Source organism: Halodesulfovibrio oceani subsp. galateae (assembly GCF_055397225.1).
This window is the reverse complement of record NZ_AP042453.1, coordinates 2,766,831-3,228,203: the sequence shown is the minus strand read 5'-3', so window position 1 is coordinate 3,228,203 and position 461,373 is coordinate 2,766,831. Positions and strand designations below refer to the sequence as shown.

Genomic DNA, 461,373 nt, shown 5'->3' with positions numbered 1-461,373 from the left:
AGCACCAGACGCAAGGCGCAGAGTTTGATCTCATCGTGCTTGGCAGTAAAGAGTTGCTGGATATGACAGGGGGGCTTGTGAACTACCTGTGCCAGCATCCGGAATTAAAAATTCTTCTGGCTGCAAGGCTCGGAGATGAAACACTACCTGAGCGTGAGTGTGATTTTACACTGACCGCATTTTTACGACGTCCGGTAACGTTTGCGCAGCTCAAGCTAAATATTTTACGTGCGCTTGATTCAGACAAGAGTGTTCAGTCTGAACTGGCTTCAGAAGCAGGAAGTCTTGAAGGGCTGGCTGTTCTGGTTGTTGAAGATAACCCCATTAACCAGCAGGTGATGCGGGAAATTTTAGAATACCTTGGTGTGAAGGTCACAATTGCTAAGGATGGCAATTCAGCCATAGAGCTACTTTCTATTTGTACATACGACTTGGTACTGATGGATATTCAGTTGCCGGGCATGGATGGATTCACAACAACTATCCGGCTGCGTGAAGAGCTGGAGTTGTCAGATTTACCTGTGATCGCCATGACAGCGCATACGTTGCAGGAAGACAGGGACAGAGCGGCACGGGCAGGTATGAACGGCTATTTAACAAAGCCTGTTGAGCTCGATGCCTTGGTGAAGTTGTTGAAAGAATATGACCAGAGAGAGCAAAGGACCGTATTTTCGACTGAAACAGAATCTTCCGAATGCGTTCCGCCGAAGAATACGTTGTCCAAGGCTCCGCACGTTGATTCAGAAGAGAATCCGGCGCCTTTAGAAAATTTACCGGGCTTGGTCGTGTCGGAAGGCGTGGAAAGATTAAGCGGGAAAAGCCAAATATATATATTAGTGGTGAAGACGTTCTACGAAACATACGCGGATGTAGGCAAAGATATTCGTGCACTGTTTGATGCACAGGACTTGGTCGGGCTGGCAGGCAAGGCACATACACTTGCAGGAGCCAGTGGGAATATTTCTGCAAAAGATGTTTTTGCGTGTGCGGAGAAGATAGAAAAAAAAGCTAGAGCCGGGCATGTAGATGTTGCGGACATTGACGCATTTGAGGAAGCATTGAAGACAGCCTGCCTGTCGATGGAGCGTTTGCTAGGCTTGTAGGCTGGAAAGTAAAGACAAGATAAAGAAAAAGCCCCGTACAGAGTACGGGGCATTCTTACTTGGATGGGGCGAATGAAGAGGATTGAACTCTCGACAACACGGGCCACAACCGTGTGCTCTACCAACTGAGCTACATCCGCCACAAGCAGGAATGTGTACTATAGACTTCGGTCTTTTGGGTCAAGCATAAAATTCATTTTTTTTAAATTTATTGCTTCCTGATCTAAGTCAGCTTATACGACTTTACATGAGAGGGACTGATATTCGCTGTATAACCTAGCATGCCCTTCTAAATTCTAATCCTGTGCGTACGATTGGTCAACCAAGATACCACGTTGTAGCAATGCCTGAGATAATCATACACGTATTTGTATGCTTCTCATGTCCTGTTTCTGCCATGTGTCTTACAATGGACGGTCTACACACTGTAACTTTAATTTAGGAACACATGCTTCGATATTCGAGACCCATTCAAGGGAGACATATGGAAAAATTAGTTATTCAAGGTGGCGTTCCGTTAAACGGAACAATTCGTGTCAGCGGCGCAAAAAATGCTGCTTTACCGATTCTGATGGGCTCAATTCTACTTGCAGAGCCTGCACGTTTTACTAACGTGCCTAACTTGCGAGACATTCGCACAATCATCAGTCTTCTGGACATTCTTGGATGCCCGGGCCGGTTTGCTGACGGGGTTGTTGAAACAGAAGGTTGTGATCCGAAACCAGAAGCACCGTATGATCTTGTAAAAACCATGCGCGCCTCTGTGTTATGTCTTGGCCCTCTGCTTGCCCGCCTTGGCGAAGCTAAAGTTGCATATCCGGGTGGCTGCGCAATTGGCGCACGACCTGTTGATTTGCACCTCTCTGCACTTGAAAAAATGGGCGCAGTCTTTGAAGTAGACTCCGGTTACATCATGGGGAGATGTGACGGACGATTGAAAGGCGCGCATATTGTTTTTGAAAAAGTAACCGTAGGCGGAACAGAAAACCTGCTTATGGCAGCCAGCCTTGCAGAAGGCGAAACTATTCTTGAAAACGCAGCCCGCGAGCCGGAAATTGTAGATCTTGCAAACTTCCTTATCGCGTGTGGTGCTAAGATTGAAGGGCACGGCTCAGGTGTTATTCGCATTCAGGGTGTTGAACACCTTAAAGGGTGTGAATACTCCATTATGCCAGACCGCATTGAAGCAGGTACCTTTATGATTGCAGCTGCAATTACCAAAGGTGATCTGTTCCTTGAAGATTGCCCGAACGATGCACTTGATGCTGTAATCAGTAAAATTGAAGAAATGGGCGTACGTGTGACCCCAGAAGAAAACGGAACTCGCGTAACATACGTAGAGCCTCTTTCTCCTGTGGAAATCACTACTCAGCCATACCCCGGCTTCCCTACAGATATGCAGGCGCAGTTTATGGCGCTTATGTGTTATGTGGACGGTACCTCAATGGTGGAAGAAACCATTTTTGAGAACCGTTTTATGCATGCACCGGAACTTGCACGCATGGGAGCGGATATCCGCCCTGTGGGCAGAACAGCCCGTATTAAAGGCGGTTCTGTTTTGCGCGGCGCGCCAGTTATGGCGTCCGACCTTCGCGCAAGTGCATCCCTTGTTCTTGCAGGGCTTGCAGCAGAAGGGGAAACTCATGTGCAGCGTATTTACCATTTAGATCGTGGATACGAACACATTGAAGAAAAGCTTATCCCTGTGGGTGCGCGGATTCAACGCGTAAACGAAGATTAAGTAGCTAAGGCCTGCAGTCGTAATGGACTGCAGGCTTTTTTTTTGAAAAAAAGTGAACACTGTTCACTCTCAAGTGGAATAAATTACATTTTCCTGTGATCGCTTGAGCTTTAACGCTGTTTTCGGCGCAGGGTACATATTCACATATTTTTATCAGGAATACCCCAAGAGTATGTCTTGGCACTTTGCGTTGTGAGTGTTATGCCTTGCGGCGATGTTTCTTATCGTCTTGCTTTTTTAGAAAGCTGAGTAGCAGTGTTCTTAAAAATCAGCGTGTTACAGTAGACGTGCTGTGCGTTGAATAGAAAATTGCGAAAGGTGATAGACTGTAGGATAGATTTTTTCCGGAAACATTAGGGCATAAACCATATACCTTAGTGTTTCTGTCCTCCTTGTATGCTTTGCAATGGAGGACTGAATGGAAAAGGGGGAACCTGGCCGGCTCCCCCTTCTTCTCAGAGTAAGGCAAATCCGTACATGGCATTTGCACTGCACGAATTTGCCTTACTCTGAGCGCCACATTCCCGATATCGAGTCAGCGCGCTGTATATTTTCTGTCACAGAAGTATGCGGCGTTTTTTAGTATCTACGCCTTTTTTCTGTCTTCAAGCCCTCGTTGAACTGCCTCTGCAAACTTGGTACGCAGTTGCTCAACGGCCTCGTCTTCCAACGTTAAATCATGTTGCCTAAGGGTAGATGTCACGTGGGAGACCATATTCTCCTGTTCCTTTTTCGCATCAAAATCCGGTAGAAAACGTGCCTTGTCATACATCGATCCGATGAAGGTGGTCATGATGTCGTTGGCAAGTTGTTGCGAGTGCGGTGGAAGGGGAGATGTTGTTGTCAGTGGCTTACTGAGCAGTACCGTTTCTTCTTTCTGTTTGCGCATTCGCAAGAGTCCCCATATTGCTGTAAGCAAAAACACCAATACCGCAAAGTAGCTGGAAATACTTCCACGCAGCATATACGCAATGTACGGAAGCGCCAGAATCAACAGGCAGCAGGTGTATAAAAGAATCTTGGTTATGGGCACAGTGTTACCAGCTTTGTTTGTACAGCTCCATGTATGATGTTGCCATCTTCATGTCGGTAAATTTCTGAACGCGTCTGTTACCGCCTTCTACAAGGCGAGCACGCAGTTGTTCATCCAGCATGAGGGTGCGAAGAAGCTTCGCGAGCTTTTCATGATCGTGGTTGGGGAATGTCAGTCCATTTTTCTGGTCTTCTACCAGCTCTAAGTTCGATGGAAGGTCAGACGCCATGACAGGAAGCTGGCCAACCCAGCCTTCTTTGATCACACCGGAAGAGCCCTCACCGTTAACAGACGGCACAGCCAGCAAATCAAAATACGGGAGCTGATCACGGGCGTCCTGACGTCCGAGCAAGGCGAGGTGGCTGCTGATTTCAAGCTCTTCTGCCAAGTCTTTAATTTCACCGAATAACGGCCCGTCGCCCACAAAGCGTGCTTCCCATGTGGGAAGACCTTTGTACTTAGCAAGCTCTCCAAGTGCATTAACAAGGACTACGTGCCCTTTTTGTTCTGTTAATGCGCCGATCATACCGATGACGATACGATTATCGTTACGATCTTTTTTAGGCTTGTAACGGGAGGCATCAATTCCTGAATGAATGGTGGAAACTTTGCTGCGATCAAGCAGCGGGGCAGACTCCATCATGATGTCAGAAATTTCCTGACTGACACCGACAACGGCATCTGCGAGTAAATATTTTTTGCCGCTCCATCCTTTTTTAAGAGGATAGGACACACGGCGGGTGTGAATGAGACGGAAGGCCTTGCCACACATCTTTTTGATAATACCGCCAAGCGATGCGCTTTTTGCACAGTTGGTGTGAATCACCTGTGCGCCATGTTTTGTGACGGCGCGACGAAGTTTGTAGATGTTGCATATACCCCAGTCTCGGGCACCGGAAAGGGGCAGAAGGGTAATTCCTTCTACTTCTGCTGCGTGTGTGAGTAATGGAGTGTTGGCAGGTGCTGCCAGCGTGACTGTGAACTCCTGAGAGCGGGCTAATGCACGCGCCAGGTAGAACACTTGCCATTGTCCACCACGCATTTCTTTTCCGAGATCAAGCAACAAAATGTGCATACATATTTTCCTGAATATCCAGCGCGACCTCCGTTCCCCCATGAGTCCGCACTGTGATGTTGATAATTCTAGTGAGATAAGAAGACTGCTAAAAATCTTCTTTAGTATAGCGAGGTAGCTATGCGCCGTACAATTTTTGAGCCGTTCGCGAGTGTTAGAACGTTATGGATTACTAAAGGTACCAGCGCGAGAAGAAGTTTAGTTCAAAACATATGTGAAAGTATGTGAGAACCTGCATTTTTCGAGTCTGCGCCAGTTAACCATCGCGGAACATTGTGCCTTGCGGTATTGTACTCTTCGGCATAGTTTTCAAACTGTTAAAAAGCCGGTGCCGTCAAAAACAGCACCGGCTCTATTGTATCAAACATGTAAACAGAGCCTGCGCCGATAACGATTGTTGTTCGTATCCCGATGGCGGGAGTATCGGCGGTAGTCACAGAAGGCTGACTAAAGTGGCAGTCCGTTTATTTCAAGGTCTTCTTTGAGAACACGTCTAATTTCTTTGGCAACAGGTCCCGGACGAACATCATTGATTGGCTGACCTTCAAAGCGAACAATGGAGATACAGTCGGATGTTGTGCCGAAAATTAAGACTTCTTTTGCTCGGAAAAGGTCGTCTTCACGCACTGCGCCAAATTCAATTTTGATCTTGTCTTTCATCAGTTCAACAGCGCGCATAATGGTTGTTCCCACCAGTGCGTTGGAGAATTCAGGCACAAGAAGCGTTCCCTGCTGATTAACAAGAGCAACGTTTTCTGTTGCACCTTCAGCGATAAAGTCATCGGCATCAAAGCTGAACGGGAAATCGTAGCCGCGTTCATCCGCTTCGCGCTTCATAAGCACGTTAGGGATGTAGTTCGCACTCTTAACCCGCGCCATGTGCGGAGGCTTCGCCGGAATGGAGGAACGGAAGGCTGTTGCGCCTTTGTCGAACCATTCTTCCGGTTTTTGTTTGAACGTATATGCGACAATGTACAGGCTGCTTACCGGACATTCTTTCGGGTCGATGCCGAAGCCGCCCGGGCCGCGACCAATAATGATGCGCAGCAGTCCGTTTTGTGTTTCCGCAGCTTTTGCTACATCAACAGCAAGCTCTGCAAGCTTTTCCCAGGTGCAGGGCGGCGACAGATGGAGTCCTTTTACGGAATTCTTCATACGCTCTATGTGCGCATCAAGCTGATACAGTTTTCCGTTTACCCATTTAATGCTTTCAAAAACGCCATCACCCCTGTGGGCGAGATGGTCGTCCATAGGCAGCAGCATCAGTTTCGGGTTTTTACAAATACATCCGATACGGTGCTCGTAAAAGGCAAGCACGTCGCGCTCGCCGGCTCGACGGCTATTCAGAATCTTGGAAATGTATTCCTCTGTATCACATACTGTCGCCACGGTTGCTTTCTCCTAGTCGAATACGGTTGTGTCTTTCACACCAAGAAGGTCGCGTTTAATCAACTCTTCCGCAATCTGTACTGTGTTAAGAGCAGCACCTTTACGGATGTTGTCAGAAACGATCCACATGTTGAGACCATTTTCAATGGTTTCGTCTTCGCGGATACGTCCAACGTAGGTGTCATCCTGACCTGCGGCATCAATTGCCATCGGGTAGATTTTTTCACCTGGGTTATCAAGCACGGTAACACCCGGTGCCTGAGTAAGAATAACGCGTGCTTCTGCCGGAGTAATTTTCTGTTCAGTCTCAATGTTCACAGATTCGCTGTGACCATAGAAAACAGGAATGCGTACACATGTAGCAGTTACTTTAACAGAAGGATCGTTGAAGATTTTAACGGTTTCGTGAACCATCTTCATTTCTTCTTTGGTGTAGTCATTGTCCATGAAAACATCGATCTGCGGAAGAGCGTTGAACGCAATCTGGTGCGGGTACACTTCTGCATCCGGTGTCTGCATGTTGAAAAGTTGACGAATCTGTGTTTCGAGCTCGGTAATTGCTTTCTGACCGGAACCGGACACTGCCTGATAGGTGGAAACAACGATACGCTTGATCTGAGCGTTGTCGTGCAGCGGTTTAAGCGCAACCATCATCTGGATAGTGGAACAGTTAGGGTTAGCAATAATGCCGTTGTGCTCTTCCAGTGCATCCGGGTTAACTTCCGGAACAACCAATGGGCAGCGGTCATCCATACGCCATGCGCTGGAGTTATCTACAACAACACAGCCAGCTTTAGCTGCGATTGGTGCAAATTTTTCAGACGTGGAGCCACCGGCGGAAAAGAGCGCAATATCAACGTCTTCAAAAGAGTCTTCAGTCAGTTCTTTGACTGTAAGTTCACCACCCGCATACGGTACTGTGGTGCCTGCGGATCGTGAAGATGCGAGGGCAATTACCTCGGTAGCTGGAAAATCACGGCCTTCCAATACGGAAAGCATTTCCCGCCCTACAGCACCTGTGGCACCGACAACGGCAACCACTAAACGATCTTTACTCATTTCAACTCTCCTTGAGCACATAGAAATTTGATAACAGTCGGCGTACTATATAACAGAAACCGCCATTTCTGTTTATGCAGCGCCTTTATTTATTAAAAACTCAGCCATCTTCCGATCTATTCCGTTGATATGATTAAACCACCAGTCAGTCAGGTAGTCTAAGAGCTCAGGAGTAATGTCTGCTTTGTTATTAAGATAATCCAGCAGGAATCCAATTGCATTGGAAAAAAATTCTCTATGTTGCTCCATGTGCGATTCAAAGTCAGGAATTTCATCTCTGTACGCACTCATCAAATCTACCTCTGTAGCAAAATGCATGTGAGCATAGTCATTCACTTTATGAATGAGCGGGCTTAAAACAGAGTCTTCTTCTCCGTTCATATATGCATAGTACAGGGTGTTAATAATTTGCGTCAGTTCGGCGTGTTGCTTGTCAATTTCAGCAATGCCGGTATTCATTGAAGAGTTCCATTCGAATGTCGCCATGCATATCTCCTGAATAGCATCCCTTGTGGAAAGGGCTAGGTGTTCCTTATCAATATACTTTCACGGCGAGACAATAGGACAACAATGCTAGTAATTCAATCAGTAATATATAGTGATGGTATTAATAGCGATTTACAAGGTATGCGCCACTAATAAGCAGTACTACTCCGCATACACGCATGAGTGTAACGGGTCGAAGCGGGTACCCGAGGATCCCGAAGTGGTCAAAGACTATTGAACTGATAAATTGTCCGCAGATGAGAAGCGAGAGCATTGCAATGGCACCAATGCGTGGTGCGAGATAGGTGAGAGTTGTAACACCGACAGCACCGAGAATACCGCCGAACCATGCGTACCATGGAACGGTGGATGTTGAGAGCGTAGGAATGGGGATTCGTGTTGCGACGACAAATAGCGTCAAAGAGATGGTGCCGACGAAGAAAGAAACAAGTGAGGCAATGGGCGCACTTTGGCTCCATTGTTGGGTGATGATGGCATTAAGACCCATTTGCAGGGGCATAAAGGTACCAACAATGAGTGCGAGAAAGAGTAGTGTGATATGCATAGATTCACCCCTTCAGCGCAACATTTGAATCGTGTCAGCTTCGCAGACGAGAGGCGCACCTCCTACCGTATACGAAGTTTCGACTGTTCTGGTCGCGCTATGCTAGCGTAGTTAACGCCTGCACTATGGGGATGTCTGCTTTAAGAAAATCAAGCTCACAGGCTTCATGAGGCATAACCCACTGTACAGTATGTCCTTCTTGAGGAATCAGTGTACCTTCAAATGCGGTTATGTGGAAGAAGAGAAGCGTAACAATAAGCTCCTCGTATTCATGGGTGAGTGTTTGCCAGTACTTCCATTCCGTCGGCGTAATATCCAGTTCTTCCTGAAATTCACGCACAAGTGCGGCTTCAGGCGTTTCCCCCGGCTCAATTTTGCCGCCGGGGAACTCCCAAAAACCGCCGAATGGCGCGTTAGCCGGACGTCGGGCGGCGAGATAGCGCTCACCGTCCCATACTATACCGGCAACAACTGTAATGGCTTTTTTCATGCCTAGCCTGCCAGCGACTCGCGCTGTTCTTTTAATTCGTTAATTTCCATTTCCAGCGCCCCCATTTTTTCCATGAGAACTTCGCTGTCATTTTGGAGTTGTCCGAATTGCTTAAGCGCTTCCTGCATTTTTTTGGAATTAGCAAAGAATTCTGAATCCGCCATTTTGGTTTCCAGTTCGCTTTGTTCTTCCAGCAGGATCATGAGATTTTCTTCCATCTTCTCATACGTCTTCTGCTTCGGCTTCAGCTCTTTGTAGATGCGGTTACGCAGTTCTGCCTGTTCACGCTTAAGGCGCTTTTGCTCTTCACGGCTAAGACCGCCACCAGTGGTGGTTTCTTTAACTTTGCCGCTGGCAAGGACGTTCTGCGCTCTGCGGTACTTGTCGTACTCTTCAAAGCCGCTTTCGTGCACGATAAGACCTTCCGGAGAAAGACTCCAAAGCTGGTCTGCCACTTCTTTTAACAGATAGCGGTCATGCGCTACCATCAAAATGGTTCCTTCAAACGATGCGAGTGCTTCAATGAGAGCTTCGCGTGATTCAAGGTCGAGATGGTTAGTCGGTTCATCAAGCACGAGGAAGTTACAGCGTGAAAGGAAAAGAATCGCCATCATCAGGCGGCTTTTTTCACCACCGGACAATTCACCGACAATGCGGTCAAAATAGCGTTGCCCGAGCATGAAAAGACCAAGAACTGACATAAGCTCTTCTTCAGTGGTCTTTGGGTCAGACAGGCGACGGATTTCACTGATAACAGTGTTCTGTGCATTGAGAGTATCAAGCTGATGCTGAGAGAAGTAACCCATTTTAGCTTTAGACGCAGTGGTAATAGAACCGTTGTTCTTTTCCAGACGTCCGGCAATAAGCTTGAGCAGAGTGGATTTACCGCAGCCGTTAGGGCCTACAAGGGCAATCTTTTGACCACGGAAAAGTTGAAATTCTAAATCTGACCAGAGAGTGACACCGTCAGGGTAGGTGAATCGTAATTCAGATACGCTGAGGATGACTTTTTCCGCAGGAGCAGGTTGCGGCCATGCAAACGAAAGGTTTTTGCGCTTGGTTTCAAACTTGATGGTCTCAAGCTCTTTTTGCATGCGCTCAGCCATTTTCTGCTTGGAGTTGGCCTGCTTTGCTTTGGACGCTTTTGCTTTAAAGCGGCGAACAAAGTCCATGTTGCGGGCTATATCTTCCTGTAGCTTTACTGCTTCACGGCCTTTCTGTGTTTCAATTTCGTCCTGAATCACAAGGAACTGTGAAAAGTTACCTTTACGGAATGTCGGCTTGTTGCCGGCAAGGTAGAGCACGTGGCTGCCGACCTTATCCATAAAGATTCTATCGTGCGCAACGAAGATGAGAACGCCCTGATAATCGAGCAGGAAGTTTTCAAGCCATTCAACAGCGTCAAGATCAAGGTGGTTAGTCGGTTCATCAAGAAGAAGAACGTCTGCACCAGCGGTAAGTACCCGGGCAAGCTTTGCGCGTTCACGCCAGCCACCGGAAAGTTCACGCATGGTTTTTAGCCACTTGTCTTCACTGAAGCCAAGACCGGTCAATACAGTCTTTGCTCTGTGTTCTGGGTTGTGTCCGTAAATTTGTTCAAGCTCTGCCTGACGAATGCCGAGGCGCTTGATGGCTTGCTCGTCCTGTGCTTGACTTGCTGCTTCCCATTCTGCCCAGAAATCATTCCAGTCAGGGAGAACTTCCAGCACCCAGCTAAGCAGGGGCATATCAAGAAGTGACTCGTCCAGCTCCTGCTGAACAAAGCCAAGGCGACAGCCTTTAGGCAGCAGCACACGTCCCGAATCAACGGATACAATACCGGCTACCATTTTAAGAAGTGTTGATTTACCGCACCCGTTAGCGCCGCAGACGCACAGGCGGGTACCATCCGCAATGTCCAATGAGAACTGAGGGATGATTTCGGTGCCACCGTAAAATTTGGATATGTTGTCTAATGTAATGCTCATAGTTTTCTCGAGAAGCCTCGAATACCAGATGCTGTATGGAAACACCAGTACAGTGATTTACTATGATTGTAATTTGCTATTCACTTAGTATAGTATGGCTTGAAACAGAGAAAACGTGATTCCGTGTATACGTTTTGGACTGTTGATAAATCCATAATTGAGATGTCATGTAATTTTGCATACTGTCGTCCTATAACGCCGGGAGTTATTCATGATCTTGGGAGTAGAGGGAAGTCCGCGCAGAGGTGGTAATTCGCAGGCAATGCTGAATATGTTTTCAACTGTTTGTTCTCAGGAATCAATGGATTTTTTTGGAGCAAGTCTGCGAGATTATCGATATGAGCCGTGTGTGGGATGCGAACGATGCAGAAAAGATAAAATCTGTACAAAGTTTCATGACGGCATGTCGCTTCTGTATCCTCGAATTCAGGAATCCCAAGGACTGGTACTTATTTCACCGGTTCATAACTACAATGTGACAGCTTGGATGAAGAGTTTTATCGACCGACTCTACTGTTTTTATGATTTTACGAACACCCGTCCCCGTGGCTGGTCCAGCAGATTAGCAGGGCAGGGGAAAAAAGCAGTTATCGGTGCCATCGCAGAACAGGAAACCATTGCGGACATGGGCATTACTCTGCAGGCTATGCGAATGCCTTTAGAGGCGCTTGGTTTCGAAATTGTTGAAGAAGTCGCTGTTCTGAATATATTTGATGCTGGTAAGGTTAAAAAAGATGACGCTTCAGTTCGTAAAATAGAAAGCGCAGCCAAAAAGTTGGTCACCTCACTTCGTGCATAGAGCTTGTTTACTGTTTTTGTATCTATAGATTTCTTCTAGTTACCCCTCCTACATAAAAAAAGAGGAGAACACTTCCGCTTCCAGAACCTCTGGGAGTGGCGGTGTTCTCCTCTTTTTCGTTATTTTACTGTTTGTTGCTGTGATTCTTGTTATTTTTTGGCGCACGTTTTGCAATTGTCATCCTGACAGAAATTCCACTTGGGAGGAACAGTCATGCAAAGCAGTGTGTATAGTGCCCTATTTGGTGCTCTTACAAATGAACACCGTCTTAACAATATCAGTAACAATTTGGCTAACATAAATACAACAGGCTACAAGCGTGACGCCCTTGCTTTTAAGGATACCTTTGTCAAGTTTGCCCATGATCAGATCATGGAACCTGTAGCAAATGTTCGTTCAGAAAAGCTCTTTCCAGATCCAAAACTCATGGCGAAACCACGTATTGCGGTCGCTCAGACAGATTTCACTGCGGGGGCTGTAAAGCTCACGGGAGACCCGTTGGACGTGGCTATCCACGGGGAGGGCTTCTTTAAAGTCCAAACTCCTGACGGTGACTTTGTGACACGTAACGGAAAATTCCGTCAAAGCACTGACGGAACGCTGGTTACAGACAGAGGCTACCCCGTACTGGGAGAAGGCGGTCCGATTACGCTTCCACGCAATTCAAATATTGTGATTGGAGATCAGGGAGAGTTAATCGCAAACAACGTGCAGGTAGCAAAGCTTCAGGTGGTTACGTTTGACGATCTGCGCGGGCTGGAGAAGCTCGGCCAGAACATGTTCAGAGTCCGTGAGGGTTCCGACATCGCAGAACAACCCGCAGCTCAGGCAACTGTCCAGCAGGGTGCACTGGAATCTGCAAACGTAGAGGTTGTTTCAGAAATGGTGAACATGATTGAAGCACACCGCCAGTTTGAAGCCTACACCAAGATAATGAAAACCAGTAGTGAACTGGATAAAAACTCAACGCAACGCCTGGGTAAAGCCAGCGCTTAGTCCTGTGGAGGATAGTAATTATGATGCGTTCCCTTTGGACTTCTGCATCCGGCATGTACGCCCAGCAGCTCAATATTGATACCATTTCCAACAACCTTGCAAACGTAAACACCATTGGCTTTAAGAAAAGCCGCGCAGAGTTTGAAGACCTTATGTACCAGTCCATGAAAATCGCTGGTTCTCCTACCTCTGATGGTGGACAGGTTCCGACCCCTGTTCAGGTTGGTATGGGTGTTCGCCCTGCCAGTGCACACAAGTTTTTCTCTCAGGGTGATTTTCAGAACACTACCAACCCGCTTGATTTCGCCATCGAAGGTGACGGTTTCTTTCAGGTAGAAGTGAACGGCGAGCTTCGCTACACCCGCGCAGGTGCTTTCAAGCTCGATAAAGACGGAACTGTTGTTACCTCAAACGGGTACAAGCTTCAGCCGGAGTTTGTTGTTCCGCAGAATACAAAAAGCATCACACTTTCCGCTAACGGTCGTCTTGCAGCAATAGATGCGCAGGGTAACGAATTAGCAGGTGCAGATGTTCCTTTGTACACATTCATCAACCCGGCGGGTCTCGATCCACTCGGTCGTAACATCTACTCCACAACAGAAGCTTCAGGCGAAGCAGTAGAAGGTGTTCCGGGCGAAGATGGTACCGGTACTCTTGCTCAGGGTTTCCTTGAGATGTCTAACGTTGAGATCGTAGACGAGATGGTAAACATGATTGTTGGCCAGCGTGCTTACGAAATGAACTCAAAAGCAATTCAGACTTCTGACTCTATGTTGCAACTCGCAGCACAGCTCAAAAGCTAACGTATAACCTTCGGAATATGCGTATGCGTAATTTATTCGTTATCTCCATGCAGCGGGCAGCAATATGCTGCGTGACAGTGTTTCTGCTCGCAGTAGCAAGCAATGCTGTTGCCGCAGAAGCAGAGTGGCATTTTACGGTTCTTCCTGCCGCTGTAGTGACAGGCGATATAGTTTTGCTGGGCGAGATTGCAACGCCTGCAGGAGATATCCCGTCACAGTCGTGGGACAAGTTTGCCAAAGTTAAACTGTGGCCTTCCCCTCGTAAATACGGGCGTCCGATGGCTATCACCCGAGCTAAGCTTCGCAATGCGTTGCAGCGGTATTTGGGAAGCATGGCAAGCAAGGCAATTCTTCCAGGCTCTATCGCGATTCAGCGCGGCGGCAAGGTTGTGCAGAAAAATACGCTCTCGCAAATGGTAACGCGCACTATCAGTAACGCAACGCAGCAACTGGATGGTGAAGCCATTCTGCGCGATACAACAATTCCGAATTTTATCTTTCTTCGTGATGCAAAAAACAGAATTGATATTGAACCGCTAACGACTGTGCAGGCAGGACGTATCGGGATTCGTTTCAGAGAACTTGATCCTAACGGGCAAGTTGTTCGCCGTGTGACCGGCGGTGCGTTTCTGGATTTATGGGTAACAGTGCCGTGCGCTGCCACCCCTGTGAACAGAAACGAGCTTTTGACACCGGATAAGATTACCTACGAACGCAAAAATTTGGCGTATCTGCGCGGCGAAGCGTGGGACGGCAGAGGCGGTCCATACCGTGCAATGCGAACCCTTGGCGCCGGAACACCAATTTTTGAAGGCGACATTGAAGCCGTTCCTGTGGTGGCAAAAGGCTCCCGTATTGATCTTATATACAGGGGAACCGCGATTCGTTTGTCCGTAGTTGCTAAGGCAATGGAGGATGGACGCATCGGAGAAGTGATTCCGGTTCGCAATTTGCAAAGTAAAAGACAAGTTTACGCAACTGTGCTGGATGACAGCACGGTGATTATAGAAAGAAATCGCTAAGACCCTTGATGTTAGCCGATATAACAAAGTTTTTGAGTACGAGGTATTCCATGAATGTTCGTTTTTACACTGTCATCATTCTGGCAGCACTTATGCTGACAGGGTGTCAGGCTGCACACGAAAAGCCGGTTCCATCTATGCCGGTTGCGATACCGCCGGAAATGCTTACGCCTGAAATGGCTCGGGCTAACCCCGGTTCACTCTTTCAGCCTACCAATGCAGACTTTTTGTTTGCAGACAACCGCGCCCGTCGTGTTGGTGACATCGTTATGGTGAACATTGTGGAAAATGCCAGTGCTAAAAACAAGGCAGACACCACAAGCGACAAGGATTCTTCAATCAACCTTGGTGTAGATGCCTTCTTTGGCCAGTCATCAATTCCTTTGTTGGGCTCAGTAGCCAACCCTATGTTGAAGGCAAGCGGGACGACTAAGTTTTCGGGTGAAGGCGAAACAACGCGTGAGAACAAGTTTACCGCAACTGTTGCTTGCCGTGTGTTGAAAGTGAGCCACGGCGGTCTGCTTCAGATCGAAGGTGTACGCGAAACACAGGTAAACGACGAAACGCAGTACTTGATGATCACCGGTCTTATCCGTGCCCGTGACATTGCAGATAACAACAGCATTATCTCAAGTCAGGTTGCGAATGCCCGTATTAAATATTTCGGCGAAGGCGTTATTGCTGACAAGCAGAAGCCAGGCTGGGTTACACGCCTTATGGATACCGTGTGGCCGTTCTAGGATAGGAAGAAAATAGTATGAAACGTATTCAACACATCACAGCATTTTTGATCTTCGCATTCGTAGTGGCTGTTGCTCTTCCGCAGTCTGCCAGTGCAGCGCGTATCAAAGACATAGCTGACTTTGGCGGCGTTCGGGATAACCAACTTGTAGGCTATGGCCTTATTTCCGGTTTGGGCGGTACTGGTGACAGCACCTCCTCAACATTCACGGTACGTGCAGTTGTGAACATGTTGGAAAAAATGGGCGTAAGCGTTAGCCCGCGCGACATTAAATCCAAGAACGTTGCAGCGGTAATGGTAACAGCAAAACTTCCTGTTTCCTCAAAGCCGGGTTCAAGAATCGACGTAACTGTTTCCAGTCTCGGCGATGCAAAAAGCCTGCTTGGCGGCGTGCTCCTTATGACACCTCTTAAAGGTATCGACGGGCAGGTATACGGCCTTGCACAGGGTGCAGTTGCCATCGGCGGTTATTCCGCAGAGGGCAAAGCAGCCAAGGTACAGAAAAACATTACCACCGTCGGACGTATTCCAAACGGTATGAACGTGGAACGTGCAGTACCGTTTGAGTTCAATAGTCAGGATACTTTGACGCTGAACATGCACAATGGTGATTTTTCCACAACAAATGAAGTTGTACAAAGTTTGAATAGAGCAATTGGCGGAAACTTCGCCTTTGCCAGAGATATTTCCACTATCTCTCTGGATGTCCCTCCACAGTACAGAAATAACATCGTACCGTTGATGGCAGCTATTGAGAACATTGAAGTGACACCTGATCAGAAAGCACGCGTTGTTGTTGATGAGAATACAGGTACCGTTGTTGTCGGTAGTAATGTTCGTCTCTCACCAGTGGCGATTGCGCACGGTTCTTTGCAGATTGTTATTAAAGAAGACGAAAAGGTTTCACAGCCTAATCCGTTCTCTGAAGGTGAAACTGTAACAACACCGCAGACCGATGTGAAAGTGAAAGAAGAAAACAAACGTCTGGTACTGATTGAAGGCGCGACCTTGCAGGAACTGACTGAAGGTCTGAACGCCATAGGCGCAACACCGCGTGACCTCATCTCTATCCTCAATGCTCTGAAAGCAGCCGGTGCGCTGCATGCGGAACTGGAGGTAATCTAAGATGGTAGCTCCTGTAGATTCTGAATTGCTGAATGCCTCACTTGGGGCGCAAAAGCTTAAAGCAAAAACTAACCAGCTTACCGCCCTGCAAAAGGGCGGCGAAGCTGGTGATGCAAAGCTGCGTGAAGCTGTGGAAGGATTTGAAGCCATTTTTATTCAAAAAATGTGGCAGCAGATGCGAAACACGATTCCGAAAAGCGGTATGTTCAAGAGTCGTGAGGAGAAGGTGTGGCAGGGGATGTTTGATCAGGAATTATCTGTGAAGATGTCCAAATCCGGCGGCATTGGGTTGTCTGACATGCTCTATAAGCAGCTTTCAGACAAGCTTGGCGACGCCAGCCGCGACACCAACAGCAAGGGCGGCAGTGTTGCTGCGGTCCGTGATCTATCTTCAACAGATGTGTTCACTAAAGTAAAAGACCTTTCTTCCACCGCTAAACTGGCAGCCGTTCAAACTCCAGAAGATCTGTATTCCCCGATGGAAGAACAGGACATGGAAACGGACACCACGGTTACCCGCGTAATCAACACGAATTTGCAGGCTATGACTGACAAGGATGTTGTGGAGAACGTGGATGAGCTGGAACGTCAGCTTGTGATGGATTACATCGCTGATCCGGATCGGATTCTGGCAGATCCTCCGGAAACTGACCCTGTAAATCAGGCAATGGCAGCGCCAGCGGCACAACAGCTTGCCGTTGAAGAAGAATTAACAAACCCGACGACTCTTGATGCTTCAAACGCAGTATCACAAGTTATGGGAATGGGTGGGCCGCTTGAGCCTTCCCCGGATATGGCGACAATTAATTGGCCGCTTCCCGGACCTATTTCTTCCAACTTTGGATGGAGAAAAGATCCGTTTACCGGAAAAAAAGCATGGCACAGCGGCGTTGATATTGCCGGTAAAACTGGTGATTCCGTTGCCGCAGCATGGGATGGCAAAGTTATCTATTCCGGTGAAAAGAAAGGATACGGCAAATTGGTAGTTCTGGAACACCCTAACGGATGGCGAAGCTACTACGGTCACAACAGTAATTTGAACGTTGAAGTTGGCGAAAATATCGCGGCTGGCAGGAAAATTGCTGAAGTAGGTAGTACAGGGCGCTCCACAGGGCCGCATTTGCACTTTGAAGTGCGACAAGGCGAACTTGCATGGAACCCTCAACAGATCAGATCTCGCCTAATGGCGGGGCTTCCCATCGGTCGGGTAACGTAAAGGACATACCATGTATACAGAAACTTACCAGAATTTACATCGTCAGGAAAAAGCACTTGAGGTGCTTGAGACATTACTTGCGGAAGAGTTTGCCGAGTTACGCGAGCGCAAACCGGAATCAATTACCGGAATAGAGTTCTCAATTCACGAACTCATGCGCCAAATTGCAAATGAACGGACAGAGTTGAAAGCTTCTCTGGGCGGACAACGTCTTGCAGACGTTCTCCAGATGCTCGCAGAAGAAGAACAGGCAGAACTCACTGGCTTGCTTGAACGCATAGATGTTTTAGAAAAACGTTGTTCCCGTCAGGCTTCTATGAACGCAGAACTGGCACTTGCGCTGCATGATCAGAGTCAGGCTCTGCTCAATCATTTGCAAAGTCAAATTCAACCTCGCAACAACGCTACCTACGGAAGAACCGGTGCATACACGCAAAGTCGTCCGGAGGCCGTACTGATACACGGGAGACTGTAAATGGCTATAACCTCGTTACTCAATTTAGGCGGTAATTCCGTCTATACTCCTCCTAAGGAACTTAACACTACTGATAGCAACATTCCTGTACGCAATACGGGAACAGTTGTGCCTCCAGAACAGTCTGGTCAGACTTCCGGTATTTATTACTTACCGGGTCTTATGAATATCAGTACGACTGGTAACGAGGTAGTATCCCGGTTTGTGGAACAGGTAGAGCAGCAAACCGTTGCCCGTACCTCAGATTTTGCACGCTGGGACAGTCAGCGGGATATGTTGCTTACTATTGATTCTATGTTTGCCACAGAAGATGCGCTTGGGTCTCAGGACAATATCAGCCGCTTCTTTGATAACTGGAAAACATTAAGCCAGAACCCGCAGGACGAAGCAGCCAGACAGGAAGTTCTCGCCAGTGCAGACTCTATGTCTCAGATGCTTCGTGAACAGCGCAATATGCTTGATTCTACATCAAAAGCGCTTTCAGAAGCTGTTCATGAGTCTTTGGTTGAACTGAACGATAAATTACAAGCGTTAGTGGATGTGAATGCACGCCTCGCCGCACCGGAAGGTGTTGGTGCCCGTAGTGATTTGATTCATGAACGCAATGCAATTGTACATGCCATTTCTGAAAAACTGGATATTGAAACCAGCGTAAACACCCGTGAGCAGATGCAGGTTTCTACCCGCTCCGGCTTCACATTGGTGGACTCTACTTCAGCATATACATTGCAGCTGAGCGAACCTTCTTTGACGCCGCGTCTTACTCCGGCTTCCACCTTTGACGGTACCGTTAGTTTTTCCGGAAATTCCTCACGCGAGGTTATTCTGGAAGTAACTCAAGGCGGCGCTGTAGGGACAGGCGAAGTGCGCTTCAGAGCCTCTCTAGACGGCAAACGCTCATGGCTTTCCGATGCGGAAGGAAACGATATTCAATTCGCGGTAGCGTCCAATGGAACAGCGCCTTCCGTACAGAATCTGGATGTTAGTTTTAACTCTAATTCAGGGATGCTTGCATCAGGAGACACTTTCTCCATTATTCCTAAGCAGCATGTCACAGGTTTCACACCGCAGGGTCGTGTAAACCTTACACCGCAGAGCTTCTTTGACGGTAGTGACAACGAATTACGCATTACCGGCGGTCAGATTGCCGGTCTCATGCAGCTGCGTGACAATAAATTAGGAAATTACACAGAGAAGCTTGATGGTCTTGCCTCTACCATCATTACTGAAGTGAACAAATTGCACGCGCAGGGCGCGTCTGTTGTTCCTCAGACAGAAATTTCTGCCACAAACACAGTGGTAAATCCGGATGCTCCGCTCTCAAGCAATGGCTCCGGTCTCGCTACAGGCGACACAATATCTACCGGTAAAATGACGCTGTTTGCTTCTAATGCAGAGACAGGCAAGCCTGCGCCTACTACAGCCTACGGTATTGTCGATTTTTCCGGCGTTGCGCCGTACGTTCGTGATTTTAATCCGGCAGTTCATTCTTTGAACAACGTGCGTGATGCGATCAATAGTTCCCTTGGACAGTTTGGTACTGCAAGCATTGAAAACAATGCACTGCAAATAACAGCTGCCGAGGACCATACACTTTCTTTTGGTGAAGATAGTTCCGGTTTGTTTTCTGCGTTAGGTATGAACACATTTTTTGCTGGAACCTCAGCAAACGATATGAACGTGCACGAACGCGTCAGTGAAAACGCCGCCGCTATTAACGCAGGGGTAGTAAACAATGCTGGCTCTGTTGCAACTGAAAGTAGCGATACTGCAAAATCTATTGCTGCATTGAAAGACACATCGTTTTCTTTCAATACTCCGGGTGAAGCAACTAAAACCGTGAGCGTACGGGATTATTACTCCACTTTGAGTGCACAGGCAAAAGATGATGCAACGAAAGCATTATACAAAACGCAATTTAATGAAGCACTGCTACTTGACCTTTCTCGTCAGAATGCCACAATACATGGCAACAACTTGGATGCTGATATTTCCGAAATGACGAAATTCCAGCATTCATACAAGGCGGCAGCGAAGCTTATTACATCTGCGGAAGATATGATGCAGGTTATCGCGGGTATGCCGAATTAACAGAAAAACACTGTGAAATGGCGGATGCCGCTTGTCGCAGTTGTTCCTGCGACAGCAGGTTTTTGTCATAAACCTCAGCAAGAGTAGTGACGCCTATGCTTATCCTGACCCGACGCGCGGGGGAGAGCTTGTGCATAGGGGACAACATAAAGGTCACAGTCCTCAGTGTACAAGGAAAGCAGGTAAAAATTGGGTTGGATATACCGGATGGGATGCCAGTATACCGCGAAGAAGTTTACCTGCGAATTAAAGAACAGAACCGTCAGGCAAGTGAAACGCTCGACACAGACTTTTTAATGGCTACAGAATTATGGAAAAGCAAAAAGAAATAGTAATCGAAACCCGAATAGGTACACAGAGTGTCTCAATAGATAAAGTCATTGAGTTCCCGCGTGGACTTTTGGGTTTCGAGGATCAACACAACTTTACGTTGCTTCAGCTTCGCGATGCCTCTCCATTTCTTGTTCTGCAAAGTATGGATGCTCCGAGTCTGGGTTTTCTTGTGGCGGACCCATACAGCTTTATTGATGACTACCCTGTCATCATTAACTCGGTGGATGAAGAAACCTTACAGGTTGAAGATCCCTCCGATGTCGCCGTGTTGGTAACAGTGACCATTCCGCATGGAAGACCAGAAAATACAGCTTTAAACCTTACAGGCCCGATTCTGGTAAACAGAAAAAGTCGTCGTGGTGTGCAGACGCCGTTGACTGATAAAAACGTGCCTACCCAGCTCTATTTGAATATAGAGAGCAAATAATTTTCGCTGTTGCGAAAGTAGGATGCAAATAAAAAAGGGTGAGTTGATTGTAATCAACTCACCCTTTTTGCGTGCTCTTCTAATTCTTCAGGTTGAGACAGCGCCAGTCAGGATTCAAAGAAAGTCGTTCGTAGTACCAGACTATCTGATCGGAAACCAAATTGCCTGCCATAGACGAAATACTTCAGCCTGAGGCCAGTCAGCTCAACAAAAATTAGATAACTTTGTTCAGTGCGTATTCGATGATACCTTCTGCGCCTTCTGCTTTCAGACGCGGAATAAGGTCACGAACAATGCTCTGGTCTACTATGATTTCCACTGCATGCCATGTCGAGTCTGTAAGTGGTGCAATGGTTGGAGAGTTCAACGATGGAATTTCGTTGAGAATCTCAGGAAGATTATCGCTCGGCACGTTCATTTTGAGACCAACGAGGGACTCTGCACGAAGTGCACCCTGAAGCAACAGATCAATCTGTTCGATTTTACGACGTTTTTCAGGATCAGCCCATGCAGCTTCACTTGTAACAAGCTGAGTGTTGGTTACGAGAACTTCTGCGATAATACGCAGGCCGTGAGCGCGAATAGTAGTACCTGTTTCGGTTACTTCTACAATCGCATCAGCAAGTCCTTCAACAACTTTAGCTTCTGTTGCACCCCATGAGTACTGAACATCAACGTCGATGTTAGCATCTTCAAAATATTTCTTAGTCACGCCAAGCAGTTCGGTTGCAATGCGTTTGCCAGCAAGGTCTTCCGGACGTTTGTACGGAGAGTCGCCAGCAACAGCCAGAACCCAACGGGCAGGACGGTTGGAAACTTTGGAATAGATAAGGTCTGATACAACTTTTACTTCAGCACCAGTTTCCAGCAGCCAATCTTTACCTGTAAGGCCGACATCAAGGATGCCGTCTTCAATGTATGAAGGGATTTCCTGTACACGGCAAAGGCGCGCGGTGATTTCCGGATCATTGATCTCTGGAAAGTAGTTTCTGTGGTGCTGGTGAATTTTCCAACCGGAACGCTCGAAGAGGCTGAGGGTTGGTTTTTCAAGAGAGCCTTTAGGCAGACCAAGTTTGATAATCGGATTGGTAGAAGACATTATGAGTAGACCTCCTTAGGGTCGAAAACTAACGGCGAGCAGATTGTAATGTCGCCTTCTTTGTTACGTTCACGATAAAAACAGCTTTTATACCCTTTATGGCAGGCCGCGCCGCCTTTTTGCTCTACGATCAGCAGAATTGTGTCGCTGTCGCAGTCAAGGCGCACGGCCTTGATATGCTGGGTATGTCCTGACGTTTTGCCTTTATGCCAAAGCGCACTGCGGCTTCGGCTAAAGTAATGGGCTTCGCCCGTCTCAAGAGTCTTGTTCCAAGCTTCTTCATTCATATAGGCCATCATGAGCACTTCGCCAGTCGCTGAGTCTTGAGCGATAGCGGGAACAAGACCACCTGTTTTCGCAAAGTCAGGGGTAAAGTCTGTCATTTAAATCCCTTTGGTAGTCTTAGTTATAATGTTTCGGGAAAGATTTCCAAATTTGTAAATTGTATGCCTAACTAATAATTTAACGGGTGGCAACACCCAGAGGGTACAAAACATGCGGGCTGCACCGCTTTTTTTATGTTTTGAACCAGCGTTACGCTTGGATGAGCCTCCGGCGGCACTTATCAGTGGGATGCCGTTGGCGAGTCTGCGACGCTTTTCTAAATTTTTGCCTCCGGCGGGTCTCCGACGGGCAAGGGCTCTGCCCTGCACCCGCAAGGGGGTCGCCCCCTTGACCCTTTTAATAGGGTGTTTTTTGGGCGGTTAAATATAATTTTTAGGCGTTATGTTTATTTAGGGTGATAACTAAGCTTTTTTGAAACATTCAGTGTGTGAATGTCTCTGCAAACGGGCTAGTTAATCAAGAAAATTTATATGTAGTTAGCGGACTACGTCTACGTGGATAGAGGCAAGGTGTTCCAGCTCTTCACTGAGGGAAAGAGCATGGCTCAGTGTGTCTGCCCAGCAAACAAGTCCGTGTTTTTCCATGTACACAGCATCGTGTGTCATGGCGGCTTTTCCGGTTGCTTTTGCAAGCTCTACGGTACCTGGTTCAAAAGCAGGTGCCGTTGTCATACGGGAGCCGATTAAGTCTGTTTCAAAAATCGGAAGCTTCAGCATTTTAGCGGGTTCAACAAGCACACCCAGTCCAAGTATTTTGGGAGGATGCGTATGAAGAATTGCGCGCGCCTTAGGCTGATTGCGATAAATCTCAAGATGCATTTCGCCTTCGGATGAAGGTTTGCTGCCCGCCAGAATGTTGCCGCTGGAAATTTCTACAAGAACAAAATCTTTTGGTTCAAGGCATCCTTTGGCGGAGCCTGTTGCTGTCATTAGACAAGCATCACCAAGGCGGATTGACGCATTACCGTTGAATCCTGAAAAAAGCCGACGAGTCCATGCACTGTGGCAAACTTTTGTGATTTCGGTGATGTCTGCGTATCGAATGCCTACAGGTGTAATTAAATTATCGGGCGTAGGTGTCTTTTTGATGTCGATAAGCGGAGTTTTGTCCAACGCTTCAAGCGGCTCAACCCGTAATTTATTCTCTGCAATTTCAAGAATTGTTACGGTATGAACGCCGATAGGATTCGGGCGGGAAGGTGAGCGCGTTGCAAAGACACCATTTTTTGGACGAGACCTATCCCCACGCGGATGAACCGCCATGGTATCTCTTTTCGCCTTATGAAACCATGTGAGCAGATCAATGCTTTGCCCGACATAGAGATTGGCTAAGCCTTCGGTAAATTCCGGCGATACTTCAACCCACGCCTCTTTACCGCCTTCATTGCCCTGCTTCGGACATTCTTTCAGATCATCAAATTGAGTACGAACTCTACCGATAAATTGAATTTCAGCTGTCATGGTAATTTCCTATCAAACGAACAATTAGGCATTCAGTCACAGATTTCGCGCTACCTTAAATGGTAATCGTTTACGGACAACACCTCTTCTGCACACAAACGCAGTCAAGAGGTCGTACCTCTTGTGGGGTGGAGGGGCAAAGCCCTCCCCGCCGGAGGCATAAACACTCAATAAAAAAGCGTCGCAGACCTGCCGGAGGCACAAAACGTCAAAATAAAATCGCTACGCGAAATGGTCAAACCCGTGCTCAGTAACGGTTTGTCCATTCAGAACAATCTTTCCATTGCTGGTTACGGCACCGAGTTTTTGTATTTGAGGAAGTTTTACACCTAGTTCCGCAAATATGGAAGCGGGGCATGTTCCAAGCAGTGCATAATCTTCGCCACCTTTAAATGCTTCGAAGATTGGATTGATATCTTTTTCCAGCGCGTAGGATATTTGTTCTGCGTGCAGCATGTCGGTTGTAATGTTGATGCTGGCACCTTTCGCAGACGGCTTATCTGCTGATGCTTTAGTTTTTTCACCAAGCAGCCGCGGAATATCGCGCGCAAGCCCGTCGGATAAATCCATGAGCGTCACGCCGCTGTAGGCAGACAAAATTTGTCCGGCTTCAATTTGGGGTATTGGTCGCAGATGTGCGTTGGTAGCTGCGGGGTATTCATCCACGGCATTACGGCCGATGGCTTCGAGCGCGGATAGCCCTGTTCGAGCAAGCCCGAGTGGCCCGATGAGAAAAATGATGTCCCCTTCGGAGCAGCCTGTGCGGTTGAGGAATACCGGAGTTCCACCTGCGGTGCGGGTTGGCGCGCCCCAGATGGTTACGGATGTTCCTAAAATAGGCGATTTTGAAAGATCGCCACCCGCGAGGGGCACATTGTGCTGTTTTGCAAGGCTTGCCATACCGCCGAAAAATTCATCCCAGTAAATCTGATTCCGGCCTTCGGGAATCATAAGATCGAGAGAGAACCCAAGCGGTGTTGCGCCGGATGCTGCGATATCACTAAGGCTGACCGCGAGCGCTTTGTAGCCGATGTCGGCGGGGGAAAAATATTGCTCACGGAAATGAATATCTTCAAGAAACAGGTCTGAAGATAAACAAATGCGTTCAGGGCATGAAAGAACAGCGCAGTCGTCACCGCGTCCTATGATGAGGTGCGCATGGCTGTTCGGAAAATGTCGATCAATGCAATCTAAAAAAGCAACTTCGGAAGATAGTTTTTTATGCGTCATGGGAAAGCTCCTGAGTGTTGGCGCCTGACAAAGTTTCGCAGACCGTAAAGATAGCGTGTTTGTCAGATTTCGTCATGGATATTGGATTAGTCTTCCATAACTAAATAAGCTTCCATAATGACTTTAAGTCCAAAGCCGGGGAAGTTTACACGGAACTTGTCCGGTGGCACATGCTGAATAATTTTTCCACGACCGAAGATTTTGTGTGCGCAGTACCCTAATTTAACGCCGCCGAGTCCGCTGCTTGATGCGGTGCTAGCCGATGGCTTTGGTGCATTGGAGCCGCTTTTTTGTGGAGAACGGTGAGGCGCAGCACTTGTTGGGCGTGCTGTTTGCGTTACGGTACCTGCATAGTTTTCGCGCCATTCTTCGTAGAGGGAAGCCGGGATGTCACGTACAAACGGGCTTGGGATTGCTGGCTCGTTACCACCTGTTCCGCGTGCGTAGAGTGAAGAAGGAACAAACAGCCCGAGGTATTTACGTGCACGGGTACATGCAACGTACATGAGGCGGCGTTCTTCTTCGAATTCGTCGGCTTTTTGTACCGCATGACGAGATGGGAAGCGATCTTCTACCAAATCGATAATAAGTACTGCGTCCCATTCCAAACCTTTTGCTGAATGGATTGTGGACAGGGTGATGATATCTTGATCCTCGTCTTCTTTCTTCTGTGTCGGATCTTCCAGAGACATATCAGATAAGAAGAGGTCGATGTCTGAATAGCCGGACGCAATCTGCACAAGCTGTTCAAGACCATGTTCACGACGTGGATAGTCATCCGGATAGATAAGCTTGAGCTTCGGCTTGTAATGTTCAAGGACTTCTTCAAGCAGCTCAACAGGTTCAAGGCGCTGACGGCGTAAGGAATCGATCAGGTCGAGGTCTTCGCGCAGATCAGGGTAGCGTACGAGCGCTTTTTTCAGCTTGCTCGGGTCTTCAGCCTGTGTAGCTTCATAAATTCGAATAGAAGTCTTTGGGCCTACACCTTTGATGTTGGCAGTAAGACGCTGGAATGCTGGTAAGTCGAGGGGGTTCAGGAGCAGGCGTACGTAGCTCATGACATCCTTAACGTGTGCGGCATCTGAGTATTTTAATCCACCGAATTTACGGAATTTCAAGCCAAGTTTATTGAGCTGAACTTCAACATGGTAGGATTGGTAGCCAGCGCGGAACAAGACTGCAATTTCTTTGTTCTGGTACTTCTTGCGAAGTTTGCCGATTTTATCCACAACCATTTTAGCCTGTGTCAGGTCAGAAAGGGGAATAAGCACTTCCGGCTTTCTTCCATCCTTCTTGTTTGAGAACAGATTTTTTTGGAATGCCTGCGGCGCATCTGCAAGAATGGCGTTGGTTAAATCGAGAATAGGCTGGATGGAACGGTAGTTTTCTTCCAGCTTAACCATGTTGCAGCCTTTGAACAGCTTTGGAAAATCAAGGATGTTCTGAACGTTTGCACCACGGAATGCATAAATAGACTGCGCATCATCGCCAACAGCCATAATGTTACCGTGACCGCCTGCGAGGAGGCGAACAATGCGTGCCTGAACGAGGTTGGTATCCTGATATTCGTCTACCATGACGTACTTGAATCGCTTCTGGTAGTATTCGCGAACATCTTTGTTCACGGTAAGAAGCTGCTCAAGTTTGAAAAGCAGGTCATCATAATCGAGTAAACCATGCTGTGACTTGTACTGTTCGTACTCTGAGCCAATGTTGGCAATGTCGTCACGGTATGCAGCAAGGTGGAACGCTTCACGGCGCAGGATGTCGTGTAGTTCAATTTCCTTGTTACGGCTCTTGGAGAGCATTCCCATAACAGTCTTGATCTTAGGGAATGATTTGTCACCTTTGCCTACTGCGAGCATATCTTTGCAGTATTTGAGTGCACCACTAGCGTCCGCAGAATCCATAATGGAAAGCGAACCCTGATATTCTGCCGGAGGATTCTGACGCAGAACAGAGTACGCGAAAGCATGGAAGGTGCCGCCGGTAATGTTGCCGACAGAGTGTCCAAGCAATTCTGTGGCGCGATGCAGCATCTCTTGCGAGGCTTTGCGGGTAAAGGTGAGTAGCAAGATCTCGTGAGGCGATACGCCTTGTTCGATCATATTTGCAAGACGGTACACAAGCGTACGGGTTTTGCCGGAACCGGCGCCCGCAATAACAAGCATAGGGCCTTCAAGTGTGGTTGCCGCATCGTACTGGGCAGGGTTCAATTCATTTTTGTAATCGATCATGATGGTGTTTTTTTTATGCCTCCGGCGGGCAGAGGGGGAACCCCGTTTTTTTCAAAAAAACGAGGTTCCCCCTCTGCACTCCCCCTCCTGAAAAAAGGTAAGGGCACCGAGAGCGTATGAAAGTTTTTTCGGCTTTGCCGATTAGGATACTTCGTTGTTCAATCGCCTTTGCACGCTACTTGTATTGTTCAAGAACGGCAGAAGTGTTGTAACGGGAAGCTCCCCCAGACCCCTTTCCTAAAAATCTTATTAGTAGGCTAAAGGACTGACGGTTTGGTAACAATATATTTTGGTTAACTAAAAGGTAGTGGTGCAAAAGCCGCGCGGCTGCATAAAAAACGGGCGAGCCTCGCAGTTAAAAGTCTTTGGAGATTCCTAAGAACCTTTCTACAGAAAGGTTCTTAGGCCGCCGGAGGCAAAATAAAATTAAGCGCCGCCGGAGGCTCTGCACTACCTTTCAGTAAGTTGAAAATGTCGTAAAATTTCAGTGCCAACATCTCGCACACGTTGAGGCTGTGCGTTTTGGCTATCATAAAAGAATGTGTCTTGCACTGTGTGCGTTCCGGTACGTCCAAAAAATCCAAATGGTTCGCGTCGGTTGAATTTGGCTTTGAGATCAAACCCAGCGACGGACTCGCAGACGAGGTTGGGCGCAAACTGTGCCATTTTACCGGTATAGAGCTCTCGCCCTTTGTGGATTTTTTTGAACACGGGTTGACCGTTGTAGGTCACGGACATGAGACGTTCTATGATGTGTTGTTCTAGCGCAAAAACGTCTGAATCCGCAACACTGCCGTTCGCAAATCGACTGGCAGCGTGGATGTAAATACGCCCCGGGTCAAGCGCAAAAGCTTTGCAGTGCGCAGATATCTGTTGAGGATCAAGCTCGCTACATGCCTCTGGTGGCAAATGCGTTTTGAACAGCTCCATTTGGCGCAGTAAGGCGTTTACGTCAACTTCTGTAATGAGTCGCGTAAATCCGTGGTCTGCTAAGGACATAAGTCGCTTTGGCTCTGGCAGTGTGTCGTAGGCATCGAGAAATTCACCAATCAGAGCATCCCATTCTTCCAGCAAGCTGAGGCACTCTTTGTGCCATGGGTGATCTGTTTCTTCCACTGCATCGTAAAGAAAATGGAAGAGGCGGTCTGTTTCTGTGAGCACAAAGATGAAAAGATCCCATGCGCCGTCTTTCCATAATAGAGAGAAGGCGCGTTTTCTTGCTGCGAGCGTTTTGCGTAGTTGTTCAAGCAGGAACGCTGGGTCTGTAGCGCCTGTTGTTGTGTCTGCTTCGAGCAAAAAATCTGAGCCGAGCAGGTTAATCAAGAATTTTGGGTAGACCGCCTGTGACAATTCATCTGCCACAAAACCGGAAATAAGCATCCCTTTGATTGGGCGCGCCGGATATGTGTTCGGTAGGTTAATACTACGCGTGCGGAGTCCTTTTTCAGCAAGCCTATCAAAGATAGTCGGATGCTGTGGTTGCTCAAAGTTGCAGAGCCCCATGGAGTAGTCTCGGCTGTGGATTCTGGTAAACCCATAGACTCCGTGTTCTCCGGGGTCTGCTGCTGTGTAGAAACTTGTCCAGTTTACGGGTGAGAGTTCCGGTAGTTCGGCTTGCATTTCTGTTGCGCTTGCGGTGATTCGTGCAAGGGCAGGGAATCGACCTGAAGCAGCAAGGCGTTTAGCTAGAGACAGTGGAAGACCGTCTAACCCGAGAACAACGAGCTTTCCGTTGGCGTTGGTATTTTTTTCTATCGATGACATGTGCAGGTGTTTACCAGATGGCTATGCACAGGGCTAGAAGATAAAGATTGCAGAGCAGCATTTGTAGAAGCTGTTTGTGAGAAGAGGGTGTTGGGAGGTTTTGCTCATAGTCGAGGAGAAATATCGAAAAATAAATATAGATTCAGTATCGGCTGTGCAGAATCGCACGTTGCTTTTAAATTAAAAAGTAATGTATTCGTGTATTTCTGTATCAATAAGTAAAAGGTTAATTTTACAATTATTACGCCGATACAACTATTACGCTTTTTGACACATTTTTTTACAGAACCTCGGGGGTGACATGAAACTATTGTCTAATATTTCAATGAAACCAAAATTAATTGGTTATTTCCTTGCAGTGGGTCTTCTTCCACTCGTTGTTATAGGGTGGATATCTAGTAACAGTGCGTCTGATGCATTAATGCAACAGGCGTATGCACAGCTTGAAACGGTTAAAGAATCAAAAAAGCTAGACGTTCTCGAAATTCAAGAAGATTGGAAAAGTGCATTACGCGGTCTTGTAGGCACTGTTGGCCATTTAGAAGATTCTGCATCTGATAAGATGCATATTATTGAAAGCCAGAGAGCCAAAGAAATAGAAAGATACTTTATAGAACAGTTCTCTAAGATTACAATGCTTGGTCGTGATTCTGATTTGAACAGACTTGCATACTCGTTTACTCAGCTTTCTAATACTGGTTCCAGAGATTCTCAGGACTGGAGCAAGCTGGACATGTCATCAGGTTGGCGGATGCGCAACTTGTGTAGAAAGAATGGCTGGGAAGATGTTCTGTTGATCAGTGAAACTGGAGAGATTGTTTATTCTTCTAAGAAGAGGAGTGATCTCGGTGAAAGTCTTGCTACAGGTAAGCTGAAAAGCACAGCACTTGGCAAGGCGTTTCAGGATATCAGCACACAGTCTCATCGTAGTAAGCTGGCAGATTTTGAAGCATATGCTCCTGCCGATGGCGCACCGATGGCGTTCGTTATTACTCGTCTTATTGATGCCCGAAGTAACCTGAGTGGTTATATTGCGGCAGCTATCCCCGATTCTGCAATGAACCATATCGCACAGGACAGAACAGGTCTTGGTGAGACTGGTGAAGCGTACTTTATTTCCCTTGAAGGTGAGACTCCTACCTTACGTAGCACTCTTTTTACTATCGGCGATGGCAAGTTTGGTATTGGAAAGGAGGTTTCTACAGATTATCTCAACACGGTAAAAAGAACAGGCGAGCCCCTAGAAGGCTTGTATGTGGATAGTGTTGGCACTCTTTGCATGGTGCTTGTAAAGCCGCTGCTGATAACCGGTGTGAAGTGGGCGCTTGTTATCAAAACGAGTCTTGAAGAAGTGTTGGCAAACGAAGGGGCTGATGGCTCCAGTTTGTTAAAAGATTTTGCAGCTGAAAGTGGCTTTGCAGATTTGTTTCTTGTTCAGAAAGACGGATATATTTTCTATAGCGTCTTACGCGAAGCAGATTACCACACCAATATTAAAACCGGTGAATTCTCCAACAGTAAGTTTGGTGAAGTGTTCAGGAAAGTGCTGGAAACCGGTAAAACAGCCATCAGTGACTTTGCCCCGTATGGACCGAGTAATGGATTACCGTATGCGTTCCTTGCGCAGCCTGTCGTGAAAGACGGTGAAGTACAGTTCATTGTCGGACTTCAGATGTCTCTTGATTCCATCAATAAAATTATGAAGCAACGCGCTGGCATGGGGAAAACCGGCCAGTGTTATATTGTGGGTAGCGATAACAAAATGCGCTCCCGGACTTTCCTTGATCCTGATACGCGAAACGTAGCGGCTTCTTTTGCTGGATCTGTAAAAAACAACGGCGTGGATACTGAAGCGACTAAGCTCGCTTTGTCCGGTAAGAGTGGTACGAAAGAGATTGTTGGCTACAAAGGGTCAACAGTGCTTTCTGCGTTTACTCCTGTTGAGTTCGGTTCTTCTACATGGGCACTTGTTGCTGAGATTGATCAAGCGGAAGTCACCACGCCTGTTGCACTACTGAAGAAAAATGTTTGGATTGTTTCGTTAGTAATCGGTTTGATTGTTGCTGTGTTTGCATATTTGATTGCGATCAGCATTACTCGACCGTTAGGACGTGTTGTTGAATTTTCAAAACAGATTGCCCGTGGCAACTTTGATGCATCATTGAGTATTAATCAAAATGATGAACTCGGGCAGCTTGCTGCGGCAGCACAGGCAATTCCTCATACGTTACGTGAAGTAACCGGAACAGTGGAAGCTGTGAGTGCGGCAATCAGTCATGGTAATCTACGGGAACGTGGAGACGCCACACAGTTTAAAGGCGGGTATGAAGAGCTTATTCATAACACCAACGCCTTGTGTGATGTATTTGTAGAATTCCTTGATGTTATGCCGATGGTATTGATGTCCGTTGATACAAACTCGAATATATTGTTCATGAACAAGTTTGGTACGCATGTAGGGGCAGGAGTTGTCCCAGAACGTGTTGCAGGGAACAAGTGTTTCGATACGCTTAATTCCACTGATTGTCGTACAGATCGCTGTGTTTGTGACCGAACCATTGAGAGTGGGGTTGAAGAAGCATCTGAAGCGGATCTTTTGATCAACGGTGAAGGTTCTCACGCAAGTTTCTCTGCTATTCCTATCCGTGTTGAAAGCGAAGTCGTCGGTGCACTCAAGATTATTGTGGATCAGACTGATATTACAAAAGCGCAGCGCAAAATGCGTGATCTCGCAGAGAACGCAGTAGATATCAGCAGCCAGCTTTCTTCCGCGGCGGAGGAGCTGTCTGCACAGATTGAACAGTCCAGCAAAGGGGCGGACATCCAGCGCGAACGCGCATCTGAAACCGCCACTTCTATGGAAGAAATGAATGCAACAGTGCTTGAAGTAGCTCAAAATGCATCTCATGCTGCGGAAAACTCTGAGCAGACCCGTGCGACAGCGCAGGATGGTGCAGAAGCAGTGCAGGAAGTTCTTGAGACTATCGGTGCTGTGGATGCAATCTCTCATCAATTAACTGTAAGTATGGAAGAACTGACAGGGCAGGTTGCTTCTATTGGTGAAGTAATGAATGTCATTAATGACATTGCGGATCAGACCAACCTGCTTGCACTCAACGCAGCAATTGAAGCTGCCCGTGCAGGTGATGCAGGACGTGGTTTTGCCGTGGTTGCGGATGAAGTGAGAAAGCTTGCTGAAAACACCATGAATGCGACGGATCAGGTTGGCGCGGCGATTACGTCGATCCAGCAGGTTACACAGCAGAATATGGAAGAGGCACAGCGTACGGTAGAAGCTGTTGAAAGAAGTACCGCGCAGGCTCATCGTTCAGGCGAGTTGCTTGGCAGTATTCTTTCCTACGCGAACGACTCTGCTGATCAGGTTCGCGTTATTGCAACAGCTGCAGAAGAACAGTCTGCAGCGGCTGAAGAGGTTTCTCGTGCAACTGAAGAGATAAATAAAATCTCATTTGAAACATCTCAGGCAATGGTGCAGTCAACAAGTGCAGTCACAGAGCTTGCCAGCCTTGCAGAACGGTTGAATAGTTTGATTAGTGAAATGCGTTAATTAGTATATGAATAAAAACGCCCTGTTCTTATTGAGAGAGCAGGGCGTTTTTATGTGCAACCAGCAATGTTTAGTATTCAAAAAAGTGTACGTTGTTGTGTAAACGTTATATATGCTGTTGACATAACGTTCATGTGATGGCTTGTATGGTCTTGATATTTCATAAAGCAGGAGTCATTGATGGCAACATTTGATTGCGAAGTTTTAGGCTATGTTCAATACAATCCAGATCTGAGTTATGCTGAACTTATAAAGTGTGAGGATGAGCTTAAAGAAAAGCTCTCGGACACTCTGCACGTATGCGGAGCAGATCATATAGACTTTTTTGGTCTTGATGATGGGTTGCGGATTCAATTTGTTCTAACTGACTATGATGAAGGCGTGTTGCATACTATCTGCGATGCTGTTGTTCCATTTTTCCCTGTTCAGACATTAGCTCGTTTGTTTGCCATCCAGAAGAATCTTGAAATATCCCATCTCTACCAGTTTGAAAAAGGGACATGGAAAGAGTCCGGAATTGATATTTCATCTGGAACATGCGCATAGCTTACGAAAAAAAATAAAAAAGTGCAGAAATGAGGTTGACGATATCGCCTTTAGCGGTATAGAAGTGCTCACCTTTTCTGTGCCCGGGTGGTGGAATAGGTAGACACAAGAGACTTAAAATCTCTCGGCCTCACGGCCGTGCCGGTTCAATTCCGGCCCCGGGTACCATGAAATAAAAAAAGCCGTTATCATACGATAACGGCTTTTTTTATAGCCAATTTTTATCTCTATCGTCATTTTTTGAACACAGAAAAAAGCCCCTGTACGCAGGATGGGACTATCGTTGTGTCGTACAGAGGCATTATGAGGCTACGTAGCAAGTCGTAGCTGATGAAATTTAGTTCTTATGTGGTTGGATTAAAGAAACGGTTAGTGATGTATCCTGCGAGCAGCCCCCATACTGGTGCGTTGATGCCGATGAATGTGATTCCTGAGGCAGTGATTAACAACGTAATGAGCGCTCCTTCCCGTGTTTTCTCGTCATCCATGGCAAGGTAAAGACTTCTCTGGATAATTCCCAGCAGGGCGAAACCTGCCAGCATTTGTGTAAGCTCTTTAGGCATAGCAACAAAGAGTGCGACAAGGCTGGTACTGAAGAGACCCGCAAGAATATAGAAAACCCCCGCACTTGTTGATGCCAGATATCTTTTCTTTGGATCGGGATCAGCTTCCTCACCCATGCAAATCCCAGCAGAAATAGCCGCAAGGTTACAAGTAAATCCACCAAACGGCGCTGTCAGCAGGTTCATAAATCCTGTGCCCAGCAAAATTTTTGGGAACGGAACGGAATAGTTATGACTTTGGATCATGACGATCCCTGGAATATTCTGGGATACCATGGTTACGAGAAAAAGTGGAAGACTTAAACTTACAACAGAAGCAACGCTCCATGTCGGACTCATGAATACAGGGCCGGTGATGGAAAGTGGACTGTCTCCTAATGGAAGAGAGCCTTGGACGTACGCAACAAAGCCGCCTACGAGAATGAGAAGCAGCATGGTGTATCGAGGATAGAATCGTTTGCCTATAAGGTATGCCGCAAGCATGCAGCCAAAGAGAACAGGTGTGCTCTGCCAAGGGGTGAACGTTTTGATGCCGAACGGGATAAGAATTCCTGCAAGCATGGCAGTCGTAAGCGATGTAGGAATTTTTTGAATAAATGTGGAGATGGACTTTGTGGCACCTGTAAGAATGATGAGCAGGGCCGTGACGATACATGCGCCAATGGTTTCAGATAATGAGAATCCGGCAACACTACTTGCAAGCAATGCCGCGCCGGGGGTAGACCACGCCGTGAGCACAGGTACTTTGTAGCGGAGTGAAAATATGATGGTGGTAAGTCCAGAGGCAATACCTATTGCAAAAAGCCAGCTACCAACCTGAACAGGGGTTGCTCCTGCTCCCATGGCCGCCTCAATTACAAGTACAACTGAACAGGTATATCCTACAAGGATAGCCGCTAATCCTGATGATACGTGGCTAATTGACAATTTATTTAGCATGCGTTTTCCTTTCGTTTGATGTACATGTTTTGTGCGTTATAACGTACTTGATTGGCTTGATGTATCATTGTGCGTTATAACGCACAATATTTTTCTGGGAGAAAGGAATGAATTCCAAGGCGTTTGTTGCACAAATTTCTCAACGATTAAGAGAATTACGAATAGCGCGTGGCTGGAGTCTTGATGCGGCAGCAAAAAAGACAGGCGTTTCCAAGGCAATGCTTGGCCAGATAGAGCGTGGAGAATCCAGCCCTACGATTGGAACCTTGTGGAAAATAGCCAGCGGGTTTGAAAGTTCGTTTTCTTCTTTTTTTTCAGAGCAATCAGAAAAAAAAGAACCGTCAGTGATGTTCCCCAATGATCCGGCAATGCAAATTCATACAATTTTTCCTTATTCGTCAGAAACGAGAATGGAAGTTTTTGAAATAACGTTATGCGACAACCATGAGCAACAATCTTCTCCACATCAATTGGGAGTTATTGAACATGCAATTGTGGTAGAGGGGACGTTGGAACTTTATTTTGATGGAACATGGCATACGTTAGTGGTTGGTGAAAAAACACGTTTCTATGCAGATCAACCTCACGCATATCGAGTTGTAGGCGAGAGAGCTGTTTTCCATAATATTATTAATTATCCGCATACTGACAGCAGCATCCAGCTATAGGCTACTACTGTACGAAGTGCAGATTTTTGTCGTCATGCTTGCTAGATGCTGACGGATTTTTAACTCCAACTATGCACTTCAGCACCTCTGAAGTGTTGGTACGATTGGAAATGTGCCGTGTGCTGTAATAATCAAAACAATATTCGTATAATACAGGAACTAACTGCGTAGTATTTGCAACATATTAGTCATGTGATATTCGCATTGGTTTTATTATAAGGGGTCTATAATAATGCATATTATTTTCGCAACAGAAATATGGGGAAAAACACCCCATGTGGATTTGATGACGTCAAAGTTTGAAGATATTGCGAGCAATATTACAATCGTTGATCCGTACGACGGGACTGATCCTGATTTTGGCAGTGAAGAAGACGCGTATGCTCGATATACTGCGGATTGTGGGCATAGTCTGTATGGACAACGTGTTTTGGATGCATTGCAGTTGGCGACTGAGCCGACATGTCTTGTGGGTTTTAGTGCTGGTGCCGGTGCTGTATGGTCTGCTGTTTGTGCAGAAAATGTAGGTGCGGCTAAGGGCGCGGTTTGTTTCTACGGATCGCCTATCCGCAATATGATGGATTACTCTCCTAAGGTTCCTGTGGATCTGGTTTTTTCAGAGAATGAACCTCATTTTGATGTAGAATCAGTTGCCCGCACTCTTCAGGATATTCCGTTAGCCCAGAGTTACATAACGCCTTTTGAGCATGGCTTCATGAATCCGCTATCGAAGAATTACCATGAAGAAGCTTACCATTTTTGGTTGCAATGGATTAAAGATCAGGTTGTATCTCATTGTGCTACTCAAAAATAGAATGGAATTCCTACCATGTTAGGAATGAAAATATATAGTTGAAAAAAAAGATGCCCAGCAAGTTTTCTTGCTGGGCATCTTTTTATAGCGATATCTGTTGGTACTTTTGCTGAGCGATGACCTAAGGCACCATAGCAATTGCGCGAATAGGAGAGCCGTCACTTTCTAGAATTTTGAGTGGTAATGCAATAAATGTGAATATTGGATCAGTAATTGTGTCCAAATTTTTTAGATTTTCGATAAGCACAAGTCCACTTCCTAGAAGGATTTCGTGGATGAAAAGTCTCGTTACGTCCATGGTGTCGAAAGAGATGGCATCAATTCCCAGACCTTTAAGGTGCTGAGTTGTAAGCCATGTGGCGGCTTCTTCATTCAATGTCGGAAATGGAGAGAAGTAGGCGTCGGTTCCCCAGAGTTTTTCGTGGCCTGAGGAGAAGATAACAAAATCACATTGCGCAATTCGATCTTCGTACTGCTTGAGTACATCTAGCGTGATGAGCGTAAGGCCTGAGACATCTACAATACAAGCGGGGCCGGTGAATGTAGATGCAGGCAGGGCATCCAATGTCTTTTTGCCTTCAAAAATATGTGCAGGGGCATCCATGTGTGTCCCCACATGGGAGAAGAAGGTCAGTTTTTTTTCAGCAAATCCTTCTTTTGCGACGGTGGTGCCCTGTTCAATTATCGGAGCATCTGTGCCGGGGTATACTGGCATGTCTTCGGTAATTGTGTGTGTAAGATCAACTACGTTGGCATGAGAGTGCAGGGTGCTCATGTGTGCTCCAATATATATAGGTTAAGTATACGTCTGAAGCGTTTTGTAGCGTTACGTACAGCTGAAGGAAAGATAAAAAAAGAGGCAGAAGATACAAATATCCTCTGCCTCAACCATTAGGAAGATTTATCCTGTCGCTGTTTGGCGTAGCAGTCAGGACAGAAGTCACCACTAAAGGTAACTACAATATCCTGCGCCACAACGTCTCTTCCGCATTTGTCGCACTGGTAAATCGGCTTACCATCAGGTGCTTGAGTTGTTGTCAGCATAAGACTCCTCAATTTTCAAACAGCGCTTCCGTTGTACTCATTAGAAGCCTGCACAAGAGTGCACCACCATAGCTTCACGAAATGGAGCAACTGTTTGAGCATACAATTAAATCAAAACGGGCTACTGTACTGCCAAAATATATTTTTTGGCAACCGAATGATAACGCACTAAAAAATAAAGGTAACACCATCTTTGAGCGCTTACTCACAGTGAAAATCGTGTTGTCGAAGAGCAATTCTGCCTGTTGATAGAGCATAGCGATTGTGTGTACTGTGTTTTCACCAACCAGAACTGTGCCGGACATTTCGAGCCGGTTTATAATATTTTGGAGAGACTATGGACCTTTCAATCGCAAAAATGGCTAAAAGCTCGTTCCGTTGTGCAACGTACGGGGCGGATATTGAAGCATTTACAGCGGCGCACAACGGCTCCCTTGCGGGTACCATGCATTGTGCCCGTTACCTTGGTAGCCGTGTGTTTATTGATGGCGTAACAAAAGAAGTTATTGATTCTGAAGGCGTAGTGCTCTCTGGAATGGAGCATCTTGTTGAAGAGTTCGATAAACTTATTGAGCTGCTCGGCGAAAAAATGCAGGGCCCTTTTTACGCAGATGGTGTTCTTCTTCCTGTGCAGAAAGGGAAGCCGCATTTTCGTATCTACGATATGTATGCACCGGAGGCTGAAAACCCGTTCACATTGTGGACGCAGATAAACATATTGGCAGATGCATTTATGGTTTTGGATAAGCAAACAATGTATATGCGCCCAGTTCAGTATTTTCACTCTCGTTCGTTCTCAACACAAAAAGCGTACGATCGCTGGATTAAGGCGTGGACAAAACGTGCAGGGTGCGGCGGTGTTATCTTTAAGGGTGCTGAAATGGTCTACGAGCCGAATGTCCTTCTGGACGACGTGTGCGAGATCAAAGCGCAATAAAAATTTTGCCTCCGGCGGATTAGATTCTCCGGAGGCTTTTTTTAAGCTCTGCCTACAAAACTCTGTACATTCCATCCACAGGCCGCAGCTTTTTCTTTTTCACGCGGGCTGTCTTCAAATGCCGTTTTCCATACTGTGACTGTCTCCAGAAACATTTCTAGTGTCTCTTCAAATATAGTCATATCTAGCTTTTCAATGGAAAGCCTGCGCATTAACGCCAGCACATCGGCACTGCGGAGCAGGATGAATCTGCAACCGTGGAGTTGCCCCCAAAAGAGGTTCAGCTCTAATGCGTCTGCAAAAAGTTCTTCGTCTGCTTTTACCACAGGGCTTATGAGTAAAAGGCTGTCAGTCACATCATCCAGTTCCAGATTTACTTCGAGTTGATTATCGAAAATTATCCTACAGCTTCCGTCTTCATTCAATTCTAGCGTTTCAAGAGCAATGCGTTCTCCGAACTGTTTTAGAATTTGCTGTATCTTTTTGTGATTATTCATAGATTTCACCATTTTGTAAAAACACTTAAATTAAGAAATCTGATACCTGTACCTATTGTACCATCAGCACAAGTGCTGTACCAGTCATGAACAATATGTGTGTGCAGTCTTTTTTTCAGGCTTTAACTTTCTTATATAGTAGAATGTTAGTTGCGAATTGCTTGAACGCTATAAAGACTTCGATAGGATGTTGGTGTCTGTCTGTACTCTACAGCTTCGACAGAATTAAAAGCATCCTGCATACAATGGCAGTGGTGTAGAATGGGGTGATACAAGATCGCTTTGTGTTCAGAATGAGGGCTTGTGAAACCTTCTTGACGGACGTGCGGATTTCTTCCTACTGAGTCGCTACAATTTTATTGAGCGTTACATAAATTGCTTGAAGTGATCTTTCAGCTTACTATACATAATGAATGTTATTCCAATTAAATAGATTTAGGTGAGACACAATGACAATTAAGAAAGAATGGGTTGAATTTATAACTATTTTGAACCGGGAAGTAGTTCCGGCATTAGGTTGTACTGAGCCAATAACTGCGGCTTTGGCAGCAGCGCGTGCGGTAGAAGCGCTGGGTGTTAAGCCGGAGAGTATTCTTGTTCAGGTTAGTGGCAACCTGCTTAAAAATGGTATGGGAGTGGGCGTTCCGGGCACCGGAATGACAGGACTTCATATCGCTGCTGCTGTTGGTGCTCTCGGCGGCAAGTCTGAATTACAGCTTGAAGTGCTGCGTGATTTGACTCCAGAGGTTGTTGAAGCAGCTAAACAGCTTATTGTGGATGGCAAGGTACGAGTCGAACTAGCAGAAACAGAAGAAGTGCTGTTCGCTAAAGCTACTGTTGCAGCAGAAGGCCATACCGCAACCTGTACCATCGCCCGTACCCATGCAGGAATCATCGAAGTTACTAAAAATGATGTAGTCATCGAAAGTACTCCGTTAGAGAATGAAGAAGTTTCAGATGATTCTTGGCCACTTTCTGTGTCAGCTATTTATGACTTTGCTCTCGGAGCAGAGTTTGAAGATATTTCGTTTATTCTTGAAGCAGCTCGTCTTAACGATTCCATTGCTGCGGAAGGTCTTGAGCATGACTTCGGTCTCAAAGTCGGTCGCTCCATGGATGAAGATATAGCATTAGGCTTGCGTTCTGATGATATCACATCTTTTGCAACCCGTCTCGCAGCAGCTGCATCAGATGCCCGCATGGACGGCATTATGCAGCCTGTAATGAGTAACTCAGGTAGCGGAAACCAAGGTATTACTGCGACTATCCCAGTAACTGCTTTTGCTCGCAGATTGGGCAAATCTGAAGAAGAGATGACTCGTGCACTTATTTTAAGTCACCTGATGGCAATTCACTTAAAGCATCATCTCGGTAGACTCTCAGCATTATGCGGTGCAATTCTCGCTGCTACCGGTTCCGGTTGCGGTATTGTTATGCTGCTTGGTGGCGGGCTCGTTGAAATTGAACGAACCATTAAGAACATGGTTGGTACTATCGCCGGTATGATCTGCGACGGAGCAAAAACATCATGCGCACTAAAAGTTGCTTCCAGCGTAGAAGCTGCAATTAACTCTGCGTTACTCGCTATGAAAGGTACTTCCGTACCGGGTGGTGATGGTATTGTGGATGACGATATTGAAATTTGTATCAAGAACCTTGGTCGTCTCGGAAGCGCAGGCATGTGTGAGACCGACAAAATTATCTTGGATATTATGGTGAATAAGTAGATTCGCCTCCGGCGGCTCTCCGAGGGCGCTTCTCAGCGGGAGCAAGAGGGGCGCCCTCTTGACTGCGAAGTATGGATACGCAGTGCTTCTGACGCTGAGAACGTATACTTGGTCTATATAATATGAGAAATGAAAAAAGGGTGGCTAATGGCCACCCTTTTTAGTTGGTATTGATTGGGGTAACCACTCTAAGTTATTCTTTGTCTTTCCCGAGATCACTCAAAACAACAGATCGGACATTAGAAATAGCTACAGAGTATCTAGTTGGCCCATACGTTAGCGTAGAAATTGGGATTCCCCATGAACCATGTTGGTCCCCAATAATGTTTACTTCGTTCTGCCTGCATGTAAAAAAACGTGGAACAATACCTATGAAGTACACTATATTATCTTCTATTGCCACTGCATGGAAAAAACTACTGATAAATATAAGCAGCGGTGTGATGTACAAAAAACATGTGATGGAAATTATCACAATACTCATCATGCCATATAGTTGGAGAGGAAGCTGCAAGAACCAATACGCTGGGTAGGCAAAAAAAAGCCCCATGAGAAGAAACGGAAACCTTGTTCTGTTTGTTACAATGCTTATGTCATTTTTAAGGCCTTGAAATCCAGCCTTGCGGAAAAAATAATAAGGAACAGCACGTCGTAAATCAAAACAGAAAATCAAACACGCTATATTTGCAAGTAAAAGAACGAACGCTAAGTAAACTGGATAAATTCGGAAACAATCTATAAGAAATTGCACCATTCCCCCTTTATGAACAACACATCTTGTTATTGTTGTTCAAACTTAATTCCGATATTTATTGTTTAATGACAGAATGTTGTCAACATTGCTTTTCAGGTTGCTACACAATGCAAAGGCTGTTTGCCCTCTCTATGTACTATTTTTTCTTATCTGAAGAGGAATTGTCATTAGCCCCTTTATTTATCCCGTTAATTATATCAGCTAATCCTTCTGCAGCTTTCTGCCTAGGGTCTGGAATTATCCCAAGCAACTTCCAAAACTTTAAGGTAACATCGCTAAATTCTTTTCCAAATCTTCTAGCATTCTCTATTGCAGGTTCTATATCGACTTTTGTCGATCTTTTTTCAGTCTCACGCTTACAATTAGGGTGCGGACGTTCTGGTTTTTCCCAGTGAATTCCCTCGCCCATGGCTTGGCATAAGTCACAAGGTCCTGCTTTGGGCAGTACTTTCCAATATTCAGTTTATGAATCATCTTTGCGTGTTCTGGTGTCTGCCCCAGAGGAATCATGTGATTTAAAAACTTCTTTGCTGACAAATTCTTCAGTGGTCATGGCTTGATGGGACTTGGGCATGGATTCTCCTAGCTTTATAGCATGTTATGTTTTTATTTTGTTGATACTATTTCTTACTTTACTTGTTCTCAGGGCACGTTTTGCACCAGAAATGCTATCATTAAGGATTTTCTTAAATCGATGGTAGATGGGTGTTGGCTAGGTGTCGCTATGGTCTTAAGGTCGCGTTAGACAACTTGACGACATTGGGGCAGTTGGTCGTACCAAGAAATACCAACTTCTATTCAATAAAAAAATTTCGGGTAGGTAGTTGAGTCTTGTTACCGCACTTTCAAATTAGACATCGGTGTAAAAAAGGGTGGCACATGTGCCACCCTTTTTTTAGTTGATATGGATATAAAGTTGATTCTTATAGAATGCCATAGAGTGATTAATATGAGTAGCTTATTGATGTAGTAACAGCCTGTTTTGAATGTTTGATATGAGCTGTTGCAGTCTCTAGGTAGGGAGTTGAGGCGTGAAAAATTCTATAAAAAAAGCATGAGAGTAGTAAGAAAACACTTTTCATCTTATAACGAACTTTTTAAAATATTATTCTTTTTGTAAAAGGGAAAAGCTAATAGGTGGTTAACCTATAACGTATTTTTTTTGGGTAAAATTTTGGTTATAGAATGTTTTTGTGTTCTCGATCAAAGGACATGATGCCCTTATAGGAGGATTCTATGTCTACAGAATTGGAACGGTTAGGAAAAAGAGTACGTACATTACGTAAAGCTAAGAAGATGACTCAGGAACAGCTAGCGACTGCAGCTGACTCTGGGGCAAAGTACATTAGCGAGCTTGAGCGTGGTGAAGCAAACGTGACTATTACTTTAGTCAGTAAACTAGCCGAGGGACTTGGGGTGGCAACTAGCGAACTTTTTGAGAACGCTCACGAAGAAGATTGTCTGGAATTACGAAAAGAAGTTAGCCGAATGGTCAGCGAAGCAGATGATGAGAGAATAAGATTGCTATACAGGGTTATGAAAGCTGTTGTTCAATAGCTGAAATGAGATGCTTTAGTGTTTTATGGCCTGATCGTGTTGATTCTTATATCGTGGATGATGATATTGAAATTTGCATCAAGAACCTTGCTCGCCTCGGAAGCACAAGCATGTGTGAGACTGACAAGATGATCTTGGATATTATGGTGGGTAAGTAGAGCTGCCTCCGGCGGCTCTCCGAGGGCGCTTCTCAGCGGGAGCAAGAGGGACGCCCTCTTGACTGCGAATTATGTATGCGCAGTGCTTCTGGTGCTGAAAACGTGTGTACGATGTATCTATTCTAAGAAATGGAAAAAGGGTGGCTCTAGACCATCCTTTTTTGTTTTTATGTCCGCTAACTGTTCAGGCTATGAGTATAGAAAAGACTTTTGCATAATTATTCCCACTTTCCGCATTCTTTGAATAACCGATAGATGGAAAGCTTACCTGTCCATTAATTCAGCTTTTTCTCTTAAGTGCTGCTTTAGGAGGTAGTCATACACAAAAAATGCTTTTGGTTTTATCTTTGGACATACCTTCCGTGCTGCATCAAATGCTTCTTCCTTGGTTTTAAAATAGGTATGAATCTGTCGGGAGTTGACACATGTCGGGTATGGGGTGCCCCCAAAAACAATTTCTGTAGGGGTTGATAGAAGGAAAGGCCTGTATTCAATTCTTGTCCCGTCAGGATAGATAGTTGCGATTTTGTTTGGGTCAGCAAATTCTTGATATTTTGAAGCGTATTCGGGCTTAAGCCAGAATGCGGTGGGGTATACGTATGGATATTCTTCTGTGAGGACAGGTGGGTCTGATGTCCTTGCTTGGACAATGGTAATTCTAGCAATCTCATCGCATGAAATAGGAATGATACTTTCTGCATATGCCAGAGAAGCTGATAGCGTTAATAGCAGCAGTGGGATGAAAAGTTTCATTTTTTAATTCCAAATTTGATAACAGAAGTACATTCATCAGCACCAGCAAGCACTAATTCTACTCACCATGTAAGAGGCATTCATTACACCATCAGTGGTAAGCCTCGTGTTAGTTCTAGTTATTTAGACTATTTAATTCAGCTTTTTCTCTTAAGCGCTGTTTTTCTAGATAATCATACAGAAAGAAAACTTCCGGTTTTATCTGCGGGCATATCTTCTGTGCTGCTTCCAAAGCTTTTTCTCTTGTTTTAAAAATAAGAAGAAGGCTTTTGCCACTTACGTGCATTCTGTACGGACTGTCTACAGCAACGATTCCTGTGGATGTGGATAAGCGAATGGGGTTTAGTTCGCTTTTTGTTCCGTCAGGGTGGGTAATTTCAATTATGTTTGGATTATAAAACTGGTGAAATTTGTCATAAGCTTCGGGTTTTAAAGATACACCGGTGAGATATATATATGGGTATTCTTTCACATGGATTGGTGCGTCTGATGACAGAGTTTGATTTACAGAAGTTCTGGCAACATCATCGCATGAAATGGGGATGATGCTTTCCGCGTGCGCTAAGGGAACTGAAATAGCGAACAATAGTAGCCAGATGATAAGTTTCATTCTTTAATTCGTAATATGATATTTAAACATACAGTTATCGCCAACGTCAGTCATTAATTCTACTCGCCATGTAAGAGGGATTTCACCAAATTTTGAAAAGTTATAAGTTTCCGATGCCCCTGGTGTCATGTGGCCCGTACATCTCTTTATTAAACCATCTACAGTGACCCGAACGCCACTAAGACTTAGCCCCATGCTAAAAATAGTCACATTAATACTCTGACCAGCAGTGAATTGCTCTGATGCTGTGTTACGCCATCCTTTCAGTGTATTGAATACATTAACTTGTATTGAGTCTGGCTTGATTTCACACTTGCAATTAGGATGTGGTCGCTCTGGTTTTTCCCAATGAACTCCTTCGCCCATAGCTTGGCATGCTTCACAAGCTCCCATGTTTGGAATAACTTTCCAATATTCAGTTTGCAAATCATTTCTGCGAGTTCTGGTGTCCCTTTGAGGAGAGTTATGTGATTTGAAAACTTCTTTGCTCACAAATTCTTTAGTGGTCATGGCTTGATGTGAATTAGGCATCGCCCCTCCTAGCTTTATAGCAGTCATGTTCTTTCTTCTATGGCTGCTATTTTGTATTTAACTTATTCTCACGACACGTTTTAGCGTTTGAAATGCTATCATTACGAATTCTGCTAAATCGATAGTAGATGGGTGTTAGCTCGGTGTAACGATGGTCTGAAGGTAACGTTATACCTCTTGACGGCATTGGGGCTGTTAATCGTAACAAGAGATATCAACTCCTATCCAATAGAGAAAAAAAGTTGGGTAGTGAGTAAAGAAACGGATAGTTTTTTGAGTTTATGTTTTGAATATAAAAAAAGAGCAAGCATTGTCTAACTGTCTTTATTTACTCCTATTTTAATGTTAAATCAGGCGTTCAGGTGATGTGCATGTACGGAATAAGTTGTCCCTTCAATGTTTATGGAAATAGGTGTTGACATGTCTGCATGGGCAAGGTAGTTTTACAAGATTAATTTATACAAAGTGTTTCTGTTTTAGGATAGATGCACGACGCTTCCCTGCTTTTTTTGGGGATATTTTTTTTTTGGAGTTTATTTTGAATAAGAATATTTATGTTGGTAACTTGTCTTGGGAATGTAACGATCAGGATCTTCGTAACCTTTTTGCTGATTTCGGCGAAGTTTCTTCTGCTCGCGTAATCGAAGATCGTGAAACCGGTCGTTCCCGTGGCTTCGGCTTTGTTGAAATGGAAGCTGCTGGTGCAGCACAGGCTATTGAATCCCTCAATGGTTCTGAGTTCCAGGGTCGTAACCTCAAGGTTAACGAAGCTCAGCCTCGCGAATCTCGCCCTCGTTACTAATCAATCGAAATTTATTTTGATGATTAAAAGCCCACCATTAGGTGGGCTTTTTTTTTGTTTAATTGTTTTGAATTACAAAAAACAGCTTGTTCAAATCGACCATACATAGCTCCATGATATTATTTTAGAAATATCATCACTTCTGCCTACTTCCCACCATTGTCGAATCTCATTATGTCAGCGTTATACCCTGCAAGCCTCTTGGTAGAGATAAGTAATGGTGAATAGCCATTGCTCATTTATTAACTATAGAATTTCTATAAGTTACTAGACGCTTCGATTTTACACACAGGGTTTTTTAAAATTAAAAAGGGTGGCATTATGCCACCCTTTCTTATGTTCAAACTATAATTTTTATTTCGTTGCTTTTCAAAAAATAGCATCGGGAGTTGTGCTGCTGGGGGGGAACGTTTCGATAGAAATTGTGAAGCGTACACTACATAAGCAGTTTTGCCATTTCAACTTTGATGAAATCAATAAAGAGACTTTTTGCGGGATTCATGTCGTTATCATCAGCAAAAAGTACAAGTTTGTGTTGGGGAAGATCCGGTAAGTTGTACGACGCTGGGGCTTTTCGCAATTTTTCTGTCAGCGCCCATATCGGCAAAGCAGAAATTCCTAAACCAGCTTCGACGGCAGCCTGTATGCTTACAACAGAATTTCCGGTAAATTTTACGACCCACTCTTTGCCTGCTCTGTTTAACGCTTCTGTGCTTTGGGTTCTAAAACAGCAGGGTGCAGAAAAAACGGCTAAGGGGATGCAAGGTGTGTCTGGTAACTCGTAATCTTGACCAAAAATCCAGACGAGCGGAGCTTTCAGTAAGGTTTGTTTTGTGAGGGTCGTGCTACAGTCTCCAGTGACTACAAGATCAAGCGCGCCTTCTTTATATAACGGAATAAGGGTTATTCCGTTTCCCATAGTCACTTCGAGATGAATATTGGGGTGATGTAGGCGGAATTGGCTGAGAAGAGGGGAAAGTAAGCTTGGAACGAAGTAGTCTTCAATGCCTATTCGTAGTGTTCCGGATGCCATTGGGGTGACAAAGCGTTGTAGGGCTTCGTTATGCAGGTTGATGATACGTTGTGCATACCCCTTTAACAGTTCCCCTTCAGGTGTGAGGGCAAGGCTTTTGCTCGTACGGGTGAATAATTTTGTATCCAGTCGTCCCTCAAGTCGCTTGATTTTAATGCTCACGCCAGATTGGGTAAGACCTATTTTGTCACCAGCTTTGGTGAATCCTCCTGTTTGGACGACAGCGAGAAAACACTGAAGCAGGTCAATTTCTAGTATGGTTGAGTTCATAGTCCATTGTGTATTGCAATTGATAGTATGACAACTATTAATTTGCATAATGATTTGGTTGTGCCTATATAGAATGTTCTTGCAACTTTTTTGAAGTGAAACCAAATAATTAAGACAAATAGGATAGAATCATGAACGAAGTAATGACAGCAATGTATGAGAGAAGAACAATCCGTAAATATACAGATCAGGAAGTTTCAGAAGAGACTCTTAGGGAGCTGTTCAAAATTATTGAGAGCACACAGTCATGGGCGAACTCGCAATGCTGGGAAGTCGTAGAGGTGCGAGACCCAGAACTCCGTAAGGCGTTGCAGAGCACTGTTCCTACTAAAAACCCTGCGTATACAGCCATTGTAAATGCACCAGTTCTTCTGGCTCTGTGCGCTCGAAGAGGACAGTCCGGAACTCTTGGGACGCCTGAAATGGCTACCAAACATGGCGACTGGTACATGTATGACCTTGGCCTTGCCACTCAGAACTTGTGTCTGGCAGCCCATTCTCTTGGACTTGGTACTGTTGTCGTTGGCTGGTTTGATCCTGACAAGGCAGAAGAGATTGTGAATGCTCCGGAAGGTGTGGAAGTAGTGTCTTTAATTCCGCTTGGATATCGCAATCAGAAGGGTGCCGCTCCGAAGCACAAACTTGTAGAAAATTTTGTGCACGTAGATACATTTTAAACCATTCCACTCAGTACTGACGTGGGAAAAATTTGGAGAGAATAGTATGCAAAAACCGTTGACCATTCTTGCTCAGATTGAAGCAAATCCAGAAAGTGTTGATTTGATGAAAGCAGAATTAACAAAGCTTATTGAGCCCACCCGTAAAGAAAATGGGTGCTTGCAATATGTTTTGCATCAGGACAATGAACAGCCTGAGTTCTTTGTTTTTTATGAAACTTGGGAGAAACGGGAGTTGTGGCAGGTTCACATGAAGAATGAAAATCTTGCTGCGTTCATGAAGAATACAGAGGGTGCAATAAAAACGTTTACCCTAAATGAAATGACGCAAGTAGATTAGTCAGTAGCTAGCTCAGTGACTAAAAGGACCACTCATGATGTTTATGGGTGGTTTTTTTGTATCTATTGAGTTTTAAATACCTGCTGGCAAACTGTGCATGCGTATGAATCGCGGGGAGTGCAATATTCTCCTCGAACTTTGAAACACTCTTCTGCCTGCATCAGGGCAGCGGCTTTTCCTGCTGCTTTGTTTTTTTGTGAAGTGGTGCCGTTAATTCTGTCGATATTGCCTTTAATCCAACGCTTCAGATAAAAGCGCTTGCCGCCTCGTGTCATATGCACGGCGCGCTGCTCTGCAACGCGGAGCTCGGAAACAAAGTCACTGGTGAGATTGCGGGTCTCCATTTGTACGGCATACTCAAGAGCTTCGAGAGAGTTAAAGTTTGCAAGGCGTACTAGGTTGCCCGCAAGTTGTTTCGGGCAGTCTTCGTGCCGCTCTTTTTCTATAACAAGAAACGCAACTTCGTCTGGAAGTACGTCTTCTTCGTCTCTTGCTTTGTCACGTTCTTCAGAATGGTTGAAGACATGCGTGATTTCAACGTGGAATACGCTGTTCGCATTGATGTCCTGTAAGGCGATTTCGAGAAATTCGTCGATAATATCGTATTCAACGATTCGGCTGGACATGCCAAGTAGATATGCAAGCTGAGTTGTTTTGAAAATGCCGTAATCGCGCCCGACAAGGTTGGCAAAAATACGGAGTGCTTGCACAGAGCGGAGATTTGAGAACACAAGGTACGGCTTTAGTAATTCCTGTGCTTGCTGCAAATGAGGCATAGGGCGTCCCGTCACGCGGGTAAGGTCATCCTTGGATGGGCGCTTAAGCGGATTGGCTCCGTAATACAGGCTTTTTGATGTCGGGCTGCTCATATCTACCTCCTGAAACTGTGCGAAAAACGCAGGTGCTGTGCTTGTGTAACAGCTTTTTAGTAAGCCTGCTACAGTGCACGTAGTACTGCCATTATTCAGGCAAATTGATGAATGTTGCAGTTTGTCATCATTTTAACTAGCTGAAAATACATGGCTAAAATGAACACTCTCGTGATGTGCGGTGAAAAGATGCAGAAAACGTCAGCTGCTCATTATTTGAAAATAGTCAATTGCAAACAAAAAGCACGACTAAAGCCCGTGAGAGTGGCATTCTCGAGATAAAATTTTACATAAATTTGTTTGTGTACACAATCACATATGATAGTACGGCTTAGTCATTCTGGAGAAGAGATTAGAAATTGCTTGCTGCCTCTTCTTATGGCATTGCGGATTGACTATTCAATCCGCAATTTTACTTGATGATTTATTCAATTATTTTGGGTGTTTCTTTTTCCAATTATGGCAAAAAAACATAAAAAAGTAGTGAGCAACATGAAGTAATGACTAACTTTAGTGTTATAAATAAGTAATACAGAAGGTTGGAATAAAAGGCTTGTGAAAAAAAGTACGTTCGGTTATCTATACCTCAACTGATTAACAAGTCAGGTCTGTGCGCCAACACAGAGAAACAATTAACATAGTAGTGAGTGAACAGTATGATGCAGCAAGCAACACTGATGAAATCATCTGTTTGGTCCCAAAATAGAACACAACCTAGCGTGCTCATTGGGGTCGGAAACGACCATACCAAACAATACGGCATTCGTTTTGTACGTGATTTTTTCTGCCAGGATGAACTAGCAAAATTTACACTTTTTCATCTGCAAAACGCTAAAACACTTCAGTTACCCGGCACGGATGAACGGTCTGCCAGCGCCAAAGAGACCGTTGCTGAAGAGTTCTTAGCACGAACAGGTGAACAGCTGTCATGCTTGGTCACTGCTCAGGCTAGCCTGAAGCAGGTAGGGATTTCAAGCAACCGCTTAGCACTTCTTTCTAGACTGCAGACCCATTCTAAGGCTTGGGATCTGATGGATGAAGCAGCTAACGGTAACCATGACGCTCTCGTTCTAGGCAAACGTGGTAAATCATGGTTTGAGAGCATGATTAACGGCTCCACCGATATTACAAAAGAAGTTATCGAGCAGTCCTGTGCAAGACCGATTTGGCTTGCCCCTTCATCGATTCATGGCCGCAGGAATGTGCTGTTGTGTGTGGACGGTTCTCGTTCCTCCAGAAACATCACTGAACATGTAGCGCAGGTGGTTGCGAGCAACCCAATGCACACAATTACCGTACTACATGTGGCTCCCGGTAAAAAATATACTACCGCTTCTCCGAGTGTTGCGTTTCTGAATAAACAGTCTCGCAATCAGCGCAAAGCGCAGTGTTTCATTTCAAAAACCAGCCACCAGGTTGTAGCCGATGCAGTTGCCCTGCTCGTTGCAAACGGTGTGGAAGAAAGTGTCATCAGAACCCAGTTGACGCATTCTAACGACCCAGCTTCTGTGATCATGGAAACCTCCGATCAAGGTAACTTTGCAGTAGTAGCTATGGGACGTTCCGGTACAGGAAACAGTTTCATGCGCCACATGCTTATGGGCTCTTCTGTAGCTCACGTGTGGAAAAAACTTGATAACGCTTGCTTGTGGTTATCGTGTTAGGAACCCGTTAGTGGTAACTTCGCAACACCTCAAGGTAACTCCTCAGTCTTAGACACCCCCGGCCGTGCAGTGAAGGCCCATCTTCCTGCATGGTCGGGCTCCATACAAAAAAGGGCTTCGTAATTTTTTACGAAGCCTTTTTTTGTATGTATTTTCCGCTGCCGTTTAGCTGGCAACATGTATCAATAGCTTTTTATGCAAATAAAAATCTCAGCACACCAAGGCATACCATTGCGTAGAGCCCTGCCAGAACATCATCAATCATAACGCCCCAACCGCCTTCAAACCATGTTTCGGAATCCTTAACAGGGAAGGGTTTTGCAATGTCAAAAATCCGGAACAAGATGAATGCGATCACCATCCACCAGAATGATAATGCTGCGAACGGCAGGATTGTTATCCACTGACCCACCAGTTCATCCAGAACAATTTCTCCCGGATCTTTACTGCCTAAAACTTCTTCCGCCCGGGTGATTTGTAAGCTTCCCCAGCAAAAAAGGGCGACAATAACAACAATACGCATCCACATTGGAAGCGGCATAAAAAAGATTGGCGCAAGTAGGATAGCGACAGCAGAACCTACTGTGCCCGGAGCATACGGCGAAAGACCGGAAGGCCCCAGACGTGAAGCGTGAACTGCAATTTTGTCGCATAATGAAAGTTCTGTGTTCATAAAACAGCCCCTAGATTGGTAGCCCTGAGACTACTATTATACTGATGGAGTGACGACTCCGGCAGTGTGTAATTTTTCCAGCAACTCGGTTACTGGCAGCCCTACAACATTAGACCACGAGCCGCAGATCAATTCCACAAGAAACGATCCAATTCCTTGAATCGCATAGGCTCCTGCTTTGTCTGCCGGTTCTCCGGTGCGGATATATGCCTTTAACGCATCTTCTGCATACTGCTTCATAGTCACTGCAGTTTCAACGGCATAGGTGTCTGTAGTGCCGTCAGGGTATACAAGGGCAGTTGCAGTGATTACTTTGTGGGTATTGCCGGAAAGTCTGCTTAGCATGTCCAGCGCGTGGGCATCATTGGCAGGTTTCCCCATAATTTCGTCACCGAGCACTACAATGGTATCTGCACCGATAAAGCAGGCAGTGCCGCTCTGCTTAGAGATTCCACGTACAGACATTGTTTTGGCAAGAGCACAACGGCAGGCAAACGCAGCCGGTGCTTCTCCTGCCTCTGGCAGTGGTTCGTCTCCGGCGTGAGTTTCAACTGTGAAGGCTATGCCGAGTTCGGAAAGAAACTGGCTACGACGCGGAGATCCGGAAGCCAGAACAATTGGCTTCATTGTAGAGTAAACGGGGGTATTCATATACTGATAGTAGTTCCGGTTATAATGTAGTGATTGTTTGCCGCACTGTGCTGTATGTGTCGAGTATTTGTCAATAAATTGAATTGAGATGTGGTGCAGCAGGGTTGTGACGTTATAATTACAGACATTAGAGTAACTGTAACGTGTCTTTTGTCTATCAAATACAAATTTTTTTGCAGTTAAATAGCGTTTACTCAGATTCTAATGAGTATCAGTCTAAAGTTTATCTTTAGAAGGTCGATACCGACTATTAAGAGTATAGCGTCATGACAATAAAATCATTTTATGTGCAAAATATGCTTCGTAAATATAAGAAGCAAATTACATCTGCCCAGCATATTGCCCGGGCGACTGATTCGGCACGTAATCTGCATCTCAATTATCAGGACGATAACGCTCAATTATCTGACATGGACCAGCGCGTTGTGGATTCACGGCGGCAGGGACTTGTGGAGCGAGTTGCCAGAGAAGTCTACGAAAACTTACTTTTCTCCGGCAGCACTAACCCAATAGTGGAAGAAATAAAGGCGCAACTTGAAATTGATATAGGGTTTGCCGTGCTTTTTCGAAATCCTTTTCCAAATCTTTCTCTACAAATATATAAAGAAACTGATTTGGGGCCGATAAAGGTTACAAGGGATGAAAAAGAAGACATTATGAACAAGCTCTGGGCAATCTCTTTAGACAAAGTCAATGCGACCATGTTATAAGCGTGCCGTTGACCGGGAGGTAGGGAATGAAAGTATATGATTACAACGCAAAGCTGGATTACGGCTCGACGCTGAACAAAGGGAAGCGCGCCGATCAGGCTGGACGTGAAAAGGTTGGTCGCGAGCAAACTTCTGTAGATGTTGAACCCCAAGGCGATAGGGTCAGCTTCTCTGATGAAGGACGCTTGCGCACTGAAGCGTATAAAGAAGCGATGAACGCACCGGAAGTTCGTAAAGACAAAGTAGCTGAGATTAAAGCTCAGATTGCTTCCGGAGAATATGAGATCGACAGTAAAAAGATTGCCGAAGGGCTTCTTCGCGACGATCTCGATCTCTTCATCTAATCTTTGTAACAGTTACAAGTAAAATAAGCCGCTCTCAAATGAGAGCGGCTTTTATGCGTTGTTGCAGCGTGCAGTTTGATCACAGGATCAGCTGCGAAGAGCTTCTATCGTCATTTCCTTGAAATCGTCAGTATTAAGCGCGATGCGTTCGTTTGTGACCCGTCGTTCTACTTGTTTACGAACTTTAGTGGCGATCATTCGTGCGCGGAGTTTGCGTACTTGCATGCCAAGCTCTCGTCCTACGTCCTGTACGTATTCAGGGTTGAGAGTAGCGTTGGCATTTGCTGTGACGGAATCTTTGAGCACTGCAAAATCCAGAACAAATTTACTCGGCTTATCCATCCGTTTATTTGCTTCCATTTTTATGACTTGCATCCGGCACCATGAGGCATTGTGTTGCAAAGACTCATACAGTGCCCGTTCTGCCATGCGCACAATCTGATTGCGGGAGAATACTCCCTCGCGCTTTGCCGAACCTACTTCGTTAAGCAGGCGAGTTGTGATGTATTCAATGCGGGATCGTTTAAGGCGCGCAGGGTCTTCATTCATTTCAGTTAATAAGAAATGCAGGTTGGCTTTGTTACCGACAAAATCGATGACACGCTGGTGGTTCTGGATTGCATCGCTCAGCTCGGCTGTATGCGGATGCTCTGGTTCATAGAACAAGGCTTCGTGTTCTGTCATTGGAACATTATGATGCAGTTGCTGTATCTGCTGTTCACGCATGCGGGAAATGTTTTTTGTCTTATTCATTAGAGAAGATATTTCGCCGCAAGTAAGTGTGCCGGAATTTCCCACAGTTGCACGACCGAGAAGACCTTGCCGTACTTTTATGCCGTCCATGCCGTGCATGGAAGGATTAGTGGTAGAGAGCGCTTCCCGAGCGTTATCAATGCCGTATTTTTTGACCAAACTGCTCCAGAGCGTCCACGCGGCAAGGCGGTTTTCCTCTACTATTTCCAGTTTAGTTTTTTCACAGTATCCTTTGAAAAGGCCAAACGGCTCCAGCATTGAAACAAGGCGTCCCTTCCATGTGTTCCCCGCTTTAAGCGTTCCGTCTTTTGTCAGACCTACCTTTTTCGGACTGCGGCCGATGTTCTCAAAACCTTTGAGTCCGGTGGTAGTTACATTTTTGCTTACTATTCGCATACGCTCCCCCGTGAGTCTCAGCTATTCGACTAATGGATAGTGTTGTCATTTGTGTATTGAGCAAAATAACGGACTATACCAGCTATAGAATAGATAAAAATAAAAGAAGTAGTTCTTCTTTTTTCTGTCTTAGGAAATATTTGGTATGTACCATTCTACAACGTTTCGCTCTAAAATCGCAAAAAGTGTTTCATGATATTATGCATCTTTTTTGTATATATTAAACAACGCTCTAAAATTATTACGTAATAGTTTGTTATAGTGTAATTGTGCGATGATACATACTTTGATGCATAGAAGCGGTTTGAAAAACGCTGTATGGTAGTCTTTCTGTGTCTATTTGTACCATAACTCCTTATAGACACAGTGTTGTCTTGCGTTGTCGCGCAGGTTGTTTGGATGAAGGCACTCATACGTCATGCCGATACAATTGGCAGAGTGCCTTCAAAGCAATTATGAGCTCGGATGCGTTTTGATTATCGTTTGAACGTAAAAATACGAGTTGAGTTTGCAAGCGCGAGCAAGGATGTACCTACATCTGCGAAAACGGCTTCCCACATGGTTGCAATGCCAAATATGCCGAGGGTTATGAAAATGCCCTTAACGACAAAGGCGAAAATAATATTCTGCCAGACGATTGTCCGGGTCTGCCGTGCGATGGCTATGGCTTGCGGCACCTTGGACGGTGCATCAGTCATAAGCACTACATCCGCGGTTTCAATGGCGGCATCGCTTCCTAATCCACCCATTGCAATTCCCACATCTGCGCGAGCGATAACTGGCGCATCATTAATGCCGTCGCCTACAAACGCTATGCGACCTTTTTGGTCCTGCTTTTCTTGTAGTTCTTCAAAGAACGCTACTTTTTCTTCCGGCAACAATCCTGCGTGGAATGTGTCCAGATTGAGTTCTTCTGCAAAGGCGCTGGCAGCTTTTTCATTGTCACCCGTGAGCATGGTTGTTTCTATTCCTTGCTCATTAAGCTGAAGGATGGCTTCAACCGAATCATCGCGCAATGCGTCACCTATGCTGATAGCGCCGGCGAAAACACGATCAACCGCAACGTAGACAATTGTTCCTTCCAGCCGTGATTGTGAGAAGTTAATGCGCTGCTGTGTAAGTAACGAGGCGTTTCCTGCCAGAATATATTTCCCGAAATAATGAACACTGGTACCTCTGCCGGAAATAGTTTTGGCTTCTTCCAGTCCGGTTTCATCCAGTTTCCCATCGTGCGCCTTGTAGTATTCAAGAATTGAACGCGCTATGGGGTGGGTGGAGTTGAACTCAGCTGCCGCTGCGCTTTCAATAAGTTGTTCTTTTGTAAACCCGTTTGCCGGATCGATATGATTAACAACAAATATGCCGTGGGTGAGTGTTCCTGTTTTGTCGAATGCAACGGCTGTAACGTCTGCAAGAGCATCGATGAAGTTAGATCCCTTAATAAGGATTCCTGAGCTTGAGGCACGTCCTATGCCCCCAAAATAGCCTAGCGGGATACTGATTACTAACGCACACGGGCAAGAGATAACCAGCAGAACAAGGGCTCTGTAGACCCACTTGGTCAAATCTTCTCCCATAACAAGTGACGGGATGAATGCCACAGCCAAGGCGATAAGCACCACATACGGGGTGTAGTATTTGGCAAATGTCGTAATGAACTTTTCTGTTTTTGCTTTACGCGCTGTAGCGTTTTCGACGAGGTCCATAATTTTTGCGATGGATGATTCTTTGAACAGGCGGGTAACCCGAAGTGTAATTGCGCCGTCTATGCAAATTTGCCCTGCCATCACCTCATCACCTTTATGCGCGGAAATCGGCACAGATTCGCCTGTGATCGCGGCTGTGTTTATCTGTGAGTTACCTTCCAGCACAACACCATCCAGAGGAATTTTTTCTCCCGGGCGGACTGTTACTTTTTCTCCGATGACGACCTCTTCCGGTACCCGTTCAACCACTCCTGAATTTGTGTGAACTCTTGCAATTTCAGGTTTTGATGCCAGCAACGCTGTGATTGAGTGGCGTGATCGGGCAACCGCTAGCGACTGCATCAATTCGCCTATCTTAAAGAAAATCATAATGCCGATGGCTTCAGAATACGCATGGATAGCAAGAGCACCCGCAGTGGCAATGACCATAAGGACGTTTTCATCAAAGAAGTCACCACGCAGAACCGTTTTGACCGCATTGGTCAGGACTGTGCCGCCCGCAAGCAGGTACGCAACGAGGACAAAGGCAAACTCCCATGATTGTAAGTTGTGTTCATGGAAGAGGTTTTCGAAAAACAACTCACATATAAAAAGCACAATTGCGACATAGAGCATGATTGCATCAGTATTAAGAAACAGGCTGTTGCGTTGTTGGCGTGCGCGCGCAGAGCATACTTCGCAGTTTGCTGCGTCTTCAAAAGTAGAGTGGCGATGCGTGATGGGTTCCATGACGTTGTCCTGTTTAGAATATGGCGGAAGAGGGCATCCAACTAGAGTTGCTTCTCCACCTGTAGCAAACCTATGGACATGTTACGATGCTAAACTTTGATAATATAATGCTGCGCTGTATTAAGACACTGTCCCAGTGTGTTGTATGGGGTGTAATGTGATGGAGTAGGAAAAAGATGTGTAGTTAACTTAGTGATATATTTCAAACAATTGTCGCACGAGGTCTGTGTTTGTTGTACTGTTGTGTATTCCCATGTGTCAGATGGAATTGCACAGGAGTTAAGTATGTTACGCAGGCTTTTTATTACATGGTGCAGTCTTCTGTTATGGACTGGTGCGGCTTGGAGTGCGGTTCCGGCAGACATGTCTCCAGCAGGGTATCCGGCAATAGGTTCGGGATGTCTTGCCGGCCACTGTCACAGCGATATTGCGCCTATTCGTTCGCATAATTCAGACATGGCAAAGCAGATTTATTTACTCGGCGCATCGCAGGGTGATCCCAATGGCTGCGTTGTCTGTCATGGTGGTGATCCTGTTGCGCTATGGGAACGTCGTCTGCATCATGGAGCACCAAAAGAGAGTCTGCTTACTGAATTTACCACAAGTCCGGCTGCCATGTCGGTTGTCGATAAAACCTGCGGTCAGTGCCATACAGGTCGTGTGTACAGCCTGCGACGTTCCGGTATGGCTACCGGAACAGGTCATATGTCCGCTGCCCTGCAGGCTTGGGGTATCAAGCCTAAACAGCCTGTCGGTATCAAAACAATCACAGATTTAGATGGTATTCTTCCTTCTGTCGGGACACCGGAATATCAGGCATATATGGTTCGTTTGAATCATAAACAGGATGGGATTTTTGCGGAACGCGTTGTCGCTGTTCCTGAAAAAAAATGGAATGAGATAGAAGCGCGCCCAGAGCTTGCAGGGTATAAATACGTTCGCTCAAAATGTACGTCATGTCATATCGGCACCATACACAGCGGTGGCAAAGATTCCGGCTGTGCCGTCTGCCATTTACGATATGGAAAAGACAATAAATTGCTGACGCATTCCCTTCAGGGAACAGCTAAAAGTAAGGTCGTAGTTAACGGGAAAGCCACAAGTGGTATTGCTTTTGAGAACTGTGCACAGTGTCATTCAGAAGGCAAAAAGATAGCAACCTCCTACGCTGGGCTTTTGCGTGTGGCAGGAGCACAGACGTATCGCGCCATGCGCGACGATGTGCATCATAACGGGATGAATCGGTACGGAAACCCTACAGGCGGCTTGCTTTGTCAAGATTGTCATTCCACACGGGCAATGCATGGAACAGGAAATATTGCTGTTTCCGGTCGGGTAAATGTTGAAGTTGAATGCGCAGATTGCCATGGCACAACAGAATTTTTCCCGTGGGAACTTCCGCTAGGCTGGCAGGATGAGTTTGAGTCAACGGCAGCACAAGGCGATCCACGTGGCACTGCGGAGATTCTTCCGTTCGAGCAACAGGTGGGCACTGTGTATGTTCCGGAGGATGGGTATCTTCTGACAGCGCGCGGAAATCCTTTCGGCAATGTCATCCGGAGAGGTCAGGCTGTTGTAGTACATTCTGCGTCAGGTATTTCATACGAGGTGCCTGTGCTTAAAAAAATTGCACAGCGGCGTGCTTGGAAGAACCCAGCGCGGGCAATGGCTGCAAAGCTACAGCACCCCAAACATTTTGAATCCCTTGAATGCTACAGTTGTCATAGTGCATGGGTACCACAAGAGTACGGCACGCATTTGCTGGTAGATTTCAATACGCCAGATACGTTCTATACAGCGCAGCGTACAGAGCAACTGCAATGGCGTAGTCCTGTCCTTGGTGTAAATGGAGAAGGACGCATCAGTCCGTTGACCCCGCTAGTACAACAAGACGTAACTCTTGTTGCGCCGGATGATGCTATTATTCTGCGAAGACATATTTTCACCGCTCATACCGCTCAAAAGAATTCTTCAACAATCTATAATGCTCTGCACAAAACTATCGAAGACCTACTCGTTAATCGTGTGGATACTAGTAGAGAAGAAACAGTGCTTTCCGTGTACGATTCAGCAGGTGCATATGCGGCGCAAAACGTTCCATTGGATGATCTACTCTCCGCCTCGTTCACTATGGCACCGCTTGCACCGCATACGGTAACGCGGAATGCAAGGCCATGTGAGTCATGCCATGCTAACCCGAAGGCTTTGGGCTATGGTGATGATTCCGGTTTTGGCGTTGCAGCTGCGCCGCTAAAAGAATCGTGGCTACAGGCCGCGCTACGCAGCGGGAGCCAGACGGAGATATTGGAACGGGACAGGGCAAGGCGTATGTCTTCGCGAAGAAATGGTAATATCTCCGCACAACAGGTTCCGTATACACAGGTTGTGACCAGAAGTGGAAAGGCATTACAACAGGTAGGATTTCATTGGGCGTTGAGTTCACCGCTTTCGGATCTACAGCGGGACATAATGGAAAAACAGAATCCATTTGCCCGTATGCGAACCGAATACAGCGTTACGGAGGGCATGATTATGGTTATTGGTAAATATGAAATTGATGCTATTACAGCCTCGGCAGTGATTTTGGCGATTATCTTTTTTGTAATCGTCGCAGCGTTTATGCATACCCGCAGGTGTAAGCGTAAAGATGGACCTAAGTGCTGACAAGTTAATACTTTTTTGTCTTTTCGATGGCGATTGCAGCGATATTTTGCACTGCTATCGCAGACTGAAGAGTATGAAAACTTGTTACCGGCTAAAATTTGCAGAGGTTCATAGGAATCTTTCTAAATTATTAGTAGCGAGGCCAGCACGTTGCTCTAGCATCGTTGCGGTTTATGCATCATTACTTTTCGTGGAATGAAAAAGGGCTGTTCAGCAATACTGTTGGGTAGCCCTTATTTTTGGGCAAGAGGATGGGAAAAATTACGCAGTGGAGTATGAAAAAAACAGCATGGGATATTCAAACGGGAGTAAATCCATCGGGAGGGCAGTAAGAATAGGGATATGACCTGTTGCGCAGTATTTTTTGGGTATGAAAAAGTCTTCGAGGCTTATGAAATAAGTGTCGTGGGTTAGTGGCAAAATGGGGGTAGGAGTTTTCTGTGAAACGGTGTCCGGTGATCACCCCAGTATTTTGATGAAAAAAGCAGCTCGATAACAAAATTATCTTTCGAGATATGAAATAGCTTCCTTAATCGCCAAAAGAGCAGAAGGAGTATCCACAAGCACATTTGGATTTTGCGGCATCAGTAAGTGCAGCAGCTCCTCTGGCGTGGTTGCTTTGGTGTTCGGGTCTTTTTCATGAGCAAGGGTTTGCAGCTCTGAAAGGATCTCCGGCGGGATTTGAATTTCTGATGATGACATAAGGCTCTCCGGCGTTTGAATTGTAAAAGCAGTGGATTACGAAAGCTTTACAGAAAAGAACGTGTTTGACAATAAGTTGGTGTCGAAACGTGCGGGAGAACTTTTTTTAGGACACAGGCAATACTTTCGCTTATATGAATGGCGTTGCTTGTTTTTAAGACATTCCCAATGCTAGCCATACCCAAAAATACTTCGAGCTCCTTATGATGCAACCGCTCTTGGGCAGTAGTTGCAGCCTTCCAGACAAGGCAAAGAGAATTTTTTTAGGTCACGGTTCCTGATGCCCCCATGTATCGGACGTGAATATGGCTCACCGCATGGAATTCTTAAACATCAAGGTTCGCTTTGCGAACTATTGCATGGTTGCTACCTGTTTTTGGTGAACAGATTAATACTATGTACGTTTTTTAGGAGTTCTGCTTTTTTTTGCAGGACAGACTGTCCAGAGTAAGCCGCTTCAGTGCCGGAAGCGGTGTGCGGAAAGATAGTTTTTGGCTAAGATCCCCTCTGTTGGCGCTAAGGGGATCTTTTCTTTTGCGGCGTGCTACGCAACAATCCGCGTTTCTAGCCCGAACACGCATGTCGCAAAAAGGAGTCCGCCCCTGTCTGAGGAACGACAAGGGCGGACTTATATTTTTTTAGTAGCTGGGGACTTGCGTCTTTAGCAATCTGATCGAATCTTCTCTATGAGTGAAGTGGTAGAAAAGCCCTGCAACAGCGGAAGGCTAAGCACTTCGCCACCATCGTTTTCTACAATATCTTTCCCCACAATAGAATCAATCCCCCAGTCTCCACCCTTGATGAGCACGTTTGGACGTACCGCGTCGATAAGCTCGAATGGTGTAGGTTCATCGAATTCTACAACATAGTCCACACTTGTAAGGTGAGCCAGCACATATGCACGAACTGCAAATGTATTTACCGGTCTATCATCACCCTTGCCCAACGAGCGTACAGAAGCATCACTGTTTAATCCAAGCACAAGAATATCACCCTCTGCTTTGCAGCGGGCAAGAATATCCACGTGTCCAGGGTGCAGGATGTCGTAACAGCCGTTAGTGAAAACAATACGCTTGTCGCGTTTGTCTGCAAGTGCGGTAAGCAGGTCGTCCCACTGGTCTGCACGGAAAATTGCCGGATGGGCTGGTATACCGTTGTTCATGCTCATATCAGTACGTTATTACGCAGGGTGTGAAAGGGTTGTGCTGGTGCCAAAGAGGATGAGTTCCATCCATTCCATGGCAAAAAGAAGGCGTTCCTTCTCGTCAGTCATAATTTTTTCGCGGCGTTCTTCCGGCACGTTCACTCTATCCATAAGATTCATGTCTTCCATAAATCCTTTGAAGTGATCAAGCTGGTAGAAAGCGAGCAGTGCCATCTGAACACGTTTTTGCGTTAGTTCAAGGTCTGTGTCGATAAAGCGGGAGATTATGCTCATGTAGCGGTCTGCGAAGTAGTTGTACTCTTCCAGTCCCTGATCTTTGAGCCATTCCTTTGCTGTCCATTCTTTGGACTCGGCAAAGCCTTTACAGTGATCTTCCTGAACAACAACGAACTGTTCTACAATTGCGCCGCTTTCATCAAGATGTGTTGCGCGGCCTAGTGGATAAGCGCGGCACGCTGCGGAGCGATCTTCATAAACAGTGCAGCCTTTTTCGCAAAGAAACGGGCATTCCTGTTCGATATTATCCGTCATTTTAAGGAACAGTACGGGAAAACCGGAGTTAGGGTACTGCTCAATGACTGCGTATTCTTTAATAAAAGTTGTGCTGTCCAAGCCAAGTCCCTGACGTAAGCGCAATACGTCGTATGGGGAGAGGGGCATGCTTAAGTCGCGACAGCAGGCGTTAAAGCAGGATACTTTGGGATGACATGCAAAAGAAAAGGTGTCGCTGTCTGCCAACTGCGGCAACGATTCAAGATATTCTAAAGTGTCTTGCACCGCGGAATCGTCATCAGGACCTGCATCATGTGGATCTACAAACATAAAACTTCCCTTGAATTGTGACAGACCCGCACATTGCTGCAAAAAAGCGAACGACTAATGTAGGCTCTAACACCCCACAAATTTGTCGTAATCTATGCAACGCGGAGTCGTCATAGAACGAACAAGTTGACAACATCAAATTCCTCCGGAAGGCTGAGTTTTCCCTTCTTGCCAGAAGCAGAGGCACAACCCCGCCCGCCGGAGGCATAAAGTCATCAAAAGTCTTTGGTGCTAAAAATCAAAGTTAATAGCGCTACGAACTTTTTCCATGGTTTCGCGAGCCATTTTAGTGGCGCGTTCGTTACCATGTGCCAGTACTTCCTGAACGAGCTTTGGATTTGTATCAATAACTCTGCGACGTTCCTGAAGAGGAGCAAGGAATTCTTCCATGGATTCAAGGAGAATTTTCTTACAATCAGTACAGCCAATCGCAGCAGAGGTACATCCCTTGCGAACTTCAGCCTGTTTCTCTTCAGAAGTCATGAGTACATGGTACGGGAAGAGGTTACAGATATCAGGATCGCCTGGATCTTTACGACGCACGCGGTTTTTATCAGTAAGCATGCCGCGAACTTTAGGCTGGATGTCGTCCATGCTTTCACGAAGGAAGATGCCGTTGTTGTAGCTTTTTGACATCTTACGGCCATCAAGACCCGGAAGTTTTGCTTCAGGAGTCAGTTTACCTTCAGGTTCAGGGAAGATGTCACAGTCGTACATATGGTTGAAACGACGTGCGATTTCGCGTGTCATTTCGATATGCGGCAGCTGATCCTGACCAACAGGCACGTAACTTGGGCGGTACATAAGAATATCAGTAGCCATGAGCACAGGGTAGCCAAGGAAACCGTAGTTGCCGAGGTCCTTATTGCTGATCTGGTCACGCTGCTCTTTGTATGTAGGGCAACGTTCGAGCCAGCCAAGCGGGGTGATCATGGAAAGCAGCAGGTGCAGTTCTGCATGTTCTTTCACTGCGGATTGCTGGAAAATTGTACATTTTTCAGGATCAAGACCGGAGGCAAGCCAATCTTTAACCATTTCCGTAACGTGAGTTTTTATGCCACTTGTGTTTGCAAAATCACTGGTGAGCGCGTGCCAGTCTGCTACGAAGAAGTAGCAATCCATTTCGTGCTGCATTTCAACCCAGTTCTTAAGAACGCCAAAGTAGTGGCCAAGGTGTAGGGCGCCAGTAGGGCGCATACCGGAAACGGTACGTATACGAGTCATTTCATTCCTCCGGATATAATGTCAGGCTTAAAAAAAAGTAATCATTTGAATGATTAAATCTGCGGACCCGAAGATGAGGGGGCCGATGATTTTTCCCAGAAAGCCTGTTGCCAACAATAAAACTATAAGAATAAATCCATAACGGGAAATTCCCTGAAATTTATATGCAAGACGCGGCGGGAGTAATCCTGCCACGATATGACTACCATCCAGCGGTGGGAACGGCATCAGGTTAAACCAGCCGAGAGCTAGGTTAATGATGACGCCTGCGCTCAACATACTGCGTAAGAATTCGTACACAGATGCGTAAATTGAGCCGGGTACTGGTTGGTTATGTGCCACAATGACAAGGAAGACACCAAAGAGAACCGCAAGAAGAAAGTTAGTAAGAGGTCCCGCTATTGAAACAAGGATCATACCCTTTCTTGGGTTTTTGAACCAGCGGCTATCTACAGGCACAGGTTTCGCCCAGCCAATAACAAATGGGGCTGTGAGCGCTGTGAGTACAAACATTGCTGTACCCATAGGGTCAATATGCGGAAGAGGATTTAGCGTAAGACGGCCCTGTGCTTTTGCAGTAGGGTCACCAAGTTTGTACGCTACCCAGCCATGCGCAACTTCGTGGCATACCATGCCAAGAAGAATGGGAATAAACGCAATGGCGATCTTTGTCACACTTGTTGCTATATCGATAGTAGGCATAACTTTTGCGGCTACCACGAACCCCTTTGTGAAGCAAGTAAATTCGCGGTTCCGAAGGTCTTACGCTAGTGAACTAGCTGTTTTCTAGAAGTGGTTTTAAACGCATGTCGTTCTGCAGATGATCAAGAAGTTTACGGTGTCCTGCCGGTAGGGTGACAGTGTCCAGCTCGTCCATGTTTACCCATTGGTATGCTGTGGCGGCATGGAGCACAGGCTCTGGAGTATGCTCCCCCGTAAATGTAAGAAAGTAGCAGTGCATGGTCACACGGTAGGTTGTGTAGCCATGTTTTACTACAATAATTTTATCTTCAATTTTTACGGGGAATTCTGTTTCTTCCATGAATTCACGAACAACTGCTTCTTCCGGTGCTTCTCCTTCTTCAACGGAGCCACCGGGGAGTTCCCAGAAACCAGCCCATACGCCGAAATCTGGGCGTTTCTGGATATAAATTTTCCCTCTATGCATTAAAAAACCAGTCGCAACATCAATGTGTTGAATACCCTTTTTAGCAGTCGGAACAGGGCGTTCATGCGGAATTCCAAGGTGGTATGCTTCGCAGTACTTTTGCAGTGGACAGCGGTTGCAATGGGGCTTTTTGCTGCATACTAATGCGCCCAATTCCATAATGGCCTGATTAAATTCTCGTGCATGACCGGAAGGGAGTATGGCTGCGACAGTTTCACGAATGAACGCCATGTTGTGCTTTTGCTTAACGGGCGTATCGATATCAAAAATTCGAGAGAAAACACGCTCAACATTTGCATCAACGCAGATAACGTCCTGATTGAATGCAATGGAGGCAATGGCACCGGCTGTATAATCTCCAATACCGGGGAGAGCGCGGATGTCCGCATGATCTTCTGGAAAAACACCGTCATGTTCTGCCACAATAATTTTTGCAGCCTTATGCAGATTGCGTACTCGGGAATAATAGCCCAGACCTTCCCATAACTTCAGCAGAGTATCTTCATGTGCTTCTGCAACTGCGGTGACATCGGGCAATGCCTGCATCCAGCGATGAAAATAGGCAACACCACGTTCCATTTGAGTTTGCTGCAACATGATTTCGGACACCCATACGCGGTACGGTGCATAATCCTCACGCCACGGCAGGGCACGTTTGTTGCTCGAAAACCAGGAAAGAAGGTCGTTAGCGAATGCGGGGTATTGGTCTGGTGAAATCATTTTTTACTCGTTATCTGCTTACTTGGTGTCGGGGATGCATTTGTGGTAGCGTTTGCTCTACATAGAGTAAAGAGTAGAGTTGCACAAAAAAACATGTGAGAAGGTGTAACTTCTTTTAGACATTAGATATCGTACATTGTATAATAATTAGCACTATCATTAAGTACGTAAATCGTGTTGGGGGGACTGAGGATGTTGATTCCTAAAATTTGTCCAAACTGCAATGGGAGCAGGACGCTTCTCTATTTTGACGCCATCTACTATTACGTAGTTTGTGACCAGTGCGGTATGACCGGTGCGCGAGCCTTGAGCGAAGATGAAGCGCTGGTTTTGTGGAATGAACGCGGAAGCACGACTTTTACTTATGAGATTGTGCAGGACAGCAATAAACTTGTGCGTGTGATGTCGTGTGATACGCAGCGCATAAGCACACGGTATCCGATCAATTTGCCTGTAGTGCTCACGCTTTCTCAACCTAATGGGAAAAAGATTACGGGTGTAATGCGTAATGTTTCTCATTACGGTGCTTTTTTGCAGCTCAAAGGGGGAAATTTGAGCGCAATTCCAAGTTCCGCAGAAGAACTGGCAGAACAGAGGATGTATTTGTATTACAAAAATCCTATTCCTAAGCCTACGGATGAGAATGAAGAAGCTGTTGCGCCACCTGAATCTAATCCGATTCAACAAATTGAGCTTATTCCTAAACACATGTTGCAGACGAGTCAGGTTGTTGGCGTTGGCGGCAGTTTCAGGAGCCCGAATGCTGACCAGCTTAAATCTGTTCAACATTTGGTGGATTTTGCCCGCGGGCAATAGAGTTCTCAGACAATTTAGCTCGGTTGATTAAAACAATAAATAAGGTCGATACATCGTTGGATGTATCGACCTTATGTTTTTTGTGCTTATGAATACGCTACTTGTTCGATTCGCTTGCGCCCGCAGAACCATTTGAGACGATGTTAGGAATCCAGCGCTATGTAGTTTTCAGATGTTGTTCTTTTTATAAAATTTCAAGAAAACTTGTTACTGCGTATTTTTTTCAGAAGCCCAGTATGGATGCTGCAAGTCTTCAAAAGCAGACATGGCAGCAACTGCCCCGTCGCTGACTGCGGTAACAATTTGCCGGACACCGCCGTTAACGTCGCCTGCTGCATAAATTCGGGGGATGCTGGTACGCATGGCGTTATCCACATGAATCGTTTTGTCCGGATTCAACTGTGCACCGATCTTTTCTGCAAGTGCAGAATTTGGGTCCATGCCAATGGCAATGAATACGCCGTTGCAGTGATGTTCGGAAATTTCTCCAGTCTTATTATTTTTGAAGGTTACGCCTTCAACCTCTGTGTCATTGCCATATATCTTTTCAATGACGGTATTGTAGATAACAGGAATTTCTTCGCGTTTAAGAGCGTCCTGCAATGCTTTTTCTGCGCGCAGGCTCTCACGTCGGTGAACAACGGTGACGTCGATGCCTAAATTTTTAAGATGGAGTGCGTCAGTGAGGGCACTGTTGCCGCCGCCGACCATGAGGACATGTTTACCGCGGAACATATAGCCATCGCAGGAGGCACAATGGGTAACACCAGTGCCGAAATATTTCTTTTCACCTTCCACATCAAGAGACCGCCATTCTGTACCTGTAGCGAAAATGAGTGCTTTTGCGGCATACTTTCGTCCTGCGGTATGCACTTCGATAACATCTCCAATAGTGACATCATCAATAAGCTGATTCTCGCGGATATTTGAATATTCTCGGGTGTGCGCGGTGAGTATCTCCACAAGTGCTGTGCCGCCTACACTTTGGAATCCCGGGTAGTTTTCAACAGTAGGTGTTGCTATCACCTGCCCGCCAATAACTGAATTGTCGAGCACTATGGAATCGAGACCTGAGCGTTTTGCATAAATGGCTGCTGTAAGTCCGGCTGGGCCAGCGCCGAGAATGAGCAAGTCGTATATTTTTCCTTCTTCTTCAGGTTCCGCTTCCTGCATTTGTTCCCGAAGTACGGCTTCTGCATCACGCAGCATGAGTAGTTCAAGGCAAAAGCGTTCTTCCGGAAGCAGGCCGATGCGGTGATATTTTTCACTGAACGCTGTGTGCGGCACTGATCCGACTCTGAACTGTTTTGAGAGTTCGGGAAATTCGTCAGAATCAACGCAGTCAGCGCGAATCAGTTTGGGTCTTTCAATGGCGCTCTTAACAGCGTTCATGAACTGTCCCGGACAATATGGACATCCGGGGGAGGAGAATATTCGAACATGGCGTGGTTCTATAAGCTCTGCAAGAATGGCTTTGGATGTTTCAGAGAGTGCGCTTGCGCCGAAAGAAATGTGGAGAACGGTTTCTACAAAGGCTTTTCCTTCTTCTCCCAATGGAGCGCCTGTGAACCGGATGTCGTATTCATCAGGATTGAACAGGAGAGACGGGGAAAACTCTACTTCGTGCTTTTCCGAAAATTTGTCACCGAGAGTGTGCTTCACAAGAGTAATATGTTCGGAGAGTCTAGACATGTCATACGCAAATTGTAGCGTAACACCGTTGAACATGTTCAGCGGGTCATTGTCCGTCACGACGTGCAGCTCAACGGTTTTTTGGAGCTGCTTGAACACTTCGGTGAGTGTTGCACGTGCTTCTTCCGGCAGAATCCAGAGTTCTTCATCATTTTGTGATGACGCGTTTGAAGCTTCGTGTGTGGTTGAAGAGTCTTTGGGTTTGGTCGGCGGTACCATACGTCCTCCACGAACAATCGTTTCGATATGACAGGATTAGGGAATGGTTCAGAATACCACGCTTGAGAAGTTCTGCAATATGGGGATAGGCGAAAAAATAGACGCGGCAGAAGGCAAAGTGCGGTATGTTTTGTTTTGAGAAAATTTAGGCATACTGTACCGGAGAAATATATGCATGATAAACCCATTCTAGTTACCGGAGCCACAGGCTACATAGGCGGAAGACTTGTTCCTTTGTTATTGGCGCAAGGGAAGAAGGTTCGTGTACTTGTGCGTTCCAGACGTAAACTGGATAGCAGGCCTTGGGCTTCAGATGAAAATCTGGAAGTCGTTGAAGGAGACATGGTTTCAGGAAAGGGCACCATGGACGTTGCGCGTGGCTGCGGGGTTGCCTATTATCTTATTCATTCCATGAATCCATCCCAAAAAGATTTTCGTGATGCAGACCGTAAGGCCGCGTACAATATGGTTCAGGCGTGCCGCATCAACAAGGTTGAGCGGATTGTATATCTTTCAGGCGTCGTGCCCGATGATCCAAAGCTCAGCAAACACCTTGTATCCCGAGCAGAGGTCGCACAAATTTTGTCGCTATCAGAAGTGCCTGTTACGGTGCTGCGTGCTGCGCAGATAATCGGTGCAGGCAGTGCCTCGTTTGAGTTGCTTCGATATTTGGTGGATCGTTTGCCGGTGATGGTTACGCCGCGCTGGGTAAACAGTAAGTGCCAGCCAATTGCCGTATCTAACGTGCTGACGTATCTGACAGGTGTGTTGGATGTGCCGGAAACTGCGGGTAAAACATACGACATTGGCGGGCCGGATATTGTTACGTATCGAGAGCTATTCGAAATTTACCGAAAAGAAGCAGGGTTGCGAAAGCGCTTAATCTTCCCTGTGCCTGTTCTTACTCCGCGTTTGAGTTCTTTGTGGATTAATCTTGTTACGCCGGTGCCAACAAGTCTTGCGCGTCCTTTGGTAGAGGGGCTGCGAAACAATGTTGTGTGTGCAGAAAACTCCATTCGTGAGATAATTCCGCAAGAGCTAATTACTGTAAAAGAATCTGTAACACGGGCGTTGGCACGGGTGCGGCAACATACTGTGGATACAAGTTGGACAGACGCTGGAGAGCCGGAAATTCCAGAATGGGTAACATGCGGGGACAGTACTTATGCAGGCGGTACAACGTTGTATTCAGCAAATGCCGTGCATATTCGTGATACAATGGAGAATGTCTGGGGTGTCGTTAAACGTATTGGCGGAACAAACGGATGGTATAAAGATGACTATCTGTGGCGCATTCGAGGATTTATCGACAAAATGGTTGGCGGGCCGGGCTTACGGCGTGGGCGGCGCGACCCAGAAGAGTTGTTTATCGGTGATGCACTGGATTTTTGGCGTGTGCTGGATATTCAAAAAAATAGACGTCTTTTATTACTGGCAGAAATGAAATTACCCGGCGAAGCCTTGCTAGAGTTTACGTTAATGCCAGTAACCACTGGAACAGAGCATGTTACTGAATTACGAATGATCGCTTATTTCCATCCTAAGGGACTGTGGGGCATGGCGTATTGGTATTCGCTAATCCCAATGCATCTGTTTATTTTTGGCGGAATGCTGAAGGCTATTGCTAAAGCGGCAGATGGCGAAATAGTAAAGGGGCCGTGGCAAATTAAACATATTGCCCTGCAACGGTGCTCCCTTGATACCATGCAGAAAATTACTATGGCGGAAGCCATGAAGCGGAGCGACCATACGCCTGAAGAGCCGTAATGCGCTATGAAGAATGTCAATTGACACTCACACATGGCACCCGTACCATGCGGCGCTAATGTAAGGAGTAAACATGTCTAAAGAAGCACCTAACTTTGTTGTACGCGGAATTTTAATCGGGGCGTCAGTCGGTGTCCTCGGGTACCTTGTTGGCTTTTTGCCAAACCTTCCTCGTGCTATTGCTCTAGGCATGGTTCCTGGCTTTGTTGCCGGAATAACCCTTGCCCGAGCACATAAAGCAAAACACAATGACGACGACGAATAGAGTAAAAACATAAATAGTCAGATGGCTAACTGGTAGCGCGGGCGGATAGTTTATTTAGCTCATCCGTGTTTATGCTGACGTTTCGTTTTTACCTGCCTAATTAGCTATTAGGTAGATTTTCAGCTTTTAGGTAAACGGCCAGCTGAGATCAGATAGTTTTGAACGACATGTACTCGTTCAAATGATGCGAAATACGAATACAAAGAAAGGCTACCCCGTGAAAACGGAGTAGCCTTTTTTCTATTTTTTGGGTGGTTGTCAGAGAGTTTGAATTCTCTTTAATCAACCGATTCTGTAATGTTTAGGATTTCAGCTCAATAACAAGATGCTGAAGCTTCTGAGTCATTTCAGCAAGCTCGTTTACAGCTATCGCGGACTCGCGCATTCCTGCTGCGGTATCCATTGCAATACGGTTGATCTCTTCTGAGCTTCGACCAATTTGTTCAGAGGTTGCAGACTGCTCTTCACTCGCTGATGCAATGGAGCGAACCTGATCGGCGTTTGCAATGGCAACTTCAACAATGGATTTGAGAGAGTCGCCAGCTTCGCTTGCGAGCCCTGTTGAGTGTACAACTACGTTGGATGTTGCCTGCATTCCCTGAATGTTTTCTTTTGAGGCTACCTGAATGGCCTGAATAGCTTCATCAACTTCACGGGTTGCCTGCATTGTTTTTTCTGCAAGTTTACGAACTTCATCCGCAACAACGGCGAATCCGCGTCCTGCTTCACCTGCACGTGCTGCTTCAATAGCGGCGTTCAATGCCAGCAAGTTTGTCTGGTCTGCGATGTCAGTAATAACCGTCATAACACTACCAATGTCTTCAGCACGGCTTCCAAGTGCACCGAGGCTTTCTGTCAGGTTGGTAGAACGATCACTTACTTCATCGATAGACTGAACAACAGAGGAAACAACATGCTGTCCTTCTTCTGCTTTCTGTTTGGTATCTTCAGCATGAGAGGCTGCGGATGTTGCATTGCGTGCAACTTCGAGCACCGTAGCATTCATTTCTTCAATGGCTGTTGCTGTTTCGCCGGTACGTTCGAGCTGTAACTCTGCACCACGACTGGATTCATCAATCTGCGCAGCAAGCTCGGTTGCGGTTGTTGTAATATGTTCAACAATCGTTTCCAGCTGTGCAGCAGCCTGAAGCATGCCTTCGCGTTTTGCTTTTTCAGCTTCGCTTCGAGCTTCGTCTGCTTCCTGCATTGCAACATGCGCGCGCTGTGATTCCTGTTCTGCTTCTTCAGTTTTCTGTTCAGCAGTTTTAATCATCTGGCGCAGGTTGGTAGTCATTTCTCTAAGCGCAGTTGCAAGGGTTCCAATTTCGTCCGTACGGTCGATATCGAGTTCTTTATCTAAAACGCCCTTAGCAACATCTTCTGCAAAATTAACGCTTTTGGTGATTGCTGCGACAATTTTATGAACAATCAAGAAAATTACAATACCGGTGAGAAGTACAACAATTGTTGCTGTAATGAGGTTGGAATTACGGATTGAAGCGATTGATGAAAAAATGTCGTCAACGCTGGTGGCAATACCAATAGACCAACCTGTGACCGGCTCTTTGCGGTAGGTAACAACTTTCTCTACACCACGCCATTCGTAGGTAATGGTGCCGGAATCTTGGGAAGCTATTGTTTTGCCCCAGTCAAAATCTGTGAGCTTTGTTTTTAAAATTGTAGAATCATCTGGGTGGGCGCAAAGATAACCGGATTTTGCTAACAGAAAGGCATAACCGGTTTTACCCATTTTGATAGGCTTAATATATTTTTCAGAGAATACGCTTAATTGTACAACCCCGATAACAGCACCGACAGCGCTGCCTCTGTCCATAATCGGAGTAGCAACAACTAGAACTGGTTTCCCTGAAACTTTACTTTTTATGGCATCAGAAATGGCAGGTGCACCCTGCATTACTTCTTTGAAGTATTTTCGGCTACTGATATCCAGCTTACCAACCATATCAATGTTTGAGTAGGCTGTGGCGATGCCTTCTTTATTTATGATTCCCACACCTTCGTAGTACGAATACTCTTTTTCCATATTCTGAAGGTAGGAGGTGGCACGAATGTATGCTGTCTGATTCAACCCGTCGCTAAGAAGGGCACGTTTGATGGATCCATTACCCGCTGCAATAGTCAAATCCTGCCGGATGTCTTCTACCCATGCTGAAATCTGAGTTTGCAGACCTTCAGCGACCTGTTCAGATTGGTCGATCATTGTTTTTTTCAAGATGGACTCTGCTTCTCTGAATGATAAAAAAGAAGCTGTGCCCATTCCGACAATGATGATCAACAATGTCGGTACTAATAGTTGTGCTTTGAGGTTGAACTTCATCGCATCCCTCCCGCGTGATGGTATTTTGTGGCAGCAAGTTGCTAATCATAAGTAAAAGCTAGTTATGATTATTGTGTCCCCGTTCTATTAGTATCGGATGGATGCGGAAAAAAGTTATGTTTCTTTTAGCGAAAATTCTGATAAATCGGTAATTTGATACTGATAATTTGATAATCGAATAATAAAAAAGGGCAGCCTGAGAGGCTGCCCTTCTATTTATCGTAAAATGACGAGTGGTTAGTCTTCTATGCCGAAACGACGGGCAATTTCCTGTGCTGCCTTACGGCCTGCACCCATTGCAAGAATAACTGTTGCTGCACCGGTAACGATGTCACCACCTGCATATACATCAGGAATGGAGGTTTCGTTAGTCTGTTCGTCGGCTTCGATGTAGCCCCATTTGTTTAACTTCAGATCAGGCTCGTTTTCGAGCAGAACCGGGTTAGGACGGGTGCCTACAGCGATAACTGCGAGGTCTGTTTCCAGCTCGTATGTTTCGCCTTCGATAGGGAGAGGACGACAGCGACCGGAATCATCCGGTTCACCCATCTTCATTTTCTGCAATGTTACAGAAGCAAGGTTACCATTTCCGTCGCTTTTGAACTCAATAGGGTTCGCAAGTACTTCAAGGATAATGCCTTCTTCTACAGCATGTTCAACTTCTTCAAGTCGTGCAGGCATGGCGTCAGCTGTACGTCTGTACACAATGTGTACAGTTTCAGCACCAAGGCGCTGTGCAGTACGGGCAGCATCCATTGCTACGTTACCACCACCATATACAGTAACCTTGCGGCCTTTGATGATAGGAGTGTCGTAGTTAGGGAAGTCGTATGCACGTCCTAAGTTGACGCGTGTGAGATATTCGTTTGCGGAGAAAACACCGCAAAGGTTTTCGCCGGAAATATTCAAGAAGCGTGGCAGGCCTGCGCCAACACCAACGAATACAGCTTTGTAACCCTGCTCTTTTAAGTCTTCAATGGAGAATGTTTTGCCGCCAACGTAGTTGGTTACAAAATCAACCTGAAGGTCTTTAAGGGCACCAACTTCTTTAGCAACAACATCTTCTTTAGGCAGGCGGAACTCAGGAATACCGTAAACGAGTACGCCACCTACTTCGTGCAGTGCTTCAAAAATAGTTACTTTGCAACCGCGGCTGGCAAGATAGCCTGCAACGGTAAGGCTGGATGGGCCGGAGCCGATACAAGCAACCTTTCTCTCTTCATCAATAAATGGACACTCAGGCTTAGCGCTGATGAGGTCACACGCATCCATGTACATGTATTCGTCTGCTACGTAGCGTTCAAGACGACCGATAGCGATTGGCTGATCTTTCGCATTGAGAATACATGCGCCTTCACACTGAATTTCCTGCGGACAAACACGTCCACAAATAGCAGGGAGGCTGTTGGTGCTTTTGATTACGGAGTAGGCTTTTTCAATATCGCCTTTGGCTACTTCAGCAATGAAATCTGCAATCGGTACCTGTACTGGACAGCCCTGAACACATTTAGGCTTTTTACAGTTCAGACAACGTGCAGCTTCCTGCATTGCCATTTCTTTGGTGTAACCCAGTGCCACTTCTTTAAAATTGCGGGCGCGTTCTTCAGCCGGTTGGTTAGGCATTGGAACACGAGGGGCAATCTGTTTTTTAGTCTTTTTAGCTGTTGTCATTGCACTTGCACCTGCAGTGATGGTCGAAAGATTTTTTTTCAAGGCTGGAAAATGCAGCCAGTCTCTGTCGTAATTCACCAAAATCTACTTTGTGACCGTCAAATTCAGGACCGTCTACACAAGCAAATTTAGTTTCTCCGCCAACTGTTACACGGCAAGCGCCGCACATGCCAACGCCATCAACCATAATGGAGTTAAGGCTTACAGTGGTTGGAGTACCGAATGGTTCGGTGGTTTTTGAAACAGCAGCCATCATCGGCACAGGGCCGACAGCTACTACTTCAATAACAGAGTCATCTTTTTCAAGACGATCTTTCAGCAGTTCAGTTACAAGACCGTGGTGACCGTAAGATCCGTCATCTGTAGAGATGAGAACTTCCGGGCAGAACTCTTTGAGTTCTTTTTCAAACAGCAAGAGGTCTTTGTTACGGGCACCGATGATAGCAACAACGTGGTTGCCAGCTTCGTGATTACCCTTAGCAATGTGATGCATAGCAGCAATACCGGTACCGCCGCCAACACAGATAACTGTGCCGCCGGAGTGGAGGTCGGTTGCTTTTCCGAGCGGGCCACAAAGGTCAAGAATGTCGTCGCCTTCGTTAAGCTGTTCAAGTAACGCTGTTGACTTGCCGAGTACCAGATACACGATAGTGATGGTACCGCTTTCAGGATCAGTGTCAGCGATAGTAAGCGGAATACGCTCGCCTCGCTCCGTTACACGTAAGATAACAAAGTTGCCGGGCTTGGCTTTTGCCGCAATATGCGGCGCATCAATAACCAGCTTGCTGGTTTGTCCTGGGATTAACTGTTCTTTTTTAAGAATTTTATTAGCCATAATCATACCTGTTCCGCCGTGTGAGAAAAAACAGCGACAGCGGAAATGTTTGTGCGTTGGAAGCGCATGTCAGCCTTAAAAAAAGGCCGAGCAGATTGCAGCCGAGTACAGTACGTATCGGGGCCTAGAACAATAGTCGTTCGTTAGATGTCATCTGTGAAGATGGCTGTGAGCAAGGACACGGTAAAACCCCTGACAAGTTTTAACGTCTCCTGATGTCGCGGCAAAGTGCGGCCTGAAAAGCGAGGGAGTCCCTCGAGCGCACCGGACTAACGATACGACGTGCAGCAAGATAATTATTCTCCTAACACGTCACTCCGTAACTAGTGAAGCACTAACATGCAGCCAAGAAAGTTGAACAGCGTTACTTTGCCTCATTTAGAAGGGTGTGTCGTGTATGTGGGAATGCAGTTTCGCCCGCACAAATTGTACTGTATGGCTGTTTCGCTTTGCAACGAACCGGACATTATTCCCAGTTATGGTTTGAAATGTGCTGCTCCAGATTTCTCCAGAGCAGCACTGTTGTGGTTTACATAAACATCATAAGAATGCTTTTCCCATTCTGCGTTATGTATGCTCTAAGGCACAACACATATCGGGGGAGTTCACAATTGAGGGGCTCTTGTGCGCGTTTCAGCACAAAGTAGTCTATTTTTTGCTGAATTGCACTTTAAGATGTGACAACTATCTTTAATTACAAATCATAATTCGGCTTGGCGTATTGCTCGTTGCCATATGAATCGTTTACCACGAGCAGCGGGAATTTGGTCACAGTGAGTTTTCTGATTGCTTCAGGACCCAGTTCATCAAAAGCGATGATTTCAGCCTTATCAATACACTGCGACAACAGCGCACCTGCGCCGCCTGTTGCTCCAAAGTATACGCCTGTATGGTCTTCAAGCGCTTTGCGTACTTCTGCGCTGCGTTTGCCTTTGCCTATGGTGGCTTTTACGCCAAGACTATGCAGACGCGGGGCATAGGAGTCCATGCGGTAACTGGTGGTAGGTCCTGCGGAGCCGATAGGACGTCCTTCCGGTGCAGGACTCGGCCCTACATAATAGATGACAGCACCTTTCAGATCGAATGGCAGTTCTTCACCCTTATCGAGCATGTCGCATAACCGTTTGTGTGCTGCATCGCGGGCTGTGTAGATAATGCCCGTAAGCTTTACTACATCACCGGCTTTGAGTTTTTTCACATCTTCATCACACAACGGGGCGGTCAGTTCATACGTAGCCATTAGATTTCGACCTCCTTGATGCGTGAAGAGTGACACTGCACATTCACAGCAAGCGGTAAGCTTGCGATGTGACACGGACGCATTTCTATTTTTACACCGAGACTTGTGGTTTTACCGCCAAGCCCCATAGGACCGATGCCGAGCTTGTTGATTTCTGCAAGCAGCTCTTCTTCCATTTTCGCCAGTTCCGGATCGGGGTTCGGTTCGCTGAGCGGACGGAATAGTGCTTTCTTCGCTAATGCCGGAGCCAGATCGAAGGTTCCGCCGATGCCTACACCTACAATGGTAGGCGGGCACGGATTCGGACCTGCTTCTGCCATACGGCGTACGACAAATTCTTTAATGCCTTCCCAGCCCTGAGCCGGAGTAAGCATGGTGCAGCGGGACATATTTTCTGATCCGCCGCCTTTTGCCATATGCTTGATGTTGATTTTATCACCGGGAACAATGTCTACATGTACAACTGCCGGAGAGTTATCACCGGTATTGGCGCGTGTAAGCGGATGGCACAAGGATTTGCGGAGCAAGCCTTTTTCGTACCCTTCGATCATTGCTTTGTTGATGACTTCAATAAGGTTTCCTTCAACATGTACTTGGTCACCAAGTTCAACAAAGAAAATGCCTACGCCTGTATCCTGACACAACGGAAGTCCGGAGCTTGCGGCGAGTTCTGCGTTTTCAAGCAACTGACCGAGTATTTCCCGCGCAGATGCGGAGTCTTCATTTTCTCTCGCGTCTGCAATTGCCTGTTTTACGTCTTCGGGCAGGTAACGAGCAGCGGTAAGAACAAGGTCTACTACCGCGTTATGAATTGTTTCAGCTTTGATGGTTCTCATGGCAACATCCCTTATGCGAGAGTTTGTTAATCAGCGATTTAGGCACAATTCCTTTTACGGAATGCAGAGCCAGCATACGACGCATAATGCCGAGCTGATCCTGCAAAGGAATATGTTTAGGACAGACATCTTCACAGGCGAGTAGTCCCATGCAGCCGAATACGCCTTGATCGTTGCCGATTACTTCGTAGTAGTTTTCCACGTTTCTTTCGTCACGAGGGTCTAGGTAGAAGCGGGCAACACGGGCTATGGCGGCTGCACCAAGGAAGTCTGGACGCATACGGGCTGTACCGCATGCTGATATGCAACAACCGCATTCCACGCATCGATCAAGCTCGAAGATTTCGTTCGCAAGGGAATTTTCCATGCGAGCTTCTTCCTGCGTAGGGTCAAGCGCTTCATGATCGTTGTGTACCCACGCTTCAATGCGTGTTCCTGCATCACGGAACCACACTCCCGTATCAACAGAAAGGTCGCCGATAAGTTTGAATACCGGCAATGGGTGCAGAACAATATGAGTCGGCAGGTCTTTTGTCTGTGTATGACAGGCAAGGCCGGGGCGACCGTTGATGACCATGCCGCAGGAACCGCAGATACCTGCGCGGCAGCAGAAATCAAACTGCAATGTCGCGTCGTGCTGATCGCGGATAATGTTCAGCGCGATAAACAGGGTCATGGAGTCATACTCATCAATATAGAATGACTGCATTTGCGGCTCGGAATTTGGATCAAGCGGATTATAACGGAATACTTCGATATGGAGACGACGGCTCATAATTTACTCCCTTACTCTTTGTCTTCCGCAGGTGCGGCAGTTTCGGATGATTTCTTCTCAGGAACGCGCAGCTTGTCAGCCGGAATATCCGCATAGAGGATTTTCCCGCCGCCGTATCCGCGTTCTCCCGGAGGAATTTCAAAGTAAGGTGAGGCTTCTTCGTACTTGAGAGTCGGCAAAGAATCGCCTTCTCTCCAGTACGCCAGCGTGCGGTTGAGCCACTCTTTATCGTTACGTTCGGGGTGATCTTCGCGAGTGTGCGCGCCGCGGGATTCTGTGCGCTTAAGCGCGCCGAATGCGGTGCACTGTGCAAGTTTGATCATTCCCGGGATGCGTAAGGCTAACGAAATTTCCGGATTAAACCCGATGGCGTTACCTTGCAGACCGATGTTCATGGAGCGTGCGTGCAGTTCTTCCAATTTGTCTACTGCTGTCTGCAGGTCCTTACCATTACGGAAGATTCCTACGTAGTCCATCATTATATCCTGCATTTCATCGCGCAGAACAATGGCACTTTCTTTTCCTGAGTTGCCTGCAAGAAACTTGATGCGTTCATCTATTTTCATGTGGGCATCACGCAATGCACTTTGTTTAAAATCAACAGAATTGCCTTGCAGAAATTCTACAACTTTCTGCCCGACATAGCGACCCGCAACAACGGTTTCAGCAAGGGAGTTACCGCCAAGGCGGTTGAATCCATGCATGTCCCAACAAGCTGCTTCGCCAGCGGAGAACAGACCTTTAAGGCCGTATGCTGCACCGTCTTTGTTCGTGCGCAAACCACCCATTGAGTAATGCTGGGTAGGGCGAACAGGAATGAGTCCGGTAATTGGATTAACACCAAGGAAACTGGTGCAGATGTCGTATACTTCGCGAAGTTTAGTTGTGATGTGCTTTTCGCCGAGGTGGCGAATGTCGAGCCATAAATGGTCACCGTATGGAGATTTTACGCCAAATCCTTTTGCCATGTGCTCCTGCATTCGGCGGGAAACAACGTCTCGGGAAGCAAGTTCAGCTTTTTCCGGTTCGTAATCCGGCATAAAGCGGTATTCATTCACGTCCAGAAGTGTACCGCCATCACCGCGGCAGCCCTCTGTTACCAGAATATCTGTAGGAACGGTTCCTGTCGGGTGGAACTGAATCGCCTCCATGTTGCCCAAAGGCACGAGACCAGTATCAAGTGCTGCAATCTGCCCGCCACCGTCGCAGATAACCGCGTTGGTAGTGGCTTTGTAGATTCGTCCGTAGCCGCCAGTCGCAATGAGGGTTGCTGTTGCATAGTACGCCATAAGCTCGCCTGTACGCAGGCAGCGGACAATAGCGCCGATACAATTTTCACCGTCATGAATAAGGGCTTCTGCCTGAGTGCGGTCATGAATATTTACATCATAGCGCAGGCACATGGAATCCAGAGTGTTAAGAACAGAACGACCTGTGCCGTCTGCTGTGTAGCATGTACGCCATTTAGCGGTGCCACCAAAAGCACGGGCGTGAATGAGGCCGTGCTTTTCTTTACTTTCCACGGCGTCAAAAGGTTTGCCGCCTTTGTAATAGGTGGCCGGTCCTTGTTCAACACGATTCCACGGTACGCCCCAATGCGCGACTTCACGCATTACAATCGGAGCTGTGTCCGCAAAAATTCGGGCAACTTCCTGATCACAACCCCAATCTGAGCCTTTTACGGTATCTGCAAAATGAATGTCCGGCGAGTCGCCTTCACCCATAACACAGTTACCGAGTGCAGCCTGCATTCCGCCCTGAGCCGCGGATGAATGAGAACGGCGTGGGGGAACAATGGAAAGGCATGTTGCGTTAAATCCGGCTTTGGCAGCTTCAACGGCTACGCGCTCTCCGGCAAGTCCTGCGCCAATGCATAATAAGTCGGTGTAGAAAATTTGCATACGTACGTTCCTTCTAGCTTACATGCCACTGTGCAGAGGCAGATACATAAAGCGCACAAGCGTGATCAGACCGATAAAGATGAAACCGCCCATGAGTGCGTATTCTTTTCTTTTATACCAAGTGCGGTTTTCCTTAGTGATGACCCCGTATTTTACGCCGATGCGGTAAAAGCCGATGCCGACGTGGGTTTCTGCAATCGGAAGAAGGATCAGATAGAAGAGCAGCCAGCCACCGTGCTGAATACGCGCCGCACTTTTAACGGCAGTAATTGGCAGGTCTGTAAGTACAACCCACATGTGGATGCTGGCCATAATGAGGATGATAAGAGCGGTGGCAACCTGTGCAAGCCACATCCAAGTGTCGCGGTGCTTCATCATTATACTGTGTTTGATGAATGCGTCTGACTCTGAAACTTTCCAAGGCATTTTGCGTGCAGCAAGCAAAAAATGCGCGAAAATAAGGATGCCGATTAATGGGCCGCCAACTTGTGCCATGTACGTAGCTTCAAAGAACCACGCGATAGCGTTCATGAGGCTGGGACTGATGATGACGCTGGAAACAAGAAGCATGTGTGCCCATAAAAAAAGGATAAGCAGGACGCCGGAAATCATTTGGAAAAAATCCAAACGTCCCTGTGTCTTGCTTTTTGCGGGGGCGTGCAGAGTAATGGTGCTAGAGTTCATTATTCATCCTCCATACAAGTTCCATAAATAAATTATTAGTTGCGAGATAATAGGCAAAAAAAACAAACAAATCCACACAGTATACCAATTATATTGGTATATTATATGGACAAACAAAAAGTGCATGATTGAGCGCACAGATGAAATGCAAAAAAGTCTCGTAAAGTAAGTGTATTGTATTTTGTAAGAGTAGATTGGGCAAGGAAACAGGGTGGCTATATCAAAGTGTGATGTGGCACACAATGCATAGCAAGTGACGCGGTTACGGGTGCAGGTGCGTATTTGTCCTGACCGTGCAGATAGGGAAGCTTGGGATGAGGATTATGCCGGACGGCATTATGGGGCTATCGGATTCCCGGGTCTTTTGAAGTGCAAAAGCAAACCTTACTCAGAGATAACAATGGCCAACTGCGTGGAACAACAGTTCCTGTGCAGGCGTTATCAAGCCTATAGTTATCAATGTGCGATGTATGGTATACTTAGTATGAGTACATAAACATCTTCTTGCTTGTAAGTCCGGGCACGCATGGGTGCATTGTCTCCAGACTCAAAAGCTGGTGCGCATAGGGTAAAAAGAAGTTGTTTAGTAAAACTTAAAAGACCCGGGAAATTCCAACAAACACTATGAGGGGCAGCTCATAGTGCACATGGCTGATTACGCGTGCTACCTGCTTCGGTTCGTAAATAACTTGTTAGAAAGAATACAGTATGTATTCTATATAAAAGTTATGTGACCGGGCACTGCACTAGCTTGTCTCAGCCAGAAGAACGAAAACCCAAGGAGCAACGCTTTTCTAGTGTGTGCACCAGAAAAGCGCACTCCTTTGAATACCTCTGACATATGATCTTTTGGAATATGCTAGTAATTCCAAACAGTTCTGTTGTTAGAGATACGCCTGCAAAAACAAAAAATCTCCCGTTCGTGGTACAGGAGATTTTTCACAAAAAGGAGGAAGTAGGTCATATATATTCGTCTATCGTACCAAATATGGCAGTACTAGTATGATAGTAGAATTCGTCTGTGAGGAGACAATAACCGTAGTAGATTTAATTTCAAGTTTATAATATTGAAAGATTCATTCATTTTTTTTGAAAGAGGATCCTATGAATATTACCATCAGGCAAATCGAATTATTCCTTTCGCTTATGCGTAATCCACATATCGGGGCAGTAGCGCAGGAGCATTTTTTGACTCATTCTGCTGTCTCAATGGCGATTAAAGCACTAGAGCAGACTGTGGGTGAACGATTGTTCGACCGAATCAGCAATAGACTCGTACCCAACGAGAATGGTAAAATTCTTATGGAGTGTCTCGAGCCTGCGTTTGAGCAGATACGTGATGTAGAAACGTTGTTCAAACGTGACCGAATGGCCGGCGTACTTCGCGTTGGCGCGAGCTCTACCTTTGCGGATTACATCCTGCCGCAAGTTCTCTATACGTTCAAAACCAAATATCCTCAGAGCCAGATTGAAGTTATTAACTACAACTCAGAGCAGGTTGTTGAGCACGTTGAGAGCGGTGAAATTAACTTAGGCTTTATCGAAGGTGATTATGAATCACATTCCGCAGAGTTTGAGGAAATTTTTAAAGAAGAGCTCGTTGTTGTAACCGCAGATAGATATATGGCCGGCTTACAAGAGTACCAATTGTCTGAACTGTTAGATCTTGACTGGATTCTGCGTGAGCAGGGCTCCGGTACCCGCCAGACAATGTGGAACCACTTGGGACAGTCCAAAAAAGATTTGAACATCTTTATGGAACTTGAACATATGGAAGCAATTAAGTCCGTGTTGAAAAACCCGGGAACGCTTAGTTGCATGTCTCCGTTCTGCTTCCAGCGTGAGTTAGCAAAAGGGGAATTATTTCCAGTGCAGCTCGAAGGGATACGCCTTAAGCGCAGCCTTTATGCCGTTATGAACCGGCAGAAATATCGTTCCAATCTTCTGAACCAGTTTGTATTTGATGTAAGGGATCACCTTATGCAAATGCTGCCGCAGGTTCTAACGGAAGAATAGTAATGCATCAGGGAGCGGCACTGCTGCCTTGTGTATAAGAGCGAACATTTTTCCATTGGTGGGGAAGACTTGAAGATTCAAGTTTTCCCCATTTTTGTGCCCAAAATCCACAGTTCGATTGTAAAAAAAATCCTCAATTACAAATAGATAGGGATGATTATACTAGCTATAATGCCCGATCTTATTCACCGTACACCTACTCCCATACGTTTATGAAAAAAAGCAAATCAAGGAGAAGGGTATGGTATATTTCTTTTTGGCAGTAGCTGCGCTCATTGCGGGTTATCTTTTTTACAGTAAGGTGGTTGAAGCTAATTTTGGTATTGATACATGTAAGGCCACTCCAGCATGTAGACTGGAAGACGGTGTAGACTTTGTTAAGATGAATAAGAAGCAGGCATACCTTATCCAGCTCTTAAACATCGCAGGTCTAGGACCAATTTTTGGTCCTATCCTTGGCGCTCTCTATGGCCCGACAGCCCTCGTATGGATTGTCATAGGCAGTATTTTTGCTGGCGGGGTACACGATTATTTCTCCGGTATGATGTCCGTTCGATACGATGGTAAATCAATTCCGGATGCCGTAGGCTACAACCTTGGTGCGTTCGCCAAGCAGTTCATGAATGTTTTTTCCATCATTCTCCTGCTTCTCGTAGGTGTTGTTTTCGTTCTCGGACCTGCAGAGCTCCTAGCCAAAAAAATAGGCTTTGGTTTTGAAGATCTGACATATGCAAAGTACACATGGACAGCACTCATTTTCGGTTACTACTTCATTGCAACAATTCTTCCTGTGGATAAAATTATTGGCCGCCTCTATCCACTTTTTGCCGTAACTCTCATCATTATGGCAGTTGGTTTAACCTTCATGCTCATCTGGGATGGTTACGATTTCTATCCAAACGGTCTCTCCCTTGCCAACACCAACCCGCAAGGATTACCGCTTTGGCCGCTTATCTTTATTACCATCGCCTGTGGTGCTATCTCCGGCTTCCACGCCACACAGTCGCCGCTTATGTCCCGTTGTATTCCGGACGAAAAATGCGGACGTCCTGTATTCTACGGCGCAATGATCGGTGAAGGACTTATCGCACTCGTATGGGCAACCTTGGGTATGACGTTCTACAAAACTCCGGAAGCACTCCAAGCCGTTATTTCAAATGGTGGTCCAGCAGCCGTTGTTGATCAAATATCCATGACTCTCATGGGGCCAATCGGTGGGTTCCTTGCAATTATCGGTGTAATCGTATTGCCGATCACTTCCGGTGACACCGCCTTCCGCTCAGCACGGCTTATTATTGCAGATTTCTTTAAGATGCCTCAAAAACAAAGCATTAAGCGTCTCATTATTGCTGTGCCTTTGTTTGCAATAGGTTTCCTCATCACAAGAACTGAATTCTCCGTTATCTGGCGCTACTTCGGTTTTGCAAACTCAACACTCGCAACCGTCGTTCTCTGGACAGCAGCAGTTTATCTCGTCAGGCATGTTAAAAACTACTGGATCGCCGTTATTCCTGCCGTGTTCATGACAGGCGTAGTCAGCACCTATCTCGCAAACGCAAAAATCGGTTTCAACCTGCCGTATGACGTTTCCTGCTGGTTCGGTATCGCCGCCAGTATCGGTTGCTTCGTCTGGTTTATGGTTAAAAAAGGTTCATTGCCGCTGAGCATGAACGATGAAGATGATCCTGGCTATATTGAATAGGGCAGGAATTTGTCTCCGACGGGCAGGCAGGGTTCCACCCTCCTGCACCTCCCGCAAGGGGCTCGCCCCTTGACCCCGATTATACGCGGTGGTCATCACGTCTCAGATTTTGTTGGCAGTCGCGATGGTCGCTAACTTTCCATAACAAAAAAAAGGGCTGTCCTATTGAAGTAGGGCAGCCCTTTTATATTCAACGAAAGGTAATGGAGCATAAGCCGCGAGGTGATCTTAAGAAAAGAAAGACCTCGTAAATAAAAAGTTTGAAAGGGGGTCTGGGGGAAAACTTTTCAAAGTTTTCAGCCCAGCCGCCGGAGGCACGTCGAAGACATTATTTGAATAAAACAAAAGAAGGCTGTTCTACATGTGTAGAACAGCCTTCTTTAATTAGTTACTTTTTCAGTCCGCAGGTGTCTTTAAACTCTTTGGCGTATCGTTCGCCTTCGGAGTAGAGGCAGCCGCAGTACTGCTGGCGATAAACGCCCCAGTCTTTGGAGGTTTCGATACCTTCCTTCCAGCCGGTGCGGAAATCGCGATAGAGGAACTTGGCGCTGCCGCCTTGTGCCATATCTTCCCCGAGCTTTTTGATATCCTCATGCTTTTGCATTTTGGAATAGAGCAGGGTTGTGGTCACGTAGTCGAAGTTGCCGTTGCGTCCTATTGAGAACGCGCGTTCCATGCGCATGGCGTAGCAGTGGAAGCAGCGGTTTTCTTCTCGGTAGCACATGGTACGGAACCATGTTTGCGGATCATAATCTTGGTCACGCATAATGACTTTGATGTTGAATCGCTTGGCTACTTCGAGAGCCCCTTCACGACGACGCAGATATTCTTTTGTCGGGTGAATGTTGGGGTTGTAGAAGAATCCGGTAACTTCGAGTCCTTCGCTTTGCAGTTCCTTGATCGTTGTAATGGAGCAAGGGCCGCAGCACATGTGCAAAAGTACACGAGCCATTGTTATGCCTTAGCGATCTTAATCTCGATGGAAACTTTGTATGTGGTTTCCAGTTCGAGAAGACGTTCGCGTTTTTGGTTAAGCAGGTACATGGCAAGTTCGCGTTCAGCTTCAATTTCAAATTTAGCGAATGCATCTTTGTTGTGACGCAGGCGGCGCAGCAGGTCTTTGAGAGACTGCAATGACTGCCATTCCATGTTCCGGCGTGAGCCGGAGCCGTTACAGCATGGACAGACTTCTGTACTGATGGACAGTGCAGAAGAACCGAGGCGCTGACGGACAATCTGGAGCAGACCGAAGCGGCTCATTTTGCCAACATCGTGTCGAGCACGGTCGAATTTCATAGCGTTGCGAAGAGTTTTTTCTACTTCGCGCCAGTGGTTGCGATCGCGCATTTCAATAAAGTCGATAACAACCTGACCACCGATGTCACGCAGTTTAAGCTGCTGTGCGATGTCTTCGGCTGCTTCCATGTTGGTTTTAAGCGCCATGGATTCGAAGTTTGTTTTACCGGCAATTTTACCGGAGTTGATGTCGATTGCCATGAGTGCTTCTGTCTGGTCAAAAACAAGACGTCCGCCGGAAGGCAATACAACTTCGCGGGAGTAAATTTGTTCAAGCTGCTTCTGCAGGTTGAAGCGTTCCCACATGGAGAGTTCCGGCTGGTTGTGGATTCGAACCTGAAGTCCGCGACGTGGGAATACAAGTCCTGCGAACTCTTCCACTGCCTCTGCGGTGCCTTCGTCATCAATCCATACTTCGCCTACTTCGTCTGTGAGATAATCGCGTACTGCGCGGGTAGCGAGATCGCGTTCACGATAGAGAAGGGAGGGAGACTCTTCTGTGGTGGCTTTTTTACGTACGTCTTTCCACATTCTTTTGAGGAATCGTAAGTCGCGCAGCAGGGAAGTTTTAGGCTGAGCCATGCTGACGGTACGAACGATTACGCCGAGATCATCACCCGGTTTCTGTTCATCAAAGATTGCTTTTAAGCGTGCGCGTTCTTTTTCGTCGTCCACTTTACGGGAAACGCCAATTTGTTCGCGACCCGGTGTAAGAACGAGAAAACGGCCGGGAATGGAGAGGTACGAAGTAAGAAACGCACCTTTGGTTCCGGTAGGTTCTTTAACAACCTGTACTAGAATTTCTTGTCCGGCTTTCAGAACTTTCTGAATTGGAGGGTATTTTTTACCCCGATTTGGATCATGCGGCGAAAGGAAATATTCCGGATGCACTTCATCAATCTGAAGAAACCCGTTCTTTTCTGCGCCGTATGAGATAAATGCGGCTTGAAGGTTTGTGTCTATGTTGTTGATAACACCTTTGTAGATGTTACCTTTGGTTTTCTGCTGATGAACCATTTCAACATAATACTCTTGTACTACGCCTTCTTCGGCTAGTAATACTTCAACCTGTTCGCCCGGCAAGGTGCTGATAAACATCTTACGCTTGCCTTTGCGTGGTCTGACCATTGTGAGTCCTTTAAAAAATCATTTCCGAGTGCTGTCGGGGCAATCGGACTACTGGCAGGAGTAGAAAGGCTCATCTGTGTTGAGTGTTGCAGTGCGGTCTTGCTCTGACTTGTAAATAGCACCTTCATTCTCCAGTATGTTCAGTGCTCCTTGAACGTTGGATAGAGGAAGGGTGAGAGCAATTGCAAGCTGCGAAGGTGTCTGGGGTCTGCGTGTAAGCGACTCCAGGACACGTTGTTTTGCAGCTGACCGGTCTTGTTCCGGCAAGTCCGCAAAGTTTCCAGTGGCAGTCTGCGTTGCAGCTGCTGGGGGTGCGTTTTCTTGTGTAGCGTGTTGTTGGCTAGCTGAGCCATTGGCATCAAATCTAGTAATGCATTCAGAGAGTGCGGTTTGCCATACTTTACGTACGGCAGGGTCAACAGCTTTTGCCAAAGAAAAGGCACCGGGTCTGGATAAGGTTGTTACGTCAACACGATGAGGCTGTAACGAAGTTACATACTCCTTGAGCAGGGTAAGATTCTCTTGTGAATCGTTAACGCCCTGCGACAGTAATATTTCTAGAAAAATTTTGCCGTTGTATGTGTCACTGAATTTTACGAGGCATTCAGCAACGTGTGCGGCTTTGACCCCCCCGCAGGGGCGATTCAATTTTGCAAATTCTTTATCTACAAGTGAGTCCAAAGAAGGAAGTACGGCATCTACTTCCATGAGTGCCTCTTGCACCTCGGGATCACATAAGAGTGTACTATTAGTGAGAACAGCTACAGGGACAGAAGGAAGAATCTGTTTACAGCCTTTTATTATAGTGTCTAAATCACTATTGAGACACGGTTCCCCTGAGCCTCCCAGAGTTACGTAATCGGGTAGATTATCGCTATGTTCGTCACGCCAGTGGCGTAATTCGTCCAGCAATTTTTCGGCTGGAACATACGGCTTTCGTGTCAGGGTCAATTCATTAGTTCTGCCTACTTCGCAGTAAAGACAGTCCATAGAGCAGATCCTCTCTCCGAGGAGATCTAGACCGAGGGAATGACCGAGTCTTCCTGAATAAACCGGACCAAAAATATATGTAAACTTCATGGCAATTATGTTCCGCACTCTGGTAGGATTAGTTACTATACGTACAGGTGGCACAAAAAGACAGCTATTATTTCAATCAAAAAAGAGCCGATTCTCGGCCTGAATTGTATAAAAATCTCGAATTTTCAAGAACAGGCTGTCTCTTGACAGGCTCCATATATAAAAGTAGGGCGTTGCTCCAACCACGGAGGAAAAAAATATGATTAAGCAAGGCGAATTGGTTCTGCTTGTCGGCGCGCGCGGAAAACGCGTTATGCGTCGTGTAGAACTTGGTAATGATATACATGGCAATGACGGCATTCTTAAAATGGAAGACATCATGGCTGCCGGTTACGGTAGCGTTGTTCTTTCTCATAAAGGAAAGCCATTCCGCGTGCAACGCCCTTCGTTGCATGATCTTGTGAAAGGCGTCAAGCGTCAGACACAGGTTATCTATCCAAAAGATATCGGCTACATCTGCATGAAGCTTGGTGTGGGTAACGGTTCTAAAATTATCGAAGCTGGTTCCGGCTCCGGTAGCCTTACTCTCGCTATGAGTTGGTTTGCAGGCGAAAAGGGTGAAATTCACACCCACGAAGCCCGTGAAGAATTTATGAACCTTGCTCGTCGTAACCTTGACTGGGCAGGCGTTGGCAAAAACGTAACCTTATACAACCACAACATCGAAAACGGCTTCCTCGTTGATAATGCCGATGCACTTTTCCTCGATGTTCGTGACCCTTGGGATTACGTAAAATTTATTCCAGGTGCGGTTAAGCCCGGCGCAATGATCGGCTTCCTCGTGCCTACAGTAGATCAGGTTTCCAGCCTTCTTACAGAATTGGAGAAAGGTCCATTTGACGAAGTTGAAGTTTCCGAGCTTCTCGTTCGTAACTGGAAAGCAGTACCGGACCGTCTGCGTCCAAGTGACCGTATGGTAGCTCACACAGGCTTCCTTATCTTCGCTCGTCATCAGGAAGGCCTTGATGCGCTTGAAGGTCACAAATACGTTGGCACTCGCGAACGTAAGCAGGAAGCAGCACGTAAAGAACGTCTTGCTGCTGCTCAGGAAGAATCAGCAGAATAGCTTTCTTCCGGCGCAATGCGCCATGTAAAATAGATTCAAAATCCCGACTTGTTATGAGTCGGGATTTTTTTGCATCCCGCAAAAACGAAAAAAACTTGCGCCTCTTAGGTTCTGTGGTATATATCTGAAATATCAGTAAAAAATAGAAAAAACTTGATCTTCGATTAAATATGCTGTAAGGTCGGGGTTTAGTTCCGCATAAAAATTTCTTGTATGGAGTACCCACATGACCCGTAAAGACCGTACAGAAGGCATATATAGCCGACGTGAAGTGCTCGACGAAAGCGAACGTCGTCAGTTTTACCTTATCCAGCTTAAAGACCTTCTTACTTACGCATACCGCTACTCAGAAGATGTAAAGAAGCGTTTTGACCGTGCTCAGTTTCAGGTAGAAAAGTTTAAAACTCTTTCTGACCTCAAACACATTCCTATTCTTAAGAAGAAAGAACTTATCTTCTTACAGTCTATGGGCCCGCGTCTTGGTGGTCTTCTTACTAAAGACCTTGGTGAATTGAAGCGTGTATTCCTTTCTCCTGGACCAATTTTTGACCCAGAAGATCGCACAGACGATTACTGGGGTTACACCGAAGGTTTTTACTCTGCTGGTTTCCGTCCAGGCGACGTAGCGCAGATTACCTTCAACTACCATCTTGCGCCTGCTGGCCTCATGTTTGAAGAGCCGCTGCGTAATCTTGGCTGTGCAACAGTTCCTGCTGGTCCCGGCAATGCTGCGACTCAGTTGGAAATCATGCAAAAATTACGTGTAAGCGGGTATGTTGGAACTCCAAGCTACCTGATGCACCTTGCCCAGAAAGCAGAAGAAAAAGGTTTGAACCTGCGTAAAGATCTCTACCTCGAAGTTGCTTTTGTAACTGGCGAGCGTATCTCTGAGAAAATGCGTGCTTCCCTTGAGAAGAAGTTCGACCTCATCATGCGTCAGGGCTACGGCACCGCAGACGTTGGTTGTATTGGTTACGAATGTTACCACAAAACCGGTCTGCACATTGCCAACAGAACTTTTGTTGAAATCTGTCATCCTGACACTGGTATTCCTCTTAAAGACGGCGAAGTTGGTGAAATTGTTGTTACCGCATTCAACAAAACCTACCCGCTTATTCGTCTTGCTACCGGTGACCTCGGTTACATCGACAGATCTCCTTGCCCATGTGGTCGTACCTCTCCGCGTCTCGGCTCCATTGTTGGCCGCGTAGATACCACCGCTCGTATTAAAGGTATGTTCGTTTACCCACATCAGGTTGAACAGGTTATGGCACGCTTTGAAGAAATCAAGCGTTGGCAGATCGAAGTTACCAACCCGGGTGGCATTGACGAAATGACCCTGTACGTTGAAGCAAGTAACTTCAAACGTGGGGATGAACTGCTGCACCAGTTCCGTGAAAAAATTAAACTTCGTCCGGAGCTCAAGGTGCTTACTCCTGGCTCACTGCCTCCGCAGATTCGTCCTATCGAGGACAAAAGGATATGGGATTAGCCCACAGAATTCTTTTTTCTGTAGTAGTAATAATGGGTGGTTGCGCTTTGGCGCAACCGCCTCTTTCCCGCGCCGCCCCTGCGCAATCCGTATCTAAAGCGACTAACACCAAGCTAGTTGTTACCCCGCAAGCCAGTCCCCAACTGGTTGAAGGCGAATTCTTTAACGCCAACGGAACCAAAGCCTCTCTTTCAGACCTCCTCGTTACCGCAAAATCATACGACTACATCCTCATTGGCGAAACTCATAACGTCGCCTGCGATCATATTGTTCAAGCAAAAATTATTGCTGCATTAGCAGAATCCGGAATGCGCTTTACTGTGGGCATGGAAATGTTCGCACAAGAAAAACAACCGCAGCTTGATGCCGTAAATAACGGCACAGTTACCCTTGCTGAATTTCCAACCAAAGTTGATTGGAAAGATGCATGGGGTTTTTCCTATTCGCTTTATGAACCCATCATCGAAGAACTCTATGCACACAAAATAAAGCTTTATGCGCTCAATTTTCCCTTTGAGATAGCTAAAAAAATTGGCGATGAGGGACTGGATAGTCTTACGCCTGAAGAGCGCAAGTATCTGCCTAAAAAGAATATTCCAAGCATGGAAGCGCAAGAAGAGGATTTAACTCGAATCCACGATAAGCATGTGGAGCTGATGACAGAGGGAAAAGATGATCCCAAAGCGGCAGAGGTCGCAAAAAAATCACTCGCTCATTACCGCAAGCGCTTTTTCCTGATTCAATCCATGTGGGATACCGGAATGGCAGAGCAGGCGATGGCCATTCGCAAGAAAACAAATTTACCAATAGTCATTCTTACCGGCACTGGGCACGTAGAGCACGGCTGGGGCATTTCATATCGCCTATCCAAGCTTGATCCAGATGCCAAAGTGTTACTTATCGTTCCATGGCGAAACAGAGAGCCGATTGTTGTAGAGAGAGGGCATATACAGTTTTATTGTCCGCTTACAAAACAGAGCAGACTTGGCTTTACCTTGCGTATGGAAGGCGATGGTGCAACAATCTTAGAAGTAAAAGATAAATCTGCTGCGCACACAGCAGGGGTTCTTGCTGGCGATAAAATCGTCAAAGTAAGTGGAATGGACGTTGACTCCATGATGACCCTTCATAGAGCAGGCGTAAAAGCCGCCAAAGAGGGAAAAGACATGGTCTTTACAGTAATCAGGGACGGCAAAGAGTGCACAATCTCAATGCCCGTACCGGAACACCCACACAGAAAATAATGCCAGAATTACCAGAAGTTGAAACCATTGCCGCAGGTCTATGGCCGATGCTGGCAGAGCAGACAATAGAAGAAGTTACCATCCTTAACGACAGCAGTGTAGAAGGAAGGCGCGATGCGCTGGAAGGTCTTATCACTGGGCGTGAGATCACGCACGTGCATAGGCGGGGCAAGCTGTTGCTTATGGATCTTTCGATCCCGCAAATTTATGAAAATGAACTTCCCGTGCCGCGCTCGGAATATCCTCTGCAACTTGCCTTTCATCTAAAAATGTCCGGCAGGTTGTTTGTTTATCCGCCAAATACTCCGCCAGCACGGCATACTCGAATAATTTTTGATTTGAGCAACGGCAACCGCTTGTTCTTCGACGACATGCGCAAATTCGGTTTCTGCCGTGCTCTAGCGCCATGCGATTATTTGAACTGGCAGTTCTGGCAGCAGCTAGGCCCAGAGCCGCTCGTCATTAAGACTGACGCGTTCGTAGCCCTTTTTCAGTCACGCAGAACCCGCATAAAAGCAGCGTTACTCGATCAAAAAGTAATCGCCGGAATTGGCAATATTTACGCAGATGAGTCACTTTTTCGAGCAGGTATTCGTCCCGACACGCCTTCGAATGAGATCCCTAAGAAGAAGCTCGGGCTGTTGCATATAAAGCTCAAGGAAGTGCTTAAGCAAGCCATCCGTGAGTGTGGTTCATCCATCCGTGATTATCGCGATGCGCACGGTGATGCCGGATCGTTCCAGAACAATTTTCTCGTCTACGGGCGCACGGGGCAGGATTGCCGCGTCTGCGGTGAGCCGCTCAAAACCGAAAAAGTTGCTGGGCGCACAACTGTCTTCTGCGAAACTTGTCAGAAGTAGGCTAGCGTCAGCGCGTTGTTTTTAGGTTGTCTTCGACGAGCCTCCGGCGGGTCTCCGACGGGCAAGGGCTCTGCCTCCACAAGGGACTGGTATCCGTACCACTCGTCCCTCGTGAACGCCTACTGGCGCAAGCACCCGCAAGGGGCTTGCCCTTTGACCCAATTATACGCGAGTAATTTCATAAAGCTATTACGTTGGAAGCCGCGATACCAACTAACTTTCCATAACGAAGTAGCTTCAATGAAAGGTCGTGGTGGTTACGCCGCGTGAAGGCATAAACAGCAGGATGATGTCGCAATAAACCGCGGTTAAGGGGGCGTCCCCCTTACGGGTGCAGGGCAGAGCCCTTGCCTCTCAGAGAGCCGTCGGAGACACAAAAGGATAGTCACCAATACATTACTCAGTGTAAGGCTTGCCATGCATGTCTTCCTTGGCGGTTTTGTCTTCCTTGGTATCCTTATCATCGGTGCGTAGCGGAAGCCCTGAATAGTCTTCTTCGGCTTCTGGCGGATATTTGAGCTTGTTGCTTATTTGGTCGATCCGGTCAGCTGGGAAATCAGGGAATGGGAACTGAGTTTCGTTCGAGAACTCTTCTAACTCGTTTGCGAGATTGGATGGCTCTGTGAGGTCCTCATCAACGGTGTGGAGATAGGTTGAACTTGTTGGATAGGCAAAGGCTGCGCCACCTTCTTCGATAATTTCACCAATACGAAATAGGACATCTTCTTGAATTCTGTAGAAATGACTGAGCCTTGTTGTGTTGATGTAGGCGCGAATATTTATGTCTTTTGAGTAAGAATTGAAGTTAACAAAACGTACCCAGAGGAGTGGTTTTCTACTGATTTCCGGGTGTGCATAAAGCATCTCGTATAACTTCGTTATGATCCACCGTAACTGAGTCGAAGTCGTTACGTAGCTAAGACCGATGTCGAGATCGAGCTTGAATTTGTCGCGGTGCGTGAGGTTGATGAGCTGAAGATGCGAGAACTCAGCATTTGGAATGGACATGATTGTCCGGTCACTGGCGCGGATTCTGGTTGAACGCAGCCCGATGTGTAGAACTTTGCCGCGTGTTTTACCGAACATGCAGAAATCGCCAATGCGTACGGGTTTGTCTGCAAAAAGAGTGAGCCCGCCGATGACGTTTTCGATTGTCGGACGTGCGGCGAGAGAGATGGCAAGACCGATGACACCAAAACCTGTGACTACAGGAATAAGTGGGATGCCGAGTTTTGTGCCACCGTAAAAGAGAACGCACACTGCGAGGAATATGCAGGTAAGATTGGTGACGGTATTGACGAGACTTGCATCAATTCCGCGTGGATCTATACTCGGTGTTGCTAAAATGGACTCTGCAACGACGCGCCCGAGAATGAGTATACCCCATGCGGCTGAGAGCCATTGTACGATTTGCAAGATTCCTACAGAGAGCACGAGGAAACGGCCTGTAAGGTTTATGATATCGTCAAAAATGTATGCAAGTAAAAGGCATGAAATAACGAGCTGTAGAGGAAGAACAAGGTGCAGGAGTTCGTTGGTAATGGGATATTTTTTAAGACTTCTTCTACGTGTTAGTTTGAAAGAGATGACGCTCAGGAATATGAAAAATAAAATGCTGAGAAAGAATACGACCCATTGAAAGATTGTTTGTTCGCGATAGAGTTCAGTCGAAAGAGATTTTGGAACGTAAGAAAACCACTTGGGTGGCACGAGTCTGCCGGGGGTGGAGCTGTAGAATCGGTAAAAACCTTCCGTAGTTTTTTTTATGTACGGGAGATATTTGGCGCGATTGTAGAGTGCTTCTATATTGCGAACGCTTTCTGGATTAAAAAGGTATTCTCCGGAACGGTCACCTTCTTTTACGTATTGAATTTCGAATGATGTTCCCGGAACGCGCCAGTAGTCGTGTTCCATCATGTCGTCACTATCTGGCACTGCCCCCATGCGAGGCAGTTTTATTCTATCTATTACTTCTTTAAGCTGTATGACGGCTTCGTATGAAAATTCTGCACGATAACTTGCTGGAATTTCACTGAAGTTTACACATTTGATAGCTTTTTCAAAATAAAGCATTGCTTGATCTGACAGCGCTGTTACCTGCGGAGTGTGCGTGAATATATTGTCAGATTCCATATCCAGCGCATGAGCCTGCTTCATAAGCTGGTACGCGCGGGTTGTATTGAGCATGAAACTGCGAAGCGTAGCCTGCGGACTGGTTGTGTCTGGTGGTGACAAGGGGCCTGAAGTCTTAGCAGCAATGGTATTACGCGACTTTTGAAACGCGTTCGATTCTGCAACCGCTGTCGTGGTGAGCTGAACCGTTAACAAAGCGACAAGTAAACCGAAATATAAAAGTGTACGAGGCATATGGCTCCTTCCTTGCTCATCTTCGAGTGTTCTGTGCAATATCTAAAAATACACTACATCGAAAAGAGAGCCACAGTATATCCTGCGGAAAGGATGAAGTTTATATACATACAAAGAAAGGGCAGCTTTGTAGTGTTCCTACAAAACTGCCCTGACTTATGAGGTGCGAGTATGCGTTTTCCAGCTGCCACTGGAAGAAAGCGCTATGGGTGATCTTTAAATTTATTTTCTGTGGCTTCTGAACCGGAGTGACAAGGAGTACAATCCTGCTTGCCTTTGGCAATTGGGGATTCTTTGCCTTTACCGTGACAGGATTCACAGTATTCAACGGATTCTTGTTTGCCGTAAAGACCTTCGAATTTGCCGTCGATTTTTGCGTTCAGAATTTCAATAGCTTTTTTAGCAACGTCGGCAGTAAGGCGACCGCAACGTTCGGAACGGACTTTTGACTTAGCCGGAATGCCGGTTGTGTAAGACCAACGTGAAACAGACACGTGACAGAGAACAGAGTTACTTACACTTGTCGGAATTTCCTTATCTACATAAATATCGCTCGCAGGCTTGTAGAGAGGGAAAGCGGTTTGTTCGTACCAGCGGAAGAGTTCATCAACCATGGCTTTACGTTCTTTACGACCGTAGAACAGCGCAAAAGCGGAAGCTGCGCCGAGCAGGGCGCCACAGATGGTTGCCCAGTTTGAAATACCGGATTTACCAACTTCCATCATATGGAATGGGAAATCTTTATATGGAGCGCCGTGCTGTTCAGCCATCTGGCCTACGATAGCGTAGAATGCGCCGTAACAGCAGCCGTAGCCTTTATTGTAGTATCCGTCGTAACCGAAGCGTTCGCCGATTGCAGGATCAACTTTATGCGGAATCCACTCTGCTGTAGTTGCAAAGTTAGACGGAGCTGCCATAGCAGGAAGAGCTGTGGCAACTGCGCCACCCACGATTACTCCCCCAACACCTGCTATCACCTGACGACGTGAAATTGTAGACATACTTTGTATCCTCCTCAAGATAACTCAGAACCTATTTTCTAGAGCACTTCAAATAATACAAAATGCATGCCTATTGAGATAAATTTCACAAGACGTTGAATTATCATGATTCTATGGTGTTGTGAGTATTTTTTGCTGCAAACTGCTGTTAACAGTTTGCAGGGGGGCACGTAACTCAAGGTTGCACATTGGAAAAATTGTAATTGAAAAATAGGTCGAATTTGTTGTTACTCATATCAATGGTTATAAAGAACAATGGGTACTGATAAGAAATCGTTTTTTCTATGATTCGTTATTGATTGTTGTTGATTTCTGCTCTTTTTCTAACAAAAAACTCCCGTGTGTTTTAGAAACACACGGGAGTTTGAAATGCTACTACTTGGCTACAGGCTTAGTTGCGTAGTGTTGCTTTGAGTCGTGATGAGTTCACAAGCGACTCAAGAGCATTGACGATATCAGGCATGAGTACATCTGCTACAGCTAATGCTTTGGGGCTGAGCCCTTCAGGTCCCAAAATGGCTATGCCGAGTTCAGCCCTTTTCAGCATGTCGGTATCGACGTTGCCGTTGCCAATGGCACATACGGTTTCTGGACCGAGTTTTTCAATATATTCCAATTTTTCCTGCTGCTGATAGGCACTGTTCACAACTCGTGTTGTTACAGGAAGGTGCGCTACTTCGCGTACGACATTCTGGTTCGTGTCAGCGGAAACGATATGTACTGTAAGAAGCTGAGAAAGCATTGCGATTGCAGGTTCGACACCATCAATAATATTGCCGTCAAAGGCAATGGTGCCGTTAAAATCTAAAACAAGATGATCAAATTCCATCGGCGCAAAACCGGGGATTGCAACTTTCAGCATAGGGGCTCCAAGTTTTTCAAATCATGCGGATCAAATTATACGATTGGGTCATGTTGTTGCGCATACATCACGAACAGAGAAGTGAATGTAAGTTACTTTTGAGCGTAATAATGGGAGGCGGCAAGGTTTGACATAGAGCCGTAACCTGTTGTCTCGTGCAATGATCACCAGCAAAAAAATGCTTGGTAAATACAACACGTGCACCTCTCGCAAAGCACAACACAGTATAGTCTAAAAAGTACTAGTGCCCAGTGATATTGTATTTTTTAAGTTTGTATTGCAGCAGGCTTTTTGAAATGCCGAGAGATTCAGCGGCCTTTACTTGTACGAAGTTTCCGCGAGCTAACGCTCTGCGGATAAGGGCAGCTTCGATTTTTTCCAGTGTGTCACTGAGGTCGAGCTGAACAGGTAACAAGTCTACCGCACTTTTTAACTGGCTTTCTTCATCGCGTACTTCTGGAGGCAGGTCATCAACACTGATATCAGTGCCGGTACCAAGAACGAGGCAACGTTCGATGACGTTCTCTAACTGACGAATGTTGCCCGGCCATTCATAGCCGGAAAGGTAGTCAAGAGCCTCAACTGTGAAGGTTCGCTCCGTTACTTCCTGCTGTTCTGAAATTTTTTCAATAAAGTGAGCTACCAGAAGCGGGATGTCCTCACGGCGTTCACGTAATGGCGGGATCTGCATGTGAACAACATTGAGGCGATAGTAAAGATCCTCGCGGAAGTTGCCTTTTTTTACTTCTTCCAGAAGGTCTTTGTTTGTAGCGGCAACGATACGGATATCTACTTCAATTTCTTCTGTACCACCCACGCGTTCAACACGGCGTTCCTGCAAAACACGCAAGAGTTTAACCTGCATGTCGTGTGAGAGTTCACCTATTTCATCAAGGAAGAGTGTTCCTGTGTCAGCGAGCTCAAAGCGGCCTCGTTTTAAAGCGATTGCACCAGTGAAGGAGCCTTTTTCGTGCCCGAAAAGTTCGCTTTCCAGCAAGCTAGGGTTGAGCGCCATGCAGTTCACGCTGATAAACGGTGCACTCTTACGTGGCGAAGAAAAGTGAATGGCGCGAGCGACAAGCTCTTTACCTGTACCGGATTCACCACTGATGAGAACTGTGGATTTACTTGGGGCTGCGCGGTCAACGAGGGAAAGAACAGAGCGAATAGCGCTGCTTTTACCGATGATGTTGTTACGACCGTATCGGGTTTGAAAATTTTCTGTGAGTAACTGGTAATTCTGGCGTGCCTGAGAAAGCTCAACAGCATTCTGCACAGAAAGCAGCAACTCATCATTTGAAAACGGCTTGGCGATATAATCGAATGCACCGGTACGCATAACTTCAACAGCGCTCTGGATGGTGCCAAAGGCGGTCATAATAAGAACCGGAAGACCGGGATAGTTTTTGCGTACGTGTTCAAGAACTTCTGCGCCGGAAATTTTCGGCATCTTCATATCGGTGAGTACAACATCAACATCAGATTCTTCAAGGAATGTGAGTGCTGTTTCTGGATCATTCAGTGCTGTAACTTTGTACCCAGTGTCCGTGAGAAGTGCTTCGAGAACAAGCAGATAGTTTTTTTCGTCATCTATAACGAGTAAGTGCTTTTTCTTTTTCATATCTGATTACCTGCCCGGTGTTTTCAGTGGAAATTCCATAGTAACGAGTGCGCCGCCAAGGGGAGATTTGCCTAGTGTCAGTGTGCCGTGATGGCTTTTAACAATGCTGTTTACGATAGGCAGCCCAAGTCCGGTTCCGTTGTCGCGTGTAGTAAAGAACGGGTCGAGCATCTTGCTCAAATGCGCTTCATCAAATCCGCTGCCGGAATCATGGAATTGCAATATTGCAGTTTTTCCTTGAGTACCGCAGATTCGAATTTCCCCATCGCCGTCCATCGCTTGAATGCTGTTAGAAACAACATTGTATACAGCACGATAGAGCAAGTCGCTATCACCCTCTATAAAGAATTTTAAATTATAATCCCGTGCGACGGTGATGCCTTTGGATTCGAGCTCATTTTCAAGGAAGCCAAGCGCCTGATTGATGATAAGCGCAAGATCTACCTTGTCATGGCGAGTCGGCTTAGGCTTTGCGTAGTCGAGGAAGTCTGTAACGGTCTGGGCAAGCCGTTTTGATTCTTCAAAAATGACGGTAAGCATTTTTTTGGTGAAATCGTCTGTACTGTCACGTTTGATCATCATTTCCGCGCTGGAAGATATAATGCCTAGCGGGTTGCGGATTTCATGTGCAATCGATGAAACCATTCGTCCCATGCCTGCCAGTTTTTCGTTCTGATGCAGGTCGTGTTCAAGCTTCTCTTTTTCTTCAAGACGGTTTGTCAGAACTCGTTCTGCCCGCTTGATGATGAACACAAGAATCATGAACATGAACATGGACGAGCAGAAAATAGATATAAAGATAAGACGCTGGAAGCTGAGTACGCTCATGTAGTCCTGCGTAATATCCTGCGTAATTTCCAGTACGCCCATGATAGGAAGCTCTTTAGGCTCCTCACCGAGTTTTCCTTCAAGGCGTAGCGGATAGGTTGTACGCAACGTAAAGGTGTCATCAGGAAGGTTGGGCAAGAACAGTGCTTTTATGGGAGAAATTTTTGATTCGATTTCAAAAGTGTAGGTATTCTGCTCTACAGCTTTTTGCGCAGCAATTCCGGCAATACTTGTTTTACCGAGGTCATCTTTATTGGTGGAATATGAAGTGATCTGCTTGTTGTCGTATATGCGCAGGCCCTTAACATGCAGGCCGTGAATGGTGTTTTGAACTACCTGTTCAAGGCGTTGGTACTGGGTCGGGTTTCGCAGCGCAATGCGCCCGTAACCGATGATGGTAGGAAGTGTAAAACGACGGAAAATCTGATGGTTCAGATTTTCCGCCAGTAATAGTGCAAAGTTTTTCTGTTTTTCAATTAAGGTCTTCCGAGCTTGATCCGCAATAAATGTGGACATGAGCAGGCTTGAGATAATGATAACTATGAGCATTGCCCATGAGAGGACTCGTACGAAGCCAAATGGCTTTTCGTCCTTGAAGAACCTTAAAATCAAACTAGAACTCCTGAATGTCGGGCTCCCTGCCTAAGAAGTGTTCAAGCTGTTTGCTTTCTTCATCGTAGCCAGTGGCACCGAGCCGTGCATTAGCCAATCGCTTGCCGAGTTCGACATGCGGCTGGTTAAGCGGATTTATTTCAAGCAGCCAGCCTGTAAGTACTGTGGCAATTTCCAACAGCGCAATAAGGCGTCCGGCTTCAGTTTCTGTTGCTTCACCCACTCTAATTTCTACAAGTGGTGTCTCGGTTTGACCGAGAGCCATGCGGGAACCAAGTGTTTCTGCCTGTAGTAAGGTGCCAAACTTTTCACCGCGAAGGTAGTCCCATCTTTCAGGCAGGTCATTAGCAAAAGTAATGCCTTCCGGCTGAGTTGGACAAGTAAGGTACAAACAACCTTTGTCGCGTGGTCCACCAAGGTAGAGTTGCTGCGTTGAATGCTGGTCTGTAACGCCTTTGGCAGGAAGCGGTGTAGAACCTTTTCCATCTTTGCCAAGGCTTTCAGCCCAAAGTTGTGCAAACCAGTCGCCAAAGGAAGCCCACTTAGGAATATAGGTAAAGAACAATAGAATGTTGTAATCTTCTTCCATAAGTGTTTTTGCCCACGATGCAATTTTCCATGCAGGGTGGGTCAACATAGTGCGCTCACCGCATCCATGTTTACAAAGGCTGTCACCGACTGACATAGCACCATCAAGCAAAGCTTTCCAGTCAATACCAAGGAACGCTGCCGGAACAAGCCCAACCGCGCTGAGCACGGAGTAGCGACCGCCAAGGTTCTCAGGCACAGGCATAGAACGCACGCCAAGTCTGTTCACTTCATCTCGCAGATAACCGTTTTGGGCATCTGTAATGAGCATAATGTGATCAGTCCATGCGTCGCCAAGGTGCTGCTTAAGCCATTCACGTACAACAAAGTACTGTGCAATGGTCTCAATTGTGCCACCGGATTTAGAAATAACAATAACGACTGTTTTTTCTGCAGGTAAACGTGTCAGCCATTCTTCTGTTGTTCCGGCATCAACGTTGTCTGAAATCCACAGGCGTTTACCGGTATGGTTCGGCATATCCTGTTCAGGAAAAAATGCACGCTGGAGTGCTCTTGTTCCTAACGCGCTGCCACCAATGCCCAGGAGCAGCATATGGTCAAAAGACTGCAACCACGGAGAGTGTTCTATGAGATTTTTCTCAAGTTCTTCTCGATAGGGCAAGTTGATAAACGGCAGTCTGTCATTGTCAATTTCTTCATACAGGTGCGTGGCGAGCTTCTCACAGCGGGCAGCATGACGCTGCTCGTCTTTTTCGGAAAGGCGTCCGTTCCATGCTCCCGTCCAATCAAGTGTATTTATTGTCATAAAGTATTACCCCGCTTCTTTGTATAAAAGTAGAGCCGCCCGAGTATAAAAAGGGCAGTAGTTCATTTGATGAAGCGTAGGGAAAAAGTGTAAAGCCCAATATTATAATTCTCTTATCTGAAAAGGATACGAGCAATTTTATGCAAAGATTCTTCGAGAGTTTTCTCGTCCACTGCGTATGAAATACGAATGCAGTTGTCATCACCGAAAGCAGCACCAGGAACTAACGCAACGCCTGCTTCTTCAAGCAGGTATGTGCACATTGCAGCAGAGTCTGGGTATGTTTCGTTGTACAGGCGATGGACATCAGGGAAAAGGTAGAACGCACCCTGTGGCACAGGACATACAACATTAGGCCATTTGCCGATGATGCTCATGGCAAGGTCACGGCGATTGCGGAAAGAAGATCGCATGGATTCAACAATTTCAAAGCCACCAGTGAGCGCTGCAACTGCACCTTTTTGTGCGAAAGAGCAGACGTTTGATGTGGATTGACCTTGAATCTTGCTCATTGCTTTGATGAGATCAACATGCGCAAGAACGTAGCCGATGCGCCAACCAGTCATGGCAAAGCTTTTTGCCAGACCGTTTACGATACAGACCTGTTCAGGGTATTTTTCCCACCATGGAGCAAGTGAAGCGTGCTCTGCTGGTGCATATACGAGTTGGTCGTAAATTTCGTCGGAAATAATAAAGATGTTGTGGCTGATGGCCCATTCCGCGATGGCGTTAATTTCATCTCGGGAGTACGCAGCGCCAGTCGGGTTGGATGGAGAGTTAAGCAGCAGCACAGCTGTTTTTTCAGTACGAGCGGCTTCAAGCTGTTCAACGGTAACTTTAAACCCTGCTTCAGCAGAGGCTGCAACCGCTACAGGTACTCCTTCAGCGAGTTGTACCATTGGCGGATAGCTTACCCAGTATGGTGCTGGTATGATGACTTCATCACCAGGATTAATGAGACTCTGGAACAGGTTGAAGAGCGCCTGCTTGCCGCCGTTTGTAATCATTGTGTGTTCAGCACGTGCGGTCGTGCCATACATAACGTTGAAGTAGTTGGCTACAGCAGTACGAAGTTCAGGAAGTCCCGGTACGGCACCATATCTGGTAAAACCGTCGTCCAGCGCGCGTTTGCACGCGTCACGTACATAGTCAGGCGTTGGAAAATCAGGTTCCCCAACAGCAAGGCTAATAATTTCTTTACCCTGTGCTTTGAGCTCAAGAGCTTTTGCGTTAACAGCCAAGGTAGCAGACGGTTTTAGTTGTGCGATACGGCTTGAAGTCTTCATTCGTTGCCTCTCTCTAAAATAAAATTTATGCGTACATGGTGGGCGTATCAAAAAGCCAAAAGTATACCGAAAGCAAATAATGGGCACAGTCAGAATTCTACTGTTGTGCAGCCCTCCGCAATAATTGCTGTTAACTTAGCGCATTAATATGCAACGTGTTTAAACAATAATTATGATGCCTTCTAGCTTTCTGCCGAGTACCAGTTAACAACACACATGTAAACTTTTAGAACCGGTTTCCTTACCAACTTTTTTGGTAATCAAACATACATAGTTAGGAAATTTTATGTCTACACACGAGCCTCTTATTTCATACCCAGAGGGATGCATCGCCGGGTCCTTTGTTCGTCGCGTAAAACGTTTCAGCGTAGAAATTCTTGTAGATGGAGAGTCCGTTTGGATACATTCCAATAATACCGGCTCCATGATGGGCCTGTTACGTCAGGGTTCTCCTATTTTAGCTTCGCCTGCTGCAAATCCTAATAGGAAATTGAAATGGACACAGGAAGCGGTTGGTCTGAACATGGTATCCGGAGTTAAATGGGTCGGAGTGAACACTCAGACGCCGAACAAAATGCTTAAAACTGCTTTTGAAGCGGGTAGATTGCATTGGGCAGAGGGCTACACTGTCTTTAAAAGTGAAGCAAAGGTTGGCGATAGCCGTGCGGACGGTGTGTTGCGGACAGCAGATGATTCATTACCACCGCTATGGATTGAATGTAAGAACGTAACCATGGTTGAAGACGAAGTTGCTTGCTTTCCAGACGCCGTCACAGAGCGAGGACGAAAACATCTTAACAATATGATCAGCCTTGTGAAACAAGGACAGCGCGCAGCATTTTTCTATCTTATTCAACGTCCGGACGGACATTGTTTTGCTCCGGCAGATGTGATTGATCCTGCATACGCAGATCTTTTTTATGAAGCGCTGGAACTTGGTGTGGAGGTATATCCGTACAGAGCGACGGTTACAGAAGCTGGGATTGAGCTTGGAGAGTTGCTTCCGGTTAATCCCAAAGCATTTTAATAGTTTTTGAGTAAATTACTGTTTTCTCAATAAACGTTAATTATACTAAAAGATACCTGTAGGCGCAGCTGCCTATCTTGCTATTGCTGACCTATCTGGATCCCAACGGTATCGCCTTCTGCAAATTGTGCTGTGAAGCCATAGGCGGTCAGTTCTGTATTCTGCACTTGTAACAAATATTTAATGTAGTGTCCGCCAAATTGCACACGGTTGATACGTGCCTCTGCCCCTTGTGTCAGGGTTAGCTGTTCCGGCCTGATGATGGCGTAGTTACGCCCCTTGGGGATGGTCGCTGCGGGAATGTTTAGATGAGTACACAATTCAGGTGTCAAAATATTTACAGGTCCTAGAAAACGTGCGACGTCAATGGATTCTGGGGAATTGTATAGTGCGGATGGCGTGTCGAACTGTTCCAGTCTTCCGTTAAGCATGATGCCGATTTTGTCGGACATGGCAAAGGCTTCTTCAAGGTCGTGTGTTACGCTGACTGTTGTAATACCAAATTCTTTTTGTGTATCGCGGATAAATTCAGCGGTTTCCAGCTTTAGATTTCGATCCAGATTTGCAAATGGTTCGTCGAGTAGAAGCACTGCGGGATTTACCACCATGGCACGAGCAATGGCGACACGTTGCTTTTGTCCGGCCGATAGCTGCGCAGGATACTGGTTTCGTTTGTCAGAAAGATGAAAGAATTCAAGAATGGTGTTTACGCGCGTTGCGATTTCTGACGCGGGGAGCTTTCGTGCTTTTAAAGCAAATGCTGTATTTTCGAATACGGTGAGACTTGGGAACAGCAGATAATCTTGAAACACCATGATGACAGGATTGTCCTTGGATGGTGATGTTTCAAATGAAATTGAACCGCTGTCTTGCTCTTCCAGTCCGGCAAGAATACGCAACAGTGTTGTTTTCCCCACGCCTGAAGGGCCAATCAGGGAAACGATGTCTCCTTTATCTACAGAGAATGAGACATTGGAAAGCACTGCTTTTCCGCTATATTCCTTACACAGAGAATTTATTGTAAAAACCATTCAAGATTGTCCAGATAGCGTTCAATTGTTTCAAATGTATCGTTGTTTTTAAGAGCACGGTCTTGTTGAGTGTACTCGTACCATGCCATATAGCACCACGATAACCCTCTAAGGATGATTGTTTTTTCTAGTATTCCGGTAAGAATGGCAAGCTCTTCTATCGATTGATGTAATCCTGCATACTCTTTGTACCGTGAAAGGAAGTGGTGTCTGTGGTCCGGCGTTGCGATAAAGTCCGTTTTCCATAATGTGGTTGTGGGGACGATAAAATGTCCGAGATCTTGATAACGGCTTGAGACAACGGCTTTTTCCCAGTCCACAAGGTGTGCGCTGTTACGCTCTCTATTGATGATGAAGTTACTGGAATTTACTTCTGTATTTACAATGAGCTGGGGTTCAGCAACAAAGGCTGACGCGTACTGCTCCCCAAGGCTGGTAATTCTTTTGCTGTATGTTTCCAGCTTTCGTCGTGCATCAATTTTGGGATGATCTTCAAAACGTGCGAGTAGCCCGAGAGATTCTGTCACAATGTCTGCAACAGGATTTTTTTGATGGATAAAACTATTCTGTTCAGGAACTGGTTGTGTATGCACAGCTGCAAAAATTTTCGCAGCATGATCTAAATCCTGTGTGTAATCCAACGGTGTTCCCACAATATATTCCATGAGCAACACACCGTGATCAAAAGCAGGGTCAAAGTTTCCGGCTTGTGCATCTTCAAAATATGGAATTGGGGTGACTGCTGAATTTTTGAGGGCGGAAAGTACTTCAAATTCATATCGAATTTGTTTTTTATCCAACCCGAGCTGACTTCCGTGATTAATGCGGAAGACAAAATGCTTCTGGTGGAAAATTTGATATTGCGAGGTGGCACTGATTATCCAGTTTTCATTGTACTCACCCGCTGCAAGGAATGAGACATCGGATAAGCTTCGGCATTGTAGTTCTTCGAGCCAACCGGAAGCGAGCAGGTAACGTGTGATTGTATTCTTTTTATCCATATGTATTGTTCTTGTATTGTAGCGTGTTATGATATGTAAAAGTATAGCAGAAAAAATAGCCATGCGTGAAAAATACATTTATCATGGAAAAGTAGTTGGTTACATTGTGTACTTAAGTCAGAAGTTTTTCCTAAGACTTAGGCTTATATATTCCATCCTTTCTGCAATTTATTTCCAACATTAGAGCAAAGATATGCAAGATATTCAAAAAGAAGCACTCGTGCAGAAAATGTACGAGGAAGTTGGTCGTTTGAAAATGGAAGTTGGCCGGTTGAAAGAAGTCACAAAGCCAGTTGCGCCGGATGACTCTATCGGCAGGCTTTCACGTATGGATAATATAGTAAACAATAGTGTGAACACAGCAGCTCTGACAAAAGCGGAATCGCGCCTTGCAGGGCTGGAGTTTGTACTGCGCAATATTGATGACCCAGATTTCGGGTACTGCATGGAATGTGGTGCCCCTATCCCGCATGCTCGCTTAATGGCAATGCCGGGGGCTACTTTGTGTGTTAAGTGCGCAGAATAGAAAAGATACAAAATTACTATAGCCGCGCATCAGACCCCTCTGATGCGCGGCTATTTATCTGCTGCGGGGACAACAGACACCGTAGCCAGTGGCATAAGCCAAAAGCATTTTGAACCGAGTTCATGGTTACAGCATATTTTCATTACGTTTATACTCCTTTTCCATGAGTGGAATAGTAGGCACTGTGAACGGTTTATTGCTAGATCAGGTGCTGATGTAATCTTTCCCCCATACGTGGTTCTTCTCCTTGCCATATCTCCTCTGCTACACTTCACTATTTGTCGATGACCCTTTGCTCATGGGCTTTTCTACGGATTAATCGTAATTGGAAAATTCTTTTAGTTGCAATATAGGCATATTAGAATTCAGGCGTGATAATTTGTAGATTCCGGTGTGTATCATACGTTTGTTTATGGTAATTTTATGGTCAGAATACAACACATAAAGCTCTTTCGGGGGGAAGTCGTATATGCTTTATTCTGTTGAAGAAATTGATAAAGAGTCTGACCTGTATGAACCGACCGTGGCAATGCGGCGGGTGGATTTGTTTCCAGTTGGACGGGTAACCCGTTCTTACATTCAAGATGATCTGGAAGATAAAAGTACACTGCTGGTTGCCTTAAAAAATAGAAACCTTTTAGGGTGTGGAAGACTGACATTGCAGGGTGAAACTGCGGAGCTTTCACATATCGTTGTCGGGGAAGGCCACCGTTTTACAGGTGTCGGCTCCTCGCTCATTCAAAAATGTATCGAAATTTCAAAACGGATGGGTGCAAAAAGAATTCATCTTGAATCAACACCTGAAGCCGTACCGTTTTTTGAGAAGTTTGGTTTTGTAGTGGTTGGAGAAGAGAAGATTCTTGATCTGCTTGATCTTCCTGCTCTTGATATGGAGCGCGAATTGTAATCAACCTTCACGTCGATTCATATATTGTTCAAAAAAACTCCCTTTCTAAATTTAGAAAGGGAGTTTTTTTAGTATTGAGCCTTTTTTATCTTCAAAAAGGAACAAGCATGGATATCTGCTTTGCAGCATATCCATGCTTGTGTTGTCCCTTCAAAGATCCAAGTTGTGGGAAGGATCAATAAAGTTCCGTTAGGCGATTTAGTTGTGTGTTGGTTTGTGAGACCGCGTTCTTCATACCACGATCACATACTTCACCCAAGCAATATTGGTGGATTTGGGTGGTTCTAGTAAAAGTTATAATGAGAATAACGGGCGCTAACGATATTTTGGCCTTTTTTTGGCATAGCTCACCTTTTTAATCCATCATGCTTACGCCTGCTTATGTTCTGACAAGTTGAGTTCTGCTGAAATGGTCTCAATAAACTCTGTTGGCGAAAATGGTTTGGGAATAAAACGGACGATTCCACTGCGAAGTGTGTTCATAATGTATTGAAGCGAGATCACATCTCCCATTACAAGAACCGGAGTTGATGAATTTAGCGCTGTTTCCTTTATGAGTGATACAAGCTCTACGGCCGTCATTTTTTGTGGCGGAGCATCCAGTATGACAGGATCGGTGATGATCGCATCAAATGGTGAGGATTCTAGCGCTGTAAGTGCAGACGGCAGACTTTCACAGCAGGTGGGAGTATATCCTGCGGCAGTGAGGAGCAGTAACAGTCGAACTTGTTCTGCAAGAGAGCTAGTGATGACAAGTAAATTTTTCGTCATATGCTTTTCCTTCAAAAATAGAGAGGACAAGTATATGGCGTTTTTAGCAATAGGTAGAAGAGTATAGTGTAGATAATCAACTTCTCATGTGAAATAAAAGGAACTTATCCTTCAGATGAGTTGAAGCCGAAAACAGATTCAATCGCAAAATTTAGTCGCAAAATGGGTCAAGGGGGATTCCCCCTTGCGGGTGGAGGAGGGCGCCTCCCCGTCGGAGACTCGCCGAAGGCAACCCCTAGATATGAATGAAAATGCCGTGGGCGCAAAAAAAGCCCCAAGTGTTGTAGACACCTGAGGCAAAAAAAGTAGGCAAAAAATATTACAACCCAAAAAAGCGGATTGCGTTGTTGCCGCAGGTTGTCCAAAGCTCTTCGATTTCGATACCGAGTTCTTTTGCAATACATTCTGCTGTGAATACGGTGTACGCCGGTTCGTTGCGCTTACCTCGGTACGGCACAGGCGTAAGATACGGGCAGTCTGTTTCCACAAGCATACGATCCAATGGAATTACTTTGAGCGCTTCGCGTGCTTCTTCGTTTTTCGGATATGTTACGGTACCCGGAATTGAAAGATACCAGCCGTTCTTAACGATGCGTTCGGCTAACTCAGTGTTGCCGCCGAAACAATGCCAGAGCACAGGGTAATCTACAAAACCTTCTTCTTCTAATACGTCAATGGTGTCTTCTGCTGCGTCTCTTGAATGAATGATGACGCGGGTATCCAGCTCTTTTGCAAGATGGAGTTGTTTAATGAAAATTTCTTTCTGCGCTTCGCGCGGGAAATGATCCCAATAATAGTCCAGACCAATTTCACCGATTCCGCGAATTCTGCTGTCTTCGGCAAAAGCTGTACGCATGGCATCAAGCTCTTCTTCAGTGCACTGGTCGATGTGACTTGGATGTGTGCCGAGGATAAAGAAGACTTCCTCGTGCTTTTCAAAAAGCTGACGGTTGTTTTTCCATGCTTTATGTCCGAGAAATACGTTGCAGATGTAGCGTACGCCGGACTCTTTTGCGCGTTCCAGCACCTCTTCAATATCAGAAGAGAATGGTGGTAAATCGAGATGCGCGTGTGACTCTACACCGGTGAATGGTAACGCAAGGCTTTGCGGTAGCGGTGCCGGTTTTGAATTTTTCTTTTTAGCCATTGAAATACATCCTGCTGCAAACTGGCGGTTGCCAGCCTTAATGTTCTTTGAGTTGCCGATTATGATAGCGTTGGTGCGCTCTGTCCATAAAAATAAGAAATGGCACAATAAGAAAAGGGTAGAGCCGGAGCTCTACCCTTTTGATAACAAAGAAAAATAAAATTATGCTGTTTTCTGGCGGCGTTCATCGATTAATTCGACAGCGCGCTGTGCAAGCAAGGTTACTTCCGGCTTGGATACCTGCATATCTGCCCCTACGGAGTCGCCTTTGTGGCGCAGTTTGTCCGTAATGAGTGAAGAGAACAGGATAACCGGCAGCTGCCCAAGAACGGAATCGTCCTTGATTGCTTTACAGAGGGAATGACCATCCATTGCAGGCATTTCAATATCAGACACGACTACCTGAACGTAGTCAGTGAGCGGCCTATTGTTCTCTGCTGCTATGGATTTGAGCTGATTCAGCCTATCCCACGCCTCTTTGCCGTTGTTGTGTGCTTCAACCTGGAAGTTTGCTTTTTCCAGCAGATCAGTGAGCATTTCGCGGATAAGACCGGAATCATCAGTGATCAGTGCACGGCGGCTTTCGTTACTTTCCCAGTCGATTGCGTCATCAAGTTTGAGCGCAAGGTCCGGATTAAGGTTCGCAACAATTCTCTCGAGATCGAGCAGGAAGATGATGCGGTCGTTAATTTTAACGACACCGGTGATGGACTGGTTGCTTAAATTTGCTACGTAGCCGCTTGGCGGTTCAACCTCTTCCCAACTGATGCGGTGAATACGGTTGACGCCGGATACCTGGAATGCGGTACATACGTTGTTGAATTCTGTCACAATGACTTTTGGTGGTTCCGTTTCTTCACGGGTTTTACCAAGCCACATGGACAGGTCGACAAGCGGGATAACCTGTGACCGCAGGTTAAAAGCACCCAAAATACAGGTGTGACCACTTTCAGGAAGTGCAGTCACGGTAGGCATTCTGATAATTTCGAGTACCTTAGCTACGTTTACTCCGTAGTAACCGCGATAGACTTGTCCGTCTATCTCGAGTTCATCTAGGAAAAATTCAACAATTTCCAGCTCGTTAGTGCCGGATTCTAAAAGTATGTTCGTCTGCATGGCGTTCTCCGGTGCGTAGTTCTAGTTCACGCAGACTAATCAAAAGATTGTACTTCTACAACTTGTTAAGGAATTCTTCCGTAGAGTCAATAATCGAACGTGGGGTTGAAGCACCGGCGGTGAGGCCAACTACCTTCATGCCTTTAAAATCAGAGGCTGAAAGCTCTTCCGGTTGTTCAACATGGAAGGTGAGGCACCCTTGAGCACGGGATACATCCGCAAGTCTGCGAGTGTTTCCGCTGCTATAGCCCCCCACAACAACCATTGCATCTACTTCTTTAGCAAGCGCAATGGCTTCTTGTTGTCGTTCTCTTGTTGCATTACAAATAGTATTAAGTACCTGTAGTCGTTCAAACAACTGTCCCTGAAGGTACTCATCTATCCGGTCAAATTCCTCTCTGTCCTGTGTAGTCTGCGCAGCGAGGCAATATTCTATATCGGCAGAAAGTGGAAAATTCTTGAGCTCTTCAAGTGAATTAAACAAAAATGCTCTGTCACCGGCGTAACTCATAAGGCCACGCACTTCCGGATGGTCTTTTTCTCCGTACAAAAGAAGAAAACGATCCTTGCGGATCATGTTGCGGATGCCAATCTGAGCACGTTTAACTTTTGGACAGGTTGCATCAACAACTTCTTTGCATGCATCGTTCAATGTTGCTTCTGTTTCTCTTGGCACACCATGCGCCCGGATAACAACCCGTTCATTTACATCAGCTTCTTCTGCGCGTTTAAGGCAACGCACGTCGAGATTCTCATACCGTTCAAGAACTTGCGGGTTATGAATGATAGGTCCAAGAGTCGCAATCTTTGCATCATGCTTTTCAACTTCTGCATCAAGCTTTTGGAGTGCCAGAGAAACCCCGAAACAAAAGCCGGATGTTGTAGCTCTACGTACTTCCATACTTACTCCGATGTATTCTGCATGCTGATGGTTTCTGAGGTGTCGTCCAGATCAATTGCTTCGCAGCGAGCAAAAAATTCTTCGATGACTGCATCAATCTCTTTCAACCCTGCACAAGTAGCAAGCTGCTGACGAAGTAACTTAGATCCTTTGAACAACCGCACGTAGCGGGGAACAAAGGTTCGCATCTTAAAGAGGGCGGTGCGCTCATCGGCGTATTCAAGTGCAATTTCTTTGTGGCGCTGAATAAGATGCATGGTCTTGAGTGGATCAGGACGCTTGAGTGTTTCGCCTTTATAGAGCGTGGTGTACTCGCCAAAAATAGCAGGGTTGCTGATAGCACCTCGTGCAAACATAACAGAAGCTGCACCAGTTTCTTTGATGCACCTCACACCATCTTCAGGTTCCAGCAGGTCGCCACTGGCGATAACCGGGATAGAAACAGCGTCTACTACTTCCTTAATGGCAGACCAGCGCGCAGTGCCGGAAAAGCCTTGCGCAGCAGTACGCGGATGCAGAGTAATCCAGCCTGCACCGGCATCTTCAAGTCGCAGAGCCAGTTCTTTGTACACTTCCTGTTCAGAATCAACGCCAAGGCGGAACTTGAAGCCTACTTTGCCTTTGCCGCCAATGCTGATCATAGCTTTCGCAACTTTAAGTGAATTATCAAGATCAGCCATCATGGAAGAGCCACAGCCCTGTTTGAATACTTTGCGCACAGAGCAACCCATATTCAAATCAAACCATGTGTAGCCACCTTTTACCAGATAATCCATTGCGTACGACATGATGTCCACGTCGTTGCCAAAAAGCTGGAAGATAGCAGGGGCTTCTTTTTCTGTTGTTTCAAGCAGCTTACGCGTGCTGTTGCCATTGTAATAGAGTCCCTTAGAACTAACCATTTCAGAGCAAACAACAGCTGCACCGAACTCTTTACACAAGAGTCTGAAGCAAAGGTCAGAGTATCCGGCAAGCGGAGCCAGCCAAGGGCGATCAGGGCTTATGTTTAAGCCTGTATTGTCAGTATACTGCATGTATGTAGTACCGTTTTGAAATTTTTTATTTTGAGCATTGTACTGCTGCACGGCAAGGTGCAGCGTAATCCGGATTATGCGCGTAGATCTAGTCCACTACGTTGTGTAGGCATCTCTTTGAAGATTAAGGACAGAATATCGTGCGCTCCTGCGGGCAACTCAGCGGTGCCGAGGCAGGTACAGTTGGTAGATGCGGAGTTTGCTCGAGAGGTGTTGTTACCTGCTTTACAGTTTTTATCAAGCAGGAGTCGATAGGCGAAAGAGACAGGATCGGCAGACAGGTTCATTTGACCCACTGTGAGTACATGCTGTGCCCCATGTAATATTACACCTGCCGTAACGGTGCAAATATTGTTTTCCGGTGTGGAAATGAGTAGCTCTACACCTTTTGCAGAAGGCATAAGCCATGGCATGTAGTGGAAAGTTCCGTGTTTTGACGACGTAACCATCTTTTGCACGCTGGAATGGAGCCGCATGACACGTGTGAATTGATCAAGGGCAGTGGGAGATTGTGTCAAAAAATTGATAAGTGCTGTGCGGTTTGCTGTGAAAGGCTCACCATCCGCGATGTTGAGGGAATCCCACAGGGAATAGGCCAGCATAGTATCAAGCTTATCTCTCTCGGTCAGATAGGAGCGGATGTAGTCTCTGAGAAAAATTGAACTTCGCGGGTCAGCTCCTTGTTGAAGCTGGCGCAGCAGAATAGACGGCTCAAGCGAGAGTACGAGAAACTCCAGCCACTGGCCCGTTTCCGGCATGGTTTCAACCTGAGCCAGTAGTTCCATATCCCCAATAAGTACCCATGCAAAGCCTTCCTGCTCGACGCGGAGCATTCTGCCTTTAAGGAGCTGGCCTACCTTAACCTTGCGCTTAAAAATAGCACCGCGATTGGTTGTAGAGGAGGGCTGGCCGCCGCCATATGGATTACTGTTGTTGGAAATACGCATGGAACACCTGTGGTGGATAAGGTCTGTATCGTGGTTGCCAGCGCGAACAAGGGGCGTGCAGACATTGCATCCGCCAACACACGTAACATTATACTCGGTATAAGAACCGGCAGTACGCTGGTATTACGACCAACATGGACGAGCATTGCTCTTGGCAAAGTGCCAAGCTGACGCTGGGCTTACTCAGCTTTCATAAGAATGAGTTCAACTTCATCAATGGAAAGGTTGGTTGCCTTTGCCAGTTGAGGAATTGTTTGTCCTTTCTTACGACCAGTAAAAATGAGTTCCCGTAAGAACTGAGGGGAGCGACTGATAGCTTCTGCCTGCTCAAGAAGTGAACGCAATTCATTTGAACGTGCTTCCAGCTGCACTTCAAGTCCCTGAAGCTCCTGCTGGCGTCGTGCGAAAGATTCGACGATTTCCTGCTCAAGCTCAGCATTGAAATGCATTTTGGCAACTAATGATTCCTGCCCTGCTTGCATGGCTGTAAGAAGCGCTTCGCTTTTACGTAAGCGTAAGTAAAACACAATAAGAAGAACAAGTAACAGCAGCTCGGAACCGCTGATAAAAAGCAAGATAAGCTGGGAAAATGTCATTATTATACTTTGGTATCTATAATTTTGCCTTGCCAGGCGCTTTCAGACGTAGGGTTGGTTTCAACATCCTGTTCGGGTGTTGCTCCCTGTCTGGAATCGGACGGAAGGTGCTGGTTTTGTCCTCCGTGAGCATCCTCATCGATATCAAAATGAGTCTGCTCAGCGGATTGTGTTTCAGCCACGTGGTCACGGGCGAGTTCGCCACCCTTGCGTGCGGCATCGCGGGCTGTTGCCTGCTGCCGTTCAGGGCGTGACTTTTCTTGCTCTGCAATCTTTTGCACACGCCCCATCTGCTGGATGACTAATGGGATATCCATTTCATTGGACATATCTATTTCACCAAGTAGTTTTCAATAAAAACGTCCTTGAACTGGCCATTACCCATGTATTGGTTAACAACAGTCAGCAAGTCAGATTTGAGCAGCTGCACATTGTCTTTATCAGAAAGAAATTTGAGATCCTTGTTCCGCAGATAGTAGAAAATTGCGTCGCGAAGCGTCACTTTTTTGTTCTTCGCTTCCCATGAGAGTTTTTCGTTATCAGTGAACACTGCAAACTTACAAACAAGGAATCGAATTTCCTTTTTGCTGTCGCGCTGTTCCACCCAGAACGGCTCCCATGTGACGTCGAACTTATCTTTTTGAACGATAGGCGGAGTGTCGTACTTGCCTTTTTCTTTCTTAACAATGCGTTTAACAGGTATAGGTGCGTCTTTCGATGGAAGCATTTTCCATCCTAAAACGACGAGAGCGATAACAAGCAGACCGATGCCGCCAAACATAATTTTGCGTTTACGTTTGCGAGCAGCTTCAGGGTCCATTTCCAGTTCAGCAGCAGAGAAAGAGTCAGCATTAGCAGACGTGGAGTTGTCAAAAACCTGTTCTTCTTCCTCTTCCTCGTCTTCCATTAAAAACGGCGCGTCATCAAGATCAAGTTCTACCTTGTCGTCTTTTTTCTGCGGTATGGAGTCTGGTGTAGAAAGGGTATCCACGTCTAGTTGAGCCTTTTTCGTACCGGCGTTGCCGGGTCTGTTGGTTGGAGCATTTGCCATCTATTACCTAACCTGCGGTTTTCTTTTCAGTATCACTAAAACAAGGCAATCCGGCAGAGGAAGACGACAAGCGTTTATACGACATGTAGTGGTTTCCTAAACCGGAATGCATTATTTCTATGAGCAATAAGAGCAGTTAAGGGAAAATCTTATCGATTTTCTGCTTCATAATTTCTGCTGTAAATGGCTTTACCACATAGTTGGAAACTTTTGCCTGAACGGCTTCAATGATGTTTTCCTGCTGTGCTTCAGCGGTAACCATCAAGAAAGGCATGTCAGCAAACTCTTCGCTACTGCGAACTTTTCTAAGAAGTTCGATACCAGTCATCTGTGGCATATTCCAGTCAGAAATAACAAATTCGATGCGGTCTTTATTAAGAACTTCCCATGCGGTAGTTCCATCATCTGCTTCTACAATGTTAGTGAAGCCAATCTGACGAAGAATGTTTTTAACAATTCGTCTCATAGTAGAGAAATCGTCCACAACAAGAACACGCATATTAGGATCAAAGCCCATCATAGACTCCTTAAGTCTTTATAATCCGCTGTCTTTTCCATGCACTGCATAAAAGTTATTACGCAGCTTAAGTAACGCCTGAGAGTGCAACTGTGAAATGCGACCCTCAGTCACCCCCATAACCTCTGCTGCTTCACGCATATTCAAATCATCACTATAATAGAGGGACAATACCAACTTTTCTCTAGGTGTCAATTGTTCAACTAGCTGTGAAATCTGATATAATGTTTCTTTTGAAGCAGTTTTTTTAAAGGGCTGACTATCTGCATCACTTAACTCATCGGCAGATACGGTGTCTTGTATTAGATCTAAATTGAGACATAACTGGCTTTGCAGTGCAACAAGCCCTTCGCGGACTCCAGCTCTATCAAGACCAGTTGCATGTTGCAGTTCTTCTTCTGTGGCGGAACGTCCTTTGTCGTTTTCCACCTGCTGCATGGCTTCTTCGATTTGTCTTACGCGTTGGCGTAAGCTTCTAGGGAACCAGTCAAGGCGTCGTAATTCGTCAAGCATTGCGCCGCGGATGCGGTTTTCTGCGTAGGTATCGAATTTGATGCCCATTTCCGGTTTAAACTTGCCCAGCGATTCCATAAGCCCAAGCGTACCCGCGCTGATAAGTTCTCCAAGCTCCACATTTTTAGGGAGCTTAACTTTCAAACGGGATGCAAGATACCGAACCTTGGGCGCATAGTGACGAACCACGTTTTCTTGTTCGTGGTCAGACATGACGACCCAGGCCTTCTCGCCGGACTCCAATAGCTCCCAGGCATTACTGCTGGAAGAGGAGTTTTTTCCAGAAAAACTTGATATTTCCATCAAGGTTCGCAGCTATTTCCCAATTTTGAATCTTGTCTGCGAGTTTACCAATAGACTGGCAAACCGGTGCGACCGGATTCTGTTGACAGACAGGACGTTGAGCCACAATAGCTTTACGTACAGCAGGATCGCGCGGCAGGCAGCCAGCGTAATCCAAAGAAACTCCGGACAGGAAATGATCACAGGCAGAGTAAAGGCGGACGAACATTTCTTTAGCCATCTTTTCAGATTCAGCCATGTTCACAACTACTTTAAAGTGCTCAACGCCGTGGTTCAACTTCATTACTTTAATGAGGGAGTACGCATCGGTCAGTGAGGTCGGTTCTGCTGTAAGCACTACGATGCGCTCTTGTACTGCAAGGTTGAAGTACAGAACGTTATCGTTAATACCTGCACCGGTATCCACAATGAGAAAATCTACCTTGTCTTCCAGACTGTCCATTGACTCGAGCAGGTCAAGTTTTTGGCCGGTGGAGAGCGTAAGCATTTCACCTATGCCGGAAGAGGCGGGGAGAATATCAAACCCGTAAGGGGTGGAATACAGAATATCGGAAAGGGCAACCCCTTCGCTGAACAGGTGAAAGAGGTTTTGTTCAGGCGTAAGGCCTAACAAAACATCTACGTTTGCAAGTCCCAGATCTGCATCCAGCAAAACAACACGTTTTCCTTTTTGCGCTAATGAATACGCAAGGTTAACGGATAGGTTTGTTTTGCCTACGCCTCCTTTACCGGAGGTTACAGACAGGACAAGAGGAAGGTTGCCACTCATGGTTCTATTATCTCCAATATGCCCTTAGGCATTCTGGTGAATTGTATATTCGCCGGGAAGCTGGTTTTTAAAAATAAGTCTCCACAGCATTACGTCTTTTGCCGGAGCAAGTGTGCTTTTAAGTCCGGAGCCGTATGAAAAAGCTGAAATAGGAAGTCCCGTGGAAACAGCTGTATTGATTATCGTACCGAATGTACAAGCTTCGTCGATCTTAGTCCAGACAATGCTACCACCCTTTACTGCACGATACTTTTCCAGCGTTGCAGTGAGTTGTTTACTATTCGCTGTTGGTGAAAGCACCCTGTGGAATGAGTTTTCACGGATAGCGTGTAGCCCGAAATGTTCAACTTGCTCTTTGAAAGAGTCACGCAGACCCAGTCCCGGCATGTCAATAATGATGCGGTCATAACTTTTTGCAGCGTCGCGTATTGTATTTGCGAAGGTAATACTATCACGAATTTCATAGTACCCCATGTCACAAAGCTGTGCATAGTGGCGTAACAGTAGTCTACCGTTGCCTCGTGCGCAGTCTGCATTGATAAAGCAGATACGCATAGATGGATTCTGCCTGCGCAGCTCCAATGCCATACGTACAGCTGCACTGGTTTTACCTACACCGAACGGACCTACAAAAGTATGTACACGGCTTTTCCATTCGTTACCCCAAGGCTTGAATTTGATCAGATCACCCAGCGGGGCAAGGATAGACATGCTTGCGTCGCTTTTAAGCGGGCGAAGCAGACGAAGAATTACGGTGTCGTCGACATCATGGCGCTGAAGATGTTCAAGCGCGAGACGCTGACGCGGAGAAAGCTTATGCAGTTGAAGGCGTGGCTTAACGAGTTCCGCAATGTACTCTTTAATTTCTGACCATTCTTCATGCCAGCGGCTCCAGCCTGCGGGCGCTGCGTATTCTTGAGTCTCAGCTTCTTGAATTTCATCTACCGCACGTTCAACACCGGCAGTAATCTGGCACCAGCGGTTTTCCGCATCTTTGCCTTCCTGTTTAGAAAGGATAACTGCCTCTTCGCCCATTTCCTGTTTGATCTGAGCGAGTACGGAACGTGTTGTCTGTCCTGAAAAAGTTTTTACCTGCATATTAGATTCCTACATTACCAACAGTGTTCAAACGAATGTCTGCAGGTATTTCTGCTTGAGATATAACCGGAATGTTTGGAATGAATCGCATAATCAGCTGAGAAAGATGCGGTCGTACCATCGGGGAAGTCAGAATTACTGGCTGACCATCGGTAACGACTGCGTTTTCTACAGATGAGTTAACGGCCTGAATAACTTGCTGTGCTGTGGCAGGGTCGAGCGCAAGATATGCTCCGCCTTCTGTCTGTCGGATGGCTTCCTGAACAGTTTTTTCCACATTCGGGTCCAGCATAATGATCGGGAGTGTGTTCTCCTGATCCATATACGGTCTAACAATTGTACGTGCTAAGCGTTCGCGGACATACTCTGTGAGTACATCTGGATTCTTAACGCTTGTTCCGTAGTCCGCGAGAGTTTCAACAATAGTGAGCAGATCGCGGATCGAAATATTTTCTCGTACGAGGTTCTGCAGAACTTTCTGTACTGCGCCCAGTGTAAGTACGTTTGGTACCAGTTCTTCCACAGCTTTTGGAGCATGCTTGGCAAGGTTATCCAGAAGAGACTGAATTTCCTGACGGCCAAGGAAGTCTGCGAGGCTGCGTTTGAATACTTCGGTAAGGTGCGTTGCAATAACCGTGGATGGGTCAACAACGGTGTACCCTGCGAGTATGGCTTCTTCTTTTTGCGCTTCCGGTACCCAGAGAGCTGGCAAGTTAAATGCCGGTTCGCGGGTTTCGATACCTTTAATGGAATGACGTGCATCGCCCGGGTCCATTGCAAGGAAATGGTCGATGAGGATTTCTGCCCCTGCCATTTCATTGCCCTTAATAAGTACTGTGTACTGCCCCGGTTTGAGTTGCAGGTTGTCACGCAGATGCAGGGACGGAATAATGACACCCATGTCCAATGCAAACTGTCGGCGGATTGTTCTGATACGTGAGAGCAGGTTGCCGTCCTGTGCTTCATCAACAAGCGGGATAAGGCCGTAACCAACTTCCAGCTCCAGAGCATCCAGAGGAAGGAGTGACTGTACAGCTTCCGGAGTATCCAGCGCTTCCTGAGCATTCTCTCCGCTCCCCTGTTCGGTCGTTCCACTGGCACCGGTACGCTGTGCAACGTCGTCGCTGGCGTTGGATGTAAGCTTTGCGATAACAAACATGCAGATTGCGAAGAATGAGAATGCGATGAAAGGCATACCCGGAACCAAAGCGAAGACGAGAAGTACGCAACCGACAAGGTTGAGTGCTTTTGAGTTAGATGTAAGCTGGCCGATGAACTCTTCGCCCATTTTCGCTTCAGCTGCAGCACGGGATACGATGATACCGGCAGCGGTAGAGATAATGATGGAAGGGATTGTAGATACAAGGCCGTCACCAACTGTGAGCAGAGTATATGTAGAAAGTGCGTCATTCCATGACATGCCGTTCTGGAAAACAGCAATCATGATACCCGCGGTGATGTTAACTATAGTAATGAGCAGACCCGCCATTACGTCACCCTGAACAAACTTACCGGCACCGTCCATCGCACCGTAGAAGTCAGCTTCTCGACGGATGGTTTCGCGGCGCAGTGTAGCAGTTTTTTCATCAAGGAGACCTGCGTTTAAGTCTGCCTCAATTGCCATCTGCTTACCCGGCATAGCATCAAGAGTGAATCGGGCTGCAACCTCTGCGATACGTGTTGTACCGGAGGTAATAACCATTTTGTTCAGAATAAAAAGAATCGCGAAAATTACGATACCGATAACGTAGTTACCACCGACAACGAACTGCCCGAAGGACTGGATTACGTCACCGGCAGCGTCTGGGCCTTCACTGCCGTGCAGCAGGATAAGGCGGGTTGTTGCCACGTTAAGAGCAAGGCGGAACAGAGTGGTTACCAGCAGCAGGGTCGGAAAAATTGAAAATTCCAGCGGCGACTTGATAAACATAGATGTAACAAGCACCAGCAGCGACAACGAAATGGACATGCTGAGCATGACGTCCATAAGCAGAGTCGGGATAGGAATGAGCATTACAAAAAGAATGAGCACTACACCGCCAGCGAGGAGTAAATCTCCGTGCTGTGAGAAGCGTTCGTAATTCATTGTAGAGGTATTTGCGCTGGCAGCCATATTTCCGACACCTTTTTCGAAGAGTTTAATAACGCCTGAGTAAAAGCAGTTGGTATTTGTAACTTACTGTTTTTGCTTAAACTTGTTGAGTGATGCAAGGATGGAAGCTACTGCTTTGTAGAGGTCTTCCGGAATTTGATCACCCACCTGTACTGACTTATACAAAGCGCGTGCCAGAGGGACGTTTTCTCGCAGAGGAATGTCGTTTTCTCTTGCAATTTCTCTAATTCGCTTCGCCATAAGGTCAGCACCCATCGCAACAACAATCGGTGCTGGTGCTTCCATGGCGTTGTAGCGCAAGGCTACGGAAATATGAGTAGGGTTTGTAACAACAACGTCTGCCTTTGGAACATCCTGCATCATGCGCTGCTGGGACATTTCGGCCATTTTTTGGCGCTGCTGCTGACGAATCTTCGGGTCACCTTCTGACTGTTTGTGTTCATCTTTTACTTCGTCTTTGGACATCTTAATGTTCTCGTCATAATCCCAACGAGTGTAAAAGTAGTCAGCAAGAGCAATAGCGAGCATGGCAATGGTGGCGTACAGAGATACCTTATAGATAAGGCTGAGCATGTATTCTGCGATACCTTCAGGTGTGGCGTTATAGAGCTGAATGAAGTTGTCCATCTCATCCGTAATAACAATGTACGGTGCAATACCGATAACGGCTGCAAACGCGATGCTTTTAATGAGTCGCACCAGTGTCTGCATAGACAGGAACATGTTCTTCATCCCTTTAATCGGGTTGAATTTACTCCATTTCGGTTTAAAGACCTTCATTGTCCATAGGTGCCCAACCTGAACACGCATAGATAATCCCGCAAAAAGAAACAGGAAGAGGAAAACTGGAAGGAGCATTACCGCAAGATCGTATGCCATTTCATTAATAAAGTTGATGGCAGACTTGGTTGTCATGTTGAGCGTAGCGTCAAATGTATAACAGGTACGCATAATATGCTGCACCTGCTCATTAATGGTACCAATCCATGCATAAACAATAATGATGCCTGCAAGGGTTGTTGCGGCTTTAGGAACTTCTTGCGACTTGGCGACGTCACCATCTTCGCGGGTCTTTTCCCGCTTTTTGGGCGTCGCTTGTTCTGTCTTACTCGGATCACTTTGTGGCATGTCTGTGTATCCTGTTTATTGCTGTAGCAGCGGAGAGCCAGCTTTAATGAGATGAGAGAACATTGGCCCAAGACTCAAGATAAGTCCTTCCATTCGTTGTCCCATAAGGGTGAACAACATACCGATAAAGACAAGACCTACAGCGATTTTTACTGGGAAACCGAGCATGAGAAGGTTCATCTGTGGTGCCGCTCGCCCCATAAGACCAAGGGTCAATTCAACCAGCATAAGTGAGATCATAACTGGAGCGGCAACCTTAATTGCCAAAACGAACATGGTCATCGACAGAGTAAGAATTTGTTGACCTAGCATGGCAGAGAGAACGAGTCCTCCCGGCGGAATAAGGTCAAAGGAATCTGTTAGCGCTTTAATGAGATATAAGTGACCGTTTGCAACAATGAAAACGGTAAAGCTCAATTGGTATAGCAGGATAGACGTGATACCTTCTTGCTCACCTGATGATGGGTTAGCAAGGGTAAGCATGGAAAAACCCATCTGGAAGCCGATAACCATACCGCCGGTTCTAATTCCTGCAAAAATGAATTTAACAGCAAGTCCTAGCAGAACTCCGAGTAGAATTTCGCTAAGCATAATTAATGCAATTTCAAATGGATGTGCTGGAAAATCTGTTGCTTCGAACGATATCGACGGGAATATGGCAAGGGTGAGCATGAGGCACACAGATGCTTTAACCACACGGGGGATGGTTTTTCCCTCGAAGAATGGCAGTAGAAAGACGACAAGGCTGAGTCGCATAAGTGTGAGCAGAAAGCTTAGAAATTCTGCCATATCAAAATTAAAGATGTCCATATATAAAGAATAGCAAGAGTTGCGCCAGTCCTTGAAAAATAAGGCTTTTCGCGCCGTGGGACATCTCAACCTGTCTCAACCTGTCAGACTGATGACGCCCTTGCAAAGTGGGTATGATTCTGGCACTCCACGCAGATTGAGACAGTAAAGTATGTTTATTTGCAGCAAACTGTCTTAATGTACGAAAAGGATTTTTGTTAATAGACTGGAATTCACAAACTTTGGAGAAGTAATGGACCTTTTGCCTATTAAGCGAGCACTGTTGAGTGCCACAGATAAGACTGGTTTGGTCGAATTTGCGACGTTTTTGAGCGAGAATGGTGTAGAGTTGGTTTCTACCGGCGGTACAGCACGTATGCTTAAAGAAGCCGGGCTGAAGGTTACACCTGTAAGTGATGTTACAGGATTCCCTGAAATCCTTGGCGGCAGGGTAAAGACTCTTAACCCGTTTATTCATGGTGGTATCCTTGCAGACAAGGACAACCCTGAACACCTTGCTACCCTTAAAGAACACGAGATTGCAGCGTTCGATTTGATTGTAGTAAATCTCTACAATTTCGAAAATGCAGCAGCGCGTGGTCTTGATTTACGTGGTGCGGTTGAAGAAATCGACATCGGCGGCCCTTGTATGCTTCGTGCCGCAGCTAAAAACTTCCATTCTATTCTCGTTCTTCCTGATCCTTCCGAGTACAACGCTGTACAGAAGGAACTGCTCGAAAATGAAATGCGAGTAGGGCTTGCGCTTCGTCGTGATATGGCGGTAAAAACATTCGCACGTACTTCTCAGTACGATGGAATGATTACGGAGTATCTTGCTAGCAAAGATATTTAAATAACATATATTGAAATGCCTCCGGCGGCTGAGGGGGAACCCCGTTTTTGAGTCAAAAACGAGGTTCCCCCTCAGACTCCCCCTCCTGAAAAACCGTTAGGGTTTGGATGAAGTATATTTACTTTATGGGAGTTGAAGAGAGCAGGAATAAGCTGACCAACGTTTTAAACAATGGTTAGACCTCGCGGATAAAAGTTTTTGGAGAGTCCAGAGAAGCCTTTTTTCAAAAAGGTTCTCTGGCCGCCGGAGGCAATATTTGTAAGGTAGCCAAAGGCATCCCGCTGACAAGCGCCGCCGGAGGCAACTCCCGCTAATAAGCGCTGCCGGAGGCAATAGAAACAACAGGAGTTCGTCATAGCCTCTAAGGTTCTCGGCAACACACAGGGACTCAAACCGAGTCAGTTAAAATCTCTCCAGCGGCTATTTGCCCGCCGTTATCCAGTAAAAGAGGGATACACTACAGATCAGGCGCACGAGCTTGCGGCACTTTCCCGCATCGTCGGCAGACAGATCGCATTACTTATAGACCGCCAAGGCAAGCCTCAAATGGTGCTGGTGGGCGATACTGGTGCTATCTACATTCCGGAACTTCCTCGCGCCCGTTCCAGTAGCGACCGTTTACGCGGTCTGCGTCTTGTTCATACTCATTTGAACGAATCTCTTCTTTCGCAGGAAGACTTAATGGATATGCTCTTCTTGCGTTTGGATTCTATATCTGTGCTCACCGTTGATGGCATGGGTGCTCCTGGAACTTTTCAGTCTGCTCATATTCTTCCTGTTCCTTCAGAGGATGGCACTGCGTACAATGTGCATGATGCTACTTCATGGGAAAATGTTGATATTGATTTCGAAGCGCAGACAGACGCTCTTGAAGAAGAACTCGCACGAACAGCCGACAGCGCTCGTAAACAGGGCGGTACTGAACATGCGGTTTTGGTAAGTGTAAGCACGTTGCCAAAGGATGTTCAGGAATCACACTTGAACGAGTTGGCAGAGCTTGCTGATACTGCCGGTGTTTCGGTTGCAGGAAGACTTGTGCAGCGGGTGCGTCAGGTAAATCACAAATTTATTATGGGCAGAGGTAAGCTTTCAGAGCTTGAAATCCTTTGCCTGCAGGGCAATGCTTCCATGATCATTTTTGATGGTGAGCTTTCCCCTGCCCAGTTACGTAACCTTACGGAAGTAACAGAACGAAAGGTTATCGATAGAACACAGCTTATTCTTGATATTTTTGCTCAGCACGCAACAACACGCGCTGGTAAATTGCAGGTTGAGATGGCGCAGTTGCAGTATGCTTTACCGCGTCTGGTTGGTAAAAACCGCGCAATGGACAGATTGATGGGTGGTATCGGCGGACGTGGTCCGGGTGAAACCAAGCTTGAGACTGACCGACGTAAAGTACGCGATCGTATTTCCCGCTTTAAGAAAGAGTTGGATTCACTGCGTAAGCAACGTTCCTTTGCGCGAGACCGTCGTAACAAGGCACGTGTGCCTGTTGCTGCGCTTGTTGGCTATACCAACGCAGGTAAATCAACGACTCTGAATGCGTTAACTAACTCGACAGTGCTTGCTGAAAACAAGTTGTTCGCAACGCTTGATCCTACAACTCGTAGATTGCGTTTTCCAGAAGACCGCGAACTTATTTTGACAGATACCGTAGGATTTATCCGAAATCTGCCGAAAGAGCTGCGCGAAGCATTCCGTGCAACGCTTGAAGAGCTTGAAGCTGCCGATTTGCTTTTGCATGTGGCAGACGCTGGGCATCCAGAGCTTGAAAAGCAAATTGCCGCTGTTGACAAAATTTTGGAAGATATGGATCTGCATGAGATTCCGACAACGCTGATCTTAAACAAGTGGGACGCACTTGATAATGAACAGAAGGAAGCTTTGATGCATTTGTATCCGCATGCAATTCATGCTGCTGCAAAGAACAGAATGGGGCTTGATGAGATCTCACAGGAGATTATTGACCGCATTGACTGGGAACGCGACATGGTAAATTAGTCCTATTTATTTGAGACATAAAAAAAGGCCCTTACGGATATTCCGTAAGGGCCTTTTCGTTTTTTCAAAAGAAGATGTTCTGAGGTTGTATTCGACCACGCTGGCCTGAAAATTTACCCTCAGAAAAGACAAAGGCTTGAGGAGCCACCTCAAGCCGAAAATATGTCTTTAGTGAATTTAAGAAGTACTTTTTATATAGCAGGATGTGTGCCAAAAATTGAATAGTGGCAAACTTTGTACTATGTTCTTTAAAAACAGGGTGTTGCGTTTTTTCAGTGATTTGCTTGTGAAATATAACTGTAGAAAAAATTGTACTAAGGGGGGTGAAGTCCAATAAAAGCAGTATAAATTTTTGCACGATTTGGCTGTTGTTAGATTTTATGTGTCAAATTTTGCGGTGTACGAAGGAGATAACTATACAAAAAATAATACCAGAACTGCTTTCTAATCACGTTCTAATACGGCAAGAAATATTGGATGAAATTTGTGTAGATCAAAAATCAGATTCAATCTGCAATCTAATTGGGTCGGGGTAGGATTTTGAATCAGGTGAAGAGGATATTTCGATAAAAAATAGTCGAATCAAGAATCCAATTGGCTATTACCAATGGTTTGTGGGTAACTGGGCGCAGTAATTAGTGTGATGATAAAGTAGTCAAAAAATTTTTACTTTTCGAGCAGGCTTATATTCGACATTTCTGAATATAAATTTGTTTTAGCAAAATCCATTAGTTACAATATGTTATTGTAGTGTTGTTGTTTTGAAGAATGCCCGTTAGCCTGATTCTACGGTTGTATTGCATGGAAATGATGCGACGAATGGGCTTATTGTTATAGATGCAATGAGTGATTCTGCTACTACTGGACAGTTTCAGATCGTGTGTTATTCTCTAATTAGGTAAAGAGAACTGTGAAGCGTCCCTAGATGAGTTTGGATAGGGGCTATCGCAGGAGTCTCGGTGAAGTGAAGATTGATGCATGCATCCTGTTGAACCTGTAAGGCGCATCGCACTGTGGTGGGTTAGAAGCACAGGCGATTAGACTGACCAATAGTCTGCGCGAGTTGAGAGAAGAGAGTAGAGACGAGTTGAGTTGAGAGAAGAGACGAGTTGAGAAGAGTTGAGAGAAGCTAGAGCGTTATAGGCGGCTTACAAGAACAACCCCAACGGGAGGTTCAGACTTACGGAAAATCGGTACAACCATAATGGCAAATAGAGTTGCCCACAACGCAGGGTTGGATCGTCGCCCGAAGTTCGTGCACAAAAAAGGTTCTTGAATTTATTCATGAACTTACCGGTCACCGGAAAATGTGCACTTTTTTATTGTCTATTACAGGCGGTTGTCGGCTTTCAATTCAACATTCTGAACAGGGTAGTTTTTCTGCTCTGCCATTGTCTTTATCTAATTCTTGCTACCAAAGCTTATCCAGCTTACATTGCATGAGGTAGGTATACATTAAATGTAGAACCTTGATCCTGTGCTGCTGTAACTGAAATTGTTCCACTGTGGTTGTTGGTAATAATAAAATAGGAAACAGAAAGCCCAAGGCCAGTACCATCGCCCACGGGCTTTGTCGTATAAAACGGTTCAAACACGCGTTTGCGCACGTCCTCATTCATGCCGGGGCCGTTGTCTGCCACGGTAATCATAACGCCCGATGCAGATTGCTGAGTCGTAATGACTATCGTAGGTTTTTCGATGGCAGGAACCGTCATTGAAAAAGCCTGTGCCGCATTCTTTAACAGATTAAGAAGTACCTGTTCTATTTCCTGCGGAGCACAGGATATCTGGGAAACTGCCTCATCATATTCTCGAATGATTTTAATTTGATCAAATTTCTGCTGTGTCTTCAGCAAGTAATCATTAGCTGCAAGTTCAATGGATTTATCAATGATGCTATGCACACAGCTAGGGATCCGTTTTATATTCGAGCTTCTGCTAAATTCAAGCATGTTGGCAACAATGGAAGCTGCGCGCTTTCCGCATTCTGCAACGCCATCCAGTAGACCGAAAATTTCGCGTGCTTCCATGTAATTTTTCATTTTCTTTAGCGAAACATCAAGCTCATCAGCAACTCGAATATTCGGCGCAAGATCGGTGCTGAACCTGCGTTGGACGTTCTGTATTCCTTGCAGAATCCCACCAAGCGGGTTGTTGATTTCGTGCGCCATGCCTGCTGCCAACCCGCTGATAGATGCCATTTTTTCTGTCTGAATAATCCGTTCTTCCATACGCAACCGTTCTGAAATGTCATCAATACGTAATACCGCAACGTGTTTTTTGCTGATAGTAACAGGGAAGATGACGATGTCGTAGGTAACGGGCACGCCATTTCGAATAGATGTAACTTTAGGCACAGTTACCGACGTGACAGCTTTGAATGATTTTTGAATATGCCGCTCAATAAACGAAAGCTCAGGTAACAATTCTCTAAAGCGTTGCCCTTCAGCATCTTTTGCTAAAATTCCTGTGCTGCCTTCCACCATGTCATTCCATAACGTCACAGTCATTTGCTCTGTAACGCCTACAATTAGTGATGGCATGCAGTTAATAATATTTTGCAGCATTTCTTTTGTGGAAATGAGACGCTGCTCGGCTCGTTTTTTAGGCGTGATGTCTGAATGAGTCCCGATAAGTCTGTACGGAGTACCATTTTGATTTTTCAAGACTTGTTCACGGCCAAGGAACCAACGATAATCCCCGTCTTTGTGTTTAATGCGGTATTCCATTTCCGCTCGGCCTGCCGGATCATACAAGTTTCCGTTTGTCAGAGAATCTACAAGTGCACGGTCGTCCGGGTGAACTCGCTCAAGCCAGACTGAAACTGAATTTGTCAATTCAGCATCCGTATATCCTAAAAGATCTTTCCAACGCGGCGTGTACAAAAGAAAGTCCTGATCAAAATTACGGTCTACAATACCGTCCATAGTGGTCGTGGCAATAAGGCTGAATTGCTCCTGACTTGTTCGCAGCTGGTATTCAATATTCTTTCTTTCTTCAATGTTTTCATACAGCTGTGTATTTATTTTTGTCAGCTCTGTTTCACGCAATGCAACTTGTTTCGCCATTTCTTTAAAATTGATGGCGATGTGTTGTAATTCGCGTGTGCGGAGTGTGGGGTAGTGCTCTGGATATGTCCCTGTGCGCAACTGATCGATCATTTTGCTCAGTTGTATAAGGGGCTTTTTTAGATATATTTCTAGAATTCTATGAGTAAGAATTAGCAGGGCAATAAGTAGAAAGCCGATCGTCAAGAGGTAGTTTATTAATTCTTGATGTTGACTCTTTTTAAACGCAGCAAAAGAAAGATGTGTGGTCAGTCGACCGATATGTTGATCATTATAATAAATATCTCTGGAGATAATTCTGTCTGCAGGAACGGATGAATCACTTATCTTATCAGCAATAATCTTCCCGCTCGGTTCTTCAACTTGAATCCTAAGTACATTGATAGATTCAGAAAAAACAGCGATGACCCTGTCTACAGTGTCATATTCAATATTCCAGATAGGTATGGAGAGGATTTCAGAAAGGCGCTGGGTGCGACTTGTTGCATCTTTTTCAACTTGTTCGAGTGCACTGCTGTATAGTTGTGAGTAATGAAAGACTCCAAGTAGCATGATCATCCCACATACTGTGACTGTAATGCCAAGTAATAAACTGTGAGAGAGCGAATTGCCGCAGAAGAATCGTACGAAAGTGCGAGAGTTGGGGCCTTGCATGTACACTCCTGTAATCTCGAATCAAAAATAAGGTCACTGTTAAAGCGAGCCATAATACTATAGACTTAGTACAGATAGTCAATAAACATACGCAGATATGCTTTAAGGGTCGTAGTGCGTATAATTGGGGATGAGAATAGTGTGAAAATGTTTAAAAAAGGTATAAAAAAATCCCCGAGACCTTTGGCGACTTGACTCTAACGCAGTAATGAGCAAAGTATTCCGATTCGTATATAAGATAAAAACAACAGAGAATTTTATCTCTGGTATGTAAAGGATGGACTATGGGGTTCTTTTCTAAACTGAAACGACTTTGGACAACTGACGATTCTACTAAGCCAGCAGAACAGGAAGCACCGGACAGTGCTGTAGAAGCTGTTGCGGAAGAATCAGAGAGTACTGAACCGATAGCTGAGGAGCCTGCGTCACAAGAACTGCACGTAGAAGAAGTGCAGCCTGAAGCAGCGCCTGTTGTCGAAGTGCCAGAACCTGCTGTGGAAGAAGTGGTTTCAGAGTCAGAAGAACCTGTTCAGGAAGCGCCTGTTGAAGCTCCAGCAAGCGTAGAGGCAGAAATTGTTCTTGAGCCTGAGTTTATCCATAAAGAAGCTGAACCAGCTGTAGAAGTAGCCGAAGCTGTAGAGGCTCAGGTTGAACCTGAAGTGACAGCCGCGCCTGCTCCAGAAGTAGCACCGGAACCGACTCCTGAACCTGTTGCGCCGGTCGCACCAGTTACCACTCCTGTTTCAGCACCAGTTGCTGCGCCTATGGAGCCAACACAGACAGAAGCCGCAACAGTAATTACAGACGATCAGCCTCAATGGCAGAAAGATCTTACTGTTTCTCTTCGCGGTGCAGAGCCAAAGCTTTCCATCTGGCTTGAGCTTGTTCTCGACGGTATCGAAGAAGTTGGCGACCCGCTTTGGGATCGCTTACGTTTCTTCTTTGACGCACTCGATGCTCCGAAAAATGAAGCTGAAGAATTTATTAGCAAGTTTGCAGATTGGCTTGATGACATGGAATATGACTATGTCAGCGATTTCCGGTCTGAACTTCAGTATAGATTAGCACTCGCTCTTGATCTTGAAGATGAAGACGATGAACGCTCCCGACTGTTCCTGAAGCTTTCCGAAGGTCTTTCCAAGACTCGAGAGCAGATTACAAAACAGATTGACGGATTGCTTGCAACACACTCAGAAATTGATGAATCTTTCTGGGAAGAGTTTGAAGAAATTCTCATCATGTCTGATGTTGGTTTTGAACCGACAATGAAGCTTGTTGGGCGTCTTCGTGAGCGTGTGCGTAAGGCAGACACAAAAGATCCTGCCAAATTTAAAGAATTTATGCGCGAAGAACTGGAAGAAATCTTCAAAACAGGTCCTCGCATTACTGCTGTTAATATGCCGGAGGTTATCCTCATGGTTGGTGTTAACGGCGTGGGTAAAACCACAACCATTGCCAAGCTTGCATACCGTGCACAGCTTCAGGGCAAAAAAGTACTTATTGCCGCAGGCGATACCTTCCGTGCAGCCGCAATCGAGCAGATGCAAGTATGGGCAGACCGCATCGGCGCTGATCTTCATGCAAAAGCTGCAAACTCTGATCCGGCAGCAGTAGCGTACGAAGCCGTAGAAAGAGCTGTTGAAGGTGGTTACGACCTGCTGTTTATTGATACCGCAGGACGTCTTCAGACCAAAGTTGGTTTGATGGACGAGTTGCAGAAAATCCGCAACGTACTCGGTAAAAAACACGAAGGTGCGCCGCATCGTACAATTCTCACCATCGACGCAACAACCGGTCAGAACGCATTGTCACAGACAAAGTTGTTTAACGAAGTTGCGAAGCTTGATGAAATCATTCTCACCAAGCTTGATGGCACCGCAAAAGGTGGCATCGTTGTAGCAATCGCAATGGAATTTAATATTCCGATTACCTACATCGGTCTTGGTGAAAAAATGGAAGATCTCAGGCCGTTCAATGGTGCCGATTTCGCTACCGCGTTACTCGGTCTTGAGGATGCGCCTGAAGCGTAGCTTGTCTGCGACGCTTTTGTCTCCGACGGGTAGGCGGGCTCTGCCCCCTACACCCCCGCAAGGGGGGATTCCCCCCTTAACCCCGATTAAGGGAATGCTTGTTACGGTGGGATATAAAGTTAGTCGCGTGCAAGGTGCTGATATTTAGTATAAAGAATGAGACGGATGGGGAGACCTGTCCGTCTTTTTTATAGCAAGAGAGGAGAAAGTCATGATTCCGCAAGATTGGTGTGAAGCTGTGCCGTATTTTAAAGAGGGCAGGCATGAACGTATTTTGCAAAAAGTGGCAGCGTTAAGAGAAACGACCACAGTGTTTCCCGCAGAAGAGAATGTCTTTTCCGCGCTACAAGCTGTGCCGTTTGAAGATGTGCGTGTGGTAATCCTTGGACAGGATCCATATCACGGTGCAGGCCAAGCGCATGGTTTGTCTTTCTCCGTACCCGAAGGTGCCAAGTTTCCACCGTCGCTTCGCAATATCTTTAAAGAGATTGATGCAGAATTTCACGGCGGAACAAAACGTGACGTTTCTACAAACCTCACACGCTGGGCAGAGCAAGGCGTTCTTCTTTTAAACGCGACCCTGACAGTTCAGGAAGGCCAAGCCGCATCACACGCAAAGCTTGGTTGGAGCGCTGTGACAGACGATATTATCAAGGCCATAAGTCGCAAACGCAAAAATCTAGTGTTCCTCCTTTGGGGGAAACATGCACAAGACAAAAGGCCTCTCATTGCAAACAACAACCACTGCGTCCTCGAAGCCGTGCACCCGTCACCGCTTTCAGCATCACGTGGGTTTTTTGGCTGCAATCATTTTATTCTTACAAACAATTGGCTTCGTGAGCACAGTCAGCCTGAAATTGACTGGTAATTTTACTTTTGAGTTGGGTAGCCTTCGGCGAGTCTAGGACGTTTTGCCTTCGGCGACTCTCCGAGGGGCAAGGGCTCTGCCCTGCACCCGCAAGGGGGACGCCCCCTTGACCGCGAAGTTATTGCGAGTTCCGTTTGTTGTTTATTCTTTCACGCGGCTTAATTTTCATTACCTTTCCCTAGCATAGTAAAAAGGCTGTCCTAATTAATTAGGACAGCCTTTTTTTGTTACAGAAAGGTGGTGGAGCATAAGCCGCGAGGTAATGTGAAAAACGGGCTAAGCTCGTAAATAAAAGTTTTTGGAGAGTCCAGAGAAGCCTTTTTTCAAAAAGGTTCTCTGGCCGTCGGAGACAAAAGCACCGCAGGTTCGCCGAAGGCATCCTGCTGATAAGCATCGCCGACGGCTAGTTACAATTAGCAAATACGCGGAAGTTGTTCACCTTCGAGCATGTTGAGTAATCGGTGTCCACCGAGAGGTGTTTCGAGAACGACCTGTCCGGGCTTGCCTGGTGCATTTTCTGGATCAAGCACAGTGCCTACTTGCACGGCTTCTTCACCATATTTCAATGATCGCATGAGGGTTAACGCTGCTTCTGCTTTTTCTTGAGGAAGAATGCAGATGAGCTTGCCTTCGTTTGCGAGATAGAACGGATCGAGACCGAGGAAGGAGCAACCGTTGCGAACGGATTCACGAACGGGCACTTGGCTTTCAACGACGTTGATGGTGACGTTTGACTGCCCTGCGATTTCGTTGAGGGTAGTTGCCAGTCCACCACGAGTCGGGTCACGGAGAACATGGATGTCACCAATTTCATTGATGAGCGCTGCGACGATGTGGTTGAGCGGCGCGGAGTCACTCTTTACATCGGTGGCAAAGTTCAGTCCTTCTCGGTTGGAGAGGACGGTGAGACCGTGGTCACCCATGGTTCCTGAAACAAGGATGGCGTCGCCTGGTTTGGCGTGTGCGCCGGAGGTTGCTTCTGGAAGAATGAGTTCACCGATGCCGGTGGTGTTGATGAAAATTTTGTCGACGCAGCCACGCGGTACAACTTTTGTGTCGCCGGTGACGATGAGTACATCGGCTTCTTTAGCGGCTTCTGCCATTTCGATAACGATTTTTTCCAGCGTGCTCATGTCGAGCCCTTCTTCAAGGATGAAGCCGCAGGAAAGGTACCGTGGTTTAGCGCCGAGCATTGCTACGTCGTTAACGGTGCCATGCACTGCGAGGGTGCCGATGTTACCGCCGGGGAAAAAAATCGGATCGACAGTGTAGCTGTCGGTACTCATGGTGATGGGGCCGGTGATGTTCAGCAGGGCAGCGTCGTTCATCTCATTAAGAATCGGGTTGCCAAAATGCTTGAAAAAAAGGTCGCCAATGAGGCGGTTGGAGGCCATGCCCCCGCTTCCGTGATCGAGAAGAAGTGTAGATTCGCTCATGATTATGCTGTCACCTGATATTTGAAGTAAGCTGCACAGCTGCCTTCTGTGGAAACCATGCAAGGGCCTACCGGTTTTGCAGGGGTGCATGCCTTTGCGAATAATGGACATTCGTTTGGCTGCATTTTCCCTTTAAGCACCTCACCACATTTACACCCGGGAGTTTGTGGAACGTCTCTCAGTGTAATATCGAGCGCTTTCAGCGCGTCAAATTCTTCGTACTCGTCTTTAAAGATAAGGCCACTGTCTGGGATTGTGCCAACGCCGCGCCATTGTGCTTCTGCTACTTTAAATACTGAGAACATAATTTCGCGTGCTTTGGCGTTGCCGGAATCTGATACTGCGCGTTTGTATTGGTTAACAATAGATGCTTTACCAGTTTTGCGCTGTTCTACCATAATGAGTAGAGATTGAAGAATATCTACAGGATCAAATCCGGTGATGACACCCGGTGTATTGTAGGTCTCAGCTACAAAGTGGTATGGTTCCATGCCAAGAATTGTTGATACATGTCCCGGTAAGAGGAATGCATCGACTGCACATTCTGGATCTTCGAGCAGAACCTTGAGTGCTGGCGGAACCATTTTATGGAATGAGAGTACCTTGAAATTTTTAATATTTTGCTGTTTTGCCATCATGATGGAAGCAGCAATAGTAGGTGCTGTGGTCTCAAATCCAACTCCGAGGAATACGACGGTGTCGTTCGGGTTGTTTTGAGCAAGTTTGAGCGCGTCCAGCGGAGAGTAGACGATTTCGATTCGTGCGCCCTCTGCTTGTGCAAGCTTCAGGTTACGTCCTTTTGGACCTGGTACACGCATGAGATCGCCGAAGGTGGCTAGAATAACACCATCTTTTCCAGCAAGATCGAGGAATGCCGCAACTTCACTTTCGTGTGTTACACATACAGGACAGCCGGGGCCGGAAAGGTGGACGATTTCTTTAGGCAGTAAAGGTCGCAGTCCGCTTTGAAAAATAGCTACAGTATGCGTGCCGCAGACTTCCATAAAACGAAGAGGAGCATCAAGCTCATTATGAAGCTGCTCCAGAAGTTTTTTACATAATTCTGGATCTTTAAAGGAATCAGATACATTCATGGTGTACATCCTTAACATGGTTGGAGCATAGGGATAGACGCGGCAGGGTATCCGCACACTGAATACTGCTACGCTTTCAGTTAAATGGTGTCAACGGGGTGGAAAAAGTAGCCTATGCAAGCTGCCTTTGCTTTTTTTGCACCCACTTGCTACAAAAAGTTGAAAGCCGGTCTTTTTTTGAAATTATCTCGCCGGATACATAGAGGTTTTTATGCGGTCACCGTCAGATTCTCAACATAAGCAGTGCGCTTTTCGTGCAGCTCTTCCTTTTCATCGTTTTCCTGTGAATCCGAAGTGGCATATTCCAACTAATGCAGAGTGCACGGCACTGTGGGATAAATATAAGATGCCCGAGCATATTCGGGCGCACAGTGAACAAGTGGCGAATGTGGCGACCACCTTGGCAGAACTGGGCGTGAAACGTGGACTGGATGTTTCTGTAGAAAGCATCACGTCGAGCGCGCTTTTGCATGACATCGCAAAAGTGTACACCATAGAATTTGGTGGCGATCATGCCTGGATTGGTGGTTCAATAGTTTTGTCTGAAACGGGAAACCCTTACGTTGCTCAAGGCGTTTTACATCACGTGCATTGGGATTGGCCTGTTGATTCTGAATTGTGTTTTTTGCCTTTGGCGATTATCTACGCAGATAAACGGGTGATGCACGATAGCGTGGTATCGCTTGATGAACGCTTTGACGATCTTGTTGTTCGATATGGAAAAACAGACAGGATTATTGCAAATATAATGAAGGCAAAGGTGCTTGCACAACAAATTGAGCAGGCCTTTTCCGAACAGTTAGGAATTTCGTTACATGAACATTCTTTTAATAGCGGGCGGTTGGTCTAGCGAACGAGAAGTTTCGCTGAACGGTGCAAAAGGCATCCATGAGGCGCTGTTGCGTCTTGGGCATACCGTTACATTTTTTGATCCTCAGCTATCTCTAGACGGCTTACTTACTGCCGCACGGGGACATGACTTTGCTTTTATCAACCTGCATGGTTCTCCAGGTGAGGACGGCATGGTACAGGCGCTGTTGGAATCCGTTGCTTGTCCGTTTCAGGGCAGCCGCGCCACAGGGTCTTTTATTGCACTGAACAAGTCAGTTTCCAAACAGGTTTTTCTTGATAACGGTCTGCCGACTCCTGAATGGGAATTTCTGGCGAAGCGTCCTTCGAAAGATTGGCGCCCTAAATTCTCGTATCCGTTATTTATCAAGTCAAACACCGGTGGTTCCAGTTTAGGGCTTTCCCGTGTTGCAAATGCAGAAGAGCTTCCAGATTCTTTGGACTCCCTGTTTGCGACTGAAAGTCAGGTAATTGTTGAACCATTGATTGAAGGTGTTGAAGTTACCTGCGGCGTACTGGGTGACTCTGCGCTTCCGCCAGTTCTTATAGAACCGGCTGACGGATCAGTATTTTTTGACTACGAAGCAAAATACCGCCCGGGCGGAGCTCGTGAAATTTGTCCGGCTCCATTGCCGGATACCATTACCGCACAGGTTAAACATTTTGCGCTTAAAGCTCACAAGGTTCTTGGCCTGTGTGGGTATAGCCGCGCCGACTTTATTTACTCACCAGACGGCAGCTTGCATTTGCTGGAAGTGAACACCCTGCCGGGTATGACTTCTACAAGTCTTCTTCCTCAGGAAGCAGCTGCAGTCGGGCTTTCTTTTGACGACCTTATCGCAAGGTTGATTGAACTGGGCCTCGACGAAGGTAAATAGTTTAAATATGCACTGCATTGCCTTTGAAACTGTGTACCCATTATAATGATACACAGCTTCGGGGTGTTGCAGTGCATCTGTATATTTTCTTTGCTTGAAGGATTTGCTAGCGGACTCACTCTCAAACTTAGGATGCTTCTATGAGCCTTGGATTCTCGCACAACATGATGCTTGCAGTCTATGGAACTGCATGGCGTATTGCCCGCCCCGTTCTTGATCGCAATAAACGTTTGAAAAATGGACTGGCTCAGCGACTTGTACCGTATGGCTGGTCAAAGCGAGCACATGTTTGGGTTCAGGCAGCCTCTGGTGGCGAGGCGTATCTTGCATGGCAAATGCTACGCGAGATGCCGGATGATCAGCAGATGACCATCTTACTTACTTCCTGCACTAAGCAGGGCATAGAAGTATTGGAAAAAGCTAGAGAGTGGGCAGCGAAAGAAAAAAGCTATCTCGATGTCATTGTAAACTATTTCCCGTACGATCAGCCTCATATAATGGAGCGTGCTGTGGAAATGGTGGCACCGAAGGCAATGGTTTTGCTCGAAACAGAACTGTGGCCGGGACTTCTGACAGCCTGCGCTGTACGTGATATTCCAGTGGCGGTCTTTAATGGCCGTATGAATCCGCGCTCTTTGGCTGGATACCTTGCTACTGCCGGATTCTGGCAGCGTATTCGACCGACAATGATCCACGCCATTTCCGATAAGGATGCTCGCAGATATGCAGCACTTTTTGGAGAACAGGGCGTGTACACTATGAATAACATTAAGTTTGATAGTGTTTCTGTTGAGAAAGCGACAGGCAAAAACCCGCTTGTAGGCAAAGTTATTAAGAAGAATACTCCGCTTGTCGTTCTCGGTTCTGTTCGCGAAGAAGAAGAGGCAGACATCCTTGATTTGGTAATTCGCCTTAAAAAAGCCCGACCAAAAACAAGCATTGCTTTGTTTCCAAGGCATATGGAACGGGTTGGATTGTGGGAGATGATGTTGAACGGGGCAGAGCTGCCTATAGTTCTTCGATCACAGATCACAGAACCACCAGCACCGGGGACTGTTATTTTATGGGACACCTTTGGTGAGCTTGGTTTTGCATACCAGCTTGCCCGCGCAGTATTTGTCGGCGGCAGCCTTGCTCCTTTGGGTGGTCAGAATTTTCTTGAGCCGCTTGCGTTTGGTAAAATGCCGGTTATCGGCTCCAGCTATCACAACTTCCAATGGACAGAAGGCATTATCGACGAAAAGTTGGTGTATTCTGTGGATGATGTCGATGGTGTATTTGACCAGATCATGCGTATTCTTAAACGAACCGCAAAGCCTGAAACCGTGCAGAAACGTTTTTCTACATGGTTGAAAGACCATCAGGGTGGTACAAAGCAGGCGCTTAATGCACTTTGGCTGCTAATGAAACGTGCTGGTTAGATTTGTTCTTTTCAAAACAAAAATTGTTGACACAATAAAGGTTCTGGCTTTAAAGTTTGTTTATGCAGAAAACTAACAATTCCTCAATTCTTTCTCTTCGCAATTGGTGGTGGCGCTTGTAATAGGCGCCGTGGATTGTTGTTGCCTGCGTAAAAATTTACGTAGAACTTACTAAAACCGCGGTAGTGCAAACTGACCGCGGTTTTTTATGGTCTAAGCACTGCCGTAACATATCAAGGAGACTTATTATGTCTACAGCAGTGAACAATGAAGTTACAGCAGCGGGTTTTTTTGGAGAATACGGCGGACAGTATGTTCCGGAACCATTAAAGCCTGTACTCACAGAGCTTGCTGAAGCTTTTGAAAAATATCGTGACGATCCTGAGTTCATCAAAGAGTACAACTACTACTTAACTCACTTCTCTGGTCGTGAAACACCTCTCTACCTTTGTTCCAACCTTACCGAAAAACTTGGTGGCGCAAAAATCTATCTCAAACGAGAAGATTTGAACCACCTTGGCGCACACAAAGTTAACAACACCATTGGTCAGATTCTGCTTGCAAAGCGTATGGGTAAAAAGCGCATTATCGCTGAGACCGGTGCTGGACAGCACGGTGTAGCAACTGCTGCAACTGCTGCTCTCATGGGTATGGAATGTACCATCTATATGGGTGAAGTAGACATCGAACGTCAGAAGCTCAACGTATTCCGTATGCAGATGATGGGCGCTAAGGTTGTAGCAGCAACTAGCGGTCAGAAAACTTTGAAAGAAGCTGTTGATGAAGCATTGGCAGAACTGGTGCAGTCTTCAGAAGATACCTTCTATCTTCTTGGTTCAGCAGTAGGTCCACATCCGTATCCGACAATCGTTCGCGAATTCCAGCACATCATAAGTAAAGAAGCAAAGCGTCAGGTTCTTGATCAGGAAGGCCGTCTTCCGGATTGCTGTATTGCTTGTGTTGGTGGCGGCTCAAACGCAATCGGCATGTTCGCAGATTTCATCGAAGACAAAGACGTACGCCTTATCGGTGTAGAACCAGCAGGCCGTGGTCTTGAATATGGTGAACATGCAGCTTCATTAAGTCTCGGCGAGCCGGGCATTATGCACGGGTTCAACTCTTACATGCTTAAAGACGAAAATGGCGAAGCCGCAGAAGTATACTCAATCTCCGCTGGGCTTGATTACCCAAGCGTAGGACCAGAGCATGCATTCCTTAAAGATGCAGGTCGCGCTGAGTACGCATATATAAGTGATAAGGAAGCAATGGACGCATTCTTTGCACTTTCCCGTACAGAAGGCATCATTCCGGCAATCGAATCTTCTCATGCACTTGCACACGCTATGAAGATTGCACCGCAGATGGAAAAAGACCAGATCATGATAGTATGTCTGTCCGGTCGTGGTGACAAAGACGTCGCACAGATTGAAGAGATGGTTTCAGCTGGTGAAGTAATGGTTCCAGAGCTGTAATAAGCGCTAAAATTACAGAAAAAAGCGGAATGCCAGTACTGGCGTTCCGCTTTTTCTATTTTGGGAAGAGAAGTGATGAAAAAGATTGGAGATAGTTTTCCATTTAAAACAGCATGTTAATTTCAATGCGATAAAAAGAACTCAAAAAATCTCAAAAACATGTTGACGAAGAGGACTGGTTTACATAGAACCTCTCTCGCTGCAACGAAGCGGCCCGCACGGGTCGGAACGAAGCAGATTGTTCATTTTCAATTAACGACGCAAAATCGAAAGACAACTTCTTCGAATTTAAATTCAAAAAGAGGTTGACTCCCGAAGTGAGATAAGGCAAAACGCTTTTCGCACCTCGGAAGACAACTGGTCTTTTGTCGTCGCTTTGAAACTCTTTGACAATTAAATAGCGAATCGGATTGATTTAGAGATCAGCTAGCGTTGTTCGTTGCTTCGGTAACGGACAATTCAATACAGAATTATTAAACTGGAGAGTTTGATTCTGGCTCAGATTGAACGCTGGCGGCGTGCCTAACACATGCAAGTCGAACGCGAAAGTCTCTTCGGAGACGAGTAGAGTGGCGCACGGGTGAGTAACGCGTGGATAATCTACCTATTGGTACGGGACAACAGTTGGAAACGACTGCTAATACCGTATACGCTGGAAACGGGAAAGGGGGCCTCTTCTTGAAAGCTCTCGCCAGTAGATGAGTCCGCGTTTCATTAGCTAGACGGTGGGGTAACGGCCTACCGTGGCAACGATGAATAGCAGGCCTGAGAGGGTGGCCTGCCACACTGGGACTGGAACACGGCCCAGACTCCTACGGGAGGCAGCAGTGGGGAATATTGCGCAATGGACGAAAGTCTGACGCAGCGACGCCGCGTGGAGGATGAAGGTTTTCGGATCGTAAACTCCTGTCAAGAGGGAAGAAACCTATTAGGAATAATACTCTTAGTAATTGACGGTACCTCTAGAGGAAGCACCGGCTAATTCAGTGCCAGCAGCCGCGGTAATACTGAAGGTGCAAGCGTTAATCGGAATCACTGGGCGTAAAGCGCTCGTAGGTGGCTTTGTAAGTCAGATGTGAAAGCCCACGGCTCAACCGTGGAATTGCATTTGATACTGCATCGCTAGAGTATAGGAGAGGGAAGTGGAATTTCTGGTGTAGGAGTGAAATCCGTAGAGATCAGAAGGAACACCGGTGGCGAAGGCGACTTCCTGGACTATTACTGACACTGAGGAGCGAAAGCGTGGGGAGCAAACAGGATTAGATACCCTGGTAGTCCACGCCGTAAACGATGGGTACTAAGTGTCGGAGGCTTGACCTTCGGTGCTGTAGTTAACGCGTTAAGTACCCCGCCTGGGGAGTACGGTCGCAAGGCTGAAACTCAAAGAAATTGACGGGGGCCCGCACAAGCGGTGGAGTATGTGGTTTAATTCGATGCAACGCGAAGAACCTTACCCAGGCTTGACATCCTGCGAATGTCCTAGAAATTAGACAGTGCCCTTCGGGGAATGCAGTGACAGGTGCTGCATGGCTGTCGTCAGCTCGTGCCGTGAGGTGTTGGGTTAAGTCCCGCAACGAGCGCAACCCCTATCCTTAGTTGCCATCAAGTAATGTTGGGCACTCTAGGGAGACTGCCCGGGTTAACCGGGAGGAAGGTGGGGACGACGTCAAGTCATCATGGCCCTTACGCCTGGGGCTACACACGTACTACAATGGTGCATACAAAGGGTTGCGATACCGTGAGGTGGAGCTAATCCCATAAAGTGCATCCCAGTCCGGATAGGAGTCTGCAACTCGACTCCTTGAAGTCGGAATCGCTAGTAATCCTGGATCAGCATGCCAGGGTGAATGCGTTCCCGGGCCTTGTACACACCGCCCGTCACACCACGAAAGTTGGTTCTACCCGAAACCAGTGAGCTAACCAGCAATGGAGGCAGCTGTCTACGGTGGGGCTGATGATTGGGGTGAAGTCGTAACAAGGTAGCCGTAGGGGAACCTGCGGCTGGATCACCTCCTTTAAAGAAAAAAAATCCGATTCGCTATTTAATTGCAAAGAGTTTTGCGTTGACCAACTTATGGTCGCATGCTCTTTACAACTAAATGACACAGCAACTTCCTAATGAGGAAGACTGCTGTAACTAAAGTACCGCCGGCAGGCGATTCTTTTGTCATTAGGCTGAATGGGCCTGTAGCTCAGTTGGTTAGAGCGCACGCCTGATAAGCGTGAGGTCGGAAGTTCAAATCTTCCCAGGCCCACCATCTACCCAAGTGGGGGCGTAGCTCAGCTGGGAGAGCACCTGCCTTGCACGCAGGGGGTCAACGGTTCAATCCCGTTCGCCTCCACCATTTTGGTGGAACAGCTTACAGTTCTTTTACAAGTAAATTTTTGGTAGTGGTCATTACTTAAATGATAAGTAGTGGTAACAATCCAAGTATTATACTTGGCTGAAACCTTCGGGTTTCTGCTCTTTTACAATCGATAGGGACGGAAAAGAATGTCCGTAGAAAAATAAGTTATTAAGGGCAACTGGCGGATGCCTTGGCACTAGAAGGCGATGAAAGACGTGGTAGGCTGCGATATGCTATGGTGAGGAGCCAAACATCCTTTGACCCATAGATTTCTGAATGGGGAAACCCAGCGGGAGTTATGTCCCGTTATCTCTTTACTGAATACATAGGTTTAGAGAGGCTAACCGGGGGAAGTGAAACATCTCAGTACCCCGAGGAAAGGAAATCAAACGAGACTCTCTTAGTAGCGGCGAGCGAACGGGGAATAGCCCAAACCGTCATGTTTCGACATGGCGGGGTTGTAGGGCAGTCATCAAGTGATTCATTATTAGATAGGGGAACAAGCTGGGAAGCTTGACCGTAGAGGGTGAAAGTCCCGTACCTGAAGTCGAACATGACACTGACTGTTCCTGAGTACCGCGGAACACGAGAAACTCCGTGGGAATCTGGGAGGACCATCTTCCAAGGCTAAGTACTAACTAGTGACCGATAGTGAACCAGTACCGTGAGGGAAAGGTGAAAAGAACCCCTGTTAGGGGAGTGAAATAGAACCTGAAACCAGTTGCCTACAAGCTGTGGGAGCATCCTTGAGATGTGACCGCGTGCCTTTTGCATAATGAGTCAGCGAGTTAATCTACTGTGCAAGGTTAAGCGAAAGTGGAGCCGTAGCGAAAGCGAGTCTGATAAGGGCGACAAGTACAGTGGATTAGACCCGAAACCAGGTGATCTATCCATGAGCAGGTTGAAGCTCAGGTAAAACTGAGTGGAGGACCGAACCAGTATCGGTTGAAAACGATTTGGATGACTTGTGGATAGGGGTGAAAGGCCAATCAAACCTGGTGATAGCTGGTTCTCTCCGAAATATATTGAGGTATAGCCTCGAGGTAGTTTAACGGGGGTAGAGCACTGACAGGGCTAGGGGGCTCACCAGCTTACCAAACCCTATCAAACTCCGAATACCGTATAAATGATCCTCGGGAGTCAGACTGCGACTGAGAAGGGCCGTAGTCGAAAGGGAAACAGCCCAGACCGACAGCTAAGGCCTCCAAATCCATACTCAGTGGAAAAGGCGGTGGAATTTCCTAGACAGCCAGGAGGTTGGCTTAGAAGCAGCCATCCTTTAAAGAAAGCGTAATAGCTCACTGGTCTAGAGATTCTGCGCCGAAAATGTAACGGGGCTAAGTATGGTGCCGAAGCTTCGGATCAGCACTTTGTGCTGGTGGTAGGAGAGCGTTCTCTACTGGTTGAAGGTGTGCTGTGAAGCATGCTGGACGGTAGAGAAGTGATTATGCTGACATGAGTAACGATAAGATGGGTGAGAAACCCATCCGCCGTAAGCCCAAGGTTTCCGGGGTAAAGGTAATCTGCCCCGGGTTAGTCGGCCCCTAAGGCGAGGCTGAAAAGCGTAGTCGATGGGAAACAGGTTAATATTCCTGTACTTGTATAGATGTGCGATGGAGGGACGGAGTAGGATAGACACGCTGGCTGTTGGAATAGCCAGTGCAAGTGCGTAGGGTTGAGGTATAGGCAAATCCGTACCTCTACATGCCTGAGACACGATGCGGAGTTCGCAAGAACGTAAGGTGTTGAGTCCATGCTTCCAAGAAAAGCTTCTAAGTTTAGTCTATGCAAACCGTACCGCAAACCGACTCAGGTGGGCGGGATGAGTAATCCAAGGCGCTCGAGAGAACTGTAGTTAAGGAATTCGGCAAAATGACCCCGTAACTTCGGGATAAGGGGTGCTCCTTGTTGTTAGTTTCCTCGCGAAACAAAGCAACGGAGAGCCGCAGAGAAATGGCGGTGGCGACTGTTTACTAAAAACATAGGTCTATGCAAAGTCGTAAGACGACGTATATGGACTGACGCCTGCCCGGTGCCGGAAGGTTAAGGGGAGTTGTTAGCTTCGGCGAAGCAGCGAACCGAAGCCCCGGTAAACGGCGGCCGTAACTATAACGGTCCTAAGGTAGCGAAATTCCTTGTCGGGTAAGTTCCGACCTGCACGAATGGCGTAACGATCTCCGCACTGTCTCAACTACAGACTCGGTGAAATTGAATTCGCGGTGAAAATGCCGTGTACCCGCAGCAAGACGGAAAGACCCTGTGCACCTTTACTATAGCTTGACATTGGGTTTTGGGCTAGCATGTGTAGGATAGGTGGGAGGCTTTGAAGCAGGCACGCCAGTGTTTGTGGAGCCAACCTTGAAATACCACCCTTGCTAGTCTAAGGCTCTAATCCTCTACCGTTATCCGGTTAGGAAACAGTGTCTGGTGGGTAGTTTGACTGGGGCGGTCGCCTCCTAAAGAGTAACGGAGGCATACAAAGGTTCGCTCAGACTGATTGGAAACCAGTCGTTGAGTGCAAACGCATAAGCGAGCTTGACTGTAAGAGAGACATCTCGAGCAGGAACGAAAGTTGGTGTTAGTGATCCGGTGGTTCCGCATGGAAGGGCCATCGCTCATTGGATAAAAGGTACGCCGGGGATAACAGGCTGATCGCGCCCAAGAGTTCACATCGACGGCGCGGTTTGGCACCTCGATGTCGGCTCATCACATCCTGGGGCTGAAGCAGGTCCCAAGGGTACGGCTGTTCGCCGTTTAAAGTGGTACGCGAGCTGGGTTTAAAACGTCGTGAGACAGTTTGGTCCCTATCTGCTGTGGGCGTAGGAGATTTGAAAGGAGTTGCCCCTAGTACGAGAGGACCGGGGTGAACGAACCTCTGGTGGGTCAGTTGTCGTGCCAACGGCATAGCTGAGTAGCTACGTTCGGAAGGGATAACCGCTGAAAGCATCTAAGCGGGAAGCCTCACTTAAGATAAGATCTCCCTCTCATTTATGAGCTAAAGGACCCTGGTAGACCACCAGGTTGATAGGCTGGGTGTGTAAGGGCAGTGATGCCTTCAGCTAACCAGTACTAATAGTCCGTGAGCCTTATTTTTCTACACTAAATCATTCTTTTCCTCCCTATTAGATTAATATTTTAGGGTTCGTCCTTTGACGTGGCAGTAAGGTAAATATTACCGCCTTTCCAAAGCGCTGACCCGACATATTTTTCTTGGTGGCCATGGAGGTTGGGGTATACCCGATCCCATTCCGAACTCGGAAGTCAAGCCAACCATCGCCGATGATACTGCAGGGGAGCCTGTGGGAAAGTAGGTCGCTGCCAAGATTTATTTCAAAAAGCCCGTTAGCTTTATAGCTAACGGGCTTTTTCTGTTTGTATAACTAAACCTGCTTTCCCGCAGGCGATAAGAGCCGCGGCGAAGCCGTGAGCTCCCGTAGGGGGCGAGGTTTGGTCCAAGGCGGTACGCCGCAAGCCAAACTATTCTATGAAGTCAAAAAGTGTTGATGCCTGTAGAGTGGAGCTTGGTTGGCTCTTCCTTTTTTCTTGATTCACATTTACTTCTTCGCCTCCCGCCTTTCTCTCTACCTTTATTTCCATTTCTATTTTCTGTTCTTGTATTTCCTCTTTCCACTGCTTTCGTTTTCCTTTCCGTATGCTTTCTATGAATAAGTATGAGTAGTTGAGTCTAAGCATTCATTTCTCTACCCCTTCGCTTTGTTTTCAGCTTTTCTTGTCTGAGTAGGCTGTAGGTTTCTGATAATTGCATTCCCAGTTTACTGAATTAAGAAGAAGCAGCCTTACGTTGAATTGTGCAAAAGCCGTCTATCCTAAGATAGACGGCTTTTGTTGTTTTCATCTGGCTAATAATTTTTGCTATTCTTTCTGCTTTAGATATTCCAGTTGCTTTGACTGATACCAGGTCCCAAGCTTTCTCTTTCCACGCTCCCGCGGGGGGACGGGAGATGCTAGCTATGGTGTAGTCAATTGTTTTCTTTAATTGAAAAAGACTTTCAAAATATCTTATATGCAATAGGACGATATTGATTTCATATTTATTTTTACCTCTAAATTATCCATGGATGGTTCCAAGATAGTTTGCTGTCACTTCGCTACGATTGTGTCCTAGCTCATGGGCAAGTATGTTGACGGCTCGATCATGTGTGCTCCGCCAGTCTTCACCGTATTTTTCATATGCCGCTTTTCGATAGTCTGCAGGGGTTGAATAAAGGCAAGGAGCTTTAAGATTTGTTAGTTCCTAATAGCGGCTTTGGGCGTATCATGGCGTAGGCCGTGTAGTGAAGCACCACATGCTCTAATACATAGCCCCATTCGGCTGATGATCTTATACACATATTTTTCCCATGACGCCTCGGATACATTGTCTGGCCAGTTGTTGCCGTTTTTTCCGATGAACGGCGTCAACGCTTTAACTGCATTGATTTGTTCTTGAGAAGGTTCGTGCAAGATACGATCCCGGCCGCCTTTGGTGCCTGCAGATATATAGATGCGACCATCAGGAAGAAGTGCGTTTCTTGGATTCATTTTTCGCGCTTCTTCAGGACGCAAACCCAGTTCGCGCATTACTTTCATTTGGTGTCCAATTCGTAGGAACCGTTCTGACCCAGAAAGCAGTTGATCCAGCACAGCACGATAGACGATTTCAGGCGCAGCTTTTGACTGTTTTGGAATATAACTGCGTTTTCCTACACCAAACTCACTATTATTTTTATGTATCTTGTCGTTTCCATATGCACGACAAACTTGTCTCACACTTGATAGATATGCCTTGATTGTGGATACTGCGAGTCCTTGTTGTTGCCAGTCAGCAACGACGGCGCCAACGTGCCGATTGGTAATGTTTTTCCAGTGCCTTGCTCGATACTCTAATTGATGAAGTCGGCGAGCAAGTTGCATCGCTTGCCCTTTATTGTTGTATTTTGTTTTTCCCGACCCAGTCAGATGTGCTTTTTGGGCGTCGTATAATAATTGGTTTTTACTCATTAAAAAATTCTTTTTTATTTTCCTATACTGCACAAAAAAGATGAATGTTAGGCCTTTGACTTTAATTTTTAGTAAAAACGCAAAAAGACCATGCAATGTTATTGCATGGTCTTTTTTATTGTTCTGACATTGAATTTAAAAATTGATAATACGCTGCCCGCACTTATCCTGTTGGACTAAACAATTAATTTTAGAAAGAAAGTAAATAAAATAAAACTTCCCTGTATATGTCACCGTATCATATTTATTACTATTGCGTGCTGTGTGGCAGCTACTACACAGCTATTAATGTTCAATCCGATAGCCGCAATGGTGTTTGCACCATGCATATAGTGGCCAAAAAACGCAATTTTATATGAACGTACGTATTCTAATTACGAACGGGCAAGTGGGAATGAAATGGGTGGCGAAAAGCCGTAAGTCGAGCGATATATTCACCGCTAAAGAAGAAAAATAAGAATTCATCAGTGTTCAACTGGAATATTGCCATCTGTCTGTTTCACTTTGAAACAGACAGATGAAAAATGTGCCTTTCGAAGAAGGTGCCCCCTGAATTTAGAAAAGATTTTTTGCAGGCAACAACTGTTACGCTACATGGAACCCTGAAATCAGCCGCTAAAAAGCACGTGTAAACAGGAACCGTTATTACTGCTTCTATACAACTTCGCTGGCGCAATTGTAAGGTCTGCAGAAAATATTTGCGTTTCAATACAGGTATTAGAAATTTAGTCCCTGAAGAAATGAGCGCGTAAAAAGCGAACATTTCCGCTGGGACTTTCTTTATGAGAATAAGTGAATGAATTTTATGTTGACTGAAGACTGCAATATCGAGCTACAACAGTAAAAGTTTGTAGTGATAATATGACATAAACACCTTAAGGAAAAGAAATTGACAGAACCTCATCTGTTATTAGATTTTTCCGCTGTAAGAAAAATATGAGTTCTTCTGTTGTAAAAATGTTGCAGTATGTTCCTAATTACATGAATTTGTTCAGAAAAACGAGATAGAAATTGTTTATCAGTTGTTAGGTCACGGAATGGTTTCACCAAACAAGTTTTTGTCCGACGATTGTATGTCACCGTTAGCACTTGCGTGTGAAAAAGGTCATCCGCAGATGGCAAAGTTGATAGAGATATTTGTTGACATGTGTATTCAAAGAATGAATTAGATATATCTAACTAGCATTATTTGAATATCAAATTACGCCAAAGGGGGAGGGGGATGAAAAAGCCTCGTTTTGGCATCAATTATGACGTGATATTAATCAGCTTGCTGATTAATATCCTCAGTCTTGCGGTGCCTATCGTTCTTTTGCAAATATATGACAGAATTTTGCCCAATGAGGCATTCAGTACGGCTACACTGCTTTTCTTGGGAGCTATTGTGGCGCTTGTACTGGAAGCCATTTTGCGTTTTTTTCGAACCTATTTGCTTTCTTTGCATGTGGAAGCGTTTGAGTACGTTGCGGCCATTCAGGCTTGGAAAAAATTATTCAATTCAGATATTGCTGCTGCCATGAACCTTGGTAGTGGCGCACTGAAGCAGCGGCTAAGTGATCTTGCGAGTTTGCGAGAACACTACTCCGGTCAGACGTTGCTTGTGTTGTTTGATTTGCCTTTCTCTTTCCTTTTTCTTGCGGCGATTTGGTATATTAACAATACCATCGTTTACATCCCATTGTCACTTTTTGCAGTTGCAATCTTATGTAATATGGTTGCGGGGCGTGCGCTAAAGTCTGCGTTTCAACGTACCAGTGCAACTGAGGATGATCGCATGAACTATGTGACGAATATCCTCAACACGTTATCATCCGTAAAAAGTCATGGGGGCGAACAGCTCGCCTTACGCATTTTTAGAGACAAATCGCAAAAACTTATTGTTGAGCGCACCCGTCTGGATAGGTTGAGTAACCTTGTCGCAGATTTTGTTGCACTATTGGGTAGCCTTACAACTATCGCCACTGTGGTTTTTGGAGCGTTACTCGTTATGAACGGGGAACTTACTACTGGCGGTCTAGCTGCGTGCACTATTCTTGCTGGACGAAGTCTTGGGCCAATTGTTTCTATGATGATGCTTTGGACACAATTGCAACGAACCCGTGTAGCTCAGGGACGTATTGAAGAGTTATGGGCATTGCCGGAAGATCAGGTTTTTGAACGCCAGTCGCGGGAAGAATTGCAGGATGGTTCCATCGTCATGAATGATGTTACTGTTGTCCGTCGTGGTAAACGCTTCGTTTTTAATATGTCTATTGTTAACGGGGAGAAGTTAAAGGTTGTTGATGAAGTCGGAGGGCTGATTCCGCTTTTTCTGGGGCTGATGATTGGCAGTATCAAGCCGGAAAGCGGCGAAATGCTTGTCGGTGGCTTACCTGTTTCAAGCTATTCACGAAATACATATCGAAAATTCGTTGCCTTTGTGCCAAGACGTAGCCAGATTTTTCGTGGAACCATTCTTGAAAATTTAACGCTTTTTGAGCCAGCATACGAAAAGCGAGCTCTCGAATTGTCAAACCTTGTAGGATTGACCCCATTCATTCATAGGCTTCCCAACGGATTCCGGACTAAAATTGGTGATATGATAGGAGGCCCATTGGAAATCGGTGCTGTACAAAGGATAGCTATTGTACGGGCACTTATTAACTCTCCTCGTATTCTGGTGCTTAATGAAGCTGATGAAGGTATTGATATCGCAGGTAAAAAACTTCTTGCTGATCTTGTTCTTAAGGTGGAAGGCGTTACTGTACTGTTGTTGCCTACTGATTCCCTTCTTCAAGACGTTGATATCGATTTGCTGCCATTGCATGGCGTTTGCGCCATCAGTATCCCTGAAAATAAAGACGGAGATAACGGGCGCGTGCATTCTCTGAAGCAAGCTCCTGCTTCCCAAACAACAGAGGCGGCATAATGATAGAAGATACCTTTACTCCGCCGCTGTATGCTCAAGGTGAAGAGAGCACTGTAAGAAATAATCTTGAAACAGTGTTGACGAACGCAAAGCTGCTTGAAAATTCCTTTCAGGAAGCTCTTCTTGAACTGCTTTGCGCGTTGCTCTGGAACGGCACTGCGAAAGAACTTATCGCAGCGTTGCCCTCAACTATAAAACTTGATCTTGAGGCAACTCGGGATGTTCTGGCTAGAATTGGTTATGAAACTGAGGTAACAAAAGCCAGCGCAACTCCGGCAATTTCTGCACCTGTCATTCATATATCTAAAGACCAGAAAGTTACATGTTTGCATCCCTACGATTCGTTGCCGAATAGCGGATTGCTTTTGCACGTCTTCGAGCCGGTAAATCCGGTTGCACCGCCACCTCAAAGTTCATGGACTTCGTGGACCATTTCCAGCATGTGGCCTCAGCTTATGGGGGCACTTTTTGCCAGCCTCATGATTAACCTTGCAGGCTTGGCCCTCCCGTTTTTTACACGCTACGTCTATGACAGGGCTATTCCGGCTCAATCTCATGAAGTATTGTTTTATTTAGGCGGTGGTGTGCTCATCGTTGTTCTGTTCGGTATTCTTTTCCGGAATCTGCGGTCACGACTGTTAACATACGCTGGTGGACGTATTGCTTATCTGGCAGGCGTCGAATCTCTGGATAAAATTCTTAGTTTGCCGTTGCCTGTGCTTGTAAAAAGCAGCACAGATGCACATATTTTACGCTTGCGGGATCTGGAACGCATTCGCGAACTTGTGTCTGGTCGTTTTGCCATGACCATACTTGATGCTCCTTTCATTATTATTTTTTTGATTGCTATTGGCTACTTGGGTGGTTTTCTCGTGGTTGTGCCAATTGTTTCTCTTACTATTTATATGCTGTTTATTCCTCTCATGAGTATGGCTGAGGATAGAGCTATGCGCAGTGCGTCTCGGCTGAATGCTGAACGCAGCGCCATGCAGCAGGATATGGTAGATAAGCTTAAGGACTTGATTGGTGTAGGGCTTGAGGAACGATGGATAGAAAAATATTCCCGTGTAATGCTGCAATCGGCTGCTGCAAACCGCAAGTTCGCACTGGTTTCATCCGCATTACGCGCTTTCTCCCGTTTTGGTTCATCTCTCACAGCTTTGGCCGTGCTTGGCACTGGGATATGGCTTATTTTTCAGGGTACCATTACCCCCGGAGCTTTGATTGCATCCATGATGCTCATCTGGAAAGTTATAACTCCGGCACAGAGCTTTGCCACATCCCTTGGTCGGTATTTTCAGCTGAAACATTCCTGTGAGCAGTTACAACGTCTGATGGATTTACAGGGCGAAAGCTATGAGGCTTCCTTGGTATCTCCACTTCATGGGTTGGCTCCTACTGTGGCGGTTAGCAGAGTTGTGTTCAGGCACTCTGCCAATCGGGAACCTTCTCTTGCGGGTGTTTCTTTTCAAGTAAACGAAGGGGAAATTATTGGCATTACCGGTCCGAACGGTGCGGGAAAGACAACCCTGTTACATGTGATAGCAGGTCTCATTCAGCCGCAGGGCGGAAGTGTACTCATCGGTGGCAGGGATATTCGTCAATTTAGGACAGAAGATCTTCGTTCGTGGCTCGGCCTTATGCCGGAACATGATAAACCGTTTAGAGGGACGCTGCGAAGTAATTTGCTTATGGGCCGTAGCGATGCAACGGATGAAGAGTTACAGCAGGCGCTGGAAGAGGCAGGGCTCGCCAACCTCGTAAATGAACTTCCATATGGATTTGAATCTTTTATGTACCGTGAAAATGGTTTATGCGTAGGGCACGACCAGCAACAATCCATCTGTATAGCCCGTGCACTGCTTAAGCAACCTTCATTGTTGCTATTTGATGATCCGACATTCCATTCTGAAAAATTCAGAGAACATTTCCTTTGTTTTCTGAACAAATCGCGTGGGAAGCGAACTATTTTGTTCACTTCGCATGAGAAAAGGCTTCTGGAGCAGTGCGATAAAGTTCTTGTGATGGATCAAGGTATGCCTATTGGTTTTGACAAAATAGCTGTCCCTTCAGCCTCATAGGTTGCTCGGGTTGTTGAGCTTTGCTCTATATATCTTTTGCAGACGTAATATTTATATCAAAATGTCACCAGCACCTATTACCAACGAAGTATAATGAATAAAAATACAATTACGCATAAAAGCATGTTTCGAGAAAGATCTGTTTTGCCATACCACCGGCCGTCACCGCTCAGAGGAATAGTCTGGCTGGTAGTGATTCTTGCTTTTAGCTTGTTGGGCTGGGCCGCTTTCGCCAAGGTACCTGAGGTTGCAAAAACACGCGGGCAGATAAAACCGACAGGCGATGTTATTCTGGTGCAAAGCCTTGAGGGTGGACAGATTGTGGAGATTTTGGCTCAGAAAGGGCAGGAGGTTCAAAAGGGGCAGCCACTCATTCGTTTTGAGCCGTTGAAAACCGAAACGGATGTAAATCAACTTCGTGTTCGAACGACATTTTTGAAATTCGAAGCAGAGAGGCTCCGGGCATTTGTTGAGCAACGCGAACCTGATTTTTCTACATACAATGAACAGTATCAAAAAGTTGTAGAACAGCAGGTGCTCTTGTTGACTGCTCAAAATGCTGAAATGCATGCCCAGCTGCAAGCTCTTCAGGAGCAACAACTTCAAAAAGAAAGCTCTATCCGTTCGCTAACTAACGAACAGGTAGTACTGGATAAACAAATAGAATCTGCAACGTCTGCAACCCGTATTTACAGGAAGCTTTCTAAAAAGAAGGTTGTTTCTAAGTTGGATCTTATTAATGCGGAGCAGAAAGAAGCTGAATTTATTAAAGAGCTGGAAGGACTCAAGAGAAGTCGAAAAGTTCTTGAGAAGGAAGTTCAGGAACTTATTGAAAAGAAAAAGGGTGTTAAACAGACCCTGTTTGCAGTTGCACAAAAAAGGCGTGCAGAAATTTTGTCAGAACTTGCTGAAGTTCATCAACGCCTTAATGAACGTCAGACAACATTGGATCGCCTTCTCATAACTTCTCCTGCAAGGGGAATTATCAAATCCTTGAATTTCCCTAAGTCAGGTGCAGTGGTAAATCCGAGTGAGGTTGTGGCAGAAATTGTACCGTTGGATGTGGATTTGGTGGTGGAAGTGCAAGTTTCCCCGCGTGATATTGGTTTCGTTTATGTCGGTCAGCCCGTTATTGTACGTGTAGATACTTATGATTACGCTCGATATGGTGTTCTTGAAGGGACTTTGACAAAGTTAAGTCCGACAACATTTACTGGGCCGAAGGGCGAGCTTTATTATGTGGGGGAAGTGACTCTTGCCCAGCAATATCTGGGCAAAGATCCGAAAAAAGGCATCCTGCTTCCTGGTATGACGACGGAAGTTGATATTATTACTGGCGAGAAAACTATTTTTCAATATTTGCTGAAGCCCGTGTTCACATTGGCAAACGACAGCTTTAAAGAACGATAAATTTCAAGAGAACTCACCATGGATAAAACACAAAATTCCGATGTAACTGATGTTGCGAATGAATCTGAAGAAGCTCGTAGACAGCAGGACGACTCAGAAGCCACGAAGTTAGCAGAACAGGATGCGGCTTCAGCAGAGCAACTAAAGTCTGAAGAGTCTATGGGGAATACGCCTGAAACCATAAAAGGTGAACAGCCATTTGGTGGCCCTAAGGACGATACAGCGTTACTTGTAGAGCCTGTAGGCACCACCTTGGTGGAAGACGATAATGCTGTTTCTCTGAAAGGCAGTTCTTCTGCACTTACTGAATTGGATGCAGGGCAAGACGACTCTTCTTCTGAGGCGGTAGAGCGGCTTCAGCCGTCTGCTGAAGTGAGCGACGCAGCGGGGCAAGCAACTGTCAGTGACGCACCTGAGCAGCCGGAAGGAAACACTTTGGTAAGCTTGGACGAGGCTTTTGCAAGTGCGGAAATTACTTCGGACTCGGATTCTGATGTTGCTTACACTTCTGTGCGGGTAGCAAGTGAAGAAGCCGCTATCGTTGAAGACGATGTCCAACCTCCAGCGCCTCCTCAGGCTCAGACGCCATCTTTGTCAGTTTCTCCTGTTAGCGGTTACGAAGATTCACCGATTGTGTTGGATATTCAGTCCGTTTTATTAGACTCTGACGGGGGTGATGAAACGCTTGTCATCACCATTTCTGGTGTCCCTGATGGTGTGACTCTTTCCGCAGGAATAGATAATGGTGGCGGAACATGGACACTTTCTCCTGACGACCTACCTGGTTTGACATTGTCGTTACCGGAAAACTCTAATGAAGATTTTTCTCTTTCTGTTACAGCAACTAGCATTGAAGCCAACGGTGACACTGCGTCTACATCCCTGACCGTTGATGTGGATGTTATTGGTGTAGCCGATACTCCCGAACTTACAGCTTCGCTCGCTTCTGGTGCTGAAGATGGCCCAGTGGCCTTCAGTATCTCCGGTGCACTTACGGATACAGACGGTTCAGAGAGTCTCTCCTTTGTAGTGGCTGGTGTGCCGGACGGCGCAAGCTTGTCAGCAGGAACAGACAACGGCGATGGCACATGGAATTTGAGTGTTGGTGACCTAACGGGGCTCCAGTTCAATCCGCCGGAAAACTATTCCGGTGAGATCAATTTGGGGGTAACAGCGTTTGCCACGGAAAATGATGGTGATATAGCTACAAGCACAACTTCAGTAAGCGCCACCATTACTCCTGTGGCGGATTCTGCAAACATTACAGTGGAAGACTCTTCCGGTTATGAAGATGGTTCCATCGGCTTAGCTGTTTCGGCTTCACTCGTGGATACTTCCGAGGTGCTGAGTGTTTCCATTAGTGGCATTCCAGATGGCGCATCCCTTAATCATGGAACACCAAATGGTGACGGTTCATGGACTGTTGACTCTGCAGATTTGAACGGCCTTTCTATTACACCGCCTGAGAATTTTTCCGGAGATATGGTACTGACTCTTACAGCCATTTCTACAGAATCTGACGGCTCTATAGCCACTAATTCTGCTAATTTTACTGTTCATGTTATAGGCGTTGCAGATACACCGACTCTTTCTTCCGGACCTATAATAGGCAATGAAGATACTGCAATAGCACTGAATATTTCCTCTGCTTTGAACGATCTTGACGAGTCGGAAACTTTGGCTGTGACCGTGGCAGATGTTCCAGAGCACTTCACGTTGTCCGCAGGTATAGATAACGGCGATGGTACGTGGACTTTGACACAAGGCCAACTTACTGGGCTGACTATTTCTGCGCCTGAAAATTACAGCGGTTCGTTCTCCTTGAATGTTACAGCACTTTCCACAGAATCAGACGGTGATACGGCTTCTGCCGTAACCGTGATTCCAGTCACCTTTACTGCTGTTGCGGATGCGCCTGACTTGTCAGCGGACGCAGCTTCCACGCTGGAAGATACAACCGTTGCCCTTAATATCGAAACTGCCGTGACTGATTCTTCTGAAACGATCACCAGTGTCGTTATTTCCGGTGTGCCGGACGGTGCAAGCCTGTCTGCTGGAGTCGACAACGGTGATGGAACTTGGAATTTGACCACCGATCAGCTTGATGGCCTGACTCTGACTCCGCCTGCGGACAGCAACGTGGACTTTGCCCTCACCGTCACCAGCACCGTCACGGAACTCAACGGCAGCACAGCCACCTCTGTGACAACCTTGCCTGTGAGCATTGCAGGTGTAGCTGATGCTCCTGATTTGAGCGCGCTTCCTGCCGAAGGTGATGAAGATAGCTGGATAGATCTGGAACTGGACAGCAGTCTTGTAGATACAGACAACTCTGAATCGCTGGCGATAACTCTTGATGGTTTGCCCGTTGGAACCCGTTTAAACGCAGGGACACAGCAGCCAGATGGTTCATGGCAGATAACCCCGGCTGATATGAACGGTCTGCAATTTCTGCCACCGGAAAATTACAGCGGTGATTTTGATATTACTGTCACCGCCGTTTCAACGGAAAACGACGGTGATTCCGCCTCCACTGTGGCGACACTGCCCGTCCATGTTACGGGTGTAGCCGATACCCCCGAACTTACAGCTTCGCTCGCTTCTGGTGCTGAAGATGGCCCAGTGGCCTTCAGTATTTCCGGTGCACTTACGGATACAGATGGTTCAGAGAGTCTCTCCTTTGTAGTGGCTGGTGTGCCGGACGGCGCAAGCTTGTCAGCAGGAACAGACAACGGCGATGGCACATGGAATTTGAGTGTTGGTGACCTAACGGGGCTCCAGTTCAATCCGCCGGAAAACTATTCCGGTGAGATCAATTTGGGGGTAACAGCGTTTGCCACGGAAAATGATGGTGATATAGCTACAAGCACAACTTCTGTAAGCGCCACCATTACTCCTGTGGCGGATTCTGCAAACATTACAGTGGAAGACTTTTCCGGTTATGAAGATGGTTCCATCGGCTTAGCTGTTTCGGCTTCACTCGTGGATACTTCCGAGGTGCTGAGTGTTTCCATTAGTGGCATTCCAGATGGCGCATCGCTTAATCATGGAACACCAAATGGTGACGGTTCATGGACTGTTGACTCTGCAGATTTGAACGGCCTTTCTATTACACCGCCTGAGAATTTTTCCGGAGATATGGCACTGACTCTTACAGCCATTTCTACAGAATCTGACGGCTCTATAGCCACTAATTCCGCCAATTTTAATGTTCATGTTACAGGTGTTGCAGATACACCGGATCTTTCTGCCGGAACGGCGAATGGTTCGGCGTCAGGGAATGAAGATACTGCAGTTGCCTTGAATATTTCTTCTGCATTGAACGATCTTGACGAGTCGGAAACTTTGGCTGTGACCGTGGCAGATGTTCCAGAGCACTTCACGTTGTCCGCAGGTATAGATAACGGCGATGGTACGTGGACTTTGACACAAGGCCAACTTACTGGGCTGACTATTTCTGCGCCTGAAAATTACAGCGGTTCGTTCTCCTTGAATGTTACAGCACTTTCCACAGAATCAGACGGTGATACGGCTTCTGCCGTAACCGTGATTCCAGTCACCTTTACTGCTGTTGCGGATGCGCCTGACTTGTCAGCGGACGCAGCTTCCACGCTGGAAGATACAACCGTTGCCCTTAATATCGAAACTGCCGTGACTGATTCTTCTGAAACGATCACCAGTGTCGTTATTTCCGGTGTGCCGGACGGTGCAAGCCTGTCTGCTGGAGTCGACAACGGTGATGGAACTTGGAATTTGACCACCGATCAGCTTGATGGCCTGACTCTGACTCCGCCTGCGGACAGCAACGTGGACTTTGCCCTCACCGTCACCAGCACCGCCACGGAACCCAACGGCAGCACAGCCACCTCTGTGACAATCTTGCCTGTGAGCATTGCAGGTGTAGCTGATGCACCGAATTTAAGTACAGAGGATGTTGCGGGGCGTGAAGATAGTTGGATTAGACTGGATGTAGACAGCAGCTTGAATGATGTTGATTCTTCAGAGTCTTTGCACCTTGTCATTGATGGCCTACCTTCTGGAGCGTGGTTGAACGTGGGGGCACGACAGTCTGACGGTTCATGGGAGGTGGATGCTACAGATATTTCGAAATTGCATGTAAGACCGCCACGAAATTATAGCGGGAGCTTTGATCTCTCAGTAATCGCAGTTTCTACGGAAAATGATGGTGATACCGAATCGGTTTCTTCTTCGTTTACTGTTGGTGTTGATGCTGTAGCTGACGTCGCAGGTATACGTGTTCAGGATGTTACGACTGTTGAGGATAATGCCCTTGGCTTGACGTTAGATACGTGGGTGCGGGATGCCTCTGAAAACATTCAGAGCACAACTATTTCTGGTGTTCCTGAAGGATTCACCATTATTGGCGGGACTGATCAAGGGAGTGGAGTGTGGAGTGTTCCTGCCGATAGCCTTGATAGTCTATCGCTTCAAGCGCCGGAAAACTATTCCGGCATAGTCAGTCTGAATTTTACGGTGACGACCGTGGAACCGGAAAACAACAGTACGGCTACGCGTACTCGAGGATTTAAAGCTACATTCACTGCTGACGCCGATGAACCTGTGATTTCCGGAAACGATGTAGCGACTAATGAAGATACTCCTGTTCAGCTAGACTTCAGTGCTGTACTTACTGATTTGGACGGCTCGGAATCTTTAAGTGTGCAGATTTCTGGCGTACCTAAAGGGGCTACCTTGTCCGAAGGCACAGACAACGGGGATGGTACATGGTCTGTGGCACCGGAAGATCTTGCTACGCTAGAATTGACGCCACCGGAGAACTTTTCAGGTGACATTGCACTGAGTATGACTGCTACTAGTACAGAGGCTTCTAATGACGATAAGGCGTCTGTCAGTGTTGACGTCAATGTACATGTCACAGGTGTGGCAGATGCCACCAATCTTGCGACAATGGACACCATCGGAAGTGAAGATATAGGCGTGCCGCTGACGGTTCGTGCTTCTTTGAATGATACGGACGGCTCGGAATCTCTCTTTGTGGAATTTGCCGGTGTTCCGGAGGGGGCCAGTCTCACCGCTGGGATGGAGATTGCTGAAGGAAAGTGGAGGGTTGCCGCAGGTGCTCTCGAAGACTTGAACATTATACCTCCTAAAGACTCCAGTGATGACTTTACCCTGACAGTCCGTTCTCTTTCTATTGAGGAAGACGGTGATCAGGCCTATTCAGATCCTCAGACAATAGAGGTTTCTTTGCGTGGCGTAGCTGATACGCCTGAAGTGCATGTGGGAACAGCACAAGGTAGTGAAGACTCGGCTATTGCTTTGAATTTTAATGCAAAATCTGTAGATGTGGATGGGTCAGAAAGTCTTAGTTATGTCATTACAGGTGTACCGCCAGGTGCCGAACTGAGTGATGGTGTGTATATCGGAAACGGCCGTTGGTCTGTGGGAGAGGATGATATGTCAGACCTCACCATCACACCACCGGAAGATTTCTCAGGTTCCTTCAACTTGGACATAACGGTTGTAGTGCAAGAGGCTGATGGGCATCAGACCAGTGTGGACTATACTTTGCCAATTGTCGTGGATAGCGTTGTAGATGCACCGGATCGCGGCAGTTTTGATGGTACTGGCTCCTATGGTAGTGCATCCGGTAATGAGGATTCTGCTATCAGTTTGCATGTTGATCCAGGTCTTAACGATGCTGACCTTTCAGAAAGCACCAAGTGGGTGGAGGTTTCTGGCCTTCCTGAAGGAGCATCGCTTTCTGCTGGGATAGAAGGTCCGGACGGGGTTTTCCGTCTTACACCTGAGCAATTTGACGGATTGACAGTAACACCACCGGAGAATTCAGATACTGATTTTAGCCTTACAGTTAGGGCAATGATTGAAGACACTGGCGGAAATACAGAAATTACGGAAGGATTATTGCGCGTGCACGTGCACGCGGACGCGGATACGCCTTCGGTTGCTGCTGAAAATATTTCAGGAGTAGAGGGTAATGATATTATGTCTGCCATTACTGCCGAACTCACAGACACTGATGGCTCTGAAAGTTTGAATTTTATTATTTCCGGTTTTAATGGCACCAATGTAACCCCTTCTGCGGGAATCAATCTTGGAGATGGTTCTTTCCTTGTTTCTGGCGATCAGCTTGGCAGCCTTACCTTTTCTTCAGGTAACATAAGTGAAACACTCTCTCTTGATGTGACAGTAAATGCTATTGCCACTGAAGGGGAAAACAACGATTCCGCCTTTAGTAACGCGACGTTTACCCTTACCATTGAGCCTGACGCTAGTGGTGGTGACGGAGGTAATACCGGAGGCGATGGTAGCAGCGTGGTGCCAATTGTTTCCGTAACCCCTCCGGACGGTACAGAAGATACATCCTTTGCTGTGACTATTGATGCTGATTTCGCTGACAATGCATCACAGACCGGAATTATCATCAGTGACTTGCCTGAAGGCACGGTAGTAAATGGTGGATTTTATAATCCAGTCAATCAAACCTGGGTTATTGCCGGGGGCGATTCTGAAACTCTGGAAAATCTTACTATTACCCCACCTGATGATTTCTCTGGAACATTAAATTTTACAGTAGCTGTTGCGCAAACCACACCAGCAGGGACATCGCAAACAAGCGACACTAATGTTGTCGCGACAATAGACCCAGTGGTGGATGCACCGCGTGTGAGTCTTGGTAATACCAATGGGATAGAGGATACGCCACTAGACATTAACTTGAATGTGCAGCCCACTGATGCTGACGGCTCAGAGAGTATTGTCTCTGTGATTATTAGTGGGGTACCCGCAGGAGCTTCTATTGTTGGAGCTTTAGATCTTGGTGGCGGACGGTATGAAGTTGATCCCGCTAATGTAGGCAGTGTGCAGTTTGTCCCCCCTGCCAATGCACACGGCAATTTCTCCTTCAATGTTGAAACGGTGGTAGAGGAGGTTGATGGCTCACAGGCAACCTTTATTAATGGTGCTGGTGTTCACATCGATTCTATGATTGATCCAGGTGCACTTAGTACTGGGAATGTTGTAGGATTCGAAGATGCTGCAGTTTCACTGGATTTGAACGCAGCCCTCATAGATTCGGATGGTTCTGAAGTCATCGCTGTTACCATTTCCAATGTTCCGAAAGATGCACTTTTTTCAGCAGGCAGTAACAATGGTGACGGTTCGTGGACCTTCACTGCGGGGCAATTAAATAATTTGACGTTCACAGCCCCTCCTGATGCATCTGGTCAATTTGGTATGACACTCAATGCCCATACCCTTGATCTGTCTTCTGGGCAGACCATGACAACCTCGCAAGGATTTACTGTTACGGTACAGGGAGTGGCAGATGCCGCCCCTGTGGATGGACAGGACTCAACAGGGGATGAAGATACGGCTATTGCAATAAAACTTGATTACGTACTTGTTGATACAGACGGTTCTGAAAGTGTTACTGCTATTTTGACCGGAATTCCTGAAGGTTCGCAGCTTTCCGCTGGTGCTCTACAGACGGATGGTTCTTGGGCTGTGCCCGGAGACGCACTGGATACTTTACATATTACTCCACCTGAGCATTATTCTGACGATATCGATATTCATGCCGAAATTATGACCGTAGAGGCAGACGGTGATACTTCGTCTAGAGGTATCGACGTGACGGTCACGGTAAATGCTGTTGCGGATGCCCCTGTGCTTTCTGTGCATGATGTAACTGGTAGTGAAGATTCTGCTATTGCTTTGGATATTGATGCCTCCCTCACTGACAACTCGGAAGTACTTACCGTGGTCGTCGAAGGCGTACCGGACGGTGCAATACTCTCCGCAGGTACGAACAACGGCGATGGCTTGTGGACTCTTTTACCCGCACAGCTTGCTGATTTGACAATCACTCCTGCTGGAAACATGAGTGGTGATATTACACTTACTGTGACCGCCACCAGTGTGGATGGGATAAGTGAGGATAATATTACCGAGGCGAGCGTTACCCAGACTCTAAATGTTTCTGTGGCTGGAGTTGCGGACGCACCAACGCTGGCGGTGCAAGATGCTTCTGGAAATGAGGATTCAGCAATTGCATTGGATATTGATGCAGCCCTTACTGACAACTCGGAAGTACTTACTGTGGTTATCGAAGGCGTACCGGATGGTGCAATGCTCTCCGCAGGAACCTACAATGGTGACCACTCGTGGACATTATCCTCTGACCAGCTTGCAGATCTGACTATCACTCCTGCTAAAGATATGAGTGGCAATATTGCGCTTACGGTCACAGCCATCAGTGTGGATGGCACTAGCGATGCGAGCATTAGCCAGACCTTGAATGTTTTTGTAGCTGGAGTTGCGGACGCGCCAACACTTACCGTGCAACATGCTGCTGGTAATGAGGATTCTGCAATTGCCTTGGCTATTGATGCAGCCCTCACAGATAGCTCAGAAATACTTTCTGTGGTTATCGAAGGCGTGCCGGAAGGTGCAGAACTCTCCGCAGGAACCTACAATGGTAATCACTCGTGGACATTGTCCTCCGACCAGCTTGCAGGTCTGACTATCACTCCTGCTAAAGAGATGAGTGGCGATATTGCGCTTACGGTCATAGCCATCAGTGTGGATGGCACTAGCGATACGAGCATTAGCCAGACCTTGAATGTTTCTGTAGCTGGAGTTGCGGACGCGCCATCACTTACCGTGCAAAATGCTGTTGGTAATGAAGAGTCTGCAATTGTTTTGGATATTGACGCAGCCCTTACTGACAACTCGGAAGTACTTACTGTGGTTATCGAAGGCGTACCGGATGGTGCAATGCTCTCCGCAGGAACCTACAATGGTGACCACTCGTGGACATTATCCTCTGACCAGCTTGCAGATCTGACTATCACTCCTGCTAAAGATATGAGTGGCAATATTGCGCTTACGGTCACAGCCATCAGTGTGGATGGCACTAGCGATGCGAGCATTAGCCAGACCTTGAATGTTTCTGTAGCTGGAGTTGCGGACGCGCCAACACTTACCGTGCAACATGCTGCTGGTAATGAGGATTCTGCAATTGCCTTGGCTATTGATGCAGCCCTCACAGATAGCTCAGAAATACTTTCTGTGGTTATCGAAGGCGTGCCGGAAGGTGCAGAACTCTCCGCAGGAATAGATAATGATGATGGCTCATGGACTTTGAGCGCGGATCAATTACAAGATCTCACTATTACCCCAGCAGAGAATGATGCCAACGATTTTGAACTGGTAGTTAAGGCAGTCAGCATTGATGGGGAAAGTACTACAGAGACCACGGACACATTGACTGTGACTGTACAAGGGGTGCCAGATACGCCGATCTTTGATGTAGAGGATCTTGCAGGGATTCAAGGGCTGCCTTTGGATTTAAATATAGATGTGGAGGCCGGAGCTTCTGGAGAAAGTCTTAGCGTCAACATTGAAGATGTACCAGATGGTGCTATGCTCTCAACAGGAGTTAAAAATGCGGACGACTCATGGACACTCTCAGAAGATCAGGCCAATGATGTGCAGATTACTTTGGATGATGAATACAGCGGTTCGTTTACCCTCGATGTGACCGTGGATGTTACTCAGGAGGGTAATACTGCTTCGTTTAGTGAGGCTATGGGTATTACGATTGCACCGTCTGTTGTGTTAGCAACAGCGGCAAGTGCAGATTATGCGAGTATGCTTGCCGGGACTGGTGAGTCTGGAGGACTCGATTTAGGTGTTTCTGATCAGGCTATGGGGTATGTGGAGTCCCTTGGAATTCAAGCTCAAAGCATATCGCAGGACGAATTCGCTGCTGCACAGATCATTGACCAAGCATTGTTGTTCTCTGAAGCGAGCAACGATGTAGACATGTTGGACTCTCATGAGTTGGAAGATTCAATGGACAGTTTGTCTGGAGGTCATGAGCTACTAGAGCCTTCAGCTGACACTCCTGTTGAAGAAACAGACCATGACGGTGGTCTGGATGTTGCCATCTCAGTTCAAGATTTCTAGTCGATAGACTTTGGCAGTTGTACCAGAAGAATATGCGTAAAGGACGTACTGTAGGGGGGCATTACCCTAATAACGTATGCATGCAACATAAGCATTCTTCCGTATTTTTATTTTTGATATTGATCCTTAGGGCGGAAGTCCCGGAGAATTTTATATCTGTGCGGGTAATAATCGGGTAAATAGAACTAAATACAATAGCTGTAAAAACAATCTAATTACACTTTTTTGTTGAAAATATTGATATAAGCGTCCGGTTGGTTGCGTTGTTATCTGCCTTTCACGCAGGTGTAAAAAATGCTTTTGTAGGAGCTACAAAAGCATTTTTTTAATTCACTTAAAGATATAAACCCCTTCCATTAAATGCCCTCTTTGATATTTGAAGAGAATGTAAGCGGTGTCTGAAATATAAGCCCTAACATTACGACTTGGATAAAACACAATTTTCTTAATTGATTGATGTAACTGCTGGTTAATAGAGGCACGAATAGCATATGTCTCAGTTTTATCATCTTTTACGGCTTCAAGTTTTTTTGACAATTCTTGCGTAACATTAAAGGCTTCAAGCGGAGATCGATCACTTTTTTGAAGATCCTTTTTAGCTTCCACTAATTCGATTTTCATCCTTTGTATGTCATCATTCAAAGACTGAATTTTTGCCTTTACTGTTTCTACTTGAGATAAGTTTAATTCTAAAATTTCATCAATTTTATGTTCATTAGTTTTAATCGCATGTTCAAGTCTATCACGCTTACCTTGAGCTAATTCTTTGCGAGAGGGCTTGTCGTCAAAAAAGTCGTAGTTAATAGGAATACTGGCGTTAAAAAATTTTCTTTCTATAAAAGCTGCTTTGTGACGTACCCGGTGGTCACATTCTTTCCCCATATGGACAGAAGAGCATAAGTATACTTTTGCCTTATGGTGCCCTTTACTAAGCATTCGCATTGGTGCGCCACATTCAGAACAAAATGCTAGCCCTTGAAATAGGTTTGCAAAATATTTTCCTTTATTGCCCGCCTTTCTTCCTCTTCCTTTGACCGATGCTTGAGCTTGATAAAAAATGTCTTCAGCTATTATCTGCGGATAATAACCTTTAGTACTTTCATCTGGAATTCCACCTACCAACCTGTTGCCCCCTACAGGGTAGTACCCCATCACAGCTATATTATGCCGGATTTTTTGGACAGTCGCACCGTACCAACCTTTTCCGCGTTTAGAAAAAGTTGGTACATCTTCTTCGTTCAAGGTACGAGCTATTACATTTCTACCCATACCTTTTAGGGTCATTTCAAAGATCCGACGCACAACTTCAACACGTTCAGCAATTGGTTCGAACTGGTTCTTTTTTTTATTTAATTGAAGCCAACCAGGACAAGTTGCTGTCATTGGCTTTTTAAGCATATTGGTACGCTTATTTTTCCATGCTTCTCGAACTCGAAAGCTCTTCATTTCGCTTTCTTCATGAGCACGCATCATGATTATCAAGCTGTACATTAAATCCATTGGTTCAACTTCATCATGGTATTTCTTACCATCAGATAAAGTGACAACAGTGATCTCATTACTGATTAGCTGTAAGAGAAGCCCTAAAGGCTCTGTAACACGTTCACGAGAAAGACGATCAAGGCTTTCGACGAGTAGAAATGATCCGCTAGGAATCTTTCCTTCTTCAACTAGATCCAAAAATACTTTTAATGCACCAGATTTCCGATTTTTGCCTTTGAAAGCTGAAACGCCTATATCTTCTAGCGAATCAACCAGCTCCAAATTATGCTCTTCTGCATAGGCTGCTGATGCTGTTTTCTGACGTCGTAAACTATCGCCTTTCAGTTGCTCTTCTGTGGACATTCTAAGATATGAAAAAGCTTTTGGTCGCATGCATTCCTCCCTGTCTTTGTTGTTAACATGCTAATATTATTTATGTCCACAATTGACTACATTATAGCGCAGATCTCCCTTTCCATTCCCTCTGCGCTTTGCCTATGATCCCATGCATCTTCTTTCTGAAATCATTCACGGAATGATCATGGTGGCACAGCATTTTCCTCAGTGATGTACTGAATACTAAAAACAATGCCGTGAATAACCTCAGAAACGCAATATTCGGGAGAGTAATAGCGGTGGGTTTCATCAGGAATGGTAGGATGTTTCTTTTAACTAGGGATCTGAACCTCCAGATAGAATAAGCCATTTTTAGCTCTTTTTAGTTAACGCCTACTGGTACCTCTCTATTTCCCGAATGCATCACTTGATGCTTCCACCGGTACCTTTTTCCGTCATGACTCTTGGAATACCCGCGGTGACACAAAAGAAGCTCGCTTTGCTTGATTAGGTACGAAAAACAATGCCGAGAATAATGACTCCAACCCAAAGGTATAAATGAGAGGGAGTTCGTCCAATTATGAAGATCTGTTGTGAATGATTACGATGGGGCAGCATTTTTTTCAGAGGTGTACTGCGCACTAAAAACAATGCCGTGAAGAATCTCGGAAACGAAAAGTAAGGAGGAGTGGTAGAAGTAAGTTTGCGGTCAGTGATGGTCGCTTTATTCCTCGTTGTTGTCGGGAGGGGAGAGGTTGTGTGATGGTCATTTTTCTTTTTTCCGCTTGGCTGAAGGAGCAGAAATCTTTTGTATAAGACATCCTTGATATCACTACCGCGCTCGACAGGCGGTTTTGCTGTTTTCACATAGCAAGATTGTTTCTTGTTTTGGCACTACTGATTTTTAACTTTCCATACTTATAGTTAGAAACGAAAATGAAAAACTCACGATCTCATAACCCGTCAGTTAATTTTTGAGCTTAAATTCTCCTAAAAGTAGAAGCAAGTTCTTCTCAATGGAATTTAAAAAATCGATTGAAAATAGTAATGGTTATAGAAAGAGATTGACTCAATTAGACCGCCCTCGTAAGCAAATGCGCAGTATGTACTTACTACTGTGTTGGAGATAGGCCATTGCGTTGCTGTTTGAACATACGTTGCGAATGTTCTTGAGGTGTGATTGTTGATTTCGCTGTTGTAACGAACCAATCTTTTCCTCGTGCTTTGGCCTCATGTTGAATTAATCCCCATTAGCTCACTGGAGGAGTGATCATGTCGTTCTTTAAACGATTTGGAGAATTTGGCTTAATCTTGCAATTGTTGCTCGGTATTGCAGTTGGTGTTGTTGTTGGTCTTACTGCAGGCACTGGTGTGATGGAAGTGGTTGTAAGTTTGAAGTATGTGCTTGGGCAGTTTATTTTCTACTCTGTTCCGCTTGTTATTATCGCATTTATTGCACCAGCGATTGTTCGTCTTGGTAAAAATGCTAGTTCTATGTTGTTCACAGGTGTAGGCTTTGCGTACCTGTCTGCTGCTGGTGCTGCTACAATGGCTGCTGCTGCTGGCTACATTATTATTCCGCATCTTTCTATTGCAACTAAAGTTGATGCACTTCACGAACTGCCGGAAGTTCTTTTTCAGCTGAATATTCCGCCAGTGATGTCAGTAATGACTGCTCTCATTACTGCTCTTGTTTTTGGTCTAGCGACTGTTTGGACTAAAGCTGAATCTTTTGAGCGTATCTTCAGTGATTTTGAAAGAATCATGATGCAGGTCGTTAGCCGCATTATCATTCCGATTCTTCCTTTCTTTATTGCTACTACCTTCGCAGGTCTTGCATACGAAGGTACACTCACGAAACAGCTGCCTGTATTCTTGAAAGTTGTTGTGATTGTAATTCTTGGTCACTTCATTTGGCTGACTGTGCTTTATACAATTGCTGCGGTTATCTCTAAGCGTAACCCGATTGAAGTAATCCGCCATTATCCTTCAGCGTACTTAACTGCTGTTGGTACCATGTCCAGTGCTGCTACTTTGCCTGTTTCCTTGGAATGTGCTGCAAAGTCAAAAGTGCTTTCCAAAAGTGTTGTAGAATTCATGGTTCCACTCGGCGCAACTGTTCACTTGTGTGGTTCTGTTTTGACAGAAACTTTCTTTGCTATGACAATTTCCATGATGCTCTACGGAACTCTACCTTCTGTAGCTACAATGGCATTGTTTATCGCATTGTTCGGAATTTTTGCGATTGGTGCACCGGGTGTTCCTGGCGGTACAGTAATGGCGTCTCTGGGTATTGTTGTGGGTGTTCTGCATTTCGATCCTGCAGGCGTTGCGTTACTGCTGGCAATCTTTGCGTTGCAGGATAGTTTTGGTACTGCATGTAACGTAACGGGTGACGGCGCACTTGCGCTGATGCTGGAAGGTATCTTTAATAAAGATAAAAAATTGAATTAGCTATTTTTGACGTAAAAAAGGTGGAGTGAGCAACTCCACCTTTTTTTTGTTTTTAATTATCGTTCTCGTGTTCTTTTATTTTATCTATTGCTTGTTGTGCGAGCTGGGAGACTGTGGTGCAATGGATTCTGCGGTCACAGTAAAGGTCTACGGGGCAAGCATCATTAAGAAGACTTTCAAGTGCTGGAATATTTGCTTCTGTGCCTATGAAACCAAGAGCCCACGCTGAAAGTCCCCGTCCTTCGTTGTCCTCGTCCTGTAAGCCCCATGATAACGCTCTGACGGACGGTAGCATGAGTTCTGGATATTTCTTCGCCATTCTTCCAAGTCCCCAGTAAACCCCTCTACGGAGCGGTGGGTGATCGAGATAATTGTCATCGTCAGATGTTTCTCGAACATATGAATGCAACATTCGATTGTACTCATTTGCCAGAATTTTACTGTTGATCATCGACTCTGCCATCGCTTCGGGAATACCCCAACCCACATTTCCTGACTCTTCGTTCATATGCCAGAGTAGTCGACGCATTGTAATGCGCGCCTGTTCAATATCCTCTGTTGCAAGTTTTCCCATCACCAACCCAAATGTGGTAATTGCTCGCCATTTCATTTCTCCACCAAAAAGGAAGAATGACATGAGCGGACCCACAGTTTGTGTGGAAGGTATGGATATTATGTGCTGCAGGGAGTCTTCCCATGCTGGTTGTTCAAGCATCGAACGTAGTTCTGTTTTTAAAGCACGAAATCTTGGCATATGCGCCTCCGAATCATTTGTTAACTTAACAGTAGGTATTACTGATAAGAAATCAAGCTTTTTATGTACCTTATAGTTTATTTACTCTGTTTACTTCTAATTAAGATATAGGATTTGCAGCGGAAAAACAGGATAAGTGCACCAGTGCATGCTCGACTCTCTAAAATGTTAGTGGTATACGGCTTATTGAGAAAAAGGGAGTGGCTTAACATGTTTCTTCCTTTTTGACCCCGCCCGGTTTTTATCTATGTAGGTTGAAACCATTCCCCCACGGGCGGGGGTTTTTCATCACATATACGTTGCGGGCGCGTCCTGCAGTGCCTAGAGGTGGAATATGGATAAGGCAAAAAAAGAAGCAATACAGGTTACTAAAGAAATTGTGGTAAAGTTTATTGAGACAGGCCGCGTTTCACCTTCTAATATCAGCGAAGTGTTTCCTGCGGTATTTGAAGTTGTTTCTTCTACTGTTTGTGAAGACGAATCGGAAACCGAAGAGTAGGCTTTGTAGTACATGCAATGTTCACCAAATGAACATGCCAATGAAGTTTCTGGCATGTTTAGCCGTATTGCCCGCTGGTACGACTTCTTAAATCATCTGCTTAGTGGCGGAATGGATTATTACTGGCGACAGCAGCTTGTGAAAGCAACAGTGCCGGGAAAAACCGGTCTGATGCTTGACCTTGCCGCTGGTACTATGGACGTATCTTTAGAAATAGTCCGTCAGCATCCGCAGACAAAAGTTGCTGCATTGGATTATTGCCGTCCGATGCTGACCACTGGTCGCAAGAAGCTTACTAAGGGACGTAACAGACGTATCTTCCCTGTGCATGCCGATGGCAGAACCCTGCCTTTACCGGACCACAGTGTAGATTGCGCAACAATTTCTTTCGGAATTCGCAATATCATTCCACGCGAACAAGCATTTAAGGAACTTAATCGAGTACTTGTGCCTGGTGGGAGATTGTGTATTCTTGAATTTGGTACTGGGAAGAACCCTGTTTGGAAGGGCTTTTATAATTTGTACCTGAAAAAAATTCTTCCTATGATCGGTAAAGTTTTTTCTGGTGATGCCAGTGCATACCAGTATCTTGCTGATACCATCATGGCGTTTCCGACTGCTGCTGAACTGAGCACGGAAATGGTGGAAGCCGGTTTTGACCGTGTGTACTACAAGCCGATGACATCGGGCATTGTGTACTTGCACGTTGCACAAAAGAAAGCCGAGTAGAAACCCGAGGATGTGAGAGAGCCTGTCGCAATTTGTTTGCAACAGGAAATGCCCCGTTATCGAATGACGGGGGAGGCGTAGCGTAGAAATACGGTGCGTTTAATGGCGCATAAGCCAAACGAGCAGAACACCGGCAGACATTGCGGTTAAGCCCATGTAACGCAATGCGTTAGGGCCTCGTTCTGCTATTTCACGCAAGTATTTAGGGAGTTTGTCCGCAAAAAGGACGTATGGAAGACCTTCGAGAACGAATGCAAGCCCCAGCGCTGTAAGTAGTAAATTCCAATCTATCTGCATGGAGCCTGTTTTTTCATACACAGGCCATTAAGTCCAGCAGGTAACGAGGAGAAGACATGGTATCTTTTGAACGAATTGTGTCTGGAGATGTCCCTATTGCCGTTATCGGTCTTGGATATGTCGGTTTACCGCTTGCTATTTCTTTGGCGAAACATTTTTCTGTTATCGGGTACGATCAGCATGCGCAGCGAATAGATGAGCTGCGCCGTGGTAAAGATCGAACCGGTGAGGTCTCCCAAGAAGCTCTCAGTAATAGTACTGCGTATTTTACTGCTGATCCGCAGCTTTTAGAAAAAGCTGGTGTGCACATAATAGCGGTACCGACGCCTATCGATGCACATCACACACCGGACTTAATTCCGTTACTTATGGCTACTCGAACCGTTGCTTCCTTCATGCAGCGCGATTCTGTTGTAGTCTATGAGTCAACGGTATGGCCGGGAGCCACTGAAGAGAAGTGTGTTCCTGTGCTCGAAAATGTATCCGGAATGCGGTTTGGCAGAGACTTTACAGTCGGTTATTCGCCGGAGCGCATTAATCCCGGAGATAAAGTGCATACCATTGAAAATGTCGTCAAAATTATTGCTGGTTCTGACGACATGACAACAGCTTTGTTGGCAGGGCTGTATGGCAGGATTATTCCTGCAGGGGTGCATGCTACCAGTTCTATAATGGTTGCCGAAGCTGCAAAAGTTATTGAAAACACACAACGTGATTTGAACATAGCTTTAATGAACGAACTGGCGATTATCTTTAACTCACTTGGGATTGATACAGGCGAAGTGCTTGAAGCAGCTGGAACAAAATGGAATTTTCTGCCATTTACGCCGGGGCTTGTTGGCGGGCACTGCATAGGGGTAGACCCGTATTATCTGACTTTTAAGGCAGAATCGTTAGGATATCATCCGCAGGTTATTCTTGCCGGTAGACGAATTAACGATTCGATGGGCAAATTTGTTGCTGAGTCCTGCGTTAAGGAACTTATCCGTCGAGGTGTTTCAGTTCGTGATGCAAAAGTCGGGATTTTAGGGTTTACGTACAAAGAGAATGTGCCGGATATCCGCAACACCCGCGTAATTGATATTATCAGAGAATTAAAAGAGTACGGCATTGAAGCACTCGTGCATGATCCTATTGCTGACAATGAACAGGCTATTCGTGAATATGAAATTTCGCTGAACTACCTGAAAGATTTTCAGCAGTTGGATGCTATAGTTTTAGCAGTACCGCACGAAGAGTATTCTTTTATTCAGCCAAAACAGTTGCTCAAGTGGTTCCGAGATACCGGAAATACTTTAGTGTTAGATGTGAAAGGCTTTTTCGAGCCTGCTGTGATGGAGGCAGCAGGATTAGAACTTTGGAGAATGTGACGATGGCTGGACCTTTGCGCGTAGATTGTAGAAAAGATTGTTGAACTGGGTATTTCGAAGCGAGTTCGCTTCTGAAAAAAATGGAAAAAGGAACACAGCTTATAGTTGCCGCCGCAGAAGAAGATCGCAGACGTCTTGAACGTATCGCGAGACTGCGCGATGCCAGCATAGTTGCTGAGCTTTCGTTGGGCGGAACGCTTGTTAACTTTACTTTGGAAAAAATTAAATGACACTGGTTATCGCAACAGCAACTCAGACTGAAATGAAAGCTGTTCTGCTAGGGTTTAACAGGCGAGGACGGATTGGATGCAAGCTCCCCGGTATGGGGGGATGTTGTGAATCGCCTGTTAATAATCACCATTGTCTACTTGCTATCACGGGAGTCGGGCCTGTTAATGCTGCACTGAGCATTGGCAGAATTCTCGGTGAGTGCAAGGGTATTTCTGGTGTCCTAAACCTCGGGGTTGCAGGAAGTTTTGATTTAGAGCAAGCTCCGTTAGGCAGCATAGTCGCTGCCGATTCGGAAGTTTGGCCGGAATACGGTCTGCGTACAGCAGACGGTGTTGATCCGGAGGGCATTAAATTTCCTGTATGGGAATATAGTGGAGTAGATGGCCGGTATTCGGTGTGGGATAGAATAGAGCTTGATTCGGAAAAAGGTTTCCGGATGCTCAATTTATCGCCTCCTAAGGATTTACTCTCAGGCACAAGCATGACAGTATCCGGCGTTACCGGAACAGAAGAACGCGCCCGTATGCTTATGGAGCGGTATAAACCGCTTACAGAAAATATGGAAGGGTTCTCCCTTGCGCTCGCTTGTCTTCAGGCCGGAATCCCTTTTCTTGAACTTCGCACCGTTTCTAATCTGGTCGGGTCTCGCAAACCGGAGCACTGGAAGCTGGACGATGCGCTTCAAGCTCTTGGTAGACACGCCAGAGAGCTTTTTGTTTAGAAGGTATTGAAAAACTGAGTGCCTAAGTACGGGCACTTTTTTTACAATGACTTCTAAGATGTTGGATTCACGTTTTTTCGATGGAAGCTTTTCTATGCAAGAACTCTTAGAGTACCTTACGTTAAAACAACCGCAAATTAATGCGACGTTGGCGGCAGAAACTGCTCAGCTTAACGCATTAGTTCAGCCTGTTGTTTCCCATGTGCTTACTGCCGGTGGAAAAAGGCTGCGCCCTTTGCTTACTCTGCTTACTGCTGCAACTCTCGGGTATACTGATGATGACATCTACCCGCTTGCCTGTTCTGTAGAGCTGCTTCATTCTGCAACATTAATGCACGACGATATTATCGACGATGCTGAACTGCGCCGTGGAAAACCTGCTGCGCATACGCAATTTGGTAATACCAAAACCGTGCTTGCAGGCGACGTACTTCTTGCGCAAGCAAACCTTGTGGTTGCGCGTTATAACGACTCGCGCCTCACACAGTGCATTGCAGAAGCAATCGTAGAAACTGCGACAGGTGAGATTGAAGAGATTGAATATCTTCATTCTACTAACCATTCGCAGCAAACCTACATCGATATTATCAAAGGGAAAACTGCATTCCTGCTACAGGCATCATGTATTATGGGTGCTATTAAAGCAGGCGGTTCTGATGAGCAGATAGCTGCGGCATCTGATTTTGGTATGAACCTCGGCATTGCGTTCCAGATTGTTGATGACGCTCTGGACTTTGCTGTTTCTACTAAATCAATCGGTAAACCGGTGGCGGGCGACCTTCGTGAAGGTAAGCTAACCCCACCGTTGCTTATGTACCTTAATACCCTTGAAGGTGCAGAACGAAGCGATTTTGTAACCAAGTTTGAAGCTGGAACTTTCTCTGAAGAAGAAATTTGCTTTGTTGCAAAACAAATTCGCGAGCTCGGCTTAGATGACGCCACACGCGAACTTGCAGATTCTTATTTAGACAAGGCACAGCAGGCATTGGAAATTTTGCCAGCGTGTCCGGAACGAAAGATACTGCTGCAAACTTTGGATTACGTTAAATCACGTAGTGCATAATTATTAAGGCCGCGGGGGAGACTCTGCGGCTTTTTAATTTTATGATAAAATAATTTTTCTTTTGCCTTCGGCGAGTAGGCGAGTCCCGCCCCCTACACCCCCGCAAGGGGACGTGTCCCCTTGACCCCTGTTAGGCTGACTTTTAGTAACGGGTACGCATGATTTGTTGGACTAAAAAGTTTAAGTTTAAAATGTTGCTGAAAGGTAGTGAGACATAAGCCGCGAGGTGGTGTTTAAAAACACGTAGACTTCGCAGATAAAATTTTTTGGAGATTTTTAAGAACCTTTTTTAAAAAAAGGTTCTTAAAGTCCCGCTGACAAGCGCCGCCGGAGGCACATCCACGATTCGCTGCGCGCAGCTATCAAAGATCTGTCAAAGGTACGTAGAAACTGTCTTGGGTTGTACCGAGTTGTCTCAACCGGACAGTATTGGGCTTTGTGTTTAAATGAGGTATATACCCCGCCATCACAGCCGGAATAAAACTGTGTTGGTGTGTTTATTCTTTCCAAATACAGCGGGAAGACTATGGAGTCTGCCCGTTAATTTCAGCAAGCATCAGGAGAAAATACATGCTGCGGCGCATTGAAGCTGGTCTTAGAGAAGGTGTTGTTGATACTCAGGGTATCAAAACTGCTAACAAGATCAGGGAAGCTCTCGGATTTGACGCAAAAGACGTTCGTCAGGTCAAGGTGTTTACTGTAGATGGTCTGACAGAAGAACAGCTTAATACAGTTGTAAGTGAGGCTGCTCTGCATGATCCCGTACTTCAGGACGCGGCGCTTTCTCCGGTAGCCAGTCAGGCAGACTGGGTACTCGAAGTTGGGTTCCGTCCGGGTGTAACAGATAACGAAGGCCGCACAGCGCGGGAAACAATTGCCATTGTTCTGGAACTTGCAGATCGCGAAGCGGTTTCTGTATATGTTGCTGACCAGTTCCATATTTATGGTGACTTTACGGAAGAGCAGATCGCATCTATCGGCCGTGATGTTTTAGCAAACGAACTGATTCAGCGTTTTGAATACAAATGCAAAGCAGACTGGCAGAAAGAGCCTGGTTTTGCTGCTGTAGCTGCCCGGGTTTCCGGTCAGGCTAATGATGAAGTAATGGCTCTGCCATTTTCCACCATGACAGACGATGAGTTGATGGCGTTTTCTCGCGCAAATACTCTGGCTCTTTCTTTGGAAGAACTGCATACCATCCGCGATTACTACACCAGCTCTGAAGTAGTGACTGAGCGTATTAAAGCAGGATTAAGTGCAGAACCAAGCGATGCAGAAGTAGAAGTACTAGCACAGACATGGTCTGAGCACTGCAAACACAAAATTTTCGCTTCTAAAATTGAGTACACCGATACAGAAACCGGTGCTCAGGAGACTATTGATAGTCTCTACAAAACATACGTAATGGGTTCCACCAAGACTATCCGCAAAAACAAAGGCGAAGACGACTTCTGCCGCTCTGTTTTTAAGGATAACGCTGGTGTTATCGACTTCAACGAAACTCATGATGTGTGTATTAAGGTAGAAACCCATAACTCACCTTCCGCGCTTGACCCATATGGTGGAGCACTGACCGGTATTGTGGGCGTAAACCGCGACCCTATGGGAACCGGCATTGGCGCAGATCTCGTTTGTAATACAAACGTATTCTGTTTCGCTTCTCCGTTCCACGAAGGTGAACTGCCTCCGCGTCTTCTCCATCCTCGTCGTGTGCTTGAAGGCGTGCGCGAAGGTGTTGAACATGGCGGTAACAAATCCGGTGTTCCTACTGTAAACGGCTCAATTGTTTTTGAAGAACGTTACCTTGGTAAACCGCTTGTTCATTGCGGCACTGTAGGTATGATTCCTAAAATTGTTGCCGGTAAACCGGGTTACGAAAAAGCTGCTAAAGTCGGCGATACCATTGTTATGGTCGGCGGTCGCATCGGTAAAGACGGCATTCACGGCGCAACCTTCTCTTCTGAAGAATTGCACGAAGAATCACCAGCCACAGCGGTACAGATTGGTGACCCTATTACCCAGCGTAAAGCATACGACTTTATTATGCGCGCTCGTAACATGGGTTTATACAACGCTATCACTGATAACGGTGCAGGCGGTCTGTCTTCCTCTGTTGGCGAAATGGCAGAAGATACCAACGGTTGTCGCTTGGATCTTTCCAAAGCACCGTTGAAGTACGATGGTCTGCGTCCGTGGGAGATTCTTCTCTCCGAAGCGCAGGAACGTATGACACTTGCTGTCCCTTCTGAACATATCGATGAGTTCATGGCGCTTGCTGTACGTATGGATGTTGAAGCTTCTGCAATGGGTGAATTCACCGATAGTGGCTACTTCCACGTAACATACGGTGATAAGCCGGTTGCATTCCTTGAAATGGAATTTCTGCATGACGGTGTTCCACAGATGCAGCTTAAAGCTGTGTGGGAACGCCCTGAACATAAAGATGAAGACGTGAACGTAGCGGATGCAGAGCAGGGTAACTTGCTTAAATCCATGCTGGCACGCTTGAATATTTGTTCTAAAGAATATGTTGTTCGCCAGTACGACCACGAGGTTAAAGGCGGCAGCGTTATTAAGCCTATGGTTGGCGTTAAGTGTGATGGTCCTTCCGATGCCGGTGTTGTGCGTCCTATCCTCGACTCCGAAAGCGGCCTTGTTCTTTCACACGGTATTAACCCTACCTTAAGCGATTACGACAGCTACTGGATGATGGCTAACGTTGTTGACGAAGCAGTGCGTAACGCAGTTGCAGTCGGCGGTGACGTAGACTTTATGTCCGGTATCGATAACTTCTGCTGGTGCGATCCTGTACAGTCTGAAAAGACTCCGGATGGCCACTACAAGCTTGCACAGCTTGTTCGTGCTAACAAAGCACTTGCAGACTTCTGTATCGCATACGGCGTACCTTGCATCTCCGGTAAAGACTCAATGAAGAACGATTACACTGGCGGCGGTGTAAAGATTTCCATTCCGCCGACTGTACTCTTCTCTGTCATGGGCGTTATTAAAGATGTGAATAAAACAACCACGTCTGACTTTAAAAATGACGGTGACAAAATCTATGTTCTCGGCGCAACTGCACGCGAATTAGCCGGTTCTGAAATTGCTGAAGAGCTTGGCATCAGCGCTGCTGCATGTCCGAAAGTAGATGCTGAATCCGCACTGGCACGTTACCGTGCTGTACATACAGCAATCGGTGAAGGCGTTATTAACGCGTGTCACGATTGTTCTGACGGTGGTCTTGGAGTGTCTCTCGCTGAGATGGCACTTGCAGGCCGCACTGGCGCACTCATCAACCTTGATGCTGTGCCGGTAACTGAAGAAATGAATACAACAGAAGTTCTTTACTCTGAGTCAGCTTCCCGTCTGGTAGTATCAGTACCGGAAGACAAAGTAGAAGCTTTTGAAAACATCTTTGCTGGACAGGCCTATGGTTGTCTGGGTGAAGTTACAGGTGATGAGCAGTTTATTATCGCTTCCGGCGCAACTGTTTTGGTAGCTGATAATTGCGAATCACTTGCTACGTCCTTTAAGGGCACACTTAAGTTTTAAGGTTATGAGGCTCATGGGAGCTTCATAGTTGCAGCTTAGGTTCTGTCGCTACAAGATTATTCGGGACTTGTAGCATGCAGATGGTTTTGGTGAAAAGAGCGGGAGAACATGTGTTCACCCGCTCTTTTTCGTTTTGTAAGACATTTTGAAAGAAAAATTTATACTAATTCATTATATGTTGGGTAGGTATCACTGAAGAGTAGGGTTGCACTGCAATATTTTACAATGCAGAACTGACACTATTCTGCATACTCATGTTCTTACTCTTATTTATCAGAGAACCATGAGGAGAATCCTACATGACTACATATAATACTGCCTTTACCAGCGATAATATTGCCGGTGTATCCCCACAAGTTTTAGAGGCGATGGCGCGCTGCAATGTGGGACAGGCAGATCCGTACGGACGGGACGAGTGCTCAAATAAAGCAGAAAAAATGTTGTCCGACGTTTTCGAAAGAGACTTACGCGTCTTTTTTGTAACAACAGGCACAGCGGCAAACTGCTTATCGTTGAGTGCATTAACCCCGCCGTGGGGCGCAGTATTGTGTCACAATGAAGGACATATCAACCACGACGAGTGCGGAGCACCGGAATTCTTTAACTCCGGAGCACGAGTACTCACTCTTGATGGTGCAGATTCAAAGATTGATCCTGAGGCGCTGAAGTGGGGCGTAAAGCATCGACTTGGCGACATGCATTCCTCACAGCCTACAACCGTAAGTCTTACACAGGCAACGGAATCAGGAACCATCTACACACTTGATGACATATGCAGACTGGGTGCAATTACTAAAAACTCCGGATTGCGTATGCACATGGACGGTGCGCGTTTTGCCAATGCATTGGTAGCGCTTAATTGTTCTCCTGCTGAAATGACATGGAAATGCGGCGTCGATATTCTGTCATTCGGTGCAACCAAAAACGGCACAATGTCAGCAGAAGCGATTGTTGTTTTCGACAAAACAATCGCACAGGAAATGTCTTTCCGTAGAAAAAGATCCGGTCACCTTGGTTCAAAAATGCGTTTTATGGCTGCACAGATGCTGGGATACCTTGAAGATGATCTCTGGTTGAAGAATGCACGTCAGGCCAACGCTATGGCAGCAATGCTTAAAAATGGACTGGAAAGATTACCCCAAATTTCTTTGATAGGTTCGCCTCAGGCAAATATTATTTTCTGTAAAATGCCTAAGTCCTGTATTGATAGATTGTTGGCGCAGGGGTTCCGCTTCTACCATGATAGATGGGAACCAAACGTAGTGCGCTTTGTTACTTCGTTTGCTACAACAGAACAGGATATTCAGCATTTCTTATCCTCAGTATATCAAGCTGTTGGATATGATAAAGCCGTATAGCGAGCGTTTTCCTACCGGAAAAATTCTTTTTTGACAGTGGCACTTTGTTGTGAGTAGGTAAGCAAACATGATGCAGAATACTGTTCAATATTTTCGCGCTCCCGATGTGCCCGGACTCGTATTAAGCGATGGGCATTTTTCTACGTTCAGCTTTGATCGTCATTTTCACTTAGACTATCATATCGGGCTGGTTGTAGACGGAGTGCAGCAGCAGAGTGCTTTTGGTAAAACGTCTCTCATTGGGCCGGGGCTTTTGTCTATACTTTCGCCTGACGAAATGCACGATGGTTCCGGATATGAAAACAGTGAGTACACGCTAAAGACTTTCCGAATTCCGCCCAATATCTTTACCGAAGAAATGGCGGATGCCATGGATTCTGCACACCGCATAGAGTTTGGCAGTACCGTTCTTGACGATAAGTCATTATGGCTCCGAGCCCATTCTCTGCACACGATCCTGCAACGAGGTGATGCAACCTCCCTATTCGTGGAAGAGCAGTGGCTCGACCTAGTGAAGCGTCTATTACGTCACGTTACCGTGCATTCAGCAGATGAGCCGGAAGGTGTCCTAGCGAAGCCTCACTGGAAAGAAGTTCGCGAGTATTGTCACGACAATTTATCCGAAAAAATTACTCTAGAGCAGCTTGCATCATTATGTAATTTGAATCGCTATCAATTCCTGCGTCGGTTTAAATCTACCATAGGCGTGACGCCTTACAACTGGTTAAAGCAGTTACGGCTTGAATATGCCTGCGCTTTATTGCGAAAAGGTGAGCGCGTTTCATGCGTTGCCGCAAACGTAGGCTTCTACGATCAGAGCCATTTTGTTCATGCCTTCCGCAAAGCCTATGGGGTACCGCCGTCTAAGTATTAAACGGGTGTTTGCCTTTGGTGAGTTTGCGACGCTTTTTATTTTGTCTACGTTTGTTGCCTCCGGCGGCTGGGCTGAAACTTTTAAAAAAGTTTTCCCCAGACCCCCATCAAAATTTTTTATTATGCGATGAATTTTCGTAAATAATTTTCTCACGCGGCTTGATTTTACTGACTTGAATAATAAACAAAAGGGCAGTCCTACATAAGTAGGACTGCCCTTTTGTCATTTCAGGAAAGGTAATGGAGCATAAGCCGCAAGGTTATGGAAGCAACTGGCTAACCTCGCAGATAAAAGTCTTTGGAAAGGGGTCTGGGGAAGAACCTTTCTCCAGAGCCTTAGCCGTTCTCGAAGAATGAGAGATTACGGATGCGGACAGTGCAACAAGGTTTTCCCCAGCCGTCGGAGACAAAAAAGGTCACAGCAAAAAGCGTCGCAGACCTGCCGGAGGCAAAAGCTTTACCTACTTCGACCCAGACGGTGCAGCTTCTAGCTTCATGTCGGTAAGTAGACTGTCGAGTTGCGCGGTGAGCGCGGAGATTTCTGCGAGTTCACCTGATGCGCGCGCCATACCGTCTGCTGTTTCTTCTGCAACACCTGTTACGGCATTCACGGCGTATTCGATTTGCTCTGATACGGTTGCTTGTTCTTCAGATGCAGTGGCGATGGACGTGATCTGCTGCGCTGTATCATATGTCATGGATACAATTTTCGCCATAGACTGACCGGCAGCATTGGCGGCTTCTGTAGACGCAGTGATCTCGCTTGCAGTGCTTTCAACGGCTTCAATGTTGGTGTGCGCCTGTGCTTGAATCTGCGTCACTGCCTGACCTACGTCGCGAGTGGCGAGCATGGTTTTTTCAGCCAGCTTGCGTACTTCATCAGCCACAACGGCAAAACCTTTACCGGCTTCACCGGCACGTGCTGCTTCGATGGCAGCGTTTAATGCCAGAAGGTTTGTCTGGTCTGCAATGTCGTTAATAACTTCCATGACGCGGGAAATTGAATCTGTCTGATTTCCAAGCAGTAGCATGGATTCTTTTAATTCAAGAATGCTGTTCTGAATGATCTCGATTGAGCCAACAGCCTGACGAACACCCACGGCACCTTCTTCAGCACGCTCTTTGGAGTCGTTTGCTAATTCGGCTGCGTTGGATGCGTTGTGCGCAACGTCTACAACGGTAGAGTTCATTTGCGTGATGGCTGTGGCGGTTTCGATCATACGTTCACGCTGCACATCTACCCCACCGTTTACGGTATCTACTTGTGACGTAAGATTCCCGATGGAGTCGTATACGCGTGTTGAAATATCTTTTGCTTTTTCTGCAACGGTACGGATGGTCTTGATAATAGCAGCAATGCGGTGTTCTTTTTCCTGCGCTACTGCAAGAGCTTCTTCCGTACGCTGAGCGTTGCGTCTGGCTTCTGCACTGGCATCATCTGCCTGCTTCATAAGCGTGTTCAGCGTGGCTACCATCGCTACCGTGTCGTTTTTGAGATTCTCAAACTCATGCAGGTATGTTGCGTTGATCTTTGCATGTAAATCTCCCCCCGAGACTTTATTTGCAAAGGTTCGCATATCATCCAGCGGTGTGAAGAGATGTCTGCGTAAATTTATGATGACGAAGCAAAGCAGAGCCGCACCTAAGAGCATAGCCATTGTCTGAAGTGTAAGCAGCGTACTTACGCGCTGATCAGCTTCTTTTTGCAGCATACCGACGGCTTTGTTCATGGCTGCCAGCACTTTTATGCTTTTGGATGAGATGGAATGCAGGGCGTTTTCGTTGCCTTTTTGGGCAGAGTTTACGAGCTCTCTATATTCAGTCCAAAGGGTTTGTACTGTGAGAAGCTGTTCGCGAACAACGCCTGTAGCACCGGGAAGATACGCCTTGGCCCCGGATGGATTGAGCGTGGTTGGAGCGTTGCCGGAGTTTATGAGCGCACGCAGAGTGTTATCAAAAACTTTTTCTGTGTTTTTCAATTGCTTGATGGCTGCGGCTTTATCTTTAGTAAAGGAAAGTACGAGCGTTTCTTTAGCAATTTTTTGGCTCAACATGCGCTGTCTTCCAGAAAGGTTGATAACGAGGCCATCACTCTTTTGCTGGTTTGTCACGTAGTATGTGCTTGAAAACATGGCGACAATAACCATGAAAATGGAGATGAATGACAAAAGCATGCGTGCTTTAAGATTCATTAGGAAGTCCCCCCTAATAGGATACAACATGGAGTGGATGATTATGGCTGTGTGGTTGATAACGTTTACACTTAAGTCATATCGGTCTGAACAGCGATAACATTACAGAATAGTGCTCGGATGACGGGGCTTTTGAAGAAAATACGAAAAAAGCTCCCGCAGTATATACGAGAGCTTAATAGTAACTATTGTATTTTACAAGTCTATTTCCAGCGTTCCATAAACGGAACAGCAGTACCTTTTTCTTCAATATCTTTGATCAAAGCACTACCGAAAACAACTGCATCAATTGCATCACCGAATGGCTCAAGCTGCTGCGGTTCTTTGATACCAAAGCCAAGGGCAAGAGGAATATCAAATACTTCGCGTGCATCGCTGAGTGTTTTTTTCAATTCTGGTGGGAATGCAACGGCTGCACCTGTGGTTCCCATGTAGGAAACAACATATACGTAGCCTTCTGCTTCCTGTGCATACATTTGCATACGCGCTTTAGGCGTGTTCAGACCGATAAGAGAAATAAGCGCAATTCCCTCTTCTTTGAGGATTGTTTTGAATTCAGAATCTTCATCGAATGGGAGATCCGGAACAATTAAGCCTGATACGCCTGCTTTTGCTGCATCCGCTGCAAATTCTTTAAAGCCGTATTTAAAGAATGGGTTAATGTATCCCATAAGCACAAGTTCTGCCTGATATTGGCCTTTGCGCTCGATGAGTTCATTCATAATCCAACGTAAGGTTACGCCTTGCTCTAATGCTCTGATGGATGCTGCTTCAACTACAGGACCATCAGCCGCAGGGTCGGAGAACGGAATGCCTATTTCGATAATATCTGCACCGTTGGAATCAAGTTCTTTCAAGTGCGTGAAGAAATCTTTTTTTGTTGGAAATCCGGCTGTGAGAAACGGAATGATTGCCTTACGGCCTGCCTTAGTCGCAGCATTGATGCGTTGTGTAAGTGATGTCATGACTGCCCCCTTAATCAAACAGCTCGGTGCATTGTTCTACGATATCCATGTCTTTGTCGCCACGTCCTGAAAGGTTCACAATAACATTGCAGCCTTTCGGGAACTTCTCTTTGTTCTCAAGCACATATGCAACTGCATGTGAACTTTCCAGCGCAGGAATAATACCTTCAGCACGGGTAAGCGTTTTGAATGCATTAAGTGCTTCATGGTCGCAAACCTTAGCGTAGATTGCACGTCCGCAGTCTTGCAGATGCGCGTGTTCTGGTCCTACACCCGGATAGTCGAGGCCACCGGCAATGGAATGTGAAGGGAGAATCTGGCCGTCATCGTCCTGCAAAAGCATGGTTCGTTGACCGTGCAAAATGCCATCGGTCCCAAGACAAAGCGGAGCTGAGTTTGTACAGCCTTCTTCGCCAGTTCCCGCAGCTTCTGCACCGATAAGCTGAACGTCCGTATCATCTACGAACCCTGAAAAGATGCCGATAGCATTCGAGCCACCGCCAACGCAGGCGATAACGGAATGTGGCAGTTCGCCAGTGCGTTCAAGAATCTGTTTGCGGGCTTCTTTACCTACAACTGACTGGAATTCGCGCACCAGTGTTGGGAACGGATGTGGTCCCGCAGCTGTACCGAAGCAGTAATGGTAGGTTTCCTGTTCTTTGATCCAGAAACGAAGCGCCTCGTTAATGGCGTCTTTCAATGTTTTTGAACCTGCTTCAACAGGGACAACTTTAGCGCCGAGCAACTGCATGCGGCGCACGTTATGGAATTGTCTTTCCACATCAACAGCGCCCATAAAGACAATGCAATCCATACCAAGAGCGCGGGCTGCGGTTGCAGTTGCAACACCATTCATACCTGCTCCGGTTTCGGTAAGGAGAGCTTTTTTGCCCATATGCTTTGCAAGCAGTGCCTGACCAAGCACGTTGTTGATTTTGTGTGAGCCTGTATGGTTTAAGTCTTCACGCTTAAGATACAGGTTGAAGCCAAGGTCTTTTGAAATGGTAGGACAATGCGTTAGGGGGCTTTCGCGTCCTACATAGTTTTTGAGATAATCTGAAAATTCTTTCTGAAACGCTTCGGAAGGCACAATGTGCTCCAATGCGTGTTCCAGTTCTTTAAGGGGCGGAATGAGAAGTTCCGCTACAAATTGACCACCGAACTTGCCGAAGTATCCTCTAGTCATGATATTCTCTCTTTATGCAGCCTTACGCCAAAGGCTGCTAAAATTTATGGTAAAATGGGGGCGATGAGCGCCTCCATAACGATTCGCAGTTTTTCCGGATCTTTTTTGCCCGGTTCAGATTCTACACCTGAATTTAGATCGATGCCACAGGGGGCGCACCCTGTGATCACTTCTCTTACGTTGTCGGGGCCAATACCGCCTGCGACAAACCATGATTTGTAACCGCGTAATCCGTTAAGGAAACTCCAGTCTTGTGTTTTGCCGTGTCCGCCACCGGATGTACCGGCGTCCATAAGGAAAAAGCGGGAGCAACCCATAAACTGTTTCATATCTGCCTCAAGATCTTCCCGCGTTTCGTAGCGGGCAGGCCAAAACACTTTCATCACTTTTTGCTTGCCGACTCTGGCTGCAAACTCTGTGTCTTGATCATTATGAAGCTGAGCAAGGTGCAGTTTAGCGCGCTGCATTATCAGGCGCACTTCGTCTGCTGTCTGGTGCGTAAACACACCAACACGCATGACGTTTTCTGTCTCAATGGCTTTGACTTTTTCCACTGTCATAGCTCTGGGGCTCTTTTTATCGAAAATAAATCCGATTAAATCTGCACCCAGTTCGATGCATAAATCAGCATCTTGCTGTGTGGTAATGCCACATACTTTCACAAAGGATTCTTTGTGCGCCATTAATGCTCTCCTTGAGGTTATTCTAATAGCCGGTTAAGCGCCTTCTGAGGGTCTCCACCCTGCATAAGCGCTGTGCCGACCAGCATCGCATCGTATCCCGCCGTTTCAACTTGGCGTCGTTGTTCGGGTGACGAAATACCGCTGGCCGCGATCCATACTTCGGCAGTTCTGCGGTGAGGAATCATTCTCTCGCATATTGCAAGGTCAGTTTCCAATGTAGCTAGGTTTCTATTGTTTACCTGAATTATTGTAGCATTAGCAAGCCTTGCAAGAACAAGATCCGCATGATTAAACACCTCTACAACACTTTCAATTCCAAATGATTCGCCAAGTTCAATCAATTCAATAAGTTCTGATGGTGAATTGAACATGCGTGCAATGAGTAATTGAGCGGATGCAGGAGTGGAAGCAGTCTCAATTACCTGCAAGGGGTGTACAATAAAATCTTTGCGCAACATTGGTAAACCTACAAACTGCATTCGCTCTAAGAATTCAAGTTTACCCTTAAAGTATTTTTCTTCAGTTAGCACGGAAAGAGCTGTTGCTCCTGCTTTTGCATATTGCTCCGCTACATCTTCAGGAGAAAGATGTGGTGCAATATCGCCACGCGATGGTGACGCACGTTTGTATTCTGCAATGCACGCCATTTTGTTTGCACACAATGTTGCAGCAAACGGAATACGTTCACCTTTGTAGGCTGTTGGCAGCGTGTCGTTCTTTTTTTGTTGAACAAGTCGCGCAATTTCATCATGTTTCGCTGCAAGAAACTTATTAAGCATGGAGGACTTTCCTTCCGACTCCTGCTGCAACGGCTTCACTTGCGCGTTCCATACAGGTCTTAAGTGGTTCATTAGTAATAAGGTGCAATGCCATGCCCGTATTCAATGCCAGCATATCAAGCATAGCTTTTGGGCCTTTTCCTTCTAGTAAGTCGCGCAGAACAGCCAAGCCTTCCTCTTTGCCCTGAACAGCCAGATCTTCTTCTGCACACGGTTCAAAGCCAAATTCGGCAGGATCAAGTTCCGTCTGACGAGTGGTGCCGTTTTCAACAAAAATTACTTTTGCAACGCCGCTTGTGGTCAATTCATCATATCCACCCGCGCCATGCACAACCGCAGCACGTTCAACTCCCGCCTGTGATAATACTTCCGCCATAATTTCCATAAACTCAGGCTTAGCAACGCCAAGAAGCATATGTGTTGGACGGGCAGGGTTAAGCAATGGCCCCAAAAGATTAAAGAGCGTGCGGTATCCAAGTTCCTGACGAACCGGCATCACGTGCTTGAACGCAGGATGATAATCCGGTGCAAACAAAAATGCGAAGCTGCGCTTTTCAAGTTCAGCCGGAATTTCTTCTGGAAGCAATCGAAGTGGCAAGCCCAGCCCTTCAACAGCATCAGCGCTGCCACAAGAAGAAGAAACAGCGCGGTTGCCGTGCTTAGTAACTGTGAAGCCCATTCCCGCAAGGGTAAGAGCGGTAGCAGTAGAGCAGTTAAATGAATTTTTACCGTCGCCGCCTGTACCAACCAAGTCGATAGTTGCACCTTCAATAGGCTCGACCGGCTTAGCGCGTTCTAAACAGACACGCACAGCGGCGTGAATTTCTTCTGCTGTTTCGCCTTTCTGACGCAGTCCCATCAACAAAGAACCAGCCTGACCGGACGTCATGTTGCCGTCCATCAGTTTGGTAAAGACGCAGTGCGCCACCTCTTCGGTTAAGTGCTGGCCTTCCGCAAGGCGTTCTAAAATATCTGCCGTATTCATCTCATTGTTCCTTTTCGTCATTGTGTTGTGCCTCCAGTGTGTCTGCGACGCTTTTTGCTTTTGGTGACCATGGTTGTCTCCGACGGCGCTTGCCAGCGGGCTGCCTTTGGCGAGTCTACGACGTTTGCCTCCGGCGGCTTAAGAACCTCGCTCTGCTGTCTTTATCCGTAGAACTTGAAGACTCGTTAACGGCTAAAACTTGCAAGAGGTTCTTAAGAATCTCTAGAAACCTTTATTAGGCGAGGAGCGTACGTTATATTTGCTCTCTCGCGGCTTAAAAGTTGCTGACTTGGAGTGTCAGGGAAGAGCGTCCGCTGGGTGGCTACTTCCTGTTGTATGAGGAATTCTTGTGTTGGAAAGAATCCCTCAGCGTTACAGACCGGTTTGTGCGAGGAGATTATGAGTTTTTAGCTGTGATTTTGTCGGGAAAATTTTCCAGCATAGCCTCGCCTTGTGGTGTCAGGATCGATTCGGGATGAAACTGAACACCAACCCAAGGGCGGTCGGCATATTTAATGCTCATAATCTCCTCTTCTCCGTCCGGTGTATGTGTGGAGGACGTTGGAACAAGTAAGTTATCTTTGTTTTTTGTAATAATTAAAGAGTGGTAGCGCGCCACCTGCATAGGGGATTCAAGCCCTTCAAAAAGTCCTTCCCCGTTATGCTCAATGTTTGAATGTTTGCCGTGCATAATGCGTGGAGCAATATCCACTGTGGCACCTGCAAAATGAGCTAGTACCTGATGCCCTAAACAAACACCCAGAACAGGAATTTCCTTTGGAAGCAGAGCCAAAAACTCTAAGCATAATCCTGCATTCTCCGGTTTACCCGGGCCAGGAGAGATGCACACCATCTCTAGTTTTCCGCTTGCTGCTAGTTCTAATAATTCTGGATCATCATTCCGAACTACATGCGGATATCGTCCAGTCTTTTGAAATGCCTGCACCAGATTAAAGGTAAAGGAATCGTAGTTATCGATAAGAAGAAACATGCTATCTCCATTGCCAGTCCGTTCTGTATCCACATGTCGAGCAAGCCGTAATGCTGTATGTGGATGAAACGTCCTCGCAAATAAAAGTTGTATTAACGTCCTATGCCCAAAGGGCAAATAAACTCGCGGTCAAGGGGGCGTCACCCTTGCGGGAGGTGCAGGAGGGTGGAACCCTGCCTGCCCGTCGGAGACCCGCCGGAGGCATTTTAGCGCCCAGCAAATACATCCGCTTGCCCCGTGGCTTTGAGGGTCACTTTGAGCACACGGGCTTTGTTGTGGCATTCTTCCCATTCTTTTTCAGGAACGGAATCATGCACGATGCCCGCGCCGCACTGCCATTGGACAGTGTTGTCTTTGACCCACATGGTACGGATAAGAATACCGGTATCGAGGTTCACGGATTCTTTATCCAGTCCGAGCCAGCCGATGGTACCAGCGTATGCGCCTCTGGCGACTGCTTCTGTTTCTTCAATAATTTCGATAGCGCGAATTTTCGGTGCGCCGCTTACGGTTCCAGCTGGGAATGTTGCACCGAGTACATCGAGTGCGTCGTATCCCTTTTTAAGTTGAGCTTTCACGTATGAGGTCATGTGCATTACGTGGCTGAACCGTTCAACCTGCATAAATTTTTCTACGGACACGGTGCCTGCTTCGGCGATGCGTCCCACGTCGTTTCTTCCAAGATCTACAAGCATGACATGTTCTGCGCGTTCTTTTGGATCAGCGAGCAGGTCTTCTGCCAGTGCTGCATCTTCTGCGTCGGTTGCGCCACGTGGACGAGTTCCGGCGATTGGGCAAACTTCCACGATGTTATCCTGACAACGCACCATGGTTTCCGGTGAAGCACCGATTAGCGTGATGTGTGAAAGACGCATGAAGAACATGTACGGTGACGGGTTAATCTGTCGCAGTCTGCGATAAAGAATAAACGGATCACCTTCGAATGAAGCCTGAAAACGGGTAGAAACTACTACCTGAATGGCTTCGCCTTGCCTGAGTTGTTCCTGCACTTTTTGAACGTTTCGCAGGTATGAAGCTTTGTCCGGTATGGTTGTTACTTCGCCAATGTTCGGTGCTTCCGGTGTGCGTTCAACTGCTGTTCTGTCCATTTTAACGGGCAGATTGTCCGCTAAATTGAGCATGCAGAGTTTGTTGTACAGGTGATCGAAGAGAACAATTGTACCGGGTAGCATGAGGCATGCATCGCTATTTTCCGGCGGTAGAACTTCTTCTAATTTTTTTTCGAACATGCCGATTGTTGTGTATCCGAAGTAGCCAAAGAGACCGCGGGCGATGGCTGGGAGCTCTTTCATATCGCCTTGCGGCTCAATGTGAATGGCTTCCATTACCTTGCGGGCACCCTCGATAAAATCCATTCCTTCGAATTCTTTAAGCTTGTTGAGCCTGCTATCGCGGGAAGCAACTTCGAGTTTGCCGTTTTTGCAGCCAAGGCGAAGGAGCAGGTTAAAGCCGATAACGCTGTATCTGCCGCGTCTTCCATCTACCTCTGCACTTTCAAGAAGGAATCCCTGACTTTTCCCGACGAGTCCTAAGAAGAGGCTTATGGGGGTCTGAATGTCTGCTGCCAACCATTGGCCTGTCTGCTGTAACGTGATTTTCATGGCATTCGTTCTCTCGTTTAGTGTGTTGATAGGGTCATAAAAAAAGCCGCACCTCTAATAAGAAGTGCGGCTTGGTACTTGCGTAAGTACGAAGGGTACAATACGGGGCTATTGATGCACTTCTCCTGAGGAATCCTTAAATCGCCACCAAAGTAGAGCGCGTTCAACAATAACGTTGATGTCGCCACCAGCAGCAATATTCAGGATGGAACGATAGGAGCGCACAGCGTCCTGAGAGCTTGGGTTTGCTTCAAATAAACCTTCAAAGAGTTCTGCATCTTCTGTGATCATTTTTTCGGCAGCTTTCATTCGGCGTTCAAAAGACGGCGTAAGGTACGGCATCACATTGTCCTTACCGGCCAAAAGGGCGAGGTAAGAAACTGATGTGACAAAATTTAAACCTTGGATGAGTGCGGTTGCTTGGTCGTGTTCTTCTGCTGTGGAGCAGAACGGCTCGCAACCTATGCGGGTGAAGAGTTCTTCCACCATGCGTGCAGAGTTTGCATCACAGCCTTCAGACGGCGTGATTGTTACACGCACGTCATCAGCCTTCGGCTCGGGGCCGAAGAGAGGATGTGTCCCCACTACGGGACCGGAGTACGCTTTCTGCATTTGCATCATGGGTTGAACCTTTACGGAAGTAATGTCCGCCAAAATCTGCGGCGGCTTCATGTGCTTGGTAGCACATTTTACAACTTTGTAAAATACCGCTGCTGGGACACAAATTAATACAATTTGTGCATCTGTAATTCCTGCCTGCAACACTTCATCGGTCAAAGGCTGATCTATTTCGGCTACTTCGAGACCAGCCTTGGAAAAACGGGAGCACAACATGGCGCCCATTTTCCCTGTAGCGCCTACAACGGCAATTTTTTTGAGTCTAAAGTCTATCTCCTGCATGGTGATACTTTCTCCCACTCTTCCCAGAAGGTTGGGAAGGATTTAGCAACGCATGCTTTGTTATCAAACTCAATATCACCGAGTGCAAACTGAAGTAGCGCAAGGCTCATAGCCATTCGGTGGTCGTTGTAGGTCGAAAATACAGTACCCGCAGGCGCTGCAATATTTTTTCTATTAGGACGAATGGTGATTCCGTCTTCTGTGACTTCTGTTTCGATACCGGCTTTGCCTAATTCAGCTGCCGGTCCCGCGAGTCTGTCACACTCTTTAATTCGCAAATGCGCTACGTTGCGGATGGTGGTTTCACCTTCTGCATATGCGGCAAGTGCAGCAACTGTAGGCACGAGATCTGGACAGTTGCCCATATCGACATCAACGCCTTTCAGTTTGGATGGATGTACGGTCACGCCGTTATCTTTCCATTCGAGCTTAGCACCCATTTGTTGCAGTATTGTGAACATTGCCTTGTCACCTTGCAAAGAATCTTTACGAAGGTTGGCAATGTGCACAGGTTCTGTTCCAAGGGTACCGGCTGCGAGGAAGTATGATGCGTTAGACCAGTCACCCTCTACAGTGTAGTCGCCGTTGCGGTACATACCCGGCTTAACAATGAAGCGTGTTTTGTTAGGGACGGCGGTTTCAAATGAGCGCCAGTTTTTCTCAATCCACTCGGAGCCTTCCAGTGTTTCTACACGGAAGGTGATGCCGAATAGCTCCATAGCGTCCAAAGTAAGTCCTACGTAAGGCCAGCTCACTGCTTTGTTGCCGACAAGGTTAATTGTCAGGCCACGGGTAGAAGGTGCTGCCAATAGCAGACCGGAAAGGTACTGACTGGATTCTTCCAAAGATATGGAAACTTCGCTTCCTTTCAGTCCATCTGTATCTAAAACAACCGGTGGACAACCTTCTACGCCTTCGTACGTAACTTCTACTTTAAGGCTTGAGAGTGCATTTGCAAGCTCTTTTATAGGTCTTTCATGCATCCGCGGAGCACCGTGAATGCGGAATTTTCCCAAACCTGCTGCAAGTACACCAGTTAGGAGACGGCAGGTTGTTCCGGATTCATGCACATCACAAGAGACAGGTTCAGCCATGCCGCCTGCCGGAGTGCCGCAGCAACCGGTGACGGTATAAACGCCAGCTTCCCGCCGATAGATTTTTGCGCCGCAGTCGTTAAAAATACCGATGGTGCGTGCTAAATCGTCGCTTTCAAGTACGCCGGATACTGTAGAGTCACCTGCTGCCATAGCGGCGCCGATGATCATACGATGGGATACTGATTTAGAAGCTGGGGCGGTGATGGCGATCATGGGTCTGTCTCCAATTGACTAATAATTATTTTTTTTGCTCGTCCGTTGCTGTGGCAATGTCACTGGCTTTAGTGAAGTCCGTGTATTGTCCGGCGGGGTAACTGCCTAGAATACGCAGGGACTGACATTCAGCATGTAACTCTGCAATAAGCTGCTCGTATTCTTCCGTAGAAAGGTCACTTTCGATGTCGACAAAGAAGACGTAACGCCATTTTTCGCCGCGCATCGGACGCGATTCGAGCTTTTTCATGTTCAGCCCTTCACGTGCCATGATGTTGAGCACGTTTGCGAGGGCACCGGGTTTATCCGGTACGGTAAAGAGCAAGGATGTTTTATCCTGTCCTTCTCCGTCGCTCGGCTTGGAGCCGATGATAACGAAGCGAGTCCAGTTGTCCTGCATGTCTTCAATGTGTTCAGCCAAAATGTTCAGCTTCAGCAAATCTGCAAGGCTGCCGTGCCCGATGGCTGCTGCGCCTTCTTCTTCCTGAACTCTACGTGCAGCCGCTGCGGTGCTCTCTGTCGGGATGATGCGCGCATTTGGTAATGTTGAGCGCAGCCAGTGTGAGCATTGTCCCAGCGGTTGTGGGTGCGAGTACACGGTGTGAATATCTGCGAGCAGTTTTTCACGGGTAAGCAAGCTATGGCTGATGCGGCAGAAAAGCTCTGCCTCTATATAAAGGTTATGCTCCATAAAAAGATCAAGACTTTGTCCCACTGAGCCGTGCAAAGAATTTTCAAGCGGGATAACTCCCAGCTCACATTCATTGTTAGCTACAGCGCGGAATACAGCATTAAGGTCTTTTTGTGGTGTATAATCTACAGAACGACCCAGAAATTCAATTCCGGCAAAATAGGAAAAGGTACCTTCCGGCCCGAGGTAAGCAACTCGCTGAGGACGCTGCAAAGCACGGGAGGAGGAGAAAATTTCGCGGTAGATAAAGCGTAGATGCTCAATAGGAATGGGCCCGTCGTTGTTTGAACGAAGATTGTCGAGCACTTCCTTTTCGCGAAACGGCTTAAATACTACATCTTGTTTGCCGCGTTTCAGCTTACCCACTTCGAGGGAAAGAGAAGCACGGCGATTGAGTAAATCAAGGAGCTCAATGTCTGTAGCGTCGATTTCACTGCGAACCTCTTTGAGACGCGGCAGATTGTCTACGCTGGTATCAGTATCGGCACCTGTATTGTCAGGTGTGTCTGCTTTCTTTTGTTCAGACATGCTAGCCTTCCTTGATCTCTTCTTCGATACGCATGCCGAAATGACGGCCTGCAATGTCGGTACGAACGAGAATTTCGTCACCTTTCTTCAAATTAACAACACTGATCGGGGTACCTTTTGTGTCGACCACGCGGATAGTTTCTGCATTTTGCAGGAACACTGCGCCTTCGACACCATTTACTTCAGCTTTAATCAGCAGCATAGGACGAACTTCTGTTTTGCAACGTCCTACGATTGCGATGGAAGTGGAACCGTCGTGGTTAACGATGAGCACTTCGTCGCCGGAAGAAAGTTCTTCAAGGTATGTTGTTTTATCGTGCGGCAACTGTGTATATGCGTGCACAGCTCCTGCATTAATACGAAACGGGCGGGCAGCCACGTATTCGTTATTCTCGGTTTCAGCATGGACGAGGAAGGTAAAGGCAGAAGAATTCCCGACGAGCATACCCTGACCTCTTTTGAGGACGGAGAGTGTATCAACACAAACTCGGTGGCCTAAGCCGGATGAGCGAACTTCTGTGACAGTTGCCGGAACAAGATCCAGCGTTCCCATGGAGAGTTTGCACTGCGCTACAATCTGCTTCAATTGAGTAACTCCATCTGCAGTGACAACCACGCCTTCTACGCCTCTTTCAAGGATGCCGAAAGCAAGGTGCGCTTCTTCTGTTGTGTTGGCTTCAACCAGCACGTTATCAGACTGCGCTAATAAATTTTCAATCGGGATAATTTCCCATCCGTGACCGATAATGACTTGCTCGCCTTTTTTCAGACGGTCTGCTGCCTCTTCTTCAACACTTTTTTCAGTAAGCGTAATGACAGGCATAGACTCAGCTGCGAGCACGGTGCAGCGGGATAGACTGGCTACTCCGGCCATATGTTTTTCCGGTACGATAACGCCGTCGACGCCTGATTCCAGAGCGAGGGTGACGTGATCTTTATTGAACGGTACGCTTGCGAAGAGAACTTTTTTCATTTTACTAAGTCCGGATAAATTCGGGTTAATCGTTTCCTACGAGTTCCATTGCCTGCTCAACATCCCAGTCTTCATGCACTACGCCGCGAAGCGCTTTAACGAGCATTGCACTGTTTTTGTGCTGGAAGACGTTACGACCAACTGAAAGACCGGCACCGCCAGCGCGAACAGAGTCGTGAACCATGGTGATGAATTCGCGAGTGGAGTTCATTTTTTCGCCACCGGCAATAACAACCGGAACACAACATGCGTCTACAACCTGTGAGAAAGAATCGATATCGCCAGGGTAGGAAACTTTTACGAGATCTGCGCCTAATTCTACAGCAACACGGGCACAGTGGGCTACGTTTTTAACGTCGAATGGATTATGAATATGCTGGCCTCGTGCGTACATCATTGCGAGAAGCGGGATGCCCCAATCGTTAGCAATGGCGGACACTCTGCCGAGGTCTGACAGCATTTGACTTTCTGTTTCGTCACCGAGGTTAACGTGAACAGATACACCGTCTGCACCGTGCTTGATAGCATCTTCAACGGTTGCAGTGAGTGTTTTAGCGTTTGGTGAGGGAGCAAGTGAAGTTGAACTTGAGAGGTGGACGATAAGTCCAACGTCACGTCCGCCTGCGCGGTGACCACAACGAACAAGACCTTTGTGCATCAGTACGGCATCTGCGCCACCTTCTGCAATGTTGCTGACTGCTTTTCGCATGTCTACAAGTCCGTCGATCGGGCCAACAGAAACACCGTGGTCCATAGGAACAATAATTGTTCGACCGGTGACTCTGTTAATAATGCGCTCCATGCGGATCTTCTTGCCAATTTCCATCGTATTCTCCTTAGCGTGTACTTTGAAAGCAATCACCCTGTAAGTACGAATGCATTGTTGTTAGCATTATGCAGCAAAAAACTATTTTTGTTTTGCTTGCCCGATCTTTTATCAATCTTTGGGCGTTTGGCATAGTTGCTAAATGTGCATTTTCTTAACAAGTTGCTTCAGTTGTTCCGGATTAGTCCGCTACAGCTTGCGCATAAAAAAAAGAGCCGCAGGCTGTATGCCCGCGGCTCTAAGTTTTCTAGTTGGTGTCGAATCGTTCGTTTACACGAAGGCACCAGAAAACCGGCCACGGGCTTTGCCATAGCTAAAGAAGAACCAAAAATAAAAATTGGTTTCAATATGAGCTGGGTTGGCAAAGATTGCGTTCATGGCGTTTCTGATTCCTTTACAAGTTTGTTAAATTCGATGCTGAAGGATAGATACGAGAGGCGTTTTCTGTCAATACGAAATTTAAATTTTGTGGTATATAAGTCAAAAGTCGTATGTAATTGTCTAGAATTACATGATATAAAATCGCCTAAGTAATAAGCGATGTGTTTTTTTCCTCTTTTTAGAGGAATCTGTGCGGGTTGCCTCCGGCGGACAGGGGTGCGACCCCTTGCATCCTCGCAAGGGAGCACTGCCCCCCTTGACCCCGATTAGGCCATGTATTTTTGATCAGACCACAAAATTTTTCCCAAAGATTATTGTTCATAAGATCATAAACCGCGATGTGGTGTTTGTAACATCACTCCGCCAACAAAAATCTTATGAATAAAGGGCTTGGGATAATTTTTTCCTCAAGTAGTAGAAGATTGAAGCTAGAAATAAAAAGGCTGTCCTGATATCCAGAACAGCCTCTAATGGTAGGAATGCATAAGCCGCGAGGTGTGTTCGTATAAAGAACGACCTCGCGAATAAAAGTTTTTGAAGGGGGTCTGGGGGAAACTTTTTTCAAAAAGTTTCAGCCCAGCCGCCGGAGGCACATTTCTTTGCTTCCTGTGCTACCAACCGTTTTTATGAACACGAGAAGCGTCGAATCTGTCTTGAGGCTTGAGATTCTGGTCAGGATGCCCAAGCACGATGACAGCAAGAGGTACTGCGTTTTCCGGTGCTTTTACTAGTACACGTGCTGCATCTACACGATCTTCTTCTGGCCATAGCCCGCACCATACTGCGCCGAGTCCTTCGCTGTGTGCTGCAAGAAGCAGGTTTTGGATAGCTGCGGAACAATCGAGCATCCAGTTGCCTGGATATTTTTCCAAATTCCGGTCGCCGAGTACCATAATGGCCAACGGAGCTTTTGCAGCCATACCGATGTACGGGCTGAGTTTGGCGGTTTTTTCAAGCTGTGCTTTGTCGTCTATTACAATGAACTGCCAAGGCTGTTCGTTACCGGCGCTTGGAGCTGCCATGGCGGCTTTAAGCATGGTATCAATTTTTTCTTCGCTGACTGGCTCAGCTGTGAATTTGCGAATAGAGCGACGGTTGGCAATGGCTTCAAGTACGTTCATGTTCTCTCCTGAAGATTCTGTTGTGTTAGTTTTGAGGGAGGATTGTGCCACAGGTTTGCTACAGTTTGTCCTGATATGCACCTGCGGAATAAGTAAGCTCGTAACTGTGGCTGTAAATTTCTACCAAGTTGCCGAACGGATCTTCGCAGTACACCATGCGGTACGGTTTTTCACCCGGGTAGTATTCGCGTACAGGCATGCGTTGTTTCCCGCCGTGCTCTACAATTTTTTCGGCAAGCCCTTCAACATCAGGGTCTTGAACGCAGTAATGGAAAATGCCTGATTTCCAGTACTCAAAATTATTTTCGCGGCGTTCTGCATTCGGGAATTCAAAAATTTCCACACCAATTTTGTCACCTGTGGAAAGATGGGCAATTTTAAAGCTGCCCCAGCCTTTGCCGAAAACATCGTTACACATGATCCCGATGGCGGATTCATCCTGTTTAATTTCGGTTGGCGGCATAATAAGGTACCAACCCATAACTTTTGTATAAAATTCAACTGCCTTTTCAAGGTCTGTTACGCTAAGCCCTATATGCGAAAAATTTCTTGGATATGTCATGAGTGATCTCCTCGTGCTTTCATTTTGCTTCACGCATGAAATATAACCTGTTATTTTTTCGGTACAAGAAGGCACTTTTTTCTCTTATGCATACCTTTTGGTAAGTTTTATTGGTACTAGCGTATTTCAAGGAATATATTTTTTATGATTAAATGGAACGGGAAAGAATATCGGTGTCCTGTTGAAGTGGGCATGGATGTTATCAGCGGTAAATGGAAAAGTCTTATTCTCTGGCATCTGCACGAAGGGGATAAGCGATATAAGGAACTGGAGCGTATTGTTCCGGGTGTGAGTCAAAAGATGCTGACGCAGCAACTGAAAGAAATGGAGCGAGATGGATTACTCATTCGCACCGTTTATCCCGAGGTTCCACCGCGCGTTGAATATGCACTTACTCCGTTAGGGCACAGCGCTTTTCCCATTTTAAAGATGATGCATGACTGGGCAATTGATGAGTTGGGCTGCGAGCATGCATGCACTCGTAGTTCTGATTAAAAGATATATTGCACTATGCTGCGCTGTGAGTTTTGTCTTGTAAGAAAGTCGGGCAGGGCACGCACAAAGCCCGTTTGGGTCAGTAGGTACGGCTTCGCAGCATGTAACGTTTGATCTGGGAGTAATCATGAAGCAAGGCATCCGGATAGAATCTGATTCAATGGGCAATATTGAAGTGCCTGACGATTGTTACTGGGGCGCACAGACGCAGCGTTCGTTGCATCATTTTTCTATCGGCGCAGAGCGGATTCCGCTTGAAGTTATTATCGCGCTTGCTCATATCAAGAAAGCAGCAGCACATGCCAATGTAGAAATTGGTGTGCTTTCGGAAGATGTGGGGCAGCTCATTATTGACGTGGCTGATGAGATTTGCAACGGCGGGCATGATGGTCAATTTCCGCTTCATGTGTGGCAAACGGGTAGCGGCACGCAGACAAATATGAATGTAAACGAGGTAATTGCCAACCGTGCTAATGAAATAGCTGGCAGTCCTTTAGGGAGTAAAACCCCTGTGCATCCTAATGATCATGTGAACCGCTCGCAGTCTTCTAACGATGTTTTTCCAAGCGCTATGAATGTGGCAGCAGCCATTGCCATAGAGTATTATCTTATCCCCTCCATTGAAGCACTGATCAAAGTTTTTACAGAAAAAGCTGCTTTGTGGGCTGATGTGCCTAAGTTGGGGCGCACCCACAGACAAGATGCTGTTCCTATGACCGTAGGGCAGGAGCTTTCTGCCTATGTGTATCAGCTTGAAGCTGATCTTGAGCGGTTGGGGCAGGCGTTGCCGCAGTTGCATACGCTTCCTCTTGGCGGCACAGCAGTCGGAACTGGTTTGAATACTCCGAAAGGCTTTGCAGAGCGTGCCATTGGGCACCTTGCAGAATACATAGGCATTCCGTTCACGCCCATGGAAAATGCATTTGCAGGGTTGTCATCAAGTGATGACATAGTTTCCGCATCTGGTGCTGTACGTACCCTCGCCTGTACTCTTTTAAAAATCGCAAACGACATTGCTTTACTTTCTTCCGGCCCGCGTGCTGGTATTGGTGAATACATTCTACCTGCTAATGAACCGGGTTCCTCAATTATGCCGGGAAAGGTTAATCCTACACAGTGCGAAGCGTTGTCCATGGTGTGCGTGCAGGTGATGGGGCTTGATTCCTCATTGGCTTTTGCAGGCTCACAAGGGGTTATGCAATTGAATGTGTACCGCCCGTTGATGATCTATAATCTTCTTTCTTCAATCCGCTTGATTACAGATTCTACCCGTATGTTCACACAATACGCAGTGGCAGGGCTTGAATTGAACACCAAAAAGATCGAGGACTACTTGTCTTCATCTCTTATGCTTGTAACGGCGCTTACACCGGTTATCGGATATGACAAAGCGGCTGAGGCAGCAAAGAAAGCATACGAGCAGGATAGAACGCTTAAAGACGTTGTTCTTGAAGATGGATTGCTGGACGAGCAGGCATTTGATGATGCTATGAACTATATGCGCATGGCGAAACCGCACGAAGAGTAATTTATTGAACTGAAGAGATACTGAGCGCTGCTCTACCTTAAAGAGAATTGAGGCGGGGGAGCGCTTTTTTGTATGAAGTATGGATGTGTTTTGTGCGCGAGATGTGTGACGCTCACGAAAGTATGTTCTTGATGTGAACATCAAAAATTGGGCGAAAAAAAAGACCCACTATAAAGCGAGTCATAATTTTTCAAGTGGTGCCGCGACACAGAATTGAACTGCGGACACGGGGATTTTCAATCCCCTGCTCTACCAACTGAGCTATCGCGGCACGACGAGGAACTATCTACAGGAAGCTGACATATGATGCAAGTAAAAAAATAACTGCAGCCATCTTCTTGAAGATGGTGCCGCGACACAGAATTGAACTGCGGACACGGGGATTTTCAATCCCCTGCTCTACCAACTGAGCTATCGCGGCACAGGTGGAAGGTTTAGAGAAAGACCGGCGTGTTGGCAAGCATTTTTTTTAAAAAAGTGCATTTTTTTTATAAAAAACCAAAAAGCACGCACGGAACGCTCATCTGCTGTCGTGCAGATGTTTAGAGTTTGCAGTGTAACTGCAAACTACATTGCGTTTACTTCCTTAATAAACTCTTCGCCAAATCTAGTATTAAGCAAACGTTCAAGCGCTGCGATCATTTCCGGATCATAGAAATTCTCCATCTCTTTCAGAATTTCAAATGAATTTTCAACGGACAAAGCAGGTCGATACGCACGAGGTCTGATAAGTGCGCAGAACGTGTTTGTAAGGCCGAGTAATTTTGCCGGAGGAATAATATCTTCACCGTGCAAATGGTCTGGATAGCCGGAGCCGTCCATCTTTTCGTTCATCTGCGTTACGGTCTCTACAACCGGCAGCCCGAATTCAATATTGCTGAGAACTTCTTTTGCATGCAGCGCATGTTTATCCATCTCAATTTTTTCTTCCGGTGTCAGAGCACCCGGTTTCAGCAAAATCTCGCGCGGTACAAAGAGCTTACCAATCTGGGAAAGGTTAGCTGCTGCTTCAATGGTAGAGATTTCTGCGTCAGACATATTTAAGTTACGGGCAAGTTCTATAGAAACTGATTCGAGCATACGGGTATGACCGCCAAGATACGGGTCAATATGCTCAATGGTGCTTGCCAGTGCAGTAATCGTTTGCTGTTCCGCTAGTTTTCGTTGTTCTTCAGCTTCAACAGCGGCGGTAATATCACGGAAAACGGAAACAATGCCGTTAAGCGTGCCTTCCCCGTCGAAGAACGGTGCTTTGGATATCTGCATCACATAGCGTTGTGACTGGAGATAAATTTTCTCTGTAATGTTGATGGACTCTTCAGACAGATTCACAAGCTGGTCAGAGGACGCAAGGCGGTTTGCTGTTGCGTAGCCGAAGACTGCGGTGTCATCTAATCCATGCATTTCTTCAACAGTACGACCAACGGCATTTGCAAATGCCGGGTTCACGTACTGGTATATTCCATCATTATTTTTGAGCGCGATATAATCCGGAATAGTATCGTTGATAGAATCAAGGAACATTTTCTGTTCTTTGATTGTCATTGCGAGTTCGCGGAAGTTATCTGCAACTTTTTTGTTGTCCTGTGAAATGAGCAGCCACCAGAACAGGAAGATAACCAGTGTAAATGCACCGATAGCGAGCAAAGCGATAACAAGAGTTGTCTGGATAGTTGATGTAAGCTCTGCACGAGCGATATCGTAGTCAATTTCTTCAATGACCCACCAGTTGATATTCGGAATTTTGATTCCGAATGAATATCCTTTTGCCGTATTACTCAGGTTTTCACGCAGGGCGAAAGGAAGAATGTCTTCTTCAATCGTGCCGAATGATGAATCTATCTCTAAAATGCCTTCCGGTTGCCAAGGGAGAATGTCCTGCAAGGCACCATTTATCTTTTGTACAAGGTGCGTTGTGTTACCTTGTTCGGCTAGTGGAGAAGCGGAAATAATTTCTGTGATTTTTCCTGAAGCAATCTTCGAAAGCATAAGAACAGAAATAGGCTTGGTGTATTCTCCCTCAAATTCCGGTGGGAAAATAGGCAGGAACATGTCGAAAACAAGCCCGTTGCTGCTATTGCGTACGGTGGAAAAATGAACTTTAGGGGTTTGCAGAACAGCATGCACCATGTCGAGTTGTTCCTGACTAAGGGCAGAAACGTTTGCGTTGGTGGCAATGTAAGTTTGACCGAATCGGTTGATGATTCGACTGTCGGAAAAGCCTGCATAGCTGGAAAACTCTTCGAGCAGATTGCGCATCATAGGTAACTGTTGCGCAAGGGTAGAGTCATCTGCTTGTGACGCTTCTTCTGCGTACAAGCTGCCGATATTATCACCCAGCAAGTTTACTTCTGAAGCAAACAGACGGAACAGGTCGGCATTAATGAGCCTGTCACCTTGTTCAGCCATTGCTTGCAGCCAGTTGTTGATGCTTTCCGAACGCCCTGTTGCCAGCAGCTTCTGTTGCTTTTCAAGGCGAACATTGAGCACTGATTCTTCACTTTTAATGTGAATGAAGCAGAGTAGCGCAGAAATGACAACAATAGCGGAAAGCACAGCGATGCCGAACCATTTTAGACGAGAGCGCTTATCCTGCGTAACGGGAAGCTCATAGTCGTTCGTTTTAGTAGGCATTTTCAGCTCCGGGATCATTTTTTCGGCTTGGAAGCCGGTTGATTTTTTTTCACAGGGATATGTGCCCAACGATTAGTTTCATTTACAGAAAACTGCGGTACATAGTGAGAGAATTTTGAATGCGAGAGTACCAGTTTTGTCTGGTTGTCCAGCACCCATGCATCACCTTTATGGAATACAACCAGCACTGCATGACCAAGACGCCGGATGTTGTCCATAAGAGCGACAATTCGCATGGAGCTTGCGGGTACTCCCAATTCTCGCAATGCATAGTACTTGGCAATTGCATAGTCTTCGCAATCTCCTGATTTTTTAACAAATTCAGGAGGTGATGCCCAGTACTCGCGTTTTCCCCAGTTTTCTTTATCAAGGCGGTATGGCCACTTGTTAAAGTAGGCATTCACCTTGCGTAATTGCTGCATACGTGATGCGGAAACAATTGTGCTTTTAAATTGTTTCCAGCGTTTCCGCTGGTTTTTTCCGGACGTAGGTAGCGAGTTTGAAAGATACAGCTGCTTATGTGCAGCCATTTTATTTACAATACGTTGCCACCGAGCCAACGTTTTATTTTTACCCCTTAATTCCATGGTGCGGAACAGGCGAATGTTTCCTCTTTTGTCTTTTAAGGGACCTGTACTTCGGGAAACTTTTTTTCGTGGTCTCGGCGTTGATTTCTTTACTGGGGGCGGCTTGAACAGCATTCGGAATGCAGATTTCTTCTTTCCTTTAGAAAGAGACGCCCCTTTTGTACTGACAGAAGGTCTGGATCTATTCGTCTTGGATTGTGCAGAAGCTTGCAGGCACTGTGTTGCAAGGAAACAGCAACATACAATACTGACAAGGGTTACACAAAATATTGTCGAACTTTTCCAGTGGTGCAATTACCGTTCTCTCAGAGCGTTTTGTTTTGCCTTTAAAATTGGTTTCAGCAGATAGTCGAGTACAGATTTTTTACCTGTCAAAATATCAACTGAAGTGGTCATACCGGGAATAATTGGCAACTTTTCTCCCCGATACATTATAGTATTGGTTTTTGTGCGCAATTTTACAAGGTAAAAACTCTCGCCACGTTTGTCTTCAATTGTATCAGCACTGATTTGTTCTACGAAACCCTCAAGGCCGCCATAAATAGAAAAGTCATATGCTGTAATTTTGATCATTGCTTTTTGTCCCGGATGCAAAAATGCAATGTCCGCAGGACGCACACGCGCTTCAACTAGCAAAGTGTCATCAAGCGGTACAATTTCCAGAATAGTATCACCCGGTCTAATAACCCCGCCAAGCGTGTTAGCTGCAATCTGCTTAACTGTACCGCGCACAGGTGCACGCAAGTCGGTACGTGTTACACGGTCATGACCGGCAGCCATTGCTTCTCGTAAGGAGCGCATTTCAACGCGGCGCTGGTTAATTTCACGATGTGCTTCGTTTTTAAATTCTGCATAGCGCTGTTTTGTCCGTTCTCCTGCCTCTTCTGCGGCTCTGCGGATACGTGGAATAGCAAGTGACAGTGCTTCAATGTCACCTTGTAGTTGAATTAGGTGCTCTTCAAGCTGAAGGTAATCGATTTTAGGGTAAACTTTTTTCTTCATGAGCGGGCGCGCAATGTCGCGACGCTGCTTTGCAATATTATGACTGGAAATAAGCTGTTTTCGCTTACTGATCATTTCCTGAATCTCTTGATCTCGCTGGAACTGCTGTGAAGCAAGTACGCTGAGTTCACTTTCCAGTTTCATTTTACGTGAGTTATAGATGGAAATCTGATCTTCCACCATCTGTGGTGCTTCTTTTTTCAGGTCTTCAGGATAGGCAAGCGGAGTGTCGTTTGCTTCTGCTGTAAGGCGGATAATCGCTATTTTATGCTCAAGAGACTTTGATTCTGCGTCACGAACAACACTTTCTGCTTGTTCATTGTCGATACGGACAAGAATTTGTCCTTTTTCAACAATCTGGCCTTCGGTTACAAGCAGTTCGCTTAAGATTCCGCCTTCGAGGTTCTGCAATTCCTGAATTTTTCTGGAAGGAACAACTGCGCCCATGCCACGGGTTACTTCATCAAGTACTGCGTAATTTGCCCATACTCCGAACGCGATGAAAACGAGAACAATGAATATAGAAAGGAGATATGCTTTGGGGTGACCGCGATGACGCAGGGCGGCATCAACTTCACTCATGAATTCAATGTCTTCATTTCTAAAACGAGTTTTTTTCATGGTGATAGACTCCTACGCCGCTCTTGTCGGTGCTTTTTTAATCTGATCTTTTTTCAACGCTTCAAGAACTGCCGCTTTAGGGCCATCTGCTACTACTTTCCCGTTATCCATTACTATAAGTCTATCTACAACATCCAGCATACTGAGACGGTGCGTGATGAGAATAAGTGTCTTACCCGGCACGATATGCGCTAGTTTGCGCTTAAAAGTAAGCTCAGAGCCGTTATCCATGTTGGAACTTGGTTCGTCTAAGATAATGATATCCGGATCGGTCAGGAGTGCTCGAGCCAGTGCAATGGATTGGCGCTGACCACCGGATAGTGACATGCCGCGTTCACCCACCTGTAGGCCGAAGCCGGCAGGGCTGGATTGAACAAACTCTGTAACACCGGCAATGGACGCTGCGCGGAGGATGGCATTTTCATCTGCCTGCGGGTTGCCGATGGCAATGTTGTCGCGCACCGAGCCGTAAAATAGATAGTTATCCTGTGATACATAGCCGGTACGGGATCGAAGGTCGGCAATATCCATTTGGCGAATATCAACACCGCCGAGTTTTACTGCGCCTTCCGTAGGGCGGTACAGACCTACGCAGAGTTTGCCGAATGTACTTTTGCCAGATCCCATTCTGCCGATAATGCCTACTCGTTCCCCTTTACGGATTTTCAAGTGAGCATCTTCAAGCGCAAACCGTTCTGCATTTGGATATTTAAAAGCAAGTGAATCAAAGGTGAGTGACGCGTCCAGTTTTTCATAGCTGATACCCGTGTATTCGTCCTGAGATTCTGTAGGCAGCTGCATAATCATATCGAGAGATTTTAGTGCCATGCGTGACTGTTGTAAGCGTGAGAGCATTCCTGCAATCTGGCTAAGCGGCGCCATTGCACGACCGGCGAGGATGTTACAGGCGATAAGACCACCCATGGTTAATTCACCTTCGCTGATACGGTACACACCGAATACAATAATAAAGACTGAAACGGTTTGAGCTGCAAACATGGTGAAGGTCATGGAAAAGTTTGCAAGTCGTTTTGCACGGTTGCTGGAAGCAGCGCTCATGCCGACTACTTTTTCCCACATCTGCTGCATGTGGCCTTCAGCCATACTTGTCTTAACTGTTTCAATGCCGTTAATGATTTCAATAAGCAGGGCGTGTTTTTGCGCACCTTCTTTATAGCCGGATTCAACAGCACGCTGGAACGGGAACTGTAAAATTATACCGACGAGAATTACGATCGGGATAGCAAAGGCGGGAATAAGCGCCATTGGCCCACCGATGAAATGAATGAGCGCGAGGAATATGAACAGGAACGGTAGATCAATGATAGCAAGCAACGTTGTAGAGCTGAAGAATTCACGGAGTGATTCGAATTCTCGCAGGTTGTTCGCCATTGTTCCTGTGGAGTCCGGCTTGTCGTCCAGACGCAACGCCATAATGTGTTGCATAAGCCGAGAAGCGAGGATGATATCAGAGTTCTTCCCTGCGACGTCGCAGAAGTAACTCCGGAGATTGCGGAGTATAAAGTCAAACAGAAGGGCGATACCGATACCGATAGCCAGTACCCAAAGCGTATCAATCGCGTTGTTAGGTACTACCCTGTCATACACGTTCATAAAGAACAGCGGTGAGGCAATAGCAAGCAGGTTGATGATGATGCTTGCAAGCCCGACATGCTTATAAATTGGTAAGAAATATAAAATGGTATCCCAGAACCAGCGTTTTGTTTTTAACAGCTTTAGTTGGCTGGCACGACTGTCGAGACGTCCTTTAATCTGCCCGAAGATTACATAGCCTGCGTATTCTTCCTCGAGCTTCTCATTTAGAACAGAAATCGGCGTGCTGTTCATTTCTGGAAAAATAACTTTTGCGTGTGTTTCTGTCAGGGATGTGAGCACCCCTGCGCCCTTGTTCTTAAGAAGAATAATGCAAGGGAGGGTGAGTGTAGAAATTTCTGCAAGAGAATTACGGCGTACCGCTTTGGCATTCATACCTGCTTGGGTAGCAGCACGCAGGCAGGCTGAGGTGTGCGATTGTGTTCCGTGTTCTGGAAGACCGGCCTTGAGTTGTTCAAGGGTGAGTGGTTTCCCGAGTAAAGAAAAGAGGTGTACCAGAGAGCGCAATAGGGGGGATTCAAAATCCACATCTGACGGCAGTGGGGCATCAACTATTGTTTTAGGTCCTGCGGGAGGCTGCTGGTTTGGTTGTGCAGGGTTGCTGGCGTCGTTTGAGGCGGGCTGTTCAGCTTGTTTGGTTGCAGGCTGTTGAGCTTCTTCTTTCGAAGATCTCCCTGTGTCGTCCGGTTCGGATTTAGCAGTAGCTTCCGGCACAGGCTGTTTATGATTAGAATCAGGCATGAGCGCTCCCTATATTCATACTTCCATTGTTGATAACAAGGAAATACTAATAACGTGTAGTAATGTATCTAATATTTTCCCACAAAATTTTGAAAAAGTATACACGAGACAATGCTATTAACTCTACGTGAGCCGCGTGTTATCGCGTGTGACTATCACTCGATATGACATGTAAAGAGATGTAAGATAATAATATGTTAGCGCGAAAAATCTAGTTAGGAGAGAGCTGGTGTTTATTCAATCAGTTACATGAAAATTAGTACGAATGCCGAACCTATCGTAGCACATAAGACATGTTAAAGGTTGTTTTTTCCGTAAATTTTCATATGAGATATTGTATATCATACTAAGTTGTTAAAACCATATTGTTTTAAACATATCAGATGAAGGAAGCTATTTCCGCGGATTACAAATGTTTTGATAGGATTGCGGATAGTGTAAAAACTGTTTTTTCTTGAGAAGTTATATTGAACCGCGTATATGAAAATAGTTGTAGGCAGGGCTTTGGGGGGAACATACCAAGTCATGTCTACTATTAGGGGGCTTGCTTTATTTTTGAGTAAGTGAGTGAACATATCAGGAGTGCTTTAATGAAAAGAATGTACGCGTTGTTAGTAATGACTGCGGTACTGTTGGGATGTGCAAGTGTTGCTTCAGCAGAAATTTCGTTGAAAGAGACAGTGCTTGCAACATTGAAAACATATCCGCGTATTGCTGCGCTTGAAAGTGAAAGTAAGGCTGCAAAGCAGGATAACAGATCTGCATGGGGTGGGTATCTTCCTGACGTAGATGCAAGAGGTTCATACGGACCGACACAGCATGATAGTCCTACCACTCGTAATGAGGGCAGAGAAGACGAATGGCGCGGAGCACTTGAAGGCCGTGTCAGCATTACTCAGCTTCTTTATGATGGTCGGTTTACCCAGAGTCGCGTTGAGCGTACTGAGGCCTCATACAAATCTTCACAGAGCCAGATCATAGATGCTGGTGAACGATTTGGTCTTGATGCTGTTATTGCACACCTTACCGTAATCCGGAATAAGGCTCTTGTTGAGCTTGCAGAAGATAACGCACAGCAGTACCGCGATATTCTTGTTTCTATGCAGGAACTCGTTGATGCCGGCGGCGGCAGTGTTGCTGACCTTACCCTGACTCAGGGTCGTTTGGCTCGTGCTCTTGCAACACTTGCTACACAGCGTAGTGAGTATGAAATTGCTGTTGCACAGTACACACGCTTGACCGGTATGGATCCGGAAGAGCTCGAAGATGTAGAAGTTTCTGATGCTGCACCAGTTGATATTGAAACAGCATTCATGCGTATGCAATCAGAAAACCCACGCCTCGATACTCGTAAACACGAGCTTGATGTGGCTCAGGGACTCATCGACGAACGCGAATCGTACTACTATCCTAAATTTACCGGTGAAGGTTCATACAACTACACTGAAGAAATGCAGGGTGTAACAGACTACACCACTGATTTCCGCTTTGCTGTAGTAGGTTCATGGAATCTGTATAACGGTGGTAGCGACCTCGCTGCAACCCGTGCTGCAGTTGCACGTAAAGTGACTGCTCATGAAGATTTCCGTGATACCATTGATGAGCTTTACAGACAGGTTGCTGCAACCTGGAGTGAACAGCAGGCTGCATACGAACAGGTTGAACAGTACAACAGTGCTGTTGGCTTCAACGTTGAAACACGTGACGTATACGCCCAGCAGTTTACTGTTGGACAGCGTACCTTGCTTGACGTTCTTGATGCAGAAAATGAATTGTTTGTTACCCGTGGACGTCTGGTGTCAGCAAAAGTGAACGTTCTTATTGCTTCCTACCGTCTGCTCGCCCTTGGTGGCGGACTTGTACCTTCCTTTGGTTTACAGGCATCTGATTACGTTTCAGTGGCTGAATAGTACAAGAGTGAATTGAATTTGAAAGTGGGGGGGAGAGAAATCTCTCCCCTCTTTTTTTATGTGAAATTTATGAGGAAGGACGATGATGAGCACTCATGATCTTTCAGTAGAAGTTTATGCAGGGGCATCTGCACTGGATTTTGATAAGCAGTTTGCAGGAGCGCAAAAACGTATTTTCCTGCATGCAGCAATTTACAATCGCTTTGCAGAGAATGCTGCTGTGAGTAATGCGCTTGAGTCTGCTCTGGATTGTCCTGATGTTACTTTGCAGGCTGTGCTGTTGCCCGTGTGGCGTGATATCGTCTGGATGGATGCTGCATGTCAGTTAGTGCGTCCCGAGGGCTCCCGTGATGAAATGCTGGAAAAGGCAGAGGTGTCCCGAGAGTTTTTCGTGCGGTTGGCAAAAAAGTATCCACAGCAGGTCACAATATATGAATGCAAAATCTTTCCCGCGTTTCCGCTTGTGATTGTGGATGAGACTATTTTTTGCGGCCATTACGCACATTCGCAAGTGTTGGCACCGGAAGGGTTATGGATGCAACTAGCTGTTCCTACAGAGTTATTGCGACATTTAGCTGATACCACAGCGCATTGTTTTGAGTACAATGCAGACTGCGAACATCAACTGCGCATACAAAAGCTGCGCAAGAAGAAAGATATGACACCGCATGAGCGGGCAGTCTTTAGATATATTCAGGAATGGGAAGAGGCAAAGGGTGCGGTGATTACGTCGTAGAAGTTGTCTTTTGTTCTGCAAGAGCGCGTGGGAGCGTTATGCGGAACAGTATTCCGTGTGCGCGGTTTTCAGCACTAATGGTACCATCATGTTGCTCGGCAACTTTTGAGACAAGGGCAAGTCCTAACCCTGTGCCGGGAACATTTTCGCCTTCAGCGCGGGAAAACGGTTCAAAAATAGAAACAAGCTCCGCAGACGAAAGCGTACGATAGAACGAGTTGAAAATTTCGACACTGACTGTTCGTGAACTTGAGAACGTTGCGGCTCTGATCGTTCCTTTATCTTTTGAAAACTTGAGCGCGTTTGACATCAAATTGCTGATAGCAAGATTTACCATTGGATAATTGCAGGTAATGACGCAATCATGCGAAAAGTTTGTCTGCACTACGAGTGCTTTTCGTTCAATAATCGGTGCACTTTTGCGCAATAATCGTTGAACAGTATCGGTGAGGTCACAGGCACCAATTTCGCCGATCTGCGTGTTAAGTTCCATTTTAGACAGCTTGAGAATTTCTTCAATCATCCCATCTAATTCAGCGACTTCACCTCGAATAGAGTTTAAATGCTTGATGACATTTTTATAGTCGTGTTGCTCACAGCTAAGGTATGCCAGTTCTTCAGACATTTGGATTCTTGTAAGCGGACTGCGCAGTTCATGCGAGATATTGGCTGTGAGTTCGTGCCGAAAGCGTGTCATCTGCTCAAGGTTGTCTGCCATAATATTGAACGTGCGGGAAAGGCGGCCCACTTCATCGTCATCAACAGGCACAACACGTTCGGAAAGATCACCGGTTGCAAAGTTAATTACTTTTTCTTCTAAATCCTTAAGCGGGCGTAGTGTCCGCCTAATTAACGGAAGCACAATCAGCCCGATCAGAAGACCGGTTCCAGCGGTAGGCACGAGGAAATCTATAAGAATTTTATGCGAAGGCCACGTTGTCTGCTGTACAATGGCAATCTTACCTTTGCCGTTCCATAATGAAATCGGAAAAATAAGCACTTGCAGTTCGTCTGTTTCTAAAGAGCTGAAAAAAGCAAGCTGGATGTTATCCTTGAGCGTTTTGGACGAAAAAAGAGTGTGGTCGGGGATAACCGTATCTGGGCTGGTGATGATGCCGCCACTAGGTGTGACAACCCACAGATACTCGGCTTGAAGTGTGTGCTGCAAGCCGGGTAGTATCTGTGAGATTTCGCGCGAAGTTGCTGCTCCCTCAGGGTGCGGAACAACGTTCAGGCAAGCGAATTCAGTATTGAGCAGCGTCGAGATCATCGGAATAGAGCGGACGATAGACCGTTCTGCGTCCCGATGCATCGTTATGGAGAACAGGATGACATAAATTGCTAAGCTGAGCGCAAGAATTAAAAGAAATGTTGCGGTCAGCTTAGCAGAAATAGACTTGAGTACCATTAGTCGCTCAGGAACATGTACCCTTTGCCCCACACTGTGCGGATGCGGTGAGCATGCTCGTTGTATGGCTTTAAAATGTTACGTAGTTTAGATATGTGTACATCAATACTACGGTCATAGGCATTAAATTCACGTCCCCAGACCTTAGTCATAAGATCGTCACGGGAGAATTCGTGATTCGGACTGCGCATGAGCTCTGCCATGAGCTTTGTTTCTGTTGGAGACAATGTAATGTGTTCATTGTCGATAACGAGAATTTGTCTACTTGCTTCTAGTGCAAGGCCAGCACATTCGATCTGATGTGAAGTTATTTTGGCTGTGCTGTTGTCGAAACGGCGTAAAATAGCTTTAATGCGGGCTAGAAGTTCGCGTGGGTTAAATGGTTTTGAAAGATAGTCGTCTGCACCTAATTCCAGACCTACAATACGGTCTGCGTCGTCCCCGCGTGCGGTAAGCATAATGATCGGGATAGTAGATTCCGTGCGGATATCGCGAAGGACTTCAAGACCGTCTTTGCCCGGAAGCATGACGTCAAGAATGATAAGGGACGGAGCTATGTTGCGGATGCTTGAAAGAGCATCGTGTCCATTAAGAATGGATACAATGTTAAAACCTGAATTTTCTAAATATTCAGTTAAGAGATCTTGCAACTTCGCATCGTCATCGATGATAAGGATTGTTTGTTCCATGGATAGTGCACTTGGTTATGTTGTTTCGTGTCTGTAAAACACACGTTTTTTGGGAAAATACCAATGTTGCAGTAGGGGGCCGATTACTAAAGTGAATATTGTAAAAAGTGCTTTAGTAAATGTCGGAGGACAACATTGGTTAGCAAGTGTAAATATTACGTTGTTAAATGATTCCCGATAACAGAAAAAGAGTGCGTTACGCGCTCTGGTGTGATGATTGAAAGTAGTTAGTTATCAGGTAAATTGCTTTTGGGTTATATAAGAAAAAAGTATAGAAATAAATACGCAAGCTGCAATTGTATAAAATACATTGTAACGTAAGAATATAATTATATCTTATGACCCGATAAAAAGTAATATTATGTAATTGTCTTACCTTTATGCCATAACTCTATTTGTTTCAATGGGATACATTTATTGTTTTAAAATCAAGGTAAGATTGAGTGTCTCTATAGCATGTTACGGAGGATGAATGAGTATTGCATCAAAGCGCATTGGGTGGATTGGGACAGGCGTAATGGGTAAATCAATGTGCAAACATTTGATAACATCTGGTTGCACTGCCTTCGTATACAATCGTAGCGCAGAAAAAGCGAAAGAACTTACCGACCTCGGTGCAACTCTTTGCAGTTCACCAGCTGAAGTTGCAGCCAAAAGTGATATTGTTTTTACAATTGTAGGGTTTCCTCAAGATGTCGAAGAAGTCATCCTTGGAGAAAACGGTGTTATTGCAAATGCTAAAGAAGGTACAATTGTTGTAGATATGACAACATCTACCCCTTCACTTGCTAAACGCATTGCAGAAGTTGCTGCAACTAAAAACATGGCAGCACTAGATGCACCAGTATCCGGTGGAGACTTAGGCGCACGCGAAGCCACTTTGGCAATCATGGTTGGTGGTGATTCCGCAACATACGCTACAATGCTTCCATTTTTTGAAGCAATGGGCAAGAACATTCAACGAATGGGCGAAGCCGGAGCAGGACAACACTGCAAAATGGCTAACCAAATTTTGATTGCAGGAACAATGATCGGCACCGTTGAGTCCCTTCTCTATGCAACAAAAACAGGAATGGATTTGGATCAAGTGATCGATGTGATCGGCAGCGGCGCAGCTGGTTCGTGGTCAATTAACAACCTCGGCAGACGCATCGCCAAAAAAGATTTTGATCCCGGTTTCTTCATCAAGCATTTTGTAAAAGACATGGGCATCGCGCTTGAAGAAGCTGCAAACATGAATTTATCCCTCCCAGGACTTGCAATGGCTAATCAGTTCTACGTAGCTGCAAAAGCTCAAGGACTCGAGAACCTTGGTACGCAGGGTCTGTACAAAGTCTTTGAAGCAATGAATCAGGCTTAGTCTTGTGATATGGCTCTAGGTTTTGCCCTTGAGGAGTCTTCGACGAACCTACGGTGTTTGCCGCTTTGCTATCGCTTTCCGTAATCTCTCGTACCTCGAGAACGGCTACCGTTCCGGCGGCTTAAGAACCCTGTTACACTGTCGCTTTCTGTAATCTCTCGTACCTCGAGAACAGCTACCGCTTTGGAAAAGGGCTTCTTAAGAATCTCCTAAAACTTTTATCTGCGAGGTTAACCCGTTGTTTTTATAACCTCGCGGCTTATGCATCACTACCTTTCTAAAAATTAAAAAGGCTGTCCTTCATATGAGGGACAGCCTTTTTTATATCTCTAGTCAGTGAAATGAAGCCGCGCGAAAAATTTTTCTACGGGATTTCATCGCATAATAAAAAGTTTTGAAGGGGGTCTGGGGGAAACTTTGCAAAAAGTTTCAGCCCAGCCGCCGGAGGCAATAGTCTCCTGACAAAGCGTCGCAGACTTGCCAACGGCGTTGCAGCTACCGCAGATTAATTGGCAGCTTCTTCCTTGAGTTCGTAAATAATCTCCTGAAGATTTCGTGCTTCGTCGTGCAGTGCAGAAACACTTTGCTCGGCGTTGCCAGCCATAGCGCGTGACTCGTTCGCAATGGCATTAATTTCTTCAATTGATCGTGTAATTTCTTCAGATGCTGCTGATTGTTCTTCAGCTGCGGTTGCGATTGACTGAACTTGTGCTGCGGCAGCATCGGCCATATCAACGATAGATTCCAGCATTTCACCAGAAACTTGTGAACGCTGTGCCGTGGATTGCATTGCTTCCGCAGATTCTTCCATGCCTTTGATGTTCTTTTGTGCAAGCTGTTGGATAGTGCTGATGCTGCTGCCAACTTCGCTTGTTGCACCCATGGTTTTTTCTGCGAGCTTACGTACTTCATCCGCAACAACAGCAAAACCACGGCCTGCATCGCCTGCGCGGGCTGCTTCGATTGCTGCGTTAAGTGCGAGCAGGTTAGTTTGGTCAGCAATATCGTTAATGATGGTCATTACCTGACCGATTGCATCAGATTCTTTACCCAGCTGGTTCATGTTGTTCTGTAGAATGCTGGTGATTTTTTGCAGATCGGTAATAGCAGTAATGGTGTCATTAACAACGGTCTGACCTTCTGCGGCCTGACGTCTGGAGCGTTCTGTACGTTCTGCTGCATCGCTTGCATTGCGGGCAACTTCAAGCACGGTCGCGTTCATTTCTTCCATTGCCGTTGCAGTTTCACTGATACGTGTGAGCTGAACATCTGCCCCTTTTTCAAGCTGACGACTTGTGGCCGCAAGGTCTGTTGAGCTGGCGTTAATACTGCCTACCAAACCAGTAAGACGCTCTGCTGCGGTGTTAATACCTTCGCTTGTAGCAACTGATGCTTGCTGCATTGCTTCTTCAGCTCGTGCTGCTGCCTCGCGAGCGATTGCTGCCTGCCGGTTTGCTTCTTTTTCTTTAACTGCCATGTCATTAACGTTTTCACGTAATGTTTCTGCCATGATAGTAAGGGATGCTTGCAAATCAGCGATTTCGTCATTCCCTTCAGTCTCGATTGTGACATTAAGATTTCCGTGTGCAATTTCCTGAGCAACCTTGTTCGCCTGTAAGACTGGAGTAACGATAGAACGAACAAGGAAAAGACAGAATGGAGCGAATCCGAGTAAAAGAATAATGCCAATGATAGTCATCTGGAAAAGCATGTTCTTTTTCATGGCGCTATCAAATTGATTTTGAAGCATTTGCTTATGCTTTTCGATGTTATCGATGTAAACGCCTGTTCCAATCCAATAAGGCGTTCCTTTGATCATTTCAGCATAAGCAAGTTTCGGCTGGTCGCCTTTTCCCGGTTTGTTGAAAACGTATTGTACAAAATTGCCACCGGAAGCAGCAGCATTTTTTAATTCTCGAACAAAGTATACGCCGTTTTTATCTTTTACCTGACCAAGATCTTTACCAATAAGAGACTTTTTGGTCGGTAATGCGACGTTGGTTGTGCCCTCGTAAATGAAAAAATATCCTGAACTATCTTTCTTAAAACGAGGTTTTTCCACTGTATTTTGCATAATGCTATACTGTGTTTCTTTATCACTTATTCCAGAGAGTTGGGAGCTAATGGCGAGTGCTAAAGAATGTGTTGCGACTTTAAGTGTTTCTTTTTCTCCATTAAGCATAACTTCTTGCAAGTGGAGAACTGCGTCGTCATTTGATTGCATTGTTGAGCGAGCATTAAACAGAAGTATTCCTAAAATGAACAACAGAAAAACTGTAAGAAGTAGAAATACTCTTGCCTTAATTGTAATCTTCCTAAACATGTAGCCCCCTTGAGTAATAAGTCCATATCGTACGGTGGATACATTCTTATCGGCAGGGTAGAGCTAATGTTAATGACTGCTTTGAAAAAACATGTAAACAAAACAGTAAGTTGTTATTGCTGACTTGTGTTTTGAGCTGTTTGTTATTGTTATTATAGGTAATTATAGAGACTGGTTAACAGCCTACGTTAGGGAAATGTTAGAGTTTGGTGCGCACGCAGAAAGAGCAACTAAAAGTGAGTAAGTGAATGCTTGCACATATGATACGTTTGATTTGAGTATTTGACGTGAATATTACAGTGCAACTGCATAAAAAAAGAAGGGCGCATAAGCGCCCTTCTTTATAGGTAACTGGAGAAAGTGTTGCAGATTACTTAAGGTTTTCTGCAAGAAGCTCAGCAATGTGAGTTACTTTCATGCCGTTATCACGGACATTGGAACCACCGCGCAGGTGCAGGAGACAACCCGGGCAGTCAGCAACAAGGCGTTTTGCTTTAGTTGCTTCAATGTTGGTGAGTTTTTTATCCAGAAGGGTAGAGGAAAGTTCTGGGAATTTAACGGTAAATGTACCGCCAAAGCCACAACAAACATCTTCTTCTGCGGAAGGAGCGTATTCGCCAGCCATGTCGATAAGGTTACGAGGCTGCTCAATTACTTTGAGTTCACGACAAAGGTGACAAGATGAGTGGTATGCAACTTTTTCGTCAGATTTGTTGAAGTCGTCAGTGGTAACACCGAGAACATCATGAACGTAAGATGAGAAGTCGATGATCTTAGCAGAGAAACGTTTTACCTTTTCTTTGTAATCACGGTCGCTTTCAAGCAGTTCAACGTAGCTTTCTTTCAAGTGGGAAGCACAGGAAGCACAGAGAGTTACGATGTAATCGCAGTTAGTGCCTTCAAAAGCATCAACGTTCTGTTTAGCAACGTCGATGGTAACCTGTTTTTCACCCATCATCTGCACTGGAAGACCACAACAGCTCTGCTCCATTGGGTAGTCGATAGCAACGTTATGGCGAGCCATAACTTTTACTGCTGCTTCCATCTGCTCTGGGTATACAAAATCCTGAACACAGCCGGAGAAAAGAGCAACACGGTGTTTAGGGTTGTGTACCATTGGCTTGATTTCGCTGAAGCGATCACGGAACGGTTTATCTGCAATAGTCGGGAAAGAACGGAAGCCCTGATCTTTCATAAACATGAGTGGTAAGTGGCGCAGGTATGGACCTTTTTTCATAGGTGTCTGAGCCCATTTACCAAAGCGAAGCAGGGAGTGGAACAGTTTGCGGTTTTTGAGAACTTTACCAAGAAGGGTAGTCTCAATAGGCATTCCGCTGTCCTGGTTGATGCGTGCACGGAGTTCTTTAATAAGACCCGGCAGATCGATGCCACCTGCACAAATGCTTTTACAAGCACCGCAGTTGATACAGTTGTGTACGAGGTTCTTTGCTTTTTCTTCACCGTGGAAGAAGTAAGTAAGAATGAGGCCGATTGCGCCAATGTAGATGTGACCCATTTTGTGACCGCCAACAAGACGGTAAACAGGACAAACGTTCGCACAAGCACCACAGCGTACGCAGCGGAAAATCTGAGAGAACATTTCATCTTCAGCAATTTTAGAACGACCGTTATCAAGGAATACGATGTGCATTTCTTTTTTCTGGTCTTCTGCGATTGCGCATTCGTTCGCACCACCGATCCAAGTTACGTAAGAGGTCAGAGTCTGACCAGTTGCGTTACGTGGAAGAACTTTCAGCGCGGTAAGAGCGTCAGTAAGTTTAGGAACGAGTTTGTCGATACCAGCGATTGCAACGTGAATACGTGGTGCAGTAGTGGTCAGACGTGCGTTACCTTCGTTAGTTGCGATACCGATGTGGCCGTTTTCTGCAACACAGAAGTTAGCACCGGAGATACCCATGTCTGCATCAGCAAAATCACGACGTAATTCCTGACGTGCAACTTTGGTCAGTTTTTCAGGGTCCGGCTCAAGCTCGCGACCGGTTCTTGCGGAGAACAGATCCTGTACCTGATAACGGGAAAGGTGAATCGCAGGCATAACCATGTGGGATGGACCCTCATGACGCATCTGAATGATCCATTCACCAAGGTCAGTTTCAACAACTTCGTACTTCTCGTCTTCGAGGTAGTGGTTAAGAAGTGTTTCTTCAGAGGTCATGGATTTTGACTTGATGATTTTCTTAACATTGTTGTCTTTTGCAATTTTAGCGATCAGAGCGTTAGCTTCTTCAGCATCTTTTGCAAGGTGAACATGCACACCGCGTTTTTCAGCTTCTTCGGTGAACTGCTTCAAAAGAGCTGCGTTGTTTTTTACAGCGTAGTCTTTGCAATCAGCAATTTTTTTGATGAGAACTGGCTCATTGATATCTGCAAAAGCCTTTGCACGGTTGATACGGTAACCGACTGCAAATGCGTCCATGGATTTACGCAGAAATTCGTTATCAAGAGCTTCCTGCATGTCTTCGCGGTATTCTTTAAGATTATTAGCGTTATGCATGATTAGTCCTCCAGGAGAAGAATGTGGAGTTCGAGTGGGCCGTGTGCACCGATAGCAAGTGTGCGTTCGATGTCAGCTGTACGGCTTGGGCCAGTGATGAATGCGGTGTAAGCAACGCCGTCCATCAGTTCGAGCAGAAGTTTCTCTGCTGCGATGGAGTCCTCGTACAAACTGGCAACAGAAAGCACAGCGATGTGTGTTTCGGAAACCATAGTAGCGAGGCGCAGTTCTTCTCCGTTGGACTGCTGAACAATGGAACCTGTGTCGCACAGGCCGCCGTCAGCAATGGTAAATCCTGCGTCGATGCCAGCCATGTGGCCGCGCATGCCGGATTTGATGAGTTTTACGCTGGTGCCTTCACAAGCTTTTGCGAGAGCTGCGTACTGGTCATCGGAAAGTTCTGGTGCAGCCAAGATCTTTTCATCAGAAAATTCTGGCTGTGCTGCGTCTGGGCTGGAAGGAATAAGAAGTTCGCATGGACTTTTTTCAGCAACATACTTTGCAGCGTATGCAAATGCTTCATCCATGGATTTGATGCTGGTAACTTTAGCCGCTACCAGTTCTGCTTTTTCAGTAAAAAGCTTTTTCAGGTCGCTCATGTGACACTCCTGAGACTATGGCGTTCCAAAGAACACCGCTGGACATACCCTTCACCGCTGCATCCTGAAATAAATCAGGCGGTTTTGGTGTATGCAGAACAGCAACCGTAATGGTTGTGAATCTCCTCATCGGATGAATGTCGTACAGAATTCGGTCTTCCGGACAAATTCAGCAAAGCGGCAACAAGTATGCTTTGCTCGTACGGTACACTCAACTTTTCTACTGTGTTCTAGAATGACAGCAGAAAAGAAATGCATATGCAGTAATGCAATCCGTACTTGATTTGTGGCAACTGATTCGGCTGGCTGGGCGTAATGCTATTCTGACTTCTCAGACAGTTTTCGACAAAGCCTATTGTAGTTAAACGCGTTATCAACAAGTTCAGCGCCGCGTTTAATTTTAACCAGTTCACGAAGTTTTTGGCTGTTCAAAATGAGTTCCATACGTCTTGCGACAGTATATGTATCATCTGAAACCTGAATAACAGGCACACCAAGCTGTTCGGAACGAGCACGTACAATCTCGTTAGGAGTAATGTTGCCTGTCACGATAAGACAAGGGCAGCCACCTTCCATAGCGATAAGCTGTAAGTCTGTTCTGTCACCACCAACAATGGTGGCAAGATTGGATGACTGGCGGAAATATGTCATGAAGTTTTCCACCTGCATTGTACCAATCAAGAAGCTTTGAATTATCCGCTGGGATTGTGAATTACCTGAAATAATTTTTCCTTTAAGGCGCCATGCGAGTTCTGATGCTTTAATAGCGTTAAGCATAGGGTCGCGTGGGACCGTTCCGAATACATCGACGTCGTTCTTTTCTAAGAAAGGAACAAGGATGTCTTCAGTATCGCGTGAAAAATCTTCCGGTACGTCGTTAAACAGTACTCCGAGCATATCGTCGCCGAGCGTATTTTTGATATTGAGAATAGCATCATAATTGAGCCTGTCCCGGCGATAACGATCAACGAGTAATGTTTTTAATCTTAGCGTCTTCGACAGTGTAATCCCATCCACACCCCTATGGGTTCCGGTATACTGGATGGATCCACAACCGCCGACGAGCATAACGTCTTTGTCTTTGGAAATGGTGTTGTAGGCACTTTGGATGGCAGCCAAAGCGTCTGTTTCATCTGAGAGGGTAGTGGCTCTCAGGTTGTTTGGAATAATTACCGGCGTAAGTATATCCGGAGAAATCTCTAGACCGAGAAGTTCCTGGATGACGATGGCGTCCTCATCTCCGAAAACATCATCTACTCGTTTGGGAAGTGACCCCACAGGCTTCATATAACCCACACGCATGCCGCGTCGTTGCATTTCCAGCCCTAAGGCCATCAATACAATATTTTTACCCGCAAATGCGTCTGTAGAACCTATGTAAATTCCGATCATGTATTCCCTCCGAAGATGCTTCGGGATATACCTCTTTCGGCAAAATGGCAAATGCCGGAGCAGAAACCGGCACGTTTCTGCTCCGGATTTTTATCGCAAATAAACTGAAATACTAGGCGAGTACTTTTACAGTAGCCTGAGCGATTTCGAGTTCTTCGTTTGTTGGGATAATAAGAACTTCAGTTTTACCACCGTCGTTCAAAGAACGTTCAGTACCGCGACGGGTATTGTTTTCTTTGAGATCAATGTTGATACCGAAGAGGTCCATGTCAGCACAAACCATTTCGCGAACGATTTCGTCATTTTCGCCGATACCAGCGGTAAATACGATAGCGTCAACTTTGCCGAGTGCAGCAATGAAAGAACCAACGTATTTCTTGATGCGGTAAACGAACATGTCGAGAGCTGTTTTTGCTTTTTCGTTACCTGCGTCTACTGCTGCGTGGATGTCACGCATATCGCTCATGCCGCAGATACCGTAGAGACCGGATTCTTTGTTCATGAGTGTATCCATTTCTGCACCAGTGAGACCTTTACGGTCCATGATGAAAGGAACGAGTGCAGGGTCGATATCGCCACAACGGGTACCCATCATGAGGCCTTCGAGAGGTGTGATGCCCATGGTGGTGTCAACGCATTTGCCTGCTTTAACAGCAGACATGGAGCAGCCGTTACCGAGGTGACAAATAACGAGGTTAAGGTCTTCAGGTGCTTTACCGAGGAATTTAGCTGCCTGTTTAGCAACGAAACGGTGGGAAGTACCGTGGAAACCGTAACGACGGATTTTGAGATCTTCGTAAAGGTCGTAAGGAAGCGGGTAGAGGAATGCTTTCTCAGGCATGGTCTGGTGGAATTCAGTATCGAAAACACCAACGTTAGGAGTGCCTGGGAAAAGATGTTCACAAACTTCAATACCAGCAAGGTTTGCAGGGTTGTGCAAAGGACCGAGTGGAATGTATTTGCGAATGATATCTTTTACTTCGTCAGTTACTTTAACGGATTCTTTGATCTCTTCGCCACCGAGGAGTACACGGTGACCGATTGCGTTGATCTCAGATTTGTCTTTGATTACGCCGTCGTTTTCGTCTGTAAGAAGTTCAACAACACGTTTCATAGCAGTTTCATGATCTGCAAACGGTTCGTCGATAACAACTTTGCGTTCGTTGTCTGTATCTGGAGCGAGCTTGTTAACAAGCTTACTCATATCCTGACCGATACGTTCTACGAGACCGGAACAAAGTGCGGTTTCGTTTTCCATATTGATCAACTGAAATTTAAGAGAAGAAGAGCCGGAGTTAATTACGAGTACGTTCATCTATTTTATCCTTTAAAATGGCTTGGCTAGATAAGCCCTTTTTCTGCCTGTGCCTGAATTGCTGTAATGGCAACAGTGTTTACAATATCTGCTACGGTGCAACCGCGAGATAAGTCGTTAACAGGCTTATTGAGTCCCTGCAAGACTGGACCGATTGCTACGGCATTTGCAGCTCGCTGTACAGCCTTGTAAGTGTTGTTGCCAGTGTTGAGATCAGGGAAGATAAATACAGTGGCCTGACCGGCAACTTCTGAATCAGGAAGCTTAGTAGCAGCAACGTCTGCATCGATCGCAGCATCATACTGGATTGGGCCTTCCAACATGAGATGAGGAGCGCGTTCTTTTGCAATTTTTGTTGCTTCAATAACTTTTTCTACGTCTGCACCTTTACCGGAAGAACCAGTAGAGTAGGAAAGCATTGCAATGCGTGGGTCTACATTGAAGATGCGTGCAGTGTCAGCAGAACCAATTGCAATTTCAGCAAGCTGGTCAGATGTAGGGTTCGGGTTAACGGCGCAGTCACCGAATACGAGAACACGATCTTTCAGGCACATGAGGAATACGGAAGAAACAATAGAAGCTTCCGGTTTGGTTTTAATAAACTCAAACGCAGGGCGGATTGTGTGGGCAGTGGTGTTAACCGCACCGGATACCATGCCGTCTGCATCGCCTTTTTTAACCATCATGGTGCCGTAGTAAGTGGTATCACACATGGTGTCACGAGCGTGCTCCATGCTGATGCCTTTCTTTTTACGTGCCTCGAAGTAGGTTGCTACGTAGTCTTCAAATTCAGGGGCAAGTTCCGGCTGAATAATGGTAACATCAGAAAGCTGAAGACCTAAATCAGAAATTTTCTGCTTAACAACCTCAAGGTTGCCGAGGAGAATGATTTCTGCAACACCGCGACGGTTGAGCATTTCTGCCGCACGCAAAATGCGCTCTTCCTGGCCTTCAGGGAGAACAATACGCATTTTGTTGGATTTAGCCTTCTGGATAAGGTTAAATTCAAACATCTTCGGAGTAATTTTTTCAGATTTACGGGAGATAACGCGACGGGAAACTTCCGCTGTGTCTACGTTGTCTTCGAAAATACCGAGAGCAGTTGCAACGCGGCGGCTGTCCTGCGGGTCGATGCGTCCGTAAAGCTGGTTGAGAGCCTGAATAGCAAGGTAGGTGTGCTGTTTTACGCTGATTACAGGAATCGGAGCAGCAGACCAGCCTTCTACGAGGCGACGAACATTCTTTGCCATTTCAAGACCACCGGTCAGTACGATACCGGAGATATCCGGGTACGCGGAAGACATACGGGATGCGAGAGTAGCAATGATGATGTCAGAACGGTCACCAGGGGTGATAACGAGGCTGGCTTCTTTTACGTAATCGAGGAAGTTGCCAATCTGCATTGCGGCAATGCACAGGTCGTCAACACGAGTATCAAGGCGATCCTGACCGTAAACAACTTCACCGTCGAGCCACTCAGCCACGTCTTTCATGGTTGGTTTGCTCAGGGTAGGGTCTTCAGGGATGATGTAGACAGCAAGTGCTTTATCAGCATCATCTTTAGTAGCGACCTGGGAAATGATGTCAGCGCAATGCTCGGAAGTTACTTCTGCACGGTTGATAACAGCAGCAACAATGTCGAGTCCTTTGTCTTCAAGGGAATCGAGTGTGAGCTTGGTAGAACTGATAATTTCTTCACAGTCCTGTTTCTGGCCGTTGATAACAACAAGAACAGGAGAGCCTAAGTTAGCGGCAATGTCTGCGTTGAGATCGAATTCGAAAGCTGCATCTTTACCAAGGAAGTCAGTTCCTTCGCAAAGAACAAAATCGTATTTGTTGGCAAGCTGGGTGTATTTGTTCAGGATATTCTCAAGCAGGATGGAACGCTGACCGTTATTGATCAGTTCACGAGCCTGATTGAGGGTGTACGCGTAGGTATCCTCATATGGGATATCCATGCCGAAGTATTCAAGAATGAGGTTAATATCGTGGTCTTTTTTGCCATTTTCATCATCGTTGATGATCGGGCGGAAGAACGCAACTTTTCTGATGTCTTTGGTGAGCAATTGCGTCATGCCGAGGACAACAGCAGATTTACCTGTTCTTGCTTCGGTAGCTGTAATGTAAAGGTTATGGGACACGAGGACTCCTTGCATATCCACTGATACTAGCCAATTTTATCGAACCTGCATCCCCAGAACCGCTTTCTGAAGGATACTTTCTGCAGACCGATGACAAACCCGTACACTGCGCTATTGCGGTATAAAATTCAAGCCTTTACGCAGAGTGACTTGCGTAGAAGACCGAACGATACCAGATAGGCAATGTACGGATTTGTTTCAGTCTGTAAGTTCAGGACTTCGTCACCGAACCATAAATCGCTAAGCGACTACAGGGTTTCAGCGTAGAGTTCGATGCTATGCTTCACTTCCACGTCGTCGCGGTTTTGTGAAAGCATATCGTTCATCTGCATCATACAAGCTGGACAGCCTGTTGATACAATCTGAGCACCGGTATCAACAATGTTGTTACGCTTACGTCCACCGATCTTTTTAGAAAGATCGTAATGGTATAATGTAAAGGTACCGCCACATCCACAGCAACGGTCAGCTTCGTCCATTTCTACCAATTCGTAGTTGTTATTCATGCGGATAAGGTCGCGTGGCTGTTCAGCTACGCCGAGGCCCTTCTTAAGGTGACAAGAGTCATGGAAGGTTACCTTTTTTCCGCCTTTAGGAGTTTCGCCTTCCGGCTTAACACCAAGGACGTCAACGAGGAATTCGTTGATATCCATTGCCTTAGCGGCAATCTTTTCAATTTTTTTCTGTACGTCGGCCGGGTACTCTGTACCGTACTTAGGCCAGTATTTCATGATGGTGGAAATACAGGAACCGCAAGGGGCGATAATATAATCGTACTCGCCCTCTGCAAAGATTTCCGCATTGTATTTTACCATCTTGTCATAGGCTGCTTTATCGCCTGCTGAAAGAGCAGGGATACCACAACATGCCTGTGTTGCAGGCATCCAAACGCCAACGCCGTGGTGTTTGAATACTTTAAGGCATGCTTCACCCATGTTGGTGTACATTTTATCTGCTACACAACCCGGGAAGAAAAGAACTCGGAGACCGGATTTTCCGGCAGGAGTATCAATAGTTCCGTATTTAGCGTGCAGGGATTTAGTAGCAACCGGATTAAAATGACGGTTACCGATAAATGGCTCGAGCAAAGGTGCTTTACGGGTAGCCTGAGTTTCAGATGCTTTTGAAGTCATAAGGTTCTGGAATTTAGAACCGAAATCAAGAAGCATGTTGAATAACTTAGGGTTACCAACCATACCGCGCAGTACCATTTTCTTCACTGGGGAAAGGCCCATGTACTCGTTAACGATGCTACGAGCCTTAATGAAGATATCACTGATTTGTACGCCGGATGGGCAGTTAGCGCCGCAAGAACCACAAAGCAGACAACGGTTCAGAGCTTCCTGAACGCCTTCTGCGTCGTTAATAAGTTCTGCTGCAAGACGCTCGAGCAGGGCAATTTTACCACGGGTTACGTCAGACTCCCTCATAGTTTCGGAGAAAACTGGACATACAGCCTGACACATGCCGCACTTCATGCAAGCAACCATCTGGTCGTCCAGCTCCTGAAGGAGCTTCGCTAATTTAGTAAGATCTGCTGACATATTACTAACCCGCGATGATTTTGCCAGGGTTAAGGATGTTGTTAGGATCGATCGCACGCTTCATATTGAGAGAGTAGTCAATAGTTGCGCGGGAAGTTTCCTTTTCCATCCACTTAGATTTCGCCATGCCGATACCGTGCTCGCCGGAAAGAGTCCCTTTGAGAGAAAGAGCTACATCAAAGATGTTATCAACAGCTTCTTCTACACGGTGGAATTCTTTTTCATCGCGACGGTCACAAAGAATAGTAGGGTGCAGGTTACCATCGCCAGCGTGGCCGAAAGTACCGATTGCAAGGTCGTATTTCTTTGCGATGTCGTTGATTGCTGCAACCATTGCAGGAATCTGGGAGCGAGGCACTGTAGCATCTTCAAGAACAGTGGTCGGCTTTGCGCGAGCAAGAGCTGGCAGCGCGTTACGACGAGCTTCCCACAGTTTAAATTTCTCATCAGCATCTTTTGCAACGTGAACAGCGGTTGCGCCAGATTTAGTAAGACATTTTTCAACGAGAGCGGCTTCGTCTGCTACCTGACCCGGGTGGCCATCTACTTCGATAAGAAGAATAGCAGCTGCTTCTACAGGAAGACCAGCTTTGGTGTATGCTTCAACGTGCTTAAGAGCTGCCTGATCCATGAACTCGAGAGTACAAGGAACAACGTGTGCAGCGATGATGGAAGCAACAGCTTCAGAAGCTTTGTTAACATCGTCAAATACAGCCATCATAGCTTTAGAAGCTGCTGGTGGCGGAGTAAGTTTGAGGATGATTTCGTTGAATACACCAAGGGTGCCTTCAGAAGCAGCCATAAGACCAGCAAGGTTGTAGCCGGTTACGCACTTAACAGTACGGGAACCAGTTTTAACGAGCTGACCGTTAACATCAAAAAAGTCCATGCCCATAACGTAGTCTTTAGTTACGCCGTATTTGAGACCACGAAGGCCACCGGCGTTTTCTGCTACGTTACCACCGATAGTGGAAACAGCCTGTGAACCCGGATCTGGAGGGTAGAACAGGCCGCGTTTTGCAACTGCCTGCGCAAACTGAGCTGTAACAACACCAGGCTGAACTACAGCGTAAAGATCTTCTTCGTTAATTTCGAGGATCTTGTTCAAGCCGTTGGTGAGAACAACAATGCCGTTACGTTTGTCAGGGATGGTACCACCGGAAAGGTTAGTGCCAGCACCGCGAACGGTAATAGGACAGTTGTTTTCGTTACAAAGAGCGATAACTTTGCCCAGTTCTTCAGAATTGGTCGGGCGAACAACCAATGCAGGGGTTACAGGATCGAGCACAGCGGAGTCATAAGAGTATGCCTGGCGCTCTGGCTCTGAAGTAAATACGTTTTCACTGCCTACTACGGCTTCAAATTCTTTAGTCAATGACGCACTAATCACGGAGTTCTCCTCAATAATCATGTTGTCTAAATCGGTAACAGTCTGTTCACAATAAACCGGCAACAAACAGACTGACCGTACCTTTTAAAAAACGGGGCACACTTCCGCAGTAGCCCCGTTCTTCAATACACTAGCAAGAAAAGCTGGAGACAGCCGCAGGGACTGTCTCCGGCAATGTATACTCTAGAAGAGGGTCGGGAACATTACGATGCAAGCTGATACCATGATACCAACTACGATACCGTACAGGAGGAAAGGACCAGCGGTACGGCGAAGGATGGCGCCTTCACGACCGGAGAGGCCTACAACTGCACAAGCTGCAACGATGTTATGGATACAAACCATGTTACCCATGCCACCACCAACTGCCTGAGCAGCAACGATAAGCTGACGAGGTAAGTCAAGCTGAGTTGCCATTCCCCACTGGAATTCAGCGAAGAGAAGGTCAGATACGGTGTTGGAACCGGTAATAAATGCACCTAAGCCACCAACGAAGGATGCAAACATAGGCCATGCACCACCGAAGATGTTAGCTGCAACTTCCGCCAATGCCAGAGGCATGGAAGGAAGACCTGCAGGGTTGTTAGCGGAAAGACGGAAGATAGATACCAATGCTACTGCGAATACGAGAGCGATGGCAGGGTTCTTCATCTTAGCGATAGCTTCAGTCCAAGCTTTCTTGGTGTTCTCGCCACTCATGCCGTGGAGGCCGATGGTGATGATAGCAACAAGTACGAATGGAATGGTACCTGGCAGGTAGAGGTATTTAATAGCGTTTTTAATTTCAGGGTGACCAAGGAAGCCAGCGTCGAATCCGATAGATACGCCTGCGAGCATGCCTTTAAGGCCGAGTTCTGGAATACGGGTGATAACGAGGATCGCACCGATAAGAATGTAAGGAAGCCATGCACGGAACTGAGACATATGAGCAGTAAAGTCGGTTGAACCGCCGCCTTTCATATCGCCAGTCCATTCTGGATCCCATTTGTTGTGATCACCAAAGTCAAAGTGATCTTTAGGCATGCAGAAACCGTTTTTAGCACCAAGAATGATAATACCGAGACCTACGAGACCACCGATAAGGGATGGGAACTCAGGACCTACGAGCCACGCGAATGAGAGGTAAGGTACGAGGAATGCTGTAGATGCAAAGAGACAGAATTTCCATGCGCCAAAGCCTTCTTTCCAGCTGCGGTTCGGCCCGAAGTAACGGGTGATGAAACCAAGCATGAAAATAGGAAGGATGTAAATCATAGGTGTGTTGAAAACAGTTGCCCACTGGCCGATTACAGCATTGAACTGATCAGCAGATGCAAAGTTGAGACCTGGGATGCCAGCGGCAACAGCCTGGTCTACGAGTGGACGAACGTATTTAAGACCGAGAATAACCGGAGTACCAACAGCACCGAAAGTTACTGGGAAAGAGTTAAATACGAGACAGAGAACTGCTGCTGCAAGCGGCGGGAAGCCGAGAGAGAGGAGCAGAGGTGCAGCCAGAGCAGCTGGTGTACCAAATCCTGCCGCGCCTTCGATGAAAGCTGCGAACATGAAACCGATGATGATTGCCTGAACGCGGCGGTCACCGGAAATCTGCTGCATACCGTACTGAATAGTTTCCATACCACCGCTGTACTGCAGTGTGTAAAGAATAAGAATCGCACCAAAAACAATGATCAGTACGGAGATTGCTGTGATAAGACCGTGGAAGGACATTGCAGCTACGTAGCTTGCATCAAGTCCCCAACCAGCCATAGCACCAAGAACAGCACATGCCCAAGCAACAGGCATAGCCTTAGTTGCAGGCCAGCGAAGGCCTACCATCAAAATAAGAGCTGCCAGAATAGGCAAAATAGCAAACATCGCCAACATAATAAAACGCTCCTCATTTAGGTTGTTAGCAACCGTATCCGTTTATCCACCATTAAAACGGATACGATTGAATAAAAAGGTTCCCGGGTCGGGCTTCCGCTCCCTTGCCGGGAACCTTTAACAGCTTAGTTAGCTACGATGCTATTTAGCGTCGCGGCCGTCGTCACAAGCGTCGCCTGTGCCTTCTTTGCCTGATGTTTCTGCGTCCTGTGGCATTTCACAATGCTCAGCAGAAGCTGCTTCAACGGTGTCGTTAGCTGCTTCAACAGGAGCTACTGCGATACCAGGAAGGTCGCTCAGGGTCTGGAAGTACTGGTGACGTTTGAGGTAATCTTCCTCAATCTGAGCGCGGAGGCGCTTAGATTCTTCAGGTGCGATCTTTTCAAGCAGAGCGTAGCGGTTTTCACCGGAAAGGAACGCCTGCATGTCACCGTTAGGTGTTTTAGATTCGTACATGAATGGGTTTTTACCTTCGTCAGCGAGAACTGGGTTGTAGCGGTAAAGCGGCCAGTAACCAGTTTCAACTGCGATTTTTTCTTCTTCGATGGATTTGCCCATACCTTTACGGATACCCTGGTTAATACAAGGTGCGTAACAGATAACGATGGACGGACCGTCGAATGCTTCAGCTTCTTTAAATGCTTTCAGAACCTGGTTCATGTTTGCGCCCATAGAAACGGATGCAACGTAAACGTAGCCGTAAGACATTGCGATAAGGCCGAGGTCTTTTTTACCTACTTTCTTACCGGAAGCTGCCATTTTCGCGATGGAGCCGAGTGGGGTAGCTTTTGAAGACTGACCACCGGTGTTGGAGTACACTTCGGTATCCATTACGAGAATGTTGATGTCTTCGCCGGAAGCGAGAACATGGTCTACACCGCCGAAGCCGATGTCGTATGCCCAGCCGTCACCACCGAATACCCATACGGATTTTTTGGTGAGAAGGTCAGCCATGTGGTAAATCTCATGTGCAGCAGCACTGTGATCAATACCAGCTTCGATAAGTGCGAGGATTTCTTCGCCAGCTTCAGCAGATGCTTCGCCCTGATCTTTAACTTCGATCCAAGCTTCAAGAGCACCTTTGAACTGTGCGTTTTCAACAGTGTCGATAGCTTTTTTAACAACGTCTTCAAGTTTGTTGCGACGCTGTGTGTAAGCCATGCCCATACCGTAACCAAATTCAGCAGCATCCTCGAAGAGGGAGTTACCCCAAGCAGGACCGTGACCGTTTTTGTTTACAGTGTACGGGGTGGTAGGTGCAGATGCACCCCAAATTGAAGAACAACCAGTTGCGTTTGCAATGATCATACGTTCGCCAAACATCTGTGTGAGAAGCTTAACGTATGGTGTTTCACCACAACCAGCACATGCGCCGGAGAATTCCATCAGGGGCTGCTGGAACTGAGAGCCTTTGAGTGAATCACGGGTCATGATGGAGTCTTTAATTTCAATCGCTTCTTCTGCGAAAGCAAGGTTAGAAATCTGATCGTCGAGCTGAGTCTCGATCGGTTTCATAACGAGTGCTTTTTCTTTAGCAGGACAAACGTTCGCACAAGAACCACAACCGAGGCAGTCTTCTGCGTAAACCTGGATGCGGTACTGGAGACCTTTTACTTCTTTGCCTTTAGCATCGAGAGTAGTGAAGGTAGCAGGAGCATCTGCGAGTTCTGCTTCAGTAGCGAGTACTGGGCGAATTGCAGCGTGAGGACAAACGTAAGCACAGCGGTTACACTGAATGCAGTTGTCCTGTACCCATTCTGGTACGAGGATAGCTACGCCACGTTTTTCAAATGCTGCAGTACCAACTGGGAAGAGTCCGTCTGGTTCGAAAGCGGAAACAGGAAGTTTGTCACCGTTCTGAGCAAGGATAGGACGTACAACGTTGGTAATGAATTCTGGAGCTTCGCCTTCTGTTGCACAAGCATCAGATGCGGTAGCCCAGTCAGCAGGGATTTTGATTTCAACAAGAGCGCCGGCAGCTTTATCAACAGCCTGAACGTTCATGTTAACGATGTGATCACCTTTTTTGCCGTATGCTTTCTTAATAGAATCTTTAAGGTAAGCAACTGCCTGCTCAAAAGGAATAACGTCAGCAAGCTTAAAGAATGCAGTCTGCATAACCATGTTAATGCGACCGCCAAGACCTACTTCAGTCGCAATCTTAACTGCGTCAATGTTGTAGAACTTGATGTTCTTTTCTGCGAGTGAGCGCTTCATGGAAGCAGGAAGATGTTCGTTCAACTCTTCTGGAGACCAGTTAGAGTTCAGTACGAAGATACCGCCGTCCTTGATACCATCAAGGAGGTCATACTGGTTAACGTATGCAGACTTGTGACAAGCAACGTAGTCAGCAGCGTTAACGAGGTATGTGGACTGAATCTTTTCGTTACCGAAACGAAGGTGAGACACAGTGAAGCCGCCGGACTTTTTGGAGTCGTAAGCGAAGTAACCCTGTGCGTACATGTCGGTGTTGTCACCGATGATTTTGATAGCCTGCTTGTTAGCACCAACAGTACCATCAGCACCAAGGCCGAAGAACTTACACTGAACAGTGCCAGCAGGTACGGTGTCGAGTACTTTACCAACAGTAAGAGAAGAACGGGTAACGTCGTCGTTAATACCAACAGTGAAGTGGTTTTTAGGACCGGTTACTTTCATGTTCTCGTAAACTGCGAGTACGTCAGCAGGAGTGAATTCTTTAGAACCGAGACCGTAGCGGCCGGAAAGAATCACTGGCATTTCGCCGTGTTCTTTAAATGCTGCACAGATGTCAAGGTAAAGAGGATCGCCGATAGAACCAGGTTCTTTAGTACGATCAAGTACGGTGAAGATTTCTGCAGAAGCAGGAATAACTTCGAGCATGTGCTTGATGGAGAACGGACGGTAAAGACGAACTTTAAGAAGGCCTACTTTTTCACCTTTTTCGGTAAGGTAGTTAACTACTTCTTCAATAGCTTCGTTACCGGAGCCCATACACACGATTACGCGTTCTGCGTTTTCGTGACCAACGAACTCAAAAGGTTTGTAGGAACGGCCGGTGATGCTTTCAACTTTAGCCATTGCATCGATAACTGCTTCAGGAATAGCATCGTAGAATGTGTTGCAAGCTTCACGTGCCTGGAAGTAAATATCTGGGTTCTGAGCGGTACCACGAAGATGCGGGTGCTCAGGATTCATTGCGTTCTGACGGAAAGCTTCAATTTTCTCGAAGTTAACTACTTTTTTGATGTCTTCGTAGTCGATAACTTCAATTTTCTGGAGCTCATGAGAAGTACGGAAACCGTCGAAGAAGTGACAGAAAGGAACGCTGGTTTCGATTGCTGCAAGGTGAGCAACGAGAGCCATGTCCATAGCTTCCTGAACGGAGTTGGAACATAAGAAAGCAAAGCCAGTCTGACGACAAGCCATTACGTCCTGATGGTCACCGAAGATGGAGAGTGCATGTGAAGCGAGAGCACGTGCAGATACATGGAAAACGCCAGGGAGAAGCTCACCAGCAATTTTGTACATGTTAGGAATCATGAGCAGAAGGCCCTGAGACGCTGTAAATGTAGAAGTCAGCGCGCCTGCTGCGAGACAGCCGTGTACCGCGCCAGCCGCACCAGCTTCGGACTGAAGCTGACGGACGGAAACTGTCTGGTCAAAAATGTTTGTTTTGCCGGCAGCAGCCCAGTCGTCTGCAGCTTCTGCCATGTTGGATGATGGAGTGATCGGGTAGATCGCAGCCGTGTCACTCAGTGCGTACGCGATATGCGCGGCAGCAGTGTTACCATCCATTGTTTTCATAATCTTGGCCATTAGAGTAACTCCTTTATGTAGCCTGAAAGCATGTGGGTCATGCTGACCTGCCTTTTCCTTACCGTGCGTTACTATTGTATTGCTAGGAATGCGGGTTTATCCCCGCCCCACATTCCGCGATAGGAAAAAACAGGGTGATCGGATTAACCAATACAAAAGATATGCCACTTGTGTGATTTTTGATAAGCCCAGTATAATCAGGCACATGCCGGAGTAGACCGTTTGATGGAATTTCAAGAATCACGTTTTTGTCTGAAAAAAAAGACTCACCAAGACTAACGCACGCAATATTATACGATTTCTCGCAGGTTCAAAATACTTTTGCTCGCAAATCAAGGTGGTTATCATGTCTTAAATATCAGACACCTATAACATCGTCGCTCCTTTTACAACAAAATGAGTACACAAACAATGGTTGTTTACGGAAAGTTCACACTTATTTTTGTCTGTTTTATCAATCTTGTTTTATAAGGAGATATTATACTTTTTAAGCAACGCATAGAGGTGGGAGCGGGATAATCCCGAAGTTTCCAGCATTCCGTGAATGTTAGAACCGTGCTGTGCGATAAGCTGTAAAAGGTACTTCTTTTCCATATCCGATTTAAATTGTCGCAGCGTCGGTAACATTTCAAATGAGAATGAAACTGGAGCTGCATTTTTCTGGTCTGATTTTTCAGACACAGATGCTTTAGCACCATTAGTTGTCTGATTTTCCAGTCCACGTACAAGGTTTGCCTGTGCAATTTTAATTCGGATGTCAGCCGGAAGATGTCTGGCGTATAAGACAGATTCTGATCCGGCGGCGACTAACGCCTGTTCAAGGGCGTTAAACAATTCGCGTACGTTTCCCGGCCAGTCATATTTGGCGAGTATCGGGAAAAAGTCCGCAGAAAAATTCTTAACCGGCATTCCATATTGTTTACAGAGCTGTTTGATTCTGAATTGAGACAGCAGCTCGAGATCATCGTTGCGTAAACGAAGGGCAGGAAGTTCAATATGGACGGTTTTTAAACGGAAGAGCAGATCCTGACGGAAGTCTCCGTCTTCAACCATGGTTTCCAAGTTGCGGTTTGTTGCTGAAACAAGGCGGAAGTTACTTTTTTCTTCCGCAGTGCCACCCACAGGGCGAAAGACTCGCTCTTGAAGGAAACGTAGAAACGATTTTTGGATGGTGAGGGGCATTTCGCCCACTTCGTCGAGAAAGAGAGTGCCTTCGTCAGCAAGTTTGACGAGTCCGTCCTTATCCGTCTGTGCGCCTGTGAAAGCGCCTTTTTTGTGACCGAAAAGGGTGGATTCCAGAAGGCTTTCGGTAAGCGCAGCACAGTCCACAACAACAAATTCTCCCTGAGTTCGGGTACTGTTTGCGTGGATGGTGCGGGCTGTAAGCTCTTTACCTGTACCGGTTTCACCAGTGATGAGCACGTTCGCATCGGTAGAAGCTGCTTGAGCCATAAGGCTGAAACAGTTGCGGATGATGGAACTAGTGCCGACCATGTGGGCTACTTCCAATGGTTTGGCGTCGCTGCTTTTATCCAGCTTTTCCTGACGGTATTTGAGAACGCGTTTAAGCGTTTGGGTGATTTCTTTGATGGAAGCAGGTTTTACAAGGTAATCCCAGACACCGCGCTGAATTGCAGTTTCAGCACCTGCGGGATCGCCGTCACCTGTAAGAATGATAACTTCTGGCGGGTTATCGAAGTGTGCGATGTCGGAAAGGTAGTCCAGTCCGTTGCCATCCGGTAAGCGGACGTCAAGAAAGAGCACGTCAAATTCATGCTCGCGAAGGAGTTTGAACCCTTGCGAAATAGTTTGCGCAGTGGCGCAGTCGTACTGAAGGCGCGAGAGAAGACTTTCAAATGTCTCACAAATGTTAACATCATCATCAATAATAAGAATGTTGGGCATGCGTAAATTTTTCCGAAACGTTGAGGTGATCAACGCCCCCCCGGGGGCGGCTTAGCGAGAAATTACTGCAACGGATGAAGTACTGAAGTAATGGCTTTGGCAATTATCGAACTATTGTACGGTTTGCTGACAAGAGTTTTAACCGATGGAATTTCCTCGGCACCCTTGGCTGCAATGTTTCTGCCGGAAACCATGATCACAGGAAGTTCCGGAGCAGTGCGGCTGATGTGTGTTGCCAGTTCGAGACCGTTTAACGCAGGCATGTCAAAATCTGTAATGACAAGATCCCACGAATCTGAACGTTCACTAATCATCCTTGCAGCTACCGCAGCATCACCTATCGGGTCAACCTCATAGCCTAAGTTTCTGAGAACTCTAGGGATTGTCTCGAGCTGGTCTGGGTCGTCTTCCACAAAAAGAATGCGTCCTTCCCCTTGAAGAATCTTTTCTGTGAGCTGCTCCCCTGCTTCAAGAGCAGGTCGGTCGATGTGTGGCAGGTAGATGATAAAGGCTGTTCGAACAAAAGGAATACTGCTTACTTCAACACCGCCACCATGTCCTTTAATGATGCCAAGCACAACAGAAAGTCCTAAACCGGTACCCTCTGTTTTTCCTTTTGTTGTGAAAAATGGATCGAAAATCTTGTCCTGAATTTCGGAGCTGATACCGGGACCATTGTCTTCAATGACTAGCTTAAAATATTCACCTTCTGGGATATTAAACTGACTTGCCTTTTCTTTGGTCAAAAATTCTTTGTCTACATCCAGCCGTAATGTGCCGCCATGTTCACGCAACGCCTGAAAAGAGTTGGTGCACATGTTCATAATGACCTGATTCATCTGTGTCGGGTCACCGAATGTATGCGCATGGGTAACATTATATGTTGTTTCAATATTAATGTTACGCGGCAGAGAGGCGGACACAAGCCCCACGGACTCGTTCATAACCTCTAAAATATCTGTGGTACGGAAACCCGCTACGGATGGCTTACTGAAGGTAAGGATTTTTTTGACCAAGCTGCTGCCGTGTTGCGCAGCACGTAACGCACGGGCAAGATCGTTGCTCGTGAGTGTTTCTTCATCAATATCAATTAGCGCTAACTCAACAGAGTTAATGATGGATGTAAGGATATTGTTGAAGTCATGCGCAATTCCGCCAGCCAGTGTACCAATAGCTTCCATTTTCTGCGATTGCAGTAACTGGCGTTCAAGGTTGATGCGCTGCGTAATATCTTCCGCAGTGGTCAACATTCCGACAATTTCGCCCTTGTCTCCATGGAGCGGCAGGCGGTTAATTTCCAACCAGACGAGGTCGCCGTCTTTGTCAGTGATACGTTCTTTGGATTTTAACTGAGGAATATTGTGGGTAAGAACCATGTTTTCAGACTGCTGCATGATAGCGGCATCTTGTTTGTCAAATAAAAATTCAAAATCAGTTTTGCCGATGAGCTCGCGAGCGTGTTGGATTCCGAAAAACTTGTCAAAAGATCGGTTACTGCCCATGTAACGGAAGTTGTTACTTTTCCACGAAACAAGCTGTGGAATGTTGTCCATTACAGACTGCAACATACGTTCGGAATTACGTAAGGCTTTTTCTGCACGCTTGCGTGTGGTGATGTTTTCAGAAAAGCCTTCAAGAAGCTCAATGTTGTTCAACCGGTCGCGCACAACTCGCACAGACATGTTCGCGGCAAACGTTGTGTTATCCGGACGCAGAAGTGTGCGTTCAAATGTCAAAATTTCGTTAGCGCGTGCTTTATGGAAATCAACGCCTTGCAACAGGTCATCCAAAGCACTTGCTTCATGTGCCATAAACTCCTGCGGGCTAGTGTAGCCATTCATTCTGGCAAAGGCAGGGTTTACATCAACAAACGCACCGGTAGGACGCACACGGAAAATACCCAGTGGTGAGTTTTCAAAGATAGAGCGATATTTTTCTTCTGCAAAGCGTAAGCTGTCCTCAGCTTTTTTACGGTCGGTGAAGTCAAAGATAACTCCCACCATGCCCGCAATTTCACCGCGAGCGTTTACGTTAGTCGCTTTGTGCAACAGAATATTATGCACACTGCCTTCGCGGGACGAAATAGTCTGTTCGTAGATGGATTCGCCTTGTTCATGCAGCAGTTGATGGTCAACAGGATGCTGTAACTGAGACAAGCCGAATTCCTGTAACTCCCATTCGTTACAGTTCAAAATATCGTCGCGCTGAACACCGAAGAATTTTTCAAAGGCAACGTTACACTGCTGGTACCGTCCGTACTTATCCTTAGAGTAGATAGGAATAGGGATGGTATCCATAAGCAGACGTAAGAATGACAGCTGATCTTTGATCTTTTGTTCTACAGATTTTTTCTCAAGAATATTCATCACCAACAGTACAAGAGTGATTGTGAGCAGAATAAGGCTGACAATAATTGTCCAGAAAACCTGTTTATTCAATTCATAGAATCGGCTCGGAGCATTGATCATGACTGCCGGTTCGGGCAATTCGCGCTCGCTCAAGTGAAGGCGTTTGAGTTCATTGTAGTCAAAAGCCCATGGGGAAGCGCTTTTTGAAATGACTTTAATATCGTTCGCCGGAGTACCGTCAAGAATTTGCAAACCAAGTTCGGCAGCTTTTTCGCCATCCGTGAAACCGGAAATAAGCTTGCCGCCGAGAATGCCGGAACCGAGAAGGAATCTCCAGTTTGAGTAGAGCGGTGCCGTGGTGTTGTCGTGCACCTTTTGCAGCAGTTCCTGTGCAGAGTAGAATTGTCCGTCAATTTCTCGATACATCGGAATAAAGTAGAAGAATGTGTCAGGTGGAACCTGTTTGACTCGACGGATAATTTCTCTGTGTGGCAGGTCAGTCCAGAATTGAACTTTCAACCCCTTATCAATATTCGGGAGACCTTCGATAACCTGCTTGCGGATCGCTTTACCCGTGACGGATTCGTCACCGATAACAATCATCTGCTTCAGGTTAGGGTGCATTTCTAAGGCAAGACGGATATTTGAAGCGACATCAAATGTCTCCATGACGCCGGTCATTTCTTTGCCTTTAATTAACGATGGGTTGAAATCGTTAACCCCGACAAAAACAATAGGCACACCCGGAAAGAGATCTTCCCCGTGCTGAGTGATGAAGTTGAATGCGTCGTTATCGGAAACTGTGATGAGGTCAAACGTAGTGTCAGCAAACTTGCGTCTGAATAAATCCATGACATGTTTGACTGCTTGATTGTACGGAAATTTTTTGGAATCCAGATACTCCACCTGCAACATAATAGAATACGGGCTGTCTTGAATCCGCTCTTTAAAACCTTCGAGCAGATTGTCCGACCATGCGTATCCGTTGTGGTAGGAGTTAAGATAGAGGATGTTCTTGCGTTCTTTAGGCGTAGGGGTTGGATTGGCAAAGGCGTTCGGAACCGTCAAAATGACAGTCAGAAGCGCTAAAAGTATGAAGTGTAAAAGGCGTGCACCCATAATCAATAACCAATCCTTCAATTTGCTTAACAAAAGCTGTGTTAACAGCCGTTGCAGCTAATAATTTGAGGCCGCTTTTGTGTGTTTAAAATGCGTACCTCTCGCCCCATGTACCGTTTATTCGCTCAATTGTCATCTGCTGCAAAGTGGCGATTTTTTGACATTTGCAAAAATAAATATGTTAATACAGCGTATTACAAAACTGGCAAGCTCCTTGCTATATGTCTTCGCAAAGACAATTACGTGGCGTTCCGAATAGATAGGGTGCCCGTTCAGGAGGATGCAATGTTATTTTTGCTTGGTGGAAATGATAAAAAGCCAACACAGGCTGAACAGGCTCGTACCGAGAATATGGAACGTGTAAAGGAACTATTTCTTGCTGGTCGTTTTCCAGTAGTGACTACCGAAGTGCTGGAAGGCCGTGCTATCGGTAAAGTTCTCGGGTTAGTAGCTTGTCGCGGATACGATTCAGATGATGCATTTTTTGGTATGACTGCTCGTGCCGTAAATAAAGGCGCACAGGCCATTATCGGATATCAGGAGAACATTGCGTTTCATCCGGATGGCAGTAAATATTTTTCTTGTTACGGTACTGCTGTGCAGTTTGACCGTTCAAAGCGAGTATAGGGCATACGTATAGCCAACTGGTTGCTACTTGTTTGGCTGCGTTGCTTTACCCTTGCGGTTTGTTATGTCACTCCCCCCCCCCCCGACAGACCTTTACCTAGGTTAGACATGACAAGCTGTAAGGTAATACGGATTCCTGCATAGACAATGATAGCTGTTGTCTGTGGGGAAATAAAAAAAGCCCGAATCACATTGTGATTCGGGCTTTTTGTTTTTTAGAATTCTATTCGGAATCGTCCTCGAGGCTACGGGTGTAGCGACAGGCTTTTTCCGGACAGGCGATATGCTTACCGCGTGCTTTGGTGGTTTTGATTGTAAGCAGTTTAGAATCACACTGCGGACATTCTTCTTCCACAGGGAAGTTCCACAGCGCGTAGTCACACTTAGGGTATCTGCTACAGGAGTAGAAGATTTTACCAGAGCGGGAAGACTTTTCTACAATCTCACCTTCTTCACAACGCGGGCATTTTACACCGGTTGAGAAAGGCTTTGCGTGTTTGCATTCAGGGTAACCGGTACATGCGATAAAGCGGCCACCGGTACGGGTGCGTTTAAGGACAAGGTCCTTTCCGCAATCCGGACATTCACCCATTTTCTGCAATTCTTCTTTCGGGCGCTCCACAAGCACAACATTACCGTTGTCATCGCGGGTAAAGTTGGATGTGTTTTTACAATCCGGATATCCGGAGCACGCCAGGAAGGTGCCTGCCTTACCAAACTTGATCATCATCGGCTTGCCGCATTCTGAACATACAAGGTCAGTTTCAAGACCCTGTTTTACAGACTCCATTTCCTCGGCAGCTTTTTCAAGCGTCGGATTAAAGTCGTTCATGAAGTCAGTCATGAGCTGTGTCCAGTCCAGCGTGCCTTCAGCAACGTTGTCGAGTAATGTTTCCATCTGCGCGGTAAAACTTACATCCATAAGAGTGGAGAAGTGTTTTACAAGCTGCTGGCACACTGTGCGACCAAGGTCAGTCGGCACAAAGTTCTTTTCTTCCAGCAGTGCATAGCCGCGATCAATCAATGTTGAAATAATGGCTGCATAGGTGGATGGACGGCCGATGCCGAGTTCTTCCATTTCACGTACAAGAGACGCTTCGGAGAATCGTGCTGGTGGCTGAGTAAATTTTTGTTCTTTGTCGAGCTTGATGAGGCGGATTTCCTGACCCTCTTCAAGCTTCGGCAAATCTTCATCTTCTTTGGCTTTCTGCGGGGAAACAGCAAGGAAGCCGGGGAAGAGCATACGCTCGCCTTTTACACGCCATGTGCTGGCAAGTTTGTCTGCATCTTTAATAGTAGTTGCGTTTGGTGTGGCAGCAATCGTGACGGTAGTGTCATGGAATTGAGCCGCAGCCATCTGGGATGCCATAAAGCGTGACCAGACGAGTGTGTACAACGCATGCTGTTCTCTAGGAAGCAGATTGCGAACGGAATCAGGAGTGATGGATGCGTCAACAGGACGGATCGCTTCGTGAGCATCCTGAGCACTTGATTTTGTTTTGAAGAAGCGTGGCTTTGGCGGAACGTATTCTTTTCCGTACAGGGAAAGAATAAGCTCTTTAGCTGCATCGCGCGCGTCGTCAGCAATACGTACGGAGTCAGTACGCATATAAGTGATAAGCGCTGTTGTGCCCTCGTCACCGAGTTCAACACCTTCATACAGGCGCTGAGCAATGGACATGGTACGCTTTGCAGAATAGCCATGGCGCTGACTTGCTGCCTGCTGGAGAGTTGATGTGATAAAAGGCGGCAGCGGCTGGCGGCTACGTTTTTTCTCTTCAACTTTTTCTACAACCAGTGCAGAGGCAAGAACTGCTTCCTGAAGTGCATTCGCAGCTTCTTCGTTAGGAACAACTGCTTTTTTACCTGCAATCTGGTGCAAAAGAGCTTTAACTGGAGGCGGATTTTCGCCTTCCATTTCAGCTTTGAATACCCAGTACTCTTCTGGATCAAATGCATAGCGTTCCGCTTCGCGTTCAACAATGAGACGCAGCGCAACGGATTGAACACGACCGGCAGAAATACCGCGCTTAACTTTATTCCAGAGTAGCGGTGAGAGTTTGTAGCCCACAAGACGGTCAAGAATTCGTCGAGCCTGCTGAGCATCGAAGAGGTTCTCGTTCAGATCTTTCGGGTGTTCAAGCGCTTCACGAACCGCACGGGCGGTAATTTCGTTAAACTGGATACGCTTTGCATTTGGATTTTCTTTTTTAATAATCTCAGCAATGTGCCACGCAATGGCTTCGCCCTCGCGATCGGGATCGGGAGCAAGATATACGTGGTCAGCTTTGGCTGCCGCTTCTTTCAGCGTGGAAACAACTTTCTGTTTACCCTGAATGATCTGATACTTTGGCTTGTAGTTTTTTTCTTCGTCAACGCCGAGATCTTTTTTAGGCAAATCTCGCACGTGACCTACGCTGGCGTGAACCATGTAGTTACGGCCAAGGAACTTTTTAATTGTTTTCACCTTTGCGGGTGATTCTACGATTATCAGGTCTTTTCCCATTGAATGTCCTGTTTCCGATGTTGGTTAAGAAGTAACTGGCAACACACAGATATCAATAGGTGTACCAGATGCTAAGCGTTTTTCTGTTAAGGGAAGATACGGCAAATGTCGCTAGCGTCAAGTGTCGATTTTCTAAAATATGATTACGACAGTATATATTCCTGAAGAACAATGCAAAATTACAAGGTAGTTTGTCTTTGCCTCTATATTACAAAATGATTGCAGTATGGGAATGATACAGATGCATATACTCTTGTTACTGATTTTTTAGTCTGTAACACCTGTTGATCGTGTTCAATTTACTGACATTTTCCACAAGAGTAACAGTGAGTGGTTACTCTTACTCCCGCGCCAGGCCTCGGATTATAACGAGTCTAACAAGTTGGCATTCTAATTGCTCAATACATCCCGTACGTTGTCAAGCTCGGGGGAGCTTTAGGAGGAATACTATGTCTGTTACCCAAATCTCTATGACGCAGGTGCAGGGAGTTCTGCAGCATTCGAAGAGACGCACTGGTGCGATTTCACATAATGATGCTGTACAAAACAACGGTATGAGCCGTTTTGAAGCCTTGCTTAGAGAACCGCAGCAGATTGCAGATGCCATGGCATCTTCCCAATCTAATCAGCTATCTGCGCTGCCAATTCAATATCCATACTATGGATTAACCGGAGCGGAACAGTCTACACGTTCAGGAATGAACCTGAGTAATGTTTCTTCTCTTGCTACACTTATTAATGTTTCGTCTGTTGAGCCTACGGTTTTGAGCAATGCGCTCAAAACACTGACAGAAGCTGCTGAGAAAAATCAGCTTGAGACCGCTTCTGCAGCCGCTATTCCAGGAAACCTTCAGGGTATGATGAGCCGCGAAATTGTAAGTGGTGATATGAATGCAGTTGTTCAAGCTTCTGACAGTGCTATGGGTGATAGTGCAGACGAGAGCGGGGCAAAAAGTGTAGAACCTATTGTAAGTAATGAAGTTCGTGGATCATTAGCCACGATGTTTGAATCCGGTGCAGCCGGAAACATTGCAGCCATTGGCTATGATGCAACAGGTGGAACTTCGTATGGCAAGTACCAGTTCTCGTCTGCTCGTGGCACAATGGACGATTTTTTGACGTATTTAGATACGCATGCTTCAGATATTTCATTACATCTCAGGGCAGCTGGTGATGTAAATACAGGCTCCAAGCAGGGCGAAATGCCAATGGCTTGGCAGGAAGTAGCGAAGATTGATCCAGAACGGTTCGAAAAAATGCAAGATTCCTTTATGCATTCCCGCTACTATTCCCCGGTAGCACGAGTGGTTCAGGATAAAATGAACATTGGCCAAATGAGTACCGCTATGGAAGAAGTTTTACTTTCTACTTCCTTACAGCATGGTCCTCGAGGGGCTATTCAAATTTTTGCAAAAGCATTTGGCGCAACAGGCGGCTTCTCTGAAGAGATGCAGGAATCGTTTATCAAAAACGTATACGCACAGCGCAGTAATGAATTTGCAACTTCAACTCCAGAAGTTCGTACAGGCGTACAGAACAGACTGGATGCTGAACTTAACGTAGCATTATCTATGCTCGCCTAATGTTGGAAAGTTGACACGAAACGTGTCTGCATGAGTTGAGAGCGCTTTGATTACTCCAGTTCTTTAACAAGAGTACTCTACAGGCTGGTCTTAGCTTCAAAAGAATGACTTTGTTGAGTGTAGAAAAAAGGACATCAATATGATGTCCTTTTTTTGTGTTTTTTAAGTAGATTAAGAATCTTAGCAAATAATTCTTTTTATGCACTTGACCGGTAGGAGCTTCTGTTTTAGTTACATATGAATACGTGTTCATGCGTAACTTTATTTTCAGAGGTAACTATGGAAATCGCAATACAATATCTTTCCGAAGTATGGGAAATTCTGCTCGAAGCCGCCCCATACGTACTTTTCGGCTTTTTTGTCGCTGGGCTTCTTAAAGGATTTTTACCGGACGACTTTGTTGCGCGCCATCTTGGCAGTAACAAGAAAGGTGCCGTTGTTAAGGCGTCACTCTTCGGTATTCCGCTTCCTTTATGTTCCTGTGGTGTAATTCCTGCTGCCGCAGGGCTTCGCCAGCAGGGTGCAAGTAAAGGGGCAACTACATCATTTATGATCTCCACACCAGAGACAGGCGTTGACTCCATCGCCATCACATACGCACTGCTTGACCCGATTATGACAATTGTGCGTCCGGTTGCTGCGTTTATTTCTGCGCTTACCGCAGGTACTCTGGTAGATATGTTCCCAGCAAAGGCAGTGCCGGGTAAAACTGAATTTACTCCGCTTAACTTTGCAGCAACAACATTAAAAAAAGAAGAGGAATGTTCCTCTGGTTGCTGCTCTTCCAAGTCAGCAGCTGCAACAGCTAAAGACAAATTTCTTTCCGGTATGCAGTTCGCATTTGGTGAACTTATTGCCGACATCGGCAAATGGTTGTTGATTGGTATTCTTATCGCCGCAGTTGTTTCTACGTTCCTGCCAGTTACGTTCTTTCAGGAATACGTAGGTGATGGACTTCTCAGCATGATTCTGATGGTTGTCATCGGTGTGCCAATGTATGTCTGCGCAACCGCATCAACCCCAATTGCAGCAGCGCTCGCGCTTAAAGGGCTTTCCCCCGGCGGCGCGCTTGTGTTCCTGTTAGCAGGGCCAGCAACTAACGCAGCAACTATTACTGTAGTAGCTCAGACTCTCGGTAAGCGCGTAGCGTTTATCTACGTAGGCTCCATTGCGGTAACATCCGTAATCCTCGGACTTGCCGTGAACTGGCTGTACGCAAAACTCGGTCTTTCTGTGTTCTCTTGGATTAATGACGTAGAAGCTCATCAGCATGGCATTGTGGGTTACGCCTCTGCGATTATTCTACTCGTTCTTGTAGGTAAACAATTTATCGGTCGTCGTGGGCACCAACACGGCGAATCTTGTGGTTGCCATTAAGCCGCAATAAGATTGGACTCCTTAAAGAAAAAGCCACGCTCTTGAGCGTGGCTTTTTTGTTTTCTTTTTTGGGCCTGCGGCGCTGAGTTTGTTTTGCCTCCGGCGGGCAAGGGGTCAGCCCCTTGCATCCCCGCGAGAGGGACGCCCTCTCGACTGCGAGGTTGTACTCCCAGTTTGGCGAAAGCTATTCGAGCTAAAAGAAATGTTTTTTAATAGATCTGTACCAAGAACGAGCCAGTAATAGCCTACATGGTTTACTGCCCACTAAACATAAATGGGTAGTCGAACCCCGCGGTCAAGGGGGCGTCCCCCTTGCGGGTGCAGGGCAGCGCCCGCCCGTCGGAGACTCGCCGAAGGCAACAACAGCCTAAAAAAAATAAAATTATTACACAATAGCAGCATCAAGTGCAGCGTCGACGTGGGCTTGAACGGTATCGATAAGCGGTATGTTGCAGTCGGATGCTTTGATAAGCAGTCCGATTTCGGTGCAGCCGAGAATAATTGCTTCGGCACCGTTTGCTTCGAGCTCTTTGATGATGTTGATGTACTTCTCACGAGTGCTGTCGAGGAATTTTCCTACGGCAAATTCATTGAAGATGCTGTTGTGGATAATGGCGCGGTCATCACTTTCTGGAGTAATAATTTCGAGACCGTGCTTTTCAGAAAGCGGCTTACTGATGAAATCTTGTTCCATGGTGAATGCAGTGCCGAGTAATCCGAGCTTGGTGACGTTGAGTTCTTTCGCTTTGTTTGCGATTGCGTCTGAAATATGGAGTACTGGAATTTCTAGCGCACCTTGCACGGTATCGGCAACGCGATGCATTGTGTTCGCGCCGATGAGGAGCATGTCTGCGCCGCCAGCTTCGGTGTTCAGTGCGGCTTGAGCAAGCTTGGTGCCTACGGATGTCCAGTCATCTTTGCTGATGAGCTCGTGTAGTTCTGAAAAATCGACGCTGTCCATAAGGATTTTGCAGGAATGGCGTCCACCTAGGCGTTTGCGGGTGCCTTCGTTTAAGAGGCGGTAGTACTCGATTGTTGATCCCCAAGTCATTCCGCCTAATAATCCGATCTTTTTCATGAGAATATCCTTTGAACTTAATTGAAAACATATTTTTGAAGTAAGCTGTGTCTTTGCATATGCTGATCGTAATGTAAAATATGTTTTAAAAAACATTGTGTTACTTGATTGCGTTAGTAGGAAAAGGGCTGCCATTTTTGTTGCTGGGTACTGTCTGAATGATCAGTATGCTGAGAAGAAGTAAGTGCTTTTGTCGTATTCTGTGCTTGCTCTTAGCGGGGTAGGGCTTGACATAATGCGATGAGGCTATCAATCTCACTATATCTATATGTTTGGAGTGCAAAATATGAAAAAGGTAGTTGTATCATTTCTCGGCAAAGATGGTCCGGGAGTCGTACATGCGGTATCCAGCCTGCTTACAGGTCTGGAGTGCAACATTAATGAAGTAAGTCAAACTATTCTGCATAGTGAATTTGCTGCGATCGTCATTGCTGAAATGCCTGACGGTTGTACCATTGACCTCTTGCAGGATGAACTGGTGAAAGGACTTGCTGAACGACAGGTTGACCTCAGTGTTACAGCACGCCTTTATGACGGTACAAGCTGGTCTGCTGAAGATCCTCAGTCATTTGTGGTAAGTGTAGACGGTCCTGACCAACAAGGACTTGTTGCAGCAATCTCAGGTATTCTGGGTGAGCATAATGTGAATATTGCCAACCTGAAAGCTATTGTTCCTGCCGATCAACCGGATGGGAATGCTCTCATTGTTTTTGAAGTAATTGTCCCCGGCGCTGTGGAGCTTTCTGCTCTGCGCGGCGCGTTGAATGCGAAAGCGGAAGAACTTTCGCTACGGGTAAGTGTTCAGCACAGGGATATTTTCGAAGCGGTGCACAGGGTTCAGCCTGTGTAGCTTTAGAAGGTGACATATCTGGGAAATTGTCATCATCTATATACAATGAGATTTTAGCCTGACCTTTATAAGGAAAAAAAATGCTTTCAGATCGCGAAGTGCTCAGTACTTTAGCAATGCTCCGAAACGAGCATTTGGACGTTCGTACCGTAACGCTTGGTGTCAGCCTTTTTGATTGTGCAAGTCACGACTTTGACGTGTTTGCTGATCGGGTTCGCACCAAGATTAGACTTTATTCAGAAAAGCTTGTGTCTACCTGTAATGAGGTGGGCGATAAGTACGGTATTCCTATCGTAAACAAACGCATCAGCGTAAGCCCTATGAGCGTTGTGTGTGCTTCTTACACGCCGGAACAGATGGTGAAAGCGTGTCAGATTCTTGATGAAGCTGCACAGGAAGCTGGTGTAGATTTTCTTGGCGGCTTCGGTGCGCTGGTAGAGAAAGGCATGACCAAAGGTGATCGTGCTCTTATTGATTCTTTACCGGAAGCATTGGCGGTGACGCAGCGTGTATGTTCCTCAATCAACGTTGCGTCTTCCAGAAGCGGCATTAACATGGATGCTGTTGCTCTTATGGGGCAGCGTATCAAAGATATCGCAGCACGTACCGCAGACAAAGACGGCCTTGGCTGTGCTAAGCTTGTTGTGTTTGCAAACATCCCTCAGGATGTGCCGTTTATGGCTGGAGCCTACCTTGGTGTAGGTGAGCCTGAAGCGGTAATTAACGTGGGTGTTTCCGGCCCGGGCGTTGTTAAAAAAGCAATCGACCGTGCTATGCAGGATGGCAGCGCGAAGAGCCTTGGTGATATTGCTGAAGTTATTAAACGTACCGCGTTTAAAGTAACCCGCGTTGGTGAAATTATCGGTACCGAAGTAGCGCAGCGCCTTGGACTTCCTTTTGGCGTAGCTGACCTTTCGTTGGCTCCGACTCCGGAAGTTGGTGACTCTGTTGGTGAAATCTTCGAAGCCATTGGTCTTTCATCCATTGGTGCTCCGGGTTCCACTGCTGTGCTGGCAATGCTGAACGATGCTGTTAAAAAAGGCGGCGCGTTTGCATCTTCCCACGTTGGTGGTCTTTCCGGTGCGTTTATTCCTGTGTCAGAAGATTCCAGCATTGCAGCAGCAGCTGCATCCGGTGCGCTGACTTTGGAAAAACTTGAAGCCATGACAAGCGTATGTTCTGTAGGGCTTGATATGGTTCCTGTGCCGGGTGATATCTCCGCTGCAACACTTTCCGGTATTATTGCCGATGAAATGGCAATTGGTATGATCAACAACAAAACTACTGCTGTGCGTATCATCCCTGTTCCTAATAAAGGTGTTGGCGACAATGTATCTTTCGGCGGTCTGCTCGGTGAAGCCAAAATTATGGCTGTTCCGGGTGGTAATGCTGAGCAGTTTATTAAACTTGGTGGTCGCATCCCTGCGCCGATCCACAGTTTGAAGAACTAGACTGTTCTTTCCATACAAATAAAAAAGAGCCGTTCTGCATATGCAGAACGGCTCTTCTTGTATTTGTCTTATTGCGTAAACAGACTAGCTACCGCAGCAGCAGTCAGTGAGTGCGCTGAGAGCGTATTCCTGACGTTCGCGATATTCTTCCTGTTTACCTTTGTTCCAGCGCTTAACTGGGCGGTAGTAGCCTACAACGCGGGTGTAAACTTCTGCTTCGTTGCCACAAGTCGGGCAGTTGAAGTGTTCACCGTTGATGTAGCCGTGTTCCTTACAAATGGAGAAGGTCGGAGTTACGGAGATGTAAGGAATTTTAGTATTAGTCATCGCTTTGATGAGGTAATTCTTTACGCTTTCCGGTTCCGGCACAGCTTCGCCGAGGAAGGAGTGGAATACGGTACCACCATTGTAGAGGGTCTGCAGTTCGTTCTGGTGCTCAAGAGCGTAGAAAACGTCACCGGTAAGACCTACTGGAAGCAGGGTGGAGTTAGTGTAGTAAGGTACTTCGTTACCAGCGCAGATGATGTCTGCGTAAAGGTCTTTGTCTGTTTTAGCCAGACGGTAGCAAGTACCTTCGCCCGGAGTTGCCTCAAGGTTGTAAAGGTGGCCGGTTTCTTCCTGGAAGCGAACTGTAAGGGAACGCAAGTGGTTGAGAACGCGACGCATAAGGCGCAGACCGCTTTCAGTTTCGATACCTTTACCGAGCAAGTTGAGGCATGCTTCGTGACCACCGATAAGACCGATGGTGGAGAAGTGGCCTTTGTAGCCGTTTTTGAGGTAGCGACGGGAGAACGGGAACATGCCTGACTCGAGGTGGTGTTCGCAAAGTTTGCGTTTGAACTCGAGAGAGTCTTTTGCCATTTCTGCGTATTCTTCAACGAGATCGAGGAAATCTTCTTCGTTGTGTGCAAGGTAAGCAAGTTTAGGCAGGTTCAGGGTAACAACACCGATAGAACCGGTGAGGTCGCCAGCGCCGAAGAGGCCGCCTGTTTTTTTGCGGATTTCACGAAGATCCATCTGCAAACGGCAGCACATAGAACGAACATCTTCCGGATTAAGGTCGGAGTTGATGAAGTTCTGGAAGTACGGAACACCGTACTTGGCAGTAAGTTCCATAAGAAGCTGAGCAGGAACGGAATCCCAATCAAAATCTTTAGTAACGTTGTATGTAGGAATAGGGAAAGAGAAGATACGGCCGTCTGCATCACCTTCGAGCATAACCTCGAGGAACGCACGGTTGATCATATCCATTTCTTCCTGATAATCGCCGTAGGTAGTGTCCTGGAACGCGCCACCGATGATGATTGGTTCCTTAGCAATATGCGCAGGAATAACCATGTCGAAGGTAAAGTTGGTGAACGGGCTCTGGCCACCCCAACGGGATGTTGTGTTCAGGTTGTAAACGAGTTTCTGGATCTGCTGACGAACAGTCGGGTAATCGAGTTTGTCGTTACGGATGAACGGTGCAAGGTAGGTATCAACGTTGTTGAATGCCTGTGCGCCGGACCATTCGTTCTGCAGGGTGCCAAGGAAGTTTACAATCTGGCCACATGCGGAGTCGAAGTGTTTTGCTGGTGCAGAGCAGCAGCGGCCTTCAAGGTTAAACCCTTCGAGAAGCAGGTCGCGCAGGCTCCAACCGGAGCAGTAGCCAGCAAGACCAAAGGAAAGATCGTGAATGTGGAAGTAGCCGTGAGTATGGGACTGACGGATTTCTTCCGGATATTTGTCAAGCACGTAACGAGCCTGAACAGAGCCTGCCATATGCAGGATAAGACCCTGAAATGAATGACCCATGTTGGAGTTTTCGTTTACGCGCCAGTCGCTACGGTCGAGGTAGCTTTCGATCATGCTGGATACGTCGAAGTATGCCTGATCCTGAGTACGCATTTCGCGGCGTTTTTCACGGTAAATGATGTAACGCTCTGCAACAGCATACAAGCGAGCTTCCATAAGTACTTGCTGTACTGTGTCTTGCACTTGTTCTTGCTCTGGAACTTCCACATTCGAAAGTTTTTCTTCAACTTTGCGTGCAAGTCGTTTGGAGAGAAGTGGATCTTTGATGCCACTGCCTTTGAGGGCTTTGAGGATAGCTTGGGCAATTCGTTCGAGGGACCAAGTTTCGATGCAACCGTCTCGCTTGAGGATCTGTTTCGGCATTAGAGCTCCGGACGTCATGAAGTGCAGGCAAAATTAGAGCATACGAAAAGAACGCATGCGCCAGGACAGCATTTCGACATCTTCAGCCTGAGGTGTGTATATAAAGGCAGAACCTCAACATACGCAGGCACAGGTTATGGATTATTTTGATAGAATACCGGTAGTACGCTTTGTTACCGGTAGAGCTTCAGGAAGGTGGCTGGCTTTCTGACTTGTACTGCCGTGGGTGGCAACTTCGGTGAAGACAAGTGAGATTACAGCGGCAGGACCGCACCGGATTAAGACCGGATTTCCTTTGCGCCTTTCGGCTCCTGAAGGAGTATTCTTTGGGTGCCACAGAGCTAACAAAAAGCCCCTTTGGCATCAAGTGTGGAGTTGTGCATATTCGCCCAATCCACAAGTAATTCACAACGTAATATGTCTAAATAAAAGCAGTATTTTTTTTACGCACAAATTCACGATATACTTTTTGCACTTGAGAGTTGACACGAGATTGCTTACTCCCAAAAGGTGATCTACAAGGTGACCAGCATTGCTCTGTAGACCCTGCAAACTGTGACTTGAGTTACGGAAAATAGACTAAAAAGCGGTTACACTCAGGTGATGTGTTATTCTAATTAGTTGCGCTTTTGCTTTTAAAAAGTGAGCATGTTGTGTAAAAAGTAGTGTTGTCACTTTTGAGCGTTTGGCAAACGGATGATTTAAGAGTCATGTTGTTACCGTGCGTCATGTGTGAGAAGGATACAGCATTACATAATCACGATAGAAAAACAGGGAGAGAAAATGAGAGCATTGATTATGGCGTTAAGCCTTATGCTTATTGCACAGGTTGCTGTTGCAGCTCCTAAAATGTCTGAACCTTCGGTAAAGGGTAATTATAAAAACAAAATTCAGTGCGGGTATCTCGCACTGGAGATGCGTAAGAATGAGGCTGCCAAAGAATATTTCACCGCAGGTGAAGCAATGTTTAGAGAGCAGAATCCTGAAGCGACCGAGATGGATATGGCGAAAGTCTTTTCATACGAGCGCGGATTTATGCATGGTTACCTTGCCGGTCAGATGGGCTCAGTTTCCTCAATGGATGAAGTGAATAATGTATTTGCTCATGCGTATGAGAAAATGTGCGCAAAATCTGCCGACAAGCCGCAGCTGAAAGAAAAAACGAAGAAGTAAGTCTTATTAGAAATAAAAAAGCCCCGTACGTGTTGTACGGGGCTTTTTTATTTCTGGAAGATATAGTCAGAGGAAATAGTTAGCATTTGAAACAAGCAATTTTGTTTCTTTTGTGGTGATGCGTGTCTGATTAATAATCGGGGTTAAGGGGACGTGTCCCCTTACGGGGGGGCAGGGGGGAACGCCAGTCAACCGTTCGCGAGTTGCGAGCGTTACGGAAACAAGTGCCCTTGGGGTGAGCCCGCCTGCCCGTCGGAGACAATAGAAAAGCTAATCAGCTTTCTTCCAACCCTTGCCGCGATGGTGTTCCGGAACATTTCGCATTCCCTGAATCACTGGGCATGGTGAAAGGCGTTGGTTCTTTAATAGCCTGTTATCCAGCACAACCACGAGACCCGAATCTGTTTCACGTCTTATGAGCCTGCCTGCTCCCTGTCTGAACTTGATGGCTGTTTCGTAGCGATAGCGCTCCCAGAAGACACCATCAGGCAGGAATCGCTTTCGAGCATCCATGAGCGGGGAATTGGGCGCTGGGAACGGCAGTCGGGTTATGACAACCTGCGTGAGCGTCTTCCCGGGGAAATCTACTCCGTGCCAGAATGTTTCGACTCCGAATAAGACGCTTTCGCGTGTTGTACGGAATTCTTCAATAAGCGCTGTGGCTGGCTCGCCCTTTCGTTGGAAAAGAAGCGGATAACTACCGTCGTAGGTAGCTTCCAGATTCTTGCGCAGCGCTTCTAAGTCTTCGTAACTGGCGCACAGAACGAGAGTCGCTCCATCGTTGTATTCTATGAGCTTGGGCAGCACATTGAGCGTGTATTCCAGCCATAGTTTTTTGTGTTCGTAGAGAGCGCTCGGGGCATCTGAAGGAACAACAAGTGAGTAGTCCGGCGTAAAAGGCGGTGCTACTCGGGCAACAAAGCATGGTTTCGGTGGTGCTTCTTCATCTGAAAATTTGAGAACATCTGCTTTTCCCAGTCCGAGTGTACGTCTGTATGGTGTAAAGCTGGACTGATGGGTGAGGGTGGCGGATGTCAGAATAACGGTGTCACGCTGTTTGATAATGGTTTCACGGATAAAAGCACCCATGTAGACTTGCCCGCCGCAGAGTATCCAGTTGCGTGGAAAAACGTGGATAGAATTCCACGTGCCGTCTTCATGTAGCCCTTTGCGGATGAGCATGAGGTTAACGCTGATTTCTTGCAGTAGAGTACGCATTGTGCGGCAACGAGATATAGTCTTGTATCCCAGTGGAAGGTCGCCCGCCTTCTTGCCGGTAAAGAACGCTGAAAATTCGCTGATGCGTTCCAGATGCTTATTGAGAATTGCGAGGTCTTTTGCAGCGTCGCCTTCTGTGAAAGCTTTGTGAGCAGGCGTTACGGGCACGGCTCCAAAGGCTGCACCCTGATTCATTTGTTTGAACTGGTCACGCAACGCACCTATTTTTGTGACGGTGTACGCAATTTCGCTAACCACAGCTTCGGCCTGATTTTCTACTGCTTCCGTTGTGGACGGGGCAAGAATGAGCTTGCGGCATTGTTCGCGAAGGTAGCGGCAGTAGAAGAAAATATCTGATGTTGAAACTTCAGGACTCAAAGTTGTGCGAACGGCATCCTCAAAGTGATTTGCTTCGTCGATAACGCAATGTTTGAATAAATCGCTCAGAAGCGGATCGCTTTCCATCAGCACTAATTTGTTGTGGTTGGTGATGACGAGGCGAGACTGGGCTGCTTCTGCGGTGACAATATTACCGGGGCATCGCTTGTGGGTGCTGAAACAACCACTTCCCGCTGAAACCTCCTGCGCAATATTGCTCAGGGTTCGTCCTTCGTCAAAATATGCACGCAGGCGCGGCGTAACGTCATCTAAATCTGCGATGCGATAATGGTAGCAGATATTGGCAAAATAGAGCCACGAGAGCAGTTCTATGCCATCCAGCAGGGGAGAGAGGATGTCATTTAACTTCTGCGCACAAACGTAGTTTGATTTTCCTTTAATGAGCGAAACGGGGATATCGTTGTACTGCCCAAAAAGTTCGCGACAGGAGTCCAGCTCGTTGCCGTACAACTGTTTCTGTAAGCTTTTTGTGTAGGTTGCGATCGCCACACGTTGTGAAGGATTCCGCTTTAGAAATTCCATAACAGGCAGGAGATACCCGAGGGTCTTGCCTGTACCGGTTCCGGCTTCAATGCAGGCAACAGCGTTGGAGTTTATGGCGTGCGCTATGTGCGACGCGTAGTCTACTTGTGGCTGCCGAACAGTATATCCCTTACGTTTATGGGCAAGCTGTTCGTAGAGCTGTTGAATATCGTCTTCAGGGAGTTCCTGATACGCTTCACGTTCAACGGTAATTTTTTCTTTTTTTGGCGCTGTGTCTAAAAATTGTTCCCAGTCTGCTGTTTCCGGTTTTGATACCGGAGTTATGAGCGCATTGCCGAAATAGCTGCTGTAGTGTTCAAGAATATGGCAGCAGAAGGTACCGAAAAGTGTGTTGCTTGTGCCAAGATAATAGCGAAGGGCGCTTGCAGCAGGGAAAGAGGTGTCGTTCAACACGGTGCCGAAGAGGTGCTGTAAAAGGTCGACACAGATACCGGCACCTTCCAAGGCGGTGAAGCTAATTTTTTGACGCTCTTGCTTATGGAGATATTCCCATAACGATTTAGCTGTGGCGGCACCTGTCCACGGCATGAAATAATCTGCCAGTAGTGCGGCATCGATGATGCGTTCGTTATTGCAAAGCGGCTCCAGCGAGATGATATGCCCGTTCGGAACGTAGCCCACCACATGCTCAATGCCTTCCAGAAAATCTTGAAGATGACCGGAGACGGTAATTTCGTCCGGAGCATTTTTGAGTTTTGCTTCACTCAACTGTGAGTGGGTATATTCCCGCGCTCGAAGTTTTTCGGAGCGAATATTGGAGGCGAACTCGGTTATTGTGGCATCTTTTGAAATGCGCAATGCCGCAACGGAGTAGATTCGCTTCTCGCCGTTGCTAAGGCTGCGTTCATGCCCGAAGACAATGGCAATATCTTCGATGGGAGTAGTAAAAGGACGAAACATATTCTTGGCATACCAGAACCAAACAAGGCTGTCAGTTGTGAATTATTACAAGTGGTTTTGCGCCGTTATGGGCTGGTGATATAAATAAAAATCAATATGCCAGATGATTGCAGGCAAGAGCTCATCACTTCTGCGGGATGCAGGTGCGCGCTCTACTTACAGAAAAAATAAAAAGGCAGCCGTGAGGCTGCCTTTAAAATATGGTCATTTTATTTTCGCACAAGGAGCGGTTTAGCCAGACTCTTGAAGTGCGTTCCATGTTCATCAGGTGGATTACGCCATAGATGACCACTGCGAAGCAGCAGGTCGTCTGACGCTTTTGGTCCCCACGATCCGGCTTTGTACGGATGTAATGGAGCTTTTTCCGGATGATCTCGCCAGAAGTTGAGAACCGGATCAACAACTTTCCACGCTGCTTCAACGCCCTCGCGGGAAAGGAATAGCGTGCGGTCACCTAACATGCAGTCAAGCAGCAGGCGTTCATAGGCATCCTGTGGGGCGGTGTCGAACACTTCATCATACTTGAAGGAAAGGGACAGACTCGCCATGCAGGATTTTGGCCCCGGCTGCTTGGTGTGAATGGTTAGATCAACACCTTCGTCAGGTTGAATCTTCATAACCAGAATATTTGCTGGCATTTCATGTTGCGATTCAAATCCGAACACAGAATGAGGAACACGTTTGAAGGTTACCGCAACTTCAGATTCGCGCATGTGCAACCGCTTGCCGGAGCGCATGTAAATGGGGACACCCTGCCAGCGCCAGTTGTCGATATAGAGCTTCATGCCCACAAAGGTTTCCGTGGTGGAATCCGGCGCAATATTTGGCTCGTCGTGGTATCCCTGTGCGGCTTTTCCATCCATTTTTCCCGCTGCATATTGAGCGCGCACAATGTTGTCCTTCAGTGTGCGTTCCGACCACGGGCGTATTGCTTTTAATAGCTTAACGCGTTCTCCCTGAACATACTCAGCTTCAAACCGAGTCGGTGGCTCCATTGTGACGAGCGAGAGCATCTGCAACATATGGTTCTGGAACATGTCACGAAGACACCCGGCTTCTTCGTAATAGCCGCCTCTGTGTTCAACGCCGACGGATTCTGCCACGGTTATTTGAATATTGTCGATGTACCGCTGGTTCCAGAGCGGTTCGAACATAATATTGGCAAAACGAAGCATTAAAATGGACTGCACCGTCTCTTTACCAAGGTAATGGTCAATGCGGAAAATCTGCGACGGCTTGAGCATGGAGGTGAGATGTTTATCCAGCTCCAATGCCGACTGTAAATCGTGTCCGAACGGTTTTTCGAAAACAACACGCGCCCACGGGTCCTCGTTCTCCCCTTCCACAGTAAGACCGGATTGAGACAAGCGGCTTACGACAGTTGGATGCAGTTGTGGCGGAAGCGCAAGGTAGAAGAGTTTGTTTTCTTTTTTTGAAAAGTCATCTTCGCATCCCGAAGCTTTTTTTTGTAACCGCCTGTACGCTTCAATATCGCTGTAGTCGCCGGACGTGTATCTGCACTGTGAAAGGAACGAGTCGAGGATTTCTCCTTTTGTGTCTTCGTGTGCATCAACAAGTGCTTCACGTACTCGCTCCCGAAAATCCTCATCTGTCATCTCTGTACGCGCAAAACCCAATATGTAGAATTTTGAAGGCATGAGTTTGCGCAAGTACAGATTAAACAGCGAAGGAAGGAGCTTTCTGTACACAAGGTCACCGGAGGCACCAAAAATGATGATCCCGCAGCCTTCCGGCTTTTGTTCTTCACACGGAGTGTGAGTTGGAGTCATCCTGGCTTTAACATTAGGCATGGGCGTTCCTACTCTTTTTTAACGGCATGACCGCCGAATTCGTTACGCAGTGCTGCAAGAACTTTGTTAGAGTAAACATCTTCCTGACGTGATTCAAAGCGCTTGAAGAGTGACTGGGCAAGCACTGGGGCGGATACGCCATATTCAACGCTATTAAGCACAGTCCAGCGTCCTTCACCGGAATCGTCAACGAATCCTCTGATGGACGAGAGATCAGGGTCACGTTCGTAGGCGAGCACCAGTAATTCGAGAAGCCAGCAACGGACAACGCTGCCTTGTCCCCAAAGATCTGCAATGCCGCCGAGGTCAAGCTTGTCGAAAGGACCGTTGCGCATAAGGTCAAAGCCTTCGCCTATGGCTTCCATCATGGCATATTCTATGCCGTTATGAACCATTTTGACAAAGTGACCTGAACCTACAGGGCCAACATGTTTCCAGCCTCGTGGTGGTGCCAGAGTGTCGAATATCGGCTTGGCGCGCTGGACGAAGCGGTCTTTGCCGCCGACCATTGTGCAGTATCCGATTTTTAAACCCCATACCCCACCCGAAACACCGGCATCAATGTAGCCGCAGCCTTTTTCAACAAATGCTTTTGAATTTTCCTGATCATCCTTCCAGTAGGAGTTGCCGCCTTCGATGACCAGATCATCTGGATCAAGTGCTTCTAAAATTTCTTTCAAGGCCATCTTGGTAACATTGCCGGAAGGCAGCATGCACCAGACTGTGCGGGGGCCAGTAAGTTTTTGCACTGCTTCTTTAATTGTCTGTGCACCGGTAGCACCTTCGCTAACCATTACGGCAACTTTATCAGGTGAGCGGTTCCAGACTACAACGTCATGTCCATCTTTCAGGAGACGGCGAGCCATGTTCATTCCCATTCGACCAAGACCGATCATTGCTATTTGCATACGATTACCTCTGAAAAGTAATTTGGTTTCTGGTAAAAAATGAATTCAACTTACAAAGTACGTGAGCTGCGTTGTTAGTGCAATCCGCAGTCATTATATTTGCAGGTGCGTCTGACTATTGAGATGAAGTTATTTTATTCTCCTAATCCGCAATTTCTCATTCTTTGATCACGCGAAAGTTCGCTTGTTCGCGGCTGCCAGTTGATTAATCTACGTACTCGCCTCGCGTAAAAATGGGTCAAGGGGGATTCCCCCTTGCGGATGCAAGGCAGCGCCTTTGCCCGCCGGAGGCATACTCACCCACCGGAGGTACATTCGTTTGTCAGCTATATGAGTTCCTGCTATGCTCCCCCAATGCGAATCGTAGTTCTGTCAGATATTCACGCAAATTATGAAGCCCTTACTAGTGTGCTACATGATATTGCCCAGTCTTTTCCAGATGTTTCCGAGATAATTTCTCTTGGTGATATCGTGGGCTATGGCCCGGACCCTGAGTTGTGTGTCAAAACCGTTCAGGAACACGGTATTATTTCTGTTGCGGGAAACCATGAACTTGGTGTTGGGCGCAGTAAGTATCGTTCCTGCTTCAACAAGCAATCTGTTGAAGTGGTAGATAAAACAGCACAATTACTTTCTGAAGAATCGCTGGAATACCTGCGGTCGCTTCCTCTCGTGCTTTCGTTGCACGGCGCTCTGTTTGTTCACGGGCTGCCGCCTCGGTCGGCATTCCAATATATTTGGGAGCTGGATGACGAGCGGGTTCTGCTAAAATTTTCTCGGTTCCCTGAACAAATTGCTTTTCTTGGTCACACGCATGAGCTTGGGCTTGTCAGCGCTGCAAACGGCAGTGTGATGCGTGGCGACTTGAAAGAAGGCACTCATACCCTCGATTTTACCAGCCGATATATGGTGAATGCAGGCGCGGTGGGACAACCGCGTGATGGCGATCCGCGGGCAAAGTATCTTGTGTGGGATACAGAATCTCACGAATTAATCGTACGCTGTGTTGCGTATGATCCCACAGAGACTGTTGCCAAGATGAAGGCAATCGGGATGCCGGAACGATACGCCAGACGACTGCTGCCGTAGTCTACAGGGAAAATACATGAAGATTGGACGCTATACAGTATGCGGCCTGCTTGGCAGGGGCGGTATGGGGGCTGTTTTTAAAGCTCGCCAGCCGGTCACCGGACGCATTGTTGCACTCAAAGTTCTCAAGCCTTCCGAGATGATGGAAATGTTTGTTGATCGGGATGAACTTGTTGCGCGGTTTGAATCTGAAGCGCGCATTATGGGAAAACTTGATCATCCTAATATCGCTGCCATATGGGATTATGATATTGCTGACGGCACGCCGTTTTTCATCATGGAGTATTTCTGCCGTAACCTTGGCATGGTAATCGGTGAAAGCTACCGTGTGGAAGCACCAACCCGAAAACTTCCGCTTACAACCGCAGTCTCATATGCCACGCAAACTCTTGATGCTCTGTATAGAATGCATCAGGCTGGCGTTGTGCACAGGGACGTGAAGCCGTTCAACCTTATGATTACAGGGTTGGATGAAATTAAGTTAATTGATTTCGGACTGTCACGTCTTCGTGGAGAAATGAGGCCGACCACAGCCGCAAAAGGTGAACGTATAGGCTCACCTTACTATGCAGCACCAGAGCAGGAAGCAGCACCGGACAGTGCGGACGGCAGGTCGGATATTTTTTCTGTAGGTGTCATGTTATACCGAATGCTTACTGGGGTGTTGCCTACAGACGAAGCAGTGTATACAAACAATGTTGTTCCGCGTGCCAGCCAATATTCTCTTGATCTTGATGCTGAGTGGGATGCCTTTTTTGATACGGCAATGGCGTTTGATCCAGAAGACCGTTTTGCGACAGCAAAGGACATGCGCATTGCGCTTGATACTTTGGTGGCAGCATGGCGTGAGCGGGTCGACAATGAATGCCGTTTTATTGATGAATTTGCTGAAACCCCGCCGTGCCCGACGGATGCGCCTGTTCTGCGTTCAGCGCCTGTGAAAGTGCGCTTAGCAGAGGCACAGAAAACTTTTGGGCTGGATTCATTATGGCGTCCCGCTTGTGTTGGTATGGCAGACCTTACTGATAATGAGGACGGAACCGTAACGGATTCTGTTACAGAAAAAATGTGGCAGCAGTCCGGTAGTGAATTTGCATGTACATGGGACGAAGCCCATACGTATATTGCATCGTTGAATGAAAAAAAATTTGCAAGCTATCGGGATTGGCGGTTGCCGACAGTGGACGAACTATCGTCACTAGTGCAGGAACCACCGGAACTTGGAGCTTTTTGTGTGCCGCAGCTTATGGACAGCGCACAGGATACACTCTGGACGTGCGATTCAAAGTCATATATGGCGGCATGGTTTGTGAGTGCATCATTGGGTTTTGTAGGCTGGCAGGATATGACATGTCAGTTTGCTGTCAGAGCGGTGCGCGGATAGACAAACTATCCATACAGATAAAAAAGGAGACCTAACATGGGTCAGGAAATACAAAAAGAATGTACCCGTTGCGGTACATGTTGTGCCAAGGGCGGCCCTGCTCTGCACAAATCAGATCTTGAGCTGTACGAGAAAGGGGTTTTTCAGCGTAAAGACCTTATGACTTTCCGCCGTGGTGAGCTGGTACGTAACAACGTGACTGGCCAGCTTGAGCCGCTTCAGCAGGAACTCGTAAAAATTACCCGCCGTAACGAAAGCACATGGACTTGCTGCTTTTTTAACGTAGTAGATCGTCTTTGTTTTATCTACAACGACCGTCCTGCAGAGTGTAAAACTCTGGACTGTTGGAACCCTGATGCACTTCAGGAAATGTACGAAGAAAACCGCATCACCCGTTTTGATGTTCTCGGTGATAACAACGGCTATGCTGAACTCGTAAGAATGCATGAAGAAAAATGTGGTTACGAGTACCTTGGAACCATTTTCGAACGTATGAAAGAAGATCCTTCTGCTAGAGAAGATTTCTTGGAATCAGTTCGCTTCGATATGGCATTCCGTAAGGTAGTTCAGGAAAAAGCCGGGGTTCCTTCAGCAGAAATGGAATTTCTGTTTGGTCGTACCCTTGGTGAAACCGTGCATATGTTCGGTCTGCGTATCGTAGATACCGAGCACGGCCCTGAGCTTGAAAATATTATCGAGAAAAAAGTAAGCTAGCTCCCCGCTAGGAGGACTGTATGTACATCGTTACTGGTGGCGCCGGAATGATCGGCAGCGCTATGATCTGGAAGCTCAACGAAATGGGTATTACAGATATTATTGTAGTGGACAATCTCGCTTCTACTGAGAAATGGAAGAACCTTGTTAACCGTACCTACGAAGAATACGTCCACCGCGATACTTTTCTCGAAATGGTAATGCATGACCAGCTTCCTTGGGAAGTTGATGCTGTTATCCACATGGGTGCGTGTTCTTCTACTACTGAAAAAGACGCAGATTTCCTTATGGAAAACAACCTGCAGTACACAAAAGCAATGTGCGAACTGGCGCTTATGAACGATGCTCGTTTCATTAACGCTAGCTCTGCTGCAACATATGGTGACGGCCAGTTCGGTTTTGAGGATTCCCTTGAAACTATGAGCAAGCTGAAGCCGCTGAACATGTACGGGTATTCCAAACAGCTTTTTGATCTCTGGGCAGACCGTACCGGACGTCTCGATAAGATTGCGTCCCTTAAATTCTTCAACGTGTACGGCCCGAATGAATACCATAAAGGCAACATGATGAGTGTTGTGTGTAAGGCATTCTCCCAGATTGGTGACACTAAAGAGATGAAGCTCTTTAAGTCTTACCATCCAGATTTCCCGCACGGTGGTCAGAAACGTGACTTTGTGTACGTAAAAGACTGCGTTGATGCTATGTGGTGGCTCCTTGAGAATCCACAGGCCAACGGTATATTTAACTTTGGTACCGGCAACGCGCGCACATGGAATGATCTTGCGAACTCAGTATTTGCTGCAATGGATATTAAATCCAACATCAGCTACATTGAAATGCCGGAAGTTCTGCGTGGTAAATACCAGTACTTCACAGAAGCACCGATGAAACGTCTTCAGGACGCCGGTTGCCCTGTGAAATTCCGCTCTCTTGAAGAAGGCGCGAAAGATTACGTACAGAACTACCTCGCACAGGAAGATCCATACCTGTAGCACCGAGCGTGCAAAACTTCGTGTCTACGAAGTAGTTGCAGATTGTTAATCTGCACCAATAGCAAATGAAAAAGGGTGGAGCCATAAGCTCCACCCTTTTTTTGTTTTGATTTTTGCGCAGTTGCTATTCTATGGTTTTACCGCCACAGCGAACAAGGCACATGGTTACTGGCTCGCGTAGGATAATTCCCTGCTGGATCATGTCGCAGAGTTGGTCTGAAAAAGCATCAAGCTTCTCTTTGTCATCCACAATGCGGATAATTACAGGAATATCTGAGCTTCTGCCCAGCGGGTTTTCTCTGTGGATTTTTTTGGCTGCACCATACCCCATAATCCCTTTGTTAACAGTAGCACCGGCGATACCGAATTTCTGGGCTTCTTCTACAATTGCGCGGTATAATGGTTCGCCATTGTGTTTTCTATCTTCATCAATGATGCATGTAATGCGTTCAACTTTTGAGCATTCCTTCATTTCGGCCTCCGTCGGAGCTGTCTAAGCGTTGCGGTGTATTGGAAAATTGTGTGCGTATTCCTTTTTTGAAAAAATTCAATGAATACCATGACACAATACAATTTCCGAGGAGTTGTATCTGCTATTTTAAACAGAGTGGCAGACAGTTAGCAGCGAAAAAGAAGAGATGTTTGAAGAAAAATGAAGAATTTATTTCTGTAACTGTCTTAAAATTAAAGAATAAAAGTTTTTAGAGAGTTGTGGTTAGTTCAATGATTTTTTTCAGACAGAGAAAGTAGGCAATAAAAAACGGTCAGCATTATAAAATGCTGACCGTTTTGTTAGTTCTTGTATTGCGGGGAAGCTGAAATGCTATCCCTTGCGCTTAAACATTTTTTCCAAATCATCAATGGTGAATTGCAGCACAGCAGGGCGTCCATGCGGGCAGTAGGTCCTGTCCGGAGTTGTCAGCCACTGGGCAATAAGACCGGCAGCTTCATCAGATGTGAGCTTTTGGCCGGCTTTGATGGCGCTTTTGCAGGACATCATTGCCCATAAATCTTCCATCGAACTTATTTGACCGGAAAGAATTTCTCGCAGGAATCCCTTTGCCTCCGCTGTCTCAAGGGCAGTGGGAATACCTTTAACGCGGACTTCGGTTTCACCGGACGTTGCCAGTGAAAAGCCTATTTTTTCCAGATCTCCCCACATTTCCTGCAACCTGTGTGCTTCAGAAGGATGGAGCGTAAGGTTCATAGGGAGTGCGAGCAACTGCGAATGTCCTTGTGAGGCATCACGTTTGATGCGTTCAAATAGAATTCGTTCATGCACAGCATGTTGATCCAGCAATATTAATTTTTGATTCCGCTGACGGATAATCAGATATGTGTCTGCCATCTGTCCGAGGTAGGTCAAATCGCCGACGGTTACATTTTGGCTTTCTGGTTCTGGCTGGGCATGTCCTTGCGGTTCGTAATACTCTGCTGCTGACGTTTCTGCCGTGGCAGCGGCATGTGTTTCTTCTGAGTACGCCTCAGTTGGCGGCGTAATGGATAGATCAGCCTGTTCGGTCGCGATCGTGCCTTGTTCTTCCAGTTCTAGCACTGGAGCATATGGAGCTGGCTCTTGATCTGTAGACGGAGAGAAATTTAACGATACGTCGTTGTTTTCATCCATGCCAGAAGACTGCACCGTGGAAGACTGCACAGCGTCAATATGCATAGTGGAAGTGTGTGCTGTACGGACAACTTCCGTCTCATATCCTGTAGGTTCAGCATTGGGATTACGATTAATAACGCCGTGATCATCTGCCGCCCCCCAGAACCCCGCAGGCTTTGGCGGTGGAGAATCCAGATTCATAGAGGCTTGTGTTGCCGCAGGTGCATGAGTACTAGGCTCCGCTGTGAAAGGATCGGTTCCGGCTTCAACCTGCTCAAGTACTGTAAGGTCATCAAGAGCACGCTCAATACCTTTACGCACTGCAAGGTAGACGCTGTTTTCATCCTGAAAACGTACTTCGTTTTTCGCAGGGTGAACGTTGGCGTCTACAAGCTCCGGCTGCATTTCAAGAAACAAAGCAATTTGCGGGTATTCTTTACTCAGCAAGCGTCCTCTGTACCCATCGCGCACTGCACGCATGAGAAGCCTGTCGTTAACAGATCGTCCGTTTACCCAGAAGAGCATACGGTCAGCACGAGGCTGTGCCTTTTGTGGATGTCCTGCCAATCCTCGAATGGTATAGCCCTCGCGGGTATGATTCAGAGGAAGCAGTGAATCTGTAATGGCTGGCGGCCAAAGAATCGCTAGACGGTCGCGGAGTGTCTGGTTTGTAGGAAAACGCCAAACCTCACGGCCGTTGTTTGTAAACGTAAAACCGACATCAGGGCGCGCAAGCGCGAGACGCGAGAGCATTTCCTGACAACGTTTGGTTTCAGTATTTTTTGTTTTAAGAAATTTGAGTCGTGCCGGAATATTGGCAAACAGGTCACGAATTTCAACCACAGTTCCCTGATGCAATGCCGCAGGGCCTTGGCTGGCTATGTTGCCGTGTTCTACCTTGATGAAAAACGCGTCTGCCGGAGTATTCACAACTTCCGGTGCTGGCGCAGAGGTAATAGTAAAGGTAGAAACGGAGGCAATGGAAGGGAGTGCTTCGCCACGGAACCCGTAGCTGCCGATGCTCATCAATTCTTCCAGACTGGCTACTTTACTTGTGGCATGACGGGTTACAGCCATTTCAAGTTCATCTTGAGGAATACCATGCCCGTTATCGCGCACTTGAATAAGTGTTTGTCCACCTTCTTCAATTGTGATGTCTACATGCGTCGCGCCAGCATCAATGCTGTTCTCCACAAGTTCTTTCACAACGGATGCTGGGCGTTCGACAACCTCACCCGCAGCAATCTGGTTGCGCAGGTCAGATGGGAGTACCTTAATATGGCGTCTGGGATCAGTTTTCTGTGTCATACAAATTCCATGCTACGGGGCGGTTACGTTTTAGAACTGACAGTTCTATAATTCGTGTACTTAATTAGTTCTGCTTTGGCAATTTGCAACATCTAAATTGATTTTGGATGACAATATTTAGCGGATTCGGAGTAAAAATTGATATTCGTCGATTTGGTTTGAAGAAGTTATAACAAGAGTAAAGGTAAAAGCAGTTTACAAGACTCGCTAGGCTCTGTAACTATTTAAGGGTAGAAAGTGAAACTGTACGGTATACACAGTTTTGCTGCATTTTGCTGTAAGACAGAGGCGTGGTTGCAGCAAGGTGCAAAAATAAAGGGACTCATTTATGAGTCCCTTTATTTATTGGTTAGTTACCGAGATCTGCGTCCATAAACTTCACTAGTTCGAACAGTTTTTTCTGTTGTGTCGAGATGATATGGAACAGTGAGTTTTGTGGAACTAAAATATACGGAACGTCATCCTGTCTTCTGAACAGAAAGTGGGAAAGGATCATGCGGTTAATTGCCTGATGCCCCACAATGAGGACGCGTTCTGCGTTGCCGGAGAGGAACAGTGCTTTTTTCAAGCCCCTGTCTACACGTTCTTTCAAGGTTACGTATCCTTCTCCTTCTGGATAAATATAGCCGTATTTATCGTAGGAACGGTCACGGGCAATCTCAGGGTATTGCTCTTTGATTTCAGAATACATTAAGTTTTCGCATACTCCGGCGTCGATTTCATCAAACTCGGGTAGTGGAATAACTGTGCAGTTCGGCATGTGGTTTACAACATACTGTGCGGTTTGTTGCGAACGTCGTTTCATGCTGGTGAAGACGTAGTTAATTTCATCTCCCCTAAAATACTCGCCAAGGCAGCTCGCTTGTTTATGACCAAGCTCTGTTAACGAGGAGTTACCCCCGATTCTGTCCATGACGTTGTATTCTGTCTGACCATGCCGCGCGAGATAGAGATTACGCACCCAGTCCGAAACAAGAATGTCACGGATGTTTGCATAGAACGGTATGCCGCTCGGCACATTTTCATTCAGAATAAGGTTATGTAGAGAATCTACCATTACCCACATTTTTTCATCCAGCAGAGGTGAATAGATGTGTTCGTAATATTTGATGCGCTCTTTAAAGCTCATGCAGGCTTGTTCTTCTGTCAGCTTGGAAAATTCAGAAAGCTTTGTTTTGCGCAGAATAGAAGCATCGACCAGCTCTTCATCATTATTGATGCATTCGATCCAGAGAATTGGATAGATTGCCATGCGTTCAATGGCTAGGCGGCGATGACGGCTGACGTTGGTAGCATCGAGAATGGCGACGTTACCGCCGTTCTGCAAAAACTCCGTGGCACGGTTCATATTGGTAAAAGCAATTTCTTCACGTGCTGCTTTACCTGCCTGATTTGTGGGGCAGTAAAATTCTGGCTCAGAAGATTTGACACCAAGTCGTTCACGGCGGATGTCGCCGTTATTAAAAATTTCTGTGCGGATACCTTCTTTTGAGAGACCATCAAGAATTTTTGCGGCAACAGTTGTTTTACCGCGAGCAGGTAGACCTACCATACCAATATAAAGCTTGTGCATTCTTCCTCCGGCATGTGCGTTACTGGCGTAGTACCAGTGCTGTGTATCGTTGGTAGTTTGTCTCTTCCTTGCGGTTATGTCCAGCGTCCAAACAGCCCCGTAAGTTGTGACAACTTATTGAACATTGGGTGTTGCTGTTGTTCTTTGGTCATGCGCCATTCCCAGTTTCCATTCCCCGTTGACGGCGTATTCATCCTGCCCGAATTATCCAGTCCAAGAATATCCTGAACAGGGAATATGACTGTGTTTGCGACGCTCTGCATGGCAAGACGCATAAAGGTGAGGTGCACATTATCGAGATCAGTACATTGCCCTACAAATTCATGCAGATTGTTCCGCCCCTGATCACCTGCTTCTGTCACATACCATCCCTTTACCGTGGAGTTGTCATGAGTGCCTGTGTATAAAACACAATGCGGTTCATGATGAAACGGTGTGTCTGGATTTCGTGTTAGGTCGCCGCCGAAACCGAATTGCAGAATTTTCATTCCCGGCAGGTTAAACTGCTGTTTCAATTCTCGCACGTCCGCCGTGATAACACCTAAATCTTCGGCAATAATGGGGAGCATCCCGAGACGCAGGGTGAATGTTCTGAATAGCTCCATCCCCGGGGCATCTACCCATTTACCATTTATTGCCGTGGGCTCATCCACAGGTATCTCCCAGTAACCGGCAAAGCCTCTGAAGTGGTCGAGCCGAATCTTATCCATAAGCTCAATATTATGACGCAGGCGGCTTACCCACCATTCAAAATTTTCATGACGCATGGCATCCCAGTTAAATACAGGGTTGCCCCAACGCTGGCCTGTTGCACTGAAATAGTCCGGTGGAACACCACCTACGTGAGTTGGAGTCCCGTTGTTATCTAGTTTGAACAGGTGCGGATGCGTCCAGACGTCTGCGCTGTGATGCGTGACATAAATAGGCAGATCGCCGATAAGGTTAAGCCCGTTTTTGTTGCAATACGCGCGTAATCTTCGCCATTGAGAAAAGAAAATATACTGAACATATTCTTCGTATGCGATGGCATCCTTATGTTCTGCATCCCACTGTAACAGTGCTTCCTGCTCTCTGTATTTCAGCGGATCAGGCCATTCGGTCCATATTTTTCCGGGGTGTTCGTCCATAATGGTTACAAAGCGTGCATAATCACGCAGCCATTCTCTATGGTTTTCTTTGAACACCGAAAAATGCGGACATGTACTGAGTGATTTTTTTTTGCGTGCGTAGGCAATACGCAACAGATGGGCCTTGTAAATTCCGGCTGCTCCGTAGTGTACAAAGGCGTCATGGCCTTGCGGAGAATCACGAACTTCTTCCCATGTGATGATGCCGTCTTCGACCATCATCTCAGGACTGATGAGGAGTGGGTTGCCAGCAAAAGCAGACCAACTTGCATAGGGAGAGTTCCCCATAATTTCTGTAGTGGGAGTAGTTGGCAGAAATTGCCAGTACAGTTGGCCACGCGAGCGGAGAAAATCAGCAAAGTCATATGCCGCGGGTCCAAGATCGCCGATACCGAATCGCGATGGAAGAGATGTAATATGTAAGAGTACTCCGCTGGAGCGAATATTCATAAGAGCCTCCAAGTGACAAAGTCCTTGTTGCGTAGATTAGGGCAAAACGCGCAGCAAAGTGCGAGTTCAGCATTTATCTGACTCTTTTCTATATCATGGAGAGGAAGTCGGAGACTAGGGAGAAGACTTAATTATACAGGAGCTGAATAGAGTTCTGCTCCCGCACGGTGTTAACCGGTGCAAGATCAAGAACAGAGGAGATGAGTTCTTTAAGAAGGCTTTCTTTTTTCTTAGGACCTTCTGTAATAGGCAGAGGAGCTTTGAGATTACAGAGTTTAGCCAGCTCTAAGTAAGCTGTTTCTCTGTCACCAAGCATATCCACAAGGCCTGCTTTCAGGGCTTGTTTACCTGTCATTGCGCGACCGTCTGCATATGGCAGAATCTGTTCACGCTTCATGTGGCGGCCTTCAACGATAACATCGATGAACTGGTTATACATGTCCATGATGATAGCTTGCAGGTATTCTCGTTCTTCCTGAGTCATTGTCTGGAAGGGACTACCGGCAGCTTTAAGTTTACCGCTTGTGAGGGAAAGATAGGAGACGCCGATTTTTTGCATCAGCCCTTTGAAATTGGGGAGTTCCATCTTTACGCCGATGGAGCCGGTGAGTGTTGCGGGGTTGGCAACAATTTTGTGTCCGGCTGCTGCGATGTAGTACCCGCCGGAAGCGGCTACTGTACCCATTGAGATAATAACAGGCTTAACTTCAGCAAGGCGTTTGATAGCAAAGTACATTTCTTGTGAGGCAGCTACGCCGCCACCCGGTGAGTCAATGCGTACGACAACACCTTTAATGGAATCGTCTTTGCGCAGTTTGTATGCCCAATCGGATACTTTGCGGGAGTCGGCAATAAAGCCTTTCACGTTGATTACGCCGAATTTATCCTGCGTAAAATAAGGCATATCATTGCCTTTCGAAACGCGTAAAGCCGCAGTAGCGCCTGCGAACAGGGCTACTGCGGCAATAATTAGCATTATGCCAAACAGAAGTGGATGCTTCTGCGAGAAATTAGGCTTCTTCGCCTGCATCCTCAAGCTGCTTGAAGATATCGCCGAGGGTCTGCTGACCCGCATCGGAACCGCCGGAGCGGAATTCACGAGGCTTTTTGCTGCGTTCTTCAGGTTCCTGGAGCTGTTTGATTGAAAGTCCGAGACGACGTTCTTCAGCGCTAACGTGGATAACTTTAGCTTTGATAGTTACGCCTTCTTTGAACATTTCAGAAGGGGATTTCACTTTTTTCTGAGAGATTTCAGAAACGTGAACGAGACCTTCAATGCCTTCTTCTACTTCTACGAAGAGACCAAAGTCGGTGATGTTGGTAACAAGACCTTCAACGATGGTGCCGTTAGGGTAGTTAGAAGGAACTTTAGACCAAGGATCTTCGGAAAGCTGTTTAACACCGAGGGTGAATTTTTCGCTGTCCTGATCAACTGTAAGAACTTTCGCCTGTACAGTGTCGCCAACCTGGAAGAGTTCATTAGGGTGACGGATCTTTTTGGTCCAAGAGATATCGGAAACGTGAATCAGGCCATCAATGCCGTCTTCAATGCCGATGAACATACCGAATTCGGTGATGTTCTTGATAACACCTTCAAGGATAGTACCTTCAGGGTATTTCTCAGCAACAATTTCCCATGGGTTTGGCTTAACTTGCTTCATGCCAAGGGAAATGCGTTTTTTATCTTCGTCTACGCCGAGGATAACTACTTCAACTTCGTCACCTACGCGTACCATCTGGGATGGGTGGCGGAGTTTACGAGTCCAAGACATTTCAGAAATGTGTACGAGACCTTCAACGCCTGGCTCGAGTTCCACGAATGCACCGTAATCAACGAGGTTTGTAACCTTGCCGCTGAGACGCTGTCCTTCAGGGAATTTCGCGGTGATATCCTGCCAAGGATCTTCAACGAGCTGTTTAAGGCCGAGAGATACTTTCTGGTTATCTTTATCGAAGCTGAGAATTTTCAGTTCGAGTTCCTGACCGAGCTGAACGAGCTCTTTAGGATGGCGAATGCGCTTCCAAGACATATCAGTGATATGCAGGAGGCCGTCGAGGCCGCCGAGGTCAACGAATACACCATATTCGGTGATGTTTTTCGCTTTACCAACAACAATCTGGCCTTCGTTAAGAGTAACGAGAAGGTCTTGACGTTTGGAGTCGCGTTCTTCTTCAAGAAGTACACGGCGAGAAACGATAACGTTGCTACGACGACGGTTGATTTTCAGCACACGGAATTCAAACTCTTCGTTCACGAGCGCGTCCATGTCTGGCACTGGGCGCAGATCGACATGGGAGCCAGGAAGGAAGGCATCAATGCCACCGAGGTCGACTGTGTAGCCACCTTTGATACGACGTACAATGCGGCCAGTAACGACGGAGTTCTTTTCTTGAACTTCTTCGAGCTGGTCGAACATCTGCATGCGTTTTGCTTTTTCAAACGAAAGGGTAATGGTGCCTTCCATTTCGTTCTTGCGAACAACGAAAACATCCACTTTGTCCCCAACGCCTACGCTAACCGCGCCGTCTGCATCTGCAAACTCGGAAGCAGGGATCTGACCTTCTGACTTAAAGTTAACATCAACGAGAACATAATCACTGTCCACGCGAACGATTTCGCCCTTAACGATTGAACCTTCATCCAGCTCACCAAAATCGGAGCTGAGGTAATCTTCAAGTGCAGCCTCAAAGCTCATTTCAGCTTCGAGTGAGTTATTTTCCATGGTTTCCATAAAGAATCCTCCAACCAACAAAAAAATTTTTCCCACTTGGAAAGTGAGATGGGAAGTGTTAGCAAATTAATGTTGTAAACTCAACAGAAAATGCTGTGAATATCAGGATTTTACCGCTTTGGTTTGAAGTCCTAATTGTTTTCCGTATGTTTTTCGCATGGTAGACTCATTTTTGTGAGAATGCGTGCAAAAAAAATAAAACGGCTAATTACGCGAGTGCGACTAAATCGTAATCTCGAGTATCCACAATTTCAGCATCTACCATCGCTCCGGGTTCTACACCGGGGCCGCTTACATATGTAATGCCATCCACTTCTGGAGCTTGGAACCAAGTACGACCTACATGCAGTCCCGGCCACTCGTCATGTTCACTATCAACGAGCACTTTCATGCGCTGGCCTTCGTACTGTTCCAAAATATCTTCACTAATGTCGCCCTGAATTTCCATGAGTGCATCACGGCGCCATTCTTTTTCTATATCATCAATCTGATTGTCCATGGCAGCAGCAGGTGTTCCGTCTTCTGCCTGGTATGCAAAAATACCCAGATGATGGAAGCGTGTTTCAATGATGAAGTCACGCAGGTATTCCCACTGCTCTTCTGTTTCTCCAGGGTAGCCTACAATAATACTGGTACGAATTGCGGCTTCCGGAAAAATATCACGGATACGGTCGATAACTTCGCGCGGGTTGCGTGCAAACGGGCGACCCATGCGGGACAGAACATCTGAGTGTGCGTGCTGGATCGGTACATCAAAGTACGGAACAAACGGCTCGCCTGCGTCACGCAGATATTTCAAAAATTCTACTGATAAGCCCGCAGGGTACAGGTACATGAGACGTAAACGCTCAAGACCGTCCAGCGGCAGGATCTTATCTAACAGTTCGCGCAATCCGTGTTTTAAGCCCAGTTCGCGGCCGTACGCTGTTACGTCCTGTGCTACGAAGATGAGCTCTTTAACATCCTGAGCAAGGGCATGTTTTGCATCACGAACAACGGTCTCTGCCGGTGTTGTACGTAAATCACCGCGAATGGAAGGGATGGTACAGAACGCACAGTTGTGGTTACAACCATCACTAATCTTCAAGTACGCGTATGAAGGGCCTGTGGAGATAAGACGAAGCGGGTCTTTAATGAGTGGGAGCTTCATAGCTTTCGCAATCATTTCCGGCCATTCTTCCATCTGGGTGTTGGTCAACCACAGGTTAACTTCAGGAATCTCGGATGAAAGATCGTTTTCGCCAAAACGTCCTACAAGGCAGCCTACAACTGCGATAAGTGGACGTTTGCCTGTCGCCATGTCTTCAACATCGGCAACGGCTTGTAAAATTGTCTGCACAGACTCTTCAATTGCAGGCTGAATAAAGCCACAAGTGTTAATGAGTACAAGATCGGCATGTTCCGGTTCTTCAACCGGTGTAATCTCTTCGCTTACAGCGCCTAATAGCCATTCGGTATCTACCCTGTTTTTAGGGCAGCCAAGGCTTATTGAATAAATATTAATCATGGGGTGGTTTCCAGTATATATACTATTTTGACTAATGAATTGTGTGTTTGCTGCACTGTCACAGGAGAGATCGTACGTGGAAAATAAGCAAGCCGTTGAGGCCGATAAAGAGATATTCACTACGCTTAACATAGCGACCATCGGGTATCGTAGCACATTTCGAGAGCTGTTGATGCATCTTTTTTCTACAGAAATGCCTGACGGCGTAGTGAGAATTAAAGTGCGAGCAATCGCGTGTGCCCCTCAAGATGAGTTGCCGGGATTGATGTGTCTTGACGGCGTCGATTTCTATGACAGTGTAGAGGAGCTATGCGAGAATATAGATGATGTCAACATAGTCTTCGACCTTTCGGAAGAAGGTAAATATCTAGAGTATGTTAAGCAGAATACGCCAGCCGCAGTTTCCGTGGTCGGCGGAGAAGCTCTGATTGCTTTTAGAAAATCTCCTGTTGATCCCGCAGTGTTAGATGCGCAGGCATGTAATCTCGATAGAGCCCTTGGGCTGTTCAGCACCTTTGTTGATCAGGCAGAAGAGGAATTTTGGCTTCTGGATACTGACGGCACTGTTCTGGATGCTAATGCTGCCGTTTTGGAAAGTCCACGAGACCTTGATTTTGAGGGTGCGGAAGGGACGCTCATTAACAATATATTATTGTATGCCCAGCAGCCGGATAATGCTGTTCTTAAAGCTGTGAAGACAGCAAAACGCGCAGATCAGGTTATCACAAAAATCACCGGTGACGGGGAACTCCAATACTTCGGGATCTCGGCGTACCCAGCTGTAAAGCGGGATGGCACGGTACGATCAATAATTTTAACGCGCAAAGATATTACCGAAAACTACTTTATGGTGCGTAAGCTACAACAGACGGAAAAGCTTGCAGCCATTGGTGAAATGTCCGCCTTTGTTGCGCATGAAATACGGAACCCGCTGTTTGCTATTGGCGGCTTTGCACGCGCTTTGCTTAAGCAGAAAAATTTGGATGAAAAAGATACAAAGAAAGTTAAAATTATCTACAACGAGTCAAAACGGCTGGAGAAAATTTTAAAGATCATTCTCAATTTCGCTCGTCCAGCCCCTGGGGAAAGCGGAGAAATTGACGTAAATGAAGTGATTACAGAAGCCCTTGGCTTGCTTCGTATGCGGTTTGAGTCCCAAGGAGGAATAGTAACAACCAACCTGAATGTAGGTGTAGCAAAAGTTCGCGGAAATCCTGATCAGTTGAAGCAGTGCGTTATTAACGGCATAAAAAATGGTTTTGAAGCCATGCCTAATGGCGGAACAATGCGGGTTGAAACAACGCTCAGTGCTGATAACTGGGTAATCGTCCGCATTATGGATTCCGGTGAAGGTATTCCAAATGATGTGCGTGAACATTTGTTTAATCCATTTTTTACTACCAAAAGCGGCGGTTCCGGTCTTGGTCTTGCGATGACGAAAAAAATTATCGAAGGCATGGGTGGAAAGGTGAAGCTGCGTAGTAAAATCCATAAGGGAACAATTCTGTCTTTTTATCTTCCGCCTATTTCCGCTACGTCTCCTGATTTTGATAAAAAGAACTCCGCTACAAATGATGATGGTGATGATGACGTGGCTAATTCCGCGAATGTGGAATTTTTGAGCGGGCCTATGAAGTTTTTCCGGTAATATGCACTGTCCGAACAGAATGCGTTGTTTTGCAAGTGCGATAGGTACTATTTTCTACTTGATGGTTGGCTGGATATGTTACTAGGATGTGATTGAAAATTTTGATTGAGGGGATTCTTAACGAGTCCCCGTCTTCATATAAATACAAATGTAGACGCACCATCCTTGATGAGCGTCTATATTTTAGTCATAGCTAGCATGAGCTACATATAAGGATAGAGTGATGGAAAAAATTATTGTGCTCGCAACCCGCAACGCAGGCAAAATAGCAGAGCTTGAAAAAACTCTGAGTGAGTACGGATTGTCAGTACGAGGTCTTAATGACTATCCTGAAATCGGTGAGATCGTAGAAGACGGTGACACCTTTGAAGAGAATTCTCTTATTAAAGCCCGTACAGTAGCAGAGCTGACAGGCAGGGTAGCGGTAGCAGATGATTCCGGTCTTGAAGTTGACTTTCTGGATAAAGCTCCTGGCGTATATTCAGCACGCTACAGCGATGATACTCCTAACTTGAAAGCTGATACTCGCGACAAACGTAATAACGAAAAATTACTTATGGAGCTTGCCGGTGAGCCGTTTGAGAATCGGACTGCTCGTTTTCGTTGCGTAATGTCTGCATGTTCTCCATCCGGTAATTGCATTACAGCATCCGGCGCATGGGAAGGCTATATCGGTACTGAAGAAAAAGGTGATAATGGCTTTGGGTACGACCCATTGTTCATTGACGCAAAAGACGGTTCCGTTTCTGCATTACTTACCCGCGAAGAAAAGAATAAACGCTCCCACCGTGGCAATGCTCTCGCAGCTCTTCTTACCCAATGGGATGAGTTCTGGAAGCAGCACGGTCGTTAGAATATTTTTGATACCAAAAACAGCAAACAAAAAAAGCGCCCGTGCTTCAACGGGCGCTTTTTTTTACGTATTAATTACGCGTTAAAGGCTGCAAAGATAATGAATACGCCACATGCAGATGCAAAGGCGATTGTCAGTTTGCCGCCTGCAACTTCGTATGGAGCTTCAGTATTTGTTTGCTTGCGTTCGTTACGCAATTTCCAACTCATTGCACATGGCAGACAGAGACAGAGTACTGCAAAGCCGATACCTGCATGAGCGAGAGCGGCAATAAAGCTGCCCGGGGAAAGGTTTGCAGCAACGATTGGTGGTAAGAATACAGCGATAGTTGCGAGAACTCGGTGTAACTGTGATTCGCCAAGATTCAAAGTTTCTGAGGCGAGGTCATATAATGATAAAGAAACACCGAAGAAAGAAGTTACCAGCGCAAAAGATGCGAACACAGAGAGAACTGCTTTAATGAAAACAGAGTCCTGAGCAATAGCAACAATCAGGGAATCTACGTTACCGTTCATTGCTGCAATTTGGGACATAGGCACACTGCCGAGAGCAAGGAAGAGCCACAGTGTGTAGCAAGTCAGAGGAACCATAGTGCCGCCGATGATTGCCCAGTAAAGGATGTTTTTGTTGCCTTCAACAATCTTACAGGTACTCGGAATACAGAAGTGGTAGCCGTATGCAGCAAATAGGATTGGTAAACTGCCCAGCAGGTAGTCGTAGTCAGGGGCTACTGCGAGTAGGTTGTCGACATTAACAGTAGAGCTGAGGGAGAAGAAGGCAAAGGACATGGCACAGACCATGACTATGAAGAATAAGTTGTTGAATCGTAAAATTGTTTTGGTTCCACAGAAGACAATAACTGCCATGATAACAGCAAAAATGGTTGAGCACATTGAGGTGCCTGCACCGTAATCTGCAAAATGGTATGTGTCTGAAAGGATACTGCCCATACCTGTAATGTATGCAACAAGCAGTGCGTAAAGAAGGAAACCAAGGCTTAGTACGGCAACGACTTGCCCCGGCCATCCTAATACTTTTTTAACCATTTTATTGAAGTTCAATCCGGGGCCGACCTGCATGTCTACCTCTACAAGCAGTAAGCCGGAATAGAGCGCAAGCGCCCACATGAAAACAAGTAAAACACAGCTCATGGTGAATCCGAGATTTCCGACAGCCATTGGTAAGCCAAGCATACCAGCACCAATAGTTGAACCTGCGACGATACACCCAGCACTAAAAGCTTTACTATTCATAAACAAAACCTCCCAGTTTGCTTTTGTTCTTCCGGTAAGTAACCGGTTACTCTGTTATGAGTCAGAACATTCATATAAGGTTTGTGCTTCATAGAAATACGTTGGTTGTTGAACAGTAACCAGAGGATGACTTGTTACGTAGACAGCTGCACTCTCAAAGATCTATTTTTCTGTTTTTTTGATTACTTGCGGCACGTGAAATGAAAGTAAACGAGCGGGGGTGCGTTCGTGGTTCATTTCCGCTTGTGCGGCGTATGAAAAACGGAAAAAAACATCTTGCGTGAGAAGTAAACAGGATACGGTAACAGCCTGTATTTATATGTAATGAAACACGTACTAACGATTACAATTTGTCTATCGATCTAATATAGAATTTTGGAAAAAACTGATCAGAATTTCAAAAATTTTAGATTTATTAATAAATAGCGCAATTTCTGAGGAGAATTATAACTAAATGAAACTGTGTGTGGTGTAGCATAAAAACATAAATTTAGGGCATACTTTTTCTTGCCACTAACAAGACACAACTATTGACAATTACGTTTTCAAAAAAAGCCACGGTATAAAGGTATGCGCATGTAACAGAAAAAATAGAGTCACAAATATGTGTAAATGCGCGTCAGCATTTTAAAAATAATAGTGACGCTGCATTAAGGGGCGAAATCGACTCAGTCGTTGAAGGAAGGTAGGGCATCAAAATGTACAAGTTTACGGTAAGTAATGATGCGAATTTTTTGCAGCAGACATAAAAAAAGAGTGAATCCAAATCAGATTCACCCTTTGTGTTTATAGAACGGTATACGCTATGGCAGCAATGGAGCTAGCTTGAGCCCTTCGTTGACGGCGATGCCGCACATGAGGTTTGCGTTGGCCAGCGCCTGACCGGAAGCACCACGACAGAGGTTGTCGATAGCGCTTACGATGATAAGGCGGTTGGTACGCTTATCTATGGCAAGACCGATGTCACAGAACATGGTTCCGCGAACGTGCTTGGTTTCCGGAAGTTTGCCCATTGGCAAAACTCGCACCCACTGGTGGGTACGGTAGGCTTCTTCATAAATTGCGTGCACGTCGTCCATTGTCATCTCTTCAGTCAGAGTGGTGTAGATAGTGGACAAAATACCGCGGTTTATTGGCAGCAGATGAGTATTGAAGGAGACGGTAATATCGTCTTCTGCAATAACAGAAAGTTCCTGTTCGATTTCCGGAGTATGGCGGTGAGTGGTAAGTCCGTATGCTTTGAAGTTATCTGAAACTTCGCAGAAGAGTGAGCCTACGCTAGCCTTGCGGCCCGCACCAGTGGTGCCGGATTTTGAATCAACAACGATGCCGCTTTTGAGGATAAATCCTTCTTTAAGCGCAGGATACAGCCCGAGAATTGCAGAGGTCGGGTAGCAACCCGGGTTTGCAACAAGCTGTGCCTGAATAATTGCGTCGGAGTATAATTCCGGAAGACCGTATGCTGCCTGATCCAGCAGTTCACTCTGGGTGTGCTCGCAGGCATACCAGTGTTCGTATTCATCTTTGCTTCGCAGGCGGAAGTCTGCGGAGAGGTCTACAACTTTAAGACCTTTTTCCAACAGAACAGCAGCGATTTCCATTGCTGTACGATGTGGTACTGCGAGGAAAACGAGATCGCACGCCTGAGCAAGATCATCCGCGTCCGGTTCAGTAATCGACAGTTCACCATTTTCCATGCCCTGCATGAACGGGTAAATGTCGCGTAATTTTTTTCCGGCTTCAGCACGTGAAGTAACACGCACCAATTCGAAGTGATCATGAGTCTGCAAAAGGCGCATCAGTTCCATTCCGGTGTATCCGGTAACCCCTACTAAGCCTACTTTAGTCTGTGCCATTTGCGTTATACCCTGTTTTGGTTGTTACTTGGTCTTCAATACGTATTTCATACGTAGATCGTAGAGCAGTGTATCGAGCAACTGCTGTTCATCATTTTCGAGGCAGGACTTTGTTTTTTCCTGCAACATGGACAGAATATCAATGGAATGCTTTGCTGCGAGCAGGTTTTCCATCATCTGACCGCTTTCAGGATCTGGTACTTCGCCAAGTTGTACCAGAGCAGAAGAACCGATTGAAAGAATAAAAGTGGAAAAATTCACTTCCGGCATTTCGGAGTGTTGGGAATTCTGGTCAGCCATGGTGCGCTCCTTTACTATTTATCAGAGACGTTCAATGCACTGTGGTATGCGTGCAGACCTTTTTCAAGATATCCGGACTCAATTGTGCCGCCGCACGCTTTGCAACCTTCTGCAAAAGCATGGAGACCAGCTGCAAGGTCTGCCCAGTCAACCCAGCCCATGTGGCCTATGCGTACAAGACGTCCTTTCATGTGAGCTTGGCCACCTGCTAAGATAACTCCAAAGTTCTCATTTGCATATGCCAGCACGGCAGTGGCATCTACGTTTTCCGGCACGAGTACACTTGTAAGACCCCATGTGAAGTGGTCTTTAGCAAACAGTTCAAGTCCCATTGCTGTAAGGGCTGTGCGTGCCATCATGGTCAAAGCCCATTGCTTTTTGAAAATAACATCAAATCCTGTTTCTTCAAACATTGCAAGGCTTTCATTGAGGCCAACGATAAGGCTCACTGGCGTTGTGAATAAGGTTTGATCTTGTAAGATTTTCTGCTTTTCAGCACGCAGGTTGAAATAGAAACAGGAAGGAGTAACAGATTCTGCTTTTTCCCATGCTTTATCGCTGCATGCAATAAGTCCCAGTCCCGGAGGGAGCATAAGTCCTTTTTGTGAACCGGTAAGCAGGCAATCAATGTTCCAGTCGTCCATGAAGCATGGAGAAATGGAAACAGCAGAAATTCCGTCCACAACGAGCAATACATCGCGATCTTTTAGTACGTTCGCTATTTCCTGAACAGGATGCAGTACGCCGGTGGAAGTTTCAGAAAGTTGGATGAGCACACCCTTGCAGTCAGGATGGAGATCCAGCATCTCTGCAACGGCTTCAGCAGTAGCGGCCTGTCCCCAATCGAAGACAAGTTTTTCCACGGCAACGTTACTGGCTTCACAAATTTCTGCCCAACGCTCGCCGAATTTGCCTGCTTCGATAACCAATACTTTTTCACCGGGAGAAAAGAGGTTGGTTACTGCCGCAGTCATTACGCCTGTGCCTGAACACGCCAGCGATAGAACTGGTTGAGTGGTGCCGAAAAGTTTTTGTAACCGCTGTTGAACCTGTGCCATGATGGCTTTGAACTCAGGCTTGCGGTGATGGATCATGTCTTGCGCTAAAGCGAGACGGACACGTTCTGGAACCGGGGTTGGCCCCGGTGCTAACAATCTATTTTTGTTAAGCACGATCTTCTCCGCAAATGGTAATAAATGCTGAATTTGTTAAGAGTTCAAATGGCTACGGCTCTTTTTTGGCTATGCGTTTATGTGCCAAAGCCAATTAAGATGCCATGCCCTGCTTTTAAACTTGAAATCATCCTGCTGACTTTACCTTGGCAACGCAAAAAATAAAAGCGGTGATATGATGCTATTTTTGAATTTTTTACCAGTCTTCTAGAGAGAAATTCTTCTTAAAAAAAGAACTGTTGCGTTGAAGATGCAAAGTTATGAAGGGCAGTAACTTGATATATAACTCACCGTAATCGAATGTCCATATGCTTTTTAGTATGGTGTATTACCAAAAAGTATCGCATCGTAAGTTTTTTCCTGAAATATAACTGGTGGAATGAGTATGAAACAAAAGAGAATGTATATATTGGTGTTGGCTTTTGCTGTGTTTATGTTTGCACTTGTTGGCTGTGAACCTGCACCAGAAAAGCCTGTTGACTCAACAGCGCCGACGTTACCTGCCAAGCCTACAGTCGTTGATGCTGACAAAATTCCAACTTCACCTGCGGTGTCTGAAACTCCAGTAACATCGGGAGCAGAGCAGAACGTTTTAAAGCCAGAAGCTGCTGAGTTAGCGTTCGAAAAAGAAACTAAGCCTCAATTTTCACAAAAAGATGTTCAAGCTTTGGTTGAGAAGCAAATTTATTTTCCGGAAAAAGTATCAATGCCAACAGACCGTACTCCTTACAAGTACGGACAGCGTGATCTTAATGATGATGGCGTAGCTGAGTTGTTTGTGTTGATTCAAGATCAGTACTTTTGTGGATCAGGTGGTTGCACCGCATATCTGTTCTCTGCTGATGGTAAGAAGCTGTCGCGGTTTACTGTTTCCGAACCACCTGTGTTTGTATCCGAAAAACAAACAAAAGGATGGAAGGACCTCATCATAACAAGCAGGGGTGTGCAGCATGTTATGCGGCATGATGGAAAAAAATATCCGCTTAATCCATCAGTTCAACCAAAAATATCGCGGGATGAGCTTGTTAAAAAAGCACAAGTGGTTGCAGAAAAGCAGGAAATATATGTTCAGGACGGACATAATTTGCGTTTAAAAAGCACAGAGGAATTACCTCTTCTTTCGCCATATGAAGACATTATGTTTGTTTTTGATCACTATGGTGATCCGACAGTTGCCTATAGTATTGATGTGCGAATAGAAAATGGAAAAGCCGTGGTTCTGCCTGACACAACATTTGAGTAAGGGCTATTCAATAGGTTATTCTTATCTCAAGAAACTAGGGTTACTATTTTACCTGTCAAAATAAGAAAACTGGCGGAACATACGTTCCGCCAGTTTTTTATTGATCAAATACTGAGTGACTAAGCTTAGCTTTTGAACACTCGAACTGTATAGCTTTTAAGGTAGTGAGTTTCCGGCATTGCTGGGTGTACAGGATGATCTGGACCCTGATGACCCTGAATGAGAGTCTGAATGCGGGTTTTAGACTTGGAAGCTGCGTGCAGAAGTACGCGGTTCAAGTCCTGTGCGCTAAGATGCTGGGAGCAGGAGCAGCTAGTTACGATGCCGCCGTCTACAACGAGATCCATAGCGAGTTTGTTAACACGCTGGTATGCGGAAAGACCTTCTTTGAATGCCTTTTTGCGCTTAATGAAAGCAGGAGGATCTACGCAGATTGTATCGAACTGTGCGCCGGAATCTTTGAGTTCCTGCAAAGTGTCTAATGCGTCGCCGTATACGGTATCTACTTTATCTGGAGAACCGTTGAGGCCTGCGTTGTGTACTGCTGCATCAAGAGCAATCTTGGAAGCGTCGAGGAAGGTAACTTCTTTTGCGCCAGCTTTAACAGCGTTACAGCCGAAGCTGCCAGCGTAACAGAATGCATCCAGAACGCGTTTGCCTTTACAGAAAGAAGCGAAATCACGGCGGTTGGTACGCTGATCGTAGAACCATCCTGTTTTCTGGCCTTCAATCATAGGCACTTCAAATTTTACGCCGTTTTCTTCAATAGCGATTTTAGCAGGAACGGTGCCTACTGCCTGCTCAACATAACGGTCGAGACCTTCGAGCGGGCGGTTTGCAGAGTCGTTACGGTAAAGAATCGCTTTAGGGTGCAGAATATTGCAGAGAACAGATGTAATCTGGTCTTTCATTTTTTCCATACCGGCAGTGGTAAGCTGCACTACGAGCAGATCGTCGTAACGGTCGATTACCAGACCCGGAAGGAAATCGCCTTCAGCGAAAACCATACGGTAGAATGGCTTGTCGAACATGGACTCACGCAGGGTAAGTGCCTGAGAGATGCGTTTATCGAGAAGTGCTTCAGTGAGTCCTTCGTGAGGACGTGTGCTGATCATTCGAGCGCAAATAAGTGAGTTCGGGTTCACGTATGCTGAGCCGATTGGACGCCCTTGAGCGTTAACAATAACAGCGCTTTCACCCGGTTCGAATTCTTTGATCGGGCTCTTTTGGGTATCTACTTCGTTGCTGAATATCCAGAGGTGGCCGAGGCGGATGCGACGGTCTTCACCTTTCTTGAGAATTAATTGTTTCATCTGTTCTATTCGGTTTCCTGTAAACCGTACTGTTAGGTTTGGGTTCGCTTGCGCGCCCCAGTTCTGTGTGAATGCCAGAAGTAATGAACTTCGGGCAGGCGTTGTGAGGAGATAGCCTCCGGCGGGTCTTCGACGAGCCTCCGGCGGCCAGAGAACCTTTTTAAGTAAAAAGGTTCTCTGGACTCTCCAAAAACTTTTATTATGAAGTAACTTGTTAGTTACTAAGAAGTTGCTGTTGGATACATCATGCCGCAATTTCGTTAGAAATGTGCGTAGTACTTTTGAAATTAATGTGCTTCGTTCCAGCGGTCGCCTATTCCGGCGTCAACTTTTAACGGTACTTCCATCAGGGTTTTACCATCAGGCGCGACATTCGACATGATTTCCTGAAGACGACTAGCCGCAGCTTCAGCATTCTGAGTTGGTACTTCAAGTACCAATTCATCGTGAATCTGAAGGATAAGCTGTGCACCAAGTTGTTTGAGCTGTTGGTCTTCCGCTGTTTTGATCATAGCGATCTTGATGATATCAGCGGCGCTGCCCTGAATAACTGTGTTGATGGCCTGTCTGCGTGCTTGAGACTGCATCATGTTGTTGCCGGATGTAATCTCCGGCAGGTACCGGCGTCGGCTTGCAAGCGTTGCCACGTATCCATGCAGCTTAGTGTCTTCTTCTACTTTGTCGTAGAATTCTTTCAAATGCTGTAATTTTTCAAAGTAGCGGGAGATGAACTCTTTTGCTTCTGTAAGAGTAATTTTGAGTTCGCCAGCTAACTTTTGTGGGCCCATGCCATAGATGAGGCCGAAGTTGATAGTTTTCGCATCGCGTCGTTGATCTGCTGTGACGTCTTCTGCTGCTGCATCGAAAAGGAGCGCGGCAGTACTGCTGTGAATATCTTTGTCATGCTTGAATGCATCCAGCAGAGTCGGATCTTGCGAGCAATGTGCAAGTACTCGTAGTTCAACCTGTGAGTAATCAGCAGATACGAGTTTTTTGCCTTCTGCAGCGACGAAACAACTACGCATACGGGTACCAAATTCACCGCGTGCTGGGATGTTTTGCAGGTTCGGATTGCTTGAGGACAAGCGACCGGTTGCTGTTGCAAGCTGGTTGAATGTAGTGTGGATGCGATCATTCTCGTCTGCAAGCTTTGGCAGCGGTTCGAGATAGGTGGAACGTAACTTTTCGAGTTTTCTGTATTCCAGAATCAGATCAATAATTTTGTGTTCGCCAGCCAATTTTTCAAGAACAGCCTGTGATGTGGAAGCCTGACCACCGCTTGTTTTTGTTTTGGAAGCAAGGCCTAAATCTTCGAACAAAATTTTACCAAGCTGCTGAGCTGAGCGGATATTGAACGGCTTGCCAGCGATGTCGTAGATGGAACGGGTCAGATTGTCGAGGTCTGCCTGTACTTCGACAAGGAATTCTGCAAAGGCTGCGCGGTCAATGCGAATGCCTGCTTCTTCCATGTCTGCAAGGACGCCAACAAGTGGAAGCTCAATGTCGAGCATGAGTTGGCGCAGGTGTCCACCGTCAAGACTGCGCTCGAGGTCTTCTGCAATTGCAAGAGCAAGAAGGCCGCCGTTTTTGCGTGAAATTTCCAGTTCGTCAGCTTTGCGTGAAAGCTTTTTCCATGAGTAATCGCGATCTTCTGGGTTCAGCAGGTATGCCATGAGTCCAAGATCGAGCAATTTGTTTGGATCAACAGAAGACCAACCGGCATGCTGACGGAAAAGTGCTTTTGCGTCCGGTGTGATGATCTGTTTTGCCGCGGTGCAAAATTCTGCAAGTTCGTCCATTTTACCAGCGTAGAGAAACTCTGTCTGATCAATGGCAACAAGCACTGAATTGCTTTCTGTTTGGTCGGCGAGCAATACTGCCACGCGTTTGTCTTTGCATGAAGTAAGCCCTGTTACATCATTAACAGACATTGCAGGACGTGCATCCGGCTCATCAGGAAGGGTGCTTTCACCACCGCCAAAGAGACCTAGCTGATCGGTTGCGACTTTCTTCTTTTTAGGTGCAGGAGCTGGTTCATTTGCATGTGAAAGTGCATTTACTTCACGAACCAATGCACGGAGCTCGTAGCCATTGACGAAATCAAGAACAGTGTCACGGGCAATTGGCTTCAGTTTGAAATCTGTAAGTTTCTCATGGTCACATGTGCTCGTGTTGAGCGTTGTGAGCTTACGGTATGTGAACATGTTTTCAAGGTGATCAGCAAATTTCTTTTGCAGATTCGGCTTGAGTTCATCAAAACCGTCACGGATTTCTTCCAGAGTTTTGAACTGAGTGAAAATTTTGTCGGCAGTTTTTGGGCCGATACCAGGTACGCCTGGAATGTTATCTGAAGAGTCACCGATGATTGCCTGATAATCCGCCCACTGAGCCGGAGTCAGGTTGGTCTCTTCCTCAAAGTCTTCAAGGCTGGTGAGTTTTTCCTGTTTAGAACCTGGGTCCCAGAGGAATACGTTGGTGTCGAGACACTGTTTTAAATCTTTATCAGCACCAACAATAATAACAGGGTTATCTTTTTTGAGCCTGTTTGCCAGCGCAGCAATGCAGTCATCCGCCTCACAACCGTCAGAGACGATAAGGTGGATGCCGAGGTGTTGTACCATCTCTTTGATTGGTTCAAACTGTAAAATTAAATCTTCAGGAGTTGCAGAGCGGTTCGCTTTGTACTCATCATAAATTTCATGGCGGAAGTTTTTACCACGTCCGTCAAGAATGAAGGTGATGTATTCCGGAGACTCATCCCGCAGCATTTTCATTAAAATACGTGATACAATAAATAGGGCGTTCGTTGGGAAACCATCCGCACGTTTAAGGTGCTGCATGGCGTAAAATGCCCGAAAAATGAATGCGGAGCCGTCAATAAGGTAGACAGGCTTAGAAGTAAGACCAAGGCGTTCTTGTAGAGACATATATATAGATGGGGTGGTTTGGGTTGCTACAATAGCGGCATAGGTGCGTTGTCAGAAGTGTGAGAAAAGGAGAATCGCTGCCGCTTCATCTGCAAAGTGCATTGTGCAAAAGTGGATGATACCTACTATGCCTTCTACCTGCAAACACTAATACTTTGATTTGCAGCGATGGATGTAAAATTTTTTAGTCGTTATTACTCAGAATGATTAATTGTTTTTATTTATGGCCTATATGAAGCGCCGTATCTTTGGGGTAGTAAATAAAAAAAAGACAAAAAACTATTTGACAGTCGGCATAGTTTTCCATAGATACCTTTTCGCACGTGAGGGAACTCACGAAGCACATATGAAGCGTCCCCATCGTCTAGCCTGGCCCAGGACACCTGCCTTTCACGCAGGCGACAGGGGTTCAAATCCCCTTGGGGACGCCAAGCAATTTAAGCTCTTACACGAAAGTGTAAGAGCTTTTTTTGTGTCTAGATTTAGAGTGGAACGTTTAAGTATGGTTATTACTTTCTACAGCTGCAACCTATGAAGGAAGGTAACATTATAGCTTAGGACCTATTCCAGAAGGAATTCTGCCTTGGTGAATATAATGCTTTACCTTTCGGTAGAGTGTGGTTCGTGAAATGTTGAGAATTTTAGCTGTTTCAGCCATGTTGTATTCTGTTTTATCCAGTGTTTTGAGTATGCCGGAACGTTCAATACCTTCAAGTGTGTCTGGATGCCACGGTGTATTATCTGGTGTGGCAAGCGGCAAATCAAGATGATGAAGTTCAATAGTTTTCCCTTCACACGTGTGTAGCGCGCGCTGCATACAGTTTTCTAATTCTCTGACATTTCCAGGCCATGAGTATTTGATGAGAGCTTCTTGAGCTTGCGGGGAGAGCTGAGACGAGCTGCCTTTTGCGCGACTCAGGAAAAATGAGGCAAGTCCCATAATGTCTTCTTTACCGCGATCTCGTAAAGGTGGAATGGTGATCGGCAGAACGTTGAGTCTGTAAAAGAGATCTTCTCTGAAGATTCCCTGAGCAACTGCCTTGGCCATCTCTACATGCGTGCTGGCAATAATACGGGTGTCGACACGGATTGGCTGACGTGCACCGATTCGATATACCTCTCCGGTTTGTAGAACACGGAGTAGCTTCACCTGCATGTGGTGGGGCATGTCGCCAATTTCATCTAAAAGAATTGTGCCTCCGTTAGCTAGCTCAAATTTACCCGGCCTCCCACCTTTCGATGCTCCTGTAAACGTGCCTTCCACATACCCGAAAAGCTCACTTTCAAGCAGCTCAGCCGGAATAGCTCCACAGTTGATTGGAACAAATGGGTTGTTTGTCCTTTCGCCTTCATTATGAATTGCTTGCGCAAACAATTCCTTACCGGTGCCTGTTTCTCCTTGAAGCAAAACAGTCGCGCTTGACTGTGCAGCTCGTGCAGCAAGGTCGACGGCTTTAGTAAAGCTTTCAGACTGTCCTTTTAAGCTGGAAAATGTGTAGTGAGCTTTAGTTCCCGCGATGGTGTCTGCCAGCCTGTTAATTTCTTCCATTTCTTCTAGTGTGATCATTGTTCCTAAGTGTTCACCGTCCTGAGAAATCACAAGCTGTGCTGTATAGATAAAGTGCGCAGAATGTTTACCGTGCTTGAGTATGCATTCTCTATTTACCCATGCTGAGGGCTCGTTCTTGAGATCTTCAATGGAAAGGTTGAGACCTTTGAGAACTGTTACTGCTTGTCCTACGAGTCTGTCTTGCTTCAAGACCTGAAGTCCGCGTTTGTTAACCCGCCAGATGTAATTCTCACTGTCCAGAATGATCATGCCGGAATGTGAAGTTTCAATGACCTGATCAAGAAAGCCTACATGTAATGCTAGTTCACGGTTACGCCTGACAATACGCAACTCCCGTTCCACACCACGGGCAATCGTGGTGGTCATATATAGTGTGTGAGGATGTACCAGCTGTGCGCGACCACTGAGCATGATGACACCAATGAGTTCTTTGTCCTTGCCGAACACAGGAGCCGCAGAGCTGGTGTAACCATGTGCCTGCTTACAGTAGTGGTCTTCGTCTGTAAGTTGGATAGGGATTTGATGCTTGAGGCATAGACTGATCGCGCTTGTTCCCACATCTCGTTCCGTCCATCTGAAGCCGGGTACACAGTTACGGTTGGCACTTTCCTGTCTGGATTCTTCGCTGCCTGTAATATGTAAAATGTACCCTTCGGCATCGATAGCAAACAATGTGAAATCCCTAGCAGCTAAGAGATCAAATATTTCGTCAAATTGGGGGCGAAGGAGATTTAACCAATCGTCGTTGGCTGACCTGCGGGCTTTGAGCTCGGTAGGGGAAAGCATTGGCTGCGCAATGTCTCTTTTTTCCGGATTAATACCGTACATCCGAGATCTGTTGTGTGACTCCGCTACAATCTGTTGTTTTGTCGTCTCATCAATTGTTTTGCCGCGTTCAAGCATTTTCGCTCCTGACCTGCCTGCATTTAAGGAAGCAAAAGTGATATGTGTTCATTTTTAGAACATGTTCACTTTTAGAACATGGTTGTAATTGTAAACAGTCTCAGCCGACTACTGAGAATAAGTATACATAAAGTGTTCCAAAAATGAACACATAAAATAGACCAGCAGCTGGTTGCTTGATCAGCTAGTTCAATAAAAATCAATATCTTAGTGTTAATAAAACAATTTTTCCCCCCAGCTACCTTGAAAAAAACCGTACTTTCAGATGGTTGTAACGCGATTACAATTTTCAGTGAGAATTGTAAGCCAGAATTTAGAAAGTTTAGGCACATCCCTTGCTCTAACGAAGGCGTGCAAGGACATCATGTACAGTTTTCCACTTGTTATTCCATTACTGGGAGGACTTAATGGAGCGTTTTTTTCGATATACTCTGACCTTTTTATTAAGCTCAGTTGCCTTCATGCAATTTATTCAGGTTATTTGGCGCTATATTCTTCAAGCTCCGCTTATGGGGTTGGACGAGATCTTAGTGTATCCCACTCTTTGGTTGTATTTTGCCGGAAGTATGAATGCTTCCCGCGAGGATACACAGATTAAAGCAAATGTATTGGATGTATTTCTTAAAACAGAAAGTTCGCGTCTTGTGGTTCGTATCATCGCAGATGTATGCAGCTTGGTTATCGCGTTATGGTTAACCCGGTGGGCCTGGTTTTACTGTAAGTATGCATTCCGTGTGTGGAAAGAAAGTCCAACATTATATGTACCGACCTTTTACGCAGAGTGTTCTTTGTTCATCGGCTTGGTTGTTATGAGCATGTACGCTGCGTATCACTTGATCCGCAATCTCCGTTGTCTGACATCACATCTTTCTGAATGCACCACAGACCCGACGGTAATTAAGGGGGAAATTTAGACATGATTGAAATATCACTCATGGCGTTGGCGGTGCTGGTTGCCTTACTCAGCTTTGGTGTCCCTTTGCCGTACTGTTTCGGTGGTGCGCTTATGTTTATGCATACCTTTGGTGGCGCTACCATGAAAGGCACTATGTTGTGGGGCTTTGGGCAGCTTGCAAACCCAGTATTACTTTGCATTCCGCTGTTTGTATTTGCCGGAGCCATCATGAGCGAGAGTGGCATTGCAAAGAGCTTGTTGGATTTTGTGAATATTTTTGTAGGACGCGTCCGCGGTGGTCTTGGTGTTGTTGCTTCAGTTAGTTGCGCAATTATCGGTGCTATTTCCGGTAGTGGTATGACAGGTGTAGCGGCAACCGGGCCTCTGCTCATTCCGGAAATGGCAGAGAAGGGGTATCCTCGCGGTTATGCGACTGCTCTGGTGGCGAACTCTTCGCTGCTTGGTTTGCTTATCCCACCAAGCGTGACGATGATCATTTACGGCTGGGTCACGGATACTTCAATTCTTGCCTGCTTCCTTGCAACCGTGGGGCCCGGCCTTCTTATTATGACGTTGTTTGCAGTCGTGAACATGGTGCAGTGTCGAAAATTCCCGCTCGTGCTCGAAGAATCAAAACCGATGAAAGAGCTTATTCGTGAAGCTGGATCCCGTACGTTCTTTGCTCTGCCTGCCCTTGTGATGCCGGTCATTATTCTTGGCGGCATTTACGGCGGTATTATGACCCCTACAGAAGCTGCAGCAGTGGGCGTAATGTACGCAATACCTGTCGGCGTTCTTGTTTATAGAGGGCTTACCTGGAGCAAATTTCTCAGAGCAGCAAAGGATGCTGCAACAGCAATTGGTGCGATCATGGTTATGATCGTATTCAGCCTGATGCTCAGCCAGATTTTTGTCATGGAAGATATTCCGCAGGCTTTGGTTGAAGGTATTTTTACCATTACTCAGAATAAAGTATTGCTGCTCATCCTTGTTAACTTTCTGCTGTTTTTCATCGGTATGATCGTTAACGATATTACTTCCATCATTCTCACCGCGCCACTGCTGCTCCCTCTTATGGAAGCTATCGGTATCAGTCCTGTCCATTTCGCTGCAATTATCGGCGTAAACACTGCTATGGGCGGTGTTACCCCACCATATGCGAGCATCCTGTATCTTGGTGTGCGCATTGGTAATGTTGAATTTACTGACGTAATTAAGCCTGCAATGACGCTGATACTTTTCGGCTATCTTCCAGTGGTCTTTTTGACGTCGTTCTGGCCTGAATTATCCCTCACATTGCCCCGTTTGATGGGCTACTAAACTGAATAGGAGTGTGTACAGATGAAGAAATCGTTATTCTCTATTGCTCTGGCTATCATGGCGGTTGTTATGCTTTCCGCTGGAAATGTCGAAGCTCGTACTTGGAAAATCTCCCATATTCGTCCTCAGGGAACTACTATCGACAATGACCTTCACTGGTATGCCGATGCAGTAAAAAAAGCCACTGACGGCAAAATTAAGATCAAAGTCTATGCAGCAAGTGCACTTGGTGACTACACAATCGTGCAGGAACGCGTAGGGCTTGGAGCTGTAGACATGGCATGTCAGCCAGTATCTACAGGCGTGGACAAACGGTTACAGATTATCTCTTTTCCGTATTTGATGAAAGATTGGAAACAAGCAGAGAAAAACTTTGTGACTGGTTCACCATTTCAGAATACTATTTCCGATCTTTTTTCACAGCAGGATATTCGGGTAATGGCTGTCTATCCAGTGTACTTTGGTGGAGTTGCTCTTAAGAAAAAACCAAAAAATCCTGAAGATCCAAATAGTTCTAAAGGGCTTAAGCTTCGTGTCCCTCCGGCAAAAACTTTCCAGATGTTAGCTGATAATATTGGCTTTATTGGAACTCCGGTACCATTCTCTGAAGCATTCACCGCAGTTCAGACCGGTGTTGTTGACGGTGTTATTGGCTCAGGTGCGGAAGGTTATTATGCCTCATTCCGTGATGTGACCAAATACTACATGCCTGTGAATACACATTTTGAGGTTTGGTACCTGATCATGAACCAAGAGTTGTTTGCAGACCTTAGCAGCGAGCAGCAGCAACAACTTGAAAAAGTTTCTTTCGAATTCGAGCAACGTCGTTGGAAAAATGCTCAGAATGATCAGATGGAAAATGAGAAAAAGCTTGCTGAGTATGGCGCTGAAATCATCCCGGTATCCGATCAAGCGCTTGGCACAATGGCAGCAAAAATCCGCAAAGTAGTCTGGCCGGAAATTCAGGGCGACATTGGCGCAGAGTGGAGTCAGAAAGTACTGGATAGTCTTATTCAGTAGAGATCCTTTTTGTTGATATGGTGGGCTCTGCTTCATGACAACTGGAGCAGAGCCCAATTTACACACAGCGCGCAATCCCGCTGTTATTTAGAGAATCGATACTATGTGCGCAAAGTGTACAGCTACCCTTCCGTACATCTAACCTGATAGTTTAATTTAAGAGTTTCTGGAGTTCTGATGTTTAAACTAGATGAACCTGCTGCAGAGCAGGTGTTCATAACTGTGGACGGAAAAGGCACAAGTGTTCCTGCAGGATCTACTGTCGTTGCCGTACTGTTGGAACAGGGAAAAGAGCCGTTTCGGACTTCTCCTGTAACGGGAGAGGTTCGATCACCGCATTGTCTAATGGGTGTCTGTTGTGAATGTCTGTGTGAAATTGATGGTGTGAAGAATCGTCAGGCTTGCTTGGAAGAAGTCCATGAAGGCATGCAGGTTAACCGGCAGATCGTGGAGGGCAATGAATAGCATGAACTATCAATATGATGTTGCAGTTGTGGGGGCAGGCCCTGCAGGAATAGCCAGTGCTTGTTCCATGTCAGAACTTGGATTGAGAGTGTTGGTACTTGATGAACAGGCTCGTCCGGGGGGGCAAATTTATAGAAATATCGAGAAGGCTCCAGAATCTCGCTGTAAATTGCTCGGCAGTGATTACACCAAAGGAGCAGGCCTTGTTCACCAGCTTCGTTCTGCTGATCTGGACTATCGTTCAGAGGCGGCAGTGTGGCAGGTAGAGCCGGATGGTACTGTATTTTTCTCTCACAAGGGAGAGTCACATTGCGTTAAGGTTGAACGAATCGTTGTTGCGACAGGAGCCATGGAGCGTCCTGTACCGTTTACGGGGTGGACTCTTCCCGGTGTGATGGGGGCAGGTGCTGCGAATAACTTATACAAAGATTCCGGTTTAAAGCCTTCCGGTAAAGTCGTAATTGCCGGTAGTGGACCTTTGCTGCTTCTGGAAGCATGTCAGCTTGCCAGCAGTGGTGTAGAAATTTCTGCCATCCTTGAAACGGCCTCCGCATACCCTTCCCTCGAGGCTCTCGCACAGCTTCCTTCCGCTTTACGCCGTGCAGATTATCTCGTGAAGGGGGTCAAGATGTTGTGGGACATCAAACGCACTGGTGTCCCTCACTTGAAGAATGTGAAAGAGGTTCGAGCTCATGGTGAAGATAAACTCTCCAAAGTGACAGCCATGCAAAATGGCAAAGCTGTGAGTTTTGATGCGGACTCGCTACTTGTCCATTTTGGTGTGATTCCGAATACAGCAATGTTTAGCCAGCTTGGTTGTCGTCATGAATGGGACAATGTGCAGCGCTATTGGTATCCGGTCACAGATACATGGGGGCGTACCAGCCTTGAACGTGTTTTTGCCGCAGGAGATGGAACATTTGTTCATGGGGCTGGTGCTGCAGAGTTAAAAGGCCGTCTGACAGCGTTGGAAGTGGCTCATTCTGTAGGCAAGTTGTCTCTTAGTCAGCGAGATGAGCAAGCAGAGCGGATTCAAAAGAAACTTGCACGTGAATTGTATCCTCGCCCGTTTATTGATGCCATGTTTGCTCCGGATATTGATGCATATGCATTCGATGATGAAACTCTAGTGTGCCGTTGTGAACACGTGACAGTTGCTCAGATTAAAGATGCGGTACGTCAAGGATGCACTAACCCTAATGACATAAAAGCATTGGTTCGCAGTGGCATGGGGCCGTGTCAGGGACGTATGTGCGGCAATGCAATTGTAGAGCTTTTAAGCGTTCTGACATCGGGGAAACCTTCTGATGCAGAGAGGTTACGTATCAGGCCTCCTTTGAAAAATGTTTCAATGCAGGAAATGGCATCCATGCGTTTTGAAGGGGGTGAATAATGTCTCGCGCTGATGTTCTTATAATTGGTGGTGGGCTTATGGGGCTGGCAACAGCTATGGAGCTTGGCCGCGCTGGAAAGAAAGTTATTCTTCTCGAAAAAGATACTGTTGGTCGCCATGCCTCCGGAGTGAATGCTGGCGGTGTCCGTCGTCTTAATCGTCATGTTGCCGAAATTCCAATGACTCTGGAGTCACAGGAAATGTGGGCAAATATGGAAAAGTATATTGGATGTAATTGCACCTTCACTACGACAGGTCAGATTCTTGCAGCCAATTGTGACGAAGAAATTGAGTTGCTGAAGAAGCGTGCAAAGACGACGAGCGATCTTGGATACAATCACGAAGAGTTAATTGACGAAAAAGAGCTTCGCAAACTTGTTCCCGCCATTGCCGATGATTTTATTGGTGGTCTTATTTCTAGAAAAGATGGTCACGCATTGCCGTATAAGGCTTGCCGTGCGTATCAGCAAAGTGCGTTAAAAGCCGGTGTCATTATTGAAGAGCACACTAAAGTGCTTAATGTTTCCCAAAATGGTTCGGGTTTTACCGTTACGACAGCTAATGGAAAAATTTATGAAGGCGAGTTGCTCTTAAACTGCGCAGGAGCGTGGGGGGCAAAAGTGGCAGCCCTTTTGGGAGAGAAAATTCCAATGGAGCCAGTTGCGCTTTCTATGATGGTTACCGCCAGGATGCCGAAATTTATTACCCCTGTTGTTTCCGGTTTTTTCCGATCCCTGTCATTTAAGCAGATGACAAATGGCACTGTGGTTGTTGGTGGGGCGCGTCGTGCTTTTATCACTGATGATGAGCAGACAAGAATTAATACAGAGCAGATGCATGGTTCTGCGCAGACGGTTGTAGATTTCTTCCCGATTATGAAAGATGCGAGCATTGTGCGCTGGTGGGCAGGATTCGAAGGAATGATTTCCGATAAATTGCCTATTATTGGTGAAGCTGCGAACACCCCTGGTTTTTTCCATACTTGCGGGTTTTCTACCCATGGATTTCAACTTGCTCCGATTGTGGGCAAACTGATGGCAGAAACACTTCAGGGGAAAACACCACATTTATCTCTTGAGGCATTTAGAGCGGATCGCGAAACGTTGTTCCCTAAAGATAATGATGCACCGAAGAAAAAAGGCGCATGGCAATAAGTAAGGAAAGAGTATGACTATTACACGTATGGAAATCGGTACTCGTATGAGTAAAATTGTTATTAACAATGGAACAATTTATTTGTGTGGTCAGGTACCCGACAATACTGATGAGGGTATTAAAGCTCAAACTGCCAACATGCTCGCAAAAGTCGAAGATCTTTTGCAGCAGGCAGGTAGTGATATTGAGCATATTCTTTCCGCAACGCTATATGTTCGCGACATGAAAGATTTCGCTGCAATGAACGAAATTTGGGATGCATGGGTTCCTGAAGGGCATGCTCCTGCACGTGCATGTGTCGAGGTCCGTTTGGCTCGTCCGGAACTACTTTGTGAAGTTTCTATTGTAGCAGCACAAAAGTAGCTGAGTTTTATAAGTATAATTACAACCGTAATAAGAAGCAATAACAACTAGTATATAAAAAAGCTCACCCATACTGTGGATGGGCTTTTTTGCTGTGTGATATGTATGGTAAAAAAAGGAATAAAAAAAGTACCGGTAGATTGATATTGTGATGTTTCTCGGTTGGAAGGGCCAATAGCAATCGCTAGAGGATACATAAGTACACTAATTGGCAGAGCTATTCTATTCAAGGAGTAGATTTGTTTTTAGGGGAAGAGTTCACAATTTATATTTGTGGTAAAAACGTATGGCGTTGAGACAATTTTTGTAGAGCAAGTATATGAGATCAACTAGAATTTAAACGAGTTCAAGCAACTAACCTGTATATACAAAAGAGAAAGATGTTCTAGAAAAGCGATTTTGGTTAAGGCTTTTATCGGGGAAGTAGGGTCGAAAGTTTTGCGTAGATGTAATCAGGGCGTTGTTCATTCTTTTAAGCAATGGTTTAGAATTAGTAGACTATTTGAGAGTAGTTTTTTCATATTTGATCGGGTGTAAACAAGGTGTAAGTTTCTATGCTTTCTATGTCGCCAGTATTGAATGCGCTTTTGTAGAAGCCTTGTAGCTAAAGGAATAAGCTGCTTTTTTAAGTGTTACACCTGCCTTTCACGCAGGCGACAGGGGTTCAAATCCCCTTAGGGACGCCAAGCAATTTAAGCTCTTACACGAAAGTGTAAGAGCTTAAATTGTTTTTTGTGCCCATCTGAATATGGCTGGGTGGTTTTCTTCTCCAGCGTGTTGTCGTCATATCCTTTCCCAGACTTCTCGAAGAATGTTTTAAGATGTTTAATCATGTTCCCCGCGCTACCTCTGTGTGGAATCAAATATGCAATCGATCGAGCATAGAGTTAACTTTTTGGTGTAGTGGGTCTTCTTGATCGAGTAGTTGGATTGGTAATGCAGGTTGTTTTATCATACATTCCACAAGTTTTTCTGGAGCTTTTTTACTGTTTTTACTGCCTAGCTATTAACTGCTTAAAAGCAATGAACTTTGTTTGCAGTTGCCTACAACGAATTCGAAAATGAAATTCTTTTTGTCAAAAATAACAAAATTGTAAATAATTTGATTTTGTCGAAATGCCATCCTGAAATATCTGTTTGAAATTACGATAAGTTGGAATTTTGATGATTCCTATTTATTATATATTTCCTGTTATTTGTTAATATTATTGAAGTAAATAGGTCTTTATTATTTTTTGAAAATGATTAAACAGTCTTTTGTAAAAGAGCAAAGATAGAAGGTTTTGTTATGACAACAGGCAAATTAGTTCTTTCCTTGTCAAGGAAAAGAGTCTTTTTGAAAAACATTAAAATGAAAAAAAGGCTAAAAAGCATTGAAATGACAAAAATGTAAAATAAATACTGTTTTTTTCAGAATAAACCAAAAAATATTTGAAGATTGTTTTTGTAACTGTCTTATTTTGTTGTCTAAGTTTTATATGGGTCAGTATGTGCATCGTTGAATGTATGCGCTCACCAATACATATACTTAAATTTTCAGCATTACTTGCGATTTGCGAAACCATGGAGCAGGCACTGGACCTTGAAGCTGCTCTTGATGGAGTACTCTGTATGCTTTCTGAAAAACTAAGTATGCAGCGGGCAACAGTAACCTTATACGATCCAGAAATTCAGCAGTTAGCTATCAATGCATCGTATGGCTTAACGTTGGAAGAAAAAAGGCGTGGCGTGTATCGTCTTGATGAAGGCGTTACCGGAAAAATATTTAGATCAAGCGAACCATTTTATGTTCCTGATATCAGTAATAATCCGCTTTTTTTAGATAAAACAGGTGCACGAAAACTCCAACGACGAATGACGTCCTTCATTGGTGTGCCAATTGTTTTACATGGAGATCCCATTGGGGTTCTAAATGTGGATAGAGTTTTTGATGATCATATTTCTATTGAAGAAGATATAGATTTTTTAAAAATCGTAGCCACTCTTATTGGGCAATTTTTGAGTCTCAATAAAAAGGTCATGGAACGCGAAGCTGTTTTTAAACGTGAAAATGCTTCACTACGTTACCAAATTTCTCAGCAGAATAAGGGACTATTTATTGTTGGCAAAAGTCCTGCCATGATGGAAGTGCAAAGACAGATGGAGAGGGTTTCCCCGACTCGGGCAACCGTACTACTTCTTGGTGAGTCTGGTGTTGGTAAAACGTTAATAGCTAGTATAATACATGATCTTTCTGATCGAAAAGGGCACCCGTTTGTGAAAATAAACTGTGCGTCCATTCCTGAAAATTTATTGGAAGCAGAATTTTTTGGGTATGAGAAGGGTGCTTTTACCGGTGCATCATCGAGTCGCCAAGGGCGTTTTGAAGAGGCTGATTGCGGAACCATATTTATGGATGAAATAGGGGAACTTCCGTTAAATTTACAAGCTAAATTGCTTCGAGTGTTACAGGAAAAAGAGTTTGAGCGGCTTGGTTCCAACAAAACTCGTACAGTCGATATTCGTATTATTGCAGCAACGAATAAAGATCTTGCGAAGCTCGTGGAGCAAAATGAATTTCGCCTAGATTTGTATTATCGACTTAATATTTTTCCTATTGTCATTCCTGCTCTCTGCGAACGTAGGGAAGATGTTACAGGCCTATTGAACCATTTCTTACGAAAAGCAGCGAATAATTATGGACGTACTGTTTCACTCACAGCCGGCGCTTTGGATGCCCTTATCCAGTACGACTGGCCGGGAAACGTGCGTGAAATGGAAAATCTTATTGAACGCCTCGTAATCATGTCAGACTCTGACTATATTTCATTTGAATTTATTGCGCCTTTCTTGGGCTCGCTTGCGGTTGCTAATGAAACAAGTGCTGTTGAAGTAGCTGCTGATGTTTCACAAAAATTAGAGACCAATGAATCCTTGTCTCCTCAGCACACTTCTCTACAGAAAATAGAACAACATGAGATAATTCAAGCGTTAAGAAGTAATGACTGGATTCAATATAAAGCTGCTGCAACTTTGGGGCTTACTCCTCGCCAAATGGGGTATAGGGTAAAGCGCTACCATTTGGAGGAGGTTATTGCTGTTGGAAGAGCTCGACTTCGGAACAAGTAATATTGTGGTGTTCCTGAGTCATGCCAATTGCTAATGCTTTTAAGACAGCAGTTTAAGGGGTTAACTTAATCAACTTGTTACATTTTATTTTGGGCGGTCTCACAAGTGAAATTACGAAATCAAAAAGCCATCGCAACGTAGAAGTTTCCTCTACATGCGATGGCTTTTTATTTGATTTGTACTACAAAATTGCTTTGAGATATTAGCCGCACGCTGTGCCTGTTCCCTGACATCCACCTGCGATGCCGGAACGACGACCTTTTAACGACTCGATGTTGTCAGTATGATACACCGCTTCAAGTCCATCCTGAATAAACCCGTTTACTGTATGAGAAGAGATTCCATGTTCTTCTAAATAAGTTTTTGGAATTTCACCTATGGCTGCTGTTAATATTGTCCGGCAGTCGCTGAGAAGAAGTGCTAGCTCTTCCCATCGCTTTGGTCCGCAGGCTTTTGGTGGAACATTACGTTCTTCAACAAGGCTAAATTTTCCATCTTCATCTTCACCCCAAATGTAGAATGATTTCGACTCGCCAAAATGCTGATTGATAAGCAAACCTTCTCTTGAAGATATAGCCACATAGGGGCGGGGAGCTTCTTTCTGATAAGGTTTGAGCTGTGAGCAGGACTGTAGAGTTCCGCACAGTGCAGCTGACTGGTCGTTGCAAAGCAGTCCGACGGCATCTGCGCGACATCGCTTGCAGTGTGTCATTTGCGCTATATATGGAGTCGCTGCTTTGCGAAGCGGGTTGATAATATTATGTTTTGGTTCTGCAATTTTGGCAAAAAGCGTGTCTGCTGTTGGCTTCAGAGGAATGATATTTTGAATATCAGCACCAAGCTCAGATGCTACTTTTGCAACTTCTACAATATGCTCGTCGTTAATTCCCGGGATAACAATGGAGTTAACTTTTACGATGATATTGCGTTTTTTTAAACCCGCAATAGCCTCTAGCTGGCGGTCCAATAATATGCTGGCACCTTCTACTCCGTAGTGGATGGTGTTGCCGTCCTGTACCCATGAATAAATTTTAGCACCAATTTCTGGATCGACTGCACTCATCGTAATGGTCACGTGCGACACACCCAACTCTGCAATGTCATCAAGGTACGGCAGGATGCCCATCCCGTTTGTCGAGAGACAGAAAAGAAGCTGTGGATGTTTTGCATTAAGCAGGCGCATCGTTTCGAGCACTTCTTCCGGATTAGCAAAAGGATCACCGGGACCGGCAATGCCAGCAACTGTGATGCGTGGCTCTTTTTCTAAAACAGCGTGCATGTACTCAGCAGCTTGAAATGGTTTAAGAATACTGCTTGTTACGCCGGGGCGGGATTCATTAACACAGTCGTATTTTCTGTTACAGTAATTGCACTGGATATTACATTTAGGTGCTACCGGTAAATGAACTCTGCCGCAACTTCCGGCTGTTTCCTTATTAAAGCATGGATGTTTAGTTGTATCTTTCATTGCAATGCACCTATGTATCATGTTTCTAAAATCTATTTGACAAGAATGCTTGGTAAATGTCTTATTTGAATAGAGTTTTAATTGTTACAGATAACCATATCCAACAGGGCTGTCGTTCTGCTTTTTTTCAATAAACGCGTTTATGATGCGGTCAAGCAGAGCAAGAGTACCTTCATACCCGATGTGCTTTATTCTTTGCCCACCAAATCTGTCATGGATTGGAAAACCGACGCGAATCATGGGGATATTCCAAGCTTTTGCGTACTGATATCCTTTGGAATGACCAATAAGAATATCTGGTTTTAATTCTTCTGCTCGCGCTGAAATATCAAAAAAATCTACACCTTCATGTACTTCAGGCATGCATCTCGCTACATCTTTCGTGACAGCTTCTATGTGCGTTTCTAATTTTTTGCCGTGGGAACCTGTTCCTGCCAGAATGACATCGATGCCTATTTCAGCCAGAAATGAACATAGTCCGACCACGAGATCTTCTTCTCCATATACGACGGCACGTTTCCCAAATATATATTTGTGTCCATCAACGAAGGCGTCTACAAGCCTGCCACGTTGCATCACATACCGTTCGGGCATTGTTTTTCCTGATATGGCACTAAGAGTTTCAAAGAACACGTCATTCTCACGTAGCCCCATAGGTAAGCCAATGCGGTGGTTTGGAATCGTAAATCTGTCGCGTAAGTTGCTACCGCCGGTTTTTTCAGGGAGACAGCGACCGAATTCGACAGTTGCCTTAGCACCGGACATTGTCTTGATTTCAGAAAGAGGGGTGCCACCTGATGGAATTTTGGCATAATCTTCCAGTGTGATCCCATCTAATGTTTCTGAAATGTCAGGTAGTATTGTCGGCTTTATTTCAAAATCGGCGCAGATATCTTTCAGATGTCGAATGTCTTCACAGGAAACCATGTTAGGAAGAATATTGACTGAATGTTTTTCTGGAGCCTTATCGAGGCATAGCTGCTCAGCTATGGAGTGAACTGCACCGTGCCAACCGTCTGTATGTGTGCCGCTATAGCTTGGTGTAGAAACGTGTACTATTTCCGGCAGTGGTAATTCTCCAAATTCATTTTTAAATTCTGAAATAAACATGGGAACGTTGTCGCCAATTGTCTCTGTAAGGCATGTTGTTGCGATACCAACCACTTTGGGTTCGTATTTGATCATTACATTCAGGATGCCTTTTTTTAAGTTGGGACCGCCGCCGTAAATAGCATTTTTTTCGCCGAGCGCAGAAGAGGCTATGTCAATTGATTCGCGAAAGTGGCTGATAATGTAGCGGCGCATATATGTTGCGCACCCCTGAGAGCCATGCAGAAAAGGGATGCTGCCTTCTACTCCACGGAAAGCCATTGATGCGCCTAAAGGAGTGCACAACTTGCAAGCATTTGTGGTGGATACATAATTACTGGTGTTAGACATCGCCCGCCTCCTTTTTCACTTTCGTGTTGTGGTTCGCACGCCTTGGAATAAAATTCCACACAGGGCTCATTACTGAAGAGTGCACTTCCTTTGCGAAATTTAGCATCCCCTCGAAACCACCAAGCGCTTCTTTCCGTTCATGGTTATGGTCACAAAAGCCCACACCAAGCTTGTATGCGATGGGACGTTCCTTTACGCCACCTACAAATAGATCTACATTTTTTTCCTTAATAAAATTAGCCAATTCTAGTGGGTTAGCGTCGTCGACTAAAATAGTGTCAGGATCTGAAATTTCCGCCAGTTCTGCGTAGTCCTCTTTTGTGCCTGTTTGAGAACCGCACATTACAACCTTCATACCTAAATGGCGGAATGCTTTAATGAGTGAGAACGCTTTAAAAGATCCACCAACATACATGGCAACTTTTTTACCTTCCAAATCTCTACGATAGCGAGCAAGCTCCGGCATAAGTGCAGACAATTCTTCGCGGACTAGCGCTTGTGTTTTCTCGACGATACTTGGATCGGCGTCTTTAAAAAAATCTGAGACTTGATACAAAGAGTCTGCCATGTCCTCGATGCCAATGTACGATACCCGTATGAATGGAGTTCCGTACTTTTCCTGCATCATTTTAGCTAAATCCAGAGTGGCACCTGAGCACTGAACAAGGTTGAGTGACGCCCCGTGGCAGCGGCCGATATCTTTTACGCGCCCGTCACCGGTGATGTTGGCGACGACAGTAATTCCCATTCGTTCAAAATATTTTCTGATAATCCAAATTTCGCCAGCCAAGTTGAAGTCACCAAGAATATTAACTGATAGTTTTGGAATGTCAGAAATATCTTGAGTTTCAACAAGCTTGAACATGGCTTTGCAGGCTGCGAGATACCCGGCACGTTTGTTGCCTTTAAACCCTTCAGACATAACGGGCAAAACAGGGATACCTTTTTTCAGGCTCATGGCTTTACAAACCGCTTCTAAGTCATCGCCAATGATACCGACTATGCATGTTGAATAAACAAAAGCAGCTTTTGGACTGTGTCTGTCTATAAGCTCATCAAGAGCCGCAGTAAGTTTTTTTTCACCGCCGAAAACAACATCAAGCTCTTGCAGATCTGTTGAAAACGAAAGTCTGTGGAGTTCCGGACCACTCGATAGTGCTCCGCGAATGTCCCACGTATAAACTGCACAGCCAATAGGGCCATGAACAAGGTGCAATGCATCAGCAATAGGGTAGAGCACAACTCTTGATCCGCAGAAGACGCATGCTCGCTGGCTTACAGCTCCGGCAAGGGATTCTTTGTTACATGCTATTTCAACAGGATTGCCATGACCTGTACGATGAACCTGGTCTCTTCTTTCTTCTAAAATGGCTTCACTCACTGTATTCCCCTTAGTTGATACACTCGAAAAATCACATCTTGTATGTTTAGGTTAGTGGTGTTTTGAGAGGCACACTAACTGCGTTTTGTTCCAGTCTCTTGCTTTATAAAAGCCTAAGGCCGTTGCATTAGTTGCATCAGCCAAAAGCTGAGAGCGTTTGGCTCTGTGTTTCTGAGCAAAACTGTTAATGCCCTGTAAAAGTAAACTTCCAATTCCAACATGTTGGTAATGGGGGTGCACAACGACATCTTCAACGAGTAGGGAGAAACCACCTTCCGCTGTTGAAACAAGCAATTGCCCTGTGCACATCCCCACATTTTTATTGTCCAACTCTGCCACAAGGACGCATGAGGAAGGCGAATGTAGCAGGAGTTTTAATCCATTTTGCTGTTTCACCGTATCGCTTTTAAAGTCAGCTTCAATGGTGAACAGTATCCGTAGAAGGTCACACAGCTGAGGAATATCGCCTTCGGTGGCTTCGCGTATGGTCACATGTGGCAGGTTCATTCTTTACGATTCCATCAGATATTTTTCGCACGGGTTGCCGTCTTCGAGAGAGTCCAAAATTGCGTCAATTGCTTCTTCAGAATCTACGCCTTTGTACCACCAGTTTTCTGGTTGAATAACCATGACAGGACCGGCTTCACATTGTTTTAAACATGTGGTTGCAACAACAAGGGCGTCCAATCCTCGATCGAGAGTTTCTTCTTCAATATATTGCAAGAACCCATCGGTCTGCTTGTGGCAAATACCCTTCGGGCTGCCCGCAGCGCGAAAGCTTTGGCAGCATATCAGCATTCTTTCAGGAGTGGCCATTGCATTGTCCTTTTTTGCGTAATGTTGAGTACGTATCCTGCACAACAGAAGCGTGTGCAGGTACGTTTGTTATGTGCGATGCTACAGAACCAACTCAAAGGTCTCTTGAGGAGCGTCACGGTCTTTGCGGGCTAATAGAAGATCGAGAATTCTTTCTAATAAGCGCAGCCCGCCTTTGTAACCGACTGTCGGGAAATACTGATGACCCTGTCTGTCCAGAATCGGGAATCCCCAACGAAGGAAAGGGGTGTCTTCGTCGCGAGCCATGTACTTGCCGTAGGTATTGCCAATAATAAGGTCTACAGGCTCGTTCTTCATCCACTGATGCATGAGGAACATGTCGCCTTTTGCCTTAACTTTTACTTCAAATGGCATGTCGGCTGTGATGTCCTTAATTCGTTTTTCGAATTTTTTCCCCGGGGTACCTGTCACAACATATGCAGGGTACATATCAATGGAGCGAAGGAATTCGCACATTGAAATTACCTGATCAGGATCACCGAAAATGGCTACCCGCTTTCCGTAGAAGTACTGGTGCATGTCCGAAATTAAATCCACAAGCTGGCCACGTTCTGTGGTGATGGATTCCGGAATGCTTGCACCGGCAATGGTGCGTAACGTATCAATAAAACGGTCTGTTGCGGCCAAGCCGAAAGGCATGTCCAATACAGTACACGGCACTTTGCGTTTTGCATCCAACCAGCGTGCTGCATCAGCCGAGCACCATTCACCAAGGGCAAGAGTTCCTGTTGCCTGTCCGGCTTCTTTGAGTTCCTCTACTGTGACACCACCATTCGGGAACATGTGGTATTCGCCAGTAAGAGGTGCGTTAAGAACTCCGGAGGTGTCTGGAAAGAGCGTGATGTCAACACCGATGAGGGTTGCAAGGCGCTTAATTTCTTCCATGTCGCTAGGTTCTACCCAGCCCGGAATGATGTTTACCTTGCCGTTTTTTTTGTCTGTTTCTTCTGCAAGCTGCGCCATAGCCTTAACCATGTTGCTAAAACCTGTAACGTGAGAGCCAACATAGCTTGGTGTCGGAGCACCTATAATGGTTTTACCTTCGGGCACCTTGCCTTCGGAAATGGCTTTGGCTGCAATCTGTTTAAGATCGTCACCAATGGTTTCAGACAGACAAGTGGTATGCACTGCGATTACTTCAGGATCGTACACCGTGAAGATGTTATTGATGGCCTGAAGCAAGTTAGCCTGACCGCCAAAAACTGATGCGCCTTCTGTAAAAGAGCTTGTGGCTGCAGAAATAGGCTCTTTGTAATGACGGGTCAGTGTAGAGCGGTGGTAGGAGCAACACCCCTGCGAACCGTGACTATGTGGAAGGCAGCCTTTAATACCAAGTGCGGCATACATTGCACCAATAGGCTGACATGTTTTTGCGGGGTTAATAGCCAGAGACTTACGCTCTGCTACCTCTGTAGGTGTATGTCTGAGTAACATTCTATTTCTCCCTGCTTATTCCCATACGAACGTAGCGGTTAGTTCCGGATTTTCCTGCCAAGGCGCTTTCATGTAGCTCCAAACCTTGCTGTTCACGAGGCGGTCGATTTCTTCATAGAAGTTTACGGCGCCTTTAAAACCGGCATATGGTCCGCCTGAGTCATAGCTGTGCAGCTGCTTCATTGGGATACCAAGCTTCTGGATGGAGAATTTCTCTTTAATTCCAGCGCAGAACAGATCCGGTTTTAAGAGCTCAACAAGCTTTTCCGCCTCATACTGGTTAAGGTCATCAATAATGATGGAACCTTTGTCCAAGTCCGGGTTGAGTCCGTCATAATGGCGGAATTTAAATCCTGCATCTTCAAGGGCTTTAAACTGTTCAGGAGTTTTTCGTGCCTTGTATTCTTCTGCCGAAGGCTTGATTTCCAGCTCCTCGATGTTACGGGAGTCAGCATCAATTTTGATGTCTGGAATGACTTGTCTGCCCTCATAGTCATCTCTATGACCAAACTCGTATCCGGCAGAAATTGTTTTCATACCCAGTTCGGCAAAAAGGTCGTTGTAATGGTGAGCGCGGGAACCGCCGACGAACAGCATGGCTGTTTTGCCTTTGGTACGCTCTTTCACATCATTAATGACAGCTTCTACTTCAGGCATTTCTTCAGCAATGACGTCGTTAACTTTCTTCACTAACTCGGGATCGCCAAAGTATTTCGCGATGTTTCGTAATGAGTCGGCTGTGCTTTTTGCGCCAATGAAGTTCACTTTAATCCACGGAATGCCGTATTTAGTTTCCAGCATATCCGCCACATAGTTGATGGAGCGGTGGCACATTACGCAGCTGAGGTCTGCGTGCTGGGCTGATGCAAACTGGTCGTACGTGGAGTTACCGGAAAACGTTGCGATGTTTGTAATGCCGCACTTTTTGAGCAGTCTGTCGATTTCAAAACCGTCCCCGCCGATGTTGTATTCACCGAGAAGGTTGATTTTGTATTTGCCTTCTTTAGGCTTTTTGTTTTCACCAACGAGGTGTGTGAAAACCTGGTTGTTCGCAATATGGTGACCGGCGGACTGGGATACCCCTTTGTACCCTTCACAGGAAAAACCGAAGACGTTACAGTCACCGAATTTTTCTTTCATCTTGCGAGAAACAGCGTGAACATCGTCACCGATAAGTCCAACGGGACAAGTGGAGAAGATGCAGATGGCTTTGGGGTGGAAAAGGTCGTAGGCCTCCTGAATGGCAGCTTCCAGTTTTTTTTCACCGCCAAAAATGATGTCCTGATCCTGCATGTCTGTTGAAAAACAGTAAGGGATGTAGTTGTCACCATCAGCGCCGGGATCTGTCTGGTTGCGTCGTGTTAACCATGAGTAGAATCCGCAACCGATAGGGCCGTGAGTAATGTTTACAATATCACGGGTAGGCCCCATGATAACGCCTTTACAACCCGCATAGGTACAACCGCGCATGGTGATAATACCGGGGATGGTACGAACGTTAGCAACAATTTCCGGCGGTGCTTCACACTCTGTTGCTTCGTTGATCATTATCTGTTTGGCGCGTTTTCGGGCAACTTTTGGAGGGTACTTTTTAAGAAGTTCCTCTTTCAGGTCTGTAGGTTCCCACTGCACCAATTTTGGTTTGATACTCATTTTAGTCTCCTTGGTGCTTACGCTATGGATTTTTCGCCATGTTCGCCTGACCTGACACGGACTGCGTCATTAACAGGACAGACAAAAACTTTGCCATCGCCGGGTTTACCTGTCTGATTGGTAGCAATAATGGTTTGAACTATGGCGTCCACTTCACCGTCTTGAACGACTGCTATCAGAACTCGTTTGGGATAGAGTTTGCCCTTTTCGCCGAGCACGGCTGCGGCTTCTTCGTATCCTTCTTCCATGCCTGCCAGCACTTTTTTGTTAACGAAGCCTTTGCCTCTGCCCTGAGCCTCAAATGCATAGAATGCATCCACCCCAAGCTCTGTAAGAGCTTTTTTGGTGCGGTTCATCATATCCATACGCAGGATTGCGGTAATCTCTTTCATGCGACTAGCCCTCCGCTGCAGGAGAAGCTTCTTTGATACCAGAACTGATCGTGTATACGTCTTCGACTGCTGTGACGAATATTTTGCCATCGCCGAATGCGCCTTTTTTACCAGAGCGCGCTGCGTCCATAATCGTTTCGATCAGATCATCTTTGTCTTCAGCTTTGACAACGCAAAGCAGCATGACTTTAGGCAGTTCGTCGTAGGTTACTTCACCAATTTTAATGCCCCGCTGCTTACCGCGTCCTGCAACGGAGAATTTTGTTACCGCAGGGAAGCCTTTATCCATAAGCTCCTTGAGCACTTCGTCCACTTTTTCAGGGCGAACAATCGCTTTAACCATAATCATCATATTCTTTCTCCCCATGCAGTTTATGCATTGTGCAATGCAGTTGATTGAAGACCAGTTTGTTGTGCGTGTGGTGCGGAGTTGGCGTCTAACTTATTTCCATAAGGCCAAAGTCAACGAGCAGACTTTCCAGTTCTTCAATTTCTAAAGGAGTCGGGATGACGAACATTTCGTTTTTATCAATGGCATCAGACAGTCCACGGTATGCATCTGCCTGCGGTACGGCGTCGTTCCATTCGAGAACTGTTTTTCTGTTGATTTCTGCACGCTGCACGTCGTTGTCACGCGGAACAAAATAAATCATCTGTGTTCCAAGTTTGCGGGCGAATTCTTCAATCATCTCTTTTTCGTTATCAACATTACGAGAGTTACAAATGAGACCGCCAAGGCGAACGCCACCGGACTGGGCGTATTTCATGACACCTTTGCAAATGTTGTTTGCTGCATACATAGCCATCATTTCACCAGAACAGACGATATAGATTTCTTCGGCTTTGCCATCTCGAATAGGCATTGCGAAACCGCCACACACAACGTCACCAAGAACATCATAGAAAACGTAATCAAGGTTTTCAGACTCTTCATAAGCACCGAGGTTCTCGAGCATGTTGATGGAGGTAATGATTCCGCGGCCTGCACAGCCAACGCCCGGCTCAGGGCCACCAGATTCTACGCACCATGTGTCGCCGAACCCGCCTTTACGGATATCCTCCAATTCTACGTCTTCGCCTTCTTCACGAAGTGTATCCAACACAGATTTCTGCTGTAGGCCTCCGAGCAAAAGGCGGGTTGAATCTGCTTTAGGGTCACAGCCAACAACCATAACTTTACGTCCCATCATGGAAAGCCCTGCTACTGTGTTCTGGGTAGTAGTGGATTTACCAATTCCGCCTTTGCCGTAGATTGCTACTTTTCTCATTTTAGTCTCCAAGTCTGTTAGGGTCCTGTTTCAACTATGTTCTCTATAAAGCGAAAGGTGTGCCAAACGAGTTTTATAAACATAAGCTCTTTAAAAACAGTTGGTTGTCTGGCTTTGCGTACGTTTATGTTGGTAGGTTTGGATATGTAGGAACCTACAAAAATGTCTTCAAAAATGTAGGAAACTACAAAAAGGTATGCATAATTAAGGATGAGTTATCTGTAGATAAGCAATAAGCCGTATGATCTGCTGTAGTATCTACGTTGGCACTATTAATGCTTATGTTGAATGGTAGTGTTGTTTCTATCTAGCGTAACTATAAATGCATTCAGTATCCTTATAGAGGGAGGTTCTATGTTACTAGATACTACTTTAAGAGAAGGAGCTCAGCTTTTTGGTGCCTATTTCGATAATGATACACGAAAAAAGATATTTTCTGGCTTATTGCGGGTCGGTGTAGATGAAATAGAGTTGGGATGGGTAGGGCAGAGTGATTTGGCAGAGTTCGTTACGTACGCTCGAATGAAAAAAGCATCTGCGAAACTGAGCGTATGGTCGCCGTGCAGAGAGGCAGACATTCGTACCGCTGCGCAGTTGTCTGTAGATCGAGTGAACATTGGTGTTCCATCATCTGATCTGCATATAGAAAAAAGATTATCCACTCAGCGAGAAGCGTTATTACAATCTCTTGCAGAAAGTATTGAAATCGCAAAAGAGTGCGGCATTTCATACATTTCCGTCGGACTTGAAGACGTGTCGAGAGCTGACGAATTGTTCGCATTACGCATGGCATTAGTTGCAGAAAAACACGGAGCATCCCGCGTACGGCTTGCAGATTCCTTGGGACAGCTAACCCCGCTTGCGATGGTGAAACTGATTAGCAGATTTCGTGATGCACTCAGTGTAGATGTGGCAGTTCATTGTCATGACGATTTTGGCATGGCTACGGCAAATTCGATAACTGCTTTACATAGTGGAGCTGACTATGCGGATGTTAGCATTTTGGGTGTGGGCGAGCGTTCAGGAATAGCTGCAACGGAAGAGTTGGCGGCATATTTGGCAATAAAGAAAAATATGACTGGGTATTCACCACGGGTACTTAAAGATCTGTGTGAATTTGTGGCTTCTGCCGCGCATGTTACGATTCCGCGCACAAAGTCCATTGTGGGAGAAGATGTTTTTGCGTGTGAATCAGGTTTGCATGTGCATGCGTTGAGTAAGTCCCCCGATTTGTTTGAGCCATATGATCCAGAGGAAGTGGGCGTTACAAGAAAGATACGGGTTGGAAGCAAGAGTGGTAGAAGTGCTGTTTTGATAGCGCTTAATGAATACGGATTGGTGACTGATGATTCTCTTGCCCAAAGAGATATTGAAGAAGTGACAAAAGCTGTGAGTCAATTGTCCTGCAGGTTGAAGCGCCCGTTGACTGAATATGAAGTTGGAGATGTGTGGAAGAGTGTTATGTGTCGTGCAAAAAAAACTGTAATGGCAGTCTGTTAAGTCAAAATGAAAATTCGATGAGGTGAGCTAGTATGCTAAAACAAGTTCTTACATATAACACAATATGCATGTTGATCTTTATTGCTGCGGTGCATTTAAACGCAGCAGAAAGAACGGATAACGTATCCATAGCTTGTTCGGCTAACTTCACAGACACGCTCAAAAAATTAACGGTCGAGTATGAGAAGACAGGAGCAAATGTTACGTGTGTCTTTGGGGCGACAGGGATGTTGTACGGACAAATCATAAATGGTGCGTCGTATGACCTTTTCTTAGCAGCGGATGAAAAGCGTCCTGCCATGTTGTTTGATAAAAATCTTGCGTTGGAACCAACAATCTACGCCAAGGGTACGGCGGTATTATGGTCAATGAAGAAAGAGTTGAAGGGGCTGCCTACATGGGAAGATGTGCTTGTTTCTTCTGATCTTACGCATTTAGGAATTTCAAATCCTAACACCGCTCCATATGGAACAACTGCGGAAGCCTCGTTGCGAACAGCAGGTTTGTATTCAAAAGTTGAGTCGAAAATTGCTTTTGGCAAAAGTGTCGGCACGGCATTTCAGTATGGATACACCGGTGTAGCTGACGCGACATTTATTGCATTATCGCAAGCCCTTTCAGAGAAAGGCACGCAGGGAACATATTGGGATATTCCAAATTCTGCAAAAATTAAACAGGCTGCTTGCGTCATACGGTCTGGGAATGTTGAGGGTGCTCAGAAATTTCTTGAATGGATTAAAGGAAAAGAAGCTCGTTCTATCTTAAGGCGGTACGGTTATGAGTAGTGAAGATATTAGCGCCTTATGGGTAACGTTCAAGCTTGCGACAATTGTTATGATTGTGTTGCTGATGGCATGTGTGCCTATTGCATACTTGCTGGCAAAAGGTAGGTTTCGGGGAAAGCGTTATATTCAGGCCGCCTGTAACTTGCCAATGGTATTGCCTCCAACCGTACTAGGCTTCGGGCTTTTGTTTGTAATGGGACCTTATTCTGTGATTGGCAGTTTTTGGAAATCACTAACAGGCTCTTCTTTAACGTTCTCTTTTTTCGGACTTGTTCTTGGTTCGTTATTATACAGTTTGCCATTTGGGATTTTACCCATGCAAGCAGCGTTCGAAAAAATAGATGATGACCTCATTGAGGCTGGGCGTGCTTTAGGGCTCTCAAATCTTCAAACGTTTTTTTACGTTGTGCTTCCTAATAGTCGTGGTGGTCTTGCCGCGTCTGCGGCGCTTATTTTTGCCCATACAGTGGGAGAATTTGGTGTCGCATTGATGATTGGTGGCTCCATCCCTCATAAAACTCGCGTGATATCAATCGCAATTTTTGAACATACAGAAAGCATTAATTATGAGGCGGCTGCTATACTTTCTTTGGTCTTACTTGTTGTCAGTTATATTTCACTAGTTTTCATAGGGAACGGAGGACATGTGCGGGGTCGCAATAACAATTCTAATAAAAAGGGGTTTCCTTATGGCACCGTGCAAACCGTATGCATCAGAACTTGCGACTAGTGAAAATATTGAGCTGTACGAAAATGGAAGCGTTGCCGCGTGTTCGATTGTAGCACCGTGCATAGTTGAAACGCAGGCTGGAAGCCTTACTCCCCAATATTCAACAGATGATTTGCGTAAGAAAACTCTTCAAGCGGTTTCATTTTACCGGAGCGGGGCATTGCGCTCCTTACCGTTAGAGACTCAGAGTCCTGTACTCACTCCGATAGGTGAGATAGCTGCTGAGCTAGTCACTTTTTATGAGAGTGGCGCAGTGAAAAGGGTATTCCCGCTTAATGGCAAACTTTCCGGTTATTGGGGAGAAGACGACGAGGCGTCTCTTTCGGAGAGCCTTACTGTAGAGATAGCAGGGAGTAGTCTAACAGCAAGATGCATTAACATCAGTTTTTATGAACATGGAAGCGTAGAAAGCATCACTCTTTGGCCTAAGGAAAGTGTCTTCTTAAAGACCCCTGTTGGGGAAATGCAGATACGTACAGGGATTAAATTTAGTCATACTGGTAAAATTCTTTCCGTAGAGCCTGCTGTTCCTACTTCAGTAACAACGCCAATTGGAAAAGTAACTGCATACGATAATGATGTAGTCGGAATTATAGGTGACAATAATTCGTTAGTTTTCTCTGAAAATGGAGAACTTTGTAGCATTACAACTATGCATACAAAAGTAGTTGCTACAGCTTTAAACGGAAAGAAAAGTGAGGTTTCCCCAGCGATACGCGAAAGTTTATGCGGGAATGAAGATAAAGAGCGCGTTCCTATGGTGATAGAATTTTTATCAAAAGGAATACGGGTAACAACCGAGCTTAGAGCCTCATCGCGCACCTTTAGTTATGGTCAGTATGACATTACGTCACAAACACATCATTCTGAGTTAGAAACAGCTTTGGGTTTGGCAAGCCGCTGTACTTTGTAATTCTCTTAGTAACCATTCGAAGTTATAGGTATTTTTAATACTGATGGGACGATAGCTTTGATGCCGAATGCTATTTTCTTCTGAAATTGGTATGGATAACAAGCTGTTGGTAGGGGTAAATTAGGTGTAAATTTCTATGGTTTTCATGTCGATAATACCGTCTGTGCCTCTGGTGATGCCTTGTAAATAAAGGAATAAGCAGTTTTTGTTAGATATGAACCTGCCTTTCACGCAGGTGACAGGGGAGGGCAAATCCCCTTAAGGAAGCGAAGGCATTTAGGCTCTTACACGAAAGTGTAAGGGCCTTTTTTTGTTCAAAAATCGAGTTGAATGTTCGATTTGTAAGTGTCAGAGCTTTTATTTTAGGTGCATCTGCTTCCCCTTCTTTTATGGCTATCGTTTCATCACTTTCATTTTTAGCTTTTGATACAACCGTGCTGAGCATATCCTCGGCTAGATTGTTTCTGTGCTGTTTTTTAAGGTAGTTATCTGTTTGATGTGTTGGTTTGTTTCGAAACAGTTATTTAACACCCAGTAAGTACACATCTTTTGTGTGTGCCATTGTTGCGGCAAGGGCACGTATGCCGTGTACTTCGAAAGGCTTCATCTTTGCTTTATAGCAGAATCTGTGAAGCCAAAGAATGTGGAGGTCGCTTTTAAGCTGTATGTATAAAAAGAAAAAAAATTATCTCCACGTTTGTGTGTATTTTGTGCTTGTTAAGTTGCAGGGCAAGCTCCTTTGTCAAAGAGATAAGGGCCCAACTTTTTATAGATTTTCTACGCTTTTTGGAGACAATTCAAATCCCTTCAGCATGTCTTTAATCGATGGAAATGGAGCATTTCAAAATAGTCTCTACTCTAGTTCCATCCGGTTTTCAGGTTTTTGATTTGCCTGTTTACATTTTTTCTGAATAACTTTTCTTAAGGGTATTGAAAGCATCAAGGATGTCTTTTTTATGTACCTTAGTAATCTGTGTTTCAGGTGGAAGAACTCTTGTTTCAAAAAAGTGTTTGAAGGCGGCTTCTTTTGCAAACTTGCAGCTAGATGTGAATTTAATGTATTGTTTTGAATAGTTATAAGATGGAGCTGCGCAAGGCCTTTCTACCTTGTTTCAACTTTATGATTCATCATCTCTAGTCGTTTTCGTTCTTCTGCCTGTCATTGTAGTGCATCAAGTTTGCGGTCAATCTTGCCTGTTTTTCAGCGAATTTTGTTATTATGGCCTAGTAAATTATGCCTATAACGGCATTTGTAGGTAACAAATAGGAGGTGTGTTTGTTTTGCTAGAAGCACGCACTGTTGATTTTGAAAGCGAACCTGGAAGAGCGTTGCAATTGCTTGCCTGAGATTATGAAATCTCTTGCCTTAAGGACATGAATTTCACAGGGCAATATTGCTATAATCTGTATAAAAGATGTTGAAAAAGCATATTGAATGTGAAAAGGAAAAGAAGCTTTTTAAGTTTACCTATAGGGAGAATGACCTCTAGTTTCGTAGATACTCTTAGGTTGTAGATCTATAATTTCAAAGAGGTATCCTGAGTGACAAGCGCTATGCCGAAGAACTCTACATTGAAGCTGTGAAATACATTGCTGAACAAGGCTCTGCAGTTCAAAATGTTGCCAAGCGGCTTGGAGTAAGATCCCACTGTCTGCATTTATGGTGAAAAAGTATAGTATGGGTAGGGTGTTCAGAGCTAATTGATGCTCAGTAGGCAAAAATTAAGCGTCGCGAGTTGGGTTGAAGCGTGTCACAGAATAGATAATATCCTAAGAAATCCTCCTTTAATCCCAGACTACAGATTCTGCTGAAGAGCAACTGTGAGGTGCGGCTTTATCAAGACTTATTGAAAAATGCTATCGGTAATAAATGCAGTATGATGCGAGTGCGTCATAGCGGGCCCAACGCCTGAATCAAGTGGCCGATTGATCCTGCTACAAACTTGTGGACACATAGTTAAGCCATTATCCTAAATGAAAGAGGAGATGGAGATGGGTATCCGAAAATGCAGATCATCTGATGCTAAGTTCAAAGGAATGCTGTGCTACTAACTGAAGATTCAGATCGTACCGTTACTGATATAGCAGGTAATTTGGGAATCCCCAAAGACATGTGTACCGTTGGCGTAGAGAGCTTTCAGTGTAAGGCAAAATTGTTCTTCTTGGAAGGGAAATGAAGTTTTGACAGATGAACAACGAGAGCTCAAAGGATTACGAAAACGGCTTCAAGGTGCTGAAATGGAGCGTGGTATCTTAAAAAGAACTTTGGGTATCTTCAGCAGAGCATCGAAATGAGATTCAGGTTCGTGAAGTCAAACCTCTCTACGTTTCCGATGAAGTAGATTTGTTAGACCCTACAGATTGCCATGAGCGGATATTATGGGTGGTGTAAGCGTCCAGAGTTATAGCTACAACGGATGACTGCGCTATTTCACAAGTAAATCTTAGCAATATACAACGAACATGATGGGATGATCGAATCCCTATACTCACTTCTGAACAGGGTGATGAATTGTTGTTTCGGATGTTAGTTAGAATAGTGTTGCCAGATACATGCGAGCATTGGAATTGCTTTGTAACTGTGCAGAGAAATTTGTTCTTACAACATATTCTGGACAACGGAGCCTGTCGCTCCTACCCTGCTTGCTTGTAAATTTACTGCGTCAGCTCCCAGTATGGTTTTGGATGGGATTTAAGTGATTCGTTAGAGCGGCATTCTGTTATCCATACTTTAAAGAAGGCTGTTGCACGGCGGAAACCATCTTTCGGCCTTCTGATCCACAGTGATCGAGGCGTACAGTATACAAGTAAGGATTTCCGCAGGTGCTTGAAAAAGCACGGACATTCAGAGTACGAGCCGAAAAGAAGACTGCTGGGACAACGTCGTGGCAGAATTTTTTTCCGCACAATCAAAAATCAACTGATCCGTTACAGGAAATTTAAAATCAAGCATGAAGCCGAATTGATTTTATTTAACTATATCGAGGCATACTGCAATCGAAGACGGCGATATGCGAGTAGTGGCTGGCCTTTTCCTGCCACCTTTGAGTATCGCAATGAACAGTATGACCTTGTGGTTTAACTTGGTGTCCACATTTTTGTTGTAGGATAACTCCCAGGTTTGTTGATTTATAGTGACCATGGTTATCAAAGTTGAAGGCAGATGAGCAGAGGTCGGCTTTTACCGCGAATAGCGTGTGACTCATTTGAGTTCTGCAGGCATGTCTTAGACTAGCGGGACTAGAAGGCACCTGCTGTGGAGTTTAGGGCAGCACTTATGATACTTGTTGATATTGATATGTGTTGACCAATCAACTTTATGCATGATGCATGTAAGAGGTGTTAAAGACGTTTTACCTTCAATGTTCTTGAAGTTTTCATCTATGGATGTTGAGTAATTGAAAATTGACCCACCTTAAAGAAATTGATTATAGAGTCAGCTGTTTGAAAAATGCCCGTAATACAGATTTGATAAAGGTTTTTGCACGTAGCCCTAGGACAGACATCTCAAGAGTCCTGTCTAACCAAAAAGGATGAACTGACATGTTGACGAAAAGGGGTATCTTTTAGCAATATTGGATGACTCATAGGGGAAAGACTAGTTGTTCGTCTCAAGAGAGAATGTATTTATTTAGGTAAGTATGCTGGTTGGCAAGCGACTAGCTAGAATTCTGATGGGACGTCATTGTCCGCGCGATTAAGTAGCCTATAGACGTTGTGATCTCTCTGCAGATTGCGTTATCAGGGTGCGAAGTATGATAAAAAATGAGGCGGCTGTATTTAAGACATGGATTTAAAAAGATTTGCAGGGACTAAGTCGTGGCAGAATTACTTTTTATACAATTAAAAGCAGTTGCTCCATTCTAAAAATTTACCCCCAGGTAAAGAAGTCAAGTCGGCTTCTTTTACGGTATTGAAGCATGTTGTCATTGGAGAAAGCGGCATTTAAGTAAGGGGCATGTTTCCCCAGTAAGTCATGATGTCGTGATGTCGTGATGTCATAATGACGGAATGAGCCTGCAGTCTAAGTCGAGCTCAAAAAAATATAGTAGGATTACTTTCTTATTTTTAACGAACCGTCCAATGTGAAAAAAATAACAATCTTACAAATGACGCAATAAATATGAGCATTATCGATATAGCAAAGAACTCGGATGTACAAAACATCGAAGCACAAGTGTGTATCATCGGTTCCGGACCGGCAGGCGGAATCATAGCGGCAAAACTTGCGAAAGAGCATGTAGATGTATTGTTGCTTGAAGCCGGTGGCGATCTCCCCAATTATAGTTGTGAATCTATTAGTAAAACCAACCTCTTTTCAGATGTCTCTGATATGCGTTTTGGGTGGTCCTGGCAATTTGGAGGATCATCAAATCTTTGGGCTGGTCGTTCATGTCCGCTTGAAGAGGTAGATTTTGAAAAACGCTCTTGGGTTCCTGATAGCGGCTGGCCTTTCAAAACAGAAGAATTGGCTCCTTATTACAGACAAGCGGCAGACGTTCTGGGTATTCCTGGCTTTGAGTATTTCTCTACATTAGGTGAGCTAGATGCAAAACAAAGCTGTTTTACATCACTGACTCAAGGTAATATTGGCCTTGAAGCCAAATGTTTTCAGTGGGCGAAAGAGCCTTTTATCGTTTCTGACTATTTGAGAACAATCGAAAAAGACTGCCCTTCTTTGCGTATTTTGTTAAACGCACCTGTCAGCCGGTTACAAGAAAAATCAGATGGTTCTTCAATTGAATCACTGCAGATCACGAAACCGGATGGAACAATTCTGACAGTGAAGGCGCGCCAGTTTGTAGTCGCGGCCGGCGGCATTGAAACACCTCGCTTATTACTAAACTCTAATGAAGTGAGACCTGCTGGAATTGGAAACGATCACGATACAGTTGGTCGATACTTTTCAATACATCCAAAAGCAGATATGGCAGCACTTATTCTGAATGAATCAGTGCCGACATCACACGCATTTTTTATGGATCGCCCTCTTGGAGTGGGGAGTTTTCGTTATGGGATTGGTTTTTCTAAAAAGGAGCAGGAGCGTTTAGAGTTATTGAATCATTATGTCCAACTTTCTCCTTTATTAGAATATCAAGCCAACCAGGCTTTTGAAGTAATGAAGAAAACAAAGATACTGAACAATGCCTTGATTGATAGAAGCAAGTTGGTGCAGGGCTTTTTGCCTGGTCTTGGTAAAATTGTTTACGAAGCTATGGGGCGCATTGCCAAGTTCCAACCACGGTCCAAAAAATTCATACTGCGTGGCTTCTTAGACCAATATCCGGAGAGAGAAAACAGAATTATGCTTTCATCTGACAAGAAAAAGGATGGAACACAACAGGTTGATATTCAATGGCGTTTCTCTGATAAAGATAAGCAATCTGTTATGAGATTTTTTTCTCACTTCGATAAGATGGTACGTAAATATAATATTGGGCAAGTTGAGTTTTCGGGGTTGGAAAAACTGGATGATTGGCCTCTTGTATGTATTCACTCGCACTTTATGGGAACAACTCGTATGGGAGAAGATGAAAAAACATCTGTGACGGATACAAATGCCCGTGTTCACAGTTCAGCAAACCTTTATTTAGCCGGCCCATCATTATTCCCTGCTTATGGTTACGCGAATCCATTTTTAACTATTACGGCATTGTCATTACGGCTGGGTGATCACTTGCTAAAACAGATAAAGCAAATTTAATCTATCTATAAAAGAAGAAGCTACAAATGAATGCATCAAAAAAACTAACATTCTGGCAAAAAGCCTCCCGCTATCGCTTTATAAAAAAGAAATTATCAACGAAAAATCTTGATAGGTTGTGTGCAGAAAATGCTAGCGAGAAAAAGACGTTGGTTGTCCATTCAGAAGACGTTGATTACCAACCATATTTTTCCAACGCCTTTGCAGTCACTAAGCGGGCTGACAAGCCTGCTGATATGCATGTTGATCTTTATTACAAAGATGTTAGTAAAATTGAGAGGGAAAGCTACGAAGTTGTTTTATGCACTGGATTACTAGAGCATATTCCTGACCCACAAAGATTAATTGATGAGTTTCATAGAATTTTGAAACCAGGGGGAGAGTTGGTCATGTCGGCTAGTTCTGTATTTTCCTTTCATGAGGGGCCTGATAACTTTTTTCATTTTACGCCTTATGGTTTTGAAGTTCTTTTTAAAGATTGGGCAAAAATTAAAATGCTGCGTGGCGCAAGTCAACCATTTGAAACGATTGGTATTTTGATGCAGCGAGCTCTGATTCAATGTGATATTTTCCCACCCTTCAGACCAGTTATTGAAGCTTTGGCTTTACTAATTCCGTTGTTTGATAAAGGGGTCACAGCCCAGTATAGAAAAGTTGGCGAAAGAAAAGAAGAAGACCTGATTGATTCAATGATGCCCTCAAATATACAGGCTGTTGTTGTAAAATAATAAGTTGTAGAATAGGAAATAACTATGGCATATTCAGCGCATCCACTTATCACAATCGGCATAACCTGCTTTAATGCAGCTGATACAATTACACGAGCCATAGAAAGTGCCAGCAAGCAGGATTGGCCGAATTTTGAAATTGTAGTTGTTGACGATGGTTCGGATGACAATTCTGTCCGGGTCATCGAACAACTTCAGAAAGAAAACAAGAAAATAGCCTTGTATCTTCACAAGAATAACCAAGGTTATCCGTCAGCTCTCAATACCATCATTAAAAATGCAAGAGGAGAATATATAGCATTTTTTGATGATGATGATGACCATGAGGCAGATCGTTTAACCAAGCAATATGAAAGAATTTTAACATTTCAGCAGGAACATACAGCTGCTTCTGCATTCTGTTATTCTCACCGTCGCGTTTTCGTGGACGGTAAGGAGAAGCCGAATGCTTTCGTAAAAGCGATAGGACATAAAGCCCCTGAGCCGTATGGTTCAATGGTTGCTGACTTTCTCTTGTGGCATGAAAAAGCTCTCGGGTATACGTGGGGTGAGTTTGGAAGTTGCACTTTGATGGCTTCAAAAAAAGTTTTAGAAAACTTTCAATTTGACCCAAATTTCCGGCGTGCTGCTGAGTGGGATTTGGCTATTCGTTTTGCTTTGCAGAACGGATATTTTATTTCAGTTGACGAGCCTCTTGTTGTACAACATAAAACTCAGACTGAAGATAAATCTGGCAAAAAACCACTTAATTATGCTTTGATGCTACGAAAGAAGCATCAGAAATATTTACAAAAGAATAAGGTTTATCTGGGAGCTATCTTGCAGGCGTATTCGAGATTTTATTATTTTAGGAACAAACCGTGGAGAAGTCGTGCATGTCTTGCTTTGGCTTGTTTGTTCTCTCCTACTAAAATTATGGCGAACATGTTTGCAAGACGTGCGAGATAACAGATTGCTGAGTAAAGGTTTTCTTAATGGTGTTTTATTAAAAAAACATAAACTATCCTTAAAAATTTCTTTTTTATATTTGTCTTGAATATTATTCAGAAAGTTTCAGGGTTAGCGACGAGTTATGTTTTGGTCCGCGCTCTGGATAAAACACAATTTTGAAAATATCAGTCTATTCTCAGTGTGATAGGGATCCTGGCGATTTTTTCTTTGCCAAGATTAAGCAAAGCAGTGATGCAATCCAATGCAAGAGGGGGTTAGGAAATCATCAAGGCTTGCTTTTCATAAAGCTAAATCGGCAGCCTTATTTTCTGCGGCATTGCTATGTGATATTTTTTTGACGAAAGAGAATGTTCCTTACATAGCTTTTTATGTGGCGGCAGGGTCAGTTCTCTTTGTTCATGGATTGAAACACTGGAAAGCTATTATAGCAGGGTGGGAAAGATTTTCTTTATTGTTAGCTATTGATGGGTTATTTGCGCTACTAACTGCGTTACTTCTTGTTGGCGTAGTTTTGATAGTTCCAGACTCTATAGTCTGGCCCCTCTTCATTGTTCTGAGTTTATAGAGTTTGATTATGACATGTTATCTACTTAAGAATATAGATAACAAGGCACCCCATCGAGAATGGTTGTGTTCAATATGGAATAAAAACTACTTTCTACTCAAGTCTGAATAATTTTACTAATAATATAAATAGATTATCTAGTTATTTTTTTTCTCTTCTGCATCCTTAGCTAGTTGTTATGCCGCGGAACGTATAGCTGAACTAACAAAAGGGATTCGTCAAAAACTTTGCCTCGGCTCTGGTTCCTCACTTTGTAAAAAGCAAAAGCTACACAGAACGCTTAGATAAGACTTTAAATTTCTTATCTGCAGTGATGGGGGCAGGCATAATCTTTTTTGCCTTTACCGTTCTTCCTTGGGTTATGCCTGTTTTGTTTGGAAAAGAATATATTGAGGTTAGCCCATATGCGGAGGCTCTTCTCTGCACAGGGGCTATAGGTAACTATGTTAGTTTTCGAAACAGATTTGTAACTTCAAAGCTGGATGACAAAAGCAATCGTGATATTACAATATCTATTTCTTTGATCCACATTGTGGCTTCCGCAATATGTGTACCTTTATTTCGGTATTCAGGAAGCAGTATTGTCAACATTTATCTACAGTCTTGGAACTGTGCTTATTCTTGAGTTTATTATAGTGCGTCGTTATAGAAAACCCGAGATCGTCCGTCTGTCGCATATCCGGCTGATTTTAGACAATCTTTTTTAAGCATGTTCTTATAATTGTAGTTCATTTCTGATAAGGCAACAGATTTGCTTTTGGCAAAAGTGTCTGGAAAACATGACTGGTAGCCTTATGCTTATTGTAGAACTTCGCGCAGAAAAGCCATTCCAGAATATTAACCAGCAAAGATTTGCGTAATCTATTGGAAAAATATGGCTGTATTCAAAGTATGAGCCGTAAAGGTACTTGATGGGACAATGCGTTGCTGAATTTTTTTCCATAGCATTAAGAGCTCGTTGATCCTGCACATACGCTTCAAAACAAAATGTGAAGCTAGGTGGCATATTTTTCTATATCGAAGTGTTTTACAACCGCAGGAGACGGTATTTAAGCAATGGCTGGTTTATCCCCTGTGGAACATGAAAACTGTAACGAGAAGTAGGCCCTTGTGGCTTAACTACGTGTCCATGTTGTTGGATGACTTGTTATGTACAAGCGTTACCTTTAGAAGAATAACAGATGCATCATGAATAGCTTTCTTTAGAAAATTGTTGGCAGTAAGACGAAAATGGTTTCATTTTCCATGGAATTATCATCACTGGATAAGTTTTTCAACATGTTAACGATATCAAACTGAGTTAGAGAATTATTTTTATGTCGCTTTTCTTTTTTCAAACCGTTAGTCCCCGTCGAGATGTGCGTGCAAAGCTATCAGAGTACTTTGATAAATATTTAACACGAAATATGGAAGTGTATGATGTCGGTTGCGGTGCTAAACCTTTTGGCTCGCTTCTTAAAGGAAAAGTGAAAAGGCATATTGGCGTTGATATTGAAGACGGATTTTATGATGCTTCACTCATTGACCTTGTAGGAACGGCTTATGATGTTCCTATTCCTGATGGATCAGCAGATGCCATCATTTCCTCACAAGTTATAGAACACCTCGAATATCCCGCTAAAGCTTTATCTGAATCCAAACGTATTCTTAGGTTGGGTGGGTATTTATTCCTTTCTTTTCCATTTTTATATCCAATTCATGCAGAACCCGCTGATTATAATCGTCTCACCGAATATGGTGTTGCAAGACTTTTAAAAGATGCTGGGTTTGATGTCATAGAGCTACACCATATCGCAGGGTTTTGGTATTTAATGGGGGCAATGTTTTCTTTGTATCTTCAACCTGTTGATAAAGGTATATTCAAAAAAATAAAGGTCGCTTATCTTATTTTAGGCTTTGTACGTTGGTTGTTTATGCAGTTGCACAACCTCGAGGGATTGATAATAAAAGTTGTTGGAAAAAATCCTGAGAACCATCGGAGAAAATGGACGTGCAATTATGTTTTGGTGGCCCGGAAAACAAAAGGATAAGTCTTATGAATATGCTTAATCGTCTGAAAAAGGCATTGAATAGAACTAGATGGGTCAATTCTTTTACTAAGAATCCGATATATTCAGTCTTATATCTTATTGCTTATAAATTTGATCGCTCTAAAACTGCTAAAGGTACTTATCAGGAGATTCCTTTTGAGTTCCGGTCAATTGATGTCGAAGCTTTAAAAGAAGTTTTGATTGATTGTGAATACTCTACTCTTTCTGGCTTTCTTAAGAATAAAGATAAGCCAATTATTCTTGATCTTGGACATCATGCTGGAACATTTTCGTTATGGGCATTTTCTCAAAACAAGAAGGCAAAAATATTTGGTGTTGAAGCCAACTTGGAGACGTATCGGGTTGCTAAAAAAAATGTCCAGACTGGAATAACGACAGGGTTGGATTGGACCATTGTCAATCGCGCCTGTTGGAACAATAATGACATTTTGGCTTTTTCAAATGATGGAAATCCACTTGGATATAGAATTAAAGAAACAGGGCAGCTTCATGTCAAAGGCATCACGTTTCCTGAAATACTTTCACAAGTTGGTGGTAAGGCAGACCTACTTAAATTAGATATTGAAGGGGCAGAAGAAGTTTTCTTATCAGCGCATCCTGAATGTCTTAATTGGGTTGAAGCTGTTGTTATCGAAATTCATCCCGATCTATGCTCGCAGCAAAAAATTTTGGAACTGCTGGAAAGTAAATTTTCAAGTATAACAGCAATTCATGGCCGGGAGTCTGGCAAACCTCTTTTATGGTGCAGAAATAAACTGTAGAGAGCCTCTTAAAGGACGTATTATTGCTTTTCTTTTTGCGTTAACTTGTGTGGTAGGATTTTGTGCAGTGTTAGGAAAAAGCAAACAAAAGGAATAGTTGTTTTGTTTAACCAGGTGCCGCTTGTTTGGCAAAGAGTTGTCCTGATGAGTGTTTCATTATCCTTAGTTATCCAAGAAGAAAATGCGATCTGCATTCAATTGGACCCACTTTACTTAGGAGAACATTGATGCCAACTCCTTTAATTACTGTTGGAGTGACGACATACAATGCTGAAAAAACAATTACGGGCTGTATTCAGTCTGTGTTTGCTCAGCGATGGAAACACGTTGAAGTTGTTGTTGTTGACGATAGTTCTGAAGATAGCACAGTAGATATTTTGACATCACTATCTCAAGATTATCCATTAAAGATTATAGTAACCTCCAGAAATTTAGGTGTGGCCGGTGCTCGGAATCAAATTATCGCGAACGCACAGGGGGATTTTATTGCGTTTTTCGATGATGATGATGAGAGTGATCCTGAGCGCTTGAGTTTGCAATATTCTAGAATTGTTGAATATGAGCAGCGTGATCTTACGGTGCCATATGTAATTTGTCATACAGCAAGAGTTATTCGCTATCCAGATGAGACAAGTCGGGTTGAAGGGACAATGGGACAGAACCAAGATGAAATTGCTCCAAATGGAAATGCAGTTGCATCACGTATTTTAATGGGGACTCCCTTATCTGATGGTTATGGCTCTTGTGCTACATGTAGCCAAATGGCTCGACGCTCAACATATGAAAAGTTAGGCGGCTTTGATATCGAGTTCCGGCGATCTGAAGATACTGAGTTTAACGTTCGTTTAGCAATGAAAGGTGGACACTTTGTTGGCATTTCAACTCCGTTAGTTAAACAGCGTATGACTGCTACATCAGATAAGAGTCTTGATGGAGAAATTTTTTACCGAAATCTTTTATTGAAAAAGCATCGCACGTTCATAGAAACAATGGGAAGTTGGGAGTTTTCGTTAAAATTTTTTAAACTACGTAGTTCATGGCTGAAGAAAGATTTTTTGTCTTTTATGGGATATTTGATGATGTTAGTTGCGAAGCATCCAGTGCGTACCTTTGAAAGACTTTCTCTTGCCCTTCCAAATATTGGATTGAATAGTGCCTTTAGACAGTTTCATGCAATGGATAAGGATTCGTAGTAAATGTCTAGCGTAAAAATTGATGATAGTGTCCCTTTAGTTACCATAGGGATTACATGTTATAATGCAGAAGATACAATATCAAGAGCTATAAAATCTGCCTTGGCACAGGATTGGCCTTCCATTGAAATAATAATGATTGATGATGCCTCAACAGATAATTCGGTAGCTGTACTTAGACAGTATTCACAGAAATACAACCGGGTACGGCTTGTAGAACATGCAGTGAACCAAGGACCGGCAGGAGCACGAAATTCTGTTCTCAAGGAAGCTCGGGGAGAGTTTATTGCTTTTTATGATGATGACGATGAAGCATTTTCGAACCGAATTACTGAGCAAGTTAATACCCTTTGTTTATTTGAAAAACAAAAAAAAGTTTCTTTAGTTGCTTGCTATGCTTCTGGAGTACGGCATTATCCAAACGGTTATTCATTGAGTAAACCTGCAATAGGTTCTCGAGGGAATGAGTTGCCTAATGGGGCAGGGGTAGCCGCTTACTTGCTGTGCTATGAGCGAAGAGATGATTGGTTCTACGGGGCAGGAACCCCAACATGTTCATTAGTTGCGCGTAAATCTACTTTTCAGCAGTTGGAAGGGTTTGATGTTTCTCTTCGCCGTGTAGAAGATGTTGATTTTGCAATCAGGTTAGGTCTAGCTGGTGGCTGGTTTATTGGTACACAGCATGAACTTTTTGCACAGTTTTCTACCAACGCCCCAGATAAGTCTCCTGAGAGAAATTTAGAAGCAGAGCAGTATCTTGCGATAAAGCATGAAGAATTTTTGCGGTCAATAAATCGAGCTTATTATGCTTTGAATTGGCCTAAGTTGCGTTATTGTCATTTCAAAAAAAATTACCTGAGTTTTGCAGTGACGCTTGTTGGATTGTTGATTCATAACCCGGTAGCGACAGTTCGTCACCTTCTTGCAACTGGCCCTAAGAGGTTAATCCATGAACACCGAATGAAAACAGGGCGTAATATATGCGGTTAATGTTTTCTGCACGAGCTATCCATAATATGGCTGGTGGCGTAGAGCGGATGATTACTACTATCATGAATGAGATGGTAGAGAGAGGTCATCAGGTAGGGCTATTAACTTGGGATTTGGCAGGAGCCCAATCTTTTTATCCGATGGCTGAGGAAATTCAATGGCATTGCTTGAATCAGGGAAGTCCTTCTCAAAAAGCAACTTTGGGTTTAAAACTCAAAAGAGCTTCAGCTGTTCGGTCTATAATAAAGGAGTTTTCTCCTGATCTAGTTGTTGCTTTTCAAAGTGGCATGTTTGTTTCGCTAAAGGGATACACGTTAGGGCTAGGTGTTCCCATTATTGCTGCAGAACGAAACGCCATTTCGCGTTTTGATCACGTTAAGAATGGAAAGCTTAAAAAATCTAGAGTCCTTAATGCGTTTAGGTTAGCTCAGAATGTAACGCTGCAGTGTGAAGAGTACCGCAACGAGTACCCATCGTACTTGGCAGACAAGATCGAAGTTATTCCTAACCCTGTTACTACTCCAAAATCTTATGCATCTTCAGCTCTTCCAAATTCTGAGGGTGAGTATATGTTGTTATCTGTTGGTCGGTTGTCATATCAGAAAAATTATGAGTGCTTAGTTAGGGCCTTTGCTGAAATAGAGTCACATTTCTCAAATTGGAAACTAACGATTGTGGGTGAGGGAGAGGATCGCCCCAAGCTTGAAGCTTTGATTGCAGAGAAAGGGCTGGGAGACAGAGTTACATTGCCGGGAGCAACTGAAAACGTAGATGCATACTATGCCAATGCCAACCTTTTTTGTCTTCCCTCGTTGTGGGAAGGTTTTCCTAATGCGCTAGCAGAGGCGATGGCACATGGTGTTCCTTCAGTTGGCTTTGCCGATTGCTCAGGGGTGAATAGTCTTATTAAAGATCACAAGACAGGAGTGTTGGCATCAATTAATAAGGATTATTCTTCTCTTTCAAAAGCATTAGCAAAGCTGATGGAAGATGATGAACTGCGTAGAGACTATGGAAAGACAAGTAGTGAATGTGCACGCTCTTTTCAGCCTCAGGTGATTTTTGACCAGTGGGAAAATTTGTTTAAAAGAGTCGGGTAACTAACTTCAAGTTGATAAGAAATTATTCTTGTTTGCTACACATTGGTTACGAGTCGAGCTTGTATTTATGGGCGAATTATAGTTATTGCTATTGACATGTTCTGTCTTCATGTTGGGAAAGGGAAATATTATTTTGGTATAGAGTTTTTATGTGGAGGCGGTCTCATGCGTAAAAATGAATTTGAGAAGCTGCTTAATGCTAAATAATATTATGAAACCATATTGTTGCGTTGTCTGATGGCAGCTGAAATATGATGTTAAAGTAATAACTCAAGCCTGTTGGACCTATATTTATCATTAGTGCATTTAAAAAAAAAAGTCGAATAGGATGTGTAATCTATTAGAGAATCTCAACGTTAGGTTTTCACAGATGAGCCTTTTTTCATGCTGTACACACTCAATTTTCCGTTATAGAAAGATTAAATTCTTCCAGAGGGTTGCACTAGGCTAACCTCAAGGACTTAGTTTTTGTAGGATCTGTTGCCCGTTTTTTAAATTTTTTTAAAGCCGATGTATTCCGTTTATGAAGAAGCTGAGTGTATTGTTTTTTGTTGCACCTAACAATATGTTGGATCGGTGTTATAATGCAAAATTATTGTTAGACCATTCAACTAGAGATTTTTTCGATGAAACTGCTTCATATTATTAATTCCCTGTCAGTTGGAGGGGCTGAACGCTTATTGAGTCAGTTACTTCCTTTATTGAATGCAAAATTAGAATGTTCTGTAGAAGTCTTAGTTTTGCGTGACGTGGAAAGTGATTTTACCGTTCGATTGGCTAAACATGGCATTGTTGTCCATTCGTTATCGCTTAAAAGTGTAAGGAATCCGCTAGCAATTTTTCGACTATACAAGTTTATTGCATCATATGACATTGTTCATGTGCATTTGTTTCCTTCGTTATATTGGGTTGCACTTGCATCACTACTGCCTAAATCTTCTGGCCCTATTTTGGTGGCGACTGAACATAATACGCATAATAGAAGACGACGTCTTAAGTTGTTCAGGTGGATTGAAAAGAAAATCTATGGGTTGTACGATGCTATCGTTTCTATTTCACAACAAACTGATATAAATTTGAGAACGTGGTTAGAAATTCAAGAGGATGATTCGAAGTTTTCAGTAATAGAGAATGGAATTCCTGTTAGTGATTTTGCGACTGCCATACCATATCAAAAGTCTGAATTGTGCCGAGATGCTAGTTCCAAAACTCCTATTGTTTGTATGGTAGCACGATTTTCTGAGCAGAAAGACCAAGCGACTTTGATTCATAGTATTTCAGGACTGTCTAAGGATGTTCGATTGCTCCTTGTGGGAGAGGGGGATTGCGAAGAAGAGAGACGGCTTGTTGAACAGCTAGGATTAGCTGAACAAGTCTCCTTTCTTGGTAATCGTGATGATGTTCCGCGAATTCTTAAGACTTGTGACATTGTCGTATTGTCTTCCCATTGGGAAGGTTTTGGGCTTAGCGCTGTAGAGGGAATGGCAGCAGGAAAGCCGACTGTTGTTAGCAATGTTGAAGGCGTTGGAGATATTGTAGCAGGGGTAGGAGTTGTTTTTTCTCGTGGAGATAGTAGGCAGCTACAAGTTCAACTTGAAAAGATTTTCAGTGATTCTTTATATTACAAGGCGTTATCTCGTCGCTGCCAAAGGGCGGCAAAAAAATATGATATTAAATTGATGAGTTCAAGATACTTGGATTTATATTTAACGTTGATGAATCAGAAAAAAAGCAAAGTAAAAAAAGTTACCATTGTAGGCAGCAAGTTGCGGGACTGTCTCAACTTTAGACTTCCTTTAATGCTTGAGTTTGTGCAAGCAGGTTATAAAGTTTATGCTGTCACTCCAGATGGCAGTGAGAGTGATAAGGCGATCTTAAAGAAACATGATATTTCTTTTATTCCGGTGGAGATGAAGCGAGCTGGAGTAAATCCTTTTGCTGATATATTGTTATTGCTACGTTTTTTCAAAGTTTATTGGAAAATTCGTCCTACAATAACTTTAGGTTATACAATAAAGCCTGTTGTTTATAGCACTATTGCAGCTTGGGTAGTAAAGGTTCCTGTAAAAGCAGGAATTATTGCTGGAGCAGGGTATGCCTATTTGGAGAATAATTCTAGGAAGCAACAAGTGATATCATTCATTGTCTCTGCACTTTATTGGTTATCGTTTCGGACAATGGACTTAGTTTTTTTTCAAAATAAAGATGACCAAGAAGAGTTTGGAAAATTATTTTCTATTTCAGATCACAAGTCATTTGTGACAAATGGTACAGGAGTTGATGTAGGGCACTATAGTTATTCTCCAGTGTCTTCTGATGGTAAAGAAGTTGTTTTTCTACTGATTGCTAGGCTAATTAGAGAAAAGGGAATTGAAGAGTATATTAGCGCTGCTAGACAAATAAAAAAGCAATCTAGAAATACTCATGTTCGTTTTCAACTTCTAGGTGCTGTGGATGATAATCCTACCTCGTATGCATCGAACGAAGTGTCAGCTTGGGTGAAAGAGGGAACCATTGAATATCTTGGAACTACAACCGATGTTCGACCTTTTTTAAAAAATTGTTCCGCATTTGTTTTGCCATCATTTTACAGAGAAGGTGTTCCCCGCTCAATTTTAGAGGCTCTTTCAACTGGGCGAGCCGTTATAACAACTGATAATGTCGGCTGCCGTGAAACTGTTACCCCAGGAAAAAATGGATATCTGGTTCCTGTGAGGGATGTGTCAGCTATTGTCGATGCAATGCAGTCGTTAATTGATCGTCCTCAGGAGCTTGTGAGTATGGGAAAAGCAGGGCGCAAAATCGCAGAAGAAAAATTTGACATTAAACTTATCAATTCAGTCATCATCTCGACAACGAGCCAGATGAGAATTTAAGCAAAAGTTCTGCTAGGTTTCAAGCAAACTGTTTTATTTGAGACTAGATAATAGAATGTCAGGACTTCTTTTCTAGTTTTGTAGTCCATCCATTACGCATGGAAATTTACCTCGAGAGTTGGCAGGTGGTTGAGTAGGTCAACTTTTAGTGGCAGTTGGCTATTTCAGTGTAACTCAACGAGTTGTTCTTGAAATATATGGTATAATTCCAGCTTAAATGTATTCGTTACCGATCTAGATTTACTGTGGTTGAAAATCTTTTTGAGGTAATATTAGGATATTATGAATAATTTTTTTCATGAAACAAGCCGTGTACCTGAAAGTTTCTCAGAACACTATGGTCCATCTGGTGTTTTACGCTACAATCAAATAATTTATGTTTTCTGCCCTTCTCAGGCAGAGCAACTTGTTGGTAATGTGCTCGCCAATAATGACATTCAGTATAAAATTAATGATTATTCTGCGCCACACGCAGCAGGTACGATTTTTTGTCATTACAAAAGTTGGGAACTGTCTTCAGGACGCCACGATTTTTTGATTGAAGCAACGAAAAAGGGAGGCTGGGTTGAGCCTCTCATCAGTTTTTTGGATAGAAACTTGGGACACACCGAGGTAGAGTTGCTTAACGATCAATTCTTTTTACACCAAAAAGCTTTTTCTATTCTTTCAAGAAAACGTCATGCTATTTTAAAACGTGCCTTTGACATTGTATTATCGATGCTACTCCTTTTTGTTACCTTGCCGATAGGTCTACTTACTAGCTTGCTTATAAAAATGGAATCTTCAGGGCCTGTCTTGTTTACTCAACGCAGAACGGGGCTGCATAATAAAGAATTTGATGTAATCAAATTTCGTTCTATGCGGCATGATGCAGAAAAATATGGTGCTAAGTGGGCTTCTCAACACGATAGTAGAGTCACACGTGTTGGAAACTTTATTCGAAAGACAAGGATTGATGAGTTGCCACAATTGATCAATGTCCTTAAGGGTGAAATGTCTTTAATTGGGCCACGTCCTGAGCGAGAAGTTTTTATTTCAGATTTAGAGGAAAAAATTCCCTACTACCGATTTCGCCATGCAGTGCGTCCAGGTATTTCCGGGCTAGCTCAAGTGAAGTATTGCTATGGTGCTTCGTTAGAAGATGCTGTTTGGAAACATAAGTATGACCTCTATTATATAAAACATTATAATATACTTATGGATATAAAAATTTTGTTTTTAACAATCAAGACAGTTTTTTTTGGGATGGGGCGATAATAGTTTTTAACAATTTGTTGTTTCAGGGCTCAAAAAAGCGGATTCTAGTGAATTTAAAACGCATAGAGAAGTGTTTCGTTCTTGGGGAAAATATGATTCTGTTGATTTTGGTTCCCGCTACCAAGTGAAGCGTATCACGGTAAATCCCAAAGCCAGATTAAGTGTTCAAATGCATCATCATAGAGTAGAGTATTGGGTTGTAGTTTTTGGTACAGCTAAAGTTACTAACGATGATGAGACTTTTCTTGTTTCAGGAAATGAATCAACTTACATACCTGTTGGTGTGATACATGCTCTGGAAAATCCTTGGAAGGTGCCATTAGAACTTGTTGAAGATCAATCCGGTGGCTTCTGGGAGAAGATGACATTGTGCGTTTCGAAGACAACTATGGGCGGTCTTGAAATTACTATTTCGCATAACCCAATTGATTATAACGAAACAAATTTTTTTATATCTAGCTACGTAACCTTTTACGCAGACGATAAGTGAAATCCTCTTGGGAGACCCCTAGTAATTTAAGCTCTTACACGAAAGTGTAAGAGCTTTTTTTGTGGGCGATGGTTTTGCCATACTGAGCAAGTAAAAAGAGCATACTAATGTGAATGCTATTTGACAACGTGTTGTCAAGTTGGCAGTATGTTGTCATGACTGAAGCACAACATAAAATTCGAACTCCTTCTGCAGAGGCATTTACTCAGTTAATTCTGGAAGTTTTTCAACTTAATGGAAGGTTGCTTGCTGCAGGTGATCAATTAACAAAAGGGTTAGGGCTATCAAGTGCGCTTTGGCAGGTGCTTGGTGCTATTGATGATGAGGCGTTACCTGTGTCCCAAATTGCAAGAAATATGGGGTTAACCAGACAGGGAGTGCTGAGAACAGCCAACGCATTAGAGAAAAAAGGATTCATCGAATATCAGGATAATCCTAACCATCAACGCGCAAAGCTTGTTGTTTTGACAGACAAAGGGCGTGCGTCGCTTGATGAAGTTTCTGCATTACAAATTGAATGGGCTAATAACATTGCTGATGGATTAGGTGAGGGTGACCTTAACGCTGCGATACGAACAATACATGGTTTGTATGAAAGGTTATAGCGGCAGATAGATTCAGGAGAATGCTATGAGTGAACATACGCTGGAAACGTTTCTTTCTACATTGGGTCTTGATGAAGAACCAATGGGGATTTTTTTTACAGACGAGGAGCCGGTTGAAGGTTTTTCCCCGAAGCCGAATGAGTTACCTACACGTGAAAAAGAGATAGAAAACAAGATAAATTGGCCAGAGGTCTTCGGATCATTCTCTTGTGTCATCGGAAACATTTGGCGTGCGAGGAAAAAGCAAAGCGCTGCGTATTTTTCCAGTGAACAGTTTGGATGTGCAGGTGGTGCGTTTTGGCTCGGTTTTTTGAATCCGCAGACAGAAACCATTATCAACTATGTTTCAACAGGTATTCCAAATTGGAGCGATGGTGAACTGTATTGTGATTCGCCTGACGCACTGAGGAAAATTTTTGAATATGTTGATCCTCAACCGATAGAAGAAAAATACTGTGTGATAAAGCCCGTTAGCCAGTTTGCAGAAAACGAGACTCCTGAATTAGTAACTTTTTTTGCACGTCCGGAAAGCTTAAGTGGTTTGCATCAGTTGGCAGTTTTCGTGACCAATGATCCGGAAGTTGTCGCATCCCCTTGGGGAGCAGCATGTGGAAGCATTGTTGCTTGGCCACGGCATTATGCATCAAGGGGGCAGAAGAGAGCGGTGCTTGGTGGCTGGGATCCTTCTGCTAGAAAATTTTTTAAAACTGACGAGCTGTCGTTTACCGTTCCATTTTCGATGTTCAGTGATATGGTGAGTCGTTACAATGAATCTTTCCTTACTACAAAAACCTGGCAAACCGTTCAAAAAAAGATAGAGCGCAGTAATAGGGTGTGGAGTAGTAAGTAATTATTTGAATAATGGAGGGTAACTATGCTTAGTTTCAAAGAAATGAATGACAATATTAGCCTGCACGATCAAATTAATTCGAATGAGGAAGACCCGGTTGTTTTGATAAATGTTTTTACGGTAGATCCAGCGGATGAAGAAGCACTTGTTGCAGCATGGGCTCACGATGCGACTTATATGAAAAAACAGGCGGGATACATTTCCACTCAGCTGCATAAGGGCATTGCCGGTAGCTCCACTTATGTGAATTATGCCATTTGGGAAAATGTCGAATCTTTCCGAAATGCCTTCAGCAATCCAGAATTTCAATCCAGACTCGAAAATTATCCAAAGAGTGCTGTGACTTCTCCCCATCTGTTTAAAAAACTTGCCGTCGCAGGGCACTGCGTAGCGTAATACACTGTAGAAAAAAACTCTTACACCGAAATGTAAGAGTTTTTTATTATCACAGGCCGTTTGGTTAATACGTATATTTTGTGATGAGGGCTACTCGCCAGGAATCTTTTATGTTTGAGATTCCCCAAGTATCCTCATCAAGATCTAAATGGATGTAGGCAATGGATGGGCTGATGCTTAGCTGATCGTAGAGTTTGATGGTTGCTTCATAATCTATTTCAAGTGCAAAATCCTTATCGGTTAAGTATTTTGCAATATTTGATGAAGGGTTATCTAAATGTCCATTTTTTACGATGCTTGAATCGTTTGTTCCCCACATTCCGAGTACCCGTAGTTGTTGGGTCATCCAACTTATATATGTAATGTCATCTAATACAATTCCGGCGCCAATTTTGCCTGTTGCATCAGCAATACGTACGCCGGTTTCATTAGCATGGGTGTCATCAAAACCGTATGTGCTGATAAGCCACGAAGCCGTTACAAAAGGCATACGACCTGAACCATTCTTATAGGCGTTGTTGTCGTCACCGGAGGCCCACCAGCCTGTGAGGGCCGGTGTTATATTGTCCAAGGAATAAGAAAGTTTCGCTGCTGTGAACCAACCACTGCGTGCGGCAGCCTTATTGGCATCAAGTCTCCCGTAAATTCCATCAAAAAGTAGTTCGTAATTAGTGTATAAATTTGCAGATAAAGCCAACCCAGTCCAAAAAACATTTGCATTTTCTGTTCGTTCAACATTTACGAAACTATTATCGAGACCAAGTGAAGGGCCAATGACATACGTAAAATTGGGCGCGCCAAACTTTACGTTTTCGCCAAGAGCTGTGTACGCAACGTATGTGTTGAAATTCATATTTTCCGGGGCAAAGTAGAGAGAAAGAAGGAACATGTCCATTTTGTTGTGTGACGAAACTGGCAGGTTGTCAGTGGTATCTACATCAAAGGGACGAAGCCAGCTCAAAGCAGCGCTGAATTTTTCGGAATGAGCGTAGGATGCAACAATACCGGCAACATCATCATCAAAAATGACAGACCCTGCAACAGCACCCGGGTAGGTCAGTCCAATCAGGCCAGCATTAATAGATAATGGGAAGTGAGGGACATCAATGTGCAAAAAAAGACGTTTAGTCATTACTCCAACGCCGTCTGTACTAATGTTTCCTCCGGCATATCGACCGGCGTTGTTGTCCGGATATTGTCCCCATCTGTGGTTGACTTCAAAGTAAGCCACGCCTGAAAGCATTTCGGTAGCAAGAATTTCTATCTGGGATCTAAATCTTTGTTGTACTGTGAAGCCGTTTGTTTCGTCATCCTCCTGAAAATTTTTATGTTCTAATAACTGCGTAACATTCCATAATGATCCCCGTGCGTTAATTTCTATAGCAGCAACTGGCGTTATGATTAGGATACTTAGAAGTAACAGAGTAGAAAGACAAAATAAGTTTTTCATACGCCTCCTGTGCCAAAAAACTTTTGCACAGAAGATAGCTCGCTGAGTTTTTAGGATGAATTATTTTCAGTATAGTGTTTTGTATCTGGATGTTGCGACGCATTTGAATGGACACGAGAATAGGCGATTTACAAAAGAGGTATGCGAGTGATTCGTGTGGTGCTTTGAACTAAAAAAGTACGTGATGGAAGAATTCGTAAGCAGGGCTTTTGGAAGGAAGGGCTGTGCAGTATTTAGAAGAAAAATTTGTGTGAGTGAATATTTACTTCAGAAGGGGGGAAGGGAGCTTTGCGTGGCAATTATGCCTTCTGGGGCTACGAAGCTTTAGTGTCTTCGCTGCTTGTTGTGTTGATAATATTTAAGCAATGCTGACGAATTAGCTCGTGCCTTTTTTCTTGGGTGATTCGTTTGTTTTGGTACATATGGCTGTCAGCGTTAGAAGCCAGTGTGCAAAGTTCATCAGGGAACATAGCTGTTGATACACCGAAGGACACAAATGGCGAGCCATCAATACTGTTTTGCTCTTCAACTTTGGTCTTTAAACGAAACAATGCTTCATTGGCGTTGTTATATCCTGTGTTCGGAAGCAGTATGACAAATTCATCTCCGCCGATGCGGTATATACTGTCACGATCACGAGTGTATGTGGCGAGCATGGAAGAGATTTTCCGTAAGTATTCATCCCCAAATGTATGTCCAAGTAGATCGTTAACGATTTTAAGCCCGTCAGCATCCACATAAATAAGACTTATAGGATAATCGTCAGACGTTATGGTTTTGAGTTTTTGCTCGAAAGAATATCGACTGTAGACTGCTGTCAGTGTGTCTTTCTTTAACGTTTTAATGAGTTTTTCTTTAGCGTTTTGCAATTCGTTAATGTCGATATGAACCCCGGTAACTCGACGTGCTTTTCCTTCAGCAGTCCTGCTGGTTACAACTCCTTTCCCAAGAATCCATATCCAGAATCCATTCTTATGAAGAAAGCGGTAAACGCATTCAAAGCTGTCACCGTGCTCGGGGCTATTAATGATTTTTAACTGCATGGACACGGTACTTTCGTAGTCATCTGGGTGAACCCGTGATGCCCAGGAGTCTGCTGTGGGCGGGAACTCGTCTTCAGTATAGCCCCCCATAGCAATGTACTTATGGCTATAGTAAACGTGATTTGTTTCGGCGTTCCAATCCCAGATACCGTCTTCTGCTGCCTGCAAAGCAAATTTCATGCGTTGTTGTTCATGATCGATAGCAGTGACGCGCTCGCTGTTGATATGGAAACCGCTGATCATGGTGGCTTTCTGTTCGGCATTACGATGAAGAATATATCCATGGACTACCACCGAAGAATACGTACCGTTTTTTCGGCGAATACGAAGTGGATGTTCGTATCTGTTTCCACACTTTGCGGAATGAATGTAGTTTTTTAAAAGATCTTGAATGATTTCAACATCGTCTTCATGGATGATGTTCTTCCAATCTGATATTGATGTGGGGACTTCACTTTCTGCGTAGCCTAAGCAGGCAAGGTATGATTCACTGTAATATAAAGAATCAGCTAACGGCTCCCAATACCACATCCCGGTTTCATTTTCCTGAACTGTGTCTTGAGAAACTTCAAAAGGCATGAGCATAGATTTTATCGAGAGAGAGTGTTGCATGTTAAACCTTGTAAAAGAAGAAGCTGGAATTCTCAATCTGTTACTATTTAAGTTAATTCTTGCACAAACTACCGAGCAAAATTTTGAATAAAGGCGAAACTTCTACTCCGCCTGCGTTTTCTTTTTTGCGAAAAATGTTGCACCGCTGGAAACACAATAAGATTTTTTGTTATTCTAAAAGCTCCTGTATAAAATATAGGAGCTTTTTCTTTACAAAAATGAACCACGAACGGGCTGTTTAAATCCGTCTTTTTGTGTGCGAGACCTTTTTGACAATACGTAAGGCAATGACTTTATAAAGGTGTGCATGTTATAGTTTGATGTATGCATAACCTTTGTGCTGAAGGTCAATTATTTCCAGTAATCCTGCCGGAATAATTTTTCCGACTGGTAATAGCCACTCAGGTTTAATTTGAAAATGGTTCATAGCATTTCGGCAAACTTTTATTTCCAAACCAAGATCTGCAAGTTCAGTCAATTTTTGAGCGTAGGGATCATTTTTTTCTAATAATTTGATGCCGGAGCCATTTACCACAAGACAAGCAGTAAATTTTTGGCCTGAAAGTTCTTCAAAATAATTTTTTATGTTGCTGATTGTAACATCCAATTCTTTATTGCCGTTATCAAAATGGAAGACGACGTCATGATGCATTGTTATTTCTCTTTTGTGTGCGTTGTTTCTTTTTCTTGTATGGTAAAAAAGATAACTTGCTTCAGAGTTAGAATGGAGAATTTGGTTTATAAGAGTGTCATGGAATTGCATACGAGTGAAGCCCCTGCGGATAAAGTAGACCCCAAGAGTTAGCATGAGCACACTACCAGCACCGAGAATTGTGAACACAATTCCTTCCAAGTTACTGGTTACGCGAGATGCCATAAGAAGAATGAAAGAAATGATTGTCATGGAAAAGGCGCAAAGAGCAATGCCGGAACGTAATGTGGTATGTGCCGTGCGCTTTTCTGCCAGAAGCAGCATTAACTTTTGAAAATCAGTTTGCGATATTTTTTCGTCACTCATAGGATATGGTTCCCCTTGGTAATTAGAGGTGCTTTGCTGTACTCAGGCTGCTTGTTTTTTGATGTTTTGCTCAAGTTGACTGGAGGAGAAAAGGCTGGGGCGTTGTATAAGAAAAACTTTTGAGCGTAGTAATAAAATTTTTCCAAGTTATGAATAAATATAGTAATATTTCTGTGTGCGAAAAATGATATCTATCTTTGCCAACGCACATGAGTGCTATGTACGTGCGAGGTAGTTTTCCTGTGTAAATGATGTGAATTTTCGGTAGGAATATCTGATGAGTGTTCTTGTTTTTTAGGCAGAAAAAAAGACTCCTGCATTACGTGCAGGAGTCTTTTTAATAACATTGTATGCGGAATTAACCGCAATTTTTACATGTAGTTTGCAGCAATAATTACAAGACCGAAAAGGAAGCTTGCAAAAACAGCAGGGCTTCCGCCAACTGCTCTGAATTCCTGATTCTTACCGGCAGAGCGCATTTTCAATACCATGATGCATGGGAGGAAAATGGCAATGATAGCAAGTGCTGCGCCCGCATGTGACAGAGCGGCAATGAAGCTGCCCGGTGCCAGTACGGATGCGGCAAGCGGTGGAAGGAATACCAGTGCGCTTGTTCCAGCGCGGCTGGTTCTGTCATTACCTCGTTTGAATGTTTCAGCAACAAGGTCAAACAGACCAAGGGATACACCAAAGAAGGATGTAACAAGAGCGAGTACTGCGAAGAAAGATACTACTCGACCAATCCATGTGGAACCGCCGCTGATGAGGGCAACAAGTGCATCCACGTTTGCCATGCCTGCGAGCTGCTCCGGTGAAGCACTACCAAGCGAGAGCATTAACCATGCAACATAACAGAGACCGGGAATAGTACTGCCGATTACCAGAATTTTAACCAAAGATTTTTTGCTTTCACCTACAAAGCTTACCACACTCGGGATAGATGCGTGAAAGCCGAAAGAGGTAAAGAGTACAGGAAGAGCAAAAAGCAAACCTTTTGATGTCGGGGTACCAAGTGTAAGGTTTTGCAGGTTGAGCTGCCCGCCAAGGCAAGCGAAGCTGACAACCATCGCTCCGAGCATAATAGAGAATAAGGTTTTGTTTGCAGATACAAGGGCGTTGGTGCCGATGTAGAAAATTATGGCACTGATAACAGCAAAGGCTGCGGAGCCAATGCGTGCATCTACGGTGATTACGCTGGAGATAAGGCTGCCCATGCCAGTCATGTAAGCAACCAGAAGACAGTAGGCGAGAAAGAATACACTGCCTGTGGCAACGATCTGTCCGGGGCGACCCAGAACTTCGCGTGTCATGAAGTTGAAGTTGACGCCGGGGCCAAATTCAAGGTTGATTTCAATAAGCATTAAACCGGAATATACAGCCAGTGCCCACATTATGAGTAGAATCAGACAGCCCGTAAAGAAACCGAGACTTCCGATCACCATAGGAAGGCCAAGCATACCTGCACCAATAGCGGTACCGGCAACAATACTAATCGCACCAATGTTCTTAGAACTCATACAACTCTCCAATTTTCAATGCTGAAATAATGTTCAGCACTGAGCAGTGAGCCACCACACGCCTGCGGGGTCCCTGTTTAAACACAAGGGCATTTTGTTCATTTGCGTGTACTCAAGGCTAGTTGTCTCGTCTATTAAACAGGTCAGCGTATGTGCTGTTTTCATGGGCGAAAAAATGGAGAACTTTTATGAATGCATAAAAGAAAATGACACCTACATACAATGCACCATGAAGTTACGTTTCGCGTGGCTGAATAATGTGACAAGGAACAGCATGAGAAATTTTGTTGTTAACCCATTCGAGATAAATGGCTAAGAAGCGCAGCCGGCATATTCTCGACTTACCCAAGGAGAATATATTTGCCGCTGCTGTTACAGCGTCGGCTCTGTAACTCATCTTCCAATGCAGCTTCCATTTTAACTCATTCCTGAACGTGGAATGCCCTGCAATATACCACCATGTTTCCATAGACTGCTGTGGCAACATGAGGGACTCTCATATTACCACAGCACGAATAATGGAATTAGTTCATTAATTTTTTCAAAACTGTTTCAAGGGCTGTTGCAGCTTTTTTGTGTTTGGATGTGGATGCTTTTTGCACTTCATCCATAGCATTGTAGATTGTCTGGGAGACGTCTTCGAAGATTTCTCCTGCATTAAGATTAACTTTGTTGCTCATAAGGTAGTTAAAGGCGCGTGCCATACCGCAGTTTGCAATAAAGTCAGGAATAACGCTGAAGTTGTTGTCTGCATATTCTGCAGTTGCACCGTAGAAAATGTCTTCATCATGGAACGGTACGTTTGCACCACATGCAATAACTTGCAGCCCATGTTCTTTCATGGTTTCAAGCTGTTCTTTAGTAACAAGACGGGAAGCAGCACAAGGCAGGAAGATATCTGCACCAACGCTCCATACTTTAGCCTGAGTTTCTTCTGCAGAAAGAGCATTGTTAGCAACAAGAGTGTTGCCGGTGCGGTTAAGAAGAAGATCTCGTACCTGTTCGAAGTTTAAGCCGTCTGTTTCAACAAGGCCGGCTTCGCGGTCGACAATGCCTACGATAAGTGCACCGCGGGATGCGAGGTAGTATGCTGCAGTTGCGCCTACGTTGCCCCAGCCCTGCACGATTACGCGCTTGCCTTTGAGTGGAATGTTACTGAGCTCGTGGAAATGACGGACAGATTCTGCAACGCCCCAGCCTGTGATCAAGTCGGCAACAAGATAGCCACGGGATGGATCAGGAGAGTATGTTGCAGATGTTACTGGAAGACATACACCGCCACGGAGCTGACTGATCTGTTGAATTTTTTTCTCTTCAGTCGGCATAAAGTGGCCGTTAACAATGCCTTCTTGCGGGTGCCATAAACCGTATGCTTCAGTGTGCGGGATTACGTCTTTAATTTCACACACGTTCAAGTCACCACCGGTGCCGTAGTAGCTTTTAAGCAGTGGCATAACAGCTTTGTACCAACGATCGAGCACTTCATCTTTGCGCGGATCATTCGGGTCAAAGTTGATGCCGGATTTTGCACCGCCGATATGCGGGCCGGATACGGCAAATTTAATTTCCATAGTTTTTGCGAGTGAAACTACTTCATGCTTGTTCAAGCCTTTTCTCATGCGGGTACCGCCGCCAGCAGCGCCCCCACGCAAGGAGTTAATAACAACCCATCCCTGCGCATCTGTTTCAGAGTCACTCCATTCAAAAACGATTTCCGGTGTGTTTTCTTCAAAAGCAGTTAACAGTTCTTTCATGTCTATTCTCCACAAGCTAACTAGATGTTAAGTGAGTTTCTTGAACCAATGGGATATTGAGCAACAAACTGCAGTTGCAGATGCTGCTTTGAAAAAACAGAAGCCCTCTGCCGGAGCATCAGGCTCCCACAATTATGTGTTTAAGAAGACAGTCGAATGGTGTCTGCGTGCAGACGCGCTTCGATGTATAAGGACAGTGCCGCAACTGCACGGTCGCATACTGGGAACACAGGTACGCCGCTTTTATTGAAAGCGTCGCGCATAGGGTCATACAAGCGCCCCCCGTCGATTACACCGACTACCGGCTTTTCACTTTCCTGCGCCATTTTGGTGAGGAGAGGAATAATGCCGTTTTCTGCATCCATGGAGAAAGCAGAGATCGGGGTGTCCGCGAGGGTGTGCATGCTAGGGGAAAGCGGGTCCAGCCCGATTACAACGGCATCTACGCCACTGTCTTTGGACAGGATGTCCGCGATAACGGTATGGGTTTCGTCATCAGCAGATGGGTTGATGTCCAGCGGATTGTTGATGGTAACAAGACTGGCCAGTTTTTTTGATTCGAGCACTTTGGCGATCTGGTTGTGTGATGCTTCCTCAAATGCTGCAAGTTGCATTTGGTAGTCATCAGACTGAATAGAATCGGCCATGCCCACAGCTTCGAATCCGGCACCACTCACAGCAGCGAGGCGGTTACCCTGAATTTTTTTGCTGGCCATGTTTTCAGCCAGCAGGAATAAATCCTGAAATTCTGTAAAGGTTCGGGCTACAATTGCACCGGCCTGTCGAACGCACGATTCGCAAACCATGTAGTCGCCAGCTAAGGAAGCCGTGTGCCCGCTGGTGGCGCTTTTGCCTTCAGGGGTTCGGCCTGCTTTGTAGAAGACGACTTCCTTTCCGGCCAGAACTGCATCGCGCACTGCTGTGCAGAATTCCAGCCCATCCAGATCGTTGAATCCTTCAGCATAGACAGCAATAACATCAACGTTATCGGCATCTTTGAAGTACTTCACCATGTCGCCAAGGGTGAGGTCAGTCTGGTTGCCCATGGAAACCATGTAGGAAGGATTCAGTTCAGGGCACTGGCTGCTACGGTGGAGCATAAATGCGCCACTTTGGCTGACAAGCGCAGAGCGGTGATGCTGAACAGTGCGGTCTTTAGGAAGTTTTTCTTCCGGAATAAACCATGTGTCGTAGTTACCTGGATGGGAAACAACACCCATGCAGTTTGCGCCGATAAATACAGGGCCGCCGTCTTTAGTGCCGTGCACTGCATCAATGGCAGCCATCAAGTTTTCAGCGCGTTCCTTACTTTCTTCAGTTTCGCCCATGCCGCCCGGAATGAGCATGACGCTGTTAGCGGCATCAAGGCGAATAACTTCATCTACAAGATCAGGAACATGTGCAGCTGCTACCGCAACAACAAACATGTCGAGTTTTTCAGGCAGTGCTTCTAAATTCGGAAAGCATTTTACGCCTTCAATTTCGTCTACACCTTCGCGCAGGATGTACACATCTTCTTTTGCAAATCCTTCTGCCAAAATATTGTCGAGAATGATGCGACCAAAGTTTTTGCGTTTGGTGGATGCGCCGATGAGTCCGATTTTTTTCGGATGCAACAAATTGTCTATTTTAGCGATAGGGCGGCTGTTTTCACGAGTCGTCGGCAGGGAGAAACGGCACATGCCATCAAGAGGAACCATCAGGTAGTCTGTGAAAGCATATGGGTTGATTTCCATTTCTTCGATAACAAACTCAGCCTCGGGGTTGGAGGAGGAATACTTGCGACCCATTTCAATGAAAGAGGAGAAGCATTCCATAAGCTGTTCATCAGTAACCACTCTGCGTTGCCCGCGGGTAAGGCCTGCAAGCTTCTGGTAAGAGATGGTTTTGCGGAATTGGGCAAAGAAGCTTTCACCGTCAATCAGTTCACAGGAGGCTGCTACGATTGCCTGTCCCTTTCTGAAACGCTTTGCGTACAGCTCTGTGTCTGTTCCGCCGAGCCCTGCGCTGAGGATCATACCGAACTCGCGGGTATTGCGCAGGCCCACAATGAGTTCGTTGCCGAATGCGCTGGAATCCGGCGGCATAAACTGCACCATGAGCACGCCTTTAATGTCACGGCGAATGGCGGTGAGGAGTGCGTCTCCTGAGAGCCCCTTGTATTCTTCCGCCGCATGGGACGGATCAAGGTTGATCATGGTCGCATAGTTTTCCGGTACTTCGTAGAGCATACGGCGAACCGCGGAACGGATGCGATCAGGGTCTTTTTCGACAACACGTACTCCGCCGACTTCAGTCTTATGAATGATAGTCGGAGAGACAATTTTGATGACAACTTTTTCACCCGGCATAGAGTTCAGTGCTTCGTCAGAAACCTTTGCTCCTTGAGGGATGAGGATAGATTTAGGCGGTGTTTCTGCACCTGATCGTGAGAGCAGGTTGTATACTTCGTATTCAAACAGATAATCACGCTTTTCGTCCTGTGCGGCTTTGAACAGGTCGCTTATGGCGTCAAAATCTATGGAGACGTCTGTTTGTACTTCCATGGTGTGTTTCCTTCCCGTCTATTTCTCAAGCGTTCACGCAGTGGGATATAAAAAAGTACCCAGCGGGAAACCGGAGTCCGGCTTCCTGCTGGGGATAGTATTTAGAATAATTCGCGTCCTGCGCTGAAGGCAGCATGGTTAGCTGTCCAGATGGCAGGTTTAGGGCTTACATTTTTCAGTGCCTGCAACCATAGTTCAGCAGGAAACTCGTTGAATGGAGCAAGCGTGCTGAGCGCGCCGATCATTACAACGTTTGCGATTCGTCCGCTTGGATCTCCAAGAGCGAATGCCTGTTCCAGAACATCAATCTCAACAACGTTGTAGTTGGCAAGTGTGTCCATAATTTGTGTATGAGCAGGGTAGGCTTCTTCTGCTACGCCGTATGGAAGCACGTGTGTTTTTGCTAACAGCACTGTTCCGCCCGGTCTGAGCATATCCACAAAACCCTGACGCAGAATTTCGCTCTGTTCCATGCTGACAAGACAGTCGGCAGTACCCGGTAAGAGGACTGGTGAACAGACGTTACCGCAGCTGAAGGTAGAAATAACAGGGCCGCCCATTTGAGCCATGCCGTGAGTTTCACCTTTAACAATGTTGGTATCTCCGTAGCCTGCAAGGAATGCCAGCTGTGTGAGAACGCGACCGAAGAAGAGGTTGCCCTGACCACCGACGCCGCGGATTGCCAATGCGACTCTTTCCGGCAGAGTAAATGAACCGGCATCCGGTGCGGTGATTGTTTCAGGAGCTTCCGGCAGTGTAACGCGGGCGGCGGCACTTTTTTCGGAAGGTTCTGCAATGGTAATCGCATTAACAGGACACATCTGCGCACATGCGGCGGACTGGCTTACACAGCCGGTACACATGTTATTAAATGATGGAAGCCCGTCTTTGTCTGCCTGAATACCCGGACAGATCTGACAGAGTCCGCAGCGTTTACAGATGTCTGCATCTACTGTCATCTGGGTGCCGTAAGAAGATTTAGGCATTTTGCGGATACAGACACCGGTTATTACCAGTGTGGTGAATACATCGTTTTCTGCATCAGCGAGTGCGCCTGTTAGCGCTTTTTTGATTCCTTTACGGTCATAGCCGCTTACTTCCACAACTTTCGCGCCGTGGGCAGCAAGGGATGACTGAAGATCAAATGTATTGGTCTGGCCTGCAAGGTTTACAGGAGATGTCGGGCCAGGCTGACCGCCTGTCATGGCTGTCCAGTTGTTATCCAACACAACTTTTACACCAGGAATATGGCGGAAAATAGTGTTTCTGGTGCTGTCCATGCCGCTGTGGCATTCTGTGCCGTCGCCAAGTAGGCTGAGACATTTTGATGCTTTCTCCGGATTAGCCAGAACATAGCCTGCACGGTTGGATTCACCTGTGCCCATAGCCACGTTGGTGTCTACAGCATCCATAAAGTACAGAAGAGTGTTACAGCCGATGTCGCCAAAACATGTTTCCAGTTTGCCTTTCTTTTTCATCTGACGAACGGTTTCGCCAAAGAGTCGGTAAGGGCAGCCTGCACAGATCATTGGCGGACGGCTCAGGGGGGCAACCTCATTTGAAGCGGGTGATTCAAGGGAGTATCCAAGGCGGCCCGCAACCTGAGCTGGTGTCCATTCTGTCAACGTTTCGATTGCGTCTTTGCCGTGAATGGCTAGTCCGTTGCGTTCAATTTCTTCCTGAACAAAACGGTAGCCGTCTTCAATGACATACACGTCGCCGTCGATTGAATCGTAAAATTTGCGGATGAGATTCATAGGGAGCGGGAATGTGAAGCCGAGGGAAAGGATGTCTATGTCTTCGCCGAGAGACTCTTTAACTTCCTTCACCATCATTTCGTTGATTCCGTAGGTGATAACACCGACTTTCCCAGCGCCTTTTTCCCATTTGTTGAGCGGGGAATTTTCAACCATTTCTGTAAGTGCGGGCATGCGCTCAGTGACAACGGTATTGTAGTTTCCGCGTGCGACAACAGGGAGTGTGTTGAATTTTTTAAGAGGAACGGTAAGTTCAACACGGTCGCGTGTTTTGACGTCTGAAAGATGTACCAAGCCTTCACTGTGACAGAGAGTGCCGTTGGCGAGAATTACAACAGGAGTTTTGAACTGGCGACTGATGTCGGCTGCGATTTCAGAAGCTTCGTGCAGTTCCTGATGGTTGCGCGGTTCAAAAATAGGGACAAAACAGCTTTTGATAAATGGGCGGGGATCAACGAGGTGCTGTGTGGAGCTTGGTGTGAAGTCTGACGCGAGGTAGTAAACAAGCGCGCCGCGGTCTTCGTTGAAAAATGCAGAGCTGCTGAATGGATCACCTGCCTGAAAGAGGCCGGGGATTTTCATGGTGACAACACAGTCCTGTCCCGCGAGAGAGTGGCCATAGCCTACGGAAACAGCGGTGGCTTCACTAATGGACCAGCCTACAGAGATCATATCCTGTACGTTGCTGAGTCCTTTATCGATAACTTCGGTACTTGGAGTTCCCGGATATCCATCAACTGCATGGATGCCGGTGCGGACACAGCCGACTGCAAAGGCCATGTTGCCCTGCAGAACGGCAGCTTCGCCTGACTCTTGCGTACAAAGTTTCTTAACTGGGTTCATCGTTAATTCTCCTTGAAATGGGCGTGTCTCTCGAAAAGTTGTTACAATCATCTGTGACGTTGTTTTCTTTGGAATTATTAAAAGTCTGACTTTATGTCAATGGGGTTTATGAAAAAAGATATGTCTCTATATCATTATTTTATAAGGTGTTTTGGCTAAAATTGTTAATTTCGACATTGCTATATGTTTTGTTTTGATTGCTTTTATGCGTAGGAATGGCAACAATTCGGACTAAAATTGTCGTAAAAGACTGACAATTGAAATCGACAGAAAGTGGGTTTTACGGTATTTGTCAAAGATAATGAAAATTTTGACAGGAGTGATTGATGCCTCAACATACTATGAATACAGATACTATGCGCTCGAGCAGCCGTTGTGAGGACGTAGTTGCAACGCTGAAGCGAGAAATCCTGCTACAACAGTATGTTCCGGGTGATGTGCTCCCAAGAGAAGAGATGCTGGCGCAACAGTTCGGCGTAAGCCGTGCCATGATTCGCGAGGCGCTGGGTATTCTTAAGACACAAGGATACTTGGAGTCTAAGCGTGGAAAGAATGGCGGGACGTTTGTAAAAAACATCTTAGAGTCCAGCGCCATGGGTGCATTGTTCAGTGATCTGGTTCTGATGGGTAAGATGAAGGTGGATGATCTGCTTTCTGCACGTCTTCTTATCGAGCCTGAAGCCACACGGTTGGCGACTCTGCGGGCATCATCAATGGATTTACAGCAATTGACTGACTTAAATGAGTTGGTGTCGAATGAAAAAGACAGAATGAAGCGCGTTGAGCATAATATTGAATTTCATATTTTGCTCGGACAGCTAAGCGGTAACCCGTTTTATGATATTTCTATCCGCAGTTTCATGACCTTTACTCGAATGTTTACTGGGATGATGGACGAGTCCTTGCCGTATGTGCATGATGACTCGGCACATATGGATATCTTAAACGCGATTGCAGCACGTAACCCTCAGCTTGCATTTGAGAAAATGTATGTGCACGTGTCTGGCATGAAGTCAGCTATGGGCTCTCAGGAAAAGCTTATACGTGATGCCAGATTGAGCTAGTCTGGTTGAATATGCAGTGCTGACTGGGTGTTTGGAATGAAATGAGGATGGAAAAAAGATAAAGTCAGACTTTATCTTTTCAGATAACTTTTTAACATACCTATCTGAAAATAAATAACATCTAAAATTTACTTACGTGCATTTTGAACCTGAAAGGTAGTACTTTGCGACAAAAAGAGATATTTATCTGCATATAATCACGTTTTAAGCGTGGTATCTTACAAAATGAAACGCCCCTGCGAGTGCTCGCAAGGGCGTTTTTTTATATTCAGCGAGTCCAGAATGTGAGTATTTCTATGCAGAATCCGCTTTAGTATTTTCAGGCAAAGTTCCATCCATCAGTAACGTTACGGAGAAGAACGCATCAGAATCTTCAAAGGTGATATCCCAGCCCATTTTTTCAACAAGTTGCTCAATGAGCATGATGCCAAGCCCGTAGCTTTCAGCATCGGTAACTTCGCCTTCAGACGACTTGCTGTTGAATACCGCAAAGGTATCTGCCGTGTTGTGGATGCTGATTTCACCCTCAAATGTATGTTGGAATGCGTTACGGATAATATTTCCGAGGATAATACGCAGTACATGCTTTGAGGCTATGATGGTTTTATTTGAGAGTAATTTTGACACAGTCACAGGCTTATCTCTGAGCAGATAATTGTTCTCTGCAATGAGATCTTCGATTAATTTCTCAAGATTAATCTCAGCAGTAAGAGGCGGTGCACTTTCTTTTCTGCTTGCCCACAGTAAGGTTGTGGTTAAGTGGTGCATGTTATGTACTGAGTTGGTCATGCGGATAAAGGACGCAGCAAACCGCGGATCAGTGTTTAGCCCCTTGTATTCAAGTAACTCAAGATTGCTTTGTAATATCGCAATCGGAGTGCGAAGCTCGTGGCTTGCGTTTTCCAGGAATCGTTGCTCACGTTCCACACCGGAGGCGATACGTTTTGTGTTGTTGTAAAAAAGATCAGCAAGTTGATTTAATTCTTTGTATTTGAATGACTTTTTCTGCTGTTCTAACGTCTTAGGCTCTAAGCTGTTTGCCCATTTTCGCAATTCATCAATAGATCGGGATATGCGATGCAAAAATGCGAGCATGAGAACGACGATGATAGTAAGTACCGTAAGCCCTGTCTGCCCGATAAACGAGAGCATATTATCAAGATCTTGCAGTACCCGATCTGTGGCATCGTTAAAATGCACTGTGAAAATAAAGTATACCCATTTATTATCCGGTCGTTGCCACGGATAAATAAACTGCATTATATCTTCCTCAAAGGGATCAAAAACATCCATCGTTTTAGAGGAAAAGTCGCTTTCGGGCATCGCATTCCGTATTGCTTGCGGAAGGTCAGCGTACCCTAAATAAGTTTTAAAATTTGTGTATTCAGGTAATGGGGTGTCTGGATTTATAGCATACTGCTTTGAGTATGCCTGCAGTTCCATATCCAAGCGAACTTCGACAGCTAAATCCAGACCACGGTCTCCAAAGTCAATCAACAGTGATGTGTAGCCCAGAATAATAATGAGCCCGAAAAAAAACACTGTGTAAATAATAGTCCGCCGAAGGCTAGGAGTTTTTCTCATCGTCATTTCTCAATACAAACCCGTGTCGGGGAAGTGTTGTAATTAGTGCTGTTTTAAATGGTTTATCAACTTTTTGCCGCAGCTTATGCATATGCACTTTCAACGTATTACTTTCCGGTGTGTCATCACCCCATACGGCTCGCATGAGTTGCTCGCGTGTTACAACCTGAGGGCTGTGACGGGTTAGTTCCAAAAGTAGTTTCCATTCTGTCGGCGTAAGCACAAGTGTCTTACCGCCTCTTCGGGCGATCACAGCTTGGGTATCCAGTTCCAGATCTGCAACCGTGTACTTTCGAGACTGACTGCTGCGACGTTTTGCCAAAGCGCGGATGCGAACAAGCAGTTCTTTCAGAGCAAAAGGCTTAATCAGATAGTCATCTGTGCCCACATTGAATCCAGCAATTTTGTCGTCGAGCGTGTCACGCGCTGTCAGCATGAGTACCGGTGTATCCACACCGTCTTTGCGAAGTGTGTCGCACAGAGACAATCCATCCATTTTTGGCATCATGACATCAAGAAGAAGTACGTCGTACTGATTTTGTTGCGTGAGCTCCAAGCCGTGAAGCCCGTTTGCAGCATGGTCGCAGGTAATATTTTCCAGCTCCAGATACTCCACAAGTGAGGCAGCAAGATCGTAATCATCTTCAACAAGTAATACGTGCAGATTCATCATAAACTCCTCCAGATTTCATGGCATGTGAAGCATAGCTTTTGCTGTGCCTTCCGGTCTCGGTCATTATTGTAGTGTTGCTATTCATGTGCGGCTCGATCGGGCTGGTATGATGAATCAGTCCAGAGTTCGGTGAGTGCAACCTGTGTATTGTGTGAAAAACGAATTAATGCAGGAACCAAAAGAAGCGTAATGGCTGTAGCGAAGAGTATACCATACGCCATGGAGATTGCTGCCGGAATAATGTATTGAGCTTGTTCCGAAGTCTCAAGCAGTAGTGGAACAAGCCCGATAAATGTTGTGATGGACGTTAATAAAATAGAACGCATGCGTTTGCAGGATGCCCTGACGAGCGCCTCATCAAGCGATAAACCGTTTGCTCTTTGCGTTGAATATTCTGTTACCAGTAACAGGCTGTCATTAACAACTACACCGCATAATGCCAACACGCCGAAGAGCGAGAGTATGCTGATAGGATAGCCGAGTATCATGTGCCCGCCGATAGCGCCGATAAAGCCAAAAGGAATTGCTGCCATAATAATTAACGGTTTGGTGTATGACTTCAACGGGATGGCGATCAGGGTGTAGATCATGATAAGTGTAATCATAAACGCGCCCCATAGTGAGCCTGTTGCTTCTGCTTCATCCTGTGCTTCGCCGGCAAGATAAAACGTAATTTCCGGATACTGTTCCCGTAGTTCCGGGAACAAGTTGGCTTCTAAGTCTTTAACTACTTTGCCCGGAGAGGTAATGTTTTTGTTAGTTGATGCAAAAATATCTGCAACACGCCCGCCGTTTGACCTGTTGATTTCAACAGGGGCGTATCCGGGAATAATATCTGCTACAACTTCAAGTGGAACCAGCGAACCGTTGGCTGTTCGAATACGCGCTCTACGCAAGTCTTCAAAATGTTTTCGTTCAGCAGCGGGATAGCGAACTTGAACTTTTACATCATCCTGCCCTTGCTGGAAACGCTGTACCTCATACCCCTGAAATCCGCCCCGAAGCTGAGACACCAAGTCGTCAAGCGTAACTCCCAAGCTTCGTGCATCCGGTTTGATGAATAATCGGAGTTGTGGCTGCCCAGTTTTCAGGTTGTCGCGGATATTGTAGACGCCAGCATATTCACCAAGTTTGTCTGCAATTTTCTTTGTAACAACGGCAAGAGTATCCGGCGCTGCTCCGTTAATTTCAATATAAATATTCTTCATGGTAGAAGTATTCGCATCAAAGTTTACGGTGTCTGTTCCCTCCATGCTACCTACAGTATTTTTCCAGCGGGCTACTAATGTTTCAGTTGGAACATTGTTGCTCTGTTGTTGATTAAGCTGCGCGGTGACTGCAAACCCTGTAGAGCTTGTGACATCTGTTTGCACATTGAGTATCGGCGGTTGGTTTAAACCGTATTCTTTTTGCAGCGTAGCAGAGGTTGTATAGAGGGCTGACTCAACCTTATGTGCGTTTTGTAGGGTAAGCCGCTTACCTGCTTCTTGATCCATCTCGACAGTTACTGTGATAATGTTGCCTGTGATGTTAGGAAAAAATACGGTTCGCACACGGCCGCTTATCATGAGCGCAAAAAGGCAAATGAGTATGCAGGAAAAGCTTAACAGCGTGAGACCGGGAGCTTTTAAAACACGACGCAACGCAGGACTGTAAAAACGTTCTTTAAAGGTTTCAAGCAAGCGGGTAACCCATTGCTGTGCATATGCAAGAGGGCGTGAGATGCGTGGGTATTTGCCGCTGCTGGTTAATCGAGTTCTGGCCAAATGAGATGGCAAAATAAACTTTGATTCAATGAGCGAAAACATGAGGCAGCAGATAACGACGATGGCAAATTGTCCGAAGATTTGCCCAAATTCACCTTTAATGAATGCCAGCGGAAGAAACGCTGCTACAGTGGTGAGAACGCCGAAGGTTGCCGGAGTTGCCACCTCTGATGCACCGGCAATGGTTGCGGCAACAGGATCATCCATTGTGCCACGTACGGTGTAGATGTTTTCGCCAATAACAATGGCATCATCTACCAAAATCCCAAGTGCAACAATGAACCCGAATGACGTAAGTTCATTGATTGAAAAGTTGAACGCGTTTTCTCCCATGAGCAGTAATGCTCCGGCGATAGATACAGGGATGCCGCATGAAACCCAAAGTGCAAGCCGCAGATTAAGAAAGAGAGACAATACAATAACGATGAGCACCATGCCCATAAGACCGTTGGAAATAAGCAGAGAAACTCTGCTGTTAATGTATTTACTCTGATCGCTCCATGTGGCGATGGAAATGTTCTGCGGGAGTAAGCCGGAGCTTTTGACGGATTCCACCACCTCCATTGCATCTGCCGAGGCTGCCGTGATATCTTTTCCACCAACGTCCACAAGCTCTAAGCCTATGGATGGGGCACCTTGAAATCTATTGAGGACAGTTTCCTCTTCATAACCAGAGCTAATTGTTGCTATATCCCCAAGCGTAATTACAGCACCGTTTGCATTGGTGCGTAAGGGGATGGAGCGAAATTGCTCTTCCCCGTATGCCTGATTGTCAGCACGCAGGGTAATGGTTGTGAGATCTGTTTTAAGCTCGCCGCCGGAGTCGATAACTGATTCATTTTGAATGCGTTGCGAGACATCCTGTAGTGTCAGCCCGCATGCTTGCAGCATCCCTTCATTGACTTCAATGGAAATTTCTTTGGTGCGTCTGCCTATGTAGTTCACCTTGCCGATGTTTGGTTGCAGCAGCAGTTTCCGGCGTATGGAATCTGCCAGTGTTTGTAGCGTTTGCTGACGGGCGTCACCAAAAAGATGGATGTAAAGAATGTGCTCGTTCCACTCTTCCTGCGAGATAACAGGGCGTTCTGCTCTGGCGGGAAGTGTGTCTATGGCATCGACCTTACTTTTAATGTCACGCATGAGGGTGGTAAGGGAGTAATCAGCATTTTTTTCAACAAGCACGGTGGAGCTGTCACGACTGGATGTGCTGGTGATTTCTTTAATTCCGTTAATCCCTGTAAGAGCCTCCTCAATCTTTATTGTGACTCCTTTTTCTACGGATTCTGCCGAGCTGCTGTTGTAGACTACAGAGATAGTAACAAGCTTTGGCGGAAAGGGCGGAAATGCCTGCTTGGGACGATTGAAACCGACAACACAGCCGCCGATAATAATGAGGATAGCAAGCAGGTTTGCTGCCACAGGATTGTGGACAAACCACGCAATAATTCCTGAATGTGGTGTTTTATTCATATGCTACCTCAGCAGTAACCGGAGCGACGGCGGTACCGGGGAGGTAGGTGCCAAGCGGCTTAAGCACAACATTCATAGATACATTGTTCTGGTGCGCAAACGGGAGACGGGCATAGATCGTCCCCTGCTTACGGAATTTGATGTCTGCTTTAATTTTTTGCAGAGTGTTAGCGGTGTCGACGAACCAGAGATTGCCGTTCTGGGTAAGCGAACTTTCAGGAATGGCGAAAACGTTATCAAGCGAAATCCCGGAAATTTCCGCTTTGATAAAGGAACCCGGTAATAGAGGCGTATTGCTTGTTAACGGGCTGGAAATACGGACGATGGCGATACGTTGACGTGTGGCTTTGGAGATTTGCAAGTCCACGGCAGCGAGTCGTCCTTTCCACTGTTGGTCGGGAGTTGTGACGGATGTCAGCTTCACGGGAATTTCGTTCCAAACTGCGTTATGCGAGATCCCCTGCAAAGGCAGTAGGTTGTATTGAGCTTCTGTTAATGGAATCTGGACATCAAGTTGACCTGTTCCGTACAGGGTTCCGATAACAGTACCTTCGGAGACAAAGGAGCCTATAGCAACTTTTCGACTGATGACGGCTGCATCATATGGCGCAACAATGCGTGTGTTTTTGAGATCATTTCGTGATTTAGCAAGGGATGCCTTTGCGGCGTAGACCCGAGCCTTTGCGGCATCAAGTTGCGGTTTATGCAAAACCAGAGAAGAAGCAGGCGTTTTGCTGTTTCCCATTCGTTCCCAGTCTTTTTTTGCCTGCAATGCGCGGCGTTCTTCCTGTAGAAATTCGAGATTCGCATCTGCTACTTCTTTTTGCTGCGTGGACACGGCAGAGCGGTATGCAACGTCTTCAACAGTCGCGAGAAGTTCGCCTTTGGCAACGAGCATACCTTTATCAAATACGTCACTACGTTGAACCAATCGACCGGACACCGCGGAAACAATATCCGTTTTTCTGTAGGGTGCCACTTGTCCGTATGCAATGACAGATGCGGTGTGTGCAGATGGATTTATTTGTACAACGGAAACAGGATGCGGAATGCTTTCTTCTTCCGCTAATATTGGTTCCACCGGAGTTGAAACAAGCCAGAAACATGATGCGACGGTAATTGTTAAGATTACCGAGCTTAAAATGAGATGGTAATTTTTATTTTTCATGGCTTGTATCCTTAGTGCTGCTTTTCGCTGCCGGTAGGGTCGGGGCATTCTGTTCGCTGTTGAGTCCCACAGCTACGGCAAGGGTTATACGGTTTGCTGTGCGGGAGGTTCGGATGGCGAGAAGTTCTGCCTCGGTGTTTAGCTCGTTATTTTTTGCGGTCAGTAAATTGAGTATGTCTGTTAAGCCTTCCCGATATTGCTGCTCATAGTTGATGCGGCTTTCCCGTGCGTATTGAAGCGATGACTTAAGAAACTGTTCCTGTTTTTCAAGGCTGGTTTCATTTTCCAGAGCATTTTCCACTTCCAATGCAGCGTTGAGCACCACTTGCCGATACTCTTCCCACACAGCTTTGCTTTCTTCAGAATTAGCAGCGGCTGTATCTTTGAGTTTTCCCCCCATGAAAAGAGGCTGACTGAGGGAGCCGACAAGATTCCAAACGGATGGGCCGGTACCAATGGCGTTGAAGCCGTTGGACGAATACCCCATGTCGGCAGAAAGCGTGAATGTTGGGAGCATTGCTTTATTTGATGCAGAAACATTTGTGTCCGCCTGTTGTATTCGCAACCATGCCGCTTTGATGTCCGGCCTGTTTGTGAGTACGGACGACGGAAGGGCAACAATTGGCGCGGTCATGGTTGGCAAAGCAGCTTCTCCGCGGACAAGTCCGGAAGGATACCGACCGAGAAGTATTTCCATGGTTCTTTTTGATTTAGAGACTTCGAGTACATTTGCTACGAGCACCTGTCGTGCGGCTTCTGTATCGGTCTTTGCTGTTGCAAGGTCTTCCGGTTTGCCGATGCCTGTGCTGTATCTATCAAGAACGATGTCTTCAGCATTTTTAAGTGCTTCAATGCGGCGGCGTTGAATTTCTACCGCAAAGTTTCGTGATGAAAGGTCTATCCATGCCTGCATGACACGGGCAACGAGTGCATTGCGCGCTGCAATGTAATCTTCTCTTTTCGCGGCAACACCGAGTTCGTCTGCTTTGTACAGCTCTGCCAGCCGCCCCCATAAATCTATTTCCCAGCGCACATTCATTGAGGAAGAGTATGAGTCTGCTTCGTTGCCGGATGCATTGCTTCGTGTTCCAGAGCCTTCCAGAGATACAGAAGGCATATAAGCAGAAGACGTCACGCTAAGCAGCAGCCCGGAGGCTTTCAGTCTGTATGCCGTGGCAAGAATATTGGGATTAGCGTTGAGTGCTTCCTGGACGAGTGTTTTGAGGTTCTCATTGTTGGTGAGTTCTTCCAGATGAGCAGCTGTACCTACCGCAGTAAAAGGTTCTTTCCATGTTGCAGGAAACTGTTTTGCGAGCGCGTCTTGTCTGGCTGGAATGTCCATTCGTGAAGCGCACCCTGCAAGCGTGAGAAAAGACAGACTGAGGATGAATATTGTGAGCTTTTGGTGAAGAGAATTGTTCATATCAAAAAATGCTTTTTGTGAGAAAAAATACAATAGTACGTAATATTACAAGACTTACGCACCGTGCGATGGCTTGTGTGTATGACAGATGGAAAATAGCAGTAAGCTCGTTAACAGGTGGTTAATGAGTGCTTTTTTTTTGACATTGCGAAGTTATATCTTGTGATCAAAGGATAATACAAAAAGTAGTGTAGGCAGTAGGCAGTAGGCAGTAGGCAGTAGGCAGTAGGCAGTAGGAAGTAGGCAGTAGGCAGTAGGTAGTAGGTTTGAAATGTTTGTGAACATTTGTATCATACAGAATGCAGTACTAGCTGATTACAGAGAGTGTGCAATATTCTGCCGTATTGTGCTGTCGGGATGTTGAAACGAACTTTTATGTGTTGTTAGAGTGGCAGTCTCTTTTTTTTACGTAATAGTCTTTTTTCATAACCATACCGTAACGTATTTATTGATAAATTACCCTCAGTAAAAATTACATATCTATTTATAGTGAACTGAGGAGGCACGGTATGTATGTTCAAGGTGTAAAAAGAAGAATAGTGACCTGCTATCTTATGATGACAATGCTGTTGTTATTTTCAGTAGGAACAACTTTCGCTGCTGATACAACATTGGAGTATGGTCTTGATGAAAGTTGTGAAGAAATAGAAGAAGGGATTCCTGTTGAGGTTGTAGCATTCGGGGGATTCATATCTGAAGCTGATTTCAATAACTCTGGTGCATCATTTTCTCAGCAAAACTATGAAATTGGTGTGACAGGCGGTTTTTTCAGGATGCAATATCAGAATTCCCAATTTGATTGGAATGATACTGAAAAACTTAAGTTCGGTAGGGATAAGTCCAAAGACCCATGGAAGAGTTTAAATACCCTTTCTTTTGGCATGAATATTCCTATTGAGCTTTCCGATGCCTGGTTCGTGATGATCGATCTTGATGCCTACACAGGCTACGAGGACAGAATTACATCAGACTCATTCGGGTATTCTGGTATGACTATGGTTGGATACACGGTGAATGAATATTTCAAAGTATACGCGGGTGCTGGTGTCAATAAAGACCCTATACGATGGAACTTTGCTCCGGTAGCAGGGATTCAGTATGAAGATGACGATTGGCTTATTGCAATTGGCTTTCCGTCAACTGTTGTGCAGTACAGAGTAACTCCGGAATGGATTTTAAGAACAGAGTATTCCTCGACTGGTGGAATTTATAAATTATCCAAAAATAGTGCAGCTGAACGTAATGGCTTTGCAAGTATTCAAGGGAGTGTTGTCGGCATTTATGCAGATTGGATTCCTATGGATGGACTGATGATTTCATTAGGGCCGGAGTATCATTTTGACCGCAGTATTCGTCTGTACGATAAAGATGGTCATAGAGTCGGCAGTAAAAGCAAGCCTGATAACGCATTCGGCGCTGCGCTTAATATCTCATATGGTTTTTAGAAGATTGCTCTAGTTACTTTAGCCAATCGTTGCTGCTGTATGTTTATCTGCTCCCCTCAAACTGCGGAGAGACACAGTCCCCAAATCGCTTTACCTGACGCAGTAGCAAGTAAACGGCAAAGTAACTCGGCTTTGTAACGTACGATTGGCTTTTGCTTGAACTGCCTATGCACCGGTATTATTCGGGCATTTGCTCAATGACAAAGGGGCTCAGATTTCTGAGCCCCTTTTCAGTGGGTAGGGGGTTTCGATATGCCGTTCGAATACCTTGCCATACGATATGCATAGCGCATTATGTATAATTATTTTCCAAATGGGCACTTAGGGAAGGAGCAGTTTGCGCAGTTAAGGCACATACCGCCTTCGCCCATGGAAGCAAGTTCTTCTCTTGTAATTTGTACTCCGGCTAAGAGACGTGGAAGAATAAGGTCTAGGCTGGTGTGTTTAAAGAATAACGCACATGCCGGAACCCCTAGCAACGGGATTGAACCTATCTTGCCCACGAGAGTCATTGCACCGGGAAGAATTGGTGCGCCGTAGAGCAGATTATGCGCTCCGGCATCAAGCAGTCCCTGTCGTGTCACATCGTCAGGATCTACAGAAAGTCCAGCTGTTGTAATTATGATGTTACAGCCAGCCTGAACAAATTCCTGTGCGGCATCGCTGATTGCGGTGCGGTTATCCGGAACAATCTTTGAGCGGTGAATATCGCCGCCGAGACCGAGCAGCTTTTTATGAATGATGCTGTGAAATTTGTCTTCGATAACGCCGTTGAACACTTCATCACCGGTGATTAAAAGACCGGCTCGAGCTGTCATAAGAGGACGTACTTCAAAAAGCGGAGTTTCCTGCAAGGAATGCAAGGCTTGTTCAAACTGGAGGCGTTGCAGATATAGAGGAATAGCACGGGTTCCGCCGATCTCTGTACCTTTGCGGACTATGGTGTTTCCATTACGTGATGCAGCCATTACACCGGAACACATGTTGAACCGTTTCATGGCGTCTGCGTTTACTCTCAGCAAACCGTCAAGTTCTGCCACAAGTGTTACTTTTCCTTCGTGCGGCTCACCTTGTGTGCTCACACCTGTTCCACACATGGCGGTGGCAAATGCATTGGCACAGTCGTCTTCATGCACCCATTCTTTGCCCACGTCTGCATCTGCAACATAGACATTGTTTTTTCCCATTTGCTGTAATCTGCATAAATCACCTGCGCCAAACGTATCGCCGCGTTTAAATGCTGCGCCTTTGCTGGTGCCGGGGAGAATACTTGTCATGTCATGCACAACGTCTTTGCCCAGTGCTGTGTCGGCAGGTACGGTTTTTAGTGCTTTCGGTACTGGGAAAACAATTTCTGACGGAACAGAAAGAGTTGTGTGACCTGCATATGGAGACTCACCCTGACAGGCTCGGCACAGTGCACCGTGAGAAGAAGGATATGGTTCACCGCAGGCAGAGCATGGAATGATGCTGCCTTTGCTGCGTTTAATAAGCTTAGGCTTTGGAACGGAGATTGGTATTGTGGAAAGAATGTCTGCACCGTAGCAGCCAATTTCTTTTCGCAGTCTGTCTGAATCCTGTTCCTGTTTAGGCTTTTCTTTCATCAGCCATACGAGAATCTCTGAGTCTTCTGGAATCTTTGTAATGTCCAGCCACACACGCACACCTTCGCCGGTGTGTTTGTCATACAAGCTCATGGCGTATCGACCAAGATTCAGAACATTCATCCATCCGTTACCTATGGTGCAGGGAGTGAGCATTTGAATTGCATCCGGCAGACACCATGTGGTTTCCGAAATAGCTTCGTACAACGTGCCTTCAGGCATATGTTTTCGGGCTTCTTCCACCATGTAACCACCAATGAGCAAACCTGGTGCAGGATAGTTGTGAAAGAGCGTTGCCATGTCTATAAATTGATCAAAGGTATGACTACCTATGTTTTTAAAAGCAGGTTGAAGGTCGTGAGCTTGAGACATTATATTGCTCCAATAATCAATGTGTTGGGAATAATTACAGGACGTAGTTAACAGAGGCTGTTTCGGGCAGCATTTGCGGGCTTGGTGATGAGAGCCCAAGCCGCTCGCTATGGGAATAAATGTTCATTCTACCGTTACGAACAAAACCTAGAAGCGTTCTGTTGGTCTGTTCAGCCAGATGGATTGCAGAGCTGGTTACGGCGGAGAATCCGGCAATAACCTGCGCGTTTACTGCGGCAGATTTGCGCAGCATTTCGTGACTTACCCGTGAGGATAGAAGGATAAGCCGGATATCTTCGATACAGCCGGACTGCATAGTTTGCCCGATGGATTTGTCCAGAGCATTATGCCGTCCCACATCCTCGCTATATGCGATGAGAGAAAGATTCGTGTCGTACAGGGCGCAGAAGTGTGTTGCCCCTGTGCTACTGAACAGAGCCTGACATGCTTCGGATTCTTTTTGCAGCGAGTGAACCTGTGAAGGAGAAAGCGCAAAGTCGTTTCCTACGTCAGGGAAGCGAGTGGAAGCACCATGTGCACCACTGCCGTAACAAGAGCTGCTGACGCGAACGCCTTTGTGTTGCAGAATCTGGTACACACGCTCTTTGCCGCCCTTTATGGAAAGGGCGACTTCAGCCTCTTCCGGTGAACTCTTGTGATGTAGCAGTTGCACTTGCTCCGTGGTTGAAATGAGCTGTTCTGTAATACAAAAGCCCAGTGCAAGTGCTACTTCATTCCCCGGTGTACATTCAAGCGTGGCAATAGGGATTGCATTCAGCGTGATGACAAGGGGAAATTCTACCAGAATTTGATCATCTGAAGGATGCGACTTTTGCTCTCGATACCGCAGAATAGTGCGGGTCAACATTTGTTGGACTGCTGAGCTTGAATCTGTTGTGACAGCTGATGATTGTTTCTGCATAGGATGTCCTACTCAACTTAAAAAGTGTTCCAAAGGCTATGAACGAGCGGTTTAAGTTTCTTCTGTGCTGCTTTCATATCAAGATGAATCAAGGTTATTGGCGCAACAGCAAGGTCTGGAGTGGCGGTTGAATTTCGTAAGTCGATATTGTTGAGGTATGAATTACATTTGTTACAGTACTCAACACGTTCGCCTGTTTGCTCTTCAATATGGAAATAGTGGATGGCGCCAGCGTCGTCGTTATTGCAGGCAGGACAAGTGCCGCGACGGAAATGCCACTGGTGGGAACAGCAGGAACAATGCATCATTTTTTTACCGCCACCACCGGCGAGATATTCAGACTGGTCGACATCCGGACGTTGCAGCACGCTCATATCTGGAAAAGATCCACAGACAGGGCAGTATGCTTCGCGCCAGAAAATTTTTGATAATGTTTCGTTATGTACAATGGCATACGCACCAAGAACACAGCTTACGATTTGTTGAGTGATGAAAAGCAAAGCGGCAGGTTCCATGTCCGCAGCCTTCGCACTTTTAGAAAAGACAGACTCATTGGAGTTCAGTGCGGCACGGAGCAGTGAGGTGATAGAAACTTTTTCTTCTGCAATTGCTTTTTTGTACTGTGCTACTGCTGGTTCCAAAGTTCCGACTGCCTCAAGATTTCCGAACAGAGCTTCTTCGATTTTCGGATAGTAAATGGCAGCCCATTCGATATCGCTATCTGAAAGAATTGGGACCCCCTGCTGAAGGCGTTCTTCGCTAATGATCGGTGCAGGACAGTTTTTGTCCTTTGCAAGCTTGTCTGCAAGGGATTCGATAAGTTCAGCTCGTGCAGAATATAGTGCGGTAAATTGCTCGATAATCGGCGTAAGCGCAGGGTGTTTTTCGCACGCTGCATGCAATGTTTGCGATACGGAAAGTGATTTTTTGTGGGAAGTGGCGGCAACAGTTTGCATGTATTTCTCCTGTCCAGATAGGGAGTGGCGAATTTCGCCACTCCCCTGAGGTCAACAGCTAGGATTTAGAAGCGGGTGTCAAAGAGGGACGCAATGATGCAAAGAGCTGTCTACGCGATTTTGGCGCAGGAGCTTCGGCAACCACATGGGTGTGGTAGCGTTCCGGTGCATCTGCAAGCAGGTAAATGACGCTTACGTCATCCGGATCTGCGAGCATTGCGTTAGGATGATCCTTTTTGACCTGAGCAAGGCGTTTTTCTGCAAGGGCGAGCATTTCGTCCCTGTCGCCAAAGTTCATGGTGCCAGTAGGACATGCTTGGACACATGCCGGAAGTTTGCCAGCCTGAACTCTGTCGATACACATAATGCATTTGCCCGGGCGTTTTGTTGCCGCATCCCAGCGAGGGATATCGTACGGGCAGGATTCTCTGACGTATTGTAAATCTTCGTCGGAGAACTGCTTCATTTTATCTGTAAAGATAACTGCGCCTGTGGCTTCATCTTTAATAACGGCACCTTCTTCAACTGTATCAGCAGCGCCCTGACATGGAGGCTCTTCACAGTGGCGGCATTGGTCGGGGAAGAAGTTCCAAGTGATGGTTTCTCCGTCCATATGCTCGCTGAAGCGCACCAGTTTATAGTTATTTGCATTCAAATCAGGTGGGTTCTGGTGTGTACCAACCTGTTTGGTTTTGTTAGCCGGAAGCTCATACCATTCTTTGCAAGCAAGCTGGCAGCCCCGACAAGCCGTGCACCGTGTGGTGTCTATAAGGAAGGCTTTTGACATGTTCTTGCTCCTTTAATTCCACTGCGTACGCAGCAGATGTAATGATCTATCTGTCAATCTCTGTAAGCTTGTCAGCTTTACGGACATTGACGCAACTAGCCTTGTATTCAGGAATAGTTGTATTCGGATCACCTACAGAAGGAGTAAGTCTGTTCGTTGAATCGCCTGTCCCTGGAGTTGTCCAACCGAAGCAGAAAGGCATGCCCACAAGGTGAACAATATTGCCCTGTACTTTCAGAGGACGGATACGAACGGTCACCATCGCGATGGCTTCAACTTTACCGCGAATACTTTCCACAATAACACCGTCGCCGTTTGCAATGCCTTTTTCTTTAGCCAGTTCTGGGCTCATCTCAACATACAGCTGAGGTTCGGCTTCAAGCAGGTTCGGTACATTTCGTGTTTCACCACCGCCACACCAGTGTTCGGTAAGGCTGTATGTGGTGAGAACAATCGGGAAGTTTGGATCAGCAGGTTTAGCAAGCTTGTCCATTGAACTTTCAATATGTTTGTAAACAGGACTGCTGAGCTGTTTTGAGAAAGGATGAGACTTGATTGGAGTCTCAACTGGTTCGTAATGCTCAGGGATTGGGCCGTCTTTTCTGCCAGGGCCGAAAATCTGACCGTGTCCGTGTTTGCTCATAATGAACGGATGTTTGCCTTCGCCGCTGGACATAGGCTTCCAGCCGCCATCCGGCACATCACCAATCCATTTTTTGCCATCCCATTTGATAACAGCTTTCTTAGGATTGAGCGGCATACCGTCTGCGTTAACAGAAGCTCTGTTGTACAGAATACGGCGGTTAACAGGCCAACACCATGCCCAGTTAGGGTACAGGCCAATGTTTGCCTGCATGTCGGTCTGTTTAGGGTTACGGCGTTTTGCTTTGTTGCCGTCTTCTTCGGTGTAACTGCCTGCATAGAGCCAGTTAAGGGACATGGTGGAACCATCGTCACCCAGAGCCGTAAAGGACGGAACCTGCTGGCCTTTTTTGTATTTCTTGCCTTTAACAACTGTGTCTTTAGTGAACTGACCGTTGATAATACGGGTCCAGTACTCGGCATTGTATGTTTCAGGCCAGTTCTGCAATGTGATTGCTTCCGGCAGCTTGCCGCCTTCTTTTTTGTACAGAGCGCGTACCTTGTTCATCATAGGTACGAAGGCTGCACCAAAGGAGCGTGCTTCTGCTTCTGGCTCAATTGCTTTGTCATGCCAGCCGATCCAACGACCGGAGTTGGTAACTGTGCCTTCTTTTTCTACACGGTGTGCAGAAGGAAGCAGGAATACCTCAGTTTTGATCGTTTTAGGATCTACGCCTGGGCGTTGCCAGTTATCTGTGGTTTCGGAATGATGAAGTTCCTGTGTTACCAGCCAGTCCAAGTTATCAAGTGCTTTACGCACTTTGTTGGAGTTAGGCACACTGTTCATTGGGTTCAAGCCAATGATGAAACCGCCGGTGATTTTATTTTTGAACATACGGTCGAACAGGTACATGTAAGAATGGTCTGCGCCTTTTTCAATTTTAGGGAGCAGTCCGTAACAGTATCCGTTGTCGGCAGTCGCATTGTCACCGTACCAACCTTTCAACAAGCTGGTGAAGTACTTAGGCTTATGCTGCCACCAGTTTGCACTCTGTGTATCGGTGGAAACTGGGGTGTTTGCTTTATTGTACTCAGCATATGTCTGCCAGTCGGCTTTTGGCATAGCCATGTAGCCCGGAATAATATGATAGAGAAGTGTATGGTCAGTTGAACCCTGTACGTTAGGCTCACCACGCAGTGCGTTGATACCGCCGCCGGCAACACCGATGTTGCCAAGGAGTAACTGAAGGATTGCAGCACTTCGGATGTTCTGTACACCAACGGTATGCTGGGTCCAGCCCAGTGCATACATGATGGTACCGGCACGTGTTGCGGTGCCTGTGGAACCGAAGTTCTCATACACTTTAGTCAGATTTTCTTTAGATACGCCCGAAACGGAAGACACGTTATCAAGAGAGTAACGTGAGAAGTGTTTTTTCAGCAGATTGAAAACACAGCGTGGGTGTTTGAGAGACGCATCTTTTTTAGGAACACCATCAGAATCGAGATCAAATTTCCAAGAACTTTGATCGTACATACGATTCTTAGGATCATAACCACTAAAGAGACCGTCATTAAACTCAAAACCTTCACTCACGATGTACGGAGCGTTGGTGTAGTCTACTACGTAGTCTTTAAAGTACTTTTCGTTTTCGAGCACATAGTTAATCATACCGCCCATAAAGGCGATATCTGTACCGGAACGAAGAGGTACGTGGAAATCAGAACGGGCAGAGGTACGGGAGAACTTAGGGTCAACATGCATTACTGTTGCGCCTGCGTCTTTAGCCCGTAATACCCATTTGAAGGAAATAGGGTGGTGTTCAGCGGCATTACTGCCGATGATCAGGATTGAATCAGCATTCTTGATGTCGATCCAATGGTTCGTCATAGCACCGCGTCCAAACGACTCTCCCAGAGCCGCTACAGTTGCGCTGTGTCAAATACGTGCCTGGTGGTCCATGTGGACGACACCGAGGCTGCGCATAGATTGATGGATAAGGGCACATTCCTCGTTGCTTGCATGCGAAGTACCAAGCAGGAACATTGATTCCAGACGGTTAACAGTCTGACCTTTATCGTTCTTTAAGATAATCTCTTTGTCTCGGGTATCTTTGACCTTACGGGCAATTTTAGTGAGTACCCAATCCCAATCTTTTTCTTCCCACTTGTCGCTGTATGGAGCACGGTACATAGGTTTTTTAACCCTGTGCTCATTGCGTGACATGGAAAGAAGAGCAGCGCCTTTAGCACAAAGAGCGCCTTCGTTGATTGGGAAGTCCGGATCACCTTCTGTACTGATGAGCTTACCGTCGCGTACATGCGCAATGATGTGACAGCTTACAGAACAGAAAGGACAGATAGTGATGACTTCCTTAGCGCCCTTTGTTTTGAGGGAAGTCGCGTAAGCATGCGCTTCCGTCAAATCAAAGCCCAATTGGCCCAATGAGAGGCAGGCTACCCCTGCACTGGTGAGCTTAAGGAATCCTCGCCGCGTATAACTCATGCGTTGGCCTCCTGTAGTGAGTAAAAGAAATGCACTGCATCAATACAATGCTTAGAGCAAACTTTCACATGCTGTACGTTTTTTTTGCAAGATAAATCTATAAAATCAGTATGTTAACATTAGCACGGCTACGGACACACCTTTCCCGTTCATGTATCCAAAACGTAGTTAAATACATGCCAAAAGTAGGAAGAAAGACAGGTTACTTTTTTGGGATTGCTGGGGACGGTAGGTCTTTTATTGACCAGTATTTGTCAGGTGCATATCCGAAGTGTTCTGAAGCAGAGGAGAGTGCGTATTGTTCCACATTAGTCAGCCAATCTTTATAGGACGAAATAAGATGTTTTGCGGCTGTACTGAGCTGGGCAGAGGAACCTTTTCCAGCTTGTTGTTCCAGCAGTTTAACACCGAGAATTTCTTCAGATGCTTTGATTTTGCCCCAGGCTGCTCTGTAAGACATACCTAAAGCTTTCGCGGCAGCACTAAGCGAGCCTGTGTGCCCTATGTATTCAAGCAGTTGCAGTCTACCTTGTCCCATCAGAACTCCGGCGGAGGTCTCGAGCCATAGGTGAATTCGCATTGTAGGAGCGCCTGTTGTCATATTCTCTATCCATGTTGAGCGTTGTAATTTTTATTATGCCTAACTAGATATAACAAATTGCAAAAGTAGTAAGATTTAAAATAATTACGCACTGTTTGACACTAAGTTCCATAACTCCTTTAAATAAGGGCAGTTCATCAGTTTTTCAGCAAAAGTGACGTTGGCTATGTTAAATAAAACATAGGAATAAGAACCTTGCAGGTTTGAAAAGAGAAACCTATGTCTAAAAAGACATAGGTTTAGATTAGAAGTGATCTAAGGCTTTCTGTATGGATTTAAATTGGAAGTTTGGAATTAGTTAGCGGCAGTGTTGAAAGGACCCTAGGAAAATGCTGCAAACTGCTCTATCTGCAATGATCTGAACGAATTTTTTGAGGGTTTGTAGTTCGGTAATAAAAGAAAATGGAGGGATGTATGAGACGTAAAGAGGGAGATGTTACCAGTCCTGCGAGTATCGACAAAGTGTTACAGACAGTTTCTGTATGTCGGTTGGGAATGTGTTCGAATGGTGCACCTTATGTTGTTCCGTTAAATTTCACTCATCAAGGCACAACGGTTTTTCTTCACGGAAGTAAAGTAGGCAAAAAGATTGATGTGTTAAATGAAAACCCGAATGTGTTTTTTGAAGCAACTCGCGAAGGAACACTTGTTTCCACTTCAACCGATAAAAATATCTGCAAGAGTGATTATTCATATCAGTGTTTGATGGCGCAAGGAGTCGTTGAGTTTGTGGAGGATATTGACGAGAAAATGCAGATTCTTGATGCTATATGTAGGAAGTACTATGGAAGAGCAGGTATAAAACCTGAAGCTGCTGTTCGCAAAACCTGTGTGTTGAAGATTGAACTTAAGGATATCAGTGTGAAGCAATCTGGAATTTGGTCAGAGTAGACCAAAATAGATCAGAATAAACCGAAATAAAATAGACTAGGTATGAGCAGGGGAGTGAAACGTTTTTCAGAATTACGGGTAAGTATAGTAATTGAAAAAGCAATTCTTTTAATGCAGTGTGGCGCTCGATATTTATTCTATTAATGAGGATTCTGTAATGATTTTAGATGTTCTGGAACATGCTGCAAGATATGAATCGTTATCCCCATATTTTGCTGATGCTTTTGCTTTTCTGCGTCGAGATGACTTGCGAGAGTTGGCTGATGGGCAATATGAAATTGTGGGACGAAGTCTTTTTGCCACAGTAGTTCATCAAAAGGGAAAAACTGTTGAAGAAGCAAAGCTTGAAGCGCATGACGAATATATTGATATTCAGTTTGTGATTCAGGGTAATGAGCAGATGGGCTGGAAGTCTCGGGGAGAGATTGCTGTGCCTGCTGAAAAGTCGGAAGAGTACCCAGATGTGTATTTTTACGACGATGTTCCGACTAGCTGGAATACTGTTCTGCCGGGATCATTTGCTATTTTTTTTCCAGAAGACGCGCACATGCCTCTTATCTCAGACGATGAAATTCATAAGGTTATTCTCAAAGTAGCAGTTAGCTAATATAGATAGCGTGTGCGATGGTTCTCTGATCAAAAATCAGTGAAGCGTCGCACACTTTTTGTTTGTGCTTTATGTCGGAAGAATATTTTGGGTACAGCTTATTCCAGAATCGTCGAGTCAGTTTCAGGCACAGGCTGCTGAGGGATCTCTGGAGTAATATATGTATTGATCTCATCGATAGCTGCTTGTTGTCCCTGCCGTGCTGCTTCTTCTATCCAGTACACAAATTGCTCTAGGTTCTTTTCAACACCCTCACCAAATTTGTAGCACATAGCTATACGATACTGCGCATCCTTATCGCTCTGCATTGCAGATTCGAGATACAGGTAGGCCGCTTCGGTTAATTTTTTCTCACCATCGCTTCCGATTCTGTAACGTTCAGCAAGGTTATATTGTGCAATTGCATGCCCTTGCTTTGCAGCATGGTAGTACCAGAACGTTGCTTTTTCTTCATCCTGCACAACGCCGGTTCCGGTTGTGTAGTAGTAGCCCATATTATTCTGTGCCACGGCATCACCATGTTCTGCCGCTTTGGCATACCATGAAATAGCCTTGTTCAAATCAGTACCAACGCCTTCACCACGTGCATAGCTTGCAGCAACGTGAATATAAGCATCTGCAAAATCTTGATCAGCAGCACGTTTGAACCAATAAAACGCTGTGATAGGGTCGTACTCCACCTCTATACCTTTAGTATAGAAGCTTGCGAGTGTGAACTGTGCTATGGCGTTGCCGCCTTCAGCAGCGTCAGCATAGAGCTCTAGTGCTTTGATTAGATTTTGATCAACACCTTCACCATATTCATAGCAATGAGCAACTTCCGCAATGGCATCTGGATTACCTGTCGCTTGAGCTCTCTCGTACCATTGTAAGGATGTCTTGCAATCTGCCGTAACGCCGTATCCGTGACGATAGATATAGCCAAGCTCTATTTGAGCCTGACAGTAGCCTTGTTCGGCTGCGGCAATAAACAGGCGGAGTCCTTTTTCCTGATTGCTTTCTGTTCCTAATCCCCAAAAATAGCATGTGCCAAGGTAGTAGAGTGCCTTGGGAGTTCTGTCGCGTGCTAATGACTCAAAAAGAGAAATAGCGAGCTCATACTCTTCAGCGTCATAGGCTAGGAGAGCCTGCTCAAGAGAAGAATTTTGAGATGCTTTGGTAAATAGCTTTTTTACGGAAGAAAACACAGGCGCTCCAGTCAGTCATGAATAGTGTAGGAATCAGTAAGGTGTATATTTGCATTACATTGCAATGCTCGCGTGTTCAAGTTTGAAACACGGGTATGAATAAATTGTACGCGTTGCCTTGTTTCATACTATTTAAAAAATAAAAAGTAGCGAATCAAGAGTGGATGTGCTTTTTAGCAAATGAAATCTTGTTAGAATATATTGTAAGGAAAGTGTTTCGTACTACGACATCCAGAGGATTAAAAAAATACTTACCTGCATAAAAATATGTATAAGTATAGACTAAAATGTGTAGATATAAAAAGGTTCAGTTCTAAGTTTTTATTGATGCAAAAACATCGGAGCATGTATAAACCAAGTGCAGGAAAAAGATTTTTGTCTAGATCATATGTACTGCCTGTAGGCGAAACGTATGAGAATAATTTTATGAGTTATGCCTAGAGAAAATGAATAAGAATTTCCATTCTGCATGAACTGAGAGTTTAGCCATTCTCATTCATATATGAAGCTCACCGCAGAGGCATGTAGTTTCTTCGTTAGCCACGAAAAATTGCATGAAGCCACCTCAGCAACAAGAGCTTCAACCACGGCTGCTTATTTTTTTACCTAAGGGTACAAAAATTTGAACGGCCACTGACTTTGGAATTTAGTGAACTTAAGAAGGAAAATTTATTATGAAACGTATTATCGTTCTCGCACTTGCTGCATGCATGGTGCTTGGTGCATCTTTTGGTGCATCTGCTGCTGAATTTAAGGCTTCCGGTTACCTCTACGCTGGTTACGACTACCTTAACGTAGACGAACAGGGCAAAGTTAACGACTTCTCCCAGCGCTTCCGTTCCCAGATCGACATCATCGCATCTGAGTCCCTCTCCGCTACCGTATTCTTCGAAATCGACCAGGACTGGGGTTACAACAAAGCTGATAACGTTGGCGGCGGCACCGGTGGCCAGATTGGCGCTGACGGCGTTAACATCGAAACTAAACGTGCTTACATGACTTTCATGGTTCCTTCCACTACCGTTCAGGTACGTGCTGGTATCCAGGGTCTCGCACTTCCAGGTGCTGTTGCTGGTTCCCCAATCATCAACGACGACGTTGCAGCTATCGTAGCTAGCACTTCTTTCGACAACGTTGGCGTAACAGCTTTCTTTGCTCGTCCATACGCTGGTTCTAAAGACAAGTTCCAGACTGCTAGCACTACTGCAGACCTCTTCGGTGCTATCGTTTCCGCTGATTTCGACGTAGTAACTGTTTCTCCTTACTTCATGTTCTCCAACAACGGCGATAATACTGGCGTTGGTTACGCTGATCTTGGCGCTACTGCTGGTAAAGAAGCTCAGTGGTACGGTGTTGCTGTAGAAGCTGCTCCAATCGAAAACCTTACTCTTGCTTTTGATGGTATCTACGGTAAAGTTGATTCCCGCGACGCAGGTTACTTCCTCGCAGCTAAAGCTGCTTACGCAATGGACTTCGCAGTTCCTGCAATTCTCGCATGGTACGGTTCTGGTGTTGACAATACTGCTGGTGATAACGTGTTTCCTATCATCAACGGTGGCTTCAACTTCGTTCCTACTACTCTCGTAGGTTACGGTGCTGCTGCAACTTCTGAAGATGCTCTCTTTGGTAGCGCAGCTGGCAAATGGGGTGTATCCCTCCAGGCTTCTGAAATGTCCTTCATCGAAAAAGTTTCCCATACTTTCCGTGCTACTTACATCCAGGGCACTAACGACGACGATATCACAGCTGACATCAATGATTGGACTACTGACGATAAAGCATACGAATTTGACTTCGTAACTACTTACGCAATGTACGACAACCTTGATCTCATCGTTGACCTTGCTTACGTAGTAACTGATCTCGACGACGCAGCTCCTAAAACTGACGACGTTTTCAAAGCTGCAATCGGCGCAAAATACAACTTCTAATTTAGAAGTAGTTTTTACAAAGTCAGTGAGCTAACAGCCACTATAAGAGGTACCCTGGCGGGTACCTCTTTTTTTGCGTAAAAAAGCCCCGCTACACGATGTGTAGCGGGGCTTTTTATTTGTACGGTAAAACCTACGAAAGGGAAGATAATCCTTTGCGTAGGGCATATAGTGTTGCTTGCACTCTATTGGAAAGATGCAGTTTTGTGAGAATATTATTCATATGCGTACTGACTGTTGCTTCACTTACAGTCAGTTCGTCAGCAATTGTCTTATTGCCTTTTCCTTTAGCAACGAGCTGCAGAATTTCCACTTCTCTTGGAGTAAGCGGGTGTGGTTCAGCATGCTTGTGCTCGCCCGGTGAAGCGATAATTGAAAGAGCTTCGAGGGCAATTGATGGTGTAAATGCAGGTTCTCCACTTTGAACTTTGCGTATATTCTGCGCAAGGTCTGATAATGAAATATCTTTGAGTAAGTAACCCATTGCACCTGATTTAATAGCGGAAAATACGGCGTCTCCAGAAGTGTTATGTGTAAGAATGACAATCTTACTGGAGATGTTGCGTTTTTTCATTTCCAAACTTGTCTGGATACCATCCATGACAGGCATGCCGATATTCATGAGAATGACATCAGGTAAAACGAGCTTTACTTGAGAAAGCGCATCCTCACCATTTGAAGCTTCTCCGACGATGGTAATATCATCGTTTGCAGAGAGGCCTTCGCGTAAACCCATCCGAAATATTTCGTGATTATCAACGATGAGAATACGAATCGGTTTGTTCGGGCTGTTTTTCATTGTTCTAATCCAGCTGATTTAAAGAAAAGATAAAGTGTGTGTCATCCATTAAAACATAGGGCAGTATATTCTGGTCGATTTGTGAATACAGTATGAAGGAACAGGTGTTAACTTATGCCTTCAACCCATGTTACAAGGTTAGCAGTGGTCATTCTGCGTTCTAACGGAGCTTGGTCTATTTATAAGGCAAGCCCGTGTAAATATATGTTGAGTAGCTCATGAGCGTCATCTTCAGCAGAGTTACCAACTGTAGAAACAATTCGTCGTGTCATTGCTCCATCGATCGAATCAATAAAAAAGATAGCTGTTCTATTGGCATCCATCGGGCGAAGTAATTTTTTAGAAATTCCATCTTCAAAGGTACGTGCAAAAATATTAATCATTTCCCAGTACGTTGAAGTTTTATCGTTAATATCTTTCTCAATGAGAGTAATAAAAGTAAGTTGCAATTCGTAATATACAGCTTTGTTTTGTTCGATATGAGTAAAAGACAGATGAATGTATTTTTCAAGCTTGTCCAATGGGCTGATATCACTTGCGAAAATCCTTCGAATGTTGCGACTCAACGGTTCAAAGCAATGCCCTGCAACAGAAAGTAAGAGTTCATTTTTATTTTTGAAATAAAGATACAGCGTTCCTTTTGCTATTCCAGTCTGATTAGCAACTTTATGCATAGTAAAATTTTCCAGACCGTGGGTCTGAATTATCGAAACTCCGCTTTCTAGAATTGAATGGCGGGTTTTTTGTTCTGCTTTTTGCTTACGAGTTATCTTTATTGTCACAGTCGTTGTGTCTTTCTGATTATAGTGAAAATGAATGGTCATTCATAAAATGACCAACAGTCATTGCATGAGTGTTACTCCTACAGGATGAGTAAAAATAAAGTCAAGCTCGCTGTTTAGGTAACCAGTGCGAATTATGTATGGAAATCGAGTCGGAGTGTAACCTAGGTTAGTGGTTTGTCTGTAGAAAATAATACGTATTTTATATTTTGTTTTGTCGAAACATTTGCATGTAAAAAAGCCTTGCCGACTTTTGTCGGCAAGGCTTTACGTTGCATGCAACTATCTATTGTGAATAGACATATCTGCCTAGATAAAACGAATGGTGAGTCGAGGTGGTATGTCTGAAGCACAAATAGACATGCATTAGCAACGGTGCCGACGGCGGACAAATAACATTTCGTTGAGTTTGGCTACATAGCCAGAACGTAACGCCAGCCGGCAATAACAATCATTCCAGTCACGATAGTTCCGAAAAAACTTTTTGTACGGATGGCAACAATGAATACAGGTATCGAGGACCATAGGTACATGTTGTCAAACGAAAGAGAAAAATCACCTTCATGAATAAACAAAGACGGGGCGAGCAAGGCACTTAAGATTGCTGCCGGAACATAGCTGAGCCACTGGGTAACAATGGCTGGAAATTGTTTATTAGAAAGAAGAGCAATCGGTAGTAATCTAGGGATATAAGTAACGACCATCATACCAACTATTGTCAGCAAAATTACTTCTTGCGAATATTGCATAACACAACTCCTGCTGTTGCTCCGATGATAGCGGCAAGGATAACGCAAAGCTGTTCTGCGCCTGCCAGATATAATCCTATGGCTGCTCCGGCTGAAATGAGCGCCACGATTGCATGCATGTTCGATTTAATTTGCCAAATCAGTAATACGACGAACATGGCAGGTAGCGCGTAATCAAAGCCGAGTGGTCTAATGTCAGCAACAAGATGTGAACCACATACGCCTAAGAGGGTGCCTGTTACCCAACAAAAATGCGCGATGCAGTTAACTGTGACTGCCTGTGTTTCACCAAAGTTATTGCGGTCTATATTTGCCATATGTATGGCAAAGCTCTCATCTATTAGTTGAAAACCAAAGAGTAGCTTTCGCGACATTGGAATTTTTGAAAGATGCGGAGCTATGGCTGCTGACATAAGGAAATGCCGTAGGTTAACAATAAAAGTTGTAATGATAATTGTAATTGGCGACATGGATGCCGCAAACAGGCTGACAGCAATAAACTGTGAGGAGCCTGCGAAAACAAGAAACGACATGAGTACGGTCATGTGTCCAGGAAGTCCGTTTTTTGTAGCAAGCACGCCAAATGTAAATCCGACAGGGATAAAGCCCACGATAATCGGGATGGCCTGCTTGAACCCATCCATTATGCCTGAGCGCAGAGAGCTCCTTTCATAATTTTCGGATGTAGCTGTGTTTTCAATTACTTCACTTTGCATATCTAATTCCTTCTAATGCGTTTCAATCTGCTTGAATTGAAACATGAAATCTGACAACATAACAGATGCAGTTTTTACAAAAAACGATAAGTACAGATTAGAAAAAGCAGACAGGTATGACTATGCAGGTGATTTCAAAAGATTTTAAATATCAGAATTTAGAGCATTATTTGATTGATATGATCGAAACAGGGCGATTTGATGTGGGCGAAAAGCTTCCGTCATTACGCGATATCAGTCAAAAAATGCATGTGTCGCTTGCGACTGTAACTCATGCATACATGGAGTTGGAAAAGAAAGGGATAATTGAAGCAAGACCCCGTTCCGGCTATTACGTGCGGCAGAAAGTTGCCCACTTACCTATTCCGGATTCTCCAGAGCACAATGTGCAGAGAGGGAACTTGAGTAGGACGCAACTTATTCAAACTGTCCTTGGCATTGTCGGTGAGAAGGGGATGCTTCCGTTTGGCTGTATCTGTGCAGATAGCTCATTGCTCCCTCATAAGGCGCTGGCTCGAATAATGAATTCTGTTCTGCGGTCAAGTGGGCAGGATATTGTGGGCTATGAGTCGATTCAGGGAAATCCTTTGCTTCGCAAACAGGTCAGCTGGCGTATGCAGGAACACGGCTGTCGGGTTACCAGCAATGATGTTCTGGTGACCTTCGGTGCAATGGAAGCACTGTACTTGGCGTTACGTTCCACCACGCGTCCCGGTGACAACGTTGTTATTCAGTCTCCAACATATTTTTGTTTTCTTCAGCTGCTGGAAAATCTTGGTTTGAGAGCTATTGAAGTGGCATCCTGCCCGACGAACGGAGTTTCTCCGCGTGATCTGGACAGAGCTTTTTCTCGTTTTGATATCGCAGCTTGTATTCTTGCACCCAATTTTAATAACCCTGACGGCTCGCTTATTCCTGATGTTGTAAAGAAAGAGATAGTTACCCTTTGTGAGTCATACCATATACCGTTGATTGAAGATGACGTATCCGGAGATTTGTATTGCGATACAGACGGACGTCCGCGTCCTCTCAAATCTTTTGATAAGACAGGAAATGTTATTCATTGTTCTTCTTTTTCTAAGACAATTGCACCGGGATTTCGTGTGGGGTATATGATTCCGGGTAAGAAGCTGGATAAGGCTCTTGAGATCAAGGCAACAACAAATGTTTCCTGCTCCACACCTACTCAATTAGCAGTGGGAAAATATCTTGAAGAAGGGCTTTACGATAGGCACCTGCGAAAATTACGCACCTGTATCTGCAATCAACGCAGCACGATGCAGCAGTATCTTCCGGAATATTTTCCAGAAGGAACGCGAGCAACGCAGCCTAAAGGCGGCGGTGTTCTGTGGGTGGAATTACCGAAAAAGGTAGACGGAACAAAGCTCTTTTTTGATGTAAAAAAATACAATATCAGTATTTCACCGGGTGCTATCTTTTCTACGAGCGATAGCTTTACTAACTTTATTCGCCTATCTTGTGTCGGATTCTGGAATGAGGATATGCGCGCAGGGTTGGAGACAATCGGACGTCTTGCAAAAGAGCAGATTGAACAAAACAGCTGAGCAATATTTTGATTTCTTAATAAAAAAGCCCCTGCCTGCAATATGCGGACAGGGGCTTTGTCTTTATTTGACTAGCCTTTTTGCAGGGTGTGCATCATGCCTTTAAGTGAATCAGAAACGCCGGAAAGGGTGTCTACTGATTGCTTTGCCTGTTGCATTTTATCAGCTGTGACAGTGGAAATATGGCTAATCTCATCGATTGCCTGAGTAATTTCTTCACTGGCAGCTGATTGCTGTTCTGCAGCCGTTGCGATGGCTCTAACCTGATCGGTTGCCGGAGTAACTTTTGAGACAATTCGTCCGAAAGCATCACCGGATTCCGTTACAAGTTTGGTGGCTTCTTCAACAGCTTTGGCAGTGTTGGTCATTGCATCAATATTCTGATGAGTTCCAGACTGGATGGTCTGAATTGCATTGCCGACACGTCTGGTTGCTTCCATTGTGTTTTCAGCAAGCTTTCTAACCTCATCCGCAACAACTGCGAACCCTCGTCCAGCATCACCGGCACGTGCGGCTTCAATCGCTGCGTTCAATGCCAGTAGGTTTGTCTGGTCAGCGATGTCACTGATCACATTCAAGATGTCGCTGATAGATTCAACCTGTCCGCCAAGCTCGCCCATTTCTTTTTTGAGATGTTCACTGAGTGAGTATACATTCTGAATCGTGGAAACAGATTGTCCGACAACTTTCAGGCCGGACTGTGCTTCATGGTAAACGGATTCAACACTGTTTGCAGCTTCAGAAGCGTTTCGAGCTACTTCCAGAATTGTACTGTTCATTTCTTCCATAGCTGTTGCAGTTTCACTGTTACGTGAGTCCTGCTGTTCAACACCTTCAGAAGTTGTTCGCACTTGTGTATCGAGTTCAGAAGAAACATCGGTCAGGTTATGGACTAACACTTCAAGCTGACCAGCAGCGGCAAGTTGACCGTTGCGATGTGCTTTAATTGCTTCTTCTTGCGCCTGTTCAGCTCTTGCCGTGGCACGCTCAGCTTCTTCAGAACGGAGCTGAACCTCTTTCATATTCTTATCGATTTCTTCCATGTTTTTCTGAAGAGTTCCTGCCATGCTGTTTACAGCATTCTGCATTTCAGCAATTTCATCCTGTCCTTTTGGATTACAGCGGACAGTAAGATCGCCTTCAGCAATTTGGGAAATAACAGAAGAGGTTTCGATAATTGGTCGTGAGATAAGTGTAACAAGGTAGAAAATACCTGCGAGGGCAACCAGCAGACCGGCGATACCGGTTATGAGAAGAGTTCTGGTAATCTGATTTGCGTGTGCAAGTACAATGTCCATTGGAACCGACAATGAAACAACCCAGTTTTTCTGAGAATTACCAAAGTGTACGGGTACTAATACACGTAACTCTTTGTCTGTTTCGCTTACAGTAACGTCACCGCGCATTGCTTGTTGAAGCAACGGGCCGCCGCCTTGAACTGATGACGCAAAAGACTGCCCGAACAGTTCCGGCTTGCGGGTAGCAGCCTGAATATTGCCGTCAAAAGCAATCAAGCTCATGGTGCAATTGCCGTCAAATGCTTTAATGTCGTTAACAATATTTTTTAAGAATCCAGCGGATAAATCTACACCTACAACGCCGATGGCCTTGCCATTTATGAGAACAGGTACGGAAAGACTGGATACACTGTATTTTGAACCAGCGGTGCTGGTATACTCTGTTACAATTGTTGCTGCTTCTTCGCGAGTATCACGACTGTAGGTGTACCAAGTGCCGTTGAGGTCGGTACACGGTGCCAGATCCATTGCTCCGTCTGACTTACTCCAGTACGGAATAAACCTGCCGTCGGCAGCGCTGAATTTTCCATCATCTTCATACCGGCTGTCTTCCCCGTCAAAAGCCATTGGCTCTGTGGCCATCCATACACCGTACAGTCTGGGCTGTTTCAGCGCAATTTGCTTCATGATGCGGGCAACGTGTTCGCGATCCGGTTTGTTCTGGTAAGATTTTACCCCTTCGACTGTGTTCGCCAGAGTACGAGCAACAGCAAAGCCCTCGTCAAATTCTTGTTTAACGAGCAGTGCCTGTTTTTCCGCAGCATCCTGTGTCATGACACGCGCAGTTTCAATAGCTGCAGTACGCGTGAAATTAATGGTTACCGCAAGTAACCCTCCTATGAATACAATCGAACATCCCGAAATGATTAATAGAAGTTTCATTTTAAGAGATTTGAACTGCATAGTTCCCTCCAGTGTGGTGAGGCTAGTAAGTATTCATTACAAGATTAAGGCGAGTGTAGTGAATTAATATGACAGGAACAAAATAGAATCGTGCATAATGATTCTAAAAAGTTTTTTCTTTCATATTATGGGTTTTTTCCTAATAAACTTCTCGGTGAGCAACCGTTTTGCTTTAATCGAAAATACGTATTTTTACATTTTTTACATAGCAGGTGGAAAATTATAAAAGATGTCTTTAGTAAGGAAAAAAAAGCGATTAGGATATGGAGAAGGTGTGTGAATTTCTTCATTCTGATGCAGTTAATTGTAAAATAGACAATATAACTTTGATAATAGATTAAGAAACAATTTTTTTATTAGCAGAAAAGATTTGAGGAAAATATATTGAAATAGTGGGTTGCGCTCAAAGGGAGTGTTATGTGGAATCGTATAGCTCATAAAAAAACGGCTCTGTTTATACAGAGCCGTTTTTGTGTGTACTTGTCACACTAAAGATAGTGTGTAGCATTTTTCGAGTTATGGCATTGTGGCCAAATGGCAACATGCTCTACGACCCGGAGCAATTTTAGTATCTACCGGAGCTGCCTTTCGGCATATGTCCATGACGTGCGGGCAACGTGGATGGAAATGGCAACCGGACGGCGGGTCCAATGGTGAAGGAATTTCACCTTCCAGCGGGCTGAAATCAACCCCGCGACGGTCAAGGCGCGGTACTTCATCCAGCAATGCCTGAGTGTATGGGTGGAACGGACTGTTGAATATGTCATCTACTGATGCCACTTCAACAACGCGTCCGAGATACATAACCGCAATTCTGTCGGAGATGTGCTCAACAACACCCAGATCATGACTGATGAACAAACATGTCAGGTTCAACTCATTACGCAAATCCATAAAGAGGTTCAGAATCTGTGCCTGAATGGACACGTCCAATGCTGCTACGGATTCATCGCAGACAAGGCATTCCGGTTGCACAGCCATAGCGCGGGCAATGCCGATGCGCTGGCGCTGACCACCGGAAAACTGATGCGGGTAGCGGTGTGTATATGATGGATCAAGACCGCAGCGAAGCATAACTTTCTCAAGGTAGCCATCAAGTTCGGAAGAGGTGGTCAGCTTATGATACAGCGGAGCCTCACCAATAATATTGCGAACACGCTTACGCGGATTAAGTGATGCAAACGGGTCCTGAAAGATCATCTGCACGTTAATATTGTACTCTTTAAGGTCTTGACCCTTCAGCGTATCAACATCCTGCCCCTTGTAATAAATTTTGCCTTCACTACGCGGAAGAATGCCGCACAGCATACGCCCGAGAGTGGATTTACCACAGCCGGATTCTCCTACAAGACCGAGCACTTCGCCCGGCATAACAGAGAGATTTACTGAATCAACTGCCTGTACCCGTTCCTCACGCAAGTTGGAACCAAGGGAACGGGCAATACGTCCGGCTAAGTCGAGCTTCTTTACAAAAACGCGGCTTAGTCCTTCACATCGAAGATAAGGTGTATTGTTATCGTTCATATACGTTTCCGTTGCATGGATTACAGGTTTGGGTGGAAACAGCAGACACGGCGGCCGTCGCTTACTTCTGTCACAGGCGGTTCACATAAGCATATATCTGTCGCTTTAGGACAGCGCATGCGGAAGGAACAGCCATCCGGCAGATTGATAAGGGAAGGCGTCATACCTGGAATCTGGTAGAGCGGTTCACCGCGATGGTTACGGCTCGGCACAGATCCGACAAGACCTTCGGTATACGGATGCAGTGGCTTATCGAGAACAGCTTCAACCGTGCCTTCTTCGATAATTTTACCTGCGTACATAACAGCGACACGGTTTGCCAGACCGGCAATTACAGTAAGGTCGTGCGTAATCCACATGAGAGACATGCCTGTTTTGCGGCAAAGCTGCTGCATCTCAGACAAAATCTGACTCTGGATTGTTACGTCCAGCGCGGTTGTCGGTTCGTCCGCAATGATGAGATCAGGACGGTTTACCAAACCTGTTGCGATGGCAACTCGCTGACGCATACCGCCGGAGAACTGATGTGGGTAGGCTTTAATCCGTTCTTCAGGGGATGGAATACTCACCATTGCCAGCGCTTCAATTGCACGCTTCCGCGCTTCTGCTTTGCTGACTTTTTTATGTGCCCGTACTGCTTCGATCATCTGAGTGTCGATGCGCAGAACTGGGTTCAGCGTCATCATCGGGTCCTGAAAGATCATGGCAACTTCGTTTCCGCGGAAACTGCGCCATTCTTCAACCGACTGTGTTAACAGTTCACGACCTTTGAATTTGATCGACCCGCCAACAACGCGACCCGGTTCATCCACAAGTCCCATAATGGAAAAGCCTGTTACGGATTTACCACTGCCGGATTCGCCGACAATACCCACAACTTCACCCTTATCGATATTGAGGGAAATGCCGTTAACGGCTTTTGCCACACCGGCACGGGTGAAAAAGTGTGTTTTAAGATGCTTGATTTCAAGAAGTGGAGTGCTCATCGTTTCAACCTCGGGTTCAGAACGTCACGTAATCTGTCACCAACAAGGTTGATGCTTACAATAAGGATAAGCAAGGCAACGCCCGGGTAGAAGCTGATCCAGTAGTATCCACTCTGCAGGTATTTAAAACCGTTGGAGATAAGCAGACCCAGAGATGGCTCAGTAATAGGCATACCAAGACCAAGGAAGGAAAGGGTTGCTTCAAGTGCAATGGCACTCGCTACTTTTACGGTCGAAATTACAATAAGTTCCGGAGTACAGTTCGGTAATACATGCGAAAACATGATTCTGCGTTGCGGTAAGGCAAGGCATTTTGCTGCTTCAACATATTCTTTGCTGCGCTCAACAAGCACGTTGGAGCGAATGGCACGGGCATAATACGCCCACTGAACCAGAATCAGGGCAAGGATGATTTTATCAACCCCTTTACCGAGAATTGCCAGCAGGATAAGTGCCACAAGAATTGCCGGAAAGCTGAGCTGTAAGTCAACAATACGCATGATGACGGAATCTGTTTTACCGCCCACATAAGCAGCCCACAGTCCGATAACTGCACCGATAACCAGAGCGACAAAGGTAGATACAACACCTACACCAAGAGAAATACGCAGCCCGTAAAGGATAGAGCTGTACATGTCTCGACCTTGACTGTCTGTACCAAGCCAGAAAGACATGGATTCATCGAATGAAGTGGAACCCGGTGCGAGCTTGCCGTCCATAATATCAATAGACATCAAATCGTACGGGTTTTGTGGTGCAATGTATGGCGCAAACAGCGCAACACCGATCATAACAATAAGAATGACCAGTCCGAGAGCTGCCACACGGTTTTCAAAAAACTCTTTTACTGCCTCTAGGAACAGGGATTCATTTTGAACCGCCGGAGCCACAGCAGTAGCTTCTGTAATATTTTCTGCCATATCAGAGTCCTTGCGGTTATCGTTCCTGACCGAGGCGAACACGCGGGTCAAGGATGGAGTACATAATGTCCACAATCAGGTTAATGATGATGAACATAGTTACGGTGATGAGCAGGTAGGCAACGATAATCGGACGATCAAGTACGCCGATGGAGTCGATAACCAGCTTACCCATTCCCGGCCATGCAAAGATAGTTTCAGTAACTACTGCAAACGCAATAAGGCTACCGAACTCCATACCGAGAACTGTAATAACAGGAATCATGATATTCTTCATAACATGCAGCCCGATAACGCGGGTTTCTGATAAACCTTTTGCGCGGGCGAATTTTACGTAGTCCATCTGCATGTTTTCCTGCACACCGGCGCGTGTAAGGCGGATGGCAAGAGAAGTTTTAAAAAGGGCGAGGTTGGTGGCTGGCAAAATAAGATGCGCAAGACCGCCAAGCGTCAGGAAGCTTACTGGTATGCCTAGCAGCATTACCGTTTCGCCTCGTCCCCCTGATGGCAGCCAGTTTAGCTGTACCGAGAATATAATAATAAGCATAAGCCCGACCCAGAATGTTGGCAGGCTGAAACCAAGAATGGAAAAACGCATAATATTGCGTCCAATCCAGTGGTTTGCTTTCATACCGGCAACCATACCGAGTGGAATACCAAAAATTACAGCGATAAACATGGCGGTAAACGCAAGTTCCAATGTAGCCGGAAGACGATCAAGAATAACCTTGAGAGCCGGTTCGTTGTATACAAAGGAGTTACCAAAATCACCGTGGAGTGCGCCTTTAAGGAAAATGGCGTACTGATCCCACAGTGGTTTATCCAGTCCCAGTTCATGGACAGCGCGTGCGTATTCAGCCGGAGTTGCGTCTGGTGCAATCAGGATATCGATAGGGTTACCGATGTAGAATACGCCTACAAAAACCAATAGGGACATAACGAGCAGAACAACAGCGCTCTGCGAAATGCGACGTATGAGGAAAGCGAGCATAAATTGATGACGCTCCAAAAAAGCCAAAAGGGGTAAAAACAGGCTGAAGGGACGTGATGGTCACGCCCCTTCAGAATTATAACAATAAGAGTAGCTTATGATCGACACAACAGTGTCGTGATGTAAAGCTAAACCAAGATGCTATTTCACAACACTGATATGACGTGGAAGGGTGTAACCGTCAGTACGGCCTTTGTAGTCGAGGTCTTTTGTCATACCCCAAACGTTTACCTGATAGTGAACAGGGACAATGCCTACTTCACCAAGACTGATTTCAACACCTTCAATGAGAAGTTCGTTATGTTTTTTAGGATCAACAGTAACGAGTGCTTCTTCAAGCAGCTGGTCAACCTTAGGGTTGGAGTAGCGACCACGGTTAGCAGAACCGAAGCCTTTATCTTTGTCGTATGTGTGAAGCAGAGCGCTGAGGCAGTTGGAATGCTCACCGGTGTCAGTGGCCCAACCAAGAAGCATGAGGCTGAATTCAAGTTTGGAAGCTTTGCCGAAGTAAACACTCTTAGGCATTGTGATTACTTCAGTTTTAATACCAACTTTGGTCAGCATCTGAGCAATTGCCTGTGCGATATCGCCATCGTTTACGTAACGGTCGTTAGGGCCGTGGATGGTGATTTTAAAACCGTCAGGGTAGCCAGCTTCTGCGAGCAGAGCTTTAGCGCCTTTAGGGTCATATGCTTCAGGCTTAAGATTTTTACTTGTGCCCTCGTAACCTTCAGGAACCATCTGTGCGGCAGGAACAGCAAGGCCTTCCATGATGCGTGCAGCGATAGCTTTACGGTTAATTGCTTTAGAAATTGCTTTACGTACGCGTACGTCTTTCAAAGGGTTTTTGATTTTGTTACCGTTGTTGTCAGTCACCATAGGTGAATCATCGCGGTCAGAATCAAGGTGCAAGTAGATAAGACGTGTGGATGGAGACTTAGCAAGAGTGAGTCTTGAGTCTTTAGAAAGGTGAGCAACGTCTGCCGGTGGAACAAAGTTGATGAGATCAACGTCGCCGGATTTAAGCGCTGCTACACGTGTACCATCATTAGTAATAGGCTTAGCAATAATGGTTTCCCAAGGCTGTTTTTCGCCCCAGTAGTTATCGTTACGTTTGTAGATAATGGAGTCACCGCGTTTCCATTCAACCAACATGTAAGGGCCGGTACCGATAGTTGCTTTACCTGAGTTAAAGTCAGCTGTGGTAGCGCCTTCACCGTATTTTTTAGAAATAACGTTGAAAGTTGCAAGGTTACGTGGAAGAAGCGGGGAAGGGCCATCAGTGTGGAAGCGGATAGTAAGCGGGTCCACAATTTCAATTTCTTTAATGGCATTAACCATGGCTGTGAAAGAAGACGGGCTGTTAGGAACAGTAGGGATACGTTCGATGGTAAATTTAACGTCTTCTGCAGTAAACGGAGAGCCGTCGTGGAAAGTAACGCCTTCGCGGAGTTTAACTTCCCATACATTATCGCTTACTGGAGACCAGGAAACAGCGAGGCCCGGCATCAGTTTCTGACGTTCATCCTGACGGATAAGTTTGTCGAAAACATAAATTGCCTGTTCGTTGTTTGCATTCACGTTATGGAAATGCGGGTCAAGAGAGGTAGGTTCACCTTTCAGACCGATAGTCAACGTCTGTGCAAATGCACCGGAGGCGCATACGAGCAGCAGCATGCAGACGGTGACGATAGCCATAAATTTATTACGCATAAATATCTCCTTGCTTGTTAGTCTCACTCAAAACCGCGCGACTATACGAGAAATAAGCTTGAGAATCAAGAGAGTCTGAAGAAATCCGCATGAGTCGCCGCTTTTTTGCGGTGATTATATCTAAACCTGCCTAACTGTGCATACAATAAAAAGTAATTTCTGTCTTGCTGAAACTGACAAAAAAGTAAGGAATTAGATGTGATTAAGAATGTACGAAAGTTCATCAATGAGCATGAACAAAACATGGTCTTACTGCTTAAAAAATTAGTTGAAATAAATAGTTATACTGGAAACAAAGAAGGTGTGAATGCAGTTGCTTCGGTCATTCAGGAAGAATGCGAAGCAATAGGACTGCATGTTCGCCGCGAGTCCAGCGAGCAGGCAGGAGACAATCTCATAATTGAAACGCAGCTTCATAAGGAAGGCAAAAAGGGTATTCTTATGTGTGGTCACATGGATACCGTTTTCCCTCCAGAGCTTGGATTCAATACTTTCACGCACGATGACACAAATTTCTATGGTCCCGGTGTGGCAGATATGAAATGCGGTCTTGTTGAAGGTATTTATGTTTTAAAAGCGCTCGATGCTCTTAAGCTGCTTCAAGATATGTCCATAGTCTTCATCTGCAATTCTGACGAAGAAACTGGCTCAATTAATTCTTCTGAACTCATTTTGAAAGAAGCCAGAAACAGTTTTGTAGGATTCGTGCTCGAATCTACCAGAGCAGGCGGTGAGCTAGTTATCGGTAGGAAAGGGCGCATGACTTTTGAGCTGGAAGTTACAGGCCAAGCTGCACATGCAGGAAACGTCGGAGCAGCTAAGGTCAGTGCAATTCTCGAGCTCGCGCGGCAGATCCAAGCACTCGAAGAACTCAATGATCTTCCTCAAGGACTAAGCGTTAATGTCGGCAAAATTGAGGGCGGGGTTGGAGCCAACACCGTATCCGAAAAAGCGCGTGCCATTGTCGAGTTTCGTTACACCAAGAAGGATAGCGGCGACAAAGTATGGGAAGCTGTTCAACAGCTTGCAGCAAAGCCGTTCACCAAAGGTACATCATGCACCGTCAGAACCATTACTGCGCGTCCTTCAATGGACACCAACGATGCAATCCTCGGCCTCTATGACATGATCAAAGAAATTGGCACCAAGCACGGGTACGACATTCAATGTGCCCAGTGCGGCGGCGGTTCCGACGCAAACTTTATTTCTCAGACCGGAATTCCAGTCATCGACGGAATCGGCCCCATAGGCGGCAAGCTACATTCTGTGGATGAATATCTAGTATCTAGCACTGTTCCGGAGCGAGCAGTCCTCGCAACGCTCGTTATTGCCAAGGCTTGGGATTTGTACTGCTGCAAATAAGTTGCGATAGCGGTAGCCTTCGGCGAATCTACGGTGTTTGCCTTTGGCGAGCCTGCGACGCTGCCTCCGGCGGCTGGGCTGGAAACTTTGCAAGTTTCCCCCCAGACCCCCCTTCAAACTTTTTATTATGCGAGACCAGCCCGTTGTTTATATGATCACGCGGCTTATACTCCACTACCTTTCGTTAACTGAGAAAAGGCTGTCCTTCGTATGAAGGACAGCCTTTGTTATTTATTCAGACAGTGAAACCAACTCTCGGAAAGATTACCCTCTTGTTTGCCTCACCCGCTAAAATACCTTTGATACGATAAAAGCGAGGTAGCTTTTTCGTGGCTTCTAACGAGATAAGTTACGAACTGAAATCACGTATAATCGGGGTCAAGGGGCAAGCCCCTTGCGGGTGCAGGGCAGAGCCCTTGCCCGTCGGAGACATTCCGCTGATAAGCGTAGTCGAAGACAACCGGAGGCTCGTCCAAGCCCGCTGTCGGAGACAGAAAAGCATCGAAGACACAAAAAGGTGGAGTACTTGATACTCCACCTTTTCTTTTGGCCGTGTATTCCGGCTGAACGTTGCGACAGAACATGTAGGTAAGTGTAAAAACTCTTACGCCAGAAACAGAAGTACTCGTTGCGGTTTGCTTACTTAGCGATTGGCTCGGAGTGGAAAGTTTTGGAAACGATAATCCATTCACCGTTGTTCTTGATAAGAGAAAGGTAGTCGGTGAAGAGGCGATCAACGATTACGAGGTTAACTTTAACCATAGCGTAGTTAGCGTTGATGAAATCGATAGCGAGAATGTTGTCTTCGCGTGCCACACCAGCGTCTTTGGAAGACTGACGGCTTGCGATACGTCCTTTAAGAACGTCGCGGCCTGCGATTGTTACTTCGCCGTTATCGATAAATGAAATGTGAGCGCCGGGATGGAAAACTTTTTCCATGGTATCTGCGTCACCTTCGTAAAGCATTACAAAGTAAGTTTCTAAAAATTCAATAATTTCTTTAATTTCAGCTTGCATGTCTTTTTCCTTGCAGAGGGAAACAGCGGGTATCGTTATGGGCGATATCTGCTGCTATCGAAAAACACAGACCCTAGATGCGCTAGCTGTGTTTTTCGGTAAAAGTATACTGTTTGTTCTGTCGCAAAATTCAGCCAGAATCGACCAAGGGAACACGGTTCCCTATTATGAAATCATATCTCTGCATAGATTGATTCTATGGGATTGGATGTTAGGATAGCTAAAAAATGTTGTCCACCGAAAAGACCGTGTTGTAGAAAAGAAATGCGCAGGTAGAGAATGGTGTACGGTGGTTTCAATACTGCAACAATGTTAAGCAATGCAGTTTTAAATCTATTCAAATTTGAATAATACAATGAAAAAAGCCTTACAAAAAATATGTAAGGCTTAAATAAGCTGTTATTACATTGTCTGGAGGTCATGAAACTTCGTGGGACAAAGAGCACCTGCAAAAAGGCTGCTGATGGACAGCGGTAATGTAATACAAACTTAGTAAAAACTATTTTCGATAATCGGGACGGCGAACGCAAAATGCTGCGTATTCGATGAGTGCGTTAATATCGTATACTGGAAGGCCGACACGTTTATGAACAGCGTGTGAGAACGCCGGAAGATCGGTGCATTCGAGGATGAGTGCATCAAGATTGTGCTCTTTTACAAGAGTGTCGGCTGCGTCGCAGATTTCATCTTCCATGCGATCCATATCGATATCGTCGTTTCTGCCTTCAATGATGGTATTCCAGAAGTAATCGTATCCTTCCATGCCTTTGATGACAAAGTCATTAATGTCGGAATTAACACCTTTGAAGTGTGCTTCTGTGAGCGCTTTGTTGCTTGCGGTCAGAATACCGATGTTGGCATCTTTACCGTGCATTGTGCGAACCATTGGAGCTTGCACGAGGCTTGAAACGAGCACTGGAATGTTTACTTCCGCTGCAATTTCTTGCTGGAAGCGAGCCATAAAGCCACAACTTCCGGTGATGGCTTTTACGCCTTCAGCTTCAAGTTCTTTTGCTGCATCAATAAACGGCTGCATGAGATCCGGTGTCGGATTAAAAAGCAGGCGAGGGATATCAATGTTTTTGAGAACCTTGTGCACTGTCGGAAAATTAAACGTGTAATGGTTGCGCAGGTGACCTTTTGGCTTCGCGAAAGAAGATTCAAGGCAAATGATACCCACTGGTACGTCTTGATATAAGTAGCCGCCTTTCAACATAACATTTCTCCAAACAAAAAAGTTAGACTCAGCCTAGAGTGGCAAAGGCTGAGGAGTGACCGGCACGGACTTTTGCTAACGTATCCGTGCCGGAGCTTTGCGGAAGAATCACTCCATGCGTCCTTGGCTAAATAACTGTCAGTTGTCGTTGTCCGATAGACAGTGAATGCATTGCAGCCGGTTGTGGCAATGTGTTGTCTATGAGGAGGCAAGCATCCACTGGGATAGTGGTGGAATACCGGAACAACTTCAAATGACGAAAGAAACGTAAAGGTTGATACAAAGCTGCACTGAGCTGACTGTTTCAAAAAAATCGTAGCGTATGGATGTTGCGATTTGACTTTTTGTCACGTTTTGCACTGCACAGGCTTGTCTCAATCAATAAAGCAATGCTTTGTAAGTAACCTTACGTTGTTTCTAATTACTTTGCTTCGGGAAAATCACGTAATTCACGAACTGTAATCGGTCTAATTGGTGGACGAATGTTCAATGCTCCAACATTAGGAACTTCACTGCCCAGTGCTTCTGCTGCAATTTCAGCAAGCGCTGCGCCGCACATTCGTCCCTGACAAGGCCCCATGCCACAACGAGTACGTAATTTTATTTCGTTCACGTCGTGGCAGCCTTCTTTGACAGCCTGACGAATATCGCCTGCAGTTACGCCTTCGCATCGGCAGACAAGTACGTTGTCAGCAACGTCGAACAGGCCTTTTTTAGGTGCAAAGAATGCATCAACAAAGCCACGAGGTGCGAGGGCTTTGAAGAGGCGCTTCTTAGCTGGCTTAATTTGAAGCTGTGCGGCACTTTCGTTGAGTCTTTTGATATGACGGGCAACATCGATACCGGCAAGCTCGCCTTTGGCAGCGGCAGCATAAACACCATGGACTTTCTGTCCGTCACCTACAACGTAGATGGAGTCTTTGCTGGAGCGACCGAATTTGTCTGTTTTTGCATACCAGTAACGCTGTGTTTTATCCCATTCATGCTCAAGCTGAAGCATACGGGAAACGTGCGTACGTGGAAGCATGCCTTCGTGGACAAGCAAGGTTGCTGCTTCGAGTGTTTTGGTTTTGCCACCGTGGTTGAAGGTAACTCTTTTAAGTTGTTCATCACCTTCTGCCTTGATGTCACTGGCACCCATGTACTGCTTTACGCCGCTGCGGAACATGTTCACTACCATTTTGAGTCCCTTCAAAAGGAAAGGAACATCAACCAAGGCTTGTGGCATGTGCAGCATGGATGTGGCTTTGTTCTGGATGGGGCTTGTATCCAGAACACCTGCGATTTCAACACCCAATTCCGTAAGATGGTTTGTAACCAGCGGAATAAGAGGGCCGTTGCCCGCAATGACAACAGGGCCGTGCGGTACCATACCTGCACTTTTGTATAAAAGGTCGGCAGAACCCGCACTCATTACCCCCGGTGTAGTCCAGCCGGGGAATGGTACAGGGCGTTCCATTGCGCCAGTGGCAACAATGATACACTGGGCTTTAATTTCACGTGCCGTGCCTTCGGTGCTGCAAAGTACGCGTCCAGGTTCTGCGTCCCATACTGTTGTCTTTGGCAGATAGAGTGCGCCGCTATTGTTGAAGCGGCCTACAAGCTCGAGACCGTCATTACGGTCTTCTTTAGACAGAAAGTTTTTGCTTGAATTTTTGCCGGATACTGAGCGGTAAATCTGACCGCCAGGCAACTCCTGCTCATCAAGAAGAACTACATCCAGACCATTTTCAGCGGCTGCGCTTGCGGCAGAAAGACCCGCAGGGCCTGCGCCGATAACGAGTAAGTCATACTGCTGCTGCATTAGTATTTCTCCCTGAGGGTATTCTGGCGTTTAACCTTCATTCCTTCACGTACAGTAACGAGACAGGACTGCTGGTTAGGGACACCGTCGATTTCCATCATGCACTCAAAGCAAACGCCCATGAGACATACAGGAGCACGGTTGTCACCTTTTACAGGGTTTTTGCCGGTGTGTCCGGCATGGCCGGGGCCGAGAACGGCAGCAGCTACAGAAATATCTGCAGGAACGGTAAGTGCTTCATCTTCAAAATAGATGGTTACGGTGTCCTGCGTATTAGTTTTGTTTGTAGACATGAAAAAAGCTCCAAATAAAGACTACGGCGAGCTACTTCTCGTCGAAACGTGAAAGCGTAAAGCTAGCTGCGGTTTTGCAGATATCGTTGCCCATAATGTAATCAGGCAATTCAGCGACATGGATAGCAGCGAGGGTAACAGCACTGTGGGCATTAAGAATAAAGCCGTTTTCGTGTCCCGGGATTTTATCGTAAATCGGGAAACCGTCTTTCGGCCAAACTCGCAGGCAGCTCCATGTACGGATGATGCGAAGATCTGCAAGAGCAGGCCAGATGTCTGTTGCCCATTTTGCAACATGGCAGAATTTTTCGGAATGGAGCGAAGTGTCTGTTCCCACGTATTCATGCTCGAAACCGATCATGATTGTGCCACCGCGTGTGCGGGTGATGCCGAGAAGCGGTGATGGCAGAATGTCCGGAACTCGTTCTGTAAGGAAAACTTGTCCTTTGTTCGGAACAACAGGAACGTCGACGCCGAATTTACCGGCGAGCTGACGGTTGCCAAGACCACCCGCAAGTACCAGACGGGTGCATTCAATCTTACCTTTGTCTGTTGTAATAAGGTAGCCGGAGTCTGTTTTGACTACATCAATCACGTTGGTGTCCGGAATAAGCGTGCCGCCAAGGTTGGTTATACCATGACGTAATGCGAACATCAGTTTCAACGGCTCCACAAGGCCGTCTTCTGCACACCATGTTCCGCCGGTAACGTTCGGGCCGAATGTGACGTTAGGGAGCTTTTCTTCAAGCTCTTCACGAGTCATCATTGTGCCGGGATATCCTTCATCGCCTGCTTCTTTACGGAGCGCGTCAAGATAGTCACTGCGTTTTGTAAATTCTTCTTCACCAAGGCAGGGGATAATGCCGCCGGACTCGGTGTATTCGATGTCGATGCCGGAAGTTTCTTTAAGATCTTTGGCAAGGTCGCCAAAAAGCTTGGAAGAATTGAAGCACCATTCAACATAGTCTCTATTGCCCAGCGCCTTTGACTGGCACCAGACGAGCCCCATGTTGCTTCGGGAGGCTCTGTCTACAGGAGGTGTTGCGTCTACTACGCCAACGCTGACCCCTTTTTTAGCAAGCCCGTAGCCCACAGCTGCGCCGGTGACGCCGCCGCCCACAATGAGCACATCAAAATTCTGTCGCATTATGCGATCCTCTTTTTTCCTGCAGTAACGTCGTATCTGCTAAAAAATATTTTTAAGCAGCATCCAGATTTCCGGTGCAGTCTCCGTAATCTGGAGATAATGAGTAAATAGAAAAAAAGTAGCTGGCAGAGTTACTCCGGCAAGGTTTATGCCGCCGGAAGTACGCCATGTTACGGCTTTCTGTAAGCTATTGCGTCAACTTCAATCTTGCAGTCGCACATCATAGTTCCCTGAATGGTTACTCGTGCCGGTGCGTGCTCAATGTCGAAGAATTCAGCGAAAACTTTATTAAATTCAGCAAAGTCACGCGGGTCATCAATCCATACGCCTACGCGTACAACGTCTTTCATTTCGTAGCCGGAGTTGGTGATGACAGTGACAAGGTTCGTTAAAGTGAGGCGAGCCTGATCAATCATGCTGCCGGCGTTTAATTCACCTTTTGCATCGCGAGGAACCTGACCGGTAACGTAAAGCCAACCATTTGCTTCCACCGCGTTAGAAACAGGAAGTCTTGGGTGTGTTCCGTGTCGTGTAATTGCAGACATTGTATGAATCCTTTTTGTTCTGGGTACTCATGGTTCATTGAACCTTAAAGTGCCGATGGATAATGGTGGCCTGCGTTCTGGCGCTATGAAGGATTTTCCTAGAACGCAGGCACCACATGTACGCTTACGATTAAATCGAAGCAAAAAATTGCAATCTTTTTTATGTAGAATCAGCAGGTTGGCCCTGTCGTTTTGTTGAATCTGATTGTTGTGCAATTTGACTGTGTAATTCAACAGGGCACATAATTGAAAATAATGGCCGCCTGCAGCGCAGGCGGCCGCTTATTCTAATCTTTTTTGCCTAAGCTTTTTACCCAACCTACAACGTTTACGGCTACCCATGCGCCACAAATGATGTTGAGTACAAAGGAGGCATAGATAACGTATTTAACGATAACTTCCATAATTCCTCCTAAAGAAGCTGTTCAGGTACGAATGCACCTTTAGGCTCTTTGTTTTTGGTTGCCATATGAACGATGAACAGAACGGCACAGTTAACAAGAATACCAACAAGGTTAGCCGGGATGCCATATGGCTCGTGCAGCACTTTATCACCCCAGATAAGACAGGATGCGAGGCCGAAGACAATTGCAGGTGCACCAGCGTATGGAGAGATCTTGATTGTACCGAGTTTACCGGAAAGGGCGATAAGCAGTGGAGGAAGAACGGCTGATGGCCAGAGTTTGAATACGTAGACCATGAGACCGAATACATCCTGGAAAAGGACAGCAACGGCGATAGAACCACCACCGATGATCAAAGTAGCCCAACGGGACTGCTTGAGCATTTCCTTCTGTGATGCCGCTTTGTTGATGAATTCGTTATAGATGTCACGAGTGTAGATAACAGCAGCAGTGTTGATGAAGGAGTCACCAGTGGACATAACCGCAGCGAGCAGTGCACCGAATACGATACCGGCAAGCCCCATAGGTAATGTGTCACGAACAAGGTTGGTCATTGCAAGACCAGGCTCTACGTTTGGTTGCAGAACGAGGGAAGCAAGGCCGATACCTGCTGTTGTAGCAAGGAAGAAGCCGTAGTAACCGGCAAAGATGAGAACACCTTTTTTCGATTCTTTTGCGGATTTTGCCGTTGCGTATCGCTGAATAAAGTACGGAGCACAGAATTCACCAAGCAGGAACGCCAGGAATAATCCTAAGAATTGTAACGGAGTCCAATCTGCAAATAGCTGGAGCTTGGCTGCCATTTCAGGTGTTGAATGCAGCACTTCCATGATGTGGTCGTAACCACCGGCATTGTTCATAGCGAGGATACCACACAAGGAGATACCGACTGCGAGAACAACGTACTGGACAGCGTCTGTCAGTACTACCGCCAGCATACCGCCGGACCATGTGTAGGCAACAGTAATAACGGAAGAAAGAATTGCGGCTGGAATAATATCCATGCCTGTGGCGGTCTGAAGAATTCGACCCATAGCAAGAATCTGAACCCCGAACAGCGCGAGGCAGAACATAAATGCTACGATACTTGAAAAAAGGCGTCCCATACGACCATAATACAGGCCAAATATGTCACCAATACTGTAAATGTTTTTACCGGCTTCACGCACTTTGCCTGCGATGAAAAAGCCGGACCAGAACTGGTTGATTACTACCCCGATAAGACCAGCAAATACAATAATGCCTGTCTTATGCATAAAGGCAATTCGACCAATCGTTGCACCACCACCACACAGTGTTGCAGCGATTGTAGCAAACAGAATCGCAGTTGGCACACTACGACCAGCAACAGCGTAATCGTCGAAGTTTTCGACCTTACTCATTGTGTAGATGCCCATCCAAATGACAAGCCCGAAGTAAAGAAATACTACGAGCATGTCTAACCAGTGAAGTCCCATGCATACTCCTCATTGTTTGATCGCTAATCGACATAAAGTCGTCAACAAATGACAGAATAGCGAGATTATTTTCGCACACTATTCAAAGACTGCATTTGCTATGAGCAAGGAGTATACCACTTGATTTTGTGAGTGTAACTGTATGATATTCTTAAAATAGTGCAGAAATTGTGATTGCTGCTTAATCTGTAATATTATATTACAGTTGAGTGAATGTTCAATAAAAAAACAGGGCTGGAGCGCCCTGTTTTCGGTAAATAACAAAATTGTTTTTGTGCAATGACTCAGTGTGTAACGAATCTTTACATGTAATGATATGTTACATCAGTTTTGTGAAAGGTCATATTTTTTAAGCTTTCTATACAGTGTCGGTCTGCTTACACCGAGAGAGCGTGCTACTTTGCTGATGTTACTATCATTTTCATCCATCAAGCGCGCGATAAGTGCCTGTTCCATTTCTCCCAACATTGCTTCACTATTTGTATCCAAATTAGCGACTTCTGCCGGAACATTTGCGTGGTTTGAATGGTCACTGCCAGACGCAATATTCTGCGCTGTTCGCGTGTCTGTGTAATCAAGTCCAAGGTCATCCGGCATGATCACACGTTGCTCACAAATGTTTACTGCGCGTTCCACAGCGTTTTCGAGCTGGCGGATGTTGCCGGGCCATGTGGCCTGTGAAAATGCCTGCAGGGCAGAGCTGCTGTATTCCAGATCAGGCTTCCCGAGACGAGGGCGGATTCGGTGAAGAAATGCTTCGGCAAGTGTCAGCACATCATTTCCACGATCACGCAGCGGTGGAATTGTAATATTCAATGTACTGATACGGTAGAATAAATCTTCACGGAAGGTTCCGCGTTTAATTGCTGTGTCGAGATCTACATTGGTTGCGGCAATAATGCGCAGATCAACTTTTATGGTTTGCATATCTCCGACACGGTTTACTTCGCCGGATTGCAAAGCTCGTAAAATTTTTACCTGCATATCAAGGGGCATGTCCCCGATTTCATCTAGGAACAGTGTGCCGCCATCTGCCAATTCAAATTTACCCGGGCGTCCGCCTTTACGTGCTCCGGTAAATGCACCTTCCACATACCCGAACAATTCACTTTCAAGTAATTCGTTAGGAATAGCACCGCAGTTGATGACAACAAATGGTTTGTTGTGTCTTGGGCTGGCATTATGAATTGCCTGCGCAAATAATTCCTTACCCGTGCCGGTTTCGCCATGAAGGAGCACTGCTGCATCACCGCGTGCGGCTGCGTTTGCAACCTTTTTAGCTTCTTCAAGTGATGAACTGGAACCGATGATAGAGTTGAACGTGAAACGAGCCTGAGAACCCGCCATTTCGTTTGCTAATTGCAAGATCCTGTCGTGTTCAACGACTAAGAGCATACCGCCTGCACTTTCGCCATCAGGCATTGTGATAGGGTCGAGAGTGCAGACAAGTTGAAAGCGCGAATCGCCACGAATGAATGTTACTTCCCTTTCTGTGAATCCTTGTTTGGAGTGCAGGGTCTGCTTCCAGTTCATGCGTGTGCGTGTGAGCGCAGAAATATTAAGGGACTCTTGAGAATCCTGACTGTGAAGAGAAGCGCTGCTTGCATTGCTTTGATCAAGTCCAAGAAGCGCTGTAGCTTTTTTATTGATCTGAACAATATCTCCATCACCGTTGAGAGTAATGATCCCTCGCTGGTCGGATTCCATAAGTGCAGTCATATATGTGTTTCGGATTGCTATTTCGCGTGCTTTTTCAATCTCACCAATCTGAGATCGAATTGCCTTTGCGGTGAGAATAACCATACCGAGCGTGTGAATATGTACAGCGCTGGCTAAGCCGCTCAAGGCAATGACGCCAAGGAGCTTGCCGTTGTTGTCATGTACTGGCGTGGCAGAGTTGGTAATCTGATGCGCGCGTTTGCAGAACATTTCTTTACCGGAAATTTGAATAGGGATGCCTTCAATGAGAACGAGGCCGATACCGCAAGTACCTACAGCTTCTTCTGTCCAAAGATAACCGGGCATGCAGTTACCTTTCTTGTAATGCGCGAGCAGGTGAGCATCTCCCAACGTATGGAGAACATATCCGTCTGCATCAGCAACAGCCATACAGAAACCTGAACCCTGTAGAATTCGGTACAAGGTGGACATCTGTGTGGTCACAAGGTCGTAGAACGGCTGGCTGTCTTTTATCCGCTGCCGCAGCATTTCGGGTGATATTTTATATTTTTCAGGAGCAGAAGTTTGATTAGGGTCGATTCCCGCTGCTCTGGAACGAGCGTGGGATTCTTCGATGATTTGTACATGGCTGCGCGCTTTGAATTGCGTGCTTACAAATAGCTCACTGCTCTGAGCAGCGTCGTGTCGTGAACGGTTGTTCGGCATTACTTCTTCCCCCAACAGAATAAGCAAAATAGGTGTAACATTTTGTTACGGTATACCCTGTGTATTGCGTAGAAAAAGTGTAAATGCAAGCGAGAATAAATTGAGTAATATCAGACAAATAAAAAGCCCCGACACCTAAGTGCCGGGGCTCATTATATCATCTATTGCGTTGTACTAAACAGATTCGTGTGCAGTACGTGCGATGAGGTCGTTCTGGAGATCTGGGGACAGATCTACGAAGTATGCAGAGTAACCTGCGATACGAACGATAAGGCTACGGTATTTTTCTGGATCTTTCTGAGCAGCAACCAAGGTATCTTTGTTGATAACGTTGAACTGTACGTGCCAGAGTTTAAGGTCGCAGAAAGTACGGATGAAGGAAACGAGTTTATCGGTGCCTTCTTCGCCTTCAACACACTTCGGAGTGAACTTGATGTTCAACATACGAGCAGCGCGATCGCGGTGGCCGTAGTTTTTAGAAGTGTAGTTAGAAAGAAGAACTGCGGTAGGACCGTTGTGGTCAGCACCGTGAGATGCAGATGAACCATCAGAGAGAGCAGTCCAAGCAAGACGACCGTTAGGAGAAGCACCAACTACTTTACCGAAAGGTACGTGGGAGGTGAACGGTACGTAACGTACGTCGTTGTGCATGCCGAGTTCTTTAGCGTATTTCTGACCGTAGAGAACGTTGAGGCTATCAACTTTGTTCGCTACTTCATCAGCGTACACGTCGTCGTTGCCGTAGCAAGGAGCGGTCATGAGGAGCTGACGAACGTCTTCTTTACCTTCGAAGTTGCAATCACAAGCTTCGATAACTTCTTTCATAGTAAGTTTTTTGTCTTCGAAAACGAGTTTCTTGATAGCGCAGAGTGAGTCTACGAGAGTACCAAGACCCATGTGCTCGAAGTAACCCATGTTGATTCCTTCAGGAATCTGTGGGGTATGGAGATCAACACAATGCTTCATGCAGAGGTCGTGCATTGCGGAACCCATTGGCTGAGCAAAGTGCTTAGCACGAAGGTTGTTGATCACGTACTGCTGGTAGAATGCAGTCTTGAGGAAGTGGTGATGCTGTTTTTCATAAGCATTCCAGAATTCGTCCCAAGAGTTCATTTCGAGTGGGTTGCCGGTTTCGAGGCCGAGAACTTCGTCGCCATGTTTGAGCATTTTGCCGTTGTGCAGAACCATTTCGAGAGCTGCTACGAAGTTGATGTATGCACCACCGGATGTGTATGTGTCGCGGTTAGGCATACGTGCTTCGGTACAACCGGAAACAGCGTAGTCGTATGCTTCAGCAAAGGTTGCACCTTTGGAAACATAAAGAGGTACTACTTCTTCATCGTTGATGAGTTTAGGGAAGCCGGAGCCGTCCTTAATAGTCTCAGCAACGTCAGCGAGGTAGCGCTCTGGGGAACGGGAGTGAATACGCGCTGCAAGGTCAGGGTAGTGAAGCGGGAATTCACGTTTTGATTTAAGGAACATGTAAGTCAGTTCGTTGGTTGCGTCGCGACCTTCTGGAGTCTGACCACCAATTGTTACTGCTTCCCAGTGAGCGTAGCCTTCGTTGAAAGCGCCACCGGTAGGGGAAACGTAAAGGTCGATGAACTGTGCCATACCAACCCAGAGACACTCGAGAAGTTCAAGAGCTTTCTCGTCGTCGAGGATGCCAGCTTCTACGTCTGCCTGGTAGTAAGGGTAGAAGTACTGGTCCATACGGCCGTTAGATACGATTGTACCAGTTTTCTGCTCGATACGAGAGAACATCTGGGTGAACCACTGGGACTGAACAGCTTCGTGGAAAGTACGAGCTGGGTGCTCAGGAACGTGAGCACAAACTTCAGCCATTTTCTCGAGTTCAGCTTTACGAACTGGATCAGATTCTTTCTTAGCAAGTTCAGCTGCGAGTTCTGCGTGACGGCGAGCCCAAGTGATGATTGCATCACAAACGATTACGATACCTTCGAGGAAAGGTTTTTTCTCAACGTTATCGATAGGGGAAAGCGGATCGAGAGCTTCGATTTTTTCGAGAGCTTCTGCTTTAATGCCACCGAAACCACGTTTGAGGATCTTTTCGTAGTCGTGAACCCACTGAATGGAAGAACGGAAAGAAGAAGTTTCGTTAACGATGAAGCGGGAGTTAAGACCTTCAGGATCATCGTAAGAAAGTTTGTGAACTTCTTCAGGGAAAGATTTGTTGAGAGCTTCGTGGTAGGTTTTGCCCTGCCAGTAAGGAGCGATCTCTTCAACTACTACTTTAGCATCTTCAGGAGTAATAGAGAAAGGAGACTCGGTACGGTTTGGAAGATCTTCAACTGCAACACCAAGGAAGTCACCGTCAAGTTCAGGGTAGAGCAGACCGTAACGACCTTTTACACCACCACGACCACAAATGAGGTTGTCTTCGTCGATGTAAACGGTGATGTTTTCAGCTACGTGCTTCATTGCTTTTGCCCAACGCAGGCAGAGCATTTCACCTTCGGTCTCTTTCATGGACTCGGTGAAGTATTTAGCACGTTCAATGTCGATCATTGGACGAACGTTGTCGAAGGTTTCGAGGATTTTAAATACACGCGGGTGGGATGCGCGGTAGATATCTTCTTTGCCTTCAATTTTATCGAGCAGACGCTGTTCGTGAGGTGATACACAACAAGACATAACTGACTCCTGTGAATTAGGTTCAAAGTAGGCGACACATATAATATGTGCGGTACCTGTGGGTTAAAAATGCTGCGGCCGCTGTGTGCTCAGCAGCAGTAAATTTTGATTCTCTTTAATGAGGGTGCGGTCTTCGGTAGCTATTTTCAGTGATCGTTAGAACAAGCTACTGTGAGATTCGCGCCCTGTGGTTTTCTTAGAGCAAAGGTGATGCCAACATGTGCCGAAAGAGCGTTTTTAGTTACTATTCGGGGCAAAAAAAAACGTTTTCATGGGGCGGGGAGGGTATTGATGAATTGCAAAAGAGGTTCAAAAAAATTGAAACACTGCCTCAATCCTATTGAATAAAGCGGAGTTTAGGCTTTTGAGCTTGGTGATGTTTTTAGCGTTTTGCCCGTGCCGGAATTAAATTCGATGAAGGCACGTTTGCTTTGTGAAAAATAGCTCGTAGAGAAGAGGGGGAATTGGAGGGGGTGTCTCGATTGTCTGAAATGACTGTAAAAGCGTTGCCTTGTTGCAACATTCTGAGAATGAAAGTTGAGTACGTACGTAAAATCAGTATGTTATGTTTAGTTGCATATTTGCCACTATCGTTTGTGATTTGCATCGTTGCAACATCTTATCCAAGCTCTTTCTATAACATGTTATAATTATTGATTTTGCATTATTGTGAGAAATGATTTTGTTCGACTATATAATGATATGATGATTTTTGTGTATTGTCTGTTCAATCAGTCAAGAGTGTGCGGTTTCCGTGCATATTATGCATGTTCGAAATCAAATAGGCTCGTGGATAAATTTCACAGCGTTTAACTCAGAGGATGAAAGAGATGGTGAGTAGCTGTTTTGCTTGTGAAAAAATGATACAAGCGCATTGAGATGTTTCGCTGAATTGTATGAGTAATCACTGTAACTCGATGTTTTTAAAGAATAAGTCTTAAAAACAGCTAGTTGTCTATTGTTTGTACCTACTAAAAGGTAGAAAGTTTCGAAAAAACAGTTAGTAAGGGGTCTGATGCATTAATGCAACTAGTGTTGCTGCTGTGCATCTTTTGATTTTACTCGGCTTATCATCTTAGTATTAAAAGAAAAAAAACTTATAAGTTGCATTTTTGAAACGTTAAGTTAGCATTTTTGCAACTTGATAGGGACGTTTTTGCCCCAGATTGGCTTTTTTGCATGCTGAGGGGGGCTAGAAAGTCAGTACAATTTATGGCGCCTGTAAGCTTGATTTACAGTTTGCATCTTTTGTTTATTTTTTTGCTTCTAAGGCATTATATTTAAATGTTTTCTGTCTTGTATTAATTTCTTCTCGCCGTTTTAATTTCAAATAAGGAGGTGAACTGCGTGTACTGTGCTTGCACGAAAAATCACAAATAATAACAAAAAACGTGCCTATTGGCATTGGTATTGCTGTTATATACTCGGAACGTCTAACGGCTTTAAGACGTTCCGTGTTTTTTTCAATTTATTGGAGGACATATGCGCTATTTTATTAAATCCTTTATGTTGCTTCTCGTAGCTGCAGTACTAGTTGTCGGTGCTACATCTATGGATGCTCAGGCTCGCAAAATTACTCTTCGCCTCGGTCACCCGATGGCACCAGGTAACAACGTTACCCTTGGCTATGAGAAATTTAAAGAGCTCGTAGAAGAACGCTCTAACGGCAAGATCCGCGTTCAGCTCTACGGTAATGCTATTCTTGGTAGTGACCGTGTAACAATGGAATCCGCACAGCGTGGCACTCTTGCTCTCGCTTCTGCTTCTTCCCCGAACATGGCTAACTTCTCAAAAGCATTTATGGTTTTTGACCTTCCTTACGTAACCAGCCCTGAGTATCAGGAAAAACTTTACGCAGCTCTAGATAACGGAGAGCTCGGAAAGTACCTTGCGGCTGAACTTGAGAAGATCAACCTTAAGCCTATCATGTACAGTGAATACGGCTACCGTAACTTTGTTGCTACAAAGAACGAAATCAAGTCTGTAGCAGATCTTGCAAACATGAAAGTGCGTACCACTGCTTCTCCTGTAGAAGTAGCAGTAGCTTCTAAGCTCGGTATGAACCCAACCCCAATCGCTTGGGGCGAAGTTTACACAGCACTTCAGCAGGGTACCGTTGATGGCGAAGGTAACACCTTCTCCCTTCTCAACGATGCTAAGCACACCGAAGTTCTCAAGTACGCAATGGATTCTGCTCACAACTACTCAATGCACATTCTTCTTATGAACAAGAAGACGTTCGACGGTCTTACCCCAGAACTGCAGAAAGTAATTGTTTCTTCAGGCCATGACGCACTTGTTTACCAGCGTGGCATTACTGCTGACCTCGAAGTAAAAGCTGTTGAAGCTTTCAAAGCACAGGGCATTTCAATTCACAAACTCAGCGATGCTCAGCGTGCTGAATTTGTAAATCTTACACGCCCTGTCTGGGACGAGTTCTCTAAAGATATCCCTTCGGATCTTCTTAAGCTTGTTCAAGATACACAGAAGTAGTTCCGTTAAGGGGCAGGCTTCTTAGCCTGCCCCTTTCTATATGCGGTTCTGCACAGGAGACAAAATGACAACTCTTTCCCAGAAGACGTCCTGGCTCGCTTGGCTGGACGACAACTTTGAGAAACCGTTCCTTTTTGCGGGGATGCTCAGCATCATTCTCATTATTACTTTTCAGACATTTTATAGATACGTTGGAGCGTACTTTTCTTCCGGTGCCAGTGCGGCAATTTGGACTGAAGAGCTCGCTCGTTTCATTTTTATATGGATTTCATACCTTGCTATCCCGTTAGCAATTAAGCACCGTAACAACATTCGTGTAGACATCGTATATGATCGTCTTCCGGCTCGTATCCAGCGTATTAGCTGGATTGTTGTTGATTCTTTCTTCCTCATTCTTGTTGGCGTAGTTTTCTACATGGGCTTGAACCATTTGGAAATGCTCCTTCTGTATCCGCAGGTAGCTCCAGGCACAAACATGAGCTACTTTATCCCATATCTCATCCTGCCTATCGGGTTTGGTCTTATGGCGATTCGTCTGCTTCAGGATATGTACAAGCAGGCTAAAGAATGTGGATTCCTTGATACAATTTACGGTCTTGCGTTCACAGTACTCGTCGCATCACCGGTTCTTATTAGTGAAGATCTGAACACACTTCCGGTTCTGTTCGGTTACTTCCTCCTTTTCCTCGTAATTGGCGTACCTATTTCGATCGGCTTAGGTCTTGCAGCTACTGCAACCATTTACGCAACAGGAACTCTACCGATTGAATATGTGGCTCAGATCACATTCACATCAATCGACAGCTTCCCGATCATGGCTATCCCGTTCTTTATTGCAGCGGGTGTGTTCATGGGTGCTGGCGGCCTTTCCAAGCGTCTCTTAAACCTTGCAGATGAAATGCTCGGTTCTTTGCACGGTGGTATGGCTCTGGCAACGATTGCAACTTGCATGTTCTTTGCAGCTATCTCAGGGTCAGGCCCAGCTACTGTAGCAGCTATTGGTTCTTTGACTATTCCGGCGATGGTTGAGCGTGGGTATGACAAGCTTTTTGCTGCCGCTATTGTTGCAGCATCAGGTGCTATCGGCGTAATGATTCCGCCGTCTAACCCGTTTGTAGTTTATGGTGTATCTGCTCAGGTATCCATTGGTAAGCTCTTCATGGGTGGTATTGTACCAGGTCTTCTTACCGGTCTTGCCCTTATGACATACGCCTACCTCTACTCTAGAAAACGTGGCTGGAAAGGCGAACAGCGTGAACGTAACGCGTCAACCTTTATTCGTGCTTTCTGGGATGCTAAGTGGGCACTCATGGTTCCGGTAATTATCCTTGGTGGTATTTACGGTGGATTCATGACTCCTACCGAAGCAGCAGCGCTTGCAGCGTTTTACGGTCTTGTTGTTGGTCTGTTTGTGTACCGCGAACTTAACTTCAGCAACCTGACACCAAGCTTCATGGAAGCGTGTTCTACGTCAGCGATCGTAATCGTGCTCATGGCGATGGCTACCATTTTTGGTAACATCATGACCATCGAGCAGGTGCCAACAACTATTGCGAATGCAATGATGAGCCTCACCAGCAACAAGCTGATGATTTTGTTCCTCATTAACATCCTGCTTCTGGTTGTCGGTACCTTTATGGAAGCTCTTGCAGCTATCGTGATCCTTACTCCAATCCTCCTTCCTATTGTGATGAAGGTTGGCGTAGATCCAGTCCACTTCGGTATTATAATGGTAGTTAACCTCGCAGTTGGCTTTGTAACTCCGCCTGTTGGCGTAAACCTCTTCGTTGCAAGTGGTGTTGCAGGCTGTAAAATTGAAAAGCTCTCTAAAGTGGTCATGCCGCTTGTGGGCATCATGATTGCGGTTCTCTTACTCATTACATACTGTCCGGCAGTTCCTTTACTTTTTGTAGACTAACTCAATGAACGGACGTCCGTTCGCCTATACGGGCGTCCGTTTTTCAGAATCAGGCAAAACTGCTTAAATTACAGGATTACTACAATGACTCAAAAAGAAATTTTAAACACAACTGGTCAAGTCTTCAATATTCAGAAATACTCCGTGCATGATGGACCGGGAATTCGCACGGTTGTTTTTTTGAAGGGCTGTCCACTTTCCTGTAAGTGGTGTAGTAACCCGGAATCTCAGTCATTTAAGCCTCAGCTCGCGTACAACGCTGGCAAGTGTTTGACTCTTTCAAAATGTCTGCGTTGCGCAGAAGTTTGCACTGCTGGTTCCCTTACTCAGGGCGAAGATGATAAAATCGCTGTAAACTGGGATACCTGCACAAACTGTATGGCGTGTGCCGAGGCTTGTCCTGCTGGTGCACTTATTAACTACGGTGAAGAGATGACAGTTAAAGATGCCATCGATTCCGTAGAAAAAGATGCTATGTTCTACGCACGTTCCGGCGGCGGTCTCACTCTTGGTGGCGGCGAGCCTTTTGCCCAGCCAAAGTTTGCTATTGCCTTGCTTAAAGAAGCAAAACGCCGTTACATTAAGACTGCAGTAGAAACCTGTGCTCATGTTCAGACTGAAACCCTCGTTGAAGCAGGCCAGTACCTGAACTTCGTAATGATGGATATCAAGAGCATGAACCCGGAAAAGCACAAAGAATTTTGTGGTGTAACCAACGAGCTTATTCTGAAAAACCTTAAAGCACTTCGCGCAGCGTATCCAAAACTTAAGATTCGCGTTCGTACTCCGGTAGTACCGGGCTTTAACGATACCCCAGAAGACATTCAGGCAGTTGTTGATTTCATCAAAGACCTTGACGTAGAATACGAATTGCTTGCATACCACCGCCTTGGTACTCAGAAGTACACCAACCTTGGTCGTGAGTACCCAATGGGCGACGTGTCTCTCGATAACGAAGTATTCCTTCCTCTCGTGGAGATTGCTAAGCAAGTTCCTAACTACGCAAGCTAAGAAAAGTACCTTCGATTTCGGGGGAAACCTGTCTTACAGTAACTATCTATGCAGGCTACATCTGTGGCCTGCATAGATAGTATTTCAGGGAGAAGGGGTTATGGATACCTATCTAGATAAAATTGGCGCTTCTGTCCGGCACGTTTTCGAAGTACTGGATGACGGCATCTATATTACGGATAAAGACGGCAAAACGCTGTTTGTTAACTCCATGTACGAGCGTCTTACCGGTCTAACGGAAGGCGAATTACGTGGTAAGGATGTCCGATATCTAAAAGATAGTGGTATCTTTGATGCTGTCCTTAACCCTGAGATTGTAAAGACCGGTAAGCCCGCGACCGTTGTGCAGCAGCTTAAAACAGGCAAGCGCCTTGTTTTACGCGGCTTTCCTGTTTTTGACGACGATGACGAACTCGTTCTCGTTGTTACTCTTGCGCGTGATATTACCCTTATCGGGCAAATGCGTAAGCAGATCGCTCAGCAAAAAGAACAAATTTCTCTTTTCTCCAAACAGCTTGCACATCTGACTTCTCAGGATTCCACAGATAACAATCCTGACAATATGTTCTATGACACTCAGGTGCAGCAGCTTGTTTCTCTTATTAAGCGCATTGCAGAAACTGACGCCACCATGCTCCTGCTTGGTGAAACAGGTGTTGGTAAAGACTGGTTTGCGCGTCTTGCTCACGACAGCAGCCCGCGCAGGGACGAAATGTTCCTGAAGGTTGACTGTGGTAGTATCTCTGAAAATCTTATTGAATCTGAGCTCTTCGGCTATGCTCCGGGTGCATTTACCGGTGCAACGTCCAAAGGCAAACCGGGTCATTTTGAAATGGCTAACCGCGGCACGGTATTCCTTGATGAAATCGGTGAACTTCCACTTTCCATGCAGGCAAAGTTGCTACGAGTCTTGCAGGATCAGGAAGTTGTGCGAGTTGGTGCATCTGTAGCGAAGAAAGTTGATGTGCGTATTATCGCTGCAACTAACCGCAATTTGGAAGAAGAAGTCCGCAAGGGTAATTTCCGAAGCGACTTATTCTACCGTCTGCGTGTTGCTGTTGTAGATATTCCGCCATTACGCGAACGCACAGAAATGATTCCTGGTCTTGTTGAGCATTTTCTCTCTATTTACGGAGAGAAGTACAAGAAAGATATCACATGTGCTCGCGATGCCATGCAGTTGCTGCTTAAGTACCGCTGGCCGGGTAACATTCGTGAACTTGAAAACCTTGTACAGAGCCTTGTTGTCACCTTGGAACACTCCGAGATTTCTGCCAACGATTTACCGCCTTCCATAAATTCTCGTCATCCAATGGACTGTCTGCCTAGTGTCGAGCTTGATGCGAAAGACGACGGTAAATCTCTGAAAGAAATTATGGCAGAGCTTGAACGCCGTGTTATCCAGCAAGCGCTTGATACGTATGGTTCAGTTAATAAGGCTTCAGAAGTTCTCAAAGTCAACCGCACTACAATCTTCCGAAAAATGAAACAGTAGCTTTAACTCGTCGATTGAATCACAAATGGAACACTTACTCTTTATTGCGATGGGGTGGTTTGTCGGCGGCTTTATAAATGGTCTTGCCGGCTTTGGTGCCGCTATGGTTGCATTGCCAATCATCAGCTATGTAATGGATGTGTCGATTCTGGTGCCAAGCGCAACGATGATCGTACTGACATTAAACTGCCATGCCGGATGGATCTACCGTAAGCATATTGAATGGCGGTATACAAAAACACTGCTGCTGGGCGCTATTCCCGGTGTTGTGTTGAGTGCATATGCCCTTCAGTTTGCACCGGAACAGCTACTTAGGTTCGGCATGGGTGCTTTTGTCGCGTTTTATGCACTCTGGAGTCTTTTCTTTGAAAAAAAAGAAGGACGAGTAATTAATCCGGCATGGGGCTATGTTGCAGGCCTGATGTCCAGTTCGCTCGGTATGGCTTTCAGCTTTAATGGCCCGCCGCTTGCAGTATATACTGCGTACTGTGGTTGTCCCAAGAACGCCGTAAAAGCGATTATCAGCGCCGGATTTATTCTGACTGGTGTACTTATTGTTTCTACGCAGATTGTAATTGGCAATATAGATACCTACGCACTTACAATTTACGCTGCTTCAGTTCCCGCTGTCGTGATTGGCAGTAAATTGGGGATATATCTTTCAGCATTTATTTCTGAAGCATCATATCGAAAATTTTTCTTTGTTTTGATGGCAATTCTGGGGATAAAAATCGCCGGAACTGCATTACAATTTTTATTATAAATTAGGGTCGCTGCAAGGCTATCTTGATGTTTTTTACTTAGTAATTGTGTTTTACTTATACTTTGTGTGGCCAATTTATAATATTTTATGAGTACTGTTTTACAGGTTACTCATAATTCCCGTTTAATGAGCCGGTTCCGTTGCTTCTCTAGTGTGCTAAGCAACAGAACCGGCTCATGTTTTTTTTAGAGCAAGATTATTTCTACAGAAAAAATAGTAATTCTCCTTCCTCCCCTTCACAAAGATTAAAGTTAAGAGTAAGTCTATTGGTAAAGATTACTAGTAGGTGAATTAGCTATATTTTTAAGCATGTTGTTTGTTATAATTGTTCGGCTTATTGCACGAACATATCAAATTTCAGGAAGGTACTGAGGTATGGAAACCAATCATACTCGTGAAGAGCTTATTCAGGATGTTATTGAGCGCGAACTGGTCATGTTTTTGGATACAAAAAACATGGGTGGAACCGCGTCCTGTCAGGAAAATCCGGACATGTTCAGACAGTGGCGCTGGATGATCTTCTCCGTGTTATCAGATAGCTATATTGCTTCATACCGTGATGATCTGAACGAAGCAAAGCGTGTTGGGCGTAACTTAATGACTGAAAAATATGCCCGCATGGATAATCTTATCCCGTGCGTTTCGCCCAACATGGATAAAGTCCGTAAGATTTCAGCTACTGAACGTCTTTGGATGCAGCAACTCTTTCAGGAATTTCCATTGTTGTTTCCTCAATCTCTCGCTCGTTTTGATATGTATTTCCCTGCGGAAATGGAGACTCTATCCGAGCGCAGTCTCGATTTGTATCAGGCATGCGTGGACGAGGCTGTGCGTGCAGGTGAAAACCTGGCACGTAAGCGTTACTCCAACTTCTATGCACGAATGGGACTGGGTACACTTGAAGAATTAGAAACTCGCAGACGCGAAAAAATTCACCAGAGCTAGCGATACACAAGAGAGGGGAGAGCCATGCAGGGGTTACCATTATCCAGAGAATTTTATACTGAAGTTGCAGCGCCCATGCTGCAAAGTGAGTTGCCTGCCTACGTGAATCAACTTGCGGTCGGGCTTGTTGGTGAAGGGTCTGAATGTTTCGGATTTGATGACGAGTTTTCACAGGACCATGACTGGGGTGCAGGCGTTTGTGTATGGGCTCCTGAATCAATAGCAGGAACGGTAGAACCTCTGTTGGAACCTGTCTTTGCGAGGCTGCCAGCAACGTTTAAGGGCTATCCTGTGCGAATGGCTCCTAAGTTCCGTAATGGGCGAGTTGGGTTGTTCACCATTGAAGGCTTTTACAGACGATTCATTAACAGTGGACAGCCTCTTTCTACGTGGCAGCAGTGGTACACGGTCCCGGAATATTTTTTAGCTGTTGCTACAAATGGTGAAGTCTTTGTCGATCCGTGTGGCCAGTTCTCTGCATTTCGTAAATCCTTGCTGGAATTTTATCCAGACGACGTTATGAAGAAAAAGCTGGCGGCTCGACTTGCTGTGATGGCACAAAGCGGTCAGTATAACTTGCTGAGAATGCTCAAACGTAATGATACAGCGGCAGCACTTCTTGCTGCTTCTCGTTTTGTGGAATCCACAATCGGTGCATTGTATTTGATGCATGGAAAATATATGCCGTTTTACAAATGGGCATTTCGAGGATTGAAAGATTTGCCTGACGGAGCATTCATTGCCGGAAAGCTTAATGATGTTCTGGCGCTTAATCTTACTCGCGGAGCGGATGTGCATAGCAATGCAGAAGCAGCTGTAGAAGCGGTTTGTGTTGAGATGATGGCATTGTTGCAGAAAAAAGGATTGAGTCGTAGCAATGAGGCTTGGCTTATGACGCAGGCTGAAATGATTCAGAAGCAGATTGAGAATCCACAGATTAGAAATCTGCCTGTTGTGCATGGAGTTCAGTGCAGTTAGTTGTTTTTTTAACCAAATCCAACTGTTCAAATTATGACAAAAAAGGGCTGACCCAAAATGGGGGTCAGCCCTTTTCTTTTTACAATAGGTTGTGAGGCAGAAGCTATGCAGTTGCATATAATGTACTGAACTCACAGGTAAAAGTTTGTAGTGGGTCAGATACATCTCTTTTAAAAAAGCGATTTCGCTTTAGAAGAAAGAGCGATCACGGCTAATCATAGTGCAACAGGCATTCTACCCGTCGGAGCAATTCTTTTTGGTACCAAGAATATTCCAGTGGTAAAGCCAGTGAAAAGAAAAATGCTATTTTTTTCCTGTTGCTACAATGCGCAGGAAGTGGCGCGGGATTTCTTGGAGCAGCGCTTTTGCTCGTTCTTCACCAATATGAAATGGTGTTCGACCTGAAATATAAAGGCTGAGTAAGCCGTGGATCTGTGACCATGACATGAACATGGCATCATCAACAGAACATCCGGCAAAATGACCGGCATCAATGGCTCGTTCAACGGCGTTTCGCACCATACCGAGTACAGCCTCATAACCTTTTACCGGCACGGTTCCGTCATCAGAGATTTGAATAGGCATATGGAACATGAGGTCGTAATATTCCCAATAATCAACGCCAAATCCACCGTATTCAACTGCAAGATCAGTAAGATGCTTGATAGGATCGGGGTCCACATCCAGTCTTGCCATACGGTTCAGAAGAATCTGGTAGCCTTCGGAGCGAAGCTGATCCAGTAGTTCTTCTTTGTTTTTTACGTACCGGTAAATGAGTGCCGGACTGTAATTTACTTTTGCTGCAATGCGTCTCATGGATACATTGCTCACACCTTCTTTAGAGAACAACTCGCGTGCAGCATCAAGAATGAGACGGCGCTTTTCAGTTTGTTCCGGTGTCCAATCTTTCTTCATTAGAACTCCCTTTGCAGGCATACGGTGCTTATCTATGAACGTGCTGTACTGCTTCGACTTCCCCTCGTCATATTGAAGCAGTAAACCTAACAAAATGATAGATATTCTAAACCATTCCGTGGTGCACGATTTCATACCGTATCTCGGTACTACATATAGTAAGCAGCTAGTTACGTAAACGTACTTTCCATAGAATACGAGGTATTGATGATGCTGGTTAGGTAATCATCCAATAATAGCGGGAGATTGAGCAAAAAATATTTTTCGATAATGTCGTAGTCTCGTGCGTGTTGTGCTCTGCTTGTACTTGTTGTCTTGATATCGAATGTGTCTGTTTTTACAGGCAAAGTAAGTAACTCGGTGAAAAGTGCTGGCAGTGTAACCTGCTCACTGCTCAGGAGTTACTAACATTGTGGGGCAATAAAAACGCGTGATCCTTCACTAAGTTCAAGAGCTGCACAGATGTTTTCACGAATCACTGCTGTTCCGTTCTGGAATCCACAGTGTGCGATTGCACCAAAAAATTCTCCATTCTCTTGCACTGTCGCCATTAGATGAATATCGCCCTTGATGCTTCCCTTTTTGACTGTATGCCATGTTCCATTTTTCAATGGTGACAGTTCATTACGCATTGCACTATAGCAAAGTGCGCCATCAACAGGATCGACTCTGTTTTGGAAGGTAAAACCTAGTCTTTTTGCAAGATGTTGTGATCCGCGCGAAGACATTGCTACGGAGTTTTCATTAATGCGTACTCTGGAACATCCTTCCGAAAGTTCATATTCTGTCGGAAACATACCCATGAACGAGCGGTCATTATTCGCGATACGTTCATAAGCTTCAGAAAAATTCATACCTGTAAACTTTTTCCCAAAACAGTCCCAAAAGTGTGATCCGCCTTTGGCGGTCATTTTGCCAAGCACCTCGACAACAAAAGTCTCAGTAAAATTTTCTGGTTTAATTCCGGCGTAAAGCAGACGCACATGGGCTAGTTGAGCAGCAAGCTTGTAGTGTGTTTTGCGAAATAAACTGTCTACAACTAGGCCGCCAAGGCCACTAAAGCGTTTTTCTTCAACACCGCGGATATATTTTTGAATTTCGCCTTCGTCGGCAACTTCAATATAGTGCTGTGGTTGGGACTTAGAAATGTATGAGCCAAATAGGCAGGAGGCTCCAGCCAGTTTTCTTGTGGCAAGATCAACACATACAAATTGATATTCCGCCTTCTCAGGAGGAATGGTGCCAGCAAAGGATTGTAAGCTGGTTTCAATTCGTGTGGTCATACGTTCAGGGGACGGCTGCAGGCTTAACAGTGGAGCCTGTGCTGCGAGTCGGCACAGTTCGGCGTGATCTTCATGTCGGGCTCCGCGCACAATAAATCGCATAATATTACCTGTTCTTGTCTAAAATTAGTGAGCCACCTCAAGAGATCAGTCGAATATTTTATAGAATCTTAAAGAGATCTATAAGCTGGTGGAGAGGCGGTTGGGTGCTCTTATCCGTAATTTTGAACATTACATGCAGATGGTGTGTTTCTGTAAACTGATGTGGATGCCTATCAGTTACAGTCGCCATTGCATAAGTATCACCGGTGTTCTCATTCAGAGCATCCTGTGTTCGAGCAAATGCTGTACCAGAGGGGCTGATATGAGGAGTGGTGATGGGTTAAATAGTAAGATTTAGAATAAAGAAACTCAAAAATTCTCTTATATGGATATCAAGGAAGCCGTTGTTGCTTGGATTAATTATGAACATGTCGGGTAAGAGGCTTCAAGAGGGCCGCTTAGAAGACATATCTCGTGATAAAGAACATGGTCTATTTATTATGATGTGCCATGGTGTTGATAATATGCGCCTGATATCCTGCCCCAAATCCATTATCAATATTCACAACAGAAACTCCGGGAGCACAACCGTTAAGCATCGTCATGAGAGCTGCTACGCCGCCAAGTCCAGTTCCATAGCCGACGCTTGTAGGAACTGCGATGACAGGAGCGGGGCTGAGACCGGCAACAACGGTAGGTAATGCGCCATCCATTCCGGCTACGGCAACAATCGCTGACGCTTTTGTAAAGTCTTTTGCAGCATGTAACGCGCGATGAACACCAGCGACGCCACAGTCAAAATGTCTGAGAACAGTGCTCCCGAGAAATTCTGCGGTTTGCGCGGCCTCTTCTGCAACGCAGTGATCTGATGTGCCAGCGTTGATAACGAGGACGCATCCGAACTTTTTCTTGTTTGAGTCATCAAAAATTAACGTACGGGCTTCGGTATTAAAACGAACATTGGGTATTGCCTTTTGCACAGCCTCATAATGTTCTTTCGATGCACGTGTGCCAAGACACTCGCCATGTGTGTTGATCATCTCTTGGAATATGCTCGCAACTTGGGCAGGCGTTTTGCCTTCACAGAAAATGACTTCAGGGCAGCCTGTGCGTTGTGGTCTGCCATGGTCGAGCAAAGTATGATTACTGACTATGCAGGAATGTTCTTTGGAATGCGCCGAATGCGAAGTGGCGTCTTGCATAGGAGGGCGGTTGTTTTTCGTATCTTGCGAAGCCATGATCAATCCTCGTCATTGAAAGAGTGAGCCAATACTACTTTACGTACGGTGGATTTGGTAGAAGTGCAATAAGATGAGCACGAGAAAATTTCATGAAAATAACTTTCTGTATTGACAAGGTGAAGTAAATTCCATAAATACACCTCTCACTTGTTGGGCTATCGTTCAATTGGCAGGACGACGGGTTCTGATTCCGTTAATCAAGGTTCAAGTCCTTGTGGCCCAACCATTTTTTTAAAACAGCAACTGGCCAAGTTGCTAGGTGATAATCAAACCAGACATAGATTTATATCTAGTTCAATTTGAATTTTCATTTGCGGTTATGCCGTATGTTTTAGATAAAAATGCAAGTTTTCAAGCGTCCCCATCGTCTAGCCTGGCCCAGGACACCTGCCTTTCACGCAGGCGACAGGGGTTCAAATCCCCTTGGGGACGCCAAGCAATTTAAGCTCTTACACGAAAGTGTAAGAGCTTTTTTACGTTTCTACCACATGAGGTGTAAGTCGAAAGTGTAAGTTTTCAAATTTTTATCTTTAGGCTGCACTTGCATCGTTCCTATCCTCGTCATGCTTGCCATTGTTCTCGGCTTTTGATGTGATTGAACTGAGAATGTTCATCGCTTCATTTTGTCTGCATTGCTTACGTAGGTATCTATCTGTTTGATGAGTAGATTTATGTCGAAGCAGTTCTTTTACATCCATAAGACAAGCACCATTTATATGAGCCAGTGTTCCTGCCAATGCGCGAATACCATGAACACCAAAAGGGGTTATTTTTGCTTTCACACAAAGCCTTTTAAGTCAGCGCATGTGAAGACCTGTTCAAGCTGTATCTCAGAAAAAACATAAGAACGTTTGCTGCCTACTTGAAGTTTGTATTCTTTTAGTTTGGCGGCTAGTTCAGTTGCCAGTGGGATTAGGTCACAGCTTTCGATGCGGTCTTTCTTTTTTCGGGTTCGTAAACCGATTTGCTCACCCATAAACTGCGCATCAGCCCATGTAAGGCGACGCATTTCAACGCGCCTAGCGGCGGTCATGAGTAAAGTAAACAATACTAGATAGTGTTGTTGCTCGTCACTTTTTGCCGCCAGTTTCAAGACGTTGAGCATATCTTCAAGCGGCGGCATGTAATGAGGTTCTTCTTCTGTGGTAGCTGTTTTTGGTAGCCTGCAGAAAGGATTGACCTCTGGCATCTCTATATAATCGATCCCCCAGCACCAACCTGCCTTCAGATTTTTGATTTGCCTATCCACATTTTTTCCGGAGTACTGTTTCTTAAGGGCATTGAATACGTCGAGAATGTCCTTTTTGCACACATTGTACACCGTCGTTGTGGGGGAAAGAACGCCGGTTTCAAAGAAACGGCGAAAGGCACGCTGTTTTTCTTTTGCTAGTTTGCACTTCTCGTCTGTGAATGTATTAAATGCATGTTCCATGTACAATTCAGTCCCTTCACCAACCAATAAGTCTCTAAAGCTTTGTTGCGTTGTTTCTGCCTACCTGATCGGCAAGTTTTAACCTATTGCGCTCTTTGTTCTGCCACTGCAGTGCATCACGCTTGCGGTCAAAGTTTTTCGTCTTTCTGTGCACCTTAGCATTAGGTCTGTATAATACACTTGTCCTTTCCATTTTCCGTTTTTCATTTGGAACACCATAATATGATTCCTTATATGAAAAACTGCTTATTCCTACATAACATATTAAAACAAATCGAAGTGTGAATGCAAATTTTTTCTACGATGAGTCTTTTTTACTTCAGCTTTGTCTTCAGAAAACTGTTGAGACGCACGTTCTTTCTGATTGTTGACATATTGATCAACCTTATTTTCAGGGTAACGCAGTTCATCTACGCCAATGTAAAATGCACAAAGTTTATTCTTCATGTCTTTTCTTCTGACAAGACTGTCGGAACAGTTTAATATTGCAGCTATTTCTTTTGTCGTTAAGTTTTTAGGTTTATTCATAAGCAGAATCTCATCGGTACCGTTTTTTTAGACAAGAAGCGGCTTGAACTTGTTTTTTTAAGATCTCCTTCGAGAAATAGTTTCAGGTACTAACCTTTGCACACTGCGTTTTGATACCTAACCGATAAGTATGGATTACATTTTCTTTCGGAATGCAAGAGGCTTGTGGTAAAAAAGATTGATTTTATGGTAATGGTCTGAAAAGTATTGAAATAAAACTTTAAAAGCATCTGACGCTGTGTGTTAGAAATGATAAATTCCGGTATGTAAGCTTGATAATGGGTTGCAATTTTATCCATGAATGGTTCCAAGATACGTTGCAGTTACCTCGCCACGGTTGTGTCCTAATTCGTGGGCAAGAATATTGATTGCTTGGTCATGTGTGTTGCGCCAATCTTCACCATGTTTTTGATATGCCGCTTCTCAGTATTCTGAAGGTGATGAGTAAAGACAAGGAGCGGCTAGGTTCGTTAGTTCCTTGTAGCGACTTTGTGCATACGCGTGCCGAAGGCCATGTAGTGAAGCCCCGCAAACTTTAAGACACAAACCCCATTCGGCTTATGACTTTGTAGACGTATTTTTCCCATGAAGCTTCCGATATTGAATCAGGCCAGCTATTGCCATTTTTCCCGATGAACGGGGTCAACGCTTTAACTGCACCGATCTGTTCTTTGGATGGCTCATGCAGGATACGGTCTCGGCCCCTTTTGTGCCTGCAGATATATAGATGCGGCCATCAGGAAGAAGTGCGGTCCTTGGATTTATTTTTCGCGCTTCTTCAGGGCGTAAGCCCAATGCGCGCATTACGTTCATTTGGTGTCCAATTCTTTGGAACTTTTCTGACCCAGAAAGCAATTGATCTACGACAGCACGGTAGACGACTTCAGGTACTGCTTTTGTTTGTTGTGGAATATAGTTACGATTTCCAACCCCAAATTCACTGTTCTTTTTATGTATTCTATCGTTTCCATAGGCCCGGCAAACTTGGCGCACACTTGATAGGTAAGATTTGATGGTTGAAACTGCCAATCCTTGTTGTTGCCAGTCGTCCACTACAACGGCCACGTGTCGATTCGAGATGTTTTTCCAATGCTGTACTCGGTATCCTAATTGATGGAGCCTCTTAGAGAATCGCATTGACTGCCCACGATTGTTATATTTCGTTTTCCCTGATCCGGTCAGATGTGCTGTTTTGACTCCATATAATAATTTGTTTTTACTCATTTAAAATTCTTTTTTATATTTTTCATACTGCATAAAAGGAACGAATGTTAGGCCGGTAATCTATTTTTTTAGTAAAAATGCAAAAAGACCATGCAATAGCATTGCATGGTCTTTTTTATTGTTCTGACATTGGATTCAAAAATTGATAATAAGCTGCCCGTAGTTATCCTTTTGGATCAAAAATATTGCGTTAATAACTTAGGATATAAAAAAGTTCCCTATATATGTCACCACATCATATTAACTACTATTGCGTGCTGTGTGGCAGCAACTCTACACAGTTATTAATGTTCAATCCGATAGCCACAGCGGTGTATGCACCGTGTATATTAGTGGCCAAAAAACGCAATTTTATATGAACGTCCGTATTCCATTTACGAACGGGCAAGTGGGAAAGAATTCGGCTGGTGAACAGCCGTAAGTCGAGTGGTATATTCACCACTGCAGAAGAAAATGTAGTATTCATCAGCATTATGCTGCTTGATCGTCATCTGTCTGTTTCATGCTTGAAACAGACAGATGAAAAATGTGCCTTTCGAAGAAGGCGTCTCCTGAATTTAGAAAAGATTTTTAGTAGGCAATAATTGTTATGCCACATGGAAACCTGAAATCGGCCGCTAAAAAGCACGTGTAAACAGGAACCGCATATTACTATTTATATACAATATCCTTGAGAAGATTGTTAGGGCTGCGGAAAGAATTCTTTGTGTTTCAGTACATGTATTAGAAATTTAATTCAGAAACGCATGTTCGCGTAAAAAGCGAACATGCGTTTCTGAATTTCTTTTATGAGAATAAGTAAACGATTATTAAGTTGACTGAAGGCTGCAATGTCGAGCTACAACAGGAAAAGTTTATAGTGATAATATGACAAAACCACCTTAAGGAAAAGAAATTGACAGAACCTCATCTGGTATTTGGATTTTTCACTGTGAGAAAAATATGAATTATTCTGTTGTAGAACTGTTGCAGTATGTTCCTGATAACATGAAATTAGTTCAGGAGAATGAAATAGAAATTGTAGAATTATTTTTAGGAGATGGACTTATTTCACCATACAAAGTCATATCCGACGACTTCATGTCACCAATAGCCCTTGCATGGGAAAAAGGTCATTTGGAAATGGCTAAGCTGCTATGGCGGTATGAGGCATCCATAGAAGCTGAATTAGCAACACATATCCCGCCATTGCATGCTGCAATTCGTGGTGGATATGAATGAATTGTCTGTTGCTTGCTTGGACATGGAGCAGATGTAGCCAGTAGGTATGGCGGGGACGAAAAATTGAAGAAGTGGATGCTGTGACGCTTGCATCATATTTAAATGATGCGATTGTCTTTTTTTCTTTGTCGCAAATTGAATAATATGTAGTTGGGTGTAACGTTCGTTAGTACTTGCTATTAATCAATATCCTATAATCATGGGAGGGGGGGTGAAAAACAATTTTTAGTTGGCGTGCTACATCTATCTTTCAAAATTGAATCTTTGAGGTTTTCGAAAATTTGGGCGAAATGGTGATGAACCTGGCGTGGTGGTGGCGTTCAATAGACAGTTAAATGTATTGATTGGAGAGAATGATTCAGGAAAAACTGCAATTATTGATGCTATTCGGTTGGTTTTAGGGACTCATGGCCGAGAGTGGGCGGTGTTTTTCTAGGAAGTTGTCAAGTACCATAGGGGGAAGTTATCAAACTTTCGTTTTTAGCTTGTGTTGTTATAGCCTTCTTACCTTTTTTGACAGCTTGTAGTGAATAGGAGGCTTCCTATTTAGAAAGCCCCCTATTATTTTTGCAAAGCAGGCATTGAGAAGCAGGTTTACATATGCCTCTCAATACGCCTGTATGTGGCTACTACATTGCGTGTTCAGTGCGGGCAATCAACTCATCCTGAATGTTTGCGGGTAAATCAGTCCAGTAGGCACTGTAACCTGCAACACGTACCATGAGATCCCTATACTGTTCTGGCGCTTCTTTAGCGGCAACCAGTTCTTCACGGTTCAGCACGTTAAACTGAATATGCTTGCCTTTGTAATCGCTAAAGTAAGTCTTGATCAGTGCTGCTAAGTTTGCAGTACCTTGGTTGCCTTTAATATTGCTAGGAGAGAATCTCATGTTGAACAACACGCCATACAGGTCATGCTGGTCAATTCCGCCTGCTGACTTGATAACTGCTGATGGACCATTCAGGTCAGTTCCTTGTACAGGAGAAACAGCACCATCAGAGAAAGAAGTTCCAGCTTTACGGCCGCATGGAAGTGCACCAGTCTTAGCACCCGTACCACCATGGAAACCGATGGAGTGCGGAGAAACTTCATATGAACCACCATCAGTAGCAGGCTGTGCATGCCAAATTTCTTTAATCCAATCATACACATCGCTTAAGAGCTGATCTACTTCTGTGATATCATTGCCGAACTTTGGCATTGCCATGCACTTAGCGCGTAAGTCGTCATAACCTTCCCAGTTTGAACGCATTGCGTCTAACATTTCTTGCGGAGTGCAGATCGGATTGTCACCAAAGATACCATGCTTGAGTACATACAATTCGTTGGCTACGTCCTGCACAGCTACAGGGACGATATACATGCAGCTATCGTTATGTTCTGCACCACCTAAGCTGCACACTCTACCACGACCGATGCAGTCATCAGTGAAGGCTGACATCATCATATCTGGGAATGTTTCACCATGTTGGATTTTAGCAGCGCGTCCGCTTCGGGTGCTGATATCAGCCCAATGCTTAATCATCGCCTTATAGGCTGCAACAAACTCTTCATAGCTTGTCATGTTGGTGAAGTCGCCGGTTTGTGGGCCTAACTGCGAATTCGAAATATAGTCCCAACCATTGTACATGGTAAGCTCAAAAATTCTGCCGTAACTTGTAACCAATGGCCAGATTGAACTGGTTTTACCAGGTACAGTGTGTAGCGTGCAACCACCCAAAGCATAGTTACGTGCTTCCTCTATGGTGTAACCACGAGCAAGCAGATACTGGATGCTGGATTCGTCATTAAAGAAGGCTGGGAATCCCATACCCAATTTCACTGTTTCCAAAGCACGTTTCATGAATTTTGGATTAATTTGGGTATGCCAACGCACTGAGATCGTCGGGTGTGTCGTTCTGACTCGTTCGGCTGCCTCGATAAAAGCGAATGACAGTTCGTTGGTGGCATCTCTTCCGGTTTTAGGGTCCACACCGCAGATGACGCAGTTATGGAAATGGGATTCACTGCTAAGGTTTGGAGTCATAACATCAGGCCAGAACTGGCGCTTGCCCATAACCTTAACACGGAAGCACTCAAACAATTGAACAACGTACTCGTCGTCGATTTTGCCTTTAGCAATGTCAGACTTGTATTGCGGGTACATGATCTGGTCTATACGACCATAGCCCATTCCAAAGGTGCGTGTGTCATAGAAAACCATGAGTAGGCCAAACACAAGAGATTGTAGTGATTCCTGGAAAGTTTCTGCAGGGTGTTCTGGAACACGGTCACACACTCGTGCCATCTCTTCCAGTTCAGCCTTACGGATCGGGTTTGTCTCTTTAGCAGCCATTTCAGTAGCGAGGTCACGATATCGATGAGCATACTCGATACCGCCTAAAAGCATTTCTTTGAGTCCACGCCAAAACTCATAGCATCGATAGTCTTCATAGGTAGTCATTACAAACTTATCTAGCTGCTCATCGATATCAGCTAGTAAGCCACGAACACCTTTTTTTACCAAGCGGTCAAGATCAGGGCAGTTCCAAGCCTTTTCAGCAAACATTTCGGAAACAGTGTTTACGATCCAAGAACCGGCTTCACCGATTTTGTCCTCAAATGCTGCTTCCTCTTCTCCTAAGAAAGTGATCCACTTTTCTTTACCACCGGTTTCTCTAAAATATTCACCGATAGCTCTTCCCTGTTCCATTTGTTCTTCATCTTCCCATTTGAAGAACCCTTCTCGCCCTTCCACGCCGTAATTATCAATGTAATCTACTATCCATAATGCAGCCAAATCAGGGAAAAACTCTGGCCCCATCGGTTTGGCACTGAAATCACCACAAAGTAATTGATGATCATCTATACGAATTGGCATTTCTTGAAGGATTTTACGGATAGCCATGCCACGTCTGCGGAAGAAGTGGTAACCTTCCGTTTCTTTATAGCTTTCCATCAGGAGGCTTGCACGAGACATCGACATAGACTGGGTATAGCGCAAAGGGTTCATGACATCCCACATTACGTTACCACGAGATCTATCCTCATACTCATTGTATTGCACTTTTTCAGTGTTCTTCATGGCTTCCTACTCCTTTCATCGTTTATTATTTTAGTTGGTATAGTTCAGAATCATATAAATCGCGGCATGGCGTTTCTTTTTTTACGGCCTCCTCTCTATAGGTGCGTAAATTAGCTTTCTTTTTTACCGCAGCAAGCGGTACCTCCTTCCTTGCCGACAGGTCAGACATCGTGCCTATAACCTCTAAGAAGGAGTTAAATAGATGCAACAATCTCGTTCAGTTCATCGAGATACTCATCAGACTGACGCTTGTGTCTTTGAGGTGCATCCGCCCCCATGCGCAAATATTTTTCTTCACCCAGATTGTTGTAGGCAAGCAACTCTAGGTGGTCGATTGGGGATAATCCTAATTCATTCCGTATAAACCATGCTGTCGCTTTGACATTTTCATAGCTGTCATTACAGCCTGGGATAAGAGGGGTTCTGAATTGTATTTGCTTATTCGCCTCGACCAGCTTTTTGGCATTTTCAAGAACGTGTTTGTTTGATGCCCCCGTAGCCTCTTTATGCTTCGCGTCATCCATGCACTTGAGGTCGTAATAGACGTAGTCTGCGTGTTCTGTAATATCCTTAACCCGTTCCCAAGGGTATGCCCCAGTGATCTCAACGCATGTGTTTATGCCTTCATTATGAGCAGCCTTCAGAAGTGCCGCAGTAAATTCTGGCTGAACTGCACAATCTCCACCTGATATGGTTAACCCGCCACCAGAATTAAGATACAAGTTGTAGTCGCTAATAACTTGCTCCATAACCTCTTCAATGGTCATGGGTTTGCCTTCTATTTTACGTGTATTAGCCACACAAACACCTGGTTTAGTGCAAGCGCCACAGCCAGTACAACGTTCCCGATCAATTACTAGTTGACCATTGACAATGCTGTTAGCTCCATTGGGGCATTCTTCGATGCATCTACCGCATGAAGTGCATTCTTCAGCTCGAAACATAAGAACGGGCTTCATGCTTTGTGATTCTGGATTCTGACACCACTTACAGTTCAAGGGGCAACCCTTTAGAAACACAGTAGTTCGTATGCCAGGTCCATCATGCGTAGAGTAGCGCTGAATGTTAAAAACTTGTCCAATTAAGTCATTTTTAAAAGTCACGTATAATCACCTTCTTAATTTTTAATTGGCTGTAGCCTCAGCGCTCGAAGTCTCCATTTCGGTAGCTTTTTGTTCTGCTGCCTTTGGCAAGCTGACTGCGAGCATGACTGATACCAAGAATGAACCGAGAGCAAACATGATCGAATAGGTGTAGCTTCCTGTGCTGTCCTTAAGGTAGCCGCCGATGAGTGGGCCGATGAACGGGCCGATACCCATAACGATTAAAGTTGCCAGTCCCCAGATCTTGCCGAGAGTGGCACGACCATAGATCGCTCCTGTATAGCCAACGACTCCACCAGGAACCACAGCCCAATAGATGGCGAAGATGATACATGAGATGACGCCAATAAAGATTGCTGATGGGGATTGGAATAAAAGCAGCGAGCAGGCAATGGCACCGGTTATCGGACCGAAGATAAGCATTTTTTTACGCCCCAGTGCCTCACAACTGGATTTGGCAACAACTTTATCGGCGACAATACCCATTAAAGGCATGGAGAAGATACCGACGATACCGATGATGATATAAAGATTGGTTGCCTTGCCAAGGGTCAGCCCAAGGTCGGCGGTCCAGTAGCTGATAACCTGAGTCCAGACCAGGAACTCGGCCAGCATGCTGGTCAGAAACATAAAGATCACGCCCCATATAGGGTAGGTTGAGAATGCTTCTTTTATGCTCCAAACTTTTTCTTCTTTTCCAGTCTGTTTAGGCAGTTCACCGAAAGCTTGATAACCGTAATCTTCAGGATTTCCCTTCGCCAGCAAAGCTGCCACAACTAAGCAAGCCAGAGTCAAAACTCCAAGTACCTGCATAGCGGCACGCCAAGCGTCACCCTCAGCTCCGACCAGTGCCTGTTTGACAAAAAGGCTCATTATGACCTGCGACATAGGGGCGCCCATGAAGGCGATGCCGAACATCTTTGCATAGTTTTTGCCGACGTACCATTTGCGGATTGAGATGGTAGATGAAACCCACAACATTCCGGTCGCAACCCCAGCAAGAATGCCGTAGGAAGCATAATAGGCGTAGAGGCTATGAGTCAGACTGGTGACGTAAAAGCCTGATGCGCCAAGGATGGCGCCAAGGAAATAAACGGGTTTAGTGCCCCATTTATCAAGGATCATACCGCAAAAGAAGGCGGCAATAGCATAAAACATCATCATGAAGGAATAGCCCAGAGTAACTTCTGCCTGCGACCATCCCATGTCAGCGCTCATCGGAACTTTGAGAATTGAGAAGGTAGCTCGGTAGCCGAACAGGCAAAACATTGCCAGCCAAGAGGCGGCAACAACCGACCAACCGTAACGTGATCTGTTTTTGGCCATTTCTTTCTCCTTGTAAAAGGTTTGTAATCGTTTACTTTTCAGCTGTGTGTGATTCTTGCATATACATAAGGTGTGCCAATGACGAGTTTTGAAAAATAAAAGTTGTAAAATGAGTTGGTTACGGTATTTGTGTTATATGGCAAAAAAAAACACACACATGGCAGGTGTATTAATCTGTGACAGGGGGTGGGGTGAGGAGCTCTGTGGGATTGAGTAAGAAGAAAAGTAAGGTAAATATCTTGTAATATCAGTAAGATATTGAAAGATGGGCAATCTGTTTGATAAAATAGGTGGTTTGAAAAATGAAAGAATAAGGGGGTTCTAACTGCATGTCACACGTGTGACAGCTGTCACGATAGGGAACAGGTTTATTCAACAATTTTTCCAAATTTTTCAGATTGGAGGTATATTCCGATGCTTGAAAATATTTTTGTTGGTGATGTAAAACATATGATAAATTTTCAGCGTAAGATTATCGATTTGTGTGCTGATGCCCTTATGGTTGTGGATAAGAATGGAGACATTATCTATGTGAATAAGAGCTTTAAGGAAGTTCATGAAGTGAGCGAGGAGGACGTCCTCGGGAAACCAGTCACGAGTATTATAGATAACACGCGCCTAGATGTGGTCGCTAGCAGTGGTGTCGCTGAACATGATTGCCTTCAGGATATTAAAAGCCATTCTTATGTGGTCTCACGCGTACCGATCTTTGAAAACGGAAAGTGTGTCGGGGCCGTCGGGATGATTCGTTTTCGTCATATGGAGGAAATTCAGAAGCTCACCGAAAAAGTCAAAGATCTTACGTGTGAAATAGAACAGTTACGTAAGAGCAAGAAGGCGAGCGACGAAGCTGAATATACTTTTAACCATATTCCAGGAATAGCTCCTGCAGCAAAAGAAGCCAAAAACAAAGCGATGTTGGCTGCCCCTCGGGAGACGACTGTCTTGTTACGTGGAGAGTCAGGGGTTGGTAAGGAGGTTTATTCTCAGAGTATTCACAACTATAGCCCGCGCAGTGAAGGACCTTTTATCCATCTCAATTGTAGTGCTATTCCCGAACACCTAATAGAATCTGAACTGTTTGGTTATGAAGAAGGGGCTTTTACCGGAGCACGCAAGGGGGGACATCGAGGAATGTTCGAGCAGGCTGACAAAGGCACTATTTTTCTGGATGAATTTGGTGATATGCCCTTGGCGACTCAGGTTAAATTGCTACGGGTCATTCAGGAGGGTAAAGTCAGCCGTATCGGAAGTGAAAAAATCACAAAAATTGATGTCAGAATTATCGCCGCCACCAACCAAAATTTGGAGGAGATGATTAAAGAGAAGAGCTTTCGTGAAGATTTATTTTATCGTCTTAACGTTTTCCCCATAGAGCTGCCCGCACTACGTGATGCTGTTGAGGAACTTCCGATATTAGCCAAACGTATGTGGAAGCGAATGGCTCGGAAAAACGGCATGTTCCACATGCACCTTGAAGATAGCGCCTTGGGTGCTTTGCAGCAATACTCATGGCCTGGAAACGTTCGTGAATTACAGAATTTTTTAGAGCGCTGTATGATTATGTCATTTGAAAACGATATAACTGGGGAGTTCGTTGAGAAAGCGTTGCAAAGCGGAGCAGAGAATGTTCAAGAGCAGCAGGCTGCTAGTTCCAAACAACTTCCTCTGGCAGAACTTATTGAAAAGACGGAGCATGAGGCTATATCTTTTGCTTTGAACGCTTCGAATGGCAATCGCTCTGAGGCATCGCGCCAACTCGGAATAACGCGCCCATTGCTCTATAAAAAAATGGCGAGATATGGACTTAACTAGCCACTCTCACTAGGCGTAAGAAATGGTACCGATGGTCATTCAATAATTTTGGATGGCAGCTATCGATGTCTGTCTTGATTGCTGTCCGCACTTTTGCCGTCTGATTAACAGTATCAGAAGGCCGTCTATATGCGTGGAGAAGGACGTGTGTCAGGTGGCTGTTTACGTAGCGCATTAGACATGACCGGTTTGTATTTTATAGACTCGCTGAATCGCCCTAAGTCTCAACGGCACTCTTGAGTTATAAATTCATAACTTCAGGTGATACAATGGACGACAAGCGTTATACGGATGAACTCAAAGTTGAAGCAGTACAACAGCTCACAGAGCATGGGTACTTCGTGCATGATGTGTTGCACGGGATATGCCAGTGAAGTCGCTACAATTTAGGCAAGTTTTCAATAGCCTGTTTTTTTTGATCCTTCACCTACATAGAAGTAGTGAGTGACCGTAAAGAACATATTTGTATGTATTGCAATATCTGCAACAGTGCCTTGATCAACACCTCTGGTCAGTAGTTCTGTTATAGCTGGATTGCGAATGTCATATGGTGTTATGTGATAAGGGCAGGGGCTACTCGTTTTACCGACCTTTTCATGCATTTTTGATACTTTTCAAAGGTCTTTCTTTTTATTCAATAATAAAACTCCATTTGCTGACGGGGTCTTGGCTTTTTCATGAAAGCATTTGTTCAGGGCACGAACTTTTCTTTATAGGTGATGCTCACGCAGACCAATTCACTCTTTTTTTCCAATTACCACGTTTCCATGTGAGGCTTGCAAGTTCTAGGGACCGACGACTTACCGGCTCAACGTAACAGGGCTGTGGATGGTCTGACTAAAACATAAGTTATCAAGGCACAGCAGATATGTGCATTTGAGTAATCAGCATTTTTTCAATTACTGTGGCTATATTAGTTTCTCATTGAGAGGTGTAAGTCAGGTGTAAACTTCTCTGATTTTCATGTTGCTAATGTCGGAAGTGTTTTTTCAGAAGCCTTGCAAATAAAAGAATAAGCAGCTTTCGCTAGATATTGCACCTGCCTTTCACGCAGGCGATAGGGGTTCAAATCCCCTTGGGGACGCCAAGCAATTTAAGCTCTTACACGAAAGTGTAAGAGCTTTTTTGTTGTACTATCTTCGGACGTTTCCCTATTTTTCTTCAACAGGGTATTTATTTCTATACCAATCCTTCCAGCCGCCATCCAGAGCGAAAACGTTTGTGTAGCCTGCATCGATCAATTTTTGCGCCTCACGGACGCTTGTAGCTTCATTCGGTCAGGCGCAGTAAAGAACAATTTTCGCATCTTTTGCCCAGCCTTTGCTTTTGGCGAAATCTACAATATTTCCTTTAAGGCGAACAGCTCCCCGTATTTTGAATTCACTTCCTCTCCAGTCCGAGCCAGTGCGAACATCGACAATGGTGTAGGCATCCATATCTGCTTTAAGAGCGTCTTTGTCTATAGATCGAACGTCAACGGCAAATGCCGTAGCTACAAATGCCAAGATCATTATGACCAAGGCGGCTAGTTTAATTGGTTTCATGGTAACCTCTCTATGAATATTTGCTTTTCATTGTACCATATATTTTTAGGGCTACAACTTTTTCCTGCCTATTATGCCCAATGCTGTGATGATAATCGAGAAGCCCCCTGCAGTGATGAGTCCTTTGAGAGTGGCTTCAGGCATCTGTATTACAGCATATGCGAGGTATAAGCATGAAAAAATACCAAACATTTTTAATGACTTGGCAAGAAGAAAGTCCGTGTTTGTTACGGAGATCACTGTGGACAATCCATAGAACACAAACCAAAGGGCGAAGCCTCCAGCTATATATGATTCGGTAATTGGTTCGCCGGCATAACCACGAAGGAGCAGAACTGAAACCGTTAGAGCAGGGATGGTTATCGCAACAGCCTGCTTGCCCAGATTGCTACAGGGAATTCGAGTTGAAGAGTGGGAATCCATAAGCGTGACGAATGGGGCCTTGAGAAACAAGAGAATTGTATTGAAGGCAACATAACTACCCAGAATGATAATGCCTCCCATTATATACCGTCCGGTTTGACCGAGTATCTTTCTGGCGCCTATCATATAAGGGACAGTCGAATCAGCCAATTTTTCCGTACCGGAAACGCTCAGTGCAGCGTAGGCGAAAATGGACAGGAATAGTGCTGTCATGCCCAGAGCCAGAGCATATGAAGAACCAGAAGTTTTGTCTTTGGTGGAAGATGAAGCATAGAGTTCATAGCCAATAAGAAGGGGAGCCATGAAGAAAAGTCCTTCGGAGAAAGGAGATAATCCATACGGCAAAAAGAAGTCAGGTGAAGTCGCTCCCTTTGGAGATGGAGCCCATAGTGAGGCAACAGAAAGAAAAACGATACCGGCAAGTATCGTGATGATCGCAATGAGTTGTATTTTTTTAGCCTTGCAGGAGGGTGCTAAGCAGGTGAGAAATGAGCATGCAAGTATGATGAAGCTGAAAAGGAAGTTGGGAAACCAGTATAGGAAGACTTCGTTGAAAGCATAGCCAGCAATCCCCAAGATCGAGCATGAAAAGAAAACCAGTGAAAAAGAGCGGACACCATATCCAAATGATTCTAATGCATCGGTGTAGGTGCTTTTAGGACTGGTAGTACACGGGGAGATAGTGGCTATATGGGTTGCTAGAAGAAATGCGGTGACTAAAAAATACCAGTTTCCAGCTAGTCCCATACCGCTTCCTGTAATCATAAAGGCTCTGGGGGAAAGCAGAAAACCCATTGCGAGCAAGGCCGCTGATAACATATTTACCTCACGAATTACTCTGTCTCAATAGACAGGAGCCATGATGTTACAGTTGAAATTATTGAAACTGTAACATGAACTATGGGGGTGAGATCAAGTGTGAGGTAGTATTGAACCCAAATAGATTGTATTAAGTGGAAGTACGGTTGGAAAAAGAAAATGGTATACAAATGTAAAATCCGTATACCTATGTTTTGGGCAAGCCACAGAAAAAATTTAACTCTCGACTGTCGGCGTAGAAGGTCAAATTCTGTTTTTTTTATTCAGAGATTGTCGTCAATTTGTCTGGATCTTGAATGTAATTGAGATAAAGAGCCTTCAGGATATATTCCTAAAAAGGAATATTTTTACGTACTAAATTTTATTCTCGTGATGTTTATGGTGTAAGTAAGGTGTACGTTTCTATGTTTTTTATGTCGCCAGTGTTTAATTTGTTTCTTCGGAACCCTTTGTACATAAAGGAGTAAGCAGTTTTGCAAGATATGACATCGCTCTTTTCACGCAGGCAACAGGGGGGCAAATTCCTTTGGGGACGCCAAGCAATTTATGCTCTTACATGAAAATGTAAGAGCTTTTTTTTGTCCATCCATAGTTTCGGAAACGCTTTTGCGTTATGGATATTGGATTTTAAGAGAATACGAGGGGCAACAAGGCTAGATGGAAGAATTAAAAATTGAGGCTGTGAAACAAACTACTGCTCGCGGCTGTTTTATTTAAGATGTTACCAAATGGTTGGGAGCTAGCCCCCACAGTTTATGTGTATGGCGGATAAAGCGTAAAACTGGGGTTGCTTTTACAAATCAAATACGAGGATTAGGTAGAACTTGAGGAACGTATTGAAAATTGGATTAAGGAATACAGCAAAGAGTGGCTCATGAATATCTCGAAAGGCTACATTGGAAACCCTTCTTGTGAAGTGTTTATTTTTAGGTGGCAGTAACTTGGGAGGTGGATTGTAGCAATAACTCAACTTGTTTGTTTAAGCTAACTCAAAGTTCAGTCAGCAATATTGTAATAGTTAATACCTCAGGTTTGATGATAACTATTCGTTAGGTATGGTATTGTTATTAAATGTTATGTTATGTGTTTTAGCAGTAACAATAGGGTGGTTTTATGGAGATGGTAGCTTACTTTTTGTAAGCATAATCTCAGAATTTTGTCTTGGTTGCATTTAATATGATTGTGAGGGCTTATGCTTGTTCCAATTATCATGGCCGGAGGATCCGGTACTCGATTATGGCCATTATCCCGTTCATTATATCCTAAACAATTTCTTCCACTGACGAGTGATTCTTCCATGTTGCAGGAAACGGTACGACGTCTTTTGGGATTAAAGACATCACTTCCAGTGGTTATTTGTAACGAAGAGCATCGTTTTATTGTTGCTGAACAACTTCGTAATGATTCTACACTTGGCAAAATTATTCTGGAGCCGGAGGGGCGCAATACTGCACCAGCAATTGCTATAGCTGCTCATCTTGCTTCTCAAGGTGAAGACCCTACATTACTTGTACTTGCTGCTGATCACGTAATTGCAGATTCAGAATCATTTATAACTGCTGTCAAGAGTGCGCTGCCTCTTGCAGAATCAGGAAAGCTTGTAACTTTCGGGATTGTCCCTATTTCTGCTCATACAGGGTACGGATATATAAAACGTGGTGTAGAGCAAGGTACTGGGTTTTCTGTCGAGCAATTTGTGGAAAAACCTAACGTTGCTGTTGCAGGAGAGTATCTAGCTTCGAATGAATACTACTGGAACAGCGGCATGTTTCTATTTAAGGCAAGCCGATATTTGGATGAATTGCGCAAGCATAGAGCGGATATAGCAGACGCCTGTGAAGCTGCGACTGAAAACGTTGCCAGCGATCTTGATTTTATCCGAATAGATGAAGAGGCTTTCCGTGCCTGTCCTGATGAGTCTATTGATTATGCCGTAATGGAGCAAACAGAGGATGCGGTGGTTATTCCTTTAGATGCTGGCTGGAATGACATCGGCTCGTGGTCTGCAATGTGGGATGTTGCGAACAAGGATAACGATGGGAATGCTTCTGCAGGAGATGTTCTTCATCATAATTCTAAAAATTGTTTTGTTCACAGCGATGGTCGATTCGTAGCGACTGTTGGACTTGAGGATATTGTTGTTGTCGATACAAAAGATGCACTGCTTGTTGCTGCGAAAGATTCAGTTCAGGATGTTAAAGCAGTTGTTTCAGAGCTTAAAAAAGCAGGCCGTAGTGAATTTAAAACGCATAGAGAAGTCTTCCGCCCTTGGGGGAAATATGATTCTGTTGACTTTGGTTCTCGTTACCAGGTTAAGCGTATCACAGTGAACCCCAAAGCTAAGTTAAGCGTTCAGATGCATCATCATAGAGCAGAGCATTGGGTTGTAGTTTCTGGTACAGCTAAAGTTACTAACGGTGATGAGACCTTTCTTGTGTCAGAAAATGAATCAACCTACATACCTATTGGTATGATACATGCCTTAGAGAATCCTGGAAAGATGCCATTAGAGCTTATTGAAGTCCAATCCGGTAGTTATTTGGGTGAAGATGATATTGTGCGTTTTGAAGACAATTATGGACGGTGCAATGAAGCATCTTAGTTGTTTTAAAGCGTATGATGTTCGTGGAAAACTAGGTTCTGAACTGACAGAAGAAATTGCATACCGCATTGGCCGTTCTTTTGGGCAGTTTGTGTATCAAGATGAAAAAACTCGAGTTGTTGTTGGGTGTGACCCGCGTTTGTCTTCGGAGGCATTAAAGCAAGCTGCTATAAATGGTTTGTGCGATGCTGGTGTTTCTGTTTTGGATATTGGTCTGACAGGAACAGAAGAAATTTATTTTGCAACAAAGCATCTTGGGGTTGCTGGCGGTCTTGAAATTACAGCTTCGCATAATCCTATTGATTATAACGGAATGAAGTTTGTTTTGGCTGGCAGCAAACCAATAACTCGTTCTAATGGTCTGGACGAAGTGCAGCGGGTTGCTGAAGAACAGGATTTTTCACCTGTTTCTCCAGAACTGCGTGGTGAGTCCTACACGATTTCTATCCTCAGTGACTACGTGGATCATTTGCTGAGTTATATTGCCTTGGATGAACTGAAGCCTCTTAAGCTTGTTGTAAACGCAGGTAATGGAGCAGCTGGGCATGTGATTGATGCTATTGAAGAAATATTTGTCCAACACAATGTCCCCGTGGAGTTCATCAAAGTTCATCATGACCCCGATGGCGCATTCCCCAATGGTATTCCTAATCCGCTTATACTTGAACGCCGTAAGGACACTGCTGATGCAGTAATAGCCCACACTGCTGATCTTGGTATTGCGTGGGATGGAGATTTTGACCGTTGTTTCTTCTTTGATCACACCGGTCAGTTTATTGAAGGGTATTACATTGTAGGAATGCTTGCAGAGGCCTTCTTACAGAAAGAGGCTGGCGCAAAAATTATCCATGATCCACGTTTAACGTGGAATACCGTTGAAATTGTTCAAGCCGCTGGCGGTATCCCTGTACAGTCTAAGACTGGGCATGCATTTATTAAAGAACGTATGCGCGAAGAGGATGCTGTGTACGGTGGGGAAATGAGTGCTCATCATTATTTTCGGGACTTTGCTTACTGTGACAGTGGGATGATTCCTTGGTTGCTCGTAATTGGACTTTTGAGTCAAAAAGGAACCTCTCTTAAACAGGAAGTTGAAGACAGAATTCGAGCATATCCTTCGTCTGGCGAAATCAATTTGAAATTGGAAAATCCTGCAGAGGCAATTGAGAGTGTACGGCTTACGTATAACCAAATTGCGAGAGATTTTGACGCAACTGATGGCGTCAGTATGGAATTTGATGCATGGCGCTTTAATTTGCGCTCTTCTAATACAGAGCCTGTAGTCCGCTTGAATGTTGAATCAAAAGGCAATGAACGGTTGATGCAACAAAAAACGGAAGAATTGCTGAGCCTACTTCAGTCCGCATGATTATCGTATCTTGTTTGCGGATGAAGGTGTACCTTGGTTGTAAATTCTTATGGCGTGTTACCGTAGTTTTTTCCCACCTTGTGGGTATATTATGAACAAAAAATGAATATTTATTATGATAGTTAGATTGCCTTTCATGCAGGCTACAAGAGGGCAAATCCTCTTGGGACGCAAAGCAATTTAGGCTCTTACACGAAAGTGTAAGAGCCTTTTTTTTGTCTTGCACCCGCTTGGTACCAATTCTGTTATCTCATTTTAGTCTGCGGTCTAGGCATGTTATGTCTGGATAGTTTTTGATGTTTCTATTTCAGATTACAACATCCATTTTTTAAGATTTTTTTAAAGGTGTTCTCACATCGTTTAAGGGTGCTTTTGAATAATGACTAATCTGGAGAAGGGATAGTTTTCCATAGAACTGCGGTGGTTGAGATTCTTTTTAAAAAAAAACAATGCAAAAAATGCTGGCATTGATACAGAGAGAACAAGTCAATACTCCCAAACTCGCTGGATCTTATAAAGAAATTTTCAACCTAGGGTAAAATCATTCAGACTGACAGGAGACAATTCAATGCTAACCTTTGGGCCAGTTCCTTCTCGTCGATTAGGGCGTAGTCTTGGAATTAATAACATTCCTCCTAAAACCTGTTCATTATCCTGTACGTATTGCCAAGTCGGAAAAACGAATAAAATTCAGATTGCCAGACAATCATTTTATGAACCCGAGAGGATTCTGGATGATGTCCGTCAAAAGATGCAAAGCGCCACTGAACAGGGTGAGTGCATAGATTTTTTCGCTTTTGTTCCTGATGGAGAACCTACTCTTGATATTAATCTTGGCAAAACAATAGATCTACTGCGTCCTTTTGGAAAAAAGATTGCTGTGATAAGCAATGCCACGCTTCTCTGGCAGGATGGGGTTTGCGAGGAGCTATGCAAAGCTGATTGGGTTTCTCTCAAAGTAGATGCAGCATCACAACGAGTATGGCGCCGGATTGATCGACCGCATCGTGAGTTAGAGCTGCCACGTATTTTAGAAACAATGCTTCAGTTTTCTAAGAAATTTGAGGGAACGTTGGTTTCTGAGACCATGCTTCTTCGTGGAGTAAATGACAGCCCTGATGCTATTAAAGAGATAGGTGCTTTTTTAGAAAAATTGAATCCATATAAATCCTATCTGTCCATTCCAACACGTCCGCCAGCAGAAAAAATTGCTCATTCCCCTGACGAAAAAGCTTTAAATGCAGCGTATAATCTTATCCAAGATAAGGTGCAAAATGTGGAATGTCTTTTCGGGTATGAAGGAAATGAATTTTCTTCAAGCGGCAATGTTGAGCAAGACTTATTAAATATTATTGCCGTGCATCCAATGCGTGAAGATGCTGTTCGCGATTTTTTAGAAAATGCCGGAACCGATTGGTCCCTTATTAATAAGCTGATTGATCAAGGTTTACTTTTTGCGACAGACTATGAAGGGAAAAAGTTTTATTTACGCCGATTACAAAAGAATACGTAACTATATTGAATAGAATAGTGAAATAACGGCGATGTGATATGATCGTCTTAAAAAAAAGAGGATGCACGAAACAATGCATCCTCTTTATATTTACAGAGAGCTATTTTTAAAAATATCCAAAATTACAATCAGGAATGTGAGTTTCCATGCTCACTGGCTAAGTAAGAATCTTAGGAATTCTTTAAATGTGTAATTACGTTGTTCAGCTCAGATGTCATAGTTGAGAGTTTGTGTACTGAATCCGATGCTAAGGCCATTGATTCCGCAGTTTCGGTTGCAATACGGTTAACCTCTTCGGAACCCCGACTAATTTGTTCTGAGGCAGCGGACTGCTGTTCACTTGCAGTAGCAATAGAACTAACTTGATCAGAGTTAGCCACGACAATATCGACAATTGACCGCAAAGCATCGCCGGACTGCTGCGCAAAGCCTGTTGAGCGGACAACAGCATTGGATGCTTGATCCATACCTTCAATATTTTCTCGTGATGCTAATTGAATAGCGCGAATCGCCTCATCTACTTCTTTTGTAGCCAACATTGTTTTTTCTGCCAGCTTGCGAACTTCATCTGCAACAACAGCAAAACCTCGTCCGGCTTCACCAGCTCGGGCTGCTTCAATTGCAGCATTCAGGGCAAGCAAGTTGGTTTGATCAGCGATATCTGTGATGACAGTCATTACTGATTCAATGTTTTTGGCCTGTCCCCCCAAATCTGCAAGACTTGTCTTCAATCTACCTGAGTGATCTTCAACTTCACCAATAGATTCTACAACGGTATGTACTATGCTTTCACCATCTTCTGCTTTTTCGCGGGCAGAAGTGGCATATTCCGCTGCTTCACTGGCATTGCGGGCAACTTCAAGGACTGTTGCATTCATTTCTTCAATGGCCGTTGCAGACTCTGCTGCCCGTTCACGTTGAATGCTAGATCCATTTGCGGCTTCCTGAATTAATTGTGAAAGCTCTTGGGTTGTATAGGTAACACCGGCAACAATCTCTTCAAGCTGTGCCGCAGCTTGAAGCAGGCCATCACGCTTTGCGTTTTCAGCTTCACTTCTTGCTTCTTCAGCATCCTGCATTGCAACCTGAGCTCTTGTAGATTCTTGCTCAGCTTCCTTGGTTTTATTCTCAGACATCGCAATCATGTTTTTAAGGTTTGTAACCATAACATTTAAGGACGCTGACAAGTTACCAATTTCATCGTGCCGTTCGATAGCTAAATTTTGTTCAAGATTCCCGTTGGCAACATTTTCTGCAAACCCTACACATTCGTTGAGGGACATAATAATCTTTCGAACAATAAAGAATACTACGAGTGCGACTAGTATCAATCCGACGAGGCTAATCAAAATGTTACTATTTTTGATGGCTGTGACTTCAGAAAAAATATCATCAACGTTTGCAGCTACAGCGACAATCCACCCTGTTTTTGGCTCGGTTCGATACGTGATAATCTGGCTTACGCCTTGCCATTCTGTACGAACAACTCCGTTTTTGTTCTTCTCCATTTCTCTACCGCTAGGGGTGTCAGTCACGCGGGCTTTCATGATGGCTGATTTGTCTGGATGAGCACACAGATACCCGGCTCTGGACATCATAAAAGCGTATCCGGTTTTTCCCAATTTTACGGGATCAACAAACTTGGTTGAGAATGCTGTGAGATTCAAAGCTCCTACAAAAACGCCTTTAATATCACCATGTAGACGATAGGGAATAGCAACAACAATAATGGGTTTTCCAGTTGTTTTGCTTATTAGCGCATCAGAAATTGCAATGTCACCGCGTACGGCTTTTTGGAAATAAGCTCTATCGGAGATGTTTGGTGTGGCGTTTGTTCCTGTAGCTACATATGCATGTGCAATCCCTTTTGTATCAAACAGACCCATCCCTCTGTACTCTCCATATATTTGAAGAGAATCTCTAAGAATAGCTGTCGCACGGAGAGTCAGTTCCGCACTTGGAGTTTTATGTGAAGCAAGTTCTTCAAAAATAGGGTGATGAGAAATTTGCGTAAGGTCTTTCTGTATTCCATCCACCCATATAGACATTTGAGTGCTGATACCTTTAACAGTTTGATCGGACTGGTTAAGCATGGCTTCTGAAATAGCGTCATCAGCAAGCTTAAAGGAAGTGTACGTAACTGCACCAAGGGCTAATGCCATAACTAGTAACGTAGGAATAAGAAATTTATTTCGTAGATTCCAATTCATAGAGACTCCTTTTATTACAACAGCAACGTTTTCAACAGGCACAAAAAGAAAAGTAGAGATAGTAGATTGTAAGTATGCGTTCACTCTTATGAAAAAAAAGAGCACAGATACACTTTTAAAATAAAACGATCAAGCAAACTAAATTATGAAGATTTTTATTTCATTGAGATGAAAAGTTTTGCAATACAGTTCCGTCATTGTTCCTTTCGGTATTCCGATGGCATCAGTTAAATTTTTGGAAGAATTAATATGATAGGTAAAAAAAAGCAGCGTGTTCCCGTTGTGGCAATAACGGCGGGAACACACTGCTTTCTTAATAAAGCGGAAGTAAATTGCTAGCGTATGAGGAGTCTGCGCGAAGTTTGGTGGAATACTTCGCAGCAACTATGCTGTTTTATTACTTCTCGATGACAGCTGCGGTTACAGAAACTTCGCAAAGGAGTTCTGGTCTGGCGAGACGAGCTTCAATACAAGCTCTGGCTGGTGCATAGCCCTCTTCGAACCATGTGTCCCATACGGAGTTGAAACCAGCAAAGTCTTTCATGTCTCTGAGGTAAACCAGAACGGAAAGAACATGCTTTCTATCGCTGCCTGCTTCTTTCAGAAGAACGTCTACCTTATCAAGCATGTTACGTGCCTGATCGCAGATATCACAGTCAGAGTTGTCTGGAACCTGCCCACACAGATAGGCTACTCCGTTAAAAATTGTTGCCTTGCTCATGCGGACGCCGGGTGTAATTCGAGTAATTTCTGACATAATGTTCTCTACTTTTGGTTCTTAAATAAATCTGCAGGGCCGGAAGCTTGAGTAAATTTCATTGCGGCAATTTCACCAAGCGGTATCCCTTTTAAAGGAGGACGAATGGTTAAGTAGCCGACTTCATCCGGTGTAGAATCCAGTTCATCAGCGAGGATTTCGTTGATGGCTGACCCACACATTCTGCCCTGACATGGACCCATGCCAGCGCGAGTGATGATCTTAATTTCGTTCGGATCATGTGCACCCTGACTAATAACTTCGCGAATTTCACCTACAGTGACGTTTTCACAGCGGCATACCACGGTTTCATTATCGAATGCGTATTGTCCTGCACGTGGTGCATACATTGCGTCGATAAACGGTCTAGGGTGCTTATCTTTTGTGATTTGTGCAGTAATCGGCTTCGCGATCTCATCACGGGCTATGGTAGAAAGAATGCCGAGGCTTTTAGCAATCTCTAAGCCTGTCAACTCGCCTTTTAGGCCTGCTGCAACTGCGCCGGAAACATAACTGCCGTCACCTGCAACAAAAACTCTGTCGTGGTTCGTGCGTCCCCAATTGTCACAAACTGGATGCCAGTAACGAAGCTCAGAATTCCAATGTAATTCACAGCCGACCTGACGCATCATGTGGGTGTTTGGAATAACACCAAAATGAAGCAGCGCAACGTTGGTTGGAATTGTAACTTTCTTGCCTCTGTGAGTGCATTCAACCTGTTCCACGTTGTCCTGACCAATCATCTTCAGACCGGAGACCCCACGCAAGTAAGGTACTTTCGATTTTTTGATGTCCCAGAGGATTTTGAGACCCTTCAGAAGAAAATCTGTTCTCAGTAAAGCACGTGGAAGGTTTTTGACCACGGAGAGAGAAGGAATGAGCGGCGTTGTGTCCAGAATTGCTTCAACCTGAACCCCTTTCTTAATAAGAAGAGATGCTTCGAGCAGTAACAGTGGACCGCTACCGCAAATAACTACTTTTCCTTCAGGAGAAAGGCCTGCTTCTTTAGCAAGGTTGTTTGCTGCACCTGCACCTAATACGCCGGGAAGAGTCCATCCCTGAAGGGGAACAGGACGTTCCATCGCGCCGGTTGCGATAACGATATAGTTCGCTGTAATGTGGTGAGAAGCACCTTCGCAGCTGTAACAGATGTCACCATCAGCTTCGACCTGCCAAACGGTTGCGCCGCCTTTATACTTTGCGTTGCTTTTTCTGAAACGCTGCACAATGGCGCGGCCCTGTGCGTAATCTTCACCGAAGAATTCTAGCTGTGCCGCAGAGGTGGATTCTACATTACGGTAAATCTGTCCGCCCGGATGAATCTGTTCATCAAGAATGAGCGTATCAAGTCCCATTTCAGCAAGTGTTGCACCGCAGGAAAGTCCGGAAGGACCTGCGCCGATAACAACAACATCATAATGGCTCATTAGCTTGCCTCCTCTTGCACGAAGTTACGGTTAATAACCATTCCTTCTGCAACTTCAGTCATGCATGCCTGTTTTTTAGTGCCGTCAATTTCCATAAGGCATTCGTAACAAACACCCATGAGACAATGCGGGCTGCATGGCTTTTTCGATGAAGGGGAAACGCGGGAGATGATTTCTCCGCAACTTAAAAGTGCTGCCGCTACACTCATTCCTGCAGGAAGAGCTTTATGTTTACCATCGAGCAGAACAGTAACTGTCTGCTGAGCATGTGAAGGATCGATTTTAAACATTGAAACGTCCGTTGCTGAAAGGAGAAAGAGCTTCTGCGTTGCTGCCATTAAGAATCCACGGTGCTACAACTGAGGTGTGCATTGGATTAAGCGAAACAGCGCTATGAAGAGCCATGACATAAATGTTTGGATGATTTGGAAGCGTGTCGTAAATCGGTGCACCGTCAGGAGTCATCACACGGATTGCACCCCAGGCTCGAACCCAGTTCACGGCAGCAAGTTCAGGGAAAATTCTGATTGCATTTTGAGCATGTTGCTGCATCGCCTGCGGGGTAACGCGGATATCGTGTGCGACATCTTCAGTGGTCAGGCCGACCATGTATGTACCGTCCTGCGTCTGGCGTACTGCAAGTAATGGGAACGGAAGTTTGCGTTCGCAACGTTCTGTTACCAGTAACTGACCACGTTGCGGATAAACATTTAATTTAAAACCAAGCGGGAAGAGAAGGCGCTCACAGCCGTGTCCGGCAGCTACTACGAGCTTGCCGCAACTGTATTCTTCGTCTTTGGTTTTAATTGTGACGGTGTTGCCTTTGGGGATAATTTCCAGAATGTTCTGGTTGCCCACAAATTCACCACCGTTCATCTGGAAAGATTGACGCATAGCGCCGAGAAGTTTCAGCGGGTTAATGTGCCCCTGATGCGGGGTGTACATTGCGCCGGAAACGTCTTCACCAAGCTGCATTTTAGGCACGAGTTCAGAGAACTGCTGGCGGTCGAGAACAGAAACTGGGTAGTCCAGTCCAACTTCACCGCATACGCCAGTAAGTTTTTCAACGCTTGAGGCATGAGCCTTTAACTGGTCTTCGCCGAAGGCGTGTAATGCACCGCCGTTCCATTCCAGTTCGATGTTTGTTTTTGTCTCATCTTCAAGGGCTGCTGCATATTCAGGCCACTGTTTGCAAGCGTTGCGACACCATTTGGCGTATGTCGAGCTGCCGCCGCCTTTGCACATGAACCATGTGAGTCCGAAGTTTGCACGGGAAAGTCGCTGCGAGGGCAGCTGACTGTCGAACATAAGAACTTTGCCCGCATTTTCTTTTACTAAGCCAAGTGCTGTGGAAGCGCCGGTAATGCCGCCACCAATAACTATGATATCAGCTGTCTTCACTGAAATCCTCCAACGTAATGAAACTACATACAGCAGTGTGCCAAAGATGAATAAGGTGCCGAAAAGAATAAGATACCAAAAAGAATACGATACTAGAAAAGCAGAGATTGCTGCTAGCACAGAAAAGATGTGTTAATGACCCGGGGGCTTGGGCCCCCGGGACGGGCAGATTTCTGGGAGTGTGTACTCTTCAGTAGTTGCCGTTACTGAATGATATTTGAAAGGACGTTACGTCCCCAGTCTTCGCCTACGTCAGAAAGAATGATTGGCCATACCTGCTCACGCACTTTAGTTGCATGGGCTTCTACAGCTTCTTTAGAAACCGGGATGATTTTTGCGCCGTAGTCTGCAAGACGTTGCTCGTTTGCAGCCTGATCAGCTTCAGCACGTTCCCAGCGACGCTGTTCAAAGTCAGCAGCTGCTTTATCAACGAGTGCTTTCTGAGAATCATCAAGGCCGTTGTAGAGTTCAGCGTTCATGATGAGGTACCACATTTCGAAGTGTGTATTGAGCGGGAGGTAGAATTTGGTCACGTCGCGGAATGAAGCGTAGTAGCCTTCTGCGCCGGAGCCAACAACACCGTCAACAACACCTGTCTGTACTGCGGTAAATGCTTCAGAGAACGGAATTGGTGTGCCGATAAAGCCGATTGTGTCTGCCATAAGTTTGAATGACTTACTTGGCACAACGCGGATTTTTAAACCTTTTTTTGCATTAGGATCGGTTGGGTTTTTAGGCTCTTTGTTCAGAGCTACGCCACCGAAGTATGCAGGCCATGTTGCAAGAAGTTTGATGTCCTGTTCTTTATAAAGACCAGCGATTGTTTTTCTAAGTGGTGCAGCTGCAGTAAAGTTCTTTTCTGCCTGTGCCCATGTGGTCATCATGAATGGGAAGTTGGCAATCTGCATGCGTTTGTCAGCTGCAAAAGCAACTGGCTGACATGCCATATCTACTGCGCCGAGACCAACACGTTCCTGTACAACGGTGTAGTCACCGAGAGAGCTGGAAGCATAAATTTTTGCTTTCATGCTACCTTTGCTGATTTCTGCCAGTTCTGCGGCAAATTGCTTAAGGTCTGTGTCGATAGCAGCATTCTGCGGACGTACGTGGGAGATTTTCCAGCTGCGAGCCTGTGCAGTGCCCACGGCAAGAATACAGACAAACATCATAACAACAGCGACTGATAATTTTTTTTGCATATCCCTTACTCCTTACAAACAGTTAGTAGCCGATGAGGCTTGGTAAATAGAGAGCCAGTTGTGGCCAGAAGGACGTGAGAAAAACAACCGGTACATACCCGAATAAGATCAACGTCATTGCGGGCTTAATTACATCGACAAATTCAACTTCCCCGATGCGAACACCAAGGTAGAGGATACTTGCGTAAGGTGGAGTAACGCCACCCATAGCAGTGTTAACGCCGATGATTGCAGCAAAGTGAATAGGGCTGATGCCGATAGCTTCCATAAGCGGGAGCAGCAGCGGAGCAGTAAGAATGATGGAAGTAATGTCGTTAACGATCATGCCAATGAAGAAGAGCAGAATGTTAACGAGGATGAGAAGCATCACCTTATCTGTAGTGATGGTGAAAATGCCTTCAACAAGAGCCTGCGGAATTTCTTCCATTACAAACATCTGGCTGAGCATGAGACTGAACACAATCATAACCATGATTGCGCCAATCGCAGTGGCAGCATCTTTAGAAGCGATAAGGAATTTTTTCCAGGTTAAGCCTTTGTATACAAGGAAACCAACAGGAAAAGCGTAGATAACGGCAACCGCAGCAGCTTCTGTAGGAGTCATGATGCCGCCGTAAATGCCGCCCAGAATAATGATAGGCATTACAAGCGCAGGTATAGCGAGCAGTGTAGCGGCAGAAGCGACGCGGACTGTTTCTGCAATTGGCTTTGGCTTATCAATTACGAGTGGGAATTTGCGACACATAACAAGGTTTACTACGCCGAACAGGAACGTAATAAGAATGCCGGGGCCTACTGTTGCCAAGAAACAGGCAAGAATAGATGTGTCTGTTACCCAGCCGTAAACGATCATGGTTACGCTTGGTGGAATAAGAAGGCCAAGAATAGAGGAGTTAGCAACGAGTGCAGTTGCATAACCTCTAGGGTAGCCTTTAGCTGCCATTTCAGGAATCAAAAGAGGACCTGTAGCTGCAACACCGGTTAATCCACTGCCGGAGATTGCGCCAATAATAGCACAGCTTAAAGAGGCTACGATACCGAGACCGCCTCGAATTCTACCAACAAAAATATTTACAAAATCTAGTAGGCTCTTCGCAATACCACTTTCACTCATAATAGCGCCGGCAAAAACAAAGAGCGGGATACAGAGCAGAACAGGGTTGGAAAGCTGGCTAAAGCCCCAGAGCATGGTGCCTTTCATTGTAGCGCCACCAACAAGATGCATAAACATGAGGGCGCCGCCGAAACAGAATGGTAATGGAACACCAAAGCTCAGCATTACAACAAGTAATCCGATTGCCAGTAATGAAATTTCAACCATTGCTATGCGCTTCCTTCGTTTGCATTATGCAAACTGGTAGTAACTGGTTTTGTGCTTAGCAGCGTAAAGCGTCGAATATTCTTGATAAGGTGGTTCAGGCCGAACATTGTCATTAAAAGCAGTCCGATGAACAAAGAACATTCTGCATAAAAAGTAGGAAGATAAATTGTAGGAGTTTCTTTCCATACGCGGAGCGCATACTGGAAGTAATCCCATGCCCAGCGGGTGAGCCATGCAGAGACAATAACAGTCATAACGTCGGCCACGATGCGGACACCAAGTTTGGAGCGCTCGGTTTTCAAAAACACATCAAGCACGTTGGCTTTGATCTGTGTGTCTTCGCGTGAGGCGTTTACACTGCCGAGCAGATATAGCCATAGAGTTGGGTAGATGACGATGTCATCCAGTCCCATAAGCGGGGCTTGCAGAATATAGCGCCATATGACCTGTATGAACTGTAATAAAGCGACAGTGCTTAACAGTATTGTCAGGCCATACCGAAATTGCTTCTCCATACTTTTCTCCTTCTATGGTTATGTTGATTAGTAGGTGTATTGTGATTGTTGTTGCTATATGCAATGCATGTTCCGTTTTTGATGCCGAACCGTTGTTATATAAAAATTACATTTTTGTTTTTTTCTAAGCAGTTTGTGAAAACTCAATGTTTATGCTTGATTTGGACAAGGTTGTGCGACCAATCAACAAGCGAAGTTTTTTCGGTGGGTTAGCTTTGTGCTAGATTGAGTGGTAGCAAGAAGTACGTGATAACTGTCTCAAAATGAGTCATTGTGATCTTGTGAGAATGAATAATTCAAAAAACACTAGTAAATACGGCGTTATATCGATTGTGTCTTATTTTGAGACATGTCGCGATTTAAGACACGCGGAATGTTTTTATTAATAACTTAGGTACGTAACGGAAGGTAACTGGTTACATTTATGAATGTTAGAGAGCGTGGGGAGATGAAAAAAGGACATGTTGTCGATTCCTCAACGATGATGAAGTTGATTGATGAGTCTCATGCACGCTCGAAGCAGTTCGGGATAGATTCCATGAGTCGGAATATGCAGCAGGAGTGTATTTCAGATGAGGCTCTGCGGGCGCGTCGTGCGGATAATGATGAATTGTTGCAGGTTGTGTTGCCACATTTTGCAGAGTTCTTTGATCTGCTTTCACCTGATGAATTCCTGATTGCTGCCATCGATGCTGATGGATACATCTTGCACATTACGGGGTCTGAGCTGTTAAAAAAGCAATACCGTCAGCGTAACTGTGCTCCGGGTTTTAAGTGGACAGAAGAGGACGTGGGGACAACTGCAATCAGCATGTGTCATAAGCACCACATTCCTATTCAGCTCACTGGTTCAGACCATTACTGCGACTTAGCGCACCATTTGACAAGTTCTTCTGCTCCTATTTTTGGGGAGGGTGGAGAACTGCTTGGTATTCTAGTTGTATCCGGTGCAAAAGAATTTACGCACCCACACACGCTATATATGGTTACGACTGCCGCCCGTGCTGCTGAACGACAGTTACGTGTTACTCGCAGGAATAAGACGCTTGCTCTGCATATCGGATTTTTTGATAAAGTGATCGAGTCCGCGAGTACTGGTCTGCTCATTTTGAATACTGAAGGCGAGATTTGGAAAATCAATGGAAAGGGCGCTCAGATTCTTAAATCGGACAAGCTTGAAGGTAGGCATATCTCAGAGCTTGAAGGGCTGTCTTTAGATATCCAGCAATTACGTACTTCTTCAAAACGATGGGTGAACAAAGAGTGCTGGATTCGTTGCGGGCGGGGTACAGTTCCAATTCTTTACACTGCACAGGCGGTTCTTTCTGAAACGAAAGAATTACTTGGGGCTGTTCTTGTTTTCAACGAGATGAGTGAGATCCAGAAACTTGCAGAGAACATTGCCGGTGCAAAAGCCCACTACACATTCCCGATGCTCGTCGGGCGGTCTGAAAAATTTCTTGAATCTATTGATCTGGCGCAAAAAGCAGCAGATTCGACAGTGACTGTTTTGCTTCAGGGCGAGACCGGAACCGGTAAAGAACTTTTTGCACAGGCTATCCATAACCACGGTAGCCGCAGCCATTATCCATTCGTACCTATTAACTGTGGTGCGATTCCTGCGGAGTTGCTTGAAAGTGAACTGTTCGGATACGTGGAAGGCACATTTACAGGTGCAGTAAAGGGCGGACGACCGGGGAAATTTGAACTGGCAGACGGTGGCACAATTCTGCTTGATGAGATCGGTGACATGCCGCATCACATGCAGGTAAAATTGCTGCGTGTTCTTCAAACGGCAGAAGTGTATCGAATCGGTGCTCGAAAGCCTGTAAAAATTAACACCCGAATTATTGCCAGTACTCATGTGAATTTGAGCAAGGCTGTTGCGCAGGGACGATTCCGTGAAGACTTGTATTATCGTTTGAACGTGTTGCCGATTAATATTCCACCGTTACGGGAGCGTGGTAGCGAAGATATTTTAGAGCTGGCTATGCTCTTTTTAAATCGAGGGACACCACTGCCGCTGACTTTCTCCCAGAGTGCCCAGCAAGCCCTTGTGTCGTATCATTGGCCGGGTAATGTGCGTGAATTGGAAAACATTGTGCAGCGAGCGTTGCATAGATGTGAAGGCGACGTGCTTGATGCAGAGCACTTTGCATTACCTATAAAAGAAAATACACGCAGTGTGCCAATCGGGACATTGAAGGATATGGAATACCGCCTTATTGAGGCTACGTTGGAGGAAACCAATAATAATATGGTGGAATCTGCGAAACGCCTCGGTATTTCTCGTGCGACGCTGTACCGTAAAGTCGAGAAGATGAATGCTATTGTCTATCCGACATAATCGTACGTGATTGTCGTTCCCTTGTTCCACGTGCTCTCGTTTTTACATGCTGTGTGTTAGCATCTAAAGTTTTCCACTTTTGTCACACGCAAAAAGCTTCGAGAAACAAGAACACCGCATAAAAAGCAAACTGAAAATTACCGCAAAAAAAGCTCCTACACATACCGTGTAGGAGCTTTTTTTGATGCTGTATCTTGTGTTCACTTCAAGCAATACTGCTCATATTTCTAGAGACCTGTGCTATTTTTTCCCAACAAAAGTCTCTTCAAAGGATGAGTTGAGTTTTAAATACAACCCTCAGATACCCCTAAATGGGGTCAAGGGGGCCGTGTCCCCTTGCGGATGCAAGGCAGAGCCTGCCCGCCGGAGGCTATCTTAAACCAACAAAGAAAATGCCCTTACATAAACATTTGTTCCACTGCCGGTTTTAGATTGGCAGTGTCCGCAATGGTCAATTGTTCAGAAAATTCCACACCGATGAGCGTGCCGCGACTTTTAGTACTGGTCATGCTGACGTGTGCTTTGTGGGCGTTGGCAATAAGCTTGGCTGAATACGTGCCGAGACCTGTACCGTCTTCCTTCCCGTACGTTGCATACTTGTTGAAGAATTTTTCTTGAACTTCTTCTGGTACAAGCGTGCTGTTGTGGATGGTTATGGTTTGATCGTCGGTTTGAATTGCCACGGTCACAATGTCATCACTTCTGGAAGCCTCAACCGCATTTACGATGAGGTTCGAAAACAAGGTTTGCAATAGGCGATATTCACCGGCGACTGCGAATGTGTTGTTGGTAGAGACCGGATGATTGTTGAACGTAATGCGTAGGGTCACGTTGAGCCGTGTGAGCATGGACGTTATGTCATCCTGGATCTCAAAAAGCAGATGGACGAGCTCTACGGATGTTGCTCGCAGCTTGTAAATGCCGCGTTCCATTTTGAAGATGTCCAAGTTGTTGTTGATCATGTCTAGGATACGATAACCGGCCATTTCGATCTTCTTGATGTAGTTTTCCTGATGCTCGGTGAGATTGCCTTTTGAGAGCAGTAACTCCGGGTACCCGATGACGAGGTTCAGCAGTGATTTTAGATCATGCTGGTTGATTCTTTCCACCTCGCAGCGGATCATTTCAGCTTCTTCTCGTTCAGCAACTTCCAATACGAGTTGGGCATTTTTCTTTGCTAACTCTGCGGTGCGTAATTTTACTGCATGCTCCAACATCTTTTTATGAGACGTGAGGAGCCTGTCGCGCTTTTCAATTTGATCGAGCATTGAGTTGAAGTGCGTGACTAAGTCACCAAGTTCATCACTTGATTCGTAAGGCACTCGTAGAGTGTAATCTTTACTTACCCCAATTTCTTTGGCTGCTGCTGCGAGATCGTACAGCGGTTGTAGCATTTTTTTGTATAGCTTTTTAGCCATGAAGAAACTCACAAGGATACCACTTGTCCCTGCAAAGGCGGAAAGCAAGAGATACATTGTGATTCCTTTGTCCATAAGAAACACTCCTGAGCCGAGCAGGATGTAGGCCTTGATCTCTCCGTTTTCGATAATTGGTTCTGCGACAACGCGTGTTGAAGAATTTTTGATTGTTTTGTTGGAGAGTAACTCCTTCATATCGAATTTTAGTGAGCCATAGGAAGCTATTACGGTGCCATCGGGGCTGACTATGGCAGTGTAATCCACAAACGGCCACTTGTCATAGTCTCTGGCTTCACGCAGAGCAATACGGGCCTCGTCTGGTATAAAGGGGCGAGGCATACGGAATGCAAGACTCCGGACACAGTCTTTGATGATTCTTTCTGAACGTCCTTTTTTTGTAAGCATTATGCTTGATGCAGAAACAAGGACAACTGTGCAGATGGCGATGGCGCACATTGCAGTTATGAAAAAGATAATGCGACGATTAAACGGCGCAAAAAAAGAGCGGAACATTGTAGTGCTCACGATAGTTGAAGGGTATGTGAGAGAGGCATCCGAAATACTTAGGGGGAAAAGGTTCCGGATGCCCCAAAAGCCATGAGTACTTCTACCTGCCGCTGTCGGGGAATGACATTCCTAGAGGAAGCGGCAGGGGGAGACTACATGTGCATAACTTGCTGTGGAATTTGTTCCGGTATGGCCAGCAAGTAGCCATTTCCACGAATAGTTTTAATTATGGCGCAGTGTTTTAGTTTTCTGCGTAAATTACTCATATGTACGTTCAGTACATAGTCATCAAGTGAAGGATCGCGACCAAGTGCGTCTTCAAGGAGCTGCTCACGAGTAATGAGTGCGCCAGCGTTGCTGGTGAGCATTTCTAAAACATTGTATTCAGCGCTGGTTAGCTGAACCGGAGAATCTTCGATTTGAACACTGCGTGCGGAAGGTGTGAGAGACATACTTCCGATAATGATCTTATGCGCAGGATCAATTTTTGCGGGTGCATTAAGCTCCCGTGCTATTTTTGCAGGCATTGTACGGCGCAAAATTGCACGGATGCGTGCTGCCAGTTCACGCAACGGGCATGGCTTCGCCACGTAGTCGTCTGCCCCCATTTCAAGTCCAACAACTTTATCGATTTCGTCGCTACGGCCAGTAAGCATGATAACGGGCATGGTGTATTCGTTTCTGATCTTTTGCAGCAGATCAAAACCGTTCATGTCCGGAAGCATGATATCAAGCAGCACAATGTCAAAAGTATCTTCCTTGAGTTTCTCAATACCACTCATTGCATCGTGTGCTGTATGGAGCGAAAAGCCTTCTCCGCTCAAGTAGCTACCGAGCAGTTCACCTAATTCAAAATCGTCGTCGATAAACAAAATGCGTTTCATACCACCTCCAACGGAAACATAAGGGAACCATACGTTGTTTATGTTTTTTTCATCAACTTAATAAATGTTAAGTAAATCTATGAAAAATATTGGGGATGGATAAAAGCGCCAACTAGGAAAAATTTTCCGCTTTATAAACAAAAACAGGGTCAACCTCCGTATTCATTTGCAAAGGGCATATCGCTCTGACGAAAGACTATTGCAAGGATGCAAAATTACAAACCTGGAGGTTTACTATGTCTCTCATCATTAACAACAACTCTATGGCGAACACCGCAGCTCGTAACCTTAACTCCGCATACAGCGATTTAACTAAATCAACGGAACGACTTTCTTCCGGTATGCGTATTAACAGCGCGGCTGATGATGCAGCTGGCCTTGCTGTACGTGAAATGATGCGTGCAGAAGTAACTACATTGAATCAGGGTGTTCGTAACGCGAACGACGCTATTTCTATGATTCAGACTGCTGATGGTGCTCTTTCTGTAATTGATGAAAAGCTTATCCGTATGAATGAGCTTGCTGAACAGGCTGCTACCGGTACGTACACCGATGACCAGCGTGCTATCATCGATCAGGAATACCAGACAATGGCAGAAGAAATCACACGTATTTCCGACTCCACAGACTTCAACGGGCAGAGCCTGCTGAATGGTTCTCTTGAAGAAGGTGCTTCATACGAAGATGCAAGCGGCGCTACACAGACCGGTAGCTCAATGACTGTTCATTTCGGAAGCGGAAACGATGCTGACGAAGATAAATACAGCATTGAACTGGAAGACGTAAGCTCAGGTGCATTGGGCGTAGGTGGCGACTCTCAGGATTACAAAATTGATGAAGACGGTCTTGCAACTACTCAGGACGGTAGAGCAATCTATTCAAATGATGACGGCGAAGTGTACATTGAAGGTGATGATCCTGCTGTGACAGGCGCGCCTACTGGTTACACTCAGGTTCAGTTGAAGGATACAGTTGCTGACGCTACTGAGGTGCAGGATGCAACAGATGATTTGACAACTCTTGCTGAAGCAGGCGTTACAACAGCATTTACCGGTGCTGCCGGTGGTACTTCTACGGATGTTCAGATTGATGGTGAAGACTTGGAAGCCAGTTTTGATGCGACAACCGGGAAGCTGACATACGATGTTGGTGGTGGTGGTGACGTCGTTTCAATTGAAGCTGATTCAAGCGATCTTCTTATTGGTGCCAATAAAATGTATGCAACCATTGATGCAGACGGCACAGTTGCTTTGCATGAGGCAACAGGTACTACTATTCCTGATGCTGGGTACGCAGTTTCTGTTGATACTGATGGTAATCTGAACGTTAACGTTGAGGGTGATGACAAAACGCTCCTCACATCAACAGGTTCTGACGGTTCTGTGAATTATCACATTGCGGATGAAAGCACTGATATCCCAGCGGATGCTTCGGTAATGAACATTGCGAAAGATTCTGTTGAAACAACCTTTGAAGTTGCTGCTGATGGTTCTGCAACACTTGGTGCCGTTGCTGTAAATGATAACGCTGGTGCCTACGAGCTATCAGGCGGTGCTGCAGCAACATTTACAATGGGCGTCGAAACAGTCTCAGACGAAGAGCTTGCAAGCTTTGGCAAAGAACTTGGTAAAACAGACGAGTACGCAGGTTCCAGCATTGCGACACAGGAAGGCGCACAGGCTGCACTTGGTGCTATTAAAGAAGCTATCGAGATGAAAGACAAAAACCGTGCAAACCTTGGTGCGTACGAAAACCGTCTTGAAGCTACTATCTCTAACCTTGAAGTTCAGAGTGAAAACCTCTCAGCTGCTGAGTCCCGCATTTCCGACGTGGACGTAGCAACCGAAATGACTGAATACACCCTACGTCAGACCATTTCATCCGCTGCAACTTCAATGCTTGCTCAGGCTAACACCCTGCCACAGAACGCATTGAAACTTATCGGATAAGTAATTCTAAGCCATCTGACTTAATGGCTTTACGCTAGAATGACTTACCGCCCCTGATTTTTCCAGGGATCAGGGGCGGTTTTTCATATAAACGAAAATATAGAGCGCAAACGATCTCGCAAGAACCCTTAAGGGTTTGTGAGGTTTTGTTTGCGCTTTTTTAGTAACTATAAAGAATGTGTTAATTAGCCGGATTTTTATATGAAAAATCAGTAAATTCATATGTTGCTTTATAAACGAAACCGTAAGCCTCCGCGTATTTATTTACATAGCGTAAAGCGAAAATGGAAAGTCATTGCAAGGATGCAGAATTACAAACCTGGAGGTTTACTATGTCTCTCATCATCAACAACAACACTATGGCAAACACCGCAGCTCGTAACTTGAACAGCGCATACTCCGATTTAACCAAGTCTACAGAACGCCTTTCATCCGGCATGCGCATCAACAGCGCAGCAGATGACGCAGCAGGTCTTGCTGTTCGCGAAATGATGCGCGCAGAAGTTACTACATTGAATCAGGGTGTTCGAAATGCGAACGATGCGATTTCTATGATTCAAACTGCAGATGGTGCTTTGTCCGTTATTGATGAAAAGCTCATTCGTATGAATGAGTTAGCTGAACAGGCTGCTACCGGTACCTACACCGATGAACAGCGCGCTATTATTGATCAGGAATACCAGTCTATGGCAGAGGAAATTACACGAATTTCTGACGCAACAGATTTTAACGGTACCAAGTTGCTGGATGGCTCTTTGAATGAAGGTGCTGAGTATCTCGATGATGACGGCCAACCGCAGACTGGTAGCTCTATGACAATCCATTTTGGCACCGGAAACGATGCTGATGAAGATAAGTACGCCATTGATATTGAAGATGTAAGCTCAGGATCACTTGGCGTAGGTAATGAATCTTTGGATTATGTAATTGATGATGACGGACTTGCTTCTACCAAAGATGGTAATGCCATCTATGCAAATGAAGATGGCGATATTTACATAGAAGGTGATGATCCGGCAGTAACTGGGGCACCTACAGGATTTACTCAAGTTCAGCTTAAAGAAAAAGTTATGGCAGACACAACAGAAGAAAGTGATGCAAAAACAGATTTAGAAAATCTTGTGTCTGTTCCAGCTCTAGGTACAGCAGGGGCTGTTACCGTGGATGGTTCTTCTGTTCATGGCTCTATTGATGCTGACGGGAACCTTGTCTACACCGTGGACGGAACCGCTGATGCGACTTCTGACATTGCTGTGACTGATACTGGGCAGCTGAATATAGGTACTGGCGCAACAGCAAAAGCAGTATACACAACCGTTGATACAGACGGCACCGTATCCTTCAAAACTGTTGCCAATGCAGGCGATCCGATTCCAGAAGCCGGTACCGCGGTTGAAGTAGATGCCGATGGGAATTACACCGTCAATGTTGGTGGCGAAGATAAAAAAATTCTTACTTCAGAAGCAGCTGACGGCACAACTAAGTACTATATTGAAGATGTCTCTGAGGACGTTCCAGACTCTGCCGCAGTGATGAATGTTGGTGGAGATGTTGTTGAGCAGAATTTCACCCTTGCAGATGACGGTAGTGCAACACTTGGCACTGTGGCGATTCAGGAAGGTGGATCTGGTTATGCGTTAACAGCTGCAACTGCTGGTGCGGGCGCCGCGGCAGTCAGTTTTGATATGACGGTTGCCAGTATTCCTGATGACGAACTTGCTGATTTTAGAAAAGAACTGGGTGGCACAGAAGAGTATGCAGGCTCAAGCATTGCGACACAGGCAGGCGCACAGGCCGCTCTTGATGCCATTCAAGATGCTATTGAGATGAAAGATAAAAACCGTGCAAATTTAGGTGCATATGAAAACCGTTTAAGCGCAACAATTTCTAACCTTGAGATTCAGGCTGAAAACCTCGGAGCCGCTGAATCCCGTATTTCAGACGTTGATGTGGCAACAGAAATGACAGAATACACCTTGCGCCAGACTATTTCATCCGCTGCAACGTCAATGCTTGCTCAGGCAAACTCCTTGCCGGAAACTGCTTTGAAATTAATTGGCTAAGATTTTACCTATTCGGAAGTAGCAAGCTATGGCTGCTTGCTGCCAGCCCCCGATTCTCCTGCAGGAGTCGGGGGCTTTTTGTGCGCAGTGTACGGCTGGTAAGGCTTTGTATTGTGCCGTGCCGTGTTTCGCCTCTGTGTTGAAATGGGGAAACGCTTCTGATTGCTGCTTTATGTCGAGCCATCTGCTTTACGTTTTTGTCCGTACAGCAACCCGCCATTTTCTTTACCGCTTCATAATCAGTCTGTGGATCCAGCAGCCCTTATAATCTGGAGTGTTACTGATGAGAATGGCTCTGTTACCACACTGTTTTTAACACGTTACGTTGTCCGTTGTTATCCCGCTTTGATGGTTAGGCAATATTTACCTCATGATAAATCTGCACTGTAAAACCCTCCACTAGGCAAAATTTTCCGCTTTTTTATCCGAAAAACACTCCGATTTAGCATCTGAATCTAAAGAAAGGTTAAGGAAGCTTGCTTTGTCTTAACCACTTTTTCCTCTCCCCAATATTTCCCTAACAAGCTGTAACTATAAGTTTAGCATACTTTTATAGAACCATAATGTTGTTGGGCATGTGAGTTGCTTTAGTAAGGGCAGGGAGTTCAAGATGAAACAATGCTTACAAGAGAAAAATAGTTCAGATATCTATAATGATTTCTTTGTTGATCATACAACTTTAATAAAAAGAACGATCGTATCTATATTAAAGAAGTTTAATTCACGCATAGATTCAACAATAGTAGATGAAGCTTTTCAAAATGTAGCACTAAAAATTATCAAGAATAACTATCTTGCTAAGTATGACAGTGCAAAAGCAAAACTATCATCTTGGATTTACGTCATAGTTGAGACTTCTATTATTGATGATTTAAGAAAACAACAAAAACATAGAACGGAAACATTAGATGAAACTTTTACAATAGGCGTTACAACGCATTTCTTTACAGTCAGAAACTACATCCCGAAGAGCTTACTGACTGAAAGACAAATGGAGATACTTATTCTCACTATTGAAAAAGAATATTCAACAAAAGAAGCCTCAGCTGTGCTGTCTTTATCGGAGAGCGCTGTTCGGTGCCTTAAGCATCAGGCGCTACGACGTTTACGTAATTATTATACTAAATACGACTCCTACGGGGGAAATCATGACCATTAGCGGCGTCAGTTCCAGCCAGGATATAACCACAAGTTCGACCCAGAGTAGCACTACGTTCAGTGAAGTTGACTACATGATATTGCTCGCAGCCGAGCTTCAATATCAGGACCCTACTGACCCTATGGATACAGACAAGCTCACTGAGCAGACTTGTATGTTTTCACAACTTGATGCGTTGCAGAGCATCAATTCTCAGATAGGTGATCTTGGGGAAACGCTAAATCGTACCGACCCTGTTTCGTATTTGGGACGAGAGGTAGAGGTTGAAGGAGATACTCTGGTTATGAAAGACGGTGAAACGTCTGAGGTTACCATGTATCTGGCTGAAGATGCCGATTCTGTCATTATCGATATCTATGATTCGCAAGGCAACATCGTTGCCATGCAGAATCTGGGTTCCATGTCCGTTGGTTTTGAACAGATAGAATGGGATGGAACTTTGCTGACTGGCGAAACAGCAGAAGACGGCACATACACCATCGGGGTGCGTGCGTTGGATGAAAATGGTCAGTCTATTGAGACAGCAACAACTATTAAAGACACCGTTGTTTCTGTTGCCAATAGCTCAAATGGTACGGTTTTGACCCTTGGTGGCGGAGCGGTTGTTGATTTTACAGATGTTATTTCTGTCAGTGTTGCTGAGGAGGAAGCGTAATGAGTATTACAGGTTCAATGTACAATGGTATCTCAGGGTTGCAGGCACAGAGTCAGGCTACTTTGGTAGTCAGTAACAACCTTGCTAACTCCAGTACGGTTGGTTTTAAAAGCTCCAGTGTTATTTTTCAGGATGTTTTTTACGAGACAGTGCGTGCCGGTCAAACCGGTAATGGTGTTTCTGTAGCTAATATTGATACTGACTTTTCGCAGGGTTCGTACCAGACGACTGGCTCTAATACTGACCTCGCAATTACCGGTGACGGGTACTATATGGTTAAAGATCCGGCAAACCAGTCCGTGTATTACACTCGAGCCGGTAACTTCGATTTTGATGAGAATGGATATCTCGTAGACCCTGAAGGCAATCGCGTTCAAGGCTGGGAGATGGAGAACGGTAGCCCTACAGGTGCGATTGGTGACATTCAAATTGATGACTCCCAGTCTCCACCGAAAGCAACGAACAGCATTCAGATGTCCATAAACCTTAATGCATCAGCTGAAGATAATAGTGTTGCGACGGTTGATGATAACGGAACACCTGCTGACCCGACCGATGATACAACAAGCTGCGCGTACACCGCTTTGTTTGATATGTACGACGGAACAGCTTCTCCTGCGCTCGACCAGAGCCGCTATGAATATCAATCCACAATTACTGTATATGATGAAGCAGGCGGTACGCATGAACTGACCGTATATATGGACCCTGTTTCTGTGGATGCCGACGGCAATACCGTGTGGGAATACACAGTAGCCAGTAATCCCGGAGATGATCACCGAGAAGGATTTGAAGGGACAGAATCCGCCGGTTTGTTGATGGCAGGCACCCTAACTTTTTCTCCTTCCGGTGATATGACTTCAATGACTGCGTACACACCGGTAGCATCAACAGGTGCTGGGTTTGACGGAAAAAGTGCTGCAAACTGGACTCTCGCAGAATTTGACGCCGCCGGTGTACCTGTTTTGGAAACTAACTTCTCCGGTAGTGCCGAAAATCAAAAAATGTCTTTCAACTTTGGTATGACTAACAAAGATCATGATACCGCAGGCGGTTGGACTGGTGCCGTGGATAACGACGGTGATGGCGTTGCCACTCTTGCTGATTTACAGAACGGCGGTGTTGATGTTGATTACACAGACCTTCCCGGTTTCAACGCGCCGGTAATAAGCCATTCAGGTACAACCTGTTATGAATCAAACTCTGCCACACTTGGATTGTATCAGGATGGCTTTTCAACTGGCACATTACAAGATGTAACAGTTGACCAGAGCGGTGCCATCAGCGGACAATATTCTAATGGCCAGACAATTGAGCTATACGCCCTCGGGCTTGCAGATTTTTCAAATGAAGGTGGATTAAGTTCGCAGGGCGGAAACAAGTTTCTTGATACAGCAGAGTCTGGGGAACCTATCATAGGTCGTCCGGGCGTAGGTGGCATGGGGGGCGTTCAGTCTAATACTCTGGAGATTTCCAACGTGGATATGGCGCAGGAAATGACCAACCTTATTATCCTTCAAGCTGCGTATCAGGCAAACAGTAAGGTTATTACAACTGCGGATACTTTGTTGCAGACAGCTATTAACTTGAAGAACTAGTAGCTGGTTTATGAGGAGTATGCATGATTAATACGATCTACAATACTGGCATAAACGGTGTAGTTAATTCGCAAGCCAGTGTTAACGTAACTACGAATAATATTTCGAATGCAGACGTGGCGGGGTACAAAAAACAGACCCCTATTTACGAAACGTCCGGCTCTATAAAATCTCATGGATTACATATCGGTACCGGTGCACAAATTGCCGGTATCGAAGCCTCCATGAATTACTTTGTAGAACAGCAGTACCTTTCCACATCTGCTGATGCTGCAAAGTTTAATCAGCAGCTTGCCTACCAAATGCAGCTGGAGGGAACCCTCGGACAATCTGACACAACAGGCCTTAATGCTGCATTGAGCGGATTTTTCGGCGGATGGAACACACTGTCCTCTGACCCTACACAGCCTGGTGCGTGGGAAGAGGTACTCAGTACTGCTCAGGGAATTGCCTCTACATATAATGATACATATGCGCAGATGGAAAAGATTTATACATCCATAAATCAGGAGATTTCATCTCAGGTATCAGAAGCAAACTCACTGATGGATCAAATCGCTGCATTAAACGCGCAGGTTGCTTCCAATCCCACAGACAATCAGGCGGTTGATGCACGGGATCAGGCTATTCGTGAACTTTCAACGTATATGAATGTAACGGTTGAATACCAGAACGACGGTACTGCAACACTGCTGGCAGAAGGTCAGTACACATTGGTAGAAGGGCAACAGACACATCATCTTTCCAGCCAGTCTGCGCAGTCTCGTGAGTCTTTGGTGCCTTCTTCATCGTTCGACGGAAGCCTACAGTTTAAGGGTGAATCAAGCGAAGAGATTATGCTCGAATTCATTGATGCCACCCATTACAAGGTCTCGTATGATGGTGGAAAAACATGGGCGACGGATGAAAGCGGCAATTCAGTTGTGTATGAAGCTGGCGATGCTGATAATCCGGAAAATATCGCCGGAGTTGATGTCTGGTTTTCCACAACTTCAGGTACTCACGCGGCTGGCGATAGATACGTAATTACCCCTAAGACCGGATTGTATCTGGAAAAAGGCGACGGTTCATACCTGAACCTTACGCCGTTATCCGATGATCAAGGGATTCTTTCTCCAGATAAAGCAACTTCAGGTTCCATTGCAGGATTGTTTATTACTCGTGATGACTCAGTCATGCCGAGAATGGATGCCTTGGACGGACTGGCTCAGTCCGTCATCTGGGAAACAAACGTGGTGCACTCAAAGGGTGCAGGTCTCGAACACCACACCAGTCTTTCTGGCTCGTACGAAGTGGATGATTCCACCGTGCCGCTTTCAGAAAGCGGGCTGTTTTTCGGTGATAAGCTCGAATCCGGAGATGTAGAATACGTTCTATATAATGATGACGGCTCGATTGCCTCTACTGTGTCCATCACTGTCGATCCTTCCACAGATTCTTTAGATGATATTGCTGCGAAGATTAATGCCGCATCAGGTGGCGATCTTACAGCAACAGTTTCTGCTGACGGAACGCTTGAAATGGCTTCTGGAACAGGGTTGTCATTTGAAGTGGCGCAGGATGATGCGAATTTGATGGCGGGGCTGGGGTTGAATACTTTCTACACTGGCACCTCTGCTGAAACCATTGCTGTGAACAGCTACGTTTCAAACAACCCGCAGCATATTAATGCCGGAGCAGTGGGCGAGGATGGCTCAGTTACCAGCGGTGATAACAGCACTGCATTGCAGCTTGCTGCGCTGGCAGAAAAGGATGTGTCGATAACTGCAGGCGGCGTGACCTACACGGATTCCCTTTCAAGTTTTTCCAGTATGATTGTTGCCGATGTTGGCGCGGATGTGATGCTGGCGGAGCAGAACCAAGCGTATGCGCAAGGTTCCAACGAATATTATTACGAGTACCAGTTGTCATCCAATGGTGTGAACGTTGATGAGGAGCAGCTGAACCTTATTAAATATCAGCAGCAGTACGAAGCATGTGTAAAAGTTATTTCAACAGCACGCGCCATGTTCGATGAAGTGCTGGATATGCTGTAGGAGATCGTTATGAGAATCGCAACATCCCAAATTTATACAAGTTCATTGCAGCAGATCAATAAATCCCTCGGTAACGTGATGGAATTGAAGATGATGACGAGTACGCAGAAAAAACTGAATGCTCCATCTGATGATCCATCCGGTGCGGCTTTAACTATGCAGCTGCGTGCGTATTCCGCAACACTGTTGACCTACGAAGAAAACTGCACGGTTGCTGAAGGGTATTTAGGCACAGCCGATGGAGGATTGCAGCAGACAAGTGAAATTCTGATGAACGTCAGTGAACTTGCAGAACAGGCTGCCACGGAAACATACACGAAAGAACAGATGGAAAGTATGGCCATTGAGCTGCGACAGGATATGGAATCTATCTTTCAGATGAGCAATACCAAGCTTGGTGAAGTGTATTTATTTTCTGGAAATGATATCGAAAACAGCGCGTATGAGAAGAGCGTCGGTGTAACGATTGATGATCCGACCATGACACATGCTGATGTTGTTTCCGTGCAGGGTGATGCGTCTCAAACAGTCTTTATTCAGATGACAGAATCCGGCACCATCGGCGGAACAGAGGACCTTGAATACCAATATTCCACAGACGGCGGGGATACATGGACAACAGGGACTTTGCTTGCTGGAGACACGGAGATTGTTGCCGGTGATTCCTCTATTACCTTGGCAGCCGGAACAGACGTAACCGCAGAAGACGGTAGCGGTGAAGGGACTAATCTCTACATCAGAGCTGCGTATGAGTATACTGGAAGTAATGAAGAGCTTGCTCTTGCCATCGGAGAGGATTCAACTCTCGATGTGACTTCTGACGGATCATCCATATTCGGTGGTGTTGATCCCGCAACTGGTGAGCCATATCCAGAACCGAACTTGTTCGAAGCTCTGGGTGATCTCATGGTTTACATGGAAACTGGGAACACAGAGGGCGTGGCATCGTGCATTGAAACAGTTAATGCTGCCTATGAACAGATGTTGCAGAAAACCGCGAGTGTCGGTGCAAGGCAGAAAACAGCACAGAATACCGCGACCGCAATCTCTATCACAAAAGACCGCAGTATTTCTCAGATAAGTGCTGTTGAAGATGCGGATGCAACACAGTTGTCTGTGGAAATGGCTCAGGCAGAATATGTGTATCAGGCTGTGCTTTCCACAACCGCAAGCGTGTATCAGCTTAACCTTCTAAGTTATTTATAGGGTTGCACCATGTCGTATATTTCTTCTGTATCATCCGATGTAATGTCTTATCAGCCTGTGACTTCTTCTGGCGCAGTTAACTTTACCGGTCTTGGAAACGGGACAGATTTTAACGAGATTATTGATGCTCAGCTTGAGGCGGAGAGCTATACAAAGAAAAACTATGAAACCAAGCTGGCAGAAACTGAAGCTTGCTCCGCTTTGCTGGACGAGCTTGTCACCTCAATGGGGGAGCTGGATAAAACGCTTGATGACAAGAACTCCATGAGTGAATTTCTTGCAATGTCCGTAGTGTCGTCAGAAGAAGGTATAGCCGGTAAAGTTACAGGCGATGTGCAGGAGGGCAGTCACACTATTGAGGTGAATCAGCTGGCGCAGAATGATATATGGGTGAATACGACCATGACGTATGCTGAACCTACGGATGTCATAACTGATGTTGATTCAGTGTTTGCATTTGAATGCGACGGTGAAGAAATTTCTATAGAGGTTCCTGCAAACACAACCGCACAGCAATTGGTTGATATGATCAATTCAGATCCCGTTGCGAGAGATTTAGTCAGTGCGGATTTGTTGTCGGACGGTGATGAATTGTATTTTAGGCTTTCCGGTTCTGAAACAGGGGCAGACCACGCGATTACTGTTTCAGCTACAACCACTCTTGCTGACTTCACATCTGCGGAGTTTTCAAACGTACGTACTGCGCAGAATGCAAAGATGAAGGTTGACGGGTTTCCTGCCGGTGCGGATGAGTGGCTTGAGCGTGATTCAAACACGGTGGATGATGTTGTGCCGGGGCTTGAATTGACGCTTTCAGACACAACTGAAGGAAGCGTAAACCTTACAGTCACATGCGATACGGATGTGACAAAAGAAAACATTGAATCCTTTCTTGAGGAAGTGAACTCGCTGATTCGAGAAATTCAGGAATTAACAGGTCGCGTTGTTACCTACGTGGAAGATGAGGACTCCGGCGACAAGATGGAAGCATATACCATCGACAGTTATGCACTCGACATGGTGTACAACGATATAAAAAGCCAGTTGTCCATGTCTGTTGTGGGATTCAGTGGTGAATACGATACTTACAATGCCTTGTCTCAACTTGGACTGTATACAGATACAGATGAAGGTTCAGAGACCTTTGGTCAGTTGGTGATCGAGGAAGAAGATCTCGATAAGGCTCTGGAAGAGAATCCCTATGCCGTTGCTGAATTACTGAGCTGCTCAAATAGTGGAATTAGTGATACGCGAGGAGTGCAGGTTACGTCGACAATTGAAGGCATTACAGACCCCGGTGCTTATGAGTTTGAGTATACTGTTGTGGGCGGGAAAGTAGTTTCAGCAACTGTAAATGGTGAACCGGCAGCTATTGAGGGAAACACGGTTACGGCTGCGGCTGGCACTTCCGCAGCAGGTATGGTGCTTGAAATTTCTGACTTAGCGGAAGGAAGCCATTCTGCTGATCTGCGCGTGAAGGAAGGTATTGTCGCCCAACTTCAGACAGCAATAGAGAAATGGACAAATGCTGAGGATGGCACCCTTACGACAGTGTCTGATACGTACGATGCAGATGCCACAAAGCTAGAGAACGATATCTACTATCAGGAAGAGCGTCTGGCGAAGATGGAATCTGATTTGCGACGTAAATATGCCGTTTTAGATGGGCAGCTTGCATACTATACAAATTTACAGAGTAGTTTAACTGCCATGATCTCGCAGACAGGGTAGGAACTTGATACAGGTGCTGCCTCTGGCGATGGGGGTACCTGTATCATCCACTAATGAAAGCATATGAGTAGACGTTCTGGCGGTACACTCTATATGACGGATTTACGTTTCAACTGACTATCAAATTAGGCTATCTAAATCTGGCCATCTAAGCCCGAAGATCCAAACCTGACCAGCTAAACTTGAATACCCAAACCTGACCATCTAAGCCTGAAGACCCAGCCCTGTATGTATCTATGAAAGCGCACTGAAGAACCTTTCTTCAATGTGCTTTTTTGTTTTAAAATTGGTAGTTGACTGTTGTAGTCAGTGTATAACTGCTGCTTGCTTTTCGATATGGCTATTTAAAACATAAGGTCTGTGCGCTGGGTAAGGCTCTGTTTGGCATCAAATAGATGCACATGGTGTGTCGTTGTACTCAATTTGTTTCCCGACTTTGAGGGTAGTGAACTGATATTTGGTGCAGGTTCAAGCGTAGGTTTTTCTGTGTTTTTTTGGAGGCGTTGTGTGCAGGCTAGTTGGAGGTACGTCCCTAACAGAGGGGGTTGAATCGTTTTCAGCACTAAACAAAATGGACTATTTTGGTAGAAAAACAAAATGAATTACGTTTTATATTCTTTTTTTTGAGTCATAAAAAAGAATTGCGTCCGGTTTGGCACAAGTTGCAGAGAACTCTGTAACAACATGATATTAGAAGCAAAATTTTTTATTACCATGCTGTAGTCGATATAAAACAAAAGAAATTGGGTGGGGGGTATGTCTTTTTTGTCAAATGTTGGCTGTGTTGACACTGTTATGATTTATCTGTTCTACAGATAAGCCACGTACATTCCTTATATAGTGCATAGATAACGGAATATGAACAGTTGTTGCTTGATGTGGAAGTTTGCTCAGTTGTTTGATCCTCAAATGAGCATTGTAGAAGAAATCTTTTGTACTGTTAAAACTGACAATATAGCAAACGATGTAAAGTGTTTTACGGTGTGATATGGTGTAATTGCATGTTGTTTGTTGTGTTTTACTAGCTGTAACAGGGTCGATTGGTAGATTCTGCAGGGCGACAATAAGTACATATTAATATTGCATGAACCAGTACAAGCATATGTGGAAGTGTTTGTATTGTAGCGAACGTGCTGGTTTTCTTTATATTTGAGTTGTTATGGAGTTGCGAATGCAAAGAAGAACGTTTTTGAAGACGACTGCAGCAGCAGTAACTGCCACCGCATTTACAGGGCTGGGGCCTGCATTTGCTTTGGATAATGTAGTGAAAGAAGCTGGAGAGAGTAAAATCCAGTGGGCTAAGCAGACCACATCTATATGTGCATTCTGTTCTGTTGGTTGTGGTTTACTGGTTCATACCAATAAATCTACCGGACGCGTTGTAAACGTGGAAGGTGACAGCGACCATCCGATTAACCGTGGTTCCCTTTGTGCCAAAGGTGCTAGCTCCATCCAGATGACTGTAAACGTCGCCAGACCTACCGAGTGTATGTACCGCGCGCCGTACAGTGATAAGTTTGAAGTGAAAGATTGGGACTGGTGTAAAAAACGTATTGCAAAGCTCATCAAAAAATCTCGTGACGAGTCTTTTGAAGAGAAAAACGCAGCAGGTAAGGTTGTAAACCGTACGATGGGTATTGCCTCCTTAGGCTCTGCTGCTCTTGATAACGAAGAATGTTATGCAATGCATTCCTTCATGCGTTCTCTCGGTCTGGTGTATGTGGAACACCAGGCGCGGATCTGACACAGCGCAACTGTAGCGGCTCTGGGAGAGTCGTTCGGACGCGGTGCCATGACCAACCACTGGAATGATTTACAGAACAGTGATTGCATTTTGATTATGGGCAGTAACCCTGCCGAAAACCATCCAATTTCTTTTAAATGGGTAACAAAAGCTCAGCGTGCTGGTGCTAAAGTTATCCACATTGATCCTCGCTTTACCCGTACCTCTGCACGTTCCGATATGCATGCCGCGCTTCGCTCCGGTACTGATATCGCTGTGCTTGGTGGTATGATTAACTATATCCTGCACGAAAAGCGTTACTTTAAAGAGTACATGGTGGAATACACCAACGCTTCCTTCATTGTGGGCAAAGATTTCGGCTTTAAAGACGGTCTGTTTACCGGTTTTGACCCTGCTAGCCGTTCCTACGATAAGTCCAAATGGGCATTCGAAATGGACAGCAACGGTAACCCGAAACAAGACAAGTCTCTTGCGCATCCGCGTTGTGTATTCCAGATTATGAAGAAGCATTACGAGCGTTACACTCTCGATAAAGTTTCCTCCATGTCCGGTGTATCCATCGAAGATCTCAAGCAGCTTTACACATTGTACACTGAAACCGGTACAGGTAAAAAAGCTGGTACCATCATGTACGCAATGGGCTGGACTCAGCACTCGGTAGGTGTACAGAACATTCGCGCAATGGCTATGATCCAGCTTATGCTTGGTAACATGGGCGTTGCTGGCGGCGGTGTTAACGCACTGCGCGGCGAGTGTAACGTACAGGGTTCAACAGACTATGCGCTGCTGTACCACATTCTTCCGGGCTACCTTAAAACTCCGCTTGCTGGTCAGGATACTCTTGAGCAGTACAACAAGGCATTTACTCCGGTTTCTCATGATCCGAAGAGTGCTAACTGGTGGAGCAATTATCCTAAATATTCTGCAAGTCTTATCAAGGCTATGTATGAAGATGATGATCCTAAGGATGCCTACAATTATCTGCCGCGCCTTGATTCACACAAAGCCAGTGAATATTCATGGCTTCCGCTTATCGACCGCATGGCAGACGGAAAATTCTCCGGTGCACTCATTTGGGGTATGAACCCTGCTTGTTCCGGCTCTGACTCCGCTAAGACCCGTAAGGCTCTTGGTGAGTTAGACTGGATGGTGAACGTTAACCTGTTTACCTGTGAAACAAGTGACTTCTGGAAAGGCCCGGGCATGGATCCTAAGACCATCAAAACCGAGACTTTCTACCTTCCGTGTGCATCCGCAATTGAAAAAGAAGGTTCTGTTTCCAACTCCGGCCGCTGGATGCAGTGGCGTTACAAAGCTCAGGAACCGCAGGACGGCGTATTGACCGACGGTCACTACTTCCATGAACTGTGGGAAGAGCTTGCACACCTTTACGAAGAAGAGGGCGGAGCATATCCGGAACCAATTACCCATCTTACTTTCAACAGAATGTGTGAAGCGGATGAAGCTGGTCATTACCACTTCAGCGCTCAGCAGACAGCACGCTTGTGTAACGGCTGGTTCACCCGTGATGTAGAAGTAAAAGGGAAGAAGTTTAAAAAGGGACAGCAGGTTCCTAGCTTCGCATATCTTCAGGACGACGGCTCTACCACTTCCGGTAACTGGCTCTACTGTAACTCCTACACTGATGAAGGAAACAAAGCAGAGCGCCACGACAGCACCCAGACAGCAGAACAGGCAAAAATTGGTCTGTACCCTAACTGGACTTGGTGTTGGCCGGTTAACCGCCGCATCATTTACAACAGAGCTTCCTGTGATCCAAAGGGTAACCCTTGGAACCCGGAAAAAGCTGTCATTAAATGGAACGGCGAAAAATGGATTGGTGACGTGCCGGATGGTGGCTGGAAACCAGGAACAAAGCATCCATTCATCATGCTCAAGCATGGTATGGGACAGCTCTTTGGTCCAGGTCGTGCCGATGGTCCTCTTCCAGAGTACTATGAGCCGCTTGAATGTCCTATCGACACGCATGCATTCTCCAAGCAGTTGAATAACCCGACTGCTGTTCATTTCGAAAAAGAGAAAAAAGCTGTAGCAGACGAGAACTTCCCGTTTGTTGCATCTACCTACCGTGTGACTGAACACTGGCAGACTGGTTCCATGACCCGCTGGATGAGCTGGCTTGTGGAAGCAGAACCGCAGATGTTTGTAGAGATCAGCCCTCAGCTTGCAGAGCTTCGCGGTTTTGAAAACGGCGAGAAGATCGTTGTTGAAAGCCTGCGTGGTTCCCTATGGGCAATCGCGATGGTTACTGATCGTATTCAGCCGTACAAAATTGCCGGTAAAGATGTGCACATGGTTGGCATGCCGTGGCATTACGGTTGGGTAACACCGAAAGATGGTGGCGATTCTGCAAACTTGGTTACCCCTAACGTAGGTGACCCGAACACCGGTATTCCAGAGTACAAAGCCTTTATGGTTAACGTACGCAAATGGAAGGAGGGTGATGCATAATGATTAAAGGTAAAGCTTTTTTTGTAGACCTTACCCTGTGTACTGCATGTCGTGGTTGTCAGGTTGCTTGTAAGCAGTGGAAAGACCTGCCGGCAGAACAAACCCGCAACGTGGGCTCTCACCAGAACCCGCAGGATTTGTCTGCAAAAACTATTCGTCTTGTTCGCTTCAATGAAGTGAAAGAAGACGGCAAGCTCAAATGGCTTTTCTTCCCGGAACAGTGTCGTCATTGCATTGAGCCGCCATGTAAAGACATTGGCAACATGTATGCGAAAGGCGCTGTAAAGCAAGATCCTGTTACCGGCGCTGTCATTATGACAAACAAAACCGCTGGCATAAATCGCCTTGAAAGCTGGGAGCTCTGCCCGTACAACGTTCCGCGTCGTGATGAAGAGACCGGCATCTGGAACAAGTGCGATATGTGCATTAACCGCGTGACAAAGGGTATGCTTCCTGCCTGTGTGAAAAGCTGTCCGACCGGCACCATGAATTTTGGTGACCATGACGAAATGCTCGCAATGGCAAAAGCGCGTCTTGCTGAAGTTCAGAAGACTAATCCGGACGCATATCTCGCAGATCCTGAACACGTTCGCGTGATCTACCTTTGTGAATCTGCACCGGAAAACTACCATGAGAAGCTTGTTGCATCAGCAGCACAGCATGAAACTTTGGTAGCAGCAGCGCCAAAAGCGAAAACCGTAACCCGCCGTGGTATGTTTAAAAGCGTACTCGGTGAAAACAAAAACGCATAATACAAGGGAGATAGCATGAAGAAGTTATGTATCATTTGTCTGCTTTGTATCTGTGCAATCGCTACCGTTGCCTTTGCAGAAGAAGCAGTAACATCCGGGCCGGACGATATAGTCATCAACCGTGTTGAAGGTAACAGCGATCGAGATCTGTCTGTTACATTCAACCATTCCAGCCACGAAGGGTACTCATGTAATACATGTCACCACAAGTGGAAGGATCCGGATGCAAAGCCTAAGTTTAGTGCTCCAGTAAAAGATACCGTGCCGCCAAAAGGTTGCGTGTCTTGTCATAGCATTACAACAATGGATGAGAGCAATAAATGGCGCTCCTATTTCCGCGCTATGCACAAAAAAGGTGTTCGTCCTTCTTGTCTTTCCTGTCATATCGAAGAGTTTGGTAACGACAAGGAAATGACCGGCTGTTACGAATCTGCATGTCATCCGGATGGGATTTACTAAGCCATAATTAAAAAAACAGCACACGGTACTCCTTCACATTCTCAACCGTTGCTGGATGAAAAAATGAAATCCCTCGTAGATAGTAATCTACGGGGGATTTTTTTATTTTGTTTTGTTTATGTCTGCGACGCGTTTTTTGTCTCCGACGGCTGGGGGAAACCCTTTTGGAAAAGGGTTCTCCCCCAGACCCCTTTCCTAAAACTTTTATTATGCGAATGAAGCCCGTTAATAAATTTTTCACGCGGCTTCATTTCACTGACTAGAGAAACAAAAAGGCTGTCCCTCAGATGAAGGACAGCCTTTTTTCATTTCTAGAAAGGTAGTGAAGCTAAGCCGCAAGGTTTCGTAAACAATAGGCTGGCATCGCATAATAAAAGTTTTAGGAGATTCTTAAGAAGCCCTTTTCCAAAAGGGTTCTTAAGCCGCCGGAGGCAGAACGTATTAAAAAAATGAACTATTAAGCAAGATACCCGTTATCAGGCATGACGGTTATGGTTTCTGATTCCATGCCGTCTTGCAGAGTAATAGTGAGGTCATGTGGTAACGGGGTGCTGCCGGAGATATCGGTGCAGGGAGTTCCTTCTCTGTTGAAGTAGAGAGTAAAACTCGAGATGGTGATACTACCTTTAAGTCGATAGACGTCCTCGGCACCGGGGAGTTTTGAAATATTTTCGGGGGAATTTTCGAACAGGAAGTAACCAATATTTTGGCTGCTTTGTATACCATATATATGGTTGTAACACTGGGAGAAGGTTTGGGCATGGCGGATGTGCATGCGTAAAATGTCTGCCGCGCCTGCAAGGCTTTGATCATTAGGCGTAAGTCTAGAAAGGATCACAATAGTAATGAACCCAGCTAGTATGAGAATTAATAGAATTTGTGGCAGAGTGAAAACATGCATGCACGTCTCCTGTAATCACAGAGTGTTGTTTATATATGCCCGTTATCCTTCTTGTGTATTGATATGGTTGCGTAAAAGCTAACCCGAAACGCCTGTCCCTTTGCGTCTGGTTTAGCCAGCCTGTTCTTTTTGAGTAAGATTTTCTACGCTATCATGCAACCGTTTACTGTGAATGTGTGTTTCAAAATCATGTTTCAATTTTTTCTGCTGAATATTTTGTAGGGTATCTGTCAGTAACAAAAAGGAAAAAGCAGTTGCAATTGCTTCGCGCCAGCACTTTATGTCACGGATAATGGAGCGTGATGAACTGGCTGTTGAAAACATACGGTTAAAATATGAATACACACTTTAGAACCTGCCCTATTATGCCATTTTTAGAGAAGTATAAGAACCAAAAAAATCCGTTGTAACGCAAGTGCGTTGCAACGGATTTGTTCTTGTATCAATAAAAAAGAAAGTCTTTTTACTCTTTGTCCCACTCTTCTAATTTTACCCATGTAACTTCATGCTTGTTGCATGAGAGATGAATAATTTTAGAGTTCGGAATTTGTTTGAATTTTTCCAGTGTTTCATAATCTGTGTCAGCCTGAAACTTGATAGTGCAGGCGAAGTTACGGCATTCACCGTGTTCAAGCCAGCGTTCTACAAGGGTGTAGAGGCGTTCTGGATAGCAGATAACGTCACTGAAAAGCCAATCGATTTTTCCAGCATGGCGTGGATCAAGTCCGAATGCGCTGCCTGTACAGAAGTTAACGTTCGGCAATGAACCGATGCTCGGGTCGATTTCTGCTTTGTCTACGCTGAAAACGTGTGCGCCTGTGTTGGCGATAACCCAAGTCCAGCCGCCTGGACAGCTACCGAGATCAAGGCAGAGTTCGCCTTCTTTCGGGCTGCGTTCCAGTACTGTGAAAAGTTCCCACAGCTTGAGGTAGGCACGGGTTGGGGATGTTTCTTTATCTTCAACAAAGTTAAGTTCGCCATCAGGGTATGGGCTTGTGCAACGGCTTGCCGCAATGATGGTGTTAGCATCCCACAGAGTCCATGAGCCTAATGGTGCAGTAGGTTTTGGTGCGCCGTATTCAATGCGCTTTGCAGAAACATGTGGCAGCTTGGCTTGAATAAGTTTTGCACGGCGGTGGTTGTCCACAGTGTGCAGCCACCAGTTGCGCTGGATAGCTTTAAGCTGTTTTGCACCATCCCCGATTGAGGCAATAGGGATTTCGACAGGGTTTAACCAGATGTTTTGTGCCCATACGGTTTTCTGCACGCCGCCTTTAGCGATGAACAGACGACCCTTGTGTGCAACAATATTTGTGAGCTCTTTTTCAAGCTCATGTTCAAACCCGCGAGGGGCAAGATATAGCGTATTATTATTCATTGTATCCAAGTACCATTTTCTGCAATTTTTGCGGCATATCGCCGGAACGAAGTGCGGTGTACCTTAATGGTACTAGATAGGGCAAGAACGAGAATGCGCTAAACGCGATAATCGTAAAAAATATTTATTCGTAACGCACTGTACTTATTGTGATGATCTTTTTCTATAAAATTTTAGACAAAGCACATAAAAAAACGAGAAGTGCCTGCTCTGCACTTCTCGTTCTTTTTATTCCCCTCCGGTCAGCTGTTCCTGCTCAAAACAGCGCTGGAGCTATAAGGGATGAGGATGAAATTTATATGTAACGCTTAACGCGTTTTCTTTTTTAAGGGGGGCGGCATGCCTGCCGCCCCAACGGGAGTAGGTGTTTCAGTCGTCTACTTTAAAGAGGTGTGCGTTATACACGTTCTTAAGTGTTAACGATACTTGATCGTTAGATGGATACTTTTTATTGCTCTCTATATTAACAATCACGGAGTGTGATGTGATTGGTGTCGTTTGTTATTTCTTATATAGCAGGGAGCGTGCCAAAAGTGTGAAGTGTTTTAAATCAGTATGTTATGGTGTGAACAAGGTTCATTGGTTGTGCAACTTGTGCAATAAATAGCGTGCACATATTGCGCTTTTTTGCACAAGGTGCACCTTTTTTGAAGAATCTGCCTATTTTTCAAGAAGTTTGATGAGTATATTGTGATTCTTTTTGAGTTCACGTATTTTGCGGAGATATTTTTCAGAATCTAGAATGCGGCATGTTCGCAGAACTCAGGAGAAATTATGCGCCCTAGGCACATTCCTTCTATATTACAGTTTACGAAATCAATTTGGCAGCCAGTAGCTGCAAGTTGGAGCGATGAAGGTATCGAAGCCATTGTCGTGGACGGAACCGTCGGCAACGGTCACGATACCATGTTTCTTGCTGATCTTATCGGCGAAAACGGGCATGTGTACGGTTTTGATGTGCAGAAGCCCGGGCTTGAGAATACTCGGGAGCGGCTTGAACAAAAGGGGCTTGGGGAGCGTGCCACGCTTTTTCACGCCGGACATGAGACCGTTGCGGAGCATCTTCCTGAGAACGTTGTTATTGCTGGCGCCATGTACAACCTTGGTTATCTACCGGGGAGTGATCATGCGGTCATTACTCGCGCTGACACGACGATTACATCTTTGCTGCAGTTGTTACCTTTGCTTATGAAGAATGGTATTGTCACAGTACATATATATACGGGACATGAGGGCGGAGTTGTCGAGGGCGACAAAATTCAGGCGTGGTCGACTACATTGCCGTGGAATCAGTTCCGTGTGGCTCAGTATGATTTTCCGAATAAGAAAGTAAACAGAGAGCACTTGCTTGTTATCGAGAAGTTTTAAATTTATATACGGGGTAGGGTATGATTGAAGAGACCGTTTGGCCTGATAAGACTGATACTGATTTATGGGAAGAGGTTCGTGCTGCGATTATTGAAAAGCACGGTGATCGTTTTGATGATGCGCATATGCGTAAGGCTTTTGATCTTACGTGTGATCATTTTGAAGATTATGTTTCACGTAGCCGATTTTTCAAGAAAGCTCTCATGAATTGTGTATGGGAACGGCCTATTATTTCCAAAGAGCAACAAGTCTATTAAGTAGATTGATGACAAACTCGCACATTGCGTCGTTGCTGCGAAATCGTCAAACTCTCGTGTAGGCTTACTACACGTCGATCTTGACACTTTCTTGCGCCTTGCACTGCACAAATTTGTCTCAATCTACTGAGTAATTATTGCCTTGCACTGAACAGCCGTGACTCTATTTTTCTGTTATATATTTCGGACATTGCGGCGCACCTTAGGGCACTTGTTCCCGTACGGTTCGAAGACTCACCTACGGTTGACTGGCGCTACTTCGAAAAGACTGAACTTTCTTGAAGGCTTACTGTACGTCGAGCTTAGCTTTTTCTTGTGCCTTGCACTGAACAGCCGTGACTCAATTTTTCTGTTATATATTTCGGACATTGCGGCGCACCCTAGGGCACTTGTTCCTGTACGGTTCGAAGACTCACCTACGGTTGAATGCTGCTGCCATCAATAAGTAATCAATCATGCAGATGAGATTAACCCTAGAACGTTGACCAAACACTCTCCTAACCAGTCGATACATAATCGCGGTCAAGGGGGCGTCCCCCTTGCGGGTACAGGGCAGAGCCCTTGTCCGTCGGAGACATTTCTGCCGCCGTCGGAGACATTTTGACTTCTGCCGAAGGCAGCCAGTTAGCTAATTAGAAATAAAAAAAGGGATGCAGTCGCATAAGCGATTGCATCCCTTTAGTATTATTTGAGAACAGCATCGATTTGAACAACAAATCTACAAGAAAGCAAAAGAGTAGAGAGCAATAGATCTGAGAGCTCTATTCGAGGCGCTGTCTCAAAAATGTTGTAATTACATTTCAGTAAGAACAGCACCTGCTGATGCCTTCTTAGCGTTTTCTTTTGCGAAGAATTCACGAGTCTCGTTCACTACTACACCGGAAAGACCGAGCAGACCGATAAGGTTCGGGATAGCCATGAGGCCGTTCACGATGTCTGCAAGAATCCAGATGAGATCAAGCTTGAGGAATGCACCGCAAGCGATGAGAGCAATGTAGATAAAACGGTACGGCATGATGGCTTTTACACCGAAGAGATACGCTGTGCAGCGTTCGCCGTAGTAGTTCCAGCCGATGATTGTTGTGAACGCAAAGAACATGAGACCGATAGTAACAGCGTATTTACCGATGTCGCTGCCAAGACCCATTGCAAATGCGGAGTTAGTCATGGCTGCACCTGCAAGACCCGGAGTGTTCCAAGCGCCGGTGAGAACGAGCACGATACCTGTCATGGTACAAACGATAATGGTATCGAAGAAAGTACCTGTCATGGCGATAAGACCCTGACGTACGCAGGAATCAGTCTGTGCTGCGGCTGCTGCGATAGGTGCGGAACCAAGACCGGATTCGTTGGAGAATACGCCTCGGGCAACACCGTTACGCATTACCATAAGTACGGTAATACCAGTTGCACCGCCGAATGCTGCGGACGGATTGAACGCGCTGTCGATGATGAGGCTGATTACAGCCGGAATCTCAGACAGGTTCAGTAAGATAACTGAGATGGAAGTAATAATGTAGAGAATTGCCATGAACGGAACAATGCGACTGGCTACAGCAGCGATGGAACGGATACCACCGAGGGTAACGACAGCAACAAGAACTGTAAGCAGTGTGGCAGTAAGCCAGATTGGGGAATCGAAGGTAAGCCTTGCAGCATCTGCAATAGCGTTAACCTGTGCGAATGTACCAATACCGAAGAAGGCAACACCGATACCGAAGAGCGCAAACATACGTGCGAGCAGCTTGTTGTTTAAGCCGCGCTCAAGGTAGTACATCGGGCCACCGGCCATTTGGCCGTTTTCGTCAACTACACGGTATTTGATAGCGAGCAGTGCTTCAGCATACTTGGTAGCCATTCCGAAAAATGCAGCAACCCACATCCAGAAAAGTGCACCCGGGCCACCAGCGGTGATCGCAGTTGCTACGCCGACAATGTTACCTGTACCGATGGTAGCGGACAAAGCCGTACACAGAGCAGCAAAAGGGGTAACGTCACCAGCTTTTGTGGAAGCTTTACGTGAAGCAGGGGAAAAAACGAGTTTTAACGCTTTTGGCAGGTGTACAACCTGTAATGCGCCAAGACGAATGGTAAGGAAAAGACCGGTTCCTACAAGTAGGATAAGCAGCGGTGGTCCCCATACGAGGGAATCAATTGTGTTGAGAAGTTCTGTAATATTTTGCATCTCGTCTCCTAAAAAATTAATTAATCAGGATGGATGAGATGAGTCTCTGAGCGGAAGGGAATAGATATGCGCAGCCACAGGCGTTGGATACACCTGTGCTGATACACCACTCTGTCCATGGTACCTGAGAGTTTCACCTTGCACAGCAAGGCTTGCTCCTTCGGTGCTTCGCAACATGCGAAGTCTCTCCAGAGGCTCGTCGGGAAGCAGTCCTTTTGCCTGAAAGATTTACTTCTTCGGCGGTGTCTTGCGACACTCTCTCCTGCAACCGTCATCCGAAATTGTGAAATGGCTGTTTATATAACCAAATAATTTTTTGCAAGGAGAAAGCGCTGAGAAAAGAAAGTAAGTACTCTATTTCAATAAATCTTAATAAATAGAAAAAATTATTTCAATATATGCAAATTAAGTGAATTAAGTGCAAAATCAATCATTTATTATGCAAAAATTGAGTTTTTTTACAATAATGTAAGTAGACAGAGTTTCAAAGTGTGTCTAGAAAGGCTCATCAGTTGTCGAGATGTCCTTGTTTGGTATGAATGAGGGCACAAACAATATCGCTTGTTACTGTAAAAACAGGTGATGTTAGGCAGAAAAATTGTTGTCGCAATAAGGAAATTGAAGAAATGAGTTTGTTAGACAAGACGCACACAACAGAGGCTCAGCAGGGCAATGGTATTGCTTTGCTCCCCCTTCTTATCTTTCTGGTGCTTTTTATCGGCACAGGCTCTGTTCTGATGATGTCTGGTGTATCTATGGCGTTTTACCAGCTTTCAGCAACAGTGGCCGTGATTCCGGGAATCATGGTTGCATTGTGGATGGGAAGAGAATCTTTTGAAGAAAAAATTACTATCTTCCTTAAAGGTGCTGGCGACATAAACATCATGACTATGTGTGTCATCTACCTGCTTGCCGGTGGTTTTGCTGCTGTAGCAAAAGCGGTTGGTGGTGTTGATGCTACTGTAAACATGGGTCTTTCTTTAGTTCCTGCTTCACTCGTTTTGCCTGGTTTGTTTATTATCGCTGCATTTGTTGCGACAGCAATGGGTACCTCAATGGGTACTATCGCAGCAATCGGCCCGATTGCCGCTGGTGTTGCTGGCCATTCCGATATGTCTATTGCGTTGCTTATGGGCGCGGTTGTCGGTGGTGCAATGTTCGGTGATAACTTGTCTATGATCTCTGACACCACCATCGCAGCTACTCGTACGCAGGGTTGTAACATGCGTGATAAATTCCGCATGAACTTACTGATTGCGTTACCTGCGGCGATTGTGACGATTATTCTTTATGCAACCACTGGTTCAACAGGCGCTGTTGCGAATGCAGGCGATTGGCAGTTCATTAAGGTATTGCCGTACCTTGCAATTCTTGGATTGGCTGTAGCTGGCGTTAACGTGTTTATCGTACTGACCACCGGTATTGTTTTCGCTGGTGCTGTGGGTCTTGCTACTCTGCCAGACTACGCACTGCTTACATTTGGTCAGGACATTTACAGCGGTTTTGTTGGCATGCACGAGATTCTTGTTCTCTCCATCCTTGTGGGCGGACTTGGCGAACTTATTCGTCATAACGGCGGCCTTACATGGCTTGTTCGTAAAATTGGTGACATTGCTAAGCGCTTCAGCAAAACTGGTGAAAGCAAAAAA

General features: G+C 45.6%; 345 protein-coding genes, 9 tRNA genes, 3 rRNA genes, 8 pseudogenes and 3 riboswitches (2 of these 368 running past the window's edge). Of the genes and pseudogenes, 155 read left to right on the top strand and 210 right to left on the bottom strand.

What is annotated here, in order from left to right; translation table 11 throughout:
- Nucleotides 1-1,103 carry the 3' end of a hybrid sensor histidine kinase/response regulator gene (locus ACZ5V1_RS14260; protein ID WP_464389411.1) on the top strand. 1,681 nt of this gene lie to the left of the window's left edge, so 1,103 of the gene's 2,784 nt are visible here — the last part of the coding sequence; its start codon lies off the left edge, out of view; its stop codon occupies nt 1,101-1,103.
- A gap of 64 nt (nt 1,104-1,167) precedes the next feature.
- On the opposite strand, the gene ACZ5V1_RS14255 is transcribed toward ACZ5V1_RS14260, so the two are convergent.
- Nucleotides 1,168-1,243: transfer RNA gene (locus ACZ5V1_RS14255), tRNA-His, on the bottom strand.
- A 344-nt stretch (nt 1,244-1,587) separates the two neighbouring features.
- On the opposite strand from ACZ5V1_RS14255, the gene murA reads away from it, so the two are divergent.
- Nucleotides 1,588-2,844: a UDP-N-acetylglucosamine 1-carboxyvinyltransferase gene (murA, locus tag ACZ5V1_RS14250; protein ID WP_464389410.1), complete on the top strand. Its 1,257-nt coding sequence runs from the start codon at nt 1,588-1,590 to the stop codon at nt 2,842-2,844.
- A 586-nt stretch (nt 2,845-3,430) separates the two neighbouring features.
- On the opposite strand, the gene ACZ5V1_RS14245 is transcribed toward murA, so the two are convergent.
- The 8 genes from ACZ5V1_RS14245 to ACZ5V1_RS14210 form a co-directional block, all read right to left on the bottom strand.
- Nucleotides 3,431-3,877 (bottom strand): hypothetical protein, encoded by a 447-nt coding sequence (locus ACZ5V1_RS14245; RefSeq protein ID WP_464389409.1) that lies wholly within the window; start codon nt 3,875-3,877, stop codon nt 3,431-3,433.
- 4 nt (nt 3,878-3,881) lie between these two features.
- Nucleotides 3,882-4,952 carry a glycosyltransferase family 4 protein gene (locus tag ACZ5V1_RS14240; protein WP_464389408.1) on the bottom strand — a complete coding sequence of 357 codons (1,071 nt, stop codon included), beginning with the start codon at nt 4,950-4,952 and terminating at the stop codon, nt 3,882-3,884.
- Nucleotides 4,953-5,399: 447 nt separating this feature from the next.
- The gene (locus ACZ5V1_RS14235) at nt 5,400-6,341 is read right to left on the bottom strand and encodes an aminotransferase class IV (RefSeq protein WP_464389407.1); all 942 of its coding nucleotides are present in this window, start codon (nt 6,339-6,341) and stop codon (nt 5,400-5,402) included.
- 12 nt (nt 6,342-6,353) lie between these two features.
- Entirely contained in the window at nt 6,354-7,400 is a 1,047-nt protein-coding gene (locus ACZ5V1_RS14230) for an aspartate-semialdehyde dehydrogenase (protein ID WP_464389406.1), read from the bottom strand.
- A gap of 72 nt (nt 7,401-7,472) precedes the next feature.
- Complete coding sequence (locus ACZ5V1_RS14225) at nt 7,473-7,886, bottom strand: bacteriohemerythrin (RefSeq protein ID WP_160713877.1); 414 nt, start codon at nt 7,884-7,886, stop codon at nt 7,473-7,475.
- 121 nt (nt 7,887-8,007) lie between these two features.
- On the bottom strand, nt 8,008-8,451 hold the full coding sequence (locus ACZ5V1_RS14220) for a DMT family transporter (protein ID WP_464389405.1): 444 nt from the start codon (nt 8,449-8,451) through the stop codon (nt 8,008-8,010).
- 97 nt (nt 8,452-8,548) lie between these two features.
- A complete protein-coding gene (locus ACZ5V1_RS14215; RefSeq protein ID WP_160713847.1) occupies nt 8,549-8,941 on the bottom strand; it encodes a (deoxy)nucleoside triphosphate pyrophosphohydrolase in 393 nt (130 codons plus the stop codon).
- A gap of 2 nt (nt 8,942-8,943) precedes the next feature.
- Entirely contained in the window at nt 8,944-10,908 is a 1,965-nt protein-coding gene (locus ACZ5V1_RS14210) for an ABC-F family ATP-binding cassette domain-containing protein (RefSeq protein WP_464389404.1), read from the bottom strand.
- Between the two features lie 211 nt (nt 10,909-11,119).
- On the opposite strand from ACZ5V1_RS14210, the gene ACZ5V1_RS14205 reads away from it, so the two are divergent.
- The 11 genes from ACZ5V1_RS14205 to fliW all read left to right on the top strand — a co-directional run bounded on the left by ACZ5V1_RS14205 (nt 11,120) and on the right by fliW (nt 20,937).
- Nucleotides 11,120-11,707 carry a flavodoxin family protein gene (locus ACZ5V1_RS14205; RefSeq protein WP_464389403.1) on the top strand — a complete coding sequence of 196 codons (588 nt, stop codon included), beginning with the start codon at nt 11,120-11,122 and terminating at the stop codon, nt 11,705-11,707.
- 213 nt (nt 11,708-11,920) lie between these two features.
- A complete protein-coding gene (gene flgF, locus ACZ5V1_RS14200; protein WP_464389402.1) occupies nt 11,921-12,703 on the top strand; it encodes a flagellar basal-body rod protein FlgF in 783 nt (260 codons plus the stop codon).
- A gap of 20 nt (nt 12,704-12,723) precedes the next feature.
- Nucleotides 12,724-13,506, top strand: coding sequence for a flagellar basal-body rod protein FlgG (gene flgG / locus ACZ5V1_RS14195; protein WP_464389401.1), 783 nt, complete (start codon nt 12,724-12,726; stop codon nt 13,504-13,506).
- A 23-nt stretch (nt 13,507-13,529) separates the two neighbouring features.
- Nucleotides 13,530-14,528, top strand: a complete 999-nt coding sequence (flgA, locus tag ACZ5V1_RS14190; RefSeq protein ID WP_464389400.1) for a flagellar basal body P-ring formation chaperone FlgA — start codon at nt 13,530-13,532, stop codon at nt 14,526-14,528.
- 50 nt (nt 14,529-14,578) lie between these two features.
- Entirely contained in the window at nt 14,579-15,268 is a 690-nt protein-coding gene (locus tag ACZ5V1_RS14185) for a flagellar basal body L-ring protein FlgH (RefSeq protein ID WP_464389399.1), read from the top strand.
- A 17-nt stretch (nt 15,269-15,285) separates the two neighbouring features.
- Nucleotides 15,286-16,395: a flagellar basal body P-ring protein FlgI gene (locus ACZ5V1_RS14180; protein WP_160713835.1), complete on the top strand. Its 1,110-nt coding sequence runs from the start codon at nt 15,286-15,288 to the stop codon at nt 16,393-16,395.
- A 1-nt stretch (nt 16,396) separates the two neighbouring features.
- On the top strand, nt 16,397-17,611 hold the full coding sequence (locus ACZ5V1_RS14175) for a peptidoglycan DD-metalloendopeptidase family protein (RefSeq protein WP_464389398.1): 1,215 nt from the start codon (nt 16,397-16,399) through the stop codon (nt 17,609-17,611).
- Between the two features lie 10 nt (nt 17,612-17,621).
- The gene (locus tag ACZ5V1_RS14170; RefSeq protein ID WP_464389397.1) at nt 17,622-18,086 is read left to right on the top strand and encodes a flagellar protein FlgN; all 465 of its coding nucleotides are present in this window, start codon (nt 17,622-17,624) and stop codon (nt 18,084-18,086) included.
- Nucleotides 18,087-20,177, top strand: a complete 2,091-nt coding sequence (locus ACZ5V1_RS14165) for a FlgK family flagellar hook-associated protein (protein WP_464389396.1) — start codon at nt 18,087-18,089, stop codon at nt 20,175-20,177. It begins immediately after the preceding gene.
- A 95-nt stretch (nt 20,178-20,272) separates the two neighbouring features.
- Nucleotides 20,273-20,509 (top strand): carbon storage regulator CsrA, encoded by a 237-nt coding sequence (gene csrA / locus ACZ5V1_RS14160; protein ID WP_066854570.1) that lies wholly within the window; start codon nt 20,273-20,275, stop codon nt 20,507-20,509.
- Nucleotides 20,488-20,937 carry a flagellar assembly protein FliW gene (gene fliW / locus ACZ5V1_RS14155; protein ID WP_464389395.1) on the top strand — a complete coding sequence of 150 codons (450 nt, stop codon included), beginning with the start codon at nt 20,488-20,490 and terminating at the stop codon, nt 20,935-20,937. Before csrA ends, fliW begins: the two co-directional genes overlap by 22 nt.
- A 214-nt stretch (nt 20,938-21,151) precedes the next feature.
- Here fliW and hisG read toward each other — a convergent pair whose 3' ends face one another.
- The 6 genes from hisG to ACZ5V1_RS14125 form a co-directional block, all read right to left on the bottom strand.
- Entirely contained in the window at nt 21,152-22,036 is an 885-nt protein-coding gene (gene hisG, locus ACZ5V1_RS14150) for an ATP phosphoribosyltransferase (protein ID WP_464389394.1), read from the bottom strand.
- Complete coding sequence (gene hisI, locus ACZ5V1_RS14145; RefSeq protein WP_464389393.1) at nt 22,036-22,419, bottom strand: phosphoribosyl-AMP cyclohydrolase; 384 nt, start codon at nt 22,417-22,419, stop codon at nt 22,036-22,038. The genes hisG and hisI overlap by 1 nt, the downstream gene beginning before the upstream one ends.
- A gap of 438 nt (nt 22,420-22,857) precedes the next feature.
- On the bottom strand, nt 22,858-23,841 hold the full coding sequence (tsaA, locus tag ACZ5V1_RS14140) for a tRNA (N6-threonylcarbamoyladenosine(37)-N6)-methyltransferase TrmO (RefSeq protein ID WP_464389392.1): 984 nt from the start codon (nt 23,839-23,841) through the stop codon (nt 22,858-22,860).
- A gap of 222 nt (nt 23,842-24,063) precedes the next feature.
- A complete protein-coding gene (gene thiL / locus ACZ5V1_RS14135; protein ID WP_464389391.1) occupies nt 24,064-25,071 on the bottom strand; it encodes a thiamine-phosphate kinase in 1,008 nt (335 codons plus the stop codon).
- Nucleotides 25,072-25,157: 86 nt separating this feature from the next.
- Nucleotides 25,158-27,308 (bottom strand): ATP-dependent helicase, encoded by a 2,151-nt coding sequence (locus ACZ5V1_RS14130; protein ID WP_464389390.1) that lies wholly within the window; start codon nt 27,306-27,308, stop codon nt 25,158-25,160.
- A gap of 450 nt (nt 27,309-27,758) precedes the next feature.
- Nucleotides 27,759-29,072, bottom strand: coding sequence for an alkaline phosphatase family protein (locus ACZ5V1_RS14125; RefSeq protein WP_464389389.1), 1,314 nt, complete (start codon nt 29,070-29,072; stop codon nt 27,759-27,761).
- Nucleotides 29,073-29,373: 301 nt separating this feature from the next.
- Here ACZ5V1_RS14125 and ACZ5V1_RS14120 point away from each other — a divergent pair, with 301 nt between their 5' ends.
- From ACZ5V1_RS14120 to ACZ5V1_RS14110, 3 genes are all read left to right on the top strand, one after another.
- Nucleotides 29,374-32,640: a methyl-accepting chemotaxis protein gene (locus ACZ5V1_RS14120; protein ID WP_464389388.1), complete on the top strand. Its 3,267-nt coding sequence runs from the start codon at nt 29,374-29,376 to the stop codon at nt 32,638-32,640.
- Nucleotides 32,641-32,820: 180 nt separating this feature from the next.
- Nucleotides 32,821-33,186 carry a hypothetical protein gene (locus tag ACZ5V1_RS14115; RefSeq protein ID WP_464389387.1) on the top strand — a complete coding sequence of 122 codons (366 nt, stop codon included), beginning with the start codon at nt 32,821-32,823 and terminating at the stop codon, nt 33,184-33,186.
- A gap of 81 nt (nt 33,187-33,267) precedes the next feature.
- Nucleotides 33,268-33,354 (top strand) — tRNA-Leu (locus ACZ5V1_RS14110).
- Between the two features lie 176 nt (nt 33,355-33,530).
- Here ACZ5V1_RS14110 and ACZ5V1_RS14105 read toward each other — a convergent pair.
- Nucleotides 33,531-34,688: a benzoate/H(+) symporter BenE family transporter gene (locus ACZ5V1_RS14105; protein WP_160713781.1), complete on the bottom strand. Its 1,158-nt coding sequence runs from the start codon at nt 34,686-34,688 to the stop codon at nt 33,531-33,533.
- A 107-nt stretch (nt 34,689-34,795) separates the two neighbouring features.
- Here ACZ5V1_RS14105 and ACZ5V1_RS14100 point away from each other — a divergent pair, with 107 nt between their 5' ends.
- On the top strand, nt 34,796-35,356 hold the full coding sequence (locus ACZ5V1_RS14100) for a helix-turn-helix domain-containing protein (protein ID WP_464389386.1): 561 nt from the start codon (nt 34,796-34,798) through the stop codon (nt 35,354-35,356).
- A 232-nt stretch (nt 35,357-35,588) separates the two neighbouring features.
- The gene (locus ACZ5V1_RS14095) at nt 35,589-36,170 is read left to right on the top strand and encodes a dienelactone hydrolase family protein (protein WP_464389385.1); all 582 of its coding nucleotides are present in this window, start codon (nt 35,589-35,591) and stop codon (nt 36,168-36,170) included.
- A gap of 121 nt (nt 36,171-36,291) precedes the next feature.
- Here ACZ5V1_RS14095 and ACZ5V1_RS14090 read toward each other — a convergent pair whose 3' ends face one another.
- Together ACZ5V1_RS14090 and ACZ5V1_RS14085 are read right to left on the bottom strand one after the other, a co-directional pair.
- Complete coding sequence (locus tag ACZ5V1_RS14090) at nt 36,292-36,945, bottom strand: cyclase family protein (protein ID WP_464389384.1); 654 nt, start codon at nt 36,943-36,945, stop codon at nt 36,292-36,294.
- A gap of 116 nt (nt 36,946-37,061) precedes the next feature.
- Complete coding sequence (locus ACZ5V1_RS14085) at nt 37,062-37,214, bottom strand: hypothetical protein (RefSeq protein WP_464389383.1); 153 nt, start codon at nt 37,212-37,214, stop codon at nt 37,062-37,064.
- 337 nt (nt 37,215-37,551) lie between these two features.
- Here ACZ5V1_RS14085 and ACZ5V1_RS14080 point away from each other — a divergent pair, with 337 nt between their 5' ends.
- Entirely contained in the window at nt 37,552-38,151 is a 600-nt protein-coding gene (locus ACZ5V1_RS14080) for a hypothetical protein (protein ID WP_464389382.1), read from the top strand.
- 41 nt (nt 38,152-38,192) lie between these two features.
- Here ACZ5V1_RS14080 and ACZ5V1_RS14075 read toward each other — a convergent pair whose 3' ends face one another.
- Entirely contained in the window at nt 38,193-38,648 is a 456-nt protein-coding gene (locus tag ACZ5V1_RS14075) for a type III secretion system chaperone (RefSeq protein ID WP_464389381.1), read from the bottom strand.
- 449 nt (nt 38,649-39,097) lie between these two features.
- Here ACZ5V1_RS14075 and ACZ5V1_RS14070 point away from each other — a divergent pair, with 449 nt between their 5' ends.
- Nucleotides 39,098-40,375, top strand: a complete 1,278-nt coding sequence (locus ACZ5V1_RS14070; protein ID WP_464389380.1) for an L-cysteine desulfidase family protein — start codon at nt 39,098-39,100, stop codon at nt 40,373-40,375.
- Between the two features lie 890 nt (nt 40,376-41,265).
- On the opposite strand, the gene ACZ5V1_RS14065 is transcribed toward ACZ5V1_RS14070, so the two are convergent.
- The gene (locus ACZ5V1_RS14065; protein WP_464389379.1) at nt 41,266-41,538 is read right to left on the bottom strand and encodes a hypothetical protein; all 273 of its coding nucleotides are present in this window, start codon (nt 41,536-41,538) and stop codon (nt 41,266-41,268) included.
- Between the two features lie 827 nt (nt 41,539-42,365).
- Between ACZ5V1_RS14065 and ACZ5V1_RS14060 the strand changes: the two genes are divergently transcribed.
- Nucleotides 42,366-42,686, top strand: coding sequence for a helix-turn-helix domain-containing protein (locus tag ACZ5V1_RS14060; protein ID WP_464389378.1), 321 nt, complete (start codon nt 42,366-42,368; stop codon nt 42,684-42,686).
- Nucleotides 42,687-43,108: 422 nt separating this feature from the next.
- Here the strand turns inward: ACZ5V1_RS14060 and ACZ5V1_RS14055 are convergent, their stop codons facing one another.
- The 3 genes from ACZ5V1_RS14055 to ACZ5V1_RS14045 all read right to left on the bottom strand — a co-directional run bounded on the left by ACZ5V1_RS14055 (nt 43,109) and on the right by ACZ5V1_RS14045 (nt 44,738).
- The gene (locus ACZ5V1_RS14055; protein WP_464389377.1) at nt 43,109-43,597 is read right to left on the bottom strand and encodes a hypothetical protein; all 489 of its coding nucleotides are present in this window, start codon (nt 43,595-43,597) and stop codon (nt 43,109-43,111) included.
- Nucleotides 43,598-43,712: 115 nt separating this feature from the next.
- Nucleotides 43,713-44,207: a hypothetical protein gene (locus tag ACZ5V1_RS14050; protein ID WP_464389376.1), complete on the bottom strand. Its 495-nt coding sequence runs from the start codon at nt 44,205-44,207 to the stop codon at nt 43,713-43,715.
- Between the two features lie 3 nt (nt 44,208-44,210).
- On the bottom strand, nt 44,211-44,738 hold the full coding sequence (locus ACZ5V1_RS14045; RefSeq protein ID WP_464389375.1) for a hypothetical protein: 528 nt from the start codon (nt 44,736-44,738) through the stop codon (nt 44,211-44,213).
- 538 nt (nt 44,739-45,276) lie between these two features.
- Between ACZ5V1_RS14045 and ACZ5V1_RS14040 the strand changes: the two genes are divergently transcribed.
- A complete protein-coding gene (locus tag ACZ5V1_RS14040) occupies nt 45,277-45,540 on the top strand; it encodes an RNA recognition motif domain-containing protein (protein WP_464389374.1) in 264 nt (87 codons plus the stop codon).
- A gap of 436 nt (nt 45,541-45,976) precedes the next feature.
- Here ACZ5V1_RS14040 and ACZ5V1_RS14035 read toward each other — a convergent pair whose 3' ends face one another.
- Nucleotides 45,977-46,843 carry a LysR family transcriptional regulator gene (locus tag ACZ5V1_RS14035; RefSeq protein ID WP_464389373.1) on the bottom strand — a complete coding sequence of 289 codons (867 nt, stop codon included), beginning with the start codon at nt 46,841-46,843 and terminating at the stop codon, nt 45,977-45,979.
- Between the two features lie 131 nt (nt 46,844-46,974).
- Here ACZ5V1_RS14035 and ACZ5V1_RS14030 point away from each other — a divergent pair, with 131 nt between their 5' ends.
- Nucleotides 46,975-47,520, top strand: coding sequence for a nitroreductase family protein (locus tag ACZ5V1_RS14030; protein WP_464389372.1), 546 nt, complete (start codon nt 46,975-46,977; stop codon nt 47,518-47,520).
- A gap of 46 nt (nt 47,521-47,566) precedes the next feature.
- Nucleotides 47,567-47,860: a putative quinol monooxygenase gene (locus ACZ5V1_RS14025; protein ID WP_464389371.1), complete on the top strand. Its 294-nt coding sequence runs from the start codon at nt 47,567-47,569 to the stop codon at nt 47,858-47,860.
- A gap of 62 nt (nt 47,861-47,922) precedes the next feature.
- Here the strand turns inward: ACZ5V1_RS14025 and ACZ5V1_RS14020 are convergent, their stop codons facing one another.
- Nucleotides 47,923-48,729: a hypothetical protein gene (locus ACZ5V1_RS14020; protein ID WP_464389370.1), complete on the bottom strand. Its 807-nt coding sequence runs from the start codon at nt 48,727-48,729 to the stop codon at nt 47,923-47,925.
- A gap of 677 nt (nt 48,730-49,406) precedes the next feature.
- Here ACZ5V1_RS14020 and ACZ5V1_RS14015 point away from each other — a divergent pair.
- The gene (locus ACZ5V1_RS14015) at nt 49,407-50,393 is read left to right on the top strand and encodes a universal stress protein (protein WP_464389369.1); all 987 of its coding nucleotides are present in this window, start codon (nt 49,407-49,409) and stop codon (nt 50,391-50,393) included.
- Nucleotides 50,394-50,586: 193 nt separating this feature from the next.
- Here ACZ5V1_RS14015 and ACZ5V1_RS14010 read toward each other — a convergent pair whose 3' ends face one another.
- Nucleotides 50,587-51,066: a phosphatidylglycerophosphatase A family protein gene (locus tag ACZ5V1_RS14010; protein WP_464389368.1), complete on the bottom strand. Its 480-nt coding sequence runs from the start codon at nt 51,064-51,066 to the stop codon at nt 50,587-50,589.
- A 36-nt stretch (nt 51,067-51,102) separates the two neighbouring features.
- Complete coding sequence (locus ACZ5V1_RS14005) at nt 51,103-51,717, bottom strand: Maf family protein (RefSeq protein WP_464389367.1); 615 nt, start codon at nt 51,715-51,717, stop codon at nt 51,103-51,105.
- A 266-nt stretch (nt 51,718-51,983) separates the two neighbouring features.
- On the opposite strand from ACZ5V1_RS14005, the gene ACZ5V1_RS14000 reads away from it, so the two are divergent.
- Together ACZ5V1_RS14000 and flgM are read left to right on the top strand one after the other, a co-directional pair.
- Nucleotides 51,984-52,427, top strand: coding sequence for a DVU0524 family FlgM-associated protein (locus tag ACZ5V1_RS14000; RefSeq protein ID WP_464389366.1), 444 nt, complete (start codon nt 51,984-51,986; stop codon nt 52,425-52,427).
- Nucleotides 52,428-52,453: 26 nt separating this feature from the next.
- The gene (flgM, locus tag ACZ5V1_RS13995; protein ID WP_160713737.1) at nt 52,454-52,771 is read left to right on the top strand and encodes a flagellar biosynthesis anti-sigma factor FlgM; all 318 of its coding nucleotides are present in this window, start codon (nt 52,454-52,456) and stop codon (nt 52,769-52,771) included.
- Nucleotides 52,772-52,858: 87 nt separating this feature from the next.
- On the opposite strand, the gene ACZ5V1_RS13990 is transcribed toward flgM, so the two are convergent.
- Entirely contained in the window at nt 52,859-53,920 is a 1,062-nt protein-coding gene (locus ACZ5V1_RS13990; RefSeq protein WP_464389365.1) for a hypothetical protein, read from the bottom strand.
- A gap of 476 nt (nt 53,921-54,396) precedes the next feature.
- Nucleotides 54,397-56,355: a heavy metal translocating P-type ATPase gene (locus ACZ5V1_RS13985; RefSeq protein ID WP_464389364.1), complete on the bottom strand. Its 1,959-nt coding sequence runs from the start codon at nt 56,353-56,355 to the stop codon at nt 54,397-54,399.
- 285 nt (nt 56,356-56,640) lie between these two features.
- Here ACZ5V1_RS13985 and ACZ5V1_RS13980 point away from each other — a divergent pair, with 285 nt between their 5' ends.
- Complete coding sequence (locus ACZ5V1_RS13980) at nt 56,641-59,019, top strand: multiheme c-type cytochrome (RefSeq protein ID WP_464389363.1); 2,379 nt, start codon at nt 56,641-56,643, stop codon at nt 59,017-59,019.
- Between the two features lie 501 nt (nt 59,020-59,520).
- Here the strand turns inward: ACZ5V1_RS13980 and ACZ5V1_RS13975 are convergent.
- From ACZ5V1_RS13975 to mutY, 6 genes are all read right to left on the bottom strand, one after another.
- On the bottom strand, nt 59,521-59,721 hold the full coding sequence (locus tag ACZ5V1_RS13975; RefSeq protein ID WP_464389362.1) for a hypothetical protein: 201 nt from the start codon (nt 59,719-59,721) through the stop codon (nt 59,521-59,523).
- A 661-nt stretch (nt 59,722-60,382) separates the two neighbouring features.
- Nucleotides 60,383-60,883, bottom strand: coding sequence for a D-glycero-beta-D-manno-heptose 1-phosphate adenylyltransferase (gene rfaE2, locus ACZ5V1_RS13970; RefSeq protein WP_160713953.1), 501 nt, complete (start codon nt 60,881-60,883; stop codon nt 60,383-60,385).
- 18 nt (nt 60,884-60,901) lie between these two features.
- A complete protein-coding gene (locus ACZ5V1_RS13965) occupies nt 60,902-61,708 on the bottom strand; it encodes a YkgJ family cysteine cluster protein (protein WP_464389361.1) in 807 nt (268 codons plus the stop codon).
- Nucleotides 61,709-61,939: 231 nt separating this feature from the next.
- On the bottom strand, nt 61,940-62,932 hold the full coding sequence (trpS, locus tag ACZ5V1_RS13960; RefSeq protein ID WP_464389360.1) for a tryptophan--tRNA ligase: 993 nt from the start codon (nt 62,930-62,932) through the stop codon (nt 61,940-61,942).
- A gap of 27 nt (nt 62,933-62,959) precedes the next feature.
- The gene (locus tag ACZ5V1_RS13955; RefSeq protein WP_464389359.1) at nt 62,960-63,634 is read right to left on the bottom strand and encodes a site-2 protease family protein; all 675 of its coding nucleotides are present in this window, start codon (nt 63,632-63,634) and stop codon (nt 62,960-62,962) included.
- A 73-nt stretch (nt 63,635-63,707) separates the two neighbouring features.
- The gene (mutY, locus tag ACZ5V1_RS13950) at nt 63,708-64,820 is read right to left on the bottom strand and encodes an A/G-specific adenine glycosylase (protein ID WP_464389358.1); all 1,113 of its coding nucleotides are present in this window, start codon (nt 64,818-64,820) and stop codon (nt 63,708-63,710) included.
- A 192-nt stretch (nt 64,821-65,012) separates the two neighbouring features.
- On the opposite strand from mutY, the gene ACZ5V1_RS13945 reads away from it, so the two are divergent.
- Nucleotides 65,013-65,636 (top strand): Lar family restriction alleviation protein, encoded by a 624-nt coding sequence (locus tag ACZ5V1_RS13945; protein ID WP_464389357.1) that lies wholly within the window; start codon nt 65,013-65,015, stop codon nt 65,634-65,636.
- 207 nt (nt 65,637-65,843) lie between these two features.
- Here the strand turns inward: ACZ5V1_RS13945 and ACZ5V1_RS13940 are convergent, their stop codons facing one another.
- Nucleotides 65,844-67,547: an FAD-dependent oxidoreductase gene (locus ACZ5V1_RS13940; protein WP_464389356.1), complete on the bottom strand. Its 1,704-nt coding sequence runs from the start codon at nt 67,545-67,547 to the stop codon at nt 65,844-65,846.
- Between the two features lie 171 nt (nt 67,548-67,718).
- Between ACZ5V1_RS13940 and ACZ5V1_RS13935 the strand changes: the two genes are divergently transcribed.
- Together ACZ5V1_RS13935 and ACZ5V1_RS13930 are read left to right on the top strand one after the other, a co-directional pair.
- A complete protein-coding gene (locus ACZ5V1_RS13935; protein ID WP_464389355.1) occupies nt 67,719-69,314 on the top strand; it encodes an SDR family oxidoreductase in 1,596 nt (531 codons plus the stop codon).
- A 73-nt stretch (nt 69,315-69,387) separates the two neighbouring features.
- Nucleotides 69,388-69,579: a hypothetical protein gene (locus tag ACZ5V1_RS13930; protein WP_160713713.1), complete on the top strand. Its 192-nt coding sequence runs from the start codon at nt 69,388-69,390 to the stop codon at nt 69,577-69,579.
- 301 nt (nt 69,580-69,880) lie between these two features.
- Here ACZ5V1_RS13930 and ACZ5V1_RS13925 read toward each other — a convergent pair whose 3' ends face one another.
- The 8 genes from ACZ5V1_RS13925 to ACZ5V1_RS13890 form a co-directional block, all read right to left on the bottom strand.
- Complete coding sequence (locus tag ACZ5V1_RS13925) at nt 69,881-71,917, bottom strand: methyl-accepting chemotaxis protein (protein ID WP_464389354.1); 2,037 nt, start codon at nt 71,915-71,917, stop codon at nt 69,881-69,883.
- 237 nt (nt 71,918-72,154) lie between these two features.
- Nucleotides 72,155-73,588 (bottom strand): NADPH-dependent glutamate synthase, encoded by a 1,434-nt coding sequence (gltA, locus tag ACZ5V1_RS13920; RefSeq protein WP_464389353.1) that lies wholly within the window; start codon nt 73,586-73,588, stop codon nt 72,155-72,157.
- Nucleotides 73,575-74,423: a sulfide/dihydroorotate dehydrogenase-like FAD/NAD-binding protein gene (locus ACZ5V1_RS13915; RefSeq protein WP_464389352.1), complete on the bottom strand. Its 849-nt coding sequence runs from the start codon at nt 74,421-74,423 to the stop codon at nt 73,575-73,577. Before ACZ5V1_RS13915 ends, gltA begins: the two co-directional genes overlap by 14 nt.
- Before the next feature lie 694 nt (nt 74,424-75,117).
- A complete protein-coding gene (locus ACZ5V1_RS13910) occupies nt 75,118-75,663 on the bottom strand; it encodes a Fe-S-containing hydro-lyase (protein WP_464389351.1) in 546 nt (181 codons plus the stop codon).
- Nucleotides 75,663-76,499, bottom strand: a complete 837-nt coding sequence (locus tag ACZ5V1_RS13905; protein WP_464389350.1) for a fumarate hydratase — start codon at nt 76,497-76,499, stop codon at nt 75,663-75,665. Before ACZ5V1_RS13905 ends, ACZ5V1_RS13910 begins: the two co-directional genes overlap by 1 nt.
- Nucleotides 76,480-77,274 carry a fumarate reductase iron-sulfur subunit gene (locus ACZ5V1_RS13900; protein WP_464389349.1) on the bottom strand — a complete coding sequence of 265 codons (795 nt, stop codon included), beginning with the start codon at nt 77,272-77,274 and terminating at the stop codon, nt 76,480-76,482. The genes ACZ5V1_RS13905 and ACZ5V1_RS13900 overlap by 20 nt, the downstream gene beginning before the upstream one ends.
- Nucleotides 77,275-77,285: 11 nt before the next feature.
- Nucleotides 77,286-79,175 carry a fumarate reductase flavoprotein subunit gene (locus tag ACZ5V1_RS13895; protein WP_464389348.1) on the bottom strand — a complete coding sequence of 630 codons (1,890 nt, stop codon included), beginning with the start codon at nt 79,173-79,175 and terminating at the stop codon, nt 77,286-77,288.
- A gap of 18 nt (nt 79,176-79,193) precedes the next feature.
- Nucleotides 79,194-79,859 carry a succinate dehydrogenase/fumarate reductase transmembrane subunit gene (locus ACZ5V1_RS13890; protein ID WP_464389347.1) on the bottom strand — a complete coding sequence of 222 codons (666 nt, stop codon included), beginning with the start codon at nt 79,857-79,859 and terminating at the stop codon, nt 79,194-79,196.
- A gap of 1,104 nt (nt 79,860-80,963) precedes the next feature.
- On the opposite strand from ACZ5V1_RS13890, the gene ACZ5V1_RS13885 reads away from it, so the two are divergent.
- Nucleotides 80,964-81,875, top strand: coding sequence for a LysR family transcriptional regulator (locus ACZ5V1_RS13885; protein WP_464389346.1), 912 nt, complete (start codon nt 80,964-80,966; stop codon nt 81,873-81,875).
- A gap of 241 nt (nt 81,876-82,116) precedes the next feature.
- Nucleotides 82,117-83,577, top strand: a complete 1,461-nt coding sequence (locus ACZ5V1_RS13880; protein ID WP_464389345.1) for a carbon starvation CstA family protein — start codon at nt 82,117-82,119, stop codon at nt 83,575-83,577.
- A 388-nt stretch (nt 83,578-83,965) separates the two neighbouring features.
- On the opposite strand, the gene ACZ5V1_RS13875 is transcribed toward ACZ5V1_RS13880, so the two are convergent.
- From ACZ5V1_RS13875 to ACZ5V1_RS13865, 3 genes are read right to left on the bottom strand one after another with little or no spacing between them, the layout of a single operon-like run.
- Nucleotides 83,966-84,529, bottom strand: a complete 564-nt coding sequence (locus tag ACZ5V1_RS13875; RefSeq protein WP_160713691.1) for an epoxyqueuosine reductase QueH — start codon at nt 84,527-84,529, stop codon at nt 83,966-83,968.
- 2 nt (nt 84,530-84,531) lie between these two features.
- On the bottom strand, nt 84,532-86,001 hold the full coding sequence (locus ACZ5V1_RS13870; protein WP_464384489.1) for an Rne/Rng family ribonuclease: 1,470 nt from the start codon (nt 85,999-86,001) through the stop codon (nt 84,532-84,534).
- A gap of 48 nt (nt 86,002-86,049) precedes the next feature.
- Nucleotides 86,050-87,081, bottom strand: coding sequence for a radical SAM protein (locus ACZ5V1_RS13865; protein WP_464389344.1), 1,032 nt, complete (start codon nt 87,079-87,081; stop codon nt 86,050-86,052).
- A 199-nt stretch (nt 87,082-87,280) separates the two neighbouring features.
- On the opposite strand from ACZ5V1_RS13865, the gene ACZ5V1_RS13860 reads away from it, so the two are divergent.
- The 4 genes from ACZ5V1_RS13860 to mutM all read left to right on the top strand — a co-directional run bounded on the left by ACZ5V1_RS13860 (nt 87,281) and on the right by mutM (nt 91,743).
- On the top strand, nt 87,281-88,147 hold the full coding sequence (locus ACZ5V1_RS13860; protein WP_464389343.1) for a tRNA (adenine-N1)-methyltransferase: 867 nt from the start codon (nt 87,281-87,283) through the stop codon (nt 88,145-88,147).
- Nucleotides 88,148-88,373: 226 nt separating this feature from the next.
- On the top strand, nt 88,374-89,639 hold the full coding sequence (locus tag ACZ5V1_RS13855) for a phenylacetate--CoA ligase family protein (RefSeq protein ID WP_464389342.1): 1,266 nt from the start codon (nt 88,374-88,376) through the stop codon (nt 89,637-89,639).
- A complete protein-coding gene (locus tag ACZ5V1_RS13850) occupies nt 89,630-90,883 on the top strand; it encodes a ChaN family lipoprotein (protein WP_464389341.1) in 1,254 nt (417 codons plus the stop codon). Before ACZ5V1_RS13855 ends, ACZ5V1_RS13850 begins: the two co-directional genes overlap by 10 nt.
- Nucleotides 90,883-91,743, top strand: a complete 861-nt coding sequence (mutM, locus tag ACZ5V1_RS13845; RefSeq protein ID WP_464389340.1) for a bifunctional DNA-formamidopyrimidine glycosylase/DNA-(apurinic or apyrimidinic site) lyase — start codon at nt 90,883-90,885, stop codon at nt 91,741-91,743. The genes ACZ5V1_RS13850 and mutM overlap by 1 nt, the downstream gene beginning before the upstream one ends.
- Nucleotides 91,744-92,139: 396 nt before the next feature.
- Here mutM and ACZ5V1_RS13840 read toward each other — a convergent pair whose 3' ends face one another.
- The 7 genes from ACZ5V1_RS13840 to ACZ5V1_RS13810 all read right to left on the bottom strand — a co-directional run bounded on the left by ACZ5V1_RS13840 (nt 92,140) and on the right by ACZ5V1_RS13810 (nt 101,674).
- The gene (locus ACZ5V1_RS13840; RefSeq protein ID WP_464389339.1) at nt 92,140-94,110 is read right to left on the bottom strand and encodes a mechanosensitive ion channel family protein; all 1,971 of its coding nucleotides are present in this window, start codon (nt 94,108-94,110) and stop codon (nt 92,140-92,142) included.
- A 203-nt stretch (nt 94,111-94,313) separates the two neighbouring features.
- Entirely contained in the window at nt 94,314-95,111 is a 798-nt protein-coding gene (locus ACZ5V1_RS13835) for a split-Soret cytochrome c (protein ID WP_464389338.1), read from the bottom strand.
- A 391-nt stretch (nt 95,112-95,502) separates the two neighbouring features.
- Nucleotides 95,503-95,973, bottom strand: a complete 471-nt coding sequence (locus ACZ5V1_RS13830) for an HAD family hydrolase (RefSeq protein WP_160713673.1) — start codon at nt 95,971-95,973, stop codon at nt 95,503-95,505.
- Between the two features lie 241 nt (nt 95,974-96,214).
- Entirely contained in the window at nt 96,215-97,594 is a 1,380-nt protein-coding gene (locus tag ACZ5V1_RS13825; protein ID WP_160713672.1) for a sigma-54-dependent transcriptional regulator, read from the bottom strand.
- A 6-nt stretch (nt 97,595-97,600) separates the two neighbouring features.
- Nucleotides 97,601-99,034, bottom strand: a complete 1,434-nt coding sequence (locus tag ACZ5V1_RS13820; RefSeq protein ID WP_464389337.1) for a sensor histidine kinase — start codon at nt 99,032-99,034, stop codon at nt 97,601-97,603.
- Nucleotide 99,035: 1 nt separating this feature from the next.
- A complete protein-coding gene (locus ACZ5V1_RS13815) occupies nt 99,036-100,388 on the bottom strand; it encodes a glucose-6-phosphate isomerase (RefSeq protein WP_464389336.1) in 1,353 nt (450 codons plus the stop codon).
- A 113-nt stretch (nt 100,389-100,501) separates the two neighbouring features.
- Complete coding sequence (locus ACZ5V1_RS13810) at nt 100,502-101,674, bottom strand: pyridoxal phosphate-dependent aminotransferase (RefSeq protein ID WP_464389335.1); 1,173 nt, start codon at nt 101,672-101,674, stop codon at nt 100,502-100,504.
- A gap of 286 nt (nt 101,675-101,960) precedes the next feature.
- Between ACZ5V1_RS13810 and sfsA the strand changes: the two genes are divergently transcribed.
- Nucleotides 101,961-102,701: a DNA/RNA nuclease SfsA gene (gene sfsA, locus ACZ5V1_RS13805; protein ID WP_464389334.1), complete on the top strand. Its 741-nt coding sequence runs from the start codon at nt 101,961-101,963 to the stop codon at nt 102,699-102,701.
- 80 nt (nt 102,702-102,781) lie between these two features.
- Here sfsA and ACZ5V1_RS13800 read toward each other — a convergent pair whose 3' ends face one another.
- Together ACZ5V1_RS13800 and ACZ5V1_RS13795 are read right to left on the bottom strand one after the other, a co-directional pair.
- Nucleotides 102,782-103,732: an ABC transporter ATP-binding protein gene (locus ACZ5V1_RS13800; RefSeq protein ID WP_464389333.1), complete on the bottom strand. Its 951-nt coding sequence runs from the start codon at nt 103,730-103,732 to the stop codon at nt 102,782-102,784.
- Nucleotides 103,717-104,733 carry a phosphotransferase family protein gene (locus ACZ5V1_RS13795; RefSeq protein WP_464389332.1) on the bottom strand — a complete coding sequence of 339 codons (1,017 nt, stop codon included), beginning with the start codon at nt 104,731-104,733 and terminating at the stop codon, nt 103,717-103,719. Before ACZ5V1_RS13795 ends, ACZ5V1_RS13800 begins: the two co-directional genes overlap by 16 nt.
- Nucleotides 104,734-104,926: 193 nt before the next feature.
- Between ACZ5V1_RS13795 and ACZ5V1_RS13790 the strand changes: the two genes are divergently transcribed.
- Nucleotides 104,927-105,259 carry a TraR/DksA family transcriptional regulator gene (locus ACZ5V1_RS13790; protein WP_160713665.1) on the top strand — a complete coding sequence of 111 codons (333 nt, stop codon included), beginning with the start codon at nt 104,927-104,929 and terminating at the stop codon, nt 105,257-105,259.
- A 469-nt stretch (nt 105,260-105,728) separates the two neighbouring features.
- Entirely contained in the window at nt 105,729-106,166 is a 438-nt protein-coding gene (locus ACZ5V1_RS13785; RefSeq protein ID WP_464389331.1) for a GNAT family N-acetyltransferase, read from the top strand.
- A gap of 369 nt (nt 106,167-106,535) precedes the next feature.
- On the opposite strand, the gene ACZ5V1_RS13780 is transcribed toward ACZ5V1_RS13785, so the two are convergent.
- From ACZ5V1_RS13780 to fliR, 16 genes are all read right to left on the bottom strand, one after another.
- The gene (locus tag ACZ5V1_RS13780; protein ID WP_464389330.1) at nt 106,536-106,937 is read right to left on the bottom strand and encodes a response regulator; all 402 of its coding nucleotides are present in this window, start codon (nt 106,935-106,937) and stop codon (nt 106,536-106,538) included.
- A 319-nt stretch (nt 106,938-107,256) separates the two neighbouring features.
- Entirely contained in the window at nt 107,257-108,084 is an 828-nt protein-coding gene (locus ACZ5V1_RS13775; protein WP_464389329.1) for a TatD family hydrolase, read from the bottom strand.
- Between the two features lie 162 nt (nt 108,085-108,246).
- The gene (locus ACZ5V1_RS13770) at nt 108,247-109,200 is read right to left on the bottom strand and encodes a chemotaxis protein (protein ID WP_464389328.1); all 954 of its coding nucleotides are present in this window, start codon (nt 109,198-109,200) and stop codon (nt 108,247-108,249) included.
- A 55-nt stretch (nt 109,201-109,255) separates the two neighbouring features.
- On the bottom strand, nt 109,256-110,101 hold the full coding sequence (gene ispH / locus ACZ5V1_RS13765) for a 4-hydroxy-3-methylbut-2-enyl diphosphate reductase (RefSeq protein ID WP_160713655.1): 846 nt from the start codon (nt 110,099-110,101) through the stop codon (nt 109,256-109,258).
- A gap of 2 nt (nt 110,102-110,103) precedes the next feature.
- The gene (locus ACZ5V1_RS13760) at nt 110,104-111,135 is read right to left on the bottom strand and encodes a tRNA dihydrouridine synthase (protein WP_464389327.1); all 1,032 of its coding nucleotides are present in this window, start codon (nt 111,133-111,135) and stop codon (nt 110,104-110,106) included.
- A 74-nt stretch (nt 111,136-111,209) separates the two neighbouring features.
- A complete protein-coding gene (locus ACZ5V1_RS13755; protein WP_464389326.1) occupies nt 111,210-112,082 on the bottom strand; it encodes a hypothetical protein in 873 nt (290 codons plus the stop codon).
- 179 nt (nt 112,083-112,261) lie between these two features.
- Nucleotides 112,262-112,678 (bottom strand): hypothetical protein, encoded by a 417-nt coding sequence (locus tag ACZ5V1_RS13750; protein WP_464387637.1) that lies wholly within the window; start codon nt 112,676-112,678, stop codon nt 112,262-112,264.
- 2 nt (nt 112,679-112,680) lie between these two features.
- The gene (locus ACZ5V1_RS13745; RefSeq protein WP_464389325.1) at nt 112,681-113,007 is read right to left on the bottom strand and encodes a hypothetical protein; all 327 of its coding nucleotides are present in this window, start codon (nt 113,005-113,007) and stop codon (nt 112,681-112,683) included.
- Between the two features lie 2 nt (nt 113,008-113,009).
- On the bottom strand, nt 113,010-113,729 hold the full coding sequence (locus tag ACZ5V1_RS13740; protein ID WP_464389324.1) for a flagellar basal body-associated FliL family protein: 720 nt from the start codon (nt 113,727-113,729) through the stop codon (nt 113,010-113,012).
- A gap of 136 nt (nt 113,730-113,865) precedes the next feature.
- Entirely contained in the window at nt 113,866-114,246 is a 381-nt protein-coding gene (locus ACZ5V1_RS13735) for a chemotaxis response regulator CheY (protein ID WP_160713643.1), read from the bottom strand.
- 18 nt (nt 114,247-114,264) lie between these two features.
- A complete protein-coding gene (locus tag ACZ5V1_RS13730) occupies nt 114,265-115,062 on the bottom strand; it encodes a FliA/WhiG family RNA polymerase sigma factor (RefSeq protein ID WP_160713641.1) in 798 nt (265 codons plus the stop codon).
- Entirely contained in the window at nt 115,016-115,831 is an 816-nt protein-coding gene (locus ACZ5V1_RS13725) for a MinD/ParA family protein (RefSeq protein ID WP_160713639.1), read from the bottom strand. The genes ACZ5V1_RS13730 and ACZ5V1_RS13725 overlap by 47 nt, the downstream gene beginning before the upstream one ends.
- A 24-nt stretch (nt 115,832-115,855) precedes the next feature.
- Nucleotides 115,856-116,929, bottom strand: a complete 1,074-nt coding sequence (locus ACZ5V1_RS13720) for a flagellar biosynthesis protein FlhF (RefSeq protein ID WP_464389323.1) — start codon at nt 116,927-116,929, stop codon at nt 115,856-115,858.
- 1 nt (nt 116,930) lies between these two features.
- The gene (gene flhA, locus ACZ5V1_RS13715; protein WP_464389322.1) at nt 116,931-119,042 is read right to left on the bottom strand and encodes a flagellar biosynthesis protein FlhA; all 2,112 of its coding nucleotides are present in this window, start codon (nt 119,040-119,042) and stop codon (nt 116,931-116,933) included.
- A gap of 63 nt (nt 119,043-119,105) precedes the next feature.
- Entirely contained in the window at nt 119,106-120,170 is a 1,065-nt protein-coding gene (gene flhB, locus ACZ5V1_RS13710) for a flagellar biosynthesis protein FlhB (RefSeq protein ID WP_464389321.1), read from the bottom strand.
- Between the two features lie 15 nt (nt 120,171-120,185).
- Nucleotides 120,186-120,959, bottom strand: coding sequence for a flagellar biosynthetic protein FliR (fliR, locus tag ACZ5V1_RS13705; RefSeq protein ID WP_373794653.1), 774 nt, complete (start codon nt 120,957-120,959; stop codon nt 120,186-120,188).
- 253 nt (nt 120,960-121,212) lie between these two features.
- On the opposite strand from fliR, the gene ACZ5V1_RS13700 reads away from it, so the two are divergent.
- Both ACZ5V1_RS13700 and hflX read left to right on the top strand, forming a co-directional pair.
- A complete protein-coding gene (locus ACZ5V1_RS13700; RefSeq protein WP_160713629.1) occupies nt 121,213-121,812 on the top strand; it encodes an IMP cyclohydrolase in 600 nt (199 codons plus the stop codon).
- 546 nt (nt 121,813-122,358) lie between these two features.
- Nucleotides 122,359-123,816 carry a GTPase HflX gene (hflX, locus tag ACZ5V1_RS13695; protein ID WP_464389320.1) on the top strand — a complete coding sequence of 486 codons (1,458 nt, stop codon included), beginning with the start codon at nt 122,359-122,361 and terminating at the stop codon, nt 123,814-123,816.
- Between the two features lie 1,430 nt (nt 123,817-125,246).
- Here the strand turns inward: hflX and ACZ5V1_RS13690 are convergent.
- The gene (locus ACZ5V1_RS13690) at nt 125,247-127,538 is read right to left on the bottom strand and encodes an ATP-binding protein (protein WP_464389319.1); all 2,292 of its coding nucleotides are present in this window, start codon (nt 127,536-127,538) and stop codon (nt 125,247-125,249) included.
- A gap of 284 nt (nt 127,539-127,822) precedes the next feature.
- Between ACZ5V1_RS13690 and ftsY the strand changes: the two genes are divergently transcribed.
- Nucleotides 127,823-129,568 (top strand): signal recognition particle-docking protein FtsY, encoded by a 1,746-nt coding sequence (gene ftsY / locus ACZ5V1_RS13685; protein WP_464389318.1) that lies wholly within the window; start codon nt 127,823-127,825, stop codon nt 129,566-129,568.
- A gap of 211 nt (nt 129,569-129,779) precedes the next feature.
- A complete protein-coding gene (gene ung / locus ACZ5V1_RS13680; RefSeq protein WP_464389317.1) occupies nt 129,780-130,436 on the top strand; it encodes a uracil-DNA glycosylase in 657 nt (218 codons plus the stop codon).
- 413 nt (nt 130,437-130,849) lie between these two features.
- On the opposite strand, the gene hypE is transcribed toward ung, so the two are convergent.
- Together hypE and hypD are read right to left on the bottom strand one after the other, a co-directional pair.
- Nucleotides 130,850-131,872 carry a hydrogenase expression/formation protein HypE gene (hypE, locus tag ACZ5V1_RS13675; RefSeq protein WP_464389316.1) on the bottom strand — a complete coding sequence of 341 codons (1,023 nt, stop codon included), beginning with the start codon at nt 131,870-131,872 and terminating at the stop codon, nt 130,850-130,852.
- Nucleotides 131,873-131,874: 2 nt separating this feature from the next.
- Entirely contained in the window at nt 131,875-132,966 is a 1,092-nt protein-coding gene (gene hypD, locus ACZ5V1_RS13670; protein WP_464389315.1) for a hydrogenase formation protein HypD, read from the bottom strand.
- A gap of 211 nt (nt 132,967-133,177) precedes the next feature.
- Between hypD and ACZ5V1_RS13665 the strand changes: the two genes are divergently transcribed.
- The 9 genes from ACZ5V1_RS13665 (at nt 133,178) to rrf (ending at nt 143,258) form a co-directional block, all read left to right on the top strand.
- Nucleotides 133,178-133,816, top strand: coding sequence for an HD domain-containing protein (locus ACZ5V1_RS13665; RefSeq protein ID WP_464389314.1), 639 nt, complete (start codon nt 133,178-133,180; stop codon nt 133,814-133,816).
- Complete coding sequence (locus ACZ5V1_RS13660; protein WP_464389313.1) at nt 133,782-134,693, top strand: D-alanine--D-alanine ligase family protein; 912 nt, start codon at nt 133,782-133,784, stop codon at nt 134,691-134,693. Before ACZ5V1_RS13665 ends, ACZ5V1_RS13660 begins: the two co-directional genes overlap by 35 nt.
- Before the next feature lie 140 nt (nt 134,694-134,833).
- Nucleotides 134,834-136,114, top strand: coding sequence for a 3-deoxy-D-manno-octulosonic acid transferase (locus ACZ5V1_RS13655; protein ID WP_464389312.1), 1,281 nt, complete (start codon nt 134,834-134,836; stop codon nt 136,112-136,114).
- A 248-nt stretch (nt 136,115-136,362) separates the two neighbouring features.
- Entirely contained in the window at nt 136,363-137,586 is a 1,224-nt protein-coding gene (gene trpB / locus ACZ5V1_RS13650; protein WP_464389311.1) for a tryptophan synthase subunit beta, read from the top strand.
- A 475-nt stretch (nt 137,587-138,061) separates the two neighbouring features.
- Nucleotides 138,062-139,603 (top strand): 16S ribosomal RNA (locus tag ACZ5V1_RS13645).
- Nucleotides 139,604-139,767: 164 nt separating this feature from the next.
- Nucleotides 139,768-139,844, top strand: a tRNA-Ile gene (locus ACZ5V1_RS13640).
- 11 nt (nt 139,845-139,855) lie between these two features.
- Nucleotides 139,856-139,931 (top strand) — tRNA-Ala (locus ACZ5V1_RS13635).
- Nucleotides 139,932-140,092: 161 nt separating this feature from the next.
- Nucleotides 140,093-143,028 (top strand): 23S ribosomal RNA (locus ACZ5V1_RS13630).
- A gap of 115 nt (nt 143,029-143,143) precedes the next feature.
- Nucleotides 143,144-143,258 (top strand): 5S ribosomal RNA (gene rrf, locus ACZ5V1_RS13625).
- The 16S, 23S and 5S rRNA genes sit together here with 2 tRNA genes alongside, the layout of an rRNA operon.
- A gap of 153 nt (nt 143,259-143,411) precedes the next feature.
- Here the strand turns inward: rrf and ACZ5V1_RS13620 are convergent.
- Both ACZ5V1_RS13620 and ACZ5V1_RS13615 read right to left on the bottom strand, forming a co-directional pair.
- Entirely contained in the window at nt 143,412-143,627 is a 216-nt protein-coding gene (locus ACZ5V1_RS13620) for a hypothetical protein (protein ID WP_464389310.1), read from the bottom strand.
- 555 nt (nt 143,628-144,182) lie between these two features.
- Complete coding sequence (locus tag ACZ5V1_RS13615; protein WP_464389309.1) at nt 144,183-144,935, bottom strand: phage integrase N-terminal domain-containing protein; 753 nt, start codon at nt 144,933-144,935, stop codon at nt 144,183-144,185.
- Nucleotides 144,936-146,157: 1,222 nt separating this feature from the next.
- Between ACZ5V1_RS13615 and ACZ5V1_RS13610 the strand changes: the two genes are divergently transcribed.
- From ACZ5V1_RS13610 to ACZ5V1_RS13590, 5 genes and pseudogenes are all read left to right on the top strand, one after another.
- Complete coding sequence (locus ACZ5V1_RS13610) at nt 146,158-147,843, top strand: ABC transporter transmembrane domain-containing protein (protein ID WP_464389308.1); 1,686 nt, start codon at nt 146,158-146,160, stop codon at nt 147,841-147,843.
- Nucleotides 147,843-149,075, top strand: a pseudogene (locus ACZ5V1_RS13605) (ABC transporter transmembrane domain-containing protein); the annotation flags it as partial. The gene ACZ5V1_RS13610 and the pseudogene ACZ5V1_RS13605, both read left to right, overlap by 1 nt.
- 282 nt (nt 149,076-149,357) lie before the next feature.
- Nucleotides 149,358-149,924: pseudogene (locus ACZ5V1_RS13600) on the top strand (ATP-binding cassette domain-containing protein); the annotation flags it as partial.
- 93 nt (nt 149,925-150,017) lie between these two features.
- Nucleotides 150,018-151,334: an HlyD family type I secretion periplasmic adaptor subunit gene (locus tag ACZ5V1_RS13595; RefSeq protein WP_464389307.1), complete on the top strand. Its 1,317-nt coding sequence runs from the start codon at nt 150,018-150,020 to the stop codon at nt 151,332-151,334.
- An 18-nt stretch (nt 151,335-151,352) separates the two neighbouring features.
- Nucleotides 151,353-161,309, top strand: coding sequence for a beta strand repeat-containing protein (locus tag ACZ5V1_RS13590; protein ID WP_464389306.1), 9,957 nt, complete (start codon nt 151,353-151,355; stop codon nt 161,307-161,309).
- A 330-nt stretch (nt 161,310-161,639) separates the two neighbouring features.
- Here ACZ5V1_RS13590 and ACZ5V1_RS13585 read toward each other — a convergent pair whose 3' ends face one another.
- The gene (locus tag ACZ5V1_RS13585; RefSeq protein ID WP_464389305.1) at nt 161,640-163,184 is read right to left on the bottom strand and encodes a recombinase family protein; all 1,545 of its coding nucleotides are present in this window, start codon (nt 163,182-163,184) and stop codon (nt 161,640-161,642) included.
- Nucleotides 163,185-164,399: 1,215 nt separating this feature from the next.
- Between ACZ5V1_RS13585 and ACZ5V1_RS13580 the strand changes: the two genes are divergently transcribed.
- Nucleotides 164,400-165,581, top strand: coding sequence for a dicarboxylate/amino acid:cation symporter (locus tag ACZ5V1_RS13580; protein ID WP_464389304.1), 1,182 nt, complete (start codon nt 164,400-164,402; stop codon nt 165,579-165,581).
- A gap of 52 nt (nt 165,582-165,633) precedes the next feature.
- Here the strand turns inward: ACZ5V1_RS13580 and ACZ5V1_RS13575 are convergent, their stop codons facing one another.
- Entirely contained in the window at nt 165,634-166,335 is a 702-nt protein-coding gene (locus tag ACZ5V1_RS13575; RefSeq protein ID WP_464389303.1) for a DVU0298 family protein, read from the bottom strand.
- A 334-nt stretch (nt 166,336-166,669) separates the two neighbouring features.
- Between ACZ5V1_RS13575 and ACZ5V1_RS13570 the strand changes: the two genes are divergently transcribed.
- Both ACZ5V1_RS13570 and ubiE read left to right on the top strand, forming a co-directional pair.
- Entirely contained in the window at nt 166,670-166,834 is a 165-nt protein-coding gene (locus ACZ5V1_RS13570) for a hypothetical protein (protein ID WP_162859819.1), read from the top strand.
- 12 nt (nt 166,835-166,846) lie between these two features.
- Nucleotides 166,847-167,563: a bifunctional demethylmenaquinone methyltransferase/2-methoxy-6-polyprenyl-1,4-benzoquinol methylase UbiE gene (gene ubiE, locus ACZ5V1_RS13565; protein ID WP_464389302.1), complete on the top strand. Its 717-nt coding sequence runs from the start codon at nt 166,847-166,849 to the stop codon at nt 167,561-167,563.
- Between the two features lie 99 nt (nt 167,564-167,662).
- Here the strand turns inward: ubiE and ACZ5V1_RS13560 are convergent, their stop codons facing one another.
- A complete protein-coding gene (locus ACZ5V1_RS13560; protein ID WP_020000240.1) occupies nt 167,663-167,860 on the bottom strand; it encodes a DUF2065 domain-containing protein in 198 nt (65 codons plus the stop codon).
- 56 nt (nt 167,861-167,916) lie between these two features.
- Here ACZ5V1_RS13560 and ACZ5V1_RS13555 point away from each other — a divergent pair, with 56 nt between their 5' ends.
- From ACZ5V1_RS13555 to ACZ5V1_RS13525, 7 genes are all read left to right on the top strand, one after another.
- Entirely contained in the window at nt 167,917-169,230 is a 1,314-nt protein-coding gene (locus ACZ5V1_RS13555; protein WP_464389301.1) for a nucleotide sugar dehydrogenase, read from the top strand.
- A gap of 80 nt (nt 169,231-169,310) precedes the next feature.
- Nucleotides 169,311-169,460, top strand: coding sequence for a hypothetical protein (locus ACZ5V1_RS13550; protein WP_160711611.1), 150 nt, complete (start codon nt 169,311-169,313; stop codon nt 169,458-169,460).
- Entirely contained in the window at nt 169,457-170,182 is a 726-nt protein-coding gene (gene mqnB, locus ACZ5V1_RS13545; protein WP_464389300.1) for a futalosine hydrolase, read from the top strand. The genes ACZ5V1_RS13550 and mqnB overlap by 4 nt, the downstream gene beginning before the upstream one ends.
- A 94-nt stretch (nt 170,183-170,276) precedes the next feature.
- Complete coding sequence (locus ACZ5V1_RS13540) at nt 170,277-171,245, top strand: polyprenyl synthetase family protein (RefSeq protein ID WP_464389299.1); 969 nt, start codon at nt 170,277-170,279, stop codon at nt 171,243-171,245.
- Nucleotides 171,246-171,815: 570 nt separating this feature from the next.
- Complete coding sequence (locus ACZ5V1_RS13535) at nt 171,816-174,797, top strand: AIR synthase-related protein (protein ID WP_464389298.1); 2,982 nt, start codon at nt 171,816-171,818, stop codon at nt 174,795-174,797.
- A gap of 299 nt (nt 174,798-175,096) precedes the next feature.
- The gene (locus tag ACZ5V1_RS13530; RefSeq protein ID WP_464389297.1) at nt 175,097-176,155 is read left to right on the top strand and encodes a threonine aldolase family protein; all 1,059 of its coding nucleotides are present in this window, start codon (nt 175,097-175,099) and stop codon (nt 176,153-176,155) included.
- A 67-nt stretch (nt 176,156-176,222) separates the two neighbouring features.
- The gene (locus ACZ5V1_RS13525; RefSeq protein ID WP_464389296.1) at nt 176,223-177,029 is read left to right on the top strand and encodes a helix-turn-helix transcriptional regulator; all 807 of its coding nucleotides are present in this window, start codon (nt 176,223-176,225) and stop codon (nt 177,027-177,029) included.
- Nucleotides 177,030-177,489: 460 nt separating this feature from the next.
- Here the strand turns inward: ACZ5V1_RS13525 and ACZ5V1_RS13520 are convergent, their stop codons facing one another.
- The 15 genes from ACZ5V1_RS13520 to ACZ5V1_RS13450 all read right to left on the bottom strand — a co-directional run bounded on the left by ACZ5V1_RS13520 (nt 177,490) and on the right by ACZ5V1_RS13450 (nt 193,723).
- Nucleotides 177,490-179,220, bottom strand: a complete 1,731-nt coding sequence (locus ACZ5V1_RS13520) for a methyl-accepting chemotaxis protein (RefSeq protein ID WP_464389295.1) — start codon at nt 179,218-179,220, stop codon at nt 177,490-177,492.
- 203 nt (nt 179,221-179,423) lie between these two features.
- Nucleotides 179,424-180,185: a tryptophan synthase subunit alpha gene (gene trpA / locus ACZ5V1_RS13515; protein ID WP_464389294.1), complete on the bottom strand. Its 762-nt coding sequence runs from the start codon at nt 180,183-180,185 to the stop codon at nt 179,424-179,426.
- A 10-nt stretch (nt 180,186-180,195) separates the two neighbouring features.
- On the bottom strand, nt 180,196-181,371 hold the full coding sequence (gene trpB, locus ACZ5V1_RS13510; RefSeq protein WP_464389293.1) for a tryptophan synthase subunit beta: 1,176 nt from the start codon (nt 181,369-181,371) through the stop codon (nt 180,196-180,198).
- 44 nt (nt 181,372-181,415) lie between these two features.
- Nucleotides 181,416-182,054 carry a phosphoribosylanthranilate isomerase gene (locus ACZ5V1_RS13505; RefSeq protein WP_464389292.1) on the bottom strand — a complete coding sequence of 213 codons (639 nt, stop codon included), beginning with the start codon at nt 182,052-182,054 and terminating at the stop codon, nt 181,416-181,418.
- A gap of 17 nt (nt 182,055-182,071) precedes the next feature.
- Nucleotides 182,072-182,833 (bottom strand): indole-3-glycerol phosphate synthase TrpC, encoded by a 762-nt coding sequence (locus tag ACZ5V1_RS13500; protein WP_464389291.1) that lies wholly within the window; start codon nt 182,831-182,833, stop codon nt 182,072-182,074.
- Nucleotides 182,826-183,839, bottom strand: coding sequence for an anthranilate phosphoribosyltransferase (gene trpD, locus ACZ5V1_RS13495; protein WP_464389290.1), 1,014 nt, complete (start codon nt 183,837-183,839; stop codon nt 182,826-182,828). The genes ACZ5V1_RS13500 and trpD overlap by 8 nt, the downstream gene beginning before the upstream one ends.
- Nucleotides 183,840-184,215: 376 nt before the next feature.
- A complete protein-coding gene (locus ACZ5V1_RS13490) occupies nt 184,216-184,809 on the bottom strand; it encodes an anthranilate synthase component II (RefSeq protein WP_464389289.1) in 594 nt (197 codons plus the stop codon).
- 206 nt (nt 184,810-185,015) lie between these two features.
- Nucleotides 185,016-186,431, bottom strand: a complete 1,416-nt coding sequence (locus ACZ5V1_RS13485) for an anthranilate synthase component I family protein (RefSeq protein WP_464389288.1) — start codon at nt 186,429-186,431, stop codon at nt 185,016-185,018.
- 108 nt (nt 186,432-186,539) lie between these two features.
- Nucleotides 186,540-187,331 (bottom strand): prephenate dehydrogenase/arogenate dehydrogenase family protein, encoded by a 792-nt coding sequence (locus ACZ5V1_RS13480; RefSeq protein WP_464389287.1) that lies wholly within the window; start codon nt 187,329-187,331, stop codon nt 186,540-186,542.
- Complete coding sequence (gene aroA / locus ACZ5V1_RS13475) at nt 187,319-188,641, bottom strand: 3-phosphoshikimate 1-carboxyvinyltransferase (protein WP_464389286.1); 1,323 nt, start codon at nt 188,639-188,641, stop codon at nt 187,319-187,321. Before aroA ends, ACZ5V1_RS13480 begins: the two co-directional genes overlap by 13 nt.
- Before the next feature lie 25 nt (nt 188,642-188,666).
- Nucleotides 188,667-189,860: a prephenate dehydratase gene (gene pheA / locus ACZ5V1_RS13470; RefSeq protein ID WP_464389285.1), complete on the bottom strand. Its 1,194-nt coding sequence runs from the start codon at nt 189,858-189,860 to the stop codon at nt 188,667-188,669.
- 1 nt (nt 189,861) lies between these two features.
- Nucleotides 189,862-190,833 carry a 3-dehydroquinate synthase II family protein gene (locus ACZ5V1_RS13465; RefSeq protein ID WP_464389284.1) on the bottom strand — a complete coding sequence of 324 codons (972 nt, stop codon included), beginning with the start codon at nt 190,831-190,833 and terminating at the stop codon, nt 189,862-189,864.
- A 25-nt stretch (nt 190,834-190,858) separates the two neighbouring features.
- The gene (locus ACZ5V1_RS13460) at nt 190,859-191,659 is read right to left on the bottom strand and encodes a 2-amino-3,7-dideoxy-D-threo-hept-6-ulosonate synthase (RefSeq protein WP_464389283.1); all 801 of its coding nucleotides are present in this window, start codon (nt 191,657-191,659) and stop codon (nt 190,859-190,861) included.
- Between the two features lie 992 nt (nt 191,660-192,651).
- Nucleotides 192,652-193,161, bottom strand: a complete 510-nt coding sequence (locus tag ACZ5V1_RS13455; protein ID WP_464389282.1) for a nitroreductase family protein — start codon at nt 193,159-193,161, stop codon at nt 192,652-192,654.
- A gap of 58 nt (nt 193,162-193,219) precedes the next feature.
- On the bottom strand, nt 193,220-193,723 hold the full coding sequence (locus ACZ5V1_RS13450; protein WP_464389281.1) for a lactoylglutathione lyase family protein: 504 nt from the start codon (nt 193,721-193,723) through the stop codon (nt 193,220-193,222).
- Nucleotides 193,724-193,867: 144 nt separating this feature from the next.
- On the opposite strand from ACZ5V1_RS13450, the gene ACZ5V1_RS13445 reads away from it, so the two are divergent.
- Nucleotides 193,868-194,218: a winged helix-turn-helix transcriptional regulator gene (locus ACZ5V1_RS13445; protein ID WP_373794334.1), complete on the top strand. Its 351-nt coding sequence runs from the start codon at nt 193,868-193,870 to the stop codon at nt 194,216-194,218.
- A 127-nt stretch (nt 194,219-194,345) separates the two neighbouring features.
- On the top strand, nt 194,346-195,746 hold the full coding sequence (locus tag ACZ5V1_RS13440; protein WP_464389280.1) for a class II fumarate hydratase: 1,401 nt from the start codon (nt 194,346-194,348) through the stop codon (nt 195,744-195,746).
- A gap of 195 nt (nt 195,747-195,941) precedes the next feature.
- Here ACZ5V1_RS13440 and ACZ5V1_RS13435 read toward each other — a convergent pair.
- The 6 genes from ACZ5V1_RS13435 to ACZ5V1_RS13410 all read right to left on the bottom strand — a co-directional run bounded on the left by ACZ5V1_RS13435 (nt 195,942) and on the right by ACZ5V1_RS13410 (nt 202,945).
- Nucleotides 195,942-196,017, bottom strand: a tRNA-Phe gene (locus ACZ5V1_RS13435).
- Nucleotides 196,018-196,091: 74 nt separating this feature from the next.
- A tRNA-Phe gene (locus ACZ5V1_RS13430) sits at nt 196,092-196,167 on the bottom strand.
- Nucleotides 196,168-196,313: 146 nt separating this feature from the next.
- Entirely contained in the window at nt 196,314-198,380 is a 2,067-nt protein-coding gene (locus ACZ5V1_RS13425; RefSeq protein ID WP_464389279.1) for an HD-GYP domain-containing protein, read from the bottom strand.
- 14 nt (nt 198,381-198,394) lie between these two features.
- Nucleotides 198,395-198,910 (bottom strand): transglutaminase-like cysteine peptidase, encoded by a 516-nt coding sequence (locus ACZ5V1_RS13420; protein WP_464389278.1) that lies wholly within the window; start codon nt 198,908-198,910, stop codon nt 198,395-198,397.
- Between the two features lie 351 nt (nt 198,911-199,261).
- Nucleotides 199,262-200,590, bottom strand: a complete 1,329-nt coding sequence (locus ACZ5V1_RS13415) for an HlyD family type I secretion periplasmic adaptor subunit (protein ID WP_464389277.1) — start codon at nt 200,588-200,590, stop codon at nt 199,262-199,264.
- Nucleotides 200,591-200,602: 12 nt separating this feature from the next.
- Nucleotides 200,603-202,945 carry a type I secretion system permease/ATPase gene (locus ACZ5V1_RS13410; protein WP_464389276.1) on the bottom strand — a complete coding sequence of 781 codons (2,343 nt, stop codon included), beginning with the start codon at nt 202,943-202,945 and terminating at the stop codon, nt 200,603-200,605.
- A gap of 590 nt (nt 202,946-203,535) precedes the next feature.
- On the opposite strand from ACZ5V1_RS13410, the gene ACZ5V1_RS13405 reads away from it, so the two are divergent.
- On the top strand, nt 203,536-204,855 hold the full coding sequence (locus ACZ5V1_RS13405; protein ID WP_464389275.1) for a TolC family protein: 1,320 nt from the start codon (nt 203,536-203,538) through the stop codon (nt 204,853-204,855).
- Between the two features lie 82 nt (nt 204,856-204,937).
- Nucleotides 204,938-205,591, top strand: a complete 654-nt coding sequence (locus ACZ5V1_RS13400; RefSeq protein WP_464389274.1) for a hypothetical protein — start codon at nt 204,938-204,940, stop codon at nt 205,589-205,591.
- On the opposite strand, the gene ACZ5V1_RS13395 is transcribed toward ACZ5V1_RS13400, so the two are convergent.
- Both ACZ5V1_RS13395 and ACZ5V1_RS13390 read right to left on the bottom strand, forming a co-directional pair.
- Nucleotides 205,581-206,999: a HAMP domain-containing sensor histidine kinase gene (locus ACZ5V1_RS13395; RefSeq protein ID WP_464389273.1), complete on the bottom strand. Its 1,419-nt coding sequence runs from the start codon at nt 206,997-206,999 to the stop codon at nt 205,581-205,583. The genes ACZ5V1_RS13400 and ACZ5V1_RS13395 overlap by 11 nt on opposite strands.
- A complete protein-coding gene (locus ACZ5V1_RS13390) occupies nt 206,999-207,688 on the bottom strand; it encodes a response regulator (protein ID WP_464389272.1) in 690 nt (229 codons plus the stop codon). Before ACZ5V1_RS13390 ends, ACZ5V1_RS13395 begins: the two co-directional genes overlap by 1 nt.
- A gap of 472 nt (nt 207,689-208,160) precedes the next feature.
- Here ACZ5V1_RS13390 and ACZ5V1_RS13385 point away from each other — a divergent pair, with 472 nt between their 5' ends.
- Nucleotides 208,161-209,048: an NAD(P)-dependent oxidoreductase gene (locus tag ACZ5V1_RS13385; protein ID WP_464389271.1), complete on the top strand. Its 888-nt coding sequence runs from the start codon at nt 208,161-208,163 to the stop codon at nt 209,046-209,048.
- 505 nt (nt 209,049-209,553) lie between these two features.
- On the opposite strand, the gene ACZ5V1_RS13380 is transcribed toward ACZ5V1_RS13385, so the two are convergent.
- The 12 genes from ACZ5V1_RS13380 to ACZ5V1_RS13325 form a co-directional block, all read right to left on the bottom strand.
- A complete protein-coding gene (locus ACZ5V1_RS13380) occupies nt 209,554-211,371 on the bottom strand; it encodes a methyl-accepting chemotaxis protein (RefSeq protein ID WP_464389270.1) in 1,818 nt (605 codons plus the stop codon).
- A gap of 370 nt (nt 211,372-211,741) precedes the next feature.
- The gene (gene ldhH / locus ACZ5V1_RS13375; RefSeq protein ID WP_464389269.1) at nt 211,742-213,886 is read right to left on the bottom strand and encodes an L-lactate dehydrogenase (quinone) large subunit LdhH; all 2,145 of its coding nucleotides are present in this window, start codon (nt 213,884-213,886) and stop codon (nt 211,742-211,744) included.
- Between the two features lie 2 nt (nt 213,887-213,888).
- On the bottom strand, nt 213,889-214,485 hold the full coding sequence (locus tag ACZ5V1_RS13370; RefSeq protein ID WP_464389268.1) for a lactate utilization protein: 597 nt from the start codon (nt 214,483-214,485) through the stop codon (nt 213,889-213,891).
- A gap of 318 nt (nt 214,486-214,803) precedes the next feature.
- The gene (locus ACZ5V1_RS13365; protein ID WP_464389267.1) at nt 214,804-215,877 is read right to left on the bottom strand and encodes a DRTGG domain-containing protein; all 1,074 of its coding nucleotides are present in this window, start codon (nt 215,875-215,877) and stop codon (nt 214,804-214,806) included.
- Between the two features lie 112 nt (nt 215,878-215,989).
- Nucleotides 215,990-217,192, bottom strand: coding sequence for an acetate kinase (locus ACZ5V1_RS13360; protein ID WP_464389266.1), 1,203 nt, complete (start codon nt 217,190-217,192; stop codon nt 215,990-215,992).
- Between the two features lie 26 nt (nt 217,193-217,218).
- Nucleotides 217,219-219,333: a phosphate acetyltransferase gene (pta, locus tag ACZ5V1_RS13355; RefSeq protein WP_464389265.1), complete on the bottom strand. Its 2,115-nt coding sequence runs from the start codon at nt 219,331-219,333 to the stop codon at nt 217,219-217,221.
- Nucleotides 219,334-219,581: 248 nt separating this feature from the next.
- On the bottom strand, nt 219,582-220,877 hold the full coding sequence (locus ACZ5V1_RS13350) for a (Fe-S)-binding protein (RefSeq protein WP_160711683.1): 1,296 nt from the start codon (nt 220,875-220,877) through the stop codon (nt 219,582-219,584).
- A 4-nt stretch (nt 220,878-220,881) separates the two neighbouring features.
- On the bottom strand, nt 220,882-222,267 hold the full coding sequence (locus ACZ5V1_RS13345; RefSeq protein ID WP_464389264.1) for an FAD-binding oxidoreductase: 1,386 nt from the start codon (nt 222,265-222,267) through the stop codon (nt 220,882-220,884).
- Between the two features lie 183 nt (nt 222,268-222,450).
- Nucleotides 222,451-224,136, bottom strand: coding sequence for an L-lactate permease (locus tag ACZ5V1_RS13340; RefSeq protein WP_464389263.1), 1,686 nt, complete (start codon nt 224,134-224,136; stop codon nt 222,451-222,453).
- Nucleotides 224,137-224,277: 141 nt separating this feature from the next.
- The gene (gene nifJ, locus ACZ5V1_RS13335) at nt 224,278-227,934 is read right to left on the bottom strand and encodes a pyruvate:ferredoxin (flavodoxin) oxidoreductase (RefSeq protein WP_464389262.1); all 3,657 of its coding nucleotides are present in this window, start codon (nt 227,932-227,934) and stop codon (nt 224,278-224,280) included.
- Between the two features lie 465 nt (nt 227,935-228,399).
- Nucleotides 228,400-229,839, bottom strand: a complete 1,440-nt coding sequence (locus ACZ5V1_RS13330; protein ID WP_464389261.1) for a sigma-54-dependent transcriptional regulator — start codon at nt 229,837-229,839, stop codon at nt 228,400-228,402.
- Nucleotides 229,840-229,901: 62 nt separating this feature from the next.
- Complete coding sequence (locus ACZ5V1_RS13325) at nt 229,902-233,306, bottom strand: hybrid sensor histidine kinase/response regulator (RefSeq protein WP_464389260.1); 3,405 nt, start codon at nt 233,304-233,306, stop codon at nt 229,902-229,904.
- A 285-nt stretch (nt 233,307-233,591) separates the two neighbouring features.
- Here ACZ5V1_RS13325 and ACZ5V1_RS13320 point away from each other — a divergent pair, with 285 nt between their 5' ends.
- A complete protein-coding gene (locus tag ACZ5V1_RS13320; RefSeq protein ID WP_160711695.1) occupies nt 233,592-233,933 on the top strand; it encodes a hypothetical protein in 342 nt (113 codons plus the stop codon).
- A gap of 223 nt (nt 233,934-234,156) precedes the next feature.
- Here ACZ5V1_RS13320 and topA read toward each other — a convergent pair whose 3' ends face one another.
- Complete coding sequence (topA, locus tag ACZ5V1_RS13315; protein ID WP_464389259.1) at nt 234,157-236,439, bottom strand: type I DNA topoisomerase; 2,283 nt, start codon at nt 236,437-236,439, stop codon at nt 234,157-234,159.
- Nucleotides 236,440-236,888: 449 nt separating this feature from the next.
- Between topA and ACZ5V1_RS13310 the strand changes: the two genes are divergently transcribed.
- Together ACZ5V1_RS13310 and ACZ5V1_RS13305 are read left to right on the top strand one after the other, a co-directional pair.
- Nucleotides 236,889-238,022: a VgrG-related protein gene (locus ACZ5V1_RS13310; protein WP_464389258.1), complete on the top strand. Its 1,134-nt coding sequence runs from the start codon at nt 236,889-236,891 to the stop codon at nt 238,020-238,022.
- A gap of 279 nt (nt 238,023-238,301) precedes the next feature.
- A complete protein-coding gene (locus ACZ5V1_RS13305) occupies nt 238,302-239,399 on the top strand; it encodes an SO_0444 family Cu/Zn efflux transporter (protein WP_464389257.1) in 1,098 nt (365 codons plus the stop codon).
- A gap of 385 nt (nt 239,400-239,784) precedes the next feature.
- Here ACZ5V1_RS13305 and ACZ5V1_RS13300 read toward each other — a convergent pair whose 3' ends face one another.
- Entirely contained in the window at nt 239,785-240,477 is a 693-nt protein-coding gene (locus tag ACZ5V1_RS13300) for an aspartate/glutamate racemase family protein (protein ID WP_464389256.1), read from the bottom strand.
- Between the two features lie 286 nt (nt 240,478-240,763).
- Between ACZ5V1_RS13300 and ACZ5V1_RS13295 the strand changes: the two genes are divergently transcribed.
- Both ACZ5V1_RS13295 and ACZ5V1_RS13290 read left to right on the top strand, forming a co-directional pair.
- Nucleotides 240,764-241,327: a glycine cleavage system transcriptional repressor gene (locus ACZ5V1_RS13295; protein WP_160711705.1), complete on the top strand. Its 564-nt coding sequence runs from the start codon at nt 240,764-240,766 to the stop codon at nt 241,325-241,327.
- Nucleotides 241,328-241,407: 80 nt separating this feature from the next.
- A complete protein-coding gene (locus ACZ5V1_RS13290; RefSeq protein WP_464389255.1) occupies nt 241,408-242,778 on the top strand; it encodes a DUF711 family protein in 1,371 nt (456 codons plus the stop codon).
- 84 nt (nt 242,779-242,862) lie between these two features.
- On the opposite strand, the gene ACZ5V1_RS13285 is transcribed toward ACZ5V1_RS13290, so the two are convergent.
- The gene (locus ACZ5V1_RS13285) at nt 242,863-244,935 is read right to left on the bottom strand and encodes a ribonucleoside triphosphate reductase (protein ID WP_160711709.1); all 2,073 of its coding nucleotides are present in this window, start codon (nt 244,933-244,935) and stop codon (nt 242,863-242,865) included.
- Between the two features lie 180 nt (nt 244,936-245,115).
- Nucleotides 245,116-245,288: riboswitch (cobalamin riboswitch) on the bottom strand.
- Nucleotides 245,289-245,718: 430 nt separating this feature from the next.
- Between ACZ5V1_RS13285 and ACZ5V1_RS13280 the strand changes: the two genes are divergently transcribed.
- Nucleotides 245,719-246,108: a hypothetical protein gene (locus tag ACZ5V1_RS13280; protein ID WP_464389254.1), complete on the top strand. Its 390-nt coding sequence runs from the start codon at nt 245,719-245,721 to the stop codon at nt 246,106-246,108.
- A gap of 270 nt (nt 246,109-246,378) precedes the next feature.
- Here ACZ5V1_RS13280 and ACZ5V1_RS13275 read toward each other — a convergent pair whose 3' ends face one another.
- The 3 genes from ACZ5V1_RS13275 to gnd all read right to left on the bottom strand — a co-directional run bounded on the left by ACZ5V1_RS13275 (nt 246,379) and on the right by gnd (nt 251,887).
- Nucleotides 246,379-249,168, bottom strand: a complete 2,790-nt coding sequence (locus ACZ5V1_RS13275) for an ATP-dependent DNA helicase (protein ID WP_464389253.1) — start codon at nt 249,166-249,168, stop codon at nt 246,379-246,381.
- Between the two features lie 209 nt (nt 249,169-249,377).
- Nucleotides 249,378-250,979, bottom strand: coding sequence for a glucose-6-phosphate dehydrogenase (zwf, locus tag ACZ5V1_RS13270; RefSeq protein WP_464389252.1), 1,602 nt, complete (start codon nt 250,977-250,979; stop codon nt 249,378-249,380).
- A gap of 8 nt (nt 250,980-250,987) precedes the next feature.
- Nucleotides 250,988-251,887 carry a phosphogluconate dehydrogenase (NAD(+)-dependent, decarboxylating) gene (gene gnd, locus ACZ5V1_RS13265; RefSeq protein ID WP_464389251.1) on the bottom strand — a complete coding sequence of 300 codons (900 nt, stop codon included), beginning with the start codon at nt 251,885-251,887 and terminating at the stop codon, nt 250,988-250,990.
- A 261-nt stretch (nt 251,888-252,148) separates the two neighbouring features.
- On the opposite strand from gnd, the gene ACZ5V1_RS13260 reads away from it, so the two are divergent.
- The 4 genes from ACZ5V1_RS13260 to rfaD are packed head-to-tail and all read left to right on the top strand — an operon-like array spanning nt 252,149 to nt 256,066.
- Nucleotides 252,149-252,976 (top strand): metallophosphoesterase family protein, encoded by an 828-nt coding sequence (locus ACZ5V1_RS13260; RefSeq protein ID WP_464389250.1) that lies wholly within the window; start codon nt 252,149-252,151, stop codon nt 252,974-252,976.
- Nucleotides 252,977-252,992: 16 nt separating this feature from the next.
- Nucleotides 252,993-254,360, top strand: coding sequence for a protein kinase domain-containing protein (locus tag ACZ5V1_RS13255; protein WP_464389249.1), 1,368 nt, complete (start codon nt 252,993-252,995; stop codon nt 254,358-254,360).
- Between the two features lie 36 nt (nt 254,361-254,396).
- Nucleotides 254,397-255,074, top strand: coding sequence for a YkgJ family cysteine cluster protein (locus ACZ5V1_RS13250; RefSeq protein ID WP_464389248.1), 678 nt, complete (start codon nt 254,397-254,399; stop codon nt 255,072-255,074).
- A gap of 20 nt (nt 255,075-255,094) precedes the next feature.
- Nucleotides 255,095-256,066, top strand: a complete 972-nt coding sequence (rfaD, locus tag ACZ5V1_RS13245) for an ADP-glyceromanno-heptose 6-epimerase (RefSeq protein ID WP_464389247.1) — start codon at nt 255,095-255,097, stop codon at nt 256,064-256,066.
- 124 nt (nt 256,067-256,190) lie between these two features.
- Here rfaD and ACZ5V1_RS13240 read toward each other — a convergent pair whose 3' ends face one another.
- The 7 genes from ACZ5V1_RS13240 to rimO form a co-directional block, all read right to left on the bottom strand.
- Nucleotides 256,191-256,538, bottom strand: coding sequence for a DUF190 domain-containing protein (locus ACZ5V1_RS13240; protein WP_464389246.1), 348 nt, complete (start codon nt 256,536-256,538; stop codon nt 256,191-256,193).
- Nucleotides 256,539-256,889: 351 nt separating this feature from the next.
- Entirely contained in the window at nt 256,890-258,983 is a 2,094-nt protein-coding gene (gene mutL, locus ACZ5V1_RS13235) for a DNA mismatch repair endonuclease MutL (protein ID WP_464389245.1), read from the bottom strand.
- A 349-nt stretch (nt 258,984-259,332) separates the two neighbouring features.
- Nucleotides 259,333-260,556 (bottom strand): histidine phosphatase family protein, encoded by a 1,224-nt coding sequence (locus ACZ5V1_RS13230; RefSeq protein ID WP_464389244.1) that lies wholly within the window; start codon nt 260,554-260,556, stop codon nt 259,333-259,335.
- A 74-nt stretch (nt 260,557-260,630) separates the two neighbouring features.
- Entirely contained in the window at nt 260,631-262,133 is a 1,503-nt protein-coding gene (gene malQ / locus ACZ5V1_RS13225; RefSeq protein WP_464389243.1) for a 4-alpha-glucanotransferase, read from the bottom strand.
- A gap of 127 nt (nt 262,134-262,260) precedes the next feature.
- Nucleotides 262,261-263,163 (bottom strand): signal peptide peptidase SppA, encoded by a 903-nt coding sequence (sppA, locus tag ACZ5V1_RS13220; RefSeq protein WP_464389242.1) that lies wholly within the window; start codon nt 263,161-263,163, stop codon nt 262,261-262,263.
- Nucleotides 263,144-264,865, bottom strand: coding sequence for a 30S ribosomal protein S1 (locus ACZ5V1_RS13215; RefSeq protein ID WP_160711737.1), 1,722 nt, complete (start codon nt 264,863-264,865; stop codon nt 263,144-263,146). Before ACZ5V1_RS13215 ends, sppA begins: the two co-directional genes overlap by 20 nt.
- Nucleotides 264,866-265,073: 208 nt before the next feature.
- Nucleotides 265,074-266,372 (bottom strand): 30S ribosomal protein S12 methylthiotransferase RimO, encoded by a 1,299-nt coding sequence (gene rimO, locus ACZ5V1_RS13210; RefSeq protein ID WP_464389241.1) that lies wholly within the window; start codon nt 266,370-266,372, stop codon nt 265,074-265,076.
- A gap of 76 nt (nt 266,373-266,448) precedes the next feature.
- Here rimO and ACZ5V1_RS13205 point away from each other — a divergent pair, with 76 nt between their 5' ends.
- Together ACZ5V1_RS13205 and rdgB are read left to right on the top strand one after the other, a co-directional pair.
- On the top strand, nt 266,449-268,020 hold the full coding sequence (locus tag ACZ5V1_RS13205) for a two-component system sensor histidine kinase NtrB (protein ID WP_464389240.1): 1,572 nt from the start codon (nt 266,449-266,451) through the stop codon (nt 268,018-268,020).
- Between the two features lie 223 nt (nt 268,021-268,243).
- Entirely contained in the window at nt 268,244-268,873 is a 630-nt protein-coding gene (gene rdgB, locus ACZ5V1_RS13200; protein WP_464389239.1) for an RdgB/HAM1 family non-canonical purine NTP pyrophosphatase, read from the top strand.
- Between the two features lie 74 nt (nt 268,874-268,947).
- Here rdgB and ACZ5V1_RS13195 read toward each other — a convergent pair whose 3' ends face one another.
- From ACZ5V1_RS13195 to ACZ5V1_RS13180, 4 genes are all read right to left on the bottom strand, one after another.
- The gene (locus tag ACZ5V1_RS13195) at nt 268,948-270,126 is read right to left on the bottom strand and encodes an amino acid permease (RefSeq protein ID WP_464389238.1); all 1,179 of its coding nucleotides are present in this window, start codon (nt 270,124-270,126) and stop codon (nt 268,948-268,950) included.
- An 803-nt stretch (nt 270,127-270,929) separates the two neighbouring features.
- On the bottom strand, nt 270,930-271,982 hold the full coding sequence (argC, locus tag ACZ5V1_RS13190) for an N-acetyl-gamma-glutamyl-phosphate reductase (protein WP_464389237.1): 1,053 nt from the start codon (nt 271,980-271,982) through the stop codon (nt 270,930-270,932).
- Between the two features lie 24 nt (nt 271,983-272,006).
- On the bottom strand, nt 272,007-272,282 hold the full coding sequence (locus ACZ5V1_RS13185; RefSeq protein WP_464389236.1) for a DUF1844 domain-containing protein: 276 nt from the start codon (nt 272,280-272,282) through the stop codon (nt 272,007-272,009).
- A 14-nt stretch (nt 272,283-272,296) separates the two neighbouring features.
- Nucleotides 272,297-273,454, bottom strand: coding sequence for a pyridoxal-phosphate-dependent aminotransferase family protein (locus tag ACZ5V1_RS13180; protein ID WP_464389235.1), 1,158 nt, complete (start codon nt 273,452-273,454; stop codon nt 272,297-272,299).
- 385 nt (nt 273,455-273,839) lie between these two features.
- On the opposite strand from ACZ5V1_RS13180, the gene ACZ5V1_RS13175 reads away from it, so the two are divergent.
- A complete protein-coding gene (locus tag ACZ5V1_RS13175; protein ID WP_464389234.1) occupies nt 273,840-274,697 on the top strand; it encodes a hypothetical protein in 858 nt (285 codons plus the stop codon).
- A 125-nt stretch (nt 274,698-274,822) separates the two neighbouring features.
- Here the strand turns inward: ACZ5V1_RS13175 and ACZ5V1_RS13170 are convergent, their stop codons facing one another.
- Both ACZ5V1_RS13170 and polA read right to left on the bottom strand, forming a co-directional pair.
- Nucleotides 274,823-276,010 (bottom strand): class I SAM-dependent rRNA methyltransferase, encoded by a 1,188-nt coding sequence (locus ACZ5V1_RS13170; RefSeq protein WP_464387529.1) that lies wholly within the window; start codon nt 276,008-276,010, stop codon nt 274,823-274,825.
- A 287-nt stretch (nt 276,011-276,297) separates the two neighbouring features.
- Nucleotides 276,298-278,937 carry a DNA polymerase I gene (gene polA, locus ACZ5V1_RS13165; RefSeq protein ID WP_464389233.1) on the bottom strand — a complete coding sequence of 880 codons (2,640 nt, stop codon included), beginning with the start codon at nt 278,935-278,937 and terminating at the stop codon, nt 276,298-276,300.
- A 353-nt stretch (nt 278,938-279,290) separates the two neighbouring features.
- Here polA and ACZ5V1_RS13160 point away from each other — a divergent pair.
- Nucleotides 279,291-279,368: transfer RNA gene (locus tag ACZ5V1_RS13160), tRNA-Glu, on the top strand.
- Between the two features lie 116 nt (nt 279,369-279,484).
- Here the strand turns inward: ACZ5V1_RS13160 and ACZ5V1_RS13155 are convergent.
- The gene (locus ACZ5V1_RS13155; RefSeq protein WP_464389232.1) at nt 279,485-281,410 is read right to left on the bottom strand and encodes a sigma-54-dependent Fis family transcriptional regulator; all 1,926 of its coding nucleotides are present in this window, start codon (nt 281,408-281,410) and stop codon (nt 279,485-279,487) included.
- Nucleotides 281,411-281,817: 407 nt separating this feature from the next.
- On the opposite strand from ACZ5V1_RS13155, the gene ACZ5V1_RS13150 reads away from it, so the two are divergent.
- The 8 genes from ACZ5V1_RS13150 to ACZ5V1_RS13115 all read left to right on the top strand — a co-directional run bounded on the left by ACZ5V1_RS13150 (nt 281,818) and on the right by ACZ5V1_RS13115 (nt 291,129).
- The gene (locus ACZ5V1_RS13150; protein WP_464389231.1) at nt 281,818-282,324 is read left to right on the top strand and encodes a TRAP transporter small permease; all 507 of its coding nucleotides are present in this window, start codon (nt 281,818-281,820) and stop codon (nt 282,322-282,324) included.
- A 2-nt stretch (nt 282,325-282,326) separates the two neighbouring features.
- Entirely contained in the window at nt 282,327-283,625 is a 1,299-nt protein-coding gene (locus tag ACZ5V1_RS13145) for a TRAP transporter large permease (protein ID WP_464389230.1), read from the top strand.
- Nucleotides 283,626-283,646: 21 nt separating this feature from the next.
- Nucleotides 283,647-284,645 (top strand): TRAP transporter substrate-binding protein DctP, encoded by a 999-nt coding sequence (dctP, locus tag ACZ5V1_RS13140; RefSeq protein WP_464389229.1) that lies wholly within the window; start codon nt 283,647-283,649, stop codon nt 284,643-284,645.
- A 177-nt stretch (nt 284,646-284,822) separates the two neighbouring features.
- Complete coding sequence (locus ACZ5V1_RS13135) at nt 284,823-285,110, top strand: (2Fe-2S)-binding protein (protein ID WP_464389228.1); 288 nt, start codon at nt 284,823-284,825, stop codon at nt 285,108-285,110.
- A complete protein-coding gene (locus ACZ5V1_RS13130; protein WP_464389227.1) occupies nt 285,103-286,503 on the top strand; it encodes an FAD-dependent oxidoreductase in 1,401 nt (466 codons plus the stop codon). The genes ACZ5V1_RS13135 and ACZ5V1_RS13130 overlap by 8 nt, the downstream gene beginning before the upstream one ends.
- Complete coding sequence (locus ACZ5V1_RS13125) at nt 286,503-287,657, top strand: NAD(P)/FAD-dependent oxidoreductase (RefSeq protein ID WP_464389226.1); 1,155 nt, start codon at nt 286,503-286,505, stop codon at nt 287,655-287,657. The genes ACZ5V1_RS13130 and ACZ5V1_RS13125 overlap by 1 nt, the downstream gene beginning before the upstream one ends.
- A 13-nt stretch (nt 287,658-287,670) precedes the next feature.
- Nucleotides 287,671-288,021 (top strand): RidA family protein, encoded by a 351-nt coding sequence (locus tag ACZ5V1_RS13120; protein WP_464389225.1) that lies wholly within the window; start codon nt 287,671-287,673, stop codon nt 288,019-288,021.
- Between the two features lie 1,506 nt (nt 288,022-289,527).
- Nucleotides 289,528-291,129, top strand: coding sequence for a sigma 54-interacting transcriptional regulator (locus ACZ5V1_RS13115; RefSeq protein WP_464391627.1), 1,602 nt, complete (start codon nt 289,528-289,530; stop codon nt 291,127-291,129).
- Between the two features lie 202 nt (nt 291,130-291,331).
- Here the strand turns inward: ACZ5V1_RS13115 and ACZ5V1_RS13110 are convergent, their stop codons facing one another.
- From ACZ5V1_RS13110 to nifH, 10 genes are all read right to left on the bottom strand, one after another.
- Complete coding sequence (locus tag ACZ5V1_RS13110; protein WP_464389224.1) at nt 291,332-292,597, bottom strand: radical SAM protein; 1,266 nt, start codon at nt 292,595-292,597, stop codon at nt 291,332-291,334.
- 84 nt (nt 292,598-292,681) lie between these two features.
- Nucleotides 292,682-294,037 carry a nitrogenase component 1 gene (locus tag ACZ5V1_RS13105; protein WP_464389223.1) on the bottom strand — a complete coding sequence of 452 codons (1,356 nt, stop codon included), beginning with the start codon at nt 294,035-294,037 and terminating at the stop codon, nt 292,682-292,684.
- On the bottom strand, nt 294,030-295,418 hold the full coding sequence (gene nifE, locus ACZ5V1_RS13100; RefSeq protein ID WP_464389222.1) for a nitrogenase iron-molybdenum cofactor biosynthesis protein NifE: 1,389 nt from the start codon (nt 295,416-295,418) through the stop codon (nt 294,030-294,032). Before nifE ends, ACZ5V1_RS13105 begins: the two co-directional genes overlap by 8 nt.
- Before the next feature lie 51 nt (nt 295,419-295,469).
- On the bottom strand, nt 295,470-295,925 hold the full coding sequence (locus tag ACZ5V1_RS13095) for a GNAT family N-acetyltransferase (protein ID WP_464389221.1): 456 nt from the start codon (nt 295,923-295,925) through the stop codon (nt 295,470-295,472).
- A gap of 3 nt (nt 295,926-295,928) precedes the next feature.
- A complete protein-coding gene (locus tag ACZ5V1_RS13090; RefSeq protein ID WP_464389220.1) occupies nt 295,929-296,234 on the bottom strand; it encodes a (2Fe-2S) ferredoxin domain-containing protein in 306 nt (101 codons plus the stop codon).
- Between the two features lie 81 nt (nt 296,235-296,315).
- Nucleotides 296,316-297,689 (bottom strand): nitrogenase molybdenum-iron protein subunit beta, encoded by a 1,374-nt coding sequence (gene nifK / locus ACZ5V1_RS13085; RefSeq protein ID WP_464389219.1) that lies wholly within the window; start codon nt 297,687-297,689, stop codon nt 296,316-296,318.
- A 15-nt stretch (nt 297,690-297,704) separates the two neighbouring features.
- Nucleotides 297,705-299,342: a nitrogenase molybdenum-iron protein alpha chain gene (gene nifD, locus ACZ5V1_RS13080; protein WP_464389218.1), complete on the bottom strand. Its 1,638-nt coding sequence runs from the start codon at nt 299,340-299,342 to the stop codon at nt 297,705-297,707.
- A gap of 17 nt (nt 299,343-299,359) precedes the next feature.
- Nucleotides 299,360-299,734: a P-II family nitrogen regulator gene (locus ACZ5V1_RS13075; RefSeq protein ID WP_464389217.1), complete on the bottom strand. Its 375-nt coding sequence runs from the start codon at nt 299,732-299,734 to the stop codon at nt 299,360-299,362.
- A 4-nt stretch (nt 299,735-299,738) separates the two neighbouring features.
- Nucleotides 299,739-300,086 (bottom strand): P-II family nitrogen regulator, encoded by a 348-nt coding sequence (locus ACZ5V1_RS13070; RefSeq protein ID WP_160712286.1) that lies wholly within the window; start codon nt 300,084-300,086, stop codon nt 299,739-299,741.
- A gap of 85 nt (nt 300,087-300,171) precedes the next feature.
- Nucleotides 300,172-301,002 (bottom strand): nitrogenase iron protein, encoded by an 831-nt coding sequence (nifH, locus tag ACZ5V1_RS13065; protein WP_464389216.1) that lies wholly within the window; start codon nt 301,000-301,002, stop codon nt 300,172-300,174.
- 354 nt (nt 301,003-301,356) lie between these two features.
- On the opposite strand from nifH, the gene ACZ5V1_RS13060 reads away from it, so the two are divergent.
- From ACZ5V1_RS13060 to ACZ5V1_RS12960, 21 genes and pseudogenes are all read left to right on the top strand, one after another.
- Nucleotides 301,357-302,502, top strand: a complete 1,146-nt coding sequence (locus ACZ5V1_RS13060; RefSeq protein WP_464389215.1) for a LeuA family protein — start codon at nt 301,357-301,359, stop codon at nt 302,500-302,502.
- Nucleotides 302,503-302,534: 32 nt separating this feature from the next.
- Nucleotides 302,535-303,287 (top strand): molybdate ABC transporter substrate-binding protein, encoded by a 753-nt coding sequence (modA, locus tag ACZ5V1_RS13055; RefSeq protein WP_464389214.1) that lies wholly within the window; start codon nt 302,535-302,537, stop codon nt 303,285-303,287.
- Nucleotides 303,280-304,017, top strand: coding sequence for a molybdate ABC transporter permease subunit (modB, locus tag ACZ5V1_RS13050; RefSeq protein ID WP_464389213.1), 738 nt, complete (start codon nt 303,280-303,282; stop codon nt 304,015-304,017). The genes modA and modB overlap by 8 nt, the downstream gene beginning before the upstream one ends.
- Nucleotides 303,977-304,930: a hypothetical protein gene (locus tag ACZ5V1_RS13045; protein ID WP_464389212.1), complete on the top strand. Its 954-nt coding sequence runs from the start codon at nt 303,977-303,979 to the stop codon at nt 304,928-304,930. Before modB ends, ACZ5V1_RS13045 begins: the two co-directional genes overlap by 41 nt.
- A gap of 1,580 nt (nt 304,931-306,510) precedes the next feature.
- Complete coding sequence (locus tag ACZ5V1_RS13040) at nt 306,511-306,597, top strand: hypothetical protein (protein WP_464391626.1); 87 nt, start codon at nt 306,511-306,513, stop codon at nt 306,595-306,597.
- Between the two features lie 874 nt (nt 306,598-307,471).
- Nucleotides 307,472-308,012 (top strand): annotated as a pseudogene (locus tag ACZ5V1_RS13035) (transposase); the annotation flags it as partial.
- A 1,041-nt stretch (nt 308,013-309,053) separates the two neighbouring features.
- A complete protein-coding gene (locus ACZ5V1_RS13030) occupies nt 309,054-310,634 on the top strand; it encodes a GMC oxidoreductase (RefSeq protein WP_464389211.1) in 1,581 nt (526 codons plus the stop codon).
- 26 nt (nt 310,635-310,660) lie between these two features.
- Nucleotides 310,661-311,362 carry a methyltransferase domain-containing protein gene (locus tag ACZ5V1_RS13025; RefSeq protein ID WP_464389210.1) on the top strand — a complete coding sequence of 234 codons (702 nt, stop codon included), beginning with the start codon at nt 310,661-310,663 and terminating at the stop codon, nt 311,360-311,362.
- 24 nt (nt 311,363-311,386) lie between these two features.
- Nucleotides 311,387-312,310 carry a glycosyltransferase family 2 protein gene (locus ACZ5V1_RS13020; protein ID WP_464389209.1) on the top strand — a complete coding sequence of 308 codons (924 nt, stop codon included), beginning with the start codon at nt 311,387-311,389 and terminating at the stop codon, nt 312,308-312,310.
- A 244-nt stretch (nt 312,311-312,554) separates the two neighbouring features.
- A complete protein-coding gene (locus tag ACZ5V1_RS13015) occupies nt 312,555-312,878 on the top strand; it encodes a hypothetical protein (protein ID WP_464389208.1) in 324 nt (107 codons plus the stop codon).
- Between the two features lie 1,316 nt (nt 312,879-314,194).
- A complete protein-coding gene (locus ACZ5V1_RS13010) occupies nt 314,195-314,908 on the top strand; it encodes a class I SAM-dependent methyltransferase (RefSeq protein WP_464389207.1) in 714 nt (237 codons plus the stop codon).
- Nucleotides 314,909-314,913: 5 nt separating this feature from the next.
- The gene (locus ACZ5V1_RS13005; RefSeq protein ID WP_464389206.1) at nt 314,914-315,690 is read left to right on the top strand and encodes an FkbM family methyltransferase; all 777 of its coding nucleotides are present in this window, start codon (nt 314,914-314,916) and stop codon (nt 315,688-315,690) included.
- 227 nt (nt 315,691-315,917) lie between these two features.
- Nucleotides 315,918-316,883 carry a glycosyltransferase family 2 protein gene (locus tag ACZ5V1_RS13000; RefSeq protein ID WP_464389205.1) on the top strand — a complete coding sequence of 322 codons (966 nt, stop codon included), beginning with the start codon at nt 315,918-315,920 and terminating at the stop codon, nt 316,881-316,883.
- Between the two features lie 3 nt (nt 316,884-316,886).
- The gene (locus tag ACZ5V1_RS12995) at nt 316,887-317,873 is read left to right on the top strand and encodes a glycosyltransferase family 2 protein (protein WP_464389204.1); all 987 of its coding nucleotides are present in this window, start codon (nt 316,887-316,889) and stop codon (nt 317,871-317,873) included.
- A gap of 26 nt (nt 317,874-317,899) precedes the next feature.
- Nucleotides 317,900-318,973 carry a glycosyltransferase family 4 protein gene (locus tag ACZ5V1_RS12990; protein ID WP_464389203.1) on the top strand — a complete coding sequence of 358 codons (1,074 nt, stop codon included), beginning with the start codon at nt 317,900-317,902 and terminating at the stop codon, nt 318,971-318,973.
- A 626-nt stretch (nt 318,974-319,599) separates the two neighbouring features.
- Nucleotides 319,600-321,849 carry a glycosyltransferase gene (locus ACZ5V1_RS12985; RefSeq protein ID WP_464389202.1) on the top strand — a complete coding sequence of 750 codons (2,250 nt, stop codon included), beginning with the start codon at nt 319,600-319,602 and terminating at the stop codon, nt 321,847-321,849.
- A 282-nt stretch (nt 321,850-322,131) separates the two neighbouring features.
- The gene (locus ACZ5V1_RS12980) at nt 322,132-323,106 is read left to right on the top strand and encodes a sugar transferase (protein WP_464389201.1); all 975 of its coding nucleotides are present in this window, start codon (nt 322,132-322,134) and stop codon (nt 323,104-323,106) included.
- Between the two features lie 70 nt (nt 323,107-323,176).
- Nucleotides 323,177-323,596 carry a cupin domain-containing protein gene (locus ACZ5V1_RS12975; protein ID WP_464389200.1) on the top strand — a complete coding sequence of 140 codons (420 nt, stop codon included), beginning with the start codon at nt 323,177-323,179 and terminating at the stop codon, nt 323,594-323,596.
- 155 nt (nt 323,597-323,751) lie between these two features.
- Entirely contained in the window at nt 323,752-324,201 is a 450-nt protein-coding gene (locus tag ACZ5V1_RS12970) for a MarR family winged helix-turn-helix transcriptional regulator (RefSeq protein WP_464389199.1), read from the top strand.
- Nucleotides 324,202-324,226: 25 nt separating this feature from the next.
- On the top strand, nt 324,227-325,051 hold the full coding sequence (locus tag ACZ5V1_RS12965) for a DUF169 domain-containing protein (RefSeq protein ID WP_464389198.1): 825 nt from the start codon (nt 324,227-324,229) through the stop codon (nt 325,049-325,051).
- A gap of 24 nt (nt 325,052-325,075) precedes the next feature.
- Complete coding sequence (locus tag ACZ5V1_RS12960; protein WP_464389197.1) at nt 325,076-325,447, top strand: antibiotic biosynthesis monooxygenase family protein; 372 nt, start codon at nt 325,076-325,078, stop codon at nt 325,445-325,447.
- Between the two features lie 64 nt (nt 325,448-325,511).
- On the opposite strand, the gene ACZ5V1_RS12955 is transcribed toward ACZ5V1_RS12960, so the two are convergent.
- The 8 genes from ACZ5V1_RS12955 to ACZ5V1_RS12920 form a co-directional block, all read right to left on the bottom strand.
- Entirely contained in the window at nt 325,512-326,897 is a 1,386-nt protein-coding gene (locus tag ACZ5V1_RS12955; RefSeq protein ID WP_464389196.1) for an outer membrane homotrimeric porin, read from the bottom strand.
- A 314-nt stretch (nt 326,898-327,211) separates the two neighbouring features.
- Nucleotides 327,212-328,552, bottom strand: a complete 1,341-nt coding sequence (locus tag ACZ5V1_RS12950; RefSeq protein WP_464389195.1) for a sensor domain-containing diguanylate cyclase — start codon at nt 328,550-328,552, stop codon at nt 327,212-327,214.
- 310 nt (nt 328,553-328,862) lie between these two features.
- Nucleotides 328,863-329,570 carry a DsrE family protein gene (locus ACZ5V1_RS12945; RefSeq protein ID WP_464389194.1) on the bottom strand — a complete coding sequence of 236 codons (708 nt, stop codon included), beginning with the start codon at nt 329,568-329,570 and terminating at the stop codon, nt 328,863-328,865.
- Between the two features lie 371 nt (nt 329,571-329,941).
- On the bottom strand, nt 329,942-331,087 hold the full coding sequence (locus ACZ5V1_RS12940; RefSeq protein ID WP_464389193.1) for an amino acid permease: 1,146 nt from the start codon (nt 331,085-331,087) through the stop codon (nt 329,942-329,944).
- Between the two features lie 235 nt (nt 331,088-331,322).
- On the bottom strand, nt 331,323-331,574 hold the full coding sequence (locus ACZ5V1_RS12935) for a hypothetical protein (RefSeq protein ID WP_464389192.1): 252 nt from the start codon (nt 331,572-331,574) through the stop codon (nt 331,323-331,325).
- Nucleotides 331,575-331,611: 37 nt separating this feature from the next.
- Nucleotides 331,612-332,841 (bottom strand): Glu/Leu/Phe/Val dehydrogenase dimerization domain-containing protein, encoded by a 1,230-nt coding sequence (locus tag ACZ5V1_RS12930; protein ID WP_464389191.1) that lies wholly within the window; start codon nt 332,839-332,841, stop codon nt 331,612-331,614.
- 140 nt (nt 332,842-332,981) lie between these two features.
- Nucleotides 332,982-335,387 (bottom strand): acetate--CoA ligase family protein, encoded by a 2,406-nt coding sequence (locus tag ACZ5V1_RS12925; protein ID WP_464389190.1) that lies wholly within the window; start codon nt 335,385-335,387, stop codon nt 332,982-332,984.
- Between the two features lie 101 nt (nt 335,388-335,488).
- The gene (locus ACZ5V1_RS12920; protein ID WP_464389189.1) at nt 335,489-337,987 is read right to left on the bottom strand and encodes a 2-oxoacid:acceptor oxidoreductase family protein; all 2,499 of its coding nucleotides are present in this window, start codon (nt 337,985-337,987) and stop codon (nt 335,489-335,491) included.
- A gap of 326 nt (nt 337,988-338,313) precedes the next feature.
- Between ACZ5V1_RS12920 and ACZ5V1_RS12915 the strand changes: the two genes are divergently transcribed.
- The gene (locus ACZ5V1_RS12915; protein WP_464389188.1) at nt 338,314-339,051 is read left to right on the top strand and encodes a FadR/GntR family transcriptional regulator; all 738 of its coding nucleotides are present in this window, start codon (nt 338,314-338,316) and stop codon (nt 339,049-339,051) included.
- A 294-nt stretch (nt 339,052-339,345) separates the two neighbouring features.
- Here ACZ5V1_RS12915 and ACZ5V1_RS12910 read toward each other — a convergent pair whose 3' ends face one another.
- The 5 genes from ACZ5V1_RS12910 to ACZ5V1_RS12890 form a co-directional block, all read right to left on the bottom strand.
- Nucleotides 339,346-340,635, bottom strand: coding sequence for a sensor histidine kinase (locus ACZ5V1_RS12910; RefSeq protein WP_464389187.1), 1,290 nt, complete (start codon nt 340,633-340,635; stop codon nt 339,346-339,348).
- A complete protein-coding gene (locus tag ACZ5V1_RS12905) occupies nt 340,619-341,308 on the bottom strand; it encodes a response regulator transcription factor (RefSeq protein ID WP_464389186.1) in 690 nt (229 codons plus the stop codon). The genes ACZ5V1_RS12910 and ACZ5V1_RS12905 overlap by 17 nt, the downstream gene beginning before the upstream one ends.
- A gap of 77 nt (nt 341,309-341,385) precedes the next feature.
- Entirely contained in the window at nt 341,386-344,544 is a 3,159-nt protein-coding gene (locus tag ACZ5V1_RS12900; RefSeq protein WP_464389185.1) for an efflux RND transporter permease subunit, read from the bottom strand.
- A complete protein-coding gene (locus ACZ5V1_RS12895; RefSeq protein ID WP_464389184.1) occupies nt 344,537-345,712 on the bottom strand; it encodes an efflux RND transporter periplasmic adaptor subunit in 1,176 nt (391 codons plus the stop codon). The genes ACZ5V1_RS12900 and ACZ5V1_RS12895 overlap by 8 nt, the downstream gene beginning before the upstream one ends.
- Nucleotides 345,702-347,135 carry a TolC family protein gene (locus ACZ5V1_RS12890; RefSeq protein ID WP_464389183.1) on the bottom strand — a complete coding sequence of 478 codons (1,434 nt, stop codon included), beginning with the start codon at nt 347,133-347,135 and terminating at the stop codon, nt 345,702-345,704. Before ACZ5V1_RS12890 ends, ACZ5V1_RS12895 begins: the two co-directional genes overlap by 11 nt.
- A gap of 509 nt (nt 347,136-347,644) precedes the next feature.
- On the opposite strand from ACZ5V1_RS12890, the gene ACZ5V1_RS12885 reads away from it, so the two are divergent.
- The gene (locus ACZ5V1_RS12885; RefSeq protein ID WP_464389182.1) at nt 347,645-348,580 is read left to right on the top strand and encodes an outer membrane protein; all 936 of its coding nucleotides are present in this window, start codon (nt 347,645-347,647) and stop codon (nt 348,578-348,580) included.
- A gap of 302 nt (nt 348,581-348,882) precedes the next feature.
- Here ACZ5V1_RS12885 and ACZ5V1_RS12880 read toward each other — a convergent pair whose 3' ends face one another.
- The 6 genes from ACZ5V1_RS12880 to ACZ5V1_RS12855 all read right to left on the bottom strand — a co-directional run bounded on the left by ACZ5V1_RS12880 (nt 348,883) and on the right by ACZ5V1_RS12855 (nt 356,910).
- Nucleotides 348,883-350,556 carry an FmdE family protein gene (locus ACZ5V1_RS12880; protein WP_464389181.1) on the bottom strand — a complete coding sequence of 558 codons (1,674 nt, stop codon included), beginning with the start codon at nt 350,554-350,556 and terminating at the stop codon, nt 348,883-348,885.
- Between the two features lie 34 nt (nt 350,557-350,590).
- Entirely contained in the window at nt 350,591-351,478 is an 888-nt protein-coding gene (gene fdhD, locus ACZ5V1_RS12875) for a formate dehydrogenase accessory sulfurtransferase FdhD (RefSeq protein WP_464389180.1), read from the bottom strand.
- Nucleotides 351,479-351,495: 17 nt separating this feature from the next.
- Nucleotides 351,496-352,434: a formate dehydrogenase accessory protein FdhE gene (locus ACZ5V1_RS12870; RefSeq protein ID WP_464389179.1), complete on the bottom strand. Its 939-nt coding sequence runs from the start codon at nt 352,432-352,434 to the stop codon at nt 351,496-351,498.
- 58 nt (nt 352,435-352,492) lie between these two features.
- Nucleotides 352,493-353,221 (bottom strand): 4Fe-4S dicluster domain-containing protein, encoded by a 729-nt coding sequence (locus tag ACZ5V1_RS12865; RefSeq protein ID WP_464389178.1) that lies wholly within the window; start codon nt 353,219-353,221, stop codon nt 352,493-352,495.
- A 46-nt stretch (nt 353,222-353,267) separates the two neighbouring features.
- A complete protein-coding gene (fdnG, locus tag ACZ5V1_RS12860; protein WP_464389177.1) occupies nt 353,268-356,309 on the bottom strand; it encodes a formate dehydrogenase-N subunit alpha in 3,042 nt (1,013 codons plus the stop codon).
- A gap of 202 nt (nt 356,310-356,511) precedes the next feature.
- Nucleotides 356,512-356,910, bottom strand: a complete 399-nt coding sequence (locus ACZ5V1_RS12855; RefSeq protein ID WP_464389176.1) for a winged helix-turn-helix domain-containing protein — start codon at nt 356,908-356,910, stop codon at nt 356,512-356,514.
- Between the two features lie 414 nt (nt 356,911-357,324).
- Here ACZ5V1_RS12855 and ACZ5V1_RS12850 point away from each other — a divergent pair, with 414 nt between their 5' ends.
- Entirely contained in the window at nt 357,325-357,801 is a 477-nt protein-coding gene (locus tag ACZ5V1_RS12850; RefSeq protein WP_464389175.1) for a pyridoxamine 5'-phosphate oxidase family protein, read from the top strand.
- 157 nt (nt 357,802-357,958) lie between these two features.
- Nucleotides 357,959-358,408, top strand: a complete 450-nt coding sequence (locus ACZ5V1_RS12845) for a NanQ anomerase/TabA/YiaL family protein (RefSeq protein ID WP_464389174.1) — start codon at nt 357,959-357,961, stop codon at nt 358,406-358,408.
- 98 nt (nt 358,409-358,506) lie between these two features.
- Here the strand turns inward: ACZ5V1_RS12845 and ACZ5V1_RS12840 are convergent, their stop codons facing one another.
- Nucleotides 358,507-359,595 (bottom strand): SEL1-like repeat protein, encoded by a 1,089-nt coding sequence (locus ACZ5V1_RS12840; protein ID WP_464389173.1) that lies wholly within the window; start codon nt 359,593-359,595, stop codon nt 358,507-358,509.
- Between the two features lie 674 nt (nt 359,596-360,269).
- Here ACZ5V1_RS12840 and ACZ5V1_RS12835 point away from each other — a divergent pair.
- Nucleotides 360,270-361,526 (top strand): outer membrane homotrimeric porin, encoded by a 1,257-nt coding sequence (locus ACZ5V1_RS12835; RefSeq protein WP_464389172.1) that lies wholly within the window; start codon nt 360,270-360,272, stop codon nt 361,524-361,526.
- A gap of 133 nt (nt 361,527-361,659) precedes the next feature.
- On the opposite strand, the gene ACZ5V1_RS12830 is transcribed toward ACZ5V1_RS12835, so the two are convergent.
- The 4 genes from ACZ5V1_RS12830 to ACZ5V1_RS12815 all read right to left on the bottom strand — a co-directional run bounded on the left by ACZ5V1_RS12830 (nt 361,660) and on the right by ACZ5V1_RS12815 (nt 364,572).
- Complete coding sequence (locus ACZ5V1_RS12830) at nt 361,660-362,325, bottom strand: response regulator (RefSeq protein ID WP_464389171.1); 666 nt, start codon at nt 362,323-362,325, stop codon at nt 361,660-361,662.
- Between the two features lie 179 nt (nt 362,326-362,504).
- Nucleotides 362,505-363,149: a TetR/AcrR family transcriptional regulator gene (locus tag ACZ5V1_RS12825; protein ID WP_464389170.1), complete on the bottom strand. Its 645-nt coding sequence runs from the start codon at nt 363,147-363,149 to the stop codon at nt 362,505-362,507.
- A gap of 371 nt (nt 363,150-363,520) precedes the next feature.
- Complete coding sequence (locus tag ACZ5V1_RS12820; RefSeq protein ID WP_464389169.1) at nt 363,521-363,856, bottom strand: AzlD domain-containing protein; 336 nt, start codon at nt 363,854-363,856, stop codon at nt 363,521-363,523.
- Nucleotides 363,835-364,572: an AzlC family ABC transporter permease gene (locus tag ACZ5V1_RS12815; RefSeq protein WP_464389168.1), complete on the bottom strand. Its 738-nt coding sequence runs from the start codon at nt 364,570-364,572 to the stop codon at nt 363,835-363,837. The genes ACZ5V1_RS12820 and ACZ5V1_RS12815 overlap by 22 nt, the downstream gene beginning before the upstream one ends.
- Nucleotides 364,573-364,688: 116 nt before the next feature.
- Between ACZ5V1_RS12815 and ACZ5V1_RS12810 the strand changes: the two genes are divergently transcribed.
- A complete protein-coding gene (locus tag ACZ5V1_RS12810; protein ID WP_464389167.1) occupies nt 364,689-366,137 on the top strand; it encodes an aminotransferase-like domain-containing protein in 1,449 nt (482 codons plus the stop codon).
- Between the two features lie 71 nt (nt 366,138-366,208).
- Here ACZ5V1_RS12810 and ACZ5V1_RS12805 read toward each other — a convergent pair whose 3' ends face one another.
- The 6 genes from ACZ5V1_RS12805 to ACZ5V1_RS12780 all read right to left on the bottom strand — a co-directional run bounded on the left by ACZ5V1_RS12805 (nt 366,209) and on the right by ACZ5V1_RS12780 (nt 374,472).
- Nucleotides 366,209-368,338 (bottom strand): methyl-accepting chemotaxis protein, encoded by a 2,130-nt coding sequence (locus ACZ5V1_RS12805; protein WP_464389166.1) that lies wholly within the window; start codon nt 368,336-368,338, stop codon nt 366,209-366,211.
- Between the two features lie 516 nt (nt 368,339-368,854).
- On the bottom strand, nt 368,855-369,862 hold the full coding sequence (locus ACZ5V1_RS12800; protein ID WP_464389165.1) for an ABC transporter ATP-binding protein: 1,008 nt from the start codon (nt 369,860-369,862) through the stop codon (nt 368,855-368,857).
- A gap of 20 nt (nt 369,863-369,882) precedes the next feature.
- Nucleotides 369,883-370,848: an ABC transporter ATP-binding protein gene (locus ACZ5V1_RS12795; protein WP_464389164.1), complete on the bottom strand. Its 966-nt coding sequence runs from the start codon at nt 370,846-370,848 to the stop codon at nt 369,883-369,885.
- Complete coding sequence (locus tag ACZ5V1_RS12790; RefSeq protein ID WP_464389163.1) at nt 370,845-371,768, bottom strand: ABC transporter permease; 924 nt, start codon at nt 371,766-371,768, stop codon at nt 370,845-370,847. Before ACZ5V1_RS12790 ends, ACZ5V1_RS12795 begins: the two co-directional genes overlap by 4 nt.
- A 16-nt stretch (nt 371,769-371,784) precedes the next feature.
- Nucleotides 371,785-372,759: an ABC transporter permease gene (locus tag ACZ5V1_RS12785; protein ID WP_160711921.1), complete on the bottom strand. Its 975-nt coding sequence runs from the start codon at nt 372,757-372,759 to the stop codon at nt 371,785-371,787.
- A gap of 141 nt (nt 372,760-372,900) precedes the next feature.
- Complete coding sequence (locus tag ACZ5V1_RS12780) at nt 372,901-374,472, bottom strand: ABC transporter substrate-binding protein (protein WP_464389162.1); 1,572 nt, start codon at nt 374,470-374,472, stop codon at nt 372,901-372,903.
- 198 nt (nt 374,473-374,670) lie between these two features.
- On the opposite strand from ACZ5V1_RS12780, the gene ACZ5V1_RS12775 reads away from it, so the two are divergent.
- A complete protein-coding gene (locus ACZ5V1_RS12775) occupies nt 374,671-375,834 on the top strand; it encodes a M20 family metallopeptidase (RefSeq protein ID WP_464389161.1) in 1,164 nt (387 codons plus the stop codon).
- 639 nt (nt 375,835-376,473) lie between these two features.
- Here ACZ5V1_RS12775 and ACZ5V1_RS12770 read toward each other — a convergent pair.
- The 9 genes from ACZ5V1_RS12770 to hpsG all read right to left on the bottom strand — a co-directional run bounded on the left by ACZ5V1_RS12770 (nt 376,474) and on the right by hpsG (nt 388,757).
- Complete coding sequence (locus ACZ5V1_RS12770) at nt 376,474-376,851, bottom strand: nuclear transport factor 2 family protein (protein ID WP_160711927.1); 378 nt, start codon at nt 376,849-376,851, stop codon at nt 376,474-376,476.
- Nucleotides 376,852-377,350: 499 nt separating this feature from the next.
- Nucleotides 377,351-378,067, bottom strand: coding sequence for an aspartate/glutamate racemase family protein (locus ACZ5V1_RS12765; RefSeq protein WP_464389160.1), 717 nt, complete (start codon nt 378,065-378,067; stop codon nt 377,351-377,353).
- Between the two features lie 421 nt (nt 378,068-378,488).
- On the bottom strand, nt 378,489-379,871 hold the full coding sequence (locus tag ACZ5V1_RS12760) for an FAD-dependent oxidoreductase (RefSeq protein ID WP_464389159.1): 1,383 nt from the start codon (nt 379,869-379,871) through the stop codon (nt 378,489-378,491).
- The gene (locus ACZ5V1_RS12755) at nt 379,871-380,164 is read right to left on the bottom strand and encodes a (2Fe-2S)-binding protein (RefSeq protein ID WP_160711931.1); all 294 of its coding nucleotides are present in this window, start codon (nt 380,162-380,164) and stop codon (nt 379,871-379,873) included. Before ACZ5V1_RS12755 ends, ACZ5V1_RS12760 begins: the two co-directional genes overlap by 1 nt.
- A gap of 31 nt (nt 380,165-380,195) precedes the next feature.
- Nucleotides 380,196-381,311: an NAD(P)/FAD-dependent oxidoreductase gene (locus ACZ5V1_RS12750; protein ID WP_464389158.1), complete on the bottom strand. Its 1,116-nt coding sequence runs from the start codon at nt 381,309-381,311 to the stop codon at nt 380,196-380,198.
- 170 nt (nt 381,312-381,481) lie between these two features.
- Nucleotides 381,482-381,856 carry a RidA family protein gene (locus ACZ5V1_RS12745; protein WP_160711935.1) on the bottom strand — a complete coding sequence of 125 codons (375 nt, stop codon included), beginning with the start codon at nt 381,854-381,856 and terminating at the stop codon, nt 381,482-381,484.
- A gap of 412 nt (nt 381,857-382,268) precedes the next feature.
- A complete protein-coding gene (locus ACZ5V1_RS12740; protein ID WP_464389157.1) occupies nt 382,269-383,717 on the bottom strand; it encodes a sodium:solute symporter family protein in 1,449 nt (482 codons plus the stop codon).
- Between the two features lie 324 nt (nt 383,718-384,041).
- Complete coding sequence (locus ACZ5V1_RS12735; RefSeq protein WP_464389156.1) at nt 384,042-386,102, bottom strand: sigma-54-dependent Fis family transcriptional regulator; 2,061 nt, start codon at nt 386,100-386,102, stop codon at nt 384,042-384,044.
- Between the two features lie 174 nt (nt 386,103-386,276).
- Nucleotides 386,277-388,757: a (2S)-3-sulfopropanediol dehydratase gene (gene hpsG / locus ACZ5V1_RS12730; protein WP_464389155.1), complete on the bottom strand. Its 2,481-nt coding sequence runs from the start codon at nt 388,755-388,757 to the stop codon at nt 386,277-386,279.
- Between the two features lie 1,482 nt (nt 388,758-390,239).
- Here hpsG and ACZ5V1_RS12725 point away from each other — a divergent pair.
- The 7 genes from ACZ5V1_RS12725 (at nt 390,240) to ACZ5V1_RS12695 (ending at nt 398,360) form a co-directional block, all read left to right on the top strand.
- Nucleotides 390,240-391,250 carry a TRAP transporter substrate-binding protein gene (locus ACZ5V1_RS12725; protein WP_464389154.1) on the top strand — a complete coding sequence of 337 codons (1,011 nt, stop codon included), beginning with the start codon at nt 390,240-390,242 and terminating at the stop codon, nt 391,248-391,250.
- Between the two features lie 64 nt (nt 391,251-391,314).
- Nucleotides 391,315-393,168 (top strand): TRAP transporter large permease, encoded by a 1,854-nt coding sequence (locus ACZ5V1_RS12720; RefSeq protein ID WP_464389153.1) that lies wholly within the window; start codon nt 391,315-391,317, stop codon nt 393,166-393,168.
- 84 nt (nt 393,169-393,252) lie between these two features.
- Nucleotides 393,253-394,179, top strand: coding sequence for a (2S)-3-sulfopropanediol dehydratase activating enzyme (hpsH, locus tag ACZ5V1_RS12715; protein WP_464389152.1), 927 nt, complete (start codon nt 393,253-393,255; stop codon nt 394,177-394,179).
- A gap of 100 nt (nt 394,180-394,279) precedes the next feature.
- Entirely contained in the window at nt 394,280-395,674 is a 1,395-nt protein-coding gene (locus ACZ5V1_RS12710) for a sigma-54 interaction domain-containing protein (protein ID WP_464389151.1), read from the top strand.
- 25 nt (nt 395,675-395,699) lie between these two features.
- Nucleotides 395,700-396,437: a sulfite exporter TauE/SafE family protein gene (locus tag ACZ5V1_RS12705; protein ID WP_464389150.1), complete on the top strand. Its 738-nt coding sequence runs from the start codon at nt 395,700-395,702 to the stop codon at nt 396,435-396,437.
- Nucleotides 396,438-396,812: 375 nt separating this feature from the next.
- Nucleotides 396,813-397,382, top strand: coding sequence for a DUF4125 family protein (locus tag ACZ5V1_RS12700; RefSeq protein WP_464389149.1), 570 nt, complete (start codon nt 396,813-396,815; stop codon nt 397,380-397,382).
- Nucleotides 397,383-397,406: 24 nt separating this feature from the next.
- Nucleotides 397,407-398,360, top strand: a complete 954-nt coding sequence (locus tag ACZ5V1_RS12695; RefSeq protein WP_464389148.1) for a DUF4037 domain-containing protein — start codon at nt 397,407-397,409, stop codon at nt 398,358-398,360.
- A gap of 303 nt (nt 398,361-398,663) precedes the next feature.
- Here ACZ5V1_RS12695 and ACZ5V1_RS12690 read toward each other — a convergent pair whose 3' ends face one another.
- The 3 genes from ACZ5V1_RS12690 to larB form a co-directional block, all read right to left on the bottom strand.
- Entirely contained in the window at nt 398,664-399,275 is a 612-nt protein-coding gene (locus ACZ5V1_RS12690) for a TetR/AcrR family transcriptional regulator (protein WP_160711957.1), read from the bottom strand.
- Between the two features lie 404 nt (nt 399,276-399,679).
- Complete coding sequence (locus tag ACZ5V1_RS12685) at nt 399,680-400,660, bottom strand: arginine N-succinyltransferase (protein WP_464389147.1); 981 nt, start codon at nt 400,658-400,660, stop codon at nt 399,680-399,682.
- Between the two features lie 431 nt (nt 400,661-401,091).
- Entirely contained in the window at nt 401,092-401,838 is a 747-nt protein-coding gene (gene larB / locus ACZ5V1_RS12680) for a nickel pincer cofactor biosynthesis protein LarB (protein ID WP_464389146.1), read from the bottom strand.
- A 154-nt stretch (nt 401,839-401,992) separates the two neighbouring features.
- Between larB and ACZ5V1_RS12675 the strand changes: the two genes are divergently transcribed.
- Together ACZ5V1_RS12675 and ACZ5V1_RS12670 are read left to right on the top strand one after the other, a co-directional pair.
- Nucleotides 401,993-402,067, top strand: a tRNA-Gln gene (locus tag ACZ5V1_RS12675).
- A 131-nt stretch (nt 402,068-402,198) separates the two neighbouring features.
- A tRNA-Glu gene (locus ACZ5V1_RS12670) sits at nt 402,199-402,276 on the top strand.
- 95 nt (nt 402,277-402,371) lie between these two features.
- Here ACZ5V1_RS12670 and ACZ5V1_RS12665 read toward each other — a convergent pair.
- The 5 genes from ACZ5V1_RS12665 to ACZ5V1_RS12645 form a co-directional block, all read right to left on the bottom strand.
- The gene (locus ACZ5V1_RS12665; RefSeq protein ID WP_464389145.1) at nt 402,372-402,623 is read right to left on the bottom strand and encodes a hypothetical protein; all 252 of its coding nucleotides are present in this window, start codon (nt 402,621-402,623) and stop codon (nt 402,372-402,374) included.
- Nucleotides 402,620-403,273 carry a hypothetical protein gene (locus tag ACZ5V1_RS12660; RefSeq protein WP_464389144.1) on the bottom strand — a complete coding sequence of 218 codons (654 nt, stop codon included), beginning with the start codon at nt 403,271-403,273 and terminating at the stop codon, nt 402,620-402,622. Before ACZ5V1_RS12660 ends, ACZ5V1_RS12665 begins: the two co-directional genes overlap by 4 nt.
- 264 nt (nt 403,274-403,537) lie before the next feature.
- Entirely contained in the window at nt 403,538-403,801 is a 264-nt protein-coding gene (locus ACZ5V1_RS12655; RefSeq protein ID WP_464389143.1) for a hypothetical protein, read from the bottom strand.
- Between the two features lie 642 nt (nt 403,802-404,443).
- Complete coding sequence (locus ACZ5V1_RS12650; protein WP_464389142.1) at nt 404,444-405,025, bottom strand: phage integrase N-terminal domain-containing protein; 582 nt, start codon at nt 405,023-405,025, stop codon at nt 404,444-404,446.
- 247 nt (nt 405,026-405,272) lie between these two features.
- Nucleotides 405,273-405,491 carry a hypothetical protein gene (locus ACZ5V1_RS12645; RefSeq protein ID WP_464389141.1) on the bottom strand — a complete coding sequence of 73 codons (219 nt, stop codon included), beginning with the start codon at nt 405,489-405,491 and terminating at the stop codon, nt 405,273-405,275.
- A gap of 476 nt (nt 405,492-405,967) precedes the next feature.
- On the opposite strand from ACZ5V1_RS12645, the gene ACZ5V1_RS12640 reads away from it, so the two are divergent.
- A complete protein-coding gene (locus ACZ5V1_RS12640; RefSeq protein WP_464389140.1) occupies nt 405,968-406,246 on the top strand; it encodes a hypothetical protein in 279 nt (92 codons plus the stop codon).
- 280 nt (nt 406,247-406,526) lie between these two features.
- Nucleotides 406,527-406,682: pseudogene (locus ACZ5V1_RS12635) on the top strand (AAA family ATPase); the annotation flags it as partial.
- A gap of 193 nt (nt 406,683-406,875) precedes the next feature.
- Here ACZ5V1_RS12635 and ACZ5V1_RS12630 read toward each other — a convergent pair.
- The 3 genes from ACZ5V1_RS12630 to ACZ5V1_RS12620 form a co-directional block, all read right to left on the bottom strand.
- Nucleotides 406,876-409,311, bottom strand: a complete 2,436-nt coding sequence (locus ACZ5V1_RS12630; RefSeq protein WP_464389139.1) for a pyruvate formate lyase family protein — start codon at nt 409,309-409,311, stop codon at nt 406,876-406,878.
- A gap of 194 nt (nt 409,312-409,505) precedes the next feature.
- The gene (locus ACZ5V1_RS12625) at nt 409,506-410,330 is read right to left on the bottom strand and encodes a glycyl-radical enzyme activating protein (protein WP_464391625.1); all 825 of its coding nucleotides are present in this window, start codon (nt 410,328-410,330) and stop codon (nt 409,506-409,508) included.
- Between the two features lie 105 nt (nt 410,331-410,435).
- A complete protein-coding gene (locus tag ACZ5V1_RS12620; protein WP_464389138.1) occupies nt 410,436-411,740 on the bottom strand; it encodes an MFS transporter in 1,305 nt (434 codons plus the stop codon).
- Nucleotides 411,741-412,154: 414 nt separating this feature from the next.
- Between ACZ5V1_RS12620 and ACZ5V1_RS12615 the strand changes: the two genes are divergently transcribed.
- On the top strand, nt 412,155-413,555 hold the full coding sequence (locus ACZ5V1_RS12615) for a sigma-54 interaction domain-containing protein (protein WP_464389137.1): 1,401 nt from the start codon (nt 412,155-412,157) through the stop codon (nt 413,553-413,555).
- A gap of 1,151 nt (nt 413,556-414,706) precedes the next feature.
- Here ACZ5V1_RS12615 and ACZ5V1_RS12610 read toward each other — a convergent pair.
- A complete protein-coding gene (locus tag ACZ5V1_RS12610; RefSeq protein ID WP_464389136.1) occupies nt 414,707-415,099 on the bottom strand; it encodes a rhodanese-related (seleno)protein in 393 nt (130 codons plus the stop codon).
- Nucleotides 415,100-415,150: 51 nt separating this feature from the next.
- Entirely contained in the window at nt 415,151-416,269 is a 1,119-nt protein-coding gene (locus tag ACZ5V1_RS12605; RefSeq protein ID WP_464389135.1) for an APC family permease, read from the bottom strand.
- A 1,264-nt stretch (nt 416,270-417,533) separates the two neighbouring features.
- Here ACZ5V1_RS12605 and ACZ5V1_RS12600 point away from each other — a divergent pair.
- The 3 genes from ACZ5V1_RS12600 (at nt 417,534) to ACZ5V1_RS12590 (ending at nt 421,825) form a co-directional block, all read left to right on the top strand.
- Nucleotides 417,534-418,943, top strand: coding sequence for a mannose-1-phosphate guanylyltransferase/mannose-6-phosphate isomerase (locus tag ACZ5V1_RS12600; protein ID WP_464389134.1), 1,410 nt, complete (start codon nt 417,534-417,536; stop codon nt 418,941-418,943).
- Nucleotides 418,930-420,312 (top strand): phosphohexomutase domain-containing protein, encoded by a 1,383-nt coding sequence (locus tag ACZ5V1_RS12595; protein ID WP_464389133.1) that lies wholly within the window; start codon nt 418,930-418,932, stop codon nt 420,310-420,312. Before ACZ5V1_RS12600 ends, ACZ5V1_RS12595 begins: the two co-directional genes overlap by 14 nt.
- A 568-nt stretch (nt 420,313-420,880) precedes the next feature.
- Entirely contained in the window at nt 420,881-421,825 is a 945-nt protein-coding gene (locus ACZ5V1_RS12590; RefSeq protein ID WP_464389132.1) for a radical SAM protein, read from the top strand.
- A 170-nt stretch (nt 421,826-421,995) separates the two neighbouring features.
- Here the strand turns inward: ACZ5V1_RS12590 and ACZ5V1_RS12585 are convergent, their stop codons facing one another.
- The 8 genes from ACZ5V1_RS12585 to ACZ5V1_RS12550 all read right to left on the bottom strand — a co-directional run bounded on the left by ACZ5V1_RS12585 (nt 421,996) and on the right by ACZ5V1_RS12550 (nt 430,655).
- The gene (locus ACZ5V1_RS12585) at nt 421,996-424,035 is read right to left on the bottom strand and encodes a methyl-accepting chemotaxis protein (protein WP_464389131.1); all 2,040 of its coding nucleotides are present in this window, start codon (nt 424,033-424,035) and stop codon (nt 421,996-421,998) included.
- 397 nt (nt 424,036-424,432) lie between these two features.
- Nucleotides 424,433-424,792, bottom strand: coding sequence for a RidA family protein (locus ACZ5V1_RS12580; protein ID WP_464389130.1), 360 nt, complete (start codon nt 424,790-424,792; stop codon nt 424,433-424,435).
- Between the two features lie 8 nt (nt 424,793-424,800).
- Nucleotides 424,801-426,219 (bottom strand): FAD-dependent oxidoreductase, encoded by a 1,419-nt coding sequence (locus tag ACZ5V1_RS12575; protein ID WP_464389129.1) that lies wholly within the window; start codon nt 426,217-426,219, stop codon nt 424,801-424,803.
- Nucleotides 426,219-426,509 carry a (2Fe-2S)-binding protein gene (locus ACZ5V1_RS12570; RefSeq protein ID WP_160712506.1) on the bottom strand — a complete coding sequence of 97 codons (291 nt, stop codon included), beginning with the start codon at nt 426,507-426,509 and terminating at the stop codon, nt 426,219-426,221. Before ACZ5V1_RS12570 ends, ACZ5V1_RS12575 begins: the two co-directional genes overlap by 1 nt.
- Nucleotides 426,502-427,620, bottom strand: coding sequence for an NAD(P)/FAD-dependent oxidoreductase (locus ACZ5V1_RS12565; protein WP_464389128.1), 1,119 nt, complete (start codon nt 427,618-427,620; stop codon nt 426,502-426,504). The genes ACZ5V1_RS12570 and ACZ5V1_RS12565 overlap by 8 nt, the downstream gene beginning before the upstream one ends.
- 203 nt (nt 427,621-427,823) lie before the next feature.
- The gene (gene dctP / locus ACZ5V1_RS12560) at nt 427,824-428,819 is read right to left on the bottom strand and encodes a TRAP transporter substrate-binding protein DctP (protein WP_464389127.1); all 996 of its coding nucleotides are present in this window, start codon (nt 428,817-428,819) and stop codon (nt 427,824-427,826) included.
- 22 nt (nt 428,820-428,841) lie between these two features.
- The gene (locus tag ACZ5V1_RS12555) at nt 428,842-430,140 is read right to left on the bottom strand and encodes a TRAP transporter large permease (protein WP_464389126.1); all 1,299 of its coding nucleotides are present in this window, start codon (nt 430,138-430,140) and stop codon (nt 428,842-428,844) included.
- Nucleotides 430,141-430,142: 2 nt separating this feature from the next.
- Nucleotides 430,143-430,655, bottom strand: a complete 513-nt coding sequence (locus ACZ5V1_RS12550; RefSeq protein WP_464389125.1) for a TRAP transporter small permease — start codon at nt 430,653-430,655, stop codon at nt 430,143-430,145.
- 448 nt (nt 430,656-431,103) lie between these two features.
- Between ACZ5V1_RS12550 and ACZ5V1_RS12545 the strand changes: the two genes are divergently transcribed.
- Nucleotides 431,104-433,002 (top strand): sigma-54-dependent Fis family transcriptional regulator, encoded by a 1,899-nt coding sequence (locus ACZ5V1_RS12545; protein ID WP_464389124.1) that lies wholly within the window; start codon nt 431,104-431,106, stop codon nt 433,000-433,002.
- Between the two features lie 398 nt (nt 433,003-433,400).
- On the opposite strand, the gene ACZ5V1_RS12540 is transcribed toward ACZ5V1_RS12545, so the two are convergent.
- The gene (locus tag ACZ5V1_RS12540; protein ID WP_464389123.1) at nt 433,401-434,933 is read right to left on the bottom strand and encodes an ATP-binding protein; all 1,533 of its coding nucleotides are present in this window, start codon (nt 434,931-434,933) and stop codon (nt 433,401-433,403) included.
- A 146-nt stretch (nt 434,934-435,079) separates the two neighbouring features.
- Nucleotides 435,080-435,811, bottom strand: coding sequence for a response regulator transcription factor (locus ACZ5V1_RS12535; protein ID WP_464389122.1), 732 nt, complete (start codon nt 435,809-435,811; stop codon nt 435,080-435,082).
- A gap of 236 nt (nt 435,812-436,047) precedes the next feature.
- Between ACZ5V1_RS12535 and ACZ5V1_RS12530 the strand changes: the two are divergent.
- The 13 genes and pseudogenes from ACZ5V1_RS12530 to ACZ5V1_RS12470 form a co-directional block, all read left to right on the top strand.
- Nucleotides 436,048-436,410, top strand: a pseudogene (locus tag ACZ5V1_RS12530) (flagellin N-terminal helical domain-containing protein); the annotation flags it as partial.
- A 1,044-nt stretch (nt 436,411-437,454) separates the two neighbouring features.
- Nucleotides 437,455-437,760 (top strand): annotated as a pseudogene (locus ACZ5V1_RS12525) (flagellin); the annotation flags it as partial.
- A 332-nt stretch (nt 437,761-438,092) separates the two neighbouring features.
- Nucleotides 438,093-438,680, top strand: a pseudogene (locus ACZ5V1_RS12520) (flagellin N-terminal helical domain-containing protein); the annotation flags it as partial.
- 837 nt (nt 438,681-439,517) lie between these two features.
- A pseudogene (locus ACZ5V1_RS12515) lies at nt 439,518-439,823 on the top strand (flagellin); the annotation flags it as partial.
- 610 nt (nt 439,824-440,433) lie between these two features.
- Nucleotides 440,434-440,982 (top strand): RNA polymerase sigma factor, encoded by a 549-nt coding sequence (locus ACZ5V1_RS12510; protein ID WP_160712524.1) that lies wholly within the window; start codon nt 440,434-440,436, stop codon nt 440,980-440,982.
- Nucleotides 440,972-441,637, top strand: a complete 666-nt coding sequence (locus tag ACZ5V1_RS12505; protein WP_464389121.1) for a flagellar hook assembly protein FlgD — start codon at nt 440,972-440,974, stop codon at nt 441,635-441,637. The genes ACZ5V1_RS12510 and ACZ5V1_RS12505 overlap by 11 nt, the downstream gene beginning before the upstream one ends.
- Complete coding sequence (locus ACZ5V1_RS12500; RefSeq protein ID WP_160712528.1) at nt 441,637-443,235, top strand: flagellar hook protein FlgE; 1,599 nt, start codon at nt 441,637-441,639, stop codon at nt 443,233-443,235. Before ACZ5V1_RS12505 ends, ACZ5V1_RS12500 begins: the two co-directional genes overlap by 1 nt.
- A gap of 23 nt (nt 443,236-443,258) precedes the next feature.
- A complete protein-coding gene (locus tag ACZ5V1_RS12495; RefSeq protein ID WP_464389120.1) occupies nt 443,259-445,271 on the top strand; it encodes a flagellar hook-associated protein FlgK in 2,013 nt (670 codons plus the stop codon).
- Between the two features lie 9 nt (nt 445,272-445,280).
- Nucleotides 445,281-446,477, top strand: coding sequence for a flagellar hook-associated protein FlgL (gene flgL, locus ACZ5V1_RS12490; RefSeq protein WP_464389119.1), 1,197 nt, complete (start codon nt 445,281-445,283; stop codon nt 446,475-446,477).
- Between the two features lie 9 nt (nt 446,478-446,486).
- Nucleotides 446,487-448,208 carry a flagellar filament capping protein FliD gene (gene fliD / locus ACZ5V1_RS12485; RefSeq protein WP_464389118.1) on the top strand — a complete coding sequence of 574 codons (1,722 nt, stop codon included), beginning with the start codon at nt 446,487-446,489 and terminating at the stop codon, nt 448,206-448,208.
- Nucleotides 448,209-449,373: 1,165 nt separating this feature from the next.
- Complete coding sequence (fdnG, locus tag ACZ5V1_RS12480) at nt 449,374-452,424, top strand: formate dehydrogenase-N subunit alpha (RefSeq protein WP_464391624.1); 3,051 nt, start codon at nt 449,374-449,376, stop codon at nt 452,422-452,424.
- Nucleotides 452,424-453,176 carry a 4Fe-4S dicluster domain-containing protein gene (locus tag ACZ5V1_RS12475; RefSeq protein WP_464389117.1) on the top strand — a complete coding sequence of 251 codons (753 nt, stop codon included), beginning with the start codon at nt 452,424-452,426 and terminating at the stop codon, nt 453,174-453,176. The genes fdnG (ACZ5V1_RS12480) and ACZ5V1_RS12475 overlap by 1 nt, the downstream gene beginning before the upstream one ends.
- A 15-nt stretch (nt 453,177-453,191) precedes the next feature.
- Nucleotides 453,192-453,635 (top strand): cytochrome c3 family protein, encoded by a 444-nt coding sequence (locus tag ACZ5V1_RS12470; RefSeq protein ID WP_373794360.1) that lies wholly within the window; start codon nt 453,192-453,194, stop codon nt 453,633-453,635.
- A gap of 457 nt (nt 453,636-454,092) precedes the next feature.
- Here ACZ5V1_RS12470 and ACZ5V1_RS12465 read toward each other — a convergent pair whose 3' ends face one another.
- Together ACZ5V1_RS12465 and ACZ5V1_RS12460 are read right to left on the bottom strand one after the other, a co-directional pair.
- Nucleotides 454,093-454,536 (bottom strand): hypothetical protein, encoded by a 444-nt coding sequence (locus ACZ5V1_RS12465; protein ID WP_464389116.1) that lies wholly within the window; start codon nt 454,534-454,536, stop codon nt 454,093-454,095.
- Between the two features lie 463 nt (nt 454,537-454,999).
- Complete coding sequence (locus ACZ5V1_RS12460; protein ID WP_464389115.1) at nt 455,000-455,914, bottom strand: SAM-dependent methyltransferase; 915 nt, start codon at nt 455,912-455,914, stop codon at nt 455,000-455,002.
- A 774-nt stretch (nt 455,915-456,688) separates the two neighbouring features.
- Between ACZ5V1_RS12460 and mnmM the strand changes: the two genes are divergently transcribed.
- Complete coding sequence (mnmM, locus tag ACZ5V1_RS12455; protein ID WP_464389114.1) at nt 456,689-457,282, top strand: tRNA 5-(aminomethyl)-2-thiouridylate-methyltransferase MnmM; 594 nt, start codon at nt 456,689-456,691, stop codon at nt 457,280-457,282.
- 20 nt (nt 457,283-457,302) lie between these two features.
- Nucleotides 457,303-457,539 (top strand): hypothetical protein, encoded by a 237-nt coding sequence (locus ACZ5V1_RS12450; RefSeq protein WP_464389113.1) that lies wholly within the window; start codon nt 457,303-457,305, stop codon nt 457,537-457,539.
- A 793-nt stretch (nt 457,540-458,332) separates the two neighbouring features.
- On the opposite strand, the gene ACZ5V1_RS12445 is transcribed toward ACZ5V1_RS12450, so the two are convergent.
- A complete protein-coding gene (locus tag ACZ5V1_RS12445; protein WP_464389112.1) occupies nt 458,333-459,724 on the bottom strand; it encodes an alanine/glycine:cation symporter family protein in 1,392 nt (463 codons plus the stop codon).
- 109 nt (nt 459,725-459,833) lie between these two features.
- A riboswitch (glycine riboswitch) is annotated at nt 459,834-459,918 on the bottom strand.
- A gap of 3 nt (nt 459,919-459,921) precedes the next feature.
- Nucleotides 459,922-459,999: riboswitch (glycine riboswitch) on the bottom strand.
- 351 nt (nt 460,000-460,350) lie between these two features.
- Between ACZ5V1_RS12445 and ACZ5V1_RS12440 the strand changes: the two genes are divergently transcribed.
- Nucleotides 460,351-461,373: the 5' portion of a Na+/H+ antiporter NhaC family protein gene (locus ACZ5V1_RS12440; RefSeq protein WP_160712842.1), read on the top strand. It continues 321 nt past the right edge of the window; only the first 1,023 of its 1,344 coding nucleotides appear in the window; the start codon lies at nt 460,351-460,353; the stop codon falls past the right edge of the window.

What these genes read in the sequence shown, in the direction of transcription:
- murA (WP_464389410.1), top strand. Translation starts at nt 1,588, where the DNA reads ATGGAAAAATTAGTTATTCAAGGTGGCGTTCCGTTAAACGGAACAATT.
- ACZ5V1_RS14240 (WP_464389408.1), bottom strand. Translation starts at nt 4,952, where the DNA reads ATGCACATTTTGTTGCTTGATCTCGGAAAAGAAATGCGTGGTGGACAA.
- ACZ5V1_RS14230 (WP_464389406.1), bottom strand. Translation starts at nt 7,400, where the DNA reads ATGAGTAAAGATCGTTTAGTGGTTGCCGTTGTCGGTGCCACAGGTGCT.
- ACZ5V1_RS14225 (WP_160713877.1), bottom strand. Translation starts at nt 7,886, where the DNA reads ATGGCGACATTCGAATGGAACTCTTCAATGAATACCGGCATTGCTGAA.
- ACZ5V1_RS14220 (WP_464389405.1), bottom strand. Translation starts at nt 8,451, where the DNA reads ATGCATATCACACTACTCTTTCTCGCACTCATTGTTGGTACCTTTATG.
- ACZ5V1_RS14215 (WP_160713847.1), bottom strand. Translation starts at nt 8,941, where the DNA reads ATGAAAAAAGCCATTACAGTTGTTGCCGGTATAGTATGGGACGGTGAG.
- ACZ5V1_RS14210 (WP_464389404.1), bottom strand. Translation starts at nt 10,908, where the DNA reads ATGAGCATTACATTAGACAACATATCCAAATTTTACGGTGGCACCGAA.
- ACZ5V1_RS14205 (WP_464389403.1), top strand. Translation starts at nt 11,120, where the DNA reads ATGATCTTGGGAGTAGAGGGAAGTCCGCGCAGAGGTGGTAATTCGCAG.
- flgF (WP_464389402.1), top strand. Translation starts at nt 11,921, where the DNA reads ATGCAAAGCAGTGTGTATAGTGCCCTATTTGGTGCTCTTACAAATGAA.
- flgG (WP_464389401.1), top strand. Translation starts at nt 12,724, where the DNA reads ATGATGCGTTCCCTTTGGACTTCTGCATCCGGCATGTACGCCCAGCAG.
- flgA (WP_464389400.1), top strand. Translation starts at nt 13,530, where the DNA reads ATGCGTAATTTATTCGTTATCTCCATGCAGCGGGCAGCAATATGCTGC.
- ACZ5V1_RS14185 (WP_464389399.1), top strand. Translation starts at nt 14,579, where the DNA reads ATGAATGTTCGTTTTTACACTGTCATCATTCTGGCAGCACTTATGCTG.
- ACZ5V1_RS14180 (WP_160713835.1), top strand. Translation starts at nt 15,286, where the DNA reads ATGAAACGTATTCAACACATCACAGCATTTTTGATCTTCGCATTCGTA.
- ACZ5V1_RS14175 (WP_464389398.1), top strand. Translation starts at nt 16,397, where the DNA reads ATGGTAGCTCCTGTAGATTCTGAATTGCTGAATGCCTCACTTGGGGCG.
- ACZ5V1_RS14170 (WP_464389397.1), top strand. Translation starts at nt 17,622, where the DNA reads ATGTATACAGAAACTTACCAGAATTTACATCGTCAGGAAAAAGCACTT.
- ACZ5V1_RS14165 (WP_464389396.1), top strand. Translation starts at nt 18,087, where the DNA reads ATGGCTATAACCTCGTTACTCAATTTAGGCGGTAATTCCGTCTATACT.
- csrA (WP_066854570.1), top strand. Translation starts at nt 20,273, where the DNA reads ATGCTTATCCTGACCCGACGCGCGGGGGAGAGCTTGTGCATAGGGGAC.
- fliW (WP_464389395.1), top strand. Translation starts at nt 20,488, where the DNA reads ATGGAAAAGCAAAAAGAAATAGTAATCGAAACCCGAATAGGTACACAG.
- hisG (WP_464389394.1), bottom strand. Translation starts at nt 22,036, where the DNA reads ATGTCTTCTACCAATCCGATTATCAAACTTGGTCTGCCTAAAGGCTCT.
- hisI (WP_464389393.1), bottom strand. Translation starts at nt 22,419, where the DNA reads ATGACAGACTTTACCCCTGACTTTGCGAAAACAGGTGGTCTTGTTCCC.
- tsaA (WP_464389392.1), bottom strand. Translation starts at nt 23,841, where the DNA reads ATGACAGCTGAAATTCAATTTATCGGTAGAGTTCGTACTCAATTTGAT.
- thiL (WP_464389391.1), bottom strand. Translation starts at nt 25,071, where the DNA reads ATGACGCATAAAAAACTATCTTCCGAAGTTGCTTTTTTAGATTGCATT.
- ACZ5V1_RS14130 (WP_464389390.1), bottom strand. Translation starts at nt 27,308, where the DNA reads ATGATCGATTACAAAAATGAATTGAACCCTGCCCAGTACGATGCGGCA.
- ACZ5V1_RS14125 (WP_464389389.1), bottom strand. Translation starts at nt 29,072, where the DNA reads ATGTCATCGATAGAAAAAAATACCAACGCCAACGGAAAGCTCGTTGTT.
- ACZ5V1_RS14120 (WP_464389388.1), top strand. Translation starts at nt 29,374, where the DNA reads ATGAAACTATTGTCTAATATTTCAATGAAACCAAAATTAATTGGTTAT.
- ACZ5V1_RS14115 (WP_464389387.1), top strand. Translation starts at nt 32,821, where the DNA reads ATGGCAACATTTGATTGCGAAGTTTTAGGCTATGTTCAATACAATCCA.
- ACZ5V1_RS14105 (WP_160713781.1), bottom strand. Translation starts at nt 34,688, where the DNA reads ATGCTAAATAAATTGTCAATTAGCCACGTATCATCAGGATTAGCGGCT.
- ACZ5V1_RS14100 (WP_464389386.1), top strand. Translation starts at nt 34,796, where the DNA reads ATGAATTCCAAGGCGTTTGTTGCACAAATTTCTCAACGATTAAGAGAA.
- ACZ5V1_RS14095 (WP_464389385.1), top strand. Translation starts at nt 35,589, where the DNA reads ATGCATATTATTTTCGCAACAGAAATATGGGGAAAAACACCCCATGTG.
- ACZ5V1_RS14090 (WP_464389384.1), bottom strand. Translation starts at nt 36,945, where the DNA reads ATGAGCACCCTGCACTCTCATGCCAACGTAGTTGATCTTACACACACA.
- ACZ5V1_RS14085 (WP_464389383.1), bottom strand. Translation starts at nt 37,214, where the DNA reads ATGCTGACAACAACTCAAGCACCTGATGGTAAGCCGATTTACCAGTGC.
- ACZ5V1_RS14080 (WP_464389382.1), top strand. Translation starts at nt 37,552, where the DNA reads ATGGACCTTTCAATCGCAAAAATGGCTAAAAGCTCGTTCCGTTGTGCA.
- ACZ5V1_RS14075 (WP_464389381.1), bottom strand. Translation starts at nt 38,648, where the DNA reads ATGAATAATCACAAAAAGATACAGCAAATTCTAAAACAGTTCGGAGAA.
- ACZ5V1_RS14070 (WP_464389380.1), top strand. Translation starts at nt 39,098, where the DNA reads ATGACAATTAAGAAAGAATGGGTTGAATTTATAACTATTTTGAACCGG.
- ACZ5V1_RS14065 (WP_464389379.1), bottom strand. Translation starts at nt 41,538, where the DNA reads ATGGGCGAGGGAATTCACTGGGAAAAACCAGAACGTCCGCACCCTAAT.
- ACZ5V1_RS14060 (WP_464389378.1), top strand. Translation starts at nt 42,366, where the DNA reads ATGTCTACAGAATTGGAACGGTTAGGAAAAAGAGTACGTACATTACGT.
- ACZ5V1_RS14055 (WP_464389377.1), bottom strand. Translation starts at nt 43,597, where the DNA reads ATGAAACTTTTCATCCCACTGCTGCTATTAACGCTATCAGCTTCTCTG.
- ACZ5V1_RS14050 (WP_464389376.1), bottom strand. Translation starts at nt 44,207, where the DNA reads ATGAAACTTATCATCTGGCTACTATTGTTCGCTATTTCAGTTCCCTTA.
- ACZ5V1_RS14045 (WP_464389375.1), bottom strand. Translation starts at nt 44,738, where the DNA reads ATGCCTAATTCACATCAAGCCATGACCACTAAAGAATTTGTGAGCAAA.
- ACZ5V1_RS14035 (WP_464389373.1), bottom strand. Translation starts at nt 46,843, where the DNA reads ATGAACTCAACCATACTAGAAATTGACCTGCTTCAGTGTTTTCTCGCT.
- ACZ5V1_RS14030 (WP_464389372.1), top strand. Translation starts at nt 46,975, where the DNA reads ATGAACGAAGTAATGACAGCAATGTATGAGAGAAGAACAATCCGTAAA.
- ACZ5V1_RS14025 (WP_464389371.1), top strand. Translation starts at nt 47,567, where the DNA reads ATGCAAAAACCGTTGACCATTCTTGCTCAGATTGAAGCAAATCCAGAA.
- ACZ5V1_RS14020 (WP_464389370.1), bottom strand. Translation starts at nt 48,729, where the DNA reads ATGAGCAGCCCGACATCAAAAAGCCTGTATTACGGAGCCAATCCGCTT.
- ACZ5V1_RS14015 (WP_464389369.1), top strand. Translation starts at nt 49,407, where the DNA reads ATGAAATCATCTGTTTGGTCCCAAAATAGAACACAACCTAGCGTGCTC.
- ACZ5V1_RS14010 (WP_464389368.1), bottom strand. Translation starts at nt 51,066, where the DNA reads ATGAACACAGAACTTTCATTATGCGACAAAATTGCAGTTCACGCTTCA.
- ACZ5V1_RS14005 (WP_464389367.1), bottom strand. Translation starts at nt 51,717, where the DNA reads ATGAATACCCCCGTTTACTCTACAATGAAGCCAATTGTTCTGGCTTCC.
- ACZ5V1_RS14000 (WP_464389366.1), top strand. Translation starts at nt 51,984, where the DNA reads ATGACAATAAAATCATTTTATGTGCAAAATATGCTTCGTAAATATAAG.
- flgM (WP_160713737.1), top strand. Translation starts at nt 52,454, where the DNA reads ATGAAAGTATATGATTACAACGCAAAGCTGGATTACGGCTCGACGCTG.
- ACZ5V1_RS13990 (WP_464389365.1), bottom strand. Translation starts at nt 53,920, where the DNA reads ATGCGAATAGTAAGCAAAAATGTAACTACCACCGGACTCAAAGGTTTT.
- ACZ5V1_RS13985 (WP_464389364.1), bottom strand. Translation starts at nt 56,355, where the DNA reads ATGGAACCCATCACGCATCGCCACTCTACTTTTGAAGACGCAGCAAAC.
- ACZ5V1_RS13980 (WP_464389363.1), top strand. Translation starts at nt 56,641, where the DNA reads ATGTTACGCAGGCTTTTTATTACATGGTGCAGTCTTCTGTTATGGACT.
- ACZ5V1_RS13975 (WP_464389362.1), bottom strand. Translation starts at nt 59,721, where the DNA reads ATGTCATCATCAGAAATTCAAATCCCGCCGGAGATCCTTTCAGAGCTG.
- rfaE2 (WP_160713953.1), bottom strand. Translation starts at nt 60,883, where the DNA reads ATGAACAACGGTATACCAGCCCATCCGGCAATTTTCCGTGCAGACCAG.
- ACZ5V1_RS13965 (WP_464389361.1), bottom strand. Translation starts at nt 61,708, where the DNA reads ATGTTTGTAGATCCACATGATGCAGGTCCTGATGACGATTCCGCGGTG.
- trpS (WP_464389360.1), bottom strand. Translation starts at nt 62,932, where the DNA reads ATGACTCGTATACGTACCGTTTCCGGTATGCGCCCTACTGGCGCCCTA.
- ACZ5V1_RS13955 (WP_464389359.1), bottom strand. Translation starts at nt 63,634, where the DNA reads ATGCCTACTATCGATATAGCAACAAGTGTGACAAAGATCGCCATTGCG.
- mutY (WP_464389358.1), bottom strand. Translation starts at nt 64,820, where the DNA reads ATGATTTCACCAGACCAATACCCCGCATTCGCTAACGACCTTCTTTCC.
- ACZ5V1_RS13945 (WP_464389357.1), top strand. Translation starts at nt 65,013, where the DNA reads ATGTTGATTCCTAAAATTTGTCCAAACTGCAATGGGAGCAGGACGCTT.
- ACZ5V1_RS13940 (WP_464389356.1), bottom strand. Translation starts at nt 67,547, where the DNA reads ATGGTACCGCCGACCAAACCCAAAGACTCTTCAACCACACACGAAGCT.
- ACZ5V1_RS13935 (WP_464389355.1), top strand. Translation starts at nt 67,719, where the DNA reads ATGCATGATAAACCCATTCTAGTTACCGGAGCCACAGGCTACATAGGC.
- ACZ5V1_RS13930 (WP_160713713.1), top strand. Translation starts at nt 69,388, where the DNA reads ATGTCTAAAGAAGCACCTAACTTTGTTGTACGCGGAATTTTAATCGGG.
- ACZ5V1_RS13925 (WP_464389354.1), bottom strand. Translation starts at nt 71,917, where the DNA reads ATGAAGTTCAACCTCAAAGCACAACTATTAGTACCGACATTGTTGATC.
- gltA (WP_464389353.1), bottom strand. Translation starts at nt 73,588, where the DNA reads ATGACAACAGCTAAAAAGACTAAAAAACAGATTGCCCCTCGTGTTCCA.
- ACZ5V1_RS13915 (WP_464389352.1), bottom strand. Translation starts at nt 74,423, where the DNA reads ATGGCTAATAAAATTCTTAAAAAAGAACAGTTAATCCCAGGACAAACC.
- ACZ5V1_RS13910 (WP_464389351.1), bottom strand. Translation starts at nt 75,663, where the DNA reads ATGGCTACGTATGAACTGACCGCCCCGTTGTGTGATGAAGATGTGAAA.
- ACZ5V1_RS13905 (WP_464389350.1), bottom strand. Translation starts at nt 76,499, where the DNA reads ATGAGAACCATCAAAGCTGAAACAATTCATAACGCGGTAGTAGACCTT.
- ACZ5V1_RS13900 (WP_464389349.1), bottom strand. Translation starts at nt 77,274, where the DNA reads ATGAGCCGTCGTCTCCATATCGAAGTATTCCGTTATAATCCGCTTGAT.
- ACZ5V1_RS13895 (WP_464389348.1), bottom strand. Translation starts at nt 79,175, where the DNA reads ATGCAAATTTTCTACACCGACTTATTATGCATTGGCGCAGGACTTGCC.
- ACZ5V1_RS13890 (WP_464389347.1), bottom strand. Translation starts at nt 79,859, where the DNA reads ATGAACTCTAGCACCATTACTCTGCACGCCCCCGCAAAAAGCAAGACA.
- ACZ5V1_RS13885 (WP_464389346.1), top strand. Translation starts at nt 80,964, where the DNA reads ATGAATATTACCATCAGGCAAATCGAATTATTCCTTTCGCTTATGCGT.
- ACZ5V1_RS13880 (WP_464389345.1), top strand. Translation starts at nt 82,117, where the DNA reads ATGGTATATTTCTTTTTGGCAGTAGCTGCGCTCATTGCGGGTTATCTT.
- ACZ5V1_RS13875 (WP_160713691.1), bottom strand. Translation starts at nt 84,529, where the DNA reads ATGGCTCGTGTACTTTTGCACATGTGCTGCGGCCCTTGCTCCATTACA.
- ACZ5V1_RS13870 (WP_464384489.1), bottom strand. Translation starts at nt 86,001, where the DNA reads ATGGTCAGACCACGCAAAGGCAAGCGTAAGATGTTTATCAGCACCTTG.
- ACZ5V1_RS13865 (WP_464389344.1), bottom strand. Translation starts at nt 87,081, where the DNA reads ATGAAGTTTACATATATTTTTGGTCCGGTTTATTCAGGAAGACTCGGT.
- ACZ5V1_RS13860 (WP_464389343.1), top strand. Translation starts at nt 87,281, where the DNA reads ATGATTAAGCAAGGCGAATTGGTTCTGCTTGTCGGCGCGCGCGGAAAA.
- ACZ5V1_RS13855 (WP_464389342.1), top strand. Translation starts at nt 88,374, where the DNA reads ATGACCCGTAAAGACCGTACAGAAGGCATATATAGCCGACGTGAAGTG.
- ACZ5V1_RS13850 (WP_464389341.1), top strand. Translation starts at nt 89,630, where the DNA reads ATGGGATTAGCCCACAGAATTCTTTTTTCTGTAGTAGTAATAATGGGT.
- mutM (WP_464389340.1), top strand. Translation starts at nt 90,883, where the DNA reads ATGCCAGAATTACCAGAAGTTGAAACCATTGCCGCAGGTCTATGGCCG.
- ACZ5V1_RS13840 (WP_464389339.1), bottom strand. Translation starts at nt 94,110, where the DNA reads ATGCCTCGTACACTTTTATATTTCGGTTTACTTGTCGCTTTGTTAACG.
- ACZ5V1_RS13835 (WP_464389338.1), bottom strand. Translation starts at nt 95,111, where the DNA reads ATGTCTACAATTTCACGTCGTCAGGTGATAGCAGGTGTTGGGGGAGTA.
- ACZ5V1_RS13830 (WP_160713673.1), bottom strand. Translation starts at nt 95,973, where the DNA reads ATGCTGAAAGTTGCAATCCCCGGTTTTGCGCCGATGGAATTTGATCAT.
- ACZ5V1_RS13825 (WP_160713672.1), bottom strand. Translation starts at nt 97,594, where the DNA reads ATGAAAAAGAAAAAGCACTTACTCGTTATAGATGACGAAAAAAACTAT.
- ACZ5V1_RS13815 (WP_464389336.1), bottom strand. Translation starts at nt 100,388, where the DNA reads ATGACAATAAATACACTTGATTGGACGGGAGCATGGAACGGACGCCTT.
- ACZ5V1_RS13810 (WP_464389335.1), bottom strand. Translation starts at nt 101,674, where the DNA reads ATGAAGACTTCAAGCCGTATCGCACAACTAAAACCGTCTGCTACCTTG.
- sfsA (WP_464389334.1), top strand. Translation starts at nt 101,961, where the DNA reads ATGTCTACACACGAGCCTCTTATTTCATACCCAGAGGGATGCATCGCC.
- ACZ5V1_RS13800 (WP_464389333.1), bottom strand. Translation starts at nt 103,732, where the DNA reads ATGGTTTTTACAATAAATTCTCTGTGTAAGGAATATAGCGGAAAAGCA.
- ACZ5V1_RS13795 (WP_464389332.1), bottom strand. Translation starts at nt 104,733, where the DNA reads ATGGATAAAAAGAATACAATCACACGTTACCTGCTCGCTTCCGGTTGG.
- ACZ5V1_RS13790 (WP_160713665.1), top strand. Translation starts at nt 104,927, where the DNA reads ATGCAAGATATTCAAAAAGAAGCACTCGTGCAGAAAATGTACGAGGAA.
- ACZ5V1_RS13785 (WP_464389331.1), top strand. Translation starts at nt 105,729, where the DNA reads ATGCTTTATTCTGTTGAAGAAATTGATAAAGAGTCTGACCTGTATGAA.
- ACZ5V1_RS13780 (WP_464389330.1), bottom strand. Translation starts at nt 106,937, where the DNA reads ATGACGAAAAATTTACTTGTCATCACTAGCTCTCTTGCAGAACAAGTT.
- ACZ5V1_RS13775 (WP_464389329.1), bottom strand. Translation starts at nt 108,084, where the DNA reads ATGGCTAAAAAGAAAAATTCAAAACCGGCACCGCTACCGCAAAGCCTT.
- ACZ5V1_RS13770 (WP_464389328.1), bottom strand. Translation starts at nt 109,200, where the DNA reads ATGCAGACGAACATACTTTTAGAATCCGGCACTAACGAGCTGGAAATT.
- ispH (WP_160713655.1), bottom strand. Translation starts at nt 110,101, where the DNA reads ATGGAAGTACGTAGAGCTACAACATCCGGCTTTTGTTTCGGGGTTTCT.
- ACZ5V1_RS13760 (WP_464389327.1), bottom strand. Translation starts at nt 111,135, where the DNA reads ATGCAGTATACTGACAATACAGGCTTAAACATAAGCCCTGATCGCCCT.
- ACZ5V1_RS13755 (WP_464389326.1), bottom strand. Translation starts at nt 112,082, where the DNA reads ATGCGTATTTCCAACAACAGTAATCCATATGGCGGCGGCCAGCCCTCC.
- ACZ5V1_RS13750 (WP_464387637.1), bottom strand. Translation starts at nt 112,678, where the DNA reads ATGACATTTTCCCAGCTTATCTTGCTTTTTATCAGCGGTTCCGAGCTG.
- ACZ5V1_RS13745 (WP_464389325.1), bottom strand. Translation starts at nt 113,007, where the DNA reads ATGTCCAATGAAATGGATATCCCATTAGTCATCCAGCAGATGGGGCGT.
- ACZ5V1_RS13740 (WP_464389324.1), bottom strand. Translation starts at nt 113,729, where the DNA reads ATGGCAAATGCTCCAACCAACAGACCCGGCAACGCCGGTACGAAAAAG.
- ACZ5V1_RS13735 (WP_160713643.1), bottom strand. Translation starts at nt 114,246, where the DNA reads ATGGGCTTTGATCCTAATATGCGTGTTCTTGTTGTGGACGATTTCTCT.
- ACZ5V1_RS13730 (WP_160713641.1), bottom strand. Translation starts at nt 115,062, where the DNA reads ATGGAAATATCAAGTTTTTCTGGAAAAAACTCCTCTTCCAGCAGTAAT.
- ACZ5V1_RS13725 (WP_160713639.1), bottom strand. Translation starts at nt 115,831, where the DNA reads ATGAGTGGCAACCTTCCTCTTGTCCTGTCTGTAACCTCCGGTAAAGGA.
- ACZ5V1_RS13720 (WP_464389323.1), bottom strand. Translation starts at nt 116,929, where the DNA reads ATGCAGGTAAAAACTTTTTCAGGACAGACAACACGTTCCGTACTCGCT.
- flhA (WP_464389322.1), bottom strand. Translation starts at nt 119,042, where the DNA reads ATGGCTGCCAGCGCAAATACCTCTACAATGAATTACGAACGCTTCTCA.
- flhB (WP_464389321.1), bottom strand. Translation starts at nt 120,170, where the DNA reads ATGCCACAAAGTGATCCGAGTAAGACAGAACAAGCGACGCCCAAAAAG.
- fliR (WP_373794653.1), bottom strand. Translation starts at nt 120,959, where the DNA reads ATGGCAGAATTTCTAAGCTTTCTGCTCACACTTATGCGACTCAGCCTT.
- ACZ5V1_RS13700 (WP_160713629.1), top strand. Translation starts at nt 121,213, where the DNA reads ATGGACCTTTTGCCTATTAAGCGAGCACTGTTGAGTGCCACAGATAAG.
- hflX (WP_464389320.1), top strand. Translation starts at nt 122,359, where the DNA reads ATGGTGCTGGTGGGCGATACTGGTGCTATCTACATTCCGGAACTTCCT.
- ACZ5V1_RS13690 (WP_464389319.1), bottom strand. Translation starts at nt 127,538, where the DNA reads ATGCAAGGCCCCAACTCTCGCACTTTCGTACGATTCTTCTGCGGCAAT.
- ftsY (WP_464389318.1), top strand. Translation starts at nt 127,823, where the DNA reads ATGGGGTTCTTTTCTAAACTGAAACGACTTTGGACAACTGACGATTCT.
- ung (WP_464389317.1), top strand. Translation starts at nt 129,780, where the DNA reads ATGATTCCGCAAGATTGGTGTGAAGCTGTGCCGTATTTTAAAGAGGGC.
- hypE (WP_464389316.1), bottom strand. Translation starts at nt 131,872, where the DNA reads ATGAGCGAATCTACACTTCTTCTCGATCACGGAAGCGGGGGCATGGCC.
- hypD (WP_464389315.1), bottom strand. Translation starts at nt 132,966, where the DNA reads ATGAATGTATCTGATTCCTTTAAAGATCCAGAATTATGTAAAAAACTT.
- ACZ5V1_RS13665 (WP_464389314.1), top strand. Translation starts at nt 133,178, where the DNA reads ATGCGGTCACCGTCAGATTCTCAACATAAGCAGTGCGCTTTTCGTGCA.
- ACZ5V1_RS13660 (WP_464389313.1), top strand. Translation starts at nt 133,782, where the DNA reads ATGAACATTCTTTTAATAGCGGGCGGTTGGTCTAGCGAACGAGAAGTT.
- ACZ5V1_RS13655 (WP_464389312.1), top strand. Translation starts at nt 134,834, where the DNA reads ATGAGCCTTGGATTCTCGCACAACATGATGCTTGCAGTCTATGGAACT.
- trpB (WP_464389311.1), top strand. Translation starts at nt 136,363, where the DNA reads ATGTCTACAGCAGTGAACAATGAAGTTACAGCAGCGGGTTTTTTTGGA.
- ACZ5V1_RS13620 (WP_464389310.1), bottom strand. Translation starts at nt 143,627, where the DNA reads ATGCTTAGACTCAACTACTCATACTTATTCATAGAAAGCATACGGAAA.
- ACZ5V1_RS13615 (WP_464389309.1), bottom strand. Translation starts at nt 144,935, where the DNA reads ATGAGTAAAAACCAATTATTATACGACGCCCAAAAAGCACATCTGACT.
- ACZ5V1_RS13610 (WP_464389308.1), top strand. Translation starts at nt 146,158, where the DNA reads ATGAAAAAGCCTCGTTTTGGCATCAATTATGACGTGATATTAATCAGC.
- ACZ5V1_RS13595 (WP_464389307.1), top strand. Translation starts at nt 150,018, where the DNA reads ATGAATAAAAATACAATTACGCATAAAAGCATGTTTCGAGAAAGATCT.
- ACZ5V1_RS13590 (WP_464389306.1), top strand. Translation starts at nt 151,353, where the DNA reads ATGGATAAAACACAAAATTCCGATGTAACTGATGTTGCGAATGAATCT.
- ACZ5V1_RS13585 (WP_464389305.1), bottom strand. Translation starts at nt 163,184, where the DNA reads ATGCGACCAAAAGCTTTTTCATATCTTAGAATGTCCACAGAAGAGCAA.
- ACZ5V1_RS13580 (WP_464389304.1), top strand. Translation starts at nt 164,400, where the DNA reads ATGTCGTTCTTTAAACGATTTGGAGAATTTGGCTTAATCTTGCAATTG.
- ACZ5V1_RS13575 (WP_464389303.1), bottom strand. Translation starts at nt 166,335, where the DNA reads ATGCCAAGATTTCGTGCTTTAAAAACAGAACTACGTTCGATGCTTGAA.
- ACZ5V1_RS13570 (WP_162859819.1), top strand. Translation starts at nt 166,670, where the DNA reads ATGGATAAGGCAAAAAAAGAAGCAATACAGGTTACTAAAGAAATTGTG.
- ubiE (WP_464389302.1), top strand. Translation starts at nt 166,847, where the DNA reads ATGCAATGTTCACCAAATGAACATGCCAATGAAGTTTCTGGCATGTTT.
- ACZ5V1_RS13560 (WP_020000240.1), bottom strand. Translation starts at nt 167,860, where the DNA reads ATGCAGATAGATTGGAATTTACTACTTACAGCGCTGGGGCTTGCATTC.
- ACZ5V1_RS13555 (WP_464389301.1), top strand. Translation starts at nt 167,917, where the DNA reads ATGGTATCTTTTGAACGAATTGTGTCTGGAGATGTCCCTATTGCCGTT.
- ACZ5V1_RS13550 (WP_160711611.1), top strand. Translation starts at nt 169,311, where the DNA reads ATGGAAAAAGGAACACAGCTTATAGTTGCCGCCGCAGAAGAAGATCGC.
- mqnB (WP_464389300.1), top strand. Translation starts at nt 169,457, where the DNA reads ATGACACTGGTTATCGCAACAGCAACTCAGACTGAAATGAAAGCTGTT.
- ACZ5V1_RS13540 (WP_464389299.1), top strand. Translation starts at nt 170,277, where the DNA reads ATGCAAGAACTCTTAGAGTACCTTACGTTAAAACAACCGCAAATTAAT.
- ACZ5V1_RS13535 (WP_464389298.1), top strand. Translation starts at nt 171,816, where the DNA reads ATGCTGCGGCGCATTGAAGCTGGTCTTAGAGAAGGTGTTGTTGATACT.
- ACZ5V1_RS13530 (WP_464389297.1), top strand. Translation starts at nt 175,097, where the DNA reads ATGACTACATATAATACTGCCTTTACCAGCGATAATATTGCCGGTGTA.
- ACZ5V1_RS13525 (WP_464389296.1), top strand. Translation starts at nt 176,223, where the DNA reads ATGATGCAGAATACTGTTCAATATTTTCGCGCTCCCGATGTGCCCGGA.
- ACZ5V1_RS13520 (WP_464389295.1), bottom strand. Translation starts at nt 179,220, where the DNA reads ATGAATCTTAAAGCACGCATGCTTTTGTCATTCATCTCCATTTTCATG.
- trpA (WP_464389294.1), bottom strand. Translation starts at nt 180,185, where the DNA reads ATGACATCACTTACACAACGCATCAATGCTGCGACTAAGGCAGGCCGT.
- trpB (WP_464389293.1), bottom strand. Translation starts at nt 181,371, where the DNA reads ATGACTAGAGGATACTTCGGCAAGTTCGGTGGTCAATTTGTAGCGGAA.
- ACZ5V1_RS13505 (WP_464389292.1), bottom strand. Translation starts at nt 182,054, where the DNA reads ATGGCGCACAAAGAATCCTTTGTGAAAGTATGTGGCATTACCACACAG.
- ACZ5V1_RS13500 (WP_464389291.1), bottom strand. Translation starts at nt 182,833, where the DNA reads ATGCTTAATAAGTTTCTTGCAGCGAAACATGATGAAATTGCGCGACTT.
- trpD (WP_464389290.1), bottom strand. Translation starts at nt 183,839, where the DNA reads ATGACGAAAAGGAACAATGAGATGAATACGGCAGATATTTTAGAACGC.
- ACZ5V1_RS13490 (WP_464389289.1), bottom strand. Translation starts at nt 184,809, where the DNA reads ATGTTTCTTCTTATCGATAACTACGATTCCTTTACCTTTAATCTGGTG.
- ACZ5V1_RS13485 (WP_464389288.1), bottom strand. Translation starts at nt 186,431, where the DNA reads ATGAAAATCACGTTACAGCAGACAGGCCAATGGTTGGCAGCAGACATT.
- ACZ5V1_RS13480 (WP_464389287.1), bottom strand. Translation starts at nt 187,331, where the DNA reads ATGCAGGAGATAGACTTTAGACTCAAAAAAATTGCCGTTGTAGGCGCT.
- aroA (WP_464389286.1), bottom strand. Translation starts at nt 188,641, where the DNA reads ATGATCGCCATCACCGCCCCAGCTTCTAAATCAGTATCCCATCGTATG.
- pheA (WP_464389285.1), bottom strand. Translation starts at nt 189,860, where the DNA reads ATGTCTGAACAAAAGAAAGCAGACACACCTGACAATACAGGTGCCGAT.
- ACZ5V1_RS13465 (WP_464389284.1), bottom strand. Translation starts at nt 190,833, where the DNA reads ATGAAAAAAGTTCTCTTCGCAAGCGTACCGTTCAATAAAGATCACGTC.
- ACZ5V1_RS13460 (WP_464389283.1), bottom strand. Translation starts at nt 191,659, where the DNA reads ATGGAAATTGGCAAGAAGATCCGCATGGAGCGCATTATTAACAGAGTC.
- ACZ5V1_RS13455 (WP_464389282.1), bottom strand. Translation starts at nt 193,161, where the DNA reads ATGAACGTACTTGAAGCCATTGCCAACCGTCGCTCTATTCGCAAATTC.
- ACZ5V1_RS13450 (WP_464389281.1), bottom strand. Translation starts at nt 193,723, where the DNA reads ATGACATATCCAAGAAATTTTTCGCATATAGGGCTTAGCGTAACAGAC.
- ACZ5V1_RS13445 (WP_373794334.1), top strand. Translation starts at nt 193,868, where the DNA reads ATGATTAAATGGAACGGGAAAGAATATCGGTGTCCTGTTGAAGTGGGC.
- ACZ5V1_RS13440 (WP_464389280.1), top strand. Translation starts at nt 194,346, where the DNA reads ATGAAGCAAGGCATCCGGATAGAATCTGATTCAATGGGCAATATTGAA.
- ACZ5V1_RS13425 (WP_464389279.1), bottom strand. Translation starts at nt 198,380, where the DNA reads ATGCCTACTAAAACGAACGACTATGAGCTTCCCGTTACGCAGGATAAG.
- ACZ5V1_RS13420 (WP_464389278.1), bottom strand. Translation starts at nt 198,910, where the DNA reads ATGGCTGCACATAAGCAGCTGTATCTTTCAAACTCGCTACCTACGTCC.
- ACZ5V1_RS13415 (WP_464389277.1), bottom strand. Translation starts at nt 200,590, where the DNA reads ATGAAAAAAACTCGTTTTAGAAATGAAGACATTGAATTCATGAGTGAA.
- ACZ5V1_RS13410 (WP_464389276.1), bottom strand. Translation starts at nt 202,945, where the DNA reads ATGCCTGATTCTAATCATAAACAGCCTGTGCCGGAAGCTACTGCTAAA.
- ACZ5V1_RS13405 (WP_464389275.1), top strand. Translation starts at nt 203,536, where the DNA reads ATGAAAAGAATGTACGCGTTGTTAGTAATGACTGCGGTACTGTTGGGA.
- ACZ5V1_RS13400 (WP_464389274.1), top strand. Translation starts at nt 204,938, where the DNA reads ATGATGAGCACTCATGATCTTTCAGTAGAAGTTTATGCAGGGGCATCT.
- ACZ5V1_RS13395 (WP_464389273.1), bottom strand. Translation starts at nt 206,999, where the DNA reads ATGGTACTCAAGTCTATTTCTGCTAAGCTGACCGCAACATTTCTTTTA.
- ACZ5V1_RS13390 (WP_464389272.1), bottom strand. Translation starts at nt 207,688, where the DNA reads ATGGAACAAACAATCCTTATCATCGATGACGATGCGAAGTTGCAAGAT.
- ACZ5V1_RS13385 (WP_464389271.1), top strand. Translation starts at nt 208,161, where the DNA reads ATGAGTATTGCATCAAAGCGCATTGGGTGGATTGGGACAGGCGTAATG.
- ACZ5V1_RS13380 (WP_464389270.1), bottom strand. Translation starts at nt 211,371, where the DNA reads ATGTTTAGGAAGATTACAATTAAGGCAAGAGTATTTCTACTTCTTACA.
- ldhH (WP_464389269.1), bottom strand. Translation starts at nt 213,886, where the DNA reads ATGCATAACGCTAATAATCTTAAAGAATACCGCGAAGACATGCAGGAA.
- ACZ5V1_RS13370 (WP_464389268.1), bottom strand. Translation starts at nt 214,485, where the DNA reads ATGAGCGACCTGAAAAAGCTTTTTACTGAAAAAGCAGAACTGGTAGCG.
- ACZ5V1_RS13365 (WP_464389267.1), bottom strand. Translation starts at nt 215,877, where the DNA reads ATGATCGGAATTTACATAGGTTCTACAGACGCATTTGCGGGTAAAAAT.
- ACZ5V1_RS13360 (WP_464389266.1), bottom strand. Translation starts at nt 217,192, where the DNA reads ATGAACGTACTCGTAATTAACTCCGGCTCTTCTTCTCTTAAATTTCAG.
- ACZ5V1_RS13350 (WP_160711683.1), bottom strand. Translation starts at nt 220,877, where the DNA reads ATGTCAGCAGATCTTACTAAATTAGCGAAGCTCCTTCAGGAGCTGGAC.
- ACZ5V1_RS13340 (WP_464389263.1), bottom strand. Translation starts at nt 224,136, where the DNA reads ATGTTGGCGATGTTTGCTATTTTGCCTATTCTGGCAGCTCTTATTTTG.
- nifJ (WP_464389262.1), bottom strand. Translation starts at nt 227,934, where the DNA reads ATGGCCAAGATTATGAAAACAATGGATGGTAACACTGCTGCCGCGCAT.
- ACZ5V1_RS13330 (WP_464389261.1), bottom strand. Translation starts at nt 229,839, where the DNA reads ATGCCCAACATTCTTATTATTGATGATGATGTTAACATTTGTGAGACA.
- ACZ5V1_RS13325 (WP_464389260.1), bottom strand. Translation starts at nt 233,306, where the DNA reads ATGGGTGCACGCCTTTTACACTTCATACTTTTAGCGCTTCTGACTGTC.
- ACZ5V1_RS13320 (WP_160711695.1), top strand. Translation starts at nt 233,592, where the DNA reads ATGTTATTTTTGCTTGGTGGAAATGATAAAAAGCCAACACAGGCTGAA.
- topA (WP_464389259.1), bottom strand. Translation starts at nt 236,439, where the DNA reads ATGGGAAAAGACCTGATAATCGTAGAATCACCCGCAAAGGTGAAAACA.
- ACZ5V1_RS13310 (WP_464389258.1), top strand. Translation starts at nt 236,889, where the DNA reads ATGTCTGTTACCCAAATCTCTATGACGCAGGTGCAGGGAGTTCTGCAG.
- ACZ5V1_RS13305 (WP_464389257.1), top strand. Translation starts at nt 238,302, where the DNA reads ATGGAAATCGCAATACAATATCTTTCCGAAGTATGGGAAATTCTGCTC.
- ACZ5V1_RS13300 (WP_464389256.1), bottom strand. Translation starts at nt 240,477, where the DNA reads ATGAAAAAGATCGGATTATTAGGCGGAATGACTTGGGGATCAACAATC.
- ACZ5V1_RS13295 (WP_160711705.1), top strand. Translation starts at nt 240,764, where the DNA reads ATGAAAAAGGTAGTTGTATCATTTCTCGGCAAAGATGGTCCGGGAGTC.
- ACZ5V1_RS13290 (WP_464389255.1), top strand. Translation starts at nt 241,408, where the DNA reads ATGCTTTCAGATCGCGAAGTGCTCAGTACTTTAGCAATGCTCCGAAAC.
- ACZ5V1_RS13285 (WP_160711709.1), bottom strand. Translation starts at nt 244,935, where the DNA reads ATGCCGAAACAGATCCTCAAGCGAGACGGTTGCATCGAAACTTGGTCC.
- ACZ5V1_RS13280 (WP_464389254.1), top strand. Translation starts at nt 245,719, where the DNA reads ATGAGAGCATTGATTATGGCGTTAAGCCTTATGCTTATTGCACAGGTT.
- ACZ5V1_RS13275 (WP_464389253.1), bottom strand. Translation starts at nt 249,168, where the DNA reads ATGTTTCGTCCTTTTACTACTCCCATCGAAGATATTGCCATTGTCTTC.
- zwf (WP_464389252.1), bottom strand. Translation starts at nt 250,979, where the DNA reads ATGCCTAATGTTAAAGCCAGGATGACTCCAACTCACACTCCGTGTGAA.
- gnd (WP_464389251.1), bottom strand. Translation starts at nt 251,887, where the DNA reads ATGCAAATAGCAATGATCGGTCTTGGTCGAATGGGAATGAACATGGCT.
- ACZ5V1_RS13260 (WP_464389250.1), top strand. Translation starts at nt 252,149, where the DNA reads ATGCAAGGCAGCGCCTTTGCCCGCCGGAGGCATACTCACCCACCGGAG.
- ACZ5V1_RS13255 (WP_464389249.1), top strand. Translation starts at nt 252,993, where the DNA reads ATGAAGATTGGACGCTATACAGTATGCGGCCTGCTTGGCAGGGGCGGT.
- ACZ5V1_RS13250 (WP_464389248.1), top strand. Translation starts at nt 254,397, where the DNA reads ATGGGTCAGGAAATACAAAAAGAATGTACCCGTTGCGGTACATGTTGT.
- rfaD (WP_464389247.1), top strand. Translation starts at nt 255,095, where the DNA reads ATGTACATCGTTACTGGTGGCGCCGGAATGATCGGCAGCGCTATGATC.
- ACZ5V1_RS13240 (WP_464389246.1), bottom strand. Translation starts at nt 256,538, where the DNA reads ATGAAGGAATGCTCAAAAGTTGAACGCATTACATGCATCATTGATGAA.
- mutL (WP_464389245.1), bottom strand. Translation starts at nt 258,983, where the DNA reads ATGACACAGAAAACTGATCCCAGACGCCATATTAAGGTACTCCCATCT.
- ACZ5V1_RS13230 (WP_464389244.1), bottom strand. Translation starts at nt 260,556, where the DNA reads ATGCACAAGCTTTATATTGGTATGGTAGGTCTACCTGCTCGCGGTAAA.
- malQ (WP_464389243.1), bottom strand. Translation starts at nt 262,133, where the DNA reads ATGAATATTCGCTCCAGCGGAGTACTCTTACATATTACATCTCTTCCA.
- sppA (WP_464389242.1), bottom strand. Translation starts at nt 263,163, where the DNA reads ATGCAGGCGAAGAAGCCTAATTTCTCGCAGAAGCATCCACTTCTGTTT.
- ACZ5V1_RS13215 (WP_160711737.1), bottom strand. Translation starts at nt 264,865, where the DNA reads ATGGAAACCATGGAAAATAACTCACTCGAAGCTGAAATGAGCTTTGAG.
- rimO (WP_464389241.1), bottom strand. Translation starts at nt 266,372, where the DNA reads ATGATTAATATTTATTCAATAAGCCTTGGCTGCCCTAAAAACAGGGTA.
- rdgB (WP_464389239.1), top strand. Translation starts at nt 268,244, where the DNA reads ATGGAAAAAATTATTGTGCTCGCAACCCGCAACGCAGGCAAAATAGCA.
- ACZ5V1_RS13195 (WP_464389238.1), bottom strand. Translation starts at nt 270,126, where the DNA reads ATGAATAGTAAAGCTTTTAGTGCTGGGTGTATCGTCGCAGGTTCAACT.
- argC (WP_464389237.1), bottom strand. Translation starts at nt 271,982, where the DNA reads ATGGCACAGACTAAAGTAGGCTTAGTAGGGGTTACCGGATACACCGGA.
- ACZ5V1_RS13185 (WP_464389236.1), bottom strand. Translation starts at nt 272,282, where the DNA reads ATGGCTGACCAGAATTCCCAACACTCCGAAATGCCGGAAGTGAATTTT.
- ACZ5V1_RS13175 (WP_464389234.1), top strand. Translation starts at nt 273,840, where the DNA reads ATGAAACAAAAGAGAATGTATATATTGGTGTTGGCTTTTGCTGTGTTT.
- ACZ5V1_RS13170 (WP_464387529.1), bottom strand. Translation starts at nt 276,010, where the DNA reads ATGAAACAATTAATTCTCAAGAAAGGTGAAGACCGTCGCATCCGCCTC.
- polA (WP_464389233.1), bottom strand. Translation starts at nt 278,937, where the DNA reads ATGTCTCTACAAGAACGCCTTGGTCTTACTTCTAAGCCTGTCTACCTT.
- ACZ5V1_RS13155 (WP_464389232.1), bottom strand. Translation starts at nt 281,410, where the DNA reads ATGCTTGAACGCGGCAAAACAATTGATGAGACGACAAAACAACAGATT.
- ACZ5V1_RS13150 (WP_464389231.1), top strand. Translation starts at nt 281,818, where the DNA reads ATGGAGCGTTTTTTTCGATATACTCTGACCTTTTTATTAAGCTCAGTT.
- ACZ5V1_RS13145 (WP_464389230.1), top strand. Translation starts at nt 282,327, where the DNA reads ATGATTGAAATATCACTCATGGCGTTGGCGGTGCTGGTTGCCTTACTC.
- dctP (WP_464389229.1), top strand. Translation starts at nt 283,647, where the DNA reads ATGAAGAAATCGTTATTCTCTATTGCTCTGGCTATCATGGCGGTTGTT.
- ACZ5V1_RS13135 (WP_464389228.1), top strand. Translation starts at nt 284,823, where the DNA reads ATGTTTAAACTAGATGAACCTGCTGCAGAGCAGGTGTTCATAACTGTG.
- ACZ5V1_RS13130 (WP_464389227.1), top strand. Translation starts at nt 285,103, where the DNA reads ATGAATAGCATGAACTATCAATATGATGTTGCAGTTGTGGGGGCAGGC.
- ACZ5V1_RS13125 (WP_464389226.1), top strand. Translation starts at nt 286,503, where the DNA reads ATGTCTCGCGCTGATGTTCTTATAATTGGTGGTGGGCTTATGGGGCTG.
- ACZ5V1_RS13120 (WP_464389225.1), top strand. Translation starts at nt 287,671, where the DNA reads ATGACTATTACACGTATGGAAATCGGTACTCGTATGAGTAAAATTGTT.
- ACZ5V1_RS13115 (WP_464391627.1), top strand. Translation starts at nt 289,528, where the DNA reads ATGCGCTCACCAATACATATACTTAAATTTTCAGCATTACTTGCGATT.
- ACZ5V1_RS13110 (WP_464389224.1), bottom strand. Translation starts at nt 292,597, where the DNA reads ATGAAAGATACAACTAAACATCCATGCTTTAATAAGGAAACAGCCGGA.
- ACZ5V1_RS13105 (WP_464389223.1), bottom strand. Translation starts at nt 294,037, where the DNA reads ATGTCTAACACCAGTAATTATGTATCCACCACAAATGCTTGCAAGTTG.
- ACZ5V1_RS13095 (WP_464389221.1), bottom strand. Translation starts at nt 295,925, where the DNA reads ATGAACCTGCCACATGTGACCATACGCGAAGCCACCGAAGGCGATATT.
- ACZ5V1_RS13090 (WP_464389220.1), bottom strand. Translation starts at nt 296,234, where the DNA reads ATGGCCACTCCTGAAAGAATGCTGATATGCTGCCAAAGCTTTCGCGCT.
- nifK (WP_464389219.1), bottom strand. Translation starts at nt 297,689, where the DNA reads ATGTTACTCAGACATACACCTACAGAGGTAGCAGAGCGTAAGTCTCTG.
- nifD (WP_464389218.1), bottom strand. Translation starts at nt 299,342, where the DNA reads ATGAGTATCAAACCAAAATTGGTGCAGTGGGAACCTACAGACCTGAAA.
- ACZ5V1_RS13075 (WP_464389217.1), bottom strand. Translation starts at nt 299,734, where the DNA reads ATGAAAGAGATTACCGCAATCCTGCGTATGGATATGATGAACCGCACC.
- ACZ5V1_RS13070 (WP_160712286.1), bottom strand. Translation starts at nt 300,086, where the DNA reads ATGATGATTATGGTTAAAGCGATTGTTCGCCCTGAAAAAGTGGACGAA.
- nifH (WP_464389216.1), bottom strand. Translation starts at nt 301,002, where the DNA reads ATGAGAAAAGTAGCAATCTACGGCAAAGGCGGAATTGGTAAATCCACT.
- ACZ5V1_RS13060 (WP_464389215.1), top strand. Translation starts at nt 301,357, where the DNA reads ATGTTACTAGATACTACTTTAAGAGAAGGAGCTCAGCTTTTTGGTGCC.
- modA (WP_464389214.1), top strand. Translation starts at nt 302,535, where the DNA reads ATGCTAAAACAAGTTCTTACATATAACACAATATGCATGTTGATCTTT.
- modB (WP_464389213.1), top strand. Translation starts at nt 303,280, where the DNA reads ATGAGTAGTGAAGATATTAGCGCCTTATGGGTAACGTTCAAGCTTGCG.
- ACZ5V1_RS13045 (WP_464389212.1), top strand. Translation starts at nt 303,977, where the DNA reads ATGGCACCGTGCAAACCGTATGCATCAGAACTTGCGACTAGTGAAAAT.
- ACZ5V1_RS13030 (WP_464389211.1), top strand. Translation starts at nt 309,054, where the DNA reads ATGAGCATTATCGATATAGCAAAGAACTCGGATGTACAAAACATCGAA.
- ACZ5V1_RS13025 (WP_464389210.1), top strand. Translation starts at nt 310,661, where the DNA reads ATGAATGCATCAAAAAAACTAACATTCTGGCAAAAAGCCTCCCGCTAT.
- ACZ5V1_RS13020 (WP_464389209.1), top strand. Translation starts at nt 311,387, where the DNA reads ATGGCATATTCAGCGCATCCACTTATCACAATCGGCATAACCTGCTTT.
- ACZ5V1_RS13015 (WP_464389208.1), top strand. Translation starts at nt 312,555, where the DNA reads ATGCAAGAGGGGGTTAGGAAATCATCAAGGCTTGCTTTTCATAAAGCT.
- ACZ5V1_RS13010 (WP_464389207.1), top strand. Translation starts at nt 314,195, where the DNA reads ATGTCGCTTTTCTTTTTTCAAACCGTTAGTCCCCGTCGAGATGTGCGT.
- ACZ5V1_RS13005 (WP_464389206.1), top strand. Translation starts at nt 314,914, where the DNA reads ATGAATATGCTTAATCGTCTGAAAAAGGCATTGAATAGAACTAGATGG.
- ACZ5V1_RS13000 (WP_464389205.1), top strand. Translation starts at nt 315,918, where the DNA reads ATGCCAACTCCTTTAATTACTGTTGGAGTGACGACATACAATGCTGAA.
- ACZ5V1_RS12995 (WP_464389204.1), top strand. Translation starts at nt 316,887, where the DNA reads ATGTCTAGCGTAAAAATTGATGATAGTGTCCCTTTAGTTACCATAGGG.
- ACZ5V1_RS12990 (WP_464389203.1), top strand. Translation starts at nt 317,900, where the DNA reads ATGGCTGGTGGCGTAGAGCGGATGATTACTACTATCATGAATGAGATG.
- ACZ5V1_RS12985 (WP_464389202.1), top strand. Translation starts at nt 319,600, where the DNA reads ATGAAACTGCTTCATATTATTAATTCCCTGTCAGTTGGAGGGGCTGAA.
- ACZ5V1_RS12980 (WP_464389201.1), top strand. Translation starts at nt 322,132, where the DNA reads ATGAATAATTTTTTTCATGAAACAAGCCGTGTACCTGAAAGTTTCTCA.
- ACZ5V1_RS12970 (WP_464389199.1), top strand. Translation starts at nt 323,752, where the DNA reads ATGACTGAAGCACAACATAAAATTCGAACTCCTTCTGCAGAGGCATTT.
- ACZ5V1_RS12965 (WP_464389198.1), top strand. Translation starts at nt 324,227, where the DNA reads ATGAGTGAACATACGCTGGAAACGTTTCTTTCTACATTGGGTCTTGAT.
- ACZ5V1_RS12960 (WP_464389197.1), top strand. Translation starts at nt 325,076, where the DNA reads ATGCTTAGTTTCAAAGAAATGAATGACAATATTAGCCTGCACGATCAA.
- ACZ5V1_RS12955 (WP_464389196.1), bottom strand. Translation starts at nt 326,897, where the DNA reads ATGAAAAACTTATTTTGTCTTTCTACTCTGTTACTTCTAAGTATCCTA.
- ACZ5V1_RS12950 (WP_464389195.1), bottom strand. Translation starts at nt 328,552, where the DNA reads ATGCAACACTCTCTCTCGATAAAATCTATGCTCATGCCTTTTGAAGTT.
- ACZ5V1_RS12945 (WP_464389194.1), bottom strand. Translation starts at nt 329,570, where the DNA reads ATGAGTGACGAAAAAATATCGCAAACTGATTTTCAAAAGTTAATGCTG.
- ACZ5V1_RS12940 (WP_464389193.1), bottom strand. Translation starts at nt 331,087, where the DNA reads ATGAGTTCTAAGAACATTGGTGCGATTAGTATTGTTGCCGGTACCGCT.
- ACZ5V1_RS12935 (WP_464389192.1), bottom strand. Translation starts at nt 331,574, where the DNA reads ATGTTGCCACAGCAGTCTATGGAAACATGGTGGTATATTGCAGGGCAT.
- ACZ5V1_RS12930 (WP_464389191.1), bottom strand. Translation starts at nt 332,841, where the DNA reads ATGAAAGAACTGTTAACTGCTTTTGAAGAAAACACACCGGAAATCGTT.
- ACZ5V1_RS12925 (WP_464389190.1), bottom strand. Translation starts at nt 335,387, where the DNA reads ATGGAAGTACAAACAGACGTCTCCATAGATTTTGACGCCATAAGCGAC.
- ACZ5V1_RS12920 (WP_464389189.1), bottom strand. Translation starts at nt 337,987, where the DNA reads ATGAACCCAGTTAAGAAACTTTGTACGCAAGAGTCAGGCGAAGCTGCC.
- ACZ5V1_RS12915 (WP_464389188.1), top strand. Translation starts at nt 338,314, where the DNA reads ATGCCTCAACATACTATGAATACAGATACTATGCGCTCGAGCAGCCGT.
- ACZ5V1_RS12910 (WP_464389187.1), bottom strand. Translation starts at nt 340,635, where the DNA reads ATGAGAAAAACTCCTAGCCTTCGGCGGACTATTATTTACACAGTGTTT.
- ACZ5V1_RS12905 (WP_464389186.1), bottom strand. Translation starts at nt 341,308, where the DNA reads ATGATGAATCTGCACGTATTACTTGTTGAAGATGATTACGATCTTGCT.
- ACZ5V1_RS12900 (WP_464389185.1), bottom strand. Translation starts at nt 344,544, where the DNA reads ATGAATAAAACACCACATTCAGGAATTATTGCGTGGTTTGTCCACAAT.
- ACZ5V1_RS12895 (WP_464389184.1), bottom strand. Translation starts at nt 345,712, where the DNA reads ATGAAAAATAAAAATTACCATCTCATTTTAAGCTCGGTAATCTTAACA.
- ACZ5V1_RS12890 (WP_464389183.1), bottom strand. Translation starts at nt 347,135, where the DNA reads ATGAACAATTCTCTTCACCAAAAGCTCACAATATTCATCCTCAGTCTG.
- ACZ5V1_RS12885 (WP_464389182.1), top strand. Translation starts at nt 347,645, where the DNA reads ATGTATGTTCAAGGTGTAAAAAGAAGAATAGTGACCTGCTATCTTATG.
- ACZ5V1_RS12880 (WP_464389181.1), bottom strand. Translation starts at nt 350,556, where the DNA reads ATGTCTCAAGCTCACGACCTTCAACCTGCTTTTAAAAACATAGGTAGT.
- fdhD (WP_464389180.1), bottom strand. Translation starts at nt 351,478, where the DNA reads ATGCAGAAACAATCATCAGCTGTCACAACAGATTCAAGCTCAGCAGTC.
- ACZ5V1_RS12870 (WP_464389179.1), bottom strand. Translation starts at nt 352,434, where the DNA reads ATGCAAACTGTTGCCGCCACTTCCCACAAAAAATCACTTTCCGTATCG.
- ACZ5V1_RS12865 (WP_464389178.1), bottom strand. Translation starts at nt 353,221, where the DNA reads ATGTCAAAAGCCTTCCTTATAGACACCACACGGTGCACGGCTTGTCGG.
- ACZ5V1_RS12855 (WP_464389176.1), bottom strand. Translation starts at nt 356,910, where the DNA reads ATGACAACAGGCGCTCCTACAATGCGAATTCACCTATGGCTCGAGACC.
- ACZ5V1_RS12850 (WP_464389175.1), top strand. Translation starts at nt 357,325, where the DNA reads ATGAGACGTAAAGAGGGAGATGTTACCAGTCCTGCGAGTATCGACAAA.
- ACZ5V1_RS12845 (WP_464389174.1), top strand. Translation starts at nt 357,959, where the DNA reads ATGATTTTAGATGTTCTGGAACATGCTGCAAGATATGAATCGTTATCC.
- ACZ5V1_RS12835 (WP_464389172.1), top strand. Translation starts at nt 360,270, where the DNA reads ATGAAACGTATTATCGTTCTCGCACTTGCTGCATGCATGGTGCTTGGT.
- ACZ5V1_RS12830 (WP_464389171.1), bottom strand. Translation starts at nt 362,325, where the DNA reads ATGAAAAACAGCCCGAACAAACCGATTCGTATTCTCATCGTTGATAAT.
- ACZ5V1_RS12825 (WP_464389170.1), bottom strand. Translation starts at nt 363,149, where the DNA reads ATGACCATTCATTTTCACTATAATCAGAAAGACACAACGACTGTGACA.
- ACZ5V1_RS12820 (WP_464389169.1), bottom strand. Translation starts at nt 363,856, where the DNA reads ATGCAATATTCGCAAGAAGTAATTTTGCTGACAATAGTTGGTATGATG.
- ACZ5V1_RS12815 (WP_464389168.1), bottom strand. Translation starts at nt 364,572, where the DNA reads ATGCAAAGTGAAGTAATTGAAAACACAGCTACATCCGAAAATTATGAA.
- ACZ5V1_RS12810 (WP_464389167.1), top strand. Translation starts at nt 364,689, where the DNA reads ATGACTATGCAGGTGATTTCAAAAGATTTTAAATATCAGAATTTAGAG.
- ACZ5V1_RS12805 (WP_464389166.1), bottom strand. Translation starts at nt 368,338, where the DNA reads ATGCAGTTCAAATCTCTTAAAATGAAACTTCTATTAATCATTTCGGGA.
- ACZ5V1_RS12800 (WP_464389165.1), bottom strand. Translation starts at nt 369,862, where the DNA reads ATGAACGATAACAATACACCTTATCTTCGATGTGAAGGACTAAGCCGC.
- ACZ5V1_RS12795 (WP_464389164.1), bottom strand. Translation starts at nt 370,848, where the DNA reads ATGAGCACTCCACTTCTTGAAATCAAGCATCTTAAAACACACTTTTTC.
- ACZ5V1_RS12790 (WP_464389163.1), bottom strand. Translation starts at nt 371,768, where the DNA reads ATGGCAGAAAATATTACAGAAGCTACTGCTGTGGCTCCGGCGGTTCAA.
- ACZ5V1_RS12785 (WP_160711921.1), bottom strand. Translation starts at nt 372,759, where the DNA reads ATGCTCGCTTTCCTCATACGTCGCATTTCGCAGAGCGCTGTTGTTCTG.
- ACZ5V1_RS12780 (WP_464389162.1), bottom strand. Translation starts at nt 374,472, where the DNA reads ATGCGTAATAAATTTATGGCTATCGTCACCGTCTGCATGCTGCTGCTC.
- ACZ5V1_RS12770 (WP_160711927.1), bottom strand. Translation starts at nt 376,851, where the DNA reads ATGCAAGCTGAAATTAAAGAAATTATTGAATTTTTAGAAACTTACTTT.
- ACZ5V1_RS12765 (WP_464389160.1), bottom strand. Translation starts at nt 378,067, where the DNA reads ATGTTGAAAGGCGGCTACTTATATCAAGACGTACCAGTGGGTATCATT.
- ACZ5V1_RS12760 (WP_464389159.1), bottom strand. Translation starts at nt 379,871, where the DNA reads ATGCAGCAGCAGTATGACTTACTCGTTATCGGCGCAGGCCCTGCGGGT.
- ACZ5V1_RS12755 (WP_160711931.1), bottom strand. Translation starts at nt 380,164, where the DNA reads ATGTCTACAAACAAAACTAATACGCAGGACACCGTAACCATCTATTTT.
- ACZ5V1_RS12750 (WP_464389158.1), bottom strand. Translation starts at nt 381,311, where the DNA reads ATGCGACAGAATTTTGATGTGCTCATTGTGGGCGGCGGCGTCACCGGC.
- ACZ5V1_RS12745 (WP_160711935.1), bottom strand. Translation starts at nt 381,856, where the DNA reads ATGTCTGCAATTACACGACACGGAACACACCCAAGACTTCCTGTTTCT.
- ACZ5V1_RS12740 (WP_464389157.1), bottom strand. Translation starts at nt 383,717, where the DNA reads ATGGGACTTCACTGGTTAGACATGCTCGTAGTATTTCTTTACTTCGGG.
- ACZ5V1_RS12735 (WP_464389156.1), bottom strand. Translation starts at nt 386,102, where the DNA reads ATGCCGAACAACCGTTCACGACACGACGCTGCTCAGAGCAGTGAGCTA.
- hpsG (WP_464389155.1), bottom strand. Translation starts at nt 388,757, where the DNA reads ATGTCTTGTTGTGTATCACCTCACGAACAGCGTCTGCTCGATAAAATT.
- ACZ5V1_RS12725 (WP_464389154.1), top strand. Translation starts at nt 390,240, where the DNA reads ATGCGCTATTTTATTAAATCCTTTATGTTGCTTCTCGTAGCTGCAGTA.
- ACZ5V1_RS12720 (WP_464389153.1), top strand. Translation starts at nt 391,315, where the DNA reads ATGACAACTCTTTCCCAGAAGACGTCCTGGCTCGCTTGGCTGGACGAC.
- hpsH (WP_464389152.1), top strand. Translation starts at nt 393,253, where the DNA reads ATGACTCAAAAAGAAATTTTAAACACAACTGGTCAAGTCTTCAATATT.
- ACZ5V1_RS12710 (WP_464389151.1), top strand. Translation starts at nt 394,280, where the DNA reads ATGGATACCTATCTAGATAAAATTGGCGCTTCTGTCCGGCACGTTTTC.
- ACZ5V1_RS12705 (WP_464389150.1), top strand. Translation starts at nt 395,700, where the DNA reads ATGGAACACTTACTCTTTATTGCGATGGGGTGGTTTGTCGGCGGCTTT.
- ACZ5V1_RS12700 (WP_464389149.1), top strand. Translation starts at nt 396,813, where the DNA reads ATGGAAACCAATCATACTCGTGAAGAGCTTATTCAGGATGTTATTGAG.
- ACZ5V1_RS12695 (WP_464389148.1), top strand. Translation starts at nt 397,407, where the DNA reads ATGCAGGGGTTACCATTATCCAGAGAATTTTATACTGAAGTTGCAGCG.
- ACZ5V1_RS12690 (WP_160711957.1), bottom strand. Translation starts at nt 399,275, where the DNA reads ATGAAGAAAGATTGGACACCGGAACAAACTGAAAAGCGCCGTCTCATT.
- ACZ5V1_RS12685 (WP_464389147.1), bottom strand. Translation starts at nt 400,660, where the DNA reads ATGCGATTTATTGTGCGCGGAGCCCGACATGAAGATCACGCCGAACTG.
- larB (WP_464389146.1), bottom strand. Translation starts at nt 401,838, where the DNA reads ATGGCTTCGCAAGATACGAAAAACAACCGCCCTCCTATGCAAGACGCC.
- ACZ5V1_RS12660 (WP_464389144.1), bottom strand. Translation starts at nt 403,273, where the DNA reads ATGGAACATGCATTTAATACATTCACAGACGAGAAGTGCAAACTAGCA.
- ACZ5V1_RS12655 (WP_464389143.1), bottom strand. Translation starts at nt 403,801, where the DNA reads ATGAATAAACCTAAAAACTTAACGACAAAAGAAATAGCTGCAATATTA.
- ACZ5V1_RS12650 (WP_464389142.1), bottom strand. Translation starts at nt 405,025, where the DNA reads ATGAGTAAAAACAAATTATTATATGGAGTCAAAACAGCACATCTGACC.
- ACZ5V1_RS12645 (WP_464389141.1), bottom strand. Translation starts at nt 405,491, where the DNA reads ATGAATACTACATTTTCTTCTGCAGTGGTGAATATACCACTCGACTTA.
- ACZ5V1_RS12640 (WP_464389140.1), top strand. Translation starts at nt 405,968, where the DNA reads ATGAATTATTCTGTTGTAGAACTGTTGCAGTATGTTCCTGATAACATG.
- ACZ5V1_RS12630 (WP_464389139.1), bottom strand. Translation starts at nt 409,311, where the DNA reads ATGAAGAACACTGAAAAAGTGCAATACAATGAGTATGAGGATAGATCT.
- ACZ5V1_RS12620 (WP_464389138.1), bottom strand. Translation starts at nt 411,740, where the DNA reads ATGGCCAAAAACAGATCACGTTACGGTTGGTCGGTTGTTGCCGCCTCT.
- ACZ5V1_RS12615 (WP_464389137.1), top strand. Translation starts at nt 412,155, where the DNA reads ATGCTTGAAAATATTTTTGTTGGTGATGTAAAACATATGATAAATTTT.
- ACZ5V1_RS12605 (WP_464389135.1), bottom strand. Translation starts at nt 416,269, where the DNA reads ATGGGACTAGCTGGAAACTGGTATTTTTTAGTCACCGCATTTCTTCTA.
- ACZ5V1_RS12600 (WP_464389134.1), top strand. Translation starts at nt 417,534, where the DNA reads ATGCTTGTTCCAATTATCATGGCCGGAGGATCCGGTACTCGATTATGG.
- ACZ5V1_RS12595 (WP_464389133.1), top strand. Translation starts at nt 418,930, where the DNA reads ATGAAGCATCTTAGTTGTTTTAAAGCGTATGATGTTCGTGGAAAACTA.
- ACZ5V1_RS12590 (WP_464389132.1), top strand. Translation starts at nt 420,881, where the DNA reads ATGCTAACCTTTGGGCCAGTTCCTTCTCGTCGATTAGGGCGTAGTCTT.
- ACZ5V1_RS12585 (WP_464389131.1), bottom strand. Translation starts at nt 424,035, where the DNA reads ATGAATTGGAATCTACGAAATAAATTTCTTATTCCTACGTTACTAGTT.
- ACZ5V1_RS12580 (WP_464389130.1), bottom strand. Translation starts at nt 424,792, where the DNA reads ATGTCAGAAATTACTCGAATTACACCCGGCGTCCGCATGAGCAAGGCA.
- ACZ5V1_RS12575 (WP_464389129.1), bottom strand. Translation starts at nt 426,219, where the DNA reads ATGAGCCATTATGATGTTGTTGTTATCGGCGCAGGTCCTTCCGGACTT.
- ACZ5V1_RS12570 (WP_160712506.1), bottom strand. Translation starts at nt 426,509, where the DNA reads ATGTTTAAAATCGATCCTTCACATGCTCAGCAGACAGTTACTGTTCTG.
- dctP (WP_464389127.1), bottom strand. Translation starts at nt 428,819, where the DNA reads ATGCAAAAAAAATTATCAGTCGCTGTTGTTATGATGTTTGTCTGTATT.
- ACZ5V1_RS12555 (WP_464389126.1), bottom strand. Translation starts at nt 430,140, where the DNA reads ATGGTTGAAATTTCATTACTGGCAATCGGATTACTTGTTGTAATGCTG.
- ACZ5V1_RS12550 (WP_464389125.1), bottom strand. Translation starts at nt 430,655, where the DNA reads ATGGAGAAGCAATTTCGGTATGGCCTGACAATACTGTTAAGCACTGTC.
- ACZ5V1_RS12545 (WP_464389124.1), top strand. Translation starts at nt 431,104, where the DNA reads ATGAAAAAAGGACATGTTGTCGATTCCTCAACGATGATGAAGTTGATT.
- ACZ5V1_RS12540 (WP_464389123.1), bottom strand. Translation starts at nt 434,933, where the DNA reads ATGTTCCGCTCTTTTTTTGCGCCGTTTAATCGTCGCATTATCTTTTTC.
- ACZ5V1_RS12535 (WP_464389122.1), bottom strand. Translation starts at nt 435,811, where the DNA reads ATGAAACGCATTTTGTTTATCGACGACGATTTTGAATTAGGTGAACTG.
- ACZ5V1_RS12510 (WP_160712524.1), top strand. Translation starts at nt 440,434, where the DNA reads ATGAAACAATGCTTACAAGAGAAAAATAGTTCAGATATCTATAATGAT.
- ACZ5V1_RS12505 (WP_464389121.1), top strand. Translation starts at nt 440,972, where the DNA reads ATGACCATTAGCGGCGTCAGTTCCAGCCAGGATATAACCACAAGTTCG.
- ACZ5V1_RS12500 (WP_160712528.1), top strand. Translation starts at nt 441,637, where the DNA reads ATGAGTATTACAGGTTCAATGTACAATGGTATCTCAGGGTTGCAGGCA.
- ACZ5V1_RS12495 (WP_464389120.1), top strand. Translation starts at nt 443,259, where the DNA reads ATGATTAATACGATCTACAATACTGGCATAAACGGTGTAGTTAATTCG.
- flgL (WP_464389119.1), top strand. Translation starts at nt 445,281, where the DNA reads ATGAGAATCGCAACATCCCAAATTTATACAAGTTCATTGCAGCAGATC.
- fliD (WP_464389118.1), top strand. Translation starts at nt 446,487, where the DNA reads ATGTCGTATATTTCTTCTGTATCATCCGATGTAATGTCTTATCAGCCT.
- ACZ5V1_RS12475 (WP_464389117.1), top strand. Translation starts at nt 452,424, where the DNA reads ATGATTAAAGGTAAAGCTTTTTTTGTAGACCTTACCCTGTGTACTGCA.
- ACZ5V1_RS12470 (WP_373794360.1), top strand. Translation starts at nt 453,192, where the DNA reads ATGAAGAAGTTATGTATCATTTGTCTGCTTTGTATCTGTGCAATCGCT.
- ACZ5V1_RS12465 (WP_464389116.1), bottom strand. Translation starts at nt 454,536, where the DNA reads ATGCATGTTTTCACTCTGCCACAAATTCTATTAATTCTCATACTAGCT.
- ACZ5V1_RS12460 (WP_464389115.1), bottom strand. Translation starts at nt 455,914, where the DNA reads ATGAATAATAATACGCTATATCTTGCCCCTCGCGGGTTTGAACATGAG.
- mnmM (WP_464389114.1), top strand. Translation starts at nt 456,689, where the DNA reads ATGCGCCCTAGGCACATTCCTTCTATATTACAGTTTACGAAATCAATT.
- ACZ5V1_RS12450 (WP_464389113.1), top strand. Translation starts at nt 457,303, where the DNA reads ATGATTGAAGAGACCGTTTGGCCTGATAAGACTGATACTGATTTATGG.
- ACZ5V1_RS12445 (WP_464389112.1), bottom strand. Translation starts at nt 459,724, where the DNA reads ATGCAAAATATTACAGAACTTCTCAACACAATTGATTCCCTCGTATGG.